Origin of the sequence: Massilia sp. 9096 (assembly GCF_000745265.1) — a bacterium.
In the GTDB taxonomy this organism is placed as follows: Bacteria; Pseudomonadota; Gammaproteobacteria; order Burkholderiales; family Burkholderiaceae_D; genus Telluria.
On the sequence record NZ_JQNN01000001.1, the window covers coordinates 4,339,023 to 4,800,395 of the forward strand.

The 461,373-nt window shown below is 63.9% G+C and carries 406 protein-coding genes, 9 tRNA genes, 5 pseudogenes and 1 riboswitch (2 of these 421 running past the window's edge); of the genes and pseudogenes, 254 read left to right on the forward strand and 166 right to left on the reverse strand.

Annotated features, from left to right (window positions below):
* Nucleotides 1–1,419, forward strand: partial view of a tyrosinase family protein gene (locus tag FA90_RS18765; protein ID WP_197065328.1) — the 3' portion only. Its footprint begins 51 nt before the window's first position; the window shows 1,419 of its 1,470 coding nt (coding positions 52–1,470); the start codon falls outside the window, past its left edge; its stop codon occupies nt 1,417–1,419.
* A gap of 53 nt (nt 1,420–1,472) precedes the next feature.
* Nucleotides 1,473–2,621 carry a GNAT family N-acetyltransferase gene (locus FA90_RS18770; protein WP_036171394.1) on the forward strand — a complete coding sequence of 383 codons (1,149 nt, stop codon included), beginning with the start codon at nt 1,473–1,475 and terminating at the stop codon, nt 2,619–2,621.
* A gap of 126 nt (nt 2,622–2,747) precedes the next feature.
* Here FA90_RS18770 and glmS read toward each other — a convergent pair whose 3' ends face one another.
* Entirely contained in the window at nt 2,748–4,577 is a 1,830-nt protein-coding gene (gene glmS, locus FA90_RS18775) for a glutamine--fructose-6-phosphate transaminase (isomerizing) (protein WP_036171397.1), read from the reverse strand.
* A gap of 150 nt (nt 4,578–4,727) precedes the next feature.
* On the opposite strand from glmS, the gene FA90_RS18780 reads away from it, so the two are divergent.
* Entirely contained in the window at nt 4,728–5,201 is a 474-nt protein-coding gene (locus FA90_RS18780) for an Lrp/AsnC family transcriptional regulator (protein ID WP_036171400.1), read from the forward strand.
* Between the two features lie 445 nt (nt 5,202–5,646).
* On the opposite strand, the gene glmU is transcribed toward FA90_RS18780, so the two are convergent.
* Nucleotides 5,647–7,023, reverse strand: a complete 1,377-nt coding sequence (gene glmU / locus FA90_RS18785; RefSeq protein ID WP_036171403.1) for a bifunctional UDP-N-acetylglucosamine diphosphorylase/glucosamine-1-phosphate N-acetyltransferase GlmU — start codon at nt 7,021–7,023, stop codon at nt 5,647–5,649.
* Nucleotides 7,024–7,059: 36 nt separating this feature from the next.
* Here glmU and FA90_RS18790 point away from each other — a divergent pair, with 36 nt between their 5' ends.
* The 6 genes from FA90_RS18790 (at nt 7,060) to FA90_RS18815 (ending at nt 11,110) form a co-directional block, all read left to right on the forward strand.
* A complete protein-coding gene (locus FA90_RS18790; protein ID WP_051971911.1) occupies nt 7,060–7,956 on the forward strand; it encodes a DUF6279 family lipoprotein in 897 nt (298 codons plus the stop codon).
* A gap of 62 nt (nt 7,957–8,018) precedes the next feature.
* Entirely contained in the window at nt 8,019–8,693 is a 675-nt protein-coding gene (rsmD, locus tag FA90_RS18795; RefSeq protein ID WP_036171406.1) for a 16S rRNA (guanine(966)-N(2))-methyltransferase RsmD, read from the forward strand.
* Between the two features lie 173 nt (nt 8,694–8,866).
* Nucleotides 8,867–9,367, forward strand: a complete 501-nt coding sequence (gene coaD, locus FA90_RS18800) for a pantetheine-phosphate adenylyltransferase (RefSeq protein WP_036171409.1) — start codon at nt 8,867–8,869, stop codon at nt 9,365–9,367.
* A 25-nt stretch (nt 9,368–9,392) separates the two neighbouring features.
* Complete coding sequence (locus FA90_RS18805; RefSeq protein ID WP_036171411.1) at nt 9,393–9,656, forward strand: YfhL family 4Fe-4S dicluster ferredoxin; 264 nt, start codon at nt 9,393–9,395, stop codon at nt 9,654–9,656.
* A 103-nt stretch (nt 9,657–9,759) separates the two neighbouring features.
* Nucleotides 9,760–10,305: a DUF1003 domain-containing protein gene (locus tag FA90_RS25170; RefSeq protein ID WP_051971912.1), complete on the forward strand. Its 546-nt coding sequence runs from the start codon at nt 9,760–9,762 to the stop codon at nt 10,303–10,305.
* Nucleotides 10,306–10,510: 205 nt separating this feature from the next.
* Nucleotides 10,511–11,110, forward strand: a complete 600-nt coding sequence (locus tag FA90_RS18815; RefSeq protein WP_239700825.1) for a chalcone isomerase family protein — start codon at nt 10,511–10,513, stop codon at nt 11,108–11,110.
* Between the two features lie 656 nt (nt 11,111–11,766).
* Here the strand turns inward: FA90_RS18815 and FA90_RS18820 are convergent.
* Complete coding sequence (locus FA90_RS18820) at nt 11,767–12,045, reverse strand: hypothetical protein (RefSeq protein ID WP_036176330.1); 279 nt, start codon at nt 12,043–12,045, stop codon at nt 11,767–11,769.
* 156 nt (nt 12,046–12,201) lie between these two features.
* Between FA90_RS18820 and FA90_RS18825 the strand changes: the two genes are divergently transcribed.
* On the forward strand, nt 12,202–13,182 hold the full coding sequence (locus tag FA90_RS18825; RefSeq protein WP_036171414.1) for a LysR family transcriptional regulator: 981 nt from the start codon (nt 12,202–12,204) through the stop codon (nt 13,180–13,182).
* A gap of 24 nt (nt 13,183–13,206) precedes the next feature.
* On the opposite strand, the gene FA90_RS18830 is transcribed toward FA90_RS18825, so the two are convergent.
* Nucleotides 13,207–13,662 (reverse strand): Lrp/AsnC ligand binding domain-containing protein, encoded by a 456-nt coding sequence (locus tag FA90_RS18830; RefSeq protein ID WP_036171419.1) that lies wholly within the window; start codon nt 13,660–13,662, stop codon nt 13,207–13,209.
* A gap of 265 nt (nt 13,663–13,927) precedes the next feature.
* Between FA90_RS18830 and putA the strand changes: the two genes are divergently transcribed.
* On the forward strand, nt 13,928–17,575 hold the full coding sequence (gene putA / locus FA90_RS18835; RefSeq protein WP_036171422.1) for a trifunctional transcriptional regulator/proline dehydrogenase/L-glutamate gamma-semialdehyde dehydrogenase: 3,648 nt from the start codon (nt 13,928–13,930) through the stop codon (nt 17,573–17,575).
* A gap of 156 nt (nt 17,576–17,731) precedes the next feature.
* Here the strand turns inward: putA and FA90_RS18840 are convergent, their stop codons facing one another.
* The gene (locus FA90_RS18840; RefSeq protein WP_036171424.1) at nt 17,732–18,517 is read right to left on the reverse strand and encodes a 5'-methylthioadenosine/adenosylhomocysteine nucleosidase; all 786 of its coding nucleotides are present in this window, start codon (nt 18,515–18,517) and stop codon (nt 17,732–17,734) included.
* Nucleotides 18,518–20,107: 1,590 nt separating this feature from the next.
* On the opposite strand from FA90_RS18840, the pseudogene FA90_RS25860 reads away from it, so the two are divergent.
* Nucleotides 20,108–20,897 (forward strand): annotated as a pseudogene (locus tag FA90_RS25860) (GMC family oxidoreductase); the annotation flags it as partial.
* A 186-nt stretch (nt 20,898–21,083) separates the two neighbouring features.
* On the forward strand, nt 21,084–21,899 hold the full coding sequence (locus FA90_RS18850; protein ID WP_036176333.1) for an alpha/beta fold hydrolase: 816 nt from the start codon (nt 21,084–21,086) through the stop codon (nt 21,897–21,899).
* 19 nt (nt 21,900–21,918) lie between these two features.
* On the opposite strand, the pseudogene FA90_RS18855 reads toward FA90_RS18850, so the two are convergent.
* Nucleotides 21,919–22,988 (reverse strand): annotated as a pseudogene (locus tag FA90_RS18855) (iron-containing alcohol dehydrogenase).
* 153 nt (nt 22,989–23,141) lie between these two features.
* Between FA90_RS18855 and FA90_RS18860 the strand changes: the two are divergent.
* From FA90_RS18860 to FA90_RS18945, 18 genes are all read left to right on the forward strand, one after another.
* Nucleotides 23,142–23,912 (forward strand): TSUP family transporter, encoded by a 771-nt coding sequence (locus tag FA90_RS18860; protein WP_036171427.1) that lies wholly within the window; start codon nt 23,142–23,144, stop codon nt 23,910–23,912.
* Nucleotides 23,913–24,383: 471 nt separating this feature from the next.
* Complete coding sequence (mnmG, locus tag FA90_RS18865) at nt 24,384–26,342, forward strand: tRNA uridine-5-carboxymethylaminomethyl(34) synthesis enzyme MnmG (RefSeq protein ID WP_036171429.1); 1,959 nt, start codon at nt 24,384–24,386, stop codon at nt 26,340–26,342.
* On the forward strand, nt 26,339–26,998 hold the full coding sequence (gene rsmG / locus FA90_RS18870) for a 16S rRNA (guanine(527)-N(7))-methyltransferase RsmG (RefSeq protein WP_036171432.1): 660 nt from the start codon (nt 26,339–26,341) through the stop codon (nt 26,996–26,998). The genes mnmG and rsmG overlap by 4 nt, the downstream gene beginning before the upstream one ends.
* 110 nt (nt 26,999–27,108) lie before the next feature.
* The gene (locus FA90_RS18875; protein ID WP_036171435.1) at nt 27,109–27,879 is read left to right on the forward strand and encodes a ParA family protein; all 771 of its coding nucleotides are present in this window, start codon (nt 27,109–27,111) and stop codon (nt 27,877–27,879) included.
* A gap of 87 nt (nt 27,880–27,966) precedes the next feature.
* Nucleotides 27,967–28,854, forward strand: a complete 888-nt coding sequence (locus FA90_RS18880) for a ParB/RepB/Spo0J family partition protein (RefSeq protein WP_036171439.1) — start codon at nt 27,967–27,969, stop codon at nt 28,852–28,854.
* A 280-nt stretch (nt 28,855–29,134) separates the two neighbouring features.
* Nucleotides 29,135–29,473 (forward strand): ATP synthase subunit I, encoded by a 339-nt coding sequence (locus FA90_RS18885; protein ID WP_036171442.1) that lies wholly within the window; start codon nt 29,135–29,137, stop codon nt 29,471–29,473.
* Between the two features lie 2 nt (nt 29,474–29,475).
* Nucleotides 29,476–30,309, forward strand: coding sequence for a F0F1 ATP synthase subunit A (gene atpB, locus FA90_RS18890; protein ID WP_036171446.1), 834 nt, complete (start codon nt 29,476–29,478; stop codon nt 30,307–30,309).
* 89 nt (nt 30,310–30,398) lie between these two features.
* A complete protein-coding gene (gene atpE / locus FA90_RS18895; protein ID WP_036171449.1) occupies nt 30,399–30,641 on the forward strand; it encodes a F0F1 ATP synthase subunit C in 243 nt (80 codons plus the stop codon).
* Between the two features lie 73 nt (nt 30,642–30,714).
* Nucleotides 30,715–31,185 carry a F0F1 ATP synthase subunit B gene (locus FA90_RS18900; protein ID WP_036171452.1) on the forward strand — a complete coding sequence of 157 codons (471 nt, stop codon included), beginning with the start codon at nt 30,715–30,717 and terminating at the stop codon, nt 31,183–31,185.
* A 2-nt stretch (nt 31,186–31,187) separates the two neighbouring features.
* The gene (locus tag FA90_RS18905) at nt 31,188–31,721 is read left to right on the forward strand and encodes a F0F1 ATP synthase subunit delta (RefSeq protein ID WP_036171454.1); all 534 of its coding nucleotides are present in this window, start codon (nt 31,188–31,190) and stop codon (nt 31,719–31,721) included.
* A 70-nt stretch (nt 31,722–31,791) separates the two neighbouring features.
* Entirely contained in the window at nt 31,792–33,327 is a 1,536-nt protein-coding gene (gene atpA, locus FA90_RS18910; protein ID WP_036171456.1) for a F0F1 ATP synthase subunit alpha, read from the forward strand.
* Between the two features lie 61 nt (nt 33,328–33,388).
* Entirely contained in the window at nt 33,389–34,270 is an 882-nt protein-coding gene (gene atpG / locus FA90_RS18915) for a F0F1 ATP synthase subunit gamma (RefSeq protein WP_036171458.1), read from the forward strand.
* A gap of 55 nt (nt 34,271–34,325) precedes the next feature.
* A complete protein-coding gene (gene atpD, locus FA90_RS18920; RefSeq protein ID WP_036171460.1) occupies nt 34,326–35,732 on the forward strand; it encodes a F0F1 ATP synthase subunit beta in 1,407 nt (468 codons plus the stop codon).
* A gap of 26 nt (nt 35,733–35,758) precedes the next feature.
* Complete coding sequence (locus FA90_RS18925; RefSeq protein WP_036171462.1) at nt 35,759–36,184, forward strand: F0F1 ATP synthase subunit epsilon; 426 nt, start codon at nt 35,759–35,761, stop codon at nt 36,182–36,184.
* 132 nt (nt 36,185–36,316) lie between these two features.
* Entirely contained in the window at nt 36,317–36,829 is a 513-nt protein-coding gene (gene msrA / locus FA90_RS18930) for a peptide-methionine (S)-S-oxide reductase MsrA (protein WP_036171464.1), read from the forward strand.
* A gap of 171 nt (nt 36,830–37,000) precedes the next feature.
* Entirely contained in the window at nt 37,001–37,429 is a 429-nt protein-coding gene (locus tag FA90_RS18935) for a CoA-binding protein (RefSeq protein WP_036171465.1), read from the forward strand.
* The gene (locus FA90_RS18940; protein WP_036171469.1) at nt 37,426–38,247 is read left to right on the forward strand and encodes a PPK2 family polyphosphate kinase; all 822 of its coding nucleotides are present in this window, start codon (nt 37,426–37,428) and stop codon (nt 38,245–38,247) included. The genes FA90_RS18935 and FA90_RS18940 overlap by 4 nt, the downstream gene beginning before the upstream one ends.
* A 107-nt stretch (nt 38,248–38,354) precedes the next feature.
* Nucleotides 38,355–38,957, forward strand: a complete 603-nt coding sequence (locus tag FA90_RS18945; protein WP_051971913.1) for a glutathione peroxidase — start codon at nt 38,355–38,357, stop codon at nt 38,955–38,957.
* A gap of 43 nt (nt 38,958–39,000) precedes the next feature.
* On the opposite strand, the gene pabB is transcribed toward FA90_RS18945, so the two are convergent.
* The 4 genes from pabB to FA90_RS18965 form a co-directional block, all read right to left on the reverse strand.
* A complete protein-coding gene (gene pabB / locus FA90_RS18950) occupies nt 39,001–40,851 on the reverse strand; it encodes an aminodeoxychorismate synthase component I (protein ID WP_036171472.1) in 1,851 nt (616 codons plus the stop codon).
* A gap of 4 nt (nt 40,852–40,855) precedes the next feature.
* Entirely contained in the window at nt 40,856–41,434 is a 579-nt protein-coding gene (gene slmA, locus FA90_RS18955) for a nucleoid occlusion factor SlmA (RefSeq protein WP_036171474.1), read from the reverse strand.
* A 21-nt stretch (nt 41,435–41,455) separates the two neighbouring features.
* Complete coding sequence (locus FA90_RS18960) at nt 41,456–42,193, reverse strand: HAD-IA family hydrolase (protein WP_239700827.1); 738 nt, start codon at nt 42,191–42,193, stop codon at nt 41,456–41,458.
* A 166-nt stretch (nt 42,194–42,359) separates the two neighbouring features.
* Nucleotides 42,360–42,626: a hypothetical protein gene (locus FA90_RS18965; protein WP_036171478.1), complete on the reverse strand. Its 267-nt coding sequence runs from the start codon at nt 42,624–42,626 to the stop codon at nt 42,360–42,362.
* A 148-nt stretch (nt 42,627–42,774) separates the two neighbouring features.
* Here FA90_RS18965 and FA90_RS18970 point away from each other — a divergent pair, with 148 nt between their 5' ends.
* The gene (locus FA90_RS18970; RefSeq protein WP_051971914.1) at nt 42,775–43,683 is read left to right on the forward strand and encodes a TraB/GumN family protein; all 909 of its coding nucleotides are present in this window, start codon (nt 42,775–42,777) and stop codon (nt 43,681–43,683) included.
* 257 nt (nt 43,684–43,940) lie between these two features.
* On the opposite strand, the gene FA90_RS18975 is transcribed toward FA90_RS18970, so the two are convergent.
* The 3 genes from FA90_RS18975 to argB all read right to left on the reverse strand — a co-directional run bounded on the left by FA90_RS18975 (nt 43,941) and on the right by argB (nt 45,117).
* A tRNA-Asp gene (locus tag FA90_RS18975) sits at nt 43,941–44,017 on the reverse strand.
* 55 nt (nt 44,018–44,072) lie between these two features.
* Nucleotides 44,073–44,147 (reverse strand) — tRNA-Thr (locus FA90_RS18980).
* 40 nt (nt 44,148–44,187) lie between these two features.
* Nucleotides 44,188–45,117 (reverse strand): acetylglutamate kinase, encoded by a 930-nt coding sequence (argB, locus tag FA90_RS18985; protein WP_051971915.1) that lies wholly within the window; start codon nt 45,115–45,117, stop codon nt 44,188–44,190.
* Nucleotides 45,118–45,270: 153 nt separating this feature from the next.
* Here argB and FA90_RS18990 point away from each other — a divergent pair, with 153 nt between their 5' ends.
* Nucleotides 45,271–45,501, forward strand: a complete 231-nt coding sequence (locus FA90_RS18990; protein ID WP_036171481.1) for a cysteine-rich CWC family protein — start codon at nt 45,271–45,273, stop codon at nt 45,499–45,501.
* 13 nt (nt 45,502–45,514) lie between these two features.
* Here the strand turns inward: FA90_RS18990 and FA90_RS18995 are convergent, their stop codons facing one another.
* Entirely contained in the window at nt 45,515–46,600 is a 1,086-nt protein-coding gene (locus FA90_RS18995) for a PHB depolymerase family esterase (protein ID WP_036171483.1), read from the reverse strand.
* Between the two features lie 97 nt (nt 46,601–46,697).
* Here FA90_RS18995 and FA90_RS19000 point away from each other — a divergent pair, with 97 nt between their 5' ends.
* From FA90_RS19000 to FA90_RS19010, 3 genes are all read left to right on the forward strand, one after another.
* The gene (locus tag FA90_RS19000; protein ID WP_036171485.1) at nt 46,698–47,132 is read left to right on the forward strand and encodes a thioesterase family protein; all 435 of its coding nucleotides are present in this window, start codon (nt 46,698–46,700) and stop codon (nt 47,130–47,132) included.
* Nucleotides 47,129–47,344, forward strand: a complete 216-nt coding sequence (locus tag FA90_RS19005; RefSeq protein WP_051971916.1) for a DUF1289 domain-containing protein — start codon at nt 47,129–47,131, stop codon at nt 47,342–47,344. The genes FA90_RS19000 and FA90_RS19005 overlap by 4 nt, the downstream gene beginning before the upstream one ends.
* A gap of 127 nt (nt 47,345–47,471) precedes the next feature.
* On the forward strand, nt 47,472–48,428 hold the full coding sequence (locus tag FA90_RS19010; RefSeq protein ID WP_036171487.1) for a nitronate monooxygenase family protein: 957 nt from the start codon (nt 47,472–47,474) through the stop codon (nt 48,426–48,428).
* 4 nt (nt 48,429–48,432) lie between these two features.
* On the opposite strand, the gene FA90_RS19015 is transcribed toward FA90_RS19010, so the two are convergent.
* On the reverse strand, nt 48,433–49,017 hold the full coding sequence (locus FA90_RS19015; RefSeq protein ID WP_036171489.1) for a hypoxanthine-guanine phosphoribosyltransferase: 585 nt from the start codon (nt 49,015–49,017) through the stop codon (nt 48,433–48,435).
* A gap of 155 nt (nt 49,018–49,172) precedes the next feature.
* Between FA90_RS19015 and FA90_RS19020 the strand changes: the two genes are divergently transcribed.
* The 6 genes from FA90_RS19020 to FA90_RS19045 all read left to right on the forward strand — a co-directional run bounded on the left by FA90_RS19020 (nt 49,173) and on the right by FA90_RS19045 (nt 53,555).
* On the forward strand, nt 49,173–50,990 hold the full coding sequence (locus FA90_RS19020) for an aminopeptidase P family protein (RefSeq protein ID WP_036171491.1): 1,818 nt from the start codon (nt 49,173–49,175) through the stop codon (nt 50,988–50,990).
* 2 nt (nt 50,991–50,992) lie between these two features.
* Nucleotides 50,993–51,253, forward strand: coding sequence for a hypothetical protein (locus FA90_RS27365; protein ID WP_036171493.1), 261 nt, complete (start codon nt 50,993–50,995; stop codon nt 51,251–51,253).
* Complete coding sequence (locus FA90_RS26615) at nt 51,250–51,843, forward strand: DUF924 family protein (protein WP_239700829.1); 594 nt, start codon at nt 51,250–51,252, stop codon at nt 51,841–51,843. The genes FA90_RS27365 and FA90_RS26615 overlap by 4 nt, the downstream gene beginning before the upstream one ends.
* A 10-nt stretch (nt 51,844–51,853) precedes the next feature.
* The gene (locus tag FA90_RS19035; protein ID WP_051971917.1) at nt 51,854–52,711 is read left to right on the forward strand and encodes a Rossmann-like and DUF2520 domain-containing protein; all 858 of its coding nucleotides are present in this window, start codon (nt 51,854–51,856) and stop codon (nt 52,709–52,711) included.
* Complete coding sequence (locus FA90_RS19040) at nt 52,708–53,088, forward strand: MAPEG family protein (protein ID WP_036171495.1); 381 nt, start codon at nt 52,708–52,710, stop codon at nt 53,086–53,088. The genes FA90_RS19035 and FA90_RS19040 overlap by 4 nt, the downstream gene beginning before the upstream one ends.
* Nucleotides 53,089–53,192: 104 nt before the next feature.
* A complete protein-coding gene (locus FA90_RS19045) occupies nt 53,193–53,555 on the forward strand; it encodes a hypothetical protein (protein ID WP_036176357.1) in 363 nt (120 codons plus the stop codon).
* 103 nt (nt 53,556–53,658) lie between these two features.
* Here the strand turns inward: FA90_RS19045 and FA90_RS19050 are convergent, their stop codons facing one another.
* On the reverse strand, nt 53,659–54,249 hold the full coding sequence (locus FA90_RS19050) for a hypothetical protein (protein ID WP_036171497.1): 591 nt from the start codon (nt 54,247–54,249) through the stop codon (nt 53,659–53,661).
* Between the two features lie 94 nt (nt 54,250–54,343).
* Between FA90_RS19050 and FA90_RS19055 the strand changes: the two genes are divergently transcribed.
* Both FA90_RS19055 and FA90_RS19060 read left to right on the forward strand, forming a co-directional pair.
* On the forward strand, nt 54,344–54,943 hold the full coding sequence (locus tag FA90_RS19055; RefSeq protein ID WP_036171499.1) for an alpha-ketoglutarate-dependent dioxygenase AlkB: 600 nt from the start codon (nt 54,344–54,346) through the stop codon (nt 54,941–54,943).
* 183 nt (nt 54,944–55,126) lie between these two features.
* A complete protein-coding gene (locus FA90_RS19060) occupies nt 55,127–55,708 on the forward strand; it encodes a porin family protein (protein WP_036176360.1) in 582 nt (193 codons plus the stop codon).
* A gap of 24 nt (nt 55,709–55,732) precedes the next feature.
* Here the strand turns inward: FA90_RS19060 and FA90_RS19065 are convergent, their stop codons facing one another.
* The 3 genes from FA90_RS19065 to FA90_RS19075 form a co-directional block, all read right to left on the reverse strand.
* Complete coding sequence (locus FA90_RS19065; RefSeq protein WP_036171501.1) at nt 55,733–56,320, reverse strand: transposase; 588 nt, start codon at nt 56,318–56,320, stop codon at nt 55,733–55,735.
* Between the two features lie 220 nt (nt 56,321–56,540).
* The gene (gene ettA / locus FA90_RS19070; protein ID WP_036171503.1) at nt 56,541–58,208 is read right to left on the reverse strand and encodes an energy-dependent translational throttle protein EttA; all 1,668 of its coding nucleotides are present in this window, start codon (nt 58,206–58,208) and stop codon (nt 56,541–56,543) included.
* Between the two features lie 133 nt (nt 58,209–58,341).
* Nucleotides 58,342–58,932: a TetR/AcrR family transcriptional regulator gene (locus FA90_RS19075; RefSeq protein WP_036171505.1), complete on the reverse strand. Its 591-nt coding sequence runs from the start codon at nt 58,930–58,932 to the stop codon at nt 58,342–58,344.
* 91 nt (nt 58,933–59,023) lie between these two features.
* Between FA90_RS19075 and FA90_RS19080 the strand changes: the two genes are divergently transcribed.
* Together FA90_RS19080 and FA90_RS19085 are read left to right on the forward strand one after the other, a co-directional pair.
* On the forward strand, nt 59,024–59,404 hold the full coding sequence (locus FA90_RS19080) for a DUF4267 domain-containing protein (RefSeq protein ID WP_036171508.1): 381 nt from the start codon (nt 59,024–59,026) through the stop codon (nt 59,402–59,404).
* Nucleotides 59,401–59,766, forward strand: coding sequence for a hypothetical protein (locus tag FA90_RS19085; RefSeq protein ID WP_036171511.1), 366 nt, complete (start codon nt 59,401–59,403; stop codon nt 59,764–59,766). Before FA90_RS19080 ends, FA90_RS19085 begins: the two co-directional genes overlap by 4 nt.
* 21 nt (nt 59,767–59,787) lie before the next feature.
* On the opposite strand, the gene rarD is transcribed toward FA90_RS19085, so the two are convergent.
* Nucleotides 59,788–60,672, reverse strand: coding sequence for an EamA family transporter RarD (gene rarD / locus FA90_RS19090; RefSeq protein WP_036176363.1), 885 nt, complete (start codon nt 60,670–60,672; stop codon nt 59,788–59,790).
* A gap of 181 nt (nt 60,673–60,853) precedes the next feature.
* Here rarD and FA90_RS19095 point away from each other — a divergent pair, with 181 nt between their 5' ends.
* Nucleotides 60,854–62,731 (forward strand): potassium transporter Kup, encoded by a 1,878-nt coding sequence (locus FA90_RS19095; protein ID WP_036171515.1) that lies wholly within the window; start codon nt 60,854–60,856, stop codon nt 62,729–62,731.
* Nucleotides 62,732–62,855: 124 nt separating this feature from the next.
* Nucleotides 62,856–63,338, forward strand: coding sequence for an FKBP-type peptidyl-prolyl cis-trans isomerase (locus FA90_RS19100; protein ID WP_036171518.1), 483 nt, complete (start codon nt 62,856–62,858; stop codon nt 63,336–63,338).
* Nucleotides 63,339–63,357: 19 nt separating this feature from the next.
* On the opposite strand, the gene FA90_RS19105 is transcribed toward FA90_RS19100, so the two are convergent.
* The 3 genes from FA90_RS19105 to FA90_RS19115 are packed head-to-tail and all read right to left on the reverse strand — an operon-like array spanning nt 63,358 to nt 67,791.
* Nucleotides 63,358–65,769: an FtsX-like permease family protein gene (locus tag FA90_RS19105; protein ID WP_239700831.1), complete on the reverse strand. Its 2,412-nt coding sequence runs from the start codon at nt 65,767–65,769 to the stop codon at nt 63,358–63,360.
* A 10-nt stretch (nt 65,770–65,779) separates the two neighbouring features.
* Nucleotides 65,780–66,460 (reverse strand): ABC transporter ATP-binding protein, encoded by a 681-nt coding sequence (locus tag FA90_RS19110; RefSeq protein WP_036171521.1) that lies wholly within the window; start codon nt 66,458–66,460, stop codon nt 65,780–65,782.
* A 50-nt stretch (nt 66,461–66,510) separates the two neighbouring features.
* Complete coding sequence (locus tag FA90_RS19115; RefSeq protein ID WP_239700833.1) at nt 66,511–67,791, reverse strand: efflux RND transporter periplasmic adaptor subunit; 1,281 nt, start codon at nt 67,789–67,791, stop codon at nt 66,511–66,513.
* A gap of 217 nt (nt 67,792–68,008) precedes the next feature.
* Between FA90_RS19115 and FA90_RS19120 the strand changes: the two genes are divergently transcribed.
* Genes FA90_RS19120 through FA90_RS19130 form a run of 3 tightly spaced genes read left to right on the forward strand, consistent with a single transcriptional unit; the run spans nt 68,009 to nt 71,961 of the window.
* A complete protein-coding gene (locus FA90_RS19120) occupies nt 68,009–69,373 on the forward strand; it encodes a sigma-54 dependent transcriptional regulator (protein ID WP_036171523.1) in 1,365 nt (454 codons plus the stop codon).
* The gene (locus FA90_RS19125) at nt 69,363–70,601 is read left to right on the forward strand and encodes a PAS domain-containing sensor histidine kinase (protein WP_036171526.1); all 1,239 of its coding nucleotides are present in this window, start codon (nt 69,363–69,365) and stop codon (nt 70,599–70,601) included. The genes FA90_RS19120 and FA90_RS19125 overlap by 11 nt, the downstream gene beginning before the upstream one ends.
* Nucleotides 70,602–70,656: 55 nt before the next feature.
* Nucleotides 70,657–71,961, forward strand: coding sequence for an MFS family transporter (locus FA90_RS19130; RefSeq protein ID WP_036171529.1), 1,305 nt, complete (start codon nt 70,657–70,659; stop codon nt 71,959–71,961).
* A gap of 130 nt (nt 71,962–72,091) precedes the next feature.
* Here the strand turns inward: FA90_RS19130 and FA90_RS19135 are convergent, their stop codons facing one another.
* The 9 genes from FA90_RS19135 to FA90_RS19175 all read right to left on the reverse strand — a co-directional run bounded on the left by FA90_RS19135 (nt 72,092) and on the right by FA90_RS19175 (nt 82,016).
* Nucleotides 72,092–72,559 (reverse strand): GNAT family N-acetyltransferase, encoded by a 468-nt coding sequence (locus FA90_RS19135; protein ID WP_036176373.1) that lies wholly within the window; start codon nt 72,557–72,559, stop codon nt 72,092–72,094.
* Between the two features lie 30 nt (nt 72,560–72,589).
* Nucleotides 72,590–73,633 (reverse strand): histone deacetylase family protein, encoded by a 1,044-nt coding sequence (locus FA90_RS19140; protein WP_036171532.1) that lies wholly within the window; start codon nt 73,631–73,633, stop codon nt 72,590–72,592.
* A gap of 69 nt (nt 73,634–73,702) precedes the next feature.
* Nucleotides 73,703–75,298: a glutamate--cysteine ligase gene (gshA, locus tag FA90_RS19145; RefSeq protein ID WP_036171535.1), complete on the reverse strand. Its 1,596-nt coding sequence runs from the start codon at nt 75,296–75,298 to the stop codon at nt 73,703–73,705.
* A 184-nt stretch (nt 75,299–75,482) separates the two neighbouring features.
* Nucleotides 75,483–77,348 carry a DUF885 family protein gene (locus FA90_RS19150; RefSeq protein ID WP_051971920.1) on the reverse strand — a complete coding sequence of 622 codons (1,866 nt, stop codon included), beginning with the start codon at nt 77,346–77,348 and terminating at the stop codon, nt 75,483–75,485.
* Nucleotides 77,349–77,420: 72 nt separating this feature from the next.
* Complete coding sequence (prmC, locus tag FA90_RS19155; protein ID WP_036171538.1) at nt 77,421–78,257, reverse strand: peptide chain release factor N(5)-glutamine methyltransferase; 837 nt, start codon at nt 78,255–78,257, stop codon at nt 77,421–77,423.
* Nucleotides 78,258–78,275: 18 nt separating this feature from the next.
* Entirely contained in the window at nt 78,276–78,746 is a 471-nt protein-coding gene (locus FA90_RS19160; RefSeq protein ID WP_036176380.1) for a disulfide bond formation protein B, read from the reverse strand.
* A 75-nt stretch (nt 78,747–78,821) separates the two neighbouring features.
* Complete coding sequence (gene prfA, locus FA90_RS19165) at nt 78,822–79,898, reverse strand: peptide chain release factor 1 (protein ID WP_036171541.1); 1,077 nt, start codon at nt 79,896–79,898, stop codon at nt 78,822–78,824.
* 82 nt (nt 79,899–79,980) lie between these two features.
* A complete protein-coding gene (gene hemA / locus FA90_RS19170; protein WP_036171544.1) occupies nt 79,981–81,273 on the reverse strand; it encodes a glutamyl-tRNA reductase in 1,293 nt (430 codons plus the stop codon).
* A gap of 53 nt (nt 81,274–81,326) precedes the next feature.
* The gene (locus tag FA90_RS19175; RefSeq protein ID WP_036171548.1) at nt 81,327–82,016 is read right to left on the reverse strand and encodes a response regulator transcription factor; all 690 of its coding nucleotides are present in this window, start codon (nt 82,014–82,016) and stop codon (nt 81,327–81,329) included.
* Between the two features lie 221 nt (nt 82,017–82,237).
* Between FA90_RS19175 and FA90_RS19180 the strand changes: the two genes are divergently transcribed.
* Nucleotides 82,238–82,753, forward strand: coding sequence for a DUF697 domain-containing protein (locus tag FA90_RS19180; RefSeq protein WP_051971921.1), 516 nt, complete (start codon nt 82,238–82,240; stop codon nt 82,751–82,753).
* Between the two features lie 54 nt (nt 82,754–82,807).
* Here FA90_RS19180 and minE read toward each other — a convergent pair whose 3' ends face one another.
* Genes minE through minC form a run of 3 tightly spaced genes read right to left on the reverse strand, consistent with a single transcriptional unit; the run spans nt 82,808 to nt 84,717 of the window.
* Nucleotides 82,808–83,059, reverse strand: coding sequence for a cell division topological specificity factor MinE (gene minE / locus FA90_RS19185; RefSeq protein WP_036171554.1), 252 nt, complete (start codon nt 83,057–83,059; stop codon nt 82,808–82,810).
* Nucleotide 83,060: 1 nt separating this feature from the next.
* The gene (gene minD / locus FA90_RS19190) at nt 83,061–83,876 is read right to left on the reverse strand and encodes a septum site-determining protein MinD (protein WP_036171557.1); all 816 of its coding nucleotides are present in this window, start codon (nt 83,874–83,876) and stop codon (nt 83,061–83,063) included.
* 46 nt (nt 83,877–83,922) lie between these two features.
* Nucleotides 83,923–84,717, reverse strand: coding sequence for a septum site-determining protein MinC (minC, locus tag FA90_RS19195; RefSeq protein ID WP_036171561.1), 795 nt, complete (start codon nt 84,715–84,717; stop codon nt 83,923–83,925).
* Between the two features lie 315 nt (nt 84,718–85,032).
* Here minC and FA90_RS19200 point away from each other — a divergent pair, with 315 nt between their 5' ends.
* The 9 genes and pseudogenes from FA90_RS19200 (at nt 85,033) to FA90_RS19235 (ending at nt 91,504) form a co-directional block, all read left to right on the forward strand.
* Nucleotides 85,033–86,208 carry an acetyl-CoA C-acetyltransferase gene (locus tag FA90_RS19200; protein ID WP_036171565.1) on the forward strand — a complete coding sequence of 392 codons (1,176 nt, stop codon included), beginning with the start codon at nt 85,033–85,035 and terminating at the stop codon, nt 86,206–86,208.
* A gap of 82 nt (nt 86,209–86,290) precedes the next feature.
* Nucleotides 86,291–87,034: an acetoacetyl-CoA reductase gene (phbB, locus tag FA90_RS19205; RefSeq protein ID WP_036171568.1), complete on the forward strand. Its 744-nt coding sequence runs from the start codon at nt 86,291–86,293 to the stop codon at nt 87,032–87,034.
* Between the two features lie 79 nt (nt 87,035–87,113).
* Nucleotides 87,114–87,284: pseudogene (locus tag FA90_RS27600) on the forward strand (AAA family ATPase); the annotation flags it as partial.
* A gap of 136 nt (nt 87,285–87,420) precedes the next feature.
* Nucleotides 87,421–87,849 (forward strand): AAA family ATPase, encoded by a 429-nt coding sequence (locus FA90_RS27605; protein WP_307171940.1) that lies wholly within the window; start codon nt 87,421–87,423, stop codon nt 87,847–87,849.
* Nucleotides 87,850–87,913: 64 nt separating this feature from the next.
* Nucleotides 87,914–88,330: a DUF2750 domain-containing protein gene (locus FA90_RS19215; RefSeq protein ID WP_051971922.1), complete on the forward strand. Its 417-nt coding sequence runs from the start codon at nt 87,914–87,916 to the stop codon at nt 88,328–88,330.
* Nucleotides 88,327–89,547, forward strand: coding sequence for an alanine racemase (locus FA90_RS19220; protein WP_036171571.1), 1,221 nt, complete (start codon nt 88,327–88,329; stop codon nt 89,545–89,547). Before FA90_RS19215 ends, FA90_RS19220 begins: the two co-directional genes overlap by 4 nt.
* Nucleotides 89,548–89,618: 71 nt before the next feature.
* Entirely contained in the window at nt 89,619–90,575 is a 957-nt protein-coding gene (pip, locus tag FA90_RS19225) for a prolyl aminopeptidase (protein WP_036171574.1), read from the forward strand.
* Between the two features lie 14 nt (nt 90,576–90,589).
* Nucleotides 90,590–91,030, forward strand: a complete 441-nt coding sequence (locus FA90_RS19230; protein ID WP_036176385.1) for a DUF2721 domain-containing protein — start codon at nt 90,590–90,592, stop codon at nt 91,028–91,030.
* An 18-nt stretch (nt 91,031–91,048) separates the two neighbouring features.
* On the forward strand, nt 91,049–91,504 hold the full coding sequence (locus FA90_RS19235; protein WP_036171577.1) for a hypothetical protein: 456 nt from the start codon (nt 91,049–91,051) through the stop codon (nt 91,502–91,504).
* Here FA90_RS19235 and FA90_RS19240 read toward each other — a convergent pair.
* The 3 genes from FA90_RS19240 to FA90_RS25175 are packed head-to-tail and all read right to left on the reverse strand — an operon-like array spanning nt 91,501 to nt 93,709.
* On the reverse strand, nt 91,501–92,889 hold the full coding sequence (locus FA90_RS19240) for a hypothetical protein (protein WP_051972219.1): 1,389 nt from the start codon (nt 92,887–92,889) through the stop codon (nt 91,501–91,503). The two genes, FA90_RS19235 and FA90_RS19240, sit on opposite strands and share 4 nt — an antisense overlap.
* 17 nt (nt 92,890–92,906) lie before the next feature.
* A complete protein-coding gene (locus tag FA90_RS19245) occupies nt 92,907–93,329 on the reverse strand; it encodes a DUF305 domain-containing protein (protein WP_036171579.1) in 423 nt (140 codons plus the stop codon).
* Nucleotides 93,330–93,355: 26 nt separating this feature from the next.
* Nucleotides 93,356–93,709 carry a CzcE family metal-binding protein gene (locus tag FA90_RS25175; RefSeq protein WP_051971923.1) on the reverse strand — a complete coding sequence of 118 codons (354 nt, stop codon included), beginning with the start codon at nt 93,707–93,709 and terminating at the stop codon, nt 93,356–93,358.
* Nucleotides 93,710–93,879: 170 nt separating this feature from the next.
* Here FA90_RS25175 and FA90_RS19255 point away from each other — a divergent pair, with 170 nt between their 5' ends.
* Both FA90_RS19255 and FA90_RS19260 read left to right on the forward strand, forming a co-directional pair.
* Complete coding sequence (locus FA90_RS19255) at nt 93,880–94,551, forward strand: heavy metal response regulator transcription factor (protein WP_036171582.1); 672 nt, start codon at nt 93,880–93,882, stop codon at nt 94,549–94,551.
* The gene (locus FA90_RS19260; protein ID WP_036171586.1) at nt 94,548–95,957 is read left to right on the forward strand and encodes a heavy metal sensor histidine kinase; all 1,410 of its coding nucleotides are present in this window, start codon (nt 94,548–94,550) and stop codon (nt 95,955–95,957) included. Before FA90_RS19255 ends, FA90_RS19260 begins: the two co-directional genes overlap by 4 nt.
* 52 nt (nt 95,958–96,009) lie before the next feature.
* Here FA90_RS19260 and FA90_RS19265 read toward each other — a convergent pair whose 3' ends face one another.
* Nucleotides 96,010–96,516 carry a hypothetical protein gene (locus FA90_RS19265; RefSeq protein ID WP_156116773.1) on the reverse strand — a complete coding sequence of 169 codons (507 nt, stop codon included), beginning with the start codon at nt 96,514–96,516 and terminating at the stop codon, nt 96,010–96,012.
* Between the two features lie 228 nt (nt 96,517–96,744).
* Here FA90_RS19265 and FA90_RS19270 point away from each other — a divergent pair, with 228 nt between their 5' ends.
* Nucleotides 96,745–98,571: an FAD-dependent oxidoreductase gene (locus FA90_RS19270; protein WP_081933938.1), complete on the forward strand. Its 1,827-nt coding sequence runs from the start codon at nt 96,745–96,747 to the stop codon at nt 98,569–98,571.
* 16 nt (nt 98,572–98,587) lie between these two features.
* Here FA90_RS19270 and FA90_RS19275 read toward each other — a convergent pair whose 3' ends face one another.
* The 3 genes from FA90_RS19275 to FA90_RS19285 form a co-directional block, all read right to left on the reverse strand.
* Nucleotides 98,588–99,709 (reverse strand): beta-ketoacyl-ACP synthase III, encoded by a 1,122-nt coding sequence (locus FA90_RS19275; RefSeq protein WP_036171591.1) that lies wholly within the window; start codon nt 99,707–99,709, stop codon nt 98,588–98,590.
* Between the two features lie 196 nt (nt 99,710–99,905).
* Nucleotides 99,906–101,336: a S41 family peptidase gene (locus FA90_RS19280; RefSeq protein WP_036171594.1), complete on the reverse strand. Its 1,431-nt coding sequence runs from the start codon at nt 101,334–101,336 to the stop codon at nt 99,906–99,908.
* Nucleotides 101,337–101,454: 118 nt separating this feature from the next.
* Entirely contained in the window at nt 101,455–102,660 is a 1,206-nt protein-coding gene (locus FA90_RS19285; protein ID WP_051971924.1) for a glycosyltransferase family 4 protein, read from the reverse strand.
* A gap of 268 nt (nt 102,661–102,928) precedes the next feature.
* Between FA90_RS19285 and FA90_RS19290 the strand changes: the two genes are divergently transcribed.
* From FA90_RS19290 to FA90_RS19345, 12 genes are all read left to right on the forward strand, one after another.
* Nucleotides 102,929–104,296, forward strand: coding sequence for a UDP-glucose/GDP-mannose dehydrogenase family protein (locus FA90_RS19290; protein ID WP_036171597.1), 1,368 nt, complete (start codon nt 102,929–102,931; stop codon nt 104,294–104,296).
* Nucleotides 104,293–105,321: an NAD-dependent epimerase/dehydratase family protein gene (locus tag FA90_RS19295; RefSeq protein ID WP_051971925.1), complete on the forward strand. Its 1,029-nt coding sequence runs from the start codon at nt 104,293–104,295 to the stop codon at nt 105,319–105,321. Before FA90_RS19290 ends, FA90_RS19295 begins: the two co-directional genes overlap by 4 nt.
* Nucleotides 105,318–106,358, forward strand: a complete 1,041-nt coding sequence (locus FA90_RS19300; RefSeq protein ID WP_051971926.1) for a bifunctional UDP-4-keto-pentose/UDP-xylose synthase — start codon at nt 105,318–105,320, stop codon at nt 106,356–106,358. The genes FA90_RS19295 and FA90_RS19300 overlap by 4 nt, the downstream gene beginning before the upstream one ends.
* A 267-nt stretch (nt 106,359–106,625) precedes the next feature.
* Nucleotides 106,626–107,192 (forward strand): hypothetical protein, encoded by a 567-nt coding sequence (locus FA90_RS19305; protein ID WP_036171599.1) that lies wholly within the window; start codon nt 106,626–106,628, stop codon nt 107,190–107,192.
* A 546-nt stretch (nt 107,193–107,738) separates the two neighbouring features.
* Nucleotides 107,739–109,787: a M13 family metallopeptidase gene (locus FA90_RS19310; RefSeq protein ID WP_036171602.1), complete on the forward strand. Its 2,049-nt coding sequence runs from the start codon at nt 107,739–107,741 to the stop codon at nt 109,785–109,787.
* Between the two features lie 74 nt (nt 109,788–109,861).
* Nucleotides 109,862–111,931, forward strand: coding sequence for a M13 family metallopeptidase (locus FA90_RS19315; protein ID WP_036171605.1), 2,070 nt, complete (start codon nt 109,862–109,864; stop codon nt 111,929–111,931).
* 70 nt (nt 111,932–112,001) lie between these two features.
* The gene (locus tag FA90_RS19320) at nt 112,002–114,059 is read left to right on the forward strand and encodes a M13 family metallopeptidase (RefSeq protein WP_036171608.1); all 2,058 of its coding nucleotides are present in this window, start codon (nt 112,002–112,004) and stop codon (nt 114,057–114,059) included.
* Between the two features lie 181 nt (nt 114,060–114,240).
* Nucleotides 114,241–115,287 carry an acyltransferase family protein gene (locus tag FA90_RS19325; protein WP_036171611.1) on the forward strand — a complete coding sequence of 349 codons (1,047 nt, stop codon included), beginning with the start codon at nt 114,241–114,243 and terminating at the stop codon, nt 115,285–115,287.
* Between the two features lie 137 nt (nt 115,288–115,424).
* A complete protein-coding gene (locus FA90_RS19330; protein ID WP_036171614.1) occupies nt 115,425–117,074 on the forward strand; it encodes a glycosyltransferase family 39 protein in 1,650 nt (549 codons plus the stop codon).
* Between the two features lie 44 nt (nt 117,075–117,118).
* Nucleotides 117,119–118,090: a glycosyltransferase family 2 protein gene (locus tag FA90_RS19335; RefSeq protein ID WP_051972220.1), complete on the forward strand. Its 972-nt coding sequence runs from the start codon at nt 117,119–117,121 to the stop codon at nt 118,088–118,090.
* Nucleotides 118,087–118,485, forward strand: coding sequence for a GtrA family protein (locus tag FA90_RS25180; protein ID WP_051971929.1), 399 nt, complete (start codon nt 118,087–118,089; stop codon nt 118,483–118,485). The genes FA90_RS19335 and FA90_RS25180 overlap by 4 nt, the downstream gene beginning before the upstream one ends.
* A 43-nt stretch (nt 118,486–118,528) precedes the next feature.
* Nucleotides 118,529–119,401 (forward strand): acyltransferase, encoded by an 873-nt coding sequence (locus tag FA90_RS19345; protein WP_036171618.1) that lies wholly within the window; start codon nt 118,529–118,531, stop codon nt 119,399–119,401.
* Nucleotides 119,402–119,736: 335 nt separating this feature from the next.
* On the opposite strand, the gene FA90_RS19350 is transcribed toward FA90_RS19345, so the two are convergent.
* The 3 genes from FA90_RS19350 to FA90_RS19360 form a co-directional block, all read right to left on the reverse strand.
* Nucleotides 119,737–121,197, reverse strand: a complete 1,461-nt coding sequence (locus FA90_RS19350) for a hypothetical protein (RefSeq protein WP_081933941.1) — start codon at nt 121,195–121,197, stop codon at nt 119,737–119,739.
* A gap of 105 nt (nt 121,198–121,302) precedes the next feature.
* The gene (locus tag FA90_RS19355) at nt 121,303–123,510 is read right to left on the reverse strand and encodes a hypothetical protein (RefSeq protein ID WP_239700837.1); all 2,208 of its coding nucleotides are present in this window, start codon (nt 123,508–123,510) and stop codon (nt 121,303–121,305) included.
* A gap of 284 nt (nt 123,511–123,794) precedes the next feature.
* Nucleotides 123,795–124,754 carry a cytochrome c5 family protein gene (locus FA90_RS19360; RefSeq protein WP_036171621.1) on the reverse strand — a complete coding sequence of 320 codons (960 nt, stop codon included), beginning with the start codon at nt 124,752–124,754 and terminating at the stop codon, nt 123,795–123,797.
* 187 nt (nt 124,755–124,941) lie between these two features.
* On the opposite strand from FA90_RS19360, the gene FA90_RS19365 reads away from it, so the two are divergent.
* From FA90_RS19365 to FA90_RS27725, 3 genes are all read left to right on the forward strand, one after another.
* Nucleotides 124,942–125,017 (forward strand) — tRNA-Arg (locus FA90_RS19365).
* Between the two features lie 112 nt (nt 125,018–125,129).
* Nucleotides 125,130–126,401: a tyrosine-type recombinase/integrase gene (locus tag FA90_RS25865; RefSeq protein WP_081933942.1), complete on the forward strand. Its 1,272-nt coding sequence runs from the start codon at nt 125,130–125,132 to the stop codon at nt 126,399–126,401.
* 53 nt (nt 126,402–126,454) lie between these two features.
* Nucleotides 126,455–126,682, forward strand: a complete 228-nt coding sequence (locus tag FA90_RS27725) for a helix-turn-helix domain-containing protein (protein WP_081933943.1) — start codon at nt 126,455–126,457, stop codon at nt 126,680–126,682.
* A 189-nt stretch (nt 126,683–126,871) separates the two neighbouring features.
* Here the strand turns inward: FA90_RS27725 and FA90_RS19375 are convergent, their stop codons facing one another.
* Complete coding sequence (locus FA90_RS19375) at nt 126,872–127,051, reverse strand: hypothetical protein (RefSeq protein ID WP_036171627.1); 180 nt, start codon at nt 127,049–127,051, stop codon at nt 126,872–126,874.
* Nucleotides 127,052–127,585: 534 nt separating this feature from the next.
* Here FA90_RS19375 and FA90_RS27730 point away from each other — a divergent pair.
* The 3 genes from FA90_RS27730 (at nt 127,586) to FA90_RS19400 (ending at nt 131,117) form a co-directional block, all read left to right on the forward strand.
* Nucleotides 127,586–128,161: an HAD domain-containing protein gene (locus tag FA90_RS27730; protein WP_197065329.1), complete on the forward strand. Its 576-nt coding sequence runs from the start codon at nt 127,586–127,588 to the stop codon at nt 128,159–128,161.
* 481 nt (nt 128,162–128,642) lie between these two features.
* On the forward strand, nt 128,643–128,942 hold the full coding sequence (locus FA90_RS19380) for a hypothetical protein (protein ID WP_156116774.1): 300 nt from the start codon (nt 128,643–128,645) through the stop codon (nt 128,940–128,942).
* 1,455 nt (nt 128,943–130,397) lie between these two features.
* Complete coding sequence (locus FA90_RS19400; RefSeq protein WP_036171641.1) at nt 130,398–131,117, forward strand: hypothetical protein; 720 nt, start codon at nt 130,398–130,400, stop codon at nt 131,115–131,117.
* Nucleotides 131,118–131,181: 64 nt separating this feature from the next.
* Here FA90_RS19400 and FA90_RS26620 read toward each other — a convergent pair whose 3' ends face one another.
* From FA90_RS26620 to FA90_RS26625, 4 genes are all read right to left on the reverse strand, one after another.
* Nucleotides 131,182–131,373 carry a hypothetical protein gene (locus tag FA90_RS26620; RefSeq protein WP_156116775.1) on the reverse strand — a complete coding sequence of 64 codons (192 nt, stop codon included), beginning with the start codon at nt 131,371–131,373 and terminating at the stop codon, nt 131,182–131,184.
* 76 nt (nt 131,374–131,449) lie between these two features.
* On the reverse strand, nt 131,450–132,304 hold the full coding sequence (locus FA90_RS19405) for a hypothetical protein (RefSeq protein ID WP_036171644.1): 855 nt from the start codon (nt 132,302–132,304) through the stop codon (nt 131,450–131,452).
* A gap of 610 nt (nt 132,305–132,914) precedes the next feature.
* The gene (locus FA90_RS19410; RefSeq protein ID WP_036171647.1) at nt 132,915–133,238 is read right to left on the reverse strand and encodes a hypothetical protein; all 324 of its coding nucleotides are present in this window, start codon (nt 133,236–133,238) and stop codon (nt 132,915–132,917) included.
* A gap of 113 nt (nt 133,239–133,351) precedes the next feature.
* Nucleotides 133,352–133,903, reverse strand: coding sequence for a hypothetical protein (locus FA90_RS26625; protein ID WP_156116776.1), 552 nt, complete (start codon nt 133,901–133,903; stop codon nt 133,352–133,354).
* A gap of 220 nt (nt 133,904–134,123) precedes the next feature.
* Between FA90_RS26625 and FA90_RS19420 the strand changes: the two genes are divergently transcribed.
* Nucleotides 134,124–135,065 carry a hypothetical protein gene (locus tag FA90_RS19420; protein ID WP_156116777.1) on the forward strand — a complete coding sequence of 314 codons (942 nt, stop codon included), beginning with the start codon at nt 134,124–134,126 and terminating at the stop codon, nt 135,063–135,065.
* A 245-nt stretch (nt 135,066–135,310) separates the two neighbouring features.
* Here the strand turns inward: FA90_RS19420 and FA90_RS26630 are convergent, their stop codons facing one another.
* From FA90_RS26630 to FA90_RS27370, 4 genes are all read right to left on the reverse strand, one after another.
* Nucleotides 135,311–136,261: a sce7725 family protein gene (locus FA90_RS26630; RefSeq protein ID WP_036176418.1), complete on the reverse strand. Its 951-nt coding sequence runs from the start codon at nt 136,259–136,261 to the stop codon at nt 135,311–135,313.
* A 48-nt stretch (nt 136,262–136,309) separates the two neighbouring features.
* Nucleotides 136,310–137,128: a sce7726 family protein gene (locus FA90_RS25875; protein ID WP_239700839.1), complete on the reverse strand. Its 819-nt coding sequence runs from the start codon at nt 137,126–137,128 to the stop codon at nt 136,310–136,312.
* A gap of 276 nt (nt 137,129–137,404) precedes the next feature.
* Nucleotides 137,405–138,313, reverse strand: coding sequence for a hypothetical protein (locus FA90_RS25880; protein WP_156116778.1), 909 nt, complete (start codon nt 138,311–138,313; stop codon nt 137,405–137,407).
* A gap of 254 nt (nt 138,314–138,567) precedes the next feature.
* Entirely contained in the window at nt 138,568–142,962 is a 4,395-nt protein-coding gene (locus FA90_RS27370; protein ID WP_051971931.1) for an H-NS family nucleoid-associated regulatory protein, read from the reverse strand.
* Between the two features lie 431 nt (nt 142,963–143,393).
* On the opposite strand from FA90_RS27370, the gene FA90_RS19440 reads away from it, so the two are divergent.
* The 9 genes from FA90_RS19440 (at nt 143,394) to FA90_RS25890 (ending at nt 160,678) form a co-directional block, all read left to right on the forward strand.
* Nucleotides 143,394–144,995 carry a class I SAM-dependent DNA methyltransferase gene (locus FA90_RS19440; RefSeq protein WP_051971932.1) on the forward strand — a complete coding sequence of 534 codons (1,602 nt, stop codon included), beginning with the start codon at nt 143,394–143,396 and terminating at the stop codon, nt 144,993–144,995.
* 16 nt (nt 144,996–145,011) lie between these two features.
* Entirely contained in the window at nt 145,012–146,262 is a 1,251-nt protein-coding gene (locus FA90_RS25885) for a restriction endonuclease subunit S (RefSeq protein WP_197065331.1), read from the forward strand.
* A gap of 38 nt (nt 146,263–146,300) precedes the next feature.
* On the forward strand, nt 146,301–149,582 hold the full coding sequence (locus tag FA90_RS19450; protein ID WP_036171660.1) for a type I restriction endonuclease subunit R: 3,282 nt from the start codon (nt 146,301–146,303) through the stop codon (nt 149,580–149,582).
* A gap of 1 nt (nt 149,583) precedes the next feature.
* Entirely contained in the window at nt 149,584–150,294 is a 711-nt protein-coding gene (locus FA90_RS19455; protein WP_036171663.1) for a M48 family metallopeptidase, read from the forward strand.
* A 248-nt stretch (nt 150,295–150,542) separates the two neighbouring features.
* Nucleotides 150,543–151,367, forward strand: a complete 825-nt coding sequence (locus FA90_RS26640; RefSeq protein ID WP_156116779.1) for a hypothetical protein — start codon at nt 150,543–150,545, stop codon at nt 151,365–151,367.
* A gap of 985 nt (nt 151,368–152,352) precedes the next feature.
* A complete protein-coding gene (locus FA90_RS19460; protein WP_081934120.1) occupies nt 152,353–154,707 on the forward strand; it encodes an AAA family ATPase in 2,355 nt (784 codons plus the stop codon).
* On the forward strand, nt 154,704–156,659 hold the full coding sequence (locus FA90_RS19465; protein WP_036171667.1) for a UvrD-helicase domain-containing protein: 1,956 nt from the start codon (nt 154,704–154,706) through the stop codon (nt 156,657–156,659). The genes FA90_RS19460 and FA90_RS19465 overlap by 4 nt, the downstream gene beginning before the upstream one ends.
* 514 nt (nt 156,660–157,173) lie before the next feature.
* Nucleotides 157,174–159,273, forward strand: coding sequence for a RecQ family ATP-dependent DNA helicase (locus FA90_RS19470; RefSeq protein ID WP_036171670.1), 2,100 nt, complete (start codon nt 157,174–157,176; stop codon nt 159,271–159,273).
* A 13-nt stretch (nt 159,274–159,286) separates the two neighbouring features.
* Nucleotides 159,287–160,678, forward strand: a complete 1,392-nt coding sequence (locus FA90_RS25890) for a DNA-processing protein DprA (protein WP_036171673.1) — start codon at nt 159,287–159,289, stop codon at nt 160,676–160,678.
* Nucleotides 160,679–160,888: 210 nt separating this feature from the next.
* Here FA90_RS25890 and FA90_RS19480 read toward each other — a convergent pair whose 3' ends face one another.
* The 3 genes and pseudogenes from FA90_RS19480 to FA90_RS27375 all read right to left on the reverse strand — a co-directional run.
* Entirely contained in the window at nt 160,889–163,240 is a 2,352-nt protein-coding gene (locus FA90_RS19480) for a DUF4357 domain-containing protein (RefSeq protein ID WP_239700843.1), read from the reverse strand.
* Between the two features lie 108 nt (nt 163,241–163,348).
* Complete coding sequence (gene trfA / locus FA90_RS19485) at nt 163,349–164,275, reverse strand: plasmid replication initiator TrfA (RefSeq protein ID WP_036171679.1); 927 nt, start codon at nt 164,273–164,275, stop codon at nt 163,349–163,351.
* 766 nt (nt 164,276–165,041) lie between these two features.
* Nucleotides 165,042–165,818: pseudogene (locus FA90_RS27375) on the reverse strand (transposase); the annotation flags it as partial.
* A gap of 212 nt (nt 165,819–166,030) precedes the next feature.
* Between FA90_RS27375 and FA90_RS19495 the strand changes: the two are divergent.
* Nucleotides 166,031–167,175 (forward strand): IS3 family transposase gene (locus tag FA90_RS19495; RefSeq protein WP_156116780.1). Its coding sequence is split into 2 segments (ribosomal slippage): nt 166,031–166,289 and nt 166,289–167,175, totalling 1,146 coding nucleotides; the frame shifts between segments, so codons are not numbered across the junction.
* 872 nt (nt 167,176–168,047) lie between these two features.
* On the opposite strand, the gene FA90_RS19500 is transcribed toward FA90_RS19495, so the two are convergent.
* A complete protein-coding gene (locus FA90_RS19500; protein ID WP_156116781.1) occupies nt 168,048–168,947 on the reverse strand; it encodes a hypothetical protein in 900 nt (299 codons plus the stop codon).
* Between the two features lie 388 nt (nt 168,948–169,335).
* Between FA90_RS19500 and FA90_RS19505 the strand changes: the two genes are divergently transcribed.
* Nucleotides 169,336–169,569 (forward strand): hypothetical protein, encoded by a 234-nt coding sequence (locus FA90_RS19505; RefSeq protein WP_036171692.1) that lies wholly within the window; start codon nt 169,336–169,338, stop codon nt 169,567–169,569.
* 977 nt (nt 169,570–170,546) lie between these two features.
* The gene (locus FA90_RS19510) at nt 170,547–171,008 is read left to right on the forward strand and encodes a hypothetical protein (protein WP_036171695.1); all 462 of its coding nucleotides are present in this window, start codon (nt 170,547–170,549) and stop codon (nt 171,006–171,008) included.
* 746 nt (nt 171,009–171,754) lie between these two features.
* On the opposite strand, the gene FA90_RS19515 is transcribed toward FA90_RS19510, so the two are convergent.
* Nucleotides 171,755–172,729, reverse strand: coding sequence for a hypothetical protein (locus tag FA90_RS19515; protein WP_036171697.1), 975 nt, complete (start codon nt 172,727–172,729; stop codon nt 171,755–171,757).
* Between the two features lie 868 nt (nt 172,730–173,597).
* Between FA90_RS19515 and FA90_RS19520 the strand changes: the two genes are divergently transcribed.
* From FA90_RS19520 to FA90_RS19545, 6 genes and pseudogenes are all read left to right on the forward strand, one after another.
* Nucleotides 173,598–174,887 (forward strand): nucleotide sugar dehydrogenase, encoded by a 1,290-nt coding sequence (locus tag FA90_RS19520; RefSeq protein WP_036171700.1) that lies wholly within the window; start codon nt 173,598–173,600, stop codon nt 174,885–174,887.
* A gap of 34 nt (nt 174,888–174,921) precedes the next feature.
* Nucleotides 174,922–175,977 (forward strand): SDR family oxidoreductase, encoded by a 1,056-nt coding sequence (locus tag FA90_RS19525; RefSeq protein WP_036171703.1) that lies wholly within the window; start codon nt 174,922–174,924, stop codon nt 175,975–175,977.
* 417 nt (nt 175,978–176,394) lie between these two features.
* A pseudogene (locus FA90_RS27735) lies at nt 176,395–177,405 on the forward strand (TIGR03013 family XrtA/PEP-CTERM system glycosyltransferase).
* Nucleotides 177,406–177,469: 64 nt separating this feature from the next.
* Nucleotides 177,470–179,536 carry an XrtA/PEP-CTERM system histidine kinase PrsK gene (gene prsK, locus FA90_RS19535; RefSeq protein WP_036171706.1) on the forward strand — a complete coding sequence of 689 codons (2,067 nt, stop codon included), beginning with the start codon at nt 177,470–177,472 and terminating at the stop codon, nt 179,534–179,536.
* Nucleotides 179,537–179,558: 22 nt separating this feature from the next.
* Nucleotides 179,559–180,920, forward strand: a complete 1,362-nt coding sequence (prsR, locus tag FA90_RS19540; RefSeq protein ID WP_036171708.1) for a PEP-CTERM-box response regulator transcription factor — start codon at nt 179,559–179,561, stop codon at nt 180,918–180,920.
* Nucleotides 180,917–182,416: a right-handed parallel beta-helix repeat-containing protein gene (locus FA90_RS19545; protein ID WP_156116782.1), complete on the forward strand. Its 1,500-nt coding sequence runs from the start codon at nt 180,917–180,919 to the stop codon at nt 182,414–182,416. Before prsR ends, FA90_RS19545 begins: the two co-directional genes overlap by 4 nt.
* An 18-nt stretch (nt 182,417–182,434) precedes the next feature.
* Here FA90_RS19545 and FA90_RS19550 read toward each other — a convergent pair whose 3' ends face one another.
* From FA90_RS19550 to FA90_RS19580, 7 genes are all read right to left on the reverse strand, one after another.
* Nucleotides 182,435–183,331, reverse strand: a complete 897-nt coding sequence (locus tag FA90_RS19550; protein ID WP_051971935.1) for a glycosyltransferase family 32 protein — start codon at nt 183,329–183,331, stop codon at nt 182,435–182,437.
* A gap of 159 nt (nt 183,332–183,490) precedes the next feature.
* A complete protein-coding gene (locus FA90_RS19555; RefSeq protein WP_239700845.1) occupies nt 183,491–184,756 on the reverse strand; it encodes a glycosyltransferase in 1,266 nt (421 codons plus the stop codon).
* Nucleotides 184,726–185,625: a hydrolase 1, exosortase A system-associated gene (locus FA90_RS19560; RefSeq protein WP_239700849.1), complete on the reverse strand. Its 900-nt coding sequence runs from the start codon at nt 185,623–185,625 to the stop codon at nt 184,726–184,728. The genes FA90_RS19555 and FA90_RS19560 overlap by 31 nt, the downstream gene beginning before the upstream one ends.
* Complete coding sequence (locus FA90_RS19565) at nt 185,618–186,496, reverse strand: hydrolase 2, exosortase A system-associated (RefSeq protein WP_081933948.1); 879 nt, start codon at nt 186,494–186,496, stop codon at nt 185,618–185,620. The genes FA90_RS19560 and FA90_RS19565 overlap by 8 nt, the downstream gene beginning before the upstream one ends.
* The gene (locus FA90_RS19570) at nt 186,493–186,741 is read right to left on the reverse strand and encodes an acyl carrier protein (RefSeq protein WP_036171713.1); all 249 of its coding nucleotides are present in this window, start codon (nt 186,739–186,741) and stop codon (nt 186,493–186,495) included. Before FA90_RS19570 ends, FA90_RS19565 begins: the two co-directional genes overlap by 4 nt.
* A gap of 1 nt (nt 186,742) precedes the next feature.
* On the reverse strand, nt 186,743–187,789 hold the full coding sequence (locus FA90_RS19575; RefSeq protein WP_036171715.1) for a GNAT family N-acetyltransferase: 1,047 nt from the start codon (nt 187,787–187,789) through the stop codon (nt 186,743–186,745).
* The gene (locus FA90_RS19580; RefSeq protein ID WP_036171717.1) at nt 187,786–188,994 is read right to left on the reverse strand and encodes a DegT/DnrJ/EryC1/StrS family aminotransferase; all 1,209 of its coding nucleotides are present in this window, start codon (nt 188,992–188,994) and stop codon (nt 187,786–187,788) included. The genes FA90_RS19575 and FA90_RS19580 overlap by 4 nt, the downstream gene beginning before the upstream one ends.
* A gap of 86 nt (nt 188,995–189,080) precedes the next feature.
* Here FA90_RS19580 and FA90_RS19585 point away from each other — a divergent pair, with 86 nt between their 5' ends.
* Genes FA90_RS19585 through FA90_RS19595 form a run of 3 tightly spaced genes read left to right on the forward strand, consistent with a single transcriptional unit; the run spans nt 189,081 to nt 192,317 of the window.
* A complete protein-coding gene (locus FA90_RS19585; RefSeq protein ID WP_036171719.1) occupies nt 189,081–190,670 on the forward strand; it encodes an acyl-CoA ligase (AMP-forming), exosortase A system-associated in 1,590 nt (529 codons plus the stop codon).
* Nucleotides 190,667–191,896, forward strand: coding sequence for a pyridoxal-dependent decarboxylase, exosortase A system-associated (locus tag FA90_RS19590; RefSeq protein WP_036171723.1), 1,230 nt, complete (start codon nt 190,667–190,669; stop codon nt 191,894–191,896). Before FA90_RS19585 ends, FA90_RS19590 begins: the two co-directional genes overlap by 4 nt.
* Before the next feature lie 10 nt (nt 191,897–191,906).
* Entirely contained in the window at nt 191,907–192,317 is a 411-nt protein-coding gene (locus FA90_RS19595; RefSeq protein ID WP_036171726.1) for a hypothetical protein, read from the forward strand.
* Nucleotides 192,318–192,359: 42 nt separating this feature from the next.
* Here FA90_RS19595 and FA90_RS19600 read toward each other — a convergent pair whose 3' ends face one another.
* From FA90_RS19600 to FA90_RS19615, 4 genes are all read right to left on the reverse strand, one after another.
* On the reverse strand, nt 192,360–193,250 hold the full coding sequence (locus FA90_RS19600; protein WP_051971936.1) for a glycosyltransferase family 32 protein: 891 nt from the start codon (nt 193,248–193,250) through the stop codon (nt 192,360–192,362).
* A gap of 150 nt (nt 193,251–193,400) precedes the next feature.
* A complete protein-coding gene (locus FA90_RS19605) occupies nt 193,401–194,840 on the reverse strand; it encodes an oligosaccharide flippase family protein (RefSeq protein WP_036171729.1) in 1,440 nt (479 codons plus the stop codon).
* Nucleotides 194,840–196,036: a glycosyltransferase gene (locus FA90_RS19610; RefSeq protein ID WP_156116783.1), complete on the reverse strand. Its 1,197-nt coding sequence runs from the start codon at nt 196,034–196,036 to the stop codon at nt 194,840–194,842. Before FA90_RS19610 ends, FA90_RS19605 begins: the two co-directional genes overlap by 1 nt.
* Before the next feature lie 14 nt (nt 196,037–196,050).
* Nucleotides 196,051–197,028, reverse strand: coding sequence for a glycosyltransferase (locus FA90_RS19615; protein ID WP_036171735.1), 978 nt, complete (start codon nt 197,026–197,028; stop codon nt 196,051–196,053).
* Between the two features lie 195 nt (nt 197,029–197,223).
* Between FA90_RS19615 and FA90_RS19620 the strand changes: the two genes are divergently transcribed.
* The gene (locus tag FA90_RS19620) at nt 197,224–198,669 is read left to right on the forward strand and encodes an oligosaccharide flippase family protein (protein ID WP_036171738.1); all 1,446 of its coding nucleotides are present in this window, start codon (nt 197,224–197,226) and stop codon (nt 198,667–198,669) included.
* 45 nt (nt 198,670–198,714) lie between these two features.
* Here the strand turns inward: FA90_RS19620 and FA90_RS25195 are convergent, their stop codons facing one another.
* From FA90_RS25195 to FA90_RS19690, 13 genes are all read right to left on the reverse strand, one after another.
* Nucleotides 198,715–201,009, reverse strand: a complete 2,295-nt coding sequence (locus FA90_RS25195; protein ID WP_081933950.1) for a glycosyltransferase — start codon at nt 201,007–201,009, stop codon at nt 198,715–198,717.
* On the reverse strand, nt 201,006–202,286 hold the full coding sequence (locus tag FA90_RS19635) for a putative O-glycosylation ligase, exosortase A system-associated (RefSeq protein ID WP_081933951.1): 1,281 nt from the start codon (nt 202,284–202,286) through the stop codon (nt 201,006–201,008). The genes FA90_RS25195 and FA90_RS19635 overlap by 4 nt, the downstream gene beginning before the upstream one ends.
* 153 nt (nt 202,287–202,439) lie before the next feature.
* Nucleotides 202,440–203,663, reverse strand: a complete 1,224-nt coding sequence (locus FA90_RS19640; RefSeq protein WP_036171741.1) for a TIGR04063 family PEP-CTERM/XrtA system glycosyltransferase — start codon at nt 203,661–203,663, stop codon at nt 202,440–202,442.
* 2 nt (nt 203,664–203,665) lie between these two features.
* Nucleotides 203,666–205,585, reverse strand: a complete 1,920-nt coding sequence (locus tag FA90_RS19645; protein ID WP_036171745.1) for an XrtA/PEP-CTERM system amidotransferase — start codon at nt 205,583–205,585, stop codon at nt 203,666–203,668.
* The gene (locus FA90_RS19650) at nt 205,573–206,757 is read right to left on the reverse strand and encodes a TIGR03088 family PEP-CTERM/XrtA system glycosyltransferase (protein WP_036171747.1); all 1,185 of its coding nucleotides are present in this window, start codon (nt 206,755–206,757) and stop codon (nt 205,573–205,575) included. The genes FA90_RS19645 and FA90_RS19650 overlap by 13 nt, the downstream gene beginning before the upstream one ends.
* A gap of 9 nt (nt 206,758–206,766) precedes the next feature.
* Nucleotides 206,767–208,341: an exosortase A gene (xrtA, locus tag FA90_RS19655; RefSeq protein ID WP_036171750.1), complete on the reverse strand. Its 1,575-nt coding sequence runs from the start codon at nt 208,339–208,341 to the stop codon at nt 206,767–206,769.
* Nucleotides 208,332–209,546 carry a TIGR03087 family PEP-CTERM/XrtA system glycosyltransferase gene (locus FA90_RS19660; protein ID WP_036171753.1) on the reverse strand — a complete coding sequence of 405 codons (1,215 nt, stop codon included), beginning with the start codon at nt 209,544–209,546 and terminating at the stop codon, nt 208,332–208,334. The genes xrtA and FA90_RS19660 overlap by 10 nt, the downstream gene beginning before the upstream one ends.
* Before the next feature lie 30 nt (nt 209,547–209,576).
* Nucleotides 209,577–210,686, reverse strand: a complete 1,110-nt coding sequence (locus FA90_RS19665) for a FemAB family XrtA/PEP-CTERM system-associated protein (RefSeq protein ID WP_036171755.1) — start codon at nt 210,684–210,686, stop codon at nt 209,577–209,579.
* Nucleotides 210,683–211,561, reverse strand: a complete 879-nt coding sequence (locus FA90_RS19670) for an XrtA system polysaccharide deacetylase (protein ID WP_036176451.1) — start codon at nt 211,559–211,561, stop codon at nt 210,683–210,685. Before FA90_RS19670 ends, FA90_RS19665 begins: the two co-directional genes overlap by 4 nt.
* Before the next feature lie 2 nt (nt 211,562–211,563).
* Entirely contained in the window at nt 211,564–212,628 is a 1,065-nt protein-coding gene (locus FA90_RS19675; protein WP_036171757.1) for an XrtA/PEP-CTERM system-associated ATPase, read from the reverse strand.
* A 13-nt stretch (nt 212,629–212,641) separates the two neighbouring features.
* Entirely contained in the window at nt 212,642–214,195 is a 1,554-nt protein-coding gene (locus FA90_RS19680) for a TIGR03016 family PEP-CTERM system-associated outer membrane protein (protein ID WP_081933952.1), read from the reverse strand.
* Complete coding sequence (locus tag FA90_RS19685; protein ID WP_036171762.1) at nt 214,176–215,126, reverse strand: XrtA-associated tyrosine autokinase; 951 nt, start codon at nt 215,124–215,126, stop codon at nt 214,176–214,178. The genes FA90_RS19680 and FA90_RS19685 overlap by 20 nt, the downstream gene beginning before the upstream one ends.
* 24 nt (nt 215,127–215,150) lie before the next feature.
* Nucleotides 215,151–216,686, reverse strand: a complete 1,536-nt coding sequence (locus FA90_RS19690) for an XrtA system polysaccharide chain length determinant (RefSeq protein WP_036171765.1) — start codon at nt 216,684–216,686, stop codon at nt 215,151–215,153.
* Between the two features lie 292 nt (nt 216,687–216,978).
* Here FA90_RS19690 and FA90_RS19695 point away from each other — a divergent pair, with 292 nt between their 5' ends.
* The 7 genes from FA90_RS19695 (at nt 216,979) to FA90_RS19720 (ending at nt 222,511) form a co-directional block, all read left to right on the forward strand.
* Nucleotides 216,979–217,803, forward strand: coding sequence for a serine protease (locus FA90_RS19695; protein WP_239700852.1), 825 nt, complete (start codon nt 216,979–216,981; stop codon nt 217,801–217,803).
* A gap of 136 nt (nt 217,804–217,939) precedes the next feature.
* Nucleotides 217,940–218,566, forward strand: a complete 627-nt coding sequence (locus FA90_RS19700) for an XrtA/PEP-CTERM system exopolysaccharide export protein (RefSeq protein ID WP_081933953.1) — start codon at nt 217,940–217,942, stop codon at nt 218,564–218,566.
* A 186-nt stretch (nt 218,567–218,752) separates the two neighbouring features.
* The gene (locus FA90_RS25200; protein ID WP_156116784.1) at nt 218,753–219,382 is read left to right on the forward strand and encodes a hypothetical protein; all 630 of its coding nucleotides are present in this window, start codon (nt 218,753–218,755) and stop codon (nt 219,380–219,382) included.
* 5 nt (nt 219,383–219,387) lie between these two features.
* Nucleotides 219,388–219,693, forward strand: coding sequence for an HPr-rel-A system PqqD family peptide chaperone (locus tag FA90_RS19705; RefSeq protein ID WP_036171771.1), 306 nt, complete (start codon nt 219,388–219,390; stop codon nt 219,691–219,693).
* Complete coding sequence (locus FA90_RS19710; protein ID WP_036171773.1) at nt 219,687–220,604, forward strand: HprK-related kinase A; 918 nt, start codon at nt 219,687–219,689, stop codon at nt 220,602–220,604. The genes FA90_RS19705 and FA90_RS19710 overlap by 7 nt, the downstream gene beginning before the upstream one ends.
* Nucleotides 220,601–221,680, forward strand: a complete 1,080-nt coding sequence (locus tag FA90_RS19715; RefSeq protein WP_036171776.1) for a nucleotidyltransferase family protein — start codon at nt 220,601–220,603, stop codon at nt 221,678–221,680. The genes FA90_RS19710 and FA90_RS19715 overlap by 4 nt, the downstream gene beginning before the upstream one ends.
* Before the next feature lie 90 nt (nt 221,681–221,770).
* The gene (locus FA90_RS19720) at nt 221,771–222,511 is read left to right on the forward strand and encodes a GAF domain-containing protein (protein WP_036171779.1); all 741 of its coding nucleotides are present in this window, start codon (nt 221,771–221,773) and stop codon (nt 222,509–222,511) included.
* An 86-nt stretch (nt 222,512–222,597) separates the two neighbouring features.
* Here FA90_RS19720 and pepA read toward each other — a convergent pair whose 3' ends face one another.
* The 10 genes from pepA to icmF all read right to left on the reverse strand — a co-directional run bounded on the left by pepA (nt 222,598) and on the right by icmF (nt 236,264).
* Complete coding sequence (gene pepA / locus FA90_RS19725) at nt 222,598–223,437, reverse strand: flocculation-associated PEP-CTERM protein PepA (protein ID WP_081933955.1); 840 nt, start codon at nt 223,435–223,437, stop codon at nt 222,598–222,600.
* 239 nt (nt 223,438–223,676) lie between these two features.
* Nucleotides 223,677–224,741: a molybdopterin biosynthesis protein MoeY gene (locus FA90_RS19730; RefSeq protein ID WP_036171786.1), complete on the reverse strand. Its 1,065-nt coding sequence runs from the start codon at nt 224,739–224,741 to the stop codon at nt 223,677–223,679.
* On the reverse strand, nt 224,738–225,625 hold the full coding sequence (locus FA90_RS19735; protein ID WP_036171789.1) for a ThiF family adenylyltransferase: 888 nt from the start codon (nt 225,623–225,625) through the stop codon (nt 224,738–224,740). The genes FA90_RS19730 and FA90_RS19735 overlap by 4 nt, the downstream gene beginning before the upstream one ends.
* Nucleotides 225,626–225,693: 68 nt before the next feature.
* Nucleotides 225,694–226,476: an N-acetyltransferase gene (locus FA90_RS19740; protein WP_239700855.1), complete on the reverse strand. Its 783-nt coding sequence runs from the start codon at nt 226,474–226,476 to the stop codon at nt 225,694–225,696.
* Between the two features lie 123 nt (nt 226,477–226,599).
* A complete protein-coding gene (gene prsT, locus FA90_RS19745) occupies nt 226,600–229,377 on the reverse strand; it encodes an XrtA/PEP-CTERM system TPR-repeat protein PrsT (protein ID WP_036171792.1) in 2,778 nt (925 codons plus the stop codon).
* A gap of 185 nt (nt 229,378–229,562) precedes the next feature.
* Nucleotides 229,563–229,877, reverse strand: coding sequence for a hypothetical protein (locus FA90_RS19750; protein ID WP_036171795.1), 315 nt, complete (start codon nt 229,875–229,877; stop codon nt 229,563–229,565).
* Between the two features lie 38 nt (nt 229,878–229,915).
* On the reverse strand, nt 229,916–231,202 hold the full coding sequence (locus tag FA90_RS19755) for an ATP-grasp domain-containing protein (RefSeq protein ID WP_156116785.1): 1,287 nt from the start codon (nt 231,200–231,202) through the stop codon (nt 229,916–229,918).
* On the reverse strand, nt 231,199–231,792 hold the full coding sequence (locus FA90_RS19760) for a hypothetical protein (RefSeq protein ID WP_036171798.1): 594 nt from the start codon (nt 231,790–231,792) through the stop codon (nt 231,199–231,201). Before FA90_RS19760 ends, FA90_RS19755 begins: the two co-directional genes overlap by 4 nt.
* The gene (locus tag FA90_RS19765) at nt 231,789–232,820 is read right to left on the reverse strand and encodes a polysaccharide deacetylase family protein (RefSeq protein WP_051971941.1); all 1,032 of its coding nucleotides are present in this window, start codon (nt 232,818–232,820) and stop codon (nt 231,789–231,791) included. Before FA90_RS19765 ends, FA90_RS19760 begins: the two co-directional genes overlap by 4 nt.
* 156 nt (nt 232,821–232,976) lie before the next feature.
* On the reverse strand, nt 232,977–236,264 hold the full coding sequence (icmF, locus tag FA90_RS19770) for a fused isobutyryl-CoA mutase/GTPase IcmF (RefSeq protein WP_036171801.1): 3,288 nt from the start codon (nt 236,262–236,264) through the stop codon (nt 232,977–232,979).
* A 290-nt stretch (nt 236,265–236,554) separates the two neighbouring features.
* Here icmF and FA90_RS19775 point away from each other — a divergent pair, with 290 nt between their 5' ends.
* Nucleotides 236,555–237,775 (forward strand): HD-GYP domain-containing protein, encoded by a 1,221-nt coding sequence (locus FA90_RS19775; RefSeq protein WP_036171804.1) that lies wholly within the window; start codon nt 236,555–236,557, stop codon nt 237,773–237,775.
* A 60-nt stretch (nt 237,776–237,835) separates the two neighbouring features.
* Here the strand turns inward: FA90_RS19775 and FA90_RS19780 are convergent, their stop codons facing one another.
* Complete coding sequence (locus FA90_RS19780; protein WP_036171807.1) at nt 237,836–238,873, reverse strand: GGDEF domain-containing protein; 1,038 nt, start codon at nt 238,871–238,873, stop codon at nt 237,836–237,838.
* Between the two features lie 331 nt (nt 238,874–239,204).
* Here FA90_RS19780 and FA90_RS19785 point away from each other — a divergent pair, with 331 nt between their 5' ends.
* The 12 genes from FA90_RS19785 to FA90_RS19840 all read left to right on the forward strand — a co-directional run bounded on the left by FA90_RS19785 (nt 239,205) and on the right by FA90_RS19840 (nt 250,222).
* Nucleotides 239,205–239,384 (forward strand): Flp family type IVb pilin, encoded by a 180-nt coding sequence (locus FA90_RS19785; RefSeq protein WP_036171810.1) that lies wholly within the window; start codon nt 239,205–239,207, stop codon nt 239,382–239,384.
* A 59-nt stretch (nt 239,385–239,443) separates the two neighbouring features.
* On the forward strand, nt 239,444–239,968 hold the full coding sequence (locus tag FA90_RS19790) for a prepilin peptidase (protein WP_036171814.1): 525 nt from the start codon (nt 239,444–239,446) through the stop codon (nt 239,966–239,968).
* Between the two features lie 122 nt (nt 239,969–240,090).
* Entirely contained in the window at nt 240,091–241,428 is a 1,338-nt protein-coding gene (locus FA90_RS19795) for an ATP-binding protein (protein WP_036171819.1), read from the forward strand.
* Complete coding sequence (cpaB, locus tag FA90_RS19800; RefSeq protein WP_036171823.1) at nt 241,429–242,292, forward strand: Flp pilus assembly protein CpaB; 864 nt, start codon at nt 241,429–241,431, stop codon at nt 242,290–242,292. It begins immediately after the preceding gene.
* Nucleotides 242,293–242,311: 19 nt separating this feature from the next.
* Entirely contained in the window at nt 242,312–243,907 is a 1,596-nt protein-coding gene (locus FA90_RS19805; RefSeq protein WP_036171826.1) for a type II and III secretion system protein family protein, read from the forward strand.
* A gap of 9 nt (nt 243,908–243,916) precedes the next feature.
* Complete coding sequence (locus FA90_RS19810; RefSeq protein WP_051971942.1) at nt 243,917–244,192, forward strand: hypothetical protein; 276 nt, start codon at nt 243,917–243,919, stop codon at nt 244,190–244,192.
* A 39-nt stretch (nt 244,193–244,231) separates the two neighbouring features.
* On the forward strand, nt 244,232–245,407 hold the full coding sequence (locus FA90_RS19815; RefSeq protein WP_036171829.1) for an AAA family ATPase: 1,176 nt from the start codon (nt 244,232–244,234) through the stop codon (nt 245,405–245,407).
* 19 nt (nt 245,408–245,426) lie between these two features.
* Nucleotides 245,427–246,770 (forward strand): CpaF family protein, encoded by a 1,344-nt coding sequence (locus tag FA90_RS19820; protein WP_036171831.1) that lies wholly within the window; start codon nt 245,427–245,429, stop codon nt 246,768–246,770.
* Nucleotides 246,771–246,791: 21 nt separating this feature from the next.
* A complete protein-coding gene (locus FA90_RS19825) occupies nt 246,792–247,766 on the forward strand; it encodes a type II secretion system F family protein (RefSeq protein WP_036171834.1) in 975 nt (324 codons plus the stop codon).
* A gap of 22 nt (nt 247,767–247,788) precedes the next feature.
* Nucleotides 247,789–248,727, forward strand: coding sequence for a type II secretion system F family protein (locus FA90_RS19830; protein WP_036171837.1), 939 nt, complete (start codon nt 247,789–247,791; stop codon nt 248,725–248,727).
* Nucleotides 248,728–248,747: 20 nt separating this feature from the next.
* Nucleotides 248,748–249,803 (forward strand): LytR C-terminal domain-containing protein, encoded by a 1,056-nt coding sequence (locus FA90_RS19835; RefSeq protein WP_081933957.1) that lies wholly within the window; start codon nt 248,748–248,750, stop codon nt 249,801–249,803.
* Nucleotides 249,804–249,895: 92 nt separating this feature from the next.
* A complete protein-coding gene (locus FA90_RS19840) occupies nt 249,896–250,222 on the forward strand; it encodes a BON domain-containing protein (protein ID WP_051971943.1) in 327 nt (108 codons plus the stop codon).
* Between the two features lie 70 nt (nt 250,223–250,292).
* Here FA90_RS19840 and FA90_RS19845 read toward each other — a convergent pair whose 3' ends face one another.
* The 3 genes from FA90_RS19845 to FA90_RS26650 form a co-directional block, all read right to left on the reverse strand.
* On the reverse strand, nt 250,293–251,048 hold the full coding sequence (locus tag FA90_RS19845) for a GIN domain-containing protein (RefSeq protein WP_036171842.1): 756 nt from the start codon (nt 251,046–251,048) through the stop codon (nt 250,293–250,295).
* Nucleotides 251,049–251,318: 270 nt separating this feature from the next.
* Nucleotides 251,319–251,948 carry a PEP-CTERM sorting domain-containing protein gene (locus tag FA90_RS19850; protein ID WP_036171845.1) on the reverse strand — a complete coding sequence of 210 codons (630 nt, stop codon included), beginning with the start codon at nt 251,946–251,948 and terminating at the stop codon, nt 251,319–251,321.
* 725 nt (nt 251,949–252,673) lie between these two features.
* Nucleotides 252,674–253,399 (reverse strand): hypothetical protein, encoded by a 726-nt coding sequence (locus FA90_RS26650; protein ID WP_036171848.1) that lies wholly within the window; start codon nt 253,397–253,399, stop codon nt 252,674–252,676.
* A 184-nt stretch (nt 253,400–253,583) separates the two neighbouring features.
* On the opposite strand from FA90_RS26650, the gene FA90_RS19860 reads away from it, so the two are divergent.
* Entirely contained in the window at nt 253,584–254,162 is a 579-nt protein-coding gene (locus FA90_RS19860) for a recombinase family protein (RefSeq protein WP_036171852.1), read from the forward strand.
* A gap of 1,037 nt (nt 254,163–255,199) precedes the next feature.
* Here FA90_RS19860 and FA90_RS25210 read toward each other — a convergent pair.
* The 7 genes from FA90_RS25210 to petA form a co-directional block, all read right to left on the reverse strand.
* On the reverse strand, nt 255,200–256,642 hold the full coding sequence (locus FA90_RS25210) for a site-specific integrase (protein ID WP_051971945.1): 1,443 nt from the start codon (nt 256,640–256,642) through the stop codon (nt 255,200–255,202).
* 112 nt (nt 256,643–256,754) lie between these two features.
* A tRNA-Thr gene (locus tag FA90_RS19870) sits at nt 256,755–256,830 on the reverse strand.
* Between the two features lie 21 nt (nt 256,831–256,851).
* Complete coding sequence (locus FA90_RS19875; protein WP_036171855.1) at nt 256,852–257,349, reverse strand: ClpXP protease specificity-enhancing factor; 498 nt, start codon at nt 257,347–257,349, stop codon at nt 256,852–256,854.
* A gap of 100 nt (nt 257,350–257,449) precedes the next feature.
* Nucleotides 257,450–258,061 (reverse strand): glutathione S-transferase N-terminal domain-containing protein, encoded by a 612-nt coding sequence (locus FA90_RS19880; protein ID WP_036171857.1) that lies wholly within the window; start codon nt 258,059–258,061, stop codon nt 257,450–257,452.
* A gap of 88 nt (nt 258,062–258,149) precedes the next feature.
* Nucleotides 258,150–258,911 carry a cytochrome c1 gene (locus tag FA90_RS19885; protein WP_036171859.1) on the reverse strand — a complete coding sequence of 254 codons (762 nt, stop codon included), beginning with the start codon at nt 258,909–258,911 and terminating at the stop codon, nt 258,150–258,152.
* 26 nt (nt 258,912–258,937) lie between these two features.
* Nucleotides 258,938–260,350, reverse strand: coding sequence for a cytochrome bc complex cytochrome b subunit (locus FA90_RS19890; RefSeq protein WP_036171862.1), 1,413 nt, complete (start codon nt 260,348–260,350; stop codon nt 258,938–258,940).
* Complete coding sequence (petA, locus tag FA90_RS19895; protein WP_036171865.1) at nt 260,351–260,965, reverse strand: ubiquinol-cytochrome c reductase iron-sulfur subunit; 615 nt, start codon at nt 260,963–260,965, stop codon at nt 260,351–260,353.
* Nucleotides 260,966–261,224: 259 nt separating this feature from the next.
* On the opposite strand from petA, the gene mscL reads away from it, so the two are divergent.
* Genes mscL through FA90_RS19915 form a run of 4 tightly spaced genes read left to right on the forward strand, consistent with a single transcriptional unit; the run spans nt 261,225 to nt 263,948 of the window.
* Nucleotides 261,225–261,662 (forward strand): large conductance mechanosensitive channel protein MscL, encoded by a 438-nt coding sequence (gene mscL, locus FA90_RS19900; RefSeq protein WP_036171869.1) that lies wholly within the window; start codon nt 261,225–261,227, stop codon nt 261,660–261,662.
* 21 nt (nt 261,663–261,683) lie between these two features.
* A complete protein-coding gene (locus tag FA90_RS19905; protein WP_036171872.1) occupies nt 261,684–262,832 on the forward strand; it encodes a Do family serine endopeptidase in 1,149 nt (382 codons plus the stop codon).
* Between the two features lie 15 nt (nt 262,833–262,847).
* On the forward strand, nt 262,848–263,543 hold the full coding sequence (locus FA90_RS19910) for a DUF2461 domain-containing protein (protein WP_036171874.1): 696 nt from the start codon (nt 262,848–262,850) through the stop codon (nt 263,541–263,543).
* 27 nt (nt 263,544–263,570) lie between these two features.
* Nucleotides 263,571–263,948, forward strand: a complete 378-nt coding sequence (locus FA90_RS19915) for a cupin domain-containing protein (protein WP_036171878.1) — start codon at nt 263,571–263,573, stop codon at nt 263,946–263,948.
* 7 nt (nt 263,949–263,955) lie between these two features.
* On the opposite strand, the gene FA90_RS19920 is transcribed toward FA90_RS19915, so the two are convergent.
* The 5 genes from FA90_RS19920 to FA90_RS19940 all read right to left on the reverse strand — a co-directional run bounded on the left by FA90_RS19920 (nt 263,956) and on the right by FA90_RS19940 (nt 266,882).
* On the reverse strand, nt 263,956–264,993 hold the full coding sequence (locus FA90_RS19920; protein WP_036171881.1) for an NAD(P)H-dependent glycerol-3-phosphate dehydrogenase: 1,038 nt from the start codon (nt 264,991–264,993) through the stop codon (nt 263,956–263,958).
* 12 nt (nt 264,994–265,005) lie between these two features.
* Nucleotides 265,006–265,449 carry an SH3 domain-containing protein gene (locus FA90_RS19925; protein ID WP_036171884.1) on the reverse strand — a complete coding sequence of 148 codons (444 nt, stop codon included), beginning with the start codon at nt 265,447–265,449 and terminating at the stop codon, nt 265,006–265,008.
* A gap of 109 nt (nt 265,450–265,558) precedes the next feature.
* Complete coding sequence (gene secB / locus FA90_RS19930) at nt 265,559–266,020, reverse strand: protein-export chaperone SecB (RefSeq protein WP_036171887.1); 462 nt, start codon at nt 266,018–266,020, stop codon at nt 265,559–265,561.
* A 165-nt stretch (nt 266,021–266,185) separates the two neighbouring features.
* Nucleotides 266,186–266,455, reverse strand: coding sequence for a glutaredoxin 3 (gene grxC / locus FA90_RS19935; RefSeq protein ID WP_036171890.1), 270 nt, complete (start codon nt 266,453–266,455; stop codon nt 266,186–266,188).
* A 22-nt stretch (nt 266,456–266,477) separates the two neighbouring features.
* Nucleotides 266,478–266,882, reverse strand: coding sequence for a rhodanese-like domain-containing protein (locus FA90_RS19940; RefSeq protein ID WP_036171893.1), 405 nt, complete (start codon nt 266,880–266,882; stop codon nt 266,478–266,480).
* Between the two features lie 129 nt (nt 266,883–267,011).
* Between FA90_RS19940 and gpmA the strand changes: the two genes are divergently transcribed.
* From gpmA to FA90_RS25215, 16 genes are all read left to right on the forward strand, one after another.
* Nucleotides 267,012–267,758 (forward strand): 2,3-diphosphoglycerate-dependent phosphoglycerate mutase, encoded by a 747-nt coding sequence (gene gpmA / locus FA90_RS19945; protein WP_036171896.1) that lies wholly within the window; start codon nt 267,012–267,014, stop codon nt 267,756–267,758.
* Between the two features lie 78 nt (nt 267,759–267,836).
* Nucleotides 267,837–269,234 (forward strand): murein hydrolase activator EnvC, encoded by a 1,398-nt coding sequence (locus FA90_RS19950; RefSeq protein WP_036176471.1) that lies wholly within the window; start codon nt 267,837–267,839, stop codon nt 269,232–269,234.
* A gap of 22 nt (nt 269,235–269,256) precedes the next feature.
* Complete coding sequence (locus tag FA90_RS19955; RefSeq protein WP_036171899.1) at nt 269,257–270,759, forward strand: S41 family peptidase; 1,503 nt, start codon at nt 269,257–269,259, stop codon at nt 270,757–270,759.
* Between the two features lie 13 nt (nt 270,760–270,772).
* Nucleotides 270,773–271,525: a molybdopterin-synthase adenylyltransferase MoeB gene (locus tag FA90_RS19960; protein ID WP_036171903.1), complete on the forward strand. Its 753-nt coding sequence runs from the start codon at nt 270,773–270,775 to the stop codon at nt 271,523–271,525.
* A gap of 211 nt (nt 271,526–271,736) precedes the next feature.
* The gene (gspG, locus tag FA90_RS19965; RefSeq protein ID WP_036171906.1) at nt 271,737–272,198 is read left to right on the forward strand and encodes a type II secretion system major pseudopilin GspG; all 462 of its coding nucleotides are present in this window, start codon (nt 271,737–271,739) and stop codon (nt 272,196–272,198) included.
* A gap of 19 nt (nt 272,199–272,217) precedes the next feature.
* Complete coding sequence (locus tag FA90_RS19970) at nt 272,218–272,730, forward strand: GspH/FimT family pseudopilin (protein ID WP_373994617.1); 513 nt, start codon at nt 272,218–272,220, stop codon at nt 272,728–272,730.
* A 1-nt stretch (nt 272,731) separates the two neighbouring features.
* The gene (gene gspI / locus FA90_RS19975) at nt 272,732–273,097 is read left to right on the forward strand and encodes a type II secretion system minor pseudopilin GspI (RefSeq protein ID WP_081933958.1); all 366 of its coding nucleotides are present in this window, start codon (nt 272,732–272,734) and stop codon (nt 273,095–273,097) included.
* A complete protein-coding gene (locus FA90_RS19980) occupies nt 273,094–273,840 on the forward strand; it encodes a type II secretion system protein J (protein WP_036171912.1) in 747 nt (248 codons plus the stop codon). The genes gspI and FA90_RS19980 overlap by 4 nt, the downstream gene beginning before the upstream one ends.
* Nucleotides 273,837–274,928, forward strand: a complete 1,092-nt coding sequence (gene gspK, locus FA90_RS19985; protein ID WP_239700859.1) for a type II secretion system minor pseudopilin GspK — start codon at nt 273,837–273,839, stop codon at nt 274,926–274,928. Before FA90_RS19980 ends, gspK begins: the two co-directional genes overlap by 4 nt.
* Before the next feature lie 28 nt (nt 274,929–274,956).
* Entirely contained in the window at nt 274,957–276,165 is a 1,209-nt protein-coding gene (gspL, locus tag FA90_RS19990; RefSeq protein ID WP_036171915.1) for a type II secretion system protein GspL, read from the forward strand.
* Nucleotides 276,162–276,680, forward strand: a complete 519-nt coding sequence (gene gspM / locus FA90_RS19995) for a type II secretion system protein GspM (protein WP_036171918.1) — start codon at nt 276,162–276,164, stop codon at nt 276,678–276,680. The genes gspL and gspM overlap by 4 nt, the downstream gene beginning before the upstream one ends.
* Nucleotides 276,677–277,450, forward strand: a complete 774-nt coding sequence (gene gspN, locus FA90_RS20000; RefSeq protein WP_036171921.1) for a type II secretion system protein N — start codon at nt 276,677–276,679, stop codon at nt 277,448–277,450. Before gspM ends, gspN begins: the two co-directional genes overlap by 4 nt.
* Nucleotides 277,447–279,789 carry a type II secretion system secretin GspD gene (gene gspD, locus FA90_RS20005; RefSeq protein WP_036171924.1) on the forward strand — a complete coding sequence of 781 codons (2,343 nt, stop codon included), beginning with the start codon at nt 277,447–277,449 and terminating at the stop codon, nt 279,787–279,789. The genes gspN and gspD overlap by 4 nt, the downstream gene beginning before the upstream one ends.
* Nucleotides 279,790–279,835: 46 nt before the next feature.
* Nucleotides 279,836–281,260 carry a type II secretion system ATPase GspE gene (gspE, locus tag FA90_RS20010; RefSeq protein ID WP_036171926.1) on the forward strand — a complete coding sequence of 475 codons (1,425 nt, stop codon included), beginning with the start codon at nt 279,836–279,838 and terminating at the stop codon, nt 281,258–281,260.
* A gap of 3 nt (nt 281,261–281,263) precedes the next feature.
* Nucleotides 281,264–282,484, forward strand: a complete 1,221-nt coding sequence (gene gspF / locus FA90_RS20015; RefSeq protein ID WP_036171930.1) for a type II secretion system inner membrane protein GspF — start codon at nt 281,264–281,266, stop codon at nt 282,482–282,484.
* Nucleotides 282,485–282,495: 11 nt separating this feature from the next.
* Nucleotides 282,496–283,218, forward strand: a complete 723-nt coding sequence (locus FA90_RS25215; protein ID WP_051971947.1) for a type II secretion system protein N — start codon at nt 282,496–282,498, stop codon at nt 283,216–283,218.
* A 16-nt stretch (nt 283,219–283,234) separates the two neighbouring features.
* Here the strand turns inward: FA90_RS25215 and FA90_RS20025 are convergent, their stop codons facing one another.
* From FA90_RS20025 to FA90_RS20075, 11 genes are all read right to left on the reverse strand, one after another.
* Nucleotides 283,235–283,966 carry a helix-turn-helix domain-containing protein gene (locus tag FA90_RS20025; protein ID WP_036171933.1) on the reverse strand — a complete coding sequence of 244 codons (732 nt, stop codon included), beginning with the start codon at nt 283,964–283,966 and terminating at the stop codon, nt 283,235–283,237.
* Between the two features lie 194 nt (nt 283,967–284,160).
* Nucleotides 284,161–284,325, reverse strand: a complete 165-nt coding sequence (locus FA90_RS20030; RefSeq protein ID WP_373994618.1) for a hypothetical protein — start codon at nt 284,323–284,325, stop codon at nt 284,161–284,163.
* Nucleotides 284,326–284,383: 58 nt separating this feature from the next.
* Complete coding sequence (gene hslU / locus FA90_RS20035; RefSeq protein ID WP_036176479.1) at nt 284,384–285,715, reverse strand: ATP-dependent protease ATPase subunit HslU; 1,332 nt, start codon at nt 285,713–285,715, stop codon at nt 284,384–284,386.
* Between the two features lie 24 nt (nt 285,716–285,739).
* Nucleotides 285,740–286,276, reverse strand: coding sequence for an ATP-dependent protease subunit HslV (gene hslV, locus FA90_RS20040; RefSeq protein WP_036171939.1), 537 nt, complete (start codon nt 286,274–286,276; stop codon nt 285,740–285,742).
* Between the two features lie 107 nt (nt 286,277–286,383).
* Complete coding sequence (locus FA90_RS20045) at nt 286,384–287,685, reverse strand: hypothetical protein (RefSeq protein ID WP_036171942.1); 1,302 nt, start codon at nt 287,683–287,685, stop codon at nt 286,384–286,386.
* 287 nt (nt 287,686–287,972) lie between these two features.
* On the reverse strand, nt 287,973–288,425 hold the full coding sequence (dksA, locus tag FA90_RS20050) for an RNA polymerase-binding protein DksA (RefSeq protein WP_036171944.1): 453 nt from the start codon (nt 288,423–288,425) through the stop codon (nt 287,973–287,975).
* A gap of 231 nt (nt 288,426–288,656) precedes the next feature.
* Complete coding sequence (locus tag FA90_RS20055) at nt 288,657–289,706, reverse strand: GTP-binding protein (protein ID WP_036171947.1); 1,050 nt, start codon at nt 289,704–289,706, stop codon at nt 288,657–288,659.
* A gap of 162 nt (nt 289,707–289,868) precedes the next feature.
* Nucleotides 289,869–290,807 carry a tyrosine recombinase XerC gene (gene xerC, locus FA90_RS20060; protein WP_036171950.1) on the reverse strand — a complete coding sequence of 313 codons (939 nt, stop codon included), beginning with the start codon at nt 290,805–290,807 and terminating at the stop codon, nt 289,869–289,871.
* A gap of 1 nt (nt 290,808) precedes the next feature.
* Complete coding sequence (locus tag FA90_RS20065; protein ID WP_036171953.1) at nt 290,809–291,486, reverse strand: DUF484 family protein; 678 nt, start codon at nt 291,484–291,486, stop codon at nt 290,809–290,811.
* Between the two features lie 110 nt (nt 291,487–291,596).
* Nucleotides 291,597–292,868 carry a porin gene (locus tag FA90_RS20070; protein WP_036171956.1) on the reverse strand — a complete coding sequence of 424 codons (1,272 nt, stop codon included), beginning with the start codon at nt 292,866–292,868 and terminating at the stop codon, nt 291,597–291,599.
* 129 nt (nt 292,869–292,997) lie between these two features.
* Complete coding sequence (locus FA90_RS20075; RefSeq protein WP_036171959.1) at nt 292,998–294,098, reverse strand: porin; 1,101 nt, start codon at nt 294,096–294,098, stop codon at nt 292,998–293,000.
* Between the two features lie 441 nt (nt 294,099–294,539).
* On the opposite strand from FA90_RS20075, the gene FA90_RS20080 reads away from it, so the two are divergent.
* A complete protein-coding gene (locus FA90_RS20080) occupies nt 294,540–296,096 on the forward strand; it encodes a tetratricopeptide repeat protein (protein WP_036171962.1) in 1,557 nt (518 codons plus the stop codon).
* A gap of 34 nt (nt 296,097–296,130) precedes the next feature.
* Here FA90_RS20080 and dapF read toward each other — a convergent pair whose 3' ends face one another.
* The 3 genes from dapF to FA90_RS20095 are packed head-to-tail and all read right to left on the reverse strand — an operon-like array spanning nt 296,131 to nt 298,717.
* Nucleotides 296,131–296,994 (reverse strand): diaminopimelate epimerase, encoded by an 864-nt coding sequence (dapF, locus tag FA90_RS20085; RefSeq protein WP_036171964.1) that lies wholly within the window; start codon nt 296,992–296,994, stop codon nt 296,131–296,133.
* Between the two features lie 11 nt (nt 296,995–297,005).
* On the reverse strand, nt 297,006–297,869 hold the full coding sequence (locus tag FA90_RS20090; protein WP_036171966.1) for a lysophospholipid acyltransferase family protein: 864 nt from the start codon (nt 297,867–297,869) through the stop codon (nt 297,006–297,008).
* Nucleotides 297,866–298,717 (reverse strand): lysophospholipid acyltransferase family protein, encoded by an 852-nt coding sequence (locus FA90_RS20095; RefSeq protein WP_036171967.1) that lies wholly within the window; start codon nt 298,715–298,717, stop codon nt 297,866–297,868. The genes FA90_RS20090 and FA90_RS20095 overlap by 4 nt, the downstream gene beginning before the upstream one ends.
* A 179-nt stretch (nt 298,718–298,896) precedes the next feature.
* Here FA90_RS20095 and metK point away from each other — a divergent pair, with 179 nt between their 5' ends.
* From metK to metF, 4 genes are all read left to right on the forward strand, one after another.
* Nucleotides 298,897–300,066, forward strand: coding sequence for a methionine adenosyltransferase (metK, locus tag FA90_RS20100; RefSeq protein ID WP_036171971.1), 1,170 nt, complete (start codon nt 298,897–298,899; stop codon nt 300,064–300,066).
* Nucleotides 300,067–300,158: 92 nt separating this feature from the next.
* Nucleotides 300,159–300,231, forward strand: a riboswitch (S-adenosyl-L-homocysteine riboswitch).
* A 28-nt stretch (nt 300,232–300,259) separates the two neighbouring features.
* Nucleotides 300,260–301,675, forward strand: coding sequence for an adenosylhomocysteinase (gene ahcY, locus FA90_RS20105; RefSeq protein WP_036171974.1), 1,416 nt, complete (start codon nt 300,260–300,262; stop codon nt 301,673–301,675).
* Nucleotides 301,676–301,778: 103 nt separating this feature from the next.
* Nucleotides 301,779–302,132, forward strand: a complete 354-nt coding sequence (locus FA90_RS20110) for a phage holin family protein (RefSeq protein ID WP_036176482.1) — start codon at nt 301,779–301,781, stop codon at nt 302,130–302,132.
* A complete protein-coding gene (gene metF, locus FA90_RS20115; protein WP_036171978.1) occupies nt 302,119–302,952 on the forward strand; it encodes a methylenetetrahydrofolate reductase [NAD(P)H] in 834 nt (277 codons plus the stop codon). The genes FA90_RS20110 and metF overlap by 14 nt, the downstream gene beginning before the upstream one ends.
* Before the next feature lie 78 nt (nt 302,953–303,030).
* On the opposite strand, the gene FA90_RS20120 is transcribed toward metF, so the two are convergent.
* Complete coding sequence (locus tag FA90_RS20120) at nt 303,031–303,594, reverse strand: 5-formyltetrahydrofolate cyclo-ligase (RefSeq protein WP_239701037.1); 564 nt, start codon at nt 303,592–303,594, stop codon at nt 303,031–303,033.
* Nucleotides 303,595–303,835: 241 nt separating this feature from the next.
* On the opposite strand from FA90_RS20120, the gene FA90_RS20125 reads away from it, so the two are divergent.
* From FA90_RS20125 to FA90_RS20145, 5 genes are all read left to right on the forward strand, one after another.
* Nucleotides 303,836–305,800 carry a lytic transglycosylase domain-containing protein gene (locus tag FA90_RS20125; RefSeq protein WP_036176489.1) on the forward strand — a complete coding sequence of 655 codons (1,965 nt, stop codon included), beginning with the start codon at nt 303,836–303,838 and terminating at the stop codon, nt 305,798–305,800.
* A gap of 34 nt (nt 305,801–305,834) precedes the next feature.
* On the forward strand, nt 305,835–306,788 hold the full coding sequence (locus FA90_RS20130) for a complex I NDUFA9 subunit family protein (protein WP_373994641.1): 954 nt from the start codon (nt 305,835–305,837) through the stop codon (nt 306,786–306,788).
* 20 nt (nt 306,789–306,808) lie between these two features.
* Nucleotides 306,809–307,525 (forward strand): glutathione S-transferase family protein, encoded by a 717-nt coding sequence (locus FA90_RS20135; protein ID WP_036171987.1) that lies wholly within the window; start codon nt 306,809–306,811, stop codon nt 307,523–307,525.
* A gap of 13 nt (nt 307,526–307,538) precedes the next feature.
* Nucleotides 307,539–308,777 (forward strand): multifunctional CCA addition/repair protein, encoded by a 1,239-nt coding sequence (locus FA90_RS20140; RefSeq protein ID WP_036171990.1) that lies wholly within the window; start codon nt 307,539–307,541, stop codon nt 308,775–308,777.
* 71 nt (nt 308,778–308,848) lie between these two features.
* On the forward strand, nt 308,849–309,532 hold the full coding sequence (locus tag FA90_RS20145; protein WP_036171993.1) for a GNAT family N-acetyltransferase: 684 nt from the start codon (nt 308,849–308,851) through the stop codon (nt 309,530–309,532).
* On the opposite strand, the gene FA90_RS20150 is transcribed toward FA90_RS20145, so the two are convergent.
* Genes FA90_RS20150 through FA90_RS20160 form a run of 3 tightly spaced genes read right to left on the reverse strand, consistent with a single transcriptional unit; the run spans nt 309,529 to nt 312,780 of the window.
* A complete protein-coding gene (locus FA90_RS20150) occupies nt 309,529–310,440 on the reverse strand; it encodes a carbohydrate kinase (RefSeq protein WP_036171997.1) in 912 nt (303 codons plus the stop codon). The genes FA90_RS20145 and FA90_RS20150 overlap by 4 nt on opposite strands.
* Entirely contained in the window at nt 310,437–311,657 is a 1,221-nt protein-coding gene (locus FA90_RS20155; protein ID WP_036171999.1) for an AGE family epimerase/isomerase, read from the reverse strand. Before FA90_RS20155 ends, FA90_RS20150 begins: the two co-directional genes overlap by 4 nt.
* Before the next feature lie 49 nt (nt 311,658–311,706).
* On the reverse strand, nt 311,707–312,780 hold the full coding sequence (locus FA90_RS20160; RefSeq protein WP_051971948.1) for a LacI family DNA-binding transcriptional regulator: 1,074 nt from the start codon (nt 312,778–312,780) through the stop codon (nt 311,707–311,709).
* A gap of 323 nt (nt 312,781–313,103) precedes the next feature.
* On the opposite strand from FA90_RS20160, the gene FA90_RS20165 reads away from it, so the two are divergent.
* From FA90_RS20165 to FA90_RS20190, 6 genes are all read left to right on the forward strand, one after another.
* The gene (locus tag FA90_RS20165; protein WP_036172002.1) at nt 313,104–314,375 is read left to right on the forward strand and encodes a sugar MFS transporter; all 1,272 of its coding nucleotides are present in this window, start codon (nt 313,104–313,106) and stop codon (nt 314,373–314,375) included.
* Nucleotides 314,376–314,487: 112 nt separating this feature from the next.
* Nucleotides 314,488–316,710 carry a glycoside hydrolase family 3 C-terminal domain-containing protein gene (locus tag FA90_RS20170; protein WP_036172005.1) on the forward strand — a complete coding sequence of 741 codons (2,223 nt, stop codon included), beginning with the start codon at nt 314,488–314,490 and terminating at the stop codon, nt 316,708–316,710.
* 19 nt (nt 316,711–316,729) lie between these two features.
* Nucleotides 316,730–318,082, forward strand: a complete 1,353-nt coding sequence (locus tag FA90_RS20175; RefSeq protein WP_081933959.1) for a cellulase family glycosylhydrolase — start codon at nt 316,730–316,732, stop codon at nt 318,080–318,082.
* Nucleotides 318,079–319,302 carry a glycoside hydrolase family 27 protein gene (locus FA90_RS20180; RefSeq protein WP_036172006.1) on the forward strand — a complete coding sequence of 408 codons (1,224 nt, stop codon included), beginning with the start codon at nt 318,079–318,081 and terminating at the stop codon, nt 319,300–319,302. Before FA90_RS20175 ends, FA90_RS20180 begins: the two co-directional genes overlap by 4 nt.
* Complete coding sequence (locus tag FA90_RS20185) at nt 319,299–320,084, forward strand: GDSL-type esterase/lipase family protein (protein ID WP_051971949.1); 786 nt, start codon at nt 319,299–319,301, stop codon at nt 320,082–320,084. The genes FA90_RS20180 and FA90_RS20185 overlap by 4 nt, the downstream gene beginning before the upstream one ends.
* A gap of 7 nt (nt 320,085–320,091) precedes the next feature.
* Nucleotides 320,092–321,156, forward strand: a complete 1,065-nt coding sequence (locus FA90_RS20190; RefSeq protein WP_036172009.1) for a GDSL-type esterase/lipase family protein — start codon at nt 320,092–320,094, stop codon at nt 321,154–321,156.
* 3 nt (nt 321,157–321,159) lie between these two features.
* Here FA90_RS20190 and FA90_RS20195 read toward each other — a convergent pair whose 3' ends face one another.
* Nucleotides 321,160–321,660 carry an Lrp/AsnC family transcriptional regulator gene (locus FA90_RS20195; RefSeq protein WP_036172012.1) on the reverse strand — a complete coding sequence of 167 codons (501 nt, stop codon included), beginning with the start codon at nt 321,658–321,660 and terminating at the stop codon, nt 321,160–321,162.
* Nucleotides 321,661–321,822: 162 nt separating this feature from the next.
* On the opposite strand from FA90_RS20195, the gene FA90_RS20200 reads away from it, so the two are divergent.
* The 4 genes from FA90_RS20200 (at nt 321,823) to FA90_RS20215 (ending at nt 330,657) form a co-directional block, all read left to right on the forward strand.
* Nucleotides 321,823–325,395: an indolepyruvate ferredoxin oxidoreductase family protein gene (locus FA90_RS20200; RefSeq protein ID WP_036172016.1), complete on the forward strand. Its 3,573-nt coding sequence runs from the start codon at nt 321,823–321,825 to the stop codon at nt 325,393–325,395.
* Between the two features lie 154 nt (nt 325,396–325,549).
* Nucleotides 325,550–327,097, forward strand: coding sequence for a S41 family peptidase (locus FA90_RS20205; RefSeq protein WP_036172021.1), 1,548 nt, complete (start codon nt 325,550–325,552; stop codon nt 327,095–327,097).
* A gap of 132 nt (nt 327,098–327,229) precedes the next feature.
* Complete coding sequence (locus tag FA90_RS20210; protein WP_036172025.1) at nt 327,230–329,005, forward strand: M14 family metallopeptidase; 1,776 nt, start codon at nt 327,230–327,232, stop codon at nt 329,003–329,005.
* A 314-nt stretch (nt 329,006–329,319) separates the two neighbouring features.
* A complete protein-coding gene (locus tag FA90_RS20215) occupies nt 329,320–330,657 on the forward strand; it encodes an O-antigen ligase (RefSeq protein ID WP_197065332.1) in 1,338 nt (445 codons plus the stop codon).
* 47 nt (nt 330,658–330,704) lie between these two features.
* Here FA90_RS20215 and FA90_RS20220 read toward each other — a convergent pair whose 3' ends face one another.
* The 4 genes from FA90_RS20220 to FA90_RS27380 all read right to left on the reverse strand — a co-directional run bounded on the left by FA90_RS20220 (nt 330,705) and on the right by FA90_RS27380 (nt 334,821).
* Nucleotides 330,705–332,354 (reverse strand): alpha-L-fucosidase, encoded by a 1,650-nt coding sequence (locus FA90_RS20220; RefSeq protein WP_036172032.1) that lies wholly within the window; start codon nt 332,352–332,354, stop codon nt 330,705–330,707.
* Between the two features lie 9 nt (nt 332,355–332,363).
* Nucleotides 332,364–334,274: an NPCBM/NEW2 domain-containing protein gene (locus tag FA90_RS20225; RefSeq protein ID WP_051972229.1), complete on the reverse strand. Its 1,911-nt coding sequence runs from the start codon at nt 334,272–334,274 to the stop codon at nt 332,364–332,366.
* 87 nt (nt 334,275–334,361) lie between these two features.
* Nucleotides 334,362–334,463, reverse strand: a complete 102-nt coding sequence (locus FA90_RS27740; protein WP_373994642.1) for a glycoside hydrolase family 30 beta sandwich domain-containing protein — start codon at nt 334,461–334,463, stop codon at nt 334,362–334,364.
* Nucleotides 334,435–334,821, reverse strand: a complete 387-nt coding sequence (locus FA90_RS27380; protein WP_036172035.1) for a hypothetical protein — start codon at nt 334,819–334,821, stop codon at nt 334,435–334,437. Before FA90_RS27380 ends, FA90_RS27740 begins: the two co-directional genes overlap by 29 nt.
* Nucleotides 334,822–335,062: 241 nt before the next feature.
* On the opposite strand from FA90_RS27380, the gene FA90_RS20235 reads away from it, so the two are divergent.
* Nucleotides 335,063–335,698, forward strand: coding sequence for an NAD(P)H-dependent oxidoreductase (locus tag FA90_RS20235; RefSeq protein WP_036172038.1), 636 nt, complete (start codon nt 335,063–335,065; stop codon nt 335,696–335,698).
* A gap of 228 nt (nt 335,699–335,926) precedes the next feature.
* On the opposite strand, the gene FA90_RS20240 is transcribed toward FA90_RS20235, so the two are convergent.
* The 9 genes from FA90_RS20240 to FA90_RS20280 form a co-directional block, all read right to left on the reverse strand.
* On the reverse strand, nt 335,927–336,220 hold the full coding sequence (locus tag FA90_RS20240; protein WP_036172041.1) for a hypothetical protein: 294 nt from the start codon (nt 336,218–336,220) through the stop codon (nt 335,927–335,929).
* Between the two features lie 429 nt (nt 336,221–336,649).
* Entirely contained in the window at nt 336,650–337,591 is a 942-nt protein-coding gene (locus tag FA90_RS20245; protein WP_051971951.1) for a glycosyltransferase, read from the reverse strand.
* 1 nt (nt 337,592) lies between these two features.
* Nucleotides 337,593–338,630, reverse strand: coding sequence for a WavE lipopolysaccharide synthesis family protein (locus FA90_RS20250; protein WP_036172044.1), 1,038 nt, complete (start codon nt 338,628–338,630; stop codon nt 337,593–337,595).
* Complete coding sequence (locus tag FA90_RS20255) at nt 338,617–339,714, reverse strand: hypothetical protein (protein ID WP_036172047.1); 1,098 nt, start codon at nt 339,712–339,714, stop codon at nt 338,617–338,619. Before FA90_RS20255 ends, FA90_RS20250 begins: the two co-directional genes overlap by 14 nt.
* Complete coding sequence (locus tag FA90_RS20260) at nt 339,711–340,481, reverse strand: NTP transferase domain-containing protein (protein WP_036172051.1); 771 nt, start codon at nt 340,479–340,481, stop codon at nt 339,711–339,713. The genes FA90_RS20255 and FA90_RS20260 overlap by 4 nt, the downstream gene beginning before the upstream one ends.
* Entirely contained in the window at nt 340,438–342,108 is a 1,671-nt protein-coding gene (locus FA90_RS20265; RefSeq protein WP_036172055.1) for a phosphotransferase, read from the reverse strand. Before FA90_RS20265 ends, FA90_RS20260 begins: the two co-directional genes overlap by 44 nt.
* A complete protein-coding gene (locus FA90_RS20270; RefSeq protein WP_036172057.1) occupies nt 342,109–342,489 on the reverse strand; it encodes a capsular biosynthesis protein in 381 nt (126 codons plus the stop codon).
* A 45-nt stretch (nt 342,490–342,534) separates the two neighbouring features.
* Nucleotides 342,535–343,275 carry an ABC transporter ATP-binding protein gene (locus FA90_RS20275; RefSeq protein WP_036176500.1) on the reverse strand — a complete coding sequence of 247 codons (741 nt, stop codon included), beginning with the start codon at nt 343,273–343,275 and terminating at the stop codon, nt 342,535–342,537.
* A gap of 13 nt (nt 343,276–343,288) precedes the next feature.
* Nucleotides 343,289–344,095, reverse strand: coding sequence for an ABC transporter permease (locus FA90_RS20280; RefSeq protein ID WP_051971952.1), 807 nt, complete (start codon nt 344,093–344,095; stop codon nt 343,289–343,291).
* A gap of 166 nt (nt 344,096–344,261) precedes the next feature.
* Here FA90_RS20280 and FA90_RS20285 point away from each other — a divergent pair, with 166 nt between their 5' ends.
* The 3 genes from FA90_RS20285 to FA90_RS20295 are packed head-to-tail and all read left to right on the forward strand — an operon-like array spanning nt 344,262 to nt 347,121.
* Nucleotides 344,262–345,110 carry a bifunctional 2-polyprenyl-6-hydroxyphenol methylase/3-demethylubiquinol 3-O-methyltransferase UbiG gene (locus tag FA90_RS20285; protein WP_036172060.1) on the forward strand — a complete coding sequence of 283 codons (849 nt, stop codon included), beginning with the start codon at nt 344,262–344,264 and terminating at the stop codon, nt 345,108–345,110.
* Nucleotides 345,107–345,979 carry a glycosyltransferase family 2 protein gene (locus tag FA90_RS20290; protein WP_051971953.1) on the forward strand — a complete coding sequence of 291 codons (873 nt, stop codon included), beginning with the start codon at nt 345,107–345,109 and terminating at the stop codon, nt 345,977–345,979. Before FA90_RS20285 ends, FA90_RS20290 begins: the two co-directional genes overlap by 4 nt.
* Entirely contained in the window at nt 345,976–347,121 is a 1,146-nt protein-coding gene (locus tag FA90_RS20295; protein WP_197065333.1) for an acyltransferase, read from the forward strand. Before FA90_RS20290 ends, FA90_RS20295 begins: the two co-directional genes overlap by 4 nt.
* A gap of 8 nt (nt 347,122–347,129) precedes the next feature.
* On the opposite strand, the gene FA90_RS20300 is transcribed toward FA90_RS20295, so the two are convergent.
* The 4 genes from FA90_RS20300 to FA90_RS20315 form a co-directional block, all read right to left on the reverse strand.
* Complete coding sequence (locus FA90_RS20300) at nt 347,130–348,416, reverse strand: sugar MFS transporter (protein ID WP_036172066.1); 1,287 nt, start codon at nt 348,414–348,416, stop codon at nt 347,130–347,132.
* A 167-nt stretch (nt 348,417–348,583) separates the two neighbouring features.
* Nucleotides 348,584–349,546, reverse strand: coding sequence for a tRNA 2-thiocytidine(32) synthetase TtcA (ttcA, locus tag FA90_RS20305; protein WP_081933964.1), 963 nt, complete (start codon nt 349,544–349,546; stop codon nt 348,584–348,586).
* A gap of 6 nt (nt 349,547–349,552) precedes the next feature.
* Nucleotides 349,553–349,945: a dihydroneopterin aldolase gene (locus FA90_RS20310; protein WP_036172069.1), complete on the reverse strand. Its 393-nt coding sequence runs from the start codon at nt 349,943–349,945 to the stop codon at nt 349,553–349,555.
* A gap of 33 nt (nt 349,946–349,978) precedes the next feature.
* Complete coding sequence (locus tag FA90_RS20315; RefSeq protein WP_051971954.1) at nt 349,979–350,776, reverse strand: SDR family oxidoreductase; 798 nt, start codon at nt 350,774–350,776, stop codon at nt 349,979–349,981.
* Between the two features lie 23 nt (nt 350,777–350,799).
* Between FA90_RS20315 and FA90_RS20320 the strand changes: the two genes are divergently transcribed.
* From FA90_RS20320 to rpoC, 17 genes are all read left to right on the forward strand, one after another.
* The gene (locus tag FA90_RS20320) at nt 350,800–351,954 is read left to right on the forward strand and encodes a class I SAM-dependent methyltransferase (RefSeq protein WP_036172075.1); all 1,155 of its coding nucleotides are present in this window, start codon (nt 350,800–350,802) and stop codon (nt 351,952–351,954) included.
* 102 nt (nt 351,955–352,056) lie between these two features.
* On the forward strand, nt 352,057–353,097 hold the full coding sequence (locus FA90_RS20325) for a J domain-containing protein (RefSeq protein WP_036172079.1): 1,041 nt from the start codon (nt 352,057–352,059) through the stop codon (nt 353,095–353,097).
* Nucleotides 353,098–353,263: 166 nt separating this feature from the next.
* Nucleotides 353,264–354,898 carry a tetratricopeptide repeat-containing response regulator gene (locus FA90_RS20330; protein ID WP_036172081.1) on the forward strand — a complete coding sequence of 545 codons (1,635 nt, stop codon included), beginning with the start codon at nt 353,264–353,266 and terminating at the stop codon, nt 354,896–354,898.
* A 12-nt stretch (nt 354,899–354,910) separates the two neighbouring features.
* Nucleotides 354,911–356,485, forward strand: a complete 1,575-nt coding sequence (locus FA90_RS20335; RefSeq protein ID WP_081934121.1) for an HDOD domain-containing protein — start codon at nt 354,911–354,913, stop codon at nt 356,483–356,485.
* Between the two features lie 175 nt (nt 356,486–356,660).
* Nucleotides 356,661–356,745 (forward strand) — tRNA-Tyr (locus FA90_RS20340).
* A gap of 44 nt (nt 356,746–356,789) precedes the next feature.
* A tRNA-Gly gene (locus FA90_RS20345) sits at nt 356,790–356,863 on the forward strand.
* Nucleotides 356,864–356,874: 11 nt separating this feature from the next.
* A tRNA-Thr gene (locus tag FA90_RS20350) sits at nt 356,875–356,949 on the forward strand.
* A gap of 80 nt (nt 356,950–357,029) precedes the next feature.
* Nucleotides 357,030–358,220 carry an elongation factor Tu gene (gene tuf / locus FA90_RS20355; RefSeq protein WP_036172084.1) on the forward strand — a complete coding sequence of 397 codons (1,191 nt, stop codon included), beginning with the start codon at nt 357,030–357,032 and terminating at the stop codon, nt 358,218–358,220.
* A 117-nt stretch (nt 358,221–358,337) separates the two neighbouring features.
* Nucleotides 358,338–358,413: transfer RNA gene (locus tag FA90_RS20360), tRNA-Trp, on the forward strand.
* A gap of 36 nt (nt 358,414–358,449) precedes the next feature.
* Complete coding sequence (gene secE / locus FA90_RS20365) at nt 358,450–358,839, forward strand: preprotein translocase subunit SecE (protein WP_036172087.1); 390 nt, start codon at nt 358,450–358,452, stop codon at nt 358,837–358,839.
* On the forward strand, nt 358,839–359,453 hold the full coding sequence (nusG, locus tag FA90_RS20370) for a transcription termination/antitermination protein NusG (RefSeq protein WP_036172091.1): 615 nt from the start codon (nt 358,839–358,841) through the stop codon (nt 359,451–359,453). Before secE ends, nusG begins: the two co-directional genes overlap by 1 nt.
* Before the next feature lie 109 nt (nt 359,454–359,562).
* Nucleotides 359,563–359,994: a 50S ribosomal protein L11 gene (gene rplK, locus FA90_RS20375; RefSeq protein ID WP_036172093.1), complete on the forward strand. Its 432-nt coding sequence runs from the start codon at nt 359,563–359,565 to the stop codon at nt 359,992–359,994.
* A gap of 1 nt (nt 359,995) precedes the next feature.
* On the forward strand, nt 359,996–360,694 hold the full coding sequence (gene rplA / locus FA90_RS20380) for a 50S ribosomal protein L1 (protein WP_036172096.1): 699 nt from the start codon (nt 359,996–359,998) through the stop codon (nt 360,692–360,694).
* Between the two features lie 246 nt (nt 360,695–360,940).
* Nucleotides 360,941–361,468 (forward strand): 50S ribosomal protein L10, encoded by a 528-nt coding sequence (rplJ, locus tag FA90_RS20385; RefSeq protein WP_036176515.1) that lies wholly within the window; start codon nt 360,941–360,943, stop codon nt 361,466–361,468.
* Between the two features lie 52 nt (nt 361,469–361,520).
* Nucleotides 361,521–361,895: a 50S ribosomal protein L7/L12 gene (rplL, locus tag FA90_RS20390; RefSeq protein ID WP_036172099.1), complete on the forward strand. Its 375-nt coding sequence runs from the start codon at nt 361,521–361,523 to the stop codon at nt 361,893–361,895.
* Between the two features lie 292 nt (nt 361,896–362,187).
* Complete coding sequence (gene rpoB, locus FA90_RS20395; protein ID WP_036172101.1) at nt 362,188–366,297, forward strand: DNA-directed RNA polymerase subunit beta; 4,110 nt, start codon at nt 362,188–362,190, stop codon at nt 366,295–366,297.
* Nucleotides 366,298–366,520: 223 nt separating this feature from the next.
* On the forward strand, nt 366,521–370,771 hold the full coding sequence (gene rpoC / locus FA90_RS20400) for a DNA-directed RNA polymerase subunit beta' (protein ID WP_036172104.1): 4,251 nt from the start codon (nt 366,521–366,523) through the stop codon (nt 370,769–370,771).
* Nucleotides 370,772–370,855: 84 nt separating this feature from the next.
* On the opposite strand, the gene FA90_RS20405 is transcribed toward rpoC, so the two are convergent.
* Nucleotides 370,856–373,066 carry a bifunctional SulP family inorganic anion transporter/carbonic anhydrase gene (locus tag FA90_RS20405; RefSeq protein ID WP_051971955.1) on the reverse strand — a complete coding sequence of 737 codons (2,211 nt, stop codon included), beginning with the start codon at nt 373,064–373,066 and terminating at the stop codon, nt 370,856–370,858.
* 918 nt (nt 373,067–373,984) lie between these two features.
* On the opposite strand from FA90_RS20405, the gene FA90_RS20410 reads away from it, so the two are divergent.
* Nucleotides 373,985–374,215 carry a LysR substrate-binding domain-containing protein gene (locus tag FA90_RS20410; RefSeq protein ID WP_239700863.1) on the forward strand — a complete coding sequence of 77 codons (231 nt, stop codon included), beginning with the start codon at nt 373,985–373,987 and terminating at the stop codon, nt 374,213–374,215.
* Nucleotides 374,216–374,220: 5 nt separating this feature from the next.
* Here FA90_RS20410 and FA90_RS20415 read toward each other — a convergent pair whose 3' ends face one another.
* Nucleotides 374,221–374,538 carry a hypothetical protein gene (locus FA90_RS20415; RefSeq protein ID WP_156116788.1) on the reverse strand — a complete coding sequence of 106 codons (318 nt, stop codon included), beginning with the start codon at nt 374,536–374,538 and terminating at the stop codon, nt 374,221–374,223.
* A gap of 173 nt (nt 374,539–374,711) precedes the next feature.
* Between FA90_RS20415 and sodC the strand changes: the two genes are divergently transcribed.
* The gene (gene sodC, locus FA90_RS20420) at nt 374,712–375,257 is read left to right on the forward strand and encodes a superoxide dismutase family protein (protein ID WP_036172110.1); all 546 of its coding nucleotides are present in this window, start codon (nt 374,712–374,714) and stop codon (nt 375,255–375,257) included.
* Between the two features lie 169 nt (nt 375,258–375,426).
* The gene (locus FA90_RS25220) at nt 375,427–378,171 is read left to right on the forward strand and encodes a GAF domain-containing protein (RefSeq protein WP_051971957.1); all 2,745 of its coding nucleotides are present in this window, start codon (nt 375,427–375,429) and stop codon (nt 378,169–378,171) included.
* Nucleotides 378,172–378,187: 16 nt separating this feature from the next.
* Here FA90_RS25220 and FA90_RS20430 read toward each other — a convergent pair whose 3' ends face one another.
* Nucleotides 378,188–380,539 carry a M28 family peptidase gene (locus FA90_RS20430; protein ID WP_036172113.1) on the reverse strand — a complete coding sequence of 784 codons (2,352 nt, stop codon included), beginning with the start codon at nt 380,537–380,539 and terminating at the stop codon, nt 378,188–378,190.
* A 149-nt stretch (nt 380,540–380,688) separates the two neighbouring features.
* Complete coding sequence (locus FA90_RS20435) at nt 380,689–381,372, reverse strand: energy transducer TonB (RefSeq protein ID WP_036176527.1); 684 nt, start codon at nt 381,370–381,372, stop codon at nt 380,689–380,691.
* A 252-nt stretch (nt 381,373–381,624) separates the two neighbouring features.
* Between FA90_RS20435 and FA90_RS20440 the strand changes: the two genes are divergently transcribed.
* Genes FA90_RS20440 through FA90_RS20460 form a run of 5 tightly spaced genes read left to right on the forward strand, consistent with a single transcriptional unit; the run spans nt 381,625 to nt 388,165 of the window.
* Nucleotides 381,625–382,281 carry a response regulator transcription factor gene (locus tag FA90_RS20440; RefSeq protein WP_239700865.1) on the forward strand — a complete coding sequence of 219 codons (657 nt, stop codon included), beginning with the start codon at nt 381,625–381,627 and terminating at the stop codon, nt 382,279–382,281.
* Nucleotides 382,282–382,297: 16 nt separating this feature from the next.
* Nucleotides 382,298–383,251 carry a hypothetical protein gene (locus FA90_RS20445; protein ID WP_051971959.1) on the forward strand — a complete coding sequence of 318 codons (954 nt, stop codon included), beginning with the start codon at nt 382,298–382,300 and terminating at the stop codon, nt 383,249–383,251.
* On the forward strand, nt 383,248–384,699 hold the full coding sequence (locus tag FA90_RS20450) for an ATP-binding protein (protein ID WP_036172120.1): 1,452 nt from the start codon (nt 383,248–383,250) through the stop codon (nt 384,697–384,699). The genes FA90_RS20445 and FA90_RS20450 overlap by 4 nt, the downstream gene beginning before the upstream one ends.
* Nucleotides 384,700–384,743: 44 nt before the next feature.
* Entirely contained in the window at nt 384,744–386,447 is a 1,704-nt protein-coding gene (locus FA90_RS20455) for a M14 family zinc carboxypeptidase (protein ID WP_036172123.1), read from the forward strand.
* A gap of 26 nt (nt 386,448–386,473) precedes the next feature.
* On the forward strand, nt 386,474–388,165 hold the full coding sequence (locus FA90_RS20460) for a PQQ-dependent sugar dehydrogenase (protein WP_036172125.1): 1,692 nt from the start codon (nt 386,474–386,476) through the stop codon (nt 388,163–388,165).
* A 65-nt stretch (nt 388,166–388,230) separates the two neighbouring features.
* Here the strand turns inward: FA90_RS20460 and FA90_RS20465 are convergent, their stop codons facing one another.
* From FA90_RS20465 to FA90_RS20475, 3 genes are all read right to left on the reverse strand, one after another.
* Nucleotides 388,231–390,042, reverse strand: a complete 1,812-nt coding sequence (locus FA90_RS20465) for a DUF885 family protein (RefSeq protein ID WP_036172127.1) — start codon at nt 390,040–390,042, stop codon at nt 388,231–388,233.
* An 87-nt stretch (nt 390,043–390,129) separates the two neighbouring features.
* The gene (locus FA90_RS20470; protein WP_036172129.1) at nt 390,130–391,272 is read right to left on the reverse strand and encodes a branched-chain amino acid ABC transporter substrate-binding protein; all 1,143 of its coding nucleotides are present in this window, start codon (nt 391,270–391,272) and stop codon (nt 390,130–390,132) included.
* A gap of 64 nt (nt 391,273–391,336) precedes the next feature.
* Nucleotides 391,337–391,822, reverse strand: coding sequence for an Lrp/AsnC family transcriptional regulator (locus tag FA90_RS20475; RefSeq protein WP_036172131.1), 486 nt, complete (start codon nt 391,820–391,822; stop codon nt 391,337–391,339).
* A 149-nt stretch (nt 391,823–391,971) separates the two neighbouring features.
* On the opposite strand from FA90_RS20475, the gene FA90_RS20480 reads away from it, so the two are divergent.
* Together FA90_RS20480 and FA90_RS20485 are read left to right on the forward strand one after the other, a co-directional pair.
* Complete coding sequence (locus FA90_RS20480; RefSeq protein ID WP_036172133.1) at nt 391,972–393,987, forward strand: aminotransferase class V-fold PLP-dependent enzyme; 2,016 nt, start codon at nt 391,972–391,974, stop codon at nt 393,985–393,987.
* 116 nt (nt 393,988–394,103) lie between these two features.
* Nucleotides 394,104–394,715, forward strand: coding sequence for a hypothetical protein (locus FA90_RS20485; RefSeq protein WP_051971960.1), 612 nt, complete (start codon nt 394,104–394,106; stop codon nt 394,713–394,715).
* Nucleotides 394,716–394,787: 72 nt separating this feature from the next.
* Here the strand turns inward: FA90_RS20485 and FA90_RS20490 are convergent, their stop codons facing one another.
* On the reverse strand, nt 394,788–395,279 hold the full coding sequence (locus tag FA90_RS20490) for a DUF4240 domain-containing protein (RefSeq protein WP_036172134.1): 492 nt from the start codon (nt 395,277–395,279) through the stop codon (nt 394,788–394,790).
* A 185-nt stretch (nt 395,280–395,464) separates the two neighbouring features.
* On the opposite strand from FA90_RS20490, the gene FA90_RS20495 reads away from it, so the two are divergent.
* From FA90_RS20495 to FA90_RS20565, 15 genes are all read left to right on the forward strand, one after another.
* Nucleotides 395,465–397,096: a CehA/McbA family metallohydrolase gene (locus tag FA90_RS20495; RefSeq protein ID WP_036172136.1), complete on the forward strand. Its 1,632-nt coding sequence runs from the start codon at nt 395,465–395,467 to the stop codon at nt 397,094–397,096.
* Between the two features lie 230 nt (nt 397,097–397,326).
* Entirely contained in the window at nt 397,327–399,192 is a 1,866-nt protein-coding gene (locus FA90_RS20500; protein ID WP_036172138.1) for a M1 family metallopeptidase, read from the forward strand.
* Between the two features lie 14 nt (nt 399,193–399,206).
* On the forward strand, nt 399,207–400,898 hold the full coding sequence (locus tag FA90_RS20505; RefSeq protein WP_036172140.1) for a serine hydrolase: 1,692 nt from the start codon (nt 399,207–399,209) through the stop codon (nt 400,896–400,898).
* A gap of 403 nt (nt 400,899–401,301) precedes the next feature.
* Nucleotides 401,302–402,939 carry a TldD/PmbA family protein gene (locus FA90_RS20510; RefSeq protein ID WP_036172142.1) on the forward strand — a complete coding sequence of 546 codons (1,638 nt, stop codon included), beginning with the start codon at nt 401,302–401,304 and terminating at the stop codon, nt 402,937–402,939.
* Between the two features lie 18 nt (nt 402,940–402,957).
* Nucleotides 402,958–404,295: a TldD/PmbA family protein gene (locus tag FA90_RS20515; protein ID WP_036172144.1), complete on the forward strand. Its 1,338-nt coding sequence runs from the start codon at nt 402,958–402,960 to the stop codon at nt 404,293–404,295.
* Between the two features lie 13 nt (nt 404,296–404,308).
* Nucleotides 404,309–405,946: a TldD/PmbA family protein gene (locus FA90_RS20520; protein WP_036172146.1), complete on the forward strand. Its 1,638-nt coding sequence runs from the start codon at nt 404,309–404,311 to the stop codon at nt 405,944–405,946.
* A gap of 49 nt (nt 405,947–405,995) precedes the next feature.
* Nucleotides 405,996–407,333 (forward strand): TldD/PmbA family protein, encoded by a 1,338-nt coding sequence (locus FA90_RS20525; protein ID WP_036172147.1) that lies wholly within the window; start codon nt 405,996–405,998, stop codon nt 407,331–407,333.
* Between the two features lie 18 nt (nt 407,334–407,351).
* A complete protein-coding gene (locus tag FA90_RS20530; protein ID WP_036172149.1) occupies nt 407,352–407,972 on the forward strand; it encodes a DUF4159 domain-containing protein in 621 nt (206 codons plus the stop codon).
* A gap of 18 nt (nt 407,973–407,990) precedes the next feature.
* Nucleotides 407,991–408,980, forward strand: coding sequence for a MoxR family ATPase (locus tag FA90_RS20535; RefSeq protein WP_036172151.1), 990 nt, complete (start codon nt 407,991–407,993; stop codon nt 408,978–408,980).
* 1 nt (nt 408,981) lies between these two features.
* Nucleotides 408,982–409,884 (forward strand): DUF58 domain-containing protein, encoded by a 903-nt coding sequence (locus FA90_RS20540; RefSeq protein WP_036172153.1) that lies wholly within the window; start codon nt 408,982–408,984, stop codon nt 409,882–409,884.
* Nucleotides 409,881–410,882: a BatA domain-containing protein gene (locus FA90_RS20545; RefSeq protein WP_239700867.1), complete on the forward strand. Its 1,002-nt coding sequence runs from the start codon at nt 409,881–409,883 to the stop codon at nt 410,880–410,882. Before FA90_RS20540 ends, FA90_RS20545 begins: the two co-directional genes overlap by 4 nt.
* A complete protein-coding gene (locus tag FA90_RS20550; protein ID WP_051971961.1) occupies nt 410,866–412,881 on the forward strand; it encodes a hypothetical protein in 2,016 nt (671 codons plus the stop codon). Before FA90_RS20545 ends, FA90_RS20550 begins: the two co-directional genes overlap by 17 nt.
* On the forward strand, nt 412,878–414,449 hold the full coding sequence (locus FA90_RS20555) for a hypothetical protein (RefSeq protein ID WP_036172157.1): 1,572 nt from the start codon (nt 412,878–412,880) through the stop codon (nt 414,447–414,449). The genes FA90_RS20550 and FA90_RS20555 overlap by 4 nt, the downstream gene beginning before the upstream one ends.
* Nucleotides 414,450–414,513: 64 nt before the next feature.
* Nucleotides 414,514–415,662 carry an IS5 family transposase gene (locus FA90_RS25910; RefSeq protein ID WP_081934066.1) on the forward strand — a complete coding sequence of 383 codons (1,149 nt, stop codon included), beginning with the start codon at nt 414,514–414,516 and terminating at the stop codon, nt 415,660–415,662.
* 149 nt (nt 415,663–415,811) lie between these two features.
* Nucleotides 415,812–416,870 (forward strand): MBL fold metallo-hydrolase, encoded by a 1,059-nt coding sequence (locus tag FA90_RS20565; RefSeq protein ID WP_051971962.1) that lies wholly within the window; start codon nt 415,812–415,814, stop codon nt 416,868–416,870.
* 9 nt (nt 416,871–416,879) lie between these two features.
* Here the strand turns inward: FA90_RS20565 and FA90_RS20570 are convergent, their stop codons facing one another.
* The 9 genes from FA90_RS20570 to FA90_RS20610 all read right to left on the reverse strand — a co-directional run bounded on the left by FA90_RS20570 (nt 416,880) and on the right by FA90_RS20610 (nt 427,531).
* A complete protein-coding gene (locus FA90_RS20570; RefSeq protein WP_036172161.1) occupies nt 416,880–418,199 on the reverse strand; it encodes a hypothetical protein in 1,320 nt (439 codons plus the stop codon).
* A gap of 25 nt (nt 418,200–418,224) precedes the next feature.
* Nucleotides 418,225–419,313, reverse strand: coding sequence for an NAD/NADP octopine/nopaline dehydrogenase family protein (locus tag FA90_RS20575; RefSeq protein ID WP_036172163.1), 1,089 nt, complete (start codon nt 419,311–419,313; stop codon nt 418,225–418,227).
* A gap of 138 nt (nt 419,314–419,451) precedes the next feature.
* Nucleotides 419,452–420,219 carry a fused MFS/spermidine synthase gene (locus FA90_RS20580; RefSeq protein WP_036172165.1) on the reverse strand — a complete coding sequence of 256 codons (768 nt, stop codon included), beginning with the start codon at nt 420,217–420,219 and terminating at the stop codon, nt 419,452–419,454.
* 21 nt (nt 420,220–420,240) lie between these two features.
* Complete coding sequence (locus FA90_RS20585) at nt 420,241–421,602, reverse strand: PAS domain-containing sensor histidine kinase (RefSeq protein WP_036172167.1); 1,362 nt, start codon at nt 421,600–421,602, stop codon at nt 420,241–420,243.
* Between the two features lie 12 nt (nt 421,603–421,614).
* A complete protein-coding gene (locus tag FA90_RS20590; RefSeq protein WP_036176540.1) occupies nt 421,615–422,952 on the reverse strand; it encodes a sigma-54 dependent transcriptional regulator in 1,338 nt (445 codons plus the stop codon).
* Nucleotides 422,953–422,972: 20 nt separating this feature from the next.
* Nucleotides 422,973–424,202 (reverse strand): ABC transporter permease, encoded by a 1,230-nt coding sequence (locus FA90_RS20595; RefSeq protein WP_036172169.1) that lies wholly within the window; start codon nt 424,200–424,202, stop codon nt 422,973–422,975.
* Between the two features lie 10 nt (nt 424,203–424,212).
* Complete coding sequence (locus FA90_RS20600) at nt 424,213–425,523, reverse strand: ABC transporter permease (RefSeq protein ID WP_036172171.1); 1,311 nt, start codon at nt 425,521–425,523, stop codon at nt 424,213–424,215.
* Between the two features lie 9 nt (nt 425,524–425,532).
* The gene (locus FA90_RS20605) at nt 425,533–426,240 is read right to left on the reverse strand and encodes an ABC transporter ATP-binding protein (protein WP_036172172.1); all 708 of its coding nucleotides are present in this window, start codon (nt 426,238–426,240) and stop codon (nt 425,533–425,535) included.
* Nucleotides 426,241–426,262: 22 nt separating this feature from the next.
* A complete protein-coding gene (locus tag FA90_RS20610; protein WP_036172173.1) occupies nt 426,263–427,531 on the reverse strand; it encodes an efflux RND transporter periplasmic adaptor subunit in 1,269 nt (422 codons plus the stop codon).
* A 234-nt stretch (nt 427,532–427,765) separates the two neighbouring features.
* On the opposite strand from FA90_RS20610, the gene FA90_RS20615 reads away from it, so the two are divergent.
* Complete coding sequence (locus FA90_RS20615; protein ID WP_156116789.1) at nt 427,766–429,403, forward strand: hypothetical protein; 1,638 nt, start codon at nt 427,766–427,768, stop codon at nt 429,401–429,403.
* A gap of 37 nt (nt 429,404–429,440) precedes the next feature.
* Here the strand turns inward: FA90_RS20615 and FA90_RS20620 are convergent, their stop codons facing one another.
* The gene (locus FA90_RS20620) at nt 429,441–430,436 is read right to left on the reverse strand and encodes a 2-hydroxyacid dehydrogenase (protein ID WP_036172174.1); all 996 of its coding nucleotides are present in this window, start codon (nt 430,434–430,436) and stop codon (nt 429,441–429,443) included.
* A 48-nt stretch (nt 430,437–430,484) separates the two neighbouring features.
* Entirely contained in the window at nt 430,485–432,371 is a 1,887-nt protein-coding gene (locus FA90_RS20625) for a phosphoethanolamine transferase (protein ID WP_036172175.1), read from the reverse strand.
* A gap of 370 nt (nt 432,372–432,741) precedes the next feature.
* On the opposite strand from FA90_RS20625, the gene rpsL reads away from it, so the two are divergent.
* From rpsL to FA90_RS20665, 8 genes are all read left to right on the forward strand, one after another.
* On the forward strand, nt 432,742–433,128 hold the full coding sequence (gene rpsL, locus FA90_RS20630; RefSeq protein WP_027867278.1) for a 30S ribosomal protein S12: 387 nt from the start codon (nt 432,742–432,744) through the stop codon (nt 433,126–433,128).
* Between the two features lie 135 nt (nt 433,129–433,263).
* Entirely contained in the window at nt 433,264–433,734 is a 471-nt protein-coding gene (gene rpsG / locus FA90_RS20635; protein WP_036172176.1) for a 30S ribosomal protein S7, read from the forward strand.
* 135 nt (nt 433,735–433,869) lie between these two features.
* Nucleotides 433,870–435,975, forward strand: a complete 2,106-nt coding sequence (fusA, locus tag FA90_RS20640) for an elongation factor G (RefSeq protein ID WP_036172177.1) — start codon at nt 433,870–433,872, stop codon at nt 435,973–435,975.
* A gap of 78 nt (nt 435,976–436,053) precedes the next feature.
* Nucleotides 436,054–437,244 (forward strand): elongation factor Tu, encoded by a 1,191-nt coding sequence (tuf, locus tag FA90_RS20645; RefSeq protein ID WP_036172084.1) that lies wholly within the window; start codon nt 436,054–436,056, stop codon nt 437,242–437,244.
* Between the two features lie 200 nt (nt 437,245–437,444).
* Nucleotides 437,445–437,756: a 30S ribosomal protein S10 gene (rpsJ, locus tag FA90_RS20650; RefSeq protein WP_197065334.1), complete on the forward strand. Its 312-nt coding sequence runs from the start codon at nt 437,445–437,447 to the stop codon at nt 437,754–437,756.
* Between the two features lie 180 nt (nt 437,757–437,936).
* Nucleotides 437,937–438,863 carry a hypothetical protein gene (locus FA90_RS20655; RefSeq protein ID WP_051971964.1) on the forward strand — a complete coding sequence of 309 codons (927 nt, stop codon included), beginning with the start codon at nt 437,937–437,939 and terminating at the stop codon, nt 438,861–438,863.
* A 73-nt stretch (nt 438,864–438,936) separates the two neighbouring features.
* Nucleotides 438,937–439,947: a LacI family DNA-binding transcriptional regulator gene (locus FA90_RS20660; RefSeq protein WP_036172179.1), complete on the forward strand. Its 1,011-nt coding sequence runs from the start codon at nt 438,937–438,939 to the stop codon at nt 439,945–439,947.
* A 91-nt stretch (nt 439,948–440,038) separates the two neighbouring features.
* Nucleotides 440,039–440,953 carry a prolipoprotein diacylglyceryl transferase gene (locus FA90_RS20665; protein ID WP_036172181.1) on the forward strand — a complete coding sequence of 305 codons (915 nt, stop codon included), beginning with the start codon at nt 440,039–440,041 and terminating at the stop codon, nt 440,951–440,953.
* 21 nt (nt 440,954–440,974) lie between these two features.
* Here FA90_RS20665 and FA90_RS20670 read toward each other — a convergent pair whose 3' ends face one another.
* A complete protein-coding gene (locus FA90_RS20670) occupies nt 440,975–442,105 on the reverse strand; it encodes a mechanosensitive ion channel family protein (protein WP_081933965.1) in 1,131 nt (376 codons plus the stop codon).
* 210 nt (nt 442,106–442,315) lie between these two features.
* On the opposite strand from FA90_RS20670, the gene FA90_RS20675 reads away from it, so the two are divergent.
* The 31 genes from FA90_RS20675 (at nt 442,316) to dsbD (ending at nt 459,484) form a co-directional block, all read left to right on the forward strand.
* A tRNA-Val gene (locus tag FA90_RS20675) sits at nt 442,316–442,392 on the forward strand.
* Between the two features lie 308 nt (nt 442,393–442,700).
* Entirely contained in the window at nt 442,701–443,357 is a 657-nt protein-coding gene (gene rplC, locus FA90_RS20680; RefSeq protein WP_036172183.1) for a 50S ribosomal protein L3, read from the forward strand.
* A gap of 3 nt (nt 443,358–443,360) precedes the next feature.
* Entirely contained in the window at nt 443,361–443,984 is a 624-nt protein-coding gene (rplD, locus tag FA90_RS20685; RefSeq protein WP_036172185.1) for a 50S ribosomal protein L4, read from the forward strand.
* Nucleotides 443,981–444,298 (forward strand): 50S ribosomal protein L23, encoded by a 318-nt coding sequence (gene rplW / locus FA90_RS20690; RefSeq protein ID WP_036172187.1) that lies wholly within the window; start codon nt 443,981–443,983, stop codon nt 444,296–444,298. The genes rplD and rplW overlap by 4 nt, the downstream gene beginning before the upstream one ends.
* The gene (rplB, locus tag FA90_RS20695; RefSeq protein WP_036172190.1) at nt 444,298–445,128 is read left to right on the forward strand and encodes a 50S ribosomal protein L2; all 831 of its coding nucleotides are present in this window, start codon (nt 444,298–444,300) and stop codon (nt 445,126–445,128) included. Before rplW ends, rplB begins: the two co-directional genes overlap by 1 nt.
* 10 nt (nt 445,129–445,138) lie before the next feature.
* Nucleotides 445,139–445,414 carry a 30S ribosomal protein S19 gene (rpsS, locus tag FA90_RS20700; RefSeq protein ID WP_036172192.1) on the forward strand — a complete coding sequence of 92 codons (276 nt, stop codon included), beginning with the start codon at nt 445,139–445,141 and terminating at the stop codon, nt 445,412–445,414.
* A complete protein-coding gene (gene rplV / locus FA90_RS20705; protein WP_171085678.1) occupies nt 445,411–445,743 on the forward strand; it encodes a 50S ribosomal protein L22 in 333 nt (110 codons plus the stop codon). The genes rpsS and rplV overlap by 4 nt, the downstream gene beginning before the upstream one ends.
* An 11-nt stretch (nt 445,744–445,754) precedes the next feature.
* Complete coding sequence (gene rpsC, locus FA90_RS20710) at nt 445,755–446,549, forward strand: 30S ribosomal protein S3 (RefSeq protein ID WP_036172194.1); 795 nt, start codon at nt 445,755–445,757, stop codon at nt 446,547–446,549.
* Nucleotides 446,550–446,551: 2 nt separating this feature from the next.
* Nucleotides 446,552–446,971 carry a 50S ribosomal protein L16 gene (rplP, locus tag FA90_RS20715; protein ID WP_005663456.1) on the forward strand — a complete coding sequence of 140 codons (420 nt, stop codon included), beginning with the start codon at nt 446,552–446,554 and terminating at the stop codon, nt 446,969–446,971.
* A 12-nt stretch (nt 446,972–446,983) separates the two neighbouring features.
* Entirely contained in the window at nt 446,984–447,175 is a 192-nt protein-coding gene (gene rpmC, locus FA90_RS20720; protein ID WP_036172198.1) for a 50S ribosomal protein L29, read from the forward strand.
* Entirely contained in the window at nt 447,172–447,444 is a 273-nt protein-coding gene (gene rpsQ / locus FA90_RS20725) for a 30S ribosomal protein S17 (protein ID WP_036172200.1), read from the forward strand. Before rpmC ends, rpsQ begins: the two co-directional genes overlap by 4 nt.
* Nucleotides 447,445–447,719: 275 nt before the next feature.
* On the forward strand, nt 447,720–448,088 hold the full coding sequence (gene rplN, locus FA90_RS20730; RefSeq protein ID WP_036172202.1) for a 50S ribosomal protein L14: 369 nt from the start codon (nt 447,720–447,722) through the stop codon (nt 448,086–448,088).
* A 10-nt stretch (nt 448,089–448,098) separates the two neighbouring features.
* Nucleotides 448,099–448,413 (forward strand): 50S ribosomal protein L24, encoded by a 315-nt coding sequence (rplX, locus tag FA90_RS20735; protein ID WP_036172204.1) that lies wholly within the window; start codon nt 448,099–448,101, stop codon nt 448,411–448,413.
* Nucleotides 448,414–448,419: 6 nt separating this feature from the next.
* Nucleotides 448,420–448,959, forward strand: a complete 540-nt coding sequence (gene rplE / locus FA90_RS20740; protein WP_036172206.1) for a 50S ribosomal protein L5 — start codon at nt 448,420–448,422, stop codon at nt 448,957–448,959.
* Nucleotides 448,960–448,961: 2 nt separating this feature from the next.
* The gene (gene rpsN / locus FA90_RS20745) at nt 448,962–449,267 is read left to right on the forward strand and encodes a 30S ribosomal protein S14 (RefSeq protein WP_036172208.1); all 306 of its coding nucleotides are present in this window, start codon (nt 448,962–448,964) and stop codon (nt 449,265–449,267) included.
* A 14-nt stretch (nt 449,268–449,281) separates the two neighbouring features.
* Nucleotides 449,282–449,677, forward strand: coding sequence for a 30S ribosomal protein S8 (rpsH, locus tag FA90_RS20750; protein ID WP_036172210.1), 396 nt, complete (start codon nt 449,282–449,284; stop codon nt 449,675–449,677).
* A gap of 10 nt (nt 449,678–449,687) precedes the next feature.
* Nucleotides 449,688–450,221 carry a 50S ribosomal protein L6 gene (gene rplF, locus FA90_RS20755; protein WP_036172212.1) on the forward strand — a complete coding sequence of 178 codons (534 nt, stop codon included), beginning with the start codon at nt 449,688–449,690 and terminating at the stop codon, nt 450,219–450,221.
* A 12-nt stretch (nt 450,222–450,233) separates the two neighbouring features.
* Nucleotides 450,234–450,596: a 50S ribosomal protein L18 gene (rplR, locus tag FA90_RS20760; RefSeq protein WP_036172214.1), complete on the forward strand. Its 363-nt coding sequence runs from the start codon at nt 450,234–450,236 to the stop codon at nt 450,594–450,596.
* Between the two features lie 12 nt (nt 450,597–450,608).
* Nucleotides 450,609–451,127, forward strand: a complete 519-nt coding sequence (gene rpsE, locus FA90_RS20765) for a 30S ribosomal protein S5 (RefSeq protein ID WP_036172216.1) — start codon at nt 450,609–450,611, stop codon at nt 451,125–451,127.
* Between the two features lie 11 nt (nt 451,128–451,138).
* Nucleotides 451,139–451,318: a 50S ribosomal protein L30 gene (gene rpmD, locus FA90_RS20770; RefSeq protein WP_036172219.1), complete on the forward strand. Its 180-nt coding sequence runs from the start codon at nt 451,139–451,141 to the stop codon at nt 451,316–451,318.
* A gap of 27 nt (nt 451,319–451,345) precedes the next feature.
* Nucleotides 451,346–451,777 (forward strand): 50S ribosomal protein L15, encoded by a 432-nt coding sequence (gene rplO, locus FA90_RS20775; RefSeq protein ID WP_036172221.1) that lies wholly within the window; start codon nt 451,346–451,348, stop codon nt 451,775–451,777.
* Nucleotides 451,778–451,806: 29 nt separating this feature from the next.
* A complete protein-coding gene (secY, locus tag FA90_RS20780) occupies nt 451,807–453,138 on the forward strand; it encodes a preprotein translocase subunit SecY (RefSeq protein WP_036172222.1) in 1,332 nt (443 codons plus the stop codon).
* A gap of 30 nt (nt 453,139–453,168) precedes the next feature.
* Complete coding sequence (gene infA / locus FA90_RS20785) at nt 453,169–453,387, forward strand: translation initiation factor IF-1 (RefSeq protein WP_005663428.1); 219 nt, start codon at nt 453,169–453,171, stop codon at nt 453,385–453,387.
* Between the two features lie 33 nt (nt 453,388–453,420).
* Nucleotides 453,421–453,534: a 50S ribosomal protein L36 gene (gene rpmJ / locus FA90_RS25915; RefSeq protein WP_005663407.1), complete on the forward strand. Its 114-nt coding sequence runs from the start codon at nt 453,421–453,423 to the stop codon at nt 453,532–453,534.
* A 12-nt stretch (nt 453,535–453,546) separates the two neighbouring features.
* On the forward strand, nt 453,547–453,912 hold the full coding sequence (rpsM, locus tag FA90_RS20790; protein WP_036172225.1) for a 30S ribosomal protein S13: 366 nt from the start codon (nt 453,547–453,549) through the stop codon (nt 453,910–453,912).
* A 14-nt stretch (nt 453,913–453,926) separates the two neighbouring features.
* A complete protein-coding gene (gene rpsK, locus FA90_RS20795) occupies nt 453,927–454,331 on the forward strand; it encodes a 30S ribosomal protein S11 (protein ID WP_036172227.1) in 405 nt (134 codons plus the stop codon).
* A 242-nt stretch (nt 454,332–454,573) separates the two neighbouring features.
* A complete protein-coding gene (gene rpsD / locus FA90_RS20800) occupies nt 454,574–455,197 on the forward strand; it encodes a 30S ribosomal protein S4 (protein WP_036172230.1) in 624 nt (207 codons plus the stop codon).
* Between the two features lie 143 nt (nt 455,198–455,340).
* The gene (locus FA90_RS20805; protein WP_005663401.1) at nt 455,341–456,318 is read left to right on the forward strand and encodes a DNA-directed RNA polymerase subunit alpha; all 978 of its coding nucleotides are present in this window, start codon (nt 455,341–455,343) and stop codon (nt 456,316–456,318) included.
* 122 nt (nt 456,319–456,440) lie between these two features.
* A complete protein-coding gene (gene rplQ, locus FA90_RS20810) occupies nt 456,441–456,836 on the forward strand; it encodes a 50S ribosomal protein L17 (protein ID WP_036172232.1) in 396 nt (131 codons plus the stop codon).
* A gap of 83 nt (nt 456,837–456,919) precedes the next feature.
* Nucleotides 456,920–457,387, forward strand: a complete 468-nt coding sequence (locus FA90_RS20815; RefSeq protein ID WP_036172234.1) for an FKBP-type peptidyl-prolyl cis-trans isomerase — start codon at nt 456,920–456,922, stop codon at nt 457,385–457,387.
* Nucleotides 457,388–457,504: 117 nt separating this feature from the next.
* Nucleotides 457,505–459,484 (forward strand): protein-disulfide reductase DsbD, encoded by a 1,980-nt coding sequence (gene dsbD / locus FA90_RS20820; RefSeq protein ID WP_051971965.1) that lies wholly within the window; start codon nt 457,505–457,507, stop codon nt 459,482–459,484.
* Nucleotides 459,485–459,571: 87 nt separating this feature from the next.
* Here the strand turns inward: dsbD and FA90_RS20825 are convergent, their stop codons facing one another.
* On the reverse strand, nt 459,572–460,120 hold the full coding sequence (locus FA90_RS20825; protein ID WP_051971966.1) for a Spy/CpxP family protein refolding chaperone: 549 nt from the start codon (nt 460,118–460,120) through the stop codon (nt 459,572–459,574).
* A 207-nt stretch (nt 460,121–460,327) separates the two neighbouring features.
* Between FA90_RS20825 and FA90_RS20830 the strand changes: the two genes are divergently transcribed.
* Together FA90_RS20830 and FA90_RS20835 are read left to right on the forward strand one after the other, a co-directional pair.
* Complete coding sequence (locus tag FA90_RS20830; protein WP_036172236.1) at nt 460,328–461,056, forward strand: response regulator; 729 nt, start codon at nt 460,328–460,330, stop codon at nt 461,054–461,056.
* Nucleotides 461,053–461,373, forward strand: partial view of an ATP-binding protein gene (locus FA90_RS20835; RefSeq protein WP_081933966.1) — the beginning only. Its footprint extends 1,050 nt past the window's final position; 321 of the gene's 1,371 nt are visible here — the first part of the coding sequence; its start codon is at nt 461,053–461,055; its stop codon lies off the right edge, out of view. Before FA90_RS20830 ends, FA90_RS20835 begins: the two co-directional genes overlap by 4 nt.

Below are 461,373 nucleotides of genomic sequence, written 5' to 3' on the forward strand. Positions count from 1 at the left end.
AGAAACTTCATGCAACGCTCGGCGCTGTTATTGGGAGCTTCCACGATCGCACCGACAGTATTTGGCCAAACCACCTTGACGGTGCGTCCCGAATGGCAGTCGTTCAAGACGACGCCGCGCTACGACTCGTTCATCAAGGCGGTCAAGTTAATGAAGGCCAATACCAATGCCAACGACCCCAGGAGCTGGTCGTACTGGACCAATATCCACTTGTACCAATGTCCACATTCGGCGCCCTATTTTCTGGCCTGGCATCGCGGTTACCTGTATTACTTCGAACGGCAATTGCGCAGCGTGTCCGGCGATACCAAACTTGTTCTGCCCTACTGGGATTACTATACCAACCCGGCATTACCGGCCGAGTTCACCAACCCCAACGGCGGCAATCCGCTGTATATCCAGCGTGTCAATACCAACGTCCGCCAAGCGTTGACGATGGCGCCATTCTCTTCGACGCTCATCAATTTTCCCAGAGGTACATCCAAGGCCTTCGAACCGAGTTTCGAAGGCGCGCCGCATAACCCGGTGCATGACATCATCGGCAGCTGGATGGCCGATTTGCAGTCGCCGACCGACCCGATCTTCTGGCTGCACCATGCGAATGTCGACAGATTGTGGGTGGCCTGGGTCAATGCCGGCGGCGGGCGCAAGATGCCGGCGCTGACCAACACGTACTGGTCCGGATCGCACACGTACATGAGCTCGCTGACGATGGCGCGATCATCGACCTACAGCACGCGCACGACGCTGGCATACAGCTACCAGAGCGAATCGCTTCCGAGCAAGTTGCCGTTGGCACAGCTGACGCCTGCGGACGTGCATCGCGTGCAGGCCACGCCGGAAGACCTGCGCGCAGTGCTGCCGGCGGTCGGCGCGTTCCGGTTGTCTCCGCCACGCCAGACCAGCGAACAGACGTTCGCGCTCGGCGGCGCGTTCGACGTCGGGCTCGATGAGCGCTCGATCAGTGTCCAGTTGCCGGTCAGCACGGAAAGTACGCAGACCCTGGCGCAGATCGCGACCGGCAGTACGGCGCTTTTGCCCGGCAATCCAAAACGCTACCGCTCCATCGAACTCGTCCTTGACGACGTCGAAGTCAGCGAAATCGGAAAAGCAGGAGGATATTACTACCAAGTGGTCCTGAGCATCCCCGTAGCGACGGCCGCCGCAAGCAGGTCGAGAACCATCCTCATCGGCACACTGGGCCCGTTCAAGATCAATGGGGCGGCGCATCATCATGGCGGCGGCCCTGTGCAGTTGCGCTACCGAATCGACCGCAGCGCCTTCGACAAGGCGTCATCGCGATCCGGCGCCATGTCGGTTTGGTTTGTACGGGTCAGTGGGGACCAGAGTCCCAAAGGCGGCGTCATCGGGCTTGGCGAAGTGCGGCTGGAAACCTCGACCGAGGAACAGGATCCGTAGTCAGGCAATCTGCATCGAAATGGCGGCTGCATCCTCATTTTAGGGTGAATTTCATGTCGAATGGTTCCGCTATCATTGAACCTGAATACCCGGCCGTACAGCCGCCGCGTGATCAGGCGTCGCCGCATGAGATCTCGATTTCATGCTACGACGTCGTGCCGCCGTCACTCGACGACGAGCTGGTGCGGTTGTACCAGCACATGAATTCCTCGCTTTGCCACCATGCCGTTGCGCGCAGGGCGCGGCATGCTCACGCCTATGTCGCGCGCCGGGGCGAGCAGGCGCTGGCGGTTTTCTTGTTCGAGCGTGAGAACAGCAGCATCGTGGTGTTCAATGAAATGATGCAGCTTGCGGCGGAAGAAATCGAACGGTTCGCAAAGGCCATGTTCAGCCGCTTTCCTTCGGTCTCGCGGGTCTCGTTTTCCAAGATCGGCAAGGACATCGGAACGCTGTCGCTGCCTTGGCAACAATACGGGCAGGCCGAGGATATCGTGGTGAGTTTGCCTGAAACTCCCGAGGCCTATCTGTCCCGCCTGGGTTCCAAATTGCGCCACAACATCCGGCACCAGATGAAATCGATTTGCGCCGACTTTCCCGCGTTTTCGTTCGAAACCTATGAGAACCAGGCAATCGCTGAACAGCATGTGTCAGACCTCATCGAGTTAAAGAAAGTTAACATCGACGAAAAACGCATCAAATTCGGCGTAACGCCCGAAGACGCTGAGTGGATGATCGAGCGGGCAAAGACCCATGGCATGCTGGTGGTTGCCCTGCTCGACGGTAAAGTATGCGGCGGCAGTTTGAGCTTTCGTCTTGGGGACCATTATTTTTCGCATCTGAACGGCTACGACCCGCGATTTGCAAAATACAGCCTGGGCATGCTGTGCTGCTATCTCGCCATCAAGGAACAGATCGAGCGTGGGGCGAAGGAGGCGCATCTGCTGTGGGGACGTAACCCGTACAAATTCAAGCTGCTCGGCGTACAGCGCGATTTGGCCAACCTGGATATCTACCGGTCGCGTATGCAGTATTACCTGCATTGCCATCGTGTCTTTAGAAATGCACGCAATAATTTCGTTGAGAAGCAAAAGCAGATGCTGCTGGAAAATACGCAACGCAGCGGTTTGATGCCCTCCCTGCTGGGCCGGATCGTCAAGGTCATGCGAACGATCAAGCGCTCGAACTTTCGACCTGCCAGCTGATTCGCACTGATGGCGCGGCGGGAGCTACTGAAAAAATGCCGGCCTGAAAACTCAGGCCGGCACCTTAGATACCTGGCGGAAACGGATTACAAGCAGAAACGAACGGCCCGATTCCCCTCAAGGGACTTACTCCACCGTCACCGACTTCGCCAGGTTGCGCGGCTTGTCGACGTCGGTGCCGCGCGCCAGCGCAGTGTGGTAAGCCAGCAGCTGCAACGCAGCGACGTGCAGGATTGGCGACAGCAGACCGTAGTGTTCCGGCAGGCGGATCACGTGCAGGCCGTCACCCGAGGTGATGTGGGTGTCGACGTCGGCGAACACGTACAACTGGCCGCCGCGGGCGCGCACTTCCTGCATGTTCGACTTCAGCTTTTCCAGCAGCGCATCGTTCGGGGCGATGGTCACGACCGGCATCTCTTCGGTCACCAGCGCCAGTGGGCCGTGCTTCAGCTCGCCCGCCGGATAGGCTTCGGCGTGGATGTACGAGATTTCCTTGAGTTTCAAGGCGCCTTCCAGCGCGATCGGGTAGTGGATGCCGCGGCCCAGGAACAGCGCGTTTTCCTTGCGTGCGAATTCCTCGGCCCAGGCGATGACTTGCGGCTCGAGCGCCAGCACCGAGCTCAGTGCGACCGGCAGGTGGCGCATCTGCTTCAGGTAGTTCGCTTCCTGCTCGTCGTCCAGGCGGCCGTTGACTTGCGCCAGCGTCAGCGTCAGCAGGAATAGCGCGGCCAGCTGCGTGGTGAAGGCCTTGGTCGAGGCGACGCCGACTTCGACGCCAGCGCGCGTGATGTAGGCCAGTTTGCACTCGCGCACCATGGCGCTGGTCGAGACGTTGCAGATGGTGAGGGTGTGGTGCATGCCCAGGCTGCGCGCGTGTTTCAAAGCGGCCAGGGTATCGGCGGTTTCGCCCGACTGCGAAATCGTCACGACCAGCGTCTGCGGGTTCGGCACACTGTCGCGATAACGGTATTCGCTGGCGATTTCGACGTTGACCGGGATTTTCGCCACCGATTCGATCCAGTACTTGGCGGTCAGGCCGGCGTAGTAGCTGGTGCCGCAGGCCAGGATCAGCACGCGGTCGATTTCCTTGAACACGCGGTAGGCCTGGTCGCCGAACAGTTCCGGCATGATGCCGGTGACGCCTTCCAGCGTGTCGCCGACCACGCGCGGCTGCTCGAAGATTTCCTTCTGCATGTAGTGGCGGTATGGGCCCAGCTCGGCGGCGCCGGTGTGCGCGTGCACGGTCTTGACCTCGCGCTCGACCGGACGGCCGTCGGCGTCGACGATCCAGACGCGCGCCAGTTGCAGGTCGACCACGTCGCCTTCTTCCAGATAAATGATCTGGTCGGTGGTACCGGCCAGCGCCATCGCGTCGGACGCGACGAAATTTTCACCTTTGCCGATGCCGACGATCAGCGGCGAACCCTGGCGTGCGGCGACGACGCGATGCGGCTCTTCGCGGCAGAACACGGCGATCGCGTAGGCGCCATGCAGGCGCTTGACGGCCTGCTGCACGGTGGCGAACAAGTCGCCGTCGTACATGTGGTCCACGAGGTGGGCGATGACTTCGGTATCGGTCTGGCTCTGGAACACGTAGCCGAGTTCGGTCAGTTCGCTGCGCAGCTCGTCATGGTTTTCGATGATGCCGTTATGCACCAGCGCGATGCGGGCATTGTCTTCGCTTGGCGAGAAGTGCGGGTGCGCGTTGCGGGTGGCCGGGGCGCCGTGGGTGGCCCAGCGGGTATGGGCGATGCCCGTGAAACCCTGCAAATGCGTTTCCTGGATCTGCGCTTCGAGGTCGGCCACGCGCGAGGTGCTGCGCGAACGCGCCAGATGCCCATCCACGTGCAGTGCAACGCCGCAGGAATCGTAGCCACGGTACTCGAGACGCTTCAGACCTTCGAGCAGGATAGGGGTAATGTTACGCTGGGCTACTGCTCCGACGATACCACACATGGTAAGGCTCCAATAAAAGTTGATTAATATCACTAATGTAGATCATAAGGCGTGAAATATGCTTTCTGTGCGCGCCTTATTTTGATAGATTATTTCATACCTGCTTAGAAGAGAAATATTCTTTCATACTTCGTCGAATTTTTTTCAAATATGCCAAATCCAAGCGATCTATTGGACGATCTTGATCGTCGCATCCTGAACGCATTACAGATTGATGCCACGCATACCAATGCCGAGTTAGCGGAATTGGTACACGTTTCGCCACCAACTTGCCTGCGCCGAGTCAAGCAGCTGACGGACATTGGTGTTATCGAACGGCAAGTTGCGATCGTCGCACCGGAGAAGGTCGGCGTAAAACTGACTGCCATCGTCGAGATCACGCTCGATGTCCAGGCCGCCGACCGGATGGCGGAATTCGAGCGCATCGTGGCGGCCGAGCCGGCCGTACTGCAGTGCTACCGTGTCTCGCCCGGGCCGGACTTCGTGCTGGTGGTGCAGGTGGCGGACATGCCTGCTTACCACGCCCTGGCGCACCGCCTGTTCACGACGCACAGCAATGTGCGCAACGTCAAAGCGTATTTTTCGACCTTCCGCAGCAAGTTCGAGACGCGCATTGCGGTGTAGTCCGGGTTTACAAAATCACAGGTCATCCACAGGGGCCTGTGAATAATGTGGATAAGCCTGGATTGACGGGCGGACAGCAAGAGCGAAGTCATGCACAGGTCATCCACACCATGCTGTGGACAAGCAGCCTAGAAAGTTCCCGAGGTACTGAACCGTGCCTGACGACGTCTCCTCAGCCTTGCGTCAGGAACATGATCTAACCGGGTCATCAGGTCCGGAAGCACAGGTTGCACTGTGGATAAGTTCAAGCACAGTAGCGACACGCCATGCAACAGAGTCATCTCCACAAGACAACAGGCCCGCCGGTTGACCGTGCGGGCCTGTGGATGACTCTGTGGACAGCGTGTTGAACGGGCTGTGCAAAGCCGGTGGATCAGCCTGTGTTTATCCTAGGGATATCCTGTGGCTTTGCTGTGGACCTGCCTTGTATAAACAGTGGATAAGTTTATTTCTTGACCTTGACCGGGCGCTTCCAGCCCTCGACCGTGATCTGCTTCGGCCGCGAGATGGTCAGCTTGCCGGCCGGCGCATCCTTGGTCAGCGTGGTGCCGGCGCCCAGCGTCGCGCCTTTACCCACGGTGACCGGCGCCACCAGCTGGGTGTCGCTGCCGATGAAGGCCTCGTCCTCGATCGTGGTGCGGGATTTGTTGGCGCCATCGTAATTGCAGGTGATGGTGCCGGCGCCGATGTTGACGCGCGAGCCGACATCGGCATCGCCGACATAGGACAGGTGGTTGGCCTTGCTGTGCGCGGCGATCTTGCTGTTCTTGACTTCGACGAAGTTGCCGATGTGAACATCTTCGCCCAAGCTGGTGCCCGGGCGCAGGCGCGCGTAAGGGCCGATCTGAGATTTGTCGCCGACGATCGCGTCTTCCAGGTGGCAGAACGGTTTGATCTGGGCCCCGGCCGCGACTTCGGTGTTGACCAGCACGCAGTGCGCGCCGATGGTCACGCCTTCGCCCAGCACCACGCGCCCTTCGAACACGCAGCCGACGTCGATGGTGACGTCGCGCCCGCAGACCAGCTCGCCGCGCACGTCGATGCGCGCCGGATCGAACAGGGTCACGCCCTTCTCCAACAGGCTGGTCGCGATGTTGAGCTGGTGACGGCGCTCGAGCTCGGCCAGCTGCACCTTGCTGTTCACGCCCGCCACTTCCCATTCTGCCGATGGCTGCGCCGACACCACCGGCACGCCGGCGGCAACGGCCTGGGCCACGATGTCGGTCAGGTAGTACTCGCCCTGGGCATTGTTGTTTTGCAGGCCGTTGAGCCAGCCGTCCAGGTAGCGGGTCGGGATCACCATGATGCCGCTGTTGATTTCCTTGATGGCGCGCTGGGCCTCATCGGCATCCTTTTCTTCGACGATGCGCACGATGTTGCCGTTCTCGCGCACGATGCGGCCCAGGCCGAAAGGATTGTCCTGCACCACGGTCAGGATCGCCAGCTTGTCGTCGCCGGCCGCTTCGATCAGGCGCTGCAGGCTGGCGCCCGTGGTCAGCGGGACGTCGCCGTACAGCACCAGGGTCGGCGCCTGCGCGTCGATGTGCGGCAGTGCCTGGATCACGGCGTGCCCGGTGCCCAGCTGCGGCTGCTGCAGGGCGGTGTCGATCGCGACTTCACCCTCGGCGCTCCAGGCTTGAACCGCACTCGGCACCGCTGCGCCCCCATGCCCATAAATCACGCATAATTTCTTCGGACTCAGGCTGCGAGCCGTATCGATAACGTGACGCAACAGCGGCTTGCCAGCCAAGGGATGCAAAACCTTTGGCAGGGCGGATTGCATACGTTTGCCCATGCCGGCGGCGAGGATGACTACGTTCATAAGCCGTTCTCAAGTAAAGTTTGTCGTTGGAAAAATATGAAAAAGTTTAACACGCCCCAAACCCTGTTCCAGCGCGCACGCATGATGCTGCTGGTCGCCATGATGGTGCTGATCGCTGGCTGCAGCGCGATCCGCCTGACATACAACCACGGTGACACGCTGCTGTACTGGTGGTTGAACGCATATCTCGATCTCGACAGCGACCAGACCGACTGGGTCAAGAAAGATATCGATAATCTGTTCCAATGGCACCGCAGCACCCAGCTGCGCGACTATGCCGGCTTGCTGGCCAAGATGCAGCGCCAGTTGGCCGACGGCAACGTGACGCAGGATGAGCTGCTGTCCGACTACCGCGACATCAAGACGCGTACCGAGTTGCTAGCGTTCAAGGCGCTGCCTCAGCTGGCGGACCTGGCCATGTCGATCAAGCCGGACCAGATCGAACAAATGGAAAAGAAGTTCGCCAAGAACAATGACAAATTCCGCCGCGATTTCATGAGCGGCAGTGTCGAAGACCAGAAAAACGCGCGCTATAAAAAGGCGATGGAGCAGCTGAATCTGTGGTTCGGCAGTTTCAGCCGCGAGCAGGAAGCGCAATTGCGCAAGGCGTCCGATGCGCGCCCGCTCGACAACGACGTCTGGATGCAGGAGCGCGTGCTGCGGCAAAAGAAAATCATCGCGCTGCTGCAGCGCATTCACCAGCAAAAGATGAACAAGGAGCAGACCATGTCGGCGATTCACGACCTGCTGCGTGATTTCTTCGACCGCATGGAGGCGCCGGACCGCAAGGCATTCTTCGATGCTTATGTCGACAGCACCTCGAAGTTCATCCTGTCGGCGATCCGCATCACCACGCCGGACCAGAAAGCCCATGCACAGCAACGCATGCAAGGCTGGATCAACGATTTCAACGCGCTCGCCGCTAATAAATAGACGGATTGTCAGCGCAGCGAAGGACGGCACGCGGCTCGGACAACGCGTGCTATAGTCCGGCCATGCAAAAGAAGAAGTCCGCTCCTCCCTCTTATCCACGCCGTCCCGGGCCGCCACAGCAAGTGCGCATCATCGGCGGCGCCTGGAAACGCACCCCGCTGCCGGTGCTCGACGCCCTCGGACTGCGCCCGACGCCCGACCGCGTGCGCGAAACCGTATTCAACTGGATCAATCACCAGCTGCCCGGCGCCTGGGCGCAAGTCGATTGCCTCGACCTGTTCGCCGGTAGCGGCGCGCTCGGCTTCGAAGCGGCCAGCCGCGGCGCGCGCAGCGTCACCATGGTCGACAGCTTTTTTCCCGTGGTGCGCCAGCTCGAAACGAACAAACAAAAACTGAAGGCCGACACGGTATCGGTGCTGCGCGCGGACGCGCTCGCGCTCGCGCGCGACCTGGCGCAGCGTGGCCAGCGCTTCGGCCTGATCTTCCTGGATCCGCCTTATCAACAGGATTTCCTGAGCCAGGCGCTGCCGCTGTGCGCCGGCCTGCTCGCGCCGGGCGGCCTGGTCTACGCCGAGTCGGGTGCAGTGCTGCCGTTTGGCGACGACGAGGCGTCGGACACGTCCGACGCCTCCGACGCATCCAACGTGTCGGGCCCGCCGGACTGGCTGGCGCCGTGGCAGCCGATCCGCTCTGACAAGGCCGGCATGGTGCATTACACCTTGTTGAAATTACGATAAGCCGGCTGCAGGTACAGCGTTTGGCTCGGCACGTGCCCGGTTAATGTGCAGAAGCCGGGCAAAAGCAGGGCAAAACCCGCGCGAAACCGGGCAAAACCTGCCCTATAGGGGGCAGCTGCCGAAATTTCAGGCATAATGCGCGTCTATTCAGGTGCATTCTCCAGGGAGTCGCAATGGTTGTAGCCGTTTATCCAGGAACTTTCGATCCGCTGACCCGCGGCCACGAGGATTTGGTGCGTCGCGCATCGGGTCTGTTCGACACCCTGGTGGTCGGGGTTGCCGACAGCAAGAACAAGCGTCCGTTCTTCTCCCTCGACGAACGCCTAGATATTGCCAAGGAAGTGCTGGGCCATTATCCGAACGTGAAGGTCGAGAGCTTTTCCGGCCTGCTCAAGGATTTCGTGCGCCAGAACGACGCCCGGGTGATCGTGCGCGGCCTGCGCGCCGTGTCCGACTTCGAATACGAGTTCCAGATGGCGGGCATGAACCGCTATCTGCTGCCCGACGTCGAAACCCTGTTCCTGACCCCGTCCGATCAGTACCAGTTCATCTCGGGCACCATCGTGCGCGAAATCGCGATGCTGGGCGGCGACGTGTCGAAATTCGTCTTCCCATCGGTCAACCGCTGGCTGCAAAATAAAATCGCCGCCATGACCGCTGCGCCGAAGGCTTAACCCAAGTTATCACTCGAGTTATCCAATGGCTTTGCTGATTACCGACGACTGCATTAATTGCGACGTGTGCGAGCCCGAGTGCCCGAACGACGCCATCTCGATGGGCGCGGAGTATTACCAGATCGATCCGCAAAAATGCACCGAGTGCGTCGGCCATTTCGACGAACCGCAGTGCCAGCAGGTGTGCCCGGTGTCCTGCATTCCGTTCAACCCGGAGTGGCGCGAAACGCGCGACCAGTTGCAAGCGAAATACGAGCGCCTGAGCGCCGACAAGGCCAAGGCCGCCTGACAGCTTCCCTAGTCCCTCGCAGCCCCTGTCCGCTCGGCAAGCGTCCGAGCCGCTATTCATTGCGTGTAAACGGAATATATAAAGGCCGTGGTATGCTGGTTTCATGAGCGAGCCAGCCTACAACGATCTGCGCACGGAGTTGCCTCCTTCGGTCAGCGCGAACATCGGCACCATCGCCGAATTTTCCGCTCGCCATTCTGAGCATTTATCTGCGACCCAGCGTTTTGTCGAAAAGACGGCTGGCATCCTGGGCAGCCCGGGCTATGTTGCGGTGAACATCATTTTCATCGTGTTGTGGATCGCGCTCAACCTGCTGATGCCCGACCTCGGCCATAAGCGCATCGACGACCCACCCTTCTTCTGGCTACAGGGCATTATCAGTTTGAACGCCTTCATCATTTCGACCACAGTCCTGATCCGCCAGAACCGGATGTCGAAACTCGCTGACCACCATGCCCACCTCGACCTGCAAGTCAATCTGCTGACCGACGAAAAGTGCAGCAAAATTATCGCCTTGCTCGAAGAATTGCGTCATGACTTGCCAAACGTCGACACCAAGACCGACCGCGAAGCGGACGAGCTGGCCAAACCAGCCGATCCCAGGGCCGTACTGAGTGCAATCGAGCGCGAGCAAGATCCTTCCTGCTGAATCGACGCAAGCTCTGTCGGATGCGCCCAGCATCAGGGCGGCTCGACATATGGCCACAGCGTTGAAATAATCGCACATAAGGATTATGGAATTATTCGGTGCTCATTGGTTTGCACTAAATAAGCACGCTCATGCTATTCAATGCTGAGAGGCACAATGAACGCACTATTCGATCCCTATAATATTAATTCCTGAGGAGAACTCCATGATTTCAACGCCATCCAAGATCCGTGGCTTGTTGGCGGGCGCTGCGCTGGCCATGGCGGTCAGCCTGCCGGCCATAGCATCGGTCGACGTCAGCGGCTACAAATTCGACGATACCGCCCAGGTGGCCGGCAAAGAGCTCAAACTGAACGGCGCCGGCATGCGCACCAAATTCGTTGTCAAGGTTTATGCCGCCGGCTTGTACGTGCCCGACAAGAAAAACAACACGGCCGACATTCTCAAGGAAGAAGGCCCACGCCGCGTGACGATCCAGATGGCGCGCGATGTCTCGTCCGAGGATTTCGGCAAGGCTTTCATGGAAGGCTTGAACGATAACGTCGACAAGAACGAAAAGCAGCGCATCGTGTCCCAGATCGGCAGGATGGGCGAGCTGTTCGCCAGTGTCAACGGCCTCAAGAAAGGTGATGTCCTGCACCTGGACTGGATTCCCGGTACCGGCACCCAAGCCGAATTGAACGGCAAAAAGCTGGGCGGCCCCATCCCGGACCTCAATTTTTATAACGCGATCCTGCGCATCTGGATAGGTGACAGGCCGGTCGACCGTTCGCTCAAGCCGGCGCTGCTGGGCGACGTCAAATAAGCCTGTTATCCCCCCAAACGACGCGGCCGAGTGCCGCGTTTTTTTTCGCCTGGATTTTTGACTGCATGCCGTCGTTTTTTCTGGATGAGGTCACCCAGCATGCGCATTGGCGACATCGCCGGCGCATCACTCGATCGATTTTTTCGACACTGACTGAAAGTTATCATACGTGCGTTACTTAACATGAAACGCACTTTCTTCATTGAATATAGCGCCATCTGCGCATTATCTGAACACATCCTGGCGATAACTCATCCATTCCGCACAGTAAATCTCGACTGGTCAATATGTGAGCATAGCTCATCTATATCGTATAAATTCCCGTAACGTGTAGACATAACTCACAATATTGCATCGTCGATTTTTTGATCAGCATGTCCTGTATCGACTTATTGTTAAATAAAAACAGCAAAAAAAGGCACAAAATCCATGTGACCAGAAGTTGCAGGGGTCGAGTGAAAGAATGGGTGAGATCCCGGGCTGGCGGCGTTCCGAGCGGACGAAACAGGAGGGAGGGCGACAAAGCGCGGCGCGAGCGGCGTCAAGCGATCGACGGCTTGGCCTTTGGGCGAAAAAAAACGGCGCCCGAGAAACCGGACGCCGTTTTCGAGGAGGAAGCCTCGTGTGAAAGCGTTAAGCGTTGATTCTGTGGGGGCTCAAACCCGCGATGCCATCGTACGGGCGTCGACGCTGTTTGAAACCTGCGCCGTTTGCGCGGCCAGCTTGGCGGCGCGCAGCTTGCGGCGGGCAGCCAGCTCGTCCTTGGTCGGACGCGGACGCACCACCAGCACCAGCGCACGGGCGATGCCGACCAGCAACGGGCGGAAGAACATCAGCACGCCGGCCAGCAGGGTCAGCTGCGCCATGACGAGCACCAGCTGGCTGAACGGCACGGCCGTCACCGGGAGCTGGAGGAGGGTAGAAGAAAAGGACATGATCTTGTCAGCGATGAGTTCACCGTAACTGTAGTGCAACGCAACATATAAATCTAATCATGTTCACTGATAGTGCTTATGCTGTTTGTGAATGGAATCGGTTACACTTGCTGTCATCGACAACTGCATAGACAAGTTCGTGCCGAATGGAGCCCCATGAGTTTTCTCACGCTTGACCTGAACCTGCTGCGCGTCTTCGACGCAGTGATGACCGAGCAAAATCTCACGCGCGCCGCCGGTCACCTGGCCATGACCCAGCCGGCGGTCTCGAACGCCATCAAACGCCTGCGCGAAAGCCTGGGCGACGAATTACTGATCCGCACCGCCTACGGTGTGAAACCGACCCCGCGCGCCGAAGCCCTGTGGCCGGCCGTGCGCCAGGCGCTGGCCGCGCTGGAGGCGGCGGTGATGCCGGAAACCTTCGACGTATCCAAGGCCCAGGCCACTTTCCGCCTGGCGATGGCCGACGCCACCGCCGCCTTGTGGCTGCCGTCGCTGGTGCGCTCGATCGAAAAGGAAGCGCCCGGCGTCAACATTCGCATGGTGCCGCTGACCACGCGCGAGCCGCGGCCGATGCTGCTGCGCGGCGACATCGACCTGGCCGTCGGCTTTTTCCCCGGTGTGGCAGCCCAGCTGTCGTACGAAACCGGCTCGCCGATCCGTCACGAGCGCCTGTATTCGGGCGAATACGTGTGCGTGATGCGCAAGAACCACCCGCTGGCCCAGGGCAAGCTCGACCTGGACAGCTATTGCACGGCGAATCATTTATTGGTGAGTTTTTCCGGCCGCGCCCACGGCCTGGTCGACGAGGCGCTGGCCCAGATCGGCCGCGAGCGGCGCATCCTGCTGACCGTGAACCAGTTTTTTACGGCAGGGCGGGTGGTGGCCAACTCGGACCTGGTGACGGTGCTGCCTAAGCACCTGATCGCCTCCACCGGCGCCGCCGATGCGCTGGTGTGGAGAGAATTACCGTTCCAGCTGCCGGCCGTGCACCTGGACATGCTGTGGCACGAACGCGACGGCCGCAGCCCGGCGCACCGTTGGCTGCGCAAGAATCTCGAAAGCATGTCGGCCGCGGCCAAGAAGACGCTGCCGCAGGAGTCCGAGACGCACGACAAGATGGAAAAGATCGCCTGAGCCAGCGCAAAGGCGAGCGGTCGCTTATTTGATCGGCAGCTTGGTGGTATTCTTGACTTCTTCCATGACCGCATAGGTGTGCGTTTCGCGCACGCCTTTTTGCAGCAGGGTTTTACCGAGGAATTCGCGGTACGCCGCCATGTCCTTGACGCGCGCCTTGACCAGGTAGTCGAAGCCGCCCGCCACCATGTGGCACTCGAGCACTTCGGGGATCAGCTGGACGCTTTGCTTGAAAGCGTCGAACACTTCCGGCGTGGTGCGGTCCAGCACCACCTCGATGAACACCAGCAGCGACACATCCAGCAATTGTGGATTGAGCTGGGCGGTATAGCCCATGATGTAGCCGGACTCGTGCAGCTTGCGCACGCGCTCCAGGCAGGCCGCCGGCGACAGGTTGACGCGCGCCGCCAGTTCGACATTGCTGATCCGGCCATCGCTTTGTAGCTCGGCCAGGATTTTCTTGCTGATTTTGTCCAGCATCAGTTAGTTCTCCACTATACCCGGGGGACCTGGCGTTGCCACTCTTGGCAGCGGCCCCAGTCCGTAAATTTTATTTGGTGGAATTCTCCCACCAAAAACTATCTATTGCTAGTCTTCTGTAAAAACAGAATTAATCCAGAAGAATTCCCTCTACAATCGAATCAAAATCCTTCATCGTGAATCGCGTCGGCCGGGGCAACCGGTACGGCGCGTTTTGCTGTGTGGCCAAACGGTCGTTTCCTCATCCTCTCTCTGAATTCAACCCATGAACATTGCCGCCACCCCGGCCATCACTTTCGTTCCCTTCGACGCCCTGCAGGCCGAAACCCGGCGCGAACAGACCCCGCTGCGCGCCGCGATCACCGCCGCCTATCGCCGTGACGAAACCACGGCCGTGGAATGGCTGCTGGGCCAGGGCGCGCGGCCGCATGCCGACGCCCATGCGCTGGCGCACCGCCTGGTCTCGGCCGTGCGCGAAAAACGCACGCGTTCGTCGGGCGTCGACGCGCTGATGCACGAATTTTCGCTGTCGTCCGAGGAAGGCGTCGCACTGATGTGCCTGGCCGAGGCACTGCTGCGTATTCCCGACCACGAAACTGCCGACCGCCTGATCGCCGACAAGATCAGCCGCGGCGACTGGAAAAAACACCTGGGCGAATCGCCGTCGCTGTTCGTCAATGCCGCGACCTGGGGCCTGCTGATCACCGGCAAGCTGGTCTCGAGCAACAGCGAAACCGGCTTGCGCGCCGCACTGACGCGCATGATCGCCAAGGGCGGCGAACCGCTGATCCGCAAGGGCGTCGATGTCGCCATGCGCATGCTCGGCAACCAGTTCGTGACCGGCCAGACGATCGGCGAAGCACTTAAAAACAGCCAGGAAAACGAGAAGCGCGGCTACCGCTATTCGTACGACATGCTGGGCGAAGCGGCGCTGACCGAGCTCGACGCGGAACATTATTACGCCTCGTACGAAGCCGCGATCCACGCGATCGGCAAGGCCTCGAACGGCCGCGGCATCAAGGATGGCCCAGGCATCTCGATCAAACTGTCGGCGCTGCACCCGCGATACAGCCGCGCCCAATATGCGCGCGTGATGAGCGAACTGCTGCCGCGCGTGCGCAAGCTGGTGTTGCTCGCCAAGCAGTACGACATCGGCATCAACATCGACGCCGAGGAAGCCGACCGCCTCGAGATCTCGCTCGACATGCTGGAAGCGCTGGCGTTCGATGCGGAACTCGCTGGCTTCGAGGGCATCGGCCTGGTGGTGCAGGGCTATCAAAAACGCTGCCCGTTCGTGATCGACTTCGTGGTCGACCTGGCGAAACGCAGCGGCCGCAAGTTCATGGTGCGCCTGGTCAAAGGCGCGTATTGGGATGCCGAGATCAAGCGCGCCCAGGTCGACGGCCTGTCCGGCTACCCGGTCTACACGCGCAAGGTCTACACCGACGTGTCGTACCTGACCTGCGCGCGCAAACTGCTGGCCAATACCGACGTGATCTATGCGCAGTTCGCTACCCACAATGCGCACACCTTGTCCGTGATCTATACGTGGGCGAAAGCCGATGGCGTCAGCAATTACGAATTCCAGTGCCTGCACGGCATGGGCGAAACGCTGTACGACCAGGTGGTCGGCGCCAATAACCTGGGTAAAGCCTGCCGCATCTACGCGCCGGTCGGTTCGCACGAGACGCTGCTGGCCTACCTGGTGCGCCGCCTGCTGGAAAACGGCGCCAATTCCTCGTTCGTGAACCAGATCGTCGACGAAAGCATCGCGATCGACAGCCTGCTGGCCGATCCGTTCGAGCAGGCGCGCGCCGCCGGATGCCTGCCGCATCCACGCATCCCGCTGCCGGTCGATCTGTATCCGGACGGCCGCAAGAACTCGAGCGGCCTGGACCTGGCCAACGAAAACGTGCTCGCCGGCCTGGCGCAGGAACTCGGCGCCGCGCGCCAGTACCTGGCGTCTCCGCTGGTCGACGGCCAGCTGGAAGCGGTCGGCGCACTGAACGTCATCAACCCGGCGCAATCGGCGGACATCGTCGGCCAAGTGACCGAAGCGACCGTCAGCGACGTCGACACCGCGCTGCAAGCGGCGCGCGACGCGCTGCCGGGCTGGGATGGGCTGGAGGCCGGCGACCGCGCCGAGATCATCGCGCGCGTCGGCGACCTGTTCGAGCAGCACCTCGGCGAGCTGATCGCGCTGGCCGTGCGCGAAGCCGGCAAATCGCTGCCGAACGCGATCGCCGAAGTGCGCGAAGCGGTCGATTTCCTGCGCTATTACGCCAACGAGATCCGCACGGCCGGCAATGGCCGCGCGCTCGGCCCGGTCGTCTGCATCAGCCCGTGGAATTTCCCGCTGGCGATTTTTACCGGCCAGGTCGCGGCTGCGCTGGCGGCCGGCAACACGGTGCTCGCCAAGCCGGCCGAGCAGACGCCGCTGATCGCCTATCGCGCGGTGCAATTGTTCCACGAAGCCGGCGTGCCGAAAGGCGCACTGCAGCTGCTGCCGGGCCGCGGTGAGACCGTCGGTGCTGCGCTGACGCAAGATGCGCGTGTCAAGGCTGTGATTTTCACGGGCTCGACCGAAGTTGCCCAGTTGATCAACCGCACGCTGGCCGAGCGCGCGATCCAGGAAGGCTGCGACATTCCGCTGATCGCCGAAACCGGTGGCCAGAACGCGCTGATCGTCGATTCCTCGGCGCTGCCGGAGCAGGTCGTCCAGGACGTGCTGAGCTCGGCATTCGACAGCGCCGGCCAGCGCTGCTCGGCGCTGCGCGTGCTGTTCCTGCAGGAAGACATCGCCGATAAAACCATCAAGATGCTCAAGGGCGCGATGCAGGAACTGCGCGTCGGCGTGCCGGACCGCCTGGCGACCGACATCGGTCCGGTGATCGATGCCGAAGCGCGCAACAACCTGCTGGCCCACATCGAGCGCATGAAAGCGACCGCCAAGGGATATTTTGCGCTGAATCTGTCGGCGGAACTGGATGCGCAAGGCACCTTCGTGCCGCCTACGGTGCTCGAGATCGGCTCATTGGCCGAACTCAAGCGCGAAGTGTTCGGTCCGGTGCTGCACGTCGTGCGCTATCGCCGCAGCGAGCTGGCGCAGGTCGTCGATGCCATCAACGCGACCGGCTACGGCCTGACGCTGGGCGTGCACTCGCGCATCGACGAGACCATCGACTTCATCACCACACGCGCGCACGTGGGCAACATCTACGTGAACCGCAACATCGTCGGCGCGGTCGTCGGCGTGCAGCCGTTCGGCGGCGAAGGCAAATCCGGCACCGGCCCGAAGGCCGGCGGTCCGCTCTACCTGAAACGCCTGCAGAAAAATGCGCCGCCGCTGCTGCAACACCCGCCGCGCAGCAATCCGGTGTTCGAGGCCCTGCTGGCTTGGGCGCGCAGCGACAACCAGCAGGACGTGCTGGCGCTGGCGCCGCATTACCTCGACACGACGCTGGATGGCGTCACGCTCGATCTGCCCGGCCCGACCGGCGAGCGCAACCAGCTCGCGTTCGTGCCGCGCGGCGCCGTGCTGTGCGCCGCCACCGGCATGGCTGCGCTGCTGAACCAGCTGGCTGCGGTGTTCGTCACCGGCAACCGCGCGCTGGTGCTGGCCGACGACGGCGACAAGGTGCTGACCAGCCTGCCGGCCCAGGTGAGAGAACGCATCCGTTTCGTGTCGGAAGCCGAGCTCGAGGATCACGATGTCCAGCTGGCGCTGGTCGAAACCGGCCTGAAAGGCAATCTGCTGGCCCAGCTGGCGGCACGCCAGGGCGCGATCGTCGGCATCGTCGACACCCGCCAGGGCACGCCGATCGCGCTGTGGCGCCTGGTGGCCGAGCGCGCGCTGTGCGTCAACACGACCGCGGCGGGCGGTAACGCAAGCCTGATGACGCTCGGCCTGTAAGCCGGCGCAGATGGCGATCGCGCCGCGGTGTAGGTTATGCCTGCACCGCGGCGTTTGTTTTTGTGAAAGCGGCGCTGCGCGACAACGCCACCTCGTAAATGGCCTGAATGTCTGCCAGGGCAAGGTCACGCACGCGGTCGCGGCGCGCGACCTGGGCTACGACGACGTACCGGCCGACACTTTACTCGCCTGATGCCCGAGGCAAAACTGCCTGACGATACAAAACGCATAGCGCGCGGCCACCGATTTCACGAAGCGCATGAAATCGGTGGCCGCGTTTTCGTTGGCATTGTCCGAAATCGTGCGCAGGACGCCGTAGGGGACGCCAAGCTCGAAACACACCTGGGCTACCGCAGCGCCCTCCATTTCGACCGCCAGCAGCCCGGGAAGGGCCTTGCTGAGGCTCTGGACGTGCTCGCGCTCGTTGACGAACTGGTCGCCGCTGCCGATCAGGCCACGGTGCAGGCGCGGCGCATCGAGCGCGAACACGGCGCGTTCCTGAGCGTCGATCGTGCCGGCCAGCTCGTTGTCGAGAAAACGCGCCGCGGCATTGGCGAGTTCTAGCGCCATTGAACTGTCCGTCGGGAACTGCGTCAAACCGGTCAATGGCACTTCATAGCGCGGAAACAAGGGACTGGCATCCATGTCGTGCTGAACCAGCGATTCGGCCACCACGATGTCGCCGACACGGATCCCGGCATCGCCGGCGCCAGCCACACCCGTAAACAGGATGTGGGTAACACCGAACTTCTCCACAAGCGTTGTCGCGGTCATGGCAGCGGCAACCTTGCCAATTCGCGATAAAACACACACAGCGTCGATTTTCCACAGCCGTCCGACAAAGTACTCACGCATACCGTGCATGAGCTTGTGGGGGCTGTGCATGGCTTCTACGAGCCCCTGCTGTTCTTCGTGCAAGGCACTGATGATGCCAAGGCGCATGCTTTTTCCTTTTATTGTCGTTTCTGGTGGCTTTTGAAAGGCGTGCAGGGCGGTGTTGCATGCCTGTGCACCGGTTTTCGCATTTAAGTTATGTAAACAAAAGAATGTATATAAAAACTGGTAGTGATAGTAAACGCCTGTCCAGCTGTGGATAAACCAGGATTTGTCTACAGGCTCAAGGGTTTAGGTGCGCACGGAGCGGCTGGAAAAACATTGTATCGGGCTTGCATCGATGTTGGACAAAAAACGGCCGAGCCGTCAAAGCTCGGTTTCTGCACATCGAATGCTGTGGATATGCAGCGGTTTGTCCACAGTCCAGACGTTGAGGAGCAGTTTTTGTTGTGCAGGCTGAAAGATTTTGGCGGACAGGGCTTGCAAGAGCGAAGCAGGACGATGTCTTGCCGTGAACAATCCGAGTGTGCAGGTCGACAGCGCTGTCTTGACGCCACAGCTGGCTGGCCGTTTTTTTTTTGCAGACAAATCACCGCGTGCAGGCCTGCAGCTTGACCAGCGGTCACGGCTTCGAGCTTGTCCCGGCTTCCTCAGCGATTGCAGATCGCTTCATCGATCTCATGCAGACGGCCAGCAAATCGTACGCCCGTCTCGAGTAGGCAGCGTGTTGGCGTAGGCAGCATCGACGTTCTTCCTGCTTCTCTCGCTTTCCTTGTTTTTCTTGCTTTTGCCCCTTTTCGAGCGCGACGCGGGTTGCGCGCAGCGCGCCAGCGTCTTTGTTTTATATAAATAAGAAGAAGTATACAAATTGGTAGTGATAGTAAACGCCGCCTGAACTGTGGATAACGCCGGTTTACTCCACAAGCTCAAGGGTTTACGTACGCTCCAAGCGGCTGGACAAGGCCTGTGTGCGGCTGGGATCAAAACTGGACAAAAAAACGGCCGCAGAGAAGTCGGCCAGTTTCACACATTCGTTCCTGTGGATATACATGAGCTTATCCACAGCGACCATGATTTTGCTTGCCAAACCTTGTCTTCAGCTCATCGCGGAGGCTGGCCGGTCAGAAATCGGCCTCACCGACGTCGAGACATTGACGCAGCGCTAGCTTGTCCGAAGTCGACGAAATTTTTTCACCAGCCAATGTCACTCGTTCTGCAGTTCGCATGAACGAAGCGACAGCGTCGGCAATGGCGGTTTGCCGCTGGCGGATGCCACGGCCTGAAAAGGCTTCTCAGGTTTACCAACAAAAGCTTGTATACAGAATAGTGGTAATAGTTAACGTTGGCACTCATCTGTGGATAAAGCTGGTTTTGTCCACAAGATCAAACGCTTACGCGCGGCATAAGGCAGTGGGCTGCCATTGTATCTGCGGAGTAAGTAAACTGGACAAGATTTTGGTCTGCGTAAAAAACCACGTTTTCGCACAATCGGTCCCTGTGGATATGCAAATGCTTATCCACAGCGGATAAACCCGCACCGAAGGGCTCATTTTTGCAAGATTGAACCTGTCCTCTGGTAAGCTGATTCAAGAGCTGACTTAGCCGAATCACGATGCGAGGGTGTCCATGCCGGTCCACGCCGTCGATGTTTTCCGAGTCCTGGTGCACGCCTTTCTGGCGTAAGAGAGGCATCCGGCCTGGCGCTGGGACCAGGTGCTGCCGAGTTTCAAACGCAGCGAAGACCACTACGCCGGCGCCAGCGCCATCCACGGCAGCGGCGGTGAGCGGCGCGTCGAGCGCCTGCGTTTATCGTGGAAAATCCTCGACGCCTTCCGCGCCGCCGCGGCCGAGAACGGCATCGCGCCGGTCGGCGATTTCAACAGTGGAGACAATGCCGGCTGCGCCTGTTTCGAGGTCAATCAGCGCCGCGGCATCCGCCTGAACACGGCAAAAGTATTTGCAAGACCGGCGGCGCACCGCCCGAATCTGACGATCGTGACCGGCTGCCACGTCGAACGGCTATTGATCGAAGGCGAGCCAGCCCCTAAAAGTTGTGTCGGCGTGCAATTTACCGAACATAACGCCCAACTCCCTGAGCACACTCGAAGACCGGCAAGTGGCCGCGGCCGCGCTTGCGCTGACACGCCGTATCGTCGCCGCGCCGGCGCTGGCGAAATACCGGCCGGAAGAATGCAAGCCGGGGCCGCATTACCGCACCGAAGACGAGCTGATGTAAGCCGCCGGCCACATCGGCATCACGATTTTTCATCCGGTCGGCACCTGCCGCATGGGCCAACCCGACGCTCCGCCGGCCGTGTTCGACAGCCGCCTGGGCGTAAAAGGCGTACGCGGCCTGCGCGTGGTCGATGCGCCGATCATGCTGACCATCACTTCCGGCAACACGAATGCGCCGACCCTGATGATCGCCCAGCAGGCGGTGCAATGGATCGCATCGGACCAGACGGCGGACACTCGACGGAAGGCAAATACCTGTCTCGTACTGGGACTTGAGCAACGAAAGCGCCGTGAGATTATTACCGTGTGGTGGCGACGATCCCGGGCGACCAGGCCTACACGACCAAGGTCGAGACCCGGTGCGCCGCCTGGAAATGAGCCGGGTAAAATGGTTCGCACGGCTGGAACGGAGGAGGGCAAGGTGATCGAAGAATCCTTGATGCTGGATGTGAACGGACTGCGCATGCACGTGACCACGACCGGCGAAGGGCCGCCGGTCCTGTTGCTGCACGGGTTTCCCGACACCCATGCCGTCTGGCGCAAGCAGGTCGGCGTGCTGGCCGCAGCCGGCTATCGCGTGCTGGCGCCGGACCTGCGTGGTTACGGCCGTACCGAGGCGCCGGGCGGTGTCTTCGATTACACGCTGGTCAAATTACGCAGCGATATCATTGGTTTGCTGGATGCGCTCGAGATCCCGAAAGTACGGCTCATCGGTCACGATTGGGGTGGGATCATCGGCTGGCAAATCGCGGCCTTGGTGCCGCAGCGCGTCGAGCGTTTCGTTACGTTGTCCACAGGCCACCCATCGGCAATTGCACAGGCTGGATTGCTGCAACATTTGCGCATGACCTATGTCCTCGGATTCGTCTTGCCGGGCATCGCTGAACATGCCTTGCGCGCTGGGGATTGGTTCTTGTTGAGGCAATTTACGAGCGAGCCTGGACAGGCCGAAATCTGGAAGCGCGACCTGTCCGCACCGGGGCGTTTGACGGCTGCGCTGAACTACTACAGGGCCAACCTCAACATGAGTTTTCCACATAGTTATCCACGGGTCAAAGTGCCCGTGATGGGCCTGTGGAGCGACCGCGATCCAGCACTCGGCGAACGCCAGATGCAAGACTCGGCACGCTATGTCGAGAGCGGATTCCGCTTCGAGCGAATCCGCGACGCCGACCATTGGCTGCAGTTGACCGCGCACGAGCGGGTGAATGCGCTGCTGCTTGATTTCCTCGGCAGCCGCGCGTCGCCGGTCTGATGCGAACGGCCATTTCCACTTACAAAGCAGTGGCGTAGATTGCGCACGCGTCCGCCCGCGTGAGCTCGCGCGGATTGTTGGCAGTAAGGGAGTCTGGAGCATGGCGTCGTCGGCCAGGCGGTCGAGGTCGGCTTCGGTGATGCCGACTTGCTGTAAGGTCTGTTCGATACCGGTCACGGTGGCGATCTGTTCCATCGCAACGACCAATGCCTGCGCGCGTGCTCCTGGCTGCCGATGGCGTGCGGCATGACCACCCCTGCCAGCTCGGCATAATGAGCCGTTGCGTGCGGCATATTAAAACGCAGCACGTGCGGCAAGGTGAGCGAATTCGGCAGCCTGTGTGCCACGTGAAAAATGCCGCCGATCGGGTAGGCGAAGGCGTGCACTGCCGCCGCCGGCGCATTCGAAAATGCCTGGCCAGCAAGGCAGGCCCCGAGCAGCATGGCCTGACGCGCGTCGAGGTCGCGGCCGTTTTCGCAGGCGTTGACCAGGTTCGCGGACAGCAGCTGTAATGCCTGCCTGGCCAGCAGGTCCGACATTGGGTTCTTCTTGTGCTTGCTGGTAAACGCTTCGATCGCATGCACCATCGCGTCGATGCAGGTCGCGGCCGTGACCACCGGCGGCAGGCCCCGGGGTCAACGTGGCGTCGAGCACGGCCAGGTCGGCGTACAGCTGCGGCGACACCATGCCCATCTTGGCGGTCTCCCCGGTGGTGACGACGGCGATGTTGGTGACCTTGGACCCAGTGCCGGCCAGGAACGCGATCAGTTTCGCAACGTCCATCGAGCTGCCGCCACCGAGACCGATCACGATGTCGGCGCGGTGCGCACGCAGGAGTTCGACGGCGGTATGGACCACGGCTTCCGGCGGATCGGCCACCACGCTGGAAAAGATGGCCGCCTGGATGCCGTGCTGCTCGAGGCTCAGGCGCGGTGTCTCGACCAGGCCGGTGCGCAGAAAGCCGGCATCGGTCAAGACCAGGGCACGGCGAACGGCAGGAAAGCGTTCGGCGACCAATTGCCCGAGACGAGCACTGGCGCCGGGTTCGGATACCAGGCTGGCCACGGTGCTGAAGCCGAACGCAGGGATGCTCCTCATCGCGAGTTTTCCTTCGGATGCGGTACGGGGCCACTCAAGCTCACTCCAGAGCTCGGCAAGGCGGCGAGGCGGCCGGCGGTCGGCATGTTACGGCGAGCATCTTTCCCCGGCGTACAATGGCGCTTTTCGTTCGATTGTGCTCCCATGTCCGATCTCGTGTTGCTGGCCTGTGCGGCCTTCCTTGCTGGTCTCGTCGATGCCGTCGTCGGTGGAGGAGGGTTGATCCAGATTCCGGCAATTTTCGCCGTGTACCCGAAGGAAATACCAGCGACCTTGCTCGGGACGAATAAACTTGCCTCGATGTGCGGCACAACGGTCGCGGCAGTGAAGTACGTACGCCGGGTGCGCGTGGCATGGAGTACAGCGGCGCCGGCGGCGATCGCTGCGTTTGGACTCGCCTTCTTCGGCGCCTGGACCGTGACACGCGTGCCGGCGGATTTCGTGCGCAGCTTGCTGCCCTTGATCCTGGTGGCGGTCGCGGTGTACACGTTCAAGAAGAAGGATTTTGGTAGCGTGCACGCGCCGCTGCACAGCGGGATGAAGGAGCGTTGGCTGGCGGTCGGGGTCGGCGCGGCGATCGGTTTTTATGACGGCTTCTTTGGACCGGGAACCGGCAGCTTTCTGATCTTCCTGTTCGTGCGGTTTTTCGGCTTCGACTTTCTGGGCGCCTCTGCGGCTGCGAAGGTTGTCAACGTGGCGTGCAATATCTCGGGCTTGCTGTGGTTCGGCTTCAGCGGCCATCTGATCTGGAAGCTGGCAGCGATGATGGCCGTGTGCCAGATCGGCGGTTCGCTGGTCGGTACGCAATTGGCGCTCAAGCACGGGAGCGGCTTCGTGCGCAAACTGTTCCTGGTCGTGGTGATGTTGCTCATCTTGAAGACGGGATACGATTCGTTCGTGCGTCTCGGGTGGTGACTGTTTCACGTGAAACAGTCCCGCGGACTGAAGCTTTTGAGCGCATGTGACGCTGCCGTGCTCCCAGATAGCGAGGCGTGCTTACGATGGTCGTGCTGTTGTGGTCGCGGAAGGCTTCCTTCATCAAGTGTGCTCGTGTGAATTTATCTTCGCACTGGCTGCAGCAGGCTTGTAACCCATTTGCATCATCCTTATTTGGGTGAAGCGGACGGACGCCGGTGCAGCGGGGCGCACTTGCTTGCAGATGAGTGCAATGACTTATCGACCGTAGTCGACGCATTGCTTTGGGCCGGTCGAGTGTCGGTTCGGTGCTCAGTATGGGTGTACTCACCTGTCGATAACAAGCTCATCCATACCTTGTCAACTTGGTTTCACGTGAAACAAATTCTGTCGTTTTCGGCCCTTCACCGAAGCCCGACAGAAAAAAGCTTCTATAATCCTCGCTTAACTCTCCTCGCACCACATTCCATAATGCTATTTCCGACAGAATTCGACGTGATCGTCGTTGGCGGCGGCCATGCCGGCACCGAAGCGGCGCTCGCGTCTGCGCGCATGGGCCAGAAGACCCTGTTGCTCACTCACAATATCGAAACCCTGGGCGCGATGTCCTGCAACCCGTCGATCGGCGGTATCGGCAAGGGCCATCTGGTCAAGGAAGTCGACGCCCTCGGCGGCGCGATGGCGATCGCTACCGACGAGGCAGGCATCCAGTTCCGCATCCTGAACTCCTCCAAAGGTCCGGCCGTACGTGCGACCCGCGCCCAGGCCGATCGCGTGCTGTACAAGGCAGCGATCCGCAGCCGCATCGAAAACCAGCCGAACCTGTGGCTGTTCCAGCAGGCCGTCGACGACCTGATGGTCGAAGCTGACCGCGTCGTCGGCGCGGTCACTCAGATCGGCTTGCAGTTCCGCGCGCGTGCGGTCGTGCTAACGGCAGGTACTTTCCTCGACGGTAAGATCCACGTCGGCCTGCAGAGTTACACGGCTGGCCGTGCCGGCGATCCGGCGGCGGTCTCGCTGTCGAGCCGCCTGAAAGAACTGGAGTTGCCGCAGGGCCGTCTGAAAACCGGCACCCCGCCGCGTATCGACGGCAGAAGCATCGACTTCAGCCAGATGACCGAACAACCCGGCGACCTCGATCCGGTGCCGGTGTTTTCGTACATGGGTAATGCGGCGATGCATCCGAAGCAGTTGCCATGCTGGGTCACGCACACCAACGCGCAGACGCACGACATCATCCGCAACGGCCTGGACCGCAGCCCGATGTACACCGGCGTGATCGAAGGTGTCGGCCCGCGCTACTGCCCGTCGATCGAAGACAAGATCCACCGCTTCGCGTCGAAAGAGTCGCATCAGATCTTCCTCGAGCCGGAAGGCCTGACGACCAACGAGTTCTACCCGAACGGCATTTCCACCAGCCTGCCGTTCGACGTCCAGCTGGCGCTGGTGCGTTCGATGAAAGGCCTGGAAAACGCTTTTATCCTGCGCCCCGGTTATGCGATCGAATACGATTATTTCGACCCGCGCGGTTTGAAAGCCTCGCTCGAGACCAAGGCGATCCAGGGGCTGTTCTTCGCCGGCCAGATCAACGGCACCACCGGTTACGAGGAAGCCGCGGCCCAGGGCCTGCTGGCCGGTATCAATGCGGCGCTGCAGACCCAGGGCAAAGACGCCTGGGCGCCCGGCCGCTCGGAAGCCTACCTCGGCGTGCTGGTCGACGACCTGACCACGCAGGGCGTGGCCGAGCCGTATCGCATGTTCACTAGCCGCGCGGAATATCGCCTGTCGCTGCGCGAAGACAATGCCGACATGCGCCTGACGGAAATCGGTCGCCAGCTCGGCGTGATCGGCGATGCGCAGTGGGAAGCGTTCGAGCGCAAACGCGAAGCCGTCGCGTGCGAGCTGGAACGCCTGCGCTCGACCTGGGTCAACCCACGCATCCTGGCCGCCGCCGAATCCGAGCGCGTGCTCGGTCAGGCGATCGAACGCGAGTACAACCTGGCGGATCTGCTGCGCCGTCCGGGTGTCGAGTACGACACGCTGGTCACGATGCAGGGTGTCGAGGGCCAGGCGCTGGCAGGTCCGGGCGTCGAGGATGCGGCGGTGAGGGAGCAGGTCGAGATCCAGCTGAAATACTCGGGCTATATCAACCGCCAGGCGCGCGAAGTCGAACGCCACGATTACTACGAAAACCTCAAGTTGCCCGAGAACCTGAACTACCTCGAGATCACGGCGCTGTCGATCGAGGTCCGCCAAAAGCTCGACAAGCAGAGACCGGAAACGCTGGGCCAGGCGTCGCGCATTTCCGGCGTGACCCCGGCGGCAATTTCGCTGCTGCTGGTACACCTGAAAAAACGCGGCGCCAAGGGGTTTACCAATGCGCCGGACACCGCGCTGGAAGCCAGCGCAAGCAAGGAATCGGCGGCATGAAGCATTTCGACCGCAATACCCTGACCCAGGTTTTGAAAGAGGGCATCGCCGAGATGCGGCTGGACGTATCGCCGGCCCAGCAAGATCAGCTGATGGATTACCTGGGGCTGATGTTCAAGTGGAACAGCGTCTACAACCTGACCTCGCTGCGTGACCCGATGCAGATGGTGACCCATCACCTGCTCGATTCGCTGGCGGCGGTACCGGCTTTTGCGCAGGCGCACAACGTCCTCGACGTGGGTGCCGGGGGCGGCCTGCCCGGTATCGTGCTGGCCATCGTACGGCCGGACATGAAAGTGTCGATGATCGACACGGTGCACAAGAAAACGGCCTTTTTGACGCAAGTGAAAGCCGAGCTGGGCCTGGCAAACGTTACCGTGTACACGATGAAGGTCCAGGAACTGGAGGTCAGCGACAAATTCGACGTCATCACCTCGCGTGCTTTTGCCGACCTGTCCGATTTCGTCAACTGGTCTTCGCACCTGCTGGCCGATGGCGGGCGATACATCGCCTTGAAAGGGGTCGCGCCGGAAGAGGAGCGCCAGCGGGTACCGGCCTCATGGAATGTGACGAAGGTGGAGCCGCTGCAGGTACCCAGGCTGGGCGCGGAGCGGCACCTGGTTTTCATCGAGCGCGCATCGGAAAAACGAGATTAAACTCAATTCCTTCGATCATGAATAAACAGTATAAACAGTTAATACCAACATACAGAATAAACAGTATATATCGTTTAAATGGTATGAACGGTATGGCTTGAAGAGCATACATGGCAAAAATATTTTGCGTAGCAAACCAGAAGGGCGGGGTGGGCAAGACCACGACCAGCGTCAACCTGTCGGCGGGTCTGGCGAAGCTCGACCAGCGCGTGCTGCTGGTCGACCTCGACCCGCAGGGCAACGCGACCATGGGCGCCGGCATCAACAAGGCCGGGCTCGAGTCCTCGATCTATGAAGTGCTGCTCGGCCAGGCCGAGGTGGCCGAGGCGCGCCTGCGCAGCGAAGCAGGGCGCTTCGACGTGTTGCCCGCCAACCGCGAGCTGGCCGGCGCCGAAGTCGAGATGGTCGAGCTGGACAACCGCGAGCGGCGCCTGAAGCAGGCGCTGGCCAAGGTCGACGCCGACTACGATTTCATCCTGGTCGACTGTCCGCCGGCGCTGTCGCTGCTGACCTTGAACGGCCTGGTGTGCGCGCACGGCGTGATCATCCCGATGCAATGCGAGTACTACGCCCTGGAGGGCTTGTCCGACCTGGTCAACACGATCAAGAAGGTGCACGCCAACCTGAACAACGATCTGAAGATCATCGGCTTGCTGCGCGTGATGTTCGATCCGCGCATGACCTTGTCGCAGCAGGTCTCGGCCCAGCTCGAGCAGCACTTCGGCGACAAGGTTTTCAAAACGATCATCCCGCGCAACGTGCGCCTGGCCGAAGCGCCGTCGTACGGCATCCCGGGCGTGGTGTTCGATCCGTCCGCGAAGGGGGCGCAAGCGTACATTGCGTTTGGCGCCGAAATGATCGAGCGCATCAAATCGATGTGAGAACCCGCCGCGCATCGCATTTCGTTCTCCGATGCGCACTACGGTTCTCGAGCGCTCCCAATTAGATAACTCGACCACTTCAACATCATGGCAACCAAAAAACTCAAGGGACTCGGCCGCGGCCTCGACGCGCTGCTCGGCGGCGATCCCGACGACGCCCCGGCCACGCCGAGCAATTCGCCGTCCTCGCTGAAGGTTGCGCAGGTGCAAGCCGGCAAATACCAGCCGCGCACGCGCATGGACGAAGGTTCGCTGACCGAACTGGCGGCCTCGATCAAGACCCAGGGCATCATGCAGCCGGTACTGGTGCGCCCCATCGACGCACCCGGCGAGGGAACGGCCAGATATGAGATCATCGCCGGCGAACGGCGCTTCCGCGCGGCGCAGATGGCCGGCCTGGAAGAGATCCCGGTGCTGGTGCGCGAAGTCGACGACCAGAACGCCGCGGCGATGGCGCTGATCGAGAACATCCAGCGCGAAGACCTCAATCCGCTGGAAGAAGCGCAGGGCATCGCGCGCCTGATCTCGGAATTCGATTTCACCCACGAGCAGGCGGCGCAGGCGGTCGGCCGCTCGCGCAGCGCGGTGTCGAATTTGCTGCGACTGGTGAACCTGGCCCAGCCGGTGCAAACCATGCTGATGGCCGGCGACATCGACATGGGCCACGCGCGCGCACTGCTCGCGGTCGACGCCGCCAGCCAGATCACCTTGGCCAACCACGTGATCGCCAAGCGGCTGTCGGTGCGCGAGACCGAGAAGCTGGTGGCGCGTTCGCTGGAAGAACAAAACGCTCCGGCCGCGGCCGCGCGCGCAAAAGACAAGTCGGGCGATATCGTGCGCCTGGAAGAGGAACTGTCGGACCGCCTGGCCACGCCGGTCGTATTCAAGATGGGCACGAAGGGCAGGGGTCAGATGATCATCGACTTTGCCGATCTCGACGTGCTCGACAGCGTGCTCGCGCGCCTGCGCGCGTAGCCGAGGTGCATCGGCGCACCCGGCAGGTGCGCCGCGCGTTCACCTACCGTGCGGGATTGTGAACGCGTTCTCCCCCCCATGCATACGCAAAACGTAAATTCTGTAGGAAAATTAACAACTTAGCCGAAATTTTGTTTGTCGTTTTTACATCGGCTAACGTACGTCATTCAGCGCGAACAGTTTGACGACGGCATTCATAACCACTTATAATCCCGCTGATTCATGTAATTACCACACCGTAACTCGGTTCCACAACGGCCAGCGCGAAAGAACAATAACAATGTTGCGTCTGGTCTCCCTGCAAATCCTGGCAACGCTTGTAGCCGGCGCGATCGCCGGACTGCTGGGAGGGTGGTCCGCGATGTTTTCGGCGGTACTTGGCGGGATGTGTTGTGTCGTGCCCAATGGCATCATGGCGTTTCGCCTGTTCGCCAATTCGCAGAAACTGGGCGGTGCAAACCCCGCCACATTTTTTATCTGGGAATTCGTAAAGATTGCTCTGACACTTGCGCTGTTGTTCGCAACGGCGCGGCTCTACCACGGTCTGAACTGGCTCGCGCTGCTGTGCGGGTTCATCGTGGCGCTGAAAAGTTACATCATTTTATTATTTAGGCACTGACAATGACGATTCAAGCGGTAGAAACCGCGGTGGAGCATGCCCCAACCGCCGGCGAATACATCAAGCACCATCTGGGCCACCTGACCCTGAACCCACAGAGCTTCGTGGTCGACTTCCACACCGTCAACCTCGACACCATTTTCTGGTCGATCCTGATGGGCGTGATCGGCATTTTCGTGATGTGGCTGGCCGCACGCAACGCCACCTCGGGCGTGCCGGGCCGTTTCCAGGGCGCCCTGGAAGCGGTGGTCGAAATGGTCGACGACCAGGCGAAGTCGATCGTGCACGGCGACCGCAGCTTCATCGCTCCGCTGGCGCTGACCGTGTTCGTCTGGGTATTTCTGATGAACTCGATGGACTTCCTGCCGGTCGACCTGTTCGCCGCCATCCTGCGTGCGATGGGCATGGGCGAGACGCACTTCCGTGTCGTCCCGACCGCCGACCTGAACGGCACCCTGGGCATGGCACTCGGCGTGCTCGCCGTGGTCCTGTTCTACAACGTCAAGATCAAGGGCATCGGCGGCTGGATCCATGAACTGTTTGCAGCGCCGTTCGGCATCTACATGGCCCCGTTCAACCTGCTGTTGAACCTGATCGAATACGCAGCTCGCACCGTGTCGCTCGCAATGCGACTGTTCGGCAACATGTACGCCGGCGAGCTGCTGTTCCTGTTGATTGCTCTGCTCGGCGCCCTGGCTGGACCGTTCGGTATCGTCGGCCAAATCGTTGCTGGTTCGGCTTGGGCAATCTTCCACATCCTGATCGTGACCCTGCAGGCCTTCATCTTCATGATGCTGACGCTGGTGTATATCGGTCAGGCCCACGAGAGCCACTGACCGACGCGATCGCAAGAACGAACAAGATAGTGGTAGTAAAGAAGTAGTAAATTTTTGACTTTTTAAATTCAACTTTTGGAGTAATTCTCATGACTGACGTTTCTTTCGTTGCACTGGCTTGCGGTCTGATCATCGGCCTGGGTGCTATCGGCGCATGTATCGGTATCGCGATCATGGGCGGCAAATACCTGGAAGCCTCGGCACGTCAGCCTGAACTGATGAACACCCTGCAGACCAAGATGTTCCTGCTGGCTGGTCTGATCGACGCGGCATTCCTGATCGGCGTCGGTATCGCCATGCTGTTCGCTTTCGCAAATCCGTTCCACGGCTAATCGAAGCACCATTCGATTCTGAACAGCCGAACCTCCGCGGTTCGGCATCCGTTTTTGTGAGAAGGAATTTACCGTGAACTTGAACGCAACTTTGTTTGTTCAGTTCGTGGTCTTCTTCATCCTGGTGTTCGTCACGATGAAATTCGTGTGGCCGCCGGTGATGAAAGCGCTCGACGAGCGCGCCGAGAGGATCGCGAACGGCCTGGCCGCAGCTGACCGTGGCAAGGCAGAAATGGCCGCTGCCGAAAAGCGTGTCGCCGCCGAACTGGCCGGCGCCCGCGATGAAAGCGCCAAGCGCATCGCCGACGCCGAAAAGCGCGCCGCAGCGATCATCGAAGAAGCCAAGCAGACCGCCAATGTCGAAGCCGCGCGCATCGTCGAAGGCGCGAAAGCCGACGCCGAGCAGCAAATCAACCGCGCGCGCGAAGAACTGCGCGGCCAGGTGGCTGCACTCGCCGTCGCCGGCGCCGAGCAGATCCTGAAGCGCGAAGTCAACGCAGCGGCCCACGCCGACCTGCTGAACCGTCTGGCAACCGAGCTCTGATCATGGCTGAACTCGCAACCGTCGCCCGCCCTTACGCCGAAGCGCTGTTCCGTGTCGCCCAGAACGGCGACATGGCGGCCTGGTCCAACCTGATGTCGGAACTGGCGCAGATCGGCGCCAACCCGGACGTGCAGGCGTTCGCCAGCAACCCGAACGTCGCGTCAAGCCAGCTGGCCGACACGATTGCGTCCCTGGTCAAGTCGCCGCTCAACGCCGAAGCGAAGAACCTCATCGCGATGCTGGCCGAAAACGGCCGCATCGCCCTGCTGCCGGAAATCGCCGCGCAGTTTAGCGTGCTCAAGAATGCACAGCTGGGCGCGGCTGACGCGCTGGTGTTCAGCGCGTTCGACATGTCGGCCGACCAGGTCAATGCCCTGGCTGCCGCACTGGAAAAGAAATTTGGCCGCAAGCTGAACCCCACGGTCACTGTGGACCCGTCGCTGATCGGTGGCGTACGCGTGGTCGTCGGTGACGAAGTGCTGGATACCTCGGTCCGCGCGAAGCTGCAGCAGATGCACAACGCGCTGGTGGCCTGAGGACCTTTGCACCGTCCCGTCGGTCCAAGCCTTGCCCTACGCATCAAGAAACTATTAGGAGTTAGCACTCATGCAACTTAATTCGTCTGAAATCAGCGAACTGATCAAGAGCCGCATCCAGGGCCTCGAAGGTCAGGCTGATGTTCGTAACCAAGGCACGGTGATCTCCGTGGCCGACGGTATCTGCCGCATCCATGGTCTGTCGGACGTGATGCAGGGCGAGATGCTGGAATTCCCGGGTAACACCTTCGGTCTGGCGATGAACCTCGAGCGCGACTCGGTCGGCGCCGTGATCCTGGGTGCTTACGAGCACATCTCCGAAGGCGACACCGTCAAGACCACCGGCCGCATCCTGGAAGTGCCGATCGGTCCGGAACTGCGCGGCCGCGTCGTCAACGCACTGGGCCAGCCGATCGACGGCAAGGGTCCGGTCAACACCCAGTTGACCGCCCCGATCGAAAAGATCGCCCCGGGCGTGATCGCGCGTGAATCCGTGTCGCAGCCGCTGCAGACCGGCATCAAGTCGATCGACGCGATGGTGCCGATCGGCCGTGGCCAGCGCGAGCTGATCATCGGCGACCGCCAGACCGGTAAATCGGCTGTCGCAGTCGACGCGATCATCAACCAGAAGGGCCAGGGCGTCACCTGCGTGTACGTCGCGATCGGCCAGAAGGCTTCGACCATCAAGAACATCGTGCGCTCGCTGGAAGAGCACGGCGCGATGGAATACACGATCGTCGTGGCTGCCTCGGCGTCGGAATCGGCGGCAATGCAGTACATCTCGGCCTACTCGGGCTGCGCGATGGGCGAATACTTCCGCGACCGCGGCGAAGACGCGCTGATCGTGTACGACGACCTGTCCAAGCAAGCCGTCGCCTACCGCCAGATCTCGCTGCTGCTGCGCCGTCCGCCGGGCCGCGAAGCCTACCCGGGCGACGTGTTCTACCTGCACAGCCGCCTGCTCGAGCGCGCCGCACGCGTGAACGCCGACTACGTGTCGGCCTTCACCAACGGCGCCGTGACCGGCAAGACCGGCTCGCTGACCGCACTGCCGATCATCGAAACCCAGGCGGGCGACGTCTCGGCGTTCGTGCCGACCAACGTGATCTCGATCACCGACGGCCAGATCTTCCTGGAGACCTCGCTGTTCAACGCCGGTATCCGTCCTGCGATCAACGCCGGTATCTCGGTGTCGCGCGTCGGTGGCGCTGCCCAGACCAAGATCATCAAGGGCCTGTCGGGCGGTATCCGTACCGACCTGGCGCAGTACCGTGAACTGGCTGCGTTCGCGCAGTTCGCATCGGACCTGGACGAGTCGACCCGCAAGCAGCTGGACCGCGGTGCGCGCGTGACCGAACTGCTGAAGCAGAAGCAGTACTCGCCGCTGCCGATCTCGCTGATGGGCGCGTCGCTGTTCGCCGTCAACAAAGGCTACTTCGACAGCATCGACGTCAAGCGCGTGCTGGAATTCGAAGCCGGCCTGCACAACTACCTGAAGTCGAGCCACGCCGACCTGCTCTCGAAGATCGAGCAGAGCAAGGCGCTGGACAAGGACAGCGAAGCCGCACTGGGCGCCGCCGTCGCCGATTTCAAGAAGTCGTTCTAAGCCGTTCTGAATGAACGCCGGGCGGGAGCTTGAATCCCGCCCGCATAAGGAGTAAGGGCTCATGGCAGCAGGCAAAGAGATACGTGGCAAGATCAAGAGCGTAGAAAATACGAAGAAGATCACCAAGGCGATGGAAATGGTCGCCGCGTCCAAGATGCGCAAGGCGCAGGACCGGATGCGCGCCGCCCGTCCCTACAGCGAGAAGGTCCGCAACATCACGGCCCACCTCGCCACTGCGAACTCGGAATACACGCACGCATTCATGGCGCAAGCCAGGGACGTGGATGCGAAAGCCGTCGGCTTCATCGTCGTCACGACCGACAAGGGTCTGTGCGGCGGCATGAACACCAACGTGCTGCGCCAGGTGACGCAGAAGTCCCGCGAGCTGGAAGGCGCGGGCAAGCGCATTCAAGCGGTCGCGATCGGCAACAAGGGTCTGGGTTTCCTGAACCGCATCGGCGTGAACGTGGTGTCGAGCGTGACGCAGATCGGCGACACCCCGCACCTGGACAAGCTGATCGGCCCGATCAAGGTCATGCTGGACGCTTACCAGGACGGTCAGCTGGACGCGGTGTACCTGTGCTACACCAAGTTCATCAACACGATGCGCCAGGAACCGGTGGTCGAGCAGCTGCTCCCGCTGCCGGCAGCGGCGCTGCAGGCCGACAGCGGCAGCCACGCGTGGGATTACATCTACGAGCCGGACGCGCAAGTCGTGATCGACGAGCTGATGGTGCGTTACGTCGAAGCGCTGATCTACCAGGCGGTGGCCGAGAACCTGGCGTCCGAGCAGTCGGCGCGCATGGTGGCGATGAAGGCCGCGACCGACAACGCGGGTAGCGTCATCGGCGAGCTGAAGCTGGTCTACAACAAGACCCGCCAGGCGGCGATTACCAAAGAACTGTCCGAGATCGTGTCGGGCGCAGCTGCAATCAGCGGCTAAGCCGGCGTAACGGTCTCACGCAAACGAAATTAAAACTATATCTGAAGGAACGAACATGGCTGATGGCAAAATCGTTCAGTGTATCGGCGCCGTGGTCGACGTGGAATTCCCGCGCGACGCAATGCCGAAAGTGTACGACGCACTGAAAATGGAAGGCTCCGCACTGACCCTGGAAGTGCAGCAACAGCTGGGTGACGGCATCGTCCGCACCATCGCACTGGGCAGCTCGGAAGGCCTGCGTCGCGGCATGACCATCCAGAACACCAACGCACCGATCATGGTGCCGGTCGGCCAGGCAACCCTGGGCCGCATCATGGACGTGCTGGGCAACCCGATCGACGAACGCGGCCCGGTTGACGCCGAGCGCACCGCGTCGATCCACCGTTCGGCCCCGCTGTACGACGAGCTGTCGCCGTCGCAAGACCTGCTGGAAACCGGCATCAAGGTGATCGACCTGGTGTGCCCGTTCGCCAAGGGCGGTAAAGTCGGCCTGTTCGGCGGCGCCGGCGTCGGCAAGACCGTCAACATGATGGAACTGATCAACAACATCGCCAAGGCGCACTCGGGTCTGTCCGTGTTCGCCGGCGTGGGCGAGCGTACCCGCGAAGGTAACGACTTCTACCACGAGATGGCCGATGCCAAGGTCGTCGACCTGGACAACCTGCCGAACTCGAAGGTGGCGATGGTCTACGGCCAGATGAACGAACCGCCGGGCAACCGTCTGCGCGTGGCGCTGACCGGCCTGACCATGGCCGAAGCGTTCCGTGACGAAGGCAAGGACGTTCTGTTCTTCGTCGACAACATCTACCGCTACACCCTGGCCGGTACCGAAGTGTCGGCACTGCTGGGCCGTATGCCGTCGGCAGTGGGCTACCAGCCGACCCTGGCCGAAGAAATGGGCCGCCTGCAGGAGCGCATCACCTCGACCAAGACCGGCTCGATCACCTCGATCCAGGCCGTGTACGTCCCCGCGGACGACTTGACCGACCCGTCGCCGGCGACCACCTTCGCCCACCTGGACTCGACCGTCGTGCTGTCGCGTGACATCGCGTCGCTGGGCATCTACCCGGCCGTGGACCCGCTGGACTCGACCTCGCGCCAGCTGGACCCGCTCGTCGTCGGCGACGAACACTACTCGACCGCGCGCGCCGTCCAGGGCACCCTGCAGCGCTACAAGGAACTGCGCGACATCATCGCGATTCTGGGCATGGACGAACTGGCGCCGGAAGACAAGCTGGTCGTCGCTCGCGCGCGCAAGATGCAGCGTTTCCTGTCGCAGCCGTTCCACGTCGCTGAAGTGTTCACTGGCGCACCGGGCAAGTACGTTTCGCTGAAAGACACGATCAAGGGCTTCAAGATGATCGCGTCGGGCGAACTGGACCACCTGCCGGAGCAGGCGTTCTACATGGTCGGCACCATCGAAGAAGCCATCGAGAAGGCCAAGAAGCTGGCGGCTGGTTAATCCGGTAGCCTCTTCAAAGGACACACATGGCAAACACACTTCAAGTTGACGTCGTCTCGGCCGAAGAGTTGATCTTCTCGGGCGAAGCCGAATTCGTCGCGTTGCCGGGTGAATCGGGTGAGCTGGGTATCTACCCGATGCACACCCCCTTGATCACGCGCATCCGCCCGGGTGCGGTGCGCATCAAGGTGGCCGGCCGCGCCGATGAAGAGTTCGTCTTCGTGGCCGGCGGCATCCTGGAAGTCCAGCCGAAAGGCGTGACCGTCCTGGCCGACACCGCGATCCGCGGCGCCGACCTGGACGAGGCGAAAGCCCAGGAAGCCAGGCGCAAGGCCGAAGAGCTGATGGTCAACAAGGACTCGCAGATCGACTACGCCAAGGCGCAAGCCGAACTGGCGGCGGCGATCGCCCAGCTGGCGGCCATCGCCAAGCTGCGCTCGAAAGGGCGCTGATCGCTGGTTTCATCCAGTGCTCATCAAGAAGGCAGCCTCCGGGCTGCCTTTTTTATTGCCTGGGCGTGCTGGAAATTCGCCGATTTGTCCTCATCTTGAACAGACTACAACGATGGCTCGAAAGGACGCATCATGAAACAAGAAACCGCAATCCTGGCAGGCGGCTGCTTCTGGGGCATGCAGGATCTGCTGCGCAAGATTCCCGGTATCGTGTCGACCCGTGTCGGCTACTCGGGCGGCGACGTGCCGAACGCGACCTATCGTAACCATGGCACCCACGCCGAGGCGATCGAAATCAACTTCGATCCCGATCAGATCAGCTATCGCCGCCTGCTCGAGTTCTTCTTCCAGATCCACGACCCGAGCACGAAAAACCGCCAGGGCAACGACGTCGGCATGAGCTACCGCTCGGCGATCTTTTATACCAACGAGCAGCAGCATGAGGTCGCGCTCGATACCATCAAGGACGTCGACGCCTCCGGCCTGTGGCCCGGCAAGGTGGTGACCGAAGTCGCGCCGGCCGGCCCGTTCTGGGAAGCCGAGCCGGAGCACCAGGATTACCTGGTCAAGCATCCGAACGGCTATACCTGCCACTACATCCGCCGCGACTGGCGCCTGCCGCACCGCGACGAACGCGCGGCGTGATTGCAGTCGGCTAAGCTTGGATAAGCGAAAAGGCAGCTTCGGCTGCCTTTTCTTTTGGCGCGATGAATAAGGTGACGGCAGCCGGCACGGCGGCGCGCCCGCCGATATAAATCTGATAAGCTGATTTCAAGCACCAGAAATCAGCGATAACGACCAAATACAGGCCCAGCCATGCGCACCATCGAACAAATTCTACGATCCGCCAAGACCGTCGCCATCGTCGGCGCGTCCGACAAGCCCGAGCGTGCCAGCAACGAAGTCGGCGAATACCTGCAATCGCAGGGTTATCGCGTGATCCCGATCAATCCCGCCTACGCGGGCAAGGAAATCTACGGCGAAAAAGCCTACGCATCGCTGCAGGAAGCGGCCGACGCGCTGGCGCAAAGCGGGGTCCGCATCGACGTGGTCGACGTGTTCCGCAAGCCGGAAGACGTGCCGCCGATCGCCCAGGACGCCATCGACGTGCGCGCCGGCGCCTTGTGGATGCAGCTCGGGATCGAAAACCGCGCCGCGGCCGACCTGGCGCGCGCTGCGGGGCTGGACGTGGTGATGAACCACTGCATGCTGATCGAGCACAGCCGGCTCGCACAGCAGGCATGAGCGCGCGCGAGCTGTTCCGCGCCAAAGGGAACCTGAAACTGCGCGACGAGGACGCCGGCGCCACGCCGCTGCGCGACAAAAGCGGCAACGGCAAGGCCAAGGAACGCGAGCGTGCCTTGACCGTCGAGTTGACCGGCGAGGTCGCCAAGCTGCAGGAAAAGCTGTACGCTAGCCGCAACCGCAAGCTGCTGCTGATCCTGCAAGGCATGGACACGTCCGGCAAGGATGGTACCGTCACCCATCTGTTTTCGCAGATCAATCCGATGGGCTTGCACGCGACCGGCTTCGTCGCCCCGAGCACGAAGGAAAAAGCGCACGATTACTTGTGGCGCGTGCATGCACGCGTGCCCGGCAACGGCGAAATCGGCATTTTTAACCGCAGCCACTACGAAGATGTGCTGGTGCCGCGCGCGTCCGGCGACCTCGACAACAAAGCCGTCAAGCGCCGCTATGCGCACATCCGCGATTTCGAACGCATGCTGGTCGAGACCGGCACGACGGTGATGAAGGTATTCCTGCACATTTCCAAGGACGAGCAAAGGAAACGCCTGCAGGAGCGCCTGGACGATCCGGAAAAGCACTGGAAGTTCGATCCGAATGATCTCACGGTGCGGGACAAATGGGACGATTACCAGCGCGCCTACGAGGCCGCGATCCGCGCCACCAATGCCGATCATGCGCCCTGGTACATCGTGCCGGCCGATTCCAAGACCCACCGCAACCTGATCGTCGCCAACCTGCTGCTCGAGACCATGCAGGGCATGAAGCTGGAATGGCCGGCGCCGAAATTCGATCCGGCGGCGATCAAGATCGACTGAGCGGTTCAAATAGCGGGACGGCGGCGCGACAAGGCCCTCGGCTCCATGCGCACTGTGTGGAAACTTGACATAGAATGAAGTTCTTTCCAGCCAGCCGACTTCATGCCATGTCCACCACCCGCGTCCTGTTCTCTCTCGCCGCTGCCGCCGCTGTCGCCTCGATCGGCGCCGCGCCCGCGCAAGCACAATCCCAGTCCGCCGCGCCTGCCATGAACGCGGCTGAGCCGGCGTCGTGCCCGGCCGTCCTGAAGCACACCTTCAAGCGTCTGCAGGACGAAGCGCCGCAGAACCTGTGCCAATACAGCGGCAAGGTCGTGCTGGTCGTGAACACCGCCAGCAAATGCGGTTTCACCCCCCAGTACGAGGGCCTGGAAAAGCTGTACGCGAAGTACGCCCCGCGCGGCCTGGTGGTGCTCGGCTTCCCGTCGAACGATTTCAAGCAGGAAGACGCCGACGCCAAGAAGATCGCCGACCTGTGCTACAACACCTACGGCGTGAAGTTCCCCATGTTCATCACCAGCGTGGTCACCGGCAACGGCGCGAATCCGCTGTATGCCGAGCTGATCAAGGCGACCGGCAACGAGCCGAAGTGGAATTTCAATAAGTACCTGATCGACCGCAACGGTAAAGTCCTCGAGTACTACCCGAGCAAGGTCACGCCGGAAGACCCGGCCCTGGTCAGCAAGATCGAGCAGGCGCTGGGCAGCTGACCGACCTGCTACGTCCCGATCAGCCGGCCGCGCGCCGGCTTTTTTACGTCTTCAGCACTGCCCGCAGCGGCCCGCGCAGCGCGTTGCAGACCATGATTTCCTGCGCGCGCAACAGCATCTCGCGCGAGACCGGGCACTCGATCGCACTCCAGGCCGGATCGTCGAGCACTGCGGCGCGCGTCACGCCCGGCAGCAGGCCGGCCGAGACCGGCGGCGTGTACCAGCGCCCGCCGATGCGCACGAACACGTTACTGCGCCCGCCCTCGGTCAGTTCATCACGCTCGTTGAAGAACAGGGTATCGAAAGCGCCCTGGCTTTCCGCCGCGCGCCAGGCGGCGTCGTAACGGCTGCGGACACTGGTTTTATGGCGCAGGAACAGGTCCTCGCTGCGGGTCGTCTCGTCGGCCAGCAAGACCGTCACCGGTTCGCTCACGGGCGTGAGCAGGCCGGTCTGCACGGCGATGTCGCCATCCGCGCGCACGGCCAGGCGCAGTCGGTGCGCGCCCTCGGCCAGGCCGGCGCAAGCGCGCAGGATGGCAGCGCGTACGCGCGCCTCATCGAAGCGGTGGCCGAAGTAGTCGCACGAAGCCTGCAGGCGCGCCAGATGGCGCTCGAGGTGGCGGCAACCTTCGTCGCGGGTGGCGTGGATCGTCTCGAAGATCTCGAACTCGTTCGGCAGGCCGGTCAGGAAGCGCGCCTTGAGGCGGCATTCTTCCCATTCGGCCTGGGCATCGCTGTCGTGGACGATGCCGGCGCCGACGCCCATCTCGCCGTGGCGCACGCCCTGGCGCGGTGGCAGCAGGGTCAGCGTGCGGATCGGCACCGACAGGCAGAAGTCGCCCAGGCGCGATGCCGGTGGCGCGGACGGCGTGCGCGCGGCCGGCGAGGGCGGCTCGAACCAGCCCAGCGCCCCGGTATAAATGCCGCGCGCCGCCGGCTCCAGCTCATGGATGATCTGCATCGTGCGGTGCTTGGGCGCGCCGGTGATCGAGCCGCACGGGTACAAGGCGTCGAACACGTCGGCCAGCGTGGCCTCGCGCTGCAGCTGCGCCTGGATGGTCGAGGTCATCTGCAGCACGCTGCCGTAGCGGCGCACCTCGAACAGGGCCGGCACGCCGACGCTGCCGGTGCGCGCGACGCGGCCGAGGTCGTTGCGCAGCAGGTCGACGATCATCAGGTTTTCGGCGCGGTTCTTCGGGTCTTCGGCCAGGGCGCGCGCGCGCGCGGCGTCGTCCAGCGCGTCGTTCGAGGCGGGCGCGGTGCCTTTCATCGGGCGCGCCAGCAGGCGGCCGCTGTCGTGGCGCACGAACAGCTCCGGCGACAGCGACAGCACCGCGCGTCCGTCCGGCAGGGCGATCAGCGCGCCGTACGGCACCGGCTGGCGCGCGCGCAGGCGGGCGTACAAGGCAAACATCGAGCCGAAGGCGTCGAAGCGCAGCCGGTACGTGTAGTTGACCTGGTAGGTCTCGCCGGCCGCGATGTCGGCGCGGATGCGTTCGATGGCGCGCGTAAAGCCGGCTTCGTCGACGTTGGGGCGTAAGGCAGCCAGGCCTGCGGGACCGCTGCCGTCGGCCTCGGCGCGATCGCGCAGCCAGTCGTCGACCTGGGCGCTGTCGAGGGCCTGGTAGCGCTCGAACAGCAGCACCTGGGCCAGCGGGGCATCGATCGGGCGCGCCGCCACGCCCATGAGATGCGCGCCCAATTCATAAGTCAGGACCGGCACCGCGTGCAGGCCGGCCTCCAGCATCTGCTGCAGACGCTCGAGCAGCAGCGGCCAGTCGCGTGCGTCGCCGCAGGTCAGGGTGCCGGCATGGCCCGTGTACAGGCGCGAGCGCGCGCGCGTGTGGCCTTCCGGCGTGGTCTCGTCGAGCAGCGCGAAGACGGCGTCGCTCATCGCGTCAAGCCGCCAGCAGCAGCGCCAGCTGCACCGGACTGTTCTCGGCCGGCTGTTGCTTGAAACCGCTCTTGGCGAAGCGATGCCAGCGCCCGGTCACGTAGGACACCAGCAGCGCGGCGCGCGCAGCGACGTCCTCTTCGCGGCCGTGGCCCTGGGTGGCGGCCACGCGCAGCGACTGTTTGAAGGTCAGTTCGACCTTGTCGTAGAACTGGTTCATGCGCAGCTGCAGGCGCTCGTCCTCGCCGACCAGCGCATCGCCGATCAGCACGCGCGTCATGCCGGGGTTGTTGGCGGCGAAGGACAGCAGCATCTGCAGCATCGCATGCGCCTGCGCAACGCCGTTCTCCTCGCGCTCGGCGATCTGGTTGAACAGCCCGAACACGCTCGACTCGATGAACTCGATCAGGCCTTCGTACATCTGCGCCTTGCTGGCGAAATGGCGGTACAGCGCCGCTTCCGACACCGCCAGCTTCGCCGCCAGCGCCGCGGTCGTGATGCGTTCGCCTTTCGGGTGCTCGAGCATGGCCGCCAGGGCCTGGAGGATCTGCAGTTTGCGCTGGCCCGGCTTGGTGCTTGCCATATGTTCGCTTTGCTCCGTCTGTTAGCGCAGCCGGTGCAGGTTGCGCGGCAGCTGAAGCACGGATTTTACTTTGACATCGACGTAGCCGGGTCGTTTTGCGGTCCGGGGCAGCGGCGCGCGGCCGATCGGATCGCCCGCGCGCACGGGAGACGGACGCAGGTATTGCGTGACCCAGGCGGTGCGCACGCCGACCTGCTTGGCGCGCTTGAGGTTGACCAGCGTGTCTTCGACCAGGATGCAGCGGCGCGCCGCCAGCCCATGCTTGCGCAATAGGCGGCGCAGCAGCAGCGGCGACGGTTTCGGACGCAGCTGGCGGTGCACGTGCATGTCCTCGATCGCGATATGGTGCGCGAACTGGCGCTGCAGGCCGAGGTGGCGCACCACGCCGGTCGAATACGCGGTCGGCGCGTTGGTCAGCAGGATCTTGCGGCCAGGGAGGCGGCGCAGCAGGCGCACCAGGCCGCGCTCGTACCGGACCAGTGCCTGCAGGGCGCCGATGTCGTGCGTCTCGCGCAAAAAGTCGGCAGCGTCGACGCGGTGGTGGCGGATCATGCCGAGCAGGGTGGCGCCGTAGCGCTTCCAGTAGCCGAGCCGCGCGGCGTCGACCGCTTCCTTGCTGGCCGGCGTAACGCCGTCGCCGAGCACGCGCGCGATATACGTGTTCATGTTGGCGCTGATCGCCGGGAAGATCGCGTGGGAGGCGTCGTGCAGGGTGTTGTCGAGGTCGAACAGCCAGACCGGGGAAGGGGAGGTGGGCACGGAATCGATAAACGGAGGAACGAAGCAGCCGGGATTATATCGGCGGCGCACGGCTTTCATGTGTTCATGGTTCGCCGGTCGGGATCGCCGGTAAATCGACAGGAGTCCCTTCTGCACCCAACCAATTGGCAAGTCGTGCAGCGCCTTGACCGGTTTGCTGTCTCACTCAGGCGGACAGGCCTTTTTGCAGCAGCTGTGTAACGAGCTCATTCAATTCGACACCGCGCTCCTTGCTCAAAGCCTGTAACTGCTTGACCAGGTCGCTGTTGAGCTTGACGGCAAACGGCACCAGTCCCAGCGCGCGGTCACGTTCGCGTTGTTCGCGACGGTCGGGCGTCGCTGCCGACGCTGACGCACCGAACGCTGCGCCGTTCGCGCTCATTCGATTCATCAGTTTCTTTGCATCGCTTTTTGCCAGGTCTGTCTTTTTCATTGCTTGCCTTTGTATTGCGTCGATTGAGGCTGGATTCTACCTGCGAAAGGGCCGGGACGCCGGCCATGCGAGCAGGACGGCTGGTTCGAGGCCGCGGTCAGCCGATATTTTGGAACGCTGCCATTTTGTCGTATATATAATCCTAAGGATGCGCTCCCCTCATCCACACCCTTTCCTGCGAGGCCTTGCACTGCTGCTCGGCCTGTTCTGGCTGCTGCCCTCCGCCTTCGCGGCCGATCGCGGCGCCCTGTTCAAACTGACGCTGCACGGGCACACGATGCATTTGTTCGGCACGATGCACGTCGGCCGGCCCGAGTTCTATCCGCTCGAGCCGCGCATCATGACGGCCCTGGCCGAGTCGTCGACGCTGGCGCTCGAAATCGACCTGAACGAGGCGCCGGACGCGCTGCAGCGTGACATGAAGACCTACGGCCTGCTCCCCGCCGGTGGCAAGACTTACGACAGCCTGCCACCCGCACGCAAGCAACGCCTCGACGCATTGATCGGGCAAGCCGGCCTGGATCCGGCAACCGCGCTGGCGCTCAAGCCGGTGCTGCTGGCCACGATGCTGACGATCGCCGAATATACGCGGCTGGGCTACCGCGCCGACTTGTCGAGCGACGATTTCCTGGCCAGGACGGCGCATGCGCGGCATATCCGCGTGATCGGACTGGAATCGCTGGCGCAGCAGTTGAGCATCCTCGACCGCCTGCCGGAAGCGGCGCGCTGGCAATTTCTGGAAGAGACGATGGAGATGCTCGACTCCGGCGAGGAACGCGACGAAGCGAAAGCGATCCTGCAAGCCTGGAGCACGGCCGACCAGCGCGGACTGGATCAGGTCATGCGGCAAACCGAAGCGGATCGCAGCGTGTCCGGGCGCTTTCTCGCCGACGTTCTTTTAAAAGAGCGCAATCGCGGCATGGCCGAACGGCTGCTGGCCTTGCTGCAATCGGAAAAGCAGACCGTGGGTGCCGTCGGCGTGCTGCACCTGCTGGGCGCAACCGGCGTGCCGGCGCTGCTGAAAGCGCGTGGCGTGGTGGTCGAACGGGTCTATTGACGCGCTACCCTTCGAGTCCCAAACCGGATCTCCCGCAGGGGAGATCCTCTTGTAACACAAAAGAAAAAAGGGTCCGACGAATCGGACCCTTTTTCTTTAAGCTGGCGGAGCGGACGGGACTCGCCCACGTGCCGCGGGCCGCGGATTCGCTTGCAAGCGAATCCCTTCGAGTCCCAAACCGGATCTCCCGCAGGGGAGATCCTCTTGTAACACAAAAGAAAAAAGGGTCCGACGAATCGGACCCTTTTTCTTTAAGCTGGCGGAGCGGACGGGACTCGAACCCGCGACCCCCGGCGTGACAGGCCGGTATTCTAACCAACTGAACTACCGCTCCAGTTTTCTTGCTCACATCTGCACGGAAAATCCGGAACAGCAGTAAGACAAAATCTTGGTGCCCTTGACGTGGATTGAACACGTGGCCTCTCCCTTACCAAGGGAGTGCTCTACCACTGAGCTACAAGGGCATCAGAAGAGATCTGGCGACATTGTTGTCGCCACAAATCGTCAGTGCGAGCGGATCATAGTGCCAAAAGCCTGTTCGGTCAAGACTTCCAGCAATAAAGAGTGCTCGATGCGGCCGTCGATGATGTGCACCGTATTGACGCCCGACTTGGCGGCGTCCAGCGCCGACGAGATTTTCGGCAGCATGCCGCCCGAAATCGTGCCGTCCGCGAACATCTCGTCGATTTCGCGCGCCGACAGGTCGGTCACCAGGTTGCCTTGCTTGTCCTGCACGCCGGCGATGTTGGTCATCATGATCAGCTTTTCGGCTTTCAGGATTTCCGCAATCTTGCCGGCGACGACGTCGGCATTGATGTTGTAGGCCTGGCCGTCCTGGCCGAAACCGATCGGCGAAATGATCGGGATGAAAGCGTCGTCCTGCAGGGCTTTCACCACGGCCGGATTGATCGCTTCGATTTCGCCGACGAAACCGATGTCGAGGAACTCGCCCGGCTTTTCCTTGTCCGGCATCGCCATCTTGCGCGCACGGATCAGGCCGCCGTCCTTGCCGGTCAGGCCGACCGCCTGGCCACCGTAGTGGTTAATCAGCATCACGATGTCCTGCTGGACTTCGCCGCCCAGCACCCACTCGACCACTTCCATGGTCTCTTCGTCGGTGATGCGCATGCCTTGCACGAAGGTGCCTTGCTTGCCGATCTTTTTCAGGGCGTTGTCGATCTGCGGACCGCCGCCGTGCACCACCACCGGGTTCATGCCGACCAGCTTCAGGAGGATGACGTCGCGCGCGAAGCCGTGTTTCAGGCGCTCGTCGGTCATCGCGTTGCCGCCGTATTTGATGACGATGGTTTTACCGTGGAAATTACGGATATAGGGAAGCGCTTCGGCCAGAATCTGCGCCTTGATCTGCGGCGAGACCGCAGTCAGGTCGTTGTTCTGCTCGTCGCCCTTCAAACTGCTCAGCGTAGCGTTCATTGGGGGTCCGGAAAAGAATTTGCGAGATTTTACAGGCAAGCGGCGCTCGCAGTGGGCATTATAGAAGCTTGACGTTGTATTTTCTGGGAGATGATTACATATGGATACAAGACAGGCGATTTCGATACGCCGCCGGGCCCCGGAAAAGCGCGCATGAGCACCTGCAGCCGTTGCGGCGCCGGCTTCGCTTGCGGCATGGTCGACGGCAGTAGCGGCCCATGCTGGTGCACGCGCCTGCCGCCGGCAGTGCCGTTGCCGGAATCAAGCCAGGCTTCGGCCGGCGCCTCCGAGCAGGCAAACATCGATACGCCGGGCGCCGGCTGCTGGTGCCCGGCCTGCCTCGAAGCCCACATCGCGCAGCTCGCGCGCACGCGCGAGGCGTAAGGTCGCGCCGGCCTCACCCCCGGGTACGGAAGAAACGCATCATCTCGCGGCTGGCGCTCGGGCCCTTGCCGTCGGTGTAGCTGCCGAGTGCATCGCCGCCCGACCAGGCGTGGCCGGCGCCGTGCACGACCCAGTGTTCGGCATCGATGCTGCCATCCGGACGCCGGTGCACGACGCGCGTGTAGGCGTGACCGTGCGGCACGCGGCCCGGTTCGACCACCACCGCTTCGCCCGGATGGCGCCGGCGCTGTTTGATGAGTTCGTCGCCATTGATCGGGTGCACGGTGGTGTCGCGGTCGCCGTGGAACACGATCATCGGCACCGCGCGCCCGGGCTTGGGACGGCGTTTCAGCTTCCCCTTCATCGCTGCGATCGCCGACGGCAAATCGTGCGCGGCCGCGAACGGCAAGCCCGAGTGCACGCCGACCGCCGCGTACAGCTCCGGGTACAGAGTGCCCATCATGGCGGCCATGGCGCCGCCGGCCGACAGGCCCGCCACGTACATCTGGTCCGGGTCGACCACGTAGCGCGCCATCACGTCGCGCGTGATGCCGGCGATGATCGACGGTTCGCCCTGGTCGCGCCGCTGCTCGATCGCGCTGAACCAGTTCCAGCAGCGCGATGTGTTGGCCTGCGGGGTCTGGGCCGGATAGGCGACCAGGCAGCCGTATTCCTCGGCAACCGCGTTCATGCCGGTGCCGAGCGCGAAATCGTCGGGATTCTGCTTGCAGCCGTGCAGCATCACCAGCAGTGGCGCCAGCTGGCCGGTATAGTTGGCCGGCACATACAGCTTGTAGTCGCGCGTGCCGGCCTCGTTGGTGTAGCTGGCCTCGATGAAATGGCCGGGCAGGCCGATCGCCGCCGCGCCGCTCGACAGCGGCGGTGCATTGAACGGGTTGCCTTCGGCCTGGCCAACGCGGCTCAGGTCGGCCAGCATGTCGGACGGGTCGTAGCTGGCCTGGTTGGAAGCGTGTTTCTGGATAATCGAGGCGGTCTTGATCGACTCGCGCATCATGCTGCGCGCCACCGACGGTCCGCGCCGCATCAGCGAGCGGGTGGCGGCGCGCATCTGGGCGAGGAATTGTTTGTTCAGGGTCATCGGCACTCCTTTTCGATGCGTCGCAAGGGGGCAGTGTTGATCAGCACCCTTGCGTCAACCTGACAGGTTACACCCATGATGCGATAAACTGCGCATCATGCGTCCACCCCTCCAAGCCGGCATCCAGTTCGAGTGGCATTACACGGTACCCGAGCGCGCCACGGTACCGCGTCTCTATCACGACACGCCGTTCTGCCTCGACATGCCCGACGTGCTCGCCACCGGCTACCTGGTCGGCATGATGGAGCTTGCCTGCCTGCACGGCATCATGCCTTACGTCGATTGGCCGAACCAGCAGAGCCTGGGCACGCTGGTCAGCTTCAGCCACATCGCCCCGACGCCGCCCGGCATGACGCTGCACGTCAAGGGCGAAGTGATCGAGGTCGACGGCCGCCGCGTGCGCTTCAAGATCGAGGCCTGGGACGACGTCGAGCGCGTGTGCGAAGGCGTGCACGAACGCTTCCTGATCGATCCCCGACGTTTCAACGACAAGCTGGCGCGCAAGGCCGCCGGCACCAGCCAGAGCACATGAGCAACCGCATCACACTCCCGCCCGAACAGCAGACGCCGGTGCCGTCGCCCTGCATCAACCTGTGCAAGATGTCGCAGGACACCGGTTTTTGCGAAGGCTGCATGCGCACCATCGACGAAATCGTTGCCTGGGGCACGGCCTCGGACGAGTTCAAGCGTGGCGTCTGGGCCGAGATCCGCCGGCGCGAAGCGGACCTGCCTTTCGCAGATTGAGGCGGCGGACGACGATTAGAGCTGGGAATCTAGCACGGTCGTTCTTTTCTGCGCCATAATCGGCCGGCTGCTTCGCTCAACCACGCCGATTCAGCACGCCGATCAACCCACTTCAAGCGAGAACGCCATGGCGCTGCCCACCGTCCTGCAAAACCTGTCCTTACCCGTCATCGCCTCGCCGATGTTCATCGCCAGCGGCCCCGCGCTGGTCGCCGCGCAGTGCAAGGCGGGCATCGTCGGCTCGTTCCCGGCGCTGAACGCGCGCCCGGCCGAGCAACTTGACGTCTGGCTGACCGATCTGCAGGCCGAACTGGCGGATTACCAGGCGGCGCATCCGGATAAAAAAGTCGGCCCGATCGCCGTCAACCAGATCGTGCACGGGTCGAACGACCGCCTGGCGCACGACGTCGAGGTGTGCGTCAAGCACCAGGTGCCGATCATCATCTCCTCGCTGCGCGCGCCGCCCAAGGAAATGCTGGACGCGGTGCACGCCTACGGCGGCATCGTGATGCACGACGTGATCTCGATCCGCCACGCCGAAAAGGCGCTGGAAGCGGGCGTGGACGGCCTGATCCTGGTCGCGGCCGGCGCCGGCGGCCATGCGGGGGCGTTGTCTCCGTTCGCGCTGGTGGGAGAGGTGCGCAAATTCTTCGACGGTCCGATCGCGCTGTCCGGCTCGATCGCCACCGGCGACGCCATCCTGGCGGCGCAGGCGATGGGCGCCGACGTCGCCTACATCGGCTCGCGCTGGCTGGCCACGAAAGAAGCCAACGTCAGCGACGCTTACCGCGATGCGATCGTCGATTCAAAAGCGGCCGACGTGATCTATACGAACCTGTTCACGGGCGTGCACGGCAACTACCTGAAAAAATCGATCGTCGCGGCCGGGCTCGATCCGGACAACCTGCCGGTGTCGGACAAGAGCAAGATGAGTTTTGGGTCAGGCAGCGCCAAGGCCTGGCGCGACATCTGGGGTGCCGGCCAGGGCGTGGGCCTGATGGAAGACGTGCCGACCGTGGCCGAGATGGTCGAGCGGCTGCAGCAGCAGTACGCGGCGGCGCGGGCGCGCTTGGGGATCCGCTGAGCGACTACGCGTCGACCTGCTTGTCTTCGTTCCGGATCACCCACAAGCCCGGCAGATTGCGCCAGTAGCCATGCGCATCCATCCCGAAGCCGACCACGAACTGGTTCGGGATGGTCAGCCCGACGATGTCGGCCTGCACCGGTTTCGCGCGGCCCAGCTCCTTGTCGCAGAACACCGCCAGTATCACCTCGGCCGCGCCCATGTCGAGCAGGCGCCGCTTCACTTCCGCCAGCGTCTCGCCCTCGTCGAGGATGTCGTCGAGCACGATGATCGTGCGGCCCGCCACGTTCTGGCGCGGGATCACCTTCCACACGACTTCGCCGCCCTGGTCGAGTTCGCCGTAGCGGGTCACGTGGATGTAGTCGAATTCGAGCGGGAAGCTCAACTGCGGCAGCAGGCTGCCGGTGAACACCACCGCACCGCCCATCACCCCCAGCACGAGCGGGAAGGCGCCGGTGGCGTCGTTGTCGAATCGTTGATTGAGCACGTCGGCGACGTTGCGCACCGCGGCCTGCACCTTGCCGGCGCTGACCAGTTCCTCGGCCTTGGCCAGGAGCTCGCGCGCACGCGTGTAATGGAAGTCTTGCATGGTCTCTCGTGAGTCTGTCTCGAATTATTGTGAGCGGATGAAACGGTTTCGATTATCCTTCAGAACGTTTTCAAGCCGCGTTCCAGTTGCGCCGCTCCCGTGCGCGGCGGCGTATCATACGCAGTTCCAGATCCTAGACAGACGAGCAACGCACCATGCCAGCCATTGACACCACCTCCGTGCGCGCCGAGCGCCTCGCCCAGCTGCGCGCCGCCATGGCGCACCACGAGGTCGACGCCTTCATCGTGCCGTCCGCCGATCCGCACCTGTCCGAATACCTGCCCGGCCGCTGGAAAGGCCGCGAGTGGATCTCCGGCTTCACGGGGTCGGTCGGCACCTTCATCGCCACCAAGGACTTTGCCGGCGTCTGGACCGACGGCCGCTACTACACCCAGGCCGAGCAGGAGCTGGCCGGGACCGAGATCGGACTGATGAAGATCCCGTCCGGCGCCAGCCTGCTGCACATCGACTGGCTGGCCGAGAACATGGAAGCCGGCCAGACCGTCGCGGTCGACGCGCGCGTGCTCGGCCTGGCGGTGGCGCGCCTGCTGCAGGACGCCCTGGCCGCGCGCGGGGTCAAACTGCGCACCGACCTGGACCTGCTCGACGCCATCTGGAGCGACCGTCCCGGCCTGCCGCCCGAGGCCGTGTTCGAGCACCCGGCCCCGTATGCGGTGCTGGCGCGCGCCGATAAACTGCACGCGACCCGCAACGCGATGGCCAAGCTGGGCGCCGAGCGCCATTTCATTTCGACGCTGGACGACATCGCCTACCTGTTCAACCTGCGCGGCGCCGACGTCAGCTACAACCCGGTGTTCCTGGCGCATGCGCTGGTCGAGTCGAACTCGGCCACGCTGTTCGTCGCCGACGGCAAGATCGACGACGCCTTGCGCTCGCGCCTGGAGCGCGACGGCGTGCGCGTCGCGCCCTACGATGCGGCGCAGGCCGCCCTGGCCGCGATCCCGGGCGACAGCACGCTGTTGATCGATCCGCGCCGCGTCACCGCCGGCATGCGCGCCGCCGTGCCGCAGGGCGTACGCATCGTCGAGGCGATCAACCCGACCACGTTCGCCAAGTCGCGCAAGCTGGAGGTCGAAATGGATCACGTGCGCGAGGCGATGGAACACGATGGCGCGGCGCTGTGCGAATTTTTCGCATGGCTCGAGCCCGTGCTGCTCGACCCGAAGCGCCAGCCCCTGACGGAAGTCCACATCGACGAGAACATCACCGCTGCGCGCGCGCGGCGTCCGCATTTCGTCAGCCCGAGCTTCGGCACCATCGCCGGTTTCAATGCCAACGGCGCGATCATGCACTACCGCGCCACGCCGGAAAACTGCGCGACCATCGAAGGCGACGGCCTGCTGCTGATCGACTCCGGCGGCCAGTACCTGGGCGGCACCACCGACATCACGCGCGTGGTCCCGGTCGGCACGCCCTCCGCCGCGCAAAAGCGCGACTTCACGCTGGTGCTGAAAGGGATGATCAACTTGTCGGTGGCGCGCTTCCCGCGCGGTACCAAGGGACCGATGCTCGACGCGCTGGCGCGCGCGCCGATCTGGGCGGCCGGCATCGACTACGGCCACGGCACCGGCCACGGCGTGGGCTACTTCCTCAACGTGCACGAGGGGCCGCAGGTGATCTCGCCGGTGGCCACGCCCGAATCGCACACGGCGATGGAGCCAGGCATGATCACTTCCAACGAGCCGGGCATCTACCGCCCCGGCCACTGGGGCATCCGCATCGAGAACCTGGTGCTGACCCAGACCGTCGCCAATGGCGAATTTGGCGAGTTCCTCGGCTTCGAGACGCTGACGCTGTGCCCGATCGACACGCGCTGCATCGACTTGTCGCTGATGCGCGGCGACGAAGTCGCGTGGCTCAACGACTACCACCGCCAGGTGCGCGCGCGCCTGCTGCCCTATGTCGACGGGGCCGCGCGCGACTGGCTCGAACTGCGCACGAAGGAGATCTGACCATGGCGAGCGCACGTTCCACCCGGGCCAGCGCGGCGGTCGAGCGCCTCAAGCGGCGCACCGGCGTGACCACCTATTCGATGGCGCGCACCGGCGCCGGCCATTTCTTCCTGTCCGAAAAACCGGGCGCGCCGCCGCTGTGCGCGCCGATGGAGCTGGACGAATTCGTCGCCTTCGTCAATGGCCTGGGGCCGCAGGAGGTCAAGCGCGTCAGCAAGAACGACCTGGAGTTCGAGAAGCAGCTGGTAAGGAAGAAGCCTTGAGCGCGGTGCAGGTCGGCGCGCAGGAGCTGCTCGATTTCTGGTTCGGCGCGCCCGGCAGCGAAGGCTACGGCCAGCCGCGCCGCGCATGGTTCGTCAAGAAGCCTGAATTCGATGCCGGGATCCGCGAGCGCTTCGGCGCCCTCGTCGACGCGGCCGTCCAGGGCGGCCTGCGCGACTGGGACGACGCCGGGCCGCAGGGCGTGCTGGCGAGGATCCTGCTGCTCGACCAGTTCACCCGCAACGCGTATCGCGACACGCCCGGCGCCTTTGCCGGCGATGCGCTGGCAAAGGCCGCCGCGCAAGGCCTGGTCGATGCCGGCGCCGACCGCGCGCTGCTGCCGGTGCAGCGCACCTTCGTCTACCTGCCGTTCGAGCACGCCGAAGATGCCTTCCTGCAGGAGCGCGCGGTCGAGCTGTTCGCGCGGCTCGCGGCCGAATATCCCGGCTTCGAGAGCAACCTCGATTACGCGCACCGCCATCGCGGCGTGATCGCGCGCTTCGGCCGCTTCCCGCACCGTAACGCCATCCTCGGACGCGCGTCGACGCCGGAAGAAATCGAGTTTCTACAACAGCCCGGCTCGCGCTTTTGACGCTTTGACCATGACGACGACACTGAACCTGATCGGCGCCGGCCACGTCGGCCGCGCGCTGGGCCGCCTGTTCCAGGCGCGCGGCGTGTTTGAGGTACAGGACGTGCTCACGCGCACGCGCGCGCACGCGCGCGCGGCGGTCGGCTTCATCGGTGCCGGCCGCGTGGTCGATGCCGTTCAAACCATGCGACCCGCCGATGTGTGGATGCTGGCCGTGGCCGACGACCAGATCGCCCCGGTCGCCGATGCGCTGGCGGCGAGCGGCCTGGCCGACGGCGCCATCGTATTTCACTGCAGCGGCGCCAAGGCGTCCAATGAACTGGCGCCGCTGGCCGCGCGCGGCGCCAGCGTCGCCAGCGTGCACCCGGTGCGCAGCTTCGCCGACCCGGACGCCGTCGCCAACGCGTTCGACGGCACCTTTTGCGGCGTCGAGGGCGACCCGGACGCGCTGGCGCTGCTGTTGCCGGCGTTTACCCACATCGGCGCGCGCCCGGTGACGATCGATGCGGCTGCCAAGACGGTGTACCATGCGGCGTCCGTGTTCGCCTCGAACTACCTGGTGACGGTGCTGGACGCGGCGCTGCGCGCCTACGAGGCGGCCGGCATCGCGCCCGAGGTGGCGCGCGAGCTGGCGCGGCCGTTGGCCGGCGAGACCCTGGCCAACGTACTGCGCCTCGGCCCCGAGCGCGCGCTGTCCGGCCCGATCGCGCGCGGGGACGCCGCCACCGTCGCGCGCCAGCAAGCCGCCGTGAAGGCCTGGAATGCGCCCGCCGGCCAGCTGTACGAAGCGCTGGCCGACGCCACCTGGGACCTGGCAGGCCGCAAGCACGCAATAAAAAGCGCAATCAATGGAGAAGGACGAGAATGATGAAACTGACTGCCTGGGCCACGCTGGCCGTGCTGGGTGTGTACTTCTGGACCTTTGCGATGGCGGGTCTGGCACGCGGAAAATACAAGGTGATGGCGCCGTCGATGGATGGGCCGCTGCCGTTCCAGAGCGCGCAGCGGGTACAGATCAATACCCTGGAACAGTTGCCGCTGGTGCTAGGCCCATTGTGGCTGTGCGCCATGTTTCTCGGCGACTTCTGGGCTGGGCTGGGCGGCCTGGTCTGGTGCGTGGGCCGCATCCTGTATGCCCTCGGCTACTACCGCGATCCGGCCAAGCGCGAATTCGGCTTCATCGTCGGCATGCTGGCCAGCGCGGCACTGGTGGTGGGCAGTGTCGTCGGCCTGCTTCTGTACTGAATGGCATCGAACTGTTGCAGCAGAGCAAAAATCATGTGTCCGTACATCGACAAAGTCTCTGCACTGGCATAAGCTAGTTGCCTGAATTCAAGTTGGAGAACGGCATGCTGTTTTTAAAAAGTACCAGCGTCACGAAGGCGCCGGGCATCTACGAAGTCGACGTCGCCGCCAAACCGCCGGGTAAAACCTTCGGCGTGTTCCTGGCCACCGATCCGGACAATCCACCGCACGCGCTGCTGAGCGCCCTCAATGAACTGGGCTTTCAGACCAGCTACCAGCAGAGCTACGTCCACAAAGACAAGGGCAAGGTGCTCGACCTGCATTTCCAGAAGGACGGCACCGACCTGTTCAACGGCTGGAAGGCCGAGGAATGCGCGGCCAACCTGGCGGCGCTCGACGAACTGTTCGGCCATGTCGGCATCAAGTTCACGCCACGCGTCATGAGCCTGGCCGAAGCCTACTCCTGAGAAGCTCGCTAAACCTGCTGCGTTGCCCTGGGAGTCGCCGATGCGCACTGTACTGCTCGTACAGTTCTCCTTCCCGACCACCATGGCTGCCGCTCGCGACGGTTCATCCAGCTTCTTTTATGTCGACGTGATACAGCGCCCACGGGCACTGTTGAAAGCGCTGGGGCAGCGGCAGCTTCGCCATCTCCGGCACGCGGTCGGCGTCATACACGGCCCACAGCGGCCCCAGCCCGCCGAGCGGCATCGGGCCGCCATCGATGCGGGTGGCGACGATGACCTGGCGCGTGCGCACCTGCTTCCCCGTCAACTCCACGTTGTAGCCATCGACCGCGCGCAGTGTCAGCGTCATGTCGTCGCTCACGCGTGCGCCTGCGCGAACCAGCACATGCAGCAACAGCGGGCCGCTCAGCGTATGCGGCTTGGCGTCGTATTCCAGCGTCGGCCGGATCGTCACCGCCGGTAGCGCCGCCAGCGCCGCCGCGTCGAACACGTAGGCCTTGGTAAAACTCACTTGCTGCTTGTGCATCATCTGGTCGAGCACCGGGTCGAACGGGCCGCGGTTGCTGTGCTCGATCGCGCCGGTGACGGTGAGCAGGCCAGGCCCGCGGGCCGCAGCCTGGGCCGGCTGAGCGGCGTTGGCGAGCGGCGCCAGGCCGGCGAGCACGGCGCCTTTGAACAAAGTGCGTTTATGCATGAGAAATGCGCATGGTGAATGCGTGAGAAAATGTCGGGCCGATGTTGCCTGCCATCATAGCCTCAACTGAGTCTCAACCGAGCTGTCTCCCGCCATGGACCTGTTTTCCGACGCCGCCGCCACGCTGCTGCCGCTCGCCTTCGAAGATGCCGACCTGGCCTGGCTGCCCCAGTTGCCTTTCCCGCTCAGCAATGCCGAGGTCCTGGCGCGCCTGGTCGAACAGACCCCGTGGCGCGCCGACACCATCGTCGTCTACGGCAAGCGCCACCTGCAGCCGCGCCTGAGCGCCTGGTATGGCGAGGCCAGCTATACCTATTCCGGCCTGACGCTCCCTCCCTTGCCGATGACGCCGCTGCTGGAACAGTTGCGCCGCAGCGTCGAGGCGGTGACCGGCCACCGCTACAACAGCGTGCTGCTCAACTATTACCGCAACGGCCAGGACAGCATGGGCATGCACAGCGACGACGAACCCGAACTCGGCCGCGAGCCGGTCATCGCATCGCTCAGTTTCGGCGCCACCCGGCGCTTCGTTTTTCGCCACAAGACCAAAACGCTGCGCCACGCAATCGACTTGAGCGACGGCTCGGTTCTACTAATGCGGGGTTCCACGCAACAGCATTGGTTGCACGGAATCAATAAAACGACAAGACCGATTGGGCCGCGTCTTAACTTAACTTTCCGCTTCATCGCTTAACGCCTGCTCAACCATATGCATATGTCGCGCAAATCCTTAATGAACTTGAGGTCATTAACTTACATTTGCTCACAGTTCTTACGAATCCGCGACTGAGTTAACCGTATTGCAGTGCTATCTTGGCTACATCGCGATTCACCTTGAACCGCGACCCAGTCAAACAGTTTGAAAGAGGAATTCGAGATGAAAAAGCACATCGTTGCACTGCTTGCCGCCACCGCTGCCGTGTCCGCAGCTCAAGCTCAGACCGTTCAAACCCAACCGCGCGCTTATGTCGGCGTGGGCGTGGCGAGCATCGACCACACCTATTCGTCGGTGAACAACGGTATCGCCGTGACCGACAAGGATGGCTACAACGGCAACGCCAAGATTTTCGGCGGCTATGAAGTCAACCAGACCTGGGGCGTCGAAGCCGGCTACACCGACCTCAACAAGGCAGATTTCAGCTACGTCACGCCTGCCGGGAACGGCCGCGGCAAGGCCGATGGCAGCCAGTACTACGTGGCCGCCAAGGGCAACTACCCGATCAACGACCAGTTCTCGGTGTATGGCAAGCTCGGCGTCGAGCACAGCCAGCGCAAGATCCGCGACACCGGCATCGCCGACATCAGCGACAGCAACACCGGCGCCTACGCCAGCGTCGGCCTGCAATACAACTTCACGCCGCAAGTCGGTGTGATCGCCGAATACGAACGCTATGGCAAGGACAAGGATTTCGGCGCCAAGGCCGATGCCTGGACCATCGGCGCGCGCTACAGCTTCTAAGGGCGCACGCGCTCTGCAGTTTTCCTAGGGGTAGGAAAGGAAAGGACCTTCGGGTCCTTTTTTTATGCCTGGCTGCCAGGGCGGTCTCACGAGCGGCGTCTGCGGGAGCTCGAAGCCGGCCGCGACGAAACGGTGCAGCGACGACCATGGCCACTGGTCGGCGCGTTCGCACAGGCCGTGGCGCACCGGATTGCCGTGCACGTAATCGATCAGCGCCGCATATTCCTCGTCATCCGTGATGCGGTAATCGCGGTAGTGGCGTTCCCAGATCGCGTTCTCGGCCGGGCCGCTCGCGCGCGTGCGCGTGCTCGCGCCGCTGCCTGCACCCATGAACGGATGCGATTTGTGCAAGGCTTTGGAAAAGGCGATCTTGACGGCGCGCCAGCGCATGGCGCAATCGTGGTCGCCGGGCGGTAAGGTCCAGATCGCATGCGCATGGTTCGGCATGACGACCCAGGCATCGACGTGGAAGGGTTTGCGTCCCCTGGCCTGGCGCATGGCTTCGCCAAAGGCCGAAATATGGTCCGTCAGCAAAGTGCTGTCCGGATCCAGCAGGCGGACGGTGAAGAAGAAGGTCCCACCCGGGACGCGGTTGTCGCGGTAGTGTGTCATGACGTAGTCTGCCCGGCGCGCGGCGATAACAAGCTCAACCGAGGCCGATTCTACACATGCCTTTTAAAGGGGGACGATCCATTTCCGCGCGAAAATCTATCACACGGGTCGTATTGTCATCATGCACTCGGTGGCGTCCGCGCACGCTTGAGGCGAAAAAAAAGCTCCCCGTAGGGAGCTTTCGTGGCGTAAAAGCGACTCAGCCGTTGACTCAAGCCATTCAGGCGCTGAGCGGCTTGTAGCGGATACGCTTCGGCTTGGCACCTTCTTCGCCCAAGCGCTTTTTCTTGTCCGCTTCGTATTCCTGGTAGTTACCGGCAAAGAAAGTGACTTGCGAGTTGCCTTCGAACGCCAGGATGTGGGTCGCGATGCGGTCCAGGAACCAGCGGTCGTGCGAGATCACCATCACGCTGCCGGCAAATTCCAGCAGCGCGTCTTCGAGTGCGCGCAGGGTTTCGACGTCGAGGTCGTTCGACGGTTCGTCCAGCAGCAGGACGTTGCCGCCTTGCAGCAGCGTCTTGGCCAGGTGCAGACGGCCGCGTTCGCCGCCCGACAGGTTGCCGACCACCTTTTGCTGGTCGCCGCCCTTGAAATTGAAGCGTCCCAGGTAGGCGCGCGACGGCATCTCGAAACGGCCGACGCTGAGCATGTCGGCGCCGCCGGTCACGTCTTCGAACACGGTCTTGCTGTTGGCGAGGTCTTCGCGGGTCTGGCCGACCAGCGACACCTTGGCGGTCTGGCCGATCACGACTTCGCCACTGTCCGGCTGCTCGAGGCCGGCGATCATCTTGAACAGGGTCGACTTACCGGCGCCGTTCGGGCCGATGATGCCGACGATCGCGCCCGGCGGCACCGTGAACGACAGGTTGTCGATCAGGAGGCGGTCGCCGAAGGCTTTGCTGACGTTCTTGAACTCGATGACTTCGTTGCCCAGGCGCTCGGCGACCGGAATGAAGATTTCCTGGGTCTCGTTGCGCTTCTGGTATTCGTATTCGCTCAGCTCGTTGAAGCGGGCCAGGCGGGCTTTCGACTTGGCCTGGCGTGCCTTCGGATTCTGGCGCGCCCATTCCAGCTCTTTCGCCAGGGCTTTCTGGCGTGCCGACTCGGTCGCTTCTTCCTGTTTCAGACGTGCTTCCTTCTGCTCCAGCCAGGACGAGTAATTGCCCTTCCACGGGATGCCATGGCCACGGTCCAGTTCGAGGATCCACTCGGCCGCGTTGTCCAGGAAGTAGCGGTCGTGGGTGATGCCGACCACGGTGCCCGGGAAGCGCAGCAGGAATTGCTCCAGCCACTCGACCGATTCGGCGTCCAGGTGGTTGGTCGGCTCGTCCAGCAGCAGCATGTCCGGCTTGCTCAGCAGCAGTTTGCACAGCGCCACGCGGCGCTTCTCGCCGCCCGACAGCACGCCGATCTTGGCGTCCCACGGCGGCAGGCGCAGCGCATCGGCGGCCATTTCCAGCTGCAGGTTCAGGTTGCCGCCGTCGGCCGCGGCGATGATCGATTCCAGGCGCTCCTGCTCCTTGGCCAGCGCGTCGAAATCAGCGTCTTCTTCGGCATACGCGGCGTACACCGCTTCCAGCTTGGCTTGCGCCTCGAACGCTTCGCCCAGGCCGGATTCGACTTCCTGGCGCACGGTTTTTTCCGGATCGAGCTGCGGTTCCTGCGGCAGGTAGCCGATGTTAAGGCCCGGCATCGGACGCGCTTCGCCCTGGATGTCGGTGTCGATACCGGCCATGATCTTGAGCAGCGTCGATTTACCGGAGCCGTTCAGGCCCAGCACGCCGATCTTCGCGCCCGGGAAGAAGGACAGGGAAATGTCTTTCAGGATCTGGCGTTTCGGTGGGACGATCTTGCCCACGCGGTTCATGGTGTAGACGTAATTGGCCATTGTTATGATGCATCGATTTGAATGAGGACGACAGGATACTGTAGAACGGCGCGCACCGGCGGGTCGCGCCGCAGAATTTTCAAGCGTCCTCAAGAAGGCCTGGCAAAACCTTTGCCCCGAAATTCAAGCATGTTCACGCATTCGGTCCAGCGTGTCCTGATGTGAGCAAGGATTGAACGATCATCTCGATACGGCGCGCGCGTAAAGTCGGTCGAATCCGGCCGTGCCGTTCGAGCTCCGCCGCCCCGTGTAACGCTGCCCATAAAGTTTCCGTAGCGGTCTCGGTCTCTTGGCAAAATGGTGCAACCACACCTGACAGGGCCTGGAAGGCATCGCGTAATTCACCGGGCGCGTCGGGCTGAGCAAAGCGCAATCCGCTCGACAACACAAGCATCGCCTCGTAAAGCGCAGATTGGCCGAGCGCAAAATCGATATAGGCGGTGGCGACGTTTTCCAATGCCTGCCGATCGTTGCGCGCCGCTTCAGTGGCTCTGCGCAGTATCGCCGCGATTTCGCCGAAACCTTCGACCGCCACTGCCGCGACGATCGCATCCCGGTTTCGAAAATGCGCGTAGATGACCGGCTGGCTGTATTCGATTTCGTCTGCCAGCCTGCGGATTGTGACGGCGTTCCAGCCTTGATCGGTAGCAATCTGACGCGCAGTGCGCATGATGTGCTTCTCGCGCTCGGCTTTTTCCCTGGCTTTTCTCTCTGCAATGCTCATAACCGCGCTCCTTGAACTATTTAAATATTATAGCGTGACTTTAAAAACTAGCGGTGCTAGGATATCTACAACCCACCAAAAGGAGCTGAACATGTACTGGTTTTCGATGAGCATTGTGTTGTTGGTTTCGGTCGGCATCATCCTGATCGGCCTGATGTATCTGTTCAACCCGCGTGCTGCAGCGACCGGCTTTGGCCTGCCACTCCCCGAAGCGGGAGCCAACACGACCTGGTGGCTTCGTCTCAAGGGCGTGCGCGATGTGGTCTCCGGGCTGGTCGTGCTTGCATTGCTGACCTGGAGCGGCACGCGCATCGTCGGGATAGCCCTGCTGGTTCAGGCAGTGACGCCCCTGGGCGACATGTCGACCGTTCTTGGAGCGAAAGGATCGGTCAAGCATGCCTTCGGTATTCACGGCTTGACCGCAGCCCTGATGATCCTGGCTGCGCTGCCGCTCATCACGGGTGCCGTATGAAGACGTTTATCTGGTTTGCCGTGACAGCCCTGATGCTGATGGACGCAGTCGGTTATTCGCTTGGAGCGATCGGACCGATCCGACGTGGCATCAATCCTGTCGACCCTTACTGGCAGAAGCGATTGCTGTTGAATTTGATGCTCGCCAATCAAGGCATGTATCTCGCGGCAGCTGTCCCGCTAGTCGGTGCAATTGCAGAGATGCACCAGCCTGGAACAGGACACCCTTTGTTTTGGCTTACGCTCGCGACCTGTGTCTATACGCTCGTCACGGTGCCAATTTTTACCCGGCGCGACAGCATGCATGTACTTCCGCGGGCATTCGCAGCAGTCTTGATCGTTATCGGCTTTGTGGTGAGTTGATCGTCGAGCCAGCGGATGTCGTCAAGCGTTCTTCGGCACCGCATCGGGCCGGCGCAGCAAACCTTCGAGCGCGAACAATGCCAGCGCCGCCCAGATCAGCACGAAGCCGGCCAGGCGATCCGCACTGAAGGCTTCGTGGAACATCCACACGCCGAGTAAAAACTGCAGCGTCGGTGTCACGTACTGCAGCAGGCCCAGCACGGACAGCGGAATGCGGCGCGCGCCGCTGGCGAACAGCAGCAGCGGGACCGCCGTGATCGGCCCGGCCGCCATCAACAGTGCGCGCGTCGCGTTGGACGGCGTGTTGACGAATGCGTTCTGGCCGTGCACGGTCAGCCAGATCACGTAAGCGGCCGCCAGCGGGAACAGCACCAGCGTCTCGAACGACAGTCCTTCCAGGGCGCCGAGCGGCGCGGTCTTGCGCATCAGGCCGTAGCCGCCGAACGAGGCGGCCAGCGCCAGTGCGATCCAGGGGACGTGGCCGGCCTGCCATGCCAGCCAGGCCACGCCCAGCGCCGCCACCGCGATCGCCAGCCACTGGATGCGGCGCAATCTCTCCTTGAGCAGCAGGTAGCCGAGCATGATGTTGACCAGCGGATTGATGAAATAGCCAAGGCTGGCTTCGATCACGTGGCCATTGTTGACTGCCCAGATGTAGATCAGCCAGTTGATGCTGAGCAAGCTGGCCGACGCCGCGAACAGGCCGATCATGCGCGGCTGGCGCAGCAGTTGCAGCCAGCCCCATTGTCTGCGCACGGCCAGCACGATCAGCAGGAACAACAGCGACCACAGCATGCGGTGCGCCAGGATCTGCAGCGGCGGCACTTCGTTGATCGCGTGGAAATACAGTGGGAACAGACCCCAGATGAGGAAGGCGAGGGCGGCGGACAGGATGCCGGTTTGCATGGTCATTTCGTAAATATAGGACCAGCTATTATATAAGCCCTGCTTCTCCAGAGTAACGCGCGCCCCTGGGATGGCGGACGAGGCAAACTGTCGGGCTGGAAAGGCACATCCGCCAAGACGCTTGTCATTTCTTGCCGATTATTCTATTGTGCAACGCGCCAAAACAACCAACGGTGACATCTTGACGTCGCAACACAAGAAAAGCAGCGCAGCCGGATTGACCCTGGCCGCGGTCGGCATCGTCTACGGCGACATCGGCACCAGCCCGCTGTACACGCTGAAGACCATCTTCGATCCCGCCCACGGCCTGGCGCTGAACGCGCCCAACCTGCTGGGCATCGTCTCCCTGATCTTCTGGGGACTGACCCTGATCGTCTCGCTCAAGTACGTCACGCTGATCCTGCGCGCCGACAACAACGGCGAAGGCGGCATCATGGCGCTGATGGCGCTGGCGCTCAATTCCGTGCGCGGCCAATCGCGCTGGCATTACGTGCTGATGATCCTGGGCGTGTTCGGCGCCACCATGTTTTACGGCGACAGCGTGATCACCCCGGCGATCTCCGTGCTGGGGGCGATCGAGGGCCTGGACGTGGCCACGCCGGGCCTGGAAAAATACATCGTGCCGTTCACCATCGTCGTGCTGGTGCTGCTGTACAGCGTGCAGAAGCACGGCACCGCCGGCATCGGACGTTTCTTCGGCCCGATCATGATGGTGTGGTTCGCGGTGCTGGCGGTGATGGGCGTGATCAACATCGTGCACGCGCCCGCCATCCTGGCCGCGCTCAATCCCTGGCACGCGTTCGAGTTCATGCTGCGCAACCAGGGCATCGCCTTCGTCGCGCTGGGCGCGGTGGTGCTGGCCTTTACCGGCGCCGAGGCGCTGTATGCCGACATGGGCCACTTCGGCAAGCAGCCGATCCGCTATGCCTGGTTCATGGTCGTGTTCCCGGCGCTGGCGCTGAACTACCTGGGCCAGGGCGGCTTGCTCATGACCCACCCGGAAACCATCGAGAACCCGTTCTTCCACCAGCTCGGCGACTGGGCCGTGCTGCCGCTGGTCGTGCTGTCGACGGTGGCCACCGTGATCGCCTCGCAGGCGACCATCTCCGGCACCTTCTCGATGACCAAGCAGGCGATCGCGCTCGGCCTGCTGCCGCGCATGCGCGTGACGCACACTTCGGAAAGCGAGATCGGCCAGATCTACATCCCGGCCGTGAACTGGCTGCAGCTGATCGTGGTGCTGATCGCCGTGGTCGGTTTCGGCTCGTCCGACCGGCTGGCCGGCGCCTACGGCATCGCGGTGACGGCGACCATGTTCGCCACCACCGTCCTGACCTTCTTCGTCACGCGCTACCGCTGGCACCTGCCGCTGCTGGTGTGCCTGGGCGCGACCGGCTTCTTCATGGTGATCGACCTGGCCCTGTTCTCGGCCAGCACCCTGAAACTGCTGCACGGCGGCTGGTTCCCGCTGGTGATCGGCACCATCCTGCTGACCATCATGCTGACCTGGAAGCGCGGGCGCGAGCTGGTGTTCGAGAACCTGCAAAAGCACGCGATCCCGCTCGAGGACTTTTTGCAGTCGCTGTTCGTGGCGCCGCCCACGCGCGTGGCCGGCACCGCGATCTTCCTGCGCGGCGAGACCGACGGCGTGCCGCACGCGCTGCTGCACAACCTGCTGCACAACAAGGTGCTGCACGAGCGCGTGGTGTTCCTGACGGTACGCATCCGCGAGGAGCCGTACGTGCCGACCGTCGACCAGGTCGAAGTCGTCGCGCTGGGCCACGACTGCTTCCAGATGAACGTGAGCTACGGCTTCAAGGACGAGGCCAACATCCCCGAGATGCTGCGCCTGGCGACCGGCAAGGGCCTCGAATTCGAGATGATGGAAACCTCGTTCTTCATCGCGCGCCAGACCGTGATCTCGGTGCCGGGTTCGGGCATGATGACCTGGCGCGAACATTTGTATGTGCTGATGCAGAGGAATGCGCGCACCCCGGCCGACTACTACCAGATCCCGGCCAACCGCGTGATCGAGCTGGGCACCCAGGTCGAAATCTGAGGTCCGCGCCCGAGCGACAATCGGGCGACAGGCCTTTACAAACGTCATACAAAAGTCGCACAGATACTTGCGGGACGCTTCGGTAAGGTGGTGTTCTCATCTTTACTGTCCTGCAAGGCACATCATGCGTTTTTCTTCCCCCCTGGCCGCGGGCTGCGCCGCCATCCTCAGCCTGAGCCTCAGCGCATGCGGCGGCGGCGGTGACGGCGGCGCACCTGCGCTCGCCGTCGCCAGTCCGGACGCCCTGAAAATCACCGACACCACGCCTGGTACCGGCGCCACCGCGAGCGCGGGGACGCGCGTGCAGGTCAACTACACCGGCTGGCTGTACAGCGCCGCCGCGGCCGACTCCAAGGGGGCGAAATTCGACGCCACCGAGACCGGCAAGCCGTTCACCTTCGTGGTCGGCGCGGTCGGCACGAATGAATCGGCCATCGCCGGCTTCAGCCAGGGCGTGCAGGGAATGAAGGTGGACGGCAAGCGTACGCTCCTGATCCCGAGCGCCCTGGCCTACGGCACCCAGGGTGTGCCCGGCAGGATTCCGGCCAATGCGGGCGTGGTGTTCGACGTCGAGCTGGTCAAGGTATGCGGCGCCGCTGCCTGCTGACGCCGTCCACCGGCCAGGCTCATTCGCGCAGCGCCAGCGCCGGGCGGATGCGCAGCGCCGTCAGCGCATGGCGCAGCGTCGACAGCAAGGCCACCGCGCCGGCCACCAGCAGCGCCGCCAGCAGGGTCCAGGCGCCGATCGGCGCGCGTTCGCTGAAGGCGCCCAGGTAGCGCGCGATCGCGATCCACGCCAGCGGCAGCCCGAGCAGGGCTCCGGCGCCGACCAGCAGCGCGAACTCGCGCGCCACCAGCGTTCCGATCGCGCCCCTGCCGGCGCCGTACAGCTTGCGCAGCACGATCTCCTTTTCGCGCCGCTGCACGCTGTAGGCGGCCAGCACGTAGATGCCGAAGGCGGCGATCGCGGTGGCGATCACGCTGGCCACGCCCAGCAGCTTGGCCAGGCGCAGGTCGTCGGCGTAGTCATAGGCGAGCATGCTGCCGACGCGCTCGACGTTCACGGTCTCGTTCGGGAAGTAGCGCGGCCACAGGTCGTGGATGTCCTGGCGCACCCCGTCCCGCCGGCGTTCGCTGCGGATCGTGAAGGTGCCGGTGCGCTCCGACAGCCAGTAGACGGTCGCCTGCATCGGCTCACGCGCCGAGCGGTGGCGGATGTCGGGCGCGACGCCGATCACCTGCATCGCGGCGCCACCGCTCGGCCCGAGTTCGTGCACGGTCTTGCCGACCGCATCCCGGGCGCTCGAGAAGCCGAGCTTGAGCGCCGCAGCGTCGTTGATGACGACCTTGTCGATGTCCTGAGCACGGTCGCGCGCCGGATCGTACAGGCGTCCTGCCAGCGCGTTCAAGCCATAGACCTGGAAGAACTCCGGGCTGACCCTGAACCAGTTCAGTTGGACCGGCGCGCCGCCCTCGCGCTGCACCTGGGTGCCGTTCATGTTGACGTTGACCGGTTCGTCGGTCTCGGCCACGCCGTCCACGCCGGGCAGGCGCAGCAGCGCTTCGTGGAAGGCGTGTACGTGGGCGGAGCGCATGTCTTCGCTCGTGCCGACCACCAGCAGCGGACGCGGGTCGAAGCCGGGATCGAGCTGGCTGGCGTAGCGCGTCTGCCAGGCCACGGCCAGGGTCATGCCGGTCAAGCCCATCGCGGTGGCAAACTGCAGCACGGTAAGCACGCGCCGCAGCCACAGGCCGCCGGCGGTTTCGACGTTGCCGCGCCCGGACAGCGCGGAGGTCGGACGTACCTTCAGCGCCGACCAGGTCGGGTAGGCGCCGGCCAGCATCCCCAGCAGCACGCCGAGCAGCAGCGCCAGGCCGATCGATGCCGGCGAAAACATGCGGTCCAGCTTCCTCTGCACCAGATCGGAAAACACCGGCAGCAGCAGCCAGGCCAGCAGCAGGCCGATGGCGCTGGCGATCAGGCACACCAGCACCGACTCGGCCAGGAACTGGCGCGCCACCGTCTGGCTCGACGCGCCCAGCACCTTGCGCACCGCGATCTCGCGCTGGCGCCGCACCGTGCGTACGGTGGCCAGGTTGACGTAGTTGGTGGCGGCCAGCGCCAGGATCAGCAGCGCCACCGCGGCCAGGCCGAGGATGGTCGCGCGGTCGCCGTGGATGCGCGCGCTTTCCTCCACGTCGGGGTCGAGGTAGGCGCCGGCCAGCGGGCCGAGACGGAAATCGACCATGTCGCGGCCGTGCAGCGAGGCGATCTGCTCGGGCGTCTGATGGTGATAGAAATTCGAGGCCAGCATGGCGCGGCGAATCGCCAGCGGCACCGCTTCCGGATCGGCGCCGGGCGCCAGTTTCACGTACACCGGGCCGTGCGTCGAGCCCCAGTTGGTGGTGACCCGCTGACGATATTCGGCATCCCAGATCGCGGTCGCGGTCCCGGCCAGCGCTTCGTAGGGCAGCGTGGTGGCCGCCGGCTGGTCGGCCACGAGCGCCGCCACCCGATAGGGTATGCCGGCCACCTCGAGCGTCTTGCCGACCGCGTCCGTGCTGCCGAACAGCCTGATGGCGGTCTCGCGGCTCAGCGCCAGCGCGTCCGGGCGCGCCAGTGCCGCGGCAAGGTCGCCGGCCAGCACGCGCGGCTGGAAGATGGCGCGAAAGTCCGGGTCGACCACGGCCAGCGAGATGCTTTGCACGTGATCGGCCACCTTGACGTCGATGTCGCGCTGCAGAAAGGTGCTGGCCTGCAGCTGCACGCCGCTGGCGATGGCGGCATCGCGTGCCGGCAGGCTGGTCGAATTGGTCCAGGCGTCCATGCCGGGGATGTTCCAGCGCTGCATCAGGCGATACACGTGCTCGCGCTGCGGCACGTCGCGGTCGTAGGAAAACGAGTGGGCCACGTAGCCGAGCAGCAGGAAGCAGGCCGCGATCCCGACCGCCAGCCCGAGCACCACCACCGCCGAATACGCCGGCTCCCTGGCCAGCACGCGCCAGCCGACGCGGAAATCGCGCAGGTTCAAAGTCATGCTGCGCTCCTCACGCCGCCTGCAATGCGTCGACCACGATGCGCCCGTCCAGCAGGTGCAGCATGCGCGAGGCCTGCGCCGCGTGCGCCGGCGAGTGGGTCACCATCACCACCGTGGTGCCGTCGGCGTTGATCTGGCGGAGCAGGCGCATGACCTCGTCGCCGTGGGCGGTGTCGAGGTTGCCGGTCGGTTCGTCGGCGAGCAGCATGGCCGGATCGGCCACCAGCGCGCGTGCGATCGCCACGCGCTGCTGCTGGCCGCCCGACAGCTGCGACGGCCGGTGTCCCGCGCGGTGCGCCACGCCGAGGCGCTCGAGCATGGCCTGCACGCGGCGTTTTCGCTCCGCGGCCGGGGTGCCCGTGTATTCCAGCGCCAGTTCGACGTTTTCGTACACGCTCAGTTCTTCGATCAGGTTAAAACTCTGGAAGATGAAGCCGACCCGCCCGCGCCGCAATTCGTTCAGGCGCGCTTCGCTCCAGCCGGCCACGTTCTTCCCTTCGAACCAGTAGTCGCCGCTGCTGGGCACGTCGAGCAGGCCGAGCACCGACAGCAGCGTCGACTTGCCGCAACCGGACGGGCCGGTGATGGCGACGTATTCGCCGGCCCCGATCTCGAGGTCGATGCGGTCGAGCGCCGTGGTTTGCACTTCGCCCGCGCGGTGGATCTTGCTGACGCCTGAAAGTTTGAGCATGTCGATGTCCCTGTCTGGATGATGGATTATTGAAATGTCCGGATACTTCGTCAATTCGTAAGTTGCAGCCGCTCGGCCTTGCCGAACGGCGTGTAGCTGGAGATGATCACCCGGTCGCCGGCGGCCAGGCCCGACAGCACCTCGACCTGGGCGTTGTTGCGCCGGCCCAGGCGCACCGGGCGCTTGTCGAAGCGATCGCCGACGCCGAGCACGAACACCCATGCGCCGCCGCTGTCGTTCACGAAGGCGCCGCTGGGCAGCAGCAGTGCCTTGGCCGGCTCGCCCAGCGTCAGTTGCGCGTCCATGCTCTGGCCCGGGCTGATCACCTCGGGCTGGCCCTGCGTGAACACCATCTCGGCGGTGAAGCGGCCGTCCTTGATCTGCGGGTAGACCGTGGCGACCCTGAGCTGATAGGTCTTGCCGTCCTGCTGCACGTTGCCGTGGCGCCCGACCGCGACGCGGCTCAAATAAAACTCGTCGATCTGGGCGCTCAATTTGAAACGCTGCGGGTCGTCGATGCGGCCGATGCGCTGGTCGGTCTTGACGGTCTCGCCGACCTGCAGATGAAAGTCGGTGAGCGTGCCGTCGGCCGGCGCGCGCACGGTGAGCGCGTCGACGGTGGCGCCGACCAGGCGCAGGCCGGCCTGCAAGCCGCCGATCGCGCTTTCCATCTGGCGCAGCGCGCGCCCGCGCACCTGCTCCTCGGTGTCCATCGCGCGCTTTTCCTCGGCCAGCACGCGGCGCTGCTGCGCCAGCTTGTCGACCGACTCTTCCAGCGCCACCTGCGAAATGAAACCCTTGGCCGCCAGCCTGCCGTTGCGTGCGTGCGCCTTTTCGGCCTGCTCGAGCGCGAACTCGAGGTCGGCGACGCGGCGCTGATGGTCGGTGCGGCCGGCCTCCTGCGCCATCTGCAGGTTGGCCAGGTTCGAGATCTGCTGCGCGTGCTCCTGCTGGCGCGCCAGCAGCTCCAGGTTGCGCTGCGGGTTCGACAGGCGAAACAGCAAATCTCCCTTCTTGACCGCCTGGCCATCCCTGGCCAGCACCTCTTCGACGCGGCCCGATTCGACCGAGTCGAGGATGATCGAATTGAGCGGTTCGGCGCTGGCGCGCACCACGATGTCGTCCAGGAAGACGCCCGGCTCGACCCGGGCGATGCGCACGTCGCGGCTGGCCACCTGCAGGCCGTGCGGTACGAACTGCCAGCCGGTCCAGCCGAGCGCGGCGACGGCGATCGCGCCGATGGCGATGTGCAGCGCAAGGCGGCCGCGCCGGCGCGGCACGATCGCATCCATCGCGGCGCCGGTGACGGCAGGGGGAGGAATCTGGTCCATGTGAAATCCGGTTGGTCAAGGTCGATGCCGGTAGCGTTTGCAAGCGCCGTGCCATGCGGTTTTTGGCCGGTTTTCGCGGCTTGCGCACGCCATGTGTCCGGAACCGGACAGATGCACCTGTGCGCTTGCGGACAGGTGATCGGTGACGGCCACGGCGGGGATTGCATGCACGGCGGGCACTGCTAGAATGACAAGCCGACTGCGCCTTGCCCAACCGATGGCCGATTCCACCGCCCACCTCCTGATCCTCGACGACGACACCGACGTGGCCTACGCCGCCCGGATGCTGCTGCGCCGCCGCCATGCGGCCGTCTCGACCCTCGACGATCCGGCGCGCCTGGATGCGCTCCTGCGCGCCGATGCGCCCGACCTGGTGCTGCTCGACCTGAATTTCACGCCCGGGCGCGTCGACGGCGCCGAGGGTCTTGCGGTGCTGGACCGCCTGCAAGCGCTGGCGCGCCCGCCCGCCGTGATCGTGCTGACCGCCTACGCCGACGTGCCGCTCGCGGTCGAGGCCTTGAAGCGCGGCGCCGCCGACTTCATCACCAAGCCCTGGGACAATGCGCGCCTGGTGGCGGCGGTCGACAATGCCCTGGCAAGACGGACCGCCAGCGCCGCGCCGCCGTCATCGCTGATGCCCGAGCTGATGGGCGACTCGGCGCCGATGCGCGAGCTGAAATCGATGATCGCCAGCGTCGCCCCGACCGAGGCCAACGTGATGGTGCTGGGCGAGAACGGCGTCGGCAAGGAACTGGTGGCGCGCGCGATCCACCACGCCTCGCGCCGCGCGGCCGGCACCTTCCTCGCGGTGGACATGGGCGCACTGCCCGAATCGACCTTCGAGAGCGAGTTGTTCGGCCACCGCAAGGGTTCCTTCACCGACGCCAGGGCCGACCGTTCGGGGCGCTTCCAGGCCGCCCGCGGCGGCACCCTGTTCCTCGACGAGATCGGCAACATGGCGCTGCCGCCGCAGGCCAAGCTGCTGACCGCGCTCGAACGGCGCGAGGTCACGCCGATCGGCGCCGACCGCCCCGAACCGATCGACGTGCGCATCGTCAGCGCCACCAACCTGGAAGAAGCACGCCTGTTCGATCCATGCGTATTCCGGCCCGACCTGCTGTTTCGCCTGAATACCATCGTGCTGCGCGTACCGCCGCTGCGTGCGCGGCGCGACGACGTCCCCGGCCTGCTGCACCACTACCTGTCGCTGTACGAGGGCCAGTACGGGCGTCCGGTGCGCGAGCTGGCCGGCGGCGCCCTGGAACGCCTGTGCGCGTGGGACTGGCCGGGCAACGTGCGCGCGTTGCGCCACGCTTGCGAGCGCGCGGTGATCCTGGGCGCGCAGCCCGAATACCGCTTCGAGGATTTTGGATTGGCCGCGCCCGCGCTTGCACAGGCGCCCGCGCAGGCGAGCGCACCCGCGCTTGCGCGCGAGGACGGCGACTTCAAGCTCGGCGCGCTCGAGCGCGAAACCATCGCCGCCGCGCTCGACAAGGCCAAGGGCAACATCAGCCTGGCCGCGCGCATGCTGGGCTTGTCGCGCGCGGCGCTGTACCGCAAGCTGGGCAAGCATGGCATCTGAGGCGCGCCTGAAAGGCGGGGCGCTGCTGGCCGTGGCCGGGATCGCGCTGCTCGCCTACGGCGCGGCGCTGTTGCGCGAATCGCCGCGCCTGGCCGTGCTGTGTGGCCTGGCCGCGCTGCCGCTGCTGGGGGCGTTGTGGAGCTGCCTGGAGCGCTTGACGCGGGTGCGCCACATCGCCGCGCCGCCGGCGCCGGCCACGCTGCCGATCGAGCAGCAGGCGCTGGTGGGCAATGCGCTGGCGCTGGAAGCGCGGCTGGAACACGCGCCGATCGCGCTATTCGGCATCGAGGGCGGCGAGCTGGATGCGCGCGTGTCGGCGCTCAACGCGCGCGCGCGCAAGCTGGTGGCCCCGGGGCGCGCCAGCGATCCGGCCCAGCTCTACCGCGCGCTGGCCGCCCAATCGGATGGCGCACGTGCGCTGATCCATTTCGAGACCGAGCGCGGCGCCGAGCGCGGCCTGGTGGCGGTGTCGATGCTGACGCTGCAGGGTCGCGCCCAGCGCCTGGCCGCGCTGATGCCGGTCGAGAGCGAGCTCGAAGCCGAGGCGCTGAACGCCTGGCGCCAGCTGGTGCACGTGCTGACCCACGAGATCATGAATTCACTGACCCCGGTGGCCTCGCTGTCGCGCACCGCGCGCGATTTGCTGGACGAGCTGCGCGGCGACCTGCCGGCGGATGCGGGGAATGATCTGGCCACCGCGCTCGACGCGATCGGGCGGCGCGCCGCCAGCCTGGCCGATTTCGTGGCCAGCTACCGCAGCCTGTCGAATGTGCCGCCAGCGCGGCCCGAGCGCATCCGCGTGGATGCCTTGTTCGAGCGCGTCGCGGCGCTGGTGGGGCCGCTCTGGCGCGCGCGCGGCGGCGCCGTGGGCTTCGAGGTCGAGCCGGCATCGCTCGAGCTGATCGCCGATCCGGGCCAGCTCGAGCAGGCGCTGATCAACCTGCTCAAGAACGCGTTCGAGGCGACCGGCGCGCAGCCGGGCGGCGGGCGCGCCTGGGTCGGCGCGCGCCTGGTGCGCGGGGGCCGCTTGCGCATCGAGGTGTGCGACGACGGCCCGGGCGTGGCGCCCGAGCTGGCCGCGCAGATCTTCACGCCGTTCTTCACGACCAAGAAGCAGGGCGGCGGCATCGGCCTGGCCATGGTGCGCCACCTGGTGCACGAGAACGGCGGCACGGTGCGCTACGCGCGCCCGGTGGGAACAGGGGCGCGGTTCATCGTCACCTTCTGACCCGGTTGTATAGATAATAATGCTATCCTACGCCCCGCTAGCATACGGAGACCACATGAACACCACCGACAGCGCGGAAGCGCAAGCGATTCAAAACCTCACCCCGCGCCAGCGCGTCATCGCCATCGTCAGCGCCTCGTCCGGCAACCTGGTCGAATGGTTCGACTTCTATATTTACTCGTTCTGCGCGCTGTATTTCTCGTCCTCGTTCTTCCCCAAGCAGGACCCGACCGTGCAGCTGCTGAACACCGCCGGCATCTTCGCCGCCGGTTTCCTGATGCGCCCGATCGGCGGCTGGCTGTTCGGCCGTGTGGCCGACCGCTATGGCCGCCGCCACTCGATGATGATCTCGGTGCTGATGATGTGCGGCGGTTCGCTGCTGATCGCCTGCCTGCCGACCTACGCCACGATCGGCGCCGCGGCGCCGTTCCTGCTGCTGCTGGCTCGCCTGTTCCAGGGCCTGTCGGTGGGCGGCGAATACGGCACCAGCGCCACCTACATGAGCGAAGTGGCCGAGCCGGGCCGCAAAGGCTTCTATGCCTCGTTCCAGTACGTCACCCTGATCGGCGGCCAGCTGGCGGCGGTGCTGGTGCTGGCCATCCTGCAGCGCTTGCTGTCGCACGAGGAACTGGTGGCCTGGGGCTGGCGCATTCCCTTCGTGGTCGGCGCCGTGGTGGCGCTGATCGCGCTCTGGCTGCGCCGTTCGCTGCACGAGACCACCACCGCGTCGGAGCGCGCCAGCAAGAGCGCCGGCAGCATCGGCGCGCTGCTGCGCGAGCATCCGCGCGCATTCGTCACCGTGCTCGGCTTCACCGCCGGCGGCTCGCTGATCTTCTACGCGTTCACCACCTACATGCAGAAGTACCTGGTCAACACGGTCGGCATGACCACCAAGACCGCGACCGACATCATGACGATCTGCCTGCTGATCTACGCGCTGATGCAGCCGCTGTTCGGCGCGCTGTCGGACCGCATCGGCCGCAAGACCTCGATGATCCTGTTCGGCCTGCTGGCCGCGGTGTGCACCACTCCGATCTTCGTGGCCCTGCGCGGCGTGAGCAGCCCGCTGACGGCCGGCGTGCTGATCGTCGCCGCACTGGCCATCGTCAGCCTGTACACCTCGATCAGCGGCCTGCTCAAGGCCGAGATGTTCCCGGTCGAGGTGCGCGCGCTGGGTGTGGGCCTGTCGTACGCGATCGCCAACGCGATCTTCGGCGGCTCGGCCGAATACGTGGCCCTGTGGTTCAAGCAGGCCGGCCACGAGCCGTACTTCTACTGGTACGTCAGCGGCATGTGCTTGCTGGCCATGCTGGTCGCGATCGCGATGCCGGATCCAACCAAACGCGGCCATCTGAAATAAGAACTCAAGAAACCGTAGCGTAAAAGGGCCTCGAGAAACCGTAGCGAGCGGCGGCAGATTTGGCCGAGACGCGCAGCCGTACTTACGGTACGGCGAGCATCGCAGGCCGAATCTGCAACGCGCAGTAGGTTTATCGAGGTCCCCACTGACGGAGCATGTCCACGTGTAGGATGCCGTCCTCGTCGTAGGGTTCCGATATCGTGACAAAGCCGAAACTGCCGTAGAAGCGCTCCAGGTGGGCCTGGGCGCCGATGCGGATCGCGTGGCCGGGGTGCAGGCGTTGCGCATGAAGGATGCCTTGCGCGACCAGGTCGCGTCCCAGGCCGGTGCCGCGCGCGGCCGGGCTGGTGACCACGCGGCCAAGCGACATCTCGTCGTACTTGGCGCCCGGCGCGAGGCAGCGCAGCGAGGCCGCCAGCTCGCGCCGGCCGTCCACGCTGCGCCAGCCGAGCAGGTGGTGCGCGCCGGTGTCGAGGCCGTCGATGTCGGGGTATAAACAGGTCTGTTCGAGCACGAACACCTGCTGGCGCAGCGCCAGCATCTCGTACAGCTCGGCCACCGTCAGGTCGGCGAAGCTGTTCCACTGCCATTCAATCATCGTCATTCCAGGTCAAGCAGGTAAAAAGGATCAGGCCGCGGTCTCGAAACCTTCGAGCACGTTGACCACGTTGACGCCCAGCTCCGGCACCACCGAGCCGCCCTCGTACACGAAGACGGCCGGCAGCCCGAGCCAGGCCAGGCGCTCGCCGATGCGCAGGAAGTCCGCGCTGGAGAGACCGAAATGCGAGCGCGGATCGCCCGCGAAGCCGTCGACACCGAGCGACACCACCAGCGCCTGCGGCGCGAAGCCGCTGATTTTAAGGCAGGCGGTCTCCAGCGCCGCGAACCACTGCGCGCTGCCGGCACCCCTGGGCAGCGGCACGTTCAGGTTGTAGCCGAGGCCGTCGCCATAGCCGGTCTCGTCGGCATGGCCGGAATAATACGGGTAATCGGTGCGCGGGTCGGCGTGGATCGACACGAACAGCACGTCCTTGCGGCCATAGAAGATGCTCTGGGTGCCGTTGCCATGGTGGTAGTCGACGTCGAGGATGGCCACGCGCGGCAAGCCGTCATCGAGCAGGTGCTGGGCGGCCAGCGCAGCGTTGTTCAGGAAGCAGAAGCCGCCGAAGGTGTCGGCGCCGGCGTGGTGGCCGGGCGGGCGGCTCAAGACGAAGCTGCTCGGCTGGCCCAGGCGCAGCGCGTGTGCGGCATTGACCGCGCAGTCGGCGCCGGTCTTGGCGGCGGTCCAGGTGCCGGCCGTGATCGGCGTGTCGTTGTCGCCCGCGTACAGGCCGTGGCGGCCGCCAAAATTGTCCGGCTCGATGTCGTGGCGCATGCCGCGCGCCGGCCACACGCCGGGGCGCAGGTCGCGCTCCGCATTGGCCGGGTCGAGCGCGGTCCAGTCGCTCCAGGCGCTTCTCAGGAAGTGCAGGTAGCGTGGCGTGTGCACGCGCTCGAGCGAGGCCAGCGACACGCCGTGCGGCGTCACGATGCGGCCCAGGCCGCGCCGCGTGAATTCCTGCGCGACGGCTTCGATGCGCTCGGGGCGTTCGGATGCGGGGATGCGCTTGCCGCCGCTCAGTTCGAAACGCGGGCTGTGCTGCACATGATGTTCGTTGAAGAAAGTCAGCAAGGGACAGCCTCGGCGCAGGGCGCGTCGCCCCGGCCTGTGCCGGGGCTGCGGTGGTTCAGCTGATCCGTATCAGCTGTTACCGCACAGTGTACTGCTGTTGTACGCCGCGACAAAATCGTCGAAGCTGCCGGTGTCGTTGCGTTCGATCTCGGCCTGCTCGGCCAGCGAGGCCTGGGCTTGTTCCTCGAACGCGGCGATCTCGGCCGGCATCAGCGGATCGGCGCGCAGGGTCCTGGCGTGCAGCTCGCTCTGGCGCAGGCCGAACTTGGCGAACGAGCCGAGCGCGCGCACCTCGTCCAGCACGCGCGCCGACGGGGTCAGGGCCGGATTGGCGACCTTGGCCTTCTGGTGTTCCAGCGACTCGACGTGGGCGCCCTTGTAATTGTGTTCGCTGTCGAGCAGCTCGGCGAGCGGACGGATGCGCTCGATCAGCTCGTCGGCCCACTGCTGCAGCGGGATTTCCTGGTCGTCGCGCGTGAGGGTCAGGCCGGGCTTGCGGCCCTCCTTGACGGTGCGCGCGAAGTTGCGCGCGTGGACCTGTCCTTCCATCGCGTTGATCATCGGGCTTTCCTCGAGCGCGCAGAACAGTAAGAACGCGTCGAGGAAGCGGCCGGTCTCGAGCGCGACGCCGACCGGTTCGAACGGGTCGACGTCCAGGCAGCGCACTTCGATGTACTGCACGCCGCGGTTGCACAGCGCCTGCACCGGACGCTCGCCGGTGCGGATCACGCGCTTCGGGCGGATCGTCGAGTAGTACTCGTTCTCGATCTGCAGGATGTTGGTGGACAACTGGATCCACTCGCCGTCCTTCTTGGTGCCGAGTTCCTCGTACGGCGGATACGGACGGTTGACCGCGTCCATCAGCGAGGTGACGTAGCTTTCCAGGCTGTTCTCGTGCGGACGCAGGCCGGCCTGGGCGTCGTTCTGGTAGCCCAGGTCGCTCATGCGCAGGCTGGTGGCGTAGGGCAGGTAGAGGGTGTCGTCGGACAGTGTCTCGAGCTGGTGCGCCTGGCCGCGCAGGAAGCCCTTGGCCAGCACCGGCGAGGCGCCGAACAGGTACATCAGCAGCCAGCTGTAGCGGCGGAAGTTGCGGATCATCGCGATGTAGCTTTCGGACTGGAAGTCGCGCAGCGCATGGCGGCGTTCCTCGGCGATGCCTTCGTGCTCGGCGATCACCTTCCACAGCTGTTCCGGCAGCGAGTAGTTATAGTGGATGCCCGCGATGCATTGCATGGCCTTGCCGTAGCGTAGCGCCAGGCCGCGCCGGTACACGTGCTTGAGCATGCCGATGTTCGACTCGCCGTACCAGCCGATCTCGATCTCTTCCTCGGGCGGCAGGTCGCATGGCATCGACTGGCTCCACAGCATCTCGTCGCCCAGCTTGGTGTAGGCGAAGCGGTGGATCGCGTCCAGGCGGTTCAGGGCCAGGCCGATGTCGTGCTCGGCCGGGGTGATGAATTCGAGCAGGGCTTCCGCGTAGTCGGTGGTGATCTGCGGGTGGGTGAGTGCGGCGCCGAGCTGCGCCGGGTGCGGCGTGCGCGCCAGGTCTCCTTGCTGGTCGACGCGCAACGTCTCGCGCTCGATGCCGCGCAGGCCCTGCTGCAGCAGGCCGCGGTGGGCATCATCGTCCAGCAGGGCGAGGCGGCGTGATAATTGGTTCGACACAGGATTTCCTTTCTTGAGAAGCCATTTCAGAATGGTCCTGGCGGCGTTACGGCGCCTTGTCATGACCATTTTGAAACACTTCGGTTGCAGATGAGGTGCAGAGATTAACCGAAAAACGCCAAGTGCGCCGGAGGGTTCTCAAATTTGCAGTATGCACCCGATCCGTGACGTTTTTGTTAACGATTCAATGATTCGGCGGCCCCGGCGCCGCTGCCGGGGACGGGGGCTGGGCCGGCGCCGCGGGCGCCGCCTGGGCCGCGATCCAGGCGCGCATCTGCCGTTCCAGCAGGTCCAGCGGCAGGGCGCCGCTGCCGAGCAGCGCATCGTGGAAGGCGCGCACGTCGAAGCGCGGGCCGAGCGCGGCTTCGGCCTGGCGCCGCAACGCCAGGATGCGCAGCTGGCCGACCTTGTAGCTCAGCACCTGGCCCGGCTGGGCGATCGCGCGCCCGACTTCGAGCTCGTTGTCCGGCGCCGGGTTGGCCGTGTTGGTGTTCAGGTAGTCCAGTGCCTGCTGGCGCGTCCAGCCGAGCGCGTGGATGCCGGTGTCGACGACCAGGCGCGCCGCGCGCAGCTGCTCGTCGGCCAGCGTGCCGAAGCGCGAGAACGGATCGCGCCCCAGCCCCAGCTCCGGTCCCAGCCCCTCCGCGTACAGCGCCCAGCCTTCGCCGAACGCGTCGTACCAGCCGTAGCGGCGAAACGCCGGCAGTTGCGCCAGCTCGTGCGCGCGCGCGACTTGCAGGTGGTGACCCGGAATGCCTTCATGCAGGGCGAGCGTTTCGACTTCCCACATCGGCCGGGTGTTCAGGCGCGAGGTGTTGACCACCAGCGCGGCGGTGCGCTCCGGCGTGCCGGCTTCGTAATAGGCGCCGCCCTGGGCCTCGGCGGCGCCGTCCTGGACCGGTTTGACCGCCAGTTCCTCGGCCGGGATGGCGCCGAACAGCGCCGGCAGCTGCGCCTGCGCGCGGACGAGGGTGCGGCGGTAGCGCGCCAGCAGCGCTTGCGGATCGCTGAAGAACAGGCGCGGATCGCTGCGCACGAACACCAGGAATTGCGCGTAGCTGCCGCGAAAGCCGGTGCGTGGGTACAAGGTCTGCATCTCGGCGCGGATGCGCGCGACTTCCTGCAGGCCGAGCGCGTGGATCTCCGTCGGCGTCAGGTTGGTCGTGGTCGCCTCCTTGACCAGCAGCGCATACCAGGCCTGCCCGCCCGGCAGGTTCGACGCCGAGATCGTCGTGCGCGCCGCCGGCAAATAATCGGTGCGCACGAACTCTTCCAGCTTTTGCAGGGCGCCGGCGGCCGTCTGCAGCGCGGCCTGGCCGTCGACCGCGATCCGGTCGCGCGCCTCCGCCGACAAGGTGGCCGGCAGCGCCCGCAGCGGCGCGCCGACGGCCCCCTCCGGCAAGTGCTCGCGCAGGTTTTTCAGCTGGCCGGGCAGCGCGGCCATGACGGCTTTCGGCGCGACCCAGCCGGTACGCATCCCCTCGCGCATCTGCTCGACGATGCCGTCGACGTAATGCGGCAGCGCGCGCAGGCGAGACAAGTAGTTGCGGTAATCGTCCTCGGTCACGAACGGCATCTGGGCGATCAGCTGCGGCAGGCGCAACTGCAGGCCATCCTGGGCGCTGATCGGCTCGGGATCGAAGGGCAGGAACGCGGCGCGCGCCAGGATGCGCTCCTGGTCGCCGATGAACAGTTCCCAGGACAGGCGGTCGGCGTCATTCAGTTGCACGAAGTCGATGCGGCGCGCCCGTTCGAGCATGCGGCGCGCGTGCTCGATGCGGCGGGCGGCAAAGGCGAGCGAGGTGTCGGACAGCTGGCCGTCGTAGCGGTGCTCGCCGATGCGGGTGGCCAGCTCGGGCTGGTGCTGCAGGCGCCACTGCCAGTCGCGCTCGAACAGTGAGCGCGCCTGGGTGGCCGCGTCCTCCGGCGTCGCGTCGGATGGCTCGGCGGTCTGACGGGACGCCCCCCGGTCCGTCCACCCGGCCGCGGCGCCGCCTGCCAGCGCGGGCAAGGGGCTCAGCAGGATCAGGACGGCAAACAACAGGCGCATGCGAGGCTCCGGGGTGAAGGGCGGATTCTAGCAAACGGCACATCCTGGACGCGCCGGGTTGGCGCCGGCCGGCTACGCCAGGCGTGCGCCGCTGACGCGCTCGATGCCGGCCAGGTCGCGCCAGCTCTGCACATCCTTAAAGCCGCCGGCGGCCAGCAGCGCGCGCACGGCGGCGGCCTGGTCGTAGCCGTGCTCGAGCAGCAGCCAGCCGCCCGGCTCCAGGTGGCGCGGGCTGCCGGCGATGATGATGCGCAGCGCCGACAGGCCGTCGGCATGGTCGGTCAGGGCGCCGGCCGGCTCGAAGCGCAGGTCGCCCTGCGCCAGATGTTCGTCGCCGGCGGCGATGTAGGGGGGATTCGAGGCGATCAGCGCGAAGGTGTCGCCGGCCTCGGGATCGGCGTCGAGTGCGCCGAACCAGTCGCTGCGCAGGAAGCGCACCGCGGCGCCGTTGGCGTCGGCATTGCGCCGGGCGACCGCCAGCGCGGCCTCGCTGACGTCGAGCGCCGTCACGTGCGCGTCCGCACGCGTGTGTGCGCACGCGACCGCGATCGCGCCACTGCCGGTGCCCATGTCGAGCATGCGGCCCTGCGGCGGCAGGCGCGCCAAAGCCAGTTCGACGATCAGCTCGGTGTCCGGGCGCGGGATCAGCACGGCGTCGTTCACTTCGAAGTCCAGCCCGAAGAATTCGCGCCGGCCGACGATGTAGGCGATCGGTTCGCCGGCCAGGCGCCGCGCCACCAGCGCCGTCAGGCGCGCGGCTTCAGTGGCGGACAGCGGCCGTTCGGACTGGGTGATCAGCTGCACGCGCGACAGGCCGGTGGCTTCGCACAGCAGGATGCGGTTTTCGAGCGGGTCGAGCGGCAGCGCGAGCAGGGTGGCCTGGACGCTGGCGCCGGCTTGGACGTTCATCGATACTCCATGCAGCGATCAGCGCGCGCGGCGCACCAGCACCCAGACCAGGGCCAGGGTCAGCAGCACGAACCACACGGCCGACCACTGCGGCACGTTCAGGCCGAGCACCGGTTCCTGCGCCGCTTCGCACAGGCCGTCGGCGCGGAACAGCCAGGGCAGCATGGTGGCGGTCGGGATTTTATTCAGCACGGTCTCCATCGGGTCGATGCCGCAGGAGAAGCCGGGATGCGCCAGCACGTACAGGTGTTTGCCGACCACGCCCAGGCCGCCCAGCGCGCACAGCAGCGACAAGCCGGTAAACAGCTTGACCTTGCGCGCCAGCGCGCCGATCAATGCAAAGACCGCGATGCCCAGGAACAGGTAGCGCTGGATCACGCAAAGCGGGCAGGGCAGCATGTCTTTCGCGTGCTGCAGATACAGGGCGGCGCCGATCAGGGCGACGCTGACGGCGGCGATGGTGAGCAGGGCGTTGCGGGACGTGGGCATGAGGCCTTCCTGGTTCATGTGGATCGGTGCGGACTGCAATCTTGCGATTTTCGCACAAGAAGCGTTATGCGATGCTTAATCGCCTAACGCCGCCAGCTGCTCGGCCTGGTGCTCGGCGGACAAGGCGCTGGTCAGCTCGTTCAGGTCGCCGTCCATGATCATGTCCAGCTTGTACAAGGTCAGGTTGATGCGGTGATCGGTCAGGCGGCCCTGCGGGAAGTTGTAGGTGCGGATGCGTTCGCTGCGGTCGCCCGAGCCGATCAGGCTTTTACGGGTCGCCGCTTCCTTGCTCTGCTGTTCGCGGATCTGCACGTCCTTGATGCGCGCCGCCAGCACCTTCATCGCCTGCGCCTTGTTCTTGTGCTGGCTGCGGTCGTCCTGGCACTCGACCACGATTCCCGTGGGCAGGTGGGTGATGCGCACCGCGGAATCGGTCTTGTTGATGTGCTGGCCGCCGGCGCCGCTGGCGCGGTAGGTGTCGATGCGCAGGTCGGCCGGGTTGATGTCGACGTCCTCGACCTCGTCGGCTTCCGGCATCACGGCCACGGTGCAGGCCGAGGTGTGGATGCGGCCCTGCGTCTCGGTGGCCGGCACGCGCTGCACGCGGTGGCCGCCGGATTCGAATTTGAGTTTCGAATAGGCGCCGTTGCCGACCAGGCGCACGATGACTTCGCGGTAGCCGCCCAGGTCGGACGGCGATTCCGACACCATCTCGACCTGCCAGCGGTTGCGCTCGGCGTAGCGGGTGTACATGCGCAGCAGGTCGCCGGCGAACAGCGCCGACTCGTCGCCGCCGGTGCCGGCGCGGATCTCGAGGAAGATGTTGCGCTCGTCGTTCTCGTCCTTCGGCAGCAGCATCTTCTGCAGTTCGAGGTCGAGTTCGACCAGGCGCGCGCGCGCCGCTTCGATCTCGTCCTGGGCGAACTCCTTCATCTCGGGGTCGAGCAGCATCTCCTGCGCGGCCTCCAGGTCGGCCTGCGCGGTCTGGTAGCGGTGGTAGACCTCGACCAGCGGGCCAAGCTCGGCGTGCTCGCGCGTCATCTTGCGGTAGCTGTCCATGTTGGACGTCGCGCTCTCGAGCGACAGCAGTTCGTCCAGCTCGACGAGGCGGTTGGCCAATTGGTCCAGCTTGGACAGCATGGATGGTTTCATGTGTTCGGAACTCGGGTGAAATGAAGGACTGGCCGCAACCATGGAATGCTGCGGCGGATGAAGCGGGAGGAGGAGGGCGGCGCTAGCGGCGGCCGCGGAACAGCTGGGGCAGCAGGCTGGCCAGGCGCGCGCGTTCGTCGCCCTGGGCGCGGTGCAGCGCCTGTTGCGGGCCGTGCAGGAACTTGGCGGTCAAGCCTTTCGACAAGGCTTCGAGCACGGCTTCCGGGTCTTCGCCCTTGGCCAGCAGTTTCTTGGCGCGTTCGAGTTCGGCCAGGCGCAGGTTTTCGCTGGAGTCGTGCAGGTCGCGGATGACCGGCACCACGGCGCGGTCGCCGACCCAGTGCATGAACGATTGCACGCGCGTCTCGATGATGGCCTCGGCCTGGGCCACCGCCGCCTGGCGGCTTTCGACGCCGGTGCGCACGACTTCGGCCAGGTCGTCGACGGTGTACAGGAATACGTCGTTCAGGCGGCCGACTTCGGGCTCGATGTCGCGCGGGACCGCCAGGTCGACCATGAACATCGGCCGGTGGCGGCGCGCCTTGATGGCGCGCTCGACCAGGCCCTTGCCGATCAGCGGCAGGGTCGAGGCGGTCGAGGAGATCACGATGTCGAACTGCGGCAACATGTCGGGCAGGTCGGCCAGGCGGATCGCGCGGCCGGCAAAGCGGCCGGCCAGCGCTTCGCCGCGCTCGAGCGTGCGGTTGGCGATCGTGATCGATTTCGGGTTGTGGGCCGCGAAGTGGGTCGCGCACAGCTCGATCATTTCGCCGGCGCCGATGAACAGCACGTTCTGCTCGCTGACGGAGTCGAAAATGCGCTCGGACAGGCGCACCGCGGCGGCGGCCATCGAGACGCTGTGCGCGCCGATCTCGGTATTGCTGCGCACTTCCTTGGCCACCGCGAAGCTGCGCTGGAACAGCTGGTGCAGATAGGTGCCCAGGCCGCCGGCTTCCTCGGCCACCCGCACCGCATCCTTCAGCTGGCCGAGGATCTGCGCTTCACCCAGCACCATCGAATCGAGGCCGGAGGCGACACGAAAGGCATGGCGTACGGCATCGTGCTGCGGCAGCATGTACAGGTGCGGGCGCAGCTCGGCGTAATTCAGCTGGCGGTAATCGGCGAGGAAGTGGGCGGAGGCATCGAGTGGATCGGGCGCGGCGCTGGCGGCGTACATCTCGGTGCGGTTGCAGGTCGAGAGCAGGGCCGCTTCATCGGCTGAATGCCCACCATGATTTGCCGCACCGTTAAAACGTGAAAACCAGTTGCGCGCCGCCAGTACCGCATCGCCGAGGTGCTCGGGCCCCAGCGCCAGTTGCTCGCGCAGCGAGACCGGTGCAGTGTTGTGATTCAGGCCGACGGCGAGCAGTTGCATGAGTGATCAAAAATTGGGCAGTCCGCCCATTATACCGCGATGCGGACGGGGCTTCATGCACCCAGCTTTTCCAGCCGGTAGCCGTAGCTGTAGACGGGCACCAGGCGGTAGCCGTTCTCCGGACGCAGCTGCAGCTTGTTGCGCACGCGCGAGACGTGGGTGTCCATGGTGCGCGACGGCACCGCGGTTTCGCGCACCCAGATCGATTCGTGGATGTAGGCGCGCGACAGCGGACGGCCGAGATTGCGGAAAAACAGCAGGGCCAGGTTGAATTCCTTGTGCGTCACGTCGATCGCTTCGCCGTCCATCGTCAGCCGGCCAGGGCGGGTTTCGAAGGTGTAGGGGCCGAACTGCAGCATCTCGGCGCCGTTCTGCGACGGATAGGCACGGCGCAGCAGCGCCTGGGTGCGCGCAACCAGTTCGCCGCGGCGCAGCGGCTTGACCAGGTAATCGTCGGCCCCGGCGGTGACGCCGGCCACGATGTCGTCCTCGGCCGAGCTGCCGGCCAGGAACATGGTCGGCGTGTTGGCCGCCATCTTCTCCTTGGCACGGCGTAACAACTCCGGCGCCGGCACGTCGTTGACCTGCCAGTCCAGGATCAGCAGGTCGGCACTGTCCTTGCGCAATTGTGACAGCAGTTCCTTGCCGTTGCCAAAGGCTTGGCAGCTGTGTCCCGCGCCATTCAAGACCTGGCAGATCAGTTCTGCCTGGGCATTGTCGTTGTCCAGTACGGCTATTTTCATAGGGTGCATTTGCGAGTGGGAATGCCGGAGTTTGAACTGTAGGATGATTCCTACAGTTGTGCTCAAATATAGCAGACTTTTAAAATTAAAGGCTACATATAAATCACACAAAGTCACATTTTCGTTGGGGAAATGCGTCACACTCGTGTCTGCCTGCTAACACCCATCCGCGCTACACTCTGGGCAGACCGTCTGGATCACCGTAGTTTCGGAGAGTAATCATGTTTGGGAACAAAAAACAACAGGATGGCGCATTGACCTTATTGCCGACCGCACCGGCCGACATCGACGCGGTTCGCACCCGCTGCCTGGCCCTGGTGCGCAAGCGCGCCGCCTTGTCGGCCGGGGTGGCCGCGGTGCCGCTGCCGGGCATCGACGTGGTGGCCGATCTGACCAGTTTCGCCAGCATGGTCGAGGACATCAACCGTGCCTTCGGCCTGACACCGGAACAGATCGAGCGGCTGCAGCCGCACATGCGGGTCGCTGCCTACGAGGCGGTCGGCACGCTGGGCGGGATGCTGGTCGGCAAACTGGTGACCAAGGAACTGGTGCTGAAGATGCTGCAGAAGATGGGCACGCGGCTGGCGGCGAAATCGGCGGCGAAGGTGGTGCCGCTGGCCGGGCAGATCGCCGCGGCGGCGATCGGATTCGCGTTGTTCCGCAAGATGGGCAACCAGCATGTGGAAGCGTGCGTGAGGGTGGCGCGGGAGGTGGCGATCAAGGCGGAGCCGGCTTGACCGGCCCCGGCTGCCGCCCCGGCAGGAGGTGGGGCGGCGGCGGTGACGAAGGGATCAGGCGTCCGGCAGGACGACGTTGACGTCCAGCACTTCCAGGTTGCCCTGGCGGTCGAGCGAAATCTTGATGTCCTCGGCGTTGACCTTGGTGTACTTCGAAATCACTTCGATCAGTTCGCGGTGCAGCGCCGGCAGGAAATCCGGACCGCCGCGTACGCCGCGCTCGTGAGCAATGATGATCTGCAGCCTTTCCTTGGCTGCACCCGCACTTTTCTGTTTCTGTGGAAACAGGAATGAAAGCAGAGCCATATCACTTTGCTCCGAACAGACGCTGCAGGAAGCCCGGTTTTTCGTAATGGGTATAGCGCAGCGGCACGTCCTGGCCGAGGAAGCGCGTGACCACGTCCTGGTAAGCCTGGGCCACGTCGGTGTCCTTGAAATGGATCGCCGGATTGCCCTGGTTCGAAGCGTGCAGGACGGCTTCCGATTCCGGGATGATGCCGATCAAGGGAATGCGCAAAATTTCCTGCACATCTTGATACGAGAGCATCTCATCGTTCTCGACGCGGCGCGGCGAGTAGCGCGTGATCAACAGGTGTTCCTTGACCGGCTCGCCACCGCTCTGGGCGCGGCGCGACTTGGCCTGCAGGATGCCGAGGATGCGGTCGGAATCGCGCACCGACGAGACTTCCGGATTGGTGACGATGATCGCTTCGTCGGCGAAGGTCAGCGCCATCAGCGCGCCGTGCTCGATACCGGCCGGCGAATCGCAGATGATGAACTCGAAGTCCATCTTGACCAGTTCGTTCAGCACGTGCTCGACGCCGTCTTCGGTCAGCGCGTCCTTGTCGCGGGTCTGCGAGGCCGGCAGAATGAACAGGTTCTCGCAGTGCTTGTCCTTGATCAGCGCCTGGGTCAGCGTCGCTTCTTTATTGATGACGTTGATCAGGTCGTACACCACGCGGCGTTCGCAGCCCATGATCAGGTCGAGGTTACGCAGGCCGACGTCGAAGTCGATCACGACGGTCTTGTGGCCGCGCAGGGCCAGGCCGGTCGAGAAGCTGGCGCTCGAGGTGGTTTTGCCCACACCGCCCTTGCCGGACGTCACAACGATAATTCGTGCCATGGAAAAAATAAATCCTTATCAGTCTCTAATCTGTGCTGGGTAAAGCTCAGTGTCTTTGTCCCGAACCCAGCGATGATATATCGATTCGGTCGCCAACCAAACGGATTTGTGCCGGCTGGCGTGACAGTTCCGCAGGGAAACCGTCGTCGAAGGTCCGGTACACGCCGGCGATCGACACCAGTTCCGGCTCCAGCGCCAGCGCGAAGATGCGCGCGCCCGCATCGCCCGACGCGCCCGCCAGCGCGCGTCCGTGCAGCGGGGCATACACGTGGATGCTGCCGTCGGCGATGATCTCGGCGCCATTGTTGACCACCGCGGTGATGATCAGGTCGGTGCCGCGCGCGTAGATGCGCTGGCCGGCGCGCACCGGGGTGTCGATGATCATGGCCTGCAGCGGGGCCGCAGCCGGCGCAGGCGCAACCGGTGCCGGCGCAGGCGCCGGTGCGGGACCAGGCTGGGGCGCGGGCGCCGGTTCGCTGGGCGGCGCCGCTTCGCGCTGGCCGCCGACGTGCGAGCCACTGCTGCCTTCGTCGAGGAACAGGCCGTGCGCGCGGATTGCCGTCTGTGCGCCAATCGGCGCGCCGCGCACCGCGACGGCGTTCAGGCGGTATTGCTTGAGCAGCCCGACCAGCGCTGGCCAATCGACCTGCGCCGCCTCGTCGGCGATCGCGGCGACGTCGATGACGGCGAATTCATCTTCGAAAAAATCCGAGACGCCCCCGGTCATCTGCTTGAGCGCGGCGTCGATGGCGATCGGGTCGGCGGAATGCAGGATGGTCGAGATGGCCACGACCGTGGAGATCTTGATTTCGATCGGAAGGGAGCTCGGGCTTTTGGGCATAGAACGGTCAGGTTGGCTTAGCCCGAGCATTCTACTGTGTTGTTACTACTAGGGAAAAGGATTTTCTGCCCGCCTGTCATAGGAGTAACGAGTGTTTCCTCGATTAAAAACTGAACAAAAAAAGATGCTCTGCAATAACACGTTTGACGGAATTGATAGTTCTGTCGGATACATAAGCTGATAAGATTGATTTTGCTCAAACATCCCCTAAGCTAGATCGTTAGCATTGTTGGCTTCCTGCGCATTCCTGTTGCGGGCGGATGGAAATCTATTCAATAAACCCCGGCCGCAGGGGCCGGGTTACCGGAGATCGAAATGGAAGACGTCGTAATCGTGGCCGCAGGCCGTACCGCAATCGGCAAATTCGGCGGCACGCTCTCTAAAATTCCGGCCACCGAACTGGGCGCGCAAGTGATCAAGCACCTGCTGGCCAAGACCGGCATCGACCCGGCGTCGGTCAGCGAAGTGATCATGGGCCAGGTGCTGACCGCCGGCGCCGGCCAGAACCCGGCGCGCCAGGCCGTGATCAAGTCCGGCATGCCCGACAGCGTCCCCGCGTCGACCCTGAACGTGGTGTGCGGCAGCGGCCTGCGCGCGACCCACCTGGCGGCCCAGGCCATCAAATGCGGCGACGCCGAGATCGTCATCGCCGGCGGCCAGGAAAACATGAGCGCATCGCCGCACGTGCTGAACGGCTCGCGCGACGGCTTCCGCATGGGCGACGCCAAGCTGACCGACACCATGATCGTCGACGGCCTGTGGGACGCCTACAACCAGTATCACATGGGCGTGACCGCCGAAAACGTCGCGCGCAAGTACGAAGTCTCGCGCCAGGAGCAGGACGAATTCGCGCTGGCCTCGCAGAACAAGGCCGAAGCCGCCATGAAGGCCGGCAAGTTCAAGGACGAGATCATCCCGATCGAGATCCCGTCCAAGAAGGGCCCGACCGTGTTCGACACCGACGAGTATCCGAAGCATGGCGCCACGCTGGAAGGCTTGTCGAGCCTGCGCCCGGCCTTCAACAAGGAAGGCAGCGTCACCGCCGGCAATGCGTCCGGCATCAACGACGGCGCCGCCGCCGTGATCATGATGTCGGCCTCGAAGGCCAGGGAACTCGGCCTGACCCCGCTGGCGCGCATCAAGGCCTACGCCCTGTCGGGTCTGGACCCGGCGATCATGGGCATGGGCCCGGTCCCGGCCGCGCGCCTGTGCCTGGAAAAGGCCGGCTGGACGCATGAAGATCTCGACCTGATGGAAATCAACGAAGCGTTCGCCGCCCAGGCCGTCGCCGTCAACAAGCAGATGGGCTGGGACACCAGCAAGATCAACGTCAACGGCGGCGCGATCGCGCTCGGCCACCCGATCGGCGCCTCGGGCGCGCGCGTGCTGGTCACCCTGATCCACGAAATGGTCCGGCGCGACGCCAAGAAGGGCCTGGCCAGCCTGTGCATCGGCGGCGGCATGGGCGTGGCGCTGGCAATCGAGCGCTGATAAACAAGGTTTTCGGGCATCATGCGCGGCCTTCGCCGGTCGCGCGGCGTTATACCTACAATGAAAAACGAGGAGAAGACAAATGGCTAATCGAGTGGCATTGGTGACGGGTGGCATGGGCGGCCTGGGCGAAGCGATCTGCGTCAAGATGGCCGCACTGGGCTACACCGTCGTGACCACCTATTCACCGGGCAGCAGCAAGGCCGAGGGCTGGCTGGCGTCGATGAAGGAACAGGGCCATGACTTCAGGGCCTACGAGTGCGACGTCGCCGACTACGATTCGGCGCAGGCCTGCATCGCCAAGGTGACGCAGGAAGTCGGCCCGATCGACGTGTTGGTCAACAACGCCGGTATCACGCGCGACATGACCTTCAAGAAAATGGACAAGGTCAATTGGGATGCGGTCATGAAGACCAACCTCGATTCCGTGTTCAACATGACCAAGCCGGTTGCCGACGGCATGGTCGAGCGCGGCTGGGGCCGGATCATCAACATCTCGTCGGTCAACGGCCAGAAGGGCGCGTTCGGCCAGACCAACTATTCGGCGGCCAAGGCCGGCATGCACGGCTTCACCAAGGCCCTGGCGCTGGAAGTGGCGCGCAAGGGTGTGACCGTGAACACGATCTCGCCGGGCTACATCGGCACCAAGATGGTCACCGAGATCCCGAGCGAGGTGTTGGAAAGCAAAATCATTCCGCAGATCCCGATGGGCCGCCTGGGCAAGCCGGACGAGGTCGCCGGCTTGGTCGCTTACCTGGCATCGGATGAAGCCGCGTTCGTGACCGGCGCCAACATCGCGATCAACGGCGGGCAGCACATGCAGTAAGCATCGGCCGACGCCAGTCGACCAGCACACCGCCCGCGGGCGGTGTTTTTACGTCCGCTTATTGGAGTTGGAGTTCGCCATGCCGCCGCTCACCGCCAAGCCCTATCTGCGCTCGATCGCGATCGATCCCGCCGCCGACATCGATCCGGACAGTTACCCGTTCTCGATTCCGGCCGTGCGCGAGCTCGGCCTGCTCGAGCCGCATCCGGACGTCACGTTTTTCGTCGGCGAAAACGGCGCCGGCAAATCGACCGTGCTGGAAGCGATCGCGGTGGCGCTCGGCATGCCGGCCGAGGGCGGCACGCGCAACGTGCACCGCGCGCAGCAGGAAGTATCGCCTCTGCACCGGATGCTGAAAGTGGTCAGGGGCTGGCGCCGGCCGCGCCATGCCTACTTCCTGCGTGCGGAAAAGCCTGTTCAATGTGTTCACTTATCTGGACGAAGTGGCGAAGGAACCCGGTTCACCGCCGCCGCCGCATTTGCACCTGCGCTCGCACGGCGAAGCGTTCATGGACGTAATGCAGGGCTTCAGCGGCGACGGCCTGTATCTGCTCGACGAGCCCGAAGCCGCGCTGTCGCCGAACCGCCAGCTGGCCGCCTTGAGCGTGATCGATGCCCTGGTCAAGGGGGGTGCGCAGTTCATCATCGCCACCCATTCGCCGATCTTGCTGGCCTATCCGCGCGCGGAAATCCTCAGCTTCGATGCGGCCGGCATCGGCGAGATCGCCTACGAGGACACCGAGCACTACGCCATCACGCGCGACTTCCTGAACCATTACCCGCGCCGCCTGCAGCAGCTGCTCGAAGACGATTGAAGCCTGTTCTGCGCCGCCCGTCCGAGCCTTGTCGTATGCTCGTCACCGAAAGGATGGGACGGAGATGACGATCGATACCAAGCACGTACAAGCCATCGTGATGCTGCCGGGACCGCAGCGCTATGAATATTTCGTCAAGCGCGTGGTCGAGAGCGGCGTCGTGTGGAGCCTGTTCCGCCAGGGCTGGGCGCTGGCCAAAAAGGAAGACGGGGCCCTGGTGTTCCCGTTGTGGCCGGAGCGCGAGTTCGCCGCCATCTGCGCCGATTACGAATGGAGCGGCTATGCGCCGCAATCGTTCGCGCTGGAAGAACTGATCGACGAGCTGCTGCCGCAGCTGGAGCAGGACGGCATCGCCACCGGCGTGTTTTATACGCCCGGCGCGCGCGACGTGATGCCCACGGCCGGCCTGCTGCTGCGCGACCTGCGCGACGAGCAGCGCCGGGCGTCGAGCCCATCCAACGACCAGGACGGTCCGGCATGAACCCGTTGCCCCATGCCTTGCCCCATGGCGCCCTGTCGCTGTCCAGCCTGGACGAACGGCTCCTGCAGCCGGGCCTGAAAGGCTTACCCATCGACGCGCCGTTGCGCCAGGGCGCGATCGGCGTCCAGCTGGCTCCGCACGGCAAGACCACCATGAGCCCACAGCTGTTCGGCGCCCAGCTGGCCAATGGCGCCTGGGGCGTCACGCTGGCCAACGCCAGGCAGACGCAGGTGGCGCACCGCTTCGGCGTGCGCCGCGTGCTGATCGCCAACCAGCTGGTCGCGCGCAGCGACGTGCGCGCCGTGCTGCGCCTGCTGCACGGCGATCCGGATTTCGAGTGTGTGGTGCTGGCCGATTCGCTGGCGGGCGTGGCGCGCCTGGCCGAGGAAGTTGCCGCGCAAGGCTTGACGCGCGCACTGCCGGTGCTGGTCGAACTCGGCCTGTCGGGCCAGCGCGCCGGTTGCCGCACCGAAGAGGAAGCCTTGACCGTCGCGCGTGCGCTCGCCGGCGCGCCCGGGCTGGCGCTGGCCGGCTTCGAGGGCTACGAGGGCCTGATCGCATCCGGCGACCACGCCGCCGATGTGCAGGCGGTGGCGCGCTTCATCGACCGCCTGTGTGCGCTCACCTTGGAGGCCGACGACGAAGGCCTGTTCGAGACGCCCGAGATCCTGGTCTCGGCCGGCGGCTCGAGCTATTTCGACCTGGTCGCGCGCGGCCTGGGCAAGCTGCACGGCCTATCAAAACCGCTGCGGCCGATCCTGCGCAGCGGCTGCTATCTCACCAGCGACCACGGCATCTACCAGCGCGACCTGGCAAAACTCGATGCGCGCGAAGGCCGGCCGGCCGGACAGGGTTTGCAGCCGGCGCTGGAGATCTGGAGCGTGGTGCAGTCGCGTCCCGAACCCGGCCTGGCAATTTTGACCATGGGCAAGCGCGACGCGTCGCACGACGCCGGCCTGCCGGCGCCGCTGCTGTTCCACACGCCGGGCCCGGGCGCGCCGAAGTCCTTGCCGGCCGGCTGCACGATCGTCAAGATGAACGACCAGCATGCCTACCTGCGCCTGCCCGAGGGCGATCCCATCGATGCCGTGCTGGCCGTGGGCGACCTGGTCGGCTGCGGCATCTCGCACCCGTGCACGACCTTCGACCGCTGGCCGCTGCTGCTGGCGGTCGACGACGATTACGTGGTGCGCTTCGGCGTGAACACGTTCTTCTGACTCTGCCGGATCTTCTGGAGCCGGGAGCGGTACGCTACAATCGGCTGTCGCCCTATCGAGACCGATCCGCCATGCCAGCCATCCCGCCGTCGCTGTTCCCGCCCATTCTCCCGAATCGCCACGGCATGCTGGCGGTCGACGACCTGCACACGATCTATTGGGAAGAGGTGGGCAACCCGAACGGCATCCCGGTGCTGTTCCTGCACGGCGGCCCGGGCGCCGGCCTGTCGCCGCAGCACCGCCGCTTCTTCGACCCGGCCGCCTACCGCGTGATCCTGTTCGACCAGCGCGGCGCCGGCAAGTCGACCCCGCTCGGCGAATGGCGCAACAACACGACGCAACTGCTGATCGAGGACATCGAGCGCCTGCGCGCGATGTTCGGCATCGAGCGCTGGCTGGTGTTCGGCGGCTCCTGGGGCTCGACGCTGGCGCTGGCCTATGGCGAAGCGCACCCCGAGCGCTGCCTCGGCTTCGTGCTGCGCGGGATTTTCCTGTGCACGAAGCCGGAAATCGAATTCTTCCTGTACGGCGTGCAGTGGTTCTATCCCGAGCTGTACGACGAGTTCATCGCACCGATCCCGCCCGAGGAACGCGGCGACCTGCTGAAGGCCTACGCCAGCCGCCTGCTGTGCGAGGACCCGCAGCAGTTCTGGCCGGCGGCGCGCGCCTGGAGCCGCTTCGAAGGCCGGCGCGTGTTCCTGCTGCCGCAGGAGGACGAGAGCTCGTCCGACACGCTCGACCTGGGCGTCGGCCGGCTCGAATCGCACTACATGGCCAACGGCGGCTTCCTGGCGGAAGACCAGCTGATGCGCGACCTGGGCCGCATCAACCACTTGCCGGCGGTGGTCGTGCAGGGCCGCTACGACGTGATCTGCCCGCCGCTTTCGGCCTACCGCCTGCACCAGGGCTGGCCGGGCGCGCGCCTGCGCATGATCCCGGACGCCGGCCATGGCGCGCTCGAGCACGGCATCGCGCGCGCGCTGGTCGCGGCCACCGAACAGTTCAAGCGCCACGGCCGCTTCGACTGAGTGGAGGCATGAGCTTGAACCTGCAACTGAGCGACATCGGGCACGTCATCCAGCTCTCGATCGCCCCGGTGTTCCTGCTGACCGGCGTCGCCACCAAGATGACGCTGCTGCTGAACCGCCTGGGCCGCATCATCGACCGCACCCGCGTGCTGCGCGAGCAACTGCGCAAGGGCCCGGACCCCGAATGCCATGAGGAGCTCGACGTGCTGTACCAGCGCTGGCAGCTGATCAACTACGCGCTGACCTCGAGCACCGGCTGCGGCCTGCTGATCTGCGTGATCATCGCCGCGCTGTTCCTGGGCGACGTCACCAGCTACTCGCTCGACAAGAGCATCGCCGGCATGTTCGTGCTGGCGATGGTGGGCCTGATCCTGAGCTTCTGCTTCCTGCTGCGCGAAGTGTTCGTCTCCTTCCGCTACATGCGCCTGCACCTGCACGAGCGCTCGCACGCCTGACCTATCGAAAGACATCCCATGCAAGACTACCAACGCCCACCCACCCTGTACCGTTACGGCATGCGCTCCGAGCTCGAGCTGGCACTGTCGAGCGGTCAGTTCCGCCTGGAGCCGGCCAACGGCTTCCTGACGCTGCCGTTCTCGCAGGTGTGGGACAAGCACCTGTTCGAGGTGCTCGGCCCGGCCGACTGCTGCCTGGTCATCCACAACAGCGAGGAATTCGGCGAACGCCTGCACCGCGCGGTGCAGCGTACGCTGCCCAACTGGGCCGGCATCGACGGACCGGTCGAATACGGCGCGCGCTCGCGCCTGGGCCTGGCCTTCTCGAAGCTGCCGGCGCACGCCAGGGAAAAGGAGTGGAAGTTCGCCTGGCGCTCGCTGGCGCCGCAGGCGATCCTCAATCCCGTCACCGTACGCATCGGCAGCATCGAGCAGTTTGCGGAGCTGCGCTCGCCGGAAAGCTATCCGGTCTAGTCACTCAGCACGCTGGCGCCGGCCGACGGCTGCGCCGTGCCTTCGACGATCGACAGGTGCGCCGCACCCGGCGCCGGCTGCGCGCCGGCCGCCATGCCGAAGTTGCGCACCGGGCCGATCATGGTGACGTCGGCATTGCCCTTGGCGTCGGTGCGCAGCGCGCCGATCTGCTGGCTGCCCAGCCAGACCGTGTAGGCGTTGGCGGGCTTGAGCTTGAACACCGCGACCTCGATCGCGTCGACCACGCCCAGCGGACGCGCCACCGCGAAGCCCTTGGCCTCGCTGCCGGCGGCCACGGGCTTGAGCTTGATGTTGCTCGAGTCGCCGTTGACGCGCGGCTTGAGGTTCTCCGCGCTGCCGGGCGCCGCCACGTGCGACAGATAGACCAGCGCCTGCGGCGCCTGGCCGCCCGGCATGTGCGCGACGACCTTGTTCGTGGCCGGGTCGATCACCTCGGCGCCGTCGCCGTTCTCCAGGCCGACGTAGACGCGGCTGCTGTCATCCGAGGTCCAGATCCCGTGGGGCAGCGCGCCGGTCGGGATGGTCGCGACCAGTTTCGCTTCCTTCTCAAGGGTGTAGACCTTGACGACGTTCTCGCCGCCGACCGTCACGTAGGCCAGCACGCGCCCGCCGACCTTGGCGAAGGCCAGGTGGTTGGTGATGAAGCCGGTGTCGATCACGCCGACGACCGCCTGCGTGCGCGTGTCGATGCGCGTGACCTTGCCGACGTCCTTGTGGGTCATCCACATCTCCTTGAAGTCCGGCGTGAACTGGAGAAAAGGAGAAAACGGGCTGACCACCGGGATGCGCTTGATCACCTTGTGCGCCTTGACGTCGATGACGTCGACCTCGGGCGTGAAGCTCGATACCGCAAACGCCAGCGTCCCGTCCGGCAGGAACTGCACCATGCCCGGACCGACCGCGGTCGGGATGCGGCCGGTCTCCTTGAACGTGGTCGGATCGATCACGGAAATATAGTCTTCGCCGCGCACCACGACCCAGACTTCCTTGCCGTCGGCAGTAAAAAAGCCTTCGTGCGGCGAGCGCCCGACGTAGGTCTTGCCTTTGACTTTATTGGTGGCGGTGTCGATGAAGGTGACCGAATTCGAACCGTTCGAGATCGCGATCAGGGTCTTGTGGTCGGGCGAGAAGCCCAGGCCGTGGACGTTGACTTCGCCGCGGTACAAGGGCGAGAGCACGTCGGGGCGCTCGTTGCCGAGCACGATCTGGCCCAGCAGGCGGTTGCTTGACGGGTCGAACACCGAGACCGTGTTGGTGTTCTGGTCGGCCGTGTAGACGCGGTCCGAATGCGAGGGCAGGGCCAGTGCGGCCTGGGCCGCGGCAAACGCGCCGGCCAGGACCAGGAGGCGGGGCAGCATCTTCATGAGATTCTCCTTGTTCATCAATGCGGATGGCGCGCCAGCCACGCCCGCATCACGTTGATTTCGTTCTGCTGCTCGGCGATGATGCCGAGCGCCAGGTTGCGCAGTTCCGGGTCTTGCGTGTTCAGCAGCACGGCCTTGGCCATGTCGATCGCGCCCTGGTGGTGCGGCAGCATCATCGTCACGAAGTCGTGGCCCGGCTGGCCGTTCATGGGCGCGGCCTGCATGTCGCGCTCCATGATCGCCATCGCCTGGTCCATCAGGCTGGCGAACGGCTTGTCGCTGCTGGCGACGAAGGCGGGCGGCGGCGCTGCCGGCTTGCCGGCGGCCGGCATCGCCATGTCGTGGTGGTGCATGTCCTGCGCAGCGACGCTGGCGGCGCAGGCGACGCTGGCGGCGGCAAGGCACAGTCCCGAGACCAGACGAGGGAGCAGCTTGTCCATGGCGGTTCTCCTGCGGATGGCGACGCTCAGCCCACGTACAGCGGGTTCTGCGCGACGTAGACACGCACCTTCGGCACGGTCACGCCGGCCGGGGCGATGGCGGACAGCTCGAGCGAGTTGACGCTGTTCCAGGCGTCGAAGGTGAAGGTGAAGCTCTGGCCGCCGACCTCGAAGCGTACGGTGTCGCCATCGGTCACGTTGACGTAGCGGGTGTGGTCGTCGATCCTGATCGTGCGGCCGGCGCTCGGCGCGGCGTTGACGTCGAGCGTGCCGTAAAAGTCGGCGCCGTGGGTGCGCGGGATGGCGTTGGCGCTGGTAGAGGCGAATGCGGCGCCGGCGAGTAGCAGCGGCAGGACCAGGGTGCGGATCGAGGTATTCATGGCGTTTCTCCTTCGTCGTGGTGGTCAATGGGTGATGCGATGGAGGCCAGTCTAGGAGCGCGGCGCTGACGGCCCCGTGACGCTCACATTACGAATCGATGACGAAGCGGTGACGCAGATGTCATCCGCAGCGCCGCCGACTTGCTTCACAATGGCGGTGGGAGGACACCATGCGCATACTGATTGTCGAAGACGAGCCGAAGACCGGCGACTACCTGCAGCGCGGCCTGAGCGAATCCGGCTTCGTCGCCGACCTGGCGCGCACCGGGCCGGACGGCCTGCACCTGGCGCTCGAGCACGACTACGACCTGGTCGTGCTCGACGTGATGCTGCCGCAGATGGACGGCTGGACCGTGCTCGGCAAGCTGCGCGAGCGCAAGCAGACGCCGGTGCTGTTCCTCACCGCGCGCGACGAGATACCCGACCGCGTACGCGGCCTCGAGCTGGGCGCCGACGACTACCTGGTCAAGCCGTTTGCCTTCGCCGAACTGCTGGCGCGCGCACGCACGCTGCTGCGCCGCGGTCCGGTGCGCGAGCCCGAGATCGTCAAGGTGGCCGACCTCGAGGTCGACGTGCGGCGCCACCGTGTCACGCGCGCCGGCCAGCGCATCGACCTGACGCCGAAGGAATACGGCCTGCTGCAGCTGCTGGCGCGCCGGGAGGGCGAGGTGCTGTCGCGCTCGCTGATCGCATCGCAGGTGTGGGACATGAACTTCGATTCCGACACCAACGTCGTCGATGTCGCGATCAAGCGCCTGCGCGCCAAGGTCGACGACCCGTATCCGGTCAAGCTGATCCACACCGTGCGCGGCATGGGCTACCTGATGGAAGTGCGCGAGTGAGGCCGATCTCAATTTCGCTGCGCCTGGGAATGCTGTTCGCGGCGATCGCGGCGACGGTGTTCCTGGCGGTCGGCGCCTACCTGCACCAGACGCTGTCGCACCAGATGGGCCAGCGCGACGACAATGACCTGGTCAACAAGGCGCTGCTGGTGCGCCAGCTGCTGCGCACGCTGCCGCAGGGCGCGCCGATGCCGCACGAGGTCGAGAGCGTGCTGCGCGGTGTGATCGGCGCCGACGGTGTCATGCTGCGCGTGAGCACGCCGGACGGGCGCGCGGTGATCGGGCCGGCGCTGGCGCGCGATGCCGCGCTGCCGGCGCCGGTGCCGGCCGGACGCGAGCCGCGCCAGGCCGACGTGGTCAGCGTCGACGGGCCGAACGGCGCCAAGCGCGTGCTGGGTGTGCTGGCCGGCGGCGGCGGCGGACGGATGCTGCGCGTAACGCTCGAGCGCATGCGGTCGGACCGGCTGGCCATCCTGAAACGCTACGCCTTCGATCTGCTCGGCGCATTGGCCAGCGGCGCGGTGCTGGCCACGCTGCTGGCGTTCGTCGCGGTGCGGCGCAGCCTGCGCGCGCTGGATGCGGTGGCGCTGCAAGCCAGCCAGATCAGCGCTCAGCGCCTGCATACGCGGCTGGCGGTGGAGGCGGCGCCGGACGAGCTGCGCGCATTCTGCCTCGCGTTCAACGCCATGCTGGACCGGCTGGAAGAGGGTGTGCAGCGCCTGTCGGGCTTCGCCGCCGACCTGGCGCACGACCTGCGCACGCCGGTCAACGCGCTCATGATGCAGACGCAAGTCGCGTTGTCGCGCGCGCGCTCGGACGAGGAGTACCAGGCGCTGCTGGCGTCGAACCAGGAAGAATACGAGCGCCTGGCGCGCATGATCGAGAACACGCTGTTTTTGGCGCGCGCCGACAGCGCCCAGCTGGCCGTGCGCCCGGAGCCGCTCGACGTCGGGGCGGAACTGGCGCACATCCGCGACTATTTCGAGATGCTGGCCGAGGACAAGGGCGTTGCCCTGAGCCTGGGCGAGGCGCCGGCGCCGCGACTGCTGGCCGATCCGGTGCTGCTGCGGCGCGCGCTCAACAACCTGGTGTCGAATGCGCTCGCGCACACGCCCGCGGGGGGGGCCATCCGCCTGGACGTGCGCGACGAGGATGGCTGGCTGGCGCTGTCGGTCGCCAACAGCGGCGACGGCATCGCGCCCGAGCATCGCGACGCCGTGTTCGAGCGCTACTACCGCGCCGATCCGGCGCGCGCCGGCGGCAGCGCGGCCGCGCATTCGGCTGGATTGGGCCTGGCGATCGTGCGCGCCATCATGCAGCTGCACGGCGGCAGCGCCCGGCTCGACCCCAGTGCCGAGGGCCAGACCGTGTTCACGCTGCGATTTCCGGCGCGGGCAAAAAAATGACCGGGCGGCGTTGGTGCGCCACCCGGCCTTTATTCTGTCCTGAGCTCAGGGTTTATTGCCCCGAACCGAAGCTACCCTTCTTGCTCGGCTTGCTGGCGTAATCCGACGCCGGCTCCTGCTTCTGGTCGTACTGGCGCGAACCGCCCTTGCCGGATTGCTGCGAACTTTGCGGTCCGGTGACCGACTCCTGCGAGCCCGCCACCTGTTTTTGCTCCATGCCGCCGTAGCCCGACTGGCGCGGTGCGTTCAGGCGGTCTTCCTCGCCGCGCGCCTGCACCCGCTGGCCACTTTGGCGTGCGCTCCAGCCGGCCTGCTGTGCACCGGCGCCGCCGCGCTGGCTGCCCACGTTCTGTTCGCTGCCGCCACCGCCGCCCTGCAGCGAGCCGCGTGCGCGCAGGGCCGCGCCCTGCTGTTCGATGTTGGCCGATTGCACATTGGCGCCGCCCGGGGCCACCCAGCCGGGTGCGCGCGGCTGCAGACTACCCTCGGCGACAGGGACGATTTTTTCCTTGGCGATACCGCGAGCGCGGACGCTATCCGGTCCTTTTTGCTTAGACATATTTATCCTCCTCAAGTGCGCGCATGCTGATGCGCTGATAGGAAGATCATGCGCGCTGGGAAGAGCCTATTCCAGAGGAACAGGGAGCGCGCCTTTGTAGGAATTGAACTACCAGATTTACAAAGTGAATATCGACTTTCGGTAGGGCTTGGGCTAACCCGGCAGGCGGTTCCGGCTCGCCCCATCCCGCACCCGACTCGCCACAATTACCTTTCCGTCACGGAACGCATGCGTCATCGTGATGGCCGAGTTCATTTGCATGGAGCCGCCGTGAAAAGAAGATGTTTCCTGACCTCGCTGGCGCTGCCGGCGGCCGGCGCCCTGGCGTGGCCGACACCGGCTTACCGCCGCGTACGGCCGGCAGATGCGGCGTGGCCGAACGCCGCAAGCTGGGCAACGCTGAGCAAGACTGTCGGCGGCAACCTGATGGCGGTGCATGCGCTGTTTCAGAGCTGCCGTGCCGACCCCGGCAGCACCGCGTGCCGCGAGGCGCAGGCAAACATCGGCAATCCGTACTGGATCGGCGATCAGCCGGGCGGGACCGAGAATTCCGGATGGCTCGACGCGTGGACGCCCGCGCCGAGCGCGTATGCCATCAGGGCGCGCCATGCCGGCGACGTCGCCGCCGGCGTCGCCTTCGCCCGCGACAACCGGCTGCGCCTGGCGGTCAAGGGCGGCGGCCACAGTTACCTGGGGACGTCGAATGCGCCCGATTCTCTGTTGATCTGGACGCGCGCGATGAACGAAGTGACCTTGCACGATGCGTTCGTCGGCCAGGGGTGCGCAGGCCGTGTGGCGCCCGTGCCTGCCGTCAGCGCCGGCGCCGGTGCGATGTGGATCGACCTGTATCACGCGGTGACGACGGGAGGCGGGCGTTACGTCCAGGGCGGCAGTTGCACCACGGTCGGTGTCGCCGGCCTGGTACAAAGCGGCGGCTTCAATTCGTTCTCAAAAGGTTTTGGTACGGCGGCGGCCGGACTGCTCGAAGCGGAAATCGTGACCGCCGATGGGCGCATCCGCGTCGTCAACGAATGCCTGGAACCCGACCTGTTCTGGGCGCTCAAGGGCGGCGGCGGCGGTACCTTCGGCGTGGTGACCCGCGTCACCTTGCGCACCCACGCGCTGCCGCGCTTCTTCGGCGCCGCATGGGGCAAAGTCAAGGCACGCTCGGATGAAGCGTTTGCGCGCCTGATCGCCCGCTTCATCGCCTTCTACGCAGAAGCGCTGTTCAATCCACACTGGGGCGAACACGTGCACTTCACCCCAAGCAACACCTTGGAAATCGACATGATCAGCCAGGGCCTCACCCCTGAGCAGGCGCGCGCCGCATGGGCGCCGTTCTTCGAGTGGCTGAAAGCGTCGCCGGACGATTTCGATGTCGATCCCGGCTCGGTCGGCGCCTGGGCCTGGGACGCGCGCAGCTGGTGGGATCCCGACAAGCGCTCTGCGGAATTCGTCAGCGACACTCGCGCGGGCGCGCCCAGCCACCACGCATGGGGAAAAGGCGACCAGGGCGAGGTCGGCGTGTTCCTGCACGGTTACGACTCGCTGTGGCTGCCGGCCGCGCTGCTGCACAAGGAGCGCCAGCCGGCGCTCGCCGATGCGCTGTTCGCGGCAAGCCGGCACCAGATGGTGCGGCTCCACATCGGAAAAGGGCTGGCGGGGGCGTCACCGGAAGTGCGCGCCGCGGCACGGCAAACCGCGATGAATCCCGCGGTCGCGGATGCCTTTACGCTCGTGATCATCGCCGATGGCGAACAGCCCTCGGCCTATCCGGGCCAGGCGCGGCCCGCCATCGACCTGGCCACCGCACGCAAGAACGCGCGCAACATCGACCGGGCGGCAGCTGAACTGCGCAAGATCGCGCCGCATTCGGGTTCCTACGTTTCCGAGAGCAACTACTTCAACCGTCTCTGGCAGCAGGAATATTGGGGAGAACATTACCCGAGGCTGCGCAGCATTAAATCGAAATACGACGCCGGCGGCTTGTTCATCGTCCATCACGGCGTCGGCAGCGAAGACTGGAGCGCCGACGGTTTTACACGCCTGCGCTGACCAGCCAGTGGACTGCTTACTTCTTGCGCACCACCACGCAGCCGATCGAATACCCGGCGCCGAACGAGCAGATCACGCCATTCGCACCCGGGCGCAGGTCGTCCTGGTAGCTGTGGAAGGCGATGATCGAACCGGCCGAGGAGGTGTTGGCGTAGCTGTCGAGGATGACGGGGGCTTCTTGCGGCGTCGCGTCGCGGTCGAGCAGCATGCGCACGATCAGCTGGTTCATGTTCAGGTTGGCCTGGTGCAGCCAGAAGCGCTGGATGTCCTCGATCTTCAGGCCGGACGCCTCGACGGTATCGCGGATCATCTCGGCCGCCATCGGGCAGACTTCCTTGAACACCTTGCGGCCCTGCTGGCGGAACAGCTTGTCGGGCTGGCCGATGCCGGCTTCGTCGAAACGGTTCATGAAGCCGAAGTTGTTGCGGATGTTGTTCGAGAACTTGGTCTTGAGCTTGGAATCGAGGATTTCGAACTGGTGCTCGCTGGTTGCCGTGTCGGCCGCCTCGATGACCATCGCGGTGCAGGCGTCGCCGAAGATGAAATGGCTGTCGCGGTCGCGGAAGTTCAGGTGGGCGCTGGTGATTTCCGGGTTCAGCACCAGTACCGCGCGCGCCTGGCCGGTCTGCACGGCGCCGGCCGCGGTCTGGATCGCGAAGGTGGCCGAGGAGCAGGCCACGTTCATGTCGAAGCCGAAGCCATCGATGCCGAGTGCATCCTGCACTTCGACCGCCATCGCCGGGTAGGCGCGCTGCATGTTGCTGGCAGCGACCAGCACCATGTCGATGTCGGCCGCGGTGCGGTTCGCGCGCGCGAGCGCCTGGCGCGCGGCCGCGACACACATCTCCGCCTGCAGCGACAATTCCTCATCCTCGCGCTCGACGATGCGCGGCGTCATGTGCTTCGGATCGAGGATGCCGGCCTTTTCCATCACGTAGCGCGACTTGATGCCCGAGGCTTTTTCGATGAAGGCGCTGCTGGACGGCTCCAGCGCGCTCACGGCGCCGGCGGCGATCTGGTCGGCGTGCTCGGCGTTGAACAGCTCGACGTAGGCGTTGAACGCGGCGACCAGCTCATCGTTGGAGATCGAATGCGGCGGCGTGAACAGGCCGGTGCCGCTGATGACGACAGGTTTCATGGTTGTCTTTCAAAGAAGATAACGTGAGGAAACCTCACGCGAATCTGCCGATTCTACACAATCGTAGTGACGCTGGGAACCGCGATGGCATGGCCTTGCGGGCCAATGTCGACATGCTGGAGATGCACGTCAGGACCGGCTTTGCGCGCGCGCAGGGGTGCGCGGTGGATGTTCAATATGCGCGCTCAGTGCGCGCTCAGTGCGTGCGATTGGCCAGCGCGGCCGCTGCGGCCTGGGCGTGCTGCGACAGCTGCACCGGCAATCCCTGCAGGTGACGCAGCGCCTGGGCCAGCTGGAAATCGTCGGTGCTGCCGAAATCGAGCGGCTTACGGTGCTTTTCCAGAGCCAGGATGCGCATCTGCTCTTCGATGTCGTCGGCGCGCGTGACCTGTTCTTCGCGATCGCGGTCATTGCCCAGGTGATGCTGCAAATCGGCTTCGCGCATGCGCAGCGCATTCAAGCCGTCGTCGTTGGCGTTTTCGTCGACCGGGACGTCGGGCAGGATGCCGCGCGCCTGGATCGAGCGGCCGTTCGGCGTGTAGTAGCGCGCCGTGGTGAGCTTGACGGCGGTGTCGCCGGCCAGCGGGCGAATGGTCTGCACCGACCCCTTGCCGAAGGTCGGGCTGCCGACGATCGCGGCGCGTCGGGTGTCCTGCAGGGCGCCGGCGACGATTTCCGAGGCCGAGGCCGAGCCGGTGTTGACCAGCACCACCATCGGGATCGTCTTGAACAGGTCGGGCACCTTGGCCAGCGGATCCTCGCCGCGGCTGAGCATGTAGTACTCCGGGCGGTTGTAGAAATGCGCCTTGGATTCTTCCAGCTGGCCATTGGTCGAGACGATTTCAGCGCCCGCGGGCAAAAAGGCCGCCGCCACCCCGATCGCGCCCTGCAGCAGACCGCCCGGATCGTTGCGCAGGTCGAGCACCAGGCCCTTCAGGTTCGGCTCCGCGCGCGCCAGGGCGGCCAGCTTGCCGGCCAAATCCTCCACGGTCGGCTCCTGGAATTGCGAGACGCGGACCCAGGCATAGCCGGGCGCGACGATCTTGCCCTTGACGCTTTTCTGCACGATTTCCTCGCGCGTAACGGTGACGTCGAACGGCGCCGGCGCATCGTGGCGCTGGAGGGTCAGCACGACCTTCGTGTGCGGCTCGCCGCGCATGCGCTTGATCGCTTCGTCCAGGTCGAGGTCCTTGATCGAGGTGCCGTTGATGCGCGTGATCAGGTCGCCGGCCTTGATGCCGGCCTTGGCCGCCGGCGAATCCTCGATCGGCGAGACGATCTTCACGAAGCCATCCTCGCTCTGGCCGATCTCGATGCCCAGGCCGACGAATTTGCCCTCGGTGCCTTCGCGCAGCTCGCGGTAGGCCTTGGTGTCGAGGTAGGCCGAATGCGGGTCGAGCGAATCGACCATGCCAGCGATGGCCTGGGTGAGCAGCTTGCGGTCCTCGACCGGTTCGACGTAGTCCGACTTGATCAATTTATAGGCCGCGCTCAGGCTGCGCAGCTGCTCGACCGGCATGGCGTCCGCCACCGGCTTGCGCGCCAGCGAGGAAAATTGCATCGTGACCGCGACCCCGAGGATCGCACCCACGGTCAGGAGGCCGGCATTCTTGAGGGAAGGGCGCATTGCTATCGGGGCAATCGGGGCAATCGGAACAATCTGGACAAAGGGCGGAAGAGGCGCTGGCGTTGCGCCTGAGTATACTCCGCCTGTTGCCCCGATGCCGGACCAATGCACGCGCTGCTCAGGCAGCGGCGCGGCGATGGTTGTTCGATACGCTTGAATAGCCGATGACGCGCGAGAATAGTTCGAGCTGCCCTTCGGTCGTGGCATCCCAACTGAAATTCTCGGCATAGCGCCGCGTCGCCGCGTGTTCCGGATAGTGATCGCGCAGCCTTTGCATTGCGTCGGCGATGCCTTGCGACGTCCGTTCCTTCATCAGTACGCCGGCTTCCGGTGTGGCGACGACTTCCGGCGTGCCCCACACATTGCTGGCAACCACCGGCGTACCGCACGCCATCGATTCCAGCAACACGTTGGCCCAGCCTTCGCGGCTGGACGCCAGCACCATGGCATCGGCCGCGTTGTAATACGTCTTCAGCTCGGTCTGGGCAACCGGGCCGAGGAAAGTGACGCGGTCGGCCACGCCGAGGCGTTGCGCCAGCGCTTCCAGGTTCTTGCGCTGCGGGCCGATACCGGCAATTAACAATTTAACGTCGGGCATCAAGGCCAATGCGCCGATCGTCAGGTCGTGGGCCTTGCGTGGATCGAGCACACCGACAGAGATGATCGTAAAACCGTCGATGCCGAGCTGGGCACGCGCGGCCTGGCGGTCGGCCGGCTGAAAGCGCTGCAGATCGACACCGTTACGCAGTGATACGATGCGCTCACCGTCAACACCCAGACCAATCATTTCATCGCGCAGGGCATTACAGACCGTAATCATGCCGGCGGCATGGCTGGCGGCCCACATCAGTTGCCTGCGCGGTAAGGCGTACTGGGGAATCAGGTTGATGTCGGTACCGCGTGCCGTCACGACCACCGGCTTGTTGAAGTATTTGCCGAGCATGACCGCGGCAACGCCGTCCGGGTAAAAATAATGCGCATCGATGGCGTCGAAATCGTAGCCCTCATCGATGATGCGGCCAATCTCGGCCTTGCTCGCCTGCGCCAGCAGCCAGGGCGCTGCCGTCATCCCCACTTTCGGGATCACGACATAGCGCGGATGGGTTACGTCGATCTCGTAGCGTGTTTCCCTGCGCGGCACCTTGGAAAACGCTGCGTAATCGCCGAAGCGGCTGTTCGAGGAAGGGAACCAAGGCACGGGCGCCACGACTTTCGACTGCGCCTTGCCGCTGGCAAGCAAATAACGCAGGCGGGTTTCAACAAAGATGCCATGGCTGGGCTTGACCGTGTTGGGAAACAACGTACTGAATGTGAGGAGCTTCATGAATTCCTGACCGTGATAATGAAGATGAGGTCGTTAAGGCCAAAGTCGATTATGTTACATAATGAAAACAAAATCTGGCGCAGCGCAGCATCTTTCTGATTTCATAGCAGAAATGTAACGTGCGGGACATGCGTAAAAGAAATTTATGATAAATTCATCCAAGTTTAGCCTAGCGAAACAAAGCTAGGTCACATCTTTGCGAGAGACGGCTGCCGATGCGAAATGCATGGCTGATGCCGTCGGCTTTAACGACTTATCTGTAGACACTATGAAAATTTCAGTTATCGGCACGGGTTACGTCGGATTGGTATCGGGCGCTTGTTTTGCCGACGTCGGGAACACGGTGATGTGCCTGGACGTTGACGAACGCAAAATCCAGATGTTGAAGGACGGCATTATTCCAATTCACGAACCCGGCCTGGATAGCTTAGTGCAACGTAACGCCGCCGCCGGCCGGTTGCTGTTTTCATCCAGCTATGATGAAGCCGTGGAACATGCCGATATCATCTTCCTCGCCGTCGGCACGCCGCCGGACGAAGATGGCAGCGCCGACCTGACGCATATCCTTTCCGCTGCGCGCAGCGTCGGTCAGCGCCTGAACAAACCGGTCGTCGTCGTCGACAAATCGACCGTGCCGGTCGGTACTGCCGAAAAGGTCAAGCACGCCATCGCCGAGGAAGTGGACAAGCGTGGGGTCAGCGCGGTGTTCAGCGTCGTCAGCAATCCTGAATTCCTGAAGGAAGGTGCGGCGATCGACGACTTCATGAAGCCCGATCGCATCGTGGTGGGCAGTGACGATGCGGCTGCATCCAAGGCAATGCGCAAGCTGTACGCACCTTTCAGCCGCAATCATGAAAAGTTCGTCGAGATGGACGTACGCAGCGCCGAGCTGACCAAGTATGCCGCCAACGCCATGCTGGCTACGCGGATCAGCTTCATGAACGAATTGGCGAATCTGGCTGAAGTGCTGGGCGCCGACATCGAAGCCGTGCGCATGGGTATCGGCATGGACCCGCGCATCGGTCCGGATTTCCTCTATGCCGGCATGGGTTACGGCGGTTCCTGCTTCCCGAAGGATGTCAAGGCGCTGATCAAGACCGCCAGCGTCAATGGCCAGGAATTGCATCTGCTGACAGCCACGGAGCGTGTCAACGAAGGCCAGAAGAACGTCTTGTTCAATAAGCTGCAACGCTTCTTCGGCTCGCTCGAAGCGATGCGCGGCAAGACCATTGCATTGTGGGGCTTGTCGTTCAAACCGAATACCGACGACATGCGTGAAGCGCCGAGCCGTATTCTGATACGGGCTTTGTTCGAGGCTGGCGCCCGCGTCGTCGCCTATGACCCGGTCGCCAGTACCGAAGCCAGGCGCGTCTTGTTGGCCGAACACGGCGAAGACTTGTGCCGCGACCAGTTGCGAATCGTCGAGTCGGCCAAGCAAGCGGTGGACGGCGCGGACGTGCTGGTGCTGGTCACGGAGTGGAAAGAATTCCGCGCGCCCGATCTCCTGTTCCTGGCCGAAAACCTGAAAATGAAAGCGGTATTCGACGGACGCAATATCTACGATCCGGAAGCTTTTGCGGCTGCCGGTTTGTCGTATGAAGGCATCGGACGACGCTCGAAGCGAGTCGAACCATGAACCCGAGCCTTGATTCCCTCTCGAATTCGAGCCAACAACGCATTCTCGTTACCGGTGCGGCAGGCTTCGTCGGCAGCGCCGTGGCGGCACGCCTGGCCAGCATGGGCTACACCGTGTTCGGCTGCGACAACTTCAACGATTATTACGATCCGGCGCTCAAGCGGCATCGGGTCGAGGCCTTGCTGAAGCCGGCCGGGGTGGCTTGCGAGCAGATCGAGCTGAGCGATGGCGAGCAGACCGCCGCGCTGTTCGATCGGGTCAAGCCGACCCTGGTCGTCCACTTGGCGGCACAGGCAGGCGTGCGCTATTCGCTACAGAATCCGGCGGTGTATGTGCAAGCCAATATGGTGGCATTCGGCCATATTCTGGAAGCCAGCCGCAAACATGCCGTCGGCCACTTGCTGTACGCTAGCAGCAGCAGTGTCTATGGCGCGAATGCCAAGACGCCGTTCAGCGAGAGCGACCAGACCGACGCACCGGTATCGCTGTATGCCGCGACCAAAAAGGCCAACGAACTGATGGCGCATACCTACAGCCATCTGTACGGCATCCCCGCCACCGGGTTGCGTTTCTTCACGGTCTACGGCCCGTGGGGACGACCGGACATGGCTTACTTCAGCTTTGCCCGCAAAATGCTGGCTGGTGAAAAAATCCCCGTGTTCGCCGAGGGCAAGCTGTACCGCGACTTCACCTACATCGACGATATCGTGGAAGGCGTCATCCGCCTGCTGTTCAAGCCGTCGATCCAGGACGGTAAGCCGCCGCATTCGGTCTTCAACATCGGCAATAACCAGCCAGTGCAGGTGCTGGACTTCATTCGGACGCTGGAAAACGCCTTCGACGTCAAAGCAGAGCTGGATTTTCAGCCAATGCAGCCAGGCGATGTGCCGGCCACGCATGCCGACACCAGCAAGCTGCAAGCGTGGGTTGGCTACAAGCCGACGACGTCGCTGGAGACAGGCTTGCGTGAATTTGCGCGGTGGTATAATCACGCCACACGTGCAAATGTTTCCTATCTGAAATGAAAAAAGTCCTCATCCTCGGCGTCAACGGTTTCATCGGTCACCACCTGTCCAAGCGTATTCTTGAGACGACCGATTGGGAAGTGTATGGCATGGATATGCAAAACGAGCGCATCACTGAGCTGCTCGACCATCCGCGCATGCATTTCTTTGAAGGCGATATCACGATCAATAAAGAATGGGTCGAGTACCACGTCAAGAAATGCGACGTGATCCTGCCGCTAGTGGCGATTGCCACGCCATCGACCTATGTCAAGGATCCGTTGCGCGTCTTCGAGCTGGACTTTGAAGCCAACCTGCCGATCGTGCGCTCGGCTGCGAAATACAAGAAACACCTGATCTTCCCGTCGACCTCGGAAGTGTACGGCATGAGCCCCGACGCCGAATTCGACCCCGAAAACTCGGAATTGGTCTATGGCCCGATCAACAAGCCGCGCTGGATATATGCCTGCGCCAAGCAGCTGATGGACCGTGTGATCTGGGGCTACGGCATGGAAGGCTTGAACTTCACGCTGTTCCGTCCATTCAATTGGATCGGCGCCGGCCTGGACTCGATCCATACCCCGAAAGAGGGTTCGTCCCGCGTGCTGACGCAATTCCTCGGCCATATCGTGCGCGGTGAGCCGATCCAGCTCGTCGACGGTGGTCAGCAAAAGCGTTCGTTTACTTATGTGGACGACGGCGTCGACGCACTGATGAAGATTATCGAGAACAAGGACGGCAAAGCGACCGGCCAGATCTTTAACGTCGGTAACCCGGTCAACAATTATTCGATCCGCGAGCTGGCCGACATGATGCTGAAACTCGCTGCCGAGTATCCGGAATACCGCGAGACCGCCAAGCAGGTCAAGCTGGTCGAGACCAGCTCGGGCGCCTACTACGGCACGGGTTACCAGGACGTGCAGAACCGTGTGCCGAAGATCGAAAATACGGTCTCGGAACTGGGTTGGAAGCCGCAAGTGTCGATGCAGGATGCATTGGCCAAGATCTTTGAATCGTACAAAGACAACCTGGGCGATGCAAAACAGCTCAATTCCTGAGCACGCGCGTTTCCATGACAAAGGCTGCTTCGGCAGCCTTTTTTATTGGCATGAGACTGACGTGTAAATACAAATTCGAGGTTGGTGTAAATCCGTGTATCGCACCGCAAACGGCAGGTAAGTAATTGTAAGAGTGGGGCAAGTGGGCAGGGTGCCCGCCTATAGTGATCTCAGTTTTTCTCTCTCTCCACTCTTGAAGTGGTCTTTGCCCACGGTCCCCACCGTGGGCTTTTTTATGTCCAGGAGCTGTATCGTATGACAATGCGGATGTCCACCCGGATCGCCCGGGCCTGCCTGTTCGCACTCGCCCTCGGTGGCGCCGTGCCTTCGTTTGCCGTGCCCATCATGGACATGCGTGCCGAAGACCTGGTGCCGATGACGTCCGAACTCAAGCAGACGCTGAACCTGACCGACAACCAGCAGACCTTGTTCAGCCAGGTCGAAAACCGCAGCCGCGCCATCCTGCGCGAGCGCCTGCACCGGCGCGAAGCGCTGCAGGACCAGGCCAAAGCGATCCTGGCCAAGCCGGACGTCGAGCTGCGCGACCTGAACAAGCTGGTCGAAGCCGAAGGCGCGGCGTCCACAGCGGAAGACAAGCAGCTGCGCGAACTCTGGCTCGGCTTTAACGATGCGCTCGACGACAAGCAGCGCCATCAGGTCGCGGTCCTGCTGAACGAGCAATTGATGCGCGTGGTGCCGGAAGGCCGCCCAGCCGGCGAGCACGGCAGCGGAGAGGGCGCAGGGCGCGGCACGGGCGGCCGCGGACGCCGTGGCGGCATGGGCGGCGGTGGCATGGGCGGACCCGGCGGCGGCAGCGTGAATATCGGCGGCTGATGCCCGATCTTAAGCGCAGTCGACTAGACAAGCGCCCCTGCTGCGTGAACGAAAACACGGAAATGACGCACTGAAATCAGGCCGCAGGCGCTTTTTTGGCGCCTGCGGCTGTTCCTTATGTATCAAAATGTAACAACAGCGATCCGAGCGTGTTGACGCCATGCTGAACGGCTAGAATTTATTCGATCTGGGCAGCAAGTCTTTGGTTTGCCGCCCGTAACGAATGGGCGCACGCTCGCATAACAACGATAGCCAATGAGCACACTGATCCCGATCGCCTGCCTGGTCCATGCCAGGCACGGTGGGATACGCAGGCCTGCTGGCCCGGACCTCGACCGGCGCCATGTTCTTTCCGCTCCGCGCACGTGCGACCGCACGCGCGCGCGACACCGATTCCCTCACGCAGGCGCTGCCAACACGCCGCACACACCTGCATGAAATGAAACTGTAATGACAAGACAACAGCCCGGTTTACGGCGGACTTGGCTGTGTTAAATTTGCCGATGGCCAAAAGCCGCTCTTTTCCCTGATACCGAGGACTTCCTTGTGAAACGATACCTTCTGAGTACCCTGACCCTGTCCATGCTGGCCGCATTCGCGAGCGCTGCGGACAACGTCGCGACCGGCGCCGCTACCGCGAGCGCATCCGGCATCGACACGCAGTACATCGATTCGAGCGTGCGCGCTCAGGATGACTTCTTCCGTTACCTGAACGGCAAGTGGCTGCAGACTACGGAAATCCCCTCGGACCGCTCGAGCGCCGGCACCTTCATCCAGCTGCGCGAGGACACCGTCCCGCAGCTGCGCGGCATCATCGAAGCCGACCAGGCGGCGCATCCGAAGGCCGGCAGCGACGCGAAGAAGATCGCCGACCTGTACACCAGTTTCATGGACGAGAAGAAGCTCGAGACGCTCGGCTACAAGCCGCTCGCGGGCGAACTGCAGCGCATCCGCGCGCTGAAGGACAAGAAGGGCGTGCCGGCGCTGGCCGCGCACCTGTCGGAGATCGGCGTGACGACCCCGTACGGCATCGGCGTGGCGCAGGACGCCAAGGAGTCGACCAAGTACGCGACCTACATCCGCCAGAGCGGCCTGGGCATGCCGGACCGGGACTACTACCTCAAGACCGACGACCCGAAGATGGTCGACACCAAGGCCAAATACCAGCAACTGGTCGCCACGACGCTGTCGCTGGCCGGCGACAAGGACGCCGATGCGAAAGCCAAGCAGATCGTCGCGTTCGAGACCGAGCTGGCGCAGGCCCAATGGACCAAGGTCGAGCTGCGTGATCCGACCAAGAGCTACAACAAGATGGATGTGGCCAAGCTCGACGAGCTGACCCCGGGCTACGACTGGAAGGCCGCGCTGGCCGCCTCCGGCGTGGGCAACAAGGTCGACTACGTGATCGTCGGCCAGCCGAGCTACCTGACCGGCCTCAACCAGATCCTGGCCAAGACCGACGTCGACACCCTGAAGGCCTATTTCCAGTGGCAGCTGCTGCGCGCCTACTCGCCCTACCTGTCGCAGGGCTTCGTCGACGCCAACTTCGACTTCTACGGCAAGACCCTGACCGGCGTGACCGAGAACCGTCCGCGCTGGAAGCGTGCGGTGGCGACCGTCGAAGGCGACCTGGGCGAAGCCCTGGGCCGCGAATACGTCGCCAAGTACTTCCCGCCGGAGCGCAAGGCGCGCATGGACGAGATGGTCAAGAACATCCTGGCCGCCTATAAGGAGTCGATCAACAACCTCGACTGGATGGGACCGGAGACCAAGAAGGAAGCGCAGGCCAAGCTGGCCACGTTCAATCCGAAGATCGGCTACCCGACCAAGTGGCGCGACTACACCAAGCTGGCGATCAAGTCGGACGACCTGGTCGGCAACGAGATGCGCGCCTCGCTCTTCGAGCACCAGCGCAACATCAACAAGCTGGGCAAGCCGGTCGACCGCGAAGAGTGGGGCATGACGCCGCAGACCGTCAACGCCTACTACAACTCGCGCATGAACGAGATCGTGTTCCCGGCCGCGATCCTGCAGCCGCCGTTCTTCAACATGGCCGCCGACGACGCCGTCAACTACGGCGCGATCGGCGCCGTGATCGGCCACGAGATCGGCCACGGCTTCGACGACAAGGGTTCGCAGTCGGATGGCCAGGGCAACCTGCGCAACTGGTGGACCGCCGACGACCTGGCCCGCTTCAAGGCCAAGACCGACATGCTGGTCAAGCAGTACGACGCCTTCGAGCCGGTGCCGGGCTACCACGTGAACGGCGCGCTGACGCTGGGCGAGAACATCGGCGACAACTCCGGCCTGTCGATCGCCTACAAAGCCTACAAGATCTCGCTGCACGGCCAGCAGGCCCCGGTGATCGACGGCTTGACCGGCGACCAGCGCTTCTTCATGGGCTTCGGCCAGGTGTGGCGCTCGAAGATGCGCGACGCCGCCCAGATCGTGCAGGTCAAGACCGACCCGCACTCGCCGGGCCAGTTCCGCGCCAACGGCACGCTGCGCAACCAGGCCGCGTTCTACGACGCGTTCGGCGTCAAGCCGGGCGACAAGATGTACCTGAAGCCGGAAGACCGCGTCACCATCTGGTAATCTAGGCCTTGAGGCGCCCGGGCGGGCGCCTCGTCACTTATAACTAAACATCCCTGAACGGAGATGCAGAGAACATGAAGAAGCACTATCTGTTGAGCGCACTGACCCTGGCGCTGCTCGCCAATGTTGCCCAAGCCGAAGGCGCCGGCGCCGCCGCCGCCAAGAACACCGCCAAGAACGGCCAGGTGCTGGCGTCCGGCGTCGCCACCCAGTACATCGACCCGTCGGTGCGCGCGCAGGACGATTTTTATGAATACCTGAACGGCAAGTGGCTCAAGACCACCGAGATCCCGGCCGACAAATCGCGCTGGGGCTCGTTCAACGAGCTGCAGGAAAACACGCTGCCGCAGCTGCGCGGCATCATCGAAAAAGCCTCCGCCTCGAATCCGGCCAAGGGCAGCGACGCCCAGCGCATCGGCGACTTCTATGCCAGCTTCATGGACGAAGCCAAGCTGGAACAGCTGGGCGTCAGCCCCCTGAGCAGCGAACTGCAGCGCATCGCCGCCCTGAAGGACAAGTCGGAACTGCCGGCGCTGCTGGCGCACCTGGGCAAGATCGGCGTGAACGTGCCGTTCGACTTCGGCATCCACCAGGACAACAAGGACTCGACCAAGTACGTGCCGGACATCGGCCAGGGCGGCCTGGGCATGCCTGACCGCGACTACTATCTGAAAGCCGACGACAAGAAGCTGGCCGAGACCAAGGCCAAGTACCAGTCGCACGTCGAGAAGACGCTGGCGCTGGCCGGCGACAAGAACGCCGCCGCCGACGCGAAAGCCATCGTCGACTTCGAGACCGCGATCGCCAAGGTGCAGTGGACCAAGGTCGAGCTGCGCGACCCGGTCAAGGCCTACAACAAGGTCAACCTGGCCGACCTGAACACGGTCGCCCCAGGCTTCGACTGGAAGACCTGGCTGGGAGCCACCGGCCTGGCGAGCAAGACGAGCTACGTGATCGTCGGCCAGCCGACCTACCTGAAGGCGGTGATGGACGTGGTCAACAGCACCCCGATCGACACCTGGAAAGCCTACCTGTCGATGCACCTGGTCGATTCCTACGGCAGCTACCTGTCGAAGGCCTTCGTCGACGAGCGTTTCGACTTCTACGGCAAGACCCTGTCGGGCGTGCAGGAGCAGGAACCGCGCTGGAAGCGTAGCGTCGGCGCGGTCGAGCGCGCGCAGGGCGAGCCGCTGGGCAAGCTTTACGTGGCCCAGTACTTCCCGCCGGAGCGCAAGGCGCGCATGGAAGCCTTGGTGAAAAACCTGCTGGCCGCCTATAAGGAGTCGATCAACCACCTCGACTGGATGTCGCCGGCCACGAAGAAGGAAGCGCAAGCCAAGCTGGCCAAGTTCACCCCGAAGATCGGCTACCCGAGCAAGTGGAAGGATTACTCGGCGCTGACCGTGTCCAAGGATGACCTGGTCGGCAACGTCATGCGCGCGCGCGTGTGGGCCGCCGACTACGAGCTGAACAAGCTGGGCAAGCCGATCGACCGCACCGAGTGGGGCATGACGCCGCAGACCATCAACGCGTACTACAACCCGGAGATGAACGAGATCGTGTTCCCGGCCGCGATCCTGCAGCCGCCGTTCTTCGACGCCAACGCGGATGACGCGGTCAACTACGGCGGCATCGGCGCCGTGATCGGCCACGAGATCAGCCACGGCTTCGACGACCAGGGCGCCCAGTACGACGGCGACGGCAACCTGCGCGACTGGTGGACCGCCGAAGACCACAAGAACTTCGCGGCCAAGACCAAGGCCCTGGTGGCCCAGTACGACGCGTTCGAGCCGATCCCGGGTTATCACGTGAACGGCGCCCTGACGCTGGGCGAGAATATCGCCGACAACTCGGGCCTGGCCATCGCCTACAAGGCCTATCACATCTCGTTGAAAGGCAAGGCGGCGCCGACCATCGACGGCATGACCGGCGACCAGCGCCTGTACGCCGGCTGGGCCCAGGTGTGGCGCGCCAAGACCCGCGAGGCGCAGCAGATCGTGCGCATCAAGACCGACCCGCACTCGCCGGAGCAGTTCCGCGCCGACGGCACGCTGAAGAACCAGCCGGGCTTCTACGAGGCGTTCAAGGTCAAGCAAGGCGACAAGATGTACCTGGCGCCGCAGGACCGCGTGATCATCTGGTAAGCGTCTGACGTATCGAAAGGCCGCGCATGTCGCGGCCTTTTTTACAACAACAACTGAAAGAGAGAAGACCATGAAACGCATCGCACTGAGCGCCCTGAGCCTGGCGCTGGCGGCCGGCTTCGCGCACGGGGCCGAAGGCGCCGCGGCCAAGTCGTCGCCTGCCGCCCCGGCGCTGTCGTCCGGCATCGCCACCGAATACATCGAACCGTCGGTCAAGCCGCAAAACGATTTTTACCGCTACCTGAACGGCAAGTGGCTCAAGACCGTCGAGATCCCGGCCGACCAGTCGAGCTGGGGCGCGTTCGAAGAGCTGTATGAAAACAGCCTGGCCGATTTGCGCGGGCTGATCGAAAAGACCGCCGCCGGCAACCCGGCCGCCGGCAGCGACGCGCGCCGCATCGGCGACTACTACGCCAGCTTCATGGACGAGGCCCGGCTCGAGCAGCTCGGCATCGCGCCCCTGAACGGCGAGCTGGCCAGGATCGCGGCCATCAAGGACAAGGCCGAACTGCCGGCGCTGCTGGCGCATCTGGGCACCCTCGGCGTGAACGTCCCGTTCGATTACGGCGTCCACCAGGACAACAAGGATTCGACCAAGTACGTCGCCGACATCGGCCAGGGCGGCCTGGGCATGCCCGACCGCGACTACTATTTGAAGGCGGACGACAAGAAGCTGGCCGAGACCAAGGCCAAGTACCAGCAGCACGTCGAGAAGACCCTTCTGCTCGCCGGCGACAAGAATGCCGCCGCCAGTGCCAAGGCCATCGTCGACTTCGAAACCGACATCGCCAAGGTCCAGTGGACCAAGGTCGAGCTGCGCGATCCGATCAAGGCCTACAACAAGGTCGACCTGGCCGACTTGCCCAGGATGGCGCCGGGCTTCGACTGGAACAGCTGGCTGCAGTCGAGCGGCATCGCCGGCAAGACCGGCTACGTGATCGTCAGCCAGCCGACCTACCTGAAAGGCTTCGTCGCCGTGTCCGACAAGACGCCGCTCGACACCTGGAAGGCTTACCTGTCGATGCGCCTGATCGATTCCTACGCCAACGACCTGTCCAAGGCCTTCGTCGACGAGCACTTCGACTTCTACGGCAAGACGCTGTCGGGCCAGCCCGAGCAGGAACCGCGCTGGAAGCGTGGCGTCGGCGCGGTCGAGCACGCGCAGGGCGAGGCGCTGGGCAAGCTGTACGTCGCCGAGTACTTCCCGGCCGACCGCAAGGCGCGCATGGAAGCGCTGGTGCAGAACCTGCTGACCGCCTATAAACAGTCGATCGACCGCCTCGACTGGATGTCGCCGGCCACCAAGAAGGAAGCGCAGGCCAAGCTGGCCAAGTTCACGCCGAAGATCGGCTACCCCAACAAGTGGCGCGATTACTCGTCGCTGGTGGTCGTGCGCGACGACCTGGTCGGCAACGTCATGCGCGCGCGCGCGTTCGAGTCGCAGCGCCAGCTGAACAAGCTGGGCCAGCCGATCGACCGCGACGAGTGGGGCATGACGCCGCAGACCATCAACGCCTATTACAACCCGGAGATGAACGAGATCGTGTTCCCGGCCGCGATCCTGCAGCCGCCGTTCTTCGACGCCAAGGCCGACGATGCCGCCAACTACGGCGCGATCGGCGCGGTCATCGGCCACGAGATTAGCCACGGCTTCGACGACCAGGGCGCCCAGTACGACGGCGACGGCAACCTGCGCGACTGGTGGACCGCGGCCGATCACAAGAACTTCGAAGCCAAGACCAAGATGCTGGTGGCGCAGTACAACGCCTTCGAACCGATCCCGGGCTACCACGTGAACGGCGAACTGACGCTGGGCGAAAACATCGCGGACAACTCGGGTCTCGCCATTGCCTACAAGGCCTATCACATCTCGCTGAAAGGGAAACCGGCGCCGGTCATTGGCGGCCTCACCGGCGACCAGCGCCTGTACATGGGCTGGGCCCAGGCCTGGCGCGCCAAGATGCGCGAAGCCCAGCGCATCGTGCTGATCAAGAGCGATCCGCATTCGCCGGATGAGTTCCGCGCCAATGGCAGCCTGCGCAACCAGCCGGGCTTTTACGAGGCGTTCAAGGTCAAGCCGGGCGACAAGATGTACCTGGCGCCGAAAGACCGCGTCATCATCTGGTAAACCCGGTAAGCAGCATCCCGAGCCAAGGCCGCGCATGTCGCGGCCTTGTTGATGAGGGACTGTTGGTTTTTCGATGAAAGCAAGAATAATTTCTTTTTCGTAACACGGCTGTCATATAAGATTCCGGTACACAACGAACGGCGGGAAGTTGTCGCACTCAAAACTGCCGACAAGGAGAGCCATGACATCCCGTAACCTGCCGGCTCAGGCGGAGTCCACCAGTTTTGCTTACAGCCTGTTCAAAGTCCTGTCGATCCTGATGGTGGTCACCGGGCACTGGTTTTCCCAATCCTCGATCCCATTGTGGGTGCCGACCGACATCGGCTTGTTCATCTTCGCTTTTTCGTCCGGGATGTTTACGACCCGGATCTATGGGATCGACCTCGACGTTCGCGCTTTCTGGCGAAAAAAGCTGCAGCGTCTGCTGGTGCGTTATTGGCTGATCCTCGCCTGCCTGTCGCTGCTGCTGCTGGCTTGCGGCGAACCGGTCTTCCACTGGCATTCGCTCGTGCATTATTTCGGCCTGTCGGGCCTGCTCAACCTGTTCGGGCACAATCAAAGCGCCCTGGGCAACGGCCTCTGGTTTTTCACGCTGCTTCTCCTGTTTTACATCAGCTATCCTTACCTGGCGCGCATGGTGGCCACCGCCGGCGAGAGTCTGCTGCTGCCGCTCGCGTTCGCGATCGTCCTGGTGCTGCTGGACCGTTTCGTCTACATCGGCTTTGCGCTCTGGTTGACAACCCTCGGGTTCATCGTCGGCGTCTACGTTGGCCGCTACGATACGCAGGTGCCATCCAGCGTGAGCCTGTCCGTGACGGTCGCGGCGTTGGCTGCGATGCTGGCCTTGAACCTCATGCTGGGCTACAAGGGACTGACCGGCGTACTACTGGCGTTGGCGTGCATCGGTACCAATCTCTGGCTGATGAAAGTACGGATCCCGCAATCGCTGCCGCTACGCCTCCTGGCCAGCCTGGAAGACTGCCTGCTCGAAATTTACCTCATCCATACTTATCTGTTCATGCACTTGACAGGCCACGGCGCGCTGGATTTCGTCGTGTCGCTGACGGTGATCGTCGCTGCGGCATGGGCTTTGAACCGGGCGGCGACCAGCCTCATCAAGCACCTGTTTGCCAAACGCAAACCGGCGTCATCGGCGCCGGGTTTCAACAACCTGGCCGCGATAGAACTGGGGCTGCAGGAAGGCGTCGATGGCCAGAGCGCTGGTTAAGAATGAGGTCATACAGTGTTGGGTGAGCAATTTGTCGGCCAATCACGACATAAGCTAAGACAATTCTTGGAACACAATTGTAAGAATTGCAAATTTGCATTACATTAGGCACATTTGAAGCCAACCGAAGGTCTCCAATGCAAACCGTTTCCAAGAGATCGTCGGCGTCGTTCCTGTTGCTGGCTTACCTGTGTGCAGTCGTCGTCGGCATCGTGGCCATGGTGCTGGCCCGGGCCTACCAGGCGGGATTTTCCGGCGCGGATGAGCCGGCGCACTTCCTGAACGGTTATTTCATCGCGAATTACGTCAGCCACCACCTCGGCAGCAACCCAATGGGGGCGGCCACCGATTTCTACATCCACTACCCGAAAATCTCGATCGGCCACTGGCCGCCGGCATACTACGGCTTCCTCGGCATCCTGTTCCTGATGCTGCCGCCGACCATGCCGGTGGCGTTCGCCATCAACGTCGTGGTCGCGGCCTTGCCGGCGATCGGCGTGGCGGCCGCGCTGTCGCTGCTGGCCGATCGCCGCATGGCGCTGGCCGGCGTGCTGATCTACGCGCTGGCGCCGCTGGCGCTCGAAGGGCAGGCGATGTTCATGGTCGACCAGCCGCTGGCCGCCTGCCTGGTGGCGGCGACGGCGGTATGGATCGCCTACATGCGCAGCGGCGGCTGGGGCAAGGTGCTCGGCTTCGCGCTGCTGGCGGCAATCGCCGTCCTGATCAAGGGCAATGGCTGGCTGGTCGGGCTGATTCCCATGTTTCATATCGCCTTGACCGGCCAGTGGCGTCAGCTGCTGTCGGTCAAACTGTACGTGGCCGCCGCCCTGGCGGCCGTCATCGTGGTGCCGTGGTACATGCTGACCGCGAAGATCGCCGCCGACGGTTTCAATTACCACGCCGGCATCGACTACGCGCTCAAGGCACTCGGCGCGAATCTGTTCACGGTGGTGCAGAACCTGACGCCGGCCGGGGCGCTGCTGGCGCTGGTCGGCCTGGTCAACGAATTCCGTGGCCGCAAGCAGTCGCCGCAGCGCTGGCTGATCGTCAGCGGCATCGTCAGCCTGGTGCTGGCGACGCTGACGCTGCAGTCGCTGATCCCGGTGGACATCGTCGACCGCTATATGGCGCCGGCGCTGCCGGCCCTGGTGGTGCTGGCCGTGCTCGGCCTGCAGCGCCTGATCGCGCTCATCGGCGCCGCCGGGCCGGTGCCGCGCGTGCAGGCGATCGCCGCGGTCGTCCTGCTGGTGCTGATGGCCTCGCCCGGCTTCGTGCACCTGTTCGAACGTGCGCCCAAGGCCGACACCGGCATCGAACAGGTGGCGCAGCAGCTGACGGCCGACGGCATGCCGTCGGTGTCGGTGATCGATGGCGACACTTCGGCCGAAGGCGCCTTCATCGCCGACATGGCGGTGCGCGACAGCGGCCTGAAAAGCTACGTCATCCGCGCTTCAAAGCTGATGGCCGATTCCAACTTCATGGGCAGCAGCTATGCGCTGCGCTTCCACGACGACAGCCAGGTCCTGGCCGAACTGCGCCGCCTGGGCGTACAGCACGTCGTGCTGGTCCGAAGCGGCAACCGTCCCGCCTTCCCGCACAGCGACCAGATCCGTCAGGCCCTGCAGCGCAGCGACTCGGGTTTCAAGCTGCGCGAGCAGCTGGCGCACCGTTATCGTCCGGGCACCACCGAGGTGTATGACGCCACCGGGCCGGTGGCGCCGAACATCGCCGCCGTACGCGATCTCGGCATTCCGGCCAAGGCCAGCAACATCGTCAAATTACAGTAAGAGAATCCAGCATGCATTCCACCCTGAAAGCCTCCGCCAACGTGATGCCGATCGAAGCCGCGCAAGCGTCGTACGCCGGTTTCGAGATCGCGGTCATCCTGCCCTGCTATAACGAAGAGGCTGCGATCGCCGAGGTCGTCGCCGGCTTCCGCAAGGTGCTGCCGCAGGCCAAGGTCTACGTCTACGACAACAATTCGAAGGACCGCACCTCGGAGCGCGCCGCCGCCGCCGGCGCCATCGTGCGCAGCGAAACCCTGCAGGGCAAGGGCAACGTGGTGCGCCGCATGTTCGCCGATGTCGACGCCGACATCTACCTGATGTGCGACGGCGACATCACCTACGACGCCGCCAGCGCTCCGGCCCTGATCGCCAAGCTGGTCGACGACAACCTCGACATGGTGGTCGGCTGCCGCATCGACACCCAGCAGGAAGCCTACCGCGCCGGCCACCGCTTCGGCAACGCGCTGTTCACCGGCGCCGTCGCCAGCCTGTTCGGCAACCGCTTCACCGACATCCTGTCGGGCTACCGCGTGTTCTCGCGCCGCTACGTGAAATCGTTCCCGGCGCTGTCGAACGGCTTCGAGATCGAAACCGAACTGACGGTGCACGCGCTGCAGCTGCGCATGCCGATCGGCGAACTCGACACGCCCTACGGCGCACGCCTGGAAGGCTCGACCAGCAAGCTGTCGACCTACCGCGACGGCTTCAAGATCCTCATGATGATCACCAAGCTGTTCAAGAACGAGCGCCCGCTGTTCTTCTTCTCGATCATCTTCGCGCTGCTGTCGCTGACCGCGCTCGGCCTGTCGGTGCCGCTGCTGGTGACGTATTTCCAGACCGGCCTGGTGCCGCGCCTGCCGACCGCGGTGCTGGCGGCGAGCATCATGCTGCTGGCCTTCTTGTCGCTGACGTCCGGCCTGGTGCTCGACACCGTCACGCACGGCCGCCGCGAGCTCAAGCGACTGGCCTATCTGACCATTCCGTCGGTCGGGGCCCAGCTCGGCAAGCGCAATTGAAGCAATTCCTGCGCTTTTGCGTCGTCGGTGCGCTTGGGTTCGTTACCGACTTCGCGACCTTGTATGTGGTCATGCATGGATTCGGATTCGGAACCTTGTGCGGGCGCTTGGTATCGTTCCTGGTCGCCGCGACGGTGACCTGGAAAGTCAATCGCCATTTCACATTTGTCAAGAAAGACAAGGGTTCGATCCGCGAATGGCTGCACTACCTGATGTTCACCGGCATTGGAGGGGTGATCAACGTGAGCGTGTATCAATTCTGGCTCTGGGCTACCGGGGGCCGCAGCACACTGAACTTGTTTCTTGCGGTGGCAGCAGGCTCCGGCGTCGCCATGATGTGCAATTTCATGATCTCGAAGTATGCGGTATTCAGCGAACGCCGCATGCCGTCGTAGCGCCAGCCCGCAAATAACAGATCAATCAACTTTTCCGAATACCGTGAAACCCAAGTTCTCCGCTTATCTGGATGTAGTGCGCTTCCTGGCTGCGCTCACTGTCTTCCTGGGACACGCGTCTGGTATGAAATGGACAGGCGGCTTTCTTTGGCAACTCGGTGGTTATGGCGATACCTGCGTCGTCATCTTCTTCGTCCTATCGGGCTTTGTCATCGCGTATGTCACGGACAACAAAGAAAATCACTGGACAACTTACAGCGCCAATCGTATCGCCAGACTGTGGTCGGTCATTATTCCGGCGCTGGTACTGACTTTTGTAATCGACTATATCGGCGTCAGGGTTGCGCCGCAGTTGTATCTTGGGCAGCCCTGGTTCAATGGCGACCATCTCGCGATGCGCTATCTCGTGTCGTTCTTTCTGCTCAACGAAGCTTGGCACATCGGCTATGCGCCGGGCATCAACCAGCCATTCTGGTCGCTCAGCTACGAAGCCTTTTATTATCTGATTTTTGCGCTCCTGACTTTTTATAAAGGGAGAGGCAAACTGCTGGCTCTCCTGATCGTCATTGCAGTCGGCGGTCCGGTCGTGCTGGCATTGCTGCCGGTCTGGCTGGCCGGGGTATGGATTTATCGTAACGCCAAGGCGACAACGCTGCCCAAGCCGATTGCCGGATTGATGTTCGTCATCAGTGGCGTTCTGCTGATGCTGTCGCCGACGGTCCGCCAATTCGCCAGCTTCCAATTGATGGGGCTGGAAATCGGTGGCCGCTACGTTGACGCGGTAGCCTTCCTGATGAATCTGGTTGCAGCTCGGAATTTGTTAGACGGCAACGAACCGCTGCCGGCCAGGCTGGGGCGAACGATCAAGCGGGTTGCCTCGCGACCTTCGTGTTGTATCTATTCCACCGGCCACTGATGCAGCTGTTTTCGTACATCGGCCCCGCCAATCCCGCGAGCGCGAGTCGGCATACTGGTGATCGGCGCCACGCTGATCGTCGTTGCCCTGGCGACGCCATTGTGCGACCGCTTCCAGGCATTGCTGCGGAGATGGTGGTCGCGTTGCCTAGCGCCAAGCAAGCCCCATCCGCCGGTGCCGGAAACGCCCGCGAACGCGGGGCACCCGGAGCTGCTCCTGGCGGAACCGGTCGACAGCTGAAGTGTACCCGACAATGCAAACGACATGAAAAAAGCCCCCGCGCCGTTGCCGACGCGAGGGCTTTTGTTTGTCGTCGGCAGACGACGGGCGGATGATTACTGCACGGCGCTCGAGTAGTAGCAGAGCTTGACCGACTTCGGCGCCGGATCAGCGCCGAACGCGGCGGCGGTGCAGGCGATCGAGCGGGTGGCGGTCTTGGTCACGTAGACACCGTTGACGCCGAAACGGACCTGGCGCGTGCCGCTGAAGTTGCAGGTGCCGCCCTGGATCGCGCAGGCGCTCCAGGTGACCGGGGCCGGCGCCGGGGTGGGCGTCGGGGTTGGCGTTGGCGTCGGGGTCGGGGTCGGGGTGGTCGTCGTTGTCACGGCTTCGTACGCGCCGATGTCGAGTGCGCCCGTCACCGAACGGGTCTGGCTCGACGCGACGTGCACGTACTGGGCGGCCGGGGCCAGCGCGAAGCCGGTGGCCGAGTTGCCCGGCGCCGAACCGGCGTCGATCACCAGAGCGTTCGCGGTCGGATGCAGGTCGTAGTTCGCGCGATTCACGAAGCCCGGGGCCGCGTTGGCGTAATTGGTCTTGAGGACCGCCACACCCTGGTTGGTGATGCTGCCGACGCCGGCGAAGATGTTGTTCTGGATCAGAGCCGGTTTGCTGACGCCCGAACCCACCATCACGAAGGTGCCGCCCGAACCGTAGTCGTTCAGGAAGGTATTGTTGACCACGTACAGATCCTGCGCCGGATTGCTGGCGCCTTCCTCGCCGTAGGCGACGATGTTCGGATTCTGGTTGGCCGAGGGCTGCTCGATCACGTTGCCGATGATGTACGAGGTACCGGCGTTCGGCAGGTCGATCTCGTAGCTCGGCTGGCCCAGGCCGCTGCTGGAGAAGCGGTTGTACACGATCGTGTTGGTAATCGCGCGCGACTTCAGGTTATGGCCGACGTTGGCGTCGTGCGAGTAGTTGTAACGGAAGGTCAGGCTGCGGTTGTTGCCGATGTACAGGTTGTGCGACTGGCCATCGCCGTTGCCGTTGTGGCTGAACTCGGTGGTCTCGATCAGGATGTCGCTCGAGGTGTTCGGGTTCGACAGGATGCCGTTCTCGTTGTCGTGCAGGTACGAGCCACGCAGCGTGAAGCCGGTGCCTTCCAGGCGCAGCGCGGCGCCGTTGCGGTCGCTCACGCGCGCGCCCAGCATCTCGACGTTTTCGACGGTGACGTTGTTGCCGTCGACCACCCAGGTGCCTTTGCCCATGGCAGCTGCGCCATTGGCGTTGATGACCGGACGGCCGTTGACGCCGCGGATGGTCAGGTTGTTGCGGTAGACGCCGCAGACATCGCCGCTGTAGGTGTTGCCACCGGCGATTTCGACGGTGTCGCCATCCTGGGCTGCATTGAATGCGGCGCATGGCGCGGCATAGGTTTTACCTGGTCCGACCGACAGGGTGGCGGCCGACGCAGGGATGGCCAGCGCGACCGCCGCGGCGAGCGGCAGGAAGCGGACCAGCTGCGGGACCAGTTGAGCTTGCTTACGGGACGAAACAAAACGAATCTTTTGCATGTTTATACAACTCATCGGAATCGTTAATGAAAATCTGCGCCGGCCAGGACGGGCAGCGCAGTGAGAGATGGGGCCGGTATATGGCCCCAAGGTGAAATAATCGAATTAGCGTGGAACGATGGCGAACTGTGGACCGTAACGGTAATCAGGCTTGTTCGCACGGGTCATGAACAAGGCCCAAGCCGATTTTCCGCTGGTACCGCCAACGTCGGCACTGTAGGCCAACGCCGGTTGCATATTGGCCGGATAACCCATCGTGAACGGACCGAGGTTGTTCATTTCGTTGAGCTGCAGATTCCAGGCCTTGGCCATAGCCGCGCTATTGCATGGCAGCGCATCGATATCGGAGGAGTGGCTGGCGTTGTAGGCCTGGCCGATCGTCGTGAACATCGTACCGTTGGTATCTTGCACGGCCATCGAGTACATTGCGGCATCGATCCAGCAGGCGCCGCTACCGACCATGCGGCTGATCGGGTATTGCACCTTCCAGGTCAGCAGGTTGTTGGCTTTGGTGAAGCCAAGTTCGGCGATATGTCCGATTGCCGAGGTGAAGAAGTCATCCTGCCACGGCGCAATGCCGTGTCCGTCATTATATGCGAAAGCATAGCCATTGACGATCACGCCCAATTTATTGGCGTTCTTGTCGTTGATATAAGTGTTAGTGTACCAATCCAGATTGTTGTTGACGATATTGTTAAACGTCGTCTTCAACGTATCTTTGTCCGGCGAAATGTAAGCGGCTTCCGCGATCGTGCGCAATGCCCAACCTTGGCCGCGGACTTGTTCAGATTGCATGATGCCTTGGACATTGTTACGGTAGTTCGGGTTAGTCTCGAATGCATCCCACATTGCCCAGAACTGCAGTTCCTCCAGATAGTAATAGTCGCCGGATACCAGATACGGCAGATATGCCATCGACGGTTGATGCGAGACGTCATGCGAATATGGCGAATCGCACATACCCTGGCCGGCGCAACCCGGGAAGGCCTCCATCTTGTTGGTGGTCGGGTTCCAGGTATCGCCGTAGTTACCGGCAATCGTCATATACGGATAATCCGACAGGCTGACAGGACGGCCAGTCTTCTTATCACGATAGTGCGCGCTGAAGCTGCCCGCCAGGTCGGCGGTACGCAGCGTAATGTTCCTCAAGTCCGCATCCTGCGACAGAAGATAAGTGGCTGCCCAGTTCGGCAGCAGGCCGATGTCGTCACGGCCACCGGTCATCGGCATGTAACCCGTGATCAGGCCATTGCCCATTGGCTCAGTCGACGACGATTTCCAATTGTTCGCGATGGTAGCGATCGCATCGGACGGGATCGTCAGGCTCTGGTCGAAGTTCGGCAACGCACGGGTGCCGATCAGGTAAGCGACGTTGTGCTTGACGCTGACGGTCGGTTCGGTGCCGTTGAACCAGTACACCTTGCGCCAGCGGGAGTGGTGCAGGTGGGTGAAGTCGGCACGGCTATATACGGTCTGGCCGCCGACCAGGATGCTGGCGTCGTAGGTGAACTTCGACGGATTGGGTTCGTAGGCCCAATCGTTTTCCACGGTCACGTCGACGCGCGCCTTCTTGACGCTGTCGTACCAGCGCACGGCAAAGCGGGCCGCCAGGTGAGGGTGCTGGGTGCCGTCGGCGGTATGCAGCGGCGCGGCGACTTGCCATTCGTTGGCGACGCCGCCCTTCAGCCAGCTGGTCGCGGTGGCGACTTTCAGCAGGTCGTCGGCCGACGCATAGTAGTCGACGCCATTGATCTTGGCGTGGAACGAGGCGGTGAAGCCGGCCTTGAGCAGGCTGCTGATGGTGCCCGTGGTGGTGGTCGGGGCGGTGCCGCCCTTGACCAGACCCATGGTGCGGGTGGTGTTGGCAGCCACGGTCGGCAGGATGCCGGAAATGATGGCGTGGCGCACCGAACCGTCGGCGTGGGTCGCCTTGACGTCCATCTGCAGCGGCACGATGGTGCCGTCTTCCAGGCGGCCCGTGATCACGTCGGACGGGCTGACCTGGCCGACGGCGAACGGCTGGCCGAAGGTGAACGGCGTGCTGGTCTGGACGTTGCTGCTATCGGTATTCTGGAAGCGCACGTCGGTAATCGCGACGGCGCTGACCGCCGTGGTGGTGGTGGCGGCGGCGGCGGTCGCCGACGCGGTGGTGACGGTGGCAGCGGTCAGGGCAGGGACGTCGGCCGGTGCGGCGGCGACTGGCGACGTGGCGGTATTCGAATCAGCCCCACCGCCACCGCAGGCAGCCAGTGCGGCGCAGGTAGCGAGGATCGAGAGGCGACGGAAAGTCAGGAATTGGGTAGCGAACATCATAAGGATCTCTCAAGAGGACTTTTGTGTCCCGAAGTCATCAGTTTGGAGATACCGAGATTACGCTACGGAAATTGTGATTACCAGAAAAATTTTGAATTTCTGCGACTTTGTTGATGCAGGGCAACACGAAAATATCCATCAATTAACGAATATTATTCGCGTGATTAGCCAAATCGACACCGATCGTTCAATTTCTGTCAAGATTTCAAACAAAAAGAGCTGTCTCGCTTGCGACAGCTCTTCAGTACGGTTGCAAACTGTGAGTTACCAGACAGCTAATTTGGTTACTTGGCGGCAGATACCATGTAGTCGACTGCAGCCTTGACGTCGGCGTCCGGCGCGGTCGATCCGCCTTTTGGCGGCATTACCCCGGCCTTGCCCTGAAAACCCTTGATGGCGTGTTCGTACAGGACGTTCTGACCCTGGGCAATGCGCGGCGCCCAGGCCGCCTTGTCGCCGAATTTGGGTGCGCCGGCAATACCGCCACCATGGCAGGCCACGCAAGCGGTACTGTACAAGCCCTTGCCGGCATCGGCGCTGCCTGCGGCGGGAGCGGCCGTACTGGACGCGGTGCCGGGAACCGGCGCGCTCGCGCCGGTCGGCGGGGAGGTGGGGGCCGCGGGGGTGGCCGTCGATGTGTCCGCCGCCGGCGCTGCGCTGGCGGCAGCCACGCCCGCAGCTGCTACGGTGGCGGCCGCACTCGCGCCGCCCGGTGCGGCCGGGACCGGCGCCTGCGGTTCCTTGAACTTGGCGCCGCCCTGGTTGGCCATGTAGACGACGGCGCGCGCCACCTCGACGTCGTCCAGGTCGACGTTGCCGCCTTTGGCGGGCATTACCCCGGCCTTGCCCTGAAAACCTTTTACCGCATGCTCGACCAGCGTGTCGTAGCCCTGCGCGATGCGTGGACCCCAGGCGGCGGCGTCGCCAACCTTGGGCGCACCGGCGACGCCGGCGGCGTGACAGGCAGCGCAGACGGCGGTAAACACCGCCTGGCCGGATTGCAGGATCTTGGGTGCGTTGGCGTCTTTTAATGTGAAGCCGTCTTCGGCCACCGGACGCACACGGGCGGCCACGGCCTGGTTGCTTTGACTGCTCGAGCCGGCGCCGATCAGCGGCTGGTTGGTGACGAAGGTGACGAGGAGGATGATGCCGATGACGATCACCAGAAAGAAACCGGCGACTGCAAAGATGAGTTGCTTGGGTGTCCGGATGAAGGATTGCTGTTCGTTATGTGCGTCGCTCATGATTTCCTTAATACGAATTAAAAAAACCTGCCCTTCCGGCGCTGCGCTCCCCACACTCGATGCAATGCCGTCCGCGCCCGATTATAGGCGCAAAGATCGTTAATGGAAACGCAATTAACTGGTGCGGCCAGCCGGTTTCCATAGACGACGCTCGGGAAAGACTGTATCCTTCGCATCACTTCACAGCGCGGCTGTAGCTCAGTGGATAGAGTATTGGCCTCCGAAGCCAAGGGTCGCTGGTTCGATTCCAGCCAGCCGCACCATAAAATCAAAGACTTACATCCTTTCGTATTTGTTTTGGGGAGAAAGTTCTGAGATTTTGGGAAAAATATAAATCGCGTTGCAACACTGGACTCCATCACAGAGGAGTTCAGCATGAAGGTCAAGTCGGTCACGCAGGTCACGCAGGTCACGCAGGTCACATCAGGCAAGCAGGTCAAGCCTGGCAGGGCTGAGAAAAATATCTACGTAGAGGTCCGCTCGGGCTCCTTACGGTTCTCTGTCCAAGTTTCCCCCATCCCAAAAGATTCGCTCACGTTCGACATGGACCAGTTCGATGAAGGCCTGCGGTGGGCCCGCCGTCGTCGCGTCGAGTTGCTCGAGCAAAAATCGGACGCAAAGCTGAAGCCTCTGCTACCGGCCCCCATCATTGGTCCTGGAAGTGCTCCGGCAGACATCACAGTGCGCGATATCCTTGAAAATTATCGTCGACGTGAGTTGCCGAAGCTGGCAGGTGCCGCATCAGACTCGTCACGCCTCAAACGTCTCGACGAGTGGTTTGGGCATCTTACGCTTGGCCAACTGGACTATGACCGGCTAGACCGCTGGATGGCCGACCGACAAGCAGGTTTGCTCGGTTCCGGACGAGTTTCGGACCCTAAACTTACGAAACACCAAAAGCACTACAGGAAAAAAGCGGGCCAAGTGCTTCCTCCTGCTGAGATAGTCCCTCCATCAGCGCAAACGGTTCGTCATGAAATTACGTTGATGCGTCGCGTACTCTTGGCTTATTTTCGTGCCAACAAATTGAATCAGCTCCACGGCGCGTGGCTGGCAGCTCAGTATGTCATGGAAATTCCGTTGCCGGAAAAACCTGAACCCCGTGACACTCGAGTTGACGAGGAAGCTCTAGCCTTGCTGATTACAGAATTAGACCCCTTGCACATAGCGTTCGTACGATTTGCAGTTATGACAACTTTACGTCGCAGTGAAGTTTGCTCGCTACAGTGGGAAGACGTAAATTGGGTCAAAAAGGTCGTTACACTGCGCAAGCCTGGCCACCTTAAAAAATCGAAAACGAGTACCCGAGACGTTCCATTGCTGCCACCAGCGTTGCAGATTCTCCAGCAGCTTGGTTCAGAAAAGACCGGCCGGATTTTTGAAATTTCTCCTAGCGGCATTTCGCAGGCGTTACGGCGTGCGGCGGATAGAGTTGAAATGTATGACGTGCGCCTGCATGACATGCGCCGCGAAGGCATCTCGCGGCTGGTAGAGCTGCTCGAAGCGTCTCTCGAAGAAGTAATGGTGTTTTCTGGGCATAGTGACAAAGCTGTGTTACAGAGGGTGTACTTGCAACAGCGTGCTCACGTTATCGGTGACCGCCTGACTCAGCATCCACGCGCCGCTACGATGATTTCGGCAACGTAAGGAAATAAATATAAGTCGTGGGGCTACACAGGTTTTACCACTGTGGAGCCCCTATGACGAAGTATTTGACGAAGGATGAACTTGCCTTGATGCTGCGGGTATCTGTACGAACTGTAAGTACCTATATGAAGCAGGGATTATTACCACAGCCTCTTCAACTAGGACGCAAACTGTTGTGGGAGGAAAGCGCAGTCGTTCAGTTTATACAACCCAAACCGATTTTTGCTACGCGAGCGGATGCTCCTGTGAAAAGAGGGCGTCCACGCAAGGCAATGCGGTAGACGCCTCCCTGCACGACCTGGCCACCTTGTCTTTGGACGAGCAGCTAGTGCGCTACAGGCAGCGCGCGCCAACGCTATATCACTATCGCTACTGTGCGCACTGCCAGGCCCACAGCAGCATCTTTTTGCCGGCAAGCATCTGGGACCCACGAACGCGCAGGTACGCGCAGATGGTCATTGCCCCAGCAATTACCTGATAGTGCGCGGCGCCAGCAGCTTGCGCACCTCATCTTCCAGGCCTGCATCGGCCAGTGGTAGCTGCTCGCCGGCAGAGGTCGGACCTGTCCGCTCCCGCACGATTTCCGCCATCCGCTCCAGTGTCACGGGGCGGAGATGCCGCCGCAGTACATCAAAGTCAGCCTCGTTCATAGGATGCCCTGGTGCTGGAGGACGATTACCGCTATCAGCAGGGCCACGACTGAAAGGACAACAGGGACGGTCCACCGCTCTATAGCGCGGACGATTCTGCTGCGATTAGCCGGCTCAGCTAGATAGTCCATAATATTCATAACGCCTCCTCGAACAATATCGACACTTTACACGACGTGGCGACAACGCGGAGCTCCCCGTAAATCCTCCCTTCATCTGCGTGCTCTCGTGTTAGGACGTGTGTATACTTTTCTAAAGGGGGATTCAAATGGCTACACACTTCGCTATGTGTCCAACCTGCCGCAGAGTTTTTTTTGTTATCAGTCGCGCTACTGCAATGGCAGAGATAGCGCGCATGACCGAGTACCTGCTGAGGCTGCCGGACAGCGCCAGGCAGCGGGACTATGGCGAGCGAGTGCCGATGCTAGAGAGGTACTAGAAGTGCCGTTGCGGGACCGAATCCACACTATTTCTGCCGGCAATCCCGTATGAAAATTCTGGTATAACAAGGTCGCAAATCGTAATGGAGTAGTTATGTCGCCAATTCTGTATTTGGACTACGATGGCGTCCTTCATCCTGCGGACGTGCGCGTCACTCGAGAAGAGCCGCTACGGCCGCGGATTTACGAAGGTGGTCGCCCTACAGATTGCCCGCTGTTCGAGCATGCACCGCTATTAGAGCGCCTGCTGGAGCCATTCCCAGACGTCCGAATCAGCTTAGCCACAAGCTGGGTGCGTGCGCTTGGCTACAAATTCGCTGTCCAGCAACTGCCTCCGGCCTTGCGAGCTCGCGTAGTAGGGACAATATGGCAAGGCTGGCTGCTGCAAGTCCCGCCACTGCGGCGGCATGACGCTGTGACCACCGATGCCGAGGAGCGCAAGGTGCCACGCTGGTTAGCGCTTGACGACGACGTTGAGGGCTGGCCCGCAGAGCGACGCCACCTGGTGGTAGCGCCTACGAATTCATGGCAAGGGCTTGCACAGCCCGGCGTCGCAGACGAGCTGTCAGAAGCGCTCGGGCTACTATGCAGCGGCAAACCGCTTGAGTCTCGGATTCCAATGGAGCCGCACTTTCCGTCGACGGTGGACCGGCTCTTCGGTAGCGATTGAGTCGGCTCAACTAACGGAGACATCGTATGCGTACCTCTATTCGAGCGCTGCTTGCAGACGAGCAGCCTGCACTGCGCGTACTCTGTAACGCCGCCATGGTCGCAATGACCGCTGGGCTGATTGTCGCTATCGCAGCCATATGCTGGATGCGGTAGGCGGGTTGAGCCGGCTCAACTGGGCTGATGACCAGTGCTGCACGTGCCGAGTACGTGGCGATACCCCAGCCAGCCACCCTGGCCACCTCCGTTTTTTACCCCACAAATGCAGCACAGCCAGCGGTTGAGCCGGCTCAACCGTTTCTAAGCAAGCCCCGCCACTGTGCGGGGCTTTGTTTTTATACGCGCTACCGGCTAAACGTTGTAGACAGGGGAACTTTTGACGAAATATTTTGTATGGCAGCGGGGCGGTTTCAGACTTCTTCGCTATACAAAGTATGCCGGCCCGTCTGGCGCTGCCCAACAATAAAAACATCGGAGCTCTCATGACCATCGTAAAACTCACCGCCCTTATCGCACAATCCCTGACCGACATGAACGTCGCCCGCAAGTGCTACTACGACGCTAGCATCAAGCATGACAAACTGCAGGAGCTGCTGGACAGTGCGCGCGACGCAGGGCAGGATGGCCGGGCAGTTCTACTAGGGCGCCAGGTCACAAAGGCGTCAGAAACGGCACAGGTAGCGCACTTCGCTTATCAGTGTGCACAGCACTTATACCAAGCCGATGTGGGCCGCCTAGCGAGCGCTAAGCACGCTGCCACCCTTACCGCAGCGCTTGCGTAAGTCGCCCTTTTGCAATCAGGCCCCGCACGAGCGGGGCCTTGTTTTGGACAGTCGCTTGAGCCGGCTCAACCGGCGATAAAGCTGAGGGCTACACATGACCCATCTCCCAGCTAAGACCTATGACTGCATCTGCACAGCACATTGTCCCTCGCGCGCTAATCGACTTGATGTTCCAGCATCGCTTCCGCCTCCACTGCAACGCGGCTACGGACGGTGCGCTTACCTGGGAATTGCATGGCGCTGACGGCTGGCGCTACGGCGTCGCGAGCACGCAGAAGGCGCTGGCAGCAGATGTTGCTCATCTAGAGCCGGCGAAATGAGCGCGGCGCAAGACCGGCTGCAGCAGATGATTGCGGCCTAGCCGCGTATTCCTGCCTACTGAGACAAATGTGCAGTTCCTACGCCACATGCTCGAGCGCCAAGCGCTGGATGACCTGGCGGAGCGCACGCTAGCGAGTCCGGAGTGGCATCAGCAATTCATAGCCGACATCGGGGAGTTCTACCGACCTGCGGGCGACTATGAGACACCATTGCAAGCAGCGGTTGAGGCGGCTGGAGGTTGGCCATGGTATGAGCCGGCATGGCAATAGCAAACCCCGGTAGCCAGGATTCATACAAAGGGAAATACCCGTTTTTTACCCCACGCTTATTAGTGGATGGCCCGCCCCCGGTTCCGCTCCGCGCGCATGTGCCATGCACGTGCAGGGCACACTCAGAACCGCATCTCGCCCACCTTTTCGGTGCCCTGGCTGTGCATCCTGGCCAACTGCATCTTGTCGGTTGAGCCGGCTCAACTGGTGCCAGATGGCGGTTTACCTGGCGCAGCCGGACATTGCGCCCAAAAGCGATATACCTGGCCTCCATACATTGACGGTACCGCTCAACGCCACGACATGATGAAGACTCGCAAGCGCACCCTAGGCCTGACAATCGAGCAGGCACGCATTCTACGGATGATGTATCTGCAGCAGGGCAAGCGGGGTACGCCCCAACTGCTCGCAGGCGTCGCAGAGCTCGGCTGGTGCAGGCCGACGGACCTTGGTGGCACAATGCAGTCTACTCACAGCGAGACCCTCCGTGGCGTTGCGAGCAAGGGCTTCGTGGACTCCCGCCCCTATATCTCACCTACGGCCATACCCGGCCGCATCTCTTACGCGCGCATGTACCGCATCTCGCCCATTGGTATCAGCGCTTGGGAGTTGTATGCCGAGCACGTGCATAGCACGCAACGTCAGCTCTAGCCTCGCCTCCTGGCCAACCTGAACCGCATCTCGCCCACTTTTTGCCAATTGAGCCAATTCAATTCTGCGTCAAGCCGCGGTTGAGCCGGCTCAATTGGGGAGCTACAATGTTGCTAACACATCATGGCGGGGGGTAGAGACTATGGGGCTCTTCGGTTTATTCACTAGAAAAAGAGATACGTACCAGGAGGTTGATGTAGATGCAAAACCATCAATGCCTACGGTACAGGTAAGCCGCAACCATAAGGATGCGTACGAGCGAATCTTCTTTCAGCAGATAAGTGAGATAAAGGAAATATCTGCCAAAGAGGCAAAAGAAATCTTCGCCATCATCAAAAACGAGCATGGCAGGTTTGTAGACCTGACGTATCTGGATGTGGTCTTTGAACGGTATTTCCGAGGTCGCCGCTGGCATTGGCCAGAGTACGAACAGTGGAACGCGACCTTTGCCTCGCTCGGTAAGTATCCCAGCCGCTGGCCGTTGATGGAGTCCAGCAGTGACGTCACAATGTATGACGTGTTTGGGCGCATGAAGGTCGGAGAGCTGAAGGAATTCTTGGCCACCCATGATGTACCCGTTCCAGACAAGACACGCCGTGACGGGCTAGAGAGACTGATTGCGAATATGCCAAGGTTGAAAGACACAGACCTGTGGCAGGCCAAGGCTAAGGAGCGGCTGCAGTATTGTGCGGACACTAGAGGCAAGGCTGTATGCCATGCCTTTTTCCGGCACATTATTGACCAAGCCAAAACTGAATTCGAGACAGAAAGAAGGCGCTCTCTCGGGATACAGAAAGAAACGTTGAGATTCGTTTACCCTGAAGACGAGAAATTTTCCAGCATAGCACTGAAGCGTAATCCCAACGCAAGACCTCCGTTCTATCCGACTGACCTGACTATGTTGAGTCCCGGAATTCCTAGGCTGGATGATTGACAAATTGAGCCGGCTCAACCAGGTGCCCAAACAAAAAACCGCACCCTAGAGTGCGGTTTTTTAATTAGTCAGCAGTCGCTGCTTCCGGTATTGCTGAATACAGCGCGTGGTCATAGCCTCGTACCCACTCGCCACAGTACACACCAAATCGCGCCGGCGCATGCCGCGGTTCGCCAGCCGTAAAAGCTGCCGCTCCTTTTCGAAATACGTCCTCGCCGATGAGTTTTTCGAGGTTTGCAATCAGGTCGTTCACCATTCTACGTTTCCGTTGTTAGCCTGAAACGTATAGCAACTGCGGTTAGCTCTCAGAGAGCCGGTTGAGCCGGCTCAACTCACTTTTTCCGAGAGTTCGCGATGATGAGTGCGCCAATGATAATGGCGACGCTGACCGGTAGGCCTGCGATGGCTCCAAACGCCAGGTACGCGAGTCCGCCGAGGATGCCTAGCCCGATTGCCCAAAGGGCGAGCTCTTTCATGCAGATTAGTCCGCCAACGGCTGCAGTCGTGGCCAACATCCATGCATTTCTATCGCCGCCAGTTGCAATGGCATATGCGAGCCAGAACAGCAGGGCGCCCAAGGTGTAGCGTGCATACCAGGTAGACCAGATTTTCACTGCCGCCGCGTCTGCGAACGTCGGTTCAGCTCTCGTGGCCTGTTGCTGCTTTGCTTGTGCCTCTGCAAACTTCACGCGTGCGTACTCGTCTTTTGCAGCAGGTGTCAGGACATCTTGATACTGAGGCCAGAAAAGGAACGCCAGGTAGAGCGCATACACGCTGACGGTCAGGACATAAGAAGTTACGTCGTGGTTTGAGTCACCGCTCTGACTACCAGCCACGAGCATAAGAGCTAGTACGAGCAACGACGTAGCTACGGAAATCTTGTGTATCAAATTCTCAGGCTTGATACGATGCCGTGTGGCTGCTAGCACGGTAACGCTGTCGCGATACCAAACCTGCGCTGAATACCGAAGCGCAAAGGCCAAGGCTATCAAAGGCACGATAGTCTGCTTCAGGGCTGTGTCGGAATCGGCAGCCGGCAATATGAATGCGAAACCAAGGCCAAGCGGCACGCACAGGGCCGCCAGAATTTTGGCGAATTTAACTCTGAATAGAATAGGCTTGACTACGTAGGCCGCAGCTAACCGCTGCTCAGCCTCAAGCAATTCCAGGTCTGCTGTCTCGTCCATAGCAAGTGCCCCAATATACGTTGCCGATAGTATATCGTGTTTAACCGCGGCAAATAATAAGTATGCACTTGGCTCATCACCGATACAGCAGCTGGCCAGAAGACAAAGGAGGTCGGCCAAGCAGTTGAGCCGGCTCAACCAGCGTGGCAGCTCGAATATTCTATTCTAGTTGCAATATTGTAAACTGTACGTTTATACAGTATTATGCTCGATATCCGCTTTTTTAGGAGGAGTGAGCATGCATTTGCCAGCGATGGGCACCTCAGCGGTGCCATTTGATTTTCCATATGAAACCGGCCGCACTTTAATGGACCGATGCCTCGACTGGAATGTCTGTGAGGAACTCGCCCTGCACTTGGCGGGGCAGTGCGCAACGGCAAAAAGGCAATGCGACCGGTCGGTACGCCCAGTCGACGTTTTGCTTAGGTTCTACCGACTGGTTGAGGAAAGGGGCTGGGGCGAGCCGCCGCTACTCCGGTGGATTTTCCGCCGTGTAGCGTCAATTCTCAGTTGGCCGACTCCCGACATCGCGAGGCAGCAGTGAGCGCAGCCGACATCGTGCTGCTTATAGCAGCGGCGCTCGTGCTTGGATTCTGTGCAGGTCGGCTGTTCAGCCTTCGCGGGGCTCGGCGTAATCAATCAGACGCTGCGCAAACCCACGATTAGTGGGTGGGGCCGGCTTTAGGTCGGCCTCCGTCCAACCATGAAGAGAAAGCGTGCGCAGGAATTTGAGGCGATTGCTTTCAGTCATACGCGACGGGCGCCGGCGAGTGAACTCATTTTTTGCAAACTCAGCGTCCGCAGCAGCTAGCCGGGCAGCCGCCTCATGCGTGATGATGCCGTCTTCCGCCATCTTATCCCATTGGATGACCTCGTCTTCGCCAGCGATAGGGTAGGTGTAAGCGTAGGTGTCGTCGTCGTATTCGTTGTGCATGCGGTTTTCCAAGGTTGGTTGGCATACTTTGTATAGCCACACTATTTATGAAAAAGCGCTCCATCACAAAAAATTTTCGCGATGACGCGAAATCCAAACCGCCTACGTTAAGACTAATCGTACTTCTGCACATCGGCTTTGGTTTCACGCCGCGTGTACGTGACCCTGTAATGGGCGTTTACGTCTTGGGGTGCGCTATCAATAACAGCTCCGTACGTTTTAGCCTTCTTTTCTCGCGCCATGCAGTTGTCGTCCACAGCGGCACAGACAACACGCAAGATTCGAGTGTAGCGTTGGGCAGAGTAGTCCATGTCTGGACCAGTCTCTGCCATAACATCTACCAAGGTGCCCTTAGGAATGTCCTGGAATTCGATGTTGTCCGGCACCATCGCATTGGCGATGACAGAGTTCCAACCGGATGCAAAGTGGACACGAGCCGTGCGCATACCGACGTCACGGGTATTATCGAATTTTGCTGACGCAATCCAGTCCTTGTCAGTCGGACGCCATTCGGTAGTGTCCAGTAGTGTCTTCGACACTACCCCGCGCCATAGCTTACCTTGCCAAGCTTCCACCGATTTTTCATTGGTAGTGCTGCATGCCGACAGACCGGACACCATCGAGCCGACGACGAAAACCTTTGCCACTTTCAGTAACTTTTTCATAAAGGGTTCTTAGCCGCTGTGAGGGTTTTACTTAGTATGTCAGCCAATACTTAGCATTCAAATTTCCGGGCGCGCTGCCGAGAATCGAACCAGTTAGCTTGGGTCAATTAGTTGTACTTGCTCAGCTCGTCTTTAGTGATACGACGATTGTAATTGACACCGTATTTCGCGTTCACATCAGCAGCGAACGACACAGGACATAGACGAGCTTCAAAAGCGCATGGACGAATTGGCCAAGGATGCCGCGGCCACCATCAAAAAAGCCCGCACCAGTGGGCACAGCTTTTACCTGCATATGTTCTCACGCGCGACAGTTGAGGCGGCGTACACGGCATCTCCTGCGGTTTGGGATGGATTACTGGAAGGTGTAGAGGCGCGGTCAGCGGTCTTTCGCGGACGCGTGCATTCAGCAAGTGGGCTATATTTGTGTCTGTGTGAGGTTTTACTGACTCACGCTCCTGCTAAGGGGCTTCGCTTGTGGAAGGCTTTAGCCGACACCATGACGGTTCGTTTTAATGGGCCCGCCAATATTCCAGAGCTGATGCACATCGCAATGAGGGTGCCTGAGTCGGCCGAAGTAGAGGCCGTTCGAGCTGAGTTGACCAATCTGATTCGATGCAACACTGACCAGGACTTATTTGAGCTTGTGATTGTTTGCCAAATGCATTGCCGCGAGAAATGGCTCGATGACTTTATCGATGTTGACATGGCCTCGGACCAGCCATGGAGGCACAGACGAGCAGCGGTACTGAGGGCTTTCCATCGCTTGCCACGAATCGACCGGCTACAATGGCCAGAGGGCAAGACCTTTAGTTCGCTACGGTTGCTTGAGCGCAATCTCATGAAGTGGACCAACCGAGCCGTGCTCGCAAAACACTGGTGGGAGCATTTCACACGCGTGACGGACGCTGACAGCGCGTTTGCTGCCTGGTATATGTTCCTTGACACTGTAGACAGGCGAGTCTGGGTCTGGCGGCCACAGCTTTCCGAACCAAAAACGGAGCTGGACCGGCTTCGCAAACTCCATCTGCGGTCGAACGAAGGCCTGTTTACCCGTGCATTAGACAAGGCAGAGGAAAGGACAGCTAAGTTCGCAGACCATCTGTTTGGCCTAGATTCCCCAGGCAAGTGGCTAACGCTGGACGGTGCGGTGGCTAGATAGGCTAACGCGCATCCTGTTCAGTGTATGACAGGAGGTACTCGATTGAGCGACCGTCAAATCAGTACTCCTGGCAGCAGCGTGCTGGTACTTACATGCGGTCTGCCTTGCTGTACCTAAGAGAACCCGCGCCAACAGCGGAGCCGGACAGGCTTGGCTAACTGCACTCCTGGTCGAACGAAGCCCTGATTTACCCGTGTGCTAGACAAGCTGGTTGCTCCTATCCCTTATAGCCACATCGAACGAAATCAGTTCCCGGTCAACAAGAAGTAGTTTACGCGTTCGATATGATGGTGAATCTGCCTCTCTTTGTTCTTTCCGAGGCCCGGGAAGTGCGAATTATTATGATTTTGCAGGTAATCGTTGATAGCCCCGTTAGTGCCGAACTCGGCCACGCGGCTGTGGTACTGGCCAGCAAACTTTGAAATAGCCTGAAGGAATTTGCCTTCGGTTGTGCCGACGCCAATGTCCACGTCGTCAGAGACGAAGTGCTGCATCCAAAGATTGCCGTCGTTGGAGCACTTGTAGGTGAGGTGAACAGCAACGGCACCGGGGGGGCCTCCTCCCAGCTGGATTTCGGCTCCAGTCACGGTGTAGTCACCAAATCCGACACCGAACTGACTGTACAAACGATGGTGGTCGGTAAAGTGCTCTTGACCAGAGTAGTCAGCATTGCGAGGTTGCTTGTTGAAATTGTCGTTGACGTGCACTGTTTTGGCGTGGGGCAATAGCGCAAGATGGGCGCTCGGCGCTTTCCCTTGGAGGACAATGTGAAATACAGCGTTTGGTACTTGCGCCAGAGAGTTAACGGAAGCGTTGGACAAGCCAGAGTTCAGGTGGAGAATGGCGACATCGCGGTTTGCATACTTTGCTAAGAATGCCTGAACTTCTGCATAGGGCACGCCTGGGCGGCACATGAAGCCGGGAACGAGCGTCGGGTAGGCTGCGAAGGTCGCATCCACGACAGTGAGCCATGCTGCAGAGGCTCCGGCTTTGAGTTCACCTTGGTAAGGGTTGGTGACGATAACGGCTCGTTGCCCGCGCTGTCCAATTTCCGTCATTGCCTTGATGAGTGCGGCAGGTTTCGTAATTACCGGTTCTACGATTGGGACGACGAGGCCAGACGACAAGCAGCTTTGGCTAGTGCTACGCAGAGCAAGAAGTTCAGATGCGCGACCAAAAACGTAAGGGAAATACATAACAGCCTCCGAGGTAGTGGACAACTACCACCGAAGGCGCATACGTCTTTAGGATAACTGTACTGGCTTAGTTAGAAGTCCTAAAACCGCAGCACGCTGTCTCCCTGAAAGGGGTGTAGCGTATCCTAAAGCGCGTAAAGATGGAGGTAGCTTTGTAACAAAGTCTACATCAGTTTTATTGGTTGTACGAATCTTTAATGCTTTTACAAAACACTTGTGCACTTGTTCCATCGTAAGCTGACGAAACAGTTCTTCGCAATGCGCAGCTATCAATCCGTTTGGCATTGGTGGCACTGGTCCGACGACAGTTTCGATAGCGGTTATATATTCTTCCCGCCGCATGCAACGAAAAATGGTGTGTGGGTCGATGTTGTCTTTGTTGGAAGCAGCTTCCCGGTACGGGGTTAGCGAATGCTGATTCGATAGAACAACGAGACCAACGCGTGAGTCGAGCTCGCGCTCATAGCGCGACACATGTGCAGGGTGCGTGACGACGTACACCTTATCAAAAGCTTTAAGATAGTCGGCAGTCTGTGACGTCAGGCGTTTCGAAGTATCAAACTCAGTTTTAATTTCGTATGCGGTTGTAGTGCCGTTTGCGACTACTACATCGGCAATTGAGCCGCCGACCCGCAATTCGACCTGGAAGCCGGCAGTACGCGGGCTATGCCGCTTGAAGACAAGTCGCGTGGCGAGTTCGTTCTTGTAGACATACTCGTTCCGATAGCTCGTGGCCAACCGGTTCCAGCCACGCTCGAACAACTCGTCCAGGCGGAGAGTTTCAACATCTTGTTCAACCAGACTGTGCTTGCTAAGAAGCTCACTGACCTCACGTGTATCCCCCGTGCGCGCAAGCTGCGCGAACATTGGTCGGGTATAAGCCCGTGAGAGCAACCTTAAGGAGTCAAGGGCAGAGGTCATCTTGTTGTGCGGAATTGGGAGCGTAGTGTATAGGCACGAGCCGCAAGACCTATTCCTTTTGTATGAATCAGCGAGACAGTTTAGCAGGATGGAGGTCCTGGGTCAGCTCTACTGTGCTCTGCTAACGATGCGAACGCAAACACAGGCACAACCGGACGCTCACCGACCGAAGTTGCTTTTCAGACCAACGGGCATCTTGCAGCGAGGGCTCGCACGACGAGGTCACCGTCCCCAGTTTACCTCTCGAATAACAAAGCCCAAGGCGTGAAGGGCATACTCAGCATCAAGCTCGTCAATCTGGCGCAAAGAATATTTGAACGACTCATTATCTTTTCCTCGAGGGTGTAGGCGGTTAATTGTTTCAAGAGCGCTCCGTAACGCCACCCGTTCACCGTCGCCAAATTGCCGTCTTAATGCGTTTATCCATTGACCAAGGTCTTGCTCAATAGGGCTGGCAGAGCTAGTCACTTTCTGCATCCATCGTGAGGTAAGCATGACAGCGGCATTTCGGCAGTGGTCAACCACTGATTGCGGCAGTTCGCGGTAGGCTGAGTTGACGACACGGTCTAAGGCTGCCTGTACCCCTGGCAAGCCGTCGGTAGCAATCTGAGTAGAATCGAGTTCTGAGATTACACCAAACACGGACTCTGCTCGAAGCGTAACTAGGACATCGCCCGAAGCGATTCGCTCCGTTTGAAGGATACGCCACAATGAATGCCCGTCTTTCCGCCCAAGCGCGAGCTGGAGACCTTCGCCACGATTACGCTTCTGAAGAAGGTCGGTGCACTCGTAGTAGACACTTAGCTCCTTGCTGACGCGGCCGCCATTGTTGGCTGCCTTTAATAAGTCAGAGTTAATTGCAGGGTGGGCTTCAACTTGAGTTGGCTCCCAGCTAGCAGGGCCAAACTTCTGGAATAATCGTCCTCGGCGTATTCGGCTTCCGGGGTCGAAACTGCCGTCGATGAAAGTCCACCCTAAACCGTCGAAATCACTTGGAATACGTTGTAAGTCATCTGGCCCCTCAATCAGCGTTGCTTGGGATAGAGCCGGAGTCGGCCACACAGGATGAGTTGGACCATCCATGCCTTCATAGACAAGCCCTGTGCGCCTATCAAAACCTAGTCTTGCCATACCTGCTCCAATTTTTTCTTAAAGATAGCAAGCATGCCATACCTTCAGGTTTAAGCGGTCGTCGGGCAAGGAAGAAGCCATGGCCCGTCATGATACTTGTTTTAGTGACCACCATGTGGGGCTTCTGATTCCATGCCGCGCGAATGCTCTAGCATAAGCGAGGGTTCCGAACCGTGTAGACGTTTCAATTTGGATGCTCATACACTTGAGCCGGTGCATACCGAGCGTAGTGCCGAATCGATTCAAGCTGTACGCTAGCCTTTATCAAAGTCGGCAAGTTCCTTGCCCATTGCAAGAGCATCGGTCAGCCACTTCGGTCGACGGCCTTTTCCACTCCAAGTATTGCCGTTCTCGTCAGCATATTTAGCCGGCCCATTGATAGCAGCCTTCGTTGCTGCCATCGACTTTCGGAAATCGGCCTGGGGCGCGGCGTCGATGCCTACGATACGCAAGAAGAGTGCTGGGTCCACAGCTTGCAACTCCAAGGCCTTTGCCTCGAGGATGCCAATCAGTCCTGCAAAGTCGACTTTTCCGCCCGTAGGGTTGTCCCAAGTCCGATGACGCTGAAGTACAACGACAAAAAAGCCAATCTTCGAGTCAAAGGACTGCATGTACTGTCCCTTCAGCTGCTCAGCCAAGGCCACAAGGTAGTCAGCCACCGTCCAACGCTCGGACATCTTGAGTTCAACCGTAGCTCGCATCTGGCCAACCTGACACAGTACATCGCGCCGAGTTGCCGCCGGAAGGATTGGCTCGAGCGTCACGCCATAACGGCCGCTGCTAGCATGGTTCAGCTCACTCCCGAGTAGCGCTTGGAAGTCTTCCTCGAGGGCCAGGCCTTGAGTATCGGTTTTGATGTGCTCCATGACCACTTGGTTGAAGAATCTCCGAAGGCTGAACTCGCCATGCTCGATGCCACGTTTCACCGTAAGCAAGTCGTTGTGCACAGCTTGAGCGAACTGGATATAGCTTGTCACCGGAGGCGAGAAATCGCGCTCGAACTTGGCGTAGTTCTGTTGTGTGACCGGAGCGACATACGCTTCCGCCTCTCGCATCTGAAATTGCAAGTGTTGAATGTACTTTGCATTCGCGCCCGTAGCCTTCCTTCGAAGCTCATCCAGCACCTCGTAGGCTGCTTGAGACTTGACACTCGAAATCGTGGGTAGGAGCGAGTCGCGAAGACGCTGAGCGTTGTCGCGGGCGCCAACGGTATACGCCAGCCCATCTTCGTGAGCAATGTCCTCGGATTCGCGGACGACGGTCACTACCCACTCGTAGAGAGCTGAGAGTGCTTTCAGGCCTCCCATGCCTCTCTCCGCTGCAGCTCTCAAGCGACTTTGGCGGTCCTGGCCGATGTATGCGGCTAGGTCGAACATGAACTCCTCCGCTGCGCGCTGTTCGGATGTACGCCAGCGTTCCCAGTGCGCGCCGAAGGCTGAGGGGTAGTGCAACAGCCAGAACAGGCCCCATACGACCGCGTTTGAGCGTAGGCGCGTCATTTCATGGATGCGAGCCTCAAACTCACTGTGCGCCTTCTGGCCGGCATTCTCCGGCGAGGTAAGGGTCGCCGAGGTAGGCAGGGAGGCTCGAAACGCTGCGGACATGCGCGACCAAGCTTCGCCCTCGAAAGTGTTTTGGTCGGCACTCCCGCCGTGGCCAACTGCACACGTCAGGGCACCTTCAAGGGCGTAGGAATCGACGCTAGCCGAGCCTGTTGCGAACGTCCATGCCGCGCCGGCCAAGCCGTACTGAACGGCTAGAGGCGCGTTAGGAAGGTGTCGAATCAATGCGTCAGCCTGGTCGGCCGACACCGCGCCGGCGTCTGCTGCAGCCAAGACTTTACGGAATTCCTCGAGCGCTGCCGCCTGATGCGCACGCACGACCGGCCAGAACCACTTCGGGTAGCCATTTATTTCAAATCGACCGTAGAAGAGAGCTTGTTTAACCTCGGCGTTGGACAGCGCCGGAAGCTTGGCTCCGTCCCCAAGGTCAAGATGAAGCCCCTGGAGGCCTGCGACTGTCACGTAGTACGTAGTGTTGCGCTCGGCCTCGTTAAATTCGGGGGCGCGCTTGCGCCAGATGGCGCTAAGTCCGGCGCGAGTAGCGCTCGCAAGCGCAGGGCCCGCCGCCGTTTCGAATGCCAAGAAGTCGCACTCGCCGTAGCGTGAGTTGTGACTTGTCTGGCTTAGCCACCCGGCAATCCAAGCAAGCGCATTCGTGTTCGAGCCGACTCTCAAACTATCAACTTGAGTCAACAGTGTAGCCTTTGAACGTTCGTCCAGCTCCAGCTTGTCTCGCTTCGCTTTCTGGGGGCGAGCAGCCGGCTTCTGCGCAGCAGCGTTCTCCTTGAGCGTGGTCACCAGTTCGGTGAATCCAGGCTCGGCAAGCGCCTCAACATCGCGGTCTTCCCAAGGCCAGTAGAGCCCGTGCGAAACAAATGTCCTCCAGATTCCGTCAGCAGTTCGGTCACTTTGAGCGATGACCCCTCGAAGTAGGTTCTGGCGAACGGCATCGGACAGCTTTAGCGCAGTGCGAAGCTCAGGCTGGTCGAAGCCTCCCAAGTGGAGCCTGCCGTGAGCCTGGTAGTACGTCAGGCATAGCTGGGTGGCGCGTTCGACAGGAAGGTTCTCGGCTCGAACAACGAGCGCAATCAACTCTCGAACAGCCTCCGCGAAATTGTCATACCGCTCGCTCTGCTCGTTACGCTTCGCCTCATAGTGCTTCACCATGTAGGACAATAACTCCTCGGTCAGCGCCGCGAGTTGCTCAGGGCTTGCGGCGTCTGCGACGTCGTGCGTAAGCGCCCAACTAAGGTTGAAGCCGCCCCCCTTGCGCATATACTGCTTGCTTGCCAGTTCAGCAATCGTCGTGGCATCAAATTTTTTCCACGCGAGCTCGCCAAGCAGAAGTCGAAGCGTCCGTTCTTCAAGGCGCGGACTCGCTTTCGCTGCATCGGCGAGTGCTTGGGCATCGTCATCCCGTCCGAGCGACATCAAATACACGAGTTGAGCTGAATTTCCTAACAGCTTCGCGTAACTGTTGCCATTCTCGGATAGAACCTTGTCGCGGAAGACGTCGAGATGGGCATAGGTAGCAATATCGAGAAGTGCGGTGCGCGCGTGCCAGTCAGAGCCAACGCTGTCGTAGGCCTCCAAAAGCGTCGGTTCAATTCCGGGCTTCGCGGCTTGCCAGTAGTTCTCCGCCGTCAAAGTGAACTGATTCCGTCCGAGCGTGTCGCCGAGAGTGCTTAGCCGCGCCAAGCTACGCTTCAGCGCTGCGCTCGCGTCAGCCAAGGGAACTTGAGTACTTCGCAGGTCACCGAAGAATGCAACGGCTTGCGGTTCTACCTTCAACAATTCCAACCTGCAGTGAATGTTGAATGTGGCCAACCAGCCGGCGACATTCAGGTAAGCCCTATGTACTCCACACTCACCCGTCGCCGCCCGCCACGATAGCGCAACAATAAGTCTACGCGCGTCTTCGGGAGATTGAGCGAGTGTTGAGAGGCGCTTCGCAGCTAGGTAGGGGAGAAGTTGCTCAGGATACAGCTTGACCTGATGCTGTCCTGAATCGACGAACAGCCTCGAGCCAAGCAGATACGTTAGTGAACTCTCGGAAAGCAAGGAGCCTACGAGCGGCCGGCACGACAATACGCCATCCCGCACCTTGAGAGCATCCGCTGCCAACTCCATGTTTGGCAACTGACAAACTGCCGAAGCTGCCGCGAGCTTCGCCACGGCCTCGTCCAAGCTCTTCGGGGAGGGCCGTCCAACCAGCGACTCGCGGTGGTCCGAGCGCTGCTGAGCCTGGACACCAGCAACCATCCGCTCAAACATGGAGGTTAGGTCGCTAGGCGGATTGGACAATGGGTCGATGTAAGACAGTACGTCGAGACTTCCCGGGCCATCCGCGAGGTCATTTAGCCCGAAACGTCGTGCTGCATCCAGCAATGCCCTGCCGTCAGCGACGCCGTGCCGAATCTCGAGGTACAGCCTGGCGGCGTGGCTCAACAGAGGAAGCAACCTGTAGACCTTCAAGCGCTCCCTCGGGACGGTCATCGCTTTGACGGTGCGGTCGGCATCGAACGCGGAGAGTCCCGCGCCCAGCGCATCAGTGGCATTCACTTCTTCTAACGTGTCGTCGGGCGACTCGTCCTTCGTGTCGCCCACATAGAGCGTTGTAGAAAGCTCTGCTTGAATAACCTCAAGAACAGATGGCGTTAGAGTGGCGGGGCGCGACGAGAGAATCCAGTTGACATCTACGCCAGCAGGTCCAACCGCCCTAGACACCCTACGAAGTGCGGTCTGAAGTCCGGACTCCCAACCCAATGCCGCCTCGTCCAGCGAATCAACGAACAGGTGCAGTCGTTCGGTGGCCGCGGCCTCCCATGCTCCGAACGCTTTGGCCTCGGCCGCTTCAAGAGCGATTTGAAAGTCGGGCTCTTCGAGAAGTTGATGAAGGGCAACGAACACAGCATGCTTCCCTTCGTCACGAAGACGCTGGGCGCAAGCTCGCAGTTCCGTTGTTTTGCCGAAGTTGGCACGAGCTGTAATAATGGAGAACCGTCCGGCCAGAAGTTGCTCCCAGCTTAGGCGTCGGCGCCCCGTAATATCGAGAGCCAGAAGCTCCTCGACCGAGTACTTGGTCAAGAGTCCAAAATGTCGTTCTAGGTCAAGATATTCAGTCATCTTACGGGCAGCTTAGTCAGATATTTCTTCGTTATCGCCGGGTAGGCCGAGTTTGGCAACCACAAGTTGCTCATGGGCTGCATCGGTACTTCTTCTAGGTTGCTTATACTAAATTATCGACATCAAGACCTTTTACAGAGCGCTAGCATTTCGGCTCGGCAAGAGGCATGATACGGCGTCGTCAACAATTGAGATGCTCTATTTGGATGTCTCGGCATCCCACTCCTGGAGCAGCGAACAGGCTCAGGACATGGTCCAAGCTACAATCACAGTTGTCATAAAAGCTATTTTATGACAGGAACAACTCCTTCTCTTGCGAAGCCATTTGTTGAAAAAATTCAATGACAGGCTTCTGCCCTTCGTAAAGTTCGTTTTCGTGACTAATACCTACAATGAGCATTAAACTATCCCTCGAAGCCCTTGAGACTTGGCTTTGGGAATCCGCTAACATCCTCCGCGGTTCGATTGACTCATCTGACTTCAAGAACTACATCTTCGGCCTACTGTTCCTGAAGCGTTTCAACGACGTGTTCGAAGAGCGCATCGCGCAGTTGGTGAAGGACGAGAGCTTGACCGGCAAGGAGGCCGAGGAAGAAGTCCAGGATAAATGGGGACACTTCCCCATCAGCGCGCGCTGGCACGAACTGATTGCCCGTACCGAGAACATCGGCGAGGCGCTGGACAAAGCCTTTGCCACCATCGAGGCCAACAACCCCGAACTGCAGCATGTGCTGACTGCTACTCAGTATGGCGACAAGCGCGTGCTATCCGACGCCACCCTGCAGCGGCTGCTGCGCCATTTCAACCAGTACAAACTTGGTAACGCCGACCTGTACAAGGCAGACATGCTGGGGGACGCCTACGAGTACCTTATCAAACAGTTTGCCGATGACGCCGGCAAGAAGGGCGGCGAGTTTTACACTCCTAAGGCTGTAGTGCAACTGGTTGTCGAACTCATCGACCCGCAACCGGGTCATTCCGTATATGACCCGACCTGCGGCAGTGGCGGCATGCTCGTGGAAAGCGCGCATCATGTTGCCAATCTGCCCGACGGCACCATCATGGGCAAGCCAAATGTCCTGCTATTTGGCCAGGAGAAAAACCTTGGCACCTGGGCCATCGCCAAGCTGAATCTCTACCTGCACAATATGCGCGCCGAGATTGAGCGCGGCGATACGCTAGTCGAACCCAAGCACCTGGATGGCGATTACGTCAAGACCTTTGACCGCGTCATTGCGAATCCGCCGTTCTCGGCCAAGTCTTGGTGGGCGCCGCTGGAACTAGCTAATGAAGCCGAGCAGGACAGCGACAAGAAGCCCAAGGCACCCAACTACAAACAGGTCAGTGACCCGTACGGACGCTTTGTTTATGGCATCCCGCCGCGCGGTTATGCAGACCTCGCTTTTGCCCAGCACATGCTGGCCAGCCTGAAGGCCGACGGCCGTATGGGTATCATTCTGCCGCATGGCGTGCTGTTCCGTAGCGGCGAAGAAGGTAAGATTCGCGAAGGCCTCCTGTTCGGCACCGATACCGCGAGCGGCAACCAGCCAGGTGACCTGATTGAGGCCATCGTGGGGCTGCCGTCGGCCCTGTTCTACAACACCGGCATCCCGGCCTGCGTGCTGATTCTGAACAAGCAGAAGCCGGCCGCTCTCAAGGGCAAAATCATCATCATTGACGCCAGCCGTGAATGCTCGAAAGGTAAAGTTCAGAATAGCTTACGTCCTGAAGACATCAACCGCATTGTCGGCGTGCACAAGTCCGCGTTTGAGCACTTAACCAACGTTGATAACTACTGCCGGGTGGTAACGTTAGAAGAAATTCGCAGTAACGACGGTAACCTGAATATCGCGCGCTACATCGACAACGGTGAGACCGAAGAAATTGTCGATGTCGCCGCCACATTGAGCCAGCTAGCGATATTGACTGAGGATGAGGCACGGATTGATGCGAGGCTGAATCGATATCTGGTGGAATTAGGTTTCGGCACATAAACGTATGAGCGCGTCAATGAAACTAGAGCATCAGAATCTTCTATTAGGTTGGGAGATGAAATCGATTGGTGACGTTTTGAGTGTCGTAGAACGTCCAATAAAAATGGTTGACGGCCATCAATACCGCCGGGTTACTGTAAAGCGCCGCCACGGTGGAATAGAGCTTCGAGACGTACAGGCGGGTGCCGACATCAAGGTAAAGAATCAATATTTGATAAAAGCTGGCGACTTTTTGGTTTCGGAACGACAAATCGTTCACGGTGCATGCGGTATCGTACCGAAAAACTTGGAGGGTGCACTTGTTTCAAATGAGTATCTTGTACTCGAATCCAATAGCGGTTTCAGCACTCGTTACTTTAATTATCTAGTTCAACTCCAAGATTACGCAAAATTATTTGTTCTTTGCAGTCAGGGTGTCGACATCGAAAAGTTTCTTTTTAAGCCTAAAGACTGGCTTAAAAAGAAAATTCCGATTCCTCCTCGCTTGGAGCAAGACAAAATCGTGGCTATCCTCACCGCTGTTGACGACAAGCTTGACGTCATCGCGCGCCAGATTAAAGCCACTCAGACCATCAAGCAAGGCCTGATGCAAGCGCTGTTCGACCGGAGCGACAATACCCTACATGCCAACGACTGGTCTTTAGTGCCGTTGAGTGAGGTAGCCGAAGTTCGAACTGGCGTTGCTAAAGGCAAGAAGGGATTGAAAGAGCCAATTGAATTACCGTACCTGCGCGTTGCAAATGTTCAAGACGGTCATATTGACCTCTGTGAGGTCAAAACCATTGAGATTGAGGCAACCCAAGTTGAACGATATGCACTACAGCCCGGTGATGTGTTGATGACGGAAGGCGGAGACATTGACAAGTTAGGTCGCGGGGGGGTGTGGGAAGGTCAGGTTTCCCCGTGTCTTCATCAGAATCACGTCTTCGCAGTACGCCCAGCCCCCACCAAGCTTAATTCTTATTACCTGGCGGCGTTGGCTTCGAGTAATTATGGTCGTCAATACTTCTTGTCCTGTGCAAAGCGTACCACTAACCTAGCCAGTATAAACTCATCGCAACTCAAGGCGTTCCCAGTTCTCCTGCCATCGTTGGCGATTCAGGAAAAGATTGCCAAGGTAGTTGATGCAATCAACGCAAAAATCATCGTATTGGAAGAAAAGCAGGCCGTTTACCGAAATCTCAAGCGCGGCCTAATGCAAAAGCTGTTAACAGGCGAGTGGCGAGTAACGCTGGATACGCAGCAAGAAGTGGCCCTTGCGGCCTGACCGATAAAGCGAAGAAGACATACCGAAAGGATGCACCCATGGGGGCTGCAGAAAAGACCGGCGTCGAAATCCCGGCCATCGAGTCGCTGGTGAGGCTGGGCTACACTCATCTCTCCAGCAACCAGGTTCAGGTTGAACACCGCCACCTTGCCCCCATCCTGGAAAAAATTCTGCGGCCCAGGCTGCTGAGTTTGAATCCATGGCTGCGCACCGCCCCGGGTAGCGTGGGTGCGGCACTGATTGAGCTACGCAAGCGTGTGAACGATGACCTGCTGCCCGCGAACAAGGCATTCTGGGAGCAGGCCGTGCATCGTGCCGACATCCAGGTCAAGGATATCGAGGGCAAGCTGCGCAGCGTACGTTTCTTCGATGCGACCACGGCAGCCAATAACGACTTTCACGTAGTCGACCAGTACGTCGGCAAAAATGCCGACGGCGACCTGTTTCGGCCCGACCTGCTGTTGTTCGTCAATGGTCTACCGCTAGCCATTATCGAATGCAAGGCCAGCCACCATCGGCTGGACGAAGCATTGGCACAACTGGACGGCTACCAGGCCAGTTTTCCTTCACATTTCGTATTCAATCAGGTCTGCGTGGCCCTGAACCGGCGCGAGGGTTTGTACGGCGCCATCCTCACCAAGCCAGCGTTCTATGCACATTACAAGTTGCAGGACACCGAACTGGCAGCGGTGTCCCATGTGCTAGGGACAGCCCCAAGCGTACAAGACCAGTTGCTGTGGGCATTGTTTGAGCCGAGCCGTTTTCTAGAGCTGGTGACCCATTTTGTGCTGTTCGAAACACGCGACGGCAAGACGGTCAAGAAGCTGCCGCGCTATCAACAGTGGCGCGCGGTGCGCAAAACCATCGGGCGGCTGACGGCTCAAAAGCCTGTCGGCGGAGTGGTGTGGCACACGCAGGGCAGCGGTAAATCGCTGACCATGGCGCTGCTGGCTCGGATGTTGCGGGCCGATAGCACAGGATTGAACAACCCTACCGTGCTGGTGCTCACCGACCGCAAGGACCTCGACAAGCAAATCTTCGATACCTTCCATGCGGTCGGCATCAAGGCGATTCAGGCCGTGTCAGTCGATGGTCTGGTCAAGTTGCTGGGCAATGATTACGGCAGTGTATTCACCAGTACGGTGCAGAAGTTCCAGGAGAACGAACAGTCGGATGCCTCGGCCGATGTCCCTTCGGATGCGGGGGCTACTACCCTGGAAGCGACTCGACACCGACGCATACGTGAGGGTAAGGACTTCTTCATGGTCGAGGAGCGCAATATCTGCTTTGGCAAGTTTGACAATGACGGGGTGATGCTCGACGCCTGCTGGGAAGAAACCAGTAGGGAGCAGGTCAACTTTCGCGTACTGAGCACGAAGCCGAATTTTTATGTGCTGGTCGACGAAGCGCACCGCAGCCAGTATGACTTCCTGGCCGCATTCATGCGGGCCAGTCTGCCTAACGCTAAATTCATCGCCTTCACTGGCACGCCACTGCTGAATGACGACAAGCACACGCTGGCCGAGTTTGGCGGTGACGCGTATATCGATGAGTACCGCTTGCACGAGGCGGTGGCTGATGGCGCGACCTTACCAATCAAGTATCAGGACGCCTGGGTAGACTTGACTCCCGATGCGCAGCTTGACCAAGCGTTCAAAGACCAATTCGATAAAGAAGCGGAAGGTCGTCAGCAAGCCCTCAAGAAAGCCTTGCTGGCCCGCTGGCGGCAGGCCGGCGACCGCATGGAACAGGTCGCAGCCCATCTGGCGGAACACTTCGTCGCCAACGTACAGGCGAAGGGGCTGAAGGCCATGCTCGTCTGCGACGGCCGCGATATGGCGGTGCATTACAAGGACTTGCTCGACGGCTTGATGAAAGAGCGGAAAGCCAACGGCCTTCCGACCTTCGAAAGCCGAGTGGTCATCTCGCTGGCCAGCGTAACAGCGTCACGCACCGGCTTGTCGGTGCAGGAAGCCGCCGCTGAGTACAAGCTGGACCGGGACCAGATTCAGACTATCGAAGAACGCATCAGAAGCGAATTGCTCGCCGGCAAATCGCCGGTCGCCGTGCCCACAGAACAAGTGGCGAACTTCGTCAGCAAGCTGTTCCCGCTGCCTTATGGCGACGAGACCAAGGGCCGGGACGGCCAACCCCACGCCAACAATGTGGGCCTCATCATCGTCTCCGATATGCTGCTGACCGGCTGGGACGCGCCGATTGTCGGCACCATGTATCTCGACAAGCCACTCAAGGAACACACGCTGCTGCAGGCGATTGCCCGGGTCAACCGTACCATGGCAGGCAAGAATGCGGGCTATATCGTCGACTATCATGGAGTGGTGGAACACCTTGACCATGCACTGAAAATCTACGGTGGTGAAGTGCAGCCAGCCCAGGTGTGGGAAGGAGTCGAAAGCGAATTGCCCAAGCTGCAAGCGACACTCGACCGCATTCTGAAGCTGCTGCCGAAGAAGCACGACCCAGTCCGACAACGCGAGGATTACAAGGATGACGCCGAGCGTTTCCTTGACCCGACCAGCAGGCTCGATGCCGTGGAAGACTTCCTGGAATTGGCCAAGCAGTTCAACCGCAGCATCGACATTATCTTGCCCGATGTACGTGGCGTGCCCTTCAAGCCGTACTTCACGCTGTTCGCGGAAATCCGCCTCATGCTGCGTGACAAGCTGCCCGGCAACACCTATCGAGACCGCATCACGAAGCTTGAATCCGCGCTGCTGCAGCAACTTCTGGACGATTACATCGTCGCCAGCCCGGCCAAGAGCCTGCTGGGTAAAGAGGTGTCGATTCTGGATGCCAGCGACATGGCGCGCTTGCGGAAGTTGGCCAGCCCGGGCAGCCAGGCGCTGGTGATGAAAAACCAGCTGAAGCACACCATTGTCACTGGCAGGGACAAAGACCCGGCCTTCTTCGACAAGTTGGCCGAGGAACTGGAAAAGTTGCTGGCCGAAGAAGAAGCGGGCCGTATCAGTCAGGCTCAGTTCTTGGAGCAGCTCGACCTGTTCGGCCAACGCATCAAGGACAAGGATAACACCGGCTTCGCCCATCCAGCACATTCGGCGGTTTACCACTACTTGGCCGCCCTGCTGCCAGAAGACACTGCCAGGGTGGCTACCACCCAACTATTCGAAGATGACAGCTTGAGCGGTGCCATTGCAGCGGCCAACTGGAAACAGATGCCTGACCTGCACTCGGAAATTCGCGACCTGCTGCGCAAGTTGCTGATGCCTTTAGCCAGTTGGGAACGCTCTGTCGCACGCGACCACGCCGGCCGCATCCTCGATATTCTGCTCAAGAACTGACATGCCCGTTTTGCAGTACGGCCAGAGCATCATCGAGTGGCGCTTTCAAGCGGATGCTAAGCTCAAGCGCCACTACGTGACCGTCGAGCGGGGGCAGCCAGTGCTGTTACGTGGTCCCATGGTGGGCGAGGCCGAGCAAGAGGCTCTGGTGCGCCGTCGCGCCCGCTGGATAAAGGATAAGCTGGCGTTGGTCAACTTGCCTCAGGGCTCCGATGCCATCACGACGGGCAGCCGTCTGCGCTACTGCGGCCGGACTTATTTCACCGAAGTGCGACATTGTCCGGACTTAACCCGGCCCCGGCTGACGTTTACCGCGTCGCGTTTCATTGTTGAAAACCCGGATGGCTCGGTCATCCAGTTTGATGCACTGATGCCTTGGTTGGAGCAGTTCTACCGCGACCGCGCGCATGAGAAGCTGCCGGTCAGGTTGCGTTACTGGGAACGGCAGACGGGCTTGCAGGCCCGCGGCGCGCGCATTCGCCACTTCCAAAGTCGCTGGGCCAGTTGCGATGCCCAGAATGTGCTGGAATTTCATCCGCGCGTGATGGAGCTACCGACGAGCGTCCAAGATTACGTCATTGTCCATGAGCTATGCCACACAGTAGAAAAGAATCACACGAAAGCATTTTGGACGCTGGTAGCTCAGCATATGCCTGACTGGCGACGTCAGCATCAGATATTAGAGCAATCAGCCTTTGGTGACTCGATGTAGCTACACAACTATATGTCCATTGTCAGGCCATGTTGGTTGACGAAAATTTTTTTCTGTGGGACAATATTTCTGTGGACCGAGGGTGTAGACTGCTAAGTAGTCCATGCCCGCCGCTTGCAAGGAGTCGGAACTCCTGTGGTGAAATTCGTGTAGGTCCTGTGGTAAAAGAAGCACCGTCTTGGCAATGCATGCTCCTCGACGTTATTAGACAAGTAATAGTTCAATAACGTATCCCTGAAGGAGCTTTGATGCATTCATCAAATCTAAAAAAATCTTATTCATTTCCAGCACTGCCCCACGGCAGCTCCGTTTCCTTACCAGAGTTCCCAAGTACTACGCTGGCTCAAGTATTTTCAGAAGCAATGGGCAATGACGGCCAATGTTTTAAAACGCTAAAAGGTGTTGCGTTCTCAGACATGCTTGAGCGGGTTTCCCCTTGGGGCGTACGCCGCCAATACGTTGCTGAAGGCGGTATTGCTCGTTACGAATTAGCAGATGGCTCTGCGATTATAGAGACTAACGGCTGTTGGGACATTGAGCATGTAGAGCATCGATTCTGGATGGCATGCGGGAGTCCGGACGAAGATGTTGCCAGGCGCCACGCCGGGGTCCTAGAGCGTGCAGGATACTGCACTGAACCGGCTGACATCAACCGCGCGTTTTCAAAAGACTTGAGCCCTGAAGAGCTGCTTTTCTGTCGAATTTTCGATGTGGCGATAGCACAGGAGCCTGATGAAAATACTCCTGCTAGTAATATCAGAAATTGGCTAGAGCGTAGAGCAGACGAGCGAGGCTTAGCAGAAGCGGCGCATAAATTGGCAAGCAGAGGTCCATCCTACGGCGACCAGAACGGAGCTCTCGGAGGAGTTGCTCTCTATGAGGTAGAAGTAGATGCTGAGTTGCATTGCCAGGTGGTATGGGGATTCGACCATGTTCTGTGGACTACCTTGGAAACGATGTTGTTGCTAGCTGAAGAAGGGTGGCGCATTCCTGATTGGTATGACGATGACATGGTATTTGTTCGAGATGCCAATAACGCTTGGGTTGACCGTTCTTCCTTGACACGAATTTAAGTTCGGTACGTACATCGTTTGCGATTAATCTTGGGGCCCGAGCTGGTTGAGCTTGCTCAACCAGCTCGGGATGCTGAGAACTGGCCTACGTACCCTGCAATTTACGTCCCCACATTTCAGTTTTGCTGGCCGAACACTTCCTTTTGGACGACCCACGTTAGCCAAGTAAGGTAAATTTCGCAACTTACTTAGCTAGAAGACCCAAGATAAAGCCCGCTAAGCGGGCTTTTTTACGTCAAAAAAGTATTATCAACGAATTTTCGTGTGTTATCAGAAAATCCTCCAGCGGTGGAATTCTGAATGATTAAGTTGAGGCCGGTTGAGCCGGCTCAACTCTTTTCGTAACTGGTTGGGTCGGCACCATTGTTGTGGCTAGCCATGCGGTATTCCAACCTCGCACCCAGTCGCTAGCGTGCTCACAGTACCTTGCCGGAGCGTGATTCGGTTGGCCTGCGTGGTATGCCATCATGCCCTCAGCGAATGCTCTATCACCCCTAAATTTGAGAAATGCGTTCATGTGTATGTCCTATAGAGTGGTCCTTACTCGTATAGCAACTTCACATCCGGTAAGCGGTTTCTAGAATCTTTGTGCCGTTGGCCACGTGTTTTTGACCAGCTGGAGGCGTTGCGCCGGGCGTAGTGCGCTGTGGCAGCTTGCTACAAAAAATTGCCCACTCAAATGGTGAGGCGGACGTGGTATTAGTGCTAGCCTGGTGGCTAAGCACCAGTGCGATGCCCCGTGGTCGCAAGTAAACAATCTGGCCGTCACAGCTGTCCAGTTGGATTGACCGTTCCCATTCTGTTGCACTGTTCGGGGTTACCTCGTAATTGCCATAGAAGTGTGAAGATGTGCGCATTTTTTCAACTTGGCAAGATGATATGCTTCAAGACTGACTGAGCAGCAAACGGCTACGAGCCGTTGCTCAAAATTCTCGATAACGTTGGCTTGAGGTTACTCGCCAACGGCAGCACAAACCGAACATATATGACAACGCACGAAGTGCCTGTTCCGCAACTCACGGCTCCCGCGCTGACCGCGCCTGTAGTGCCTTCCGCAGCGACAGGGGGACCGCCGGACGCATCACCAATCCGGCTAGCCTGCGTTGAGGTTTGCAACTTCCGGCGCCTGGCTACAACACGACTTGAACTTGATGTTGCGACCACTATCCTGGTTGGCGCCAACAACAGTGGCAAAACTTCCCTTCTTACCGCTCTTCGAAATTTTCTCGGCGAGTCGCCCGGCTTCCGCGCTTTCGACATTAGCCTCTCGCAATGGGCAAAGTTGCGTGAGTTAAGTCAACTCTGGGAGACGCTCGACGAGGACCCAACAACGGACCTCAAGGAGCCCGAGAAGTGGGAGGAGCAGCATCAACAGCTCCTCGCATGCATGCCCTACATCGACCTTTGGTTTGACGCGAAGGAAGGCGCGTACAACTATGTTGCTCCGTTTATCACGACGCTAAAATGGTCGGGTGGCGCAGTTGGCGTGCGGGTTCGGTTAGAACCCGTGGAAGATGCGAACGAACTCCGTAAGCTGGCTTGGCGTTACCGCGAAGCGCGCTCACCAGTGCAAAAGCTTCCAAAGGACGGGCACGCTTGGCCGACGGACCTGCTTGACTATTGGCTCCGGAATTCCGCTGACCTTCGCCGCATCGCTGCATACCGCCTAGACCCTGCAAAGGGGCCCCTGACGAACAAGACGCGTCGTGAACCGCAGCAGCTTCCAATTGGCTCACAGCCGGTCGAGTTGTCGCTCTTGCGCAAGCTCATCCGTGTGGACTTTGTACCGGCTCAACGAGGACTCGGCGCCGAGGAAGATGAGGCGCGGACTGAGTCGGCCAATATCCGACCCGGACTGTTCTCAAGCCAACTCCTGAGATTTGCTCGGCAACACCTGAATGTCGCGCCATCCGGTCATGGTAATCGCGAGGACTTGGTAGCGGCGATTGCAAAGGCCCAGGGTGAACTCGACGACTCAATTTACAAGGCGCTACAGCCGGCGATGGAAGACGTGGAAGTTCTGGGGTATCCAGGGCTGCATGACCCCCAGCAAATCCATTTCCGAACCCGCATCCAGACCGCCGACCTTCTAGCGCACGGGACCGCGGTTCAGTACCGTCTCGATAAGGGGGCGGTAGATGAGTCATTGCCGGAGCACTCCATCGGTCTTGGCTACCAGAATCTTCAATCGCTGAGTTTCATGCTCGTATCGTTCCGTGCTGCGCGCCTCAATCCAGCGCACGGAACCCCAGCGGCAGTGCATCTTGTCATGGTTGAGGAGCCTGAAGCTCACCTTCACGTTCAGGTCCAGCGCAGTTTTTCGTCGAACGCTCAAGCGCTCATTCGCCCTAAGGAGCCGGTACATAGCAACCTTCGCAGTCAACTACTCATCAGCACTCACTCAAGCCACTTGGCCCATGGCGACAGCTTCACTAGACTTCGGTATGTGAAGCGGGTGGCAAGTACGGGCGAGGGAGCCAGGCCCAGCACAGAGGTTGTCAATCTGGGCGACGCGTTCGGCGACGATACGCAAACCAGGACGTTTGCCGAGCGCTACTTCCAGGTCCAGCATACAGACCTGCTCTTTGCTGACGCAGCTATCTTCGTGGAGGGCACTGCAGAACGGATGCTAGTGCCGCTATTCATCAAGCGAGACTTCCCCGAACTCGCCAAGAAGTACGTGTCCTTCCTCGACATCGGAGGGAGCCACGGTCATCGGCTTAAGCCGTTGGTGGAGCGGATGGGCATTCCCACCGCCGTCATTACTGATTTGGACCCCGTGCTGCCAACTAAGAATGCCAAGGGGCGGATAGTGCGGGCGGCGGTGCATATTGCGGGGCAAGCTGGCCTGGAATGTGGAAACGATACGCTGAGCTCGTGGCATCCGAAGCTTTTGGACTTCCAGGCTTATGCAAAACCGGCTCCCGCGCACCTGGAGTGGACCTCCGAGTCTGGCGTCAAAGTCCGCTTTGCATGGCAGTTACCCGTTGCAGCCGCAAGTGGCCAATGGCCCAGCTCGTTCGAGGACGCTCTCGTGCTCTCTAATATCGACTGGTTCAAGGCATTGGATGACGAGACGGACCCCGCTACCGGCGAGAAAAAGGACCACCGTGGTACTTTAAGGAAAGTGATAGGCCTCGTTCTCGACCACCCTGAGCATACTGAATTACTTCAGGAGCTTCACGCGATGTTACGTGGGAACTTCAGTAAGGGCGACTTCGCCGCTACTCTTTTCGAGCGGCTGAACAATGGTGAAGCCTTGGCCTGTCCCGTGTACATCGCTGACGCACTCGCTTGGCTAAGCAGCCAGCTCACCGTGAAGGCGGGAGAGACTCCGTGAACACTGCTGTGCATGCATTGGGCAATGACCGTGACGCACACGTTGTCGAAGACATCTGTGGATACATCGCCGCGGTCCCGCCACGCAGCTTCTTCCTCTTCGCCGGCGCCGGGTCCGGAAAGACTCGTACGTTGGTTGAGGCCTTGCGCCGTGTGACCGGCGTGGTGGAACACGAACTGGGCAGACAGTATGCCGAGAGGCTTAGGTCTCGCGGGCAGTCAGTCCGCGTAATCACCTATACCAAGAACGCAACCGCAGTTATCACCGGTCGGCTTGGCGAAAACTACTTGACGGTTGTATCCACCATCCACTCTTTCTGTTGGGAGCTCATCAAGGGCTTCGACCAGGACATTCGAGAAGCGATGCTTGCACGTAAGGCCAAGAAGCTTACGGACGCCAAGGCCTACGCGATGGGCAAAGTGAAGGGTGAATCGGACAAGGACCGGGAGAAGTACGCTGAGATTGAGGCGGAGGCCGCCCAACTCCGCAGGACCGAGACTTTTATATACCACCCGGACCGTAACACTTACGGACAAGGGGCGCTGTCGCACGCTGAGGTTCTGGAAGTGACGGCCTGGCTCATTCGGGAGCGTCCAACACTGCAGCGCATCCTGGCAGACCGCCATCCTCTCATTCTTATCGATGAATCGCAGGACACGATGAAGGGCGTTCTCGACGCACTTTTCGAGCTATCAAAGAACCGTTCAGGTCACATCACGCTAGGACTCATAGGCGACCACCGACAGCGCATCTACCCTGACGGGCACGACGACCTACCATCTCATGTGCCCGATGACTGGGCGCGTCCCGCGCTGCAGATGAACCATCGCAGTCAGGAGCGCATTGTCAAACTCATCAACAGGATTTGGGCAGCAGATATCGAAGGCCGCACTCAGCCCAGGACTGGCGTGGCACAGCACTCGCGGACGGAAAAGAACGGTGGCACGGTCCGCATCTTCGTCGGGGACACGAAGACGGATACTGCCGACAAGATTCGGATAGAAGGAGAATGCGCGTTGGCCATGGCTGTCGAGACTGCCAGCGCGGCCTGGCAGGAGCATGTGCGTAGTTACAAAACACTTGCACTTGAGCACAAGCTCGCCGCGAGGCGAGGTGGATTCTTTGATGCATACAGCGCGATGGATTTGCTGGACAAAGACGCCGCAACACCCAAAAGCAATGGAGAGCGGACTGGTCCTACCATGGTTCGACCACTTCTCGGCCCAATGCTCGACCTTGCCGAGTGCTTGCAGCCCGACCGTTCGCTAAACGAGTTCGCCGCTATGGACGTGCTGCGCCGTCATGGCGTACTTGCGAATTTGCCGCAGCCCCGCGCTGAGCGCCAAGCGGTTTTAGATAACATTCACGCCGCCGTGACGGACTTTGCCGCCGCCATATTCCAGGATGACGCCACAGTTCGAGATGTTTTGGCACCTCTCCTCAAACGAGGACTGTTTGAAGCCGACTCCCGTCTAGTTCAGGCGTACGGAGATGCGTCGGCTCCCCCGCCTGAGCCAAAGGTCAAAAGCAAGGAAGCGAAGGAGGACCGGCGCAAACGCGGATGGCACGCTCTCTTCAAAACGTCCTGGCGAGAGGTTGGCCGGTATCGTGCCTACCTAGGTGGAGAAGCAGAGCTCGCTACGCACCAGGTAGTTAAGGGCTCCGAGTTCAAGCACGTTATGGTCATCATGGACGATGAAGAAGCCGGCGGTAACTGGTTCTCCTACGATAAGCTCTTCGGCGCCGAGGAGCTGAGCCCGACCGACAAGCACAACGTCGAAGATGGCAATGAAACAATTATCGACAGAACTCTGCGGCTTCTTTACGTCACCTGCAGCCGAGCTGAAGAGAGTCTCGCATTAATTCTTTGGGCAAAGAATCCTAACGCAGCGCTTGACGCAATCAAGCGGTCCGAATGGTTTGCCGCAGGCGAGGTAACCGTTCTGAAGTAGTCACTGTGCGGGGGCACGTGGAGGCGCGGGAGATAGCGACGGCATTGTGAAAGCCAAGGGCAAAATCGCCAGCTCTCAGCCCGAAAATTGCTTAATGGACTTTTTCGCGTTCGATAATTAGACTGACAACAGGCGTGCAAACATCTCCACGGCGTCCGGAGATGTGGGGGGGCGGGCCGGGTAATTACATCGCTTTCGGTAACCCCGCGGCTGTTTGGGCGAATATGCGTTTCAATATCTCGATGTCCCCTGAGCTCCATGCGCAAACCAAAGCCGGTCTAGCCGAACTTGTTGACCTGCGCAACGATTGGGTTCATCACCTCATCGAAAATTTCGATATCGGGGACGAAAACGGCTGTCGCGCTGCATCTAGCCACCTCGACAGCTGCTACGAGCCGGTTTGGCGCCGCGTCCCTAAAGTCTTTCGCTCAGAATGTCGGCGGAACCTGAACGTCTGCAGGCATCCTTATTGGCGCGGGTAGCGACTTAACATAGCATTGATAGGGGAAACACGATGGCAACAAGAGCCCAAGCACTACAGCAGCTCCGTCTGGCAATGGCCAATCCTGAGACAGACTTTCGCGATGGTCAATGGGAGGCGATTGACCACATTGTCAACCAGCGAGGCAAGGCGCTCTGCGTCCAGCGAACGGGCTGGGGCAAAAGCATGGTGTATTTCATCTCGGCCAGGCTGATGCGTTCCCAAGGGGCCGGCGCCACCCTTATCATTTCACCGCTGCTGGCACTGATGCGCAACCAGATTGAGGCCGCACAACGTCTGGGGCTTCGCGCGTTGACGGTCAATTCGACCAACCGGGAAGCTTGGGACCAGGTGCGGGATGAATTGCTCGCGGACCGAGTTGACCTGCTGCTGATTTCGCCAGAGCGTCTAGCCAACGACGAGTTTGTGACGCAGACCCTCCAGCCCATTGCTGCCCGCATCGGCCTTCTGGTGATTGATGAAGCGCATTGTATCTCCGACTGGGGGCACGACTTTCGCCCGGACTATCGTCGAATTGGCCAAGTGTTGGCCCGACTGCCCGGAAACATTGCCGTCTTGGCGACCACAGCGACCGCCAACACACGTGTAGAACAGGACGTCGCGGCGCAGCTGGGTGGAGCAGTGGTTATTCAGCGAGGGCCTTTGATTCGAGATAGTTTAGCCTTGCAGAACACGCGAATGCCAAGTCCAGCCGAACGGTTAGCATGGCTTGCAGACCATTTACCCGGACTGGCGGGAAGCGGCATCGTTTACACGCTAACGACCCGGGATGCCGACCGCGTCGCACAGTGGCTTCGCGAGCGCGGTATCGACGCACACGCTTATCACTCAGAAAAATCAGACGAAGAACGTCAGGGTTTAGAGCAGGCACTGCTGGCTAACAACATCAAGTGCCTAGTTGCGACAACCGCACTGGGCATGGGCTACGACAAGCCAGACCTCACCTTCGTCATTCACTACCAGACGCCGGGCAATGTTGTCGCTTACTACCAGCAAGTGGGACGTGCCGGACGCGCAATTCCCGCAGCCTATGGCGTACTGCTGTCGGGGCAAGAGGAAGACGACATCAACGAGCACTTTCGGGATACGGCGTTCCCACCGCAGTGGCATGTAGACCGGATACTGCGGGCACTTGAGAACGCTGACGGGGGGATGAAGGTGCGCGACATCGAACGTGCTGTTAACCTACGGCAGTCCCAGATTGAGAAGGTATTGAAGCTCTTGGTGGTTGAGCCGCAGGCTCCCGTCATGCGAATCGAGGGCGCATGGTATCGCACGCCTAACCCTTACCAGCTCGACCGCGCACGGATTGAGCATCTCACTCATCAGCGCGAAGGTGAATGGGCCCAGATGAAGCGTTATTTGACCAATGAGCATTGCCTCATGCAGTTTTTAGCCGAAGCGTTGGATGACCATAATGTCGGCGAATGCGGTCGGTGTGCGGTATGTTTGAAGCGCTCTGTCCTCCCGGTCGATGTTCGGCGAGACACACATATCGCTGCCCAGAGATTTGTTCGTCACAGCGAGATGCCACTAGAGCTAAAGAAGCAGTGGGACATCGACGCGTTACCCATATATCAAGCTACGTTCGGCTGGTCCAAGCAGAACATCCCGCAGCTATTGCGGGGGGAGGAGGGACGCGTGCTGTCTCGCTGGGGCGAACCGGTATGGGGCGAACTCGTCTCGCATGGGAAGGCCGAGGGCCGATTTGATGATGAATTAGTTGACGCAGCCGCAGACTTGATTCGCAATCGCTGGAACGCGGCAGCAGCAGTTGAATGGGTGACATGCATACCGTCAAATAGGCATCCTGACCTCGTGCCAGATTTTGCTACGCGCTTGGCAGATGCATTGGGCGTTCCCTTCAGAGCGGTCATCCACAAGACTCGAGAAACTGAGCCGCAGAAGGGAATGGAGAATCGTTACCATCAGTGTCATAACCTCGATGGGGTATTTGAAGTTCAGCTAGAGGTCGACGCGCACACCACAGTCTTGCTAGTCGATGACGTGGTCGACTCGGCTTGGACCTTAACAGTTGCGGCTGCGTTGCTCCGCCAAGCAGGCGCTACGGCTGTGTATCCGTTCGCACTTGCGACCACTGCTCCAAGGTAAAAAAGAGGTACATATGGGTTTTAATACGTTGAGCGCAGATACCGAAATTGTGCTTTTACTTTGCGGGAGGTTCGGTGGAGAGCGTCAAGAGCCGTTCCAGCCGCTGTCGGCGCGCGACTACGGCGAATTCGCCAAGTGGTTGAATGCTCGAGGACTGCGTCCGGCAGACCTAACGACGGATGCCGGACGCGAGCAACTGCAGGAGGTGCATCATGCGAAATTGGAGCGCACGCGGTTGGAGTTTCTTCTAGGGCGTGGCACAGCGATGGCCCTCGCCTTGGAGCGTTGGAACCGCGGTGGTCTCTGGGTCATTTCGCGCGGGGACGTGGAGTTTCCTAAACGATTGAAGCGCCATCTAAAGCATGCGGCGCCTCCGCTCCTGTACGGAGCAGGTAGAAAAGACCTCTTAGACATCGGCGGTTTGGCCATCATTGGCTCTCGCGATGCGACCGAATCTGCGCTTGAATTCACTAAGAATGTTGCAGAGCAATGTGCCCATGAAGGGCTTGGCGTTATATCAGGCGGCGCACGCGGAGTGGACTCTGCTGCGATGCAAGGTGCAACTGACGCCGGCGGCTACTCGATAGGTGTGCTAGCAAGTGATTTGCTCAAGGCTAGCGTAAACCGTCAGAACCGAATGGGTTTGCAGGATGGCCGATTAGTGCTGGTCTCACCTTTCTATCCAGAGGCCGCATTCAATGCAGGTAACGCAATGGGACGGAACAAGTATATCTACGCCCTATCCGACCGTGCGTTAGTTATTGACTCTGCTCTAGGCAGTGGGGGGACGTGGACGGGCGCCCTGGAGGTACTTAACCAAGAGTGGGTTACGCTGTACGTCCGAACACCTAGCCAGGGGCCGGGCAATGCGGCGTTGATTGAAAAGGGAGCAACTCCTTTCACCTACGTACCAGGGCAAGGTGCATCTCTTTCAGAATACTTCGAAAGCATCTCTACTGCGTCCGACGTTGGCGAGCCCAGCGCTGTGCAGGCATCGTTGCTCGCCATGTCTGAACAGATGCCGGAGACGTCTCAGTTTGCCGTCGGAAATACGGTCGAAAAACAAAGTGTTGGGCCGTTCGCAGGGAATCCGTTGTCAGTGTCTGGGACTGCCTCGGCAGTGTCGACCCTGACGGAGGTGGCTGAGCAAGGCGTCATTGCTACTGGTACATCGCCGGCGGACCCAGCTGCTGTTTTGCTAGATATGTACGACTACTTTGTCAGTAAACTAGCTCATGCGCTCGCGACAGCGCCCTTAACCGACGAACAGATTGCAAATTGTCTAAGGCTTGAGAAGGCCCAGGCCAACGTTTGGCTCAAGCGGGCGCTGGAGGAAGGTCGAGTGGAGAAGCTCACGAGCCCCGTTCGTTATTCACTCAGGCTTCAAACATCGCTGCTAGGGTAAGGTGGAATTACGCACGACAAAACATCACTACCCAAGGATATGGCGACGTAGGCATCCGGACAGACGTCGTCAACTTTCGGACAGCCTGGCGTCTTTCCGGGTTAAAACGTCTGGCAGGACGGCTGCGCTAGGTTGAACCGCTCGGTGTCGCGTCGCAGTACGAACGTCCAATCGGGCCGACTGGACGCAAATTTCACTCGAATCGTCGGCTCAAGCCTCCGAACGACCCGTCGCCGGCTGATTGTCGGGCAAAGTACTCTGCCACGCGGCGTAAGTAATTGAGGTGCCCTTGACCCTCCAGGTGTTGCGGCCGTTGTCCGTACGTCCGAGGACAGTGGCTGAGGCTGCGCTAGGACTCTTAAAGCTGGTGTCTGTAGTGAATACCAGGTGCGTCCCGTCCTTGGACAGCGTTAAAGCGCCCAAGCTGCGCAGATTCTCCCGTAGCTGTTGATAGGAATGCGGCTGCCCTGACCATTCGAGCTTGGCCTGCGAACCGGCCAGAACGATGAACGCGCTGCCATTCTCCTTTCCTGCAGCGGTAAGGTTGTGTATGGCGCTTTCCAGTTCGAACGGCACTGCGTCACCAGCTCCTTCTAACTCGGCCAGCAAAGCCTCTGAAAGGGCAGCCTTACTCTTGCGGTCTTGCAGGCGCCAGTGTGTCTCCAGTTTAGCGAGCATGGCATCCTGACGTTGCTGCATGACGTCCGTTGTCCAGTCCGCGTACTGTAGCACCTGCGTCGTTAACGCAAAGGCCGTAACGCCGCCCTTGGTAAAGTAGGCCGACTTTTTCCAGTCGAAGTCGCGGTTACTGGCCGAGCTATTCTTCTTCCTGCTCAGCAGGGCTAGATTACCGAGTCGGTGCACCCAGAGTTGATGCATCGCTTTCTCCGGCACCCACGCTGCCCATTGGCCGTTCGGTGCTGGCTGCTGCGGCATGACATGCTCGACTGAAACCACGTCATGCTGATAGCTGGCGCTGCCGTCTGAAATTAGATGGTCCAGCCGCAACAGCAACAAGGCAAGGGCACGGGACGAGTGGGTTTCGTACAGTGGTCCGTTCAGCGCTGCGAAGGTTTGATACTGCTCTTCAGGGGAGAGCTGCAGAGGTGATGATGTAGCAAACAGGTCACTACCTGACTCCACTGCACGAGTAAGCGCAGAAAAGCGCTCAATACGCTCATTGACGCCAGCTTTGCGAGCCAATATTGAGTACCCCAGCCGCTCAAGGTCTCGGAAGAAGCTCAGTACGGTATCGGGATGCTGGCGATGCCGTACGAAGAAGACCAGCGCAGGTGGGACCCAGTCCTTGAACTCCAACCGGTTCAACCATCGTAGGTATGCGTTCACCTGTTCGGCGTGGTATTGACTTGCGTAGTCTGCGTCGCGCAATTCGCTAAAGGCTTGCGCCATCGGCAGCAAAACTTCGTCGACAAAAGCACGCGGCTGTTGAGCCGGCGCCACGTGCTCTTTGAACTCCTTGAGCAGAGTACTCTGAGGCTTGGCCTTGCGATAAACCATGCGTATGTGGCTGAATAAGTCGCCGAACTCATCCCGCCCAAGGTCCTCTTCCTCGTCCTCCCACTTTTTAGTGTAGTCGTCGCGTAGTGCCGGTTCGATGCCCCCGATGATTTCTGCCTTGAGAATGTCGGTTGCGCTCAGGTCCAGGCCGCGACTATTGAGCACGCCGAAAATGCGATAGGCCGAATCCAAATCCGGTGTCGCGACGGTCACTAGATAGCAGCGCGTTATGACGAATTGTACCAATCGCACAAGCTGCGCTTGTTGCAGTTTGGCGAGCCCATCCATGAATACCTGGGCGTTGGTGCGCAGACGCGCCTGTGCGTCAGGTAGCACTGCGTTGAGCTTTGCCAGCGCATCCAGGCCGTTTTCGTGTTGCACATATTCCCGGAAAAAGTCCCGGTCGCGCTCGCGCAGCAGTAGGCGGTAACGTGCTTGGGTAGCGGAGACTACATCGCCATGCTCGTAAATGCGTTTAGTAATACCAGCCTGGACCGCCGCATTCTGCACCGTGGCGCGCACGGCAGACAGCAGCAACGTAAGTGTAGTGAGGCGCTGCTGGCCGTCCACTACCGTCGCCTCAGGTGATGCATCACTTTTGATAAGCACGATAGTGCCCAGGAAGTACGGCGCCGCATCGCTGAGCTGAGCTGGTGTGGAGGCCAGCGCGCCTAGCAGGTCGTCAAGCAGTTCCTGGGCCTGGTCTCTACCCCAAGCATAGGGACGCTGATATCCAGGAATTGTGAAGACGTAGTCGTCGCTGAAGATTTTCGCGAGCGATTGTTCTTTGGCGGTGAGAGTGTGAGACAAGGTTTTCTCGCAGTTTTTATATTTAGGTTTGGAATACGCCGATTGGACGATGGCGGCGGCGGCAATGAGCGGCGCTACGACGTTTTTGAGAGGGCGTATGTAATCTCCTGCTAGTTCAGAAGGAAGTGAGCTTCTGCCGCCTTTCGCGGACCAGACGCGCAACACCGTTTGAGGGTAAAAATCCGGCCCTCTAATTTTCAAGCCCAGTTTCGATGACGCGTCATATTCTTGCATATTTATACATGACGTATTATCGAAACTTCACGTGTACCGTCTTGTCGGTCCCGTGCGACGAGCATCACCGTCGAGGTAGCGATACGATTGGCGCTGGCAGCTTCGCGCTTAGGCCGACTGGTTTGCCGGGTTGGCACGCGCGGAGGATACTTTGAAAATCGCGACGCGGCCGTTCTTGACATTGGACTGCTCACGCACTGCACCCACTGCCGCCAATTTTGGGAGGGCATCGCGTACTTGGCGAGCGAACTCTTTCAGCGGAGCGGCCGAGCCGCAGGCTTTGTGCAGGGTCTCCAGCGGAACACCATATGCGCATGTGTTGGCCTCGACGTAGCCGTACAGCCAGGTTTGCAGGCCTTCGCTCAACGATTTGCGCTTCGCCGCTATGAGGTACGTTGGAGCGGTTTCGAACAGCTGGTCGATGCGCGAGTCGAGGTGCACGGACCAATGCGCCAAACCCTCCCAAGCAAAGTTTGCTACAAACCCAAGCGTCCAGCCCGAACCGATGGCACGTGCCAAATTGCTCTGCGTGGCCTCGCCGTTCTTCTTTGTACGGATAACCAGGTACGCGCCTCGCAGGCGGAGCAGGCACTCTTGTAAGCGGATGACGTTGTGCTTGCTGTCGGACCAGCCGAGCTGCGTGCAGAACGTCGACGGCGCAAACTCCAAGGCGCAGCTGGTCGCTTTGCCGGCGTGACGGTTCAGCAGCCCTAGAAGCACTGTTAGGTCATCCTGACCAAGTTCTTTGCCACGGTACTCGATGATAGCGCCGTTAGTAGTCGGGAACGCGCGCTCGATGTAATGGCGGACGAAACGTTTTTTTCCGTCGGCCCCAACGGCTAGGGTGCCTGTACCGACGCCGAAGAGGGCACTGCATAGGATTGCCGCGTTCATAGCGTAGGTCGTGCGGCGCATCTCAGGCGCGTAGACAGTGCCATCAAGCTCCCAGGCCAGTGGGTCGGTGCGCTCAGGCTCAGTGTAGGCGCTCAGGATGGTGATTAGTTCGGCATCGGCTAGCGTCTGTTTTCGGTTCATGACAACTCCTTGTGTGAGCTGTCTAGCGAGAAATTTTATATCGCTTAAAAGTAGCAGACATAAGTGCCACACCCGCCAAAGTGCTTCCGTCGGTGCCCCACCTTTTCGACGCCAGTCCCGCAAATCAACGGTTTTTCCATCCGTTGTGGGCCCACTTTTTTCCGTCGGCCGCCCACTGCGAGAGGCTGAAACCCTGATGAATGCTGTCTCTCTGCCGGCCGTAATCCGTTGTTATACCCGGTCGGCGCGTTTTGGCAGACAACCCGACTTGTGAGCGTCGAGACATGAAAGCTCCGCTGCTTTAGGAGACATACTCCGTCACCCTGCAAAATTGCCGATGACAGTGTTAGGTCGTACTTAAGAGTAGTCCGGAAGATAAGGGTGCCTGGCCTGGGTGGCGCAGCAGTGGTTAAATAAGAGTGTTTCGGACGAAAGAAGAAAGCCTTGACCGCGCACCTTGGCCACCTCGTTTTTAAAAACCGTTGGCCAAGAATGACATGCGCCGCCTAACTGCGTCGGCCCTGACTCCTTTGGTTCGACGCTACTCTCGTCAATAAACTCGTCAGGGCTGTACCGTAACTTGCGAAAACTTTTTCGTCTGGAGCCCAGCGCTCGGCATCTCCCTAATAATCTCGAGAAGCGTTTTTCACGCTCGTACTCCATCAACGGCACAACTGGCTTTCCCCCATCCTGGTGCCCGACGTCGCTTGTGGCGTGGCTTGATGCCGGTCGTTTTCATTCGCCGTGCCATACGGTCTTCGCTTCAGCAGAAATCCAGGGCAAAGGTCACGCGCAGCGGGTCTCCGTTCTCGCAGCGAAATTCAAAGCCGTCTGAGCACCACCGACGATTGGTCTTGTGGACGGCGGCTTTGCCATTGCGCCGTCGCTGCACTTGCGGTGGCATCAGGCGTCGCTGCAGCAGGCCATGGGTACGCATGACGCGATAGACGCGCTTGGCATTGACGACGGTATGCCTTGGTGCTCCCGCTGGCGTCGTAGTGGCCTCAAACCCGTCGGTAGCCATAGCTGGGCAAGTGGGCTATCGACGCAAGGATTTCCGCCACCGAGCCCACGTCGTCGGTTTCACGGACGGAGCAGCCGTCCTGCTAATCGGTCGGACTAGCCAGCTTGACTGCTACATTCGAGCGCACTACACCAAGGACTTCGCAGACTCGTTTCACAGGTCGTCCCCTGGCAATAAGGGTAAGCGCGCTAGCCATTTTCGCGACTTCATCACCTCGACGGCTTTTTTGAGAATCTCGTTTTCCTGGATTTTTGCCGAGTAACCGCTGCAGCTCCCTGATTTGCTTGAGCGCTTCGTTCAGCTTAGAGGCTGGCACGACTTCCTTGCCGGCGCTCACGGCCGAGAGACTACCGTCCTCCTGGTACAGCTTGCGCCAATGGAACAGCTGATTGGATTCACGCCATGTTGGCGTGCCACCATCGATACCGATTTGCCCGGCTCGAAGCGTTCCCTGACCATTGTCAATTTCTCGTCGCTCGACCAGCGCTGCCGGCGTTCCGGCCCCGTCAACACTTCCATCGCTTCTTGCCTAGTATTAGTCATGAGCACAGTCTTATGCCTACCCGCTACTGTAGGTGGGAAAGCGTGTCCGGCGCTTCAGGGGGTGTTCCAATGCAACTTAGCACCGATGCTAAGGTTGCGAACTATCGCCGCCTTACGCACACCAGGTGGCCTTCCCCCACCACGACGGACACTTTCGATAGGTATGATGTCCCTATCGGAGGTATTACATGGCACGTGAAAGACGGGTATTTTCAGAAGAGTTTAAGCGCGAAGCAGTCAAGCTGGTAGGCCAGCCTGGTGCGAGCAAGGCGGCGATAGCCCGTGACCTTGGCATTGGCGCCAATTTGCTGGGACGGTGGTGCAGAGATGCCGACGTCGATGCAGAGGTCGCCGTCGGGAGCGAGAAAGTGTCGGCCCAGGAATACGAGCGCATACGACGCGAGCTGGCGAAGGTCAAGACGGAGCGCGACATATTAAAAAAGGCGCTCGGCTACTTCGCAGCCGACCTCAAGTGAAGTACGGCTTCATCGCCAAATATCGAACCATCTGGCCAACGCGAATGATGTGCCGTCTACTCGGCGTATCGAGCAGCGGTTTTTACGACCGGCTTGGACGGCCTGCAAGTGCGCATGAACGCGAGAATGCCCAGCTTCTCAAGGCAATCAAGCACAGCTTTGATGCCAGCGATGGCACATATGGTTCACCGCGGGTAGTGCGAGACCTTATCGACGCCGGTTTGTCCTGCAGCGAGAACCGCGTAGCGCGACTGATGAAAGCGGCCGGCATCAAGGCCCGCCACAAGCGACGTCGTGCGCCAGGACAGCTCGATTCGCCAGTCCACGCCATCGCGCCGAATCTGTTGGACCGGCAGTTTGAAGCGACAGGGCCGAACCAGAAATGGGCGGCCGACTTTACTTATGTGTGGACTGGCGAAGGCTGGCTGTTTGTCGCTGTTGTCCTCGACCTGTATTCGCGGCGTGTGGTGGGCTGGTCGATGCAGCCGACGATGACGGCACAACTGGTGATGGATGCTCTGCTAATGGCAATTTTCCGACGCGGTCGTCCTCGCGCAGTGGTGCATCACTCCGACCAGGGCTCGCAATACACGAGTGAGGATTTCCAGCGCTTGCTCGAGTCTCACGGCATCGTTTGCAGCATGAGTCGACGCGGTAATTGCTGGGACAACGCTGCAATGGAGAGTTTCTTCTCGACGCTCAAGACTGAGCGCTTAAGCAAAAAGCACTACCGGACCAGGGATGATTTACGTGCCGATGTGTTCGACTATATCGAAAGGTTCTACAATCCACGCCGGCGTCATTCCACTATCGGCTACATCAGCCCGGTACAGTTTGAAAATCTAAAATGCGCCTAACGGAAGTGTCCGTGACGATGGGGGAAGGCCATAGTATGACGATGAGGCAGTAAGACGGTAAGATAGTGAGACCGTCGGGCCAGAAGAGGTAAGAAGGTAAGGCTGAAAGACTGGCAGACGTGCTAATACCTCAACGGAAGAGCCGCAGCGAAATGCCACGGTGTCGACGTGAGTCGCGACCGTGGCAGCAAAATGAACAATCGATTTTCAGTACTTTCGTCCCGGTTTCAGCCGCTCAAGGTTGCCTGCTGCTGCAATGACGTCTTCAGCGCTGTAACTGCTAATTGCGTGTAGTCCGATACGGCAGATTTCGCTCGCGGTAAAGAGTGCACCCTTAACTGCGGCTGCCTTTCGAAGTGCCTCTAGTAGCGCTGAATCTGTCTCCGACATCGAAAAAGTATGGCGAACTACGACCGTTCTTTGGGACGTCGCCTGTGCCGCCTGGTGCTTGCTTAAAGCTGCTGTTAGGTTTGCAAGGACAGCACCTGCTGTTTCAAAACGTTCAATGTTAGCGACGTCTTGTGCCTTGACGCTTGCAGGCACAGTGAGTCCGACTACGCCGAAGGCACCTCCGCCTACCCTCACGCCAAATCAAGCTGCCTTACAGCGCATGAGGCAGCAGTCAGCGCCGGTGAGTATAAGTAGCGGGCAGATTTCCTCTAGGGCTAGCCAACTATTCTCTCAGCGCACTACCTTGTCGACACAGCACAAGCCATTGCCTAATCTAAAGAAAAAGACCGGTTTTATCTCGTGGCGATAGAAATTTTCTCGTAATCGTTGGCGAGAGTGTTGTCATTGGCTGAGCAGGTACAGGCCGCAGCATAACGATGATTAACTTGGACGTAGGAAAGCCCCTTTTGGGGGCTTCTGTCTTACCAAGACTTCATAATGGTCCAAGGCCCAGGCCGCTCTACTATGACCTCCGGATTCTTCTTCAGCCACGCCCTCAGAGCTATCGTGTGTGCGGCGCTCTCTCCAGCGGGCCGCCAAATCAGGATGCGCTCAAATGCCCGCATCCAGCCACCGCTGCCAGATAACTCCATCAGCAGCGCCTTGGCCACCCGCTCTTCGTGCGAGGAATCCGGGCACGCCACCATCACTGCCACGACCTCGTACGACCCGACCCCAAGGTCGAAATTGTTCCGTCCGTATCCCGCCACCAGCCTGCACATCACCTTCGCCATGTGCTCCATAGCAGGTTTTTTCTTGCGCCCGCATTCCGCCTCAACCCAGACCACCGGGTCGAACTGACGACCATTTGCATCGGTCTGAGGCTCAGCTAACAGCAGCGCGTCGGGAATTTTTCCTTGGAAGTCTCCGAACAGCGCGTCCAACTTTCCGATGATTGCTCGGCCGGTGGCAATTTGATATTCGGTATTGACTCCGGCATTGTTTGTTCTCTCGTCAGTCTCCCACCAGATGCAAACTGCGTTCGCAACCTGCCGGTGGTCTACGTGCCGGAAGCAACTTTTCAAAGCCAGCGTGGTCGGATGCGCGTCTTCCTGTCCTGTGATGGCATGAATGCGCGCAGCGCCGGCCGAGGTGATGCAGTACATAGGGCAGCCGCCAGGCTCGTACTGCTGCAGCACTAAGCGGGCCTTCCGAAGGTTTGCGAGGGTTCGTTGAGCCTGGCGTGGCGAGGCGCTGGAACGCCAGCACAGCGCTTGTAGCTCAGCTGCGGATAGAAACCCGTAGCGGGCTAATGCGTCGAGTACAGCGGATTCATTTCGCACCTGTAGGAGGCGATTGTCAGGGCGTGTCTGAACGGTCATGTCTGTCTCCATTGTTGTAGCTTTATGTGCCCTGCACGTGCAGGCATAACTTGTATAGCGACAGCGACGTGCTCTCCACGTGCAATTTTGAAAAAAATACTTGGTCGTACCCTTCGGGGTCGCGCGACCAAGGGGGCGGGTAGTGACGACGGCGAGATTTACGTGACAAACGCGCGGAAAACTAGAACTTTGGTGGCCAGGATTCAGGGATTGACGTGCTGGGGTGAATAGGCCCCTTGAGGTGCATAATTTTTAGTATTTTTTGCCGGTGCGCAATCAAGCGTGTAAATCGGTAGCTATACAAATTAAGGCGGTCGAGATTTACCCGCGCAAAGCGGCCATCTGCGCACTGCCTGCACACCAACCTACACACAGGGAGCACACCACCATGCACACCAAGAATCAAGAGCGACTCACGGGCTACATCGCCACCGGTAGCAAGACCACTGTGTCAATGCCTGAGGTAGTAAAGGCCCGCTACGTCGCCGGATTCGGCGGCGTTAAGGAGTTTCGAATCGAGCTCAATAAGGCCGTCCGAAATGCAGTCCGCGAGCCTGGCATGTCGCGCTCGATGTCGGTGCGTCTGACGCTCGACGCGAAGCTGAGGGCGACGCAGAGCTAAGCGCAGCACCGGTTCAAAACAATAACAATAGTAGGAGACCGAAATTATGAGCCCAGCAGCACAAATCCCTGTACTGATTGACCGCCTGACTGTGAGGGTAGGGCGCAAATCTGGCGTGTATCTCGAGGTCGATATCCGTGGCTCGAAGGTATATATGCCCCCTGACGCCAAGCAACGCACGCTGCATAGCGGCCGAGCTGCAGCCAGAGCATCGCTTGTGGAGAAGCATCTCGCACAGACGTAACTCTCAGTCGTGCACGCAGAAGGCCCGCCCCGTGCAGGCTTTTTCTTACGCTAATGGAGTATCAAATTGGCGCGGCCTGAACGCCGTCTGCCTCGGACCTCGGCTACCGCAACACCAGCCAGCCGCTCCGCCGAGTCCTAGGCTCCGCCCGAGACTCGACTCCGCTGCGCACTTGGCTCCAACAACCTTGCAGCCGCTTAGTCGGGCCTCCAGCTGGCGCCGGAGCCCCAACCGCTGCACTCTCGCTAACCCCCGACGCAACCGCTCAACCCGGCCTCCCGCTGCGCCGGAGCCCGAGCCGCTGCATGCTCGTCCGCATACCGCTACGCCCGCCGGCTACCGCCACCGACCTGCGCTGCATCCTGACGCAAAACCGGTGACGCCGCGGGCCTGCAATAAGGCCGCCGAAGCGCGACGGCCGTTCACGTTGAAAGCAACGGGACTGCTATTGCCGAGCACTAAGCGAGCGCAGCGAGCGAGGAGGACATGCTGGCGCTTACGCTGTGATAGAAATTATTCCCGATTATCGGAGGAACGACGGGCGGAGCATGCGTCGAGGTAAAGATGTCGCGCCCCAGCCCCTGTCTCTGGCCAACCGCCGTACAAGCGACGTGAAAATATTTGCACAGGTCGTGGCCGATAAAACGCTTTTTTGATATACCGGCCAAACACTCGCTATACGTATTATCACCGCGCAGCCTGTGCACATAACAACAACTACCGGAGACACAAAATGAGCATTCTTAGCAAATTCAAGAAGAAGGACGACACCACCCGCTTGTCCGTCACTATCTCAGTACCGACCATGCGCAACATCGACGGCTTCCGCTTGTACGCGCAGAAGAACGGTGCCGGCTACCTGCCTACCCGTGCGGAAGTCATCGAGAACGGTCTGGCCTTTACGTTCGGCGAAGACAAGGTCTTCCCAAAGTTCCTCAAGGACGGTGGCGCTGCTCTGCAGGCGGAAATCGACGCCCTACAAAGCGCAGAAGCTAAAGGTGACGACAAACCAATTGCAACCCCGGTCAAGCCCACAGCTACCGCCGCAACTCAGGCACAGGTAATTCCTGTTGTAACCCCGGTGACGCGGGCGGCACAGACAACCACCGCGACGAGCCCAAGCACTACTGAAGCTGTGACATCTACTACCACGGCGCAGGGCACCAGTCAGCGCCCATACGGCACGCAGAACTAATCACGAAGGCATCGCTAAAGTAAAGGTTAGGCCTCCGGCGCAAGTTGGGGCTTTTCTATTAGTACAAAGGGTTTCACACGCCGCCTGGAACAGCGCTCCTACCCGAGCACAGGTCAGGACTTTGTTTTACGTGCGATGGCTTTCCGCTCGACGCTCGAATGTCGAGATATACCTTGGTACTTACAGTCGTGTGCCACTCCGCCGCGCACGACAGTTCGGGCTCTCGTTCACCATCAGCATACCGATTAGCGCGTGCGCCAGACCCGTGGGCGCACCAACTGCTGCGCATTCGCTCGCCCTAGCAAACCGTCCGACTCAATCGTCAGCTAGGCCAACGACTGAGTCGCTACTTCAAACGATGTGTCAAGGCCGCGGGTGCTGCGAAGTCCGTCAAGGCGCGCACTCTGGCTGACGGTCGTTCACCGATTTCCGTGTGTTGGGGTCTGTTGATGTCAAAGATGTGCGGAAGGGGGCGGGCGTGCTCCTGTTTGCGTAGGTGTGTTGATACTTTGCCGCTTTCGCCATTAGTACAATGACGAATCGGTGCGATTCGTGCTCGCGCCAGCGTATTCGTCTCGTGGCTTGTGCTTAAGGTAGGGAGATGCTGATGTTTCGTTTGCCAGAGCGGTGTTGTTTTCCGAAGTGCCGTTTTTCAGGGTGTACCGATTCCTGCACCGGGTGCTACCTGGTATAAGCCATAATGGCCTATCTTGCAGTGCCTCACCTGTGAGGCAATGATGTCGGCCTTAACGACGGCCTACCCACTTGGGCTTCTGTATTAGGAAGCCAGCGTTATTGAAAACAAGTTCACGACGAAGCTTAGACGTTATCTCATCTACAAGTTGCACGGCAGCGTCGTAGATTCCGACGGCATAGTCAATGTAGACCTCTTCCTCTGCATAGCGGTAGTCGCTCGACTTCTTCCAGTGTGGGAGCTTTTTCAGGACCGGGTCTGTAACGGTCAGCCCGAACTCTTTTGCTCGCTTGGACAAGACCTCTAAGTCATGCGTTTTGAGGTTGGCTTTTTGCTGGTGGAGGAAGACCTTGAACGCTTTTTCGACGCCTAGGTGCAGCTCCCATATGGCAACTGCTGCGTTGGATGGTTTGAGGCTCAAGATATCAGAGACACCCTTCTCGATGTGACGCATGATGCCCGGTACCATTTGCTTCCCTTCGTCAGGAAGGTCCGATGCCGAGTGAAGGGCTAGGTTCGAGCTGCGTGTACGTTTTACTATCGTTGTCACCTTTTCCTCAAACTTCGTACGCTCGTCAGGAGCCAAAGCGCTTAGATTTGGCTTGGACGGAAGGAAGGAGAGCACTGTTTCTGTCTCATGTATAGAGTCGGGCCATATGAGCCACGAAGTTTCGCCCTCGACCTCAACTTTGGAAATCGTTTCCAGAATGTCGAGCTGTATAGGCGTACCGTAGAGCATCACGAGCCCTGGTAGCTTACTTTTGGCAGGAGTGAACACATCAACTCCGTACCTGTTCTCGTACCATTTGCGTATCGCAACTACTATGGCAGAGAACCATTCTTTGTGGAAATATTCGTCGTCCTTGGAATCGCCATATGGCAGTTCCGAGATGCCATCTTTGACGAGCCACATCGCCGACTTGAGCGGGCGGGCGTGGAGGGGAACAGCATCCATTGCGAATGACTCGTCGAACAGCTCTAGCCAATGGCCAGCGCCCTTGGCGAATTCCTCCCAGTCGAGCTTCAATTCTTGTTCCACTTGCGCCCCTAAGTCACATGATGAGATTATTGTAAGGCGAGCAACTATCTATGGGGAGAAATTTGGGGAGAAAGGGGCCGATTTTCTTCCTAATACTGCTCACTACTGCCTACTGTTGCCATGTACAATGGCAGGCAATTTCAACGAGTTACAGTGTTCATGCGGTTCTCCAAGGCAACGACCAGTGGCCTCCGAAGCCAAGGGTCGTGGGTTCGATCCCCGCCAGCCGCGCCATCTCCGCCTGCCGATTCGCGCATTCTTTCCGATATGTTCGCTGGTCACTTATTGTTGACTTGGGGCATTCGTCGCCTTACCATCGATTCATTGAAAAAAATCTAACATGTGTTGCTTGACGCTGCGCGTCGTAACGCGGCGTTGCCCGACGCTCGGCAAGAGCGATGTGGTATTTACGCGCCTGTATGTGTAACGGAACAGGTCTGGCGTGCTTCACCTGTAATAATGCTCGTTTGGTTGCGCTAGCTTCATTTGACAATTGCCTCGCTGTGAAGTGCCGTACAGCGCCGCAAAGTTTGATCTTTGCCGATGCATTTTGTTGTTGCTACACCCGCGCACGATTCGCTCAGCAATGAAGCTTGTTTAATAGAAAATGCTAATATCTGCATTGTCACTAATGCATGGCAGATGGATATGCGTCGATGTCACACGTGGATATGATCGCCAGCAGCTCTGGACACAGACGTCGGAACTCTTCAAGTTGATCGTTTGTCACAAAAGCACCGTGAACTGTTGTTTCCTTCTGACAATCGAACGGCGCAAGGGCAGTTGTCTTTGGGTTGCAGTATTTCCGTGGTATATTAATTGTTAAATTTTTTGCAAAACAGTATTGGGATCGCTCATGAAAGCAGATGAGGTAATTGCAGTCGTCGGGCTGGGCTATGTAGGCCTGCCTTTGGCCGTTGAGTTCGGCAAAAAAGGCCGCACGATCGGCTTTGACCTGTCCGAATCCAAAGTGGCGAATTACCGCGATTTCATCGATCCTACGGGTGAAGTCTCGACCGAAAACCTGAAAGCCGCCCAATACTTGACCGTGACGACCAACCCGGCGCTGCTGGCCGAGGCCGACTATATCGTGGTTGCCGTACCGACCCCGGTCGACAACGCGCACAATCCGGATTTCACCCCGCTGGCCGGCGCCAGCAAATCTGTCGGCAAGCACATGAAGCGCGGCGCCATCGTCGTGTTCGAATCGACCGTGTACCCGGGCGCGACCGAAGAAGTCTGCATCCCGATCATGGAAAAAGAGTCGGGCCTGAAATGGAAGCAGGACTTCCACGTCGGCTTCTCGCCGGAGCGCATCAATCCGGGCGACAAGGAACACACTCTGACCACCATCCTGAAAGTGGTGTCGGGCGACGACGACGAGACGCTGGAGCGCATCGCCCAGCTGTACGAGTCGGTCGTGACCGCCGGCGTGTACCGCGCCTCGAGCATCAAGGTGGCGGAAGCCGCCAAGGTCATCGAAAACACCCAGCGCGACCTGAACATCGCGCTGATGAACGAACTGGCGCTCATCTTCGACAAGATCGGCATCGACACGCTGGAGGTGCTCAAGGCCGCCGGCACCAAATGGAACTTCCTGCCGTTCCGTCCGGGCCTGGTGGGCGGCCACTGCATCGGCGTCGATCCATATTACCTGACGCACAAGGCCGAGATGATCGGCTACCATCCGCAGGTGATCCTGGCGGGCCGCCGCATCAACGATGGCATGGCCAAATTCGTGGCCGAGAAAACCGTCAAGTCGATGATCTCGTCGAACTTCCCGGTCAAGGGCTCACAGGTGAACGTGATCGGCCTGACCTTCAAGGAAAATTGCCCTGACCTGCGCAACTCGAAGGTGGCTGACATCGTGCACGAACTCGAGTCCTATGGCTGCGAGGTCAGCGTTTTCGACCCGCTGGCCGACGCCGACGAGGCGCAGCACGAGTACGGCATCAAGCTGACGCGCTGGGAAGACCTGCCGCAGGGCGATGCGATGGTCGTCGCCGTGGCGCACAAGGAAGTGCTGGAACTGGGTGTCGACGGCCTGCTCAGCAAGCTCAATCCAGGCGGCTGCTTCATCGACGTCAAATCGCAATTCGACCCGCAAGTATTGAGCGACGCCGGTCATTGCGTCTGGCGACTGTAACAACGCCGCGCCTGGCTTAGAAAGTGTCCCGACAGTGAACAAGTTTCAAGAAGTCCAACAACATCTGCGCCAACAGCGCCGTCACTGGCTGGTCACGGGCGCGGCCGGTTTCATCGGCTCGAACCTGGTGGAAGCGCTGCTCAAGCTGGGCCAGCGCGTCACCGGGCTGGACAACTTCGCCACCGGCCACCGCCACAACCTCGAGCAGGTGCGCGAGCTGGTCGGCGACGCCTGGGCCAACTTCGATTTCATCGAGGGCGACATCCGCTCGCTCGACGATTGCCAGCGCGCGTGCGCGGGCGTGGACATCGTGCTGCACCAGGCGGCGCTCGGCTCGGTGCCGCGCTCGATCGCCAACCCGATCCTGACCAATGAGACCAACGTTTCCGGTTTCCTGAACATGCTGGTCGCGGCGCGCGACGCCAAGGCGCGCTTCGTCTACGCCGCCTCGAGCTCGACCTACGGCGACCACCCTGGCCTGCCCAAGGTCGAAGACCGCATCGGCAAGCCGCTGTCGCCGTATGCCGTGACCAAGTACGTCAACGAGCTGTACGCCGACGTGTTCGCCCGCACCTACGGCACCGAGTCGGTCGGCCTGCGCTATTTCAACGTGTTCGGCCCGCGCCAGGACCCGCATGGCGCCTACGCCGCGGTGATCCCGCAATGGGTGGCGGCGCTGATCAACGATGCGGAGCTGCGCATCAACGGCGACGGCGACACCAGCCGCGACTTCTGCTACATCGCCAACGTGGTGCAGGCCAACCTGCTGGCCGCGCTGGCGCCGCAGGAAGCCGTCAACCAGGTCTACAACGTGGCGCTGGGCGACCGCACCACACTGAACGAGCTGTACGAGATGATGCGCGCCGAACTGGCGCCGCGCTTCGCGCATGTGGCCGGCCACGCGCCGCGCCACGTGGAGTTCCGCGCCGGCGACGTGCGCCATTCGCAAGCCGACATCTCGAAAGCAGCAACGATGCTGGCCTACGCCCCGACCCACCGCATCGCCGATGGCCTGAAGGAAGCCATGGACTGGTATGTCCAGGACTTCGCCAGGCAGGGGCGCGCGGCCGTAGCGCCGTCCAAGTCATAAGTACCGGAGGGTAGCGTGTTCAGGATTTCAAACCACTACGTATCGAAGATCGTATTCGTCCTGCTGTTCGTCGAAGTGCTGGTGCTGCTGGGCGCCGCCTACGTCGGCGTGGCGGTGCGCTTCATGCAGCTGGGCCAGCAGGTCAGCCTGCCGGGCATCGAACATCTCGATCACTTCTTCACCTCGGCCGTCGCATTCACCGCCGCGATCATCTTCAGCATGAGCGCGATGGGCATGTACCAGCTCGACTTCAACGAAGGCCTGCGCAATCCCTTCTTCATGAAGCTGATGCCGTCGTTCGTGATGGGCTTCCTGATCCTGACGCTGGTGTTCTACGTGGCGCCCGACCTGTATTTCGGCCGCGGTACGCTGGCGCTGGTGTTCGGCGTGGCCGGCGCCGGTATCTTCACGGCGCGCATGATCTTCTTCAAGACGTCCGAGCTGCGCTTCCTGGAAACCCGCATCCTGTTCCTCGGCGGCGGTCCGCTGGCCAAGGAATGCAGCGACCTAGCGCGCCAGAGCGCCAGCTACCACCGCTACAACATCGCCGGCTTCATCGCCACGCCGACCGAAGAACTGTGCGTACCGGCTGGCAACGTGCTGAAATCGCGCGAAGGCGATACCCTGGTCAGCCTGGCGCGCCAGCACAACGTCGAGGAGATCGTGGTCTCGGTGCAGAACCGCCGCGGCGGCTTCCCGATCAAGGAACTGCTCGAGTGCAAACTGGCCGGCCTGAAGGTCACCGACGCCGCCACCTTCTTCGAGCGCGAAACCTGCCAGATCCGGGTCGACTCGCTGCAGCCGTCGTGGCTGGTGTTCGGCGGCGGCTTCGACCAGAGCTTCGTGCGGACCTTCATGAAGCGCAGCTTCGACATCGTGTGCAGCCTGATCATCCTGGTGATGACGCTGCCGCTGATGGCGCTGGCGGCGCTGGCGGTCAAGCTGGAAGACCGCGGTCCGGTGTTCTACTCGCAGGAGCGGGTCGGCAAGGACGGCAAGACCTTCTATGTACATAAATTCCGCAGCATGCGCACCGACGCCGAAAAGGGCGGCAAGCCGCAGTAGGCCCAGCAGAACGACCCGCGCATCACGCGCGTGGGCAACTTCATGCGCAAGACCCGCATCGACGAGCTGCCGCAGGTGCTCAACGTGATCAAGGGCGACATGTCGTTCGTCGGCCCGCGTCCGGAACGCCAGTACTTCGTCGACCAGCTGATCGAGGTGGTCCCGTATTACAACGTACGCCACAGCGTCAAGCCGGGCATCACCGGCTGGGCCCAGGTACGCTACGGCTACGGCTCGTCGGCCGAAGACGCGCTGCAAAAGCTGCAGTACGACCTGTACTACGTGAAGAACAACAGCCTGTTCCTCGACGTCCTGATCCTGATCGATACCCTGAAGGTCGTCCTGTTCCGCAGCGGACGCTGATTGACCCCCGCGGCCGTCCGGCGTCGCCCGCGGCCGTGGATTCCATGCTAGACCTACGCCCGACGTGATCAATATCGCCGCCACCAGTTACGCGCTGGCCGCCTTCGGCTTCCTGATGCTGGGCCTGCCCGTCCTGTCGGGCTGGCGCGGCCAGGACCAGCGCGTCACCCTGTCGCTGGCCTGCCTGCTGAGCGCCTTGTGGGCCGGCGTGCTGGCCCTGGGCGCGTACCGCCACGCGATGTGGAGCGGCGTCGACGGCATGCTCGAACTGCTGCGCGACGGCGCCTGGTCGCTGTTCCTGGTGACCCTGCTCGGCCACTGGCGGCGCGAGGATGGCCGTCCGCGCACCTCGCTGCAGGCGGCCGGCGCGATCTATGCGCTGCTGATCGGGATCTTCATCGCCGGCATGCAGGCGCCTGGCCTCTTGTTCGCCTTCGGCGGCGTGCCGGTGCTGGCGCTGTTCGTCGGCTTGTCGGTGTACGGCATGCTGCTGGTCGAGCAGGTCTACCGCAACAAGACGATCGAGGAGCGCTGGGCGATCAAGTTCGCCTGCCTCGGCATCGGCGGCATGTTCGCCTACGACTTCTACATGTACAGCAACACGATGCTGTTCCGCGAGCTGAACCCGGACCTGTGGACCGCGCGCGGCGTGATCAATGCGCTGACCGTGGCGCTGGTCGGCGCCTCGATGGCGCGGCGCAAGTCGTGGAGCACCTCGTTCAAGGTGTCGCGCCGCGTGATGTTCCATTCGGCCGCGCTGTTCGGCTCGGCGATCTACCTGCTGGCCATGGGCTCGGTCGGCTACTACCTGCGCTATTTCGGCGGCAGCTGGGGCACCGTGATGCAGACCGGCTTCCTGTTCGGCGCCGTCTGCCTGCTGGGCGTGATCCTGTTCTCGGGCACCGCGCGCTCCTGGCTGAAGGTCTCGATCAGCAAGCATTTTTACAGCTACAACTACGACTACCGCGAAGAATGGATGCGCTTTACGCGCACCCTGTCCGGTGGCGGCCCGGACTTGGGCGAACGTGCGATCCGGGCGATGGCGGCGCTGGTCGAGAGCCCCGGCGGCGCGCTGTGGCAGCGCAGCGAGGGCGGTCGATACGAAGCGCGCGCGCACTGGCAGACGCCGGACGCGCATCCGGCCGAACCGGCCGACTCGCCGTTTTGCCGCTTTTTGGAAAGCACCCAGTGGGTGATCGACCTCGACGAGTACATCGCAAGCCCCGACAAGTACGAAGGCCTGGCCGTGCCCGACTGGCTGCTCGACACGCCGCGCCGCTGGCTGGTGGTGCCGCTGATGCTGCACGAAAAACTGTTCGGTTTCGTGGTCCTGCAGCGCGCGCGCAGCCCGGTCAAGCTGAACTGGGAGATCATCGACCTGCTCGAAATCGCCGGCAGCCAGGCGGCCAGCTACCTGGCCCAGGAACACGCCGCCAACGCGCTGATGGTGGCGCGCCAGTTCGAGTCGTTCAACCGCATGTCGACCTTCGTCGTGCACGACCTGAAAAACCTGGTGGCCCAGCTGTCGCTGATGAACGCCAACGCCGAGAAGCACAAGAACAATCCCGAGTTCCAGCAAGACATGCTGGAGACCCTGAACCATTCGGTGCAGAAGATGAAGCTGCTGCTGCAGAAGCTGTCGCGCACCGAGAACGCCGAGAAGCCGCTGCCGCTGGCGGTCGACCAGGTGGTGCGCCAGGCCGTGGCCCTGAAGGGCGCGTTCGAGCCGCATCCTCAGCTGCTGGTCGAGCAGGCCGGGCTGCAGGTGGTGGCCGACCGCGAGCGCCTCGAGCGCGTGCTCGGCCACCTGATCCAGAATGCGATCGAAGCCACGCCGCGCGACGGCAACGTCATGATCCGGGTCGGGCGCGCCCCCGCGCGCGCGGACGCGGTCGAGATCGAGATCGCCGACACCGGCGAAGGCATGACCGAGGACTTCATCCGCGAGCGCCTGTTCAAGCCGTTCGACTCGACCAAGTCGGCCGGCATGGGCATCGGCGTGTTCGAGAGCCGCGAATACATCACCGAGCTGGGCGGCGCGCTGGACGTGACCAGCAAGCCCCGGCTCGGCACCACTTTCAAGGTCGTTCTGCCGCTGTACCGCGAAGCCGCGGCTGCGCTGATCGGCTGAACGACCAGAACCGAGGATAGCCGTGACCCAAAACAAACCGAAACTGCTGATCATCGAAGACGATCCCGGCCTGCAGAAGCAGCTGCGCTGGAGCCTGGACGCCTACGACGTGGTCGTCGCCGGCGACCGCGAAGCCGCGCTGGCCCAGATCCGCCGCCACGAGCCGGCGGTCTGCACCATGGACCTGGGCCTGCCGCCCGATCCGGACGGCTCGACCGAGGGCCTGGCCACGCTGCAGCAGATCCTGGCGCTGGCGCCGGACACGCGCGTGATCGTCCTGACCGGCAACCAGGACCATGCCAACGCCGTCAAGGCGATCGGCATGGGCGCCTACGATTTCCACCAGAAGCCGGTCGATCCGGAAGTGCTGAACCTGGTCATCCAGCGCGCCTTCTTCCTGCACAACCTGCAGCAGGAGAACCGCCGCATGCAGCAGTCGCAGGCGGACTCGCCGCTGGCCGGCGTGATCTCGCGCGACCCCGGCATGCTGAAAGTCTGCCGCACCGTCGAAAAGGTGGCGCCGACCTCGGCATCCGTGATGCTGCTGGGCGAATCCGGCACCGGCAAGGAAGTGCTGGCGCGCGCCGTGCATGCGTTGTCGCCGCGTTCGAAAGAGCGGTTCATGGCGATCAACTGCGCGGCGATCCCGGAAAACCTGCTCGAGAGCGAATTGTTCGGCTACGAGAAGGGCGCCTTCACCGGCGCCGCCAAGCAGACCAAGGGTAAAGTCGAACTGGCCCACGGCGGCACCTTCTTCCTGGACGAGGTCGGCGACCTGCCGATGCCGCTGCAAGCCAAGCTGCTGCGCTTCCTGCAGGAGCGCGTGATCGAGCGCATCGGTGGCCACGAGGAAATCCCGGTCGACGTGCGCATCGTCTGCGCGACCCACCAGCGGCTGAAGGAACTGTGCGCGCAGGGACGCTTCCGCGAGGACTTGTACTACCGCCTGTCCGAGATCGTGGTGAACATCCCGCCGATGCGCCAGCGTCAGGGCGACGCCGCGCTGCTGGCTCACCATTTCAAGAATAAATTCTGCGCCCAGGAGTCGCGTTCCTCGCTGCACTTCGCGCCGGACGCGATCGCCGCGATCGAGGCCTATGCCTGGCCCGGCAACGTGCGCGAGATGGAAAACTGCATCAAGCGCGCGGTCATCATGGCCGACGGGAACACGATCGTCGCCGACGACCTCGGCCTGCCCGACGCCGCCGTCGAGGAAGAACCGCTCAACCTGCGCCAGGTGCGCGACGAGGCCGAATACAAGGCCATCGTCAAGGCGCTGGCGCGCACCGACGCCAACATCGTCAAGGCCTCCGAACTGCTGGGCATCAGCCGCCCGACCATGTACGACCTGATGGGCCGCCACGGCATCAAGGTCAACGCATGAACGAAACCGCTTCCGGCGCCGCCGGGCGCACCAAACGCGGAAGCGGGCAGGGCAGGAGGCACAAGAAGCCGCACCGCACGGGCGTGCGCCTGCTGCTGGGCGCCGCTACGGCTGTGGCGGCGCTGGCCGTGTTGGCCGTCGGCGCGGCCGTCGCCGTCGACCACGTTGGCTTCATGCCACGCACGCTGGCGCCCTACATCGAACACCGCAGCAGCGGCCACAACCCGGCGATTTCCGGCCTGGGCCGTTTCGCCAGCCGTACGCTGGTCGAGATGGACCGCGGCACGCCGGTCGACACGGCCGCGCTGCCTGTGCTGCTCGGCGCACAGGAGCGCCCGGCCGGCGTCGATGCGCGCGGCGGGGCGCTGGTGGCCAGCGCCGACGAACTGCGCGCGGCGCTCGGCAAGGCCGATGCCGGCGACACGATCACGCTGCTGCCCGGCACCTACCGCTTCAACGGTGCCGCGCTCGACGCCAGCCGGCCCGGCCGCGAAAACGCGCCGATCACGGTGCGCGCCGCGCGTCCCGGCAGTGTGCAGCTCGAGTTCGACATGGTCGAGGGCTTTCGGGTCAGCGCGCCGTACTGGCGCTTCGAAAACCTGTCGATCCGCGGCGTGTGCGGCGACGACGGCGCGTGCGAACACGCGTTTCACGTGGTCGGCGCGGCCAGCCATTTTGTGGCGCGCAACAACACGCTCGCCGACTTCAACGCCCATTTCAAAATCAACGGCGCCGATGGCCGCTTCCCGGACGATGGCCTGATCGAAGCGAATACGCTGTTCGACAGCCACCCGCGCCGCACCGCCAATCCGGTCACGCCGATCGACCTGGTGGCGGCCAGCCGCTGGACCATCCGCGCCAACGTGATCCGCGACTTCGTCAAGGCCGAGGGCAACCGCGTCAGCTACGGCGCCTTCGTCAAGGGTGGCGGCAGCGCCAACCTGTTCGAACGCAACCTGGTGTGGTGCGAGCAGACGCTCGCCAACCAACCCGGCGAACGGATCGGGCTGTCGCTCGGCGGCGGCGCCACCGGCGCGCAATATTGCCGCGACAAGCGCTGCATCACCGAGCAGGATGGCGGCATCGTGCGCGCCAACCTGATCATGGCCTGTTCCGACGCCGGCCTGTACCTGAACAGCGCCGCCGCCAGCCGGGTCGAAGACAACACGCTGCTCGACACCGCCGGCATCGACGTGCGCTTTGCGACCAGCAGCGCCACGCTGGACGGCAACCTGGTGGACGGTCCGATCCGCAGCCGCGACGGCGGCTTGCTGCACCTGGGCGACAACCGCAGCGCGCCGGTGTGGGAATCGTTCGTGGGCCTGCATCCGGTGCGCGACCTGTTCGCCGATCCGGCCACCGGCGACTTGCGCTGGCGCGACGGCGCGCCCGTGCGCGAAGCCGGCAAGCCGGGCGCCGACCTGTGCGGCGGCAAGCGTACGCAAGGCGTCTACGGCGCTTTCGACGACTTCACGGGCTGCCTCCCGAAGCCCTGAGCGGGGCGGCCTTCCGGCTTATTCGACCAGCAAGGCCCGGTCCGCTTCGCTGCGCAGCACGCGGTCATGCACGAACTGGGCGCAGCCGTACATGCGGCTCATCACCCGTTTGCGCGGGGTGAGCCGCACGATCGGCGCGGTCTGGCGCGAATAATGGCCCTTGAAGACCTGCGCATGCTCGAGGTTGGCGCCGTAGATGTTGTACTCGAGGCCCATCTGGTTGCGGCCGTCGACCACGCGGTGCGGATGCGCGTGCATGATGCGCATGATCGCCAGCGTGTAGGTGATCGGACCGGTCAGGCGCAGCACGCCGCGCTTGCCGACCTGGTGCAGGTAGGGGTCGTAGGTGTCGATGTTCGCCATGACCGTGTCCATTACGGCGCGCAGGAAGGGATGCCCGGGCGCGGCGATGATGTGCCATTGCTGGTACTCGCCGCCCTCGATGTCGCGCAGGTCGTAAACCAAGGCCTGGTGTTCGTACTCGCCGTTGGGCAGGTGCCATTTCGACAGGATGAAGCGGTCGTCCGGGCGCAGCACGGTGTCGAGCGGGCGCGTGGCCGTGCTCTTGATGTCCAGGTAGACCCCGCCGACCTTGTACAGCAGCAGGTAGCGGAACACGTCGGCGCGCGCGGCGCCGTAGCACGGGTCGATGCGCTGGTAGTACTCCCAGATCAGCGGCGGATAGTTTTCGCGGATGAAGGCCGCGATGTCCGCATCGTCGTAGAAACGGTATTCCCAGCCCGGATTGAGGGCGCGCAGCCGGTCGACGTTGGCTTGCAGCTCGGGCGACAGCGTGCGCTCGTAAAACGTCTGGTGGATGATCTTCGGGATCGCGCTGCCGGGCGCAAATTCGGGCATGCGCGCGCGCTTGGGCGGGCGGTTCAGCGGGGGAATCAACAGTGTTTTGATCGACATGACTGGAAAATCGGTGGCGACAGCGAACCCAATCCAGGACTGCCCGCCAATCTTGTTGGTTACAGGCAAATCCTAGACATCCAGTTTTTAGTTTATCAATAGATTAACGACAATCCTACAAAAATCGTAAATATTTGATGATTTTGTGGAGCGCCGGCCTCAGGCCGCCGTGCGCGCCACTTCGTCCAGCAGCGCCGCCAGCTGGGCGGTGCGGGCCTCGCGCGCCTGGGCGCGCACGAACGCAGGCGCGGCCACCGGCGCGCGCCCGTCGTGCGCGAGGCCGAGGAAGCGTATCAAAGCCGCCGCGATGGCGCCGGCATCGTCGAGCGGGGCGACGGTGTCGATCGCGGCCGCCTGCATCAGCGCGGCGGTGTCGCCGGCCGGGTCGGTCAGGGCCAGCACCGGGCGGCTGGCGCGCAGGTATTCGTACAGCTTGGCCGGCACCTGGTCGTTGCAGTTCGCGGCCTGCAGCAGCAGCAGGCCGTCGGCGCCCAGCATCTCGGCCAGCGCCGCGCGGTAGGGCAGGGCCGGCGCGATCTCGACCAGGTCGCCGATACCATGCTCGGCAGCAAGGCGCCGCAGCAAGTCTTCGTGCACCGACGCGCGCAGTACCAGGCGAAAGCCCGCGGCATTCAATTTACCTGCGCGTTTGAGCTGGCCGAGCGCGGCGAACAGCGGACGCGGGTCTCGCTCGGACGGGTAGACGATCCCGCTGTGCAGCAGCGTGAACGGGGCGTCGGCCGGCCGCGCCTGCGCCACCGCGTGCGTGAACTCTTCCTCGTCGTAGCCGTTCTCGATCAGTCGAAAGCGCTCGGGCGGCAGCTCGGGATAGCGCAGCCGGTAGCTGCGCACCGCACCCGGCGTGGTGCAGACGATGCGGGTGGCGTGGCGCACGGTCTGGCGCTCGACCCAGGCCACGGCTTTGCGCATCAAGGGGTCGGTCGGGTAGGCGTCGTCGATCATCGGATCGCGCAGGTCTGCGATCCACGGCAGTCCGGTAAGGCGGTGCAGCGCCAGGCCGATCAGGTGGGCGCTGGCGATCGGGTAGGTCGACCACAGCACGCTCGGGCGCGCGCGGCGTACGATCTTCAAGCCGGCCGGGATCGCGCCCAGGCACCAGCTGACCCAGCGGTCGGGCAGGGCCAGCAGCTGCAGGTAGCGTCCGCGCAGCGCCAGATGGCGCGCGCTGTCGAGGGCGAACGCGCGCGTCACCTCGGCCGGGCCGTCGTAGGGGGCGCCGCCGGCGTCGAGGTAGGCGCGCGGCCGGGCGCTCAGCACCAGCGGCTGCCAGCCGAGCGACGGCAGGTAGTGGGCGAATTTCAGGGTGCGTTGGATGCCGCTGCTGCCGCGCTGGGGCGGGAAGTGGAAGGCCACCATCAGGACTTTTCGATGGTTCACCAGGCGCGCATCCAGTCGGAGGTCCAATCGACCACCTGGTCGTGCCAGGCGCGGCGCGAGCAGGTGTGGTCGGCGCCGGGCAGGTGATGCCGTGTGACGCCCGGCTTGTCCAGCAGACGGCGCCAGGCGGCGTCGCCGTCGGCCAGGTCGCCGAATTCCTGGGCGGTGAGATCGGCGCCGCTCAGCATCACCAGGATGCGACCGTCGAAACGGGCCAAACCCTCGCGCATGCGCGTGGGCAGCGGCCCGGAATCGGCCACCGCGGCGGCGTTGCCACCTGCTTGCGGCCGGCGTAGCGCGCTGCGCACCAGTTTCAAGGCCGAGGCCAGCGCTGCGCCATAGTTGAAACGGCCGCGCAGGATCTTGAGCCAGAATTCGCGCTCGAACAGGCGCGCGCGGTAGTAATGCTTGATGGTGGCCTTGGCCGCGCCGCCCTCGGTGCGCACCCAGGGATTGAGCAGCGCCACGCCGCGCACGCGCGCGTCGCCGGCGGCGTAGAACGAGATCGCCGAGGCGCCGTCGCACAGGCCCCACAGCGCGACCGCGTCAAGCGTCGGCACTTGCGCGTAAAAGCAGTCGAGCGCGGCGCGCAGGTCGTCCTGCACGGTTTCGAAGTCGCGCAGCTCGCCTTCGCTGTCGCCCATGCCGCGGTAGTCGAAGCGCATCGCCGCGATGCCGCGCGCGGCCAGGCTGCGCGCCAGCAGCGTGAACTGGCGATGGCTGCCGGCGCGGTACTGCGGCCCGCCGACCACGATCAGCACGCCGCGCGTAGATGCCTTGCCGGCGGTGTTCGGCGGCAGGCTGATCACGCCGTACAGGCGCTCGCCCTGGCAATCGAAGGCGACCGCGCGTTCGTGCGCCGTGGCGTTCACTGCGCCGGCCATCGCATCAGGCATTGCGCGCCTCCGCCGTGGCAGCAGCCTTGCTTGCGGCGGCTTCGATTGCTCCGATGATGGCCGCGGTGGTCGCTGCGCGCAGCTGAGGGCATTCGGCGATTTCCTGAGTGGCCCAGCAGGGCTGGTCCGGCACCGCCTGCAGCGCGACCTGCACGCCGCGCGCGCGCCAGCTGTCGGCCAGCTGCAGCGCCGGCGGCGGCGCCGGGCGCTCGGCATCGGCCACCACCTCGAACCAGTGCACCGGCGCATCCGGCGCCGCCAGCTTGCCGGCGTCGAGCGACTCGATGGCGTCGGCCATGGCCGGAGAGATATCGTAGCCGCCGATTTCCTGGGCCTGCTCGCGCAGCGCGGCGCGCAGCTGGCGGCTGTCGACGGCGGCGCCGCCGGCCAGCATCTCGCCCGCCAGGCGCAGGCGCAGCAACTGGTTCAGGTAGACCGCGCCACGCAGCACCGGCTGCCAGAACACGAAGCGCGCCACCGGCAGCGCGGCGCTCGCGGCGTAGTCGAGCGCCAGCAGCGCGCCCAGGCGAATGCCCCACAGGCCGACCGCGCGCCCGGTTTTGGCCGCCAGCCAGGCGTGGGCCAAGGCGAGATCCTGCTTCCAGGTCTGCCAGCTGGCGTCGCGGAATTCGCCGTCGCTGTCGCCGCTGCCATATAAATCGATCTGCAGCACCGCGACCCCCTGCAACGCCAGCGCGCGCGCCTGAAGCGCAGCAGCGCGGCGCGTGCGGTTCATCTCTTCGCCGAACGGCGCCACGTACAGCAGCGCCGCTTTCGGCAGGCCAGCGGCCGGGTGGTACATGCAATAGCGCTGCCCCGCCGTGGCCGGCAGGAAGAAATTCTCGGCGCAGGACGCGATCGAGGAGGTCATTGTGCGCTTTTCTGTTCCACGAAAGCAGCCAGGCTGCCCAGCGTCTCGAAGGTGCTGGCGCTGATATCGTCGTCGTCGATCATGATCCCGAAACGGTCTTCCATCGCCGCGATCAGGGTCACCACCGCCATCGAGTCGAGCTCGGGCAGAGCGCCCAGCAGCGGCGACTCGGCCGTCAGGTGCTTGCCGGCCTCGCCCAGGTTCAGCGTGTCGGTCAACAGATCTCTCGTTTGGTCCAGGTACATGTCATGCTCCGTTGTTCGTCGTGGCCGCCGCGCGCGCCTGCAGCAGGGCATGGGTGCGCGTGAGCAGCGGCCAGCGGTAAAGGTTGAGATGGTAAAGAGTGCGCACCGCGTCCGTCCAGCGCGTGTGCCATTCCATCACCCTCCCGTAAAATTCGATGCGCCCGAAACTGCCTTCGTCGAACAGTCCGCGCACGGCTTCCTCGCGCATCAGCAGCGCCGGCGACAGGCTCGAAGGCACCGACTCGTCGTAGGCGGTCTTCAGGATCACGATGCAGTCGCGCTCGTGGATGCACAAATCCATCGCCACCAGCCGCTCACCGAACCGGTAGCGGTAGACCCGCGCCTGGCCGTTGCGTGCGAATGCTTCCAGCATCTGCGTATAAAAGCGGCCCTGGGCGTTGCCGGCGTCGACCGCGCTGCCGCTGCCGGCCTTCCAGCCGGCGCTTTCCAGGCGACCGTAGTCGCGCACGGCGCCGGCCATGTCGGCTTCCAGCGTCAGCGTTTCCAGCCGCGTGACCACGCCGTCCGCCGCCAGCCGGTTGCGCTGTTTTTTCAGGTTGCTGCGCAGGTTCTTGCCGCGCGCCCGCCAGTATGCGTCGAAACCGCCGTCGGCGTCGACGTCGATGCGTGCGGTGTCGATGTAGGCCAGCGTGCGCACGCGCTCGTCGTCGGGTGGGCGCGGCGCCAGCAGCGGGTCGCACTGGGTCAGCGCCAGCAGCAGGGTGAAACCGGGCAGGGCGCGCATCAGGCTGGCGGCCAGCGCGGCCTGCTCCAGACCGGGGCGCTGCAGCCACAGCCCGACCGGCGCCTGGGCCGGCTGGAAGGTCGCCCAGCGGCCCGGACCCTGCGGCGCCAGCACGGCGGCGGCGCAGGTGGCGCCAGCGTCTTCGCAGAAGGCCAGCAGCTCGGCGCCGACGCCGAAGTTATCAAGCAGGCTGGCGACGAAGCTCGGGGCCAGCATCGGCGCGGCCGGTCCGGCCTGGTTCAGGGTAGCCCAGCGCGCGGCGTACTCGGCGAAGCGGGCGGCGGGAACGACGGTCCACTTCATGGCTGCACCGCCTCGCGCACGCGCGCGACCAGCCAGTCGACTTCGTCGGCGCGCAGCTCCTGGTGTACCGGGAAAGCCAGCACCTGGCGCGACAGGCGGCTACTGGCCGCGCAGGTCGTGGCATCGACGCCCGGCCACAGGCTCGAGGCAAAGCGCGTCACCGGCACGCCCCACGCGCACAGGCGCGCGAAGGCCGGTTCCGGATCGTCGACCAGCAGCGGAAACAGCCAGGGGCAGGCGCCGTCCGGCAGGTGCGCGAACAGCGGGCGGGAGCCGGGCAGGTCGCGCAAGGCGCCCTCCAGCTGGCGGTAGTGGGCGCGCCGGCGTTCGACGATGCGATCGCCGGACACCATGCGCAGCAGGCGGCGCGCGCACCACGAGGCACGCTTGTCGACCCAGGCCGGATCGAATTCGGTGCCGCTCTCGGACGATGCCGGCGCCAGGCGCTGCACCGGTTTCTCATGCGCGCGCAGGCGTTTCAGCCCACGCCACAGCCCATCCTTCGCCGTCAAGGCCGGCGCCAGAACGGCGCGCAGCAGCGGCAGGCGGCCGTAGGCAAAGCCCAGTTCCAGCGTGTTGAGCAGCGCCTTGATCTCGAAGCCGGCGCCGGCCGAGTGCAAGTTCATATCCAGCGGACGCCGCGCCACCAGCACGCCGCCGTCGTAGGCCGGGAAGAATTTCATGCTGCTGGCGATCGCGTAGTCGCCGAACGAGCCGACCGGGCGCCCGGCATGCTCGCCGAAGAAGCAGTGGGCGCAATCCTCGACCAGGGCCAGGCCGTGGCGGTCGCAAAAGCTGCGGATCGCGGTCAGGTCCTGCGGGAAGCCGAAGTAGTGCGTGACGACCAAAGCCTTCAGCTTCGGCCCCAGATGCCGGGCGATGTCGTCCAGGTCGACCTGCGTGTCGATACCGACTTTATAAAACACCGGCGTGGCGCCGCGCCACAGCACCGGCGGCACCATCGACAGGCTGTGGTAGGCCGGCAGCAGCACCGTGTCGCCGGCCTGGACGCCGAGCGCGCGCAGCGCCAGCGCCAGCGCGATGCGCCCGCTGGTGACCGCGTACGGCACGCCCGCGTCGAGCACGCTCGGCAGGCTGCGCGCACCCGCTGCGGCCCGTCCGAACGACGCGCACGACAGCACCGGGGCGAGCGGCACGAGGGGCCGCGCCGGTGGCGTGGGCAGGACGGTGGAGGATGCTGGCATGATGTAGGGTGTGTTCGGTCGTATTGTGCCTTGTTTCGCAAGTGAAATGGTAACATTGCGGCCTATTCGCACTGCAACACGATTCCATGAGCGACCTGGTCCACGACTTCATTTTCACCTCGGCGGCGCGCACGCCGCAGGCGCCGGCGCTGGCCTATGGAAGCGCCCGCCTCGACTATGCGGCGCTGGCCGAGGCCGTGCGCGCGGCTGCGCAGGCGCTGGGCGTGCGCCGGCGCGCGCCGGGCGAACGGGTCGCCGTGTTCCTGGAAAAGCGCATCGAGAACGTGGCCGCGCTGTTCGGCGCCGCACTGGCCGGCTGCGTGTTCGTGCCGGTCAACCCGCTGCTGAAACCCGAGCAGGTCGCGCACATCCTGGCCGACTGCAACGTGCGCGTGCTGGTGACGTCGAACGAGCGCTTGAGCGCGCTGGCGCCGGCGCTGGCCGATTGCCCGGACCTGCGCGCGGTGCTGGCCACCGGCTTGAAGGGCGAGCATGCGCTGCCGGCCGGGGTCGAGCTGGCCGACTGGGAAGGCGCCTTGCAAGCCGCCGCATTGGCGCCGGACGCGCCGCCGCGCCGCATCGATGCCGACGTCGCCGCGATCCTGTACACCTCCGGCTCGACCGGCAAGCCGAAGGGCGTGGTGCTGTCGCACCGGAACATGGTGGCCGGCGCCCGCAGCGTGGCCAGCTATCTCGACATCACGCCGCGCGACCGCCTGCTGGCCGTGCTGCCGCTCAGTTTCGATTACGGCCTGAGCCAGCTGACCTGCGCTTTCCTCACCGGCGCCTCGGTCGTGCTGATGAACCACCTGTTCGCGCGCGACATCGTCAGCGCCGTGCGGAACGAAGGCATCACCGGCCTGGCCGCGGTGCCGCCGCTGTGGGCCCAGCTGGCGCGCCTGCCGTGGCCGGCCGACTGCCCGCTGCGCTACATCACCAATTCGGGCGGCGCCATGCCCGGCGCGACGCTGGCCGCCTTGCGCGCCGCGCTGCCGAAGGCGCAGGTGTTCCTGATGTACGGCCTGACCGAAGCGTTCCGCTCGACTTACCTGCCGCCGTCCGAGGTCGAGCGCCGCCCCGATTCGATCGGGCGCGCGATCCCGAACGCCGAGGTGATGGTGGTGCGCCCCGACGGCACGCCCTGCGAAGTGGGTGAACCGGGCGAGCTGGTGCACCGCGGCGCGCTGGTGGCGCTGGGCTACTGGAACGATCCGGCCAAGACCGCCGAGCGCTTCAAGCCCGTGCCCGGCCACGACCCGGCCCTGCCGCTGACCGAGATGGCGGTGTGGTCGGGCGACACCGTGCGGCGCGACGCCGAGGGCTACCTGTACTTCGTCGGCCGCACCGACGATCTGATCAAGGTGTCCGGCTACCGCATCAGCCCGACCGAGGTCGAGGAGCTGGCGTACGCCACCGGCCTGGTCGAGGAAGCGGTGGCCTTCGGCGTGCCGCATCCGGAACTGGGCCAGGCAGTCGTCCTGCTGGCGGTCGCGCCCGAGGGCACCAGCCAGGCGATGCTGCTCAAGGAATGCCAGCGCCGCATGCCGGCCTACATGGTGCCGGCCCACATCGCTTTGCGCATCGACGCTTTCCCGCGCAACCCGAACGGCAAGATCGACCGCCCGACCCTGCGCACGGCTTATTTGGATATTTTCGACACTGGTAACGCCGCATGAACAAGCCCGTCCACGCCCCGCAACTTCACTTCCCGGCCGTCGACGGCGAACTGCAGGTCGGCGGCGTCCCGCTGACCCGCCTGGCCGAACGCGTCGGCAGCACCCCGTTCTACGCCTACGACCGCGCCCTCATCAGCGCGCGCGTAAAAGCCGTGCGCGCGGCGCTGCCGGAGGCGATCCAGCTGCATTTCTCGATCAAGGCCAATCCGATGCCGGCCGTGGTCCAGCACATGGCGACGCTCGCCGATGGTTTAGATGTGGCCTCGGCCGGCGAACTCAAAACCGCGCTGGACACCGGGTTCGATGCGAGCCACATCACCTTCGCCGGCCCCGGCAAGGGGACCCATGAGCTGCGCCGCGCGATCGCCAGCGGCGTGTGCATCAACGCCGAATCGAGCGGCGAGATCGCGCGCATCGCAAGCGAAGCGGAGTCGCTCGGCATCGCCCCGCGCGTGGTGCTGCGTGTGAACCCGGATTTCGAGCTGAAGGCGTCCGGCATGCGCATGGGCGGCGGCGCCAAGCCGTTCGGCATCGACGCGGAAGCGATCCCCGCCGCCGTGGCCCAGTTGCGCGCGCTCGGCATCGAGCCGCTCGGCCTGCACATCTTCGCCGGCTCGCAAAGTTTGAGGGCCGAGGCGATCGTCGACGCCCACGCGCAAAGTTTCGAGCTGGCGCTGCGCCTGGCGGACGAGTGCGATTTCGCGCCGCAGATGCTGAACCTCGGCGCCGGCTTCGGCATCCCGTATTTTCCGGGCGAGGCGCGGCTCGACCTGGCGCCCATCGGCGCCAACCTGGACGGGTGGCTCGCGTGCGTGCGTGCGCGCCTGGGCGATGCGCGCGTGTCGGTCGAGGCGGGCCGCTACTTCGTCGGCGAGGCCGGCGTGTACGTGGCGCGTGTGGTCGATAAAAAAGTCTCGCGCGGCCAGGTGTTCTTGATCACCGACGGCGGCCTGCACCACCACCTGGCGGCATCGGGCAACTTCGGCCAGGTGATCCGCAAGAATTACCCGGCCGCGATCGGCAACCGTGTCGGCGCCGAGGCGCTCGAAACCGTGTCCGTGGTCGGCCCGCTGTGCACGCCGCTCGACGTGCTGGCTGACCGGATGGAGCTGCCCAGCGCGGAAGTCGGCGACCTGGTGGTGGTGTTCCAGTCGGGCGCCTACGGCCTGTCGGCCAGCCCGACCGCTTTCCTGGGGCATCCGGCGCCGGTCGAAGTTTTGGTCTAGGTCCGGCATCATGGCGAACCGCAAAGGCTGGTTATGGGGGGGAGCGTTTTCCGCCGTGACCTATCTCTGCGGTCCGCTCGCTCCCGTCATCCAGTACGAATTCAATCTCACGCATGACGCGTATGTCAACGCCGTCTGGGACTGCCTGTATGGCATCGGTTTCGAGATCGCATTCCTGCTCATTGGCAACATTACGATGAGTCGATTTGCCGGGACGTTGGGTGTCATCGTTTGGCCAACGATCTTGTTCTGGACGATGGCGTATCTGGTGAAACAACTCTATTGCGCCCAATCGGGGATGAGATACCGCGCCTTTCTGGTGATCGTTTTTATCGGCACGCTATTGTTCTACGTGCCGCTGAGCAGCGCCGGTCGATCCGGCAGGCCGACCTTCAGCGCAGACGCTGCAGTCGTTTATTAGTATCTCTGCATGGCGGATCGTGATCAACCGATCGCGCTTTGCTCACTGTGCCGAAGGCCCACGCCGCTGGTTCGCCATGCGCCGGTCGTGCACGTACTGCAGCACGCCGTAGACCAGGTTCAGGCCCTGCTTGACCGGGGTCAGGCGCACGATCGACGCGGTCTGGGTCGAGTAGTGCGAGCGGAAGGTGGTCTGGTGCGACTGGTCGCGGTAGACGTTGTACTCAAACCCGAGCTCGGTCTTGAAGTCGGCGCGGCGGTGCGGGTGCTGGTCCACGATGCGGTGGATCGCCAGCGTGTAGGGAATCGGTCCGGCGGTGCGCAGCGCACCGTTCTTGCCGACGCCGTGCAGGCTCGGGTCGTACAGGCCGAGGTTGGCGATCACGGTGTCGATCACCGCTTTCAGATACGGATGGCCGGGCGCGCAGGCGATGAACCACTGCTGGAACTCGCCGCCGGGGATGCCGTCCAGGTCGTAGTGGCGGCCCCAGGTCGCGCTCGGGCCCTCGGTGTCGCCCCAGGTCGAGAGCAGGTAGCGGTCGTCGGCGCGCAGCACGCTGTCGAGCGGCAATGTGGCGCTGCTCTTGATGTCGAGGTAGACGCCGCCCACCTTGTACATCAGCAGATAGCGGAACAGGTCGGCGCGGGTGGCGCCATAGCGCTTGTCGATGCGCTCGTAGACAGCCAGCATCGGCGCGCCATAGGCAGTGCGGATGAACTCGACGATGTCGGCGTCGTCGTAGAAACGGTACTCCCAGCCCGGATTGCGCGCGCGCAGCGCCTCGGTGCTAGCCTGCAGCTCGGGCGGCAGATCGCGGTCGTAGAAAGTCTGATGGATGATGCGCGGAATCGCCGTGCCGATCGCCTCCTCGCTCACGATGCTGCGCCGCGGCGGCTGGTTCAGGCGAGGTATCAGGAGGGCTTTGAGCGACATGCGGTGTCCGTGTTCGAAATCATTCTAGTTACCTACATTAACACGAGCAATTGATTATAGAAAATACAATTGAGAAACGTGCGCTGTGACGCCTGCTGGGTAGGCGGCGCCGGCCGGGACCGGCGCCGTGAAAAGCGCAGGCGCGCACGATCAGGTCGGCCGCAGGCGTCCGGCGATGTGGCCGTAGATGATCTGCAGTTCCTGGGCGATCGGGTGGCGCACCACCATCACCGCACACAGCCAGGCCAGAACGCCGGCGATGCCGACCACGATCAGGCGCACCAGCGCCGGGTAATCGAGCACGCTCGACAGCGGCAGCATCACAGCGGTCACCAGTGCCATCACGACCAGGCTGCGCCAGCAGTTGGCCACGATGCGGCGCACGTCGATCGCGACCGCCTGGCGCACGCAGAAGAAGGCCAGCACGCACTGGATGATCTCGGCCAGCACCAGCATCTCGACCACCCGGATCAGGTCGGTCATGGCGGCGCCGACCGCCACCAGCAGCACGCGCATGCCTTGCACCGTCAGGCTGTAGCGCGACAGCAGGTGCGCCTTGTTGGCGACGTTGCAGATGGTGCTGGTGAAGGAACTCATCACCGCGAAGCCGGCGCCGATGCACAGCACGCTGGTGTAAGGCGAGGCGCCGACCCACTTGGCGCCGAACAGCACCAGGATCGCGTCGTGCGCGTAGATCGAGATCAGGGCAAAGATCGGCCACATGATCACGGTGAAGTAGGAGATCGACTTGAGCAGCAGCGGCAGGATGTTGCCGGTCTTGCGCGTGTCTTCGGCCATGCTGGTCAGGATCACCGGCATGACGGAGGACTGCATCGAGTCCTGCACCATCGTGATCAGGGTGCCCGAACGGCTCAGCAGGCCGACGGCGGAAAAGCCGACCAGCTTGCCGACGATCAGGTCGCTGGCGCGCCCGCCCATCTGATCGGCCACGCCGGACACCGCCATGTGCGTGCCGAAGTGCGAGATCTGGCGCCAGTACGACAGCGAGAAGCGGTACATCGCGAAGTCGCGCATCAGGAGGTTCGACACGATGACCAGCGCCGCCGACTGGGCGAAAGCGCCCAGCGCCAGGGCAGTGGCGCCCATGCCGCGCCAGGCGAAGAAGATCGACACGCCGGCGTTGGCGAAGGCGCTGGCGATGCTGATCTTGAACATGTCCTTGAAGCGGCCCTCGCGCAGCAGCAGCGCCAGGTTGACGGTCGACAGCGGGGAAATCAAGAGGCCGAGCGTGGTCAGCCAGATCACGGTGGCGATCTCGGGCTTGCCATAAAAGCGCGCGACCGGCACCGACACCCCGAGCAGCACCAGGCTCAGGCCGATGGCGATGATCATCGAGACGGTGAACGCGGTCTGGATTTTCTGGATCGTGATCTCGGCTTCCTTGATCAGGAAGTTGCCGACGCCGAAGTCGCGCACCGCATGGGTCAGCGCGGCGATCGCCACGCCGATCGAGAAGGTACCGGTTTCTTCCGGCGACACCAGGCGCGACAGCACGATCACGGAGGCCACGCTCACCAGCAGCTGCAGGTGGCGCTGGACGAACGACAGGATCAGGTTTTTGCGCATCATCACGCCACCTTCAATTCTTGTTGGGCGGCGCCGCGCGGGCCGCGCATCGCCAGGTATTCGCCGGCGGCGGCGTCGGGCAGGCGGCTGCGGTAGGCTGCGTCGAGGTTGCGCTGCTGCTGGGCGTAGCGCGCCGGGTCGAACTCGACCAGCAGGCGGTCGATCGCAGCCGCCATCTCGGCTTCGTCGCGGCAGATCACGCCGATGTCGCCGAAGCGCTCGGTCAGTTCGCGCATCACCGGGGTGTCGAAAGCGACCACCGGGCGGCGCCAGCGCAGCACGTCGAGCAGCACGCCGCTGGCCGACAAGCCATAGTATTCCATGTTGTAGGGCAGGACGACGTAGTGCAGGCGCGCCAGTTCGCTGTCGAACACCTCGCGCGGCAGCCACTCGTGCGAGAACGGCAGCGGTCCGCCGATGCCGCTCAGGTCCAGCTGCTCGCCGCCGCGCTGCAGCTTGCCGACCAGGCGGAACTCGGGGCGGCGCGCCAGGTCGCGGCGCACGCGCAGGGCCAGGCGCGCGTACACGTCCAGGCCCTTCGACTTGCTGGCGATGCCGAGCAGGCCGAAGCGCAGCTCGTGCTCGGCCGGGTTGAGCGTCTGCCAGGCGGTATCGGCCGGCATGCAGGGGTGGCGGATCACGTCGATGAAGTCGGCCGACCCGGGGACTTCCAGGCCGATGTTGGTGCGGATATGGGTTTCGAGCGCGATGAAGCGCACGTCCGGGTGGTTACGGTGCGCGATCGCGGTGGTGTAGTCGCGCATCCGCTGCAGCGGGTTGCGCGCGCGCGGATAGCGGATGCCGACCACGTCGCCGTGCAGCACCAGATGACAGCGGAAGCCCGGCGTCATCATGCGGTACAACCGGGCGGCCCAGATGTGGTGCGGCTGGCCGGTCAGGAAGATCACCGTCGGCTGCTGCGCGCGCAACGGCCCGTAGGTCTGGCGCAGGAAACCCAGCGTATCGCCCATCAGTTTCCAGAAGTCGCGCGGATCGGTGGACGGCGTCCGATAGGGCAGCTGCGTCAGGCGGCCGTCGAGGACTGCACTCGGTTCGCCGAACGCGGCCTCGAGGTGCGAAGGGTTGCCATAGATCGTCAGCGCTTCGCCGGGGCTGGCATGCGCCACCATCTCGACGAAGGCGCGCGTGAACGGCGCGTGCGACATGCCGTGTTGAGTCAATTCGTAAAAAAGAACCATCGATCGCCTTTGCATCAAGCGGATTGCGTCGCGCGCCACAGTGGCTGGCGCAACAGGCGCGGCAGGCGCGTGATGAACACCTTGAGCCGGAAGCGGCGCGCGCGGGGCATGCGCCGGAATTGGCCGAGCAGCTCGGCGGCACGGTCGAATTCGCCGCGCGCGAAGGCGCCGTCGAACAGCAGCAGGCGGCGGGCGTCGATGCCGCGCTCGATCGCGTCGCGGTGGCGCTGGGCGTACGCGTGCTGCTCGAGCGCGAACTCGAGGATCTGCACGCAGCCGCGTACCTGGCGATCATTGTCGAGCGAGTCGTTGCCGGCATGCTTGCGCACGCGCACCAGGGGCGTGGCGCACAGGCTGATGCGCGCGGCCGCGGCCAGGCGCAGCATGAATTCCCAGTCTTCGGCGCCGACCCGGTTGAAGCGCGGATCGTAGCCGCCGATGGTTTCATACGTCGATTTGCGCACCAGGCTGCCGGACGGGAACAGCGGTTGATAATCGAGCGTGCGCAGGTACAGGTTCGGCACGTCTTGCCAGAACGCGCCGTTCTTGCGTGCGCCGTCCAGGAAACCGGCCGGGGCTTGCCCGAATTTGTCCGGCTGGTCGCCGTTCTCGTCGAAGGCGATGAAATTGCAGTAAACCGCATCGCACGGGGGCTGCGTGCGCAGATAATCGTCCAGGGTGGCACAAAAGCCCGGGTCGAGCAGGTCGTCCGAGTCGCACAGCGCGACCCAATCGGTGCGCGCCGCCGCCACGCCGGTGTTGCGCGCGCGCTGCACGCCGCCGTTGGCGACGCGGATCACGCGGATGCGCTCGCCGAACCTCGCCAGCACCGCCGCGGTCGCATCGGTCGAGCCATCGTCGACCACGATGATTTCGGCGAAGGGACGCTGCTGGCGCAGTGCACTGTCGATGGTCTCGCCGATCAGGTCACCCCGGTTGTAGGTGGGGATGACCAGGCTGATCGCGCCGGCATCGGGGGAGGGAAAGAACACGATTTCTCCGAATAAACTACTGGACGCCGCCTCGCAAGGCCGCGTAGATGTTGCATACCGTTAATTTGGCTTAGGTTAATTTCTATTTTGCCACAGTGGCGCAGGCGGCGACGTTCTTTAGAACCGGCTCGTGCTGCATTGTGGTGCGGCAAGAACAAGCGTGTACAATCGCCGGGCCTTCTTTCCGGAGACCCCATGGCCGACCTGCGGCGCTCCCTGCTCATCACTTTTTTCTCGTCGTCGGGCTCGGCGTTCCTGAACTTCGTCGTCAGCCTCGCGCTCGCGCGCATGCTCAGCCCGCGCGACATCGGCGTGTTCTCGATGACGGTGGTGTTCGTCAACATCGCCCATATGTTCCGCGATTTCGGCGTCGCCACCTATGTCCAGCGCGAGCCCGACCTCACGCCGGACAAGATGCGCTCGGCGATGGGCGTGATGTTCGTCTCGGCCTGGTCGATCGCGCTGGTGCTGTTTGCGCTCAGCGGCTGGCTCGGCATGTGGTTCGGCGAGCCGGCGATGGTGCCGGTGATGCGCGTGCTCGCGCTCGGTTTCGTCGTGATCCCGTTCGGCTCGATCACCCAGTCGATCCTGATCCGCAAGCTGGCGGCCGACAAGCAGGTCTGGATCACCGCCGCCGGCACGCTGGCCTACTGCGCCAGCTGCCTGCTGCTGGCCTGGCTGGGTTTCGGCACCATGAGCCTGGCCTGGGCCAACCTGATCAACATCTGCGCCAGCGTGCTGGTGTGCGTGTATCTGCGCCCGGCCGGGCTGCCCTGGCTGCCCTCGCTGCGGCACTGGCGCAGCGTCGCCGGTTTCGGCGCGGCGACGCTGGCCGCCAACTGCGCCGACGCCTTCAACAATGCGCTGCCGGACATCCTGCTGGGCAAGCTCGGCAACGCCCGCCATGTCGGCCTGTTCAGCCGCGCCAATTCCACCGTTTCCTTGTTCAGCTACGTCGCCGGGGCCACGATCAACTATGGCGCGATCTCCTACCTGTCGCATGCGCACCACCGCGGCGAGGCGATCGCGCCGCTGCTGCGCCGCGCCACCGCGCTGCTGACCGGCCTGGGCTGGCCGGCATTCGCCGTGACCGCGCTCGCGGCCGGCGACCTGGTGCGTGCGCTGTACGGGCCGCGCTGGCTCGACTGCGTGCCGGCCGTGGCGCCGCTGGCGCTGGCGGCGGCGGTGGCGATGCTGTTTCAGTATCTGCCGCCGGCGCTCACCGCGATCGGCCGGCCGGCGCTGGCCGCGCGTCCTTTGTTGGCGATGATCGCCGCGCGCGTGCTGTTGGCGCTGCTGGTGTTCGACGGCAGCCTGGCCAGTTTTGCATGGGCGGTGTGCGTGGCCACGCTGGCCAGCGCGCCGGTGGCGATGCTGATCCAGGCGCGCCAGCTCGGCCTTTCCCCAATGCGCTTTGTGGTGGATCTGGCGCCGAGCGCGCTGCTGGCGCTGGCCAGCGCGGCCGCCTGCGCGCTGGTGCAGCGCCTGCTGCCGGACACCTTGTCTCCGCTGCTGCGCGTGATATTGCTGGTGCCACCGGTGATGCTGGTCTGGTATGCGGCGTTGCGCCTGACCCGGCATCCGCTGCTGGAAGAAGTGCACGGCCTGGCGGCCGGCCTGCGCGCGCGGCTGCCGGGGTAGTCAGCTATCTACCGGGCGCCGGGCGACGGCATTGCTCAGCGCCGCTCAGCGTCTCCGAGGCGCCACCAGCCGTTCGCAGGTGCGCAGGAACTGGCGAGCCACGGCGACGGTGTTGTTGTCGCGCGCCAGCTGCAGACCATTGTCCGCCAGGCGCTGGGCAAGCGCCGGATCGGACAGGATGCGGTCGATCGCCGCGGCGATTTCGGTCGGCTGGTAACCGTCCACCAGCAGGCCGGAGTGGCCGTCGCGCACCGCCTCCACGGCCCCGCCGGCGCGCCCGCCGACCACCGGCTTGTGGCAGGCATTGGCTTCGCGGAACACCAGGCCGAAACCTTCGGTGTCGCCATCTGGCATGGTGCGATTGGCCATCACGAACAAGTCGCAGGTGCGCAGGTAGGCCAGCAGTTCTTCGTCGCTCACTTTGCCGACCAGAGTCACGTGATCCTGCAGGCCGAGCTCGGCAATCGTGTGTTCGAGCTGCGTGCGCATCTCGCCGTCGCCGACCACCAGGTAATGCAAGTCCTGACGCTTCTGCACCAGCTGGGCCATTGCCTGCAGCGTCATGTCAATGCCCTTGCGCGCCACCAGACGGCCGACGGTCAGCACGATCTTCTTGCCGGCCAGGCCGTGCTTGCGGATCAGTGCTTCGTCGCGCGGCCCGGGCGTGAACAGGTCGGTGTCGACGCCATTCGGAATCAACACGATGTCGTCCGGCGACATGCCCATCAGGCTGGTCAGCGCATCGCAGGTGAAGGAGCTGACGGCCACCACCTTGTCGGCGGCCTGCAGGTATTGCGCGCGTTTGTTGCCATGCAGGCGCCCACGGCCGGCGGTCGTGATTTCCTCGCCATGCACGTAGATCACCAGCTTCACTTTAAGCAGTTTTTTCAAAGCGATGCCGAGCACGCTGCCGGACATCAGTTCGCCGATGCAAACCACGTTGATGCGGTGCTTGCGGATCATGCGCGCGGCGCGCACGAAGGCCCGTGCATACAGCGGCAGATCCTGGAACAGAAGGCGCGCCGCCGAGACCAGGCTGTTGGCCGGTGCCGGCAGCATGCGTGGACGCAGCAGCGAAATGCGCTCGACCGGAAAGCCGACATCGCCGTCGTGTTCGCGCCAGCCCTGTATCTCCTGGCCGTTGATGTAGCTGGTGTGCGCGGTCACCACCTGGATGCTGCCGGCCGGCATGTTCCGGCACAGGTTTTCGTAAACGACCGCCGAGCCGCCGTGAATCGGCGGGAAGGTGCTGGCGATCATCAGGCAGCGCACGTCGGTCTCACCCTCGGCGATTGACGACGGCGGCAGCGCCGCGGCGCGGGTCAGCAGGTTACGCGCCATCTGGAACGTGATCTGGTTGCCGCTTCGGCCCCAGGGCGAGAAGCGCGGCAGCTGGAACGGGTCGGAACGGCCCGAGGCGGCGCCGGTGCTGGTCGTGACCGCAGACTTGTAACCGCAGGCCTTGACGATGTCGACGTGGCTCGCGCCGAAGTCGGTGCCGGGACGGCCGTTCGGGTAGGCGAAGCTGTCCACCCGGCCCCCGATGAGCCCTTCCAGCGCATCCTTGCAGCCGCCGATCTCGTCGCGCGCTTGCTGCGGCGAACACTCGTTCAGGATCGGATGGTCGACCGTGTGCGCGCCGATCTCGAAACCCTGGCTGTGCAGCGAGCGCACCGCCGCGGCGTCGAAGCGGCGCGGCAGGATCAGCGGGCGGCACGCCTGGGCTTCGAGTTGGGCGATGGCGTCCAGACGCTCGTCCAGCGAGGTGTATTTCAGGCGTTCGTGCAATTTGGCGACTAGACGTTCGCGACTGTCCAGCGCGTCGAGCCGGTCGTAGCCGCCGAAGCCGTAGGGCAGCGTCACACCCTGGTCGGGCAAGGCGCGCACGGCTGCGGTGATGCGCTCATGCCACAGCGCCTCGCCCTGCAGCTGGCCGCTGGTGACGTAAAAGGTGGCCGGCAGGTTACGGCGACGCAGCGCCGGGGCGACGTGGTCGATCCATTCGACATAGCCGTCGTCGAACGTCAGCGCGACCGCGCGGCTGGGCAGGTTACCGCGCTGGAGCGCCGCAACGGCATCCGACATCGACAGCACGTTGGTATGCGAGGCCACGAAATCGAGCAGGTACTCGAAGCGCTCGAAGGTCATGTCGCCCGGCACCAATGGATCGGCCTGCAGCGGAATCTTATGGAACAGCATGATCGACAGCCGGCCGGCCGGTCCCGCTGGAGACATCGTCGAAAAGACTTTTCGCGACATGCTCGACGGGTTGGACATGTTCGAACGGCTTGGGTACGGCGACGCCTCGCGCGCCGCCGTGATCGGTGATGACTTCATCATAATGGCTGCGCGAGCGGGCGCGCGGGAAGATGGACCTGTTCAGGTTGTTTCTGGAGCAGTAAAACCTTCTCGAGCACCACCAGAATGACGATGATGTCGTAGTACAGGTCGAAGTAAGCGAGCGACAGGAAGGCGCCGCTCACGGCGTAACCGATGATCGCCACCTGGGACATGCGCGCCAGCTGCGCCGCCCAGCGCAATTCGGGTTGCTTGATGCAATGCTTGTACACTCGCGTGCCGGTGCGCCATGCACAGGCCATCAGCACCAGGAAGATGCCCAGGCCGATGAAGCCGTGGTCGCCCAGCACTTCGAAGTAGATGCTGTGGGCAACGTGGTAGTTGGTGGGCTCTGGCGCATACACATAAAACATACGCGGGGTAAATACGTTGAAGCCGCCGCCGAGGATGTTATGGGTGGCTACGTTGATCGCGAAATGCCAGGCGTTGATACGCCCCATCGCCGAATCGTCTTCATGGTAGGTACCGATCGAGTTCATGCGGTCGAACCAGGCCCCGGGCATGACGGCCATGATCAGCGCCACCATGATGACCAGTACGACACCGGTCTGTACTTTCTTCTGGCTGTGCCACCACAGGAAAATCAGCATGGTGGCACCGCCGACCAGCGCGCCGCGCGAATAGGAACCCATTGCCGCGACCGCGGTGCATACCGTCATCAATGTGATGCCGTGTTGTAGCCAGCGGTTGTTCACGAGCGAACGCACGTACCAGATCAGCGGCAGCGTCGTCACCAGCGCCAGCGCCATGCCGTTGTTTTCCTCGATATAGCTGCCCGATGGGCCGTACACGCGGAAGTTACCGCCGGACATGATTGTAAACAATCCGCCCTTGAGGCCGAACAAGCCGAGCGACAGTGCCACTACCCACACGAACAGCTTCAGATCCTTGGTGTTGTTCAGAACCATCATCGTGATCAGCACCATGTAAAACTCCTTGCTGGTGCGATGCCATTCGATCCAGACCAGGTTGGGCTCCAGTGCGAACAGGCTGGTGAAGCTGAACCAGGCAGTGAAGACCAGCAGCGCGATCGTGACCGGCGTGATCGGGAGCTTCTTGGGTTCCTTCGAGGTGAACAGGCTGATCGTGGTGACGATCGCGATGATCGCCGCGAACGGCAGGTTGAACGCGAAGCCGTAGCACATCCGGTGCGGGTTCATCAGGCTGACCCAGGTGAACAGCAAGGCGCCGACGGCCGGACGCTTGAACGAGAACGGCAACAAGCCGAATATGATGAGGCTAACGAGGATGTCACGCATGGCGCGCCAAGGCTCCGGATGGGGCGCCGCTCATAGCGCGGCTGCGGATGGAACAGAAGATCAAGAATAACACGCTCAAGTACTCGACGGGAGCGCGCGTGCGCTGGCCGTCTGCCCTGCGGCAGAGCGGCATGGCTGGCACGCGCGCATGGGTCATGCTGCCCTGCTCAGGCGACCGTAAATCTTCTTGTAACGCGCCACGCTGACCGGCCAGTTTCGCTCGGTCTCGACGTATTCGCGGCCCGCCTGGCGCAGTGCCGGCCATTTTTGTTGCGACTCGAGCAGCGCGCCAACCTTCTCGGCCAGCGAATCCGGATCGTCGGCGCGGAACAGCACGCCGGTCTTGCCGTCGGCGATCAGTTCCAGGTGGCCGCCGACGTCGGACGCGGCCAGGAGGCGGCCCTGCGCCATCGCTTCCAGCGGCTTCAAGGGCGTGACGAGGTCGGTCAGGCGCATCGACAGGCGCGGATAGACCAGCACGTCGAGCATGTCGTAGTACTTGTTGACCTGGTCGTGCGGCACGCGGCCGGTGAACACGACCTTGTCTTCGATGTTCAGATCCTTGGCCAGCTGGCGCAGCTGCGCGTCCTGGGGGCCGCCGCCGACCAGCAGCACGCGCAGGTCCGGCATGCGCGCGGCCAGCTTCGGCACGGCGCGCAGCAGCACGTCCAGGCCTTCGTAGGCATAGAACGAGCCGATGAAGCCGATCAGGCGCGAGCCGGCCAGGCCGAGCTTGTCCTTCAGTTGCAGGTCGGCGCTGCCGCCCAGCGAGAACTTGTCGATGTCGACCGCGTTCGGGATCACGGTGACCTTGTCCGCCGGGATGCCGCGCGCGACGATGTCCTTGCGCAGGCCTTCGCAGATCGTGGTCACGGCGTCGGCGCGTTTCAGGGCATAGGTCTCGAGCGCGCGCGTGAGCTTGTAACGCAGGCCGTTCTCGCTGCTGGTGCCGTGGTCGACCGCGGCGTCTTCCCAGAAGGCGCGCACTTCGTACACCACCGGGATGCCGAATTTCTTACCGGCGCGCAGCGCGGCGATCGCATTCAGCGACGGCGAGTGCGCGTGCAGCACGTCCGGCTTGACGATCGGGATGATCTCGGCCAGGCGCTTGGACAGGCCATCGATCACCTCGACCTGGTTGAACACCGGCAGCTTGCTCAGTGCGCCGTTGGTCGACGGCGTGCGATAAAAGTGCAGGCCGTCCGAGGTCTCCTCGAGGATGCCGCCGGTGGACGGATCGCCCGCGTGCTGCTTGGAGCCGGTGACGTGGAAGGTTTCCCAGCCGAGCGCGCGCTGCTCGCGCAGGATCGAACGGGTACGGAAGGTATAGCCGCTGTGCAGCGGGATGGAATGGTCGAGGACGTGCAGGACTCGCATGATCAATGGCTCATCGTAGGGGCGCCGACGTCGGCGCCGTTCTTGCGGAGGAAGGCTTCGAACATCAGGACCCCCCACAGCGCGACGCTGTGGTCCTTCAGGCCCGACTGATGTTCGTCTACCATCTGTTTCAGATATTGCTGGTTGAAGATGCCGGTATCGAGCAGCACCGGATTCAGGACTGCCTGTTTCATCTGCGCGGCCAGCGGCCCGCGCAGCCAGGCCGCGAGCGGAATCGAAAAGCCCATCTTCTTGCGGTACAGGACGTCGTTGCCAAGGTAGGGCTCGAGCGCCTTTTTGAAGATGTACTTGCCTTCGCCGTTGCGCAGCTTGGAGGTCGACGGCAAACCGGATACCCATTCCACGAACTGGTGGTCGAGCAGCGGCACGCGCACCTCGAGCGCGTGCGCCATGCTGGCGCGGTCGACCTTGGTCAGAATGTCGCCCGGCAGATAGGTCTTCATGTCGATGTATTGGATCAGCGACAGCGGATCGTCGGTCGGCGCTTCCTTGGCGTAGCCGCGCATGACCTCGACCGCGCGGTAGCCCTGCAGCTGGCTGCGGAATTTATCGGAGAACAGCTGGTCGCGTTCGCGGTCGTTGAGCTTCGAGACGCCATGGAAGTAGCCTTCGACCAGATCGCGCGCCAGCGCCTCGAACGTGGTCTTGGCGCGGAACACGCGCGGCGCCCAGTCTGCTTTCGGATAGGCTGCGCCGAGCAGGCCGAACACCGGTTTGCGCAGCGCCAGCGGCAGCATCGATCGCACCCGGTGCTCGTTGAAGGCCATGCGGTGACGGCGGTAGCCGGCAAAATTTTCGTCGCCGCCATCGCCGGACAAGGCTACCGTCACGCCCTTCCTGGCCAGCTCGCACACGCGGTAGGTCGGGATCGCCGAGCTGTCGGCATACGGTTCGTCGTACAGGTGGGCCAGCGTGTCGACCAGGCCGTAGTCGTCCTTGTCGACGACCTCCGTCTGGTGCCTGGTGCGATAGCGCTCGGCGATCTGGCGTGCATATTCCGACTCGTCGAAAGCCGGGTCGTTGAAGGCGATCGAGCACGAGTTGACCGGATCCTTGGACAGCCCGGCCATCATCGCCACGATCGCGCTGGAGTCGACGCCGCCGGACAGGAAGGCGCCGAGCGGCACATCGGCTTCGAGGTGGCTCTCGACCGCTTCGCGCAGCCGGGAGATCAGTTCGCCTTCGATGTCGCGATCGGTCATCGCATAGTGCGGCTTGAACGGCACGTCCCAATATTTCTTCTGCTCGACGCGCGTCGCGCCGACCTTGAGGGTCATGGTATGGCCTGGCAGCAGCTTGTGCGCGCTCTTGAAGATGGTGCGCGGCTCGGGCACGTAGCCATAGGCGAAATATTCCTCGACCGCGAACGGGTCGATCTCGCGCGACAGGGCGGGAATGGTCAACAGCGATTTCAATTCCGAGCCGAACACGAACTGGCCGTCGGGCAGCACGGCGTAATGCAGCGGCTTGATGCCGAGGCGGTCGCGCGCGACGAACAGGGTCTGGCGCGGCCGGTCCCAGATCACGAAAGCGAACATGCCGCGCAGGTGCTGCACGCACTCTTCGCCCCACTGCTCCCAGGCGTGGACGATGGTCTCGCTGTCGGACGGGGTACGGAACTCGTGGCCGTAGCCTTGCAGTTCTGCGCGCAGCGCGCGGAAGTTGTAGATCTCGCCGTTGAACACCAGCGCGACCGTGCGGTCCTCGTTGAACAAGGGCTGCAGGCCGTTTTCGGGCGCGATGATCGACAGGCGCCGGTGGCCGAAGCCCAGGCCCGGTTCGAGGTGCAGGTCGCCTTCGGTCGGGCCGCGGTGGAACTGCGAGTCGTTCATGCGACCGAGCATGGCGCGGTCGATGGCGCGCCCGCCGCGCATGTCAAAAATGCCTGTTATTCCACACATGGTTGCTCAATCGGTTCGTTAAATGGAGGCTTCACGCCGGTCAGGCGATCGTACAGGGACAGGTAGGCAGAGAGCATGGCTTGGATACTGTAGCGTTGCTCGATGCGTTGGCGCGCCGCCGCACCCTGGCGCTGGGCCAGCGCCGGATCGGTGACATAAGGCGCCAGCGCGGCGGCCAGCGCAGCCGGATCCTGCGCCGGCACCAGCGCGCCGGCCACGCCTTCGGGCACCAGGTCGGGGATGCCGCCCACGCGCGTGGAAACGATCGGCAGGCCGCAGGCCATGGCTTCAAGCAGCGTGACCGGCGTGCCTTCCGCGATCGAGCTCAGCGCGAACACCGAAAAGCGTTGCATGATCGCCGCGATGTCGCTGCGCGCACCCGCCAGCCAGACCAGGTCGGCCAGGCCGGCCTGCTCGACCTGGGCGGCCAGGGCCGGACGCAGCGGGCCGTCGCCGGCGATGGCCAGGCGCAGCCGGTGCGCATGCTGAGGCAGGCGTTCGCGCAACATGGCAAAAGCGTGGACCAGCGTCGCATGGTCCTTGACGTCCTGCACCCGTCCTACGGTCCCGATCACGAAGCAGCCGTCCCAGTCCGGGCAGCCGGGCGGCGGCGCGGCGCCGGCGTCCGGTGCGAAGCGCGCGGTATCGACGCCGTTGTCGATCAGGAGGTTCTTCGCGTCCGGAATCCCGACCACGTCGCGCAACCAACGCTGCAGGTCGAGCGATACCGGCACGTAGCAGTCGATCGCCGGCACCAGCAGGCGGCGCAGCAGGTTGTGCTTGGCGTTCAAGCCCTGTGGGTCGCGCGCGTCGCGCCCGTGTTCCGCATGCACGCGCACGGGCACGCCCGCGAGCATGGCCGTAGCCGCGTATTCGACCGCTGCCAGGTTATACGTGTGCAGGATGGCCGGGCGCAGGCGGCGCAGCAGCTTGAACAACTTGGCGTGCGTCGCCAGCGCCAAGCCGGGCGGCTTGTGCAGGGAGAACAGCTCGACGTCCGGCCGGGTGATCTTGTTGGCGAAATCGGTGTACTTCGTCAGGCACACGACCGCATGCCGGTAGCGGTCGGCCGGCATGCGATTGATGCTTTCGACGATCAGGGTTTCTACCCCACCGTAATCGAGCGAGTAGGTCAGGTGGACGACCAGCGGCGCTTGATTTCTTGCTTTCATTAAATGGCTTTAGTGTTGGCCCGCGTTGGCGAGTGCCTTGTTGATGTTCTTGTAATTGTCTAATAGAAACGCGTGGAGTGTCGCACGGGCGGTATCCGGATTCTCGTCGAGCGGCGCCGACAGCATGATCGCCGCGCCGTCGTCGCCGCGCAGCAGCGCCTTCGATTCCATCTGCCACAGCTTGCCGACCACGTTGCTGGTGGTGTCGTGGCCGCCGATGTGCATCCAGTCCCACACCAGCAGCGCGCCGCCGCCGTCCTTGCGCAGCACGGTCTCGCGCAGCGTGACGCTCCGGCCGCCGATGGTCTCGGTGACGCGGGTCTGGGTGGTGTCGTGCCAGGCGTCCTTGTAGCCGGTCAGGCGGTTGACGGAGCTGATCAAGGTCTTTTCGCGGTTCTGGTTGCGGTAGTACAGCACGGTCAGCGCGACCTGGCCGGCGGCGGCCTTGTAGCTGCGCCGGAATTCCGCGTCGGCCGTGAAGTAGTACGGCCGCCAGTCGCTGAAGTTGGCCGCCTGCGGCCAGCTCACCGCGATGTCGTCCAGGCGCACCGGCGCCGGGTTGTCGTTGGCGCGTTCGCCGACCATGGCGGCGGCCGGCCACAGCGCGGCCAGCACCAGCACGGCGGCGACCATCGCCGGCAGGCGGCGCGGCACCGTCGCAGCGGCGCCGGCCTGGGCGCCGACGGATGCGGCAGTGTCCGTATCGGCCACCGCGGCGCGCGGCGCGTCGGTGTCTTCACGCCAGTAGCTGCCGATCCAGAACATCAGGAACATCACCAGGCCGAAGAACAGCCAGCCGTAGATGATGTGGTCGACGCCCGTGGCCAGCTGCATGCTCGAGAGGTGGCCGATCATCACGATCATGTAGGCGCGCAGGCCGTTGGCGATCACCGGCACGATCATCGACAGGCCGATGAACAGGGCGCGGCGCCACAGCGAGCGGTAGGTGAGATACGCGTACAGGCAGCCCAGCGTGATCGACGAGATCAGGTAGCGCACGCCGCTGCAGGCTTCGACCACCGACCAGTTCCCGGTCGGCAGCTCGAAACGGGTGCCGCTGCGCAGCACGGGGATGCCGGTGGCGCGCACCGCCCACACCGTGAAGTTGGCGGTGAAGTCGATCAGCGGGGCGACGAAGATTTCGCCGAACGGCACCGCGAACAGCAGGAACAGCAGCGGGAAGGCGAGCGAGCCGGCCAGGCGCGGGCCGAGCAGGGCCAGCGCGGCGACCGGGAACATCGCCACGAACATGTACTGCGACACCACCTGCACCTCGCCCAGCTGGGCGGCCAGCCAGCCCGCGCCGAGCAGGCCGAGCAGCACCAGCGCGGGCGCATACGGCTGCGGCGGATACAGGGCGAAATTATCGCGGCGGCGCCAGATGAGCCACAGGCTGATCGGCAGGATGATGTAGCCGTGGGCGAAGGTCTCGGAGCTGTTCCAGATCGAGATGATCGAGCGCACCGTGCCGAAGTACAGCAGGAACGGTGCGAGCAGGGCGACCGCCAGCAGCAGGGCGGTGGCCGGCGCCAGCGGCATCGGACGGGCGGCGCGCAGGACGCCCGGGGGCGGATTCAATTGCATTCGAGGCTCTCTCCTATGCAGGCCAGGTTGCTGGACCAGCTGTATTGGCGTTGGACCTTGGCGCGCGCCGCCTGGCCGATGGCGGCGCCGGCGTTGGCTTGTCCGCTTCCCTGGCCGTCCAGCAGCGCGTCGACCGCGTCGGCGAAGGCGGGGGCGTCCTCGGCCAGCACCAGTTCGCTGCCGGGGACGGCGTCGATGCCTTCCAGCGCCTGCGGCGAGACCACCACCGGGGTCGCCATCGCCATCGCTTCGAGCACCTTGTTCTGGATGCCGCGCGCGATGCGCAGCGGCGCCACCGCCACCGCGGCGTACTTGATGTAGGGACGCACGTCGGGGACGGTGCCGGTGACTTTCACGCCGTCGCGCTGGCCGAGGCTCTGGACGGCCGGGCTCGGACGCGATCCGACGATGTAGAAACGCAGGTCGGGGTGGCGCGCGCGCAGCAGCGGGAACACGGCGTCGCAGAACCACTGGACCGCGTCGACGTTGGGCCAGTAATCCATCGCGCCGGTGAACACCAGGGCGCGCTCGCCGGGCGCGTACGGGCTGGCGTAGCTTTCGTTGGGCGAAAAATAATCGGTGTCGACGCCGTTGCTGAAGTGGCCGATCTTGGCGCTGCTCTCCGGCGCCAGCTGGCGGAACAGCTCCGCTTCCGGAGCCGACACGAACAGCGAGGCGTCGTAGTCGCGCGCGACCTGGCGCTCGTAGCGCAGCAATTGCCTGGCTTCGTAGCGGTACAGCAGGTTCATCGGGAACGATTTCTGCTCGGCGTACTGGCGCCATTTGTCGGAGTCGACGTCGCAGAAGTCGACCACGCGGCGCGCGCCGCGGTAGGGGTCGGCGTACTGCGCCATCGCCGAGGAAAACACCAGCACGCGCTCGATGCCGTTTGCGGCCACGGTGTCGCGCACCCAGCGTGCCATGCCGGCGTCGCGGTAGTAGTCGAGCGACAGCGAGCGGTTCTTCAGCAGCGCACCGAGGCTCTTGACGCGCGCGGCCAGCGGGTTCATGCGCGCAAAATGGCTGCTGGCGCACAGCTTCTGCACGTGCGGCAGGTACTGCCAGTCGTCGGGATCGTCCACGAAGGTGGCCAGATGCACCCGGTAGTGCTGCGCCAGGTGCTTGAGCAAGTGGTACGAACGGATCTTGTCGCCCTTGTTGGGCGGGTAGGGGATCCGGTGGATCAGCAGGAGCAGGTCTTGCACGATGTCTCTTCCGCGCTCAAAGTCGCAGTGTCAGCCCAGGTTACGCACGATGTAGGGGCCCATGAAGTTCGCCAGCGGCAGCGGCAGCTTCTTCCACATCTTGATGAACAGCTGGTATTTCGGGTTCAGCGGGTTGTTGTCCGGCAGGGCGTCGGCGCCGTACAGCTTGTATTCGTATGGCAGGTGCTGGGCCGTGAAACCCCAGTTCTTCTTGAAATCGTAGGCGCCGGTGCCGAGCTTGCTGCGGCCGAAGTCGAACAGGCGGCAGCCGCGGTTGGCGGCGGCTTCCATCAAATTCCAGTACATGAAATCGTTGCCGGCCACGTTGCGCGCGAGGTCCATGCCGCCGCCGTAGTAGGGCACCACTTCGTCGCGCCAGAAGAACGACAATACCGCCGCCACCAGTTCGCCCTTGTCGGTGACGATCGAACGCACTTCGCACTCGTCGCCGAAGGTCTTCTGCAGCAGGGCGAAGTATTTTTTCGGGAACACCGGGGTGCCGAGGCGGTGCACGCTGTGCGCGTAGGCTTCGAACATGCGGTCGACGTTGTCGTCGACTTCGCCGCGCAGGCCCAGCTTGATGCCCTTGCGGACCATCGCGCGCTGCTTGCGCGGGATGGCGTTCATGTTTTCCTCGTGGTCGGCGCTGATCGCCTTGCGGAAGGTGACGTACAGTTCCTTGGTGTGCCAGGCCGCGTCTTCCGGGTGGCAGCGTTGCATGCCGCGGTATTCGAGGTGGCCGACGCCCAGCTTTTGCGCCAGCTCGTGCGCCGCCTGGTCCAGCAGCGGACGCGCGGCGTCGTTGGTGGCGGCCGGGCCGCCGTACACGCAGAACGGCATCGCGCCGAGCGAATGGCCGAACAGGCGGCTCTTGATCTCGGCCAGCGGCAGCACGCCCTGGATCTGGCCGTCCTGCTCGACGTAATAAAACCAGGTCTTGATGCCGAAGGACTGCTCGATCACCTTCTGCCAGCCGGACAGGTGGAAGAAGGTCGCGTCCGGGCAGGCGCGCACGAAAGCGTCCCAGCGGGCGTAGTCGTTCGGCTGCAGCAGGTGCAGGCTCAAGGGGCCGGCTGCCTGCGCTGCCATGTCGGCGGGCGCGGCGCGCTTGGCCTGCGCGGCTTCGATGATCGAGTTCATGCTTGGTTCAGGAAGATGCGGTCCATGCGGTCCCACGCGAAATCGCGCGCGAGGGCTTCGATGCGGCTTTCCATCCGGTCGATGTTGACGTAGTGGCGGAAACGCGACTTGGCGCCGATGCCTTCCGGACGCGGCTGGCCGGGATCGACTTCCCACGGGTGGAAGTAGAACAGCGCCGGCTGCTGGTCGTCGCGGTTGACCTTGGCCATCATCCAGCGCGACAGCGCGTACGGCAGCAGGCGGAAATAGCCGCCGCCGCCGGCCGGCAGGTTCTTGCCCATCATCTGCACGGTGGTGATCGGCACTTCGAGCAGGCCGTCGGTGCCGTTCGGGTAGAAGGCGAAGCGCGGCGCTTCCGGCATGCCGTAGTGGTCGTGCACGACCGGGTAGATGCTCGAGCTGTAGCGGTAGCCGGCTTCGAGCAGCACGTCCAGCGCCCACAGGTTGTCGCGGCCGATCGAGAAGCTCGGCGCGCGGTAGCCCAGCACCGCCTGGCCGCCGAGGTCTTCCAGCAGCGCCTTGCTCGAGCGGATGTCGTTGTCGAACTCGGCGCGGGTCTGGTCGGAGGCGCGCAGGTGGCCGTAGCCGTGGCTGGCCAGCTCGTGGCCGCCGGCGACGATGCGCTTGACCACGTTCGGATAGCGCTCGGCGATCCAGCCCAGCGTGAAGAAGGTCGCGCGCACGCCGTGCGCATCGAACAGGGCCAGGATGCGGTCCATGTTGGCTTCGACGCGGCATTCGCGCGTCGGCCAGCTGGCGCGGTCGATGTAGGGGGCGAAAGCGGAAACCTGGAAGTAATCCTCGACGTCGCAGGTCATCGCGTTGCGGATGCGTTCACCCGGGGCCGGCGTGCGGCGCGGGGCGAGTTCGTACATGTTCATTCTTCGTTGTCCACTGGATGGGTCGCCGCGGCCCCTTGCGGATTGGCGACGATTTTCTTCAGGATCGAGAGCACCGAGACGATCGACTTCTCGAGACGCATCATGCGTTCGTCGAGCACTTCGACACTGGTCACGCGGCGGTCGCCGCCGATGCGCTCGTCGCGCAGGTGCAGCGCCTGGTCGATGTCGCCGGCGCCGTGGCTGCCGGCCAGGGTGTCGGCGGCCGGCACGCCCAGTCCCTCGGGCGCCTCGAATTCCTCGTCGATGTCGCTGATGACGGTCTGGATGTCGGCCGCGCCGAACGCGTGCAGCTCTTCCAGGTAGCCCATCAGCAGCACGCGGTCCATCAGCGTGTTCACTTTACGCGGGATGCCGCCGCTGTAGGCGAAGATCGCCTCGTGGGCGCCGTCGTCGAATGCCGGGTCGCCGTTCCAGCCGACCGTGGCCAGGCGGTGCTCGATGTAGGCGCGGGTTTCCTGCGCATCCATCGGACCCAGGTGGTAGCTGGCGATCACGCGCTGGCGCAGCTGCTGCATGCCGGGGCTGTGCAGCGTGGCGCGGAATTCCGGCTGGCCGAGCAGGAAGGTCTGCAGCAGCGATTTGTGGTCGGTCTGGAAGTTCGACAGCATGCGCAGTTCCTCGACCGTGCGCGCCGACAGGTTCTGCGCTTCGTCGATGACGATCAGGGCGCGCTTGCCCTGGTGGTCGATGTCGCACAGGAAGCGCTCCAGGCGCGTCAGGAGGTCGGTCTTGCTGGCCCCTTCGTACGGCAGGCCGAAGGCCGACACCACCATGCGCAGCGTGTCGTCCGGATCGAGGTGGGTGTTGACGATGTGGGCCGCCACGATCTGGTCGGACGGCAGCCGGTTGAACAGGTTGCGCACCAGCGTGGTTTTACCGGCCCCGACTTCGCCGGTGACGATGATGAAGCCCTCGCCCTGCGACAGGCCGTACTCGAGGTAGGCCATGGCGCGCTTGTGGCCCTTGCTGCCGAAGAAAAAGTGCGGGTCGGGGCGCAGCTGGAAGGGTTTGGCCGAAAATCCGTAGTAACTCTCGTACATCGTAAGACTCCGCTTAGTAGATCAGGGCGAGCATGGCCGAGATGGCGTTTTCGTGATACGGCGCGCTGTTCAGGCCATAGTCGCCGCGCGAATGGCGGAACTCGACGGTGCCGTTCATGCGCGCGGCGAAGGCGTGCGTCAGACCCAGGCGCAAGTCGGTATTGCTGCCGCTTGCCGCGCCGTCCAGCGAGGTCGAGTGCTGCGTGTACAGGCTGGCGTTGGCGGTGGTGCGCTGCGACAGCCGGTAATCGAAGCTGGCGCTGGCGCCGCGCTGCTTGATGTTGTCGTTGTAGTTGGACAGCGGGTCGCCCAGCAGCGCGCTGTCGGTCTGCGCCAGCGACAGCGAGTTGCGGCGGTCGCTGAACACCGAGAACACCAGGCCGCTGCGCGAACCGCGGAAGGCCAGGTTGCCCTGCAGGCGGCGGTCGCGTTCGTAGCGGTTGCTCAGGTAGTTGATGCTGTTGGTCAGCGTGGCCGGCAGGCCGAGCTGGGCGATGTAGGCCTTGACCGCCTCCTGGCGCAGGGCCGGGTCCGGATAGATGGAGGCGAACAGGTTGTTGTACATGGCCGCGGTGTCGAACGACGACGACACCAGGAATTGCTGGCGCGAGGTCGTGACCTGGTCGCTGTAGACCAGGCTGGCGTTGGTATGCTGGGTGCGGTACGACGCGTCCAGCGCGGCGGTCTTGCCGAAGTAGCGGCGGCCCCAGTTGGCCTTGACGCTGGTCCGGCTCGACGGTTCCCAGTCGAAGCCGGCCGACCAGCTGCGTCCGGAGGTGTTGCCGGTGGCGACCTGGTATTCGTAGTCGTCGTAGCCGGCGCTGGCGGTCAGCGCGAAGCGGCGCACGATGAAATAACGCACGTTGGCCTGGCTGCTCTGCATCGACGAACGGCCGGCGTACTGCTCGTCCAGGTCCTGGTGGTAGTACGACAAGCCCCAGCCGAACACGCCGCGCGAGCTGCCGCCGTTCAGGTTGGCCGAGCGCGTGCTGGACATGCTGTCGCCGTACCCGGCGCCGCCGCCGCTGACCGAATCGCGCGCATAACGCACTTCGAGGTCGGCGAACGAGCCGAAGCGGTGACGCAGGTAGGGGCTGATGCGCCAGGTGCGCAGGTCCGCATTGTTGTTGTTGCTGAAGCTGTTGCTGCTGTTCGGGCCGAACGCCGAGATCGTCTGGCGCGAGCTGGAGGCCGAGCCGTCCATGTACAGCAGCTGGTCGATCAGGTCGGCCTGGCCGTTGGCGTTGTACTGGCTGTCGTTGTTGCGCAGGTTCGGCGCGTCGCTGTTGCTGTACGCGTAGCTGTTGAAGCGGGCATTCCCGTTCAGCTTCAGGCGCGGACCGTTTTCGATCACGGACACGCTGGGCGAGATCTGGCTCACCCAGGAACCCTGCGCCACATTGTCGGGCAGCAGGGCAACGTTGTCGCTATAAGTCTCGCGCAGTTCCAGCTGCGGCGTAATCTTCCAGTCGGCGCGGCATTGCGCCGACCACAACATTGCTGCAATTGCCAGCGGCGCCAGCGTCAGCGCGCGCGCAGCCGGCTGTTTAGCCGTAGTGATAGTCATACGTCTCTTCGATGCCCGGGATTTCCCTGGTCTTGTTGTAGATGAGGTTCACGTTCGGGCACTCCTTGAGCTGGCTCAGCGCCTCCTTGACCGCGTGCTGGGTCGTGGTCTGGGCCTCGACCACCATCACGATCTGGCCCATGTGCGACGCCAGGACGCGCGATTCGCTGGTCAGCAGCAGCGGCGGCGAGTCGAAGATCACGATCCGGTCCGGATAGCGGTTGGCGATCTCGCTGACCAGGTTGGTCATGGTCGAGCTGGCCAGCAGCTCGGTGGCGCGCTGGGTGGTGGTGCCGGCCGGCAGGATCGACAGCGTGTCGACGTTGGTGCGCAACATGACGTCGGCCATGTCGAGCTTGTCGTCGGTCAGGATGTCCATCAGGCCGCGGTGCGCCGGCAGGCCCAGGGTGCGCAGCACCGAGGGACGGGCGACGTCGGCGTCGACCAGCAGCACGGTGTGGTCGAGTTCCATCGCGATGCTCATCGCCAGGTTGATCGCGCAATAGGTCTTGCCTTCGCCCGGCAGCGAGCTGGTGATCATGATCAGGTTGTTCGGGTTGCCGTTGGCCGCAGGCTCCGAGAAGGCGCGGTTCAGCAGCGGGCGCTTGATGATGCGGAAGTCTTCCAGCAGGCGGGTGCGGCCGGCGGCCGCGGTGACCAGGCCGAGATCGCGCATGCGCGCCAGGTCGAGTTCGACGCGGCGGGTGGAAAACTTCTGCGGACGCGCGGTCTCGATGACCGGGTCGGGCGTCGGGGCGCTGTGCGGCACTGCGGCGGGTGCGGCCGGCGCCACGACCAGCGTGTCGAGCGCCTGGGGTTCGGCTGCATGGGCGGCGTTGTGCGCGCCCTCGATGTGCGGCGCGTTGCCGGCGGCGGGGGCGGCGCTGCGCTGCTGGTCGATCCGGCTGGCCGCTTTTTCAATAATGCTCACTTTGTACTCCTTGTGATCGTCGCGTTAGAGCGTGGGGCGGGCCAGGATCGCAGCCATGCCGGCGCCGTAGATGCCAAACAGCACCAGGACCGAGACTGCGAGGGCCACCAGGCGGCGCCGACGGCGCACGGTCTGTTCGGCGGTCCAATTCATGCCGATGACGCCGATGACCGGCAGGCCGCTGACGTCGCGCAGCGTTGCCTGGCTCATGAAGGTCGGGCGGATCTGGCTCATCAGGAAGGCGACGGCGAGGCCGGCCACCAATGCGCCGCCGAACACCATCGAGAACAGGCGCACGCGGTTCGGGCCGCTCGGCTGGTTCGGGACGGTCGGCGGGTCGATCACGCGGAAGGTCAGCATGTCGGTGGCGGTCGTCAGGTCACCCGACAGGCGGGCCGACTCGCGGCGCTCGACCAGCTTCTGGTAATTGTCGTGGTTGACCTGGTAGTCGCGGTTCAGCTGGGCCAGCTGGACTTCGACTTCCGGCACCGAGGTGCTCTGGGCGCGCAGGCGCGAGACGCGGGTCTCGTAGTCCTGCACGCGGGCGCGCATCGACGCCACGCGCGCCTCGGCGGTCGTCAGCGACACGGTCAGCTGCTGCAGCATCGGGCTGTAGCCGGCGCCCGGGTCGCTGCTGCGCTTCTTGTGCTTGGCCAGGTCGGCCTTCTGGGCCAGCAGCTGGTCCAGCAGGCGGCGGTTGGCGATGATGTCCGGGTGCTGGTCGGTGTACTGCAGGTGCAGCGCGTCCAGGTTCTTCTGCACGGTGACGATGCGCGCCTCGAGGTCCGGATCGACCATGACCGTATCGACCACGGTCTCGCCCGGCTTGGCCGGGTCGCCGTTGATCTGGTGGCGGATCGCGTTGCGCGCCTGCTCGGCTTCCGACAGCTCCATGCGGGCCTGGGTCAGCTGATCGGTGGCGGCGACCAGCTGGCTGCCGAAGTCGTCATTGCCGTGCGGCAGCATGTACATGTTCTTGATCTTGAATTCCTTCAGCGAATTCTCGGCGGCGGCCAGCTTCTGTTCGTACTGCTTGATCTGGTCGTCGATGAACTGGATCGCTTTTTCGGAGTCGCCCTTCTTGCCGCCGTAGCTGCCCTCGACGAAGATGGTCATCAAGGAAGCGACCACGTCCTTGGCCAGCTTCGGGTTGTCCGAGGTGTAGCCGATCGTGTAGATGTCGTCGTGGTCGGTGCCGGCGATCCAGATCTTGGACATCAGCTCGTCGACCATCTTGTCGTGGTCCTTGGTGTTCTTGGCCTTGACGTCCAGGTCGACCATCCGCATCAGGCGCTCGACGTTCGGGCGGCTGATCAGGGTACGGCGCATGAACACGACCTGCTGCTCGAGGTTGGGCGTGGTGGTCATGCCCGACAGCAGCGGCTTGAGGATGCTCTGGGTGTCGACGTAGACACGCGCGGAGGCATCGTACTGGTTCGGCATGCGCAGCACGACGACCCAGCCGATCAGGGCAATGGTCCAGGTGATCGCTACCGCATACCACCGGTACTTGCCAATCGCTTTGAGAAAATTCAGGAGTAAGGCCGTGATTTCTGCCATCTTCAGCTCACCATAAACGACCCGTGTTGCTTATTAACACGGGTCTAGAAAAAATTAAATACCTCGCATGATCGCTTGTAGTCTAAGCAATTGCAATTACACGAGAGAAAAATTTGACGCACTGCGTCACCGGGTGCCACGGCTACAACACAAATTCCAATGTGCAACCATAAACCAGGCGATTTTCGCATTGATATTGCTCAATTGTTATCCATAAGTCAATAAAATCAACTCATAGAATTTCGCTAAGACAATATTTCTGCTGTGCAGCTACAAGAACTCGCGTAGACTTGTGAATCGCATCTTGCCCAAAATCAAACGCTTCATTGTAATGTTTAAAATGCAAAGGGGGGTGCACGCTTGGCTGAGCGGCGTGCTGACCTTCGTCACCCTACTCTCTTGCAGCACTGCATCACATGCTGCCGAACTCACCACAATCATTCCCAACATCAAGCGCTCTGTCGTCGGTGTCGGCACCTTCGAACGCACCCGCAGTCCCTCGACGACCTTCGTCGGCACCGGCTTCATCGTGGGTGACGGCCTGGGCGTGATCACCAATGCCCACGTAGTGCCGGAAAGCACCGATGCTGCCCATATGGAACAGCTCGGCATCGTGATCGGCGAGGGCGAGATGGTGCGTTTTCGTCCAGCCGAGTTGGTTGCGCGCGACACCGAACACGATCTGGCCTACCTGCGCCTGTCCGGTCCGCCGCTGCCGGCGCTCGAACTGGCCGATTCGGACAGCGCGCTGGAAGGGCAGTCGCTGGCGTTCACGGGTTATCCGCTGGGCATGGTGCTGGGCCTGCATGCGGCCACCAACCGCGCTACCTTATCAGCGATCACGCCGATCGTGATGCCCTCGCTGAGCTCGCGCAAACTGGATGCGCGCCAGATCACGGCACTGTCGCGCCGCCCGTTCAGTATCTTCCAGCTGGACGGCACGGCCTATCCGGGCAACAGCGGCAGTCCGCTCTACGATGCCGCGACCGGCAAGGTGGTGGGCGTGATCAACGCCGTGTTCGTCAAAGGCCTGAAAGAGAATGCAATCAGCAATCCGAGCGGGATCACTTATGCGATCCCGGCGAATTATGCCCGCGAGCTGATGCAGAAGAAATGAAAAGATGCCGCAAAGATACAGTATGGTAATAAAAAACAATTTCCAATCGTGCGCGGTCTTTTCATTTGGCATCATGTTATACAATACGCCGCTGTTAACGGCTTAATAACAAAACAGTTTTAGCAAGGGATCTCACGTGGGCAAGTACAAGTCGAACCTGATCAAAACTTCGGCCATCGCTCTCATCGCCGCGAGCACGCTCGCGCTGGGCGGTTGCGCGACGCGCACGCCGCTGCCGGTCGATAACCCGGCCGCCGCCAGCGATTACCTGATCGGCCCGGGCGACAGCGTCAACATCATCGTATGGCGCAATCCGGAAGTCTCGATGTCGGTGCCGGTCCGTCCGGACGGCAAGATCACCACGCCGCTGGTCGAGGATCTGCAAGCATCGGGCAAAACCTCGACGGAACTGGCGCGCGACATCGAAAAGTCGCTGTCCAAGTTCATCCAGCAACCGGTGGTGACCGTGGTCGTGACCGGTTTCGTCGGTACCTACGGCGAGCAGATCCGTGTGATCGGCCAGGCCGCCCGCCCGGCCGCGCTGCCGTATCGCCGCGACATGAGCCTGATGGACGTGCTGATCGCCGTCGGCGGCACCACGGAATTCGCTGCCGGCAATCGCGCCAGCCTGATCCGTACGGTCGATGGCAAGCAACAGCGTTACAATGTGCGTCTGGACGACCTGATCAAGGGCGGCGACATTTCTGCCAACCTGCAGATGCGCCCGGGCGACGTGCTGATTATTCCGGAAAGTTATTTCTGATTCTGTCAGGTTTCTTTACAACGGCCGTCCGTCAGATGATCAGGCAGGCAATAAAAATGCCTAAGTCCCTGATCTGTAAGTGTTGCATTCCGTGATTGGCTGATTGGCACAAGGATTGCTTGCCCATGCTGAATGTGGCATTGTAGGCCGTGCCCGACTGTTATGAAGAACCGAGTGAGGACCGAAGTGGCTACCGAAGACCGTCACCCCAGCGATACCAACCCAGCACCGACCCCGGAAGGCGGCGACCAGCCTGCCGCGCCGGCGTCCGGCCTGTCGGCCAAGGGCGCGTCGCGTCGACGCTTCGCCAGGGCCGGCGCCGGCGCCACCGGCGTGCTGCTGACCCTGTACAGCCAGCCCGGCATGGCGTGCACCTATTGCGGCATCTCGCCTTCCGCGGCGATGTCGGCGATCGGCCAGAACAAGCAGATCGGCACGCTGAGCCACAAAGGACCGGCAGCGGTCTGCAACGGCCAGCCGCCCAGCTACTGGGCCGGCCAATACACGCGCTGGCCGGCGGGCTGCTCCAAGACCGATGCCTTCCATCGCCACTTCAGCTGCGCGACCTTCAGCAACTGGTACACCGAGACCTGCAACAGCGTCGCGGCCGGCGCCAGCTGCGACGCCAGCCGCGTGGGTCAGTACATCATGGCGGCTTACCTGAACGTGCTGTCGGGCCGCGTCAACTTCATCAGCATCGAATCGATCAAAGCGGCCTGGACCGAATGGTCGACCAAGGGCTACTACGAGCCGATCGCCGGCCAGAAGTGGTACGCCAACGACATCGTCGGCTACCTGGCCGGAACCATGGACTAAAGTTCGTGGCGGCAAGCGAGACCTGGTCGCTGCGGCCGGGGCAAACCCTGCAGCACCGGCAGTGGGATGGCGAATACGTGTTGTACAACGACCTGTCCGGCGACACCCACCTGTTGGACGACGCCGCCGTGGTCCTGCTGCAGGCCCTGCGCGGTGGGCCGGCCACGCACGCGGCGCTGACCGCGGTACTGGAAAATGAATTCGAAGCCGACCAGGGTGCCGATGGTGAAGCGCTCGATTTCGCGGCCGAGGCCGACGCCTTGCTGGAGCACATGAAGCGCCTGTTCCTGGTGGACCGCAACGCATGCTGACGGTGGCATCGCTGTCGCGCGCCGAACTCGCGGCGCGCCTGGCCGGACCGGGCCTGAGCGTGCAGACCGGTCCTTTCGTCAGCCGCATCCATTCCCCGATCGACCGTATCGCCGAAGGCATCGCCACGCTGTATGGCGACTATCCGCTGCGCGCGCTCGACGATTTCGCCGACTTCCACGTCCACATGCGCCGCTCCGGCGGCGTGCGCCGCTGGTATCGGCCGCAGGTCTCGTTCGACATCGACGGCCTGGTGCCGTTCGAGCCGCTGCCGCAGGCGCATGCTTTCCCGATGCTGGAGTGGGCGCTGAACTGGTGCATCTCGACGCGCGCCCATGCCTACCTGATGATCCACGCCGCCGTGGTCGAACGCGACGGGCTGGCGGCCATCCTGCCGGCGCCGCCCGGCTCGGGAAAAAGCACGCTGTGCGCGGCGCTGGTCAGCCGCGGCTGGCGCCTGCTGTCCGATGAACTGGCCCTGATCCGCCCCCAGGACGGTCTGTTGGTGCCGGTGCCGCGCCCGATCAGCCTGAAGAACCGCTCGATCGACGTGATCCGCGGCTTTGCGCGCGATCCGGTGATCAGCCGCCCGGTCGAGAACACCACCAAAGGCACGGTCGCGCACGTGAAAGCCCCGAGCGACAGCATCGCGCGCGCGCACGAGAGCGCACGCCCGGCCTGGATCGTGTTCCCGAAATACGAAGCCGGCGCCGCTACCTCGCTCGAACCGATCGCACGCGCACGCGCCTTTTTCCGCGTCGCCGAAAACGCTTTCAATTACAGCCCGCTGGGCGCGGTCGGCTTCAATACGCTGGCCGATACCATCGACCGCACGGCCATCTACGACTTCCGCTACAGCCAGCTGGAAGAGGCGATCGCCGTGTTCGCGTCGCTCGAGCCGCCGGCGCCATGAAGCGTTTGCCGATCCTCGTGTGCGCGCTGCGCGACCCCGGCCAGGTGGTGAGTTACACGCCGGCCGACTGGGACCTGCTGCTGCGCCAGAGCGCGGCGACCAACCTGACCCCGACCCTGCTGTCACTGATCGAAGCGCGCGGCCTGTTGCAGTCGGTGCCGGCGCCGGCGCGCGCGCACTTCGACTGGGTGCGCCCGCTGGCCGCACGCCACCAGCAGGCGGTGCGCTTCGAAGTCGCCTGCATCCAGGCTGCGCTGCAGCCGACCGGCCTGCCGCTGCTGCTGCTCAAGGGTGCCGCGTATGCGATGGCCGGCCTGGAGGCGGGGCGCGGACGCCTGTTCGGCGACATCGACCTGCTGGTCCCGAAGGCGAGATTGGACGACGTCGAGGCGGCGCTGATGCTGGCCGGCTGGGCCGGCACCCACCACGACGACTACGACCAGCGCTATTACCGCCAGTGGATGCACGAGCTGCCGCCGATGACGCACGTGCGGCGCGGCAGCAGCATCGACGTGCACCATGCGCTGGTGCCCGAGACCGCGCCGGTGCGCCCGGATCCCGACAGCCTGCGCGCCCGCGCGCGACCGATCGAAGGCATGCCCGGCCTGGCGACCCTGGCCCCGGACGACATGGTGCTGCACAGCGCCGTGCACCTGTTCTTCGACGGCGAATTCGACAAGGGCTTGCGCGACCTGTTCGACCTGCACCGCCTGCTGGGCGAGTTCGGCGTCGAACCCGGTTTCTGGGACGGCCTGGTCGCGCGCGCGCGCGTGCTCGAGCTGGGCCGGCCGCTGTTCTATGCGTTGCGCCATACCACGCGCATGTTCGGCACCGCGGTGCCGCCGGCGGTGCTGGCGGCGGTCGCGCCGCAAGGCCCGAACCCGGTGCTGCTGCCGCTGATGGACTGGCTGTTCGCGCGCGCGCTGCTGCCGCTGCACCCTAGCTGCGACACCCGTGCCAGCGCCGGCGCGCGCTTCCTGCTGTACGTGCGCGGCAACTGGCTGCGCATGCCGCCCTTGCTGCTGTCGCGCCACCTGTTCCACAAAGCCTTCCTGACGCCGCGCGCTGCGTCGTGACCTTCGGCCACACGCTGCTGGCTTCGATCGCACGGATCGCATACCATAGCTCGTATTGAATTTAATGCAATTCATACCGATGAGGACGGCATGGACGATGCGCGCGACCCCCTGGTGCGGCTGCAGGATCTGCAGCACTTTCTCGCCAGCGGCACCTTGGAGGACCGCCTGAACCAGCAAGCCGCCTCCACGGCGGTCCTGATCGGCGCCGCCAGCTGTTCGATCATGTTGCTGGGCAGCGGGGAGGGCGCGGATGCGCGGATGCGCCTGGTCGCGCGCCACGGCCGCCTGCCGGATGCCGCGCTGGAGGCCTCGGTCGGGCGCGGCGAAGGCATCGCCGGGCGCGTGCTGGCCAGCGGCGAAGCGCTGCTGGTGCCCGACATCCACGTCTCCGAACTGGCGCCGCTGGCGCGCCGGCATGCCGACTGCGGCTCCAGCCTGATCTGCGCGCCGATCCGCATCGACGGCAAGCTGGTGGGTGTGGTCAACGCCGCCAGCACCCCCTGTGCGCCGGAATTCGGCGAGACCGAGTTGCGCCTGCTCGAGGTCACCGCGCTGTTCATCGGCAAGTCGATCCAGGTGCAGCAGCTGCAGCGCCTGCTCGATTCGCGCTTTGCCCAGATGGCGCTGCTGCAGGAAGCGCAGCAGCGGGTCGGCGAATCGGTGCGGGTGGCGTACCAGAATCCGGAAGACGTGGCCAAGATCCTGGCGCGCTCGTTTTTCCGCGAAATGACCAGGGCCGGCTTCGAGTCGGCGCAGATCGTCAGCGCGGCCACCGAATTGATCGACCAGCTGAACCAGCATCTGCAGCAGCGCCGTCCGCACGCCTGATGGTGTATTGATCGATGCGCTACGCCGCGCATGGACGAAAAAAAACCGGCCGAAGCCGGTTTTTTTCAAGCTGCCGACGGGTCGAATTACTTCGACTTGCGACGACGCAGAGCTGCCAGGCCCATCAGGCCGGCGCCGAAGATTGCCAGCGATGCCGGTTCCGGCACGGCGTTGGTGTTCAGCTTCAGCTGGCCGCCGTTGTTGACGTAGAAGTATGCCGGCGGGGCGTTCATGGTGTCAGCCGAACCGCTCAGCGCTGCGCGGGCGGTGGCGCTCGAGGCGTTGCCCAGGTCTTGCGAGGCGTTCGAGGTCACGAAACCGATGGTGTAGCCAGCCGACAGCGCGGTGCCGTATTCGTCGGTGAAGACGCCGTCAGCGAAGTAAGTCGACACGAAGTTCAGGGTCAGCTGACCGTTGCTGTTCGGGGTGCCGTCCGGGTTGATCGCGCCGCCGCCGCCAGCGACTTGACGGAAGCTGGCGATCAGGGTGCCGGTCGCTGCGCCGTCGCGGTTCTGGACGGTTGCGCCATTGCTGGTGTTGTCGTACGCCTGGGTCGGGTTGTAGTAGATGTTCAGCATGCCGCCTTCGTTGAAGGTGATCTGGCCGCTGCTGATGCTGCCGGTGCCGTTGCCGCCGGTGTAGTCGCCGGTCAGCTGGCCGTTGCCGCCGAACAGGTTGGTGCCGGCGTTCTTCGTGGTGATGTTGAAGATGCCGTTGTCGGTGAAGGTGAAGCTGTCGCCGGTGCCGAAGCCCTGGTTCTGAACGAAGCTGTCACCGTTGAAGCCCAGCTGGTTGATGCCGGTGATGGTCGGGCCGCCGCTCGGCAGGTTCAGGTTCCAGTTGAACAGCTGGGTGTCTGCATGGGCAGCCGACATTGCGGCTACGGTGATTGCGGTGCCTACCACGGCTTTGATTGCTGCGCGCATCTGAATCTCCTTAATGATCGGTAAAAAGTATCTGTGTGTTTTATCGTTAGCTGCACGGTTCTCAGTAAGCAGGTTCCGTGCCAGACTCAATAAATCACAATAAATAATTGATCTATAAGGAGATTTTATTAATTGTTACGTGGAAATAGAAGATTTGTGTAAAAAAGCTCGACAGTAAAACGCCATAAATTTTGCACAGAGGAAAAAAAGACAACGGATGCCAAAAGCATCCGTTGTCATTATTTCATCAACTGCTCGACCGATAGTCGCTCGGAGCGCGCCGTCGGCGCCGGCCCCGCGCCAATGCGCCCCATGTAGACCGGGAACGCGTCGTCGGTAAAGATCAGGCTGGCGGCTTCCTGTTGTAGGCGGCGCGCCGGGCCGTGCAGCTTGGCGGCCTGCGTGAACGGCGTGCCTTCGCGCACATACTTGGAAAAGATCAGCGGCGTCATCTCGGGCTGCATGAACAGGCCGAGTTTCGTCAGCGTCAGCCAGAAACGCTGCACCGCGCGTCCGGCTTCGACATAGTCGTCGATGGTCCTCGGTTGCTGCCTGGCTTTCAACACGAAGTGGGCGGCGCAGGCCAGGCCGGGCAGCAGGTCCATCTGCAGGCGCGGCGCCCAGGTGCCCATCAGCGTGTTCATGGTCGACATGCGCTTCCAGCTGACCATCGCCCATTTCATCAGCTTGAGGGTCATGTTGTCGACGCCGAGCGCCTGGTCCGGCACCTTGTCCGGGCTGCGCACCGCGTTCCAATGGATGATGCGGCGGTGCACCTCGAACGCTTCCGGCATGGTCAGGCGCAGCTTGGCATTGTTGAACATCAGGCGCGCCGCCTGCAGCTTCGGTCCGAAGCCTTCGATCCAGCCGACGGCAAAGCCGGGTCCGACCGCCGCTTCCAGCTCGCGCTTTTCGGTGGGGGTGAGCGGGCGCGTGCTCATCGGACGGCGCTGCACGCTGCGCTTGTCGATCGCGCCGATCAGCGCGCTCGGTTGGACGGCCGCATCGGGCGTAAAGCGCACGTCGAACACCGGCGCCTCGATCGGGGCCTCGAGCCGGCGCGTCGCGTGCGCGCGCAAGCCTTGTTCGCTCGCCGCGATGGCCATGGTTTCCAGCAGCGCGCCCATCGAGATCTGGCTCGGATGGCCGTCCAGGTCGTAGACCGTGTCGGCGCGGGTGTCGTAGGCGTGTACGACGACGTGATCGGGGCCGGCCACTTCGAAGCGCCAGCACTGGGTGTTGTCGCCGCTCGGCGCCCAGCGCGCCAGGTCGAGGATGCGGTGGATCGGTTGTGGAATGCTCATGCCTGTGCGGTCTTTCCGGCCAGTTGTTTGCTCATCTGCTTGGTGGCGACGGCGATCATCAGGCGGTGCAGCGGATGCTTGTTGCCGCCCGGGCGCCAGGTGCGCACCAGTTTATTGCGGTAGGCATCGAACTGCACGCCGTACGGCGCCGCCCAGACCTTGCCGCGTCCAAGGAGGATTTTCAGCGATTCAGTGCCGACCACGCCCGAGCACAGCTGCACCGCCATCATCGTCGACGGGCCGCGCCGCTCGGCGAAATTGACCGATTCCGGCACCACCAGGTAAGGGCGGTGCAGGCCGGCCGGCGCCAGGCCGACGACGAAGCGGATCGCCTTGTCGAGCTCGGACTTGTCGCCCCACTGGAAATACTCTTCGAAGGTCATCTGGCCCGGCAGGAAGTTGAGCAGGGCGGCGCCCATGCCGAGCGGGGCCGCAGTGGTGGCCGGGATGCCGAGTTCGGCGCATTTGGCGAAGGTCTGCTGGCGCGCATCGAAGGCGAAGAAATCGAGCGCGTCGACGTACAGATCGACGCCGGACAGGAATTCGCCCAGGTTGTCCTTGTTCACGCCTTGCGGAAAAATCTTGATGTCGATTTCCGGGTTGATGTCCTTGGCCATGCGCGCCAGTACGTCGGCTTTCGGCTGGTCGACGGTCGACATCATCGCGCCGACCTGGCGGTTGAAATTGTGGACGTCGAAGGTGTCGAAATCGGCGATATGGAATTTAGCTACCCCGAGGCGGGCCAGGGTCATGAGGTGAACACCGCCGACGCCGCCGCCGCCGGCAATGGCGACGCGCTTGTTGCGCAGGATTTGCTGCTCTTGCGGGGTCACCCAGCCAATATTGCGTGAAAACGCCTTTTCATAGCTAAACGATATGCTCATCGAGAAAATGGGGAGGGAAAACGGGTTGAAGGGAAAACGACAATGCCGCCCGGAGGCGGCATTGGGAGTCAGGCGATTTGCTGCTGTTCGTCCATGCGCAACAGGCGGTTGATGATGCCGCGTTCTTCGCGCGGCGAGAAGAAGTACGGGTAGAACGAACGTTCGGTGGTGGCGCCGTCGGCATCGAAGGTGCCGCCGTATTTCTGGATTTGCTGGGTGACGAATTCCAGATTCACGCGCAGCAGGTAGGCCGGCGCGTCGACGCGGGTGTTGATCTTGAGCTGGCCTTCCTGCTCGAAGCCGAGCATGCGCTCGTAAAAGCGGCGGTGGCGCGGGTTCACTTCGATCACGATATCCGTGCACTGGTGGATGTCGCGCGCATAGATTACCGCCAGGTGGAACAGGTTGGCGAGCGAGGTTTTCGAACGCACCGACGGATCGAACGCCAGTTTCGTGAACTCGCACAGGCGCGCACCGCGGTTGCGGTGGGCATCCAGTTCTTCCTTGAAGATCTGGTCGGCCATCAAGCCGATCGGAGCATCGATACCGATGGTGAGCGTTCCCACCACGTCGCCTTTGTCAGTTGCGGTGAGGGTGATGCGGTTCGGGTCGTCACTAAACTGATGCGTGCCGGCATAACCACGCCAGGCGTACATCTTGTTGATCAGCATACTGGCCGAATTGCGCCCGTCAGCGGTATCGGTAAGCCGGATTCCGTACGAATCGTGGTTCACGATAACATCCTCTAATTTGGAGGGCGTCATATTATCGCGTTCATCAAAAACATGAGCGTCCGATAGGGATGAGGCCGGTTCACCCTCAGGATTCTTGATATCTTCGAAAGTCGTCATCGCAGACTACCCCCAAGTAATTCGTGCGCCCATCAGTACCGGACGCCCTAGTTTGGCAGGCCGGCCCCGAAACGCGGGCGCCGGCTTATTTTTTGTGCAACTTTGTAACAGTATCTTAACGATTTATAAGGTCTTGAGCAATGCGCGGGCCTCTTCCATTTGTGGGAATGGACGATTTTGCGCGAGCAACTGGTCCAGTACCTTGCGCGCCCCCTGCTTGTCGCCCGATTTGTTCAGGCCGACCGCGAGGTGGTAATGGATCTCGGGTGCATTGGGTGCGATGCCGCCGGCCTTTTGCAGCAGCGGCAGGCCGCGGGTGGTGTCGCCCTGTTCGACCAGCAGCCAGCCCAGGGTGTCCATCACGCCCGGGTTGTCGCCGGCGACCTTGTAGGCCTGTTCGGCGGTCGCCAGGGCGCGCGGATCCTTCTCCTGCTGATAGGCCCAGGCCAGGTTGTTCAGGGCAACCGGGTTGTTCGGATTGGCCTTGAGCAGCGCCTGCAGTTGGGCGATCGCCGTCTTGAAATCCTTGTTGGCCAGGCTGGTTTCAGCCGCGAACATGCCGACCGCCTGGTCGTTCGGGTTCTCCTTCAGCCATTGCGCTGCGCGGGCCTGGGCTTCCTTGCCCTTGCCGGATGCGTTCATCGCCATCAGCGACTTGATCAGGAGCTCGTTCGACTTCTTCAGCGACAGCGCCTTGTCGTAGGCGGCGACCGCGGGTGCAGGCTTTTTCTGCGCCATCAGCAGGTCGCCTTCGAGCGCGAAGCCGGCCGGCGATTTCGGATCGGCCTTCTGCAGGTCGCGCGCCACGGCCAGCGCATCGTCCGGACGGTTGGCGCGCATCGCCAGCTGGACCTGGGCGGCGCGCGCCGGCAGGAAGTTCGGTTGCAGTTCGACCGCGCGCTTGACGTCCGACGCCGCTTCGCTGTCGTTCTTGAGCAGCATGTGCACGCCGGCCAGGCGCAGCTGGGCCTGGGCCGATTTCGGCACCACGGCGACCAGCTTGCTGTAGGTGTCGAGCGCGCTGCTGTAATCCTTGGTCGCGACCTGGGCTTCGCCAACCAGATCGAGCAGTTCGGGGTTGGTCGGGTTCGCGGTCTGGAACTTGCGCGCCAGCGTCAGCGCCTTTTGCGGCTGGTTGATCTGCAGGTAGTGCTGCCCCAGCTTGAGCGCCGGGACGACCGCGTCCGGGTTGGCGCTGCTGGCTTTTTCATACCAACTGGTGGCTTCGTCGGTCTTCTTCTGCGCCATCGCCAGGTCACCCAGGGCTGCCATCGCGCCGAAATTGTTCTTGTCCTTGTCCAGCACCTTCTGGAAACGTCCCTTGGCGGCGTCCGGCTTGCCGTCTTCCAGGTCCATGCGCGCCAGGTTGGTCACGGCCGGGAAGTAAGTCGCCTGCAGCGCCACCGCTTTCTCGAAGGCGGCGCGGGCGTCGGCGCGGTCGTTCTGGGCCATGTAGACCGCACCCTTGAGGTTCTGCACCTGCGCGTTGTCCGGCTGCTGCTTTTCCAGCGACTGGATCGAGGCCAGCGCCTTGTCGTACTGCTTCAGGTTCATCTGCGTCTGCACCAGCGCCATGATGGCCTGGGGCGACTTCGGATCGAGCGAGGTCGCCATCTCCAGTTCGCTCATGCCGCGCGCCTGGTCGCCCTGGGCCAGCTTGGCCAGACCGAGCGAGGTGCGCACCGCGGCGGCCTTCGGCGCCAGCGCAGCGGCTTTTTCGAGGTAGACGTTGGCCTTGTCGAAGTCGCGCACCTGCATGTACGACTCGCCGGCCAGGGCCAGCAGCTGCGGATCCTGGGTCGAATCCTTCAGCACCGGCGCCAGCGCGGCGGCGGCGTCGGCCGGCTGCGAACCCTTGAGCAGGGTCTGGGCCAGCAGTTTGCGCGCGTACAGGTCGGTCGGGTTGCTTTCCAGGTAGTGGCGCAGGTGGCGCTCGGCCTGTTCGAGCGTACCCAGGTTCAGCTCGGACGCGCCGGCCAGCAGGACGCTGGGCATGTGCTCGGGCGCGCTTTTGAGGACGCGTTGCAGCGACTCTTCGGCGGCGGCGAAGTTACCCTGCGAGAAGTCGTACAGCGCCTGGGTGTAGGTGACCAGCAGGTTGTTCGGCGCCGCCTTGCGGGCCGCTTCGATCTCGGCTTTCGCTTCCGCGAACTTGCCGAAGCCGATCTCCATGTAGGCTTTTTCGATGTGGGCCGTGCGGTGCTCGGGATTGAGCTTGAGCACCTGGTCGTAGGCGGCCAGCGCCTCGGCCTGCTTGCCCTGCAGGCGCAGCATGGCGCCGTGGGCCATCCACACGTCCGGGTTCTTCGGATCCTTGACCAGCGCCTCGGCGATGTAGCGCTGTGCGCCGTCCTGGTCTTTCTGTCCCATCGCATGGCGCGCCAGGCCGAGTATGGCTTCGCCCTCGTTCGGGTTCAGCGCCAGCGCCTGTTCGTAAGCCTGCTTGGCCTCGTCGGCGCTGCCGGTCGCCAGCAGCGCGTTGCCGCGCAGGGCCAGCAGGAGCGGCGAGCGGGCGGCCTTGGCGGCCGGGATTTCGTCGAGCAGTTCCTTGGCATGGCCTTGCTGCAGCATCGCCTTGCCCATCATCGGCAGCACGCGGTCGTCGGCGATGCCGAGCGAGCGCGCCTTGTGCAATTCCTTGTCGGCCGAGATGGCATCGCCCATATCCCATTCCAGCGTGGCCAGCTGCATGCGCGCCTCGCCGTCTTCCGGGCTCTGTTCGACAGCGTTCTTCAGCTGGATCATCGCCGCCTTGGTATCGCCCTTTTGCTGGTATTGCTTGGCGTCGGCGAGCAGGCTGGCAGTCGATTGGCTACGATGGCAGGCCGACAGGCCGCCGATCAGGAAAGCGCCGGAGACGACGGCAGCGATGAGTTTGAGCTTGGTGGCGTGACGCGGCATCTAAAATCCTTGTGGTGTTGGCTTGCATTCCGTTTATCTACGGAATTTCCTCGCCAACAATAATACCTGAAGGAATAGTTAGAAAACCGCACGACTGAACATCGATGTTGCAAATCTTCCCTTGCTCAGTGGTCGCCGGACAACGCGTCGTCATCACCATGTAACAATCTGGCAAGGGATGTGGTTCAATCGGCACCGTCGTTGTTGCGCAAGCGGCTGAGCAGGGCGTCGACGTTGTCGCCGACCGGCAGTCCGTGGCGGCGCAGCAGCTGCACGTGCAGCACCAGGTTTTCCAGCACCAGCTTGGCGGACACGGCCAGCAGGGTCATGAGACGGTCTTCGGTGCTGAAGTTTTCCATCGACGCCGCCATCTCGCACAAGTGCTCGGCGACCAGCTGGCGCAGATCGTCCTCGGGAAAGGGCAGGTCGGCGAAATCGATCGGGTCTTCCTGCTCCACCTCCTGCATCAGGGTGGCGAGTTGCTCCGGCTTGATGGGCATCCTGGTCTCCGTGGCGGCGATGACCTCATTCTAGAGCCTCAGTGGCCCTTGCGCGCGTCCTGCTCGATCTGGGCCGGGGCCGGGCGGCGTTGCGGCAGGACCGGGCCGAGCGCTTTTTTCGCCATCTGCTTCAGGTCGCTGAAGAAGGGACCGGGGTCGCGCGTGTCGAATACATAATAGCGGCTGCCGGGCCGCACGAAGTCGAACAGGTAGCCGGCCAGTTCGGCGCCGCGCGCGAAACGCAGCTTGCGGTCCGGGATCTTATGCTGGGCAAACAGGATGCGCAGCAGGCGCTTGGTCTCGGGCAGCATGTAGCGGCAGCGCACGCCCGCGCGGTAGGCGGCCGGCACGATCGCCTCGCCCAGGCCGAACAGGCGGTACAGCAAATACGGGAAACTGGCGCCGGCGTGGTAGGCCAGCGGCAGGCTGCCCCAGAAGCGGCCGTTGACTTCCATCAGCGCGGCCTCGTTGGTGGCCGGGTCGTAGCGGTATTCGACCATGGCCACGCCTTCCCATTCGAGTTCGCGCAGCAGCGCGATCGATTTTTCCATCAGCGCCGCGTGTTCCCGTGCCCCGACCGATTCGCACAGGCTGGAAAAGCCGCCTTCCGGCGGCCATTCGTGCACGCGCCGGTGCTGAAAGGTGTAATGCGCGACGCCATCCTTCATCAGCACGAACTGGCCCAGACCGTAGCCGGCGCAGTATTCCTGGATCAGCGGGAACACGCCGGCGCGTCCGTAGGGGCGCAGGTAGTCGATCAGTTCGGCGGCCGAGTGGCAATAGCGGGTCTTGTCGATGCCCAGGCCGAACGGACCCAGCACCGCCATCGCCTCGTGCGGATTGGCCCACTTGAGCACCACCGGGAAGCGCAGGGTAGCGCCGAGCGCCTCGACCTCGGCCAGGTTGGTCACCTGCTCGGTGCGCGGCGCACGCACGCCCGCGCGCGCGGCGGCGGCGTAGGTCGCATCCTTGTTCAGCACGCTGGCCATGCGCCGCTCGTCGGCGAACATGATGGTGAAGTTGGTCAGGCGGTCGCGGTGCCGGTTCAGCAGTTCGATGTCGTTTTCCGAGATCGCGAACAGGCAGGCGCGCCCGAGCTCCTGGCCCAGCGCGGCCAGCTGGTCGATCAGGCCCTGCGCCGAACCCGCGCGCAGCACGCCGCGGCGCAGGTAGCGCGAAGCCAGCCCGAGCGCCGCATCCGAGCGGCCGACGCCGATCACCGGCACGCCGCGGCTGCCGAGGTCGCGGATCACGGTCAGGCCGATCGGGGTCTCGATGCCCACCACCACGGCGGGCAGCTGCGTCGACGGCATCCGCGGGTTCATCCGGTTTTCCTCTGGCCGGCCTCGACGGTCCTGAGGTGCGGCAGCGCGTCGCCGAGGCGGCGCACGGCCGTCTTCACGCGCGCAAAGCAGGTGTCGAAATAGGCGTCGCTCAGCGTGAACGGGTCGTGCAGGTGCGGCATCACGGGCGAGCCCCACATGCCGAGCAGGCAGACGTAGACGTCGTCGCGCGCACCGAGGCGGCGGCGCAGCTTGTGCGCCTGGCGCACTTCCATCACCAGGAACAGGTCGCCCGGCTGCACCTCGAAATCGGTGAAGTCGGTCGCCCGGTGCGTGCTCATGTCGACCTGCGCGCGCGCGGCCGCGGCCACCGCCTGCTTGGGCGAGCTGGCGCCGGTCGACGTCGACAGGCCGAGCGACGCGACCGGCAAGCCCTCGGCCAGCGCGAGGCGGTGCGCGATGGCGCTGCGGCAGATATTACCGTGGCAGACGAACACCAGGCGGCGCACGTTCTCGGGACGGCGCAGCTGGAAGGCGGACAAGCGGCCGGTGGCCAGCTCGGCGTAGGCCAGGCCCAGGCGCACCAGGCCGCGGAAGGTGCCGAATTGGCGGTTGATCCAGGTGGTCGTCATGCTGCGGCGGGCCTCGTGCAGGCGAGCGCGAAGCGCCCGAAACGGTCGTAAGCGACCTGGGTGCCCATGCGCGGCAGGCTGTGCCAGATCGGGCTGTCGAGCAGCAGGTTGCGCTCGTCGCGGCAGTCCGGATCGCGCGCGGCGCGCGCCATGCCGCAGGCGTCGAAGCGGTCGTCGTTCTGCTCCAGCCAGGCGCACAGCTGTTTCAGGCGCTGCTGGGTGACGGCGTGGCGCCGGGTATGGCTGTATTGCGAATCGGTGCTTTGCACGTATTCGAACGGGTGGGTCAGGATCACCACCAGCGGCACTTCGGCCGCATACGCTTTTTCGAGCAGTATGCGCATTTCGGAAAAGCTGGTGCCGGCGATGGTCAGCGCCTTCATGTGGCGTTTCGAACCGACTTTCCAGTCCGAATAGGTCAGCACCGGGCATTCGAGCACGCCATGGCGCTCGTGAGTGCCGCTGTACAGCGCGTAATCCGCCTGGCCGGTGTGGAACACGGCGACGGCCACGTTGGAGCTGTACGGAATGCCGACCTGGGCCAGCGCCTTGAACAGGTTCTCGTCATGCTGCAGGTTGCCGCTGCGGAAAGCCGTCGGCCGTTCCACGCCCCAGTCGGCGAAGGTGTCGATGCCTTGCTGCAGCAGCTGGACCGAATCTTCGAGCGGGCGGCCGGCGAAATCGTCGAGGCGCCGTTGCGCGCGCGCGCGTTCGGGCCAGTCCTGGTGCGCAAACAGCGACCAGCACGGATGCGAATGCAGCTGCACTTCGTGGCCGGCGTTGCGGATCTGGTGGGCGATCGGACGCATCGGATCGTTCTTGAAATAGTGACGCTGGACGGTCTCGACGAAGAAGGTGGCTTCGACGCGATGACGGCGGAAGGTGTCGAGCATGAAGCCCAGACCTTCGGAGCGCCCATTGACGTTGCACCAGACGTTCTGCTCGGCGACCGGGATGCGCGACGCATCCGCAAACGCGCCGCCGATGCTGAATTCGGTGTCGATGGTGATGCAAACCCGGGTGCGCATGACGATAGCTTAATGACTAGGAATTAAATGGTATCACGACGTCTTGACTATCCCGCGCGCAATTGTGCAGGTGCGATAACAAAAAAGGGTTTCCCCGCCGCAATGTGAGGAAACCCTTGGGTAAGGCGGCCAGGCGCCGCTTCTTATTAGAGGCGTCTACATATTGCGCCGATACTGTCCGCCCACCTCGAACAGCGCGGTCGTGATCTGGCCCAGCGAACACACCCGCACCGCGTCCATCAGGCGCGAGAACACGTTGTCGTTGTCGACTGCGGCTTGCTGCAGTGCAGCCAAGGCGGCCGGGCTTTGCGCAGCATGGCGCTGGTGGAAATCTTCCAGGCGCGTCAGCTGCGACTGTTTTTCGTCGTCGGTCGAGCGCGCCAGTTCGATCGTCGCCGGGGCGGCGGCGCCCTTCGGATTGCGGAAGGTGTTCACGCCGATGATCGGCAGCGAGCCGTCGTGCTTGCGGTGCTCGTACAGCATCGACTCTTCCTGGATCTTGCCGCGCTGGTAGCCGGTTTCCATCGCGCCCAGCACGCCGCCGCGTTCGGCGATGCGCTCGAATTCCTGCAGCACCGCTTCCTCGACCAGGTCGGTGAGTTCCTCCATGATGAACGCGCCCTGGTTCGGGTTCTCGTTCTTGGCCAGGCCCCACTCGCGGTTGATGATCAGCTGGATGGCCAGCGCGCGCCGCACCGATTCGTCGGTCGGCGTGGTGATCGCCTCGTCGTAGGCGTTGGTGTGCAGCGAGTTGCAGTTGTCGTAGATGGCGATCAGCGCCTGCAGGGTGGTGCGGATGTCGTTGAAGTCGATCTCCTGCGCATGCAGCGAGCGGCCCGAGGTCTGGACGTGGTACTTGAGCTTCTGGCTGCGGTCATTGGCGCCGTATTTGTCGCGCATCGCCACCGCCCAGATGCGGCGCGCCACGCGGCCCAGCACCGTGTATTCCGGATCCATCCCGTTCGAGAAGAAGAACGACAGGTTGGGCGCGAAATCGTCGATGTGCATGCCGCGCGCCAGATACGCTTCCACGAACGTGAAACCGTTCGACAGGGTGAAGGCCAGCTGGGAGATCGGGTTCGCACCGGCTTCGGCGATGTGGTAGCCCGAGATCGACACCGAGTAAAAATTGCGTACCTGGTTGTCGACGAAGTAGGCCTGGATGTCGCCCATCACCTTCAGCGAGAATTCGGTCGAGAAGATGCAGGTGTTCTGGCCCTGGTCTTCCTTCAGGATGTCGGCCTGCACGGTGCCGCGCACGTTGGCCAGCACCCAGGCTTTGATCTTCGCCGCTTCGTCCGCATTGGGTACGCGGCCATTCTCTTGCGTGAACTTGTCGATCTGCTGGTCGATCGCGGTGTTCATGAACATCGCCAGGATGGTCGGGGCAGGGCCGTTGATCGTCATCGAGACCGACGTGCTCGGGCTGCACAAATCGAAACCCTCGTACAGCACTTTCATGTCGTCCAGCGTGGCGATCGACACGCCCGAGTTGCCGACTTTACCGTAGATGTCGGGGCGCAGCGCCGGATCGGCGCCGTACAGCGTGACCGAGTCGAACGCAGTCGACAGGCGTTTCGCATCCATGCCCTGCGAGACCAGTTTGAACCGGCGGTTGGTGCGGAAGGCGTCGCCTTCGCCGGCGAACATGCGGGTCGGGTCTTCGCCCTCGCGCTTGAACGGGAACACGCCGGCCGTATAGGGAAAAGCGCCCGGCACGTTTTCCAGCATCAGGAAGCGCAGGATCTCGCCGTGGTCTTCGAAGCGCGGCAGCGCGACCTTGCGCACCTTGTTGCCGGACAGGGTCGTGTAGGTCAGATTGGTGCAGATTTCCTTGTCGCGGATCTTGACCACGTGCTCGTCGCCGGCGTAGGTCGCCTGCAGCTGCGGCCAGGCCGCGAGCAGGCTTTTGGCCTCGCCCGCCATCGCGTTGTCGCGCTCGAGAATCAGGTCGTCCAGCACCACGTCGCGGTTGACGGCCGCCAGCATGCGCTTGGTCTCGCTCAGCTGCTGGCGCTCGCGCGCGAGTCTGACTTGCTTGCCGACGTTGCGATGGTAGCCGCGCACGGTGTCGGCGATCTCGGCCAGGTAGCGCGTGCGCGCCGGCGGGACGATCACGTTTTTGCCGCTCGAGTATTTCAGCGTCGGCCTGGGCAGCTTGGGGCTCTGCGCGTGCAGGCCGAGCTCGAGCAGGGCCGGCAGCAGGCCGTGGTACAGGGCGGTGACGCCATCGTCGTTGAAGCGCGAGGCTTGCGTGCCGTAGACCGGCATGTCGTCCGGCGACTGGCTCCACAGCTCCTTGTTGCGCTGGACCTGCTTGGCGACGTCGCACAGCGCATCCTGTGCGCCCTTGCGGTCGAATTTGTTAATCGCGATGAAGTCGGCGAAGTCGAGCATGTCGATCTTTTCCAGCTGCGAGGCGGCGCCGAATTCCGGCGTCATCACGTACATCGACAGGTCGACGTGCGGCACGATGGCGGCGTCGCCCTGGCCGATGCCGGACGTTTCGACGATGACGAGGTCGAAGCCGGCCACCTTGCAGGCGGCGATCACGCTAGGGAGCGCCTGCGAGATTTCCGAGCCGGCTTCGCGCGTGGCGAGCGAGCGCATGAACACGCGGCTCTGGCCGTTCCATGGATTGATCGCATTCATGCGGATGCGGTCGCCCAGCAGGGCGCCGCCCGACTTGCGGCGCGACGGGTCGATCGAGATCACGGCGATGTTCAGGCGGTCGTCCTGGTCGAGGCGGATGCGGCGGATCAGCTCGTCGGTCAGCGAGGATTTGCCGGCGCCGCCGGTGCCGGTGATGCCCAGTACCGGCGCTTTCACAGCTTCGGCGCTGTCGACGATCTGCTTGTGCAGCGCGGGCGCCGCCTTGCCGGCTTCGAGCGCGGTGATCAGCTGGGCCAGCGGGCGGTGGCGCGCTTCGATCGCGCCGGTTTGCAGCGGCGCCAGCGAAGTGGGCGCGTAGGCCGACAAATCGACGTCGCACGCTTCCAGCATTGAGCGGATCATGCCGACCAGGCCCATGCGCTGGCCATCTTCCGGGCTGAAGATGCGGGTGACGCCGTAGGCATGCAGTTCGTCGATCTCGCTCGGGACGATCACGCCGCCGCCGCCGCCGAACACCTTGATGTGGGCGCCGCCGCGCTGGCGCAGCAGGTCGATCATGTACTTGAAGTATTCGACGTGGCCGCCCTGGTAGCTCGAGATGGCGATGCCTTGCACGTCTTCGGCCAGTGCGGCGGTGACGACTTCGTCGACCGAGCGGTTGTGACCCAGGTGCACGACCTCGGCACCGTTCGACTGCAGGATCCGGCGCATGATGTTGATCGAGGCGTCATGGCCATCGAACAGCGAAGCGGCGGTCACGAAACGCACTTTGTTGGCCAGCCTGGGCTGCTCCGGCAGGTCGAGCCTGGCAGCGGGAGTGATGTCGTTCATGGTGTTCCTTGGATTGCGGGTGCGATCGGTGGTCTCTGTACGGTATATGACGTTAACGTAAACGTCAAGCATGGGCGGCAAGCCAAGCGTGCTCGTTCCATGCTGGCTGCATACTGTGGCTGGCGAAGGAAAAAATGCGTGAATTTGGTTTGATGTGCTATATACACAAATGTAGCTTCAAGGATACAAGGCTAGCCTTTTGGTATCTTCTCAGGAGCAATACAAGTGGAACACTTGCTATACTGAAAGACCGCCAGTCGGCGCGATTACTACACCTTGAAGTCAGTCTCATGTTGAAGAAAGTCGATGCATCGCAGTTGCGGGTCGGGATGTTCATCCACGATCTGGACTGCGGCTGGATGGAGCACCCCTTTGTCCGCAACCGTTTCGTCCTCACCCGCGACGAAGAAATCCTCAAGATCATGCAGGCCGGCATCCGTGGCGTGACGATCGATTGCGCACGCGGCATGGATGTCGAGGATGCGCCGACCATGGAAGAAGCCCAGGCCGCGACCGAAGCCGAACTCACGGCGATCGCAAGCAAGCCGGTGATGCCGCTGCGCGTGACGCTGGCCGAGGAATTCGAGCGTGCGGTGTCGATCCGGCGCCAGGCCGCCGGCCTGGTGCGCACGGTGATGCAGGATGCGCGCCTGGGCAAGGCGGTCGAGCTCGACAAGGTGGCGCCGGTGGTCGAAAGCATCACGACCTCGATCCTGCGCAATGCCAGCGCCTTGCTCGGCTTGTGCGTCATCAAGAACAAGGATGATTACACCTTCCAGCACTCGGTCAGCGTGTGCACGCTGCTGGTGGCCTTCTGCCGCTCGCGCCAGATGGACGCCGCGACGGTCTACCAGGCCGGCATCGGCGGGCTGCTGCACGATACCGGCAAGGCGCTGATCCCCGACCACATCCTGAACAAACCGGGCCGCCTGACCGACGAGGAATTCGCGGTGGTGCGCAAGCATCCGCGCGACGGCTACGAGATCCTGTGCCGCTCGCCGGAGATCGGCGAAATCCCGCTCGACATCACGCTGCATCACCACGAAAGGCGCGACGGCAGCGGCTATCCGGACCGCCAGAGCGAGAACGAGATCAGCGAACTGGCGCAGATGGCGGCGATCGTCGACGTCTACGACGCCATCACGGCCGATCGCTGCTATCACAAGGGCATACCGGCGGCCGAGGCACTGCGCAAGATGTACGAATGGAGCAAGTTCCAGTTCAACCCGATCCTCATGCAGGAATTCATGCGCTGTGTCGGCATCTACCCGGTCGGCACGCTGGTGCTGCTGGAATCGGGCCGCCTGGGCGTGGTGGTCGAGCCGCACGAAAGCAGTCTGCTCACGCCCAAGGTGAACGTGTTCTACAGCACGAAAAGCCAGACTTACATCAAGCCGGAAACCGTGGACTTATCGCGCGGCGTGGGTTTCGGCGGCGCCGACAAGATCGTGAGCCACGAGTCGGCCGAGAAGTGGAAGGTGGATCCGCAGCGCTTCCTGGCGCTGGAATAGGCTCGAACACCCGCTGCGCGTTGCACCGGGGACGGGGCACGGTTTCGCTGCCTGTCGTGATCAGAAGAATTCGGCGGTGTCGTTCGAGGCGACCGTCTGCAGCACGCCGTCCGAGACCAGGTCGTCGTAGTGGCAGGCGCGGTTGCGGCCGCTGCTCTTGGCGTGATACAGCGCCTGATCGGCGTGGCCCAGCGTGACCACCGGCGATTCGAATGCGCGGATCGCCACGAAACCGACGCTCACCGTCACCCGTCCTACCTGCGGGAACACGTGCTGCTCGACGTTGCTGCGGAAGCGTTCGATGATCTTCCAGGTGGCTTCCAGCGTGGTCGAGCGCAGCAGCACCACGAATTCCTCCCCGCCGAAGCGGAATACCCGGTCTTGGGCGCGAAACGATGATTGCAGCAGGTTGGCGATCAGGATCAGCACCTCGTCGCCGTACAGATGGCCGAACTTGTCGTTGACGGTCTTGAAATGATCGACGTCGACCACCGCCAGCCATTGCTTTTCCTCGGCGTGCGGCTGGCGCCGCTCGGGCTGGCCGCCCTGGCGCGCGTCGGGTTCGTGGGCGCCATGCAGCATGCGCGCCAGCTGGTCGTCGAAGGTCTTGCGGTTGAGCAGGCCGGTAAGGGAATCGCGCTCGCTGTAGTCGAGCAGGTTCTGGAAGTTGCGGTACACGCCGACGATGCCGCCCACCGTGTGCAGCGTGTCGGCGGCGAACGGGTGGTCGTTGCGGATCTCGAGGCAGGCGCCGGCCTTGTCGCCGAACCACAGCGGCAGCCACAGGATGCGGGTGCCGTCGGGCTGCACCGACTCGGCGCTGGCGCGGCACTCGCCCAGGCAGCGCGCCAGCTCGGGATAGACGGCCAGCGGCTCGCCCGGCGTCGCTTCGTACGACTCTTCGAGCTGCGCAGCGCTGCCCCGGCGGATACTGGCGCGCGCGCGCAGCACCTGCTGTCCGGCCCCACCCTGGATACTGACAATCCGCGTCTGAATGGCGCCAGCCAGCTCCTGCACCGCCGAGATCACGGAGATGTCGAGCATCGCGTGGTCGCGGTGACCGGTCATGTCCACCATGTGTTTCAGAAGCGAATCCATGTCGTTCTCAGCAATGTCGTCAGCCGGACTTTCACAAAGAGCAAGCTGAACAGAATATAGCCTTTTTGCATTCTTTTCAATTGCGAGAATGCAATTTTTGTCGAGATAAGCGCTTTCTGTCCATGCTGTCATGCGTCTGGCTTAGGGTTGGTCTGGTTTCATTCTTTTCTACAAAATATAGTTCCGTTAAGCAAAGTTGTTCATAGTCAACTTGCCGTGCGGCATCACCTCGTATAGTGAACTCACTGACACGCAATGCGGTGCAGTCAGCCGCAACAGGCAGCTCAACAGCGTGTCGGTGTTTCATTAACCTACCATATGGGAGTTTTTCATGAGCAACTTCATCTCTGCCGTCAAAACGTTTGCCGCTGACGAAAACGGTGTGACCGCGATCGAATATGGTCTGATCGCTTCGCTGGTCGGTGTCGGCATCGTTGTCGCCGCTACCGCACTGGGTGGCAAGCTGTCGGACATGTTCGACTTCATCGGTTCGAAACTGAAGACTGCTTAAGCGTCACCGTGAACCCTCCGGGGCATCTCGCCCGGAGGGTTTTTTCTTGGAGGATCGCCATGCCAACCGAGCAATATCTCAACGCGGTGCTGCTCTTATTGGTGAGCATTGCGGCCGTCAACGACCTGGCCACGCGCCGCATTCCCAATCGTCTTTTGCTGACCGGCTTGTCCGTTGCGCTGGTTCTGCACCTGTTGTCCGCCGAGCCCGGCACCGCGCTGCTGCGCGCCTTCAGCGGCCTCGGTCTCGGACTCGCAGTCTTTCTGCCGTTTTACCTGTTGCGCGGGATGGCCGCCGGCGACGTCAAGATGATGGCCGTGGTCGGCGCCTTCACCGGCGCCGCCCTGGCTTTCGAGATCGCCGTGCTGACATGGTGCGCCGGCGGGGTGATGGCCCTGGTGCTGGTCGTGGCGCGCGGCCGCCTGCGTCAGACCATCGGCAACATCGGCCGTATGCTGCTGGGGCTCGTCACGCTGGGCCACGGCGCCATCGTGCCCGCGCAGGACAAGAGCGCCGGCACCATGCCGTATGGCGTCGCGATCGCCATCGGCACCGTCGCCGTACTGGCTCGTCATTATGGTTGAGTGCGCCTTTGGCACAACGCAAGGGTGGGACGAAGACCGCTCGCTAGAATCGATTCCGACATGTTTCGGAAAACACGCAGCTCAAGGGGGTTCCGATGATTGACACGCTTTCGACAGGCACTATGGCAAGTGCGCCGCGCGTTGAGCAGGCCGCGCCCGCACCGGCCGGTACGGACATCACACCGATCCTGCCGCGTCAGGCCAAGACGGTGCGCGACACCGGGCTCGAGCCGCGCTTCGTCACCGACCTGGTGCTCAAGGCGGTCCAGTCGATCGGCAAGGCCCCGCTGCCGGTCCTGGCCGCCAAGCTGCGCCTGTCGATCAGCGTGCTGCGCGAAGTGCTCAATCCCCTGATCGCCGAGCAGCAGGTCGAAGTCGCCTGGTGCGGCGAGTCCGACATCGACATGCAATACCAGCTGACCACGATCGGCCAGCGCGGCGCCGCCGAAGCGCAGGCGCGCTGCCGCTACGTCGGCCCGGCCCCGGTCACGCTGGCGTCCTACCGCGCGATGGTCGAGCGCCAGGCGCTGCGCCACGCCGACTGCGAACGCGTCACGCCAGCCCGGCTGGCCGCCGCGCTGGGTGAAGACGGCCTGCCATCCGCGACCCGCGACGTGATCGGCGCCGCCCTGTATGCGCGCCGTTCGCTGCTGCTGTACGGCCCCTCGGGCAGCGGCAAGACCCAGCTGGCCCAGCGTCTCGGACGCCTGTTGCCGGGACCGATCGCCGTGCCCTATGCGCTGATCATCGGGCGCCAGGTGATCCGCCTGTTCGACCCGGCGCTGCACGTGTCGCCGCCGCCGCTGGCACGCCAGCAGGAAGATCGGCGCAGCTGCGACGCGCGCTGGGCGGTCTCGCAGCGCCCGCTGGTGCACGTCGGCGCCGAACTCGGGCGTGACATGCTCGACCTGCGCTTCGACGCCGAGGAAGGCGTGTATCACGCGCCGCCGCACCTGCAGGCCAACAACGGCATGCTGGTGATCGACGACATCGGCCGCCAGCGCCTGTCCGCCGCCGAACTGCTGAACCGCTTCACCGGTCCGCTCGATACCGGCATCGACCAGCTGACGCTGCAAGGCGGCCAGGCCGAGCTGGTGCCTTTCGATGCCGCCGTGGTGTTCGCCACCAACCAGGCGCCGCTCGCTGTCTTCGACGACGCTGCGCTGCGCCGTATCGGCTACAAGGCCGAAATCGGGCCGTGGTCGCCGGCCGCCTACCACGCACTGTTGCGGCGCCAGTGCCGGCTGCGCCGCATCGACTACGACGAAGGCGCGGCCGATTACCTGGTCGAGCGCCTGCACGGCGCCTCGAAACGCGCGCTGCTGGCGTGCTATCCGGGCGAGCTGCTGGACCGCATCGCCGATTTCGCCGGCTTCGCCGGCAGCGAGGCGCAGCTGAGCGTCGTCGCGGTCGAGCAGGCCTGGCGCAGCATGTTCATCGCCGGCGCCACGGAGGCTTAAATGAAGAACAAACGCGCATTCATCGTGATGGCCGTCGCCGTCCTGTTCGGACTGGCCGCCGTGGTGTCCGCCTCGCGCTGGCTGTTGAACCAGCCGGGCGGGGCCAACGGCCGTATCGTCGTGGCGGCGGCCGACATCAGTCTCGGCCAGCGCCTCACGCCCGAGATGTTCAAGCTGGCCGAGTGGCCGACCGACAGCGTGCCCAAGGGCGCCTTCACCGATCCGCAAAAGCTCGACGGGCGCGTCCTGAAGACCAACATCCTGATCGGCGAACCGGTGGTCGAGACGCGCCTGGCGCCGCAGGGCACGCAGGGCGGGCTGTCGGCCATGATCACCGAGGGCAGGCGCGCGCTGACGGTGCGCGTCAACGACGTGATCGGCGTTGCGGGCTTCGCGCTGCCCGGCAACTACGTCGACATCATCGTCAGCATGCAGAAGGACCCGGCGCCGGCTTCGAACGGACGCGAGCAGGCGATCTCGAAGATCGTGCTGGAGCGGATCCTGGTGCTGGCCGTGGCCCAGGAAGTGAACCGCGACGAAACCAGGCCGAAGGTGGTCAATGCCGTCACGCTCGAGGTCACGCCGGAGCAGGCCGAAAAGCTCGACCTGGCGCGCAGCGTCGGGACGCTGTCGCTGGCGCTGCGCAACCAGGTCGATCCGCAATCGGCGCAGACCGACGGCGCGACCAAGCTGACCCTGCTGCCCGATGCGGTTGCGCCGCCGGCGCCGCCGCCCAAGCACGTGTCCAAGTCCACGCCAAAGCCTGCGGCGCGTGCGCCAGTGGTCGTGAAGACGGCCGCACCGGTTCGGCGCGATTGCGTCAGCGTGCTCAATGGTCTGCGCATGACGCAGGAATGCTTCTGAATTTATCCAGGGTGATGCCATGAACCGAAGCCTGACGCTTACGCCGCTCGTCCGCTGCCTGCTTGCCGGCCTGGCCTTGTGCGCCACCGGCGCCGCCCATGGCGCCGCCAAGGCCGCTGCGCAAGATGCCAACCCGTCGGCCCAATCCGCGCCGGGCCGCATGGAAGTCGGCCCGCACTGCCAGGGCGAGGCCGCCAAGCCGGCGCAGCTGGCACTGCAGGTCGGCAAATCGAGCCTGCTGCGCCTGCCCGAGACGGTTCAGCATCGCAGCGTCGGCAACCCGGCGGTGGTGCAGGCGCTGCTGGTGGCGCCGGACACGCTGTACATCGCCGGGGTCGACGTCGGCACCACCAATATGATCGTGCAGGGCCGCAGCGGCTTGTGCAGCATGCTCGACATCACCGTCGCGATCGATCCCGAACCGCTGCGCGCGACGCTGGCCGCGGTGATGCCGGAAGAGCGCGGCATCAAGGTGCTGGCCGCAGCCGATTCGCTGGTCCTGTCCGGCATCGTCGGCGACGCCGCCGCGGTGGCGCGTGCCGTCGAGCTGGCCACGGCCTACGTGCGCCGTCCGCTGCATGCCTTGCCGGTGCCGGACAAGGCGGACGGCCAGGCCAGCCTGAATGCGCTGGCCAATCCGAACGCCGGCGCCGCCCCCGGTACGAACGCCAGCGGCGCCGGCGCCGTCAGCCAGCCGGGCGCGCGCGTGATCAACCTGCTGGCGGTTGCGGCGCCACAGCAGGTGCAGCTCGAAGTGAAAGTCGCGGAAGTCTCCAAGACCCTGCTGGAAAGCCTGGAGGCCGGCACCAGCTGGCGCTTCGGCTCCGGCAGCTGGGGCGCGACGCTGGTGGCCGATTTCATCACCGGGAACAACAAGGGTTCGCTGGGCGCGTCCAGGGTGCGCGGCAGTACGCTCGGCTCCGCGGGATTCTCGGCCGAAAAGCAGGACAGCCTGGTGCGCGTGCTGGCCGAGCCGAACGTCATGGCGCTCAGTGGTCAGGAAGGCAGCTTCCTCGCCGGCGGCAAGTTCTACGTCCCGGTGGCGCAGGATAACAACCGCATCACGCTGGAAGAAAAGGAATTCGGCGTCGGCCTGCGCTTTACCCCGACCGTGCTGGCGGGCGGGCGCATCAGCCTGCACGTCGCGCCCGAGGTGTCGGAGCTGTCGCGCGAGGGCATCGGCGTCACGACCGGCAGCCTGACCGGCACTTCGATCCTGCCGGTCGTGACCACGCGCCGCGCCAGCACCACGGTCCAGCTGTACGACGGCCAGAGCTTCGCGATCGGCGGTCTGCTCAAGAATAACCTGACCACCAATATGAAAGGCTTGCCCTTGCTGGCCGACGTGCCGGTCCTCGGGGCGCTGTTCCGCAGTACCGACTACCAGTCCGACCGCACCGAACTAGTGTTCGTGATCACCGCGCACCTGGTCAAGCCGCTGCCTGGCGCGGGCTATGTCCTGCCGACCGACAAAGTCGGCGAACCCTCGGTCGGCGCCGTCATGATCGGCGGTCGCCTCGACGGCCCGCCGCCCGGCAACACGACCGCGGCGTTGTCGGCGCCAGCGCTGATCCAGCAGCCGGTGCACAGCAGCGGCGGCTTTGAACTGAAATAGGAGAGAGCGATGGCCCCCAGACGCAATCACCTCGTGCTCGCCGCCCTGTTCGGCGCGGCGCTGGCGGGATGCAGTTCGACCCCGCGCTTCAATGGCCAGTTCGGCGATGCCGTGCGCGCCAACCTGTCCGCTCAGGTGCTCGATCCGGCGGCGGCGTCGAACGCCGACCCGGTCGCCGGCGTCGATGGCGCCGCGGCGCTCGCCGCCCAGGAGCGCTATCAGCGATCGTTCAAGGAGCGCGACGCCAACGCCAACCAGCCGATGATCGCAAGTGGAACCCGATGATCCCAGATCACCTGGGCGCTCGTCGCCCCGAGGAAACCGATGAAAGCCCTCCTGATCAGCCGCGACACCCAGCTCTATGCGGAGATCGCTTCGCAAGGCGCGGCGCGCGTGCCGCCCTTGAACGTGGCCGCCAGCCGCACCACGCTGCGTGACGCGCTCGATCGTCCATTGGCCGACACGCCCAGCATGGTGATCGTCGACACCAGCGGCGCCGAGGCGGCCGATGGCGACTTGCTGGAGCGCCTGACCCGCCACTACGCAGCCGCGCATTTCATGCTGTTGACCGATAACCACCAGCCCGACCTCCTGATCCGCGCAATGCGCGCGGGCGTGCGCGAGGTGCTGCCGCTGCCGCTGGTGCACGGCGCACTGCACGAGGCGATCGACCGCATCGCGGCCAGCGCCGGGGTGGCGTCGAGCCGCGACGGCAAGGTGCTCGCCTTCATCGCCTGCAAGGGCGGTAGCGGCGCTACCTTCATCTCGACCAACTTCGGCTATGCGCTGGCGACCCTGGCCGACAAGAAGGTGCTGCTGATCGACCTGCACCGCCAGTTCGGCGACGCCACGCTGTATGTGTCCGACCAGAAGCCGGCTATGACGCTGACCGACGTCTCGCAGCAGATCGCGCGCATCGACGGGCCGTTCCTCGAATCCTGCCTGGTGCATGTCGCGCCCGGCTTCGGGGTGCTGGCCGCCGCCGACGATCCCGGCCAGGTGATCGAAGCCAAGCCCGAGCACATCGACACCATCCTGCGCGTGGCGCGCCAGAACTACGACTACATCCTGCTCGACGTCGGCCGCCAGATCGATGCCGTCTCGCTGCGCGCGCTCGACAGCACCGACGCCATCTACCCGGTGCTGCAGCTGGCGCTGCCCGACATCCGCGACGCGCGCCGCCTGCTCGACATCTTCCGTTCGCTAGGCTACGTCACCGACAACATCCGCCTGATCGTCAACCGCTATGAAAAAGGCGGGCGCCTGCGCCTGCAGGACCTGCATGCGGCGCTCGGCGCCGAAGTGCTGCACACCATTCCCAACGATTACGTCGCCGTCACCGATTCGGTCAACCAGGGCATCCCCGTGCTGCAGCTGGCGCGCGGCAGCGCCGCCGCGCGCAGCCTGGCCGACCTGGTCGAGGTGGTGACCGCGCGCCGCGTGGCCGAGAGCAAGGGCCTGTTCGATCGGCTGTTCGGCCGCGGCGACGCCGATTACTGACCTTCTCGAGGAGTCCACCATGTCCCTGCGCGAGCGCCTGTCCGGATCGGACGAGGAGCGCCAATACCTGCCGATGCCGGCGGTGGCGCAACAAGCCTACCAGGAGCTGAAGAAGTCGATGCACCAGATGATCCTCGACCGGATCGATCTGGAGCGCCTGAAGCGCCTGACCAGCGAGCAGTTCAAGCACGAGCTGGCGCTGCTGGTCCAGCGCATCGTCGAGGAAGAGCGCATCGTGCTGAACCAGCAGGAGCGCCACCACCTGGTGCTCGACATCCAGCACGAGATGCTCGGTTTCGGTCCGCTCGAGCCGCTGCTGAACGACCCGAGCGTGTCGGACATCCTGGTCAACACCTTCAACAAGGTCTATGTCGAGCGCCGCGGGCGCCTTGAGCTGACCGACGTCAGCTTCCACGACAACGCGCACCTGATGAAGATCATCGAGAAGATCGTCTCGCGCGTCGGCCGCCGCGTCGACGAGTCGAGTCCGATGGTCGATGCGCGCCTGCCGGACGGCTCGCGCGTGAACGCGATCATTCCGCCGCTCGCGGTCGACGGTCCGCTGGTCTCGATCCGCCGCTTCGGCGCGACCCCGCTCACGGTGCAGAACCTGCTCGACTATAAAAGCGTCACGCCGCCGATGATCAAGGTGCTCGAAAGCCTGGGCCTGGCCAAGATCAACATCCTGATCTCGGGCGGCACCGGCAGCGGCAAGACCACGCTGCTGAACCTGATCTCCGGCTTCATTCCCGGCAACGAGCGCATCGTGACGATCGAAGACGCGGCCGAGCTGCAGCTGCGCCAGCCGCACGTGGTGCGCCTGGAGACGCGTCCGCCCAACATCGAAGGCCGCGGCGAAGTGACCCAGCGCGCGCTGGTGCGCAACTCGCTGCGCATGCGCCCGGACCGCATCATCCTGGGCGAGGTGCGCGGCCCGGAAGCGCTCGACATGCTGCAGGCGATGAACACCGGCCACGAAGGCTCGCTCGCGACCATCCACGCCAACACGCCGCGCGACGCCCTGTCGCGCCTGGAGAACATGGTCAGCATGGCCGGCGTGAACCTGACCCCGCGCGCCATCCGCCAGCAGATCTGTTCGGCCATCACGGTGATCCTGCAGGCCTCGCGTCTGACCGACGGCACGCGCAAGGTGGTCAGCATGCAGGAAATCACCGGCATGGAAGGCGACATCATCTCGATGCAGGAGATCTTCCGTTTCGAGCAGACCGGCGTCGATCTCGACGGCAAGGTGCAGGGCCACTTCTGCGCGACCGGCGTGCGTCCGCGCTTCGCCGATCGCCTGAAGATGTACGGCGCGCCGGTGCCGGAAGATACCTTCGATCCGGACCGCATCTTCACCTGAGCCAGCGCCGCGGAGCCACGCATGGACATCATGTTCTACGGTTTCATCGTCTTCCTGTTCGCCGCCGTCATCCTCGGCATCGAAGGCGCCTACCTGTGGTGGGCGAGCGCGCACGGCGCCGCGGCCCAGCGCGTGGCGCGCCGCCTGAAGCTGATGTCGGGCGGCCCGGGACGGTCCGAGCGCATCTCGATCCTCAAGCAGCGCCGCTTCAGCCGCCATGGCTCGCTCGACCGCCTGCTGCACCGGGTGATGCTGGCGCACCGCATCGATCATCTGCTGGTGCAGTCGGGGATGCGCTGGTCGGTCGAACAATTCATGCTGGCCTGCTGTGCGGCATTGCTGGTCGGCGCGTTCATCGTCGCGCACTGGCCCTTGCCGCTGGCGCTGCGCGCCGCAATCGCGCTGCTGTTCACGCTGCTGCCGACGGTGATCGCGCGCCGCGCGCGCACGCGGCGCCTGCTGCGCATCGAGCAGCAGCTGCCCGAAGCCGCCGACTTCATCGCGCGTGCGCTGCGCGCCGGGCACTCGTTCACCAACGTCCTGCAGATCGTCGGCAACGAGCTGCCCGAACCGCTCAGCGGCGAATTCCGCATCGCGCGCGAAGAAATCAATTATGGCGTGCCGATGAGCGAGTCGCTGCACAACATGGCCGACCGCATCCCGCTCACCGACCTGCGCTACCTGATCATCGCCGTGCTGATCCAGCGCGAGACCGGCGGCAACCTGGCCGAGATCCTCACCAACATCAGCCACATCATCCGCGGCCGCCTGAAGCTGGTCGCCCAGGTGCGCGTGCTGTCGGCCGAGGGGCGCATGTCGGCATGGATCCTGGGCCTGCTGCCGTTCGGGGTACTGGGCATGCTGTTGCTGGTCAATCCGGGCTACGTGCAGCCCCTGTGGACCGACCCTACCGGCATCAGGCTGCTGTGGTACGCGTGCGGCATGATCGTGGTCGGCGTGTTCTGGCTGCGCCGCGTGATCCGTATCCGTATCTGACGCCTTCGCCGAGGAGCTTTCGATGAGCATCCCCCAGCTGTCGTTCCTGCTGATCGTCTTCGCCATCGTGTGCGGCCTGGTATGGCTGGGCATGATGCTGTTCGCGCCGGTCGCGCTGCGCGCACGCCTGGCGCGCTTCATGGGCCGTACCGAGGACAGCAAGCCCGAAGGCAGCTGGACCGAGCGTATCGCGCGCGCGGCGCGGCCGCTGGGCCGGCTCTCGGTGCCGGAAGAAGGCTGGGAAAAGTCGGCGCTGCGCACGCGCTTCATGAACGCCGGCTGGCGCAATCCGGCCGTTCCCACGCTGTATTTCGCATCCAAGAGCGCGCTCGCGCTGGCGTGTCCCGGCGTCGTCGGCGTCGCGCTGGCCTTCGCGCCCGGCACCCTGACCGGCACCCGCATGCTGTTCCTGCTGCTGCTGGCGGCGTCCTGCGGCTACTACCTGCCCAACATGGTCCTGACGCGCCTCGTGGCGCGCCGCAAGCGCGAGATCTTCGAGACCATCCCGGACGCGCTGGACCTGCTGACCGTCTGCGTCGAGGCCGGTCTGAGCCTGGAACGTGCGCTGGTCAAGGTCGCCTCCGAAATCCACATCAAGAGCGTGACCCTGGCGCAGGAGCTGCAGCTGGTGCTGATGGAAATGCGCGCCGGCTTCAGCAAGGACAAGGCGCTGCGCAACTTCGCGCTGCGCGTCGGCCTGGACGACGTCGACACCCTGGTCGCGATGCTCATCCAGTCCGAGCGCTTCGGCACCAGCATCGGCGATGCCTTACGCATTCATTCGGAAAACCTGCGCAACAAGCGCCGCCTGGTTGCCGAGGAAGCGGCGGCCAAGATCGGCTTGAAGCTGCTGTTCCCGCTGATCTTCTGCATTTTCCCGACCCTGCTGATGGTGCTGCTGGGCCCGGCCGCCATCCAGATCATGCGCACCTTCAGCGCCGTCCTGGGCAACCACAATTAGTCGAGTTAGCGGAGAGAGTCATGCAATCCCGAATCCTGCTCAATACCTTGTCCGTCCTGTGCAGCGGCGCGCTGCTGCTGGCCTGCAGCAACCTGGTCCCGCATGACGAGCCGAAGACGCCCGCCGCGGTATCGAACGCCGACGAGGCTTATCTGCGCGGACGCAACCTGCACCTGGCGCACCACTACGACGAGGCGATTGCTGCTTACCAGACGGCGTTGCGCGACGACCCGGCCCACGTCAATGCCCTCAACGGCCTGGCGATCGCGTATGCCGAGCAGCGTGATTTCGACAAGGCGGTGCCGATCTGGCGCGAACTGACCCGCGGCGCGACGCTGTCGTCGGGCCCGGCCGTCGCCTACCTGTTCGGCAACCTGGGCTATGCCTACTTCCTCGACGGCCAATACGAGAAGGCCGCGGTCGCGCTGGAAAAGGCCTGCCTGCTCAATCCGCTCAACGACCGCGCCTGGCAATACCTCGGCGAGACGCTGCAAAAGCTCGGCCAGGACGAGCGCGCTCAACAGATGCTGCGCCAGGCCAGCGCGCTGCGCGAGCACGATCTGCGCGCCGATTACGCCGCCGCCGGCGCCAAGGCCAAGTCGCCGGCGCTGGCCCAGGCGCTGGCGACCCCGGTGCGCGCCGACGGCGACTGGGCCGTCGAAGTGGTCGGCAAGCCAGGCGGCATCCTCGAACTGCGCCGGGTGGTGTCTTCCAGCGCCGCCAAGCGCATTGTCACGCCGGCTGCGGCCACGCTCGAGATCAGCAACGGCAACGGCCGGCAAGGCATCGCGCGCCAGCTCTCGCGCCAGTTGCGCGACGCCGGCGTGAAAGTGGTCAGGATCACCAACGAAAAAGGCTTCGGGGTGCGCCAGACCCGGATCGAATACCACCAGGCCTTCCGCGGCGTCGCGCAGCAGCTGGCCGAGCTCATCGGCGCCGGTGCGCCGGTCGAAATCGAGAGCGTCGGACGGTCGGATTTGCGGCTGGTGATCGGCCACGACCTGCCGTCGCGAAAAATTCCCAAGCGTGCATCTGACTTGCTCGCAGCGCGTGCGGGCGCGGCTGGCGCGCCCTGAGCCGCCGCAGTGTCGGTTTCACAACAGTATTGGGCGACAGGGTTGGATGAGAATAGTCATAATGAAAACCTCAAACAACTCGGAGAATTGCCATGAAGTTCACCCGTCAAGTCCAAATCGCCATCGCTCAATCGGTCCTGGCCGGCTCGCTGCTGGTCTCGCTGGCCGCTTGCGCCCCGACCGCAACCCGCGAAGGCACCGGCGAATACGTCGATGATTCGGTCATCACCACCAAGGTGAAGGCTGCCTTCGCCGCCGACCCGACGGTCAAGGCTTACCAGGTCAAAGTCGAAACCTTCAAGGGCACCGTCCAGCTGAGCGGCTTCGTCGACTCGCGTCAGGCTTCCGACCGCGCCACCCAGCTGGCCCGCGACATCAAGGGCGTGACCTCGGTCAAGAACGACATCGTCGTCAAATAAGCGCGTCGCCGGCTGCGCGGCTGCGGCCGCGCACCGGTGCGTTTATTGCCGGCTCATATTTCCGGCGCAATTATTGCCAGCTGACCTTGCCAAAGCCGCTGGTGGTCGCATTGCGCGTCACCGGCTTGCCAAACACCGTGGCCGAACCCATGCCGCTCAGGTTGACGCTGGCGGCGGTCTTCGCATACACGCTGGCGCTGCCCAGGCCGGACATGTCGAGATCGACCGTCTCCGCGCGCAGCTGTTGCGCGTCGAGGCCGCCCACGCCGCCCAGGTGCGCGCGAAACACCTTGGCCTGGCCGCTTACCGTGATATGACCGGTGCCGCCCAGGTGCACTTCGATGCGCTCGGCCTGGCCCGGATTGAGCGTCAAGCCGCCGACGCCGCCCAGGCGCGCGTCGACGTCGCGGTATTGCCCATCAAAGCGCACCGCACCGGCCCCATCCAGCGACAGCACCAGCTTGTCGCCTTTAAAGCCCGTCACCTCGCTCTGGCCGACGCCCTGCGACACGAACTCCTGCAGGTTCGGCACCGTCAAATCGGCACGCAGGTTCGACTTGCCTTCCATATGCGTATTGTTTTCCATGTCGATCGTCAGCGTGTCGCCGCGCTGCACCGTCGTGATCTTCGAGACGTAGCGGCGCTCGCCCGACACCACCAGCGACGGCGTCGGACCCTGGTGCAGCGCAAGGCGGATCACGCCGCCCAGATGGATCTTCGAGACCTTGGCGTCGATGGTGCGGTTTTCGCGCACCTCGTCCGCATGGGCATTCGCGGCCAGCGACAGGGTAGTGGCCAGGAAGGCGGCGCCGAGCAGTTTGTTCATGTCGTGTTCTCCGGTGGATGGCTGATGAAACCATCATAGGCAGGCGCCACCGCGGTTGCCTCCGGATTGCGACGGACTGCACGCTGCGCGGTATGGACCGCAAATTCCACCTATTTCACTCTTGCAGCTCCTCCCAGGGAAGGTCGATTTGCCGATGGTTCCGGCACCATCGCACCGGCCACGCAGCTTGCAATTACGTGCCGGTGCGCTTCAGCTTTGGCAAGCGCGACGGCGCCGATTGCTGCACCGTCGCGCCGCGCTGAAGGCTGATCAGGAACTGCGGCGGCGACCGGCGCGCAACGCGAGCATGCCGGCCCCGATCAAGGCCAGTGAGGCCGGCTCCGGCACATCCCCGGCCGGTTCGAGCGCATTGATCCGGAAGCCGCCGACGACGGAATTGAAGAAATCGTCGCCCAGCGTGCCGTCGATTGACGTGAACGCGCCTTGCGACCACGCGACGTTCTGGTTATTGAAATAAAAAATCTGGTTCGACGGGCCGCCGAACGCGAATTCGATCAGGTAATTCGTGCCCGTGTTCAGCATGATGTCGCCGACGCCGTAGTCGATCCATTGCAAACCATTCGTCGACACGGTCGAGCCGCCGGATGCCAGCAGCCGCGTCCGGGCGAAAACGCCTTCCGACGCCGAGATCTCATACACGCCGTACTGCAGGTCAGCGCTGCTCAGGTCGAGATACACGCCGACGCTGGACAAGGTCTGCTGCGAAGCGACATTGAAGCCGATTCCGCGATGGTTGTCCCAGCCTTCGTTGGCGTTGTTGGACACGGTCATGCCGGTCGCATCGTTGGACGGGGTGAAGGTGGTAGGGGTGGCGCTGGCTAGCGCACCGGCGAGAATCAGGGTGCTGAACAGACCTGCTTTGAGCATGGTTTTGAACATTTTGTGTCTCCTCCAAGATGTTGGGTTGGAGACAAAAGATGAGCAAAAACAATGCCTAAAGAAATTTTGCTTAAAAAACAGGGAATTGACTTGTCGTTGGCTGCGGGAAGCGACCTTTTGTAAGATATTTCGACGGCAAAAAGCCCAGCGCTAGGGCTGGGCTTTCGCGTGAAACTGGTGCCGGCTGCAAACATCGAACCAGCATCACAACCTGTGTACGAGTGGGGATAAGTGTACCGCAAAACCCAATCATATCAATGGCTTACTGATGAGTGCAAGCTATTCTACGCATGTGTCAAAGATGCCTTGTGTTACCCGATGTGATGCCCATGTGATACCTGAGGAGTCTTTGTTAGGCCTGTAGTGCCTACCCTACCGGGGCACTTGGGACGTGAAGGCCGGGGCTACCTTGTGCCCTACTGCGGGGCGGTAGGGGGAGGGGGGAACTGGCATATGGAAAACCTACTCACCCGCTAAACGCCCAACAACAACAACGAAACAAAGGGTTTAACGGAGCTTTGAATTGGCTGGCTATGGAAGATGGGAGGGGTCTTTCTGCCAGTAACACAGAAAAATTCCGAGGGTCGATAACGTTGATGCGTGGACCTGCTGCTTGGTCAGCAGTAGCGTCAGCAGGTTCTAATTCGCTGCACTGTTGATCCGTGCACTTCTTCATACACGGATTTAGACATTGGGAACGCCAACGCGCAATGATAGCCGTCGGGTCAAGTGATATCGCGTCCCTGGTCGTGCCAAAAGTCGGTTGCTGCCGTAGTCATGACCATATTGAACCGCTCCCATGTAAAGCTGGTTCCACGAACAAGCCCCCCAACCATTTCGACAAGTCCTTCCATAGCGTCAATGGTGGGTTTCAGGTCCCTATATGTAATACCTAATTTACTGATGTCTATCGGCTGGTAGGTTGTCCGAAGAACCTCGGTATGTGCGGTAATTTTGTTGCGAATCGTGTAGCAGTCCGCAATGATCGCGCAGTTCTTTAGGTTTGCCCAAGCTGCCATTACTGCATCATATTTACGGTCGAACTCAGTTTCGTACTTGACGATTTGGTCACGCTCTCTAGCTCGATAAATCGCTGCCAAAGTGGGGTCGGTTTCTAACCTTTCACTCAACAATTCTGCGTCACAGTTTCGCTGTCGAAGGTCTGCGCGTATTTCGGGTACTGCAATGTCAGTCAAAATCCGTTTGATACTTGGAGTGTTTGAATCAAAATCCCGCATTAGTTTTGCGATGTCTTGGCAGCAAGACAGAAACAATGATCGTCGCAGTACGGTGAACCCGCGCCCCTGTTTTGACGATTCGTACCGACGATTCACGTTTTCATCAAAAAGCATGGGGTGAAGCATTTCGTACCGCTCCCGCAACTGAAGAAAGTCATTAAGCAAGTACGTTGCATGAGCAATAATTTTCTCCGTCGAGGCTGCGGTTCCCATTACAACTCCTTTTCTTTGATAGCTCGACAGCCTACCAGTTCCAGTACTCTGTGCCAATTTACCCACTGTACGGAAATGACCGTTTTCGTACACATCAGGTAGGCCTGTACGAAAGTATGCTTGAGCTATTTACGTACAGTGTGTATGATTCGTACATCAGTTTCGTACACCCTAAGGAAAACTAATGTCCCGAGTCTTTGCCTACTGCCGCGTATCCACCGCTGACCAAACCACTGAGAACCAGGTACAGGAAATCGCCGCAGCGGGTTTTAGCATTGCCCCCCAGCGCATCGTTACGGAGACTGTTTCCGGTTCGGTGGCTGCGTTGGAACGTAAGGGGTTCGTTAAGCTACTGGACAAGCTGGAACAGGGTGACGTACTCGTTGTAACGAAGCTAGACCGCCTTGGGCGTAATGCGATGGATGTACGGACGACTGTGGAGCGTCTGGAAGCGTCAGGCGTCAGGGTTCACTGCCTTGCTTTGGGTGGCGTTGACCTGACTAGCCCAGCAGGGAAGATGACCATGCAAGTTATCAACGCTGTGGCTGAGTTTGAACGTGATCTGCTGATTGAACGTACCAATGCTGGAATCAATCGTGCTAAGGCTGAAGGAAAGGCCTTCGGGAGACCTTCAGCCCTTACGGTGGCCCAGCAGGAACAGGTTAGGCAGCAAATCCAAGCTGGCGTCCCTATCGCGCAGATTGCCAAGGCGCACCAAACGTCCCGTCAGACCGTTATGCGGTTGCGTGCAAACATGGCATAGGTGGTACGCCTGTCTCATCTGCCTATTTATTAGGCACTGATTATTTAGGGTATGCGGCTTTACGCCTTCTTGAACGAAGACCGACCCTTGGGAACTCGTAGCAAGACCACACGAAAAGCTAAAATCCACACCTGAGAGAAGAGGAAGCAGCCTACCGTGGGGGGTAGGGGGGCAATACTGAAGAATCTTTAGATCAACCAAGGAATCTGTAGGTACCCTACTACCCCTATGGCACAGACCAAATGACAATACCTAAAGGTTTTACCTGATGGTTTTACTAAGAATGCACCTTACTAAAGACTAAGAAACCTATGGAATTCCAAGGAAGTCTATAGGCTGATGGTCTTCCTTCTACTAAGGCTTATGGTCTTTCCTTTTGGTATGCGCCAATGGGTGAACTTAAAGAATAAGTAGTTCTTAAGCCTGCCATATGAACCCAAGGATACTGAACACTTGGTCTTCCCTACCACCCGCTTGGCAATCGAGACGCATAGTCTTGGTTGGTGTTTTTTTCTGTGTAAGTGGTCATCAAGGCAGGAATCAGCTAGACCCCTGATCGGTGTTTTTTCGATCCCGCCAACTTCGTTTGATAGCGGAACTCTTGCAACGCGATTAGACGCGTTTTCAGGCGTTTTCCTGCCTAGCCCCATAGTTCCTAGTCAAAGCTTGACCAAGGGCTTCCAAAGGCTATTTGAACCATTTGGGGCGATCCCATGCTCAGCCAGACAAAGGTTGCTTATGCGGTCGTTGCAGGAAGCCACGAGAGGGCTTCTAAGGCGTTTTCTCCATCTGCGTGACATCAACCTTGCACCGCAACGACAAAACGCCCAGTAGGGCTTCCTATGGCTTTGCAGCAAGCTTATTGGTAGAAAATCCACCGTTGCTGACGATGAAGGTGGCATGGCAGATCATTACCGACCATTGCGATCGTAGGAAGCCCATATAGACGTTTTAGGGTGTTTTCTACGTAAGCTGGTCCAAACCCCTGCATTTCGCGAAAGAAAGGACTGTAGGGTGTCCTAGGGCCTAGTATGGGCCTATCCCCGAACAGCCCCCATAGCCTTATTAACCCACTCGGCCAACAGGTCCAACGGATACCCTTGTCCATACCGAGCACCGACTCCTTGGGTGGTATGACCAAGAATCTGGTCTTGGACGGAATCGGGACACTGGACAGCGCGCAGACGGTCTTTCATCGAATGACGCAGGCTATGGCAGGTCAGCCCTGCACCTTGAAGACTGTCGCGGGTACGAATCCATTTGTTCAAGGTAGCCGACACCGAGTTGATGCTGCACGCCTTCGCCGTCGTGTATTGGGGGAACAGGAATTTGGAACCATTGGCGACGGTCTGAGCGGCCTTCACGGCCTGTACCGCCCTAGGCGTTAAAGGCACCCTACGGGCGCTTCCCGAGTTCTTCAGTGAACGCCAGGGGTGTTCTTTCAGATCGATGTACGGGGTATCGTCATCAAGGTAAACATCAGCCAAGGCCAAACCGGTGACTTCCGCCAGCCTGCACCCGGTTTCAGCCAAAATCGTGACAATACAACGGGGCTGATCCCAGCCTTTGACAACGACCCATTCATCAATGCCGTGGTGCAGTGACCGCAACTGCTGCAAGTCGAACGGAATGCGCTTTTGAACATCCTTTCCCATGTCGGGGATGTCAACGCTGGAAAACCGATTGGGAATATTAAGCTCGTTCTCCTTGATTGCGCGCGTGACAGCAGCGTTGATGCAGTTCAGGTAACGCTGAACCGTCGTGGTGGCGATCGGCTTGCCGTCTTTGTTGTGCTCGCCAGCACGCAGCCATTTGACGAAGTCATTTACTTCTTGGCGACGGATGAAAGCAAGCGCACGGTCGGACTTAAGGAAATCGCGTAGATACCCAAAAGCAATCTTTCCCGATTTAGCGGTCTTTTCGGACCGAGAAGCGATGTATTGGTCAAGACAATCGCTCAGGGTGAATTCCCGGCGTCCTTGGGCAATCTGAAGGGCCGTAGCGACAACAGGGGGCAGGTGTGGGTCGATATCCCGCTTCGGATTAACCGAGATACCATGTTCGTATGCTTCGTGCAAATTGTCCTGAACCTTGGCAGGAAGATTGTCTTCAATCTCATCGAAGAAGACGCTTAACGCTTCTTCGTCAGCATTGGGTGCAGCAGGGTCAATGCCCCTATTCCTGAGAAGCTGCTCTCCCTGGGCCAGCGTTCTAGCTTTAGACGGGTTGCGCAGTTGCTCCCATTCCTTATCGTGCTGCTCGGCCAGCTTCGCAATCCTAGGCGCTGCTGCCTTAGGGTCGGTAGTTTGCAGACTGATGACGATCTGCGGCTTGCCAGCCCAAGGCGAACCAGAGGCTTCCAGCAGGGGCTTGATGTCGTCAGGAATCCGACGGCGGTAGTAGAGAAGGGAACTGGAAGGCTTCTTCCAGAGATGTTTTACCTTGACGGACACGATTGGGGATAAGGCAAGCAGAGGCATGCGGTAGCGTAAGTGGTACGGGTATGATACCCATTTGTGATACCACTCATGCTTAGGTGCGCCTTAAAATCCTAGTCGAATCAACGACTTATGCGATCTAAGGGCTTGAAACTGGTGCCGGCTGCAGGACTCGAACCCGCCACCTGATGATTACAAATCAACTGCTCTACCTGATGAGCTAAGCCGGCAATGTGGCCAGGATTATACCCTTATTTGATTCGAGTCAACGTCGGGCGGCCACCTTTTTTCGGTGGTTCGTCGTTGTCGTCAGGTACGTGCGACACCTCGGTCAGCGAAGGCGCCGTTTTGCCGGGGACGGCGGACAGCCCAGGCGCAACGCTGGCGGGTTCCGGCGCCGAAACCGGCGCAGGCGGCGGCGCCGTCTCGGCGGCGGTCGTGCTCACGTCGAAGGCCATGCCCTGGCCGTTTTCGTTGGCGTAGATCGCCAGCACGTTCTGCACCGGGATGTAGAGCTCGCGCGAGACGCCGTTGAAGCGGGCGCGGAAAGTGATGGCGTCATTGTCCATTTTCAGCCCGGAAGTTGCGCCGTAGCTGATGTTCAGGATGATCTCGCCTTTTTTCACGTATTCCATCGGGACCGTGGTCGCGGCGTCGACCTTGACCGCCAGGTATGGCGTGTAGCCGCTGTCCGTGCACCATTCGTAGATGGCGCGCAGTAGATACGGTTTGGTGGAAATGTCTGGCATGTTCAGGTTCGCGGATTGAAACAGTTGTTACACGCCAGTGTACTTCGATTCGCCGTGGCGCGTCGAAGACTGGCGTGCAACGGTGTCGCAGCTGTCAGGCTTAGCGGCGCATCACCTTTTCGGATGGGGTCAGCGCTTCGATGTAGGCCGGACGCGAGAAGATGCGCTCGGCGTACTTCATCAGCGGGGCCGCCGTCTTCGACAGTTCGATGCCGTAGTGGTCCAGGCGCCAGAGCAGCGGGGCGATCGCCACGTCCAGCATCGAGAACTCGTCGCCGAGCATGTACTTGTTCTTCAGGAACAGCGGGGCCAGCGTGGTCAGGCGATCGCGAATTTCGGCGCGGGCCCGGTCGTGGCTCTTGTCGGTGACCTTGCTGCGTTCGTTCTCGAGGGTGTTCACGTGCACGAACAGCTCTTTCTCGAAGTTGAACAGCATCAGGCGGGCGCGCGCGCGCATCAGCGGATCCGCCGGCATCAGCTGCGGATGCGGGAAGCGCTCGTCGATGTACTCGTTGATGATGTTCGATTCGTACAGGATCAGCTCGCGTTCGACCAGGATCGGCACCTGGCCGTACGGGTTCATCGTCGAGATGTCCTCGGGCTTGTTGAACAGGTCCACGTCGCGCACCTCGAAGTCCATGCCCTTTTCGAACAGGACCAGGCGGCAGCGCTGAGAGAATGGGCACGTGGTGCCGGAATAGAGAACCATCATGGTTTATAGTTCCTTCAAGAAACAAAGGGGTGAAGCCGACGGCTCACCCCAAGATAATATTGCCCGCATTATAACCGGGCAAATCAAATCACTTTACGTCTTTCCAGTACGAAGCATTCAAACGCCAGGCCAAAAACACGAAAAACGTGAGAAAAATCAACACTACGACCCCCAGGCGCTTGCGCGTCTCGCGTGCCGGCTCCGCCATCCAGTCCATGTAGGCGACCAGGTCGGCCACTTGCTCGTCGAACTGCGCCGGCGTCAAGCTGCCTTTGCTGACCTGCTCGAAGCCGTCGAAACGGTGGATTTTCTTGCCCGGCTCATGCGGATCGGCTTCCTCGACCATCCTGGCCGTGCGCACGCCCTGCAGCTGCCACAGCACGTGCGGCATGGCGACGTTCGGCACGACCATGTTGTTCCAGCCGGTCGGACGGGTGTCGTCCTTGTAGAAAGTGCGCAGGTAGGTGTAGATGTAGTCGGCGCCCGAACCCTTTTCGGAAGCGCGGGCGCGCACGATCACGGAGAGGTCGGGCGGCACCGCGCCGAACCAGGCTTTCGCGTCCGCCGGACGCAATGCGACGTTCATCAGGTCGCCCACTTTCTCTCCCGAGAACAGCAGGTTGTTCTTGATCTGGTCTTCACTCAAGCCCAGATCCCGCAGGCGATTGTAGCGCATCGCGGATGCCGAATGACAGTTCAGACAGTAGTTCACGAACAGCTTGGCGCCGTTTTGCAGCGAGCCGATGTCGCTGCGTTCCGGCGCGCGGTCGTACTGGAATTCTTCTTCGCTGGCGAGCGCGAGTCCCGGCAACAGGGCCAGGATCGCGAGCATTTTTTTTGCAGACATCATGATCGTCCTTTGGCTGGATTCCGGAATCAATGCGGCGTGAAGGTGACACGGTTCGGGACCGGCTTGAAGCGGCCCATCGTGCTCCACCATGGCATCAGCAGGAAGAAGCTAAAGTACAGCAGCGTGCACAGCTGCGCGATCAGGGTCGAGGTCGGCTGGGGCGGCTTGGTGCCCAGGTAGCCGAGCGTCAGGAAGGCCACGAAGAACACGCCGTACACGGTCTTGTGCCAGCTCGGACGGTAGCGGATCGACTTGACCGGTGATTGATCCAGCCAGGGCAGCAGGGCCAGGATCACGACGGCCGAGCCGAACAGGACCACGCCCCAGAACTTCGCCTCCAGCGTCAGCATGCCGATCTCGATCAGCACGGCCAGCACGGTGATGCCGACCTTGGCCTTGTACGACAGGCGCGAGCGCAGCCAGATGAAGATGACGTAGGCGGCGATGCCGGCCATCACGACCCAGATGAAGTCGGACGTGGTGGCGCGCAACACGGAATAGAACGGCGTGAAGTACCAGGTCGGGGCGATCTCGCCGGGCGTCTTGAGCGAGTCGGCCGGCAGGAAATTGTTGTGCTCCAGGAAGAAGCCGCCCATCTCGGGTGCGAAGAACACGACCGCGCTGTAGATCAGCAGGAAGCACGAGACGCCGAACAGGTCCTTGGTGGTGTAGTAGGGATGCGAGGGAATCGTGTCGACGCCATGGCCGTCCGGGCCCAGGTTTTCCTTGACCTCGATGCCGTCCGGGTTGTTCGAGCCGACTTCGTGCAACGCCACCAGGTGCGCTGCGACCAGGCCCAGCAGCACCAGCGGGATCGCGATCACGTGGAAAGCGAAGAAGCGGTTCAGGGTCGCATCGGAGACCACGTAGTCGCCGCGGATCCACAGCGACAGGTCGGGACCGATCACGGGGATGGCGGAAAACAGATTGACGATCACCTGGGCGCCCCAGTACGACATCTGGCCCCACGGCAGCAGGTAGCCGAAGAAGGCCTCGGCCATCAGGCACAGGAAGATCGCGAAGCCGAACAGCCAGATCAGTTCGCGCGGCTTGCGGTACGAGCCGTACAGCAGGGCGCGCGTCATGTGCAGGTAGACCACGATGAAGAAGGCCGAGGCGCCGGTCGAGTGCATGTAGCGCACCAGCCAGCCCCACGAGACGTCGCGCATGATGTTGGTTTCGACCGAATAGAAGGCCAGGCCGGCATCCGGCTTGTAGTACATCGTCAGGAAGATGCCGGTGACGATCTGCAGCACCAGGATCACCATCGCCAGCGAGCCGAACAGGTACCAGATGTTGAAGTTCTTCGGTGCGTGATACTTGCCCCACTGGTCGTTCCACAGCTTGGACAGTGGAAAACGGTCGTCGACCCAGGCCAGCGCCTTCCGGCTTTTCGGTGCGTCGGCGGGGAGTTCGGTTTCCTTGAACGCTGCGCCCATTTACGCCTCCCCTTTTTCGTCTTTGCCGATCACGATCTTGTTTTCCGCCAGGTACATGTACGGAGGAATATCGAGATTCATCGGCGCCGGCTTGTTCTTGAACACGCGCGCCGACAAGTCGAAGGTGGAGCCGTGGCAAGGGCACAGGAAGCCGCCGCGCCAGTCGTCCGGCAGGTTGGGTTGGGCGCCTTCGGCGAAACGCGCCGAGGGCGAGCAGCCGAGGTGGGTGCAGATCCCGACCGCTACCAGCACGTCCTTGTGCTCCTTGCGGGCACGGAATTCGTTCTTGGCGTAGTCCGGCGTCGGCAGCTGGTAGGGCTTGTCGGAGTTGGGGTCCGCCAGCTCGGCATCGTTTTTCGGCAAGGTAGCCAGCATTTCCGGGGTGCGGCGCAAGATCCACACCGGTTTGCCGCGCCATTCCACCACTTTCATTTCGCCTGGCTTGACGTCGGAGATGTCCACTTCGACCGGAGCGCCGGCCGCTTTCGCTCGTTCGGAGGGCTGTAAGGTACTGACCAGGACCCCGGCCGTTGAAACACCGACAACGCCACCCGCCGCGCATGTAGCCACGAGCAAGCCTCGCCGGCCTGAATCGACCCGCTTCTCATTACTCATACCAACTCCATTCGTCAAAAGCGAAACGCGAAATGTTGCAATGCAATGCGTTGCAAACAGGTAAAAGCCTTTTATGCAACAATCGATTATATGTGAACAGTTTTGCAAATTAAAGAAAAAATCATCCCGCACTTCTGACCCCATCCAAGCATGCATTTTGGATTTGTGAGGCGAATTGCGCGCCGCGTTCGCTCGGGCGGGACCGTACGGCTTTCCTGTATCATCGGCACGGTGTGTCCAAGACGACAAGGGGAGGCGGATGGCGATGTTGGAAGAATTCAAGAAGTTCGCGATGAAGGGCAACGTGGTCGACCTGGCGGTCGGCGTGATCATCGGCGGCGCGTTCGGACGCATCGTCGATTCGCTGGTGCAGGACGTGATCATGCCGCCGGTCGGCAAGCTGTTCGGCGGCCTCGACTTTGCCAATTACTACATCCCGCTCAACGGTCAGCATTACGGCTTGCCGCTGGCCGAGGCCAAGAAGGCCGGCGCCGTGCTGGCCTACGGTAACTTCCTGACGATCCTGCTGAACTTCCTGATCCTGGCCTTCGTCATCTTCCAGATGGTGCGCCTGATGAACCGGCTGCGCAGCCCCTTCCATCACGAGATGGACGAGGCGCCGGTCGCGCCGCCACCGCCGCCGGAAGACATCGTGCTGCTGCGCGAGATCCGCGACGCCCTGAAAAACCGCTCTTAAAACCAACTCCGGTCGACCTCCATGCGCCGTTTCTGGCTCCTGTTTGCGCAAACCGTCACGATCGCGCTCGGCATTTACGTCGTGGTCGCGGCGCTGCGGCCGGCGTGGCTGGGACGCGCGCCGGTGCAGGTCGGCATCGGCCCGGACCATGCGGTGCCGATGCTGCAGACGCCGGCCGGCTCGAGCGCCTCCGGCAGCTACCGCGACGCCGCCGGCCGCGCCATGCCGGCCGTGGTCAACATCCTGACCAGCAAGGCCATGCACGAGGCCCATCCGCTATTGAAAGACCCGTTTTTCAAGCGCTTTTTCGGCGACAAGATGCCGCCGCAGGAACAGATGGCCAGCCTCGGCTCGGGCGTGATCGTCAGCGGCGAAGGCTATATCCTGACCAATTTCCACGTGGTAGAGGGGGCCGACGAGATCGAGGTCGGCCTGGCCGATGGCCGCAAGGCGCCGGCCAGCGTGGTCGGCACCGACCCCGAAACCGACCTGGCCGTGATCCGCATCAAGGAAAAAAACCTGCCGGTGATCGTGCTGGGCGATCCGGACAAGGCGCGCGTCGGCGACGTCGTGCTGGCGATCGGCAACCCGTTCGGCGTCGGCCAGACTGTCACGCTGGGCATCATCTCCGCGCTGGGCCGCAACAACCTGCACATCAACCATTTCGAGAATTTCATCCAGACCGACGCTGCGATCAATTTCGGCAACTCGGGCGGCGCGCTGGTCGACACGCGCGGCAACCTGCTCGGGATTAACTCGGCGATCTATTCGCAGACCGGTGGCTCGGTCGGTATTGGTTTCGCGATTCCGGTGTCGACGGCCAAGACCGTGCTCGATTCGATCATCCAGCACGGCCAGGTGGTGCGCGGCTGGATCGGCGTGGAATCGCAGGACATCACGCCCGAGCTGGCCGACAATTTCGGCCTGGGCCGCGACCATGGCGCGATCATCGCCGGCGTGGTGCGCGGCGGACCGGCCGACCGCGCCGGCATGCGGCCGGGCGACATCCTGGTGGCGGTACAGGGCAAGAAGGTGACCAGCACCAGCGACATGATGAATTTTATTGCCGCGCTGCCGCCCGGCGGCAAGGCCCGCCTGACCGTGATGCGCAAGAACCACGAATCCACGCTCGACGTCACGATCGGACGGCGACCGCGCCAGACCCCATAAATCGATTGGAGCCCCATGCACCTGCACGACCTCACGCAGTTCCTGAGCGAACTCAAGGAGAACAACAACCGGCCCTGGTTCTTGTGGAACAAGCCGCGCTATGACATTTTGCGGGCCGAGTTCGCGGATGTGCTGGCTCAGTTGATTCGTGAACTCGGCAAGTTCGACCCGGCCGTGGGCGCCTGCAATCCGAAAAAGGCGATGTTCCGCTTCCAGCGCGACACCCGCTTCGCCAACGACAAGACGCCGTATAAAACCCATTTCTCGGCCGGTATCGCGCCGGGCGACAAGCGCCGCCCGAGCGCAGGCGCCGGGCCGACCTATTATTTTCACATCGAAGCCAACGGTACGCTGCTGCTCGGGGCCGGCGAATACCTGCCGCCGGCCCCGCGTTTGAAAGCGATCCGCGAGCACGTCGTCAACGATGCGACAGGTTTTGCCAAAATGTTGAAGAATAAACATCTGCGCGAGACCTACGGCGACCTGCGCCATGACGAAGGAAAATTGCAGCGCCCGCCGAAAGGCTTCGATCCGGATCATCCGCTGATCGATTACCTGAAGCTGAAAAGTTATTTCGTCTGGAAAGAGGTGCCGCTCGACCTGAGTGCGCCGGATAAGCTGGTGCCGCAGCTCGCGCAAGGCTTCAAGGACGCGTTCGCGCTGGTCACCTGGCTGCGCAGCGTGCCTGAAACGTTCGAGGACACAGAATAAGAGGTTTCGGCCTCGGGAGAGAAAACAATGGCTTTACAACATGCACGCTCGGGTGAACGGATCGAACTGCGCCGCGGCGAGGACGATATCGCCAACTTCACGTCGATCGCCCTGATCAAGACCGATCACATGGAGCTGATCCGGCTCGTGCTGCCCAAGGAAAAGCCGATGCCGGAGCACTACGTCGAGGGCGAGATGACCTTGCTGTGCCTGGAAGGCGAGATCGCGTTCGACGCGCACGGCAAAACCACCGTGCTGCAGCCGAACGAGATGGTCTACCTGGCCGCGGGCGAACCGCACGCGATCCGCGCCAACCAGGATGCAGTCGCGCTGATGACCATCCTGCTGCACCCGGGCGACAACAGCGGCGGTCCGACCCACAAGCCGAACACGTCGGCGGCGTAAAAAAACGTCAGGCCAGCTCGTTGCGCGGATCGCGCGCGAGCAGGCGGGCCACCATGTCGGGGGCGGAATCGCCGTCGAACAGCACGCCGGCCACCGCATGGGTGATCGGCATGTCCACGCCCAGGCGCGTCGACAAATCGCGCACGGCCTTGGCGCACGGCACGCCTTCGGCCACGTGACCGAGTTCCTTGACGATGGTGTCCAGCGGTTTGCCCTGCGCCAGCGCCAGGCCGACACGGCGGTTGCGCGACAGGTCGCCGGTGCAGGTGAGGATCAGGTCGCCCATGCCGGTCAGCCCCATGAAGGTGCCGGCCTGGCCGCCCAGCGCCAGACCCAGGCGCGTGATTTCCGCCAGGCCGCGCGTGATCAGCGCGGCGCGCGCGTTCAAGCCCAGGCCGAGGCCATCGGCGGCGCCGGTGGCGATCGCCAGGATATTTTTGACGGCGCCGCCGACTTCGACGCCGACCATGTCGTTGCAGGCATACACGCGGATATTGTTGCCGTGCACCAGCGACACCACGCGCTCGCGCAGTTCGCCCGTTTCGGACGCCACGGTCAGCGCACACGGCAGGCCGCGCGCCACTTCCTGCGCGAACGACGGTCCGGACAGGGCTGCGCCGGCGACGCCGTCGCCGAGCACCGCGCGCACCACCTGGTGCGGCAGCAGGCCGGTATCGTATTCAAACCCCTTGCACAGCCAGACGATGTTGGGAATCGGCCGGCCCTTGAGCTGCTCCAGCAGCGGACGCAGTCCGGCCACCGGGCAGGCCGCGATCAGCAGCGGCGTCGCGCCTGCGCCGGCGCCGGCGCCGGTGACGTGGGCCAGCGCCTGCTCGAAATCGGCCGTGACCTGCAGCCCGGCGGGAAACGGGAAGCCCGGCAGGTAGGCGGGGTTTTCGCCGGCGTCGGCGGACGCCTTCATCTGGTTCGGATTGCGTCCCCACAGCCGGACGTCGTGGCGTGCGGCCAGCGCGATCGCGACGGCGGTGCCCCAGGCGCCGGCGCCGAGGACGGTGATGTTCTGTGCTTGTTTAGCTTCGTGCATGGGAAGGATGGGCTAGATGCCCCAGACGTCGGATGCCCTGACATAGCCGCTGACGCCGTCGCGGTGGCGCACGCGCACCCAGGCGCCGGCTTCCGGATCGACCAGCTCGAGCAGGACGTTGCGGTCGACGATCAGGAGCGTCGGTGCGGTCTCGTCGGGGTTCGCGCGCACGCGCGTGGACGGAGCGCGCACGATCACGTTGCGGCGGCTGGACAAGCCTTTGGCTTCGGTCCAGGCCATGTCGCCGGCGGCGTCGCGGACCTTGACCCAGTCGCCGTAGCTGAGCAGCACCTCGACCGGCATGCCGCTCGGGGCGATGAACAGCTTCGCGCCTTTGGCGGATGGGCCGTCGTACAGGATCACGGGGCGGGCGCCGACCGTCTTGAAGTCGAACGCTTGCGCGGCGCAGCAGGCCAGCGACAGGAGGCAAACGACGAAGGGACGGGCGAAACGCATGGATGGCCTTTGCAAAGCAGCGCAGCCGAAAGGCAAGGAGGGAGTACGGGAGAAGCTGCCTGGTCCGGTCCGCTCGGACGGGACCAGGCAGCTGGATATCCCTGGGATATTACTGGACAGCCGGTGCGCCACCTTGCTGGGCCAGCGCCTGGCGACGCTGCTGGTAGAACACCTCGAAGTTGATCTCGGCCAGGTGGACCGGCGGGAAACCGGCACGGGTGATCAGGTCGGCGATGTTACCGCGCAGGTAAGGATAGATGATGTTCGGGCAGCCGATGCCCAGCAGCGGATCCATCTGGTCAGCCGGGATGTTGCGGGCTTCGAAGATGCCGGCCTGCTTGCCTTCGACCAGGAAGGCGACCTTGTCCTTGACCTTGGCGGTCACGGTGATGGTCACGGTCGATTCGTAGATGCCTTCGGCAACGCTTTCGGCGCCGACGTCCAGCGACACTTCGATCGTCGGGGCTTCCTGCTCCAGGAAAATTGCCGGGGAGTTCGGTTGCTCCAGCGACATATCTTTCAGGTAGATACGCTGGATTTGGAATACGGGTTGCAGGTTTTCGTCAGCCATGGAACGCTTTCGTTAATTATGTGAAGACGGCGAGGCCGTCTGAGTCAAGGCGCGGGCCATTGTATCAAAACCAATTCGGTTGTAATAGCATTGCGGCGAGCGCCTTGTCAAACCTGCATGAATACTGCGCCGGCGTGGCCGGCGCACGCAAATATCAACGCAGAATCAGGCGTTGTCGCCTTTGAGCAGCGGATCCAGGCGGCCGGCCTGGTCGAGCGCGTACAGGTCGTCGAAACCGCCGACGTGGGTCTCGCCCACGTAGATTTGCGGCACGGTGCGGCGGCCGGTGCGCTGCATCATGATGGCGCGCTGCTCGGGATCGAGGTCGACGCGGATGCGTTCGATTTCGGTCACGCCCTTAGCTTCGAGCAGGCGCTCGGCGCGCACGCAGTACGGGCAGCTGGCGGTGTGGTACAGAACGACATGGGCTGTCATGACAGACTCCTTCAAGTTCGGGTTATTTGCTCACGGGCAGGCCGGCAGCCGACCAGGCCGTCATGCCGCCCTCGAGGCTATAGATATCTTCGAAGCCTGCCGCCTTCAACTGGCGCGCCGCCTTGTCGGCCCGGGCGCCGCTCTGGCAGACCACGATCACGGTCTTCACTCGCGACTTGTCGAGTTCGCCGATGCGATTGGACAAGTCTGCCAGCGGAATGTTTTTCGCGTCGCGCAGGTGGCCGGCGGCAAACTCGTCGGCGCTGCGCACATCGACCACGGCGGTGCTCTTGCCGCGGTTGATCATCTGGGTGGCCTGGAATGGCGTGGCCTGGCGGCCGCGCGGCATCAGGGCCGGGATCAGCAGCGCCGCCCCGGAGATCACGGCGATCGCAACAGTAAGAAGATGGTCAAGGATGAAATTCACGAAGGTTCCGTTGGTTGAACTGAATCATCGCATTATAAAATAGAAGCCGGGATCGGTATCCGGTGCCGCCAAAATGCCGCCGCAGGGTTTGCGCGGAGAGCCTCACACACTATTTTCCACGAAGAGCTTATGTACAAAATCGTATTCATGCGCCACGGCGAGTCCACCTGGAACCTGGAAAACCGTTTCACCGGCTGGACCGACGTCGACCTGACCGAAAAAGGCGTGGGCGAAGCCAAGACCGCCGGCCGTCTGCTGCGCGAAGCCGGTTTTACCTTCGACCTGGCCTACACTTCGGTGCTCAAGCGCGCGATCCGCACCCTGTGGCTGGCGATGGACGAGATGGACATGATGTGGCTGCCGGTCAAGAACGACTGGCGCCTGAACGAGCGTCACTACGGCGCCCTGCAGGGCCTGGACAAGGGTGAAACCGCCGCCAAGTTCGGCGACGAGCAGGTGCTGGTCTGGCGCCGCAGCTACGACACCCCGCCGCCCGCGCTGGAACAGGACGATCCGCGCACCTCGTTCAACGACCCGCGCTACGCCGGCCTGGCGAAGGAACAGATTCCGCTGACCGAATGCTTGAAGGACACCGTAGCGCGCGTGATGCCGGCCTGGGACGAGGAAATCGCCCCGGCCATCCGCGCCGGCAAGAAGATCTTGATCTCGGCCCACGGCAACAGCCTGCGCGCGCTGATCAAGATGCTGGACAATATCAGCGACGCCGACATCGTCGGCCTGAACATCCCGAACGGCACCCCGCTGGTGTACGAGCTGGACGAAAACCTGAAGCCGATCCGTCACTACTACCTGGGCGACCAGGATGCGATCGCGGCCGCCATGGCCGCCGTGGCCAACCAAGGGAAGGCGAAGTAAGTCTTGCGATTCCCTGGAAGTAACGATGCCGGCGGCGTGAAGAGCGCCGGCAAGGTGCTGTGCGGCGTGCTGGCGCTGATGCTCGCTTTCGGCGCGGCCGAGGCCGGCTTTGCCGCCCCGGCGGCGCCGCGCCAGACCGAGCGCAGCAAGCAGAAGGCGGCTGCCGAGGCGGCCCGCGCCGGCATCCAGCAAAAGCTCAGCGCCCTCAAGAAGGACATCACCCGCACCGAAAGCGAAAAGGAAGACGCCGCCGACGAGCTGGCCGATTCCGAAGAAGCGATCTCGAATGCCAACCGCTCGCTGCGCGACCTGGCCGAAGAGCAGTCGGCGACCAATGCCAAGCTGCAGGATCTGGCCACCGAGCAGGAGCGGCTGGGTAAAACCATTGCTACGCAAAAGCAGCAGCTGGCCAAGCTGTTGCGCGAGCACTATGTCGCCGGCAACGAAGACCGCATCAAGCTGCTGCTCTCGGGCGACAATCCGAACCGCATCAACCGCGATCTGCAGATGATGGCCTACGTGTCGCAGGCCCAGGCCAGGCTGCTTACTTCCCTGCGCGGCAACCTGGCCGCGGTCGAGGCGAACCACGCCCAGACCGAGAACGCCAAGGACGAACTGGAAGAGATCGCCCAGGAGCAGCGCGACCAGAAAGCCACGCTGGAAAAGGAAAAGGCCAAGCGCGCCACGCTGCTGGCCAGCCTGTCGAGCAAGCTGGTCGACCAGCGCAAGCAGGCGACCAACCTGGAACACGACGAGCAGCGCATGAGCAGCCTGGTCGACAACCTGACGCGCATCATCCACGAGCAGGAGCTGGCCGCGGCGCGCGAGCGCAAGCGCCAGCAGGAGCTCGCGGCCGCGCGCGCGAAGGCTGCGGCCGAGGCCAAAGCGCGCGCCCTGGCCCTGGCCAAGGCCCAGCAGGCCGAACGCGAGCGCCTGGCGCGCCAGGCCGCCAGGACCGGCAAGCCGATGAAACCGCTGCCCGCACCGGCGCCGGTGCAGGAAGAGCCACGCGTGGCCGAGAAACCGGAAGCGCCGCCGCCGCGCAGCGCCGACACCGCGCTGGCCTCCGACCTGCCGAGCGGCGCCTTCGAAAGCCTGCGCGGACGCCTGCCGGCGCCGATCGCCGGCCGGGTCGCGGCCCGTTTCGGCGCCAAGCGCGGCGATGGCCCGACCTGGCGCGGCATGTTCATCAAAGCGCCCGAAGGCACCGACGTGCATGCGGTCGCCGCCGGCCGCATCGTGTTCGCAAACTGGATGCGTGGCTACGGTAACCTGATCATCATCAATCATGGCGGCGAGTACCTGTCGATCTACGGAAACAACCAGACGCTGATCAAACAAGTTGGCGATGCGGTCAAGCCCGGCGAGGTCATCGCCAACGCCGGCAATACCGGCGGTAACGAAGAATCGGGGCTATACTTTGAGCTCAGGCATCTGGGTAAAGCCTTCGACCCGGCTGGCTGGGTAAGATTCTAGCGAGCAAGCTGACAGGAACAACATGGGCAACAAACTCAAGAACATCGGCCTGATCGGCATCGGCATGCTCGCCGGTGTAGCCGCGTCGGTGCAGTTCTCTGCGCTGGCGCAGAAGGACACACCGAGCGCCGCTGCCGGTACCAATGCGCCGCTGCCGCTCGATGAGCTGCGTCAGCTGGCCGATGTGTATGCCCTGATCAAAAGCGATTATGTCGAGCCGGTGCAGGACAAGAAACTGCTGTCGGAAGCGATCGCCGGCATGGTGGCCTCGCTCGACCCGCATTCGGTTTATCTCGACGAAAAGGACTTCGCGGAAATGCGCGAGACCGTCGAGGGCAAGTTCGTCGGCATCGGCGTCGAAGTCAGTATGGAAGACGGCTACGTCAAGATCGTCTCGCCGATCGAGGACACGCCCGCGTTCCGCGCCGGCATCCGCGCCGGCGACCTGATCACCCGCATCGACAACGTGCCGGTCAAGGGCCTGTCGCTGGACGACGCGATCAAGCGCATGCGCGGCGAGCCGCACAGCAAGGTGATGCTGACCATCGCCCGCCGCGGCGCCGACGCGCCCTGGGTGGTGCCGGTCGAGCGCGAAGAGATCAAGGTGGCCAGCGTCAAGGCCAAGATGATCGAACCGGGCTATGTCTGGATCCGCATCAACCAGTTCCAGGAAGAGACGCTGGATGAAATGGCCGACAAGCTCAAGGGCTTGTACGCGCAGAACCCCAACATCAAGGGCCTGGTGCTCGACCTGCGCAACGATCCGGGCGGCTTGCTGCCGAGCGCGATCGGCGTGTCGGCCGCGTTCCTGCCGCAAAACGACGTGATCGTCTCGACCAAGGGGCAATTGGCCGACTCCAACGAAACGTTTTATGGCCGGCGCGAATTCTATGCGGTGAAACCGGGCGTCGATCCGCTGGCCAAGCTGCCGGCCGCGCTCAAGACGGTGCCGATGGTGGTGCTGGTCAACACCGGCTCGGCTTCGGCCTCGGAAATCGTCGCCGGCGCGCTGCAGGATTACAAGCGCGCCGTCGTGCTGGGCAGCCAGACCTTCGGCAAGGGCTCGGTGCAGACGCTGCGCCAGCTGACTCCGGACACCGCGGTCAAGCTGACCACGGCACGCTACTACACGCCCAAGGGGCGCTCGATCCAGGCGCTCGGCATCGTGCCGGACATCAAGGTCGACGAGACGCCGGAAGGCGACGGCTTGAACGCGCTGACGGTGCGCGAAGCCGACCTCGACCATCACCTGTCGAACGAGGGCGAAGCGAAAAACGGCGCCACCTCGGCCAGGCGCGACGAGCTCGAGGCCGAGCAGCGCGCGGTCGCCATGATGAAAAATACCCGCCCGCCGGAATTCGGCGGCAAGGACGACTTCCAGCTGGCCCAGGCGATCAACCATTTCAAGGGCTTGCCGGTGCGCGTGGCCAAGCCCGATCCGGACGCGGACAAGCCGGCCCCGGCCAACCTGCCGGGCGCGGACCAGAAGCCGCCCGAGCAGGTCAAGGACAGCGTCAAGAAGTGATGCCGGCGATCCTGTGAACGACCAGCAGCTGCTGCGCTATTCGCGCCACATCCTGCTCGACGAAGTCGGCATCGAAGGGCAGGCGCGCGTGCTCGATGCGCACGCGCTGATCATCGGCGCCGGGGGCCTGGGCTCGCCGGCCGCGCTGTACCTGGCCGCCAGCGGCGTCGGCCGCATCACCCTGGTCGACGACGACGTGGTCGACCTGACCAACCTGCAGCGCCAGGTCATGCACACCACGGTGCGGGTCGGCATGACCAAGGTCGAATCCGGGCGCGAGGCGCTGCTGCAGATCAATCCGGAAATCGAGGTCGCCGCGCTGCGCGAACGCGTCGACGCCGCACGCTTGGCGGAACTTGTCGGCGCAGCGGATGTCGTACTCGACTGCAGCGACAATTTCGCGACCCGCCATGCGGTCAACCGCGCCTGCGTGCACGCGCGCGTGCCGCTGGTGTCCGGCGCCGTGATCCGCTTCGATGGCCAGTTGTCGGTGTTCGACGTGCGCGATCCCGCATCGCCCTGCTATGCCTGCCTGTTCCCCGAGGACAGCGAGTTCGAGGAAGTTGCCTGCAGCACCATGGGTGTGTTCGCGCCGCTGGTCGGCGTGGTCGGCGCCATGCAGGCCACCGAGGCGCTCAAGCTGCTCAGCGGCGCCGGGCGCCCGATCGCCGGACGCCTGCTGATGCTGGACGGACGCGCAATGGAATGGACCGACATCGGCATCGCACGCAATCCCGCCTGCCCGGTATGCGCCGCGCGTACTTGATCTGCGTCAATTTGGATAGATCGACAAGAGGTGCGGTGCGGGACGCACTGGTCTAGAATGGCCCTTTTCCGGGCCATGCATGCTGCGTTGGCGGCAGTGCCTGGGGCGGTTGGCTGTCTTACAATTCAAAAATTCCTTTTGACGTTTTTCGCTCATCCGGCCTTATACTAGGTTGTTCTAAATTCTTTCGCCCAATCACCATTACTCCGTTATGCAGAATATTTCGCATCGTTTGGCCCAGCAGCGCCGTCAGCGTGGTTTCACGCTGGTCGAGATCATGGTCGTCGTGGTCATCATCGGCATCCTCGGCGCGCTGGTCGTGCCCAAGCTGCTCGGCCGTACCGGCGAGGCGCGCGTGACCGCCGCCCGCACCGACATCGCGGCGATCCAGCAGGCGCTCCAGCTGTACAAGCTCGACAACCAGCGCTATCCGACCACCGAGCAGGGCCTGCAGGCGCTGGTCCAGAAGCCGACCGCCGGCCCGGCCGCCAACGGCTGGAAAGAGGGCGGCTACCTGCCCAAGCTGCCGAAGGACCCGTGGGGCAATCCTTACCAATACCTGAACCCGAGCCTGCACGGCGCCGAATTCGACGTGCTCTCGCTGGGCGCCGACGGCCAGCCGGGCGGCAGCGGCGAAGATGCCGACATCGGCTCCTGGGACGAAAACAAGTAATCACGGAGCCTTCATCCCGATGACCGATCACGTGCGCGGTGCGCCGCGCCGGCCGATGCGCCGTCCGGGCGCGCCGGCCGAACGCGGCTTCACCCTGGTGGAGATCATGGTCGTGATGGTCATCATCGGCATCACGCTGGGGATGGTGTCGGTCAACGTCATGCCCAGCCCGCGCCAGGACCTGCAGGCCGAGGCCCGGCGCCTGTCGCTGCTGCTGCAGCTGGCGCGCGACGAAGCGATCGTGCGCAACCGCCCGATTACCTTCGAAGCGACCCAGGAGCGCTACCACTTCCTGGTACGCAACGAAACGCGCTGGGAGCTGATCACCAACGACGACGTGCTGCGCGAGCGCGCCTTCAAGAATGCACCGCTGACCCTGCTGCTCAATCCCGCCAACGCCGGCACGATCGATCCGCTGCGCATCACCTTCGGCCGCGAGCCGGTCGACAAGCCGTTTACCTTGACCCTGGCCAGCGGCGGCAGCCAGGTGGCGATCCAGGCCGACGGGGTCGGGCATTTCACGGTTGAATGACATGAGACAGCGCGGCTTTACCCTGCTCGAAGTGCTGGTGGCCCTGGTCATCGTCGGCACCGCGCTGGGCGCCGGCCTGCGCGCGGTCGGCAGCCTGACCGCCAACAGCGCCGGGCTGCGCACCAACATGATGGCCACCTGGTCGGCCGAAAATCGCCTGGTGCAGATCCGCCTGGGCAAGGAATTCCCCGACATCGGCAAGCACAGCTTCGATTGCCCGCAAGGCGACCTGCACCTGGTCTGCCAGGAAGAGGTGATCGCCAGCCCGAATCCGCGCCTGCGCCGGGTCGAGGTCTCTGTGTTCGACATCGAGCGGCCGAATCGCCAGATCGTCAAGCTGGTCCAACTCGTGCTGAGGCAGCGATGACGATGCGGCCCTCCCACGCGCACGCGCGCCGGCGCGGCTTCACCCTGGTCGAGCTGCTGGTCGCGATCAGCATCCTGGCGATCGTCGCGGTGCTCGGCTGGCGTGGCCTGGACGGCATCGTGCGTGCGCGCGCGGCGCTGACCCAGCAGATGGAAACCACGCGCGGCATGCAGCTCGCGTTTGCCCAGATGCAGAGCGACTGCGAACACATCGCCCTGCGCGACGTGGTCGACCAGCGCCCGTATCTGCTGGCCGGCCCGGGACGCTTCACGCTGGTGCGCGAAGTCTTCGCCGACAACCAGCCGTCGCGCCTGCAGGTGGTCGCCTATCGCATCGTCAACAACACGCTGGTGCGGCGCGAGTCGGCCGGCACGCGCGACATGGCCCAGCTCGATGCGCTGTGGCAGTCCGAAGTCAGCGACACCGACACCAGCGGCGCCGTGGTGCTGCAGACCGGCGTGACCGGCATGCAGATCTCGACGTGGCAGAACAATGCCTGGCGCCAGGCCGGCACCGGCACCGACGACACCACCAATACGAATAACGGCGGCGCGCCGGCAGGCAACACCGCTGCCGCGGTCGCGGCCGCCGCTGCGGCTGCCGCCGCGGCAAAGAGCGGCAATCCGACCGCCATCGCCGCGGCCGCCGCGGCCGCCGCCGATCCGAGCGGCTTGCAGGTGGCGCTGCAGGCGGGCGGCCTGCAAGTGGCGCTGACCAAATCATTCCTGCTGGGAGGCACATGACGATGCCACCGACCCGGCCGCGGCCGCAGCGCCAGCGCGGCGTGGCCGTCGTGACTGCGCTGCTGCTGACCACGCTGGCGATCTCGATCGTCGCCAGCCTGTTCTGGCAACAGCAGGTCGAAGTGCGCTCGATGGAAAACCAGAGGCTGCACCTGCAGACGCGCTGGATCCTGCGCGGCGCGGTCGACTGGGCCACCCTGGTCCTGTTCCAGGATGCGATGGACCATCCGCGCTACACCTCGCTCGACCAGGTGTGGGCGACGCCGCTGGCAGAAACCCGTCTCGACCAGTACATCGAGCGCGAACGCGTCGAAGGAGAAAATTTCGATGCGACCCTGTCCGGTAACATTACTGACGCATGCTCGCGTTACAATTTGCGCAATCTCGCGCAAGACGCCAAGATCATCGACGGTGACCAGCTCGACGTGTTCAAACGCTTGCTGAGCAACCTGCAGCTCGACCCGTCGCTCGCGCAGCGCGTGGCCAGCGTAGTGGCGTTCAGCTTGCCGGCGCAGGCATTGCCGGACAGCGTCACCAACAATGGCGGCGGCACGACAGGTGGCACGGCAGGCAGTACGGCAGGCAGTACGGCAAACGGTGGCAACGGCGGCACGGGCGCTTCGGGCAGCACCAGCAGCAACGCCGTGCAGCCCGTCGGCGTGACCGGCGTGCCGATGCGCCTGCTGCAGGTGGACGACCTGCTGGCGGTGCCGGGCTTCACGCCGGCGATGGTGGAGCGCCTGCGGCCGTTCGTGATCGTGTTGCCGGAGGTGACTCCGGTCAACGTCAACACCGCGCCACCCGAGGTGCTGGCGGCGGTGGCGAACGTGTCGATGTCGGCGGCCAACACGATGATCGTGCGCCGCAAGCAGGCGCCGTGGGCCGACAAGGCCAATTTCGACACCGAAGTGGGGTCGCAGACTGCGGGAATGGCGCCGAACTCGGCGGCCGTGAAGAGCGAATGGTTCCTGGTCGACAGCCGCATCCGGCTCGACCGCGCGGCGCTGGATGCCGAGGCGCTGGTCCACCGTCCGCTGAACCTGATGGCCAGTGGGGGGCCGTCGGTGGCATGGGTGCGTCAGTACTAGAACGAGAAGATCGAGAAAGCGAGACAGTTTGACTACTCTTTATATTCGGCATCCCGCGCGCGCGGAAGGCGAGCATGCGTTGTGCCGCTTCGCCCAGGTCGGCGACGGCGGCGCCATCGAGCAGCAGGGCGAAGGCCCGCTGCGCAACCTCGGCGACCTGGTCGGGGCCAGCCGGCGCGTCGTGCTGCTGCTGGCCGGCGCCGACGTGACGCTGCTGTCGGTGCAGGCCCCGCCATTGACCGGCGCGCGCCTGAAAGCCGCCTTGCCCGGCCTGGTGGAAGAACACATCCTCGGCGACCCGGACGACTGCGTGCTGGTGGCCGCGCCCCAGCAGCCGGACGAGACCCGTCCGGTCGCCGTGGCCGACCGCGCCTGGTTGGAAGACATCGTGCGCAGCCTGCTGGCGCAGGGCGCGCGCAGCGTCAGCGCCGTGCCGGCCCAGCTGTGCATGCCGCTGCAGCCGGGCAGCGTCTCGGCCGCCGTCTCGGGCAGCGAACTGATCCTGCGCCAGAGCTTGTTCCAGGGCTTCGGCCTGGCGCTCGACGCCGCCCCGGCGGCGGTGCTGCAGACCGCGCGCGCCTTCAGCGGCGATGCGCCGCTGGTGCTGTACGTGCCGCACAACCAGGTCGGCGAATACCAGGCGCTGTCGGCCGAAGCCGGCCCCGGCGTCAGCGTCGAAAACGACGACTGGAGCCACTGGATCGCCGGTTCGCGCAGCACCGCGGTCGACCTGGTATCCGGCCTGGGCGCGGCCGGCGCGCCGCAGCGCGACTGGCGCCGCTGGCGCTGGCCGATCACGCTGGCCGGACTGGTGTTGGTGCTCAACGTGGTCGCGCTGAACGTCGACTGGCTGCGCCTGCGCCACCAGTCCGACACCATCCGCCAGTCGATGACCCAGACTTTCCGCTCGGTGTACCCGAGCCAGGCCGTGATCGACCCGGTCGCGCAGATGCGTCAGAGCATTGCCGGCGCGCGCGCCAACACCGGCGAAGTCTCGCCCGACGAATTTACCTATCTCGCAGCGGCCTTCGGCGAAGCGGCACGCCGTCTCGGACGTCAACCCGGAATTGCATCAATTGAGTATCGGGAACGCGCCTTGGCCGTCAAAGTCAAACCGGAGACTGTCGACCCCGGCATGGCCGCACAATTGCGCGGCGCGCTGGCGGAACGCAGGCTGAGCCTGCAGGAAACCGCCCCGGGCAACTGGGTGATCCGCAGTACAGGAGCCAAGCAATGAGTTTCGCCACCACCATCGCCCAGTACCGCGCGCGCGCCAATGCGCTCTGGATCGCGCGTACCGAGCAGGAACGCCGCTTCCTGGCGGTCGGCGGCGCCGTCGTGTTGCTGGCCGTACTCTACCTGCTGCTGATCGATCCGGCCGTCACCGGCCGCGCCCAGCTGGCGCGCAGCGTGCCGCAGCTGCGCCTGCAGGCGGCCGAGCTGCAGGCCATGGCGCAGGAAGCCAACAATCTCGCGCATACGCCGCCGGTGCAGGTCGTGCCGCTGACGCACGACGCCGTGTCGGCCAGTCTCACCGGACGCGGCCTGACTCCGCAATCGCTGTCGGTGGCCAACGACTACATCAAGCTGCAGCTGAATAATGCGTCGTTCGCCACCTTGACCGCCTGGCTCGACGAACAGCGCCGCGGCAACCGCGTACTGGTGCAGGACGCGGTCGTGACCGCGCTGCCGACAGCCGGCCAGGTCGACGCGACCCTGACGCTGCACCAGAACAACGACGGCGCCCGATGAAGCGACTGCTGCTCTGGGCCGGCCTGACCGCGTTGGCGGTGGTGCTCACGATCCTGGCGTTCCTGCCGGCGGCCTGGCTGGGCCCGCTGGTCGAACATCAGACCGGTGGCCGTTTGACTCTCGGGGATGCGCAAGGTACGCTGTGGCGCGGCTCAGCCTTTGTGGGCGGCGCCGCGGGCGAGGGCGGGGCCGTCACGCCGCTGCTGCCGGGCCGCTTCAACTGGCGCCTGTCGCCGCTGCTGCTGCTGGGCCAGGTGAACATGGACCTGGCCAACGACCAGGCGCTGGCGCAGCCGGTGCGCATCACCGGTGGGCTGTCGGCGTGGCAGGTCAGCGCCGGCCAGCTGCTGTTGCCGGCCGAAGGCTTGTCCGGCCTGGGCGCACCGCTGAACACGCTGGCGCTGACGGGCACGATCAAGCTGTCGTGGAATTTGCTGGACATCGCGCGCCAGGGCAACGCGGTGGCGGTCAACGGCCGTACGGTGCTGGCGCTGACCGACATGGGATCGCGCATGAGCCCCATCAAACCGCTGGGCAGCTACGAGATGGCGATGGACTGGCGCGGCCAGCGCGCCGACGTCGACCTGCGCACCGTGCACGGCGCGCTGCTGCTGTCGGGAACGGGCGGGCTGGAAAACGGACGGCTGCATTTTTCGGGGCAGGCGTCGGCGGGTGAGGGATATGAAGAGACGCTGGGCAACCTGCTCAACCTGCTGGGCCAGCGGCACATGGTGAACGGCAAGAACATAATCGCGTTAGAGTTCAGATGATGAAAAAAAACCAAGGTAGCAACCTGCAAATCCCGGCGCTGCGCCGAATCGCGGCCGGCGCCATGCTGTGCTGCGCCATCGCCGCGGCCGTCCCGCCGATCCCCGCCTTCGCCCAAGCCCAGGCCCAGAACGGCGGCGCCGCACTGAACTTCGTCAACGCCGACATGGAATCGGTGATCAAGGCGGTCGGCCACTATACCGGCATGACCTTCGTCATCGACCCGCGCGTCAAGGGAACGCTGAGCCTGGTCTCGGAACGCCCGTTGAGCAAGGCCCAGGCCTTCGAACTGCTGACCTCGCAGCTGCGCCTGCAGGGCTACGCGGTGGTCACCGGCGACGGTTTCGCCAAGGTGGTGCCGGAAGCCGAAGCCAAGCTGCAATCCTCGCCGACCCAGGTCGGCGTCAGCGGCGCCAAGGCGCGCGGCGACCAGGTCGCGACCCAGATCTATCGCCTGCAGCACGAATCGGCGGCCAACCTGACCGCGGTGCTGCGTCCCCTGATCTCGCCCAACAACTCGATCATGGCCGACCCGGGCAACAACAGCCTGGTAATCACCGACTATGCCGACAACCTGCGGCGCCTGTCGCGCATCATCGCCGCGCTCGATTCGCCGGCCACCAGCGACCTCGACGTGGTGCAGATCCGCAATGGCATCGCCGCCGACGTCGCCAACCTGGTCACGCGCCTGATGGAACCGAGCCCGGGCGGCGATGCCGGCCGCGTCACCGTGCTGGCCGACTCGCGCACCAACACCGTCGTGATCCGTGCGCCCTCGGCCGCGCGCGCGAACATGGCCAAGAGCCTGATCGCCAAGCTCGACCAGCCGACCACGGAACTCGGCAACATCCACGTGGTCTACCTGAAGAACGCCGACGCCAGCCGCGTGGCGCAAACGCTGCGCGCGGTGGTGTCGCAGGATTCGTCGGCGGTGCCGGTGCAGCAGCAGGGCACCTCGGGCGGCTCGATCCAGTCGACCAACAACGGCGCCGGCGGCACCGGCGGCAACCTCGGCGGTCAGCAGGGCCAGCAAAGCAGCGTCGGCATGGGCGGCACCGGCAACACCTTCGGCCAGCAGAGCCAGGCGACCGCAAACGGCGCCGGCGGCGGCCAGGGTTCCGGCTTCATCCAGGCCGATGCCTCCACCAACAGCCTGATCATTACCGCGCCGGACGCGGTGTACCGCAACCTGCGTTCGGTCATCGACCAGCTCGACGTGCGCCGCGCCCAGGTCTACATCGAGGCGCTGGTGGTCGAAGTCACCGCGAGCGATGCGGCACAGTTCGGCGTGCAGTGGGTCGGCCTGACCGGCAACGCCAACAGCAGCTACCGCGTCGGCGGCCTGCAGTCGTTCACGACCGGCGGCGCCAGCAGCAACATCGTCAACTTGGCGGTCGCCGCGGCCACCGGCCTGAGCGGCTCCACCGCGAGCGCCGCCAGCGGCGGCACCGGCATCCCCAACCCGGCCGGCCTGTCGATCGGCGTCTTCAAGCAGGTGGGCGGCGAACTCGGCCTGGGTGCGATCGCGAGCGCCCTTGAAAGTACCGGACACGCCAACATCTTATCGACGCCGAACATCATTACGCTGGACAATGAACTGGCGACGATCAAGGTCGGGCAAAACATTCCGATCATCACCGGCTCGTTCACGACCGGCGCGAGTGGCGCAAGCAACCCGTTCCAGACCGTGGACCGCAAGGACGTCGGCCTGCTGCTGAAGGTGCGCCCGCAGATCTCGGAAGGCGGCACCATTAAGATGGCGATCTATCATGAGAATTCGGGCATCGACAATTCGGTGTCGTCGGCTTCCGGCATCGTGACCACCGTGCGCGCCATCGAAAACACGGTCCTGGCCGACAACGGTCAGATCGTCGTATTGGGCGGCCTGATCTCGGACGACGAAAACGAAAACCAGGACGCCGTACCGGGCCTGAGCGCCATTCCGGTGGTGGGCAACCTGTTCAAGTACAAGACCCGTACCCGCGCCAAGCGCAACCTGATGGTGTTCCTGCGTCCGATCGTGGTGCGCAGCAAGGAACAGAATGACAGCATCTCGGCGGACCGCTACGAATACATGCGCGCCGCTGGCGTGACGGAACAGCCGAGGGGCGGCAGTGCGGTCCTGCCCAACCTCGGTTCTCCCGTACTACCCCCATTAACGAATGGCCAGCCGCCCGTGACGGACGGCACGATGGCCAGGATGCCGCCGCCGGCCCCGGCCGCCGCCCGTCCGGGCGCCGCCACCGGTCCGGACGTCGCCCAGCCCGCCAACCCGGCCCAGCCGCCGGTCGGACAGTTCCGTCCGGTCCAGCCGCAGGGGCAACCGGGCTACGGTCAATAAACCGGTCAGGCAAGCGGCGAACGGCATCGACAAAGGATGAAGACACATGGATAACTTGTTGCCCTACGCATTCGCACGGGATTACGGCGTGCTGGCGCGTTCCAACGGCGACCCGGCGCAAGCCGTCGAAGTGATGGTCTCGAACGCCACGAAACCAGCCGCGATCGCGGAAGTCTCGCGCCGTTTCGGCCGCATCGCCCTGCGCCGCATGGAGCGCGCCGAGCTGGAGTCCGCCATTGCCGCTGCCTACCAGGGCGCCGGTGGCGACGCCTCGCAGGTCGCCGACGAGTTCGACACCGACCTCGATCTGACCAAGCTGCTGCAAGACGTGCCGGCCATCGAAGACCTGCTGGAATCGTCCGACGACGCCCCCGTCATCCGCATGATCAATGCGCTGCTGACCCAGTCGCTGCGCGAAGGCGCCTCCGATATCCACATCGAGCCGTTCGAGCAGACCTCGGTGGTGCGCTTCCGCATCGACGGCGCTCTGCGCGACATCGTGCGCCCTCGCAAGGCGATCCACGCATCGCTCATCTCCCGTATCAAGATCATGTCGCAGCTCGACATCGCCGAAAAGCGCCTGCCGCAGGACGGCCGCATCACGCTGCGCATCGGCGGCAAGCCGGTCGACGTGCGTGTCTCGACGCTGCCGACCGGCCACGGCGAGCGCGCCGTGCTGCGTCTGCTCGACAAGGAGGCCGGCCGCCTCGACCTGTCGCACCTGGGCATGAGCACCGGCCTGCTGCCGCAATTCGACAAGCTGATCAACCAGCCGCACGGCATCGTGCTGGTCACCGGCCCGACCGGTTCCGGCAAGACGACCACGCTGTACGCCGCGCTGTCGCGCCTGAACGCCTCCACCACCAACATCATGACGGTGGAAGACCCGATCGAGTACGACCTCAACGGCATCGGCCAGACCCAGGTCAATGCCCGCATCGACATGACCTTCGGCAAGGCCCTGCGCGCGATCCTGCGCCAGGACCCGGACGTGATCATGATCGGCGAGATCCGCGACCTGGAAACCGCGCAGATCGCGGTGCAGGCGTCGCTCACCGGCCACCTGGTGCTGGCGACGCTGCACACCAATGATGCGGCCTCGGCCGTAACCCGTCTGCTCGACATGGGCATCGAACCGTTCCTGCTGTCGTCCTCGCTGCTGGGCGTGATGGCGCAACGCCTGGTGCGCAAGCTGTGCCCGCACTGCAAGAAGCAGGAAGGCGCCAGCTGGGTCGCGGTCGGCTGCGACCGTTGCGGCCACACCGGCTACCACGGCCGGGTCGGCGTCTACGAACTGCTCGAAACGAACGAGCAGATCCGCGCGCAGATCCACAACCAGGTGTCCGAGGCGCAAATCCGCGACAAAGCGCTGCAGTCCGGCATGCACACGATGCGCGAAGACGGCGAACGCTGGGTGCGTGAAGGCATCACCACCGAAGCCGAGCTGGTGCGCGTGACGAAGGCGGACTAAGCGATGCCGGCATTCCGCTACGAAGCCGTCGACACCGGCGGCATCACCCGCAAGGGGGTGCTCAACGCCGACAGCCCGCGCGCGGCGCGCGCCGACCTGCGCCTGCAGGGCTTGACGCCACTGACCGTCGAGACCATCGCGGCCCAGGTCGACGAAAGCGGTGCGGCCAGGGCGCGCGGCTTCGGCGAGCGCCTGTCGCAGGTCGAGCTGGCGCTGTTCACGCGCCAGCTGGCCAGCCTGCTGGAGGCCGGCCTGCCGCTCGAGCAGGCCTTCACCGCGCTGCTGGAACAGGCCGAGCGCCCCTACGTGCGCGACCTGATCGCGTCGATCCGCTCGGAAGTGATGGGCGGCGCCTCCTTCTCCAGCGCACTGTCGCGCCATCCCCGCGACTTCGCGGAAATCTATCGTGCGCTGGTCGGGTCCGGCGAGCAGATCGGCCAGCTCGCGCGCGTGCTGGCGCGCCTGGCCGACTACATCGAGCGCCGCAATGCGCTGGTACAGCGGGTGCGCCTGGCGTTCACCTATCCGGCCATCGTCACCGTGGTCGCGTTCGCGATCGTGATCTTCCTGCTGACCTATGTGGTGCCGCAGATCGTCTCGGTGTTCGCCAACACCAAGCAAAAACTGCCGTTTTTGACCGTGGTCATGCTCGGCGTGTCGAACTTTACGCGCGCTTATGGCATCTATGTCGCATTGATCGTCATCGCGGCCTGGTTTTCCTGGCGCCGCGCGCTGCAGAACCCGGCGCTCAAGCTGCGCTGGCATGCCTGGCTGCTCGACGCCCCGGTCTACGGCCGCTTCGAGCGCAGCCTGAACACGGCGCGCTTCGCCAGCACGCTGGCGATCACCACCGGGTCCGGCGTGCCGATCCTGCGCGCGCTCGACACCAGCCGCGACACGCTGTCGAACGTGGCGATGAAGGGCCTGGTCGAAGATGCGACCGCCAGCGTGCGCGAAGGCGCCAGCCTGGCGCGCGCCCTGTCGGTGCAAAAGTATTTTCCGCCGATGCTGGTGCACATGATCCGCGCCGGCGAAATCACCGGCGAGCTGCCGGCCATGCTCGAGCGCGCCGCCGATTCGCAGCAGGCCGACCTCGAGCGGCGCGCGCTGACCATCGCCGGCCTGCTTGAACCGGTGCTGATCCTGGCCATGGGCCTGGTCGTGCTGCTGATCGTGCTGGCCGTGCTGATGCCGATTATTGAAATCAACCAGTTGGTGCGTTGATAAGGAAACTGATGAACAAGCGCTTGCCCATCCTTTTGAGCCTGCTCGGCGTGATCCTGCTGGCGGCGTCGATCGCCTATTGGGTGCTGCAGCTGGTCCAGCCGCCCCAGCGTCCGATGGCGGCGGTCCAGACCGCGCAGGCCGCGGATCCGCCGATCGACGCCGCCGCAACCCTGTTCGGTGGCCAGATGGCGGTGGCAACCGCAACCAATTATCAGTTGACCGGCATCGTCTCGGCCGGCCGCAACAGCGTGGCGATCATCGTCGCCGATGGCGCCCAGCCGAAAGCGCTGCGCATTGGCAAGGAGCTGTCGCCAGGCATCACGCTGGCCGAAGTCTATCCACGTTACGTGATGCTGTCCGATAACGGCGCAATGAAGCGCATCGATCTGGCGCCGGACAGCAAAGGTGGGGCGCAGATCGGCGGCGCGGGCGGCGGCATGGCGCCGCCTGGCGTGCCGAACAATGCAGGCTCGGTCCAGCCGATCATGCCGTCGCCGACTGCGCCGGCCGGCAACGCCATTCCCGAGCCGCCGATGTCGCCGGGCGCGGTGCCGCCGCAGCTGCAGGCCGTTAATCCCGGCGACGTCGGCCAGCATGACGCGCCGCAGCAACAGCAACAGCAACAGCAAAACGGTAACCCGAACCAGGGCAATCCGCCGCCGAACCAGATCCAGATGCCGCCGCCGACCCGCGCTGTCGGCGTGCCCGGCGCCACCCCGGCCGTTCAGTAAGCCGCTTGTTGTCGGCCTAGCGGCGCAATGCCGTGAAGGCCGAGAATTCCCACGAACGAAATCCCAGCAGCAAGGTAAAACCGTCGCGCTCCTGCGACGGCAAGCGCCGGTCGTTGCGGTGCATGCGCGCCAGCTCGGCGGCCAGCTGATGGATTTTTTCCACCAGCTCGCCCGCACTCGCCAGCGACAGCCGCGCCGGCAGGCACATCAGCGTTTCGCCTGGCCCGTCGAAGCGGCCATTGAAATAATCGCCGACGACGTGCTCGCGGAAAAAGCGCTGCACCGGTCCATCCGGCAGCCAACGGAAGGCATTCGAGACGCGCAGCGTGTAGCGGTTCAATGGCTTGAGTTCGATCACGCCCAGCCGGTCGAGTTCGACCAGCAAGCCGATGCATTCGGCCTGGCTCAAACGGTAGGTTTCGACGACTTGCTCCAGGCTCCAATGACCGAGGCAACAAATCGCCACCAGCAGCAGGCGCGGGTTGGCGACCAGCGAGGTCTCCTGCGTCAGCGTCAGCGTGTCGGCCTGGGGGCGGGCGTCGGCGGCGCGCCGCAGCACGTCCTCCAATGCGATGCCGGCCGCCTGGCAGATCTGCGCCAGGCGCGACAAGGTCATGTCCTTCTGGCCGAACATGCGCTTGATGCTCGATTCGCTCATGGCGATGCGATCGGCCAGCATTTTATAAGTGATGCCGGCGGCGCGCAGTTCGGCGCGCAGGACATCGAGCAGCATATCGGGAGAGCTCATTGGGCGTAGTGATTAATTGACTATGAGTAACAATGTACCCAAGAGTTGGGCCGAGTTCAAGGCACAAAGCTTTCGGTCAATCTTGGCCTTGCTGTTTTGCGCAAGCGGGCGAAAAAAAGCCGCGTTGGAAACAGTTCCCAGCGCGGCGTATTGTAGAGCGTCCAGGCGGCCTGGCAGTGCAAGGCCGCATCGGTTCACTCGTCTTCCGGTTCCAGCTTGGCCTTCTTGAGCGCGCGCTTGGCGGCCTGGCGCTCGCTCGACAAGGGTTTTTCGTGCGAGCCCGCGGCGCGCTGCTTGGCGAAGCCGGCAAACGGGTTGCGCGGCTTGATCGGCGCCGCAGGCTCGACGCGCAGGCGCATTTTCTGCCGGGTTGCTAACGCTTTATTCGCCACTGCCGACTCCCTCCTATTTATTTAGTTAGAGCACGTACCGCGACAGGTCTTCGTTGACCGCCAGCGCTTCCAGGCGCTCGTTGACGTAGTTGGCGTCGATCGTCAGCGTCTGGCCGGACTTGTCGCTGGCCGAGTACGAGATCTCTTCGAGCAGCTTTTCCATTACCGTGTACAGGCGGCGCGCGCCGATGTTCTCGGTGCGCTCGTTGACCGAATACGCGATCTCGGCCAGGCGATGGATGCCTTCCTCGGAGAACTCGAGCTTCACGCCTTCGGTCGCCAGCAGCGACTCGTACTGCTTGGTGAGGCTGGCGTCGGTCGAGGTCAGGATGCTCTTGAAATCGTCGATCGACAGCGATTCCAGCTCGACGCGGATCGGGAAGCGCCCCTGCAGCTCAGGGATCAGGTCCGAGGGCTTGGACAGGTGGAACGCGCCCGAGGCGATGAACAGGATGTGGTCGGTCTTGATCATGCCGTACTTGGTGTTCACGGTCGTGCCCTCGACCAGCGGCAGCAGGTCGCGCTGCACGCCCGCGCGCGAGACGTCGGCGCCGCCGTGCTCGGAGCGCGAAGCGATCTTGTCGATCTCGTCCAGGAACACGATGCCGTTCTGCTCGACGTTCTGGATCGCCTTCTGCTTCATTTCGTCTTCGTTGACGAGCTTGGCGGCTTCCTCGTCGATCAGGATCTTCATCGCTTCCTTGATCGTCATCTTTCGTGTCTTTTTACGGCCGCCGCCGGCGCCGGCGAACATCGACTTGATCTGCTCGGTCATTTCTTCCATGCCCGGCGGCGCCATGATTTCCATCTGTGGCGACGGCTCGGCCACGTCGATGTCGATTTCCTTGTCGTCGAGCGCACCTTCGCGCAGGCGCTTGCGGAAGGTCTGGCGCGTGGTGTCGCCATCCTTCGATTCGCTGCCGACGTTGAAGCCGAAGTCGCGCGACGGCGGCACCAGGATGTCGATCACGCGGTCTTCGGCGGCGTCCTCGGCGCGCTGGCGGTTCTTCTTGACTTCGCTGGCGCGGGTCTGCTTGACGCTGATGTCGATCAGGTCGCGGATGATGGTGTCGACGTCGCGGCCGACGTAGCCGACCTCGGTGAACTTGGTCGCTTCGACCTTGATGAACGGCGCATCGGCCAGCTTGGCCAGGCGGCGCGCGATCTCGGTCTTGCCGACACCGGTCGGGCCGATCATCAGGATGTTTTTCGGGGTAATCTCATGGCGCAGCGGTTCCTCGACCTGCTGGCGGCGCCAGCGGTTACGCAGCGCGATCGACACGGCACGCTTGGCCTTGCCCTGGCCAACCACGTGCTTGTCGAGTTCCGAAACGATTTCGGACGGGGTCATATTCATGTGATTGCTCATGTATCTCTTTCGTCAGTCGAGCGTCTCGACGATGTGCGACATGTTCGTATAGATGCACAGCTCGCCGGCGATGGTCAGCGCTTTCTTGACCACGTCAGCCGGGGCCAGGTCGGTATTTTCCTGCAGCGCCTTGGCCGCCGATTGGGCGTACACGCCGCCCGAGCCGATCGCACCGATGCCGTCTTCCGGTTCCAGCACGTCGCCGTTGCCGGTGATGATCAGGGTTTTCTCGCGGTCGGCCACCAGCAGCATGGCTTCCAGGCGGCGCAGCACGCGGTCGGTGCGCCAGTCCTTGGCCAGTTCGACCGAAGCGCGCAGCAGGTTGCCCTGGTGTTTTTCGAGTTTTGCCTCAAAGCGGTCGAGCAGCGTGAAGGCGTCGGCGGTACCGCCGGCGAAGCCGCACAAGACCTTGTTCTGGTAGAGCTTGCGCACCTTGCGCGCCGAACCCTTCATGACGACGTTGCCCAGGGTGACTTGGCCATCGCCGCCGAGCGCGACCTGGTTGCCGCGCCGGGCACTCACGATGGTCGTGCCGTGAAATTGTTCCATAGTTGCCTCGTGGTTGATCTACCCACCGGAAGTGGGGGTGCTGCAACAGATTGCAAGACTATATTGCAGAGCGACGCGGCCGAGCGGCGCCCAGGCTTGGCGTGCGATCAGTACTTGTGGGCGTACAGGCGCGCGGCCTCGCCCGCGCCCAGCAGGCGCAGCAGGGCGGCCACGAGATGGTTCAGGTCGCGCAGTTCGATGCTGCGCTCGCCCGCCGCGAGCGCGCGCAGCTGCGCGGCCAGCGCAGTCGCGGCGCCATAATCGATGCGCGCCAGGCGCGAGCCGTCCAGCACCAGCGTGGCGTGGCGCGCCGCGTGGGCGTCGATGGCCGCCAGCAGGGCGGCGCTGTCGCCCTCGACTACGCCAGGCAGGAGGAAGCGGTCGCCCTCCGTCGCCCGCGCGGCGCCGACGCTGAGGGCGGTGCGTGCCGGCGCCTCGAACGAGGGCGGCGAGACTTCGAAGGTGATGCAATAGTCCATTGCCGTTTCCTCGAAATCCTTTTCGTGGTTCATCAGGAGCAGCAGTTCGAGCAGCAGCAGCCAGGGCGCTTCGCTGGCGTCGCGCGCGCCGATGACCAGCATCGGGCGCAGCAACGCTACCAGGTGGTCGGCGCCGGCCAGGATCAGTTCGCGCCCCGTCTGGCGCAGCGTCTGCAGCGCCGACAGCAGCACGGCGCAGCCTTCCGGCGTGACCCGGGCGACCGCGCTGAACTGCAGCCGCACGACTGGCGTGTCGGACGGCGCAAGGATGCGCGCCAGTTGCACGCCGGCGCCGGCATCGAGGGCGCCGGACAGGCTCGCGGTCGGCGTCGCGCCCACAAAAGGCTGACCGGCTTCCGCGGCGGCCAGCGGCGCAAAGGCCGGCGGCGAGGTTTCGAAGTGGCTGGCGTAGTCGATGGCGATGCTTTCGAAATCCGCTTCGCGCGCGCTGGCCTGGTACAGGTCGAACAGCATCCACCAAGGCAGGCGTTCGCTGCGTCCGGCGTCAACCAGGCAGGCGCGCAGCAAATGCTCGGCGGCATTAAGCTGGCCATTGGCGTACAGGATCGCGGCTTCCTCGACTGCCGGCGCATTGGCCGCGGTGGCGGCCAGGTCCGGCAAGTCCGGCGCGCCGAGCAGGCCATCGGTGTTGAGGTCGATGAGCGGGGCGCTGGCCGCGCCCGAGGCCACGGCCGGGGCGCGCCGGTTGCCGACCCAGGCATCGTCGTCGAAGATGTCGGACGCCATCTCGAGCTCGATCTCGTCGATCTTGGCGGCGGTGGCGCGCGCGATTTCGCGCTGGCGGGCGCGCTCGGCTTCGGTATCGAGCGGCATGCGCGTGATGGGACCGGGATCGTGCGCGCGTGGGCGCGACGGCGCCTCCGCGGCCGGTGCATCAATCTTTTTCTTCAGAAAGGACAAAAGCCCCACGTCGCTCCTCGCCTTCGGACATACCACGCACCGTTGCGCAGCAGCGCATGGCACGCCATGCCAGGCCGCTCGGATTCCTTTGTTTGTCGGTCGAGACAGTAGCACGACAATGCGCGCAGGGTGAGGCGCGCACCTGCGCTGCCTCAAGCAACCGGCAAACCAGCGCTAGTGTATCCCATGGGAAACAAAAGCGGTCATACCGTTCGGCAACGCGTGGTGCAGGGCAAGGCCCCAAATAAAAAAGCATGCGGTGCGCCGCATGCTTTTTTGTCGGGGTCACATGCGGATCAGTCGCCGTAGAGCTTCTGCTTCAGCTCGCGGCGTTGCTGGGCTTCCAGCGACAGGGTGGCGGTCGGACGGGCGATCAGTCGCGCTACGCCGATCGGTTCGCCGGTTTCGTCGCACCAGCCGTATTCGCCGGACTCGATGGCCGCCAGCGATTGCTGGACCTTCTTGAGCAGCTTGCGCTCACGGTCGCGGGTGCGCAGTTCCAGCGCGTGCTCTTTCTCGATGGTGGCACGGTCGGCCGGATCGGGAACCAGGACCGTTTCGCGCAGGTGCTCAGTCGTCTCGCCGGCGTTTTTCAGCAGCTCTTTCTCGAGTTCCTGGAGGCGGTTCTTGAAGAACGCCAGCTGTGCCGGATTCATGTAGTCCGCGTCGCCCATCGCCCGAATTTCTTCTTCCGTCAGGAGGCGTTCTTCGGGCTGCGCAACGGTATTCGGTTTGGTTGTTTTAGTCATGACTTCACTTACCTTTGATACGACAGAGTTTCCATTTTATCAGCTAACTCAGCGGTTACCGTTCTGTGGTGCGTACGCTGGTCGGCTGCCGTGACGGCGGATTTGTCCGCCTATCCCGTCCCCGGCTGTGCGGACGGGATCATTCAGTCGTTCAACTACAGATTGCGTCGCAGATCAGATATGCCGACAAGCACTCGATCTGCCGGACGCGCAATACAGAACCGGAGTAGTTTATACCAAACATTGTTCCAATCCGCGGATAAAGACATCTTTCGGTAAATTTTTACCAATAAAGACCATTTTGCTGCTGCGTGCTTCGTTATCAGCCCACTTTGCACCGAGGTCACTGCCCATGATTTGATGCACACCTTGGAATACCACCTTGCGATCGGCGCCGGCCATCGACAATACGCCCTTGTAACGCAACATATTTGGTCCGAACACTTGAACCATGCTGCCTAGGAATTGATCGAGACGTTCGGGATCGAACGCGCGCTCGCTTTTGAACACGAACGCGGCGATGTCGTCGGTATGGTGGCTGTGATGGTGATCGTGGCTGTGGTCGCAAGCTTCGGTGTGGACGTGGTCGTGGCCGTGCTCATGGCCGTGATCGTGCGCTTCCTCGGCGGTGAGGAAGGCCGGGTCCAGCTCCAGCTTGTCGTTCAGATTGAAGCCGCGCAGGTCGAGCACTTCGCTGATCGGCGCGCGGCCGAAATCCGACGTGCTGATCGGGGCACGCGGGTTGATGCGGCGTATGCGCGCCTTTAAGGTGTCGAGCGCAGCGGCGTCGACCAGGTCGGTTTTCGACATCAGGATCTTGTCCGCGAAGCCGACCTGGCGCTGGGCTTCTTCGTTGTGGTCCAGCTGGTCCATGCCATGGCGCGCATCGACCACGGTGACGACCGCGTCGAGCAGGTAATGTGCACCGACTTCCTCGTCGACGAAGAAGGTCTGGGCCACCGGACCCGGGTTCGCCAGGCCGGTGGTTTCGATGACCACGCGGTCGAACTGGATCTCGCCGGCGTCGCGTTTGCGCGCCAGATTCGTCAAGGCGACGATCAAGTCACCGCGCACGGTGCAGCAGATGCAGCCATTGTTCATCTCGACGATCTGCTCGCTCGAATCCTGGACAAGGATTTCGTTGTCGATGTTTTCCTGGCCGAATTCGTTCTCGATGACGGCGATGCGCAGGCCGTGCTCTTCCTGCAGGATACGGTTGAGCAGCGTGGTTTTGCCGGCCCCGAGGAAGCCGGTCAGGATGGTGCTGGGAATCAATTCCATATTTCGCTTTCCGATCATTCAAGCCGCAATGGGCCGTAGAGAATCGGAAGATTATGCCGGAATTTTGACAATGCCACCACCAACCGTGCCGACGTGAATCGTGCTTTTACCCCGTTTGATATCTGGCGACTGCAGCTGCGGCAATCGATGCGGTTACCCGGCTTATTTCACTTTGGCGCGCGGATGCGCGCGATCGTAGACGGCGGCGAGGTGCTGGAAATCGAGCGAGGTATAGATCTGGGTCGAGGTGATGCTCGCATGGCCGAGCAATTCCTGCACAGCGCGCAAGTCGCCCGAGGATTGCAGCAAGTGCGAGGCGAACGAATGGCGCAGCACGTGCGGATGGACGTGCACCGGCATGCCGGCCTTGATCGCGTGGGCCTTGAGGCGCGATTGCACCACGCGCGCACTGATCCGGGTGGTGCGCGTTGACAGGAACAGCGCCTGGCTGCCGTCGCGCGCGGGCGGGCGCACCGCGAGCCAGGCTTGCAGCGCCGTGCACGCCGGCGCGCCGACCGGCACGCGGCGCATCTTGTTGCCTTTGCCGGTGACCACGACTTCCTGCGTTTCCAGTTCCAGCCAGCCGAGCGAGGCCGCCTGGCCATCCCGGGCGGCGACATGGTGGACGTCGAGCCCGGCCAGTTCGGATACCCGCAAGCCGCTCGAATACAGCAGCTCGAACATGGCGCGGTCGCACAACTCGGCCGGTTCGGGATGGCCATGTGTCTGGTTGTCCATCAGCTTGACTGCGTCGTCGACGGCCAGCGCCTTCGGCAGCCGCTTGGCGCGGCGCGGCGCGCGCACGCCCTCGACCGGGTTGGCGCTCAAGGTCGTCTGGCGCGACAGCCACTCGAAAAAGCCGCGCCAGCCGGACAGCTTGCGCGCGATCGAGGTCGGGCTCTGGCCATCGGCGTGCAGTTTGGCGGCAAAGCGGCGGATATCGAAATGCGTCAGCGCCGGCCAGTCGGCATGGCCGGCCAGGCGCGCCAGCTCGGCCAGGTCACGGCCGTAAGCGGCGATGGTGTGCGCCGACAGCTTGCGCTGCGTGGCAAGCTCGGCCAGATAGCGGCCGGTCCACTCGTCGACGGCCGCGCTGCTCATCTCAGGCGCGCAGCGGGGCCAGCGCGGTACTGGCGGTTTCGCCGATGTGGACCAGGAAATCGGTCGCCATCGACGCGCCGAAACGTTCCGGGTCCGGCGAGCCCAGCACCAGCAAACCGAATACCTTGCCGGCCGCGCGCAGCGGCAGCAGGGCGGTCGAGCGGATTTTATCCGCGTCGTCAAGCCAGCGCACCGCCTCGAAATCCTTGTTCGGACCGCAATAGGGCGCGCGCAGGCTGCTGGCGAACAGGCGCACGTCGTCGCTCAGGCCGGTGGCGAACCAGGCGTCGGCATGGGCCGGGTTCAGGTCCCACAGGCGCAGGCTGGCTTGCGGCACGACGAAATGCTTGACCAGTCCATCGATCACGGCGCGCGGCATGTCGGTCGGCGTCGCGGCGGCGGGCGCGCCGGCACGCAGCAGCTGCTGGGTCCAGCCATGGAAGCGGCTGGCGATCGTCGCGTTCTCGTCGGCACGGCGCATCAGTTCGGCCATGCGCAACTCGAGCGCTTTGTATTTGTCGCGCATCATTTCCATCTGCCGTTCCTGCAACGATACGGCGCGCCCGGTCAGTGGACTGGACAGCTTGACTTCGCCCAGCAGGCCGGCATGCTCTTCAAAAAACTGCGGGTTGTCGACCAGGTATTGGGCGATGGCAGTCGAATCCAGTGTTACGGTCATTGATGCGTCTTGCAAAATGGGTGGACTGCCCATTTTACCTGACTGCAACCCTGCAACGCAGCCAAAACCTGCGCCAGCCGGCGCCACCGTGGCGCGGATGTCATGTCTGGTCAAAACTTGTGGCGGATGCCGAGCTGGAACGCGCGCCCGTCTTCGCCCGACGCGCGGGTAAAGCCACCCGGCGTGCCCGCGATGGCCGGGCTGTATTGCGCTGCATTCTGGTTGTGGATGAACGCCGCCACGGCGTAGATGTCGGTGCGCTTCGACAAATAATAGTGGTAGCCGAGCGCGAACAGGGTCGCGTCGCTGTCCGACGCCGTGTGGTCGTTCTGGCGCGCGACCGAGACCATGATGCGTCCCGGACCGTAGCGGTAGTGCAGGCCGGCCTGGTAGCTGGTCGCATCGATCTGGCTGTTGACGCTGATGTTGTTGACGAAGACGGCGCGCAGCAGCGCGGCGGTGGCCGGGCCGAAAGCGGTCAGCTGGGGTGCAATCTGCGTGTCCCAACCGGTGACGTACAGCGGCAGCAGGGCGGAATGAGGGTTGCGCTGGTCGTGCCAGCCGGCGAAGAATTTCCAGTCGCCCCAGGTGTAGGAGCCGCCGGCCGTGGAAGAGCGCAGGCTCGGCAGGCCGGACGGGTCGTAACCGCGGTTGTTGCCGACGCCGACGTCCCAGCCATGGGCTTTATAAGTGATGGCCGCACCCCAGAACTTGTTGTAAAACCCGTAGTAGCCGGAGCCTTTGCCGGCGATCATGACCGATGCACCCAAGCCTGAGGGCAGCAGGACACGGTATTGCAGGGCCCGCTGCGAGCGGATATCGGCGCCGAGCGCAGTGAAGCCGGCCGTGCCGCCGATAATGCTGCCCCAGGTGCCGCCGGTGCCCACTTCGAAGGTATCTGCGGCGGCGAATACTTCGTAGCCGGGCGTGTACATGCGGCCGAGCAGCAGGGCGCCGATCGGCGTGACCAGGCCGACCATCGACGTGCGGTCGAACAGCGCGTGCTCGGGATTGACCGCAGCCTGGCCCACGGGTTGCAAGGCGCGCAGCACGGCGCCGAGGACCGGGGCCGGCAGCGCTTCCATGCCGCGCGTCAGGTAGTAACCCTGGTTTTCGTTGAGCAAGGTCGGCCACTGCAGGCCGGTATCGAGTTCGACGCGCGCTTCCAGGTCGAACACGGCCTTGAAGCCGTTGCCCAGCTCCTCATTACCTTTGACGCCGAGGCGCGATCCTTCGGCGCCGCCACTGAAAAGCTTGACCGGGCTGCCGCGCTGCCATGCGACGCCGGCGTCGGCCACGCCGTAGAGCTGGACGCTGGATTGCGCCAGCGCGGCAATGGGAAAACAGATGCCCGCGAACGCGGCAAGCAAAATCTTGTTCATCGCATCTCCATGGTCGGTGCAACAATAAGTTGCGCTAATCCCACAAAGCCCAGATGTGCCAAGGGCGGACCTGGTTGCCCAGGCCCGCCCTTGCGGTACTGCGGAAACGGGGGCGAGCCCCGCTTCAGATTAGAACGAGTGGTTGATGCCCAGATCGTAGTAGGTGTAGGTCGGGGTGGTCGGCGAGAACATCATGACCGAGTTCACGCGGGTGAAGCTCACGACGTCCTTCTTCTTCGACGCATCGACGTACAGGTAGGTACGCTTCGACAGGCTGTACTCGTAACCCAGCGACAGCTGCTTGGTCTTGGCGGTGTCTTCGATGTGCTTCTGACCGTAACCAGCCAGCACCTTGCCCGGGCCGATGCCGTAGGTTGCGCCCACCAGCCACGAACGGGTGATCGGAGCGACGGTGTTGGTGTGGTCCTGGTTCTGGTGGCTGTAGGTGGCCATCAGTTTCAGTTCCGGGGTTGCCGAGATCGAGCCGGCAGCCGACCAGACCTTCGATTCGACGGCGTTACGCTCGTAACCCAGCATTGCAGCGGCCGGACCGTTGTTGTAGGTTGCGGCGACCGAGAACGGGTTGGCCGAAGCTTGTGCGCCCGAAGCGTACGAAGCGGCGCCGGCGCCCATGCCGTAGACGGCTGCGCCGCCCGAGATGGCTTCCTTGGTTGCCCACGAAGCGTTCACCTGGAAACCGCTGACGACCGGCGAGTTATAGAACACGGCGTTCGAGATACGGTTGCTGTTGCCGCCGGTCGACAGACCGTTGGTGCCAACACTGCCGGCATCCAGCGGAGCCGAGTTGAAGCCGGCGACGCTGATGTCGGTATAGAAACCCAGCGGGGTCGGCAGGCCGTGCCACGGTTCGAACGAACCGATCACTTCCTGGTACGGGGTCAGGCCGCGGCCCAGACGGACCATACCGAAATCACCCGACAGACCGACGCGGCTCTGGCCCTGGAACAGCGGGCGCACGTTGTTTTCCAGCGTGCCGGTGTCCGGCTCGTAGCGGATTTCCAGCTGGAACAGAGCGGTCAGGCCGCTGCCCAGGTCTTCGGTACCTTTGAAGCCCAGGGTGTTGGCGGCGCGCTTGCCGATGGCCAGGGTCGAGTCGGTACGCTTGGTCACGCCAGCGTCGACGTTACCGTAGATCTGCACAGCGGTTTGGGCTTGCGCCACGCCGGCGAAAGCGCCCAGCAGAGCGACTGCCACGAGTGATTTTTTCATCTATTTGTATCCTTATAAAATGATTCGAAGGAATCCAGAGAGCATTGAGATTTTTTTTGGTTTCTGAATACTCGGATGCCTAAACCTTAATTGCATAAAGCGTCAAGATTGTCGGATTTGTCAATTATGACCGCTTGACTTGGTCGAAAGCCAATAAATCCAATCGTGCTGTTGTATTTTCGAAACGCCGGCACATGGGCAGAGCCCCGACCTTGAACGCGTTTTATGTTTCCTTTGGGCATCATCAGACTGACATCATACTGCCGCGTTTGTGCAGGCTCAAACGGCTGTGTAATCGCAAACGTATCGCCCCGACACCGCTTTAGACTCTCGCCCATCCGACGTCGGCCTTGCGGTTTCGCGTTATGCGAGCTCATCTGGAGCTAACATGCGTCGATCCGCACGCATCTGCTCGGCGTCCTAACAACCAGAAAATGAGCGATGGCAAATCGTGAAGAGTTAGCGATCATTCGAGGCGCACGTAGTGGTGTTGCAGATTCGCAACTGGCGCTTGGGAAGCTCTATCTGTTCGGCAGTACTGGCCTGCCCAAAAGCCCGCAGACCGCCCTGCACTGGCTGGATCGGGCCGCGCGCCAGGGATGCGCCGAAGCATGGCGCTTGATCGGCAACCATATCCCGCTCGAGCTCGCGCAGCAGCATCCGGAAACCTTGGCGTGGTACGAAAAAGCGTATGACAGCGGCCTGGTGCGCGCGGGGCTGGTGTACGCCCAGCTGACGCTCGCCAACGGGCAGACACGTCCGACTCCGGCCCAGCGCGCCAAGGCGCTGCATGCCCTCGGGGAGGCGGGACGAGCCGGTTTTGCCGAAGCCCAGTGGCTGCTGGCGCGCGAACATTGGACGCCAGCCCACGGTCCTGCCGGCGCCGCCGCGCCGCAAGCGAGGGAAGGCAGGCCGTCCGCCCAGCGCTGGCCGCGGCGCGCCGCCGACAGCGACATGGCGCCGGCCCAGTTCGCGCTGCTGGAACAACTTTGGGACAAGCACGATCGGGCCGGCTACCTGGAGCGCGCGTTGCCGCTGGCGCGCTCGCTGGCCGACACCGCAGCGGCCCAGGGCCGTGGGTGCGCCCGCTTGTCGCCGGACGAGGTGGCGCTGCTCTCGCGCTGCGCCCGCCTGGTCGAAGCCGGGGCGCTTGCGCACGACGTCGCGGCGCACGAACTGCGCACGTTCTGGGAGCTTGCGGCAGCCGAGCAGGACAGCCATGCCCAGCTGGCGCTCGGCCTGTGGTGCGCGCGCATGCGCGTGGACGGCAAACGGATGCCGGACAACAGCGGCGCCGCCAATTTCAAGAAGGCCGTGCGCTGGCTGAGCCTGGCAGGCGAACAGGGACTGGCCGAAGCCTGGTATGCGCTGTCGCGCATTTATATCAAGCCGGAGTTCTCGCAGCGTAATGTATTAGAAGCACAAAAATACCTGGAGCGCGCCGCCGAGATGGGCTACCGCGACGCCCAGCTCGAGTGCGGCAATGCCGCCTGGCGCGCGCGTCGCGAAAACGAGGGCAACGACGTGCGCGCGCTGTTCTGGCTGCAAAAGGCGGCCGCCCAGGGGTGCGCGAAAGCGGCGGCGATGCTGCTCAAGATTGCGCCACGCAATCCCGGCGCCTGGAAAGGGCTGGCAACGCAGCTGGAAGGACGCGACCTGTCCGAGCATCCGCTGCTGGCAGCCAGGCTCGAGCTGGCGCTGGCATTCGGACTGAGTCGCGCCGAAACCTTGCTGTTGGACGTGAAAAGTGCCGACCGCGGCCATTGCCTGGTGGTCGATATCCGCGCCAGCTACGGACGCAGCCGGCGCCGCCTGGTGCTGGTCGACACGATGCAGGAGCGCCAGCTGCTGGACCGGGTGGCCGCCGTGTTCGAGGAAGTCGATTGTGGTCCGGGCGGGCTGGAAGGCAATTACCGGCAGCGCCTGTACCGCTTGCGCACGCTGTTGCCGGAAGCGGACGCTGCCGCTGCGGACCTGGATTATGTGCTGGCGGCCTGATGCGTGGGGCCGAGCGCCAAGCCGGGTCGATACATCAAAGCTCGATCTCGCCTTCGAACACGGTTTCGGCCGGACCGCTCAAATACACCGGCGCCCCGTCACCATCCCAGCGGATGGTCAAACGGCCACCGCGCGCCTCGACCTGGACCGGCGAATCGAGCAGGCCGCGCCGGATACCGGCCACGACCGCCGCGCAGGCGCCGGTCCCGCAGGCCAGGGTTTCGCCGGCGCCGCGCTCGAATACACGCAGTTTCACGTGGCGGCGGTCCAGCACTTGCAGGAAGCCGGCATTGACGCGCTTCGGAAAACGCGGATGGTGCTCGATCTGCGGACCGGTTTCCAGCACAGGCGCGGTCTCGACGTCGTCGACCACTTGCACCGCATGCGGATTGCCCATCGATACCACCGACACCAGCACGGTCTGTTCGGCGCCGCGCTCGGACACCGTGATCGGCCACAGCGTGTCCTGTCCTTGCGCAACCCCGCTCAGGCCGGCGCTGTCGAACGGCACGCGCGCCGGTTCCAGCACCGGGGCGCCCATGTCGACCGTCACGCTGCCGTCGTCTTCGAGGCGCGGCGTGATGATGCCGGCCATGGTCTGCACGCGGATGGCGCGCTTGTCGGTCAGGCCCTTGTCGCTGACGAAACGCACGAACGCGCGCGAGCCGTTGCCGCATTGTTCGACCTCGCCGCCGTCGTTGTTGAAGATACGGTAGCGGAAATCGCAGCCGTCCTCGTCCGGGCGTTCGACGATCAGGATCTGGTCGGCGCCGATGCCGAAGCGGCGGTCGGCGAGCTTGCGCCATTGCTCGCCGGTGAAATCGAGGGACTGGTTGATCGCGTCGATCACGACGAAATCGTTGCCGGCGCCATGCATCTTGGTGAACTTGAGTTTCATGTTGAATCCGCTTAATCGTAGAACGAGGGCTCGCCGGGCGGCCGGGTCTTGAAGCGCTTGTGAGTCCAGAAGTACTCGGCTGGATGCTCGCGCACACGATCCTCGATGAAGGCGTTCATGCGGCGCGTGGCGGCAATGATGTCGTCGCCGGGATAGTCTTCCCACGCCGGATAAAATTGTACTCGGTAGCCATTGTAATCAGGTAAGAAAGTGGCGATGACCGGGATGACCTTGGCACCGGTCGCGCCTGCCAGACGGCCCATCGCAGTCAGGGTTGCGGCCGGGACACCGAAGAAGGGCACGAAGGCCGCGTCTTTCTCGCCGAAGTCCATGTCGGGCAACATGTAGTAAGGCAGGCCCTCGCGCAGCGCGCGGATGATCGGCTTGATGCCGGCTTCGCGCGTAAACAGGCGGACCGGACCGTAGCGTTCGCGGCCATAACGCAACAAATCGTCGAATGCCTTGTTCTTTTGCGGCGCATACATGGTCGACAAAGGCATCACGCGCGCCGCCACGCCGCCCACGTCCAGGCACACGAAGTGCGGACAGAACAGGATGGTCGGTCCATCCTTCATCTGGGCCTCGGGGACGGCCGGCTCGATGTGGATCAGGCGGCGGATGCGCTCGAACGAGGCCCACCAGATCAGCGAGCGCTCCAGGATGCTGCGCGAATACGCCATGAAGTGGCGCTTGGCGATGTCGACGCGCTGCGCTTCGGTCAGCTCCGGCATGCACAGGCGCAGATTGATGCGGGCGATCTTGCGTCGTTTCGGGATCGCGTAATACATCAGCCAGCCGACGGCGTTGCCGAGGCGACCCAGGATAGGCAGCGGCAACCAATGCAGCAGCCACAGGAATGCAATCAGGATCCTCATGCGACCGCCTCGGCGCCCGGCGCCGCGACGCCCTGAGGACGCTTGTAGCGGTTGTAGCTCCAGAAATACTGGGACGGGGCGCGCGCGATCAACTGTTCCATCGCGCGATTGATGGCGGCGGCCTGCTCGGCCGGCGTGCCCGTCAGTTCACCTTCGAACGGCACGAAGCGGATCACGTAGCCGCGCCCGAACGGCAGGCGTTCGGCGTAGGTCAGCAGGATGTCGGCCTTGCCCAGCTGGGCCAGCTTGGCCGGCAGCGTCATCGTATAGGCATCGCGGCCGAAGAAGGGTGCCCAGACGCCTTCGCCTTCCTGCGGCACCTGGTCCGGCAGCACGCCGACCGGCTGGCCGCCCTTGAGCGCCTTGACCAGCATGCGCACCCCCGACAGGGTGGCCGGCGCCAGGTGCATGTTCTGGCGCGCACGTGCGCCCTCGACCAGCGGCTTGAGCGCGCTTTTACGCGGCGGGCGGTACATCACGGTCAATTCGATGCGCAGCGACACCTGCTGGGCCGTGAGTTCGAAACAGCCCAGGTGTGGCGTCAGGAACACGATGCCTTTGCCACTGTCGAGCTGGCGCTGGACGAGTTCCCAGTTTTCCATGCGCACGTGGCCCGTCACGCGCGGCTGCGGCGCACACCAGACGAAAGGCAGTTCGACGATGGCTTTGCCCGACTCGGCGATGGCGGCGCGCAGGTGGCCGCCGTAGCCGGCGCGCTCGAGGTTGCCGCGCAGCCGGCGGCGGTAAGACGGGGAGGCGAGATAGACCGCCCATCCGAGAGCGGTGCCCAGTGCATGTAGCACAGATAGCGGGAACACCGACAGGGCGCGGAACAAGAGAACGAGCATTTATTGATTTAGGGTAGAGGTCAAACGACTTGCACTGCTAAAATTTTTTAAGGAGCGTAAAATACCACTTTGAGCAGTATCCGCGGAGTTAATGACAACTTGCGAAGCGGAATATAAATATCGCTAAAGCGTCGCAGGCTTTGATGCTGCGGCAATTCTCAACAGTATCAGGAGCCCCAATGTCTTCCAATGACTACCTGTTTACTTCCGAATCCGTTTCGGAAGGCCATCCGGACAAAGTCGCCGACCAAATTTCCGACGCCATTCTGGACGCCATCCTCGAGCAGGATCCGCAAGCGCGCGTCGCGGCCGAAACCCTGTGCAACACGGGCCTGGTCGTGCTGGCCGGTGAGATCACCACGCACGCGAACGTCGATTATATTCAAGTTGCGCGCAACACCATCAAGCGCATCGGTTACGACAACACCGATTTCGGCATCGACTACAAGGGTTGCGCGGTGCTGGTCGCGTATGACAAGCAGTCCCCTGACATCGCGCAAGGCGTCGACGAAGGCGCGGGCCTGGACCTCGACCAGGGCGCCGGCGACCAGGGCCTGATGTTCGGCTACGCCTGCGACGAAACGCCGGAACTGATGCCGGCCGCGATCTATTACGCGCACCGCCTGGTCGAGCGCCAGTCGCAGCTGCGCAAGGATGGGCGCCTGCCCTGGCTGCGTCCGGACGCCAAGTCGCAGGTCACGTTGCGCTACCTCAACGGTCGTCCTGTGTCGGTGAACACCGTCGTGCTGTCGACCCAGCACGCGCCGGAAGTCAGCCACAGCCAGATCGAAGAAGCCGTCATCGAAGAGATCATCAAGCCGGTGCTGCCGAAAGAGTGGCTGCAGGACACCCGCTACCTGGTCAACCCGACCGGCCGCTTCGTTATCGGCGGCCCGCAGGGCGACTGCGGCCTGACCGGCCGCAAGATCATCGTCGACACCTACGGCGGCGCAGCCCCGCACGGCGGCGGCGCGTTCTCCGGCAAGGATCCGTCCAAGGTCGACCGCTCGGCCGCCTACGCCGCCCGTTACGTGGCCAAGAACGTCGTCGCCGCCGGCCTGGCGCGCCAGTGCCAGGTGCAGGTCAGCTACGCGATCGGCGTGGCCAAGCCGATCAACATCACCGTCTACACCGAAGGCACCGGCGTGATCTCGGACGACAAGATCGCCGAACTGGTGATGGAACACTTCGACCTGCGCCCCAAAGGCATCGTGCAGATGCTCGACCTGCTGCGTCCGATCTACCAGAAGAGCGCCGCTTACGGCCACTTCGGCCGCGAAGAGCCGGAATTCAGCTGGGAGCGCACCGACAAGGCGGCGCTGCTGCGCGCCGAAGCCGGCCTGTCCTGACGCCGGCCATCCCAACGGACGCGTGGCAAGGCGTCCGTTGGATTCCTGCATGGCTGATGCGGCACAAGCGCATCTTCCATGCTAAACTTGCCCATTCCGAGGAGCGTTGCGACGAAAGTTCTACCTTTCGCCAGGCTCGGATAGATCCAACCGCGCTCACGTTACTTTTTTCTTAACATGAAAGGAGGGCGTGATGAACGCCGTACTCAAAGAATCCAAGCAAGACTTCCTGGTCGCCGACCTGTCCCTGTCCGCATGGGGCGAGAAGGAAATCCGCATTGCGGAAACCGAAATGCCGGGCCTGATGGCCATCCGCGAGGAATACGCCGCCAGCCAGCCGCTGAAGGGCGCGCGCATCGCCGGTTCCCTGCACATGACCATCCAGACCGCCGTGCTGATCCGCACGCTGGAAGCGCTGGGCGCGCAAGTGCGCTGGGCCTCGTGCAACATCTACTCGACGCAAGACCACGCTGCTGCCGCCATCGCCGCGGTCGGCACCCCGGTGTTCGCCGTCAAGGGCGAAACCCTGGACGAGTACTGGGATTACACCCACCGCATCTTCGAATGGCCGGGTGACAACCACGCCAACATGATCCTGGACGACGGCGGCGATGCCACCCTGCTGCTGCACCTGGGCGTGCGCGCCGAGAAGGACATCTCGGTGCTGGACAAGCCGGGTTCGGAAGAAGAAATCTGCCTGTTCAACGCGATCAAGGGCCGTCTGGCCATCGATCCGCAGTGGTATTCGAAGCGCCTGCCGGAAATCCGCGGCGTGACCGAAGAGACCACCACCGGCGTGCACCGCCTGTACCAGATGCACCAGGAAGGCAAGCTGGCCTTCCCGGCGATCAACGTCAACGACTCCGTCACCAAGTCGAAGTTCGACAACCTGTACGGCTGCCGCGAATCGCTGGTCGACGGCATCAAGCGCGCGACCGACGTGATGATCGCCGGTAAGATCGCCGTCATCGCCGGCTACGGCGACGTGGGCAAGGGCTCGGCCCAGGCCATGCGTGCCCTGTCGGCCCAGGTCTGGGTCACCGAGATCGACCCGATCTGCGCACTGCAGGCCGCGATGGAAGGCTACCGCGTCGTGACCATGGACTACGCTGCCGAGCACGGCGACATTTTCGTCACCTGCACCGGCAACTACCACGTCATCACCGAAGCCCACATGCAGAAGATGAAGGACCAGGCGATCGTCTGCAACATCGGCCACTTCGACAACGAAATCGAAGTCGCGGCACTGAAGAAGTACGAGTGGGAAAACATCAAGCCGCAGGTCGATCATGTGATCTTCCCGGACGGCAAGCGCATCATCCTGCTGGCCGAAGGCCGCCTGGTGAACCTGGGCTGCGGCACCGGTCACCCGTCGTACGTGATGAGCTCGTCGTTCGCGAACCAGACCATCGCCCAGATCGAGCTGTTCATGAACACCGCCGAGTATCCGGTCGGCGTGTACACCCTGCCGAAGAAGCTGGACGAGAAGGTCGCGCGCCTGCAGCTGAAAAAGCTGAATGCGCAGCTGACCACGCTGACCGATGAGCAGGCCGCTTACATCACCGTCAGCAAGGAAGGTCCGTACAAGCCAGAGCACTACCGCTACTAATCCGCTTTAGTAGTCTGGTAAGCTCTTCCGTGAAAGCGCCGTGCGCGGGCTGCATGCCCGTTCCGGCGCGCCGGACCCGTTCGCCTTCACGAAAGACACCCACATGCGCTTGCTCCTGACCTGGTTGATCAATGCCGCAGCCCTGATGGCGCTGCCTTACCTGATGCATTCCGTGACCGTAACCCACCTGGGGGCTGCGCTGGTCGCCGCCCTGGTGCTGGGGCTGGTCAACACCTTCATTCGCCCGGTATTGGTCGTGCTGACCCTGCCGGTGACGGTGGTGTCGCTCGGTTTGTTCATCCTGGTGATCAATGCGCTGATGTTTTTGCTGGTGGCGCACCTGGTCGAGGGTTTCCACGTGGCCGGCTTCGGATCGGCCTTCGTGGCGGCCATTTTATATAGTGTGATTTCGTGGGCGCTTTCGACTTTACTCCTCAATAAAGATGGAAACCCCTGACATCAGTATCGAGTTTTTCCCGCCCAAGACTCCCGAGGGCGCGGACAAGCTGCGCACGGCTCGCCAGCGGCTGGCCGAGCTCCAACCCAAGTATTTTTCCGTCACCTTCGGCGCCGGCGGCAGCACCCAGCAGGGCACGCTGTCGACCGTGAAGGAAATCCAGTCCGAAGGCCACGTCGGCGCGCCCCACCTGTCGTGCGTGGGCGCCACGCGCGAATCGATCCGTGCGATCTTGAACGAATTCAAGTCGCATGACATCCGCCGCCTGGTCGCGCTGCGTGGCGATTTGCCGAGCGGTTACGGTGGCGCCGGCGAGCTGCGCTATGCCAGCGACCTGGTCGAATTCATCCGCGCGGAAACGGGCGACAGGTTCCACATCGAAGTGGCGGCCTATCCGGAAATGCATCCGCAGGCGCGCTCGCCCCAGGACGACCTGCAGGCGTTCGCGCGCAAGGTGCAGGCCGGCGCCAACGCGGCGATCACGCAGTATTTCTATAACCCGGACGCCTACTTCGCGTTCGTCGACAACACGCGCAAGCTCGGCGTCGACGTGCCGATCGTGCCCGGCATCATGCCGATCACGAACACCACGCAGCTGATGCGTTTTTCCGACATGTGCGGCGCCGAAATCCCGCGCTGGATCCGCCTCAAGCTGGCCAGCTTCGGCGACGACAGCGCGTCGATCAAGGCGTTCGGACTCGACGTGGTGACCGGCTTGTGCGAGCGCCTCATCGCCGGTGGCGCGCCGGGCCTGCATTTCTACAGCATGAACCAGGCTGGACCGACGACTGCAATCTGTCAGCGTTTGCAAGGTCACTGATTCAAAGCCGCCAACGGCAGCCAAGGCCGCAGCGCCGTCAGGAATGCCCGCAGCCACCAGCGTGCGGGCATTTTTTTATCACGTGACCTCGCTGGTCTCGGTCAAGATCACATCCAGCGGCACGTCGTACTGGCCATGCGGAAACACGGCGAGCTGGCTGCCGTAGGCGATGCCGAGCGTGTGCGGCCGCGGCTGGCGCTCGAGCGTGCGGTCGTAATAGCCGCCGCCGTAGCCGAGGCGATAACCATCGGCATTGAATCCGAGGCAAGGAATCAACAGGGCCGGCGGGGACTCGATGAAACGCAGCTGGGCCGGCACCTGCACGCCGGCCTCGTCGGGAATCATCGGCTCGCCTGGTGTCCATTCGGCAAAGGCAAGCGGAGCATCCTTTTCCATGACCACCGGCAAGGCCAAGCGCGCCCCCGAGCGCAACAATTCGCTGTAGGCGGCGCGCAAGTCGGGCTCGCCGGCCAGCGGCCAGTACACGCCGATGGTGTCGACCTGGCGCAAGCGCCACCAGGCCACGACCTGGGCGCCGATATGCGCATCCCATTGGACCTTGATTGCTGGATCAATTGCCCCACGTGTTGTTCGGAGCGCTTTTCGTAACGCTGCCTTGGCTGTCTGTGTGTCTTGCGACACGCTTGGGTCAGCGTCTGGCAAGCGCGAGAGGCTGCGTGTTATTCTTGATTCGCCGGTCATGGATAAAATGAAGCGTAGATTAAATATGTTGTCGTCAAAATTGTTAGCCGGCGTTCCGTTTGCCCTTGCCGGCGCCTTCCTCGTATCGACTGCATCGGCGCGCCAGGCCCAGCCGGCCCAGCCGCAGCAAGCGGCGCCGACCACGCAGCCGATCCCGGCGGCGGTCGCACCGGGCCAGCCGATGGTGCCGGTGGGCGGCTACGCGCCGGTGCCCGCACCCGGACAAGCGCCGCCGTCCGCGTCTTCCGGCTTGCAGCCCCTGCCGTCCGCAGCCGCTTCTGCCGCCGTCGACGCCCAGCGCGAACAGGACAACCTGTTCCTGCAGCTGCGCGAGGCGTCGCGCCAGAACGATGCCGACCGCGCGGCCGGCCTGGCGGCGCGCCTGCCGAACTACGCGATCCCGTCGTATGTCGACTATTATCGGCTCAAACCGCGCTTGCGCGACGCATCCAACGAGGAAGTGCTGGATTTCCTGAAGCGCTACGAGGGCAGCGCCATCGCCGACCGCCTGCGCAACGACTGGCTGCTCGAACTCGGCCGCCGGCGCGACTGGGCCCAGTTCGACCGCGAGCTGCCGCGGTTCGTCAAGAACGACGACTACCAGCTCAAGTGCTACGCCTTGCTGTCGCGCGCAGTGAAAGGCCAGAACGTGGCCGACGAGGCGCGTGTGCTGCTCGACAATCCCCCGAATTACGGCGACGCCTGCGCCGCGCTGGTCGCCCAGCTGGCCCAGTCCGGGCAATTCACGACCAAGGACCTGCTGGCGCAATTGCGCCTGGCCGGCGAGATGCACGCCACCGGCCCGTCGCGCCGTACCGCGCTGCTGCTGGGCGCATCCGACACCCGCGCCGCCCAGGCCGTCGACGTGCCGGCGCTGGCGATGGCGCGCGGCGTCGGCAGCACGCCCGCCGAGCGCCAGATCTACCTGGTCGCGCTCGGCCGCATGGCCAGGACCAGCATGAAGCTGGCGACGGTGGCGCTGAACAAGAATGCGTCTAAACTGTCGGCGGAGGAGCTTGCGACCGGCTGGGCCAACATCGCCTACGCCGCCTCGCTGACCCTGGCGCCGGACGCCTACGATGACTGGCAACGCGCGGCCGGCGCGCCGCTGAGCTGGCAACAGCTCGAGTGGAAAACCCGCATCGCACTGCGCCGCGGCGACTGGAAGATGGTGCGCTCGACCATCGAAGCGATGGAAAAGCCGCAGCGCGAGCAGACCGGCTGGACCTACTGGCTGGCGCGCGCGTATGTGGCGCTGGATCGCAAGGACGACGCCCAGACGCTGTTGCGCCGCATCGCCGACCAGAACAGTTTTTATGGCCAGCTCGCCATGGAAGAGCTCGGCCAGCAGATCGCGACCCCGCCAAGCGCGGCGCCGCCGACCCCGGCCGAGCTGGCCCAGGCAGCGAGCAATCCCGGTTTCAAGCGCGCGCTGAAGTTCTTCAGCCTGCGCCTGCGCTTCGAGGGCACGCGCGAATGGAACTGGGCGCTGAACAACATGACCGAGCGCCAATTGCTGGCTTCGGCGGAATACGCGCGCCAGAACCAGATCCTCGACCGCATGGTCAGCACCTCGGAGCGTACCCGCACCGAGTTCGACTACACCCAGCGCTTCCCGGCGCCGCATGACGACATCCTGCAGCCGACCGCGCAAAGCCTGGGCCTGGACCAGGCCTGGGTGTATGGCCTGATCCGCCAGGAATCGCGCTTCGTCACCGATGCGCAGTCGGGCGTCGGCGCCGCCGGCCTGATGCAGGTGATGCCGTCGACCGGCAAGTGGGTCGCCGAAAAAATCGGCCTCGCCGATTACGGACATGGCATGCTCAACGATATCCGCACCAACATCGTCCTGGGCACGAATTACCTGAACATGGTGCTGGCCAACGCCGACGGCTCGCAGGTGCTGGCAACCGCCGCCTACAACGCCGGTCCGGCGCGCGCGCGCAGCTGGCGCGGCTTGCTGAACACGCCGATGGAAGGGGCGATCTTCGTCGAGACCATCCCGTTCGACGAAACCCGAACCTACGTGCGCAACGTGATGTCGAACGCTACCAACTATGCAGCGTTGTTCGACCGCCGCCCGCAGTCGCTGAAGGCCCGGCTCGGGACGATTTCGCCGCGCTCGGGCGGCATCGGCCTGCCCTGACAGGCCTCACTCGAAAGGAAAAACCATGCACCCACTGTCGGTGGTCATGTTCGGAGGAACCGGATTCATCGGCAGTCACCTGGCGGCGCGGCTGGCCGAGCGCGACGTGCGGGTCGTGGTGCCGACGCGCCACGCCCAGCACGGCGATCACCTGAAGCGCTTGCCCGGCGTCGACGTGATCGAGGCCGACGTGCGCGACGACGCCACGCTGCAGCGCCTCGTCGACGGCCACACGGCCGTGATCAACCTGGTCGGCATCCTGCACTCGGACCGCGGCACGCCCTACGGCAAGGCGTTCCGGCGCGCCCACGTCGAGCTGCCGCAACGCATCGCCGACGCATGCGCGCGCGCGGGGGCGCCGCGCTACCTGCACATGAGCGCGCTGGGCGCCGACGTGCGCGGACCGTCGATGTACCAGCGCTCCAAGGCCGATGGCGAGCAGGCCGCGCGCAGCCGCGCGGAGGTGGCGGCGACGATCTTCCGGCCCTCGGTCGTGTTCGGCCCGGGCGACAATTTCCTGAACATGTTCGCGCGCCTGCAGCGCCACCTGCCGCTCGTGCCGCTGGCCGGCGCCAACGCGCGCTTCCAGCCGGTGTACGTCGGCGACGTGGCCGAGGCCTTCGTGCGCGCCCTGTTCGAGCCGCACAGCGCCGGCAACATCTACGAACTGGGCGGGCCGCACATCTATACGCTGGGCGAGCTGGTGCGCCTGGCCGGACGCTATGCCGGCCACGAGCGCAAGGTCGTCGCGCTGCCGGACGCGGTCGCGCACCTGCAGGCGGTATTCTTCGAGATGCTGCCGGGCGAGCCGCTCATCACGCGCGACAACCTCGACTCCATGAAAGTCGATAATGTTGTTACGCCGTCCACAAAAGTCTTGACAGCGGAGGCGCTCGGAATCAAGCTCACTGCGCTCGAAGCCGTCGCCCCCGCATACCTCGCGCCGGACGGGCAGCTCGACGTCCTGCGCGCACGCGCGGGGCGCTAACCGACTTTTTCGCTTCGCCCATGCAGACCATCGAACTCGATCCAACGCTCACGCAGACTCTCGACCAGGCGCGCCAGGCCGGCCTCACCCTCGTCATCGGCAACAAGAATTATTCATCGTGGTCGATGCGGCCCTGGGTCGCCGCGGTCGCCGCCGGCATCCCGTTCACCGAGGTGCGCATCCTGCTCGATCAACCGGAAACCGCCAACGAGATCGCGCGCTATTCGGCCGCCGGCCGCGTGCCGGTGCTGCTGGCCGGCGAGATGACGATCTGGGACAGTCTCGCGATCTGCGAATACCTGGCCGAGCAATTTCCTGACAAGCACATGTGGCCGCAGGACGTGGCGGCGCGCGCGATGGCGCGTGCGGTGGCCGCCGAGATGCATTCGGGTTTCGCCGATCTGCGCAACGCGATGTCGATGAACATCAAGGCGCGCTTGCCGGGCCGTGGCCGCACGCCGGGCGCCCAGGCCGACATCGGCCGCGTCTGCGAGATCTGGGAAGAGTGTCTGTCGCGCTTCGGCCACCACAACTTCCTGTTCGGCGACTTTTCGATCGCCGACGCGTTTTATGCGCCCGTGGTCATGCGTTTCAAGACCTACGGCGTGGCGCTGGCGCCGGCCCTGCAAGCCTACTGCGACCGCATGCAGGCGCACCCGGCCGTGGCGCGGTGGGTCGAGGAAGCGATGAAGGAGACCGAAATCGCCGCCGGCCACGAAGACGACCTGCCGGACTGAATTGAATCAAACGATGCAAGCTTTCGTAGTCGGCGGCGCAGTCCGCGATGAACTTCTCGGATTGCCGGTGCAGGACCGCGACTGGGTCGTGGTCGGCGCCACGCCGGAGCAGATGGTCGAACAGGGATTCAGGCCGGTCGGCAAGGATTTTCCGGTCTTCCTGCACCCCGAGACGCAAGAGGAATACGCGCTGGCGCGTACCGAACGAAAAACCGCGCCGGGCTACCACGGCTTCGTGTTCCACACCTCGCCCGACGTCAAGCTCGAAGACGATCTGATTCGGCGCGATCTCACCATCAACGCCATGGCGCGCGCCGAGGATGGCGGCATCGTCGATCCGTATGGCGGCCGCCAGGATCTGGAAAAGCGCATCTTCCGCCACGTGTCCGAGGCTTTCGTCGAAGACCCGGTGCGCATCCTGCGCCTGGCGCGCTTCGCCGCCCGCTTTCCCGAGTTTCGCGTGGCCGACAGCACGCTGGCCTTGATGCGCCGGATGGTGGATGACGGCGAAGTCGACGCGCTGGTGCCGGAGCGGGTCTGGCAGGAACTCTCGCGCGGACTGATGGAACAAACCCCATCGCGCATGTTCGCCGTGCTGCGCGATTGCGGCGCGCTGGCGCGCATCCTGCCGGAACTCGACGCCTTGTGGGGCGTGCCGCAGCCGCCGCTGCACCATCCGGAAGTCGACACCGGCGTGCACATGATGCTTGTGATCGACTACGCCGCCGAGCGTGGTTTCGAACTGCCGGTGCGCTTCGCCGCGCTGATGCACGACCTCGGCAAGGGCGCCACGCCCGAAGAACACTGGCCCAAGCACCATGGCCACGAAGGCATGGGACCGAAGCTGATCACGGCGTTGGCCAAGCGCCTGCGCGTGCCCACGGATTGCCGCGATCTCGCCGTGATGACCGCGCGCGAGCACGGCAACGTCAGCCGTGCGCTCGAACTGCGCCCGAACACCATCGTTACGCTGTTCGAACGCTGCGATGCGTTTCGAAAACCCGAGCGCTTCGCGCAGATGCTGCTGGCATCCGAGTGCGACGCGCGCGGGCGCGGGCACGCATCCCACGAGATGCGCTACCGCGACTATCCGCAGGCGCCGTACCTGCTGCGCGCGCTGGACGCGGCGCGCGGCGTGAATGCCGGCGAGATCGCCGGACGCCTGGTCGACGCCCGCGACAAGATCCCGGACGCGATCCATGCGGCGCGGGTGGCGGCGGTCAAGGCGGCCCTCGGTGATGTACGTGACTAAGGTGCGCGACTGAAGAGGACACCGATCCCGTACAATACCGGGATTGGTGCAGCGCACAAATCAAGGCAATCATGGGAGAAAAACCACCGGAGAACCCGCTGCGGCGCTGGTTCGGCCAGGTATTCGGCAAGCGCGGCAAGCATGGCCAGGGCGTCGTGCTGGTCAAGGCGCTTGGCGAGCGCGACCGCAAGCGCATGCTGCGGCATTTCCTCGCGCTCGACCGCGACGACCGCCTGCTGCGCTTCGGCAGCATCCTCGGCGACGAACAGGTCACGGCCTACGTCGGCAAGATCGACTTCGCGCGAGACATCGTGTTCGGCGTGATCGACCGCAAGTTCCAGCTGGCCGGTGTCGGCCACCTCGCGTTCACCTCGAAAGAGGCGCACCCGGACAGTGTTTATTACACGGACAAGGAAAAGGTGGCGGAGTTCGGCGTGTCGGTCGCAAGATCAGCGCGCGGGCAGGGCGTCGGCACGCGCCTGTTCGAGCGCGCCGCCATCCATTGCCGCAACTCGGAGGTCGACACTTTATATATGCAATGCCTGTCCTCGAACCGCACGATGATGCACATCGCGAAAAAGGCCGGCATGGAGATCCAGCGGGACTACGGCGAAGCCGACGCCCACCTGCACCTGCCGCCGCCGAGCCCCGCCAGCGTGCTGACCGAGGCGCTCGACGAGCAGTTCGCCAAGATCGACTACACCGTCAAGGCCAACCTGCGCGGCGCCAGGCGCTGGCTGATGCCCAAGCGTTAAATTCCAGCCGCGATCGCTTCGATGGTGTCGAGCGCGGGCGGGGTGGCGCCGGCCGCCAGGCAGGCCGCGGCACCGCCGGCCACCGCGAAGCGCAGATGCTGAAAACCGTCGTGCTCCGGCCGATGCATGAAACTCCAGGCCAGCGCCGCGATGCTGGCGTCGCCCGCGCCGACCGTGTCGACCACCGCGACGCGCGGCGCCGCCAGCGACCATTCGCCGTGCGGCGTATGCAGCGAGGCCCCGGCCGCGCCTTTCGTATACAAATAGCTGGCGCCCGGATTCCAGCCGCGCAGCGTGTCGAACGCGGCGTCGGCATCCTCCGTGCGCAGCAGGCCCAGCAAATCCTCGTCGGACACCTTGATCACGTCGGCCAGCGCCGTCATGCGGCGCAGCGTGGCGTCGTAACGCTCGTCCATGTTGGCGCGGAAGTTCGGGTCGTAGCTGATGCGCACCCCCTCCGCCTTCAATTGCCCGGCCAGCTCGACCAGCTTGCCGGCCAGCGGCCCGCGCGCCAGGCTGATGCCGCCGAAATGGACCCAGCGGCAGGCATGGCTCCAGCCGTCCGGCAGGGCGGCGGGATCGAAGTGCAGGTCGGCGCTGTCGTCGCCGACGAAAAAATAGCTGGGCGGATCGAGTCGGTGCACGATCGCCAGCAGCGGCGATTTGTCGACCTGCTGCAGGAAGCGCGGATCCAGGCCGGCATCCAGGCTGGCCTGGCGCAGCTGTGCGCCGAACACGTCGCGGCTGACCGCACCGGCAAACGCGCTCGGCACGTTCAAACGAGCCATGGCGCGCGCCACGTTCCAGGTCGAGCCGCCGACTTTACTGATCCAGCGGGTGGCGCCAGTATCGTCGACGATCATGTCGGTGAGCGCCTCGCCGGCGGCGACGAAGACCGGCAGCGTCATGCTTTCACCACCGCGTCCACGACATCGAGCACCTCGTAGCAGGCACCCATCGTGTGGTAGTCGGTCTTGCCGGCCGGGCTCTTTTCATCGGTGAGCTTTTCGTTGGCCGGGCCGAGGATGCGGTACCAGGCGCCATGCCGGTGGTCGACGAAGTGTTCCCAGCTGTAAGCCCAGATGCGGTCGTACCAGTCCCAGTACGCCGATTCACCGCTGCGTGCGGCCAGCAGGGCGGCGGCGGCAAAACTTTCGGCCTGCACCCAGAAGTATTTGTCGGCGTCGCACACGGCGCCGTCCGGGCCGAAGCCGTAGACGATGCCGCCATGCTCGCCGTCCCACGCGCGCGCGAGGGCGGCGTCGAACAGTTCTTTGGCGCGCGGCAGCAGCCAGCCGGCGTCGCCTTGCATCTGGTCCTGGTGGCGTTCCAGGATCAGCAGCAGCTTGGCCCACTCGGTCAGGTGGCCCGGCTGGTAGCCCCAGGGGCGGAAGATGTTGGTCTTGTCGTCGCGGTTGTAGTCCGGATCGACCGACCAATCGGCGCGGTAGTGCTCCCAGATCAGGTTGCCGTACAGGGCCGCCTGGCGCACGGTGACGTTGTGCGCCAGCGTTTCGGCGCGGTGCAGATAGCGTACGTCGCCGGTGGCGTCGAACGCGGCCAGCATCGCTTCGCAGGAATGCATGTTGGCGTTCTGGCCGCGGTAGGGCGACAGCTGCGACCAATCCGCGCTGGCTTCGTCGGCGTACAGGCCGTACTGCGCCTGCCAGAAGCGCTGCTCCATCAGCTCGAAGGTTTCAATCAGCCAGGGGCGGGCTTCCTCGACGCCGGCCATCAGCGCATGCGAACAGGCCAGCAGCACGAAGGCCAGGCCGTAGCAGTGGTTGGTGCCGTCCGTGATTTGCTTGTTGCCCTTGTCCCAGTCGAGGGTCCAGGCATAGCCGCCGGTGGCCGGGTCGCGGTGCGCCTCGCGCAGGAAGCGCAGCCCGTGCAGCACGCGTTCGCGGTCGGCGGCGTCGCCGAACTGGCGGTACGCCATCGCGAAGTTGAACACGAAGCGGGTGCTGCTCACCAGGTGGCGCGTGCGCGCGTCGTAGACCGTGCCGTCGTCCTTGTAGAAATGGTAAAAGCCGCCGCTCGCATCGAGGCAGCGCGGATCGTAGAAACTGCGGGTGTGGCGGATATGCTCCAGCAAAAAGGCGCGCGATCGGAAATCGGGTTGCATCGTGGTCTCGTCGTTATTGGAATTTTTTTAGTCCGGCGGCAGGCCGGTATCAGCCCAGCAGCGCCGCCCCCGGGCGCCGCACCTGGGTGCGGAAATCGTCGCAGACGGTGCTGGCGCGCACGATCAGCTCGACCGGCGCCACCTTTTCGATCGGCGGCTCCTGGCTGCCGCGCAGCAGCAGTTCGACGCCGAGCGCACCCAGCTCCTTCTTGTCGATGTGCAGCGTGGTGAGCGGACGATGGCCGAGCACGGCGCTCGAGATGTCGTCGAAACCGGCGATCGACACGTCGTGCGGCACCGTCATCCCGGCCGCCAGGCAGACCCGCATCGCCACCAGGGCGGCGGCGTCGTTGTAGCAGAACACGGCGTCGGGCGGATGGGGCAGGGCCAGCAGCGACTGCATCGCTTCCTGCGCGCCGGTTTCCAGGTCGACGCCTTCCGGCATCATCATGTCCAGGCGCGGATCGGCCAGGATGCCGGCTTCGAACAGGGCCTGGCGGTAGCCGCGGTTGCGCTCGCGGATGCTGTAGTGGCTGAGCGGCCCGGAGATCATCGCCACACGCGTGCGGCCGAGCCCGAGCAAATGTTTAGTGGCCAGGTAGCCGCCCATGTGGTTGTCCGGGTTGACCGAGCTGTAGCCGCGCAGCTTCATGTCGATCAGGACGATCGGCTTGCCGCTGGCGCGCAGCGCGGCGAGCAGCTCGGGCTCGAAGAAGCCGGCGCACACGATCGCATCCGGCGCATGCATGCGCAGCTGTTCGCTGACGCCGTCGGCCGGGTCGATCGCCATGAAAGACAGCACGATACCCTGGCGGCGGCAGGCTTCCTCGGCGCCGTGCAGTACCGGCGAATAAAACGGACTGCTCGAGGCGGTATTGTGATGGCGATGCAGCAGGAAGGCCAGGCGGCGGATACGCTTGCGGCGCAGCTTGCAGAAGTCGTAGCCCAGTTCGCGAGCGGCTTCCAGCACCATCTGGCGCGTGGTTTCGGTCAGGCCGGGCTCGTTCTTGAGCGCCCGCGAGATGGTGCCGGCCGATACGCCGGCATACTTGGCCAGGTCGCGGATCGTGACCTGCGATGAACCGTCGGCTGACGCCGCGGCACGCGAGGAGTCGGGGTTCACATTGTCTCCGGTGTCGTTGTCGCGGTCGCCCGGGGTGTCCGTGCTGCGCCGCTTGTTTTGATGAAGTCTTGCATATCGTTATTGCATGGTCAAAGGCGCGCGCCCGGCCATGCTGAGTTTAGCCTCTCTTTACTAAACAGGTTGTGACGTCTTTGCCACAGACGTGTGAAACCGATTTCACTAGAATAAGACAGTTGTTTAGTCATTCGGACTAAACAAGGCCGGGGGCTTTTCATGTCGTTGACCCTTGACAATGGCTTATGCAAAATGTCCTTATCAAAAAAGTTGCATGAAAAACACGGCAACACACCTAGGAGACTTACATGGAACGTGCTTCCTCGGCGGCGATCGGCACCGCCGGCCAGGCCCAACCCGCCAAATACACCTTTCCCCTGACGATCGTCACGGCCCTGTTCTTCATGTGGGGTTTGTTGACGTCGCTGAACGACATCCTGATCCCGCACCTGAAGTCGGTCTACAACCTGACCTACGTGCAGGCGATGCTGGTGAACCTGGCCTTCTTCAGCGGCTACTTTCTGCTGTCGATCCCGGCCGGCGCCCTGATCCGCCGCACCGGTTATAAAGCCGGCGCCGTGATCGGCCTGGCCGTGTGCGCCGTCGGCGCCGCGCTGTTCTACCCGGCCGCCACCAGCGGCTACGGCCTGTTTCTGTTCGCGCTGTTCGTGCTGGCCGGCGGCATCACCGTCCTGCAGGTCGCGGCCAACCCGTACGTGACCGTGCTCGGTCCGCCGGCCACCGCCTCGAGCCGCCTGAACCTGACCCAGGCCCTGAACTCGTTCGGCACCTTCGTCGGCCCCCCGATCGGCGGCTACCTGATCCTGTCGCACATCTCGGCAGCGGCCGATCCGAACAACATGAGCGCCGCCGAGAAGCTGGCGCAGGCGCACGCCGTCCAGGGTCCGTACCTGGGCCTGGCGGCCACGCTGGCGGTGCTGGCGATCCTGTTCGCCGTGATCCGCCTGCCGATCATCAAGGACGAAGACGCGGGCGTGGCCAGCGGCTCGATCTTCTCGCAGAAGCGCCTGATGCTGGGCGTGCTGGCGATCTTCGTGTACGTCGGCGCCGAAGTCAGCATCGGCAGCTTCCTGATCAACTACATGGGCGACAAGAGCATCGCCGGTTTCGCGCCCGAACTCGCGGCCAACTACGTCGCCTATTACTGGGGCGGCGCGATGGTCGGCCGCTTCATCGGCTCGGCCGTGATGCGCACCATCAGCCCGGGCAAGGTCCTGGCCTTCAACGCCGCCGCCTGCATCCTGCTGCTGGTCGCGACCACCTTCGGCCATGGCCACTTCGCGATGTGGGCGGTGCTGCTGGTCGGCCTGTTCAACTCGATCATGTTCCCGACCATCTTCAGCATGTCGGTGCATGAACTGGGCCCGCTGACCAGCCAGGGCTCGGGCCTGCTGGTGATGGCGATCGCCGGCGGCGCCGTGGTCCCGGTGATCCAGGCGCAAGCCGCCGACGTGATCGGCCTGCAGACCTCGTTCCTGATCCCGGCGGTCTGCTACGCCTACATCCTGTACTTCGGCGCCCGGTACGCGCGCATGTTCGTCGAAGTCAAGGCCGTTTAAGAGCGCGTAACGCTCCGGGTCATTCGACATATCCGCGCTGCGCGCCTTCGGGTGCGCGGCGCGTCTTCATACCAATAACAACGACACCGACTCGACATAGAGAGGCCCTCCCATGCGTATTCGAATCATGATCGCCGCCATCGCGGCTTGCCTGCCCCTGCTGACCCACGCCGCGGATGCACCCGCACCGGCGCAGAAACCCTGGCTGGACAGCTCCTTGAACCCCGACCAGCGCGCCAAGCTGGCGGTGCAGGCCATGACCCAGGAAGAAAAACTGAGCTGGGTGTTCGCCTGGTTCGGCAACGACTTCGGCCCGAAGAAGAAGACCCCGGCCGCGCTGGCGCAATCGGCCGGCTACATCCCCGGCACCGCGCGCCTGGGCATCCCGGCGCTGTTCGAGACCGACGCCGGCCTGGGCGTGGCCTCGCAGGCGGGCCCGCAGGTGCGCGAGCGCACCCAGCTGCCGTCCGGCCTGGCGACCGCCTCGACCTGGGACACGAAACTGGCCTATGCCGGCGGCGCGATGATCGGCGCCGAGGCGCGCGCGTCCGGCTTCAACGTGATGCTGGCCGGCGGCGTCAACCTGCTGCGCGACGCGCGCAACGGCCGCAACTTCGAATACGCCGGCGAAGACCCGCTGCTGGCCGGCACCATGGTCGGCCAGACCGTCAAGGGCATCGAATCGAACCATATCGTTTCGACCGTCAAGCACTACGCGATGAACGACCAGGAGACCGGCCGCTTCGTGGTCGACTCGCGCATCGACAAGGCGGCGATGCGCATGTCCGACCTGCTGGCGATGCAGCTGGCGCTGGAAGGCTCGGACGCCGGTTCGGTGATGTGCTCGTACAACCGCGTCAACGGCGTCTACGCCTGCGAGAACGACTACCTGCTCAACGAAGTGCTCAAGAAGGACTGGGGTTTCAAGGGCTTCGTGATGTCCGACTGGGGCGCGACCCACAGCACCGAAATGGCCGCCAACAATGGCCTGGACCAGGAATCGGGGCATGAATTCGACAAGATGGATTACTTCGGCCCGGCGCTGGCCGAGGCGGTGAAGGCCGGCCGCGTGCCGCAGGCGCGCCTGGACGACATGGTCACGCGCATCATGTACGCGATGTTCGCCAAGGGCGTGGTCGAGCACCCGGTGCGCGAGGGCGGCGCGATCGACTTCGCCGCCCACGGCGCGGTGAGCCGCCAGGATGCCGAAGACGGCATGGTGCTGCTCAAGAACGACCGCAACGTGCTGCCGCTTGCCAAGACCGTGCGCACCATCGCCATCATCGGCGGTCATGCCGACGTCGGCGTGCTGTCGGGCGGCGGCTCGTCGCAGGTGTATCCGGTCGGCGGCATGGCCGTGAAAGGCCTGGAGCCGAAGATCTGGCCGGGTCCGGTCGTGTACCACCCGTCGTCGCCGCTGCGCGCGATCCAGGCGCAGGCACCGAATGCGAAGATCGTGTTCGACGACGGCACCGATCCGGCGCGCGCCGCGCGCGTGGCCAAGTCCGCCGACGTGGCGCTGGTGTTCGCCACCCAGTGGGTCGGCGAAGCCAACGACGCCGTCTCGCTGGCGCTGCCCGACAAGCAGGATGCCCTGATCGACGCGGTCGCCGCGGCCAACAACAGCACCGTGGTCGTGCTGGAAAACGGCAGCCCGGTCGCGATGCCGTGGCTGAACAAGACCCCGGCCGTGCTGGAAGCCTGGTACCCGGGCACCAGCGGCGGCGAGGCGATCGCGCGCGTGCTGTTCGGCGCGGTCAACCCGTCCGGTCACCTGCCGGCCACCTTCCCGGCTTCCGAGCAGCAGCTGCCGCGCCCGAAACTGGACGGCGACCGCAAGAACGAAGAAAAAGCCTTCGCCGTCGACTACAGCGAAGGCGCGGCGATCGGCTACAAGTGGTTCGACCTGAAGGGCCTGAAACCGCTGTTCCCGTTCGGCCACGGCATGTCGTACACCACGTTCTCGTATGCCGGCCTCGGCGCGAAAGTCCAGGACGGCAAGCTGCACGTGCGCTTCAAGGTCACCAACACCGGCAAGCTCGCCGGCAAGGCGGTGCCGCAGGTGTACGTGTCGCCGCTCGCGGCCAAGTGGGAAGCACCGAAGCGCCTGGCCGGCTGGGACAAGGTCGCGCTGCAGCCGGGCGAATCGAAGGAAGTCGAGGTCACGGTCGAGCCGCGCGTGCTCGGCATGTTCGACGAATCCGCTAAGACCTGGAACATTGCCAAGGGCCAGTACAAGCTGATGCTGGCCAAGGATGCGGCCGGCGTTGATGCGGCCAGCGTCACCGTCGACCTGCCGGCCCAGGTGCTGGACGTGCGCGGCCGCGCACGCTGATCGCAACGGAGGAGGAGACATGACAACCAGGATCGCAAAAAAAACCGCGACCGCAGCCTTCCTGCTCGCCGCCCTGGCCAGCTTTAACGCCATGGCCGCCGACAACGGCCAGGACGGCTTCGTGGCCGTGCAGGATACGCATTTCGTGCGCAACGGCCATCCCTACGTCATCACCGGCGCCAACTTCTGGTACGGCGGCTATCTCGGCGCGCCGAGCGGCGTCGGGCAGCGTGCGCGCCTGGTGAAGGAACTCGACCGCTTGAAAGCCATCGGCATCAACAACGTGCGCGTGCTGGCGGTGTCCGAGCAGACCGACATGAAGAGCGCGGTGCGTCCGGCCACCACGCGCAAACCCGGCGACTACGACGAGAATTTGTTGAAAGGCCTGGACTTCCTGATGGCGGAACTGGCCAGGCGCGACATGACGGCCGTGCTTTACCTGAACAACTTCTGGCAGTGGTCGGGCGGCATGACCCAGTACCTGAACTGGTTCGAGGGCACGCCGGCGCACGACCCGAACGTGAGCAAGGACTACGAACGCTTCATGGGCGAGAACGCGCGCTTCTACACCAATGCGAAGGCGCAGGCCGAGTACCGCAAGGTGATCGACCACATCGTCAACCGCACCAACAGCGTCACCGGCAAGCGCTACCGCGACGACCCGGCCGTGCTGTCCTGGCAGCTGGCCAACGAGCCGCGTCCCGGCAACAGCAAGGCCGGCGGCGAGCAAAAGGCGACCTACGTGAAGTGGGTCGCCGACACCGCCCACTACATCCGCTCGCTCGACGGCAAGCACATGGTCAGCACCGGCAGCGAAGGCCTGGCCGGCTCGGTACAGGATGCGCAGCTGTACATGGACGCGCACCGCACGCCCGACGTCGCCTACCTGACCTACCACCTGTGGCCGGCGAACTGGGGCTGGTTCGACCCGAAGCGGGCCGACGCCACCTGGGCCGGCATGATGGACAAGAGCATGCAGTACCTGAACCAGCACATCGACTACGCGAAGCAGGTGCACAAGCCGATCGTGCTCGAGGAGTTCGGCCTGAACCGCGACGGCGCCTCGTTCGACATCAAGTCCTCGACCAGGGTGCGCGACCGCTTCTACGGCGAAGTCTTTTCCCTGATCGAGAAGCGCGCCGCCGCCGGCGATCCGGTCGCCGGCTGGACCTTCTGGGCCTGGGGCGGCGCCGGCCGCGCGGCCAACGCCGACTACTGGTGGAAACCGGGCAACGACTTCGTCGGCGATCCGCCGCAGGAAGAGCAGGGCCTGTACTCGGTGTTCGACAGCGACGCCAGCACTATCCAGGTCATCCAGGATTCGGCCAGGCGCCTGCAGGCGATCGGCGCCAGGATCGGAGGCAAACAATGAAGCGCACGGGCACGCTGCTGCTGGCCGCCGCCATGATCACGCCGCCGATCACCGCATCGGCGCAGAAGTTCGACGACCTGGCCAAGACCCCGCAGATGGGCTGGAACAGCTGGAACCGCTTCGCCTGCAACATCGACGAGAAGCTGATCCGCGAGACCGCCGACGCCATGGTCAAGACCGGGCTGAAGGATGCCGGCTACCAGTACATCAACATCGACGATTGCTGGCACGGCGCGCGCGACGCGCACGGCGACATCCAGCCCGACCCGCAGCGCTTCCCGAACGGGATCAAGGCGGTGGCCGACTACGTGCACGCGCGCGGGCTGAAGCTCGGCATCTATTCGGACGTCGGCGCCACCACCTGCGGCGGCCGTCCGGGCAGCCGCGGCCACGAATACCAGGACGCGCAGACCTACGCGGCCTGGGGCGTCGACTACCTGAAGTACGACTGGTGCGACAGCAAGAACATCAACGCGGTCGGCGCCTACACGACCATGCGCGACGCGCTGCGCGCGGCCAACCGGCCGATCCTGTTCAGCATCTGCGAATGGGGCGACAACAAGCCGTGGGAATGGGCGCCGGAAGTCGGCCACTCCTGGCGCACGACCGGCGACATCTATCCGTGCTGGGATTGCGAGATGAGCCATGGCTCGTGGTCGGCGCTGGGCGTGCTGCGCATCCTCGACAAGCAGGCCGGCCTGCGCAAGTACTCGGGGCCGGGCCACTGGAACGACATGGACATGCTCGAAGTCGGCATGGGCATGAGCGAGATTGAGGACCGGGCCCACTTCTCGATCTGGGCGATGATGGATTCGCCGCTCATCCTCGGCAACGACCTGCGTTCGATGCCGGCAGCGACGCATAAGATCGTCGCCAACCGCGCGGTCATCGCCATCAACCAGGACCCGCTTGGCGTGCAGGCGCTGCGTTTCTATAACCAGGGCAGCGTCGAGCTGTGGGCCAAGCCGATGGCGAACGACGAGTGGGCCCTGATGATCCTGAACCGCGGCGAAGCCCCGCTGGCCTACCGTTACGATTGGCAGCAGCATTCGATCGGCGACGACCTGTCCAAGCGCGACGCCGACTTCAAGAAGACCCGCTACACCTGGGTTGATGCCTGGAGCGGCAAGACCGGCGACACCGCGCACCGCCTCGACGTCACCGTGCCGGCGCATGGCGTGGTGCTGCTGCGCCTGAAAAAACAAGGAGACCCCACATGAGCAAGCGTTTTGTTTCGACCCTGCTGGCAGCGCTGCTGACCGCCCAGGTCGGCACGGCCGGCCATATCGCCGTGGCCTCGGCCGAGGACGCGGTCGCGGTTGCGCCCAGCAACGGCCTGTCCCCGGCGGCTTGCGCCGTCACGCCGATGCCGCGCACGAAAGAGTACACGTGGATGTCGGTCGCCAAATGGAACGAGATCCACGCGGCCCAGCAGGCGCGCGCGAAGCAAGGCGGCGTCGACCTGATGTTCGTCGGCGACTCGATCACCCAGGGCTGGCCGCAAGACCTGTTCGAGCAGGAGTTCGGGCGCTTCCACGCGGTCAATTTCGGCGTCGGCGGCGACCACACCGGCAACGTGCTGTACCGCCTGGACGACCCGGCGATGGCGGCCTTGAAGCCGCGCGCGATCGTGCTCCTGATCGGCGTGAACAACTTCTTCCACTGCGCGGACGATACCGAGCAGACCTTCGCCGGCATCCGCAAGGTGGTCGAGACGCTGCGCCGCGAATACCCGGACGCGCGCATCCTGCTCAACGGCGTGCTGCCCTACGGCGAGCCGCAGGAAGAGGCCAAGCGCGTGCAGGTGCGCGCGCTGAACCGCATGGTCGCGACGCTGGCAGAGGGCCGTCACGTGGTCTACCGCGACTACGGTCCGCGCCTGCTGCAGGCCGACGGCACCATCTCGCACGACATCATGGCCGACAACCTGCATCCGACGCCGAAGGGCTACCGCATCTGGGCCGACGCCATGCTGCCGGATATCGAAACCCTGATGAAGTGAGGACGACATGCGTACGCTGACCCGCGCCCTGATCGCCGCCGCGCTGCTGAGCGCAAGCGTGGCCAACGCCAGCGAGACCGTGCGCGCCGACGACGCGCGCATCGTGCGCATGGGCCGCACCGTGGCCGAACCCGACGGCACGGTGCGCTTCGGCTATTCCGGCGTGACCCTGACGCTGGCGGTGCAGGGCGGCCGCCTGGCGATGGAGGCCGCGGGCGGCGGCGCCAACAGCGTGGTCGACGTGATCGTCGATGGCGGCGCGCCGACCGTGCTGCAGCTCGATCCGCAGCCGCGCAGCTACGAGTTACTCAAGGACGCCGGCCCGGGACCGCACCGGGTCGACATCGTGCATCGCACCGAGACCTGGCTGGGCGTGCCCGCCATCGCGCGCTTCACGACCGATGGCCGCATCACGCAGGCGCCGGCGCTGCCGTCGCGCAAGCTGCTGGTGCTGGGCGACTCGGTCACCTGCGGCGCCGGCATGCAGCGTCCAAGCGGGCCGGATGCGGCCGACAAGGGCAAGCCGAGCTGGTGGAACGCCGGCGCCTCCTACGGCATGCTGCTCGGCCAGGCGCTGCACGCGCAGGTGCAGCTGGTGTGCTTCGGCGGGCGCGGCCTGGTGCGCAGCTATAACAACCGCACCGACGAATACCAGCTGCCGGCCTTTTACGAGCTCGCGATCCCGGACGCCGCCCACCCCGTCAAATGGAACCAGGCCGACTACGATCCCGACCTGATCCTGGTGACGATCGGCACCAACGATTTCACGCAGGGCATCCCGGAACGCGCCTGGTACGTCGACACCTACGTCAATTTCGTGCGCACGCTGCTGCGCGACCATCCGCACGCGAAGATCGCGCTGAGCGAAGGCGCGATCCTCGATGGCGAGAAGAAGGCGGCGCTGACCGACTACATCGCGGCCACCGTCGCGCGCGTGGGCGACCCGCGCGTGCGCGCGATCCCGTCGATCCACCATCCGGGCGACAGCGCGGACGCGCACCCGACCACGCCGCAGCACGCCGAGATGGCGCGCGAGCTGGCGCCGCCGCTGCAGGCGCTGATGGGCTGGTGAAACTCAGACGATCGGCAGCGCCGTCGTCTCCTTGATGCGCTGCAGGGCGAAGCTGGATTTCACGTCCAGCACCGCCGGGTGGCGCAGCAGGGTGCTCATCATGAAGCGCGAGAAGTGGTCCATGTCCTCCACATGCACGCGCAACAGGAAATCCATCTCGCCGGTCATCGCATAGCAGGCCACCACTTCCGGCCAGGTCGACACGGCCTGGGCGAACTCGAAGCGCGGCGAGGTCGCCGGGATGCGCGCATTGCCCGGGCCTTCGCTGTGCTTTTCCAGCCGCACGTTCACGTAGGCCAGCAGGCCCAGGCCCAGCTTGTCCGGGTCGAGCAAGGCCACGTACTGGCGGATCACGCCGGCCTCTTCCAGTCGCTTGATGCGGCGCAGGCAGGGCGACGGCGACAGGCTGACGCGCTCGGCCACGTCCTGGTTGGACAGGCGGCCATCCTCCTGAAGAATGGCGAGAATCTTGCGGTCGGTTTTATCCAGCTCGATTTTTGACACGATTTCCCCTAAGCGCTCATACATTCCGCAATTTTATTGCGCAAGTCGCCGGACGTGGGGAATTGATTGAAATTTAATGCTGGAAGCGCAGGTCTATACTGCTCCTGACATGCGCTAAAAAGCACACAGAGGCTGCGCACCCCGACCATATTGGAGACACCAATGAACGCCCCCCAGGACCGCTCGCAACTCGAGCCGCAGCCGCCGTCCGCGCCTGCCCACGACATTACCCTCGACGACAAGTGGACGCTCGAACGCGGCCGCGCCTTCATGACCGGCACCCAGGCGCTGATCCGCCTGCCGATGCTGCAGCGCGAGCGCGACCTCAAGGCCGGACTGAACACGGCCGGCTACATCAGCGGCTACCGCGGTTCGCCGGTCACGCAGGTCGACCAGACCGCGTGGAAAGCCAAGCAGCACCTGGAAGCGCACAAGGTCCACTTCCACCCGGGCATGAACGAAGACCTGGCCGCGACCGCCGTGTGGGGCACCCAGCAGACCAATCTGTTCGAAGGCGCCAAGTACGACGGTGTGTTCGCCATGTGGTACGGCAAGGGCCCGGGCGTCGACCGCTGCGGCGACGTCTTCAAGCACGCCAACAACGCCGGCTCGGCCAAGCATGGCGGCGTGATCGTGCTGGCCGGCGACGATCACTCTGCCAAGTCCTCGTCCACCGCGCACCAGTCGGACCACATCCTGCACCACGTCGGCATCCCGGTGCTGTACCCGTCGTCGGTGCAGGAATACATCGACTTCGGCCTGCACGCCTGGGCCATGAGCCGCTACAGCGGGCTGTGGGTGTCGCTCAAGGCCGTCACTGACATCATCGAGTCCGGCGCCGTGGTCGACCTCGATCCGGACCGCGTGCAGACCGTCATCCCGACCGACTTCGAGATGCCGCCGGGCGGCCTGAACATCCGCTGGCCGGACGCCGTGCTGGACCAGGAAGTCCGGATGAACAACTACAAGTGGTACGCGGCCCTCGCGTACGCGCGCGCGAACAAGCTCAACCAGCTGATCTGGGACAGCCCGCAACCCAGGATCGGCATCATCACCGCCGGCAAATCCTACCTCGACACGCGCCAGGCGCTGGCCGACCTCGGCATCGACGAGCAGGCCGCGCGCGAGATCGGCCTGCGCCTGTACAAGGTCGGCATGACCTGGCCGCTCGATTCGGTCGGCGTGCACGAGTTCGCGCGCGGCCTGGACGAAATCATCGTGGTCGAAGAAAAGCGCCAGGTGCTCGAGTACGCGCTCAAGGAAGAGCTGTACAACCTGCCGGATGGCGAGCGTCCGCGCGTGGTCGGCAAGTTCGACGACGCCGGCGAATGGAGCATCAGGAACCGCTCCGGCCAGGGCGACTGGCTGCTGCCCGGCACGTATGAATTGAGCCCGGCCCAGGTCGCGCGCGCGATCGCCTCGCGCATTTCGCACTACTGCGCCGGCCATCCGGTCGAGCAACGCGTGAAGGAACGCATCGCCTTCCTGGAAGCGAAAGAGGCCGTGCTCAAGGCGATTCCCGCCAAGGCCAATCCGGAAACCGACCGCATCCCGTACTTCTGCTCGGGCTGCCCGCACAACAGCTCGACCAAGGTGCCGGAAGGCTCGCGTGCGATGGCCGGCATCGGCTGCCACTACATGGTGCTGTGGATGGACCGCGAAACCTCCACCTTCACGCACATGGGTGCGGAAGGGACGACCTGGATCGGCCAGGCCCCGTTCACCGACGAAAAGCACGTGTTCGCCAACCTCGGCGACGGCACCTACTTCCACTCGGGCGTGCTGGCGATCCGCGCCTCGGTCGCGGCCAAGGTCAACATCACCTATAAAATCCTGTACAACGATGCGGTCGCGATGACCGGCGGCCAGTCCCACGATGGCCCGCTCGACCCGGCCAGGATCAGCCGCCAGCTCGCGGCCGAGGGCGTCAACCCGATCATCGTCGTGACCGACGAGCCGGACAAGTACCCGGACGATTACCCATGGGCCGAAGGCGTCACCGTGCGCCACCGTGCGGAACTGATGGACGTGCAGCGCCAACTGCGCGAGGTGCAAGGCGTGTCGGCGATGATCTACGACCAGACCTGCGCCTCCGAGAAGCGCCGCCGCCGCAAGAAGGGTTCGTACCCGGACCCGGCCAAGCGCGCGGTGATCAACGAAGCCGTGTGCGAAGGCTGCGGCGACTGCTCGAAGCAATCGAACTGCCTGTCGATCGAGCCGCTCGAGACGGAACTGGGCCGCAAGCGCCAGATCAACCAGTCCTCGTGCAACAAGGACTTTTCGTGCGTGACCGGCTTCTGCCCGAGCTTCGTCACCGTCGAAGGCGGCGCGTTGAAGAAGCCGAAAAAGTCGTCGGCGCAGTCGAACGATGCCCCTGCGCCGGCCCTGCCGATGCCGCAGATTCCCTCCACCGCGACGCCGTTCGGCATCCTGGTCACCGGCATCGGCGGCACCGGCGTGGTCACGGTCGGCCAGATCCTGGCGGTCGCCGCCCACGTCGAGGGCAAGGGCGCGCTGGTGCTCGACATGAGCGGCCTGGCGCAGAAGGGCGGCCCGGTGATGTCGCACGTGAAGCTGGCCGACCGCCAGGACACGCTGTACTCGACCCGCGTCGGCACCGGCAGCGCCGACCTCGTGATCGGCTGCGACCAGATCGTCACCGCCAGCCGCGACGCGCTGTCGCGCATGGGGGAGGGCCGCACCCGGGCCTTCGTCAACGGCAGCGGCGCCACCACCGCCGCCTTCATCAAGAACCCGGACTGGCAATTCCCGGCCGAGGGCTCGCGCGGCGCGATCCTGCAAGCCTGCGGCAAGGACAACGTCGACTTCATCGACGCCGGCCAGATCGCCACCAGCCTGATGGGCGACGCCATCGCCACCAATATGTTCATGCTCGGCTACGCCTTCCAGAAGGGGCGCGTGCCGCTGCAGGAAAGCTCGATCATGAAGGCGATCGAATTGAACGGCGTCTCGATCGCCTTCAACAAGGCCGCCTTCAACTGGGGCCGCACGGCCGCGCACGATCTCGCATCGGTGCAGAAGCTGGCCGCACCCGCCAAGGTGATCGAGTTCAAGCGCAGCCAGTCGCTGGACGAGGTCGTCAAGCGCCGCGTCGAGCTGCTCACCGCCTACCAGAACGTGGCGTACGCGCGCGAGTACGAAGCTTTCGTCACGCGCGTGCGCGCGGCCGAGGAGCGCGTCGGCAAGGGCTCGCGGCTATCCGATGCGGTGGCGCGCAACCTGCACAAGCTGATGGCCTACAAGGACGAGTACGAGGTCGCGCGCCTGTACACCGATCCGGCCTTCATGGCCAAGATCGACGGCATGTTCGAAGGCGACGTCAAACTCAAGTTCCACCTGGCCCCGCCGGTCATGGCCAGGAAGGACCAGGACGGCCACCTGGTCAAGCAGGAATTCGGCCCGTGGATGATGAAGGCCTTCGGCGTGCTGGCCAAGCTGAAAGGCTTGCGCGGCACGGCGCTCGATCCGTTCGGCCACACCGCCGAGCGCAAGATGGAGCGCGGCCTGGTCCAGCAGTACCGGACGACCATCGACGCGCTGCTGCCCAAGCTGGGCGCCGACAACCTGGCGCAGGCAGTGGCGATCGCCAGCATCCCGGAAGACATCCGCGGCTTCGGCCACGTCAAGGAGCGCAACCTGAACGCGGCCAGGCAGAAGGAGGCGGCCCTGGTCGCCGCTTTCCATGGCGCCGGGACGGCGGCGCAAGCGGCTTGATGCATCAATTCGCTACGCCGGTTTGACACATCGGCAAGCGCCGCCGCAGGGCCACTCAGCCTTGCGGCGGTGCAGCTTTCCCACCGTTGTCGTATCGACCCAACTGTTACATTTAGTTTCATTCTGTAGGGCAAGTACGTCTATAATCAGGCGCATGAGCTCGCCCATTGCCCTCTCAGGTCATTCGACCGCCTTCCCTCGGCTTGCCGCCTGCGCCCTGGTTTCCGTCCTGATGCTGTCCGCGTGCGGCGGCGGCGGCGGCGGCAGTCCCGGCGTCACGAGCGGCAGCACGTCGAACACGACCGCGCCCTCGTCCACGACGCCTGCCGGCGGCGCGGACCCGATCCCGAGCAACTACCAGGCCTATGCCAACTCGTGCGCCGCGCCGCGCTCCGGCGTCGATGCGCAAGGTGTTCCATTCCCAGACAAGCAGGGCACGCTGCAGGACGAGTTCAAATTCCTGCGCGGCTGGATCGACTCGACCTACCTTTGGTACAACGAGGTGCCGGGCACGGTGCACATGGCGGACTACACGAACGCGATCGATTACTTCGGTGCGCTCAAGACCCCGTTGATCACGGCGTCGGGCAAGCCGAAAGACCAGTTCCACTTCACCTACACGACGGCGGAGTGGGACGCGCTCAGCAACGCCAGCCAGGACACCGGCTACGGCCTGACCTGGTCGTACGATTCGACCAAGGCGCCGCGCACCTGGCGCGCCGCGATCGTCGAACCCGGCTCGCCGGGCGCCGGCGCCGGCCTGCAGCGCGGCGACCAGCTGATGTCGATCGACGGCTACGATTTCGTCAACACCGCCGACCAGGCGACCCTCACCAAGGTCAACGCCGGCCTGTATCCGGCCAAGGCAGGCGAGCAGCACACGCTGACCTTCCAGCGCGCCGGTTCGAATTTCACGGTGACGATGACCGCGGCGGTCGTGACCACGGCGCCGGTGAAGAACGTCAAGGTGATCGACACCCCGACCGGCCGCGTCGGCTACCTGAGCTTCGAAGACCACAACGCGGTGTCCGAGCAGCAGCTGGTGAACGCGTTTTCCAGCCTGAAGAGCCAGGGCGCGACCGACCTGGTGCTCGACATGCGCTACAACGGCGGCGGCCTGCTGTACGTCGCCAGCGAGCTGGCCTACATGATCGCCGGCCCGGCCTCGAACGGCAAAACCTTCGAGCAGGAGCGCTTCAACGACAAGACCCAGACCTACGCGCCGATCCAGTTCATGAGCACCGCCTACGGCTTCTCGGCGCCCAAGGGCACGGCCTTGCCTTACCTGGGCCTGAAGCACGTGACCGTGCTGTCCACGGCCGACACCTGCTCGGCCAGCGAAGCGGTGATCAACGGCCTGCGCGGCATCGACGTGCAAGTCGACATCATCGGCGCCCAGACCTGCGGCAAGCCCTACGGCTTCACCCCGCAGGACAACTGCGGGACGACCTATTTCGCGATCCAGTTCCAGGGCGTGAACGCCAAGGGCTTCGGCGATTTCGCCGACGGCTTCGCGCCGACCTGCAGCGTGTCCGACGACCTGTCGCACGCGCTCGGCGACACCTCCGAAGGCCTGCTGTCCGCAGCCCTGGCCTACCGCAGCAGCAACAGCTGCCCGGCGGCGCGGACCGGCACGGCGCAGCGCCGGATTGCGCGCTCGGCGCTCAGGCAGATCGCGATCCTGCCGCCGCCCACGAACTGATCTTGCCTGTCGCTCCGGCGCAGGCCGGAGCCCAGGTAGTTGCTCGAAAGGCCGGGTTGATCCCGGCCTTTTCACATCCGCCTCATCTATAATTTCCAGCTTGAATTCTTTTCAATCCGCTGGAGCTGCCTGATGATCCGTACCACCTTGCTGCTGGCCCTGCTGTCCGCCTTTCCCATCTCCCAAGCGGCCACCGCCAGCACCCACGATGCGCTGCGCACCGTCTCCGAGCGCTCCGGCTTTCAGTCGACCGGTCGCTACGACGAAGTGGTGCGGCTGTGCGGCGAGTTCCAGAAGGCCTGGCCGAAGCAGGTCAAATGCTTCCAGTTCGGCACCACGCCGGAAGGGCGGCCGATGCTGGCGCTGGCGGTCAATGCGCGCGGCGCGCTCACGCCCGCGGGCGCACGCAAGGCCGGCTTGCCGGTGACGCTGATCCAGGGCGGCATCCACGCCGGCGAGATCGACGGCAAGGATGCCGGTTTCCTGGCATTGCGCGAGCTGCTCGAAGGCCGGGTGGCGCCGGGGGTACTCGACAAGCAGGTGCTGCTGTTCGTCCCGGTGTTCAACGTCGACGGCCACGAGCGCTTCGGCCGCTGGAACCGTCCGAACCAGCGCGGTCCGGTCGAGATGGGCTGGCGCGCGACCGCCCAGAACTTCAACCTGAACCGCGACTACGTGAAAGCCGACGCGCCCGAGATGGCGGCGATGCTGACCCTGATCGAGGCCTGGGATCCGCTGGTCACGGTCGACCTGCACGTCACCGACGGCGCCAAGTTCCAGCACGACGTCTCGATCCAGGTCGAGCCGGTGCATGGCGCCGACGCCGGACTGCGCCAGGCCGGCCTGGCGTTCCGCAACGGCGTGGTAGCGGACATCAGCCGCCAGGGCTCGACCCCGCAGACCTATTACATGTCGTTCAACCAGCTTGATGATCCATCCTCGGGCTTCGCCGACACGGTGTACGAGCCACGCTTCTCGACCGGCTATTTCCCGCTGCGTAACCGGATGACGATGCTGGTCGAGACCCATTCGTGGAAGGATTACCCGGCCCGCGTGCGCATCACCCACAATTCGATCGTCTCGACGCTGCAGCAGGTGGCCGACCACGGCAAGGCCTGGATGCAGACCGCACTCGAGGCCGACGCGCGCGCCGCAGGGCTGGCCGGCCAGCCGGTCGCGCTGAGCTACCGCACCACCGACAAGACCACGATGGTCGACTTCCAGGGCTATGCCTACACGCGCACGATGTCCGACGTGTCCGGCGCGACGATGATTCATTACGACGAAAGCAAACCGCAGGTCTGGCATGTGCCGCTGCGCGACGAGGTGGTGCCCGACGCGCAGGCCGACGCGCCGCGCGCCGGTTACCTGGTGCCGGCCGCCTGGGCGTCGACCGTCGAGCCGAAGCTCAAGCTGCACGGCATCGCCTACCGCCGCCTGGACCAGGCGCTGCATGGGGCCGCCTTGCAGACCTACCGCGCCGACAAGGCGACCTTCGCGGCCACCTCGTTCGAATCGCACCAGCGCCTGAAAACCGAAGGGTCCTGGAAGCCGGAAGCGCGCGACGTCGGCGCCGGCGCCCTGTTCGTGCCGATCGCGCAAGCCAAAGCGCGCCTGGTGATGGCGCTGTTCGAGCCGCAGGCGCCGGATTCGCTGCTGGCCTGGGGCGAATTCAACAATGCCTTCGAGCGCAAGGAATACATGGAAGAGTACGTCGCCGAGGACGTCGCGCGCGAGCAGATGGCCCAGGATCCGGCGCTGGCCGCCGAGTTCCGCCACAAGGTCGAGAGCGACCCGGCCTTCGCCAGGAACCCGCGGGCGCGCCTGGAGTTTTTCGCGCGCCGGCACGCGTCGTGGGATGAGCGGCTGAACCTGTATCCGGTGATGCGCAGCGACGTCGCGCTGTAGGTTCTTTTGCCCGGGGGCCGGTCGGCGGCTGCGGGGATGATGGTGCGCGGCCGGCGGCGCTGTCGGTTTGGCGCCACCGTGGGCGGCGCGTGCGTGGCGGCCAGTCGACCTGGCGCAAAGGGGAGGTGATCGCTGTCGTGCAGTCTCCTGGCCCGATCTAGACTGCCGTTTTGCGTCGCCTTCGTGGCGCGGGGAGGTCTGCATCGTGTCCGCACGATCCGTTCGATTCGCTCGGTGGGCGCCTTCGCTTTGCCCGGCCGTGTCCGGCCATGGTTGAAGCGGCGCGTTCGCGTTTTCGCCTGCCGGATCGGGCCGTGCAGCGCCAGCTCTGGGCCACGATCCTGGCGGCGCTGTTTCCCTTGCTCAGCCTGGTGACCGATGCCGGCATCGGCGTGTGCGGCTTCCTGTTCCTCGCGACCGCGCTGTGGTGGCGGCGCGACGCCTGGGCGGCGTTCAGAGCGGCCTGGCCGCGCATGCGCTGGGTCGGCATCGCTTTCCTGCTCGACCTGGCCTGGGTGGCGATCCTGATGCTGGATCGCACGCACGACCCCAGCATGCTCGACCGACCGCTGCGCATGTGCCTGATGATGGCCGCGATCCCGGTGGTGCTGGTCGCGCGGCCGCCGCCCCGCGCACTCTGGCTGGGCGCGGCCGCCGGTGCGCTGGGCAGCCTGGCGCTGGTCGCGCTCCAGGGGCTGTGGCTGGGCGTAGCGCGCCCCGGCGGCTGGATGAATCCGATCACCTTCGGCGACCTGGCGCTGTGCCTGGCCCTGCTGTCGCTGGCCGGCGCCATCGACGCCACACGCGCGTGGGCGCGCTGGACCGGGGCGCTCGGCGTGCTGGCGGGGCTGGCGGCGTCGCTGCTGAGCGGCAGCCGCGGCGGCTGGCTGATGCTGGCGCTGCTGGTACTGTTGCCGCTGCTGCTGTGGTTGCCGGGGGGGGCGGCGCGGCTGGCGCCGCGCTTGGTGCCGCGTTTGATGCGGCAGCCGCAGTCCCAGCCGCAGCGCCTGTCATCGCCTGTGTCATGGCGCCTGGCGCTGGCCCTGCCGCTGCTGGCCGTCGCGCTGGCTGCACTGGCCTATGCGCAGCCGCAGACCGGCGTGCGCGACCGCATCGCGATCGGCGTCAGCGACATGCGCCTGTACCTGGCCGGCAACCGCGCGCCGACCTCGCTGAGTGTGCGCCTGGAGCTATGGCGGGGCGGCTTGATGCTGGTGCACGAACATCCCTGGGTCGGCCTCGACACGCCGGCTTATAAACGGCGCATGCGCGAGTGGATCGCCGAAGGCAAGCTCAGCCCGGCCGTGTTCGCGCCGCCGGAACCGCCGCACCTGCACAACGATCTGCTGCAGGTGCTGGTCACGCGTGGGATCATCGGACTGGCAGCCTGGATCGGCATCCTGCTGGCGCCGCTCGCCTTCTTTTGGAGGCAGCTGCGGCGCGCGCAGGCGCCCGCCCTGGCCGGGCTGCTGCTGGTGCTCGCCTACGCCAGCTTCGGCCTGACCGAGGTCATCTTCTGGTCGATGAAGGCGAACGTGTTCTATGCGCTGACGGTGTTCCTGCTGATCGGCTGGGTGCTCGATGCCGGCCGCGCGCCTGTCGCAGTGCACACGCAGGTGCATGGGCAGGCGCACGCCGTGGACGAGCCATGAATTTGCCGCGCCCTGCCGGGTATGCAAGGGGTCGTGGCAGCCAGTGATCAAACCACTTTGAGCGCGAACGCATACGCCAGCGCAGGCCGCTCGCGCGGCAAGGTCACCTGCAGACCGGCAGGCGTCTGGCGGAACGCGAGCGTGCCGCCGCCCAGGATCTCGACGCGCGTGACGGGCTTGTCCAGGTGTGGACCGCCGGCGCGCATCGACTTGACGGTCACTTGGCCGGATTCCGGCCAGCCCATCACGAACGCGTACACGGCATCCTTGCCGGCCGTGAAGCGGATGTCTTCAGACGTGAACGGCTTGCCTTTGCCCTCGTTGAAACCGGGGCCCGACATCGGCGCCGCCGCCGCTTCCATGACCGGTCCCTCCCCGAACGTCGACCATGGCCGCGAATCGAAGATGCCTTCGCCGTTGAGCGCATTCCAGCGGCCGATCTCCTCGACGATGGCCTGTTCCTGCTCGTCGATGGTGCCGTTGCCGCGAACCGGTACGGAAAGCAGCAGGTTGCCGTTCTTGCTGACCACGTCGATCAGCATGTGGACGACCGTCTGTGCGCTCTTGTACGCATGGTTAGCGTAGACGCGCCGGTCGTAGTGCCAGTTGCCGATGCAGGTGCAGGTCTGCCACGGCAGCGGTTCGATGCGGCTGCTCTGGCCCCGCTCGATGTCCCATACGAGGGACCGGCGCTGCACTTCATCAAGGATCTTGCCGGTGACGACGACGTCCACCTTGCCCCGTTTTGCGACGCTGCGGTTATACATGTGCGCGACCAGGCGCGGACCGATGTCGCTGACGGGCCAGAGGGGCAGCACCGTGTCGTCGTAGTACACGAGGTCGGGATCGTAGTTATCGATCAGGTCCATGGTACGGTTGTACAGCTTGTCCGCATACGCCTTGTCCGGGACCGCCGCGCCGCCGCCCCATTGCCACTGCTGGTCCTCCACGCCGCCCTCGGCCGCAGGTTTGCTGCGCGGATGATTCTGCGCGTACAGGGCCTGCGGGTCGCGCCCGTCCCACCATTTGCCCTTGCCATCGGCCGGCGTCACGCGGCCGTCGTACGGGACGCCGGCCAGCGGCCCGTGCTTGTCCGCACCCTGCGCCGGTTCGTACCACGCCCATGCGTGCGCCGCGTGCACGCTGACGCCGAAGCGCAGCCCGTGCTTGCGGGCGGCATCGCGCCAGCCTTTGACCAGGTCCTTGCCCGGACCCAGCGTCGTCGAATTCCACTGGGGCTGGTAGCGGCTCCTGTACAGGTCGAAGTTGTCGTGATGATTGGCGAGCGCGAAGAAGTATTTCGCGCCGGCCTGCTTGTACAGGCCCACGAGGGCCTCCGGGTCCCAGCGGTCCGCCTTCCAGCGGTGGATCACGTCCTTGAAGCCGAACACCGACGGGTGGCCATACGTCGCTACGTGGTGGCGGTAGACCTCGCTGCCTTCCTCGTACATGAGGCGGCCGTACCAGTCGCCGAATTCGGGTTCGCACTGTGGCCCCCAGTGCGCCCAGATGCCGAACTTGGCGTTGCGGAACCAGTCGGGGGTCCGGTACGTCGACAGCGAGGGCCAGGCCGGCTCGAACGGACCCGCGGCCATGGGGATGCGCTGCGCAGCCGGATGGGCCGCGTGTGCATAAGGGGACATGGCGAGCGCCGGAATGGCCGCCGCCATGTGCTGCAAGAGTTCACGTCGTTTCACTGTCGCTCCTTACGGTTGCATTGCCGCGCCGCCCCAACTGACCGGCAGCTGCTCGTTGTCTTTCGCATCGCTGCGCGCCACCAGTTCGACGATCTTCGCGCCGGCGACATTGGCCGTCAGCGCCTGCGCGCTCTGGCCCCAGCGCAAGGGCTTGCTCGTTGCCAGCAGCTTGCCGTCGCCGTAGATCATGAACGTGACAGCATGCGCGTGATCGCGGGCCGAATCGTCGATGCCGACCTGGACGCTCAGTTGGCGAGCATCGTGATTGCGCACTTCCAGCCTGGAGTTGGCCAGAATGCCGATCCCGGCGGGGTAAGGCGCACCGGCAATCCGTAGCGTCTGGCCGTACGGGGTGCTGTCGGCACGCGCCCCGCCCCAGCCGGCATACATCGGCCGCTCGCCCGCGCCCTTGGTCCCGCTCCAGCCGAACGACGAACGGAACACGGTGGGATCGGCCTGCGGCGTCGTCACCCCGTCCACGGCCGGATTCACGCTGCCCGGCTGCTCCGACAGATACCAGCCCTGGGCCAGCATGCGGCTGCCGTGTGCGCGGAAGATGCGCGTCTCGCGCGGTGCGACGCGCAGCCTGGTCTCGCTCGTAAAGCTGGAGCCGGCCTTGGTCCAGAGATCGGTCAGCGTGACCGGCGCGTCCTTGCGGAACTTCAGATGCTCGGCGGTCAGGTCGGCATCGATCGGCGTGAATCCCCGGTTGAACACGGCCACCGCCTTGTCGCCATTGGCCAGTTGCTTGACGAGGATCTGCAGATCGTCGGCGTCATAGGCGAGCACCGCCTGGTTGCCGGCCGGGTCCTGGTTCACCGCGATGACGTCGGCATTGCCGAAGATGTCGAGCAGCGCCTGCGGTGTCGTGCGCAGGTCGGCGCCCGTCATCAGCGGTGCGTTCAGCATGGCCCACAGGGAGAAGTGCGAGCGGGCTTCGACCAGGTGGCCGGCATCGAAATCACCCGCGCCGATGAACAGCATGTCGGGGTCGTTCCAGCTGCCCGGATGGCCATACAGCTCGCGCCGCACCGCGCTGTCGAAATTGCTCAGCAGGCGGTTCCAGGACGGCCGGATATCGTCGCTCGTGCGCGAGATGTTGCCGAAGTTCTTGCCCCATTGGCGCACGTCGGCGGCGCCCCATACACACAGCGACAGCAGGAAGTCGCCATCCGGCTTGTTGCGCTGGAGCGCCGCGTTGATCTGAGTGAATTCCTGCTGCACGGCGGGGATGTTCGAACGGCTTACGGATTCCAGGTCGAGCACAGGCGGCAGCGCGCGATACTCGCCCGAGCGGACGCGCTGATCCGAGGCGCCGTACGCGCGCAGGCCGCAGCCGTCGACCTTGATGAAATCAAAATTCCAATCCTTGAAAAAGAGCGCGATATCCTGGTCGATATGGCCGTACAGGCCGATTTCGCGTTCCAGCACACTGCCTTTCGGAAGGTCGGCACTCTGAGAAGAATAGGCCTGGGAACACGTATTGCGGCCGAGGTCCGAATAAATGCCGGCCTTGAGGCCCATGGCGTGCAGCTTGTCGGTCAGCGGCCGGAACGTGCTCGCGCCGCCCTGGACGGACGACGGAAAGCGGTCGGGACGGATCACCAGGTGGCCATCGGGTACCTGGCGGCGCAACGCCCACCCGTCATCGATGTTGATGTAACGATAGCCTTTGGCGGCCAGCCCGCTGTCGACAATGCGCTGGGCGGAGCCGAGTATCTTCGCTTCGTCGATATCGGTCGCGAACGCGTTCCAGCTGCTCCAGCCCATCGGCGGCGTCGGGGCGCGGCCGGCAGTGTAGGCGCTCCAGTGCGCCGTCGGTGCAAGGGGATCGGTTGCCGCGTGCGATGCGGCGGCCGCGAACAGCAGGGGAATCAGTGCCAGGCGGGATTGCCAGCGTAAGGTCTGTTGTTTCTGCATCGGCGCGTCCAAAGGAGTGAGTCGGTAAAAGACCGGCGGTGGTTCATACGACGAAAGTACTGAATGAATTCGGCGGAAGCGTGGCTGTCACGGTTTTTCCCCGACCTGCCAGGTGATCGGCAGTTCGGTAGAGAGATCGTTCTGTATTACGACGACAACTTTACCGTCCGGGTTGAGGAACGCAAGCACGTTCTCGAAACCGGTCCAGCTGGATGCCTTGATGCGTTTGGCGCCAGGTTTCACGAACGCGGATACGTGTGGCGAGAGCGGCGCCGCCGAGCTCATTGAAGCATGCACCGAACCCGTCGATCGTCTGATAAGTTTCCTCGCGCGCGACGATAACGTCCGGCGCCGGCGCAGGCCGCGACATCTGAACGTCGGCAGCCTTGCGGATCCATTGCGCGTCCCTGGTGGATACGTACCACTGACCGGATCCGGACCTGCCAACGATATCGTCCGCCTTTACGAAGAATGGGGTCGCCGCGGCAGCAGCGGCGGACACCAGAAACGCTCGGCGAGTTATTCCACCGTATTCGAATTTATCCATGTCTCCTGACTTTTCTCGATCAACCCGGTGAGGAACTCTGCTCGTACGCCACCACTTCAATGGAGCGCCGCGGACTTTTTGCTTGCCCTGTGCTGATGTGTCCAAGCCGCGCTCCTTGCGGATTGCAGACTCCGGTACGGCTCAGTGTACGCTCTTGTTGCTCTAGCAACAAATTTTTACCATCGGCGCGATTTGCCATGAACAAACACAATGACGCATCTTTGATTTGAAAGGACATCAGATGGAATTGCTGGACAAACTGAAATGGCGTTATGCGACGAAGGCAATGGACCCGGCGCGCAAGGTGCCGCAGGATAAGTTAGAGCGCATCATCGAAGCCGCGCGCCTGGCGCCGACGTCGTCCGGCCTGCAGCCCTACGAAATCCTGATCGTGAACAATCCGGCGCTGCGCGCCCAGATCCGCGACGTCGCCTGGAACCAGGCGCAGGTGGTCGAGGCCTCGCACCTGCTGGTGTTCGCCGCCTGGGACGACTACACGCCCGAGCGCATCAACCACATGTTCGACCTTACCAACGAGGTGCGCGGTTTCCGCAACGAAGGCTGGGAAGCCTACCGCCAGCAACTGCTGTCGACCTACCCGGGCCGCGGCCCACAGGTGAACTTCGAGCACGCCGCGCGCCAGGCCTACATCGGCTTCAGTGCGGCGGTCATCGCAGCCGCCTTCGAGGAAGTCGATTGCACGCCGATGGAAGGCTTCGATCCGGCCGCCGTCGACCGCATCCTGAACCTGGGCGAGCGCGGCCTGCGCAGCGCGGTCATGCTGCCGCTGGGTTACCGCAAGGCCGAGGACGACTGGCTGGTCGACCTGCCGAAAGTGCGCCGCCCGCTCGGACAGTTCGTGAGCGAAATCGACTGATTCTGGTTCTGCCGCAGGCCGCCAGCCGGGATCGGGGTTGCCCATGCGCCGCGCGATGATCCTCGGCAGCATCGCGAGCACCAGCGCGTGCTCGCGATGTCGACGGCGCTGCGGATGGCGTGGGCCACGTTTCTCTTGCTTTCGAATTCGTAGCTGACGGTCCGTATCTGGCCAGTTGCAGATCCATTTGAACTTCGCAACCTGCCCAGAGTAGGCGTTGATCTTCTTTTATGTACCAAGCCGACTAAGGGCTGGGGCCAAGAAAGCCAGCCAGAGCAGGGCAAGCAAGACTGCTGCCTCAATCGCTAGCTCCGCCCAAGGGAACGGAACATCGCCATCCGGATTGCTCCAGCCGCCAGGAAAATCATCGTCAAGAGTGATCAGGTGCCCGGCAAAAGCCCAAACAGCAAAGCCCATCGCCGTGTAGAGATATGGCACACGCCAAATCAGGGAGAGAATGATGGCAGTGATGCAAACAACGGCAACCATGATGCCGCATTGCTTGAGTTGAGAACCACCCATGACCTGTCCCTTGGATATGAATGAATTAACGACCGTTTTTGGCCGTTAGTCTACTGGATAAGGTTGTTCATTTCGACATTTTATCTGCCGTCTGGTGGGCCATCGTCTGCAACCAACCCGAAGCCGGCCTTAGTGAGCAGGCACTATTAGTACCCCAACAGCTCGCATTGCTCCATGGTGAATCCTTTCCCGAGTTCGGGCGGCACTTGTGGAAAAGTCACCGTGTAGCGCTCCTTCTCTCCATCGGCGATACGGGTCGTAACAATGTAATGCGTACCACGTGCGCGTGCTAGTCCGCACAAACCTCTCACGATAAACATCGATGACGATACCGAGCCTCCGGATTGCCGTTCTATCTGAACAGTCGACGAGTCCGATTTGCGCTCGATTTCATGAATGGGTACGTATGCGGCACACTGCGCACCAGATTCAACGCTGGATACCCAGCCGCCGCCATGGCCGGCGCCTCTGCAGCCGCGCCAGCGTCTCGGGATAGCCCCCCAGGCGCCCGTGCACGCCGTCGGCGATGGCGCGCAACAGGATGCGCAGCGCGCCGCGCTGGAAGACGCCGCCGCTGGCCAGCCACAGCGCCAGGGCGAACGTGACGCCGACGCCGGTCGCCGCCGGCGGCAGGCTGGCGTAAGCGCGCGCGACGGCGATGCGGTTGCGGATCGTGAAGTAATGCTTGCTGCCGAACGGCCCGGCGCGCAGGCGGCCGCGGCGCTCGCGCAGGTGCTCGACCACGCTGGTCGGCGCCAGCCAGATCGGCAGTCCGGCGCGCCCGAGGCGCAGCGCGTATTCGGTGTCGTCGTAGGCCAGGAAAAACGCCGGCTCGGGCAGGCCGGCGCGCGCGATCGCCGTGGCCGGGATCAGCAGTCCGACAAAGGACGCGGTGTCGGTGCGGCAGGGTGCGCCCGCATACGCCGCGCGCGGCAGCGCGCGCTCCAGGCCGCTCACGCGATGGTAGCGGCGCCGGTGCTGCAAGGCGATGTCGCCGAATTCGCGCACCGTGCCGCACACGGCGCCGATATCCTCGGCCCGGCCGCGGAGCGCGTCGATCGCATCGCACAGGCGGGCCAGCGCGTCGGGCCGGGCGATGGCGTCGTCGTCGAGCAGCCAGATCCAGTCGTGGCCGGCGGCGAAGGCGTGCGCCATGCCGAGCGCGAAGCCGCCGGCGCCACCGAGGTTGGTGTCCGAGCGCAGCACGGTCACGTCGTCCGGCCGGCCCAGGCGCGCCGCGCTGGCGGGGTTACTGGCATTGTCGACGACGACGATGGCGTCCAGCGGCCGCGTTTGCAGGCGCAGGGCAGCCAGTGCCTGCTGCAGCAGCTCGGGCCGGTTATGGGTGACGACGACGGCGGCGACGCGCACGCTAGCTCCTCGCCAGCCGGCGCGCGAACCGGGCCGCCAGCCGCCGCACCGGATGGCGCGGCCGGTTCGGGTCGAACAGCAGCGTGTGCAGCGCGCGGCTGTAGCGGAACGCCCGCCGCGCCAGCGCTTTCTGGTGCTGGCGCTGGCGGATCAGGCTGCGCAGCTGCGGCGCATCGGTGCGGCCGGCCAGGTGCGGGTCGGCGATCGCCAGCCAGTCGAGGTGCATCAGGTTGTTCAGGCGCTGGAATGGCGAGCCCGCCACCCAGCCGTATTTTTCGAAACGCAGGCCGATCTGCCAGGGATCGAGCAGCATCACTTCCTGGGCGAGAAAGCGCCGGTAGGCGGTCAGCACGTCCTCGGAGACGTCGTTGAGGAAGCGCGGGCAGGCATAGCCGTGCGAGCGCGCGAACTGCATGCAGACGTGCTGCTCGACCGCGTAGCGCGCGCGGAATTTGCGTTCGAAAAGCGACGAGCTGCTGGCATGCGCCTGGGTCTCGTACTGGCGCGCATCCTTGTTCGACATCGGCGCCGTCGACCAGTACTCGCGCAGCAGCGCGGTCGGCCCGAAGTGGAACCAGTCGCTCAGGTGGTAGGGCAGGCGTTCGAACAGCGTCGGGTCGAGCGTGAAGAAGGAGCAGGCGAGCAGGCGCTCGCGTCCCTGGTCGAGCTTGCGCTGCTCGAGGGCATAGTCGATGAAGCCGGCGTGCTCGAGGAAGCAGTCGGTGCGCATCTTGACCGCATACGGCGTCGCGACCGCGGCCAGGCCGGCCTGGGTGCTCACGAGCTGGCGGTTGATGTTGTTGGCTTTCAGGTCGTCCAGCTTGAGCGGCGCCAGTCCGCCCGGATCGGCGCTCTCGACCACGGCGTCGACCGCGAGCCCGGGCGGCACGTCGGCGCCTTCCCAGGTCGACAGGATGATGGGCGCGCCCGGCAATACCTTGCGGGTCAGCTTGAGGTTGCGCGCGAAGTCTTCGTGGTCGCGCGTGACGTAGGGCTTGAACTGGCCCTGAAACACCAGCGTGATGTCAGCGGTCTTCATGGGAAGGATGCGCAAGGCGCGGGTCGGGTGGCCGAATCGGCAGCGCGACCCCGGCGGCCGGGCTGTCGCTGCGCTGCTCGCCGGGTAGCTTGCTCAGTTGTTCGCTCAGTTGTTCGCTCAGTTGGTCAATGTAGCGGCGCAGCCGATGCCCGGGACGGCGCGGCACGCGCTTGACGCCATACAGGCCATGGCGGTCGAACACCCGCCACCGGCTGGCCCCGTGGGGGTCGTCCGACAGCCACTCGTGCGGCGCCAGCGTGTCGGCCGCATCGGCGGCGATCAGATCGACCAGGCGCCGGTCGATGCGGTGAAAGCCCGAGCGGATCATCAGGAATTCGAGGGCGCGGCGCGGCAGGTAGCGTGCGTCCCCGGGCCGGCCGATGAGCGGATCGACGATGCGCAGCACGCGCCAGAAGCTGCGGTCGAACCGGTGCACTTCCGAAAACACATACGGCGTCCCGGCGACGCGCGCGCCACGCGCGTGCGCGACGGTCGACAGCCAGACTTCCTCGCGCGGATAGGCGACGGGCGCCGCCGCGCGCGCGGCGCTGCCGAGGATGGCGGCGACCTCGTACAGCAACCCGGCCTCGTAGCTCGACCCCTCGACCTGGGAGCCGACCAGGGGCGCGGGTACCTCGCCCAGCCGGCGGCACAGCGCCTGCAGCGCCGCATCGGCGAGCGCCGCTTTCGCAAAGCGCCAGCGGCTGCCGGGCCGGATCGGCCGCTGATGCAGGAAATTGCCCTCGCATGCAAGGTAGCGGCCGAGCCCGGGCCGCACCAGCATGTCGTTCGAGGCGTGCAGGCAGATGCGCGTGCACTGCGGCGCATGGCGCCGTATCCAGTCGAGGTTGGCCAGGTGGGCCGGCAGGATGTCGCCCCAATCGGTGCGCAGGCGCAGGCCGTTGATGGCCGCATTCGTGCAGCCGGCGCCGGCCAGCACCCGTTCGAGCTCGTGGAGTGCGCAGCGTGCGTTGGCCGACACGTGCAGCACGACGCGCGCGTCGGGCAGGAAGGCGGCAAAATTGGCCAGCTGCCCGGCGATGACGCCAGGGCGGGTGTGCACCGGCAGCGACACGTAGATCAAGACGGGCTCCTCGTGGCGCGCAGCAGCGCCTCGTAGTCGGCAGGCGTGCCGGCGAACAGCACCTGCGCGGGCTGCACCTCGGCATACACGATGTGCTTGCCTGCCGCGATCAGGTCGTTGTACAGCGGCGCGATGTACGCCTCGCCCCAGCGCGCCAGATAGCTGCCGGCCTTGTCGGGGTCATCGGCGTCATCGGCATCGTACAAGGCGGCCTCGCAGGCGGCGGTGAAATCGGCGGCGCGTGCGAAGCAGTACAAGCCGGTGCAGCACAGCGCCGAAATCCGGCGTTTTTCGCTGGTCTCGGCGACGCGCCGGGTGAACGTCGCTGCCGGGCGTACGAACGACCAGTGCTCGCCATCCGCCCGCACCACGTCCAGGTAGCCGTCGGCATCCAGCGCCTCGGGCGGAAACGCGTAGCCGGGACGGATGGTGTCGATGTTGAAGATCAGCAGCGCGGCGTTGCTGTCGGATTGCGCCTGGCGCAGCCCGAGCAGGACGGTTTCGGCCTGGCCGCGCGTCGGCCGGTCGAGCGTGACGGTGCGGTAATCGCGGATGCCCAGGCGTTCGCATTCCGTCGCTATGAAGCGTTCGGCCTCGAATTCGCGGCGCGCGATGAACAGGAAGGATTCGCTGTCGAAGTAACGCTCGAAAGATCGCACGCAGCGTGCGAACAGCGACTCGCCCTGCAGCGGCAATTCATACTTGGGGCGCACGTAGCCGGCTTCACGAAAGCGCCGGCTTTGTCCCGCCATCGGGATGACGATCATCGGATTTCCACTCCAGGTAAAGTCGGATGCCGTTGGCCATCAGGGCTTGCTGGCGCCGCGGATCGTCGGCGTGCAACGGCAGCATGGACAGGAACAGCAGCACCATCACGGGGTAGGACTGCCACTCGGCCGGCGTGCGGCCGGCGAAGGTGGCGCTGGCGAACAGGCGCTGTACCGGCAGGCAGCGCTCGGACAGCATGCGCAAATGCAGGTCCTGGCCGTCGCGCCGCAGCAGGTAAAAGCCGGCGACGATGAAGTCGTACAGGCCGAGCACCGAGTGCGCCAGCTTGCCGAGGTCGTAGCGCAAATCGCCGAAACGGCTGGGCCGGCCCAGGGCATCGGTGCCGCGCGGATCGATGGTCTTGACGCGACCGGCGCGGAAGTCGAACAGGATATTGCTGAAGCAGAAGTCTCCGTGCAGGAAGGAGGGCACCGCCGGCGCCGCCAACAGCGCCTCCCCCGCTTCCTCGGCCATCGTGCGCAGCGCGGGCGCCGGGCGCTCGTTCAGGGTCCAGGCCGCGTCCAGGTCGATGTCGGCAGCGTCGGCATAGGCTTGCAGCCGCTGCATGGTCTTGTCGACATAGGTCTGGCGCGCGAAGTCGGCATCGAGCGGCACGGCCGGCAGGCTGCTGGCAGTGCGCAGGTAGGCGTCGCAGGCGCGCAGGATGCGGCGCCAGACCGGCTCGGGCAGGCGGCCGAAGACGTACAGTTCGCTCAGGGTGGCCAGGTGCAAGTACTCAAGCTGGTAACCGGCGAGCGGATCGCCGGCAAGCTGGTCATCCGCAAGCTGGTTGTCCGCAAGCCGGTCGCCATCGAGCATGGCGCCGTCGCGCGCCGCGCCGGCGGCCTCGGTGCGGCAGATGTAGGGCGCCAGGAAGGGCTTGATCGGGGCCGGCGCCTGTTCGAACCAGGACGCTTCGGCCAGGATCTTGGCGCTGTCGTCGCTCGATTTGGTGACCACGCCGTCGAGCACGCGCAGCTGGTTGAAGTGGCGCTGTGTGGTCATGACGCGCTTGGAATCGAAATACGTGTGCACGTGGCCGAAGTCGAGCCAGCGCGACACCTGCCAGTGCGCCAGCCCGCCGATGCGGCGGTCGTAGCCCTGGACCGCGGCGATGAAGTCGTCGGTGCCGGCCAGCTGCTCGGCCAGCAGCGCGGAATCGGCAAACGAAAACAGCCCGGTCCAGGCGCCGCCCGGCTGGCCGCTGGCCGGCGCTTCGTGGTGCCAGGCGTAGTATTCGTCGGTGTGGCCGATGGCGAGCCAGTCGCTGCCTTCGCGCAGCGGGTCGGTGACCAGCGTATCGCCGTACAGCAGGTCGAGCGGATCGCCGCTGCCGTCCTGCGCGACCCCGCTGCCCAGGAACTGGCGCACGGCCACCCCCAGCGGCGCCCCTGGCGTGGTGCGGAACACGCCGACGCCATGCTCGCGCAGCCCCAGCGCGTCGGCCTCGTCGAGGAGGAAATCTTCCGGCAGGGTCAGCCAGACGTGCGCGTGCGGGCGCGCGAACTGGCGGATCTGGTAGGTGTACAGGCGCCGGTTCCCGACCGGCAGGAACGCGGGCGGAATGCGGCCGAACTCCGAGGCCAGCTCGCTTTCCACATAAGCGCCGGAGGTGATGAGCAGCATTTACGCACCTGTCTTCTCGAGCGCGAGCAGCGCGTGGATGTCCGACAGCGAGTGGCGCAGGAACTCCGACGGACGGATCGATTTATCATCGACGTAGAAGCCTTCCCGCCCGCACCACGGCTTGCCGACGTGGATTTCGTCGAACGGCACCGCGTGTTTTTCGAGCCAGGCGACGATGACGGGCAGCGTGTAGGCGTTGATCTTGCCGATGTTGCCGTCATAGGTGCGCACGTTGCGGCTGGTGCTGATGACGATCTCGAAGCCGTCCGCCTGGTACTCGCGCAGGCGGGCGACGAGGGCGAGGTTGGGCAGCGCGTTCTCGTACCCGTCCTGGGCGGAGAGCGTAATGGTGTCGTCGAGGTCGATGATGAGCCGTTTCATGCTGCCAGCATAGCCCGCACGATCTGGCGCTTTGCTGATCCACGTCTATCGTGTGGAGGAACTCATGGCTTCGAGTTCGGATACGTCGATCTCGCGTACCTGCCCGTGTTCGAGGCGCAGGAAGCGGCGGCAGTAGCGCTTCAGGGCTTGCATGTCGTGCGAGGCGAACACGAAGATGCGCACGGTGGCGATCAGGGCTTCCATGCGCTGCGCGGCGCGGGCCTGGAATTCGGCGTCGCCGGCGCCGAAGATCTCGTCGACCAGCAGGATGTCGGGCCGGGTCGAGGTCGCCACCGCGAACATCAGGCGCGTGGCCATCCCGGTGGAATAGGTGCGCACCGGCAGGCGCAGGAAGGGGCCGAGCTGGGTGAAGGCCTCGATTTCCGCCATGCGCGCGCGGATTTCTTCCTGGCGCAGGCCGAGCAGCAGGCCCATGCGCTGGATGTTTTCGTAGCCGGACAGCTCGTTGTCCATGCCGGCGCCGAGTTCGAACACGGTCGCGACCCGGCCCTCGCGCAAGACGCGCCCGGCGGCCGGCCGGTAGACCCCGGCCATGGTGCGCAGCAGGGTGCTCTTGCCGGCCCCGTTGTGGCCGACCAGGCCGACCGCGTCGCCGTCGTCCAGGCGAAAACTGACGTCGCGCAGCGCGGTCACGATCTGCACCCCGGCGGCGCGCTCGATCCGTCCGCCGGTCGAGATGCGCGCCAGCTGGCTGCGCAGCGACTTGGCGCGCACGTCGTAGACCGGGTACTGCACCGTCACGTCCGTCAATTCGAGGCGCGCCATCGTCATCGCTCCGTTACAGCCAGTAGGCGATGCGGTCGCGCTTGGCGTTGAACAGCCACAGCGTGAAGGCCCAGCCGGCCAGCGCCATCAGGCAGACCGCCAGCACCACGAAGCCGGGCGGCGCCGCGCCCAGCAGCGGATAGCGCACGATCTCGATCAGGTGGCTGAGCGGATTGAGCCAGACGAAGCGGCCGTTGAAGGGCAGGTAGCTGGGGCGGTAGAACACGGGACTCAGGAACATCAGCAGCGGCATCGCCGCGCCGATCACGTATTCGAGGTCGCGGTAGCGCGCACCGAGCATGGCGAACAGCAGCGCCATCCAGAACAGGTTGAGCGCGACCAGCAGCAGGCCGGGGAGGGCCAGCAGCGTGACCCAGCCGACCGGCAGCCGGAAGATCAGGACCACGGCGACGAATACCGGCAGGTTGTGCAGCAGGTTGATCAGGTGCTTGAGCAGCGTCTGGATCGGCGGCATCGACAGCGGGACGCTGAGGTTGCGCAGGATCGCGCCCTGGCGCCAGTAAGTAGTGGTCGCCTCCAGGATGCAGGCGCTCAGCAATTGCCACATGATCAGGCCGGCGGTCAGCGACGGGACGAAGACGGCGCGGTCCATGTGCAGCAGCTCGCTCCACACCAGCCCCAGGCCGAGGGTGCCGGCGGCGGTGCCGAGCGTGATCCAGAAGGGGCCGAGCACGCTGCGGCGGTAGCGCGCGCGCAGGTCGCCGGCGGCCATGAAGGCGATCACGTGCAGCAGCCTGGCGGCGCGATGGAGGTCGGCGAGCGCCGGGCCGGCGGCCGTCCTGCGGGCGGTCATGAACATGGGGCGGTGGCGAAGTGGCGGCTGGAAGCGCCGATTCTCCGGCAGCCGTACCCGATTCGACTGATCTTGCGCAATCTCGGGCGATCGAGCTGCAACCGCCGCGCCGCGCCGCGCTCTTAACTCATGTTTGAACCAGCGGATCGAGCGGACGACCGGAGGAGCGGCAATGAGCGAGCACCTGACCCAATACGCGCGCATGCAGAAGGCGTACTACGACGAGGCGCCGCTGGCGGTCGAGGACATCGTCGGCAACTACGAGTTTCACGAGAACTTTCCTTACGAGACGCACCTGCTGCACCGCTACGGCGACATCCGCAAACCCGTGCTGCCCGATGCGGCCCGCGCGCGCGGCTTCGAGATCGGCTGCGGCGAAGGGCGCATGGTGCGCCGCATGGCGCGCCTGCTGGCGCAGGTCGACGGCGCCGACATCTCGGAAAAGATGGTGCGGGCGGCGCGCGCACGCACCCCCGGCGCCGAGATCTTCCTCAGCGCCGGCGCCGACTGCGGCGCCGCAGCGTCGAGCAGCTACGATTTCGCCTACTGCGCCATCTCGCTCCAGCACATCTGCGTGCACGACACGCGCGCCCGCATCCTCGACGACATCGTGCGCATCCTGAAGCCGGGCGCCTGCGCCACGCTGCAGTTCTTCTTCTCCAAATACTATCCGTATTGCCGCACCGCGGCGCCGCCGGTCAACGAAGCCTTCCTGGTCGACGTCCACCACCTCGACCGGCGCCATGCGCGCTGGTTCGAAAACCGCTGGGACGCCGCCGCCACCAACAGCGCCTGCGACGTCGCCTTCGGTACCCAGGACATTCCCGAGGTGCTGGCCGATTTCCGGCGCTGGTTCGGGCACGCCGAAGTCTGGTTCCACGACCTCTCGATCGGCCGCCCTGAATCGCGCGGCAGCGGCCGTCCGGCGCTGCTGGCGCCGACGCACCCGAACTGCCACGGCTGGGAAGACACCTGGTTCACCCACATGGCGTTTTTCCACCTGCGCGAGCCCCGCAAATGAATGCCGGCGCCCTGGTCAGCTGTTGCATCGTCTGTTACCACAACAGGCCGGAACAGGTCGAGCGGCTGCTGGCCAGCGTCACCACGGCGCCGCCGGACATGCGGGTCTACCTGGTCGACAATTCGCGCACCGATGCCTTGCGCGACCTGGCCGCGCGCTTTCGCGTGCACTACCGCCACCAGCCCGACAACCCCGGCTACGCGCGCGCGCACAACTGGGCCCTGTCGCTGGCGGCGGCGGCCGGTCACGCCTATCACCTGGTGCTCAATCCCGACGTGCAGATTCCGCTCGACGCGATCGGCAAGCTGCTGGCCTACATGGAGCAGCACCCGGATGTCGGCATGGTGGCGCCGCGCGTGCTGTACCCGGACGGGCGCCTGCAGCCGCTGTGCAAGCTGCTGCCGCATCCGGCCGAACTGCTGGTGCGCCGTTTCTGCCCGCTGCTGCACCGATCGAGCGGACGGCTGGCGCGCTATGAATTGCACGGCACCGGCTACAACCGCGTGATGGACGTGCCGGCGCTGTCCGGCTGCTTCCTGCTGATGCGGGTCGACGTGGTGGCGCGCGCCGGCCTGTTCGACGAACGCTTCTTCCTGTATTTCGAGGACGTCGACCTGTCGCGCCGCGTCGGCCGCATCGCGCGCACCGTGTTCGTGCCGCACGTGAGCATCGTGCACGCCTACGCCAAAGGCTCGTACCACGAATGGCGCCTGTTGTGGCACCACCTGGTGTCGGCGGCGCGCTACTTCAACAAGTGGGGCTGGCTACGCGACGCGGAGCGCGACCAGGTCAACGCGCGCGCGCTGCGTGCGCTCGGGCTCGCGCGCCCGCGCGACGCCAGCCCGGCCGAGACGGACCTGCAGCCATGACGGGACGCCCCCTGGTGCGCGCCTTCGAAGGCGCACGCGGCCTGGCGGCCTTGCTGGTGGCGCTGTTCCACTTCGGCCTGGCCGAGCCGCCGATCGTGCGCGTCCGCGCCGGCTATCTGTTCGTCGACCTGTTCTTCGTGCTGAGCGGCTTCCTGATCTGCGCGGCGTATGCGGGCAAGCTCGATCGTCCGGCATCCCTGCCGAGCTTCCTGGTGCGCAGGATCGGGCGCCTGCTGCCGCTGATGCTGGTGGCGACCCTGGCCTATCTGCTGCTGGCGAACGTGGCCATGCTGGCGCATCAACGGCTCGATGGCGCGGCCGGTGCGGGATGGTTCACCATCCGGCCGCCGCTGTCCGAGTGGCTGGCCACCCTGACCATGACCCATTCGCTGGGCTTGTTCGATCACGTGATCATGAATTATGCGACGTGGAGCATCAGCACCGAGTTCTATGCCTACATCGCCTTCGCCGCGCTGTGCCTGCTGCTGCGCGGGCCGGCGCGGTTGGCCGGGTTCGCCGTCATGGCGGTGCTGGCGTATGGAGTGAGCATCTGGGCCAGCGTCCACGTGCGCGGCTGCCTGGCCGGAGGCGGCTGCATGGACCTGACCTTCGACTACGGCTACTGGCGCTGCCTGGCCGGCTTCTTCCTGGGCGCCACGCTCAGTGAGGTGCGCATCCGCGGACCGGCGCGGGCCCGATCGCAAGGGCGCAGGCTGGCGCTCGGCCAGGCTGCCAGTCTGGCCGCACTGCTGGTCATGTTCCTGCTGGTTGCGCGCGTGCCGGCCGCGGCGCTGGCGGCGCCGCTGTTGTTCGGCTTGCTGCTGCTGAGCATCCGCGCCGATGCGGGACCGCTGGCGCGGCTGTTCGGCGCGGCGCCGCTGCAGTTGCTGGGCCGGTATTCGTATTCGATCTACCTGATGCATCCCGTGATCCTGCTGGGCTGGAATGCGGGGCGGAGGTATGCGGAAGGGAGCCTGGCGCGGCTGGCGTTCCTGGCCGGCTACGTGGCGCTGGTGCTGGTGGTGTCGCGGTGGACGTTTCGCTGGGTCGAGGACCCGATGCGGCGCCGCTTCAACCGCTTCGCGGCGCGGCGTTTCGGCACGCGCGCCGCCGCGGAACCGTCCGCAGCGGGCGCGCAATGAGCCTGCGCTCAGCAGTTCTGCAGCGGACGGCGGGCGTACCAGCCGAAGGTGAGGATCAGCAGGTAGCACACGGCCGGCACGATCAGCGCCAGGCGCAGGCTGGTCTGGTCGGCGGTGAAGCCGGTGAGCAGCGGAACGATGGCGCCGCCGACGATGGCCATGCAGATCAGGCCCGAGCCTTCGGCTGCGCGTTCGCCCAGGCCTTCCGAGGCCAGGCTGAAGATGGTCGGGAACATGATCGAGTTGACCAGGCCGATCGCCAGCAGCGACCAGCCGGACAGCGCGCCGGTGCTGGTGGCGGAGATCAGCAGCAGCAGCGCGGCGATGCCGCCGGCCGAGGCCAGCACCTTGCCCGGCGAGCAGATGCGCAGGATGTAGGCGCCCAGGAAGCGGCCGACCATGCCGCCGCCCCAGTACAGCGACACGTGCTTGCCGGCGGCTTCCGCGCCCAGGCCCAGCACGTCATGCTGCATCAGGTAGTTGGCGATCAGCGAGCCGACCGCCACTTCGGCGCCGACGTACAGGAAGATGCACAGCATGCCGAAGGCGAAGCGGGTGCGCTTGAGCAGGCTGAACGGGTTCGACTTGCTGCCTTCCGGGCTGGTCTGCTCGACCAGCTTGTTGCGGTTGAACCAGACCAGCAGCGCGACCACGGCCAGCGCGATCGCCAGGCCGAGGTAGGTGTGCACCACCACCTGGCTTTCGGCGGCGCGGTAGGTCGCCAGCGCCTCGGCGCCCAGGGTCGACTGGTCGACCTTGGCCAGCGAGCCGAGGATCAGGATCGAGCCGATGTAAGGAAACACCGTGGTGCCGAGCGAGTTGAAGGCTTGCGCGAAGGTCAGGCGGCTGTGCGCGGTCTGCGGCGCGCCCAGCATCGAGATCAGCGGGTTGGCCACGACCTGCACGATGGTGATGCCGGCCGCCAGCACGAACAGGGCCAGCAGGAAGGTCACGAACTTACCCGACGACGATGCCGGGATGAACAGCAGGCAGCCCACGGTCATGGTCAGCAGGCCGACCACGGCGGTGCGCATGTAGCCGATGCGGCGCACGATGGTCGCACCCGGCAGCGAGACGATGAAATATGCGGCAAAGAATGCCGACTGCACCAGCATCGCCTGGGCATAGGTCAGGGTGAACAGGTCTTTCAGTTTGGGGATGATGACGTCGTTCAGGCTGGTGATGCCGCCGAAGATGAAGAACAGCGCGAAAACAAACACGCGCAGGCTGCCGACGTTCGTATTGGCATTGGCGGCGCCGCTCTGGGCGGCGCTGGCAGGTTGGCCGATTTGCATGGGGTGATCCAGGTGGTTGCAAGGGTGCCTGGCGCCGCGGCGTCAGGCTGGGGTAAGAATATTACAACGCTTTTCTGAAACATGGTCAGCAAAGCAACTGTATTTTTTGAAATCTTCGGGTGCCGATCGATCGCAAACCGAGCGGCAGGCCGGATGAGGAAGGAAAATTACAGCGGCTGGAGCGGAATCATGCCCGGTACGCTCGCCGGCGTCGAGCACGGTTCCTCATCAAAAGCGATGTCGCCGTTCGGATTTTCGATCCCGTCGGTTTTGAGTTCCGTAAAGCCGAACAGGTCGCGATCCATCAGGTGCGACGGCACGACGGTCGACAGCGCCGAGAACGTGCTTTCCACGCGGCCCGGGTATTTCTTTTCCCAGTCGCGCAGCATCGCCTTGATCTGCTTGCGCTGCAGGTTTTCCTGCGAGCCGCACAAATCGCACGGGATGATCGGGAACCCCTTGACTTCGGCGTAACGCTCGGTATCGGCTTCCTTCACGTAGGCCAGCGGGCGGATCACCATGTGCTTGCCATCGTCCGAGACGAGCTTGGCCGGCATGCCCTTGATCTTCGCGCCGAAGAACATGTTCAGGAAAAAGGTCTCGAGGATGTCGTCGCGGTGGTGGCCGAGGGCGATCTTGTTGCAGCCGAGCTCATCGGCGACGCGGTACAGGATGCCGCGCCGCAGGCGCGAGCACAGCGAGCAGGTCGTTTTACCCTCCGGGATCAGGCGCTTGACGATGCTGTAGGTGTCCTGGTTCTCGATGTGGTACGGAACGCCGAGCTTGTCGAGGTAGGCCGGTAGCACGTCGGCCGGGAAATTCGGCTGTTTCTGGTCGAGGTTGACGGCGACGAGCTCGAACTTGATCGGCGCGCGCTCGCGCAGCGTCATCAGGATGTCGAGCAGGGCGTAGCTGTCCTTGCCGCCGGACAGGCAGACCATCACCTTGTCGCCATCCTCGATCATGTTGAAGTCGCCGATCGCCTGGCCGACCAGGCGGCACAAGCGCTTGTGCAGCTTGTTGTTTTCGTAAGTGACCTTGTCGGCGCTTTTATCGGCGCGCTTGTCGGCGGCGTCGACGGTCTCGTCGCCGGTTTTGTCGATTTCGCGCGCCATCGTCATGTCATTCATGTTGCATCAATCCTTGATCTGGAATACTTCGACACCGACGCCTTCGCAGTCGGGATACACGTCCGGTTTCATGCTCGACACCTGGGCCGCGCGCACGCGCGGGTGCGTCAGCATGGCTTTCACCACGTCGTCGCACAGCGTTTCCTGCAGGTGGATGTGGCCTTGCGCCAGGCGCTTGGCGATGGTTTCGCGCATGAAGTCATAGTCGACCACCTCGTGCAGCTGGTCGTCCTTCGGGGTCGACTCGGCCAGTGGGATGTACAGGTCGACGTTGATCAGGACGCGCTGCTCGCCCTTTTTTTCGAAGTCATGGACACCGATGTTGATCATGACTTCGTAATTGCGCAGGAACAGCCTGCGGCAATCGCGCAGTTGCGGGTGGGACAGGGCGGACAACATAGGAAACCTTTGATGGTAGGGTCTTAAATTTTGCTATTTCGTCAAGAACATCACGTCGCGCTCGAGCGGCACCAGATGCTGGCCGCCGTCGACTAGCAGTGTGGTGCCGGTCAGCGCGCGCGCCGAGGCCGCATACAGGACCGCGTCGACGATGTCCTGCGGGGTGGACGAGCGGCCCAGCGGGGTCACGCAGTGCGCGCGCTCGAAGCCATCCTCGGCCTGGTCGCCGGACACCATCGTGATGCCGGGCGCCACGCCGACCACGCGCAGGGTCGGCGCCAGCGCCTGGGCCAGCATCGTGGTGGCGGTGTGCAGCGCCGCTTTCGACAGCGTGTATGACAAAAAATCCGGGTTGAGATTGTACAGTTTCTGATCCAACAGGTTGATCACCACCGCTTGCCCGTCGGCCGGGGTCAGCGCGTGCAGGGCCTGCGCCAGCAGCAGCGGCGCGGCCAGGTTGCACTGCATGTGGGCCGCCAGCAAGCCAGGCGAGAACGCGGCCGGCTTGTCGTATTCGAACAACGACGCGTTGTTGACGATGCAATCGAGCCGGCCCAGCTGTTCGACCACGTGCCCCGGCAGGGCGCGCACCGCCGCCTCGTCGGCCAGGTCGCACGGCGCCAGCACGGCGCGCCTGCCGAGCGCGCGCACGGCGTCAAAGACCTGCGCGGCCTCGTCCGCGGAGTGGCGGTAGTGGATCGCGATGTCCCAGCCGGCCTCGGCCATGCCGAGCGCGATCGCGCGGCCGATGCGGCGGCCGGCGCCGGTGACCAGAGCCACGCGCGCGGACGCGGACGAGACGGGAGAGGATGTCGAAGTGGTATGTGTCATCTGATCTTGGCTACAATGGCAGGATGTCTCTTCCCGCACCGAACAGCGACGCGCTCGCCGCGTCCCAAGCCCTGCAGCGTTTGATCGCTGCCGAGATCGCAAACCAAGGCGGCGCCATCCCGTTTTCGCGTTTCATGGAGCTGGCGCTGTATGCGCCCAACCTGGGCTATTACAGCGGCGGTGCGGCCAAGCTGGGCGCGGAAGGCGATTTCACCACCGCGCCCGAGATCAGTCCGCTGTTCGGCGCCACGCTGGCGCGCGCGGCCGCCGCTATTATGGCGCAAACTGGGCCCAACATCATCGAATTCGGCGCCGGCACCGGCAAACTCGCACGCGACGTGCTGGACGCGCTGGCGCGCATGGGCGTGGCGGTCGAGAGCTACACCATCATCGAACTGTCGGGCGAACTGCGCGCGCGCCAGCAGGAAGCGCTCAAGGCCTACCCGCAGGTGCGCTGGCTGAGCGGCTTTCCGGAAAGCTTCCAGGGCGCCGTGCTGGCCAACGAGGTGCTCGACGCGATGCCGGTCGAACTGGTCGTCAAGGAAGGCGGACGCTGGCGCCGCCAGATGGTCACCATCGACGAAGGCCGCTTTGCGTTCGAACCGGGCGAGCCCGACGGCGCGCTGCTCGAGCAGATTGCGCGCCAGATCCCCGATGCGGAGCAACTGCAGGATGGGTATTTGACCGAAGTGCACCCGGTCGCCTGCGGTTTCATGGGTTCGCTGGCCGCGATGTTCACGGCCAAGGGCAGCCGCGGCGCGGCGATCCTGGTCGACTACGGTTTTCCGGCGCGCGAGTTCTATTTCGACGAGCGCAGCGGCGGCACCCTGATGTGCCACTACCGCCACCACGCGCACCCCGATCCGTTCTACGTGCCTGGCCTGCAGGACCTCACCGCCCACGTCGACTTCACTGCGATGGCGCTGGCCGCCCAGGATGCCGGGCTGGACGTGCTCGGCTACATGAGCCAGGCCGCCTTCCTGCTGGCCTGCGGCATCGGCGAGCTGCTGCTGCAGACCGACCCGGAAGACACGCTGCGCTACCTGCCGCAGTCGAAGGCGGTGCAAAAGCTGGTGTCGCCGGCCGAGATGGGGGAGTTGTTCAAGGTGCTGCTGGTCGGCCACGGGGTCGAACTCGATCCGGCCATCGCGCGCGCCGACCGCAGCCATCGCCTGTAGTATTTTCGGCATCTTGCGCACAGGATACAAACCCGGCTATGCTTGCTCTGCCGTGATTCAGCTAATATAAGAGCAACCCGCCGGAGCGGCACACACCACGCCATGGCCAAGATCCATACCCATTATGACAACCTGAAGGTATCGCGCCATGCGCCTCAGGAAGTCATTCGTGCGGCCTACAAGGCGTTGAGCCAGAAATACCACCCCGACAAGAATCCGGGCGACGAACGCGCCGCGCGCATCATGGCGATCGTCAATACCGCCTACAACATCCTGTCCGACCCTGTGCGCCGCAAGGAGCACGACGAGTGGATCGCCGCCGAGGAGTGGGAAGTCGAGTGGCTGGAAAGCTCGCATGGCGAGGACGGCCGCGACAAGCCGCGCGGCGATGCCGGCTGGGAGCCGCGCCACGTCGATGCGCGGGCGCGCGCACGCGTGCTGCGCGATCCACGCTGGTGGGGCGCGATGCTGGCCTGCCTCGGCCTTGGGGCGGCGGTCGTCTTCATCGCCATCGATGCCCCCAGGATGCTGCCCAGCGCGCTGGCCTTTGCCGGCAAGCCGACCGCCGGCGTGTCGTCCCCGGCGCCGACCGGGCAGGACGCCGCCAACGCTGGTGCCAGCGCCAGCGCCAGCGCCAGCGCCGCCGTCGCCGAAGCGCCCGCCGGCGATGCCGTCGCCGAGGCCAGAAGCGACGGCTGGGCGCGCCCCGCCGGGCAGCCGGAATCGCCCGATGCGCCGCCCGACGTCAAGGCGCTCGGCGTAACGCAATTGGTGGTGCCGGCGCGCCAGCCCGATTGCGACACCGACCTGCAAAGCCAGATCGCACCGAACGGCGACCCGTGGCCGCCGCAGTCCGGCTACATCGACGGGTTCCCGCTCGGGAACCAGGGCGAGGAAATGCAGGTGCTGGTCGACAACAGCAGCAACCCATCCCCGGTGCTGGTCAAGATCTACGACCTCGACCGCCATTCCAACGTGCGCTACACCTATGTGCTGGGCCGCGCCAAGTTCCTGATCGACAAGCTCGCGGCCGGCAAGTACGAAGTGCGCTACCAGAACATCCTGCTGGGCGGAGCACGCACCGACTGCATCAACGGCAAGCGCGTGTTGCGCCAGGCAGCCGCACCGCATCCCGACGCCTGAGCTGCGCCGGCAGGGCGGCGGCAAGCGCGGTGTGGTTTTAAAACCACTCGCAATCCATGTTGCCGATATTCAAGTTTTTTGTTCCCGTGACGTAATATACTCCGCAGAGAATGCAGGCCCATGCAGCCTGCCTACGCCCACCGCGGCACTACGGAAAAACCGGAACATGAACGAACTTGACGGCCTCAGCGCCTTGATCATCGAGCCGCATGCCGGAATGCGCGCGACGATTCACAACATGCTGACCCAGTGCGGCCTATCGAAGGTCGAGCACGCCGGCAGTTCCAACCAGGCCGTCAAGCACCTCGGCACCAAGCCCTATGACCTGATCCTGTGCGAATACGGGCTGGAGGGCGGACAGGACGGCCAGCAGCTGCTCGAGGACGTGCGCCACCACAAGCTGATGCCGCTGTCGACGATGTTCTTCATGGTTACGGCCGAGGGCGATTACGGCAAGGTCGTCAGCGCCGCCGAACTCGGTCCGACCGACTACATCCTGAAACCGTTCACGGCCGACCGCCTGCTGGAACGCATCCGCCGCGGCCTGGAGCGCCGCAATGCGCTGCTGCCGGTGTACCAGCTGATGGAGGCCGGCAGCCAGCGCGAGGCGATCGACGCCTGCCTGGAAGGCGAGGCGAAGCATCCGCGTTATCTGATCGACTTCATGCGCCTGCGCGCCGAACTGCACATGTTCCTGGGCGAACCGGAGCAGTCGGCGCCGATCTACCAGCGCCTGATCGAAACCAAGGCGATCGCCTGGGCGCGCCTGGGCCTGGCCAAAACCCTGTTCCTGCGCGAGCGCTTCGGCGAAGCGCAAGACATCCTCGAAGGCCTGGTCGACACGAACAAGAACTTCGTCGATGCCTACGACTGGCTGGCGCGCACCCACGAGGCGGTCGGCGAGCTGGGCCGGGCGCAGGCGGTGCTGGGCGAGGCGGTCGGCGTGTCACCGCATGCGGTACGGCGCCTGCGCAAGCTGGGCGAGACGGCGCTCGAGGCAGGAGATCACGACACCGCCGAACAAATCCTCAAGCAGGTGGTGAGTAAAGCCAGGTATTCCGAATTCAAGGATCCGCAAGACCATGTGCGCCTGGTGCAGACGCTGGTGCGCAAGGGCGATCCGGTGCAGGCCGCGGCCGTGATCCGCGACCTCGACAAATCGATGGCGTTCCAGAAGCACACCACGCTGTGCAGCGCGATCGCAGCCAGCATGGTGCACGAGTACACCGGCAACGAAACGCGCCTGAACGAAGCCTTGATCGCGGCGCTCGGCGCCAGCAAGGACGCGCCCGAGCTGCGTCCCGAGCTCAAGCTGGAGCTGGCGCGGGTGGCGATCGACAACCACCAGGCCGAGGGCGCGGCCGAAGTCATGCGCGAAGTCATGCGCAACGCCAGCAGCGGCGCCGTGCTGGCCAAGGCGATGGCGGTGTTCGAGAACGCCGGCCACGCTGACCTGGCCAGGCAGCTGGCGGCCGAGAGCCGCCAGCAGGTGGTCGACCTGGTCGCCAGCGGCGCCACGCGCGCGCGCGAGGGCGACTTCAAGGGGGCGGTGACGCTGATGGAGGAAGCGGTCACCAAACTGCCCGACAATCCGCAAGTCGTGTTCAACGCCGCCCTGGCGGTGCTCAAATGCCTGGACCACGACGGCTGGGACGAGCGCCTCGGCCAGCAGGCGCTGCAGTACATCGGCGCGGTGCGCCGGCTCGACCCGGTCAATCCGAAGCTGCCGGCACTGGCCGGCCTGCACCTGAAGATCCAGAAAAAATACGACAAGGGCGCGCGTCCGAAGAAAGCGGTGTAATTGAACAAGATCATGGGTCCGGCAGTCCTCCTTCCTACGGCGCCAAACGACGGCGCTGCCCCGGACGGCCGGCGCGTGCGCGCGGCGCTGCTGCACAAGGTTTGCGGCGACGAAGACATGTTCGCGCTCGGCAGCTCGGTCGCGCGCGTGGTGCAGATGGCCTCGTCGGACGACGAAGGCACGCACGACCTGGCGTATTACGTGTTGTCCGACGTCGCCCTGACCCAGCGCATCCTGCGCCTGGCGAACACGGTGCGCTACCGGACCGCAGCCGGCACCGCCGTCACCACCATCTCGCGCGCGATTTCCCTGCTCGGCTTCGACAACGTCAAGACCACGGCGCTGGCGATGCTGCTGGTCGACGCACTGGCCAGCAGCGAGCATGCGTACAGCGTGCGGGTGGAGCTGGAAGCGTCGCTGTACGCCAGCCTGGTCGGGCGCGAGATGGCGCGCCACAGCTTTTACCAGGGCGCCGAGGAAGCCTCGATCGGCGCCCTGTTCAAGAATCTCGGGCCCTTGCTGGCGGCGTCGCACGCGCACGAGCGCTATCGCGAGATCGCCGCCCTGGCCGCGACCGGCAAGCACACGCTGGCCCAGGCCGCGCAGATGATCCTCGGCTGCAGCTACGAGGCCTTGTCGGAAGCGGTGCTGGCCGAGTGGAATATCCCGGACGTGATCATGCGCGCCCAGCGTGCCCTCGGCGAGGGCGCGCTGAAGGTGGCGCTCAATCGCGGCGAATGGATGCGCCAGGTGGCGTCGTTCAGCCAGGAGGTGGCGCAATTGCTGGGCCGCTGTGCGGGCCTCGCCGACGCGGCGGCCGGCACGCCGGAAGCACAGCGCCTGCTGGCGCGCTACGGCAGTGCGCTGAACCTCGGCGCGGCCGAGCTGGAAGCGCTGCTCGACGCGGTGGCGCAGGAAATGAACAGCCTGATGGAAAGCATGAACATGCAGCCGCTGCCCAGACAGAAGGCCGAGCCGGACGGCGCCGGCCTGCCCGACGTGCTGATGCTGGCCACCCTTGGATCGGATCGGGAAGAGCAGGGCGCCTGGCCGAGCGGCAAGCCGCGCAACGCGCGCGACCAGCTGCTGGCGGGCGTGCAGGAGGTCACGCAGATGCGCGCTTCCGGGCAGCACAAGGTCAACGAGCTCATCCTTGCAGTGCTCGAGACGCTGTACACGTCGATGGGCTTTCGCTTCGCGACCGTGGCGCTGAAGGACGCCAGGTCCGGCCAGTACCGCGCCCGCGCATCGTTCGGCGCCGGCCAGGCCCGTCAGCAGGCCGGGTTCGCGTTTCCGTCAACCCCCAGCCGCGACCTGTTTCACCTGGCGATGGAAAACGACGCCGACCTGATGATCGCCGATGCCTCCAGCCCGAGGATCCGCGACTTGCTGCCGTCCTGGCACCAGGCGCTGCTGCCGGAGGCGCAAAGCTTCATCGTGCTGCCGCTGGTGGTCAACCAGGTCCGGCTGGGCCTGTTCTACGCCGACCGCATCACCACCGCGCCGGAGGGCGTGCCACCCGACGAAACCGCGCTGATCAAGGCGCTGAAAGGGCAGGTGCTGGCCGCCCTCGGCGCGGGCGCTTGAGCCGCCTGCGTTTTTATTGAAATTAAATGAAAAACAGCCCTTGCAGACTTGCAGCCGGGTCTATACAATCACGCCCCGAAGCAACGACACTCTGTGTGCTAGATCAGTTCTAGTGAAGGCAGTTGACAATAGTTGACAACAGATTGCGCGTACTTCATACTCTGCGGTTCTTCGCGGTGGGGTGGCCGAGTGGTTAAAGGCAGCAGACTGTAAATCTGCCCTCTCTGAGTACGCTGGTTCGAATCCAGCCCCCACCACCAATGCGTGGATCGTGAAGTTGAATTGAATGCAAGTTGTACCTCGTGCGGGTGTAGCTCAATGGTAGAGCTGAAGCCTTCCAAGCTTATGACGAGGGTTCGATTCCCTTCACCCGCTCCAGTTTCAAATCAGCCCTTGTAGCTCAGTGGTAGAGCACTCCCTTGGTAAGGGAGAGGCCACGTGTTCAATCCACGTCAAGGGCACCAGAATTTTAGCGGCAGTCAGTAGCTCGACCGTCGTGTGAGCCCGGTACTTTTCAAATATTGTTGGATCTTAGGAGTCTAGAATGGCTAAGGAAAAATTCGAACGGACCAAGCCGCACGTCAACGTCGGCACTATCGGTCACGTTGATCACGGCAAAACCACCCTGACGGCTGCAATCGCAACCGTCCTGTCGAAGAAATTCGGCGGTGAAGCCAAGGCCTACGACCAGATCGACGCGGCTCCGGAAGAAAAAGCACGCGGCATCACCATCAACACCGCGCACGTCGAGTACGAGACCGCAAACCGTCACTACGCGCACGTTGACTGCCCAGGCCACGCCGACTACATCAAGAACATGATCACCGGCGCTGCCCAGATGGACGGCGCGATCCTGGTGTGCTCGGCCGCTGACGGCCCGATGCCGCAGACCCGCGAGCACATCCTGCTGGCGCGTCAGGTTGGCGTTCCGTACATCATCGTGTTCCTGAACAAGTGCGACCTGGTCGACGACGCAGAACTGCTGGAACTGGTCGAAATGGAAGTGCGCGAGCTCCTGTCGAAGTACGAGTTCCCGGGCGACGACCTGCCGATCATCAAGGGTTCGGCACGTATGGCCCTGGAAGGCCAGGCAGGCGAGCTGGGCGAAGACGCGATCATGAAGCTGGCCGACGCACTGGACAGCTACATCCCGACCCCGGAACGTGCCGTTGACGGCGCCTTCCTGATGCCGGTGGAAGACGTGTTCTCGATCTCGGGCCGCGGTACCGTGGTGACCGGTCGTGTCGAGCGCGGCATCATCAAGGTCGGCGAAGAGATCGAAATCGTCGGTATCGTCGACACCGTCAAGACCATCGTCACCGGCGTCGAGATGTTCCGCAAGCTGCTGGACCAGGGTCAAGCTGGCGACAACGTCGGCCTGCTGCTGCGCGGCACCAAGCGTGAAGACGTCCAGCGTGGCCAGGTTCTGGCCAAGCCGGGCTCGATCAAGCCGCACACCGACTTCACCGGCGAAGTGTACGTGCTGTCGAAGGACGAGGGCGGCCGTCACACCCCGTTCTTCAACAACTATCGTCCGCAGTTCTACTTCCGTACCACGGACGTGACCGGTTCGATCGTTCTGCCGGCCGATAAAGAGATGGTCATGCCGGGCGACAACGTGTCGATCACCGTCAAGCTGATCGCTCCGATCGCGATGGAAGAAGGTCTGCGCTTCGCAATCCGCGAAGGTGGCCGTACCGTCGGCGCCGGCGTGGTTGCCAAGATCATCGCCTAATCAGCGACTGTAGTAAAAGTGTCTCACCGGGGAGGGCGTTCCAGCCTTCCCCAAAAAAGAACATTGCGCGGCGCCTCCGCGCCGCGTATAATGTTCGATTCAACGAGAAGTTTATGTAGGGGAGTAGCTCAATTGGCAGAGCGTCGGTCTCCAAAACCGAAGGTCGCGGGTTCGATTCCCTCCTCCCCTGCCACCGAATTCGGTGCTCAGCACCCGAAAGTAAATAAGTATGTCTAATCAATCCGTGCAAACCGTCAGCACCTCGAACGACAAGTTCAAGGTCGTGCTGGCAGTGGTTGCTGCGATTGCAGGCGTGGTCGGCTTCTTCATTCTGAAAGGCCAGAACAAACCAGCTCTGATGTGCGCAGGCGCACTCGTGGCTGGTCTTGTCGTTGCCGTGCTGCTGTTGTGGACGTCTGCTGCCGGACGCGATTTCCTGGGCTTCGCCAAGGAATCCGTACGCGAAACGAAGAAGGTTGTTTGGCCCACCCGCAAAGAAGCGACCCAGATCACCGCCGTGGTATTTGGTTTCGTGCTGGTGATGGCGATTTTCCTGTGGGGCACGGATAAGATTCTTGAGTTCCTGATGTACGACGTGATCCTGGGGTGGAAACAGTAATGAGCGATAACGTTCAGCAAGACAACGTGCCGGGTGATGTCCCGGCACAAGACGCTGGTGCCCCGCTGAGCACGCCGGTCAGCAACAAGCGCTGGTACGTCGTGCATGTCTACTCGGGCATGGAAAAGAGCGTGATGCGCGGCCTGACCGACCGCATCGAGCGCGGCGGCATGCAAGAGCAGTTCGGCCGCATCCTGGTCCCGACCGAAGAAGTGGTCGAAGTCAAGAACGGCAGCAAATCGGTGTCCGAGCGGCGCTTCTTCCCGGGTTATGTGCTGGTCGAGATGGAAATGACCGACGAGACCTGGCACCTCGTGAAGAATACGCCCAAGGTCACCGGCTTCATCGGCGGCAAGAGCAACAAGCCGACGCCGATCCCGGCGCGCGAGATCGACAAGATCATGCAGCAGGTCCAGGAAGGCGTCGAAAAGCCGCGGCCCAAAGTGCTGTACGAAGTGGGCGAGCAGGTGCGCATCAAGGAAGGCCCGTTCACCGACTTCAACGGCAACGTCGAGGAAGTCAACTACGAAAAGTCGAAGGTGCGTGTCACTGTCACCATCTTCGGCCGCGCGACTCCGGTGGAACTGGAGTTCGGCCAGGTAGAGAAAGTCTAAAACGCCCAATCGGAGCGTCGCAGCAGCAAGGCGGAATCCGATAAGAGGAGCTCCGCCGGATAAGTGGTACCGGTAGGGGCGATACCACTCAATCGACTAGGAGCCTGACATGGCAAAGAAAATCGTCGGTTTTATCAAGCTGCAAGTGGCGGCTGGTAAGGCAAATCCCTCCCCCCCGATCGGCCCGGCACTCGGCCAGCGCGGTCTGAACATCATGGAATTCTGCAAGGCGTTCAACGCCCGTACCCAAGGCATGGAGCCGGGTATGCCGATTCCGGTGGTGATCACCGCCTTCGCGGACAAGTCCTTCACCTTCGAGATGAAGACCCCGCCGGCAACCTACCTGATCAAGAAAGCCGCTGGCGTCGTCAAGGGCTCGCCGAAGCCGCATACCGACAAGGTCGGCACGCTGACCCGCGCCCAGGCTGAAGAAATCGCAAAAACCAAACAGCCGGACCTGACCGCTGCCGACATGGATGCCGCTGTGCGCATCATCGCCGGCTCGGCTCGTTCGATGGGCATCACGGTGGAGGGTATCTAACATGGCTAAGCTGTCCAAGCGCACCAAAGAAATGAAAGCCAAAGTCGATCGCAACAAGGTTTACGCGTTCGACAACGCCGTTTCGATCATCAAAGAATTCGCAACCGCCAAGTTCAACGAGTCGATCGACGTCGCCGTCCAGCTGGGCGTGGACCCGAAGAAGTCGGACCAGGTGGTTCGTGGTTCGGTGGTCCTGCCGGCCGGTACCGGCAAGACCGTCCGCGTGGCCGTGTTCGCCCAAGGCGACAAGGCCGAGCAGGCTCGTGCAGCCGGTGCCGACATCGTCGGCATGGAAGACCTGGCAGACCGCGTCAAGGCCGGCGACATGCCGTTCGACATCGTGATCGCTTCGCCGGACACCATGCGTATCGTCGGTACCCTGGGTCAGATCCTGGGCCCGCGCGGCCTGATGCCGAACCCGAAGGTCGGCACCGTGACCCCGGACGTGGCAGGCGCCGTGCGCAATGCCAAGGCTGGTCAGGTCCAGTACCGCACCGACAAGGCCGGTATCATCCACGCCACCATCGGCCGCAAGTCGTTCTCGGACGAGCAGCTCAAGACCAACCTGGTCGCGCTGATCGACGCCCTGAACAAGGCCAAGCCGGCATCGTCGAAGGGTATCTACCTGCGCAAGGTCGCACTGTCGTCGACCATGGGCGCCGGTGTGCGTGTCGATCACGCTACCCTGAACGGCCAGTAACAAGAATTAAGTCCCCGCCGTTCCGACGGCGGGGCAGATCTTTGGGCTGGCGGATTGAACCCCGCCAGGCAATCAAAGACCGTTGGGCCGAAGGCATCCGTCAGGCTGGAGGTTAATAGATCACCCAACGCAGATGGCGAACCCGAACAAGTTTTGTAGTCGATGCTATGTCGTACTTCTTAACTTCGGACGCCGTGTTCGAACCGATGCGGGGGATTTCCCTCACATCATTTAAGGAGATTGACCGTGGGTCTTAATCTGAATGACAAAAAGGTCGTCGTCGAAGAAGTTAGCGCGAAAGTAGCAAGCGCGCAAACCATCGTCGTCGCCGAGTACCGTGGCATCCAGGTTAGTGCTCTGACGAAACTCCGTGCAAATGCTCGTTCGCAGGGCGTGTACCTGCGTGTTCTGAAGAACACGCTGGCTCGCCGCGCTGTGGAAGGCACCCAGTTCGCACCTCTGGCCGACAGCATGGTTGGTCCGCTGATCTACTCGATCTCGGACGACGCCGTGGCTGCCGCCAAGGTCATCAGCGACTTCTCGAAGACCAACGACAAACTGGTGGTCAAGGGCGGTAACTACGCTGGTAAGAACCTGGATGTCGCCGGCGTTACCGCGCTGGCAAGCATCCCGAGCCGTGAAGTCCTCATCGCCCAGCTGCTGGGCGTCATGCAGGCTCCGGTTTCCGGCTTTGCACGAGTTCTGGCCGCAGTCGCGGCACAAAAAGGCGAAGGCGCCGCAGCTCCGGCAGAAGCCGAAGCAGCAGCAGAGTAAGCCAGTCTTTTTGTTCTAGTACTAACTACACATCAAATATTTGGAGTTTCAAATGGCAATTAGCAAAGAAGAGTTCCTGGACGCAGTTGGCGCAATGTCGGTCATGGAACTGAACGACCTGGTCAAGGCTTTCGAAGAGAAGTTCGGCGTGTCGGCAGCTGCAATGTCGGCACCGGCTGCTGGCGGCGGCGCTGCTGCTCCGGCTGCTGAAGAGCAGACCGAGTTCAACGTTGTTCTGACCGAAGTCGGCGCGAACAAGGTCGGCGTCATCAAGGCCGTTCGTGAAATCACCGGCCTGGGCCTGAAAGAAGCCAAGGACGTCGTTGACGGCGCACCGAAGACCGTCAAGGAAGCCCTGCCGAAAGCTGACGCTGAAGCCGCCAAGAAGAAGCTGGAAGACGCTGGCGCCAAGGCCGAGCTCAAGTAATACATATGCAACGGGCGCTGGCGACAGCGCCCGGCGCCGGAGTCAAAGCTTGCAGATCCCTGCCGGAAGGTGGGGTATGCGGCTTTGGCTCTTTTGTCGTCCCTGCAGCAAAAAAGCGTCACCCCGGCGGCGGCAGCGCCGTAGCAGCACCACAGTAATCGTAACACAGCAGTACCGGCTGTCCTTTATCACCTGACCGAAACGCGGCGAGTTTTGAGGTCTTGCATGTGGTGGCGTCATTCCACTGGCAATCCCTGAAGTCTCATCCCTTTCTGTCACTCACGGAGTGTCCATGCACTACTCATTTACTGAGAAGAAACGCATTCGCAAGTCGTTCGCGAAGCGCGCCAACGTTCACAACGTTCCCTATCTCCTGGCTACGCAGCTGGAGTCTTACGAGAATTTCCTGCAGGCGGACGCTGGTCCGACCGTCCGCAAGAACGAGGGCCTGCAATCGGCTTTCACCTCCATTTTCCCGATCGTGTCGCACAACGGTTTTGCGCGCCTCGAGTTCCTCTCGTACGTGCTGGGTGACCCTGCTTTCGACGTCAAGGAATGCCAACAACGCGGCCTGACTTTCGCGTCGCCGCTGCGCGCCAAGGTGCGCCTGGTGATCCTGGACAAGGAATCGCCGACCAAGCCGGTCGTGAAGGAAATGAAGGAACAGGAAGTGTACATGGGCGAACTGCCGCTCATGACCGCCAACGGTTCGTTCGTCATCAACGGCACCGAGCGTGTGATCGTTTCTCAGCTGCACCGTTCGCCGGGCGTGTTCTTCGAGCACGACCGCGGCAAGACGCACTCGTCGGGCAAGCTGCTGTTCTCGGCACGTATCATTCCATATCGCGGCTCGTGGCTGGACTTCGAGTTCGACCCGAAAGATATCCTGTTCTTCCGCGTCGACCGCCGCCGCAAGATGCCGGTGACGATCCTGCTGAAAGCCATCGGCATGACGCCGGAGCAGATCCTGGCGAACTTCTTCGTCTTTGACAATTTCAACCTGCGCTCGGAAGGCGCGGAACTGGAATTCGTGGCCGAGCGCCTGCGCGGCGAAGTCGCGCGCTTCGACATCGTCGATCCGAAGTCGGGCAAGACGCTGGTCCAGAAGGACAAGCGCATCAATGCCAAGCACGTGCGCGACATCGAGAACGCCGGCATCTCGTTCATCTCGGTACCGGAAGACTACCTGGTCGGCCGCGTGCTGGCCACCAACGTGGTCGACGGCGACACCGGTGAAGTCATCGCCAACGCCAACGACGAGCTGACCGACGAACTGCTGGGCAAGCTGCGCGACGCCGACATCGAATCGATCCAGACGCTGTACACCAACGACCTGGACCAGGGCGCCTACATCTCGCAGACCCTGCGCACCGACGACACCGCCGACCAGACCGCCGCACGCGTGGCGATCTATCGCATGATGCGTCCTGGCGAACCGCCGACCGAAGAATCGGTCGAGGCGCTGTTCAACGGCCTGTTCTACATGCCGGAACGTTACGACCTGTCGGCTGTCGGCCGCATGAAGTTCAACCGCCGTATCGGCCGTGACGAGCTGACCGGCGACATGACCCTGTCGAACGAAGACATCCTGGCCGTGATCAAGATCCTGGTCGAGCTGCGCAATGGCCGCGGCGAAGTCGACGACATCGACCACCTGGGTAACCGCCGCGTGCGTTGCGTCGGCGAACTGGCTGAAAACCAGTTCCGCGCCGGCCTGGTGCGCGTCGAGCGCGCCGTCAAGGAACGCCTCGGCCAGGCCGAAGCGGACAACCTGATGCCGCACGACCTGATCAACAGCAAGCCGATCTCGGCCGCGATCCGCGAATTCTTCGGTTCGTCGCAGCTGTCGCAGTTCATGGACCAGACCAACCCGCTGTCGGAAATCACGCACAAACGCCGTGTTTCCGCACTGGGCCCGGGCGGCCTGACCCGCGAGCGCGCCGGCTTCGAAGTCCGCGACGTGCACCCGACCCACTACGGCCGCGTTTGCCCGATCGAAACGCCGGAAGGCCCGAACATCGGCCTGATCAACTCGCTGGCACTGTACGCCCGCCTGAACGAATACGGCTTCCTGGAAACCCCGTACCGCAAGGTCGATGGTTCGAAAGTCACCGACAAGATCGAATACCTGTCCGCGATCGAAGAGGGCCGCTACATCATCGCCCAGGCGAACGCCGCGATCAATGGCGAAGGCCAGCTGGTCGACGAGCTGGTGTCGGCGCGTGAAGCCGGCGAGACCATCCTGGTGTCGCCGGAGCGCATCCAGTACATGGACGTGGCCCCGGGCCAGGTCGTGTCGGTGGCGGCATCGCTGATTCCGTTCCTCGAGCACGACGACGCAAACCGTGCACTGATGGGCGCCAACATGCAGCGCCAGGCCGTGCCTTGCCTGCGTCCGGAAAAAGCCTTCGTCGGTACCGGCATCGAGCGCACCGTGGCGGTGGACTCGGGCACGACCGTGCAGGCAACCCGTGGCGGTCTGGTGGACTACGTCGATGCAGGCCGCGTGGTGATCCGCGTCAACGACGACGAGGCGCAAGCCGGCGAAGTCGGTGTGGACATTTACAACCTGATCAAGTACACCCGTTCGAACCAGAACACCAACATCAACCAGCGTCCGATCGTGCAAGTGGGCGACCGTGTCGCACGCGGTGACGTGATCGCCGACGGCGCATCGACTGACCTGGGCGAACTGGCCCTGGGCCAGAACATGCTGGTGGCGTTCATGCCGTGGAACGGCTTGAATTTCGAGGACTCGATCCTCATCTCTGAGAATGTCGTCAAGGACGACCGCTACACCTCGATCCACATCGAGGAACTGTCGGTGGTTGCCCGCGATACCAAACTGGGACCGGAAGAAATCACCCGCGACATCTCGAACCTGGCCGAAAACCAGCTGGCTCGCCTGGACGAGTCGGGCATCGTCTACATCGGCGCCGAAGTGCAAGCCGGTGACGTGCTGGTCGGTAAGGTGACCCCGAAGGGCGAGACCCAGCTGACCCCGGAAGAGAAGCTGCTGCGCGCGATCTTCGGCGAAAAAGCGTCGGACGTGAAAGACACCTCGCTGCGCGTGCCTTCGGGCATGGTCGGCACCGTGATCGACGTGCAAGTGTTCACCCGTGAAGGCATCGTGCGCGACAAGCGCGCCCAGCAGATCATCGACGATGAACTCAAGCGCTTCCGCCTGGACCTGAACGACCAGCTGCGTATCGTGGAAGGCGACGCCTTCCAGCGTCTCGAGCGTCTGCTCGTGGGCAAGACCGTGAATGGCGGTCCGAAGAAGCTGAACAAGGGCGCCGTGATCACCGCCGAGTACCTGGCCGACCTGGACAAGTTCCACTGGTTCGACATCCGCCCGGCCGACGACGAAACCGCCAACGCCCTCGAGGCGATGAAGGAATCGATCAACGAGAAGCGTCACCAGTTCGACCTGGCGTTCGAAGAAAAGCGCAAGAAGCTGACGCAAGGCGACGAGCTGCAGCCGGGCGTGCAAAAGATGGTCAAGGTCTACCTGGCCGTCAAGCGCCGCCTGCAGTCGGGCGACAAGATGGCGGGCCGCCACGGTAACAAGGGTGTGGTCTCGCGTATCGTGCCGGTGGAAGACATGCCGTTCATGGCCGATGGTACCCCGGCCGACGTCGTGCTGAACCCGCTGGGCGTGCCGTCGCGTATGAACGTCGGTCAGATCCTGGAAACCCACCTGGGTTGGGCAGCGAAAGGTCTGGGCCTGCGTCTGGGCGAAATGATCAAGGCCAAGGCAGAGACCGAGCAACTGCGCGCTTTCCTGGGCAAGATCTACAACGAGACCGGCAAGAAGGAAGATCTGGACAACTTCAGCGACGAGGAAATCGTCTCGCTGGCGAACAACCTCAAGAACGGCGTGCCGTTCGCGACCCCGGTGTTCGACGGTGCGCACGAGGAAGAAATCCGCCGCATGCTGGACCTGGCCTTCCCTGACCCGATCGCCAAGCACCTGGGCATGACCCCGTCGAAGAACCAGGTCACGATGTTCGACGGCCGCACCGGCGAAGCGTTCGAGCGCAAGGTGACCGTGGGCTTCATGCACATGCTGAAGCTGCATCACCTGGTTGATGATAAGATGCACGCCCGTTCGACCGGTCCGTACTCGCTGGTGACGCAGCAGCCGCTGGGTGGTAAAGCCCAGTTCGGCGGCCAGCGCTTCGGTGAGATGGAGGTGTGGGCACTGGAGGCGTACGGCGCATCGTACGTGCTGCAGGAAATGCTGACCGTCAAGTCGGACGACGTGAATGGCCGTACCAAGGTGTACGAGAACCTGGTCAAGGGCGACCATGTGATCGACGCCGGTATGCCGGAATCGTTCAACGTGCTGGTCAAGGAAATCCGCTCGCTGGGTATCGATATCGATCTCGAGCGCAGCTAAGCAGAACGGCAGGGCCGCTCCTTCGGGCTGGCCCGTGCCTTGCAAATCGTCGCCCCGGCGCAGGCTTGGGCACAATTTTCGGTTGAATGACCGAAAAACCTGGAACCCGGCCTGCGCCGGGTTGACGCTTTTCAAGGGATACGGTTCAGCAAGCACCGGCGAAAATCGGTGAGAAGCGGCGGTAGTAGCAAGAAGTACAGAATTCAATCACCCGGAGTGATAAATGAAAGCACTGCTCGATCTATTCAAGCAAGTTCAGCAAAACGAGAGCTTCGACGCCATCAAGATTGGCCTGGCGTCGCCCGAGAAAATCCGTTCGTGGTCGTTCGGCGAAGTCAAAAAGCCGGAAACCATCAACTACCGTACGTTCAAGCCGGAACGTGACGGCCTGTTCTGCGCAAAAATCTTTGGTCCGATCAAGGACTACGAGTGCCTGTGCGGCAAGTACAAGCGCCTGAAGCACCGCGGCGTGATCTGCGAGAAGTGCGGCGTCGAAGTCACCCTGGCCAAAGTGCGCCGTGAGCGCATGGGCCACATCGAGCTGGCCTCGCCGACCGCCCACATCTGGTTCCTGAAGTCGCTGCCGTCGCGTCTGGGCATGGTCCTGGACATGACCCTGCGCGACATCGAGCGCGTGCTGTACTTCGAAGCGTACGTGGTCACCGATCCGGGCATGACCCCGCTCAAGAAGAGCCAGATCATGTCGGAAGACGACTACGCCGCCAAGTACGAAGAGTACGGCGACGACTTCACCGCATTCATGGGCGCCGAAGGCATCCGTGAACTGCTGCGCTCGATCGACATCGACCGCGAAGCCGAAGCGCTGCGCGTCGAACTGAAAGAGTCGAAGTCGGAAGCGAAGATCAAGAAATACGCCAAGCGCCTGAAAGTGCTCGAGGCATTCCAGCGTTCGGGCATCAAGCCGGACTGGATGATCATGGAAGTGCTCCCGGTTCTGCCGCCGGAGCTGCGTCCGCTCGTCCCGCTGGATGGCGGCCGTTTCGCCACGTCCGACCTGAACGACCTGTATCGCCGCGTCATCAACCGTAACAACCGTCTGAAGCGCCTGATGGAACTGCGCGCTCCGGAAATCATCACGCGCAACGAAAAGCGCATGCTGCAGGAAGCGGTCGACTCGCTGCTGGACAACGGCCGTCGCGGCAAGGCGATGACCGGCGCCAACAAGCGTCCGCTGAAATCGCTGGCCGAGATGATCAAGGGTAAGGGCGGCCGTTTCCGTCAGAACCTGCTGGGCAAGCGCGTCGACTACTCGGGCCGTTCGGTCATCGTGGTGGGTCCGCAGCTGAAACTGCACCAGTGCGGTCTGCCGAAGCTGATGGCGCTGGAACTGTTCAAGCCGTTCATCTTCAACAAGCTGGAACTGATGGGTCTGGCAACGACCATCAAGGCCGCCAAGAAGCTGGTCGAGCAACAGGAACCGGTGGTCTGGGACATCCTGGAAGAAGTCATCAAAGAGCACCCGGTCATGCTGAACCGTGCGCCGACGCTGCACCGTCTGGGTATCCAGGCGTTCGAGCCGGTGCTGATCGAAGGCAAGGCAATCCAGCTGCACCCGCTGGTCTGCGCGGCGTTCAACGCCGACTTCGACGGTGACCAGATGGCAGTCCACGTCCCGCTGTCGATCGAAGCACAGATGGAAGCCCGCACCCTGATGCTGGCTTCGAACAACATCCTGTTCCCGTCGAACGGCGAGCCGTCGATCGTCCCGTCGCAGGATATCGTGCTGGGTCTGTACTACGCGAGCCGCGAAGCGATCAACGCCAAGGGCGAAGGCATGCTGTTCCCGGACGTGTCGGAAGTCATCCGCGCGTACGACAACAAGGAAGTCGAACTGGCGACCCGCATCACCGTGCGTATCGTGGAATTCCCGCGCAACGCCGAAGGCGGCTTCGACCAGACCCTGACCCGCTACGAGACCACGGTCGGCCGTGCGATCCTGTCCGAGATCCTGCCGAAAGGCCTGCCGTTCTCGGTGCTGAACCGCGCGCTGAAGAAGAAGGAAATCTCGAAGCTGATCAACACGTCGTTCCGCAAGTGCGGCCTGCGTGCCACCGTCGTGTTCGCCGACAAGCTGATGCAGTCGGGCTTCCGCCTGGCGACCCGCGCCGGTATCTCGATCGCCGTGGACGACATGCTGATCCCGGACGTCAAGAAGGGCATGATCGCGACCGCCGAAGCCGAAGTGAAGCAGATCGAGCAGCAGTACGCCTCGGGTCTGGTCACCGCCGGCGAGCGTTACAACAAGGTCGTCGACATCTGGGGCAAGACCTCGGACGAAGTCGGCAAGGCGATGATGGACCAGCTGAAAGTCGAGCCGGTCACCAAGCGCGACGGCACCCAGGGCACGCAAGAGTCGTTCAACGCCATTTACATGATGGCCGACTCGGGCGCCCGTGGTTCGGCGGCGCAGATCCGCCAGCTGGCCGGTATGCGCGGCCTGATGGCGAAACCGGACGGTTCGATTATCGAAACGCCGATTACCGCGAACTTCCGCGAAGGCCTGAACGTGTTGCAGTACTTCATCTCGACGCACGGCGCCCGTAAGGGTCTGGCCGACACCGCGCTGAAGACCGCAAACTCGGGTTACCTGACCCGCCGCCTGGTCGACGTGACGCAGGATCTGGTCGTGATCGAGGACGATTGCGGCACCACCAACGGCACGCACATGAAGGCGATGGTCGAAGGCGGTGAAGTCATCGAAGCGCTGCGCGACCGTATCCTGGGCCGCGTTGCCGGTAACGACATCGTGAATCCGGAAACGCAGGCGACCCTGTACGAAGCCGGCACGCTGCTGGACGAAGACATGGTCGAAGAGATCGAGCGTCTGGGCATCGACGAAGTCAAGGTCCGCACTCCGCTGAACTGCGACACCCGTTACGGCCTGTGCGCGAAGTGCTACGGCCGTGACCTGGGCCGCGGCCTGCTGGTCAACAGCGGCGAAGCCGTCGGTGTGGTGGCTGCACAGTCGATCGGTGAGCCGGGTACCCAGCTGACCATGCGTACCTTCCACATCGGTGGTGCGGCATCGCGTGCTGCGGTGGCCTCGTCGGTGGAAGCCAAGTCGAACGGTACGGTTCGCTTCACCGCGACCATGCGTTACGTGACCAACGGCAAGGGCGCCCAGATCGTCATTTCGCGTTCGGGCGAAGTGCTGATCACGGACGACCACGGCCGCGAGCGCGAGCGTCACAAGGTGCCGTACGGCGCGACCCTGGCCGTGCAGGATGGCCTGACCGTCAAGGCAGGTACCGCGCTGGCGACCTGGGACCCGCTGACCCGTCCGATCATCACGGAATACGGCGGCACGATCAAGTTCGAAAACGTGGAAGAGGGCGTCACCGTCGCTCGCCAGGTGGACGACGTGACCGGCCTGTCGACCCTGGTGGCGATCGACCCGAAACGCCGCGGTTCGGCCAGCAAGGTCCTGCGTCCGCAGGTCAAGCTGCTGAACGAAGAAGGCCAGGAAGTCAAGATCGCCGGCACCGAGCACGCCGTGACGATCGGCTTCCAGGTCGGCGCGCTGATCATGGTCAAGGACGGTCAGCAGGCATCGGTGGGTGAAGTGCTGGCACGTATCCCGACCGAATCGCAGAAGACCCGTGACATTACCGGTGGTCTGCCGCGCGTGGCCGAGCTGTTCGAAGCCCGTTCGCCGAAGGATGCCGGCATGCTGGCGGAAGTCACCGGTACGGTGGCGTTCGGTAAAGAGACCAAGGGCAAGCAGCGCCTGGAAATCACCGACATGGACGGCAACAAGCACGAGTTCCTGATCACCAAGGACAAGCAAGTGCTGGTGCACGACGGCCAGGTGGTGAACAAGGGCGAGATGATCGTGGACGGCCCGGCCGATCCGCAAGACATCCTGCGCCTGCTGGGTATCGAAGCGCTGGCGCGTTACATCGTCGACGAAGTGCAGGACGTGTACCGTCTGCAGGGCGTGAAGATCAACGACAAGCACATCGAGGTGATCGTTCGCCAGATGCTGCGCCGTGTCCAGATCGTCGAAGCCGGCGACACCGACTACATCGTCGGCGAGCAGGTCGAGCGTTCGGAACTGCTGGAAGAGAACGACCGCGTGACCGCTGCAGGCAAGCTGCCGGCAACGTACGAGAACGTTCTGCTGGGTATCACCAAGGCATCGCTGTCGACCGATTCGTTCATCTCGGCCGCATCGTTCCAGGAGACCACCCGCGTGCTGACCGAAGCGGCGATCATGGGCAAGCGCGACGGTCTGCGCGGCCTGAAGGAAAACGTGATCGTCGGTCGCCTGATCCCGGGCGGTACCGGCCTGGCGTTCCACCGCGCCCGCAAGGAGAAAGAGCAGTGGGAAGCGGAAGAGCGCGCCCAGCTGCTGCAGCAGGAAAAGGCCAACATGGCCGCCGAGCTGCAAGCGATGGAAGACCAGCAGCAGGCTGCGGCTTCGCTGGAGCAGCATCACGGCGACGAGGAGTGATCCTCTGCGCTTAGCTTGAATGGCTAATGAAAACGGCACCTCGAGGGGTGCCGTTTTTTTTGCCGAGTTTCAATACCTCATGGTTTAGTGCGACAAGACCGCCGCGCCGTCATCGAACGTCTCGGGCGTGACCAGCTTGCCGAACTGGACTTCCCCTGTGCCGACATCGTAATAGGCGCCGATCAATCCCATTTCGCCGCGCGCGATGCATCCGCGCAGATACTCGCTGTCGGCAATGACTTCGGCGAGTGAATTTTCGACGTTCTGCCTCGTCACCTGTTCGAGGTCGAGCTTGCAATCGTCTGCGCCATGGTGCGCGGAGGAGCACCGGCATTGTTCGACCGCCACCCGGATTTTCCCGGTAATCGCACCGATATTGTGGGCTTGCACATTTTGGGCCGCAAGACCGACCGCGCCGCAGTGCGAGTGCCCTTTAATGACGATTAACTTGGCGCCCAGTTTGGATGCAATCTCGAGGCTGCCGATGATGTCACGGTTGATGACGTTCCCGGCAATGCGTACCGTCAGCAAATCGCCCAGCCCGGCATCGAACACAATTTCTGGCGACGTGCGGGAATCGATGCAGTTGACGATGACCGCCATCGGGTGCTGGCTGACGGCGGTGGCGCCCACCTGGTGCAAATAGTGTTTGGTCGTCTCGCACCCGGTCATGAAGCGCTTGTTGCCATCGATTAGCAGCTGCAAAACCTTTTCGTGAGTCAGATTTTTCTGCGTTTCCTTATCCAACGCGGGTGCAAACTGAATCGGATTGTGCAGGGAATATTCATTGCGCAGGCCGACGATGTTCAGCTTGATATCGCGCTCGGCCGCCACGATACGGAAATCGTGGATGATCTCGAGGATGTCGTTGTCGATGAAATCCGATTTCCTTGCATCGATCAGGACTTTCGAGCCATTCGGGATTTCCCACAGCGTCGACTTGATTGTCGCCTTGTTCAGGAACGACACCTGATTCGGCAGTTCCATGCTGATCACCTCGCCGATATGCATCCGGTATTGCGCCATCGAATAAGGCGTGCGGAAGTTGCTACGCAAGATGTAGAAGATACTGGCGGCCAAGCCGATCAGGACACCCATGAGCAAATCAGTGAACACGATTGCCGCAACGGTGATCACGAAAGGCAGGAACTGCGACCAGCCTTTGTTGTACATGTCACGGAACAGCGACAGTTTGGCCAGCTTATAACCGGTTGTGATCAGAATCGCTGCCAGCGCCGCCAGGGGAATCAGGTTCAGCAATGGACTCAGGACGAGTACGCTTGCGAGCATCAGAAAGCCATGCAACACGGCCGATGCTTTTGTTCTGTTATTCGAATGGATGTTGACGGAGCTTCGGACGATCACCGAGGTAATCGGAAGACCGCCAAGGAAGCTGGCGGCGATGTTGCCCACACCTTGTGCGACCAGTTCCCGATTCGGCGGGGTTTCGCGCTTGTGGGGATCGAGCTTGTCGACCGCCTCGATATTCAGCAGGGTTTCGAGCGAGGCGACGATGGCGATCGTGATGCCGACGACCCAGACGTCGTGGTTGGAAAAATGTTGAAGGTCCGGCAAGTGGAAATAAGCACCCAGGTTGCCGGTGTCGATCGCAGGGATGTCGACCAGGTGCGTCTGGCCGATGCCCAGTCCAGGGATGAATTGACTGAACAAGACGTTGAGCAGGATGCCGAGTGCCACGACAACCAGGGGCGCCGGCAGCAGCTTCACGTTCTTCAACGGGGTTTTGTCCCAGTACAGCAGGATCAATAAGGACACCAGGCCAACGATCAGTGCGCCCGGCTGGATGGCGTTGAAAGCGCCGGCAATCATCGAAAACGTGTTTTCGCCATTCCCTTCCGCAAACGAAAATCCATCGTTCGTATGGTCATAGCCGATCACGTGCGGCACCTGCTTGAGGATCAGCAAGACACCGATGGCGGCGAGCAGCCCCTTGATGACGCTGGAGGGAATATAGTTCGCGATGAACCCTGCGCGAAATAACCCCATCGCCAATTGAAGAACCCCGGCAATCAGCAGGGCCACCAGCAGGATTTCAAATGCGCCCAACTTGGTAATGGACGCCAACACCACGGCGGCCAGGCCGGCTGCAGGACCACTGACGCTGGTCTGCGAACCGCTGACCATGCCGACGACAATGCCGCCGATAATGCCAGAGATAATTCCTGAAAACAACGGTGCACCAGAGGCCAATGCAATGCCGAGACATAATGGCAATGCCACCAGGAAGACGACAATGCCGGCAGGGATATCGTATTTGAGGGTTGAGGTAGTCATGTTTGCCTGCGCGATTGATTAAATTGATGCTGAGTTGGTTGAAAGTTTCAGATGGTCGATCAGGGCATTCCGAATGGCGCCATCGGTCACATGCGTGAATCTTCTTGGCGCTACATTAGATTTAGGCCAGGAAACATATTGGATCGCATGGCACGTAGATGAGTACATGTTGTCAATAGAAAATTGACCTCATGTTTTATCGCTGCTGTTTTGCTCAACTTCCAGCCGCGCTAGAGTACGCGAGCATTGATATCGGAAAAATGAGAGATTCTAAGAATGTTGCTTCGTAAATCTCGAAGTATCATGAGGACTTTGACGATGGGTGATCCTGATCAGGAATCAGAATAACCATCGATCAAAATTTCAATACGGGAATTAAGTTGGCTGTTCAAATAATAAATATGTGTCGATCGCAACAGACTCGGAATCAATTCATCCGTAATGCCGGTCGATAAAAATGGTTTGTTCGCGCGCAAAGGCGCTTGCCATTATTTGGCTTTGGCTTGTCATGCTGCAGTAAATAGTGAGCGCGACAGGTATGGGAAAGTCGCTCCCTGAACCGAACAAGACGGTCTGCCGAAGTTCCTCGCGCGCGCGGGTGCATCGATGCGCGCGAGCGCACTCAAGCGTAAGAAAAATGGGTAGCTGCAGCGTGGCGCGGAGCGCCGCCTTCCTGATGAGGCCGCAGGCCCTGCACGCGCCTTTAAAAGCGATCGGCGCCAGCCGGTGCCGCCTGCGGTGATTCGTGTTCGGGCAGGCGGCGCTGCCGTTCGGGCAGGCGCGGGCGTGCAGCCTCGCTAGGACCCTGCGGCACGCTCAATCGTGCACGATTCCCAGCGCCGCCGCCGTCACGCACTGGCGTTTTACACGCGGCGAGGATATCTGCAAGGTGCCGGTGCCGGGCCAGGCCGGGTGACCGTGAACAATGGCCCGGCCCTGCGCATGGCGGCCCTGCATGGCCTGGGGGTGGTGCTGCAGCCGGCGATCCTGCTGGACGCCGATGTGCGCGCCGGGCGGCTGGTGCCGCTGTTTCCCGAATACGAATTGCCCAGCCGGCCGATGCACGTGGTGTTTCTGCCGGACCGCTACCGCTCGCCCAAGCTGCGCAGCTTCATCGACTTCGTCACCGCACGCTGCGTCGACGGCTGATCATTTTATTCGTGCAGCTTCGCAAACAGGACGGCGAAGAGGATGAAGCCGACCAGGAAGGTCCATCCGAACCGCGTCATGAATGGAATCGGATTCTTGCCCAGATTGGCTTCCACCGGACCGGCCGGCAGTTCCGACCCACGGCGGCAAACATCGGAGGCGAGGTGGTAGGTTTTCTTGGTGACCCAGCGCAGGTAATACAGGTGGGCGTACTTGTACTGCAAGAAGATGTTGAATGGACGTTCACGTTCACAAGTCGCGCAATGCTGTGTCTGCGTCGTCCCCAGGTCAGCGCCGCCGCTTCCAGAACCCCAGATGATCATGTTTTTCCGTAGTAATGAATATTTAATTTAAAACTGTTGCTCTAGAGAATGTAATAACATTGGCGGCAAGCGTCAACCGATGCCTCTTGTTTGTCTCGCTCGTACGACTCCACAGTCGATTTTTATCGAATACACTGTCCGAGCAGTACTTTCCCCCCATTCAAGGAGACACCATGCCCCTTCGCTCGACCCGCACCCTGATCGCGTGCGCCCTGGTATCCGCATTCACCGCCCTCGGCAGCGCCCATGCCGCCGACCAGTTGCAAGCCTCGATGACCCTGGTGGACGGCACCGGCACCGGCAAGAACATCGGTAACGTGACCGTTGCCGAATCGAAGGGCGGCCTGGTGTTCACGCCGAACCTGACCAACCTGCCGCCGGGCACGCACGGTTTCCACGTGCACGAGATCGGCGGCTGCGGTACCACCGAAAAGGATGGCAAACCGGTGGCGGCGGGCGCGGCGGGCGGCCACTTCGACCCGGCCTCGTCCAAGCATCACGCCGGTCCGAGCGGAGACGGCCACCTCGGCGACCTGCCGCCGCTGGTCGTCGCCGCCAACGGCGGGGCCAGCACGGCGGTGACCGCGCCGCGCCTGACCAAGCTGTCGGACGTCAAAGGCAAGGCGCTGATGGTGCACGCCGGCGGCGACAATTATTCGGACCAGCCGGCGCCGCTGGGCGGTGGCGGCGCGCGCATCGCCTGCGGCGTGATCCAGTAAGCTGCTCAGCCTCATCGGATACGCGGCGCCAGTCGCCGCGTCGGTGCCAACCGCAACGCAACATTTCAGTAATTAAACGTTACAGATACTCAAGGTTGTACACAGGCTTAATGTGATGCCTGCTATCATTGGTCGTTGAGCCATCTTTGGCTGATTTCCAACGATACCTATGCCTTGGCCTTTCGATCCCGCTGCGCCCGCCGATGCCGTCCCGGCGCCGGGCGACATGGAGCTGCGCATGCAGCGCCATCCGTGGGAGGCGACCCCGGTCGGCCCGGTGGCGCAATGGCCATTCAGCCTGAAGCTGGCGGTGCGCACCTTGCTCGACTGCCGTCTGCCGATGTACCTGACCTGGGGCGAGCATGACACCCAGTTCTTCAATGACGCTTACGTGCCCGTCCTCGGCAACAAGTTCGACGGCGCGCTCGGCGACGACATACGTTCCACCTGGTCCGAGATCTGGACGACCGTCGGGCCGATGTGGGAGCGCGTCAAGCGCGGCGAGCCGCTCGGCTCGGACAACCTGGTGCTGTCCATCAACCGCTACGGTTATTTCGAGACCTGCTGGTTCAACTATTCGTACAGTCCGGTGTATGCCGAAACCGGCAGGGTCGGGGGCGTGCTGGCCACTTTCGTCGAGACCACCGAAATGGTGCTGGCAGAGCGGCGCCGCCTGTGCCAGCTCGAGCTGGCCGACATCCTGCACCGCGAGACCGATGCCGGCGCGCTGCTGCAGGCGGTCGGGCGCCATGTGAGCGCGTACTTCGACGGCGCCACCCTGTGCTATGCCGAGACCAGGCCGGACGACCACGCTGCGCTGATCCTCGGCGAGTGGCGCAACGACGCCCACGCTGCAGCCAGCGATGCGGGTGGCGATGCAGATGGCGCCGTAGCGCCGGTGCGCACGGTCCCGCTGGCGATGCTGGCCTTCGGCCTGGGCGAGATGCTCGCCGCCGGCGAAACCGTGCACAGCGACGACGTCGCGCGCGATGTGCGCATCGCCGGGCGCGGCGCTTATCTGGCCGAGGGCATCGGTGCCGGCGTCGCCGTGCCGCTGATGGATGGCGGACGCCTGCAGGCCGCGCTGGTGCTGCACCACACCGCCGCGCAGCGCTGGCGCGGCGAGGACGTACGCCAGCTGGAAGACGCGGCGCGGCGTACCTGGGAAGCGCTGCGCCGCATCCGCGCCGAGCAGGCGCTGCGCGACGAGACGCGCGTGCTGGAACTGATGCGCAGCGCCAGCGAGACGCTGGCCTCGACCATCGACCTGGAACCGCTGATGCAGGCGATCACCGACGCCGCCACCCAGCTGTCCGGCGCCGAATTCGGTTCGTTCTTCTACAACCGCACCGGCGACGATGGCGAAGACTACCTGCTGCACACGTTGACCGGCGCGCCGCGCGACGCCTTCGCCCGCTTCGGCAATCCGCGCGCCACCGCGGTGTTCGGCCCGACCTTCCGCGCCGAAGGCGCTGTGCGCAGCGACGACATCACCCGGGACCCGCGCTACGGTTCGATGGCGCCGCACCATGGCATACCGCCGGGGCACTTGCCGGTGCGCAGCTACCTCGCGGTGCCGGTGGTCTCGCGCTCGGGCGAGGTGATCGGCGGCCTGTTCTTCGGCCACTCGCAGCCGGGCATGTTCAGCGCGCGCAGCGAGGAGCTGATCAGCGCGTTTGCCGTGCAGGCCGCGATCGCGATCGACAATGCGCGCCTGTACGAGATGTCGCAGCGTTCGGCCGAGGAGCGCGACGGCCTGCTGGCCAGCGAGCGCGCCGCGCGCGCCGAGGCCGAGCGCCACAACAAGATGAAGGACGAGTTCCTGGCGATGCTGGCGCACGAGCTGCGCAACCCGCTGGCGCCGATCACCAGCGCGGCCCAGCTGCTGCGCCTGCCCGAGGTGAACGAGGGCCTGCGCCTGAAGGCCTCCAACATCATCTCGCGCCAGGTGCGCCACATGACGGAGCTGGTCGACGACCTGCTCGACGTCTCGCGCGTGACGCGCGGCCTGGTCAAGCTGGAAAACGAGATCCTCGACCTGAACAAGATCGCCATCGCCGCGGTCGAGCAGGCGCGCCCGCACATCGAAGAGCGCCGGCACACGCTGTCGGTCGAGCTGCCGCCCGAGCCGGTGCCGGTCGAAGGCGACCGCACGCGCCTGGTGCAGGTGCTGGTCAACCTGCTCAACAATTCGGCCAAGTACACGCCACAGGGCGGCCAGGTCGCCCTCAAGGTGGTCAACGACGGCGCCTCGGCCGAGGTGACGGTGGTCGACAACGGCAGCGGCATCGACGCCCAGCTGCTGCCCCACGTGTTCGACCTGTTCACCCAGGCCGACCGCGCGCCCGACCGCTCGCAGGGCGGCCTCGGGATCGGGCTGGCGCTGGTCAAGAGCATCGTGCGCATGCACAACGGCCAGGTGGCGGCGCGCAGCGCGGGCCTGCAGCGCGGCACCCAAATGACGGTGGCGCTGCCGCTCGCGCACGCCGAGGTCGGCCAGGTGATCCGTTCGGGCGAGGGCAGCGGCGAAGCACTGCCGCTGACGGTCACGGTGGTCGACGACAACCTCGACGCCGGCCATTCGCTGGCGGTGCTGCTGCGCGCCCACGGCCACACGGTGCAGGTGTACGAGGACGGCGCCGGCACGCTGGCCGCGCGCGACGCCTTACCCCAGGTCTTCATCCTCGACATCGGCCTGCCCGACATGACCGGCTACGAACTGGTGCGCCGCTTGCGTCGCCTGCCGCAGCACGCCGGTGCGGTGTTCGTGGCGCTGACCGGCTACGGCCAGCAGCGCGACCGGGATTTGTCGCGCCAGGCCGGCTTCGACCATCACCTGGTCAAGCCGGTCGAGATCGGCAAGCTGACCCAGATCCTGGCCCAGGTCGCGGGCGACGCACGCGCCGCATCCTGACAAGCGCCTGAGGCGCTCACGGGAACCTCAGGATGTCCGACGACACCGTGGTGCCGGTCCCGGGCATCAGCGCGGGCAGCATGCCGCTCGGGCGCGGCGGCAGCACGTCCTGCGGCAGACCGGGGATGCGTTCCTGGATGAAGACGTTGAAACCGGCGTCGCCCTGCAGGTCGAAGGCGAAGCGCAGCTCCTGGTCGCCCATGCCGCTCAGGTCGAGCTTCCAGCCGCGGTACAGGCGGTCGGTCAGCACACGCCCGTTGACGCTGGCGCGCAGCGGCTGGACGCCGTCCAGGCGCAGCATCAGCGACGGCGCGCGGTTCTTCGAGCGCAGCCGGATTTCGACGTGGCGCACCGGGCCCGGCCGCTCGTCCTTCTCGATCATCAGGTCGGGATAGGCGATGGCGTCGATGCGCGGCGCCGCCGCGAACCACACCGGCATGCTGGTCACGCCGAACAGGTAGGGCAGCTGGTAAGGGTGCATCGTGTGCGGGAACACGCGGCGCGTCCAGGCGTCGAGCGGCAGCGCCGGGTACAGCCAGTAAGATTGCCAGCTCGGCGTGTCCTTGAAATAGACCAAATGGTTCGGCTGCGGTAGATCCAGCAGCTGCGGCGTGCGGGGCTGGGCCGCCCACGTCGTCGCCAGGCAGCCGGCGCAGCCGAGCAGCAGGGTGCGCGCAACGAAGCGTCGGCCCAGCTGCGCCAGCGCCATGCCGGCCAGGGCGAGGGCGGCGCAGACCAGGCTCGATGGCAGCACCAGCCACTGCGGACTGACCCAGGCCAGGCTGGCATGCGCCGCCGGCACGATCAGGAAGACGGCCGGCAGCGCGGCCGCCAGCAGCACGGCGCCGCGCCGGCGCGCGCTCCATTGCGCGGCACGCTGCGACGACAGCGCCAGCCAGGCCGCCTGGGCCGCCAGCAACGGCAAGGCCAGCACGTAGCTGGCGCCGGGGGCGCCGGCGCTGGTGGCGAGCAGGGCGATGTTCACGGTCAGCAGGGCGCCCAGCATCGTCGTGCGGGCGCCCAGCCTGGCCTGCAGATGGCGCTGCAGGATGACGAACGCGGCCGCCGGCAGCAGCAGGAAGGCGACCAGCTGCCAGTCGGCGCCGGCGTCGGCCGCCAGCACGCTGGCGTCGTAGCGAGCTTCCAGCCCGGGGATCGAATCGCGGCACACGTAGGCGACGAAGGTCGCCAGCGCCGTCATGAAGACGAAGCCGAACGCGGCTTGCACGATGTCGGTACCGTCCACGCGCTGGCGTACGGCGCGCCAGCAGGCCAGGGCCGACAGCATGCAGGCCAGCGCATCCAGCGGCCAGACCCAGGCCTGGGTGTAATGCAGGCCGCCCAGACCGGGCAGGGTGAAGAAGACCTGGCCGCGCGCCGGCGCCGATCCCAGCGCCGGCAGCGGCGTGTTGCCCAAGCGGCGCAGCAGGGCCACCATGGTGTCGCCTTCGTGCTGCAGGCTGGCCGGCGCCAGGCGCTGCGGGACGTCGGCCAGGCCGTTCGGACCGAGCATGCCGCGCAGGGTCGCGAACTGCAGCAGCGCAGGGCTCACCGAGCCGCTGCCTGCCAGCAGGGCGGCGGCGGCGCGCTGCGGCCGGTCGCGCGTCAGCTCGGCCATGAAGGACGAGCCGCGCGCGGCCGGGGCCGCCACCCAGGCATCGATCGTAAAACCGTCGGCATGGCTGGCGTCGACCAGTTCGAGCGGCCCGCTGTTGCCCAGGTTGTCGAAGCGCAGGGCGACGCGCGCGCGCCGCGCCCAAGGATGCGATTCGGCGAAGCCGCGCGTGCCCAGCGCGTGCGCGTCGTCGGCGTCGGTGAACACGAACAGCAGGTCGTTGTCGAGCGGCGGCCCGGCCTGCAGCACGCGCAGCGCCTCGAGCAGGCTGGCAGCCGACATCGCGCCGTCGGCCGCGCCCAGGCTGTCGCCATTCGAATCGTAGTGGGCGCTGGCCAGGACCGCCGGCCGTCCGCGCGGGCCGCTGCCGGGTTTACGCACCAGGATATTGTGGGCCGTGGCCAGCGTCACGTGCACGTTTCCCATCAGGTCGACCGACGCCGTCTGCGCGGTCTCGAGTTCGACCTCCGGTCCCAGGCCGAGGGCGCGCAACTGCTCGAGCAGGTAAGCGCGCGCCTGTTCGTTGGCCGCGCTCGCGACCGGACGCGGCGCCCGCGCCAGCGCGCGCACGTGGGCGAGGGCGCGTGCGGCGACGAAGCCGTCCTGTGCGGCGCCGGCCGCGGGCCGCTGCGCCGCGTCGACGCCGGGGCGCAGCGCCAGCCAGGCGAGCAGCAGCAAGGGCAGTACCAGGGCGCAGGCGGCGGCAAGCAGGCGCGGCGCGGGCGCGCGCAGCAGGGCGGAGTGGTGGCGCATGGTGCGCTCCTTCGGATAAAAAAGCCCGCCGAGGGGGAGGCGGGCAAACAAGAGAACCGTCAGCGCGGACGCGCGCTTGCCGCCCGGTCGTGGCTCGGTTGCGGCTCGGTTGCGGCTCAGTTGCGGCTCAGTTGCCGCTCGGTTGCCGCTCAGTCGAGCGTCCAGACATAGGCCAGCTGGGCCCAGCCGGCTTCCGCCACGCCATTCGCGCTGGCCGGCTTGAACTTGCACAGGCTGAGCGCCTGCAGCGCCGCCCGGTCCAGCTCGCGCGAACCGCTGCTGTGCTGCACCCGCGCCGAGCTCACGCGGCCGTCGGCGCCGACCAGCAACGCCAGCGTCGTGGTGCCGCTCTCGCCCTCGCGCACGGCCTTGGCCGGGTAGCTGGGCAGCGCGCAGGCGTTGGCGTCGGCAAAGACGGCGCTGCGCATCTGGCCGGGGTTGGCGTTGTGCGGCGTGGCCGTGGGTGGCCCCGGATCCGCCGCCGCTTGGGTGGGCTGTGCCGGCTGTGGCGCTTGTGGTTCGGCGGTGGTGGCCGTAACCGTCGGCGTCGGTTCGGGCGGCGCCGCGAGCGGAATCTCGGGCGGCGGCACGAACAGTTTCGGCGGTGGCGCCAGTTGCTGCTTCGGCGTGGGCGGATCGACCGGCGTCGGCGGCGGTGGCGGCGGATCCGCTTGCAGCACCACCGTCACCGGATCGGGCAGAAAGGGCAGCGAGAGATGGCGCGTGCCCAGGCTGTGCACGAACAGCACGCCGACCGCCACGTGCAGTCCGGCGACCAGGGCGAACTTGCCGGTGTTGCCGCGCTTGCCATTGACTATGTCAGAGAAATGCACGGTCATCCTCCTCGCTAGTTCACTTAGATGGAAATAATATATGCCATCAACTAGCAGTTTGCAAAGCGTTTTTATGGCAAAGAGACTATCTTTGGCAAAGAAAGAAAACCCGTTCTGTAATCGCTGGCTCCAGTGGAAGGGATGCTCGCTTAGCCGCCGGATGTATGAAATAATCACATCGTGACTATTGTTGCTTCGCTAGGGTGGCAGGCCGCGCTGCCAGCGACCCGCAAGCCTCCGGAGAAAACAGACGTGCAAAAAGATTCCAAAACCCCCGCGATCCGCGTGATGCTGGCGGACGACCATCCAATCGTGATGACCGGCTTCGCCATGTCGCTGGCCGGGCAGGGCATGGACGTGGTCGGGCAGGCCAAGGCGCCCGACGAGGCGGTCGCGATGTACGAGGCGCACAAGCCCGACGTGGCCGTGCTCGACATCCGTTTCGGTACCGGCCTGACCGGCCTGGACGCCGCCCAGAACATCCTGAAAAACGATCCCGATGCGAAGATCGTGTTCCTCAGCCAGTTCGACCAGGACAGCCTGATCAAGGAAACCTACCGCCTCGGCGCCCATGCCTTCGTCACCAAGGATTGCGACCCGAACGACCTGGGCGAAGCCGTGCGCCACGCGCACCAGGGCAAGCTGTACTTCCCGCCGCAGATCGCCGAGCGCCTGGCCAGCATCGCCGTGCGCGGCGACGTCTCGCCGCAGTCGCAGCTGGACGAGCGCAGCCTGGAGATCTTCAAGCTGATGGCTGAGGGACTCACCAACACCGAGATCGCCGAGCGCCTGAACCTGTCGACCAAGACCATCAGCAACATCAGCCAGTCCGTCAAGGAAAAGCTGGGCGTGCATCGCCAGGCCTACATCACCAAGCTGGCGGTGAAGCACGGCTTGATCGAACCCTGACGCCGTACGCGTGCCGATGCGCCACCTGATCCGTGGTCTCCCGGCGCTGGCGCTCGCCGCCGGCGCTGCCTGTACCCTCGGCGCTGCGCACGCCGAAGGCGCGCGCCAGGACCACGTCGACGGCTACCGCTTCCAGATCGTCACCGCCGACGACAGCGAGCTGACCCGGCGCATCGCCGACGACCTCGGGCGGCGCCTGGTACCGGTGTTCGCGGGATTCCGCACCGAGCTGGCCCAGCAGCGCCGCATGCTGTACGTGGCGGTCGGCCCGGCCGCGCTGCGCGAGGTGGCGGCGCGCCGCTGCGACTGCGTGGCGATCGCCGCCTTCACTTCGAGCCAGGTGTTTCGCGCCATCGTCGGCAAGCTGGCGCCGGCGCGCGCGGGCGCGATCACTGCGGTCTACGCCGAGCCGGCGCCCGCCGACCAGCTGCGCCTGGCGTCGATGCTGTACCGCCGCTCGCCGCTGCACGTGGCGGCGATCCTCGGACCCGACACCGCCTTCCTCAAGCCGGAGCTGGACGGCGACGGCGTCAACGTACTGGACGCGGCGCCCGGCGAGGACATCAACCGGCTGCTCAACCGTATCGACCAGGCCGACGTGCTGCTGGCGCTGCCCGACAGCGCGATCTACAACACCGAGAACTTCCGCAACATCCTGCTCTCGACCTACCGCCGCAAGCAGGGCGTGATCGGCTTCTCGGGCGACATGGTCAAGGCCGGCGCGCTGGCCACGACCTATTCCGGCATCGAGGACATCGACGCCCAGGTGGCCGAGATCGCGGCCGCCTATGTGGCCGGCGGCGAACTGGCCGCGCCGCAGTTTCCGCGTTACTTCCGCACCGCCGTCAACGAGGGCGTGGCGCGCTCGCTCGAGGTCGAGGTGCCGGATGCCGTGCGCCGCTTCGCGCGCGCGCCTGCGGCCCTGCCTGCGCCCGCGCGCGCGCCGGCGCCATCGGCGGCCTGGCGATGAAGCCGCGCTTCTGGCGCGGCTGGAGCATCGGCCTGCGCATGGCCTTCATCACCATGCTGCCGGTGGTGCTGCTGTTCTCGTCCTTCGTCTGGTACTCGTGGTATGCGCACCGCGCGCAGGTCGACGAGGAGCTGGCCGAGCGCGGCCGCATCCTGGCGCGCGCGCTGGCCGAGACCAGCGAGTACAACGTCATCTCCGGCAACCTGTCCGACCTGCGCCTGACCATCGACGGGCTGGTGCAGTCCGACAGCAGCATCTACCGCGTCGACATCGTCGACACCACCGGCCGCAACGCGGTGTCGGTCTTGTCCAAGCATCCGATCCGGCCCGAGCCGCGCTGGTACGAGGCCACGATCCGCAAGCAGGTCGTGTGGATCAACCTGTTCTCGGACAACGGCGCGCCGCACGTCTCGGCCTCCAGCGGCACGCGGGCGCCGACGCAGACCGCCGAGGTGGTCGGGCGGGTGCGCGTGACCATGTCGCCGACCAACATGCTGGCCAAGCAGCTGCACCGCTTCCGTATCGAGCTGGCGCTGGCGGCGCTGGCGCTGGCGGCCAGCGGCGCCCTGGCCTACGTGCTGGCGCGCAGCTTGACCGTGCCGCTGCAGGAGGCGATCGGCAAGCTGCGCCAGATCCGCGGCGGCCATTACCGCGTGCAGCTGCCGGTCACCACCGGCGGCGAGGTCGGCGAATTGCAGGCCTCGATCGGCGACATGTCGGTGGCGCTGGAACGCTCCAAGCAGGACCTGGAAAACAAGGTGGCCGAGCGCACGCGCGACTATCGAAAACTGATCCAGAAGGTCAACAGCATCGTCGAGGATGAAAGGAAGAGCATCGCGGTCGAGATCCACGACGAGCTGAACGCCTCGCTGATCGCGGTGCGCCTGGGCGCGCAGACCATCGGCCAATTGGCGACCAAGGCGCCGCAGGGACCCGAGGTCGAGCAGATCCGCGACAACGCCCAGGCGATCACCAAGATGGCGCTGGACCTGTACGCCAATGGCCGGCGCCTGGTGCGCAGGCTGCGCCCGGAGGTGCTGGACATGCTCGGCCTGCACGGCGCGGTCGAGGAGATGGTCAGCCACTACCGCAGCTCGGGCGTGCATTTCGAGTTCGACTCGAAAGGCGATTTTTCCAGGATCGGCAACGAGCTGGCGATTTCCGCCTACCGCATCGTGCAGGAAGCGCTGTCGAACATCATGAAGCACTCGCAGGCCGGCTTCGCGCGCGTGAGCCTGACGCTGTCCGATGCCGCGCACGCGCTGCAGATCGAGGTGCGCGACGATGGCGAAGGGTTCGACCCGGCGCTGGCGTCGGAAGGCATCGGCATCATCGGCATGCGCGAGCGCGTGTTCGCGCTGGGCGGCACGATCCAGGTGCAGTCGCGCCCGGGCGAGGGCACGCTGGTCGCGATTTCGCTGCCGCTGGATGGCACAGGCGCGGAATAACGCGTTACAGTAGCGATCCTGGCAATACCATCATCGCATCCAACATGTCGAACGAACCGAACACCTCCGCAGTGCTGACGCCTTTCGAAAAGGGCAACCAGAACCAGACCACCACCTGGGCCGAGTGCATCGCCTGGTACGAAGACCTGACCCGGCGCTACCCGCGCGTGCTGCGCTTTTCCGTGATCGGCACCTCGGATGCGGGCGTGCCGATCCACGCCGGCGTGATCACTGCCGACGGCGAATTCGACCGCGCCCAGATCAAGCGCGAGGGCCGCCCGGTGTTCTTCAACAACAACGGCATCCACCCGGGCGAGCCGGAAGGCGTCGACGCCTGCATGGCGCTGGTGCGCGACTTCTGCGAGCAGCCCGAGCGCCTGGCCGCCCTGGGCAAGACGGTGTTCCTGTTCATCCCGATCTATAACGTCGACGGCGCCCACAACCGTTCCAACACCTCGCGCGTCAACCAGGACGGGCCGGAGCAGTTCGGCTTTCGCGGCAACAGCCGCCACCTCGACCTGAACCGCGACTTCGTCAAGTGCGACTCCCTCACCGCCAAGATCTTCAACCGTTTCTTCAGCGAGTGGGACCCGGACGTGATGGTCGACACCCACACCTCGAACGGCGCCGATTACAGCTACACGATGACCCTGATCCACACCCAGGCCGACAAGCTGGGCGGGAACCTGGGCGGCTTTTTACGCGACATCATGCTGCCGCGCGTGTACGCCGAGATGGACCGGCGCGGCTGGCCGACCTGCCCGTACGTGAACCCGGTCAAGGACAGCCCGGACCAGGGCATCGCCGAATTCCTCGAGACCGCGCGCTTCTCGACCGGCTACGCGGCGCTGCACAACACGATCGGCTTCATGCCCGAGACGCACATGCTCAAACCCTTCGCCGACCGCTATCACTCGATGCGCGCGCTGGTGGAGACCGCGCTGGACTTCACGGTCAACTACGGCGACCGCATCCTGGAACTGCGCCACGCCGCCAAGATGGAAGGGCGGATGCGCCGCAGCTGGCCGATCCACTGGACGATGGACGAAGCGAATCCGTCGACGGTGCGCTTCAAGGGTTACGAGGCCAAATACAAGCCGAGCGTGCTGGGCGGTTACCAGCGCCTGTGGTACGACCGCAGCGCGCCGTACGAGCGCGACATCCCCTACTACAACCGCTTCCCGGCCGACGTCGAGGTGCCGGCGCCGCGCGCCTACGTCGTACCGCAGCAGTGGCGCGAGGTGATCGAGCGCCTGAAGTGGAACGGCGTGCGCCTGCAGGAGATCGAGCACGATCGCGACGAGGAGGTCAGCTACTATCACCTCGCGGACGTGTCCGCGCGCGCGCACGCGTACGAGGGCCACATGTTCCACGACGAGGTGCGCGTCGAGCGCCGCCGCATGGTGGCCAAGCTGCGCCGTGGCGACTCTCTGGTGATGCTGGACCAGGACAATGCGCGCTACGCGGTCGAGACGCTCGAGCCGCAGGCCCACGACAGCTTCTTCCGCTGGGGCTTCTTCAACAGCGTGCTGGAAAAGAAGGAAGCGTATTCGGATTACGTGTTCGAGGACGAGGCCGAGCGCCTGCTGGCGGCCGAGCCGGCACTGGCCGCCAGCTTCGCGGCCTGGAAGGCGGCCAATCCGCACCTGGTCGGCGACCAGGCTGCGGTGCTCGACTTCATCTTCCACAGCTGCACGCGCTACCATGAGCCGGAGTGGCGCCGCTACCCGGTCTTCATGATCGACTGACGAGAAACAACGAGGGGGAGAATCGAATGAACAAGAACATCATCGCCGCAGCGGGCCTGCTGGCCCTGAGCGGCGGCGCCGCAGCTGCGGCCGCACCGTCCGCCGGCCAGGTTTACTTCGAGCGCAACTGTGCCAGCTGCCATACGGTGGACGCCGGCATGGGCGCGCGCTCGGGCCCGGGCCTGTTCAACGTGGTCGGCCGCAAGGCCGGATCGGCGCCCGGCTACAACTACACCGACGCCATGAGCAAGGCCGGCGCCGCCGGCAAAACCTGGACGCGCGAGGAACTCGACGTCTTCCTGAGCAATCCGAGCAAGGACGTGCCGGGCACCGCGATGCCGGTCGCCGTGGCCGACGCCAAGGCGCGCGCTATGGTGATCGACTATCTCGCCACGCAAAGCGGCAAGGCGACGGCGCCTGCGGCCGCACCGGCGGCGGGCGGCAATGCAGGCGCAGGCGCCAAGGCCGGCGCCTGGAGCGAAGACAAGCCGGGCGACATGCACCACGTGCGCGTCGACCAGCTGGTCGCACCCTATGCCAGCCAGAGCGCCGGCAACGGACCGAAGCTGGCGCCGCGCCCGAACGGCGCGATGCCGCAGGTGCCGAAGGGGTTCAAGGTGGGCGAATTCGCCACCGACACCGGCAAGGCGCGCCTGGCCGTACGCGCCCCCAACGGCGACATCTTCCTGTCCGAAGCCGGCAAGGACGAGATCCGCATCCTGCGCCAGAACGGCGAGAAGGCGCAGACCGTCGGCGTGTTTGCCAGCGGCCTGTCGCGCCCGTACGGCATGGTGTTCTGGCCCTCGGGCGCCAACCCGAAATATCTGTACGTGGCCAACGTGAATTCGATCGTGCGTATTCCGTACAGCGTCGGCGACGTCAAGGCCAAGGGCGCGCCGGAGACCATCGTCGACAAGCTGGCCGACAGCACCGGCGGCCACACCACGCGCACGCTGGCGTTCTCGAAGGACGACAAGACCTTGTACGTGTCGGTCGGCTCGGCCACCAACTACGCTTCCGACATCGGTCCCAAGCCGCCGGAGCCGCTGGCGCAGTGGGAAGCCAAGCACGGCATGGGCGCCGCCTGGGCCGAGGAAGCCAGCCGCGCCGACGTGCTGGCGTTCGACGCCGACGGCAAGAACCGCCGCACCTTCGCCACCGGCCTGCGCAACTGCGTCGGCCTGTTCGTTCACCCCGAGACCGGCGACGTGTTCTGCGCGGTCAACGAGCGCGACGAGCTGGGCGACAACCTGCCGCCGGACTACGTCACCCGCGTCAAGCAGGGCGGCTTCTATGGCTGGCCGTGGTACTACCTCGGCGCCCACGAAGACCCGCGCCTGAAGGGCATCCGCCCGGATCTGAAGGACAAGATCACCGTGCCCGACACGCTGATCCAGGCGCACTCGGCGCCGCTGGGCATGACGGTCTATCACGCGCCCGCCGGCGCCCAGCACGCCTTCCCGAAAGAGTACGACGGCGACGTGTTCCTGGCGCTGCACGGCTCCTGGAACCGCGGCATCCGCACCGGCTACAAGGTGATCCGCGTGTTCATGAAAAACGGCGTGCCGACCGGCCAGTACCAGGACTTCATGACCGGCATGGTGCTGTCCGACCGCGACGTCTGGGGCCGCCCGGCCGCGGTGACGGTGGCGGCGGATGGGGCGCTGCTGGTGGTCGACGATGGCGGTGGGGTCGTCTGGCGCATCGCGCCGCAATAAGCGACGCGCATTCGCCAATGAAAAACCGGGGCATGCCCCGGTTTTTTACGTCTGCGGCAAGCGGTTTATCCAGCCACCTTGCTCGCCGCAATCCACAGATTGACCTTCTTCTCCAGCAGCTCCAGCGGCAGCGTGCCTTCGCCCAGCACCACCGCGTGGAAGGCCGGCAGGTTGAACTTCGGACCGAGCGCCTGTTCGGCGCGGGCGCGCAGGTCCTGGATCTTCAGCGCGCCGATCTTGTAGCCCAGCGCCTGGCCCGGCCAGGCCATGTAGCGCTCGGTCTCGCTCCTGGCCAGCGCGTCGGTGTAGCCGAGCGTCTCGCGCATGTACTTGATCGACTGCTCGCGCGTCCAGCCTTTCGAATGCATGCCGGTGTCGACCACCAGGCGCACCGCGCGCAGCATCTCGTCGTTCAGGTGGCCGAACCAGTCTTCCGGCTTTTCGTACAGGCCCATCTCGCTGCCCAGCGTCTCGGCGTACAGCGCCCAGCCTTCGGTGAAGGCGTTGTTCATGTCGAACTTGCGCAGCGTCGGCAGGCCGAGCTCCTGGCTCAGGGCGATGTGGAAGTGGTGGCCCGGCTGGCCCTCGTGCAGGAACAGCGTGGTCATGCCGGTGCTGCCGTACTGCTTCGGGTCGTTCACCACCGCCCAGAACACGCCCGGGCGCGAACCGTCGGCGGCCGGCGGCGTGTAGTGGTCGGACGCGGTGGCGCGCGTCAGCTCGGGCTCGAGGCGGATGTCGAGCGGCGTCTTCGGGCGCAGCGAGAACAGCGCCGGCAGCTTGGTGTTGAGCGTCGCGTTCAGCTTGCGGTAGACGGCGATGATCTCGCCTTCGGTCTTGAACGGCTTGTACTTGGCCTGCTCGCCGACCCAGGTCGGCAGGTCGGTCGCCGGGCCGGTGTAGCCCATCTGCGGGCCGATGCGCGCGTATTCCTTCTGGATGCGCGCCACTTCGTGCAAGCCGGTGACGTGGATGTCGTCCGGGCTCAGGCTGGTCGTGGTCTGGCTGGCCACGCGCGCCAGGTACCAGGCCTTCCCGTTCGGCAGGGCGTCGTAGCCGGTGCTTGTGCGGCAGGCCGGCAGGTATTCGGTTTCCAGGAACACGCCCAGCGCCGCCACCGGCTGGCGCAGCTTCTCGAGGACGCGGCGGTAGTCGGCGCTCAGCCTGTTCTTGTCTTCGCTCGAGAAGCCGGCCGGGAACTGCTTCACCGGGGTGTAGTAGATGCTCGATTCGACGTCGCTGTAGGCCAGCTGCTTGAACTGGGGCAGCATCGAGACCACGATCGCCTTCGGCAGCGTGACGCCGCGCTTCATCCCTTCGCGCATGTTGGCGATGGCCTGGTCGATCCACGGACCGAGCTGCTCCAGGCGGCTCAGGTAAGCCTGGTAATCCTTGACGCTGACCAGCGGCTGCGCGCCCTGGCCGCTGGCGTAGTTGGCCAGGTCGACCGGGACGCTGTCCATCTGGTCCAGCGGCAGCAGGTGCTCGGGGAAGGCCTCGAAGCGCAGCGCGGTCTTGAGGTCGTAGTCGAGGATGTCGTAGGTGGTCTGGTCGCGTGGCGACAGGGCGGCGCGGCGCACCGCGTGCAGGCGCGACTGCATGCTCTTGTACAGCGCGAACTGCTGCGCGCGCACCTTGGGCCAGATCGCCATGCCGATCTGGTCGTTGAAGCGGCTGTCGCCCGCTTCGCCGGCCGCGATCGGGTTGAAGCGGGCTTCGGCGTCCCAGTAGGCGTCGGCGAGGTCGTTGAGGCGCTTGCTGTCGGCGCTGGCAGGCGCGGTTGCGGCGGCGGCCGGCTTGGCGGCGCTCGCCTGCGCGCCCGCGCACGCGAGCAGGGCGGCGGTGGCGATCGCGCCCAGGGTCAGGATGTGTTTCATGGTCTTTCGGTTCGGAGGAAAAAATCGGGCGGCGCCAAGGATACGCCCTGCGCCGCCCATCGCCCAGTCTTTACGGCTGAGTATCGATCAATAGCTGGCCAGTGGCACCAGCAACCCGCCCTTGAAGGTATAGACCGTCACCGCGGTTTTTTTCAGGTTGCCGTTGGCGTCGTAGGCGTAGCTGCCGGCCACGCCCTGGTAGGTCAGGGTGCGCAGCTGGCGGTTGACGGCGGCCGGGTCGACCGCGTTGGCGCTCTTCATCGCCTGGGCGATGAACATCGTCTGGTCGTAGAAAAAGGGCGCGTACACGTCGGCGTCGCGCCCGAAGCGCTGCTTGTAGCGCGCCTTGAACGCCGGGCCGCCGGCCTGCTTGTCGAGCATGGCGCCGGCCTGGGCGCACATCACGTTGCCGCCGACCGCGTCGCCGCCCAGCTTGGCCATCTCCGGGCTGCACAGCGTGTCGCCGCCGAGCAGGCGCACGTTCGCCATGCCGAGCTGCTTCATCTGGCGCGCCATCGGAGCGCCTTGCGGCGCATAGCCGCCAAAGAAAATCGCGTCGACCTTCTTGGCGCGGAAGCTGGTGAGGATGGTGGCGAAGTCGCTGGCCTTGTCGGTGGTGAACTCGCGTCCGGCGACCGTGAGGCCCGAGGCGCGCGCCTGCTTGGCGAATTCGTCGGCGATGCCGGTGCCGAAGGCGGTGCGGTCGTCGATCACGCCGACCGTCTTGATCTTGAGTTCCTTGGCCGCGTAGGCCGCCATCGAGCCGCCGACCTGGTTGTCGCTGGCGACGATGCGGAACACGGTGGGGTAGCGCGCCTGCGTGATCTTCGGGTTGGTGCCGACCGTCGACATCAGGATGCCGGCGTCGTTGTACACGCGCGAAGCCGGAATCGCGACGCCCGAGTTGTACGGGCCGAGCACGAACTTGACGCCGGCGTCGACGAATTTCTGCGCGACGTTGACGCCGGCTTTGGGATCGCCCTGGTCGTCCTCGGACTGCAGCTCGAAGCGCACCGGCTTGCCGCCGACCTTGATCTTCTGCGTGTTGAGTTCCTCGACCGCGAGACGCACGCCGTTCTCGTCGTCCTTGCCGGCGAAGGCGTTGGCGCCCGACAGCGGGCCGCTCACGCCGATGCGCACGACCTGGTCCTGCGCCGATGCGTGGGCGCCGATGGCGAGCAGCGCGGCCAGCAAGGGGGCCAACTGCGCGGTCTTCAGTTTCGATGGCATTGCCAGTCTCTCCGTATTGGTAACGGCCGCCATCATCGCATGAGAAACGCGGCCGGAGAATAGCTCAGGCAGGCAACCCGTGCGAAATCAGGTCGAGCGGCAGCGCGGTGGTGGACTTGATCTGCTCCATCGAAAAGGCCGAGGACACCCCGGTCAGCTGCGCCGCCTTGATCAGCTTCTTGTAAAAGCGGTCGTAGCCCTGGATGTCGGTGGTGACCACTTTCAGCAGGTAATCCACGTCGCCGCTCATGCGGTGGAATTCGAGCACCTCGGGCAGCGCCATCACCGACGCGGCGAAGCGCTCCAGCCACTTTTCGTCATGGCTGGTGGTGCGCACGCTGACGAACACCGTCACCGGCAGGCCGACTTTTTGCCGGTTCACGATGCTGACCCGGCTCTCTATATAGCCCTCTTCCTCCAGGCGCTTGACCCGTTTCCAGCAGGGTGTGCTGGACAGGCCGACCTTCTCGCTCAACCCGGAAATCGACAGGGTCGCGTCCGCCTGGAGTGCGGCCAAAATCGCACAATCGTATTTGTCGAGTGAGTTCATCTTCCTATCCTGCCACATTGAGAATGTTTGTTCTGCAAAACCGGAAAATCGGGGGAACTTGAGGACGACTGATTCCGCACGACTACGTAACATATATTACTCAACAATGTATGTTGCGCGCACATATTTTTTTGCTTTTTGTTCATTTCATGAATCACGACATCTATCTCGACGCAAACGCCACGTCCCCCGTTCTTCCTGAGGCGCTCGCCGCCGCGGTCGAGGCGATGCAAGCCAATTACGGCAATCCCAGCAGCAGCCATGCGACCGGTTTGCGCGCCAAGGCCATCCTCGACGCCACCCGCGCCCGCGCGCGCCGCGTGCTCGGCGCGGGACCGGGCCGCCTGCTGTTCACCAGCGGCGCGACCGAAGGCATTCATACCGCGGTGCTGTCGGCGCTGTGCGCGGTGCGCGAGCGGCGCGCGGCCGGCGACGTCTGTGGCGATCTGCTGCTGTACGGCGCCACCGAGCACAAGGCCGTGCCGGAAAGCCTGGCGCACTGGAACCGCCTGCTCGGCACCGGCCTGACGCTGCGCGCCGTGCCGGTCGACGCCGATGGACGTCATCGCATGGACGTGCTGCGCGAGCTGGCGCCGCGCGCCGCGATGCTCTGCACGATGGCCGCCAACAACGAGACCGGCGTGGTCTCCGACCTGGACGCCATCGCGCGCGTGCTGAAGGACCTGGGCAGCCGCGCCTACTGGCTGGTCGACTGCGTGCAGGCGCTCGGCAAGCTGCCTTTGCACCTGGCCGACACCCGCATCGATTACGCGCCGTTCTCGGGCCACAAGCTGTACGCGCCCAAGGGCATCGGCATGCTGTACGTGCGCGACGGCGCGCCGTACACGCCCCTGATCACCGGCGGCGGCCAGGAAGACGGCCAGCGTTCCGGCACGGAGAACATGGCCGGCATCGCGGCGCTCGGGGCCGTGCTGAAAGCGCTGGAGGACGGCGCGACCTTCCGCAACCACGATCAACTCGCCGCCATGCGCGCGCGCGTGGTGCACGCGCTGCGCGAGGCCTTCCCGGGCATCGTGTTCAACGCGCGTTTCGAGACCACGCTGCCGACCACGATCAACTTCGCCGTGCCCGGACTGCCGGCGCGCGAGCTGCTCGACCTGTTCGACGCGGCCGGCATGCGCGTCAGCGCGGGTTCGGCCTGTTCGGCGGCCAAGGCCGCGCCCAGCTACGTGCTGGAGGCGATGGGCGTGCCGGACTGGCAGGCCAGCGGCGCGGTGCGCTTGTCCTTCGGGCCGCTCGCCGACGAGGCCTTCATCGACGCCGCCTGCGCGCGCATCCGCCGCTGCGGCCAGGCGATGCGCGGCATGCCGCTCGCGTCGAACGCTGCCCCTGCCGGCCAGGCCGGCGTCGCCCGCTTCAGCAGCGACGGGCGGCACGGCTGGCTGGTGCTCGACCACGAAGCGGGGGAGTGCGTGGCGATCGATCCGCCGCCTGCGCTGGCCGGGCGCATGGCCGACGCGATCCGTCGGCATGGTTTGCGCCTGGTGGCGGCGCTCGCAACCCACGCCGATGCCGAGGGCGCCGAAGCACGCGCGGCGCTGCGCGTCGCGCTCGGGATGGACGGCGCCGATCCGGGGCCGCTCGGCTGGCCGGCGCATGTCGCGGACGATGCTGCGAACGATGCGCTCGTTGTTGGTCGGCAGCGCCTGCGCCGCCTGCCCGGGATCGGCGCGGATCATGCGATGTACCTGCTCGACGCCCCGCGCCTGGTCTTCGCCGGCGACCTGGCCGGCCACGCGTTCGGCGCGGGCGCCGTGCCGGCCGACGCCATCCTGTGCCATCGCGCCGACGTCGACGGTGCGGCCTGGACCCGGCCCGGCGCGGCCGTCATGGACGAGGCGCGGCAGTTGCAGCAGGACGCGCTCGAGCGCTTCCTGCGCACCCATGGCGATGCGCTGGTCGTCGACGTGCGCGAAGCTTTCGAGGCTGAAGCCGGCGCTCTGCACCTGCTCGGCCGCGAGACGCGCAACCTGCCGCTGTCGCGCCTTGCCGAGCACCTCGAGCACTTGCTGGCTGCGCCGCAGCGGCCGCTGGTCTTCATCTGCCGCAGCGGCAACCGCAGCGCGCGCGCCGCGCTGTGCCTGCAGCGCCTGGGCCACCCGCACGCCTGGACCGTCGTCGGCGGTATCGCACTCGTCGGCTGAGCCGGCGTCAGTCGGCGAAGCCTTGGCGTGCACGCGACGGCTTGTCGTGTGCGCTTTGCAGCCTGTGCGGCGGACGCGCTACACTGACAACAGGCGCATCGAGCGAGGCGGCGAGCATGGGGACGAGACCGACGGCAGCACCGGCAACACCGCTGGCGACGACCGCCGCACCCGCACGGCGCGCGGCGCGGACCCCAGCCCGTCTGCTGGCGGCGCTGCTTGCACTGCTGGCGTGTGTCGCTGCCGCCCATGCGGCCGACTTCAGCGACACCGCGATCAGCTGGCGCTACGGCCAGCGCTTCCGCGAGCCCTATAGCGCGGCCGACATCCAGAAGAACGTCATCGCGCTGACCCACATCAGCACGTACGCGTATGGGTCGAACTACTTCAACGCCGACCTGCTCCAATCCGACAAGAACGATCCGGCCTCGCTCACGCAAGACGCGGGTGCGCAGGAAGCCTACATCGTCTACCGCCACACGCTCGACATCGGCGCGGTGCTCGGGCGCGAGCTGCGCTTCGGCGCGGTCAAGGGCGTCGGCGCGGTGCTGGGGTTCGACTGGAATACCAAGAACGACGTCGGCTACAGTTCGCGCAAGCGCATGCTGGTGGTCGGGCCGACGCTGATCTGGAACGTGACAGTCAGCGGGGTGCCGGGTGTGCTCAGCACCGGCAACCGCGGACAACGCGCGTCGACGCCGATGGTGCGGGCGGAATACCATTTTTGAAGAGGGCGCACCGGTGCCGGGCTGCACACGGCGGGATGCGCTTGCCGTTTCAATGACGGCCCCGGCGTCCGCTCAGTGCCCGAACTTTGCGGCCAGCCTCGGCAACAAGGCCGGGAGCACGTCCTCGTCCCATGCGCGGCCCTCGGGTTCGCCTTCGCCGGAATAATCCCGCTCGAGTTCCTTGTCCGTGTGTTCGGCATAGGCTTCCTGCGCCGTATAGCCGAACGCTTCGAGTTCGAATTCATCGCGGATCGGAAAGTCGGCCAGGCTGTCGGGGTCGGCCAGTGCGCGTTGATAAGTGTCGCGCCCTTCGGAGATCAGCCAATCGCGGAAGTAGCGGAAACCGTCATCGCTGCAGCCGCCATTCATCAACCAGGCCGCGCCCCACAAGTCCCAGCGGTTGGTGTGCGCGATCGCCTGGTCGTAGATGCGCTGGAACGCCTGGATCTCGGTGGCCGGCAGGGCGGCCAGGGCCGTGCGCAGGATCGACGGACGCGCACCTTCGTTGTCGCCGGCTTGCGATCTGGCGGCATCGATCAGCTTCCAGAAGCGGGACTCATCCATGGCGATCTCCTTGGCGTCTCCTTTGCGATGCGCCAATTATGCCCGAGTCCCCGGCATCCGAAACCGGCCGGCAGGGCGCTGCACCTCAAACATATTGCCGCTCATCATATGCGCATAAAAAATTATTAATTAGTCATCTATATTGCATCAATAACAATGTTTTCTTGATTGTGACAATGACAATCATGAAAACCCATCTCGCCCCCATCCTGTTCCTCGCCTTGTCGACCGGCGCGTCCGGCGTCATGGCGGTTCCCAACGACCATCGCGAATTCGAGGCCACCTTGAATGCGCCTTACCGCGGCGAGGGCGGTGTCAAGCCGGACGCGCGTACCTTCACCCTGTCGTTCGATGTCCCCGGCCTGCGGCGCGCGCAAGCAGCGGCCTGGCGGCTAGAGCTGATTGCACCGGGCGGACGCCGCGTCGCCCGGTGGCAGGGCAAGACGATGCTGGCGGGGCGACCGCTCGACGTTCTGGTCCGCTGGCAGGGCCTGCTGGCCGGCCGCGCGCCCGCACCCGGCGTTTATCGCGTGCGCCTGCATGCGGCGGCCAAGGGCGAGGCCGTCGACCAGGATTGGGAGATCGCAGTCGGCAAGCCGCAGACGCCCGCCATGCTGGCGTTTGCGCCGCTGCCCAGTGGGTACATGCAACGGCACGCGCAGGCCTCGGCCGCGCCGGCAGTGGGCACGCTGCCCTACACGGTCTATTACGGCAACCTGCACAGCCAGTCGAACCACAGCGACGGCGGCGGCGCCCTCGACAGTTGCAACGGCGCCCAGGACCCGCAGAGCGCATCGTTCGGGCCCGACGCCGCCTTCGACTACGCGCGCGCGCATGGGCTGGACCTGCTGATGGTCTCGGAGCACAACCACATGTACGACGGCTCGGACGGCACCAACGCGGACGCCGACCCCGCCAGATCCAAAGGCCTGTACCAGGCCGGCCTGCAAACTGCGCGCGACGCCAACGCCGCGCATCCCGAGTTCCTGGCGCTGTACGGCCTGGAGTGGGGCGTCATCAGTAACGGCGGCCACCTGAACATCTTCAACAGCGACGAGTTGCTCGGCTGGGAGAACAATGCCAAGGGTGAGCTGCTGGCCGACACGCGCACCGCGCGCAGCGACTACGCCGCCTTGTACACGCTGATGGCCCAGCGCGGCTGGATCGGCCAGTTCAATCATCCGTCCATCGGCGGCCAGTTCGTCGTGAACGGCAAGGCGCTCGGCTACACACCCGATGGTGACGCGGCGATGGCCTTGTGCGAAGTGCTCAACAGCTCGGCCTTCTCGACCATGGGCGACGAATCCGAAACGCGGCGCAGCAATTACGAACAGGCTTGCAACGCGCTGCTCGAAGCCGGCTACCACGTCGCCTTCAGCAGCGACCAGGACAACCACTGCGCCAACTGGGGCATGTCGTACACCAACCGCACCGCGGTGCTGATCCCGAACGGCGTGCCGCTCACGCGCGCCAGCTTCATCGACGCCCTGCGCGCGCGCCGCGTGTTCGCGACCATGGACCGCGACGCGCAGCTTGTCCTGACCGCCAACGGCCACCTGATGGGCGAGCGCTTCGACAACGCCGGCCCGCTGGCGCTGAAGGTGCTGTACGCCGGCGCGCCGGGGCGCAGCGCCGCCGCGGTGACGATCGTCGAAGGTGTCCCGGGCCGCAACGGCGCGGTGAGCGTCTTGTCGACGCAGGCCGAGACCAGCGTCACGCCGGCGCCCGGCGCCCACTTCTACTACGCGAAGGTGACGCAGGACGACGGCCGCGTGCTGTGGTCGGCGCCGGTCTGGGTGAGCCAGGCGGCGCAGTGAGCGGCGCGGCGATCGCGTCGCGCGCCCACACATATACGATACGCGCGCCCGCGCCCGCGCCCGCGCCCACGCATACGCACGCGCACGCGACGGTGCGTACGCGCGTACGCTCGCGCGCCATCGGCCCGCGGCGGCGAGGACCGGGCCGCGGCAGCCGCGCTTTCGCCGCGCCGTCGAGCATGCTATGCTGCTTGCGCCCACGGCCCGCCGGGCCGTCCCGAACGACAGCGATGAAGATTTCACACCTGCTGCGCGCCGCCCTCGGCCTCGCGCTCGCCCAGTACGGCGCCGCCGCGCTGGCCCTCGATCCCCTCAGCTACGCCCACCCGGAACAAGTCAAGACCAGCGCGCTGCACCTCGACCTGAAGGCCGACTTCGCGCGCAAGACCCTGTCCGGCTACGCGGACCTGAGCCTGGACTGGATCGACCACGACGCCCGCGTCCTCGACCTCGATACGCGCGGCCTCTCGATCGCCAGGATCGAAGGGCAGGGCACGGACGGCCGCTGGACCAGACTCGCCTACACGCTCGACCCGCTCGATGCCGAGAAGGGCCAGGCGCTGCACGTGACCGTGGACACGCAGCCGGCCAAGGTCCGCATCTGGTACCACACCGCGCCCACCGCGCCCGCGCTGCAGTGGCTGACGCCGGCCCAGACGATGTCGGGCAAGCGCCCGTTCATGTTCAGCCAGAGCGAGACCATCGACGCGCGTTCCTGGGTGCCGCTGCAGGACACGCCGGGCGTGCGCTTCACCTACAGCGCGCGCATCGACGCGCCACGCGGCCTGCGCGTGGTGATGAGCGCCGCCGGCGACCCGAAAGCGACCGGCAAGGGTGGCTGGCGTTTCAGCATGCCGCAGCCGATTCCCTCTTATCTGCTGGCGATCGGTATCGGCGAGCTGGACGTGCGCACCCTGGGCGCGCGCACCGCCGTCTACGCCGAGCCGCGGCGCATCAAGGCCGCCGCCTGGGAGTTCGCCGACACCGAAAAGATGGTCGAAGCGGCCGAGCACCTGTACGGCCCGTATCGCTGGGGGCGCTACGACATGCTGGTGCTGCCGCCGTCGTTCCCGATCGGCGGCATGGAAAATCCGAGCATGACCTTCGTCACGCCGACCATGATCGCGGGCGACCGCAGCCTGGTCGACCTGATCGCGCACGAACTGGCGCACAGCTGGTCCGGCAACCTGGTCACCAACGCGACCTGGAAGCACTGGTGGCTGAACGAAGGTTTTACCACTTACGTCACCACCCGCATCGTCGAGGCGATCTACGGCGAAGACACGGCGCTGGAAAACCTGCAGCTCGAGCAGGAAGAAGCGCTGGCCTCGCTCGCCACCATCCCGCAGGAAAAGCAGGCGCTGCTCACGCGCGACCCGGACACCTCGTCGGAGCACTACACCGACCAGGAGCTGGCCTATCCGAAGGGCGCCTGGCTCCTGCGCACCCTGGAACAGCGCGCCGGCCGCGCCGTGTTCGACCCCTTCCTGCGCGGCTGGTTCGACAGCCACGCCTTCCAGAGCGTGACCACGGCCGACTTCGTGCGCTACCTGCGCGCCAGCCTGCTCGACCAGCACCCGGAGATCATGACCGACGCCGAACTCGACGACTGGCTGTACGGCCCCGGCATCCCGGCCGGCGCCCGGCGGGCGGTGTCGCCGCGCCTGGCCGCTCTGGATAAGACGCGCGCCGCCTGGCTCAAGGGCGACGTGAAGACCGTGGACCTCGGCATGGACTGGAACGCGGCCGAGTGGATGAAATTCCTGAACGACATCGACAACCAGGCCAGCCGCGCGCAGCTGCAGGAACTGGACCGTGCCTACAAACTGTCCAGCACCGGCAACGCCGAAGTTGCCTTCCGCTTCTACCGCGCCGCGGTGCACGCGGGCGACCGCGACGTGCGTCCGCAGCTGGAAGCCTTCCTGCTGCGCGTCGGCCGCCAGAAGTTCGTGGTGCCGCTGTACGCCGCGCTGCATGCGCAACCCGACGACAAAGCCTGGGCCGACGCGCTCTACCGCAAGGCGCGCGTGCATTACCACCCCGAGACGCAGGCCAGCGTCGACCGTGAGCTGGCAAAACAAATCGCGAACCCATAGAAAGCCAAGACACCATGCAATCGAAGCACACCCCGCAGCGACGCTTGACGCGCCTGACCGCCTCCCTGCTGTTCGCCTTTGCCGGCGCGGCCTGCATCGGCAGCGTCCACGCACAAGACGCCGCAAGCAACGCCGCCACCGCCGCCACCGCCGCCACCGCCGCCACCGCCGCCGCGGCGCAAACCTACAACCCCGACGCCGACGTCACCCGCGTCATGAAACTGTTCGACGTGCCCGGCATCGCGATCGCCGTGGTCAAGGATGGTAAAGTGCTGGTGGCCGAGGGGTATGGCGTGCGCGAACTGGGCAAGCCGGCCAAGGTCGACGCCAAGACCCTGTTCGAGGTCGCCTCGAACTCGAAAGCCTTCACCGCCGCCGCGCTGGCGATGCTGGTCGACGAAGGCAAGGTCGCCTGGGACGATCCGGTCACCAAGCACCTGCCCGACTTCCAGATGTACGACGCCTACGTCACGCACGAGATGACGGTGCGCGACCTGCTGACCCACCGCAGCGGTCTGGGCCTGGGCGCGGGCGACCTGCTGTGGTGGCCGACTACCAACTTCAGCACCGACGAGATCATCCAGAAGCTGCGCTACATCCCGCCTGCGACCAGCTTTCGCAGCAGCTACGCCTACGACAACCTGCTGTACATCGTGGCCGGCAAGATCGTCGCCAGCAAATCCGGCAAGACCTGGGGCGAGACCATCCGCGAGCGCATCCTGACGCCGGTCGGCATGGCGTCGACCGTGACCAGCGTCGCCGAGGAAGCGGGCAACCCGGACGTGGCGCACGCGCACAGCAAGATCAACGACCGGATCGCGGCGGTGAAGGCGATGCCGGTGCCGAACGCGGTCGGCGCGGTCGGCATCAACACCAACGCGGAAGATATCGCGCGCTGGATGCGCGTGCTGCTCGACGGCGGCCGTGTCGGTACCGATGCCAACGGCAAGGAAGTGCGCCTGTTCAGCGCCAAGCAGGCGCGCGAGCTGTGGACCGCGCAGACCCCGATCCGCATCGGCGAGCCGGATCCGCGCCTGGCCGCGACCAAGCCGAGCTTCTCGGCCTACGGCCTGGGTTTCCAATTGCGCGACTACGACGGCAAGCTGGTCGCCATGCACAGCGGCGCGCTGCAGGGCTTTTATTCGAAGGTGGTCCTGGTGCCGGAAGCGAAGCTGGGCATCGCCATTCTCACCAATGCCGAAAGCGGCGGCTCGCTCAACGCGCTGCAATACCGCCTGCTCGACCAGTACCTGGGCAGCCACGTCGCCGGTCCCGACCCGATCGGCGCGGTGGCCGCCGTCGAGCAGGACAGCCACGCCAAGGAACTGGCGCGCCTGAACAAGACCGGCGCGGGCCGCGTGGCGAAATCGCTGCCCTCGCTGGCGCTGGCCGCCTACGACGGCGACTACCAGGACCCGTGGTATGGCCTGGCCACGATCAAGCACGTCGGCGGCAAGCAGATCCTGACTTTCGCGCGCACGCCCGACCTGACCGGCGAGCTGACCCACTACCAGCACGACACCTTCATCGTGCGCTGGAAGGAGCGCAACTTCAATGCCGACGCCTACGTCACCTTCTCGCTGAACCCGGACGGCAGCATCGAGCGCATGAAGATGCAGCCGATCTCCACCGAGACCGATTTCAGCTACGACTTCCAGGACCTGAACTTCAAGCCGGTCAAGGCGGACCCGAAAGCCGGCTCGTAAGCAGGCCGGCGTGACATGGAGGCCGTCGACATATACACGGCCGATCCCTAAAAACATGCGCGCATTGTCACCACGGTGCACACCCCGGCCGCCCACGCACCGTCAAGGCGCGCGCGCCAGCCGGGCGCCCGAAGCATGCATATGTCCGGCTGTCCGCCCGGTGCGCGCGGACAGCGTTGCGGACACCTCGCGGACACCGATCCGGACACTCTGCAGGAAGCTCGCCCGCCCGCCGTGGCGCGTAGCCGCAAGCACACGCGGGCTCACGACGAGCCCTGCATATGGCATAAAGATTGCCTATCCAAAACGTCAACTTGCTGCTAATGTGCAACGCACACTGCAGTAGATAACAACGAGGTCCGGCTGCCGGGCCACCGGCCAAATCAGTGATTCAGGAGATAGTATGGAACGGCGTACCTTCCTCAACCTCAGCGGTCTGGCCTTCGGCTCGATGCTGGTTCCCGTGTTCGGACGCGCGATCGCCGCCGAAGAGATGCAATCCTCGATGCCGGCCGCGGCCAGGAAGATGCTGGCCGACACGGCGCTGAATGCCGCCACCAAGGCCGGCGCCAGCTACTGCGACGTGCGCATCGGCCGCTACCTGAACCAGTACGTCATCACGCGCGACCTGAACGTCGAGAACGTGGTCAACACCGAATCGGCCGGCATCGGCGTGCGCGTACTGTGCAACGGCGCCTATGGCTTCGCGGCCACCAACGACATGAGCCCGGACGGCGTCGCGGGCGCGGCGCGCCAGGCGGTGGCGATCGCCAAGGCCAACGCCAAGCTGCAGACCGAACCGGTGCAACTGGCGCCGGTCAAGGGCGTGGGCGAGGTGGCGTGGTCGACGCCGGTGGTCAAGGACTGGCGTTCGGTGCCGATCAAGGACAAGGCCGAGATGCTGATCACGGCCAACAAGGCCGGCATGGACGGCGGCGCCAACTTCATGACCTCGATGCTGTTCCAGGTGCACCAGTCGAAGTATTTCGCTTCGACCGACGGCTCCTACATCGACCAGGACATCCAGCGCCTGTGGGCGCCGGTGACCGCGACCGCCATCGACAAGGCCAGCGGCAAGTTCCGTTCGCGCAGCGGCCTGTCGGCGCCGGTCGGCATGGGCTACGAATACTTCGACGCGCGTCCCGAGCACAAGATCAAGGCCGCAGGCGGCGTCGCCACGCTGTACACCAAATCGTACGACATCGTCGAGGACGCGCGCGCCGCGGGCCGCGACGCCAAGCGCAAGCTGACCGCGAAATCGGTCACGCCGGGCAAGTACGACCTGATGCTCTCGCCGGAAAACATCTGGCTGACCATCCACGAATCGGTCGGCCACCCGACCGAACTGGATCGCGTGCTCGGCTACGAAGCCAACTACGCCGGCACCAGCTTCGCCACGCTGGACAAGTGGCAGAGCAAGAAATTCAATTACGGTTCGCCGCTGGTGAACATCGTCGCCGACAAGACCACCCCGGGCTCGCTCGGCTACGTCGGCTACGACGACGAGGGCGTGAAAACCAAGCGCTGGGACATCATCAAGGACGGCATCCTGGTCAGCTACCAGGCCACGCGCGACCAGGCCCACATCATCGGCAAGACCGAGTCGGACGGCTGCTCGTACGCCGACAGCTGGAGCAACGTGCAGTTCCAGCGCATGCCGAACGTGTCGCTCCAGGCCGGCCAGAAGAAGCTGACCCCGGACGAGATGGTCAAGGACATCAAGAAGGGCATCTACATCGTCGGCGACGGCTCGTTCTCGATCGACCAGCAGCGCTACAACTTCCAGTTCGGCGGCCAGCTGTTCTACGAGATCAACAACGGCAAGATCGGCCAGATGCTGGAAGACGTGGCCTACCAGTCGAACACCCAGGACTTCTGGAATGCCTGCAGCGCGCTGTGCGACGACCGCGACTGGCGCATGGGCGGCTCCTTCTTCGACGGCAAGGGCCAGCCGAGCCAGGTCAGCATCGTGTCGCACGGCGCCTCGACGGCGCGCTTCAACGGCATCAACGTCATCAACACCGCCCGCAAGATCGGCTAAGGCAGGGAGAACCAGAACATGACCATCCTGACCCAGGAACAGACCAAACACATCTGCGACACGGTGCTCAAGGCGAGCAAGGCCGACGAATGCACCGTCAGCGTGAGCGGCACCCGTGACGGCAACATCCGCTTCGCGCGCAACGCGGTGTCGACCGCCGGCCTGGCCGACGACGTCAGCATCGCCGTGCAGGTCGCCTTCGGCAAGCGCGTCGGTACCGCCACCATCAACGAGTTCGACGACAAGTCGCTGGAAAAAGTCGTCCGCCGCGCCGAGGACCTGGCGCGCCTGGCGCCGGAAAATCCGGAGTTCGTGCCGGCCGTGGGCAAGCAGGACTTCAAGGCATCCAACACCTTCAACGCCAAGACCGCCGCCATCGATCCGGAGTACCGTGCGCAGGCGGCCGCGTACGCGATCGAAGCCTGCAAGAAGAAGGACCTGGTCGCCGCCGGCTTCTTTTCCGACAGCACCGCGTTCTCGACGGTGGCCAACTCGAACGGCGTATTCGGCCACCAGACCCAGACCGGCCTCGACTTCACCTGCACCGTGCGCACCAGCGATGGCCGCGGCTCGGGCTGGGTCAAGCGCTCGGCCACCGACGCCGCCCGCTTCGATCCGCGCGAAGCGGCCGACGTGGCGATCGAGAAGGCCTTGAAATCGGTCGACGCGAAGGCGCTCGAGCCGGGCCGCTACACCGTGATCCTGGAGCCGGCCGCGACCTCCGAACTGCTGGGTAACATGCTGGTCGGCTTCGACGCGCGCCAGACCGACGAAGGGCGCAGCTTCCTCTCCAAGAAGGGCGGCGCCTCGCGCCTGGGCGACAAGCTGTTCGACGAAAAGGTCAACATCTGGGCCGACCCGTGGAACCCGGACGTGCCGGTGCTGCCGTGGGACGACCGCAGCCTGATCGCGCGCCAGCGCATGGACCTGGTCAAGAACGGCAAGGTCAACGCGCTGCAGTATTCGCAGTACTGGGCCAAGAAGAAGGGCGTGATGGCGACCGCGATGCCGGGCAATATCATCATGGCCGGTACCGACAAGAGCACGCAGGAGCTGATCGCCAGCACCAAGAAAGGCATCCTGGTCACGCGCACCTGGTACATCCGCATGGTCGATCCGCAGTCGGTGCTGCTGACCGGCCTGACCCGCGACGGCACCTTCTACATCGAGAACGGCCAGATCAAGTACCCGGTCAAGAACTTCCGCTTCAACGAGAGCCCGGTGACCATGCTGAACAACATCGAGGAGATCGGCAAGCCGGTGGTGATCGGCGGCGACGAAGTGCCGTTCCAGATGCTGATCCCGCCGATGAAGGTCCGCGATTTCAACTTCACGTCGCTGTCGGACGCGGTCTAAGCACCGGGCACCCATGGAACGCCGCACCTTCCTCAACCTGTGCGCCGGCACCGCCGGCAGCCTGCTGGTCCCGGTCTTCGGCAACGCGGTCGCCGCCGAAGAGCTGATCGGCACGATGCCGGCCAGCGCCAAGAAAGCCATCGCCGACACCGCGCTGAACGCCGCCACCAAGGCCGGCGCCAGCTATTGCGACGTGCGCATCGGGCGCTACCTGAACCAGTACATCAACACGCGCGACCTCGCGGTGCAGGGCGTGACGAATACCGAGTCGAGCGGCGTCGGCGTGCGCGTGATCGCCAACGGCGCCTACGGCTTCGCCGCCACCAACCAGATGACGCCGGACGCGGTCGCCAACGCGGCGCGCCAGGCGGTCGCCATCGCCAAGGCCAACGCCAGGCTGCAGGACCGGCCGCTCGAGCTGGCGCCGGTCAAGGGCGTGGGCGAAGTCGCCTGGGCCACGCCGATGAAGAAGGACTGGCGCACGGTCGCGGTCAAGGACAAGGCCGAGATGCTGATCGCCGCCAACAAGGCCGGCCTGGACGCGGGCGCCAGCTTCATGACGGCCAACCTGTTCCAGATAAACCAGCAGAAGTATTTTGCTTCCACCGACGGCTCCTACATCGACCAGGACATCCATCGCCTGTGGGCGCCGATCACCGCCACCGCGGTCGACAAGGCGACCGGCAAGTTCCGCTCGCGCGCCGGCCTGGCGCCGCCGGTGGGCATGGGCTACGAATGGTTCGACGCGCGCGCCGAGCACAAGGTCCGCGCAGCCGGCGGCGTCACCACGCTGTACAACGGCAGCTACGACATCGTCGAGGAAGCGGCCAGCGCCGGCCGCCAGGCGCGCCAGAAGCTGGGCGCGAAAAGCGTCGACCCGGGCAAGTACGACCTGGTGCTGGCGCCGGAAAACCTGTTCCTGACCATCCACGAGTCCGTGGGACACCCGACCGAACTCGATCGCGTGCTCGGCTATGAAGCCAACTACGCCGGCACCAGCTTCTGCACGCTGGACAAGTGGGAATCGAAGAGATTCAGTTTCGGCTCGCCCCTGGTGAACATCGTCGCCGACAAGGACACGCCGGGTTCGCTCGGCGCAGTCGGCTACGACGACGAAGGCGTCAAGCCGAAGCGCTGGGACATCATCAAGGACGGCATCCTGGTCAACTACCAGGTCACGCGCGACCAGGCCCACATCATCGGCGAAAAGGAATCGCAGGGCTGCTCGTACGCGGACAGCTGGAGCAAGGTGCAGTTCCAGCGCATGCCGAACGTGTCGCTCGCCGCCGGCAAGAAGCGGCTCACGCCAGACGAGATGGTCAAGGACGTCAAGCGCGGCATCTACATCCTCGGCCGCGGCTCGTACTCGATCGACCAGCAGCGCTACAACTTCCAGTTCGGCGGCCAGCTGTATTTCGAAATCAAGGACGGCAAGATCGGCCAGATGCTCGAGGATGTGGCGTACCAGTCGAACACCCAGGATTTCTGGAATGCCTGCAGCGCCGTGTGCGACGAACGCGACTGGCGCATGAGCGGCTCCTTCTTCGACGGCAAGGGGCAGCCGAGCCAGGTCAGCGCGGTCTCGCACGGCGCACCGACCACGCGCTTCAACGGCATCAACGTGATCAACACCGGCCGCAAGATCGGTTAACGCAAGACCGCTCAACGCAAGACCGATCAAGGCAGAGGGAACCTACCGCATGAAACAGCTGACCCAGGACGAAGCCCAGAGTATCTGCCAGCGTGTCCTCAAGTATTCGACCGCCGACGATTGCAGCGTCTCGATCGCCGGCAACCGCAGCGGCAACATCCGCTTCGCGCGCAACGCCGTCTCGACCGCCGGCCTGAACGATAACCGCACCTTGAACGTGACGGTCGCCTTCGGCAAGCGCCAGGGCACCGCCAGCGTCAACGAGTTCGACGACGCCTCGCTCGAGCGCGCGGTGCGCCGCGCCGAGGACGTCGCGCGCCTGGCGCCGGAAAACCCGGAGTACGTCGGCATTTCGGCCAAGCAGGATTTCAAGCCGAGCGAAGAGTATTTCGCATCGACCGCCGCCATCGACCCGGAGTTCCGCGCCGAGGTGGCCGCGCGCGCGATCGAGGGCGGCCGCAAGAACAAGCTGGTCACCGCCGGCTTCTTCACCGACACGACCGGCTTCGAGACCATCGCCAACTCGAAGGGCGTGTTCGGCCACCGCCAATTCACCGGCCTGCAATTTACCTGCACCGCGCGTACCGAAGACGGCCGCGGCTCGGGCTGGGTGACGCGCGGCGCCAGCGATGCGAAACGCTTCGACGCGCGCGAGGCGATCGAAGTCGCGATCGAAAAAGCGATGCACTCGGTCGATGCGAAAGCGATCGAGCCGGGCCGCTACACCGTGATTCTGGAGCCGGCCGCGACGTCCGAGCTGCTGGGCCGCATGTTCGGCGCCTTCGATGCGCGCAACGCCGACGAGGGCCGCAGCTTCCTGGCCAGGAAGGGCGGCGGCAACCGCCTGGGCGAAAAGCTGTTCGACGACCACGTCAACGTCTGGGCGGACCCGTGGAACCCGGACGTGCCGGTCAGCCCGTGGGATACCCAATCGATGCTGGCGCGCCGGCGCCAGGACCTGATCAAGGACGGCAAGGTCGCCTCGCTCGACTACTCGCGCTTCTGGGCGCAGAAGAAGGGCGTGCAGCCGAGTGCGCGCCCCGGGAACATCATCATGGCCGGCGGCGCCAAGTCGCTCGAGGAGCTGATCCAGGATACCAGGAAGGGCGTGCTGGTCACGCGCACCTGGTACATCCGCTCGGTCGACCCGCAGTCGCTGCTGCTGACCGGCCTGACGCGCGACGGCACCTTCTATATCGAAAACGGCAAGATCAAGTACCCGGTCAAGAACTTCCGCTTCAACGAAAGCCCGGTCACGATGCTCAACAACGTCGAGGAGCTCGGCAAGCCGACCGTGGTGGCGCCGGACGAGGTGCGCTTCCAGATGCTGATCCCGCCGATGCGCCTGCGCGACTTCAATTTCACGTCGCTGTCGGACGCGGTGTAAGGGCAGGCGGCTTCCAGCATGGCCAACTTCGACTTTTATTTCACGCGCCTGATGTACGAATCGGGCGATTGGGACGTCGACCAGCGCATGCCCAGCAACGTGCTCAACTCGCTGGTCGAGTACACGACCCTGCGCGTGGACACGGCCGAGCGTCTGGTCAACCTGTCCGACCCAAAGATGCTGGAAGCGCCGTTCTGCTACCTGGCCGGGCACAAGCTGGTGCAGTTCACGCCCGCCGAGCGCAGGAACTTCGAGCGCTACGTGAAGGGCGGCGGCTTCGTCTTCGTGGACGATTGCAACCACGACGTCGACGGGCTGTTCGCGAAATCGTTCGAGGCCGAGATGGCAAAGATCTTCGGCGCGTCCGCCATGAAGAAGATCCCCAACAACCACCGCCTCTATTCCAGCTTCTTCCAGTTCGACGGCCCGCCCAACACGGCGGTCGAATTGAACGGCTGGGGCGACGATCTGGTGCACGAGTACCTGCGCGCCATCGAGATCAATGGGCGCATCGCCGTCCTGTATTCGAACAAGGACTACGGCTGCGAGTGGGACTACGACTTCCGCAACAAGCGCTGGCTGGCGGTCGACAACACCCGCTTCGCGGTCAATATCATTCAATACGCACTGGGAGCATAGCAAGTGGCAGAAGCAGCAATGACAGCGTGGACCGAGAACGAAATCGCCGACCTGGCGTCGAAAGTCGACCAGCTCAAGGCGAGCATGGGCCAGGTGATCATCGGCCAGAAGGACGTGATCGAGCTGCTCGTCACCTGCCTGCTGGGCGGCGGCCATGCGCTGGTCGAGGGCGTGCCGGGACTCGGCAAGACGCTGCTGGTCAAATCGCTGGCCCAGGCCACCGACATGCAGTTCCGCCGCGTGCAGTTCACGCCCGACCTGATGCCCTCGGATATCGTCGGCACCGAGATCCTGGAAGAAGACCAGGCCACGCGCCAGCGCGTGTTCCGCTTCCAACCCGGGCCCGTGTTTACCCAGGTGCTGCTGGCCGACGAGATCAACCGCGCGCCGCCCAAGACCCAGTCGGCGCTGCTGGAAGCGATGCAGGAGCGCTCGGTCACCTTCGCCGGCCAGACGCATACACTGCCGCGCCCCTTCTTCGTGCTGGCCACGCAAAACCCGATCGAGCAGGCCGGCACCTACCCGCTGCCCGAGGCCCAGCTCGACCGCTTCCTGCTGCGCATCGACGTCGGCTACCCGACCGAAGACGAGGAAATCGCGATGGTCGGCGCCACCACCCATGCCGGACTGCGCGACGCCGACCCGGCGATGGACGTGCAGACTTTATTACGCCTGCAGCAGCTGGTGCGCGATATCGAGATCGCCGAACCGATCCTGCGCTACGCAACGCGCCTGGTGCGTGCCACGCGTCCAGCCGACTCGCCGGTCGAGGCGATCCGCAAGCACATCGGCTGGGGCGCCGGACCGCGCGCCGGCCAGGCGCTGGTGTTGGCCTCCAAGGCGCGCGCGCTGATGCACGGCCGCCTGGCGGTCACGCGCGACGACATCGGCGCGATGCTGCTGCCGGTGCTGGCGCACCGCGTACTGCGCAACTTCGAGGCCGAAGCCGACGGCGTCGCGATCGCCGACATCCTGGCCGCGCTGCGCGCCGGCGTGCGCGTCGACTGACATGCCGATGCTGGACAGCGCCGCGCTGGTTGCGCATACGGGCAAGCTCGACCTGGTGATCCGGCATGTGCTGGCCGGGCTCGGGCAGGGCGTCCACGCCGGGCGCGAACGCGGCGCCGGCGTCGAGTTTTCCGAGTACCGCGCCTACGCCCCCGGCGACGAGTGGCGCCGCGTCGACTGGAAGCTGGCCGGGCGCACCGATCGCTACTTCGTACGCGAGGCCGAGCGCGACAGCCACGTCGCCGTCTGGCTGGTGCTGGACGCGACCGCGTCGATGATCGAGCCGAGCCGCAGCATCGACGGTCTCACCAAACTGCATTACGCCCGCGTACTGCTGGCCTGCGTGGCCGCGCTGGCGCAGCGGCAGGGCGACGCCTTCGGCCTGGTGGTCTGCAACGGCGAGCGCGCCCACTTCACGCCGGCCGCACGCGGACCGCGCCAGCTGCAGCGCGTGCTGGCGCGCCTGAACGCGGTTGAAGCCGGCGGCCAGCTGCCCGGCAGCGAGGTGCTGCGCGCCAGCCTGCATTTCGCACAGGCGCCGAGCGTGGTGTGCGTGGCCAGCGATTTTCTGGACTGGCCCTCGGCCTTGTCGGAATCGATGCTGCGCCTGCGCGCCATGCGCCACGACGTGCGCGCGCTGTGCCTGCATACGACGGCCGAGGACGAGGCCAGCTTCGACGCCTCGCTCGCCTACCGCGATCCCGAGCAGGTCAATACCGTGTTCCGCTTCGGGCGCGACGTGCGTGACGCCTACGTGCGCACGCGCGAGGCCCACTTCGATACCGTGCTGCGCGACTGCCGCCGGCACGACCTGCCGCTGCTGCAGGCGTGCATCGAACGCGCCCCGGGCGAGGTGCTGCGCACCTGGATGCGGCGCTCCATGGCAGGAGCGCGCGCGGCATGATGAATGTCAGTTTGTGGTGGCTGGCGCTGCCGGTCCTGGTGCTGCCGATCCTGTGGCATCGCCAGAAGCGCGAGCAGACGAAAGCGGCGCCGCTGGCGTCGGCCCGTTTTTTACCGAAGGCCGAACCCAAGCAGCTGCACGTGTGGCGCTGGAGCGACCCGCTGCTCCTGCTGCTGCGCTGCCTGCTGCTGCTGGCCCTGATCGCGCTGCTGGCCGACCCGGTGCTGCCGTGGCGCGGCGACAGCGTGCTGGTGCTGCCCGGGACCGCGCCGGCCGCCGTCGACCGCCTCGAGCGCGAGGCCGGCTTCGCGGGCGCACAGCGGCTCGCGCTGCCGGGCGTCGACGCCATCGCCTGGCTGCACGCGCACGAACGCGAATTCAAGCCGGAGGCGCGCCTGCTGGTGCTCGGCGACGCGGCCATGCCATCCACGCCGCCGCGTTTCCGGCATGCGGTCCAGTGGCGGGCGGATACGGCCCGGCCGGCAGCGCTTGAACATCACGTGGCCGTGTTCAGCGCACGTGCAGATGCGTGGCGCCGCCTGTTCGCGGCCGCCAGCCCGGCCTGGCGCATCGTCGTCGATGCCCAGCCGGGGCCGCGTACCGAGCTGGTGGTGTGGGACGTGCCCGAGGCGCCGCCAGGCACGCTGCGTGCGCCCTTGTGGTGGGTGAGCGATGCGCGGCTCTTTCCGGAGCTGGCGCATGCTTCGGAAGTCGACGGCTTGCGCGTGGCCGCGGGTGCGCGTGGACGCGTGTGGACGCAAGCGCAAGCGCAAGACACTTGGCCGCCGCGCGACGCCGATGCCGCACGCGCCCTGTTCGCGGCCTGGCAGCACCTGCAGATCGGGCCGCAGGCGTATCCGATGCCGCTGCCGGCCACCGCGGCGGACGCGAGTGCGCCGGCCGGTCCGGCCCGCGGCGCCCTGTGCGCGTTTCTCGCGACCCTGCTGGCCGTGCTGTTTGCTTTAGAGAGGATGTTGACCCATGCCCGGCGACGCTGACATCGCCCACGAAGTTGCTCACCGCGTTGCCCGCCGCGTCTGGCGCGCCGCGCAACTGCGCCGTGCCGGACTGTGGGCGGCCGGCGCCGTGCCCTGGCTGGTGCTGCGCAACGCGCCCGGCCTGCTGGCCTGGTCGGCCTTTTGTGCCTGGGATGGCCTGCGCCTGCAGCGCCGGGTCGCGCACGACTGGACCGCCTGGATCGACGAGGCCGTCCCGGAGATGGAAGACAGCAGCGCGCTGTTGCTGGAAGACCCGGCCACGCAAGCGCCGATCGCGCGCCTGCAGCGCAAGCGCCTGGTCGAACGTCTGCAAGCCAGCCTGGACGGCCCGCGCCTGCGTGCGGTCGCGCGCGCGCACGTGACGCCTGGCTGGCCATGGCTGGCGGCGGACGTGGTGCTGGCGGCCCTGGCCTGGTTGAGCGCCATGCAGCATCCGCATGCCGTGCAAGCCGCCACCGCCGCGCAGGCGCCGGCACGCAAGACCGCGGCGACGCAGGCGCGCGCCGAGTTGATCCTGAAACTGACGCCGCCCGCCTACACCGGCGTGGCCGCATCGACCTCGAACCCGCGCGACCTGCAGACGCCCGAGCAGACCGTGGTCGAGTGGTGCCTGCGCACCCCGGACGACGCGGCCGAACGCATCGAACTGAGCGATGGCCAGGCGCTGCAGGTCGCGAAGGACTGCGTACGCTGGACGGCGACGGAATCGATGTTCTGGCGCTGGCGCGGCAAGCGCTACACGCTGAAAGTCATACCCGACCAGCCGCCCGAGATCTCGATCAGCCAGCCGAACGAGATGACGCATGACCTGGCGCGCGACGCGGCCAGCGCGAGGATCGCGCTGAGCGTGCGTGACGACTACCGCATCCAGCAGGCGACCATGCACCTGACGCTGGCGCGCGGCAGCGGCGAGAACATCAAGTTCAGCGACCGCGAGCTGCCGCTGCCGGTTTCAAACGATCCGCGCAAGCGCGACTGGGCCAAGGACTGGCCGCTGGCGGAACTGGGCATGCAGCCGGGCGACGAGCTGTACTTCTTCATCCGCGCCAGCGACAACGCCTTCAAACCGCACACGGTGCAATCGGCCACCTACACGCTGCGCCTGCCGGCGCCACCCTCCGACAAGGACGAGGACAGCGCCGCGCTGCCGATGATGGTCAAGCCGGAGAGTCTGCGCAGCCAGCGCCAGATCATCATCGACACCGAGCAGCTGGTCGCCGACCTGCGCAACAAGAAGCTGCCCGAAGCGGAAGCGCGCGAACGCAGCGAGCGCATCGCCGACGACGAGGCTGTGCTGCGCCGCCGCTACGGCCAGTTCCTGGGCGAGGAGTCGACCCTGTTCGGCAAGGACGACGACCACGACGAGCCTGCACACGGCAAGGACAAGGACGACGTGCTGCACCAGTTCGGCCACGCCCACGACCAGCCCGAGAACGCGACGCTGTTCGACGACGCCACCAAGAAGGTGCTGCGCCGCGCGCTCGCCGCGATGTGGGACGCCGAAAAATCCCTGCGCGCGATCCAGCCGAAGAGCGCGCTGCCGCCCGAGAACACGGCGCTGGTCGCGATCAAGGAACTGCAGCAGTCCGAGCGCATCTACCTGCACAAGACCTCGTCCGAGATCCCGCCTATCAAGGAAGACAAGCGCCTGAGCGGCGACATGGCCGGCAGCGCCAGCTTCAAGCGCGCGCAGGGCGAGGCCAACGATCCGGTACCGGCCGACTTGCGCGCGCTGGTGCGCTCGCTCGGCACCGACGGCCCGCTGCCGGCGCTGTGGACCCGCACCGCGCACGACTGGGTGCGCGAGCGCGTCAAGGACGACGAGCAGCGCCTGAACGCCCAGCGCGCGATCCAGGACGTGGCCGACGGCTGCCTGGCGTGCCGCCCGGTGCTGCGCGCCTGGCTGCGCGGCGGCGTCGATAACGCGCCGGTGCTGCTGCAGGCGCGCCCGGACGTGCAGACGCGGTTCGGGCGCGCGCTTGCGGGAGGGCAGCGATGAACTGGCTGGAACCGCAATGGCTGATCCTGATCGGGGCCGTCGCCGGCGCGGTCAGTGCCCTGATCTACCTGCGCCGCCGGCGCTGGATCGAGGCGCTGCTGGTGCTCGTGGCCGGCGCAGCGCTGGCCGGCGCCACGGGTGGTTTGACCTTGCCGGGCGAGGCGGGCGGCGCCTTGACGGTGTCGGCGGCGCATCCGCCGGTCAATCTCGACGGCGTGCGCAGCCTGCTGGTCAAGGATGACGGCCTGCGCCAGGCCGAGTGGGACGACCTGCCGGCGCGGCCGCTGGCCTGGACCGCGCCTACCACGCCGGCGATCAGCCTCGACTTCCCGCGCGAACTGGCGCTGGGCCGCATCTTCGCGCTCACCGCGCACCGCTCCTGGAAGGCGCCCGGCCGCCTGCAGCTGCTGGCCGAAAACGGCCAGGTGCTGGCGGAAGCCAAGGGCGACGGCGACCTGACCGTGCAATGGCTGCCGCCGCTGGCCGAAGACCTGGTCTTGCAAGCGCGCCTGCTCGATGCCGACGGCAAGCCGGTCGACCGGGGACCGGTCCCGGTGCGCGTGCGCGAGCCGCTGCCGCTGCAGGTGCGCGGCCGTTTCAACGCCCCGTCGTTCGACCTGCGCACGCTCGACGAACTGCTCGCCAACAGCAACGCGGCCATCGACTGGCAGATCGAACTGGGCAAGAACCTGCGGCGCGCCGAGACCGCGCGCGACCCGATTCAAACGCCCGACCTGGAGATCGTCGACGCGGCCTGGTTCGAGCATGCGCCGGCCGGCGAGCGTGCCGCCCTGCTGGCGCGCGTGGCTGCCGGGGGACGCCTGCTGGTGCTGGGCGCGAACGCGCAGGACGCCGGCGCCTGGAGCCGCAGCGTGGCGCTGGCGCTGGCCCCACAGCCGGCCAACAAGACCATCGAAGGCGCGCTGCCGATGACCGTGGCCGGCCTGGCCCCGAACGCTGCGCAGGCAGGCGAGTGGCAGGGCGAAAGCGGCCTGGAGACACGCGGCCTGTGGACGCGCGACTGGCAGCAGGGCCGCATCGGCTGGCTGGCCGTGGGCGACTGGCACCGCCACGCGATCGAGCAGCCGCGCGCGCTGGCGCTGTGGTGGCAGAGCGTGCTGGACCGCCTGCAAGTGCGGCGCAGCCGCGACATCGCCTGGCTCGAGCCCGAAGAAATGCCGCTGCCCGGACAACGGCTGGCCGTGTGTGCGCGCGGCGATGCGCTGGCGGCATCGCCCGGCGTGGTGTTCCCGGCCTTGACACAGACCCTGGCCTGGCAGCGTCGTGCGGACCACGTCGACGCCGCCTGCGCCGCCGTCTGGCCGCAGCGCAGCGGCTGGCTGCGGATGCAGGCACAAGGCGCCAGGCCGGTCGAAGGCGCCGTTTACGTGTACGCCGACAAGGACTGGCCGCTGTGGCAGCGCCGCGAACGCCGCGCCGCCACCGCCCGCTACGCCGCGCGTGCGGCGGTCGCACCCGCTACCGGCACGCGGCCGCTGCCGGCCTGGCCGTTCGGCGTGGTGTTCGCGCTGGCCATGCTCGGCCTCTGGTGGCGCGAACGCCGCTAAGAGGGTGTAGACAAAATCAATAACGTAGCTGTGGCATGCTATCCCGATGTGGAAGGAGCATGCCATGGCAACGAAACATCCACTCGACGGTACTGAGCCCTCAAGCAACGTTGGCGGCAGGCCGCCGGCGTTGAAGCCTGAGCATATCGCGATTTTGCACGACATCGTGACGGAGCGCGCCCAAGCCAGTTTGCATGAAATCGCCGACGAGCTGCATCGCCGCTGTGGGTTACGCGTTTGCGATGCAACGATTCGACGCGTGCTGCGTGCGCAAGGCATCGTACGGCTCAAGCCAGCGCGCCGCGCGCATACGGAGCGAGCTGAGGGCGCCAAACGGTATGGCTACACGGCAGTGCACCGACGCAAGGATATTTCCCCATACAGCACCAATCTGACAGATGCCGAGTGGGAGCTGGTCGCTGATTTGTTCGAGCGATTACCAGGAAAACGAGGCACGCCTGTGCATTACAGCCGCCGCGATCTGGTAAATGCGTGCTCGTATGTACTGCGCACGGGTTGCGCCTGGCGGCTGTTACCCGAGACGTTTCCACCTTGGCAGGCGGTCTACAAGGCATTTTCGCGCTGGGTCGAAGCCGGCGTATTCGAGCAGATGCAGGACCGGCTGCGCGAACAATGGCGTGCACGAATGGGACGCGCGAGTACGCCGGCCGCAGCAGTGATCGATGCACAGTCCACTCGCGCGTCGCCACAAGGTGGCGAAAGCGGATTCGATGCAGGCAAGAAGGTCAAAGGACGAAAGCGCAATCTCGTCGTCGATACAATGGGGCTGCTCATCGCAGTCACGGTGACCGCCGCGAGCGTGCAGGACCGAGATGCTGCCGCAGCCGTGGTTGCGCAAGCGTGCGCCAAGAGCCCTCGGCTCGAAAAGCTTTACACCGACGGCGCGTACGGTGGGAAGTGCGCCCATGATATCGAGCAGGCGCATCATATTCGTGTCGAAGTCGTTCGTCGTCCAGGTAACAGCACGATCGGAACGCTGCACGATCCCAAGACGACATCTGAGCCAACTGCTGTTATCAACTCAGGATTCACGATCCTGCCCAAACGCTGGGTCGTTGAACGAACCCACGCTTGGACCGAACGCTGGCGCCGCACAGTGATGCATCACGACCGCAAACTCGCGGTATCAGCGGCTTGGGTTTGGCTGGCCGAGGCACGTATGCTACTCAGCAGGCTCGCTTATCAAGGTTGATTTCGTCCACACCCTGTAAGAGCGCCTGACAAAAGCCCCCATGGCTGCGTTGCATCGGCTCGCCGTACTAGCTCCAAAGCCGAAGATGGTCGGCAGGGAAGAGCGGAACGTGAGATGATCGGCGACATTCCATTTCACGCGTCCATGCCATGAACCAGCCGACCGCATCGCCTGAAGTCTCGTCGACGCCGACCGGGGCCCTGCGCCGCCCCGACGGGCGCTTCCGCAACGTGATCCCGCGCCAACCCATGGGTCTGAAGAAGACGCTTGGCCTCATGCGGCGCATGTTCTTCGACAAGCCCAAGACCACGGTGCCGGACCGCCCGCTGCCGCTGCATGCATTGACCCGCGCCGAACTCGAGGCGGCGCCGGACGCCAGCCTGTGGCGCCTCGGCCATTCGACCATGCTGCTCAAGCTGGACGGACGCTTCTGGCTGACCGACCCGGTGTTCTCGGAATATGCGTCGCCGTTCCAGTTCATCGGACCGAAGCGCTTCCATGCGCCGCCGATCGCCATCGAGGATCTGCCGCCGCTGGCCGGCGTGATCCTGTCGCACGACCATTACGACCACCTCGACCACGCCAGCATCCTGCGCCTGAAGGACAGGGCGCAGGTGTTCGTCACGCCGCTGGGCGTCGGCGACCGTCTGATCGGCTGGGGCGTCGATGCGAATAAAGTGCGCCAGCTCGACTGGTGGCAGTCGACCGAAGCCGGCGGCCTGCGCCTGACCGCCGGCCCGGCGCGCCATTTCTCCGGCCGCACCCCGCGCGACGAGGACACCACGCTGTGGGTGTCGTGGATCATCCACGCGCGCAGTGCGGACACCACGCTGAACATCTTCTTCAGCGGCGATACCGGCTACCACGCCGGCTTCAAGGAAGTCGGCGAGCGCTACGGCCCGTTCGACGTCACGCTGATCGAGAACGGCGCCTATAACACCGATTGGCCCGAGGTCCACATGCAGCCCGAGGAAACGCTGCAGGCCCACCTCGACGTGCGCGGCCGCTGGCTGGTGCCGATCCACAACGGCACCTTCGACCTGGCTTTCCATCCCTGGTACGAGCCTTTCGAGCGCATCGCGGCGCTGGCGCACACGCAGGGCGTCGAGCTGGCCACGCCGATGATGGGCGAGCGCTTGTCGCTGGCGCAGCCGCAGGCCGGCGGCGCGTGGTGGCGCCAGGCGATGCCGGCGCACAGCGCGCCCTGAGCCTGCGCCTCATGCCGACAAGGCGCTGACCACCAGGCGCCGCTTGCCGTTCGGCGCCAGCGGGATGTCGCTTTCCTCCTGCAGCGAGATGTCGAAGAAGCCGCCCCAGCGGCGCTGCTGGGCCTCGAGCAGGAAGGCGCGCTGTTCCGGCGCCAGGCGCCCGTGGCGCCCCACCACCGCCAGTATGATCTCGCCGGGGCGGCGCTGGCGCACCTGGTACAGGCGCACGAAGTCCCAGGTGGCCTCGTCGATGCTGATTGCCAGGCCGGGCACGCGGCGGCCGTTGCGGTCGACCAGGAATTCGTGGCCGCGTCCGTCGATCGCGGCGCAGCGGCCGTTGGCGTCGATGCGGCCGTAGTCGCCGGTGCGGTAGCGGATCAGTGGCATCACGTCGTTCCACAGCGAGGTGCCGACGATCTCGCAGCGCTCGCCCTCCATGCGGTTTTCGCTCCAGCCGTACAGTGGCTGGAAGCGGTAGTTCATGGTGCCGTGCTGGTTGTGGTCGGCGAAGGCCAGGTTGGTGCGCTCGGACAGGCCGTAGTTGAGCGAGATCGGGCAGCCGAACAGGCGCTCGATCGCCGCCAGCTGGCCAGGGGTCGCCGGTTCCGAAGCCAGCAGCACGGCGCGCACGCCCATCGTCGGCGGATCGGCGGCCAGCAGCTCGGCCAGGGTCGCGGCCGAACTCGGGTAGGCGTGGACGTAGCGCGGCCGGAAGCGTTCGATCGCCGCCGCGATCGCGGCCCGGTGCCCGGCATGGATGTGGTAGGGCGACAGCATCAGGCGGTTGCCCACCACCCGGGCCGGTCCCTCGTGCGCGAGGCGGCGCGCGTCGGCGCCGATGCGCAGGATGCGCGCCTTGTCGAACGAGAAGCCGAAGCGCCCCCATTCGTGCGCGAAGAAGGCCTTTTCGATGTCGGCCAGGCGCTTGCTGCGCCAGACGCCGATGCCCTGGCCGGACGAGCCGCCGCTGGTCGCGTACAGCAGGCGGCGCGGGTCGAGCCGGCAGTCCAGGAAGCTGCGCTGGCGCGCCATCACCTCGTCCTTGGTCAGGTAGGGAAAGCGCGCCAGCACCTCGTCGAGCGGTTCGTGCTGCGCTTCGGCGGCGCTCAGGCGCACGCTGTCGCGGTAGTGCGGCACGTGGGTCAGCGCATGCGCGAGCGTCGCGCGCAGGCGTTCGCGGGCGCGCGCGAGGCCGCCGTCGCCGTCGCGCGCCAGCCAGGCGCGGATGCGGAAGTGGTCGGGGTGGTACAGCGCGCGCGTCGGCAGCCAGGGGCGCCAGGCATAGTAGCGGCGCGCCATCCAGTCGTGCAGGGTTCCGGGCGTGGTCATGGTTGGCTCGCGTTCCGTGTCGGGTTCAGTGGTTGAGTGTGTGGCGCAGCTCGTCCGCCGACAGGTCGCCCAGGCCGAGGCTGGACAGCGTGCGCGCCTCGATGGCGAAGTCGCGGTCGAGCAGGCCGCCGGCCAGCACGATCAGCGCATCGGCGACCGGGGTCGGCACCTCGACCGTGCGCCCGATCGAGGACAGCAGCGCCAGCCCCATCGGCACGTCCTCGGTGACGAAGCGCGAGTCGATGCTGCCTGGGCCCTTCGGCCCGCCCTCGCGCGCGTAGCGGCGGAACACGGCGATGCCGCTCTGGCTCAGGTCTTCCTCGTTGCGGAAGCGGCATTCGTCGAAGTAGGGCGAGGGAATGCCGCCGGTGGCCGCGATCACCGCGTTCTTCTCGCGGTCGAGCCGGTCGAGCAGGCGCAGCACCGAGGGCGTGAAGGCTTCGCGGTACATCCAGAATTCGCCCTGCGCATACTCGATGCGGCTGGCCGAGAGCAGCGTGCCGATGGTGTGCACGATCAGGTTCGGATTGTGCAGCGCCGATTCGACGATGTTGCTGCGCGTGGCGACATAGGTCGGGAACAGGCGCGCCGCGCGCGCCAGCCCTTCCTCGGCGCGCCCGCGCGGCACGAAGGCCAGCGCGTTGCGCACGTTCTTGAACAGGACGTCGACCACGCCCGGCTGGGCCAGGCGCGCATCGTAAGGCAGGCTCTCGCCTTCGGCCAGCAGGAAGCCGGCCGCGCGCTGCCAGCGCTGGAAGTGGCAGGAGCCCATGTAGCCGGGCGCCAGCAGCACCAGTTCGCGCCCGTCCAGGCGTGGGCCGATCAATGCGGCCACCTGCGGGTGGTACTGGGTCTGGGTGGTGACGATGACGGCGTCCGGCGCCATCTCGAAGGCTTCGTCGGCGTCGCGCGTGGCGAACGCCAGGCGGGCGGTGCGCGGCAGGGCGTCGCGCGGACCGCGCAGCGTGATCGCGCGGGTTGCGCTTACCTTGTCGAAATTTTCGTCGTGCAGGGCGTGCGATGTCTTCAACAACCCGACCCGATGCCCATCGAGGGCCAGGATCGCCCCCAGCGCACAACCGGCGTTACCAACGCCGACCATAAGTACGTTCATCCTTGTGCTCCGTCAGAAAGTCTGATGACGAAGCTTGACGATGCCAGTAGCTCAATCAGCTGGGTTGCGATAGCTCAGTTATGCGTGGCGGATAACGGGGAACTTGCTGGGGCCGTGCCGGCAGAACAGGTATCGGCATCAGCCCAGGTGGTCGCGCATCCATTCCTTCAGACCATTGACCCAGGTCTTGGCCGGCAGGTTGTAGCGCCGCTTGATCTCGGCGGCGCGCTCGTACAGCACGGCGAAATCGATTTGCGGCGCCTCCTTGAACGCGATCACGACGATATTCGCGTCGTGCACCTCGGGCAGCCAGACCACGGCATCGAAGGCCTGCTCCATCGCCTGCAGGTTCTTGTCGTAGTTGATGAAGTCGCCGAACACGTTGGCGGTCATGATGCCGCCCGGCGCCAGGCAGTCGGCGCAGGCCTGGTAGAACTCGGGCGTGTCGAGCACCGGGCCGCGCGCTTGTTCGTCATATAAATCGACCTGCAGCACGTCGAGCGTGCCGTGGCGGCGCGCATCCATCACGAAGTCGAGCGCGTCCATCTCGCGCACGTCCAGCCGCGCATCGTTGGGCGGCAGGCCGAAATAGTCGTGGCAGATCGCGATCACGTTCGGGTTCAGCTCGGCGACCTCGACCCGTGCCTCGGGAAAACGCTGCCAGCAGAACTTGGTCAGCGCGGCGCTGCCCAGCCCGAGCTGGGCGATGCGGCGCGGCCGTTCGACGAACAGCATCCACATCATCATCATCTGCACGTATTCGAGTTCGATCGCGTCCGGACGGGCCAGACGCATCGCGCCCTGCACCCAGGAGGTGCCCAGGTGCAGCGAGCGCACGCCTTCGAATTCGGTGATGGTGGCCGGCGGGTGGCCGGGCTGGGAGAAGCGGGGGTCGGGACTAGGCATGCAGATATCTTACCCGACCGCTTAGCCGACCGGCAGGATCATCGTCACCGCCAGCCCGCCGCCCTCGCGGTTGGCCAGCAGGATGCGCCCGCCGTGCGCCTCGGCGATCTCGCGCGCGAGCGCGAGGCCCAGGCCGGTGCCGCTGCGCTTGGTCGAATAGAACGGTACCAGCGCATTGGTCAGCACGGCGTCGTTCATGCCGGCGCCGCGGTCGAGCACGTCGATGCGCACCACCTCGTGCGCCCCGTCCCGGTTTGGATCATTGATGCGGCGGATCTGCAGCTCGACCTGGGTCGGATGCGAGCCGGATTCGTGGGCGTTCTTGAGCAGGTTGATGAGGGCCTGCTCCATCTGCACGCGGTCGATCCGGGCCGGTTCCTCGGGCAGCGCGCCGACCAGGCGGAACGCCACGTGCGCGGCCAGGCCGGCCACGAAGTCGCGCCAGGGGATGGTGTCGATGCGCGGCGTCGGCAGCTTGGCGAAGCGCGCATAGCCGAGGATGAAGCTTTCCAGGTGGCGCGTGCGCTCGCCGATGGTGTCCAGGATCTCCGGCAGGCGCTCGACCTGGCCGCGCCGCACCAGCGCCGCGCCGGAGTGGGCGAGCGAGGCCAGCGGGGCCAGCGAATTGTTCAACTCGTGGCTGATCACGCGGATCACCTTTTTCCAGGTCTGCACCTCCTGGCGCCGCAGCTCGACCGTGAGCTGGCGCAGCAGCAGCAGTTCGTGGCGCCGCCCGTTCAGGCTGAAGTCGCGCCGCGCCAGGTGGTACACCTCCTCGTCCTCGCCTTCGCCGGCGGTGAACAGGCCGTCGCCGCCGCGCGCCAGCGCCTCGACCAGCGCCGGCGTCGCCTGGGCCAGCACCTCATCCAGCGCATGGCCTTCGAGCTTGCGGCCTTCGAACAGCAGCTGGCGCGCGGCCAGGTTGGCGTAGACGATGCTGCGCTGGGCGCCGGCTTGCCCGCTCACCAGCAGCATCGCCACCGGCGTGTTCTGCACCATGGTGTCGAGCAGCAGCTCGCGCTGGACCAGGTCGAGGCGCTGCGCACGCAGCACGTCGCCGAGCGCGTTGTGGGCCTGGACCAGGTCGGACAGCTCGTCGTTCTGGGCCCAGTGCAGGCCGAACGAAAAATCGCCGTCGCGGTAGCTCGTCACGGTACCTTCCAGCGCCCGGAACAGCGACAGGATCGGCTGGATTTGCGAGCGGATCGTGATCAGCGCGATCGGCACCACGCACAGCAGGCAGATCGCCAGCACCGCCAGCGGCCGGCCGGGCATCAGGTGGTCAAGCGCCAGCGCGACCAGGATCCCGACCGCCAGCAGCGTGCCGACCAGCGCCGACCAGCGCGTGACCAGCGAAAGCCGAAAGCCGCGCGTGGTTTTCATGCCGTCACGCCGTCAGCCCGCGCGCGCGATGCCGAGGCGCTCCATGCGGCGATATAGCGCCTGACGCGACAGCCCGAGCTCGCCGGCTGCCTGGGCGATCACGCCGCCCGCGCGCGCGAGCGCCTGCACGATGGCGTCGCGGTCCGGTTCGGCCTCCTGCGCGCCGCCGGTGGGCGCCACCGGCAGGCCGAGGTCGGCCGGCTTGATGACCTCGCCCTGGGCCAGCAGGTTGGCGCGCGCCATCACGTTTTTCAGTTCGCGCACGTTGCCGGGCCAGGCGTGCGCCTGCAGCGCGGCCTCGGCGCTCGGCTGCAGGGACTTGCCGGGCGCCAGGAAGCCGCGCGCCAGCGGCAGGATGTCGCCCGGACGCGCGGCCAGCGCCGGCAGCTTCAGTTCGATCAGGTTGAGACGGTAGTACAAGTCTTCGCGGAAGGTTCCGGCGCGGATCATCGCCTGCAAATCCGCATTGGTGGCGCTGATCACGCGCACCTTCACCTGCCGCTCGCGGTTCGAGCCGAGCCGCTCGAAGCGTCCGGTCTCGAGCACGCGCAGCAGTTTCATCTGCCCGGCCAGCGGCAGGTTGCCGATCTCGTCCAAAAACAGCGTGCCGCCGTCGGCCGCCTCGAACTTGCCCTCGCGCGCCTTGGAAGCGCCGGTGTAGGCGCCGGCGTCCGCGCCGAACAGCTCGGCCTCGATCAGCTCGGCGGGCAGGGCACCGCAGTTGAGCACGACGAAGGGGCCCTCGCGCACGCTGGAGTTGGCCTGGATGATCTCGGCGATGCGCTCCTTACCGGTGCCGTTCGGACCGGTGATCAGGACCGGCACGTCGGCGCGCGAGACCTGGCAGGCCAGGCTCAGCACGCGCTCGGTGGCCGGGTCGGCCCAGACCAGGCCGCGCAGGTCGTACTGCCGTTCCAGTTCGTTGCGGGCGCGGCGTTCGCGCTGCAGCCGCTGGGTCAGGGCGCGATTGGCCTGGCAAAGTTCGATCAGGTTGGTGACGGTCGCCAGCAGGCGGTCGTCGTTCCAGGGCTTGGGCAGGTAGTCGGCGGCGCCGGCCTTGACCAGGTCGACCGCCGCGTCGAGGTGGGTCCAGGCCGTCAGCAGGATCACCGGCAGGTCGGGATGGCGCTTGCGGATCTCCTTGAACAGCGCCACGCCTTCCTCGCCGGACGTCGTGTCGGCGCTGAAGTTCATGTCCTGGATCACCAGGTCCACCGGCTCGCGTGCGAGGACGTCCAGGCCCTCCTCCGGCGAGGCGGCGCGCAGCGCGCCGATGTCGTGCAGGGAAAACAGCACGTCGAGCGCCATGCCGACGGCGGCGTTGTCATCGATGATCAGAACGGTAGGCATGGCCATCAGGATAACACTGCTCAGACGCTGCGGGTTGCAGTCGCCGGCGAGATGCTGGCCGCTTTCCAGGCCGGACCGTAGGCCGCCAGCACACCGAGCAGCCAGAAGCCGAGCGCCCCGAACACGAGGTAGCCGGCCGGCAGGCGCGCCATCTCGAGCTGGCTCACCAGCAGCTGGTTCAGCGCCAGGCCGAGCGCCACGCCGCCGAACACGCCGGCGCTGGTGATCATGAAATTCTCGAGCAGGAAGTAGCGCAGGATGTCGACGCGGCGCGCCCCCAGCGCGCGGCGCACGCCGATCTGCTTGCGGCGCTGCGTGACCCACAGGCTGGCCATGCCGACGATGCCGCAGCAGGTGATCAGCAGCAGCAGGGCGCTGACCGCCATCAGTGTCCATTGCAGGGCGACGTCGTTGCGGTAGCGGCGCCGGCGGTCGCCTTCGACGGTGTCGGCCTTGACGATCAGCGGCAGGGCCGAGGACTTGCGCAGCGCCGCTTCGGCTTCCTTCATCACGCGGTCGCGCTGGCCCGGCTCGGTGCGGATCGCGAACATCGCCTTGCCGGAGCCGAACTGGCGCTGCGGATAGATGACGCCCTGCCAGTCGTCGTTGCTGGTTTGGGCATGCGCGCTGATCAGGCGCTCGACGACGCCGACCACACGGCTGCCGGCGCCGGGTTTGCTGGTGACGTACAGCGTCTTGCCGATCGCTGACTGCCCCGGCCACAGCTTGTCCGCCAGCGCCCGGGTGACGATGATGGCCTGCGGCCTCACCTCTTCGATGCTGTCGTTGATTTCCGCGACCTCGCCGGGCAGGAAGTCGCGGCCGTCGACCAGCTGCAGGCCGAAGGTCTTGACCAGCGAATCGCCGGATACGTACACGGAAGCGACCGTGCTGGTCTTTTCCTGGCGCGGGTCCAGCTTCACGCTGGTGACCCAGCCGCTCTGCGACATCGGCATCTGGCTGACCTGCGCGACCGAGGCCACGCCGCCGACGGCGCGCAGTAGGTCGGCTTGGCGCTTGATGTCGGCGAGCTGCTTTTCCGGCGTCTCGTCGCCGAGCGTGCGCACCGACAGGTAGAAGGTCGAGGCTTCGTCGGACAGCCCGGACGGGCGGGTCACCACGCCGCGCCGCTCGCTGACGATGTGGACGGCATTGGCCAGGATGGCCAGGCTCATGGCGACTTGCAGGGCCACCAGGATCGGACCGGTCTTGTTGCGCAGCAGCGCGGACAGGATGGGACGGAATTCCATTGCGTTCTCCTTACTGGGATTTGAGCTGGATGGCGGGCGTGACCTGGCAGGCGCGCCAGGTCGGCAGCAAGCCGGCCAGGACCGCCGCGCCCACGGCCAGCACGAAGGTCAGGCCCAGCATTTTGACGTCCATGGTGGCGACGCCCGCCATCTCCTTGTTGTTCAGGCGCAGCAGGGCCAGGGTGCCGAAGGCAAGCAGCAGTCCGAGCCCGCCGCCGACCAGTCCGACCACGCCGGTCTCGATCAGGAACTGGCGGAAGATCTCGGCGCGCGAGGCGCCCAATGCGCGGCGCACGCCGATCTCGGAGGCGCGCGCCGAGAACTTGGCGAGCAGCAGGCCGACCGTGTTCACCAGGCACAGCAGCAGGAAGCCGAACGCCAGCCAGGCCTGCAGCTTGCTGTCCTTCGGGACCACCTTGCCGTATTCCAGCCATTCACGGACGTTGTACAGCATGTTCGGCGCGTGGCGCTTCAGGCGGCCCAGCTTGCGCTGTTCGTCCGCGTAGCTGTCGAGCCAGGATTGCAAGTCGCCGCGTGCACCCGCCGATTCCGTCTCGACCCAGGCGGTGATCCAGGTGCATTCCGAGGCCAGGAAGGCGGCGAAGCCGGGATCGGTCGTGCCCGAGCAGCTGATGCCGCCGTTGATGCCGGCCTCGTGGCGAACCGCGCTGGCCAGCGGGATAAAGAACTCCTCGCTGTTGCCGAAGCGTGGCCCGCCCGAGAGCTGGTAAAAGCGCGGCAGCGGCGCCCAGTCGCCGGTCACGCCGACGATGGTGTAGGGGACACCCAGCATCGTCAGGCGCTGGCCGACCGGATCGGTGTCGCCGTACAGCTTGTCGGCCAGCCGGCGGCTCAGGACCACGACGTCGGCGCCGCGCGCCTCGTCGGCCGCGCTCCAGGCCTGGCCGCGCAGGAAGGGCACGTCGAACATGGCGAAGAAGTCATGCGTGGGCGCGAGCCCGGCGGCGCTGAAAGGCTGCATGTCGCGCCTGGGCGGTTCGACCGGGACGCTCACGGCGTACAAGGCGGTACGGCGCACGCCCTGGCCGCTCTTGACGATGCTCATCGCATCCTGGTAGCTGATCTGGCGGTCCTTGTTCGGCTCCCTCGGCGTGTAGTCTTCGAGCGGACCATTGTCGATGATCGGCACGAACAGGCGCTCGCTCTTGTGCGGGATCGGGTCGTTCGACATCATGTGCAGGATGGTCAGCGTCGACATGCTGGCCGCGACGCCGACCGCCAGCGTGATCACCATCAGCGCGGTCAGCACCGGATTGCGGCGCAGGCTGCGCACGCCGAGCTTGAAGTAATAGCTGAACATGGCGATTCCTTATGCGGTGGCGGCGCTGTCGACCAGCGTCGGGGTCTTGCGCACCAGGTCCGACACCTGACCGTCGACGATGTGCACGTTGCGGCTGGTGCGCACCGCCAGCTCGGGGTCGTGGGTCACCATCAGGATGGTCGTGCCGGCGGCGTTGATCTCTTCCAGCAGATCCATCACGCCGCGCGCCATCTGCGTGTCGAGGTTACCGGTCGGCTCGTCGGCCAGCAGCAGCTTGGGCGAGCCCGCGAGCGCGCGCGCGATGGCCACGCGCTGCTGCTGGCCGCCGGACAGCTCGGCCGGATAGTGCTTCATGCGCGACGCCAGGCCGACCTTGGCCAGCGCGTCCTCGATGCGCTTCTTGCGTTCGGCGGCATTGAAGCCGCGGTAGCGCAGCGGGACGTCGACGTTGTCGAACAAATTCAGGTCCGGGATCAGGTTGAAACCCTGGAAGATGAAACCGAGCTTTTCGTTGCGCAGCTTCGAGCGTGCGTTGTCGTCCAGGCCCTTGACGTTGACGCCGTCGAGCACGTACTCGCCCGCGCTGAATTCCTCGAGCAGGCCGGCGATGTTGAGGAAGCTGGTCTTGCCCGAGCCGGACGGGCCGGTCACGGTGACGAATTCGCCTTCCCTGACGTCGATCTCGAAGCCGCGCAGCGCGTGCGTCTCGATCATGTGGGTGCGATAAACTTTAGACAGATTGGTCATGCGCAGCATGGTCTTGTCCTTTCAGGTTCGGTTATTGGTTGATCGAGACGTTTTTTGCGTTGTTGAAGGCGTCGGTGCCGGCGACGACCACCTTGTCGCCTTGCTTCAGGCCGGACAGGATTTCGACCGCCGAGATGCTGGTCGCGCCCATCTGGATCGGCGTGCGGGTGGCGATGCCGCCGCGCACCACGTAGGCGTAGCGTCCGCCCTCGCTTTCGACGAAGGGACCGCGCGCCACCATCAGCACGTTCGGCTTCTCTTCGATCAGCAGGCGCGCCGTCACGCGCTGGCTCTGGCGCAGTCCCTTGGGCTGCTCGCCATCGAAGCGCACGCGCGCCAGCACCATGTTCTTGACCACTTCCGGCGACAGCGCCGACAGCGTGCCGGTCGCGCTGCCCGAGGGCAGGGTGACTTCGGCGTGCATGCCGATGCCGAGATCGTTCACGTAGGTCTCCGGCACTTCGATCTCGACTTCGAGCTTGGACAAATCGACCAGCGTCATCAGCGGCGCGTTGGCGGCGACCACCATACGGTTCTGCACGTTGAGCGTGCCGATGAAGCCGTCGACCGGCGCGCGCACGGTCAGTTCGTCGACGCGGCGCTGCGCCTCTTCCATCGACAGGCGCGCGCGTTCCAGTTCGTTGGCCTTGGTCTTGATCGACAGCGCGACGTCGTCGCCTTCGAGCGTGGCCGCTTCGGCCGCGTGCCTGGCGCGGATCTGCGCCGACTGCACCGCGTCCTTGGCCTTCTGGAAGTCGATCTTGGCGATGATGCCGAGCTCGCCCACGCTCTGGTAGCGCTCCAGCGTGCGCTGGGCCGACAGGCGGTCGATCTCGGCGGTGTCGGCGTCCTTCTGCGCCAGCAGCTTCTGCTTGCGCGCCAGGATCTTCTGGCGCTCGACCTCGGCCTTCAATTGTTCGTAGTTCGAGACTTCCTTCTTCAATGCGTCGGACAGGTCCGGGGACTCCAGCACGGCCAGCACCTGGTCTTTCTTGACGGTGTCGCCGGCCGCGACCTTCAGGTTGACGGTGGCCGGCGCCTTGGCGTACAGCGTCGGGCTGACCGCGGCGACGACGCGGCCGTTGACCGAGGCGTCGCGCACCAGCGTGCCGCGCGTGACCTCGGCGATGCGCAGGCGCGAGCCGCTGACCGACGCCTCGCTGCTGCGCCAGGTCGACAGCAGCGCCACGAACAGCACGGCGATGCCGGCCGCGCCGCCGATCCACAGGGTGCGGCGTTTCAGCTTGTGGCCGGCGCGCGGGGCGATGACGGCGTCTTGGTGGGAAGTGTCGCGGATCATGATGGCTTCTCGTGTTTGGACACCCGAGTATTTGCACGAAGCGTGCCACCGCCTAAGTCGTTGATTGCATTGAAAACCCTTGCTGCATAGGGTGTCCGGACGCGTCCGCGCGGCGGCGGGAACGGACAGCGCGGACAGCGCGGACGCTGCAGTACTCAACAGGCGGCTTGATATTCTGGAAAGCGTCCGCAATTTCCTGACAACAAAATCCGGCCCGGCCGTGGAAAGCGCCTCATGACTCCGCTCCTGTTTCAGCTGCTGCGCGCCTGGCGTCCGCTCGGCGGGCACATCGCCCGCCTGTTCCAGCCTGCCGAACCTGTGCCCCAGGATTATCCGTTCGCGCCCACCGACCTGGCCCAGCTGTTGCGCGTGCGCGGCGCCGATCGCACGGCCGAACTCGACGACCCCACTTGGCGCGACCTGCTGCTCGCGCGCTACCTGGACACGCTGAGCCCTGACGTGAGCATCTTCGGACGCCAGGTGCTGTACCGTCGCCTGCGCGCGGGCACGGACGTGTCCAACGTGTCCGGAGTGGCCGCGCAGCGTGCGCGCGTGAGCCGGCTGATGGAAGACCCGGCGCAGCTCGAGGCGCTGCATGGCAAGCTGGCCTGCCTGCGCGCGGCCGACATCGAGGTCGCCACGCTGCTGTTCGAAGACGAGCAGCCGGTGCGCCCTGGCTGGATCAGCCATCTGCTGTGGCTGCCGCTGCTGCTGGCGGCCTCGATCGCGGCGGCGCTGCTGGTGTCGCCCTTGGGCTGGGTCGGCGCCGGCGTCGCCATGTATTTCCTGGTCACGACGCGCATGCGCTACCAGGACCGCATCGGCCCGTGGCGGCGCTCGGTGCGCGCCTTGCAGATGCTGCTGCGCGCCTGCTCGCTGCTCGATGGCAGCGGCTTGCCATTGACCGAGGCGTTCGCCGGCCGCGCGACCGTCGGCGGACGCCTGAGCCGTGCTCTGTCGCGCTCGCCGGTGGCGGAGGCGGTGCCGGACATGGCCGAATACACGAACTGGTTCCTGGCGGCCGAACTCCGGCATTATTTTCACAGCGTCGGCCTGGTGTTCGGCCAGCGCACCTTCCTGCGCGAGTGCTTCCAGCTGTGCGCCGAGCTCGAAGCCGACGTCGCCCTTGCGCGCCACCTGCGCACGCGCGCGCGCGCGGGCGCGCCCTGGTGCTGGTCGGACAGCGGCGGACAGCGGACACTGCGGCTGATTGGTGGCGTGCATCCGCTGCTCGAGGATGCCGGCGCGCTGTCGATCGGCCTGGAGGGCAAGGGCGCTTTCCTGTCCGGCCAGAATGGCGTCGGCAAGAGCACCTTCCTGCGCACGGTCGGCCTGAACCTGGCGGCGGCGCGCGCTTTCGGCTTTTGCTACGCGCAGCAGGCCGTCCTGCCTGCGCTGCCGGTCGTGGCCAGCATGCAGAACGAGGATTCGCTGCTGGGCGGCCAGAGCTTGTATATCGCCGAACTGGCGCGCGCACGTGAGCTGCTGGCGGCTGCGTCGGCGCGGCCGGTCGTGTGTCTGATCGACGAGGTGTTCCGCGGGACCAATCACGAGGAAGCGGTGTCCGCGGCGGCGGCCGTGGTCGACGCGCTGGCCCAGGATGCGCTGGTGCTGGTGTCTTCGCACAACCTGGTGCTCGGGCCGTTGCTGGCGCATCGGCTGGACCCGTGGCGCATCGTGCGCGATGCCGATGGCGCGCTGCATATGGAAGCCGGCGTGCTGGGGCGGACCAATGGGGTGGCGCTGCTGGCGGCACATGGGTTCGATGGGGGCGTCCAGCGCCAGGCCGAGCGGGTGGCGGCCTGGCTGGCGGGACAGCGGCGCGCGGAGCCGGACGCCGCTCTACTGGCGAGCGAGGGCGGCCGCGCCTAGACCACGGGCCGGCTGGTCCGGCCTGTCCGCCATGCCCTCATGGCGCCGGAATCCGGTTGCGCAGCGTGCGTCCAAGCGCGAAGTCGGTGATGCTTTCGATGGTGGTGCGCATGATCTGGCCGATCGCCTCGACCGTGAAGAAGGCCTGATGGCCCGTCACGATTACGTTCGGGAAGGCCACCAGACGCTGGATTACGTCATCGGTGATTATCGTCGAGGACAGGTCCTGGAAGAACAGGCTGGCTTCCTGCTCGTACACGTCGATCGCCAGGCCGCCTAGCTGGCCGGTCTTCAGCGCGGCGATCGCGCATTCGGTGTCGACCAGGCCGCCGCGGCTGGTGTTGACCAGGATGCAGCCGCGTTTGATGCGCGCCAGCGAGGCTGCGTCCACGATGTGATGGGTTTCCGGCGTCAGCGGGCAGTGCAGCGACACGACGTCGCTGCAACGGAGCAGCTCATCGATGCTGACATACCGTCCGCCCAGCGCTTCGAACGCCGGCGAGGGAAACATGTCGTAACCCACCAGCGAGCAACCGAAACCGGCCATGATGCGCGCAAAAATGAGGCCGATCTTGCCGGTGCCGATGACCCCGACGGTCTTGCCGTGCAGGTCGAAGCCCATCAGGCCTTCGAGGTCGAAGTTGCCGTCGCGCGTGCGGTTGCTCGCGCGCGCGATCTTGCGATTCACCGCCAGCAGCAGGCCCACCGCAAACTCGGCCACCGAATGCGGCGAGTAGTCGGTGACGCGCACGACCGCGATGCCCATGTCTTGCGCAGCTTGGGCGTCGATATGGTTGTATCCGGTCGAGCGTGTCGCGATCAGCCGCGTGCCCTGCATCGCCAATATCCCGAGCACCTCGGCGTCGACGTTGTCGTTGACGAACACGCAGACAGCCTCGCAGTCCTTGGCCAGCACGGCGCTGGTGCTGGTCAGCCGGTCTTCCATGAAACGGAGTTCGTGGCCTGCGCCCGCGTTGGCTTCGGTCAGCATGGTCTTGTCGTAGCGGCGTGTGCTATATACGGCGATCTTCATTTCTGCTCCCGGTCAGCCTGCATTGCCGCATTCTACCCAATGCGCCGCTCACTCCCGCGCCAGAGGCTTGCCGCGTGCAATCACCTCGCGGCAATCCCCCTTCATGACCGCATTGTCGTAATCGGTCCATCCATAACTGTCGACATAGCGCTTGTGCTGCTTGAAGCGCGCGTTCACGAAGCTCCATTCGAGATGCTCGTCCGGATAGCGCAGATCGGCCATGTCGAGCAGCGTATGGAACATGTTTTCCGTGGCCAGCCGGGCTTTCCGGTGGCGCAGCAGTTGGGCGACCTTGTCCGGATAGCGGTCCTGGTACGCGTCCGAATACCAGGCGAAGGCCGGCACGTGGAATTCGTATTGCGTGTTATGGCCGTGGAAGGCCAGGCGGCAGCTGTTGTCGTACAAGGTCTGGCCGTGGTCGGCCACGTACAGCATCGATGCCGCTTGCCCGGTCTCCTTCAAGGTTCCGATCACGTGGTCGAGGAACCAGTCGGTGTACAGGATCGAGCTGTCGTAGCTGTTGTTGAGCGGGGTCTTGATGCGCAGGTCGGTGTAGACCGGATTGTCGACGCCGTACAGCGAGGGCAGCCATTGATCGAATTGCCTGGGATAGCGGCGGCTGTAATTCCAGTGGCTGCCGAGGGTGTGCAGCACGATCAGCTTTTTTGGCGCCGGGTCGCGCACCGCGTGCTGCAGGGGCGTGAACAGCACCTCGTCGTAATTCGAGTTGTCGGTGAAGCCGCCCAGGTTGAGGAAATCGACCACGTCGGCCTCCTTGGCGAACACCGAGACCGGCGTGTCGAATTTGCCGAACGAGATCTGGTTCGACAGCCAGAACGTCTTGTAGCCGGCTTCCTTGAACGCGGTGATGAACGATTTTTCCGAGAAGCCGTCTTTCAGGCTTTGCGTGGCCGGTTTGCGCGACAGGATCACCGGCACCGACAGGCGGGTCGCCGACACCGACGTGATCACGTCCGGCAGCGTCACCAGGTTGGCTTCCTTCGATAACAGCGGGTTGGTCGCGCGCGCATAGCCGTTGATGCTCCAGCGGTCGTAGCGCGAGGATTCGCCGATCACCATCACGACCAGCTGCGGCGCGGCGTCCGGATTGGCCTGGTGCGCATGGAAGCGGAACGCGGCGCTGCGCCGGTTGAGGTTGGCCAGGTAGGCGCGTTCCTTGTAAAAGTCGACGCCGCGCGCCATCAGGCCGAACGGCCAGGCGTGGGCGAAGGCGTCGAGGTCGAACGGCAGCCGGGCCCAGTGCGCCAGCGGGGGCAGGGCGCGGCGCGGCGGCGCGCTGCCGGCGGCGGGGGCGGCGGTCTCCTCGCCGGCTGGAGCGCCGGCAGAGGCAATGGCGCCAGCGTTGGCGCCGGCCTTGACCAGGTGGATCGGCGTTACCGCCCGCGCCGGGCGCGCGGCAAGCGCCAGGTTCGGGGGCGCCACGCCGAATTCCAGTCCATAGCCGAACACCAGGGCGGCCAGCGCCAGTACGCCCAGCACGATCGGGCGCGAGACGTCGTTCCAGTCGAGTTCGCGCGTGATCCAGGCGGCGCGCCAGCTGGCGCCGAACCAGGCCAGCACGCCGGCGAACACGCCGATCAGCAGCCAGACCTTGTTGCCCAGGAATTCCATCGCCTCGGCCGGGCTGGTCTCGAACAGGATGCCCAGGTGGTGGGTCGAGATGCCCTGGCCGTAGAACGCATATAAATAGAGTTCGACCGGCAGCGCCAGGAACGCCGGCAGCAGCAGCCAGTGAAACCAAGCCGGACGCTTGAACAAGGCCCATACGCCGATCCAGCAGATCAGCTCGATGCCGGCGATCGCGCCCGCATGCACCAGCGGCTGGCCGAACAGGCCGGCGGCGAACGGAGTGCAGGACAGCAGCAGGTAGGTCAGGACGACGAACAGGGAACGCGGGCGCAGCAGGAAGGGCATGAAAGCGGAACGGGGAACAATTGGCAAAGGGACAGCATTATCGCCTTTTTGCCACACAGAAATCTGCACCCTGCACAACAACAAAAAAGCCGCGTACACTGCTTGTGTCGCAAGCGCGACATTCTCTTGTCGTTTACCCATTCTTCCGCCGATCCCGCGCGGTCCGGTCCGCGAGCTGGTTGACCGCGTCCTGCTTCAGGTCTATACTCGCGAGTTCTCGTTAATCTGCGCATCGTATACGCATCTCAGCCGCTCCCTTTGGTGAGTGGCTTTCGTCGCCTGTGCCATGCAGTGTCGGGACTCGGTTTCAGTCCCCGGGCTAGTAATTACCCCGGGTCATCAACGTAGTAACTTTGTTGGATTAAGAACGATGCCAACCATCAATCAACTGATTCGCAAGCCGCGTGAAGCCGCGGTTGTGAAGAGCAAGTCGCCGGCACTGGAAAACTGCCCGCAAAAGCGCGGTGTTTGCACCCGTGTCTACACGACGACCCCGAAGAAGCCGAACTCGGCACTGCGTAAGGTCGCCAAAGTTCGCCTGACCAACGGTTTCGAAGTCATTTCGTACATCGGCGGTGAAGGCCACAACCTACAGGAACACTCGGTCGTGCTGATCCGCGGCGGCCGTGTCAAGGACTTGCCGGGTGTGCGTTACCACATGGTTCGCGGCGCGCTGGATACCCAGGGCGTGAAAGACCGTAAGCAAGCTCGCTCGAAGTACGGTGCGAAGCGTGCCAAGGCCGGCGCCAAGAAGTAATAAATGCGCGATCTCGTCATACCGAGGTCACATTGAATAGTTAAGTTGAGGCGGCCGGAAGGCCGAGTAAGTGAAAAGTCATGATGGCTTTTCGCGAGTGCGCAAGCACTCAACTGAAGACAGGAAGGAATTGAAATGCCACGTCGTCGTGAAGTACCCAAGCGCGAGATTCTGCCGGATCCGAAATTCGGCAACACCGATGTCGCCAAGTTCGTCAACGTTCTGATGCTGTCCGGCAAGAAGTCGGTCGCAGAGCAAATCATCTACGGTGCGTTCGAGCACATCTCGTCCAAGTCGGGCAAGGACCCGCTGGAAGTGTTCGTAGCCGCGATCAACAACTGCAAGCCGATGGTCGAGGTGAAATCCCGCCGCGTCGGCGGCGCCAACTACCAGGTGCCAGTGGAAGTTCGTCCGGTTCGCCGCATGGCGCTGTCTATGCGTTGGTTGCGCGAAGCCGCAAACAAGCGTAGCGAAAAGTCCATGCCGCAACGTCTGGGTGGCGAGCTGATGGAAGCAGCAGAAGGCCGCGGCGGCGCGATGAAGCGTCGTGACGAAGTCCACCGTATGGCTGAAGCGAACAAGGCGTTCTCGCACTTCCGCTTCTAATAAAAGGGCCGACCGCTTGAGAAATGCTTCTCGGCGGTCATATAGGTCCTCCGCAGTATCCGTTGTTCAGGCCGAGCTCATTTTGATAACCAGAATGCTGCTCGGTTTTGTCCATTCAAAGATTTAGGAAAAATTATGGCACGCAAGACCCCCATTGAGCGCTACCGCAATATCGGTATTTCCGCTCACATTGATGCCGGCAAGACCACCACCACCGAGCGCGTCCTGTTCTACACCGGCGTGAACCACAAGATCGGCGAAGTGCACGATGGCGCAGCGACGATGGACTGGATGGAGCAGGAGCAGGAACGCGGCATTACCATTACCTCGGCAGCGACGACCTGCTTCTGGAGTGGTATGGCCAACAACTTCGAGCCGCACCACATCAACATCATCGATACCCCGGGCCACGTCGACTTCACCATCGAGGTGGAGCGTTCGATGCGCGTGCTGGACGGCGCCTGCATGGTCTACTGCGCAGTCGGTGGCGTGCAGCCGCAGTCGGAAACCGTGTGGCGTCAGGCTAACAAGTACAAAGTCCCGCGTCTGGCCTTTGTCAACAAGATGGACCGTACCGGTGCGAACTTCTTCAAGGTCTATGACCAGATGCGCGCGCGCCTGAAGGCCAACCCGATTCCGCTGCAGATCCCGATCGGCGCCGAAGAGAACTTCCTCGGCGTGGTCGACCTGGTCAAGATGAAAGCCATCTACTGGGACGACGCATCGCAGGGCATGAAGTTCGACTACCGCGACATCCCGGCCGAGCTCGTTGATCAAGCCAACGAATGGCGCGAGAAGCTGGTCGAGACCGCTGCTGAAGCGTCGGAAGAGCTGATGAACAAGTATCTCGAAGAAGGCGAACTGACCGAAGCCGAGATCAAGGGCGCGCTGCGCGCACGTACCATCGCGTCGGAAATCGTCCCGATGATGTGCGGCACCGCGTTCAAGAACAAGGGCGTGCAGGCCATGCTCGACGGCGTCATCGAATATCTGCCGTCGCCGGTCGACATTCCGCCGGTCGCAGGTACTGACGAAGACGACCAGCCGATCACCCGCAAAGCAGCGGACGACGAAAAGTTCGCCGCGCTGGCATTCAAGATCATGACCGACCCGTTCGTCGGCCAGCTGATCTTCTTCCGCGTGTATTCGGGCGTCATCAATTCGGGCGATACCGTCTACAACCCGGTCAAGGGCAAGAAGGAACGTCTCGGCCGTATTCTGCAGATGCACGCCAACCAGCGTGAAGAGATCAAGGAAGTCCGTGCAGGCGACATCGCCGCCGCGGTCGGCCTGAAAGACGCGACCACGGGCGAAACCCTGTGCGACCCGTCGGCGATCATCACCTTGGAAAAGATGGTGTTCCCGGAGCCGGTGATCCAGCAGGCCGTCGAGCCGAAGACCAAGGCCGACCAGGAAAAGATGGGCCTGGCCCTGAACCGTCTGGCTCAGGAAGACCCGTCGTTCCGCGTGCGTACCGACGAAGAGTCGGGCCAGACCATCATCGGTGGTATGGGCGAGCTGCACCTGGAGATCATCGTCGACCGTATGAAGCGTGAATTCGGCGTGGAAGCGACCGTCGGCAAGCCGCAGGTGGCTTACCGCGAGACCATCCGCAAGGCCGTCACCGACGTCGAAGGCAAGTTCGTCAAGCAGTCGGGCGGCCGCGGCCAGTACGGCCACGCCGTCCTGAACGTCGAACCGCAAGAGCCGGGCAAAGGCTTCGAGTTCATCGACGCGATCAAGGGTGGTGTGATTCCTCGCGAATACATCCCGGCGGTCGAGAAGGGTGTTCGCGAAACCCTGACCTCGGGCGTGCTGGCCGGTTACCCGGTCGTCGACGTCAAGGTCACCGTGGTCTTCGGTTCGTACCACGACGTGGACTCGAACGAAAACGCGTTCCGCATGGCCGGTTCGATGGCATTCAAGGAAGGTTGCCGTCGCGCCAGCCCGGTCATCCTCGAGCCGATGATGGCCGTCGAAGTGGAAACGCCGGAAGACTACGCCGGTACCGTGATGGGCGACCTGTCGTCCCGCCGCGGTATGGTGCAGGGCATGGACGAAATCCCGGGTGGCGGCGGCAAGATCATCAAGGCCGAAGTCCCGCTGTCGGAAATGTTTGGTTACTCGACCGTGCTGCGTTCGGCAACCCAGGGCCGTGCGACCTACACGATGGAATTCAAGCACTATGCTGAAGCTCCGAAGCACGTCATCGACGCGATCGTGACCGCGAAGTCCAAGTAATACGTAATCCGGGAGCAGGGCATTGGCTCTGCTCCCAATAAAAAACACTATAAATTGTTCTTTTAAAGGAAGATCAAAATGGCTAAGGAAAAATTCGAACGGACCAAGCCGCACGTCAACGTCGGCACCATCGGTCACGTTGACCACGGCAAAACCACCCTGACGGCTGCAATCGCAACCGTCCTGTCGAAGAAATTCGGCGGTGAAGCCAAGGCCTACGACCAGATCGACGCGGCTCCGGAAGAAAAAGCACGCGGCATCACCATCAACACGGCGCACGTCGAGTACGAGACCGCAAACCGTCACTACGCGCACGTTGACTGCCCAGGCCACGCCGACTACATCAAGAACATGATCACCGGCGCTGCCCAGATGGACGGCGCGATCCTGGTGTGCTCGGCCGCTGACGGCCCGATGCCGCAGACCCGCGAGCACATCCTGCTGGCGCGTCAGGTTGGCGTTCCGTACATCATCGTGTTCCTGAACAAGTGCGATCTGGTCGACGACGCAGAACTGCTGGAACTGGTCGAAATGGAAGTGCGCGAGCTCCTGTCGAAGTACGAGTTCCCGGGCGACGACCTGCCGATCATCAAGGGTTCGGCACGTATGGCGCTGGAAGGCCAGGCAGGCGAGCTGGGCGAAGACGCGATCATGAAGCTGGCCGACGCACTGGACAGCTACATCCCGACCCCGGAACGTGCCGTTGACGGCGCCTTCCTGATGCCGGTGGAAGACGTGTTCTCGATCTCGGGCCGCGGTACCGTGGTGACCGGTCGTGTCGAGCGCGGCATCATCAAGGTCGGCGAAGAGATCGAAATCGTTGGTATCGTCGACACCGTCAAGACCATCGTCACCGGCGTCGAGATGTTCCGCAAGCTGCTGGACCAGGGTCAAGCTGGCGACAACGTCGGCCTGCTGCTGCGCGGCACCAAGCGTGAAGACGTCCAGCGTGGCCAGGTTCTGGCCAAGCCGGGCTCGATCAAGCCGCACACCGACTTCACCGGCGAAGTGTACGTGCTGTCGAAGGACGAGGGCGGCCGTCACACCCCGTTCTTCAACAACTATCGTCCGCAGTTCTACTTCCGTACCACGGACGTGACCGGTTCGATCGTTCTGCCGGCCGATAAAGAGATGGTCATGCCGGGCGACAACGTGTCGATCACCGTCAAGCTGATCGCTCCGATCGCGATGGAAGAAGGTCTGCGCTTCGCAATCCGCGAAGGCGGCCGTACCGTCGGCGCCGGCGTCGTGGCAAAAATCATCGCCTGATAGCGACGATCTCAGCGGAACAGCCAGCCTGTTCCGCTAACAAAAGAGGGGCAGAACTTCGGTTCTGTCCCTTTTTTGTGACAGCAGCAGGCGCATCGAGGGCTGTTTCGGTGTTATACTGCCGTCCCCTCCGCAGTACCCGTATCAGTGTCACTTATTGCCGGCCCGTTTGCCGGTTCGTTCTTTTAAAGGAAATGAGCATGTCCAATCAGAAGATCCGTATCCGCCTGAAAGCGTTCGACTACAAGCTGATCGACCAGTCCGCACTGGAAATCGTCGACACCGCCAAGCGTACCGGCGCCGTCGTCAAGGGCCCGGTCCCGCTGCCGACCCGCATCCAGCGCTTCGACATCCTGCGTTCCCCGCACGTGAACAAGACTTCGCGCGACCAGTTCGAAATCCGTACGCACCAGCGTCTGATGGACATCGTGGACCCGACCGACAAGACTGTTGACGCGCTGATGAAGCTGGACCTGCCGGCTGGCGTCGACGTCGAAATCAAGCTGCAGTAATCGAGTTTTCATCGCCGGCGGATCCGTTCCGCCGGGGATCGAACGGGGCTGGCGCCGCTTTGCGGGCCGGCCCCGTTTTCATTTCGGGCCGCCGCCTCGCGTTCGCCGCTTATCTTTTCGTTAATACTGCGCGTCAATACTGTTATCATCGGTGGTGGTTCAACCGCACCGGAGACAGTCATGCCGATCGCATCGCCCGCAGTGTTCGCCCAGCGCCTGCGCCGCCTGTCCTGGCGCGAAGTGTTCGAGCGCGCCTGGATCGCGCTGCTCTGCGTCGTCCTGCTCAAGCTGGTCATGCCGGCCGCCGTCAAGGAACTGCTGCGCCCGCTCGTGCTGGCCGTGCCGCTGTCGCTCATCGCCGCCAAAGACCTGTCCCACCTGCCGGATGCCCTCGCGCGCACGCGTGCTGCGCTCGCGCTGCCCGGCTGGCGCGCAACCCCGCCGGCTGTTCTGCTGGCCTGGCTGCCGCCCGAGCTGGTCGGGCTGCTGCGCCTGGGCGGGGCGCAGCGCCGCGGCTTTTTCGACTGGCTGGGCTGCCGCCCGCAGCCCGCGCTCCCGGAGGGACAGGCCTTGACCTATCTGGAGCAGGGCGCCTACCGCAGCGCTTTCGCCATCGTGCTGCTCGCGACTTTCGTCGAGCTGCCGATCGACGCGCTGGTTCTGCCGCTGTTCATCCATGATGCGCACGAGTTCATGCTGATCCACGCGTTGATGCTGGCCGGCGCAATCTCGACCCTGGCTTGGGTGCTGGGCGACCGCTGGCACGTCGCGCACGGCTGCCACGTGCTCACGTCGGACAGTCTGGAACTGCGCATCGGCGCGCGCACGCACGGATCGATCCCGCTGCGGCGCATCCAGGCCTGCGGGACGATCGCAGGGCCGGTCGCCGCCTGGCGCCGCCAGCATGGCATCGAGCGCCGCCACGTACTGCTCGCCTCGCCTCTTGATAAGCCGAACACCGTCCTGATCTTGGATGAAGACAGTCCCGTGCGCCCGACCCACCTGGGCCGCGAGCGGACCGGCGTGCGCGCCATCTTCCTGTACCTGGACCGGCCGCATGCGCTGATCGATGCGCTCGGCAAGGTGGATCCTGTCCGTCCCGCATGAGCGCGCGCGGCGCATCTGCACGTTGTAAAAAGCTGAAACTCATCGGTGATATTCTCGCGCCAGGAGGTTCGCGATGGCGACCATGAAGCAGGTGGCGGAACGTGCCGGCGTGTCGATCTCGACCGTGTCGCACGTGATCAACAATACGCGCGTCGTCAGCGACGACGTGCGCCAGCGCGTGCTCGGCATCATCGACGAGATGCGCTACATCCCGAGCGCCGTCGCGCGCAGCCTCAAGAACGACAAGACCAAGACCATCGGCGTGCTGGTGCCGAACAGTTCGAACCCGTATTTCGCCGAGCTGATCCGCTGGATCGAAGAAGCCGCCTTCCAGACCGGCTACAGCATCATCCTGTGCAACGCCCACGGTGGCGACCACAAGCAGACGACCTACCTGCGCCTGCTGATGGAAAAGCGCATCGACGGCCTGGTGCTGGTCGCCAGCGGCGCCGACGACGAGCAGGATCTGCTGGTGCATAACCCGGCCGTGCCGATCGTCCAGATCGAGCGCGCGCTGCCCGGCCTCCTCGCCGACCTGATCCTGGCTGGCGAGGAGGAGGGCGCCTACCAGGCGACGCGCCACCTGATCGAGCTCGGCCACCGCGCCATCGCCTGCGTGTCCGGTCCGGCCGCGCTCCCGCGCACGCGCGAGCGCGTCGGCGGCTTCATGCGCGCGATGGCGCAGGCCGGGCTCGAGGCGCCGCCCGCGCGCCTGATCCAGGATGCCTTTACCAGCGCCGGCGGATACGCGGCGTTTACTCGCCTGCTGGCCCAGCCGCACCCGCCCACCGCGGTGTTCGTCACCAGCGACCTGATGGCCCTGGGTGGCCTGTGCGCGGCCTCCGGCGCCGGCGTGCGCGTGCCCCACCAGCTGTCGGTGGTCGGCTACGACGACATCGATGGCGCCGACTACGCCAGCCCGCCGCTGACCACCGTGGCGCCGCCCAAGCGCGAGATGGCGCGCCTCGCGATCGAGCAACTGATCTGGCGCATCAAGGGCGGGCAAGGGCCGCTGCGCAGCACGGCGCTCGAGAGCCGGCTGGTGGTGCGGGCGTCGGCAACGCCGCTGCCGCCGCTGCACTGAGCGCGCTGCGCCGCACAAAGCTTTAAGAGCACGTTAAGAAATCCTCAAGCTTTTGCGGCTATCGTCGGCTATCGGCTGAACAAGGATAACCATGGCATTTCCCTATCTGAGCGATCTCGTCTACTGGCTCACCGGCTGGCGCCTGCCGCTGCCCTTCGCCATGTTCGGGCTGTTCGTCGCCTTCGGCGCGCTGGCGGCTGCCGCCTGCCTGCGCCGCGAGCTAAGCCGGCTGTATCGAAGCGGCGGCATCGGCCCCGCCAGGCGCATGGTCAAGGGCCAGAACGGTACTGCTGTGCCGGCCGAGGCCGCGCCGCACACGCTCGTCAGCGATTTCGCCATCGTCGTGCTGGTCGCCGGCGTGATCGGCTCGCGCGTGTTTCACATCCTCGAGCACCTGGACGAATTCCGGCTCGAGCCCTGGTCGATGATTTTCAGCCGCTCCGGTCTGAGCATCTACGGTGGATTGATCTTCGGCGCCGGCGCCGGCGTGCTGCTCCTGCGGCGTTGGCGCATTCCGGTGCGCCCGTTCATGGACGCGATCGCGCCGGCGCTGATGCTCGGCTATGCGATCGGCCGCCTGGGCTGCCAGGTCTCCGGCGACGGCGACTGGGGCATCGCCGCGAACATGGCGGCAAAACCGGCCTGGCTGCCGGGTTGGCTCTGGGCGCAGAATTACGACCACAACATCGCCGGCGTGCTCATCGCCGCGCCGGGCGTCTACCCGGCGCCGATCTACGAATCGCTGATGGCCCTGGCCTGCTTCGCCCTGCTGTGGGCGCTGCGCAGGCACCGGTTCCAGGCGGGCTGGTTGTTTTCCCTGTACCTGGTGCTGGCGGGCGCCGAGCGCTTCCTGATCGAGCAGATCCGCGTCAATGTCCAGTTCCACTTCCACGGCTTGACGTTCACCCAGGCCGAGCTGATTTCCGTCGTCTACCTGTGTCTGGGCGCGGTCGGCCTGGCGCTGCTCAGCCGGCCCGCCCCGGCCGTGCGCCTGGGCGCGCACTGAGGATCGCGCCGGGCATCAGGTCTACAAGCGCTGCTGCGGCGCCGGCTGCGCCTGGAGGATCCGCGGCGCCAGCGCGGCGCCGTCCTGGGCCGCGCCGTCCTGCGCCGCGTTCGCGCCGTGGCTGCGCACCTGCAGCGTCTGGGTCGGGAAGGCCAGTTCCACGTCCATCTCGGCCAGGCGATCGATCATGTTCAGGTAGATCTCCTGCTGGATGTCCATGAACTTGTTGTAGTCCGCAGACTCGACCCAGTACACCACTTCGAAATTCATCGACGACGGCCCGACGCTGCTGAAGTGGGCGCGGTCGAAGGTGGCCGTGTCCTGCGCCTTGACCAGGTCGGTCAGCATCGGCGGGATCGCGCGCAGCTTGGCTGTGGGCGTGTCGTAGGTGACGGCCACCGAGAACACCACACGCCGGCGCGTCATGCGCGTCATGTTCTGCAGGCGGCTCTTGAGCAGGTCGGCGTTCGAGAACACCAGCTGCTCGCCGCCCAGGCTGCGCAGGCGCGTCGTCTTCAGGCCGACGTACTCGACCGAGCCGAGGTACTTGTCGACGATGATGAAGTCGCCCAGCACGAAGGGCTTGTCGAGCACGATCGACAGCGAGGCGAACAGGTCGCCGAGGATGTTCTGCACGGCCAGTGCCACGGCGATGCCGCCGATACCGAGCGAGGCCACCAGCGTGGTGATGTTCACGCCCAGGTTATCGAGGATCATCAACAGCACCACGACCCACAACACCATGCGTGCGATGAAGCCGACCGCCGCTGCGGACGTCGCGCGGCCAGGGTCGTTGGCGCGGTTCTGGTAGTAATCCGCCAGCCAGGCGCGCAATGCGCTGTTGCCCCACAGGGCCGCCTGGATCAGGCCGGCGACGATCGCCGCCCTTGTGGCAAACAACTGCACCGCCGGCGGCAGCTCGAGCACCTTGCTGCCGACGAAGGCGCCGATGACCGCGATCGGCAACATGCGCGTGGCTTCGAGCGCGTCGACGGCGATGTCGTCCAGCTTGGTTTCGGTGCGCGCGGCCAGGCGGCGCAGGTGGTGGATGACCAGCTTCTTGGTGAGGTACAGCGCCAGCGTCACGCCGAGCGCGATGCCGATCGCCGTCAGCCAGGCTGCCGTCGTGTTGTTGAAGACCACAAAATTCATCCGTACTCCTTTTCGATGCATGCGCCGTCCCATGGTCGATGCGGCGCCGTCGCGATACATTGTAACGGCGTGCGCGAATCGGACCCTTGCGCGCCTGCGCCCCCAGCCACTCCAGTGCGCAGCAGGGCGCAGGCGCTCAAGCGCGGCGCATAAGTTTTTACAGATGGGTATTGCGCTTTAAGAATGGATGCTCGTATAATGCGGCTCCCCGGGCGGTTAGTTCAGCTGGTTAGAATACTTGGTCGACATCCAAGGGGTCGCAGGTTCGAATCCTGCACCGCCCACCAGACTTCCAGATCGCAGGTCCCATGTAGTGCAGGGCGCCTGTAGAGAAAAGGCACATCGCTGCCTTTTCTGTGCTGACCAGCCAAGGTCAGATTTCTTTCTTCTCCAAGAACCCTGCGTGAAACGCAACAGGCCGCATCATCCATGCATTCTCTTGTTGCGCCTACCCGTAGCGCGCGCTATACTAGCCGGCTTCGGTGTGGGACTGTCTTTTTTTGTCCCACGCGTATGCAGAGGAGCGATCGAAGTCACTTCGACGTTCTACTAGTTCAACTACCCCCGCCCAATCGTAGGTGGGAATGGAGAAAAAATGAGCCTGGGCCTTCTCGGTCGCAAGGTTGGCATGATGCGCATCTTCACGGACGACGGCGATTCGATTCCCGTCACCGTGCTGGACGTGTCGAACAACCGTGTTGCGCAAATCAAAACTCCTGAAACTGATGGCTACGCCTCGGTTCAGGTCGTCTTCGGTCAACGTCGCGCCTCGCGCGTGAACAAGGCCGCTGCCGGTCACTACGCCAAAGCTGGCGTCGAAGCTGGCACGATGCTGAAGGAATTCCGCGTCGAAGCCGCTCAAGCCGCTGGTTTCAAGACTGGCGACGCAGTCAATGTCTCGATGTTCGAAGTGGGCCAGAAAATCGACGTGCAAGGCACCTCGATCGGTAAGGGCTACGCCGGTACCATCAAGCGTCACAACTTTGCTTCGGGTCGTCAGACGCACGGTAACTCGCGTTCGCACAACGTTCCTGGCTCCATCGGTATGGCGCAGGACCCGGGTCGCGTGTTCCCTGGTAAGCGCATGACCGGTCACATGGGCGACGTCACCGTCACGACCCAGAACCTGGAAATCGCCCGTATCGACGCCGACCGTCAACTGCTGCTGGTGAAAGGTGCCGTTCCTGGCGCCAAGAACGGCCAGGTGATCGTCAAGCCGGCCGTCAAAGTCAAAGCAAAGAAAGGAGCGTAAGCGATGGAACTGAAGCTCCTGAATGAGCAAGGCCAAGCCGCTGGTACCGCTGTCAACGTGAACGACGAAGTGTTCGGTCGCGATTACAACGAAGCCCTGATCCACCAGATCGTGGTTGCATACGCCGCCAACGCGCGCAGCGGCAACCGCAAGCAGAAGGATCGCGAAGAAGTCAGCCACACGACCAAGAAGCCGTGGCGTCAAAAAGGTACGGGCCGCGCTCGTGCCGGTATGTCGTCGTCGCCGCTGTGGCGTGGTGGTGGTCGCATCTTCCCGAACTCGCCTGACGAGAACTTCTCGCACAAGGTCAACAAGAAGATGTATCGCGCAGGTATCTGCTCGATCCTGTCCCAGCTGGCTCGCGAAGACCGTCTGAGCGTCGTCGAGAACCTGACCGTCGAAGCCCCGAAGACCAAGCTGCTGTCGCAAAAGCTGCAGGGCATGGGCCTGGAATCGGTTCTGATCATCGCTGACACGATCGACGAAAACCTGCTGCTGGCATCGCGCAACCTGCCGAACGTGCTGGTTGTCGAGCCGAAGCACGCCGACCCGATGTCGCTGGTGTTCTACAAGAAAGTCCTGGTCACCAAAGCTGCTCTGGCCAAGATCGAGGAGATGTACGCATGAGCGCCGCAATCAAATTCAGCGAAGAGCGCCTGATGAAGGTGCTGCTGGCTCCGGTCATTTCCGAAAAGGCGACCTTCGTCGCGGAAAAGAACGAACAGATCGTGTTCAAGGTCCTGCCGGACGCGACCAAGCCGGAAATCAAGGCTGCCGTCGAACTGCTGTTCAAGGTCGAAGTGGACTCGGTCCAGACCGCGAACCGTGAAGGCAAGCAGAAGCGTTCGGGCCGTTTCAACGGTCGCCGCAACCACACCAAGCGCGCTTTCGTGGCCCTGAAGCCGGGCCAGGAAATCAATTTTGTCGAGGAGGCTAAATAATGGCACTCGTTAAGATGAAGCCAACCTCCCCAGGCCGCCGCGGCATGGTGAAGGTTGTGAACAACGACCTGTTCAAAGGTCGTCCGTTCGCAGCCCTGGTTGAGAAGAAATCGAAGACTGCTGGCCGTAACAACAACGGTCACATCACCACCCGCCACATCGGCGGTGGTCACAAGCAGCACTATCGCATGATCGACTTCAAGCGCAACGCCAAGGACGGTATTCCGGCCAAGGTCGAGCGTATCGAATACGATCCGAACCGTACCGCGCACATCGCACTGCTGTGCTACGCGGACGGTCACCGTGCGTACATCATCGCCACCAAAGGCATGGCCGTCGGCGACAGCGTCATGAACGGCGCCGAAGCACCGATCAAGGCCGGTAACTGCCTGCCGATCCGCAACATCCCGGTCGGTACCGTGATGAACTGCGTCGAAATGCTGCCGGGTAAGGGTGCTCAGATGGCCCGTACCGCTGGCGCCGGCGTCGTGCTGATGGCCCGCGAAGGCACCTACGCCCAGGTTCGCCTGCGTTCGGGTGAAGTGCGCCGCGTGCACATCGAGTGCCGCGCCACCGTCGGCGAAGTCGGCAATGCCGAACACAGCCTGCGCAAGATCGGTAAAGCCGGCGCGATGCGTTGGCGCGGTGTCCGCCCGACCGTCCGCGGTGTGGTGATGAACCCGGTCGACCACCCGCACGGTGGTGGTGAAGGCAAAACGGCAGCCGGTCGTCATCCGGTGTCGCCATGGGGCCAGCAGACCAAAGGCAAGAAGACCCGTTCGAACAAGCGTACGTCTTCGATGATCGTTTCGCGTCGCGGCAAGAAATAAGGGATAAGACATGACTCGTTCATTGAAAAAAGGGCCGTTCATCGACGCCCACCTGATGAAAAAAGTCGAGACCGCGCAGTCGACCAAGGACAAGAAGCCTGTCAAGACCTGGTCGCGCCGCTCGACGATCACTCCGGACTTCATCGGTCTGACGATCGCTGTCCACAACGGCAAGGTGCACGTACCTGTGTACGTCTCCGAGAACATGGTCGGTCACAAGCTGGGCGAATTCGCCCTGACCCGCACGTTCAAGGGCCATGCCGCTGACAAGAAGGCGAAGAAATAATGGAAACTAAAGCTATCCTCAAAGGCGTGCGCCTGTCGGAACAGAAAGGCCGCCTGGTCGCCGATCTGATCCGTGGCAAGAAAGTCGACGCCGCGCTGAACATCCTGCAGTTCAGCCCGAAAAAGGGCGCGACCATCATCAAGAAGGTTCTGGAGTCCGCAATCGCGAACGCCGAGCACAACGATGGCGCCGATATCGACGAGCTGAAAGTCGTTCAGATCTACGTCGAAAAGGGCCCGATCCTGAAGCGCTTTACGGCTCGCGCCAAAGGCCGCGGTGATCGCATCTCGAAACAATCCTGTCACATCTACGTGACTGTCGGCAACTAAGGAGTCACACGATGGGACAGAAAATCCACCCGACCGGCTTCCGCCTGTCGGTGACCCGTAACTGGGCCTCGCGCTGGTATGCTGGCAACGGCAACTTCGCTGAAATGCTGAAGGAAGACCTGGAAGCCCGTGCTTTCCTGAAGAAGAAGCTGAAGAACGCTTCCGTCGGCCGTATCGTCATCGAGCGTCCGGCCAAGAACGCCCGCTTCACGATCTACTCGTCGCGTCCAGGCGTGGTCATCGGCAAGAAAGGCGAAGACATCGAAGTTCTGAAGTCGTCGCTGACCAAGATCATGGGCGTGCCGGTGCACGTCAATATCGAAGAAATCCGCAAGCCGGAAATCGACTCGCAGCTGATCGCCGACTCGATCGCCCAGCAGCTCGAAAAGCGCATCATGTTCCGCCGCGCCATGAAGCGCGCGATGCAGAACGCAATGCGTCTGGGCGCTGTCGGCATCAAGATCATGTCGTCGGGCCGCCTGAACGGCATCGAGATCGCACGTACCGAATGGTACCGCGAAGGCCGTGTGCCCCTGCACACCCTGCGCGCCGATATCGACTACGGCACCAGCGAAGCATCGACCACCTACGGCATCATCGGCGTCAAGGTCTGGGTCTACAAGGGCGATCGTTCGGCAACGGGCGAAGCTCCGGTGATCGACACCCCGCCGGATGAGAAGAAGCCACGCGGCCCGCGCCGCGACGACGGTAAGCCGGCTGGCCGCGGCCGTCCGGGCGCCAAACCAGGTGCCGCTCCAGCAGGTCGCCGTGCGGCACCGGCTGCAGCTGGCAAAGCAGGAGAATAAGCATGCTGCAGCCATCGCGCAGGAAATATCGTAAAGAGCAGAAAGGCCGCAACACCGGCATTTCGCACACCCGCGGCACCGCTGTGTCGTTCGGCGAATTCGGTCTGAAGGCAGTTGCCCGCGGCCGTATCACCGCGCGTCAGATCGAAGCAGCACGTCGCGCCATGACCCGTCACATCAAGCGTGGCGGCCGTATCTGGATCCGTATCTTCCCGGACAAGCCGATCTCGAACAAGCCGGCCGAAGTCCGTATGGGTAACGGTAAAGGTAACCCGGAGTACTACGTCGCTGAAATCCAGCCGGGCAAGGTCCTGTACGAGATGGACGGCGTCGCAGAAGAACTGGCGCGCGAAGCATTCCGCCTGGCTGCCGCCAAACTGCCGCTGGCAACCACCTTCGTGGTGCGCCAAGTCGGCCAATAACAGGAGTTAAGAATGAAAGCAACGGAACTCCGCGGCAAGGACCAGGCTGGTCTGCAGCAAGAGCTGAACGAGCTGCTGAAGGCGCAATTCGGCCTGCGCATGCAGCTCGCGACGCAACAGCTGACGAATACCGCCCAGCTCAAGAAAGTGCGCCGCGATATCGCTCGTGTCAAGACCGTGATGAACCAGAAGGAAGCCAAATGAACGACACCACTAAAACGGCGCTGAAGCGTACGCTGGTCGGCAAGGTCGTGTCCGACAAAATGGACAAGACGGTGACCGTGCTGATCGAGCGTCACGTCAAGCACCCGCTGTACGGCAAGATCATCGTGCGCTCGAACAAGTACCACGCGCACGACGAGACCAACCAGGCCAAGATCGGTGACACGGTCGAGATCTCGGAAGGTCGCCCGATCTCGAAGACGAAAGCCTGGACCCTGACCAAAGTTGTACAGGTCGCACAGGTCCTGTAAAAGCGCAGAAGCGAAGGTGTTGTAAAGCCGTCGGTTTTAAGGCACCTCCAAAATTTGTCTTGCGTGGCCCGCTGGTATCTGGGATACTAGCGGGCTTCGTTCATGTGTCGCCGCAGTTCATCCCCGCGATCGCTGCGGCCTGCAATGAAGCACATTGGAAAGTCCAATCACCCAAGCGTGATGCCCAGCAGGGCGTTGCGACGGGACCAAGACTGACCGCAGGCCCACGGATTTCCGTGGGGTTTTCTACGGCTTAAGTTGGGAAAGAAAATATCATGATTCAAACCGAAAGCCGGCTCGAAGTGGCCGACAATACCGGTGCAAAAGAAGTTCTGTGCATCAAGGTATTGGGCGGCTCCAAGCGCCGTTATGCCAGCATTGGCGACGTGATCAAGGTCACCGTGAAGCAAGCAGCTCCGCGCGGCCGCGTCAAGAAAGGCGAAATCTACAACGCCGTGGTCGTGCGTACCGCCAAGGGCGTGCGCCGTCAGGACGGCTCCCTGGTGAAGTTCGACGGCAACGCCGCCGTTCTGCTGAACGCCAAGCTGGAGCCGATCGGCACCCGTATCTTCGGACCGGTGACGCGCGAACTGCGTACCGAAAAGTTCATGAAGATCGTGTCCCTGGCACCTGAAGTTCTGTAAGGGAGTCGTAATGGATAAGATTCGTAAAAACGACGAAGTGGTCGTCCTGGCCGGCAAAGACAAGGGCAAGCGTGGCGTGGTTTCGCGTCGCGTCGACGCCGAGCACGTCATCGTCGATGGCGTGAACGTGGCCAAGAAGGCCGTCAAGCCGAACCCGATGACCGGCGTCACTGGTGGCATCGTCGACAAGGCCATGCCGATTCACGTCTCGAACGTCGCGCTGTTCAACGCAGCGAGCGGCAAGGCTGATCGCGTTGGCTTCAAGGAAGTGGATGGCAAAAAAGTCCGCGTCTTCAAGTCGAATGGCGAAGTAGTGAAAGGGTAAGAGAAAATGGCCCGTCTCCAACAAGTTTATAAAGAAAAAGTCGTCTCCGAGCTGACCGAGAAATTCGGTTACAAGTCGGTGATGGAAGTGCCGCGCCTGACCAAGATCACCCTGAACATGGGTCTGTCGGAAGCAGTCGCCGACAAGAAGATCATCGAGCACGCCACTGGCGACCTGACCAAGATCGCCGGCCAGAAGCCGGTCGTGACCAAGGCTCGCAAGGCAATCGCAGGTTTCAAGATCCGCGAAGGCTACCCGATCGGCACGATGGTGACCCTGCGCGGCGCCCGCATGTACGAATTCCTGGACCGCTTCATCACCGTCGCGCTGCCGCGCGTGCGTGACTTCCGAGGCGTGAGCGGTAAATCGTTCGACGGTCGTGGCAACTACAACATCGGCGTCAAAGAGCAGATCATCTTCCCGGAAATCGATTACGACAAGATCGATGCGCTGCGTGGCATGAACATCTCGATCACCACCACCGCCAAGACCGACGAAGAAGCCAAAGCGCTGCTCGCCGCCTTCAAATTCCCGTTCAGGAACTAAGCATGGCAAAACTTGCACTGATTAACCGCGAACAGAAGCGTGCAGACCTGGTGGAGAAATTCGCCGCAAAGCGTGCCGCTCTGAAAGCAATCATCGACGACCAGTCGAAGACCGACGAAGAGCGTTACGAAGCGCGCCTGAAACTGCAGGCCCTGCCGCGTAACTCGGCCCCGACCCGCCAGCGCAACCGTTGCGCAATGACCGGCCGTCCGCGTGGCACCTTCCGTAAATTCGGTCTGGCCCGTACCAAACTCCGCGAATTCGCCATGAAAGGCGAAATCCCGGGTATGACCAAAGCTAGCTGGTAATAGGAGACTAAGCAATGAGTATGAGCGATCCTATCGCCGATATGCTGACCCGCATTCGCAACGCCCAAGTCGTGCAGAAGACCAATGTGTCGATGCCGTCCTCGAAAGTCAAAGTTGCGATCGCCAACGTCCTGAAGGACGAGGGTTACATCGAAGATTTCGCCGTGACCACCGAAGGTGGCAAGGCTGAACTGCAAATCGGTTTGAAATATTACGTTGGCCGTCCGGTTATCGAGCGCATCGAGCGCGTGTCCCGTCCTGGCCTGCGCATCTACAAGGGCAAGGACGATATCCCTCAGGTCATGAATGGCCTGGGCGTGGCAATCGTCTCGACCCCGCAAGGTGTGATGACCGACCGTAAAGCACGTGCAACCGGTGTCGGTGGCGAAGTGCTTTGCTACGTGGCTTAAGGAGTAGACGATGTCTCGAGTAGCTAAGATGCCAATCGCCGTCCCGGCCGGTGCCGATGTCGCAATCAACGCGTCGTCCATCACCGTCAAGGGCCCGCTGGGCACCCTGACCCAGCCGCTGAACGGCCTGGTCAAAGTCAACAACAACAACGGCACGCTGTCGTTCGACGTCATCGACGATTCCCGCGAATCGAACGCGATGTCGGGCACGCTGCGCGCCCTGGTGAACAACATGGTGACCGGCGTCACCAAGGGTTTCGAAAAGCGCCTGACCCTGGTCGGCGTGGGCTACAAGGCAGCTGTGCAGGGCAACGCCCTGAACCTGTCGCTGGGCTTCTCGCACCCGGTTCTGCACGCGATGCCGGAAGGTATCACTGCCGCCACCCCGACCCCGACCGAGATCCTGATCAAGGGTATCGATCGTCAAAAGGTCGGCCAGGTCGCCGCAGAAGTGCGCGCTTACCGCTCGCCTGAGCCGTACAAGGGCAAGGGTGTCCGTTATGCGGACGAAGTGGTTAAGCTTAAAGAAACCAAGAAGAAATAATCGGAGCTGACGATGGACAAGAAAGAATCGCGTCTGCGTCGCGGACGCCAGACCCGCATCAAGATCGCGCAGCTGGGCGTGAACCGCCTGCAGGTGCATCGCACCAACCTGCACATCTATGCAAACCTGATCAGCCCGGACGCGACCGTCCTGGTGTCGGCTTCGACGCTGGAAGCGGATGTGCGCGCGGAACTGGGCGGCAAATCGGGCGCGGGCGGCAACGCCGCGGCCGCTGCCCTGGTCGGCAAGCGCGTCGCAGAGAAAGCACTGCAAGCTGGAATCACCGAAGTCGCATTCGACCGTTCGGGTTTCCGTTACCACGGCCGTGTCAAAGCGCTGGCAGAAGCTGCCCGCGAAGCCGGTCTGAAGTTCTAAGGAAGAATCGTCATGGCAAAAATGCAAGCGAAAATGGCAAGCGACAAGCCGGATGATGGCATGCGCGAGAAAATGATCGCGATCAACCGCGTGACCAAAGTGGTCAAGGGTGGTCGTATCATGGGTTTTGCAGCACTGACCGTTGTCGGTGACGGCGATGGCCGCATCGGCATGGGCAAGGGCAAGTCGAAGGAAGTTCCGGTCGGCGTGCAAAAAGCGATGGAAGAAGCCCGTCGCAACCTGATCAAGGTGCCCCTCAAGAACGGTACGCTGCAGCACACCGTCACCGGCCGTCACGGCGCCTCGCGCGTCCTGATGTCGCCGGCCAAGCCGGGTACCGGCGTCATCGCCGGCGGCGCAATGCGCGCCATCTTCGAGGTGATGGGCGTGACTGACGTGGTCGCCAAGTCGACCGGTTCGTCGAACCCGTACAACCTGGTTCGTGCAACGCTCGACGGCCTGGCCAAAATGAGCACTCCGGCTGACATCGCTGCCAAGCGCGGCAAGTCGGTGGAAGAGATCCTGGGTTAAGGGGAATTACCATGGCAAACACCATCAAAATCAAGCTGGTCAAAGGCCTGATCGGTACCCGTCAGGATCACCGCGCCACCGTGCGCGGTCTGGGTCTGCGTCGTGTCAACTCGGTCTCCGAGCTGCAGGACACCCCGGCAATCCGCGGCATGATCAACAAGGTCAACTACCTCGTGAAAATTGTCGACTAAGCCTCGGCTTGGTCAACGGAGAACATAATGCAACTCAATACCATCCAACCCGCAGACGGCGCCAAGCACGCAAAGCGCCGCGTCGGTCGCGGTATCGGTTCGGGCCTGGGCAAGACTGCCGGCCGCGGCCACAAAGGTCAGAAATCGCGTTCGGGCGGCTTCCACAAAGTCGGTTTCGAAGGCGGTCAGATGCCTCTGCAGCGTCGTCTGCCGAAGCGCGGCTTCAAATCGCTGAACGCCACCTTCAAGGCTGAAGTGCGCCTGTCCGACCTGAACGCCCTGGCTGTCGGCGACGTCGACATCCTGGTGCTCAAGCAAGCCGGCGTGCTGTCGGTCGTCGCTCGCGACGTGCGCGTGATCCTGTCGGGCGAAATCACCAAAGCGGTGAACCTGAAGGGCATCAAGGCGACCGCTGGCGCGAAAGCAGCGATCGAAGCAGCTGGCGGTTCGGTCGCCTAAACGCGGCCGCTGCCTGATCGGAGCAAAAATTGGCGACTAATTCACAACTTGGTAAAAGCGCCGCATCCGGTTTCCCCTGGGGCCGGTTGTGGTTCCTGCTTGGGGCATTGGTCGTGTACCGCATCGGAGCGCACATCCCGGTTCCCGGGATCGATCCGGTCGCCATGGCCAGGCTGTTGGAGCAGAACTCGGGCGGCATCCTGGGCATGTTGAACATGTTCTCGGGCGGTTCGATTGCCCGTGCCGCCGTGTTCGCTCTCGGTATCACGCCTTACATTTCGGCTTCGATCATCATGCAGCTGGCGTCGATCGTCTCGCCGCAGATGGAAGCGCTGAAGAAGGAGGGCGAAGCCGGCCGCCGCAAGATCACCCAGTACACCCGGTATTTCACGGTTGCACTGGCGTTGTTCCAGGCGTTCGGCATCGCGGTGGCGCTGGAAGGGCAGGGCGTTGTGGTAGACCCCGGCTTCCATTTCCGCTTCGTCGCCGTCGTGTCCCTCTTGACCGGCACCATGTTCCTGATGTGGCTGGGCGAGCAGATCACCGAGCGCGGTCTTGGCAACGGCATTTCGATCATCATTTTTGCCGGTATCGCAGCCGGTCTGCCGAGCGCCCTGGGTAGCTTGTTTACCCTGGTGTCGAACGGTTCGATCAGCAGCATTGCCGCCATCCTGATCGTCATTCTGGTGGCCCTGGTGACTTACGCTGTCGTGTTCATCGAACGCGGCCAGCGCAAGATTCTGGTGAATTACGCGAAACGCCAGGTCGGTAACAAGATCTACGGTGGCCAAACCAGCCACCTGCCGTTGAAGTTGAACATGGCCGGCGTGATCCCGCCGATCTTCGCTTCCTCGATCATCTTGTTCCCGTCCACGATCGTCGACTGGTTCACGAAGGGCAAGGACACGACGAATCCGTTCATCGGCTTCCTGCGTGACCTGGCCGCTTCGCTGAGCCCTGGCGAGCCGATCTATGTGTTGCTGTACGCGGTGGCGATCGTGTTCTTCTGCTTCTTTTACACGGCGCTGGTCTTTAACAGCAAGGAAACGGCGGACAACTTGAAGAAGAGCGGAGCATTCGTGCCGGGCATCCGTCCGGGCGAGCAGACTGCACGCTACATCGACAAGATCCTGATGCGCCTGACCCTGGCCGGCGCGGTGTATATCACGCTGGTCTGCCTGGTGCCGCAATTCCTGCAAAGCTATTGGAAGGTGCCTTTCTACTTTGGCGGTACTTCGCTCCTGATCATCGTGGTCGTCACGATGGATTTCATGGCGCAAGTACAGAACTACGTCATGTCGCAACAGTACGAGTCGCTGCTGCGTAAGGCAAATTTCAAGGGCGGCATGCCGTCGCGTTAAGCGATGGGCGCCCAGGAGTGAACAGACCGAATGGCAAAAGACGACGTCATCCAAATGCAAGGTGAGATTCTCGAGAATCTCCCGAACGCGACCTTTCGCGTAAAGCTGGAAAACGGGCACGTGGTGCTCGGACACATCTCTGGGAAAATGCGCATGAACTACATTCGCATTTTACCTGGCGACAAGGTAACGGTAGAATTGACCCCTTACGACTTGTCCCGGGCCCGCATCGTGTTCCGCACCAAGTAAAACACTGATTTCGAATCTATAAGAGAGTGCAAAATGAAAGTTAACGCTTCAGTCAAGCGGATCTGCCGCAACTGCAAGATCATCAAGCGCAAGGGCGTGGTCCGTGTGATCTGCGTCGAGCCGCGTCATAAGCAGCGTCAAGGTTAAGAGGAATAACGAATGGCACGTATTGCAGGGGTCAACGTCCCCAATCACCAGCACACCGTCATCGGCCTGACGGCTATCTATGGCATCGGCCGTACCCGCTCGAAGCAGATCTGCGCGTCGACCGGCGTTGCGACCGACAAGAAGGTCAAGGATCTGGACGACAACGAACTGGAAAAGCTGCGTGATGCAGTCGGCAAGTTCGTGGTCGAAGGCGATCTGCGCCGTGAGCTGTCCATGAACATCAAGCGTTTGATGGACCTGGGCTGCTACCGCGGCATGCGTCACCGCAAGGGCCTGCCGGTCCGCGGCCAGCGCACCCGTACCAATGCACGTACCCGCAAGGGCCCGCGCAAGGCAGCTCAATCGCTCAAGAAATAATCTAGGAACCGACCATGGCTAAGCAACAAAGCTCGGCGGCTGCAGCCCGCATCCGCAAGAAAGTCAAAAAGAACGTCGCCGAAGGCATCGCACACGTCCACGCATCGTTCAACAACACCATCATCACGATCACCGATCGTCAGGGCAATGCTCTGTCGTGGGCAACCTCCGGCGGTGCTGGCTTCAAGGGTTCGCGTAAATCGACCCCGTTCGCGGCTCAGGTCGCAGCCGAAGCAGCTGGCAAGGTCGCTCAGGAATACGGCGTGAAGAACCTGGAAGTGCGTATCAAGGGCCCGGGCCCTGGCCGTGAGTCGGCAGTGCGCGCGCTGAACAACCTGGGCATCAAGATCACCGAGATCCAGGACGTGACCCCGGTTCCGCACAACGGTTGCCGTCCGCCGAAGCGTCGTCGTATCTAATACCCGACAGCGGGTCCGCCCGCGCCAGGTTGCAGATACGCCACGCCGTGGTGTAAAAATCGCCGGTGCAGTTAGCCCCGAAATGGGTTATACTGCCCGGCTATTGTCGCCTTGGACGTCCTGTCCCGGGCATTTCATGCAAGCCACGTCCGGTCTCAATGCAGAATCGGACTAGCGCCTGTTGTGCTGGCTCAATGAGCCGGTTCATCTGGGGCGTGATCATTTGAAAAAAGGAATTTAACGTGGCACGTTATATCGGACCAAAAGCAAAACTGTCGCGCCGTGAAGGCACCGACCTGTTCCTGAAGAGCGCACGCCGCTCGCTCGATTCGAAGTGCAAGCTGGACGTCAAGCCAGGCCAGCACGGCGTCAAGTCGGGTGCTCGTACCTCGGACTACGGCAACCAGCTGCGTGAAAAGCAGAAGGTCAAGCGCATGTACGGTATCCTGGAGCGCCAGTTCCGCCGCTACTTCGCAGAAGCATCGCGCCGCAAGGGCAACACTGGTGAGACCCTGCTGAAGCTGCTCGAAGCTCGCCTGGACAACGTCGCCTACCGTATGGGCTTCGGCTCGACCCGCTCCGAAGCGCGCCAGCTGGTCAGCCACAAGGCCTTCACCGTGAACGGCCAGGTCGTGAACATCGCTTCGTACCAGGTCAAGACCGGCGACGTCATCGCCGTGCGCGAAAAGGCCAAGAAGCAGAACCGTATCGTCGAAGCCCTGTCGCTGGCAGAGCAGAGCGGTATGCCGAGCTGGGTCTCGGTCGACGCAAAGAAGATGGAAGGCACCTTCCGCACCTTCCCGGAGCGTAACGAGATCGCTGCCGACGTCAACGAAGCGCTGATCGTCGAACTGTACTCGCGTTAATAGCTTGCACCGCCGCCCTGACTGTTCGGGGCGGCGGCGAAACACCGAATTGCCGTACCGCCTGCTCACCGAAGCAGGCGTTTTCACTGATGCCATCAGCCTTATCGGTGTAACGAGCCGAGGGTATTGATAAAGGACATTTCATGCAAAATAGTTTGTTGAAGCCACGTATCATCGACGTCGAGGCGCTGGGCGCCGGTCACGCCAAAGTCGTGATGGAGCCGTTCGAACGTGGTTATGGCCACACGCTGGGTAACGCGCTGCGCCGCGTGCTGCTGTCGTCGATGGTGGGCTACGCGCCGACCGAAGTGACGATCGCCGGCGTCGTGCACGAGTACTCGTCGCTGGACGGCGTGCAGGAAGACGTGGTCGACCTGCTGCTGAACCTGAAAGGCGTCGTGTTCAAAGTGCACAACCGCGACTCCGTGACGCTGACCCTGAAGAAGGAAGGCGAAGGCGCCGTCCTGGCATCGGACATCGACCTGCCGCACGACGTCGAGCTGATCAATCCGGACCACGTGATCGCCCACCTGACCGCCGGCGGCAAGCTGGACATGCAGATCAAGGTCGAAAAGGGCCGTGGCTACGTGCCGGGTAACGTCCGCCGCCTGTCGGAAGACACCAACAAGACCATCGGCCGCATCATCCTGGACGCGTCGTTCTCGCCGGTGCGCCGCGTGTCGTACGCCGTCGAGTCCGCTCGCGTCGAGCAGCGTACCGACCTGGACAAGCTGATCATCAACATCGAGACCAATGGCGTCATCACCCCGGAAGAGGCGATCCGCCAGTCGGCCCGCGTGCTGGTCGACCAGCTGAACGTGTTCGCCGCCCTGGAAGGCACCGAAGCCGCTGCGGAAGCCCCGTCGCGCGCGCCGCTGGTCGATCCGATCCTGCTGCGTCCGGTGGACGACCTGGAACTGACCGTGCGTTCGGCAAACTGCCTGAAGGCCGAGAACATCTACTACATCGGCGACCTGATCCAGCGTTCGGAAAACGAACTGCTGAAGACCCCGAACCTGGGCCGCAAGTCGCTGAACGAGATCAAGGAAGTCCTGGCTTCCCGTGGTCTGACCCTCGGCATGAAACTCGAGAACTGGCCGCCGGCCGGCCTCGAGAAGTAAGAAAAGCTGTACCTGCCCGCGCATGATCGTGCGGGCAGTTTTCAACCCCTAACCGGCCCGCGCCTCGGGCAAGCCCAGGCGATCGAAGAGCTCGGATTTAAACACAATCGAAAGGAACTACCATGCGTCACCGTCACGGCCTCCGTAAGCTGAACCGCACCTCCTCGCACCGCCTCGCCATGCTGCGCAACATGACCGTTTCGCTGCTGCGTCACGAAGCGATCAAGACCACGCTGCCGAAGGCGAAGGAACTGCGTAAAGTCGTCGAGCCGATCATCACCCTGGGCAAGAGCGACACCCTGGCCAACAAGCGCCTGGCATTCGCCCGCCTGCGTGACCGCGAAATCGTGCAGAAGCTGTTCGCCGACATCGGTCCGCGTTTCGCGAACCGTCAAGGCGGCTACACCCGCATCCTGAAGATGGGCTTCCGCGTCGGCGACAACGCGCCGATGGCTTTCGTCGAGCTGACCGACCGTCCGGAAGTCGGCGTCGACGAGAACGCACCGACCGCCGAGTAATCGATCGGATCTCGCAAGAGCCCAGCTCGTGCAGAATGCCAGTCAGTTGATCTGACTGGCATTTTTTTTATCGAAAGAACCCCATGAATAAAACCGTATTTGCCGCCTGCGCCGCCGCGCTGGCCCTGACCCTGTCGCTGGCCGGCTGCAAGCGCGCCGAGCAATCCGCGTCGCAAGCGCCCGCAGCGCCGGTGCAAGCCGACAGCTCGGCGATCAAGTTCCAGACCGTCGACAGCGTCGTCGGCACCGGCCAGGCCGCCAAGGCCGGCGACCGCGTCACCGTCAACTACACCGGCTGGCTGTACCTGCCGACCGCGCCCGATCACCACGGCGCCAAGTTCGACAGCTCGATCGGCCGCGAGCCGTTCACCTTCCGTCTCGGCAGCGGAGGCGTCATCCCCGGCTGGGACCAGGGCGTGGCCGGCATGAAGGTCGGCGGCAAGCGCACCCTGATCATCCCGGCGGAACTCGGCTACGGCAGCGATGGCGCCGGCCCGATCCCGCCGAATGCCAACCTGATCTTCGACGTCGAGCTGCTCGGCGTCCAGTAAGACCGCCTCGCGCGCACCCGCGCGCGACCGCCGGGCCCCGCGCCCGGCCTTTTGCGCCCGTGCACCACGGCACGCGCCGGTGTACCATGCTGCTGCGCTGACCAACCCACGCTGACCATGTCCCGACTACCGAATTTCGCGGCCCGGCATTTCGCCGCCTTCGCGCTGCTGCTGGCCGCCCTGTGCGGCGCCTTCTTCGCCGCCCCGGCCCAGGCCGACGACGATTTCCTGCCGCCCGAGCAGGCCTTCAAGTTTTCCGCCCACATGGATGGCGCGCAGACCGTCGTCGTCGATTATGCGATCGCCGAGGGGTACTACATGTACCGCGAACGCTTCCACTTCAGCGCCAGCGGCGCCAAGCTGGGCGCACCCGTCATCCCGCCCGGGAAGATCAAGTTCGACGACACCTTCCAGAAGAACGTCGAGACCTACCACCACGGCGTGCAGATCCGCATCCCGGTCGAGGGCAACGGTCCGTTCACGCTGACCGCGACCGGCCAGGGCTGCGCCGACAAGGGCCTGTGCTATCCGCCGCAGGACAGCACGATCCAGCTGTCGGCCGGAGCAGCCGGGGCGGGCGCCGCGGCGCCGGCTGGTGCTGCGCAGATGAGCGTGCCGCCGGGGCAGGGCGGCACGCCGCAGTTCACGCTGCCGGGCCAGGCGAACGCGCCGAAGGTCGATACACCGGCTGCGCAATCGAGTGCGGCGCAAGCTGCGGCCTCGACCGCAGCGGCGGACGGCGCCGCCGCGTCCAGCGCAACGGCCCGCGCCACCAGCGCATCCGCCAATGCCACAGCCGGGGCACCCGCCGGCGCCGCCGCATCGACCGGCACCTCCGACCTCTCCGGCATCGCCGCCCTCCTGAAAGGCGGCCGCCTGCTCGCCATCGTCCCGGCCTTCATCCTGCTCGGCCTGGGGCTGGCGTTCACCCCATGCGTGCTGCCGATGGTGCCGATCCTGTCGTCGATTATCGTCGGCGAAGGCGCCCAGGCGAAACGCGGACGCGGCTTCATGCTGTCGCTGGCGTACTCGCTCGGCATGGCGATCGTCTACACCGCGCTGGGCGTGGCGGCCGGCCTGGTCGGCGAAGGTCTGTCGGCGGCGCTGCAAAACCCCTGGGTGCTCTCGAGCTTCGCACTGCTGATCGCGCTGATGGCCTTGTCGATGTTCGACGTCTACCAGCTGCAGGTGCCGGCGGCGCTGCAGACCCGCCTGTCGAGCGCGTCCGGCCGCCAGGCCTCGGGCAAGCTGGCCGGGGTGTTCGTCATGGGCGCGATCTCGGCGCTGATCGTCGGGCCGTGCGTGGCGGCGCCGTTGGCCGGCGCGCTGGTCTACATCAGCCAGACGCGCGACGTGCTGGTCGGCGGCTCGGCGTTGTTCGCGATGGCGCTCGGCATGAGCATCCCGCTGCTGCTGGTCGGCCTGTCGGCCGGTTCCCTGCTGCCGCGCGCCGGCATGTGGATGGAAGCGGTCAAGCGCTTCTTCGGCGTCCTGATGCTGGCGATGGCGCTGTGGATGGTGACGCCGGTGCTGCCTGCCCTGGCGCAGATGCTGCTGTGGGCCGCGCTGCTGCTGGGCTACGGCTTCTACCTGTTGCGCGCGCGCGGGCACTGGGCTGCGATGGCGCTGGGCACCGCGGCCGTGGTGTTCGGTTCGACGCAGTTGGTGGGCGTCGCCAGCGGCGGGCGCGATCCGTTCGCGCCGCTGGCGCACCTGGGCGGTGGTGCCGCGGCCGAGCCGAAGCTGGCCTTTGCCCGCATCAAGACCGTCGACCAGCTCGACGCCGCCCTGGCCGCAACCGGTGGCAAGACCGCGATGCTCGACTTCTACGCCGACTGGTGCGTCTCGTGCAAGGAAATGGAAAAGCTGACCTTCGTCGACCCGGCCGTGAAGGCCAAGCTGGCCAACACGCTGCTGCTGCAGGTCGACGTGACCGCCAACGATGGCGCCGACCGCGCGATGCTCAAGCGCTTCGGCCTGTTCGGGCCACCGGGCATCATCCTGTTCGACCGCGCCGGCAAGGAAATCCCGGATGGCCGCGTGATCGGCTACCAGGACAGCAGCAAGTTCCTGGCCTCGCTGGGCAAGCTGCAGTAATGCGGCCGCAGTAAGCAAAAGGGACGCCGCGGCGTCCCTTTCCACATCAGGCAGGCATCAAACAAGCATCAGGCATCGAAGCGGCGCTCAGCCCTGCGCCGTCTGCCCAGCGCGCTGCCAGTTGCCATGCCCGCCATGTCCGCCTTGGCCGTGGCCAAAGTGATGCCGCCCGAGCTGCGCCGATTCGGTATCGAACACCTGCTTCTGCTGCGGGCTCAGCACCGAATAAAAGCTGTTCAGCGCCGACAGCTGCTGTTCCATGCGCGTGGTGCGCTGCTTCTGCATGTCGATCATCTTCTGCATGCGCTGCGGCGCCGACAGGCCGGTCCAGGCCGCACGGTCGAACTGGCCGCGCTGCCCGTTCGCGGCCGGCTTCATCGCCGCCACGAACGACTGCCAGGCGCTTTCCTGGCCCGCGGTGATGCCCAGGTCGGCGTGCAGCTTGGCTTCGCGCCTGGCCGCGAATTCGGCCATTTTGGCCTGGCGCTGTTCGGGCGTGAGGTGCGGACGGACGGCGTTCTGCGCAGTAGCTTGATTCTGGGCGGGCGTTTGGGTCTGCGCCTGCGCGCCGATGGCGGCGGCGCCCATGGACAGTGCCGCAAGGCCGCTCAGGAGGGTTTTGGTCAAGGTTTTCATCTCTTATCCTAGTCAGGTTGACGTCGCTGGGCTACTCCTTCGAGGTGCCGCCAGCGACTTGCGGCATGGATTCATCATCGATGGAAGGTGTAACCCCAGCGTGTCCGCTGTGTCGTTCTTTGTATCAATTTGTTTCTTTACGCAATCCTTATACATACCGATACAAAGTGGCTGTTCAGGCCCGTGACAAGTCAGGATAATGAGAGCATGGACACACCATCTACCATTCTGATTGTCGACGACGACAGGGACATCCGCTCGCTGCTGGCCGATTACCTGGAGGCGAACGGCTACCGCGCATTGGCCGCGGCCGATGGCAACGCGATGTGGAAAACCCTGGACGAAGCGCGCCCGGACCTGATCGTCCTCGACCTCAACCTGCCGGGCGACGACGGCCTGACGCTGTGCCGCAAGCTGCGCGCCCATTCGACGCTACCGGTGATCATGCTCACCGCGCGCAACGAGCCGCTGGATCGCATCCTCGGCCTGGAGATGGGTGCCGACGATTACCTGCCCAAGCCCTTCGAGCCGCGCGAACTGCTGGCGCGCATCCGCAGCGTGCTGCGGCGCAGCCATGCGATGCCGCCCAATTCGCAGACCGAGAACGTGCAGCAGATGAAGTTCTCGGGCTGGACCCTGGACCTCACGGCGCGCCACCTGGTCAACCCGCAGGGCGTGATCATCATGCTGTCGGGCGCCGAGTTCCGCCTGCTGCGCGTGTTCCTCGAGCACCCGAACCGCGTGCTCAACCGCGACCAGCTGCTCAACCTCACGCAAGGCCGCGACGCCGACCCGTTCGACCGCTCGATCGACATCCAGATCAGCCGCCTGCGCCAGAAGCTCGGCGAAGACGCGCGCATGCCGCAGATTATCAAGACCGTCCGCAACGGCGGCTACGTGCTGGCCGGCCAGGTGACGGTGGAGCCAGCCGCGTGAGAGCCTTCCTCGGCTCGATGACGGGCCGCGTGTTCGCCACTCTGCTGCTGGGCATCCTGATCACCGCCGCGCTGACCCAGCTGCTGGCCGACGCCGAGCGCCAGCGCGTGATCGACGAGTTCCGCGACCTGCATTCGCTCGACCGCGCCGAACAACTGATCATGGCAACCGAGATCGTCCCGGTGTCGGCGCGCGCCGCCTACCTGAGCGTGGCCAACCGGCCCGGCATGCGCCTCGAGGACGTGGCCGACAACCGGCCGACCGCCTTCACGCCCATCAACACCGAGTTCACCCAGGCGTTGTCCGCGCGCATGGGC

Bases quoted from the DNA above. Each gene is read 5' to 3' on its own strand.
- FA90_RS19785 (WP_036171810.1), top strand. From the start codon at position 239,205: ATGAGCAACTTCATCTCTGCCGTCAAAACGTTTGCCGCTGACGAAAAC.
- rpsN (WP_036172208.1), top strand. From the start codon at position 448,962: ATGGCAAAACTTGCACTGATTAACCGCGAACAGAAGCGTGCAGACCTG.
- ahcY (WP_036171974.1), top strand. From the start codon at position 300,260: ATGAACGCCGTACTCAAAGAATCCAAGCAAGACTTCCTGGTCGCCGAC.
- FA90_RS19910 (WP_036171874.1), top strand. From the start codon at position 262,848: ATGCACCTGCACGACCTCACGCAGTTCCTGAGCGAACTCAAGGAGAAC.
- FA90_RS19120 (WP_036171523.1), top strand. From the start codon at position 68,009: ATGGCCGATTCCACCGCCCACCTCCTGATCCTCGACGACGACACCGAC.
- rplF (WP_036172212.1), top strand. From the start codon at position 449,688: ATGTCTCGAGTAGCTAAGATGCCAATCGCCGTCCCGGCCGGTGCCGAT.
- FA90_RS19845 (WP_036171842.1), bottom strand. From the start codon at position 251,048: ATGAACAAACTGCTCGGCGCCGCCTTCCTGGCCACTACCCTGTCGCTG.
- FA90_RS19970 (WP_373994617.1), top strand. From the start codon at position 272,218: ATGACCGATCACGTGCGCGGTGCGCCGCGCCGGCCGATGCGCCGTCCG.
- FA90_RS19275 (WP_036171591.1), bottom strand. From the start codon at position 99,709: ATGAAACCTGTCGTCATCAGCGGCACCGGCCTGTTCACGCCGCCGCAT.
- FA90_RS19460 (WP_081934120.1), top strand. From the start codon at position 152,353: ATGACAACGCACGAAGTGCCTGTTCCGCAACTCACGGCTCCCGCGCTG.
- FA90_RS19750 (WP_036171795.1), bottom strand. From the start codon at position 229,877: ATGCCCATCAAGCCGGAGCAACTCGCCACCCTGATGCAGGAGGTGGAG.
- FA90_RS19240 (WP_051972219.1), bottom strand. From the start codon at position 92,889: ATGAAGATGCTGCCCCGCCTCCTGGTCCTGGCCGGCGCGTTTGCCGCG.
- nusG (WP_036172091.1), top strand. From the start codon at position 358,839: ATGAGCGATAACGTTCAGCAAGACAACGTGCCGGGTGATGTCCCGGCA.
- petA (WP_036171865.1), bottom strand. From the start codon at position 260,965: ATGAGTAATGAGAAGCGGGTCGATTCAGGCCGGCGAGGCTTGCTCGTG.
- FA90_RS20405 (WP_051971955.1), bottom strand. From the start codon at position 373,066: ATGACTACCTCAACCCTCAAATACGATATCCCTGCCGGCATTGTCGTC.
- FA90_RS20515 (WP_036172144.1), top strand. From the start codon at position 402,958: ATGACCATCCTGACCCAGGAACAGACCAAACACATCTGCGACACGGTG.
- atpG (WP_036171458.1), top strand. From the start codon at position 33,389: ATGGCAGCAGGCAAAGAGATACGTGGCAAGATCAAGAGCGTAGAAAAT.
- FA90_RS26630 (WP_036176418.1), bottom strand. From the start codon at position 136,261: ATGTATTTCCCTTACGTTTTTGGTCGCGCATCTGAACTTCTTGCTCTG.
- FA90_RS19715 (WP_036171776.1), top strand. From the start codon at position 220,601: ATGAAGCGTTTGCCGATCCTCGTGTGCGCGCTGCGCGACCCCGGCCAG.
- gspN (WP_036171921.1), top strand. From the start codon at position 276,677: ATGAAGCGACTGCTGCTCTGGGCCGGCCTGACCGCGTTGGCGGTGGTG.
- FA90_RS20660 (WP_036172179.1), top strand. From the start codon at position 438,937: ATGGCGACCATGAAGCAGGTGGCGGAACGTGCCGGCGTGTCGATCTCG.
- FA90_RS19670 (WP_036176451.1), bottom strand. From the start codon at position 211,561: ATGTACGAACTCGCCCCGCGCCGCACGCCGGCCCCGGGTGAACGCATC.
- trfA (WP_036171679.1), bottom strand. From the start codon at position 164,275: ATGAACCGAAAACAGACGCTAGCCGATGCCGAACTAATCACCATCCTG.
- FA90_RS19265 (WP_156116773.1), bottom strand. From the start codon at position 96,516: ATGTCTAAGCAAAAAGGACCGGATAGCGTCCGCGCTCGCGGTATCGCC.
- FA90_RS27725 (WP_081933943.1), top strand. From the start codon at position 126,455: ATGACGAAGTATTTGACGAAGGATGAACTTGCCTTGATGCTGCGGGTA.
- FA90_RS26640 (WP_156116779.1), top strand. From the start codon at position 150,543: ATGCATTCATCAAATCTAAAAAAATCTTATTCATTTCCAGCACTGCCC.
- rpsH (WP_036172210.1), top strand. From the start codon at position 449,282: ATGAGTATGAGCGATCCTATCGCCGATATGCTGACCCGCATTCGCAAC.
- rplL (WP_036172099.1), top strand. From the start codon at position 361,521: ATGGCAATTAGCAAAGAAGAGTTCCTGGACGCAGTTGGCGCAATGTCG.
- atpD (WP_036171460.1), top strand. From the start codon at position 34,326: ATGGCTGATGGCAAAATCGTTCAGTGTATCGGCGCCGTGGTCGACGTG.
- FA90_RS20610 (WP_036172173.1), bottom strand. From the start codon at position 427,531: ATGATCCGCGACACTTCCCACCAAGACGCCGTCATCGCCCCGCGCGCC.
- FA90_RS19450 (WP_036171660.1), top strand. From the start codon at position 146,301: ATGGGGGCTGCAGAAAAGACCGGCGTCGAAATCCCGGCCATCGAGTCG.
- FA90_RS18885 (WP_036171442.1), top strand. From the start codon at position 29,135: ATGTTGCGTCTGGTCTCCCTGCAAATCCTGGCAACGCTTGTAGCCGGC.
- FA90_RS25865 (WP_081933942.1), top strand. From the start codon at position 125,130: ATGAAGGTCAAGTCGGTCACGCAGGTCACGCAGGTCACGCAGGTCACA.
- FA90_RS20140 (WP_036171990.1), top strand. From the start codon at position 307,539: ATGCAAGCTTTCGTAGTCGGCGGCGCAGTCCGCGATGAACTTCTCGGA.
- FA90_RS19280 (WP_036171594.1), bottom strand. From the start codon at position 101,336: ATGCGCCCTTCCCTCAAGAATGCCGGCCTCCTGACCGTGGGTGCGATC.
- metF (WP_036171978.1), top strand. From the start codon at position 302,119: ATGGAAACCCCTGACATCAGTATCGAGTTTTTCCCGCCCAAGACTCCC.
- FA90_RS19825 (WP_036171834.1), top strand. From the start codon at position 246,792: ATGGACATCATGTTCTACGGTTTCATCGTCTTCCTGTTCGCCGCCGTC.
- FA90_RS19150 (WP_051971920.1), bottom strand. From the start codon at position 77,348: ATGCGCCTGTTGTTTGCCGTCCTGATCCTGCTGAGCCCCTTGCCCGCG.
- rplB (WP_036172190.1), top strand. From the start codon at position 444,298: ATGGCACTCGTTAAGATGAAGCCAACCTCCCCAGGCCGCCGCGGCATG.
- FA90_RS20145 (WP_036171993.1), top strand. From the start codon at position 308,849: ATGGGAGAAAAACCACCGGAGAACCCGCTGCGGCGCTGGTTCGGCCAG.
- xerC (WP_036171950.1), bottom strand. From the start codon at position 290,807: ATGAGCAGCGCGGCCGTCGACGAGTGGACCGGCCGCTATCTGGCCGAG.
- glmU (WP_036171403.1), bottom strand. From the start codon at position 7,023: ATGAACGTAGTCATCCTCGCCGCCGGCATGGGCAAACGTATGCAATCC.
- rplR (WP_036172214.1), top strand. From the start codon at position 450,234: ATGGACAAGAAAGAATCGCGTCTGCGTCGCGGACGCCAGACCCGCATC.
- FA90_RS20280 (WP_051971952.1), bottom strand. From the start codon at position 344,095: ATGTTCATGACCGCCCGCAGGACGGCCGCCGGCCCGGCGCTCGCCGAC.
- FA90_RS19585 (WP_036171719.1), top strand. From the start codon at position 189,081: ATGAGCGACCTGGTCCACGACTTCATTTTCACCTCGGCGGCGCGCACG.
- FA90_RS19035 (WP_051971917.1), top strand. From the start codon at position 51,854: ATGACGACGACACTGAACCTGATCGGCGCCGGCCACGTCGGCCGCGCG.
- FA90_RS20530 (WP_036172149.1), top strand. From the start codon at position 407,352: ATGGCCAACTTCGACTTTTATTTCACGCGCCTGATGTACGAATCGGGC.
- FA90_RS20520 (WP_036172146.1), top strand. From the start codon at position 404,309: ATGGAACGCCGCACCTTCCTCAACCTGTGCGCCGGCACCGCCGGCAGC.
- FA90_RS20260 (WP_036172051.1), bottom strand. From the start codon at position 340,481: ATGATCGTCATCCCGATGGCGGGACAAAGCCGGCGCTTTCGTGAAGCC.
- FA90_RS18860 (WP_036171427.1), top strand. From the start codon at position 23,142: ATGTCCGATCTCGTGTTGCTGGCCTGTGCGGCCTTCCTTGCTGGTCTC.
- FA90_RS18995 (WP_036171483.1), bottom strand. From the start codon at position 46,600: ATGACCCTGAACAAACAATTCCTCGCCCAGATGCGCGCCGCCACCCGC.
- FA90_RS20525 (WP_036172147.1), top strand. From the start codon at position 405,996: ATGAAACAGCTGACCCAGGACGAAGCCCAGAGTATCTGCCAGCGTGTC.
- grxC (WP_036171890.1), bottom strand. From the start codon at position 266,455: ATGACAGCCCATGTCGTTCTGTACCACACCGCCAGCTGCCCGTACTGC.
- rsmG (WP_036171432.1), top strand. From the start codon at position 26,339: ATGAAGCATTTCGACCGCAATACCCTGACCCAGGTTTTGAAAGAGGGC.
- FA90_RS19915 (WP_036171878.1), top strand. From the start codon at position 263,571: ATGGCTTTACAACATGCACGCTCGGGTGAACGGATCGAACTGCGCCGC.
- FA90_RS19590 (WP_036171723.1), top strand. From the start codon at position 190,667: ATGAACAAGCCCGTCCACGCCCCGCAACTTCACTTCCCGGCCGTCGAC.
- FA90_RS19220 (WP_036171571.1), top strand. From the start codon at position 88,327: ATGAACCCGTTGCCCCATGCCTTGCCCCATGGCGCCCTGTCGCTGTCC.
- rplX (WP_036172204.1), top strand. From the start codon at position 448,099: ATGGATAAGATTCGTAAAAACGACGAAGTGGTCGTCCTGGCCGGCAAA.
- rplD (WP_036172185.1), top strand. From the start codon at position 443,361: ATGGAACTGAAGCTCCTGAATGAGCAAGGCCAAGCCGCTGGTACCGCT.
- FA90_RS19290 (WP_036171597.1), top strand. From the start codon at position 102,929: ATGAAAATTTCAGTTATCGGCACGGGTTACGTCGGATTGGTATCGGGC.
- FA90_RS25910 (WP_081934066.1), top strand. From the start codon at position 414,514: ATGGCAACGAAACATCCACTCGACGGTACTGAGCCCTCAAGCAACGTT.
- FA90_RS20030 (WP_373994618.1), bottom strand. From the start codon at position 284,325: ATGCGCCTGCGCGTCGAGCCTGCGGCGCCGATCAAGCCGCGCAACCCG.
- FA90_RS19160 (WP_036176380.1), bottom strand. From the start codon at position 78,746: ATGCCCACGTCCCGCAACGCCCTGCTCACCATCGCCGCCGTCAGCGTC.
- FA90_RS19880 (WP_036171857.1), bottom strand. From the start codon at position 258,061: ATGATGGTTCTCTATTCCGGCACCACGTGCCCATTCTCTCAGCGCTGC.
- FA90_RS25195 (WP_081933950.1), bottom strand. From the start codon at position 201,009: ATGATGAAGTCATCACCGATCACGGCGGCGCGCGAGGCGTCGCCGTAC.
- FA90_RS20615 (WP_156116789.1), top strand. From the start codon at position 427,766: ATGACTCCGCTCCTGTTTCAGCTGCTGCGCGCCTGGCGTCCGCTCGGC.
- FA90_RS20295 (WP_197065333.1), top strand. From the start codon at position 345,976: ATGACGGGACGCCCCCTGGTGCGCGCCTTCGAAGGCGCACGCGGCCTG.
- FA90_RS20465 (WP_036172127.1), bottom strand. From the start codon at position 390,042: ATGAAACACATCCTGACCCTGGGCGCGATCGCCACCGCCGCCCTGCTC.
- FA90_RS19360 (WP_036171621.1), bottom strand. From the start codon at position 124,754: ATGAGCGACGCACATAACGAACAGCAATCCTTCATCCGGACACCCAAG.
- FA90_RS20175 (WP_081933959.1), top strand. From the start codon at position 316,730: ATGACAACCAGGATCGCAAAAAAAACCGCGACCGCAGCCTTCCTGCTC.
- FA90_RS18905 (WP_036171454.1), top strand. From the start codon at position 31,188: ATGGCTGAACTCGCAACCGTCGCCCGCCCTTACGCCGAAGCGCTGTTC.
- FA90_RS19570 (WP_036171713.1), bottom strand. From the start codon at position 186,741: ATGTACCTGGACCAAACGAGAGATCTGTTGACCGACACGCTGAACCTG.
- rpsC (WP_036172194.1), top strand. From the start codon at position 445,755: ATGGGACAGAAAATCCACCCGACCGGCTTCCGCCTGTCGGTGACCCGT.
- FA90_RS19775 (WP_036171804.1), top strand. From the start codon at position 236,555: ATGTTGAAGAAAGTCGATGCATCGCAGTTGCGGGTCGGGATGTTCATC.
- FA90_RS20205 (WP_036172021.1), top strand. From the start codon at position 325,550: ATGAGCTCGCCCATTGCCCTCTCAGGTCATTCGACCGCCTTCCCTCGG.
- FA90_RS19595 (WP_036171726.1), top strand. From the start codon at position 191,907: ATGGCGAACCGCAAAGGCTGGTTATGGGGGGGAGCGTTTTCCGCCGTG.
- phbB (WP_036171568.1), top strand. From the start codon at position 86,291: ATGGCTAATCGAGTGGCATTGGTGACGGGTGGCATGGGCGGCCTGGGC.
- FA90_RS19550 (WP_051971935.1), bottom strand. From the start codon at position 183,331: ATGTCGATCAAAACACTGTTGATTCCCCCGCTGAACCGCCCGCCCAAG.
- sodC (WP_036172110.1), top strand. From the start codon at position 374,712: ATGCCCCTTCGCTCGACCCGCACCCTGATCGCGTGCGCCCTGGTATCC.
- atpA (WP_036171456.1), top strand. From the start codon at position 31,792: ATGCAACTTAATTCGTCTGAAATCAGCGAACTGATCAAGAGCCGCATC.
- pepA (WP_081933955.1), bottom strand. From the start codon at position 223,437: ATGCGCGCAGCAATCAAAGCCGTGGTAGGCACCGCAATCACCGTAGCC.
- FA90_RS20805 (WP_005663401.1), top strand. From the start codon at position 455,341: ATGCAAAATAGTTTGTTGAAGCCACGTATCATCGACGTCGAGGCGCTG.
- rplK (WP_036172093.1), top strand. From the start codon at position 359,563: ATGGCAAAGAAAATCGTCGGTTTTATCAAGCTGCAAGTGGCGGCTGGT.
- FA90_RS19200 (WP_036171565.1), top strand. From the start codon at position 85,033: ATGGAAGACGTCGTAATCGTGGCCGCAGGCCGTACCGCAATCGGCAAA.
- gspK (WP_239700859.1), top strand. From the start codon at position 273,837: ATGACGATGCCACCGACCCGGCCGCGGCCGCAGCGCCAGCGCGGCGTG.
- FA90_RS19055 (WP_036171499.1), top strand. From the start codon at position 54,344: ATGGACCTGTTTTCCGACGCCGCCGCCACGCTGCTGCCGCTCGCCTTC.
- FA90_RS19045 (WP_036176357.1), top strand. From the start codon at position 53,193: ATGCTGTTTTTAAAAAGTACCAGCGTCACGAAGGCGCCGGGCATCTAC.
- FA90_RS20540 (WP_036172153.1), top strand. From the start codon at position 408,982: ATGCCGATGCTGGACAGCGCCGCGCTGGTTGCGCATACGGGCAAGCTC.
- FA90_RS19795 (WP_036171819.1), top strand. From the start codon at position 240,091: ATGGCAAGTGCGCCGCGCGTTGAGCAGGCCGCGCCCGCACCGGCCGGT.
- FA90_RS19620 (WP_036171738.1), top strand. From the start codon at position 197,224: ATGGCCGACCTGCGGCGCTCCCTGCTCATCACTTTTTTCTCGTCGTCG.
- FA90_RS20190 (WP_036172009.1), top strand. From the start codon at position 320,092: ATGCGTACGCTGACCCGCGCCCTGATCGCCGCCGCGCTGCTGAGCGCA.
- FA90_RS20825 (WP_051971966.1), bottom strand. From the start codon at position 460,120: ATGAAAACCTTGACCAAAACCCTCCTGAGCGGCCTTGCGGCACTGTCC.
- FA90_RS20595 (WP_036172169.1), bottom strand. From the start codon at position 424,202: ATGGAATTCCGTCCCATCCTGTCCGCGCTGCTGCGCAACAAGACCGGT.
- FA90_RS18820 (WP_036176330.1), bottom strand. From the start codon at position 12,045: ATGTCCTTTTCTTCTACCCTCCTCCAGCTCCCGGTGACGGCCGTGCCG.
- FA90_RS19235 (WP_036171577.1), top strand. From the start codon at position 91,049: ATGCAAGACTACCAACGCCCACCCACCCTGTACCGTTACGGCATGCGC.
- rplP (WP_005663456.1), top strand. From the start codon at position 446,552: ATGCTGCAGCCATCGCGCAGGAAATATCGTAAAGAGCAGAAAGGCCGC.
- FA90_RS20055 (WP_036171947.1), bottom strand. From the start codon at position 289,706: ATGGAATTGATTCCCAGCACCATCCTGACCGGCTTCCTCGGGGCCGGC.
- FA90_RS19830 (WP_036171837.1), top strand. From the start codon at position 247,789: ATGAGCATCCCCCAGCTGTCGTTCCTGCTGATCGTCTTCGCCATCGTG.
- FA90_RS19635 (WP_081933951.1), bottom strand. From the start codon at position 202,286: ATGCGTGACATCCTCGTTAGCCTCATCATATTCGGCTTGTTGCCGTTC.
- FA90_RS20455 (WP_036172123.1), top strand. From the start codon at position 384,744: ATGTCGAACGAACCGAACACCTCCGCAGTGCTGACGCCTTTCGAAAAG.
- FA90_RS20535 (WP_036172151.1), top strand. From the start codon at position 407,991: ATGACAGCGTGGACCGAGAACGAAATCGCCGACCTGGCGTCGAAAGTC.
- FA90_RS19350 (WP_081933941.1), bottom strand. From the start codon at position 121,197: ATGCAAAAGATTCGTTTTGTTTCGTCCCGTAAGCAAGCTCAACTGGTC.
- FA90_RS19605 (WP_036171729.1), bottom strand. From the start codon at position 194,840: ATGATGCGCAAAAACCTGATCCTGTCGTTCGTCCAGCGCCACCTGCAG.
- cpaB (WP_036171823.1), top strand. From the start codon at position 241,429: ATGAAGAACAAACGCGCATTCATCGTGATGGCCGTCGCCGTCCTGTTC.
- rpmD (WP_036172219.1), top strand. From the start codon at position 451,139: ATGGCAAACACCATCAAAATCAAGCTGGTCAAAGGCCTGATCGGTACC.
- FA90_RS25890 (WP_036171673.1), top strand. From the start codon at position 159,287: ATGGGTTTTAATACGTTGAGCGCAGATACCGAAATTGTGCTTTTACTT.
- rplA (WP_036172096.1), top strand. From the start codon at position 359,996: ATGGCTAAGCTGTCCAAGCGCACCAAAGAAATGAAAGCCAAAGTCGAT.
- FA90_RS25875 (WP_239700839.1), bottom strand. From the start codon at position 137,128: ATGTTCGCGCAGCTTGCGCGCACGGGGGATACACGTGAGGTCAGTGAG.
- FA90_RS18815 (WP_239700825.1), top strand. From the start codon at position 10,511: ATGATTTCAACGCCATCCAAGATCCGTGGCTTGTTGGCGGGCGCTGCG.
- FA90_RS20155 (WP_036171999.1), bottom strand. From the start codon at position 311,657: ATGCAACCCGATTTCCGATCGCGCGCCTTTTTGCTGGAGCATATCCGC.
- FA90_RS20320 (WP_036172075.1), top strand. From the start codon at position 350,800: ATGTCTCTTCCCGCACCGAACAGCGACGCGCTCGCCGCGTCCCAAGCC.
- FA90_RS19375 (WP_036171627.1), bottom strand. From the start codon at position 127,051: ATGAACGAGGCTGACTTTGATGTACTGCGGCGGCATCTCCGCCCCGTG.
- FA90_RS19645 (WP_036171745.1), bottom strand. From the start codon at position 205,585: ATGTGTGGAATAACAGGCATTTTTGACATGCGCGGCGGGCGCGCCATC.
- FA90_RS19755 (WP_156116785.1), bottom strand. From the start codon at position 231,202: ATGAACCCGCGGATGCCGTCGACGCAGCTGCCCGCCGTGGTGGTGGGC.
- FA90_RS27605 (WP_307171940.1), top strand. From the start codon at position 87,421: ATGCCTACTTCCTGCGTGCGGAAAAGCCTGTTCAATGTGTTCACTTAT.
- msrA (WP_036171464.1), top strand. From the start codon at position 36,317: ATGAAACAAGAAACCGCAATCCTGGCAGGCGGCTGCTTCTGGGGCATG.
- FA90_RS20250 (WP_036172044.1), bottom strand. From the start codon at position 338,630: ATGAAGACCGCTGACATCACGCTGGTGTTTCAGGGCCAGTTCAAGCCC.
- FA90_RS20605 (WP_036172172.1), bottom strand. From the start codon at position 426,240: ATGCTGCGCATGACCAATCTGTCTAAAGTTTATCGCACCCACATGATC.
- FA90_RS20285 (WP_036172060.1), top strand. From the start codon at position 344,262: ATGAGCGAGCACCTGACCCAATACGCGCGCATGCAGAAGGCGTACTAC.
- FA90_RS20125 (WP_036176489.1), top strand. From the start codon at position 303,836: ATGGTGCCGGTGGGCGGCTACGCGCCGGTGCCCGCACCCGGACAAGCG.
- FA90_RS20095 (WP_036171967.1), bottom strand. From the start codon at position 298,717: ATGCTCGTTCTCTTGTTCCGCGCCCTGTCGGTGTTCCCGCTATCTGTG.
- FA90_RS18945 (WP_051971913.1), top strand. From the start codon at position 38,355: ATGTCCACCACCCGCGTCCTGTTCTCTCTCGCCGCTGCCGCCGCTGTC.
- FA90_RS19835 (WP_081933957.1), top strand. From the start codon at position 248,748: ATGCAATCCCGAATCCTGCTCAATACCTTGTCCGTCCTGTGCAGCGGC.
- FA90_RS19295 (WP_051971925.1), top strand. From the start codon at position 104,293: ATGAACCCGAGCCTTGATTCCCTCTCGAATTCGAGCCAACAACGCATT.
- rplW (WP_036172187.1), top strand. From the start codon at position 443,981: ATGAGCGCCGCAATCAAATTCAGCGAAGAGCGCCTGATGAAGGTGCTG.
- FA90_RS18825 (WP_036171414.1), top strand. From the start codon at position 12,202: ATGAGTTTTCTCACGCTTGACCTGAACCTGCTGCGCGTCTTCGACGCA.
- FA90_RS20445 (WP_051971959.1), top strand. From the start codon at position 382,298: ATGCGCCACCTGATCCGTGGTCTCCCGGCGCTGGCGCTCGCCGCCGGC.
- FA90_RS20240 (WP_036172041.1), bottom strand. From the start codon at position 336,220: ATGGGTGGTTCTCAACTCAAGCAATGCGGCATCATGGTTGCCGTTGTT.
- FA90_RS20505 (WP_036172140.1), top strand. From the start codon at position 399,207: ATGCAATCGAAGCACACCCCGCAGCGACGCTTGACGCGCCTGACCGCC.
- FA90_RS19575 (WP_036171715.1), bottom strand. From the start codon at position 187,789: ATGAAGTGGACCGTCGTTCCCGCCGCCCGCTTCGCCGAGTACGCCGCG.
- ettA (WP_036171503.1), bottom strand. From the start codon at position 58,208: ATGGCCAATTACGTCTACACCATGAACCGCGTGGGCAAGATCGTCCCA.
- FA90_RS19850 (WP_036171845.1), bottom strand. From the start codon at position 251,948: ATGTTCAAAACCATGCTCAAAGCAGGTCTGTTCAGCACCCTGATTCTC.
- FA90_RS20510 (WP_036172142.1), top strand. From the start codon at position 401,302: ATGGAACGGCGTACCTTCCTCAACCTCAGCGGTCTGGCCTTCGGCTCG.
- rplN (WP_036172202.1), top strand. From the start codon at position 447,720: ATGATTCAAACCGAAAGCCGGCTCGAAGTGGCCGACAATACCGGTGCA.
- FA90_RS20070 (WP_036171956.1), bottom strand. From the start codon at position 292,868: ATGAACAAGATTTTGCTTGCCGCGTTCGCGGGCATCTGTTTTCCCATT.
- FA90_RS19545 (WP_156116782.1), top strand. From the start codon at position 180,917: ATGAACGAAACCGCTTCCGGCGCCGCCGGGCGCACCAAACGCGGAAGC.
- FA90_RS19520 (WP_036171700.1), top strand. From the start codon at position 173,598: ATGAAAGCAGATGAGGTAATTGCAGTCGTCGGGCTGGGCTATGTAGGC.
- FA90_RS19840 (WP_051971943.1), top strand. From the start codon at position 249,896: ATGAAGTTCACCCGTCAAGTCCAAATCGCCATCGCTCAATCGGTCCTG.
- FA90_RS20330 (WP_036172081.1), top strand. From the start codon at position 353,264: ATGAACGAACTTGACGGCCTCAGCGCCTTGATCATCGAGCCGCATGCC.
- FA90_RS19730 (WP_036171786.1), bottom strand. From the start codon at position 224,741: ATGAGCATTCCACAACCGATCCACCGCATCCTCGACCTGGCGCGCTGG.
- prsT (WP_036171792.1), bottom strand. From the start codon at position 229,377: ATGCCGCGTCACGCCACCAAGCTCAAACTCATCGCTGCCGTCGTCTCC.
- atpE (WP_036171449.1), top strand. From the start codon at position 30,399: ATGACTGACGTTTCTTTCGTTGCACTGGCTTGCGGTCTGATCATCGGC.
- FA90_RS18790 (WP_051971911.1), top strand. From the start codon at position 7,060: ATGAAAAAGTTTAACACGCCCCAAACCCTGTTCCAGCGCGCACGCATG.
- slmA (WP_036171474.1), bottom strand. From the start codon at position 41,434: ATGGCAAGCACCAAGCCGGGCCAGCGCAAACTGCAGATCCTCCAGGCC.
- minE (WP_036171554.1), bottom strand. From the start codon at position 83,059: ATGGCTCTGCTTTCATTCCTGTTTCCACAGAAACAGAAAAGTGCGGGT.
- FA90_RS20325 (WP_036172079.1), top strand. From the start codon at position 352,057: ATGGCCAAGATCCATACCCATTATGACAACCTGAAGGTATCGCGCCAT.
- FA90_RS20150 (WP_036171997.1), bottom strand. From the start codon at position 310,440: ATGACGCTGCCGGTCTTCGTCGCCGCCGGCGAGGCGCTCACCGACATG.
- FA90_RS20080 (WP_036171962.1), top strand. From the start codon at position 294,540: ATGGCAAATCGTGAAGAGTTAGCGATCATTCGAGGCGCACGTAGTGGT.
- minC (WP_036171561.1), bottom strand. From the start codon at position 84,717: ATGCCCAAAAGCCCGAGCTCCCTTCCGATCGAAATCAAGATCTCCACG.
- dksA (WP_036171944.1), bottom strand. From the start codon at position 288,425: ATGACTAAAACAACCAAACCGAATACCGTTGCGCAGCCCGAAGAACGC.
- rarD (WP_036176363.1), bottom strand. From the start codon at position 60,672: ATGCAAACCGGCATCCTGTCCGCCGCCCTCGCCTTCCTCATCTGGGGT.
- gspM (WP_036171918.1), top strand. From the start codon at position 276,162: ATGAGTTTCGCCACCACCATCGCCCAGTACCGCGCGCGCGCCAATGCG.
- FA90_RS19805 (WP_036171826.1), top strand. From the start codon at position 242,312: ATGAACCGAAGCCTGACGCTTACGCCGCTCGTCCGCTGCCTGCTTGCC.
- dsbD (WP_051971965.1), top strand. From the start codon at position 457,505: ATGTCCCGACTACCGAATTTCGCGGCCCGGCATTTCGCCGCCTTCGCG.
- hslV (WP_036171939.1), bottom strand. From the start codon at position 286,276: ATGGAACAATTTCACGGCACGACCATCGTGAGTGCCCGGCGCGGCAAC.
- FA90_RS20135 (WP_036171987.1), top strand. From the start codon at position 306,809: ATGCAGACCATCGAACTCGATCCAACGCTCACGCAGACTCTCGACCAG.
- gspG (WP_036171906.1), top strand. From the start codon at position 271,737: ATGCAGAATATTTCGCATCGTTTGGCCCAGCAGCGCCGTCAGCGTGGT.
- dapF (WP_036171964.1), bottom strand. From the start codon at position 296,994: ATGAAACTCAAGTTCACCAAGATGCATGGCGCCGGCAACGATTTCGTC.
- rpoC (WP_036172104.1), top strand. From the start codon at position 366,521: ATGAAAGCACTGCTCGATCTATTCAAGCAAGTTCAGCAAAACGAGAGC.
- FA90_RS20565 (WP_051971962.1), top strand. From the start codon at position 415,812: ATGAACCAGCCGACCGCATCGCCTGAAGTCTCGTCGACGCCGACCGGG.
- FA90_RS20335 (WP_081934121.1), top strand. From the start codon at position 354,911: ATGGGTCCGGCAGTCCTCCTTCCTACGGCGCCAAACGACGGCGCTGCC.
- FA90_RS19040 (WP_036171495.1), top strand. From the start codon at position 52,708: ATGATGAAACTGACTGCCTGGGCCACGCTGGCCGTGCTGGGTGTGTAC.
- FA90_RS19680 (WP_081933952.1), bottom strand. From the start codon at position 214,195: ATGACTATCACTACGGCTAAACAGCCGGCTGCGCGCGCGCTGACGCTG.
- rpsM (WP_036172225.1), top strand. From the start codon at position 453,547: ATGGCACGTATTGCAGGGGTCAACGTCCCCAATCACCAGCACACCGTC.
- FA90_RS20180 (WP_036172006.1), top strand. From the start codon at position 318,079: ATGAAGCGCACGGGCACGCTGCTGCTGGCCGCCGCCATGATCACGCCG.
- rpsJ (WP_197065334.1), top strand. From the start codon at position 437,445: ATGTCCAATCAGAAGATCCGTATCCGCCTGAAAGCGTTCGACTACAAG.
- FA90_RS19285 (WP_051971924.1), bottom strand. From the start codon at position 102,660: ATGAAGCTCCTCACATTCAGTACGTTGTTTCCCAACACGGTCAAGCCC.
- FA90_RS19735 (WP_036171789.1), bottom strand. From the start codon at position 225,625: ATGAGCATATCGTTTAGCTATGAAAAGGCGTTTTCACGCAATATTGGC.
- tuf (WP_036172084.1), top strand. From the start codon at position 436,054: ATGGCTAAGGAAAAATTCGAACGGACCAAGCCGCACGTCAACGTCGGC.
- FA90_RS19890 (WP_036171862.1), bottom strand. From the start codon at position 260,350: ATGGGCGCAGCGTTCAAGGAAACCGAACTCCCCGCCGACGCACCGAAA.
- FA90_RS19315 (WP_036171605.1), top strand. From the start codon at position 109,862: ATGAAGAAGCACTATCTGTTGAGCGCACTGACCCTGGCGCTGCTCGCC.
- FA90_RS20555 (WP_036172157.1), top strand. From the start codon at position 412,878: ATGAACTGGCTGGAACCGCAATGGCTGATCCTGATCGGGGCCGTCGCC.
- metK (WP_036171971.1), top strand. From the start codon at position 298,897: ATGTCTTCCAATGACTACCTGTTTACTTCCGAATCCGTTTCGGAAGGC.
- FA90_RS19420 (WP_156116777.1), top strand. From the start codon at position 134,124: ATGGACGAATTGGCCAAGGATGCCGCGGCCACCATCAAAAAAGCCCGC.
- rpsK (WP_036172227.1), top strand. From the start codon at position 453,927: ATGGCTAAGCAACAAAGCTCGGCGGCTGCAGCCCGCATCCGCAAGAAA.
- FA90_RS20065 (WP_036171953.1), bottom strand. From the start codon at position 291,486: ATGACCGTAACACTGGATTCGACTGCCATCGCCCAATACCTGGTCGAC.
- FA90_RS19765 (WP_051971941.1), bottom strand. From the start codon at position 232,820: ATGCGCACCCGGGTTTGCATCACCATCGACACCGAATTCAGCATCGGC.
- FA90_RS19410 (WP_036171647.1), bottom strand. From the start codon at position 133,238: ATGCACAACGAATACGACGACGACACCTACGCTTACACCTACCCTATC.
- FA90_RS20300 (WP_036172066.1), bottom strand. From the start codon at position 348,416: ATGCAAATCGGCCAACCTGCCAGCGCCGCCCAGAGCGGCGCCGCCAAT.
- FA90_RS20450 (WP_036172120.1), top strand. From the start codon at position 383,248: ATGAAGCCGCGCTTCTGGCGCGGCTGGAGCATCGGCCTGCGCATGGCC.
- FA90_RS20090 (WP_036171966.1), bottom strand. From the start codon at position 297,869: ATGAGGATCCTGATTGCATTCCTGTGGCTGCTGCATTGGTTGCCGCTG.
- FA90_RS19885 (WP_036171859.1), bottom strand. From the start codon at position 258,911: ATGATGTCTGCAAAAAAAATGCTCGCGATCCTGGCCCTGTTGCCGGGA.
- FA90_RS18840 (WP_036171424.1), bottom strand. From the start codon at position 18,517: ATGCGCCTTGGCATCATCAGTGCCTTGCACGAAGAACAGCAGGGGCTC.
- FA90_RS18875 (WP_036171435.1), top strand. From the start codon at position 27,109: ATGGCAAAAATATTTTGCGTAGCAAACCAGAAGGGCGGGGTGGGCAAG.
- FA90_RS20310 (WP_036172069.1), bottom strand. From the start codon at position 349,945: ATGTTGTCCGCCCTGTCCCACCCGCAACTGCGCGATTGCCGCAGGCTG.
- FA90_RS25880 (WP_156116778.1), bottom strand. From the start codon at position 138,313: ATGGCAAGACTAGGTTTTGATAGGCGCACAGGGCTTGTCTATGAAGGC.
- FA90_RS19875 (WP_036171855.1), bottom strand. From the start codon at position 257,349: ATGCCAGACATTTCCACCAAACCGTATCTACTGCGCGCCATCTACGAA.
- FA90_RS19480 (WP_239700843.1), bottom strand. From the start codon at position 163,240: ATGCAAGAATATGACGCGTCATCGAAACTGGGCTTGAAAATTAGAGGG.
- FA90_RS20590 (WP_036176540.1), bottom strand. From the start codon at position 422,952: ATGCCTACCGTTCTGATCATCGATGACAACGCCGCCGTCGGCATGGCG.
- FA90_RS18830 (WP_036171419.1), bottom strand. From the start codon at position 13,662: ATGCTGGACAAAATCAGCAAGAAAATCCTGGCCGAGCTACAAAGCGAT.
- icmF (WP_036171801.1), bottom strand. From the start codon at position 236,264: ATGAACGACATCACTCCCGCTGCCAGGCTCGACCTGCCGGAGCAGCCC.
- prmC (WP_036171538.1), bottom strand. From the start codon at position 78,257: ATGAACGTCCAAGCCGGCGCCAGCGTCCAGGCCACCCTGCTCGCGCTG.
- putA (WP_036171422.1), top strand. From the start codon at position 13,928: ATGAACATTGCCGCCACCCCGGCCATCACTTTCGTTCCCTTCGACGCC.
- FA90_RS19100 (WP_036171518.1), top strand. From the start codon at position 62,856: ATGCGTTTTTCTTCCCCCCTGGCCGCGGGCTGCGCCGCCATCCTCAGC.
- FA90_RS26625 (WP_156116776.1), bottom strand. From the start codon at position 133,903: ATGAAAAAGTTACTGAAAGTGGCAAAGGTTTTCGTCGTCGGCTCGATG.
- FA90_RS20600 (WP_036172171.1), bottom strand. From the start codon at position 425,523: ATGTTCAGCTATTACTTCAAGCTCGGCGTGCGCAGCCTGCGCCGCAAT.
- prfA (WP_036171541.1), bottom strand. From the start codon at position 79,898: ATGAAACCATCCATGCTGTCCAAGCTGGACCAATTGGCCAACCGCCTC.
- FA90_RS19115 (WP_239700833.1), bottom strand. From the start codon at position 67,791: ATGGACCAGATTCCTCCCCCTGCCGTCACCGGCGCCGCGATGGATGCG.
- FA90_RS18850 (WP_036176333.1), top strand. From the start codon at position 21,084: ATGCTGGATGTGAACGGACTGCGCATGCACGTGACCACGACCGGCGAA.
- FA90_RS19320 (WP_036171608.1), top strand. From the start codon at position 112,002: ATGAAACGCATCGCACTGAGCGCCCTGAGCCTGGCGCTGGCGGCCGGC.
- FA90_RS19925 (WP_036171884.1), bottom strand. From the start codon at position 265,449: ATGCGTTTCGCCCGTCCCTTCGTCGTTTGCCTCCTGTCGCTGGCCTGC.
- mscL (WP_036171869.1), top strand. From the start codon at position 261,225: ATGGCGATGTTGGAAGAATTCAAGAAGTTCGCGATGAAGGGCAACGTG.
- FA90_RS18935 (WP_036171465.1), top strand. From the start codon at position 37,001: ATGCGCACCATCGAACAAATTCTACGATCCGCCAAGACCGTCGCCATC.
- coaD (WP_036171409.1), top strand. From the start codon at position 8,867: ATGGTTGTAGCCGTTTATCCAGGAACTTTCGATCCGCTGACCCGCGGC.
- rpsL (WP_027867278.1), top strand. From the start codon at position 432,742: ATGCCAACCATCAATCAACTGATTCGCAAGCCGCGTGAAGCCGCGGTT.
- FA90_RS20545 (WP_239700867.1), top strand. From the start codon at position 409,881: ATGATGAATGTCAGTTTGTGGTGGCTGGCGCTGCCGGTCCTGGTGCTG.
- FA90_RS19065 (WP_036171501.1), bottom strand. From the start codon at position 56,320: ATGACACACTACCGCGACAACCGCGTCCCGGGTGGGACCTTCTTCTTC.
- FA90_RS20185 (WP_051971949.1), top strand. From the start codon at position 319,299: ATGAGCAAGCGTTTTGTTTCGACCCTGCTGGCAGCGCTGCTGACCGCC.
- FA90_RS20210 (WP_036172025.1), top strand. From the start codon at position 327,230: ATGATCCGTACCACCTTGCTGCTGGCCCTGCTGTCCGCCTTTCCCATC.
- FA90_RS27365 (WP_036171493.1), top strand. From the start codon at position 50,993: ATGGCGAGCGCACGTTCCACCCGGGCCAGCGCGGCGGTCGAGCGCCTC.
- gspI (WP_081933958.1), top strand. From the start codon at position 272,732: ATGAGACAGCGCGGCTTTACCCTGCTCGAAGTGCTGGTGGCCCTGGTC.
- FA90_RS19790 (WP_036171814.1), top strand. From the start codon at position 239,444: ATGCCAACCGAGCAATATCTCAACGCGGTGCTGCTCTTATTGGTGAGC.
- FA90_RS25170 (WP_051971912.1), top strand. From the start codon at position 9,760: ATGAGCGAGCCAGCCTACAACGATCTGCGCACGGAGTTGCCTCCTTCG.
- tuf (WP_036172084.1), top strand. From the start codon at position 357,030: ATGGCTAAGGAAAAATTCGAACGGACCAAGCCGCACGTCAACGTCGGC.
- FA90_RS19955 (WP_036171899.1), top strand. From the start codon at position 269,257: ATGGGCAACAAACTCAAGAACATCGGCCTGATCGGCATCGGCATGCTC.
- FA90_RS20235 (WP_036172038.1), top strand. From the start codon at position 335,063: ATGGAATTGCTGGACAAACTGAAATGGCGTTATGCGACGAAGGCAATG.
- FA90_RS27380 (WP_036172035.1), bottom strand. From the start codon at position 334,821: ATGGATAAATTCGAATACGGTGGAATAACTCGCCGAGCGTTTCTGGTG.
- FA90_RS19580 (WP_036171717.1), bottom strand. From the start codon at position 188,994: ATGCCAGCATCCTCCACCGTCCTGCCCACGCCACCGGCGCGGCCCCTC.
- FA90_RS25215 (WP_051971947.1), top strand. From the start codon at position 282,496: ATGAACAAGCGCTTGCCCATCCTTTTGAGCCTGCTCGGCGTGATCCTG.
- FA90_RS19710 (WP_036171773.1), top strand. From the start codon at position 219,687: ATGCTGACGGTGGCATCGCTGTCGCGCGCCGAACTCGCGGCGCGCCTG.
- FA90_RS20270 (WP_036172057.1), bottom strand. From the start codon at position 342,489: ATGAAACGGCTCATCATCGACCTCGACGACACCATTACGCTCTCCGCC.
- FA90_RS20625 (WP_036172175.1), bottom strand. From the start codon at position 432,371: ATGCCCTTCCTGCTGCGCCCGCGTTCCCTGTTCGTCGTCCTGACCTAC.
- FA90_RS20460 (WP_036172125.1), top strand. From the start codon at position 386,474: ATGAACAAGAACATCATCGCCGCAGCGGGCCTGCTGGCCCTGAGCGGC.
- FA90_RS18925 (WP_036171462.1), top strand. From the start codon at position 35,759: ATGGCAAACACACTTCAAGTTGACGTCGTCTCGGCCGAAGAGTTGATC.
- FA90_RS20165 (WP_036172002.1), top strand. From the start codon at position 313,104: ATGGAACGTGCTTCCTCGGCGGCGATCGGCACCGCCGGCCAGGCCCAA.
- FA90_RS19810 (WP_051971942.1), top strand. From the start codon at position 243,917: ATGGCCCCCAGACGCAATCACCTCGTGCTCGCCGCCCTGTTCGGCGCG.
- FA90_RS20580 (WP_036172165.1), bottom strand. From the start codon at position 420,219: ATGCCTAGTCCCGACCCCCGCTTCTCCCAGCCCGGCCACCCGCCGGCC.
- FA90_RS20585 (WP_036172167.1), bottom strand. From the start codon at position 421,602: ATGAAAACCACGCGCGGCTTTCGGCTTTCGCTGGTCACGCGCTGGTCG.
- ttcA (WP_081933964.1), bottom strand. From the start codon at position 349,546: ATGAATGACATGACGATGGCGCGCGAAATCGACAAAACCGGCGACGAG.
- FA90_RS19335 (WP_051972220.1), top strand. From the start codon at position 117,119: ATGCCGATCGAAGCCGCGCAAGCGTCGTACGCCGGTTTCGAGATCGCG.
- FA90_RS19000 (WP_036171485.1), top strand. From the start codon at position 46,698: ATGCGTCCACCCCTCCAAGCCGGCATCCAGTTCGAGTGGCATTACACG.
- FA90_RS18940 (WP_036171469.1), top strand. From the start codon at position 37,426: ATGAGCGCGCGCGAGCTGTTCCGCGCCAAAGGGAACCTGAAACTGCGC.
- FA90_RS20110 (WP_036176482.1), top strand. From the start codon at position 301,779: ATGCGCTTGCTCCTGACCTGGTTGATCAATGCCGCAGCCCTGATGGCG.
- FA90_RS19720 (WP_036171779.1), top strand. From the start codon at position 221,771: ATGGACGATGCGCGCGACCCCCTGGTGCGGCTGCAGGATCTGCAGCAC.
- FA90_RS20265 (WP_036172055.1), bottom strand. From the start codon at position 342,108: ATGCTGCTCATCACCTCCGGCGCTTATGTGGAAAGCGAGCTGGCCTCG.
- FA90_RS19085 (WP_036171511.1), top strand. From the start codon at position 59,401: ATGAAGACGTTTATCTGGTTTGCCGTGACAGCCCTGATGCTGATGGAC.
- FA90_RS20495 (WP_036172136.1), top strand. From the start codon at position 395,465: ATGAAAACCCATCTCGCCCCCATCCTGTTCCTCGCCTTGTCGACCGGC.
- FA90_RS19470 (WP_036171670.1), top strand. From the start codon at position 157,174: ATGGCAACAAGAGCCCAAGCACTACAGCAGCTCCGTCTGGCAATGGCC.
- FA90_RS20075 (WP_036171959.1), bottom strand. From the start codon at position 294,098: ATGAAAAAATCACTCGTGGCAGTCGCTCTGCTGGGCGCTTTCGCCGGC.
- FA90_RS20200 (WP_036172016.1), top strand. From the start codon at position 321,823: ATGAACGCCCCCCAGGACCGCTCGCAACTCGAGCCGCAGCCGCCGTCC.
- pabB (WP_036171472.1), bottom strand. From the start codon at position 40,851: ATGAGCGACGCCGTCTTCGCGCTGCTCGACGAGACCACGCCGGAAGGC.
- FA90_RS19815 (WP_036171829.1), top strand. From the start codon at position 244,232: ATGAAAGCCCTCCTGATCAGCCGCGACACCCAGCTCTATGCGGAGATC.
- gspF (WP_036171930.1), top strand. From the start codon at position 281,264: ATGCCGGCATTCCGCTACGAAGCCGTCGACACCGGCGGCATCACCCGC.
- FA90_RS19020 (WP_036171491.1), top strand. From the start codon at position 49,173: ATGCCAGCCATTGACACCACCTCCGTGCGCGCCGAGCGCCTCGCCCAG.
- FA90_RS25220 (WP_051971957.1), top strand. From the start codon at position 375,427: ATGCCTTGGCCTTTCGATCCCGCTGCGCCCGCCGATGCCGTCCCGGCG.
- FA90_RS20490 (WP_036172134.1), bottom strand. From the start codon at position 395,279: ATGGATGAGTCCCGCTTCTGGAAGCTGATCGATGCCGCCAGATCGCAA.
- FA90_RS20290 (WP_051971953.1), top strand. From the start codon at position 345,107: ATGAATGCCGGCGCCCTGGTCAGCTGTTGCATCGTCTGTTACCACAAC.
- FA90_RS20620 (WP_036172174.1), bottom strand. From the start codon at position 430,436: ATGAAGATCGCCGTATATAGCACACGCCGCTACGACAAGACCATGCTG.
- FA90_RS19920 (WP_036171881.1), bottom strand. From the start codon at position 264,993: ATGCACGAAGCTAAACAAGCACAGAACATCACCGTCCTCGGCGCCGGC.
- FA90_RS19510 (WP_036171695.1), top strand. From the start codon at position 170,547: ATGAGCATTCTTAGCAAATTCAAGAAGAAGGACGACACCACCCGCTTG.
- rpsG (WP_036172176.1), top strand. From the start codon at position 433,264: ATGCCACGTCGTCGTGAAGTACCCAAGCGCGAGATTCTGCCGGATCCG.
- FA90_RS19330 (WP_036171614.1), top strand. From the start codon at position 115,425: ATGCAAACCGTTTCCAAGAGATCGTCGGCGTCGTTCCTGTTGCTGGCT.
- FA90_RS19380 (WP_156116774.1), top strand. From the start codon at position 128,643: ATGACCATCGTAAAACTCACCGCCCTTATCGCACAATCCCTGACCGAC.
- gspD (WP_036171924.1), top strand. From the start codon at position 277,447: ATGATGAAAAAAAACCAAGGTAGCAACCTGCAAATCCCGGCGCTGCGC.
- xrtA (WP_036171750.1), bottom strand. From the start codon at position 208,341: ATGCAATTGAATCCGCCCCCGGGCGTCCTGCGCGCCGCCCGTCCGATG.
- FA90_RS19610 (WP_156116783.1), bottom strand. From the start codon at position 196,036: ATGGTTCTTTTTTACGAATTGACTCAACACGGCATGTCGCACGCGCCG.
- FA90_RS19135 (WP_036176373.1), bottom strand. From the start codon at position 72,559: ATGATTGAATGGCAGTGGAACAGCTTCGCCGACCTGACGGTGGCCGAG.
- FA90_RS20830 (WP_036172236.1), top strand. From the start codon at position 460,328: ATGGACACACCATCTACCATTCTGATTGTCGACGACGACAGGGACATC.
- FA90_RS20500 (WP_036172138.1), top strand. From the start codon at position 397,327: ATGAAGATTTCACACCTGCTGCGCGCCGCCCTCGGCCTCGCGCTCGCC.
- FA90_RS19175 (WP_036171548.1), bottom strand. From the start codon at position 82,016: ATGAAAATAGCCGTACTGGACAACGACAATGCCCAGGCAGAACTGATC.
- FA90_RS19255 (WP_036171582.1), top strand. From the start codon at position 93,880: ATGCGCATACTGATTGTCGAAGACGAGCCGAAGACCGGCGACTACCTG.
- FA90_RS20415 (WP_156116788.1), bottom strand. From the start codon at position 374,538: ATGATCATCTGGGGTTCTGGAAGCGGCGGCGCTGACCTGGGGACGACG.
- FA90_RS19405 (WP_036171644.1), bottom strand. From the start codon at position 132,304: ATGGACGAGACAGCAGACCTGGAATTGCTTGAGGCTGAGCAGCGGTTA.
- FA90_RS20815 (WP_036172234.1), top strand. From the start codon at position 456,920: ATGAATAAAACCGTATTTGCCGCCTGCGCCGCCGCGCTGGCCCTGACC.
- FA90_RS25885 (WP_197065331.1), top strand. From the start codon at position 145,012: ATGAAACTAGAGCATCAGAATCTTCTATTAGGTTGGGAGATGAAATCG.
- FA90_RS20315 (WP_051971954.1), bottom strand. From the start codon at position 350,776: ATGACACATACCACTTCGACATCCTCTCCCGTCTCGTCCGCGTCCGCG.
- FA90_RS19300 (WP_051971926.1), top strand. From the start codon at position 105,318: ATGAAAAAAGTCCTCATCCTCGGCGTCAACGGTTTCATCGGTCACCAC.
- FA90_RS19050 (WP_036171497.1), bottom strand. From the start codon at position 54,249: ATGCATAAACGCACTTTGTTCAAAGGCGCCGTGCTCGCCGGCCTGGCG.
- FA90_RS19005 (WP_051971916.1), top strand. From the start codon at position 47,129: ATGAGCAACCGCATCACACTCCCGCCCGAACAGCAGACGCCGGTGCCG.
- FA90_RS27730 (WP_197065329.1), top strand. From the start codon at position 127,586: ATGTCGCCAATTCTGTATTTGGACTACGATGGCGTCCTTCATCCTGCG.
- FA90_RS19560 (WP_239700849.1), bottom strand. From the start codon at position 185,625: ATGCCTGATGCGATGGCCGGCGCAGTGAACGCCACGGCGCACGAACGC.
- rpsQ (WP_036172200.1), top strand. From the start codon at position 447,172: ATGAACGACACCACTAAAACGGCGCTGAAGCGTACGCTGGTCGGCAAG.
- FA90_RS19820 (WP_036171831.1), top strand. From the start codon at position 245,427: ATGTCCCTGCGCGAGCGCCTGTCCGGATCGGACGAGGAGCGCCAATAC.
- FA90_RS20570 (WP_036172161.1), bottom strand. From the start codon at position 418,199: ATGACCACGCCCGGAACCCTGCACGACTGGATGGCGCGCCGCTACTAT.
- FA90_RS19305 (WP_036171599.1), top strand. From the start codon at position 106,626: ATGTCCACCCGGATCGCCCGGGCCTGCCTGTTCGCACTCGCCCTCGGT.
- FA90_RS19860 (WP_036171852.1), top strand. From the start codon at position 253,584: ATGTCCCGAGTCTTTGCCTACTGCCGCGTATCCACCGCTGACCAAACC.
- FA90_RS20655 (WP_051971964.1), top strand. From the start codon at position 437,937: ATGCCGATCGCATCGCCCGCAGTGTTCGCCCAGCGCCTGCGCCGCCTG.
- mnmG (WP_036171429.1), top strand. From the start codon at position 24,384: ATGCTATTTCCGACAGAATTCGACGTGATCGTCGTTGGCGGCGGCCAT.
- glmS (WP_036171397.1), bottom strand. From the start codon at position 4,577: ATGTGTGGTATCGTCGGAGCAGTAGCCCAGCGTAACATTACCCCTATC.
- argB (WP_051971915.1), bottom strand. From the start codon at position 45,117: ATGAACGCTACGCTGAGCAGTTTGAAGGGCGACGAGCAGAACAACGAC.
- FA90_RS20550 (WP_051971961.1), top strand. From the start codon at position 410,866: ATGCCCGGCGACGCTGACATCGCCCACGAAGTTGCTCACCGCGTTGCC.
- FA90_RS19455 (WP_036171663.1), top strand. From the start codon at position 149,584: ATGCCCGTTTTGCAGTACGGCCAGAGCATCATCGAGTGGCGCTTTCAA.
- FA90_RS26620 (WP_156116775.1), bottom strand. From the start codon at position 131,373: ATGGTGAACGACCTGATTGCAAACCTCGAAAAACTCATCGGCGAGGAC.
- FA90_RS19180 (WP_051971921.1), top strand. From the start codon at position 82,238: ATGTTTGGGAACAAAAAACAACAGGATGGCGCATTGACCTTATTGCCG.
- atpB (WP_036171446.1), top strand. From the start codon at position 29,476: ATGACGATTCAAGCGGTAGAAACCGCGGTGGAGCATGCCCCAACCGCC.
- rplO (WP_036172221.1), top strand. From the start codon at position 451,346: ATGCAACTCAATACCATCCAACCCGCAGACGGCGCCAAGCACGCAAAG.
- FA90_RS19740 (WP_239700855.1), bottom strand. From the start codon at position 226,476: ATGACGACTTTCGAAGATATCAAGAATCCTGAGGGTGAACCGGCCTCA.
- fusA (WP_036172177.1), top strand. From the start codon at position 433,870: ATGGCACGCAAGACCCCCATTGAGCGCTACCGCAATATCGGTATTTCC.
- FA90_RS20170 (WP_036172005.1), top strand. From the start codon at position 314,488: ATGCGTATTCGAATCATGATCGCCGCCATCGCGGCTTGCCTGCCCCTG.
- FA90_RS19270 (WP_081933938.1), top strand. From the start codon at position 96,745: ATGCGTCATCGTGATGGCCGAGTTCATTTGCATGGAGCCGCCGTGAAA.
- FA90_RS19355 (WP_239700837.1), bottom strand. From the start codon at position 123,510: ATGATGTTCGCTACCCAATTCCTGACTTTCCGTCGCCTCTCGATCCTC.
- FA90_RS19905 (WP_036171872.1), top strand. From the start codon at position 261,684: ATGCGCCGTTTCTGGCTCCTGTTTGCGCAAACCGTCACGATCGCGCTC.
- FA90_RS19675 (WP_036171757.1), bottom strand. From the start codon at position 212,628: ATGTACGAGAGTTACTACGGATTTTCGGCCAAACCCTTCCAGCTGCGC.
- FA90_RS18780 (WP_036171400.1), top strand. From the start codon at position 4,728: ATGCCAAATCCAAGCGATCTATTGGACGATCTTGATCGTCGCATCCTG.
- FA90_RS19245 (WP_036171579.1), bottom strand. From the start codon at position 93,329: ATGGACAAGCTGCTCCCTCGTCTGGTCTCGGGACTGTGCCTTGCCGCC.
- rplE (WP_036172206.1), top strand. From the start codon at position 448,420: ATGGCCCGTCTCCAACAAGTTTATAAAGAAAAAGTCGTCTCCGAGCTG.
- FA90_RS20225 (WP_051972229.1), bottom strand. From the start codon at position 334,274: ATGCAGAAACAACAGACCTTACGCTGGCAATCCCGCCTGGCACTGATT.
- rpsS (WP_036172192.1), top strand. From the start codon at position 445,139: ATGACTCGTTCATTGAAAAAAGGGCCGTTCATCGACGCCCACCTGATG.
- FA90_RS18770 (WP_036171394.1), top strand. From the start codon at position 1,473: ATGTCGAATGGTTCCGCTATCATTGAACCTGAATACCCGGCCGTACAG.
- FA90_RS20575 (WP_036172163.1), bottom strand. From the start codon at position 419,313: ATGAACGTACTTATGGTCGGCGTTGGTAACGCCGGTTGTGCGCTGGGG.
- FA90_RS19075 (WP_036171505.1), bottom strand. From the start codon at position 58,932: ATGAGCATTGCAGAGAGAAAAGCCAGGGAAAAAGCCGAGCGCGAGAAG.
- minD (WP_036171557.1), bottom strand. From the start codon at position 83,876: ATGGCACGAATTATCGTTGTGACGTCCGGCAAGGGCGGTGTGGGCAAA.
- gpmA (WP_036171896.1), top strand. From the start codon at position 267,012: ATGTACAAAATCGTATTCATGCGCCACGGCGAGTCCACCTGGAACCTG.
- FA90_RS19080 (WP_036171508.1), top strand. From the start codon at position 59,024: ATGTACTGGTTTTCGATGAGCATTGTGTTGTTGGTTTCGGTCGGCATC.
- FA90_RS18880 (WP_036171439.1), top strand. From the start codon at position 27,967: ATGGCAACCAAAAAACTCAAGGGACTCGGCCGCGGCCTCGACGCGCTG.
- FA90_RS19110 (WP_036171521.1), bottom strand. From the start codon at position 66,460: ATGCTCAAACTTTCAGGCGTCAGCAAGATCCACCGCGCGGGCGAAGTG.
- FA90_RS19760 (WP_036171798.1), bottom strand. From the start codon at position 231,792: ATGACGACCACCTGGATCAACCGCCAATTCGGCACCTTCCGCGGCCTG.
- FA90_RS25175 (WP_051971923.1), bottom strand. From the start codon at position 93,709: ATGAATACCTCGATCCGCACCCTGGTCCTGCCGCTGCTACTCGCCGGC.
- FA90_RS19950 (WP_036176471.1), top strand. From the start codon at position 267,837: ATGCTCGCTTTCGGCGCGGCCGAGGCCGGCTTTGCCGCCCCGGCGGCG.
- hslU (WP_036176479.1), bottom strand. From the start codon at position 285,715: ATGAATATGACCCCGTCCGAAATCGTTTCGGAACTCGACAAGCACGTG.
- FA90_RS25210 (WP_051971945.1), bottom strand. From the start codon at position 256,642: ATGCCTCTGCTTGCCTTATCCCCAATCGTGTCCGTCAAGGTAAAACAT.
- FA90_RS20475 (WP_036172131.1), bottom strand. From the start codon at position 391,822: ATGAACTCACTCGACAAATACGATTGTGCGATTTTGGCCGCACTCCAG.
- infA (WP_005663428.1), top strand. From the start codon at position 453,169: ATGGCAAAAGACGACGTCATCCAAATGCAAGGTGAGATTCTCGAGAAT.
- rpoB (WP_036172101.1), top strand. From the start codon at position 362,188: ATGCACTACTCATTTACTGAGAAGAAACGCATTCGCAAGTCGTTCGCG.
- FA90_RS19565 (WP_081933948.1), bottom strand. From the start codon at position 186,496: ATGACCTCCTCGATCGCGTCCTGCGCCGAGAATTTCTTCCTGCCGGCC.
- rplC (WP_036172183.1), top strand. From the start codon at position 442,701: ATGAGCCTGGGCCTTCTCGGTCGCAAGGTTGGCATGATGCGCATCTTC.
- FA90_RS19500 (WP_156116781.1), bottom strand. From the start codon at position 168,947: ATGACCGTTCAGACACGCCCTGACAATCGCCTCCTACAGGTGCGAAAT.
- rpsE (WP_036172216.1), top strand. From the start codon at position 450,609: ATGGCAAAAATGCAAGCGAAAATGGCAAGCGACAAGCCGGATGATGGC.
- rsmD (WP_036171406.1), top strand. From the start codon at position 8,019: ATGCAAAAGAAGAAGTCCGCTCCTCCCTCTTATCCACGCCGTCCCGGG.
- FA90_RS20275 (WP_036176500.1), bottom strand. From the start codon at position 343,275: ATGGCGCGCCTCGAATTGACGGACGTGACGGTGCAGTACCCGGTCTAC.
- FA90_RS19125 (WP_036171526.1), top strand. From the start codon at position 69,363: ATGGCATCTGAGGCGCGCCTGAAAGGCGGGGCGCTGCTGGCCGTGGCC.
- FA90_RS19215 (WP_051971922.1), top strand. From the start codon at position 87,914: ATGACGATCGATACCAAGCACGTACAAGCCATCGTGATGCTGCCGGGA.
- FA90_RS19650 (WP_036171747.1), bottom strand. From the start codon at position 206,757: ATGAAAGCAAGAAATCAAGCGCCGCTGGTCGTCCACCTGACCTACTCG.
- FA90_RS19015 (WP_036171489.1), bottom strand. From the start codon at position 49,017: ATGCAAGACTTCCATTACACGCGTGCGCGCGAGCTCCTGGCCAAGGCC.
- FA90_RS26650 (WP_036171848.1), bottom strand. From the start codon at position 253,399: ATGGGAACCGCAGCCTCGACGGAGAAAATTATTGCTCATGCAACGTAC.
- FA90_RS18990 (WP_036171481.1), top strand. From the start codon at position 45,271: ATGAGCACCTGCAGCCGTTGCGGCGCCGGCTTCGCTTGCGGCATGGTC.
- secE (WP_036172087.1), top strand. From the start codon at position 358,450: ATGTCTAATCAATCCGTGCAAACCGTCAGCACCTCGAACGACAAGTTC.
- FA90_RS20480 (WP_036172133.1), top strand. From the start codon at position 391,972: ATGAATCACGACATCTATCTCGACGCAAACGCCACGTCCCCCGTTCTT.
- FA90_RS20025 (WP_036171933.1), bottom strand. From the start codon at position 283,966: ATGAGCTCTCCCGATATGCTGCTCGATGTCCTGCGCGCCGAACTGCGC.
- secB (WP_036171887.1), bottom strand. From the start codon at position 266,020: ATGGCTGACGAAAACCTGCAACCCGTATTCCAAATCCAGCGTATCTAC.
- FA90_RS19060 (WP_036176360.1), top strand. From the start codon at position 55,127: ATGAAAAAGCACATCGTTGCACTGCTTGCCGCCACCGCTGCCGTGTCC.
- FA90_RS19640 (WP_036171741.1), bottom strand. From the start codon at position 203,663: ATGCGAGTCCTGCACGTCCTCGACCATTCCATCCCGCTGCACAGCGGC.
- FA90_RS19440 (WP_051971932.1), top strand. From the start codon at position 143,394: ATGAGCATTAAACTATCCCTCGAAGCCCTTGAGACTTGGCTTTGGGAA.
- FA90_RS20665 (WP_036172181.1), top strand. From the start codon at position 440,039: ATGGCATTTCCCTATCTGAGCGATCTCGTCTACTGGCTCACCGGCTGG.
- pip (WP_036171574.1), top strand. From the start codon at position 89,619: ATGCCAGCCATCCCGCCGTCGCTGTTCCCGCCCATTCTCCCGAATCGC.
- FA90_RS19400 (WP_036171641.1), top strand. From the start codon at position 130,398: ATGCCTACGGTACAGGTAAGCCGCAACCATAAGGATGCGTACGAGCGA.
- FA90_RS20485 (WP_051971960.1), top strand. From the start codon at position 394,104: ATGGGGACGAGACCGACGGCAGCACCGGCAACACCGCTGGCGACGACC.
- rplQ (WP_036172232.1), top strand. From the start codon at position 456,441: ATGCGTCACCGTCACGGCCTCCGTAAGCTGAACCGCACCTCCTCGCAC.
- FA90_RS19505 (WP_036171692.1), top strand. From the start codon at position 169,336: ATGCACACCAAGAATCAAGAGCGACTCACGGGCTACATCGCCACCGGT.
- FA90_RS20670 (WP_081933965.1), bottom strand. From the start codon at position 442,105: ATGAATTTTGTGGTCTTCAACAACACGACGGCAGCCTGGCTGACGGCG.
- FA90_RS20430 (WP_036172113.1), bottom strand. From the start codon at position 380,539: ATGCGCCACCACTCCGCCCTGCTGCGCGCGCCCGCGCCGCGCCTGCTT.
- FA90_RS18805 (WP_036171411.1), top strand. From the start codon at position 9,393: ATGGCTTTGCTGATTACCGACGACTGCATTAATTGCGACGTGTGCGAG.
- FA90_RS19980 (WP_036171912.1), top strand. From the start codon at position 273,094: ATGACGATGCGGCCCTCCCACGCGCACGCGCGCCGGCGCGGCTTCACC.
- FA90_RS19010 (WP_036171487.1), top strand. From the start codon at position 47,472: ATGGCGCTGCCCACCGTCCTGCAAAACCTGTCCTTACCCGTCATCGCC.
- FA90_RS19665 (WP_036171755.1), bottom strand. From the start codon at position 210,686: ATGAACTCGATCATCGAAGCCGCGCAGGCCAAGCGCGCCGCGCCCGCC.
- rpmC (WP_036172198.1), top strand. From the start codon at position 446,984: ATGAAAGCAACGGAACTCCGCGGCAAGGACCAGGCTGGTCTGCAGCAA.
- FA90_RS19780 (WP_036171807.1), bottom strand. From the start codon at position 238,873: ATGGATTCGCTTCTGAAACACATGGTGGACATGACCGGTCACCGCGAC.
- FA90_RS19690 (WP_036171765.1), bottom strand. From the start codon at position 216,686: ATGGCAGAAATCACGGCCTTACTCCTGAATTTTCTCAAAGCGATTGGC.
- FA90_RS18965 (WP_036171478.1), bottom strand. From the start codon at position 42,626: ATGAAAAAGACAGACCTGGCAAAAAGCGATGCAAAGAAACTGATGAAT.
- FA90_RS19600 (WP_051971936.1), bottom strand. From the start codon at position 193,250: ATGTCGCTCAAAGCCCTCCTGATACCTCGCCTGAACCAGCCGCCGCGG.
- gspE (WP_036171926.1), top strand. From the start codon at position 279,836: ATGGATAACTTGTTGCCCTACGCATTCGCACGGGATTACGGCGTGCTG.
- rpmJ (WP_005663407.1), top strand. From the start codon at position 453,421: ATGAAAGTTAACGCTTCAGTCAAGCGGATCTGCCGCAACTGCAAGATC.
- FA90_RS19325 (WP_036171611.1), top strand. From the start codon at position 114,241: ATGACATCCCGTAACCTGCCGGCTCAGGCGGAGTCCACCAGTTTTGCT.
- hemA (WP_036171544.1), bottom strand. From the start codon at position 81,273: ATGCAACTGCTCGCCGTCGGCCTGAATCACAACACTGCACCGGTCTCG.
- FA90_RS19130 (WP_036171529.1), top strand. From the start codon at position 70,657: ATGAACACCACCGACAGCGCGGAAGCGCAAGCGATTCAAAACCTCACC.
- FA90_RS19105 (WP_239700831.1), bottom strand. From the start codon at position 65,769: ATGACTTTGAACCTGCGCGATTTCCGCGTCGGCTGGCGCGTGCTGGCC.
- FA90_RS20470 (WP_036172129.1), bottom strand. From the start codon at position 391,272: ATGCCATCGAAACTGAAGACCGCGCAGTTGGCCCCCTTGCTGGCCGCG.
- FA90_RS18970 (WP_051971914.1), top strand. From the start codon at position 42,775: ATGCGCTCCCCTCATCCACACCCTTTCCTGCGAGGCCTTGCACTGCTG.